433 protein-coding genes and 4 pseudogenes (2 of these 437 cut by a window edge) are annotated in these 444,791 nt (G+C 67.4%); 218 read left to right on the forward strand and 219 right to left on the reverse strand.

Going from position 1 to position 444,791, the window contains the following annotated elements; genetic code table 11:
- Positions 1–320: the 3' portion of a PaaI family thioesterase gene (locus AC3A6X_RS05180; protein WP_487841152.1), read on the forward strand. It extends 148 nt beyond the left edge of the window; the window shows 320 of its 468 coding nt (coding positions 149–468); the start codon falls outside the window, past its left edge; its stop codon occupies positions 318–320.
- An 844-nt stretch (positions 321–1,164) separates the two neighbouring features.
- Here AC3A6X_RS05180 and AC3A6X_RS05185 read toward each other — a convergent pair.
- The 5 genes from AC3A6X_RS05185 to AC3A6X_RS05205 all read right to left on the reverse strand — a co-directional run bounded on the left by AC3A6X_RS05185 (position 1,165) and on the right by AC3A6X_RS05205 (position 5,360).
- Positions 1,165–2,136 carry a tripartite tricarboxylate transporter substrate binding protein gene (locus AC3A6X_RS05185; RefSeq protein ID WP_487841153.1) on the reverse strand — a complete coding sequence of 324 codons (972 nt, stop codon included), beginning with the start codon at positions 2,134–2,136 and terminating at the stop codon, positions 1,165–1,167.
- A gap of 47 nt (positions 2,137–2,183) precedes the next feature.
- On the reverse strand, positions 2,184–2,687 hold the full coding sequence (locus AC3A6X_RS05190) for a 2,4'-dihydroxyacetophenone dioxygenase family protein (RefSeq protein WP_487841790.1): 504 nt from the start codon (positions 2,685–2,687) through the stop codon (positions 2,184–2,186).
- Positions 2,688–2,783: 96 nt separating this feature from the next.
- The gene (locus AC3A6X_RS05195; protein ID WP_487841154.1) at positions 2,784–3,494 is read right to left on the reverse strand and encodes an SDR family NAD(P)-dependent oxidoreductase; all 711 of its coding nucleotides are present in this window, start codon (positions 3,492–3,494) and stop codon (positions 2,784–2,786) included.
- 12 nt (positions 3,495–3,506) lie between these two features.
- Positions 3,507–4,448, reverse strand: coding sequence for a TauD/TfdA dioxygenase family protein (locus tag AC3A6X_RS05200; protein WP_487841155.1), 942 nt, complete (start codon positions 4,446–4,448; stop codon positions 3,507–3,509).
- A gap of 198 nt (positions 4,449–4,646) precedes the next feature.
- Positions 4,647–5,360: a GntR family transcriptional regulator gene (locus AC3A6X_RS05205; protein ID WP_487841156.1), complete on the reverse strand. Its 714-nt coding sequence runs from the start codon at positions 5,358–5,360 to the stop codon at positions 4,647–4,649.
- Between the two features lie 168 nt (positions 5,361–5,528).
- On the opposite strand from AC3A6X_RS05205, the gene AC3A6X_RS05210 reads away from it, so the two are divergent.
- The 7 genes from AC3A6X_RS05210 to AC3A6X_RS05240 all read left to right on the forward strand — a co-directional run bounded on the left by AC3A6X_RS05210 (position 5,529) and on the right by AC3A6X_RS05240 (position 12,584).
- A complete protein-coding gene (locus AC3A6X_RS05210) occupies positions 5,529–6,275 on the forward strand; it encodes a GntR family transcriptional regulator (protein ID WP_487841157.1) in 747 nt (248 codons plus the stop codon).
- A gap of 154 nt (positions 6,276–6,429) precedes the next feature.
- Complete coding sequence (locus AC3A6X_RS05215) at positions 6,430–7,332, forward strand: TauD/TfdA dioxygenase family protein (protein WP_487841158.1); 903 nt, start codon at positions 6,430–6,432, stop codon at positions 7,330–7,332.
- Between the two features lie 3 nt (positions 7,333–7,335).
- Positions 7,336–8,430 (forward strand): glycerol dehydrogenase, encoded by a 1,095-nt coding sequence (locus tag AC3A6X_RS05220; RefSeq protein ID WP_487841159.1) that lies wholly within the window; start codon positions 7,336–7,338, stop codon positions 8,428–8,430.
- Positions 8,427–9,521: a TRAP transporter substrate-binding protein gene (locus tag AC3A6X_RS05225; protein WP_487841160.1), complete on the forward strand. Its 1,095-nt coding sequence runs from the start codon at positions 8,427–8,429 to the stop codon at positions 9,519–9,521. The genes AC3A6X_RS05220 and AC3A6X_RS05225 overlap by 4 nt, the downstream gene beginning before the upstream one ends.
- 18 nt (positions 9,522–9,539) lie before the next feature.
- Positions 9,540–10,058 (forward strand): TRAP transporter small permease subunit, encoded by a 519-nt coding sequence (locus tag AC3A6X_RS05230; RefSeq protein ID WP_487841161.1) that lies wholly within the window; start codon positions 9,540–9,542, stop codon positions 10,056–10,058.
- A 26-nt stretch (positions 10,059–10,084) separates the two neighbouring features.
- Entirely contained in the window at positions 10,085–11,407 is a 1,323-nt protein-coding gene (locus AC3A6X_RS05235; protein WP_487841162.1) for a TRAP transporter large permease, read from the forward strand.
- A gap of 34 nt (positions 11,408–11,441) precedes the next feature.
- Entirely contained in the window at positions 11,442–12,584 is a 1,143-nt protein-coding gene (locus AC3A6X_RS05240) for an iron-containing alcohol dehydrogenase (RefSeq protein ID WP_487841163.1), read from the forward strand.
- Here AC3A6X_RS05240 and AC3A6X_RS05245 read toward each other — a convergent pair.
- The 4 genes from AC3A6X_RS05245 to AC3A6X_RS05260 form a co-directional block, all read right to left on the reverse strand.
- Positions 12,568–12,861, reverse strand: coding sequence for a hypothetical protein (locus AC3A6X_RS05245; protein WP_487841164.1), 294 nt, complete (start codon positions 12,859–12,861; stop codon positions 12,568–12,570). The genes AC3A6X_RS05240 and AC3A6X_RS05245 overlap by 17 nt on opposite strands.
- 68 nt (positions 12,862–12,929) lie before the next feature.
- Positions 12,930–13,148: a hypothetical protein gene (locus tag AC3A6X_RS05250; RefSeq protein ID WP_487841165.1), complete on the reverse strand. Its 219-nt coding sequence runs from the start codon at positions 13,146–13,148 to the stop codon at positions 12,930–12,932.
- Between the two features lie 139 nt (positions 13,149–13,287).
- The gene (locus AC3A6X_RS05255; RefSeq protein WP_487841166.1) at positions 13,288–13,566 is read right to left on the reverse strand and encodes a hypothetical protein; all 279 of its coding nucleotides are present in this window, start codon (positions 13,564–13,566) and stop codon (positions 13,288–13,290) included.
- 71 nt (positions 13,567–13,637) lie between these two features.
- The gene (locus tag AC3A6X_RS05260; protein ID WP_487841167.1) at positions 13,638–14,528 is read right to left on the reverse strand and encodes a DUF3616 domain-containing protein; all 891 of its coding nucleotides are present in this window, start codon (positions 14,526–14,528) and stop codon (positions 13,638–13,640) included.
- A gap of 241 nt (positions 14,529–14,769) precedes the next feature.
- Between AC3A6X_RS05260 and AC3A6X_RS05265 the strand changes: the two genes are divergently transcribed.
- Positions 14,770–15,081 carry an HU family DNA-binding protein gene (locus tag AC3A6X_RS05265; RefSeq protein ID WP_487841168.1) on the forward strand — a complete coding sequence of 104 codons (312 nt, stop codon included), beginning with the start codon at positions 14,770–14,772 and terminating at the stop codon, positions 15,079–15,081.
- Here AC3A6X_RS05265 and AC3A6X_RS05270 read toward each other — a convergent pair.
- The gene (locus AC3A6X_RS05270; RefSeq protein ID WP_487841169.1) at positions 14,994–15,749 is read right to left on the reverse strand and encodes a hypothetical protein; all 756 of its coding nucleotides are present in this window, start codon (positions 15,747–15,749) and stop codon (positions 14,994–14,996) included. The genes AC3A6X_RS05265 and AC3A6X_RS05270 overlap by 88 nt on opposite strands.
- A 156-nt stretch (positions 15,750–15,905) precedes the next feature.
- Here AC3A6X_RS05270 and AC3A6X_RS05275 point away from each other — a divergent pair, with 156 nt between their 5' ends.
- Complete coding sequence (locus AC3A6X_RS05275) at positions 15,906–17,696, forward strand: SulP family inorganic anion transporter (protein ID WP_487841170.1); 1,791 nt, start codon at positions 15,906–15,908, stop codon at positions 17,694–17,696.
- Between the two features lie 127 nt (positions 17,697–17,823).
- On the opposite strand, the gene AC3A6X_RS05280 is transcribed toward AC3A6X_RS05275, so the two are convergent.
- Complete coding sequence (locus AC3A6X_RS05280; RefSeq protein WP_487841171.1) at positions 17,824–19,224, reverse strand: esterase-like activity of phytase family protein; 1,401 nt, start codon at positions 19,222–19,224, stop codon at positions 17,824–17,826.
- Positions 19,225–19,668: 444 nt separating this feature from the next.
- Here AC3A6X_RS05280 and AC3A6X_RS05285 point away from each other — a divergent pair, with 444 nt between their 5' ends.
- The 3 genes from AC3A6X_RS05285 to AC3A6X_RS05295 are packed head-to-tail and all read left to right on the forward strand — an operon-like array spanning position 19,669 to position 24,924.
- The gene (locus AC3A6X_RS05285) at positions 19,669–20,250 is read left to right on the forward strand and encodes a DUF2760 domain-containing protein (protein WP_487841172.1); all 582 of its coding nucleotides are present in this window, start codon (positions 19,669–19,671) and stop codon (positions 20,248–20,250) included.
- A complete protein-coding gene (locus AC3A6X_RS05290) occupies positions 20,247–22,121 on the forward strand; it encodes an Hsp70 family protein (RefSeq protein WP_487841173.1) in 1,875 nt (624 codons plus the stop codon). The genes AC3A6X_RS05285 and AC3A6X_RS05290 overlap by 4 nt, the downstream gene beginning before the upstream one ends.
- Positions 22,122–22,149: 28 nt before the next feature.
- Entirely contained in the window at positions 22,150–24,924 is a 2,775-nt protein-coding gene (locus AC3A6X_RS05295) for an Hsp70 family protein (RefSeq protein ID WP_487841174.1), read from the forward strand.
- A 402-nt stretch (positions 24,925–25,326) separates the two neighbouring features.
- On the opposite strand, the gene AC3A6X_RS05300 is transcribed toward AC3A6X_RS05295, so the two are convergent.
- The 4 genes from AC3A6X_RS05300 to phaP are packed head-to-tail and all read right to left on the reverse strand — an operon-like array spanning position 25,327 to position 30,697.
- Positions 25,327–27,282 carry an acyl CoA:acetate/3-ketoacid CoA transferase gene (locus AC3A6X_RS05300; protein ID WP_487841175.1) on the reverse strand — a complete coding sequence of 652 codons (1,956 nt, stop codon included), beginning with the start codon at positions 27,280–27,282 and terminating at the stop codon, positions 25,327–25,329.
- 8 nt (positions 27,283–27,290) lie between these two features.
- The gene (locus AC3A6X_RS05305) at positions 27,291–28,418 is read right to left on the reverse strand and encodes a zinc-dependent alcohol dehydrogenase family protein (RefSeq protein WP_487841176.1); all 1,128 of its coding nucleotides are present in this window, start codon (positions 28,416–28,418) and stop codon (positions 27,291–27,293) included.
- Positions 28,415–30,100: an acetolactate synthase large subunit gene (locus AC3A6X_RS05310; protein ID WP_487841177.1), complete on the reverse strand. Its 1,686-nt coding sequence runs from the start codon at positions 30,098–30,100 to the stop codon at positions 28,415–28,417. Before AC3A6X_RS05310 ends, AC3A6X_RS05305 begins: the two co-directional genes overlap by 4 nt.
- Positions 30,101–30,160: 60 nt before the next feature.
- Complete coding sequence (gene phaP, locus AC3A6X_RS05315; RefSeq protein WP_487841178.1) at positions 30,161–30,697, reverse strand: TIGR01841 family phasin; 537 nt, start codon at positions 30,695–30,697, stop codon at positions 30,161–30,163.
- A gap of 1,254 nt (positions 30,698–31,951) precedes the next feature.
- Between phaP and AC3A6X_RS05320 the strand changes: the two genes are divergently transcribed.
- Both AC3A6X_RS05320 and AC3A6X_RS05325 read left to right on the forward strand, forming a co-directional pair.
- On the forward strand, positions 31,952–32,137 hold the full coding sequence (locus AC3A6X_RS05320; protein ID WP_487841179.1) for a CsbD family protein: 186 nt from the start codon (positions 31,952–31,954) through the stop codon (positions 32,135–32,137).
- A gap of 431 nt (positions 32,138–32,568) precedes the next feature.
- Positions 32,569–33,192: a hypothetical protein gene (locus AC3A6X_RS05325; RefSeq protein ID WP_487841180.1), complete on the forward strand. Its 624-nt coding sequence runs from the start codon at positions 32,569–32,571 to the stop codon at positions 33,190–33,192.
- Between the two features lie 104 nt (positions 33,193–33,296).
- Here the strand turns inward: AC3A6X_RS05325 and AC3A6X_RS05330 are convergent, their stop codons facing one another.
- Entirely contained in the window at positions 33,297–33,545 is a 249-nt protein-coding gene (locus tag AC3A6X_RS05330) for a hypothetical protein (protein ID WP_487841181.1), read from the reverse strand.
- Between the two features lie 292 nt (positions 33,546–33,837).
- On the opposite strand from AC3A6X_RS05330, the gene AC3A6X_RS05335 reads away from it, so the two are divergent.
- A complete protein-coding gene (locus AC3A6X_RS05335) occupies positions 33,838–34,278 on the forward strand; it encodes an Hsp20/alpha crystallin family protein (protein ID WP_487841182.1) in 441 nt (146 codons plus the stop codon).
- A 13-nt stretch (positions 34,279–34,291) separates the two neighbouring features.
- Positions 34,292–34,696 (forward strand): Hsp20/alpha crystallin family protein, encoded by a 405-nt coding sequence (locus AC3A6X_RS05340; RefSeq protein WP_487840362.1) that lies wholly within the window; start codon positions 34,292–34,294, stop codon positions 34,694–34,696.
- 280 nt (positions 34,697–34,976) lie between these two features.
- On the opposite strand, the gene AC3A6X_RS05345 is transcribed toward AC3A6X_RS05340, so the two are convergent.
- From AC3A6X_RS05345 to AC3A6X_RS05355, 3 genes are all read right to left on the reverse strand, one after another.
- The gene (locus AC3A6X_RS05345; RefSeq protein WP_487841183.1) at positions 34,977–35,723 is read right to left on the reverse strand and encodes an SHOCT domain-containing protein; all 747 of its coding nucleotides are present in this window, start codon (positions 35,721–35,723) and stop codon (positions 34,977–34,979) included.
- Positions 35,724–36,046: 323 nt separating this feature from the next.
- Positions 36,047–36,391, reverse strand: coding sequence for a PRC-barrel domain-containing protein (locus AC3A6X_RS05350; protein ID WP_487841184.1), 345 nt, complete (start codon positions 36,389–36,391; stop codon positions 36,047–36,049).
- Positions 36,392–36,742: 351 nt separating this feature from the next.
- The gene (locus AC3A6X_RS05355; protein ID WP_487841185.1) at positions 36,743–38,647 is read right to left on the reverse strand and encodes an alpha amylase C-terminal domain-containing protein; all 1,905 of its coding nucleotides are present in this window, start codon (positions 38,645–38,647) and stop codon (positions 36,743–36,745) included.
- Positions 38,648–38,974: 327 nt separating this feature from the next.
- Here AC3A6X_RS05355 and AC3A6X_RS05360 point away from each other — a divergent pair, with 327 nt between their 5' ends.
- Positions 38,975–39,397, forward strand: coding sequence for an RcnB family protein (locus tag AC3A6X_RS05360; RefSeq protein ID WP_487841186.1), 423 nt, complete (start codon positions 38,975–38,977; stop codon positions 39,395–39,397).
- Positions 39,398–39,573: 176 nt separating this feature from the next.
- Here AC3A6X_RS05360 and AC3A6X_RS05365 read toward each other — a convergent pair whose 3' ends face one another.
- The gene (locus AC3A6X_RS05365) at positions 39,574–39,939 is read right to left on the reverse strand and encodes a hypothetical protein (RefSeq protein WP_487841187.1); all 366 of its coding nucleotides are present in this window, start codon (positions 39,937–39,939) and stop codon (positions 39,574–39,576) included.
- 284 nt (positions 39,940–40,223) lie between these two features.
- Here AC3A6X_RS05365 and AC3A6X_RS05370 point away from each other — a divergent pair, with 284 nt between their 5' ends.
- On the forward strand, positions 40,224–41,078 hold the full coding sequence (locus AC3A6X_RS05370; RefSeq protein WP_487841791.1) for a tyrosine-type recombinase/integrase: 855 nt from the start codon (positions 40,224–40,226) through the stop codon (positions 41,076–41,078).
- A 146-nt stretch (positions 41,079–41,224) separates the two neighbouring features.
- Positions 41,225–41,758 (forward strand): H-NS family nucleoid-associated regulatory protein, encoded by a 534-nt coding sequence (locus AC3A6X_RS05375; protein WP_487841188.1) that lies wholly within the window; start codon positions 41,225–41,227, stop codon positions 41,756–41,758.
- Between the two features lie 279 nt (positions 41,759–42,037).
- On the opposite strand, the gene AC3A6X_RS05380 is transcribed toward AC3A6X_RS05375, so the two are convergent.
- Both AC3A6X_RS05380 and AC3A6X_RS05385 read right to left on the reverse strand, forming a co-directional pair.
- Positions 42,038–42,319, reverse strand: coding sequence for an HU family DNA-binding protein (locus tag AC3A6X_RS05380; RefSeq protein ID WP_487841189.1), 282 nt, complete (start codon positions 42,317–42,319; stop codon positions 42,038–42,040).
- On the reverse strand, positions 42,316–42,585 hold the full coding sequence (locus tag AC3A6X_RS05385) for a hypothetical protein (protein WP_487841190.1): 270 nt from the start codon (positions 42,583–42,585) through the stop codon (positions 42,316–42,318). The genes AC3A6X_RS05380 and AC3A6X_RS05385 overlap by 4 nt, the downstream gene beginning before the upstream one ends.
- Positions 42,586–42,799: 214 nt before the next feature.
- Here AC3A6X_RS05385 and AC3A6X_RS05390 point away from each other — a divergent pair, with 214 nt between their 5' ends.
- From AC3A6X_RS05390 to AC3A6X_RS05415, 6 genes are read left to right on the forward strand one after another with little or no spacing between them, the layout of a single operon-like run.
- Entirely contained in the window at positions 42,800–43,585 is a 786-nt protein-coding gene (locus AC3A6X_RS05390; RefSeq protein WP_487841191.1) for an amino acid ABC transporter ATP-binding protein, read from the forward strand.
- Between the two features lie 17 nt (positions 43,586–43,602).
- The gene (locus tag AC3A6X_RS05395; RefSeq protein WP_487841192.1) at positions 43,603–44,556 is read left to right on the forward strand and encodes an aminotransferase class IV; all 954 of its coding nucleotides are present in this window, start codon (positions 43,603–43,605) and stop codon (positions 44,554–44,556) included.
- Between the two features lie 37 nt (positions 44,557–44,593).
- The gene (locus AC3A6X_RS05400) at positions 44,594–45,439 is read left to right on the forward strand and encodes a transporter substrate-binding domain-containing protein (protein WP_487841193.1); all 846 of its coding nucleotides are present in this window, start codon (positions 44,594–44,596) and stop codon (positions 45,437–45,439) included.
- Between the two features lie 24 nt (positions 45,440–45,463).
- On the forward strand, positions 45,464–46,144 hold the full coding sequence (locus AC3A6X_RS05405) for an amino acid ABC transporter permease (protein WP_487841194.1): 681 nt from the start codon (positions 45,464–45,466) through the stop codon (positions 46,142–46,144).
- Positions 46,145–46,150: 6 nt separating this feature from the next.
- The gene (locus AC3A6X_RS05410) at positions 46,151–46,816 is read left to right on the forward strand and encodes an amino acid ABC transporter permease (protein ID WP_487841195.1); all 666 of its coding nucleotides are present in this window, start codon (positions 46,151–46,153) and stop codon (positions 46,814–46,816) included.
- A gap of 40 nt (positions 46,817–46,856) precedes the next feature.
- Complete coding sequence (locus AC3A6X_RS05415) at positions 46,857–47,588, forward strand: GntR family transcriptional regulator (protein ID WP_487841196.1); 732 nt, start codon at positions 46,857–46,859, stop codon at positions 47,586–47,588.
- On the opposite strand, the gene AC3A6X_RS05420 is transcribed toward AC3A6X_RS05415, so the two are convergent.
- From AC3A6X_RS05420 to AC3A6X_RS05430, 3 genes are all read right to left on the reverse strand, one after another.
- On the reverse strand, positions 47,566–47,691 hold the full coding sequence (locus tag AC3A6X_RS05420) for a hypothetical protein (protein ID WP_487841792.1): 126 nt from the start codon (positions 47,689–47,691) through the stop codon (positions 47,566–47,568). The genes AC3A6X_RS05415 and AC3A6X_RS05420 overlap by 23 nt on opposite strands.
- Positions 47,692–48,561: 870 nt before the next feature.
- Positions 48,562–49,440, reverse strand: coding sequence for an H-NS histone family protein (locus tag AC3A6X_RS05425; RefSeq protein ID WP_487841197.1), 879 nt, complete (start codon positions 49,438–49,440; stop codon positions 48,562–48,564).
- Between the two features lie 512 nt (positions 49,441–49,952).
- Positions 49,953–50,441 (reverse strand): hypothetical protein, encoded by a 489-nt coding sequence (locus tag AC3A6X_RS05430; protein ID WP_487841198.1) that lies wholly within the window; start codon positions 50,439–50,441, stop codon positions 49,953–49,955.
- Between the two features lie 338 nt (positions 50,442–50,779).
- On the opposite strand from AC3A6X_RS05430, the gene AC3A6X_RS05435 reads away from it, so the two are divergent.
- The 3 genes from AC3A6X_RS05435 to AC3A6X_RS05445 all read left to right on the forward strand — a co-directional run bounded on the left by AC3A6X_RS05435 (position 50,780) and on the right by AC3A6X_RS05445 (position 52,566).
- Positions 50,780–51,013 (forward strand): hypothetical protein, encoded by a 234-nt coding sequence (locus AC3A6X_RS05435; protein ID WP_487841199.1) that lies wholly within the window; start codon positions 50,780–50,782, stop codon positions 51,011–51,013.
- A 123-nt stretch (positions 51,014–51,136) separates the two neighbouring features.
- Positions 51,137–51,868 (forward strand): alpha/beta fold hydrolase, encoded by a 732-nt coding sequence (locus tag AC3A6X_RS05440; RefSeq protein WP_487841200.1) that lies wholly within the window; start codon positions 51,137–51,139, stop codon positions 51,866–51,868.
- Positions 51,869–52,059: 191 nt separating this feature from the next.
- On the forward strand, positions 52,060–52,566 hold the full coding sequence (locus AC3A6X_RS05445; protein ID WP_487841201.1) for a DUF3072 domain-containing protein: 507 nt from the start codon (positions 52,060–52,062) through the stop codon (positions 52,564–52,566).
- A 42-nt stretch (positions 52,567–52,608) separates the two neighbouring features.
- On the opposite strand, the gene AC3A6X_RS05450 is transcribed toward AC3A6X_RS05445, so the two are convergent.
- The 5 genes from AC3A6X_RS05450 to AC3A6X_RS05470 form a co-directional block, all read right to left on the reverse strand.
- Positions 52,609–52,956: a hypothetical protein gene (locus AC3A6X_RS05450; RefSeq protein WP_487841202.1), complete on the reverse strand. Its 348-nt coding sequence runs from the start codon at positions 52,954–52,956 to the stop codon at positions 52,609–52,611.
- Positions 52,957–53,044: 88 nt separating this feature from the next.
- The gene (locus tag AC3A6X_RS05455; RefSeq protein WP_487841203.1) at positions 53,045–53,926 is read right to left on the reverse strand and encodes a carbohydrate ABC transporter permease; all 882 of its coding nucleotides are present in this window, start codon (positions 53,924–53,926) and stop codon (positions 53,045–53,047) included.
- Complete coding sequence (locus AC3A6X_RS05460) at positions 53,923–54,777, reverse strand: carbohydrate ABC transporter permease (RefSeq protein WP_487841793.1); 855 nt, start codon at positions 54,775–54,777, stop codon at positions 53,923–53,925. Before AC3A6X_RS05460 ends, AC3A6X_RS05455 begins: the two co-directional genes overlap by 4 nt.
- A gap of 82 nt (positions 54,778–54,859) precedes the next feature.
- Positions 54,860–56,188, reverse strand: a complete 1,329-nt coding sequence (locus tag AC3A6X_RS05465; protein ID WP_487841204.1) for an ABC transporter substrate-binding protein — start codon at positions 56,186–56,188, stop codon at positions 54,860–54,862.
- 40 nt (positions 56,189–56,228) lie between these two features.
- Positions 56,229–57,302: an ABC transporter ATP-binding protein gene (locus AC3A6X_RS05470; RefSeq protein WP_487841205.1), complete on the reverse strand. Its 1,074-nt coding sequence runs from the start codon at positions 57,300–57,302 to the stop codon at positions 56,229–56,231.
- Between the two features lie 190 nt (positions 57,303–57,492).
- Here AC3A6X_RS05470 and AC3A6X_RS05475 point away from each other — a divergent pair, with 190 nt between their 5' ends.
- The 3 genes from AC3A6X_RS05475 to AC3A6X_RS05485 are packed head-to-tail and all read left to right on the forward strand — an operon-like array spanning position 57,493 to position 61,101.
- Positions 57,493–58,257: a FadR/GntR family transcriptional regulator gene (locus AC3A6X_RS05475; RefSeq protein ID WP_487841206.1), complete on the forward strand. Its 765-nt coding sequence runs from the start codon at positions 57,493–57,495 to the stop codon at positions 58,255–58,257.
- 16 nt (positions 58,258–58,273) lie between these two features.
- Positions 58,274–59,290 (forward strand): D-erythronate dehydrogenase, encoded by a 1,017-nt coding sequence (gene denD, locus AC3A6X_RS05480; protein ID WP_487841207.1) that lies wholly within the window; start codon positions 58,274–58,276, stop codon positions 59,288–59,290.
- Positions 59,290–61,101, forward strand: coding sequence for an IlvD/Edd family dehydratase (locus AC3A6X_RS05485; protein ID WP_487841208.1), 1,812 nt, complete (start codon positions 59,290–59,292; stop codon positions 61,099–61,101). Before denD ends, AC3A6X_RS05485 begins: the two co-directional genes overlap by 1 nt.
- Before the next feature lie 103 nt (positions 61,102–61,204).
- Here the strand turns inward: AC3A6X_RS05485 and AC3A6X_RS05490 are convergent, their stop codons facing one another.
- On the reverse strand, positions 61,205–61,432 hold the full coding sequence (locus AC3A6X_RS05490) for a hypothetical protein (RefSeq protein ID WP_487841209.1): 228 nt from the start codon (positions 61,430–61,432) through the stop codon (positions 61,205–61,207).
- A 104-nt stretch (positions 61,433–61,536) separates the two neighbouring features.
- Between AC3A6X_RS05490 and AC3A6X_RS05495 the strand changes: the two genes are divergently transcribed.
- Complete coding sequence (locus AC3A6X_RS05495; RefSeq protein ID WP_487841210.1) at positions 61,537–61,875, forward strand: TOBE domain-containing protein; 339 nt, start codon at positions 61,537–61,539, stop codon at positions 61,873–61,875.
- Between the two features lie 206 nt (positions 61,876–62,081).
- On the opposite strand, the gene AC3A6X_RS05500 is transcribed toward AC3A6X_RS05495, so the two are convergent.
- The 5 genes from AC3A6X_RS05500 to AC3A6X_RS05520 all read right to left on the reverse strand — a co-directional run bounded on the left by AC3A6X_RS05500 (position 62,082) and on the right by AC3A6X_RS05520 (position 66,668).
- Positions 62,082–62,315, reverse strand: a complete 234-nt coding sequence (locus tag AC3A6X_RS05500) for a hypothetical protein (RefSeq protein ID WP_487841211.1) — start codon at positions 62,313–62,315, stop codon at positions 62,082–62,084.
- Positions 62,316–62,446: 131 nt separating this feature from the next.
- On the reverse strand, positions 62,447–62,731 hold the full coding sequence (locus AC3A6X_RS05505; RefSeq protein WP_487841212.1) for a LysE family translocator: 285 nt from the start codon (positions 62,729–62,731) through the stop codon (positions 62,447–62,449).
- Positions 62,732–62,786: 55 nt separating this feature from the next.
- Positions 62,787–64,412: an alpha-amylase family glycosyl hydrolase gene (locus tag AC3A6X_RS05510; RefSeq protein ID WP_487841213.1), complete on the reverse strand. Its 1,626-nt coding sequence runs from the start codon at positions 64,410–64,412 to the stop codon at positions 62,787–62,789.
- Between the two features lie 55 nt (positions 64,413–64,467).
- Positions 64,468–65,445 carry a tripartite tricarboxylate transporter substrate binding protein gene (locus tag AC3A6X_RS05515; RefSeq protein ID WP_487841214.1) on the reverse strand — a complete coding sequence of 326 codons (978 nt, stop codon included), beginning with the start codon at positions 65,443–65,445 and terminating at the stop codon, positions 64,468–64,470.
- Positions 65,442–66,668 (reverse strand): iron-containing alcohol dehydrogenase, encoded by a 1,227-nt coding sequence (locus tag AC3A6X_RS05520; protein ID WP_487841215.1) that lies wholly within the window; start codon positions 66,666–66,668, stop codon positions 65,442–65,444. Before AC3A6X_RS05520 ends, AC3A6X_RS05515 begins: the two co-directional genes overlap by 4 nt.
- 164 nt (positions 66,669–66,832) lie before the next feature.
- Between AC3A6X_RS05520 and AC3A6X_RS05525 the strand changes: the two genes are divergently transcribed.
- On the forward strand, positions 66,833–67,174 hold the full coding sequence (locus AC3A6X_RS05525) for a hypothetical protein (RefSeq protein WP_487841216.1): 342 nt from the start codon (positions 66,833–66,835) through the stop codon (positions 67,172–67,174).
- Here the strand turns inward: AC3A6X_RS05525 and AC3A6X_RS05530 are convergent.
- The 5 genes from AC3A6X_RS05530 to AC3A6X_RS05550 all read right to left on the reverse strand — a co-directional run bounded on the left by AC3A6X_RS05530 (position 67,160) and on the right by AC3A6X_RS05550 (position 74,083).
- The gene (locus tag AC3A6X_RS05530) at positions 67,160–68,218 is read right to left on the reverse strand and encodes an NAD(P)/FAD-dependent oxidoreductase (protein WP_487841217.1); all 1,059 of its coding nucleotides are present in this window, start codon (positions 68,216–68,218) and stop codon (positions 67,160–67,162) included. The genes AC3A6X_RS05525 and AC3A6X_RS05530 overlap by 15 nt on opposite strands.
- Positions 68,215–70,518 (reverse strand): hypothetical protein, encoded by a 2,304-nt coding sequence (locus tag AC3A6X_RS05535; RefSeq protein ID WP_487841218.1) that lies wholly within the window; start codon positions 70,516–70,518, stop codon positions 68,215–68,217. Before AC3A6X_RS05535 ends, AC3A6X_RS05530 begins: the two co-directional genes overlap by 4 nt.
- Before the next feature lie 42 nt (positions 70,519–70,560).
- Entirely contained in the window at positions 70,561–72,126 is a 1,566-nt protein-coding gene (locus AC3A6X_RS05540; RefSeq protein WP_487841219.1) for a Dyp-type peroxidase, read from the reverse strand.
- 30 nt (positions 72,127–72,156) lie between these two features.
- Positions 72,157–73,122 carry a hypothetical protein gene (locus tag AC3A6X_RS05545; protein WP_487841220.1) on the reverse strand — a complete coding sequence of 322 codons (966 nt, stop codon included), beginning with the start codon at positions 73,120–73,122 and terminating at the stop codon, positions 72,157–72,159.
- Between the two features lie 226 nt (positions 73,123–73,348).
- Positions 73,349–74,083 carry a GntR family transcriptional regulator gene (locus tag AC3A6X_RS05550; RefSeq protein WP_487841221.1) on the reverse strand — a complete coding sequence of 245 codons (735 nt, stop codon included), beginning with the start codon at positions 74,081–74,083 and terminating at the stop codon, positions 73,349–73,351.
- Between the two features lie 275 nt (positions 74,084–74,358).
- Between AC3A6X_RS05550 and AC3A6X_RS05555 the strand changes: the two genes are divergently transcribed.
- Genes AC3A6X_RS05555 through AC3A6X_RS05600 form a run of 10 tightly spaced genes read left to right on the forward strand, consistent with a single transcriptional unit; the run spans position 74,359 to position 84,073 of the window.
- Positions 74,359–75,681, forward strand: coding sequence for an aromatic ring-hydroxylating dioxygenase subunit alpha (locus AC3A6X_RS05555; protein WP_487841222.1), 1,323 nt, complete (start codon positions 74,359–74,361; stop codon positions 75,679–75,681).
- A gap of 9 nt (positions 75,682–75,690) precedes the next feature.
- On the forward strand, positions 75,691–77,130 hold the full coding sequence (locus tag AC3A6X_RS05560; RefSeq protein ID WP_487841223.1) for a glutamine synthetase family protein: 1,440 nt from the start codon (positions 75,691–75,693) through the stop codon (positions 77,128–77,130).
- A gap of 8 nt (positions 77,131–77,138) precedes the next feature.
- Positions 77,139–77,462, forward strand: coding sequence for a 2Fe-2S iron-sulfur cluster-binding protein (locus AC3A6X_RS05565; protein ID WP_106555568.1), 324 nt, complete (start codon positions 77,139–77,141; stop codon positions 77,460–77,462).
- Positions 77,463–77,464: 2 nt separating this feature from the next.
- The gene (locus tag AC3A6X_RS05570; RefSeq protein ID WP_487841224.1) at positions 77,465–78,841 is read left to right on the forward strand and encodes an NAD(P)/FAD-dependent oxidoreductase; all 1,377 of its coding nucleotides are present in this window, start codon (positions 77,465–77,467) and stop codon (positions 78,839–78,841) included.
- Positions 78,838–80,022 carry an ABC transporter substrate-binding protein gene (locus AC3A6X_RS05575; RefSeq protein WP_487841225.1) on the forward strand — a complete coding sequence of 395 codons (1,185 nt, stop codon included), beginning with the start codon at positions 78,838–78,840 and terminating at the stop codon, positions 80,020–80,022. The genes AC3A6X_RS05570 and AC3A6X_RS05575 overlap by 4 nt, the downstream gene beginning before the upstream one ends.
- A 21-nt stretch (positions 80,023–80,043) precedes the next feature.
- Positions 80,044–80,904, forward strand: a complete 861-nt coding sequence (locus AC3A6X_RS05580) for a branched-chain amino acid ABC transporter permease (protein ID WP_487841226.1) — start codon at positions 80,044–80,046, stop codon at positions 80,902–80,904.
- On the forward strand, positions 80,901–81,863 hold the full coding sequence (locus AC3A6X_RS05585; RefSeq protein WP_487841227.1) for a branched-chain amino acid ABC transporter permease: 963 nt from the start codon (positions 80,901–80,903) through the stop codon (positions 81,861–81,863). Before AC3A6X_RS05580 ends, AC3A6X_RS05585 begins: the two co-directional genes overlap by 4 nt.
- Positions 81,860–82,630 carry an ABC transporter ATP-binding protein gene (locus tag AC3A6X_RS05590; RefSeq protein ID WP_487841228.1) on the forward strand — a complete coding sequence of 257 codons (771 nt, stop codon included), beginning with the start codon at positions 81,860–81,862 and terminating at the stop codon, positions 82,628–82,630. Before AC3A6X_RS05585 ends, AC3A6X_RS05590 begins: the two co-directional genes overlap by 4 nt.
- Positions 82,623–83,354, forward strand: a complete 732-nt coding sequence (locus AC3A6X_RS05595; RefSeq protein ID WP_487841229.1) for an ABC transporter ATP-binding protein — start codon at positions 82,623–82,625, stop codon at positions 83,352–83,354. Before AC3A6X_RS05590 ends, AC3A6X_RS05595 begins: the two co-directional genes overlap by 8 nt.
- Positions 83,351–84,073, forward strand: a complete 723-nt coding sequence (locus AC3A6X_RS05600; RefSeq protein ID WP_487841230.1) for a type 1 glutamine amidotransferase — start codon at positions 83,351–83,353, stop codon at positions 84,071–84,073. The genes AC3A6X_RS05595 and AC3A6X_RS05600 overlap by 4 nt, the downstream gene beginning before the upstream one ends.
- On the opposite strand, the gene AC3A6X_RS05605 is transcribed toward AC3A6X_RS05600, so the two are convergent.
- Positions 84,070–84,672, reverse strand: coding sequence for an RES family NAD+ phosphorylase (locus AC3A6X_RS05605; RefSeq protein WP_487841231.1), 603 nt, complete (start codon positions 84,670–84,672; stop codon positions 84,070–84,072). The genes AC3A6X_RS05600 and AC3A6X_RS05605 overlap by 4 nt on opposite strands.
- Positions 84,669–85,319: a hypothetical protein gene (locus tag AC3A6X_RS05610; RefSeq protein ID WP_487841232.1), complete on the reverse strand. Its 651-nt coding sequence runs from the start codon at positions 85,317–85,319 to the stop codon at positions 84,669–84,671. The genes AC3A6X_RS05605 and AC3A6X_RS05610 overlap by 4 nt, the downstream gene beginning before the upstream one ends.
- An 84-nt stretch (positions 85,320–85,403) precedes the next feature.
- Between AC3A6X_RS05610 and AC3A6X_RS05615 the strand changes: the two genes are divergently transcribed.
- From AC3A6X_RS05615 to AC3A6X_RS05630, 4 genes are all read left to right on the forward strand, one after another.
- Positions 85,404–85,532 (forward strand): hypothetical protein, encoded by a 129-nt coding sequence (locus tag AC3A6X_RS05615; protein WP_487841233.1) that lies wholly within the window; start codon positions 85,404–85,406, stop codon positions 85,530–85,532.
- Between the two features lie 44 nt (positions 85,533–85,576).
- Entirely contained in the window at positions 85,577–86,212 is a 636-nt protein-coding gene (locus AC3A6X_RS05620) for an RNA polymerase sigma factor (RefSeq protein ID WP_487841234.1), read from the forward strand.
- 289 nt (positions 86,213–86,501) lie between these two features.
- Complete coding sequence (locus AC3A6X_RS05625; protein ID WP_309963345.1) at positions 86,502–87,122, forward strand: anti-sigma factor family protein; 621 nt, start codon at positions 86,502–86,504, stop codon at positions 87,120–87,122.
- Positions 87,123–87,127: 5 nt separating this feature from the next.
- The gene (locus tag AC3A6X_RS05630; RefSeq protein ID WP_487841235.1) at positions 87,128–88,024 is read left to right on the forward strand and encodes a caspase family protein; all 897 of its coding nucleotides are present in this window, start codon (positions 87,128–87,130) and stop codon (positions 88,022–88,024) included.
- A 5-nt stretch (positions 88,025–88,029) separates the two neighbouring features.
- Here the strand turns inward: AC3A6X_RS05630 and AC3A6X_RS05635 are convergent, their stop codons facing one another.
- Positions 88,030–88,989: an alpha/beta fold hydrolase gene (locus tag AC3A6X_RS05635; RefSeq protein WP_487841236.1), complete on the reverse strand. Its 960-nt coding sequence runs from the start codon at positions 88,987–88,989 to the stop codon at positions 88,030–88,032.
- Between the two features lie 177 nt (positions 88,990–89,166).
- Between AC3A6X_RS05635 and AC3A6X_RS05640 the strand changes: the two genes are divergently transcribed.
- From AC3A6X_RS05640 to AC3A6X_RS05700, 13 genes and pseudogenes are all read left to right on the forward strand, one after another.
- Entirely contained in the window at positions 89,167–89,739 is a 573-nt protein-coding gene (locus AC3A6X_RS05640) for a hypothetical protein (protein WP_487841237.1), read from the forward strand.
- A 215-nt stretch (positions 89,740–89,954) separates the two neighbouring features.
- Positions 89,955–90,527 carry a hypothetical protein gene (locus AC3A6X_RS05645; RefSeq protein WP_309963337.1) on the forward strand — a complete coding sequence of 191 codons (573 nt, stop codon included), beginning with the start codon at positions 89,955–89,957 and terminating at the stop codon, positions 90,525–90,527.
- A 70-nt stretch (positions 90,528–90,597) separates the two neighbouring features.
- Positions 90,598–90,927 carry a hypothetical protein gene (locus tag AC3A6X_RS05650; protein ID WP_309963335.1) on the forward strand — a complete coding sequence of 110 codons (330 nt, stop codon included), beginning with the start codon at positions 90,598–90,600 and terminating at the stop codon, positions 90,925–90,927.
- A gap of 28 nt (positions 90,928–90,955) precedes the next feature.
- The gene (locus AC3A6X_RS05655; protein ID WP_487841238.1) at positions 90,956–92,572 is read left to right on the forward strand and encodes a DUF4384 domain-containing protein; all 1,617 of its coding nucleotides are present in this window, start codon (positions 90,956–90,958) and stop codon (positions 92,570–92,572) included.
- Complete coding sequence (locus AC3A6X_RS05660; RefSeq protein WP_487841239.1) at positions 92,556–92,990, forward strand: hypothetical protein; 435 nt, start codon at positions 92,556–92,558, stop codon at positions 92,988–92,990. The genes AC3A6X_RS05655 and AC3A6X_RS05660 overlap by 17 nt, the downstream gene beginning before the upstream one ends.
- Before the next feature lie 33 nt (positions 92,991–93,023).
- Positions 93,024–93,758, forward strand: a complete 735-nt coding sequence (locus AC3A6X_RS05665; RefSeq protein ID WP_487841240.1) for a head GIN domain-containing protein — start codon at positions 93,024–93,026, stop codon at positions 93,756–93,758.
- Positions 93,759–93,783: 25 nt separating this feature from the next.
- Positions 93,784–94,446: an OmpA family protein gene (locus tag AC3A6X_RS05670; protein WP_487841241.1), complete on the forward strand. Its 663-nt coding sequence runs from the start codon at positions 93,784–93,786 to the stop codon at positions 94,444–94,446.
- A gap of 146 nt (positions 94,447–94,592) precedes the next feature.
- A complete protein-coding gene (gene tssJ / locus AC3A6X_RS05675; RefSeq protein WP_487841242.1) occupies positions 94,593–95,822 on the forward strand; it encodes a type VI secretion system lipoprotein TssJ in 1,230 nt (409 codons plus the stop codon).
- On the forward strand, positions 95,819–96,943 hold the full coding sequence (locus AC3A6X_RS05680; RefSeq protein ID WP_487841243.1) for a DotU/TssL family secretion system protein: 1,125 nt from the start codon (positions 95,819–95,821) through the stop codon (positions 96,941–96,943). Before tssJ ends, AC3A6X_RS05680 begins: the two co-directional genes overlap by 4 nt.
- Positions 96,940–100,263, forward strand: coding sequence for a type VI secretion system membrane subunit TssM (gene tssM / locus AC3A6X_RS05685; protein ID WP_487841244.1), 3,324 nt, complete (start codon positions 96,940–96,942; stop codon positions 100,261–100,263). Before AC3A6X_RS05680 ends, tssM begins: the two co-directional genes overlap by 4 nt.
- Positions 100,257–100,829 (forward strand): type VI secretion system-associated protein TagF, encoded by a 573-nt coding sequence (gene tagF / locus AC3A6X_RS05690; protein WP_487841245.1) that lies wholly within the window; start codon positions 100,257–100,259, stop codon positions 100,827–100,829. The genes tssM and tagF overlap by 7 nt, the downstream gene beginning before the upstream one ends.
- Before the next feature lie 375 nt (positions 100,830–101,204).
- Positions 101,205–101,735: pseudogene (locus AC3A6X_RS05695) on the forward strand (SMP-30/gluconolactonase/LRE family protein); the annotation flags it as partial.
- Between the two features lie 118 nt (positions 101,736–101,853).
- A complete protein-coding gene (locus AC3A6X_RS05700; protein ID WP_487841246.1) occupies positions 101,854–102,405 on the forward strand; it encodes an SMP-30/gluconolactonase/LRE family protein in 552 nt (183 codons plus the stop codon).
- Positions 102,406–102,553: 148 nt separating this feature from the next.
- Here the strand turns inward: AC3A6X_RS05700 and AC3A6X_RS05705 are convergent, their stop codons facing one another.
- From AC3A6X_RS05705 to AC3A6X_RS05795, 19 genes are all read right to left on the reverse strand, one after another.
- On the reverse strand, positions 102,554–105,700 hold the full coding sequence (locus AC3A6X_RS05705) for an efflux RND transporter permease subunit (protein ID WP_487841247.1): 3,147 nt from the start codon (positions 105,698–105,700) through the stop codon (positions 102,554–102,556).
- Positions 105,697–107,220 carry an efflux RND transporter periplasmic adaptor subunit gene (locus AC3A6X_RS05710; RefSeq protein WP_487841248.1) on the reverse strand — a complete coding sequence of 508 codons (1,524 nt, stop codon included), beginning with the start codon at positions 107,218–107,220 and terminating at the stop codon, positions 105,697–105,699. Before AC3A6X_RS05710 ends, AC3A6X_RS05705 begins: the two co-directional genes overlap by 4 nt.
- The gene (locus AC3A6X_RS05715) at positions 107,217–108,449 is read right to left on the reverse strand and encodes a TolC family protein (RefSeq protein ID WP_487841249.1); all 1,233 of its coding nucleotides are present in this window, start codon (positions 108,447–108,449) and stop codon (positions 107,217–107,219) included. Before AC3A6X_RS05715 ends, AC3A6X_RS05710 begins: the two co-directional genes overlap by 4 nt.
- 79 nt (positions 108,450–108,528) lie before the next feature.
- On the reverse strand, positions 108,529–109,011 hold the full coding sequence (locus tag AC3A6X_RS05720) for a hypothetical protein (RefSeq protein ID WP_487841250.1): 483 nt from the start codon (positions 109,009–109,011) through the stop codon (positions 108,529–108,531).
- Positions 109,012–109,034: 23 nt separating this feature from the next.
- Positions 109,035–110,276 carry a glycosyltransferase family 4 protein gene (locus tag AC3A6X_RS05725; RefSeq protein WP_487841251.1) on the reverse strand — a complete coding sequence of 414 codons (1,242 nt, stop codon included), beginning with the start codon at positions 110,274–110,276 and terminating at the stop codon, positions 109,035–109,037.
- 36 nt (positions 110,277–110,312) lie between these two features.
- A complete protein-coding gene (locus AC3A6X_RS05730; protein ID WP_487841252.1) occupies positions 110,313–110,645 on the reverse strand; it encodes a four-helix bundle copper-binding protein in 333 nt (110 codons plus the stop codon).
- A gap of 155 nt (positions 110,646–110,800) precedes the next feature.
- Complete coding sequence (locus AC3A6X_RS05735) at positions 110,801–111,628, reverse strand: methyltransferase, TIGR04325 family (protein ID WP_487841253.1); 828 nt, start codon at positions 111,626–111,628, stop codon at positions 110,801–110,803.
- 35 nt (positions 111,629–111,663) lie between these two features.
- The gene (locus tag AC3A6X_RS05740) at positions 111,664–111,990 is read right to left on the reverse strand and encodes a copper-binding protein (RefSeq protein ID WP_487841254.1); all 327 of its coding nucleotides are present in this window, start codon (positions 111,988–111,990) and stop codon (positions 111,664–111,666) included.
- A gap of 77 nt (positions 111,991–112,067) precedes the next feature.
- Positions 112,068–112,556 (reverse strand): cupredoxin domain-containing protein, encoded by a 489-nt coding sequence (locus tag AC3A6X_RS05745; protein ID WP_487841255.1) that lies wholly within the window; start codon positions 112,554–112,556, stop codon positions 112,068–112,070.
- A gap of 40 nt (positions 112,557–112,596) precedes the next feature.
- Complete coding sequence (locus tag AC3A6X_RS05750) at positions 112,597–114,012, reverse strand: multicopper oxidase family protein (RefSeq protein ID WP_487841256.1); 1,416 nt, start codon at positions 114,010–114,012, stop codon at positions 112,597–112,599.
- Between the two features lie 23 nt (positions 114,013–114,035).
- Positions 114,036–115,457 (reverse strand): TolC family protein, encoded by a 1,422-nt coding sequence (locus tag AC3A6X_RS05755; RefSeq protein WP_487841257.1) that lies wholly within the window; start codon positions 115,455–115,457, stop codon positions 114,036–114,038.
- Positions 115,454–115,657, reverse strand: coding sequence for a hypothetical protein (locus AC3A6X_RS05760; protein WP_487841258.1), 204 nt, complete (start codon positions 115,655–115,657; stop codon positions 115,454–115,456). Before AC3A6X_RS05760 ends, AC3A6X_RS05755 begins: the two co-directional genes overlap by 4 nt.
- A 743-nt stretch (positions 115,658–116,400) precedes the next feature.
- A complete protein-coding gene (locus AC3A6X_RS05765) occupies positions 116,401–116,634 on the reverse strand; it encodes a copper-binding protein (RefSeq protein WP_487841259.1) in 234 nt (77 codons plus the stop codon).
- Between the two features lie 207 nt (positions 116,635–116,841).
- Positions 116,842–119,064, reverse strand: coding sequence for a copper-transporting P-type ATPase (locus AC3A6X_RS05770; RefSeq protein WP_487841260.1), 2,223 nt, complete (start codon positions 119,062–119,064; stop codon positions 116,842–116,844).
- A 225-nt stretch (positions 119,065–119,289) separates the two neighbouring features.
- Positions 119,290–120,030, reverse strand: coding sequence for a PP2C family protein-serine/threonine phosphatase (locus AC3A6X_RS05775; RefSeq protein ID WP_487841261.1), 741 nt, complete (start codon positions 120,028–120,030; stop codon positions 119,290–119,292).
- Complete coding sequence (gene tagH, locus AC3A6X_RS05780) at positions 120,012–121,283, reverse strand: type VI secretion system-associated FHA domain protein TagH (RefSeq protein ID WP_487841262.1); 1,272 nt, start codon at positions 121,281–121,283, stop codon at positions 120,012–120,014. Before tagH ends, AC3A6X_RS05775 begins: the two co-directional genes overlap by 19 nt.
- A 13-nt stretch (positions 121,284–121,296) precedes the next feature.
- Entirely contained in the window at positions 121,297–122,817 is a 1,521-nt protein-coding gene (locus tag AC3A6X_RS05785) for a protein kinase domain-containing protein (protein ID WP_487841263.1), read from the reverse strand.
- 15 nt (positions 122,818–122,832) lie between these two features.
- A complete protein-coding gene (locus AC3A6X_RS05790; RefSeq protein ID WP_487841264.1) occupies positions 122,833–123,705 on the reverse strand; it encodes a c-type heme family protein in 873 nt (290 codons plus the stop codon).
- A 60-nt stretch (positions 123,706–123,765) separates the two neighbouring features.
- Positions 123,766–124,719, reverse strand: coding sequence for a FecR family protein (locus tag AC3A6X_RS05795; protein WP_487841265.1), 954 nt, complete (start codon positions 124,717–124,719; stop codon positions 123,766–123,768).
- A 225-nt stretch (positions 124,720–124,944) separates the two neighbouring features.
- Here AC3A6X_RS05795 and AC3A6X_RS05800 point away from each other — a divergent pair, with 225 nt between their 5' ends.
- The 7 genes from AC3A6X_RS05800 to AC3A6X_RS05830 all read left to right on the forward strand — a co-directional run bounded on the left by AC3A6X_RS05800 (position 124,945) and on the right by AC3A6X_RS05830 (position 134,455).
- Positions 124,945–126,648 carry a SpoIIE family protein phosphatase gene (locus tag AC3A6X_RS05800; protein ID WP_487841266.1) on the forward strand — a complete coding sequence of 568 codons (1,704 nt, stop codon included), beginning with the start codon at positions 124,945–124,947 and terminating at the stop codon, positions 126,646–126,648.
- 31 nt (positions 126,649–126,679) lie between these two features.
- Entirely contained in the window at positions 126,680–129,145 is a 2,466-nt protein-coding gene (locus tag AC3A6X_RS05805) for a response regulator (protein WP_487841267.1), read from the forward strand.
- A 126-nt stretch (positions 129,146–129,271) separates the two neighbouring features.
- Positions 129,272–130,786: an amidohydrolase family protein gene (locus tag AC3A6X_RS05810; protein ID WP_487841268.1), complete on the forward strand. Its 1,515-nt coding sequence runs from the start codon at positions 129,272–129,274 to the stop codon at positions 130,784–130,786.
- Positions 130,787–130,810: 24 nt separating this feature from the next.
- Positions 130,811–131,917 (forward strand): ABC transporter substrate-binding protein, encoded by a 1,107-nt coding sequence (locus tag AC3A6X_RS05815; protein ID WP_487841269.1) that lies wholly within the window; start codon positions 130,811–130,813, stop codon positions 131,915–131,917.
- A complete protein-coding gene (locus tag AC3A6X_RS05820) occupies positions 131,907–132,761 on the forward strand; it encodes an ABC transporter permease (protein WP_487841270.1) in 855 nt (284 codons plus the stop codon). The genes AC3A6X_RS05815 and AC3A6X_RS05820 overlap by 11 nt, the downstream gene beginning before the upstream one ends.
- The gene (locus AC3A6X_RS05825; protein ID WP_487841271.1) at positions 132,758–133,570 is read left to right on the forward strand and encodes an ABC transporter permease; all 813 of its coding nucleotides are present in this window, start codon (positions 132,758–132,760) and stop codon (positions 133,568–133,570) included. Before AC3A6X_RS05820 ends, AC3A6X_RS05825 begins: the two co-directional genes overlap by 4 nt.
- 24 nt (positions 133,571–133,594) lie before the next feature.
- The gene (locus AC3A6X_RS05830; RefSeq protein WP_487841272.1) at positions 133,595–134,455 is read left to right on the forward strand and encodes an ABC transporter ATP-binding protein; all 861 of its coding nucleotides are present in this window, start codon (positions 133,595–133,597) and stop codon (positions 134,453–134,455) included.
- Between the two features lie 117 nt (positions 134,456–134,572).
- On the opposite strand, the gene AC3A6X_RS05835 is transcribed toward AC3A6X_RS05830, so the two are convergent.
- The 4 genes and pseudogenes from AC3A6X_RS05835 to AC3A6X_RS05850 form a co-directional block, all read right to left on the reverse strand.
- Positions 134,573–134,986, reverse strand: a complete 414-nt coding sequence (locus AC3A6X_RS05835) for a HEAT repeat domain-containing protein (protein WP_487841273.1) — start codon at positions 134,984–134,986, stop codon at positions 134,573–134,575.
- Positions 134,913–135,158, reverse strand: coding sequence for a HEAT repeat domain-containing protein (locus tag AC3A6X_RS05840; RefSeq protein ID WP_487841274.1), 246 nt, complete (start codon positions 135,156–135,158; stop codon positions 134,913–134,915). The genes AC3A6X_RS05835 and AC3A6X_RS05840 overlap by 74 nt, the downstream gene beginning before the upstream one ends.
- Before the next feature lie 5 nt (positions 135,159–135,163).
- Positions 135,164–135,824, reverse strand: a pseudogene (locus tag AC3A6X_RS05845) (ABC transporter ATP-binding protein); the annotation flags it as partial.
- Between the two features lie 106 nt (positions 135,825–135,930).
- Entirely contained in the window at positions 135,931–137,664 is a 1,734-nt protein-coding gene (locus AC3A6X_RS05850) for a response regulator transcription factor (protein ID WP_487841275.1), read from the reverse strand.
- A 326-nt stretch (positions 137,665–137,990) separates the two neighbouring features.
- On the opposite strand from AC3A6X_RS05850, the gene katG reads away from it, so the two are divergent.
- The gene (gene katG / locus AC3A6X_RS05855) at positions 137,991–140,246 is read left to right on the forward strand and encodes a catalase/peroxidase HPI (RefSeq protein ID WP_487841276.1); all 2,256 of its coding nucleotides are present in this window, start codon (positions 137,991–137,993) and stop codon (positions 140,244–140,246) included.
- Between the two features lie 103 nt (positions 140,247–140,349).
- The gene (locus AC3A6X_RS05860; protein ID WP_487841277.1) at positions 140,350–140,973 is read left to right on the forward strand and encodes a Crp/Fnr family transcriptional regulator; all 624 of its coding nucleotides are present in this window, start codon (positions 140,350–140,352) and stop codon (positions 140,971–140,973) included.
- 18 nt (positions 140,974–140,991) lie between these two features.
- Here AC3A6X_RS05860 and AC3A6X_RS05865 read toward each other — a convergent pair whose 3' ends face one another.
- Positions 140,992–141,327 carry a hypothetical protein gene (locus AC3A6X_RS05865; RefSeq protein WP_487841278.1) on the reverse strand — a complete coding sequence of 112 codons (336 nt, stop codon included), beginning with the start codon at positions 141,325–141,327 and terminating at the stop codon, positions 140,992–140,994.
- Between the two features lie 187 nt (positions 141,328–141,514).
- Positions 141,515–141,565 (reverse strand): annotated as a pseudogene (locus AC3A6X_RS05870) (hypothetical protein); the annotation flags it as partial.
- 136 nt (positions 141,566–141,701) lie between these two features.
- Between AC3A6X_RS05870 and AC3A6X_RS05875 the strand changes: the two are divergent.
- Positions 141,702–142,829: a PI-PLC domain-containing protein gene (locus AC3A6X_RS05875; protein WP_487841279.1), complete on the forward strand. Its 1,128-nt coding sequence runs from the start codon at positions 141,702–141,704 to the stop codon at positions 142,827–142,829.
- Positions 142,830–142,991: 162 nt separating this feature from the next.
- Positions 142,992–143,417 (forward strand): hypothetical protein, encoded by a 426-nt coding sequence (locus AC3A6X_RS05880; RefSeq protein WP_487841280.1) that lies wholly within the window; start codon positions 142,992–142,994, stop codon positions 143,415–143,417.
- A gap of 98 nt (positions 143,418–143,515) precedes the next feature.
- On the opposite strand, the gene AC3A6X_RS05885 is transcribed toward AC3A6X_RS05880, so the two are convergent.
- Positions 143,516–143,782 (reverse strand): hypothetical protein, encoded by a 267-nt coding sequence (locus tag AC3A6X_RS05885; RefSeq protein ID WP_487841281.1) that lies wholly within the window; start codon positions 143,780–143,782, stop codon positions 143,516–143,518.
- A gap of 167 nt (positions 143,783–143,949) precedes the next feature.
- Here AC3A6X_RS05885 and AC3A6X_RS05890 point away from each other — a divergent pair, with 167 nt between their 5' ends.
- Positions 143,950–144,117, forward strand: a complete 168-nt coding sequence (locus AC3A6X_RS05890) for a hypothetical protein (RefSeq protein WP_487841282.1) — start codon at positions 143,950–143,952, stop codon at positions 144,115–144,117.
- A 175-nt stretch (positions 144,118–144,292) separates the two neighbouring features.
- Here AC3A6X_RS05890 and AC3A6X_RS05895 read toward each other — a convergent pair whose 3' ends face one another.
- The 4 genes from AC3A6X_RS05895 to AC3A6X_RS05910 all read right to left on the reverse strand — a co-directional run bounded on the left by AC3A6X_RS05895 (position 144,293) and on the right by AC3A6X_RS05910 (position 151,184).
- Positions 144,293–146,554, reverse strand: coding sequence for a CocE/NonD family hydrolase (locus tag AC3A6X_RS05895; RefSeq protein WP_487841283.1), 2,262 nt, complete (start codon positions 146,552–146,554; stop codon positions 144,293–144,295).
- Between the two features lie 58 nt (positions 146,555–146,612).
- Positions 146,613–148,376, reverse strand: a complete 1,764-nt coding sequence (locus AC3A6X_RS05900) for an ABC transporter ATP-binding protein/permease (RefSeq protein WP_487841284.1) — start codon at positions 148,374–148,376, stop codon at positions 146,613–146,615.
- On the reverse strand, positions 148,373–149,782 hold the full coding sequence (locus tag AC3A6X_RS05905; RefSeq protein ID WP_487841285.1) for a glycoside hydrolase family 15 protein: 1,410 nt from the start codon (positions 149,780–149,782) through the stop codon (positions 148,373–148,375). The genes AC3A6X_RS05900 and AC3A6X_RS05905 overlap by 4 nt, the downstream gene beginning before the upstream one ends.
- 106 nt (positions 149,783–149,888) lie before the next feature.
- A complete protein-coding gene (locus AC3A6X_RS05910; protein WP_487841286.1) occupies positions 149,889–151,184 on the reverse strand; it encodes a glucoamylase family protein in 1,296 nt (431 codons plus the stop codon).
- A gap of 126 nt (positions 151,185–151,310) precedes the next feature.
- Here AC3A6X_RS05910 and AC3A6X_RS05915 point away from each other — a divergent pair, with 126 nt between their 5' ends.
- Positions 151,311–153,461, forward strand: coding sequence for a glycoside hydrolase family 3 N-terminal domain-containing protein (locus tag AC3A6X_RS05915; protein WP_487841287.1), 2,151 nt, complete (start codon positions 151,311–151,313; stop codon positions 153,459–153,461).
- A 134-nt stretch (positions 153,462–153,595) separates the two neighbouring features.
- Here the strand turns inward: AC3A6X_RS05915 and AC3A6X_RS05920 are convergent, their stop codons facing one another.
- Positions 153,596–154,111, reverse strand: coding sequence for a MarR family winged helix-turn-helix transcriptional regulator (locus AC3A6X_RS05920; RefSeq protein ID WP_106561225.1), 516 nt, complete (start codon positions 154,109–154,111; stop codon positions 153,596–153,598).
- A gap of 139 nt (positions 154,112–154,250) precedes the next feature.
- On the opposite strand from AC3A6X_RS05920, the gene badH reads away from it, so the two are divergent.
- The 13 genes and pseudogenes from badH (at position 154,251) to AC3A6X_RS05985 (ending at position 167,466) form a co-directional block, all read left to right on the forward strand.
- Positions 154,251–155,018 carry a 2-hydroxycyclohexanecarboxyl-CoA dehydrogenase gene (badH, locus tag AC3A6X_RS05925; protein WP_487841288.1) on the forward strand — a complete coding sequence of 256 codons (768 nt, stop codon included), beginning with the start codon at positions 154,251–154,253 and terminating at the stop codon, positions 155,016–155,018.
- A gap of 40 nt (positions 155,019–155,058) precedes the next feature.
- Positions 155,059–155,841 (forward strand): 2-ketocyclohexanecarboxyl-CoA hydrolase, encoded by a 783-nt coding sequence (badI, locus tag AC3A6X_RS05930; RefSeq protein WP_487841289.1) that lies wholly within the window; start codon positions 155,059–155,061, stop codon positions 155,839–155,841.
- 82 nt (positions 155,842–155,923) lie between these two features.
- Positions 155,924–157,075 (forward strand): cyclohexanecarboxyl-CoA dehydrogenase, encoded by a 1,152-nt coding sequence (aliB, locus tag AC3A6X_RS05935; protein ID WP_487841290.1) that lies wholly within the window; start codon positions 155,924–155,926, stop codon positions 157,073–157,075.
- A gap of 42 nt (positions 157,076–157,117) precedes the next feature.
- Positions 157,118–158,749, forward strand: coding sequence for a cyclohexanecarboxylate-CoA ligase (gene aliA, locus AC3A6X_RS05940; RefSeq protein WP_487841291.1), 1,632 nt, complete (start codon positions 157,118–157,120; stop codon positions 158,747–158,749).
- A 46-nt stretch (positions 158,750–158,795) separates the two neighbouring features.
- A complete protein-coding gene (locus tag AC3A6X_RS05945) occupies positions 158,796–159,788 on the forward strand; it encodes a Bug family tripartite tricarboxylate transporter substrate binding protein (RefSeq protein WP_487841292.1) in 993 nt (330 codons plus the stop codon).
- Positions 159,789–159,800: 12 nt separating this feature from the next.
- A complete protein-coding gene (locus AC3A6X_RS05950; protein WP_487841293.1) occupies positions 159,801–160,577 on the forward strand; it encodes an enoyl-CoA hydratase in 777 nt (258 codons plus the stop codon).
- Positions 160,578–160,601: 24 nt separating this feature from the next.
- Complete coding sequence (locus AC3A6X_RS05955; RefSeq protein WP_487841294.1) at positions 160,602–161,351, forward strand: electron transfer flavoprotein subunit beta/FixA family protein; 750 nt, start codon at positions 160,602–160,604, stop codon at positions 161,349–161,351.
- Positions 161,352–161,353: 2 nt separating this feature from the next.
- A complete protein-coding gene (locus tag AC3A6X_RS05960; protein WP_487841295.1) occupies positions 161,354–162,289 on the forward strand; it encodes an electron transfer flavoprotein subunit alpha/FixB family protein in 936 nt (311 codons plus the stop codon).
- Positions 162,290–162,675: 386 nt separating this feature from the next.
- Positions 162,676–162,915, forward strand: a pseudogene (locus AC3A6X_RS05965) (hypothetical protein); the annotation flags it as partial.
- A 354-nt stretch (positions 162,916–163,269) separates the two neighbouring features.
- Positions 163,270–164,016, forward strand: a complete 747-nt coding sequence (locus AC3A6X_RS05970) for an HTD2 family dehydratase (RefSeq protein WP_487841296.1) — start codon at positions 163,270–163,272, stop codon at positions 164,014–164,016.
- Between the two features lie 36 nt (positions 164,017–164,052).
- The gene (locus AC3A6X_RS05975; protein ID WP_487841297.1) at positions 164,053–165,243 is read left to right on the forward strand and encodes a CaiB/BaiF CoA transferase family protein; all 1,191 of its coding nucleotides are present in this window, start codon (positions 164,053–164,055) and stop codon (positions 165,241–165,243) included.
- Between the two features lie 10 nt (positions 165,244–165,253).
- Positions 165,254–166,081 (forward strand): HpcH/HpaI aldolase/citrate lyase family protein, encoded by an 828-nt coding sequence (locus AC3A6X_RS05980; protein ID WP_487841298.1) that lies wholly within the window; start codon positions 165,254–165,256, stop codon positions 166,079–166,081.
- Between the two features lie 38 nt (positions 166,082–166,119).
- The gene (locus tag AC3A6X_RS05985; protein WP_487841299.1) at positions 166,120–167,466 is read left to right on the forward strand and encodes a class-II fumarase/aspartase family protein; all 1,347 of its coding nucleotides are present in this window, start codon (positions 166,120–166,122) and stop codon (positions 167,464–167,466) included.
- A 4-nt stretch (positions 167,467–167,470) separates the two neighbouring features.
- Here AC3A6X_RS05985 and AC3A6X_RS05990 read toward each other — a convergent pair whose 3' ends face one another.
- Positions 167,471–168,400, reverse strand: coding sequence for a LysR family transcriptional regulator (locus tag AC3A6X_RS05990; protein WP_487841300.1), 930 nt, complete (start codon positions 168,398–168,400; stop codon positions 167,471–167,473).
- A 150-nt stretch (positions 168,401–168,550) separates the two neighbouring features.
- Between AC3A6X_RS05990 and AC3A6X_RS05995 the strand changes: the two genes are divergently transcribed.
- From AC3A6X_RS05995 to AC3A6X_RS06015, 5 genes are all read left to right on the forward strand, one after another.
- Entirely contained in the window at positions 168,551–169,522 is a 972-nt protein-coding gene (locus tag AC3A6X_RS05995; RefSeq protein WP_487841301.1) for a Bug family tripartite tricarboxylate transporter substrate binding protein, read from the forward strand.
- 1 nt (position 169,523) lies between these two features.
- A complete protein-coding gene (locus AC3A6X_RS06000; RefSeq protein WP_487841302.1) occupies positions 169,524–171,548 on the forward strand; it encodes a 4-oxalomesaconate tautomerase in 2,025 nt (674 codons plus the stop codon).
- Positions 171,549–171,665: 117 nt separating this feature from the next.
- Positions 171,666–172,958, forward strand: coding sequence for a porin (locus tag AC3A6X_RS06005; protein WP_487841303.1), 1,293 nt, complete (start codon positions 171,666–171,668; stop codon positions 172,956–172,958).
- Positions 172,959–173,523: 565 nt separating this feature from the next.
- Positions 173,524–173,943: a hypothetical protein gene (locus tag AC3A6X_RS06010; RefSeq protein WP_487841304.1), complete on the forward strand. Its 420-nt coding sequence runs from the start codon at positions 173,524–173,526 to the stop codon at positions 173,941–173,943.
- 565 nt (positions 173,944–174,508) lie between these two features.
- The gene (locus AC3A6X_RS06015) at positions 174,509–175,114 is read left to right on the forward strand and encodes a class I SAM-dependent methyltransferase (protein ID WP_487841305.1); all 606 of its coding nucleotides are present in this window, start codon (positions 174,509–174,511) and stop codon (positions 175,112–175,114) included.
- A 67-nt stretch (positions 175,115–175,181) separates the two neighbouring features.
- Here AC3A6X_RS06015 and AC3A6X_RS06020 read toward each other — a convergent pair whose 3' ends face one another.
- Positions 175,182–175,493, reverse strand: coding sequence for a type II toxin-antitoxin system RelE/ParE family toxin (locus AC3A6X_RS06020; RefSeq protein WP_487841306.1), 312 nt, complete (start codon positions 175,491–175,493; stop codon positions 175,182–175,184).
- The gene (locus tag AC3A6X_RS06025; RefSeq protein ID WP_487841307.1) at positions 175,490–175,774 is read right to left on the reverse strand and encodes a CopG family transcriptional regulator; all 285 of its coding nucleotides are present in this window, start codon (positions 175,772–175,774) and stop codon (positions 175,490–175,492) included. The genes AC3A6X_RS06020 and AC3A6X_RS06025 overlap by 4 nt, the downstream gene beginning before the upstream one ends.
- A 189-nt stretch (positions 175,775–175,963) precedes the next feature.
- Between AC3A6X_RS06025 and AC3A6X_RS06030 the strand changes: the two genes are divergently transcribed.
- Positions 175,964–177,547, forward strand: a complete 1,584-nt coding sequence (locus AC3A6X_RS06030; protein WP_487841308.1) for an MFS transporter — start codon at positions 175,964–175,966, stop codon at positions 177,545–177,547.
- Here AC3A6X_RS06030 and AC3A6X_RS06035 read toward each other — a convergent pair.
- Positions 177,529–178,479 (reverse strand): LysR family transcriptional regulator, encoded by a 951-nt coding sequence (locus tag AC3A6X_RS06035; protein WP_487841309.1) that lies wholly within the window; start codon positions 178,477–178,479, stop codon positions 177,529–177,531. The genes AC3A6X_RS06030 and AC3A6X_RS06035 overlap by 19 nt on opposite strands.
- Before the next feature lie 156 nt (positions 178,480–178,635).
- Between AC3A6X_RS06035 and AC3A6X_RS06040 the strand changes: the two genes are divergently transcribed.
- From AC3A6X_RS06040 to AC3A6X_RS06080, 9 genes are all read left to right on the forward strand, one after another.
- A complete protein-coding gene (locus AC3A6X_RS06040) occupies positions 178,636–179,487 on the forward strand; it encodes a fumarylacetoacetate hydrolase family protein (RefSeq protein ID WP_487841310.1) in 852 nt (283 codons plus the stop codon).
- 15 nt (positions 179,488–179,502) lie between these two features.
- Positions 179,503–181,587 carry a hydantoinase/oxoprolinase family protein gene (locus tag AC3A6X_RS06045; protein ID WP_487841311.1) on the forward strand — a complete coding sequence of 695 codons (2,085 nt, stop codon included), beginning with the start codon at positions 179,503–179,505 and terminating at the stop codon, positions 181,585–181,587.
- The gene (locus AC3A6X_RS06050) at positions 181,584–183,374 is read left to right on the forward strand and encodes a hydantoinase B/oxoprolinase family protein (RefSeq protein WP_487841312.1); all 1,791 of its coding nucleotides are present in this window, start codon (positions 181,584–181,586) and stop codon (positions 183,372–183,374) included. Before AC3A6X_RS06045 ends, AC3A6X_RS06050 begins: the two co-directional genes overlap by 4 nt.
- Before the next feature lie 8 nt (positions 183,375–183,382).
- A complete protein-coding gene (locus tag AC3A6X_RS06055; protein WP_487841313.1) occupies positions 183,383–183,757 on the forward strand; it encodes a hypothetical protein in 375 nt (124 codons plus the stop codon).
- On the forward strand, positions 183,754–184,863 hold the full coding sequence (locus AC3A6X_RS06060; RefSeq protein WP_487841314.1) for a CobW family GTP-binding protein: 1,110 nt from the start codon (positions 183,754–183,756) through the stop codon (positions 184,861–184,863). Before AC3A6X_RS06055 ends, AC3A6X_RS06060 begins: the two co-directional genes overlap by 4 nt.
- 29 nt (positions 184,864–184,892) lie before the next feature.
- Positions 184,893–185,825 (forward strand): Bug family tripartite tricarboxylate transporter substrate binding protein, encoded by a 933-nt coding sequence (locus tag AC3A6X_RS06065; protein WP_487841794.1) that lies wholly within the window; start codon positions 184,893–184,895, stop codon positions 185,823–185,825.
- 46 nt (positions 185,826–185,871) lie between these two features.
- Entirely contained in the window at positions 185,872–187,164 is a 1,293-nt protein-coding gene (locus tag AC3A6X_RS06070; RefSeq protein ID WP_487841315.1) for a porin, read from the forward strand.
- 45 nt (positions 187,165–187,209) lie between these two features.
- Complete coding sequence (locus AC3A6X_RS06075) at positions 187,210–189,201, forward strand: hypothetical protein (protein ID WP_487841316.1); 1,992 nt, start codon at positions 187,210–187,212, stop codon at positions 189,199–189,201.
- Positions 189,202–189,636: 435 nt separating this feature from the next.
- Positions 189,637–190,170 (forward strand): hypothetical protein, encoded by a 534-nt coding sequence (locus tag AC3A6X_RS06080; protein ID WP_487841317.1) that lies wholly within the window; start codon positions 189,637–189,639, stop codon positions 190,168–190,170.
- Positions 190,171–190,235: 65 nt separating this feature from the next.
- Here AC3A6X_RS06080 and AC3A6X_RS06085 read toward each other — a convergent pair whose 3' ends face one another.
- Complete coding sequence (locus tag AC3A6X_RS06085) at positions 190,236–191,717, reverse strand: sensor histidine kinase (RefSeq protein WP_487841318.1); 1,482 nt, start codon at positions 191,715–191,717, stop codon at positions 190,236–190,238.
- A 226-nt stretch (positions 191,718–191,943) separates the two neighbouring features.
- On the opposite strand from AC3A6X_RS06085, the gene AC3A6X_RS06090 reads away from it, so the two are divergent.
- Entirely contained in the window at positions 191,944–195,081 is a 3,138-nt protein-coding gene (locus tag AC3A6X_RS06090; protein ID WP_487841319.1) for a response regulator, read from the forward strand.
- Positions 195,082–195,150: 69 nt separating this feature from the next.
- On the opposite strand, the gene AC3A6X_RS06095 is transcribed toward AC3A6X_RS06090, so the two are convergent.
- Positions 195,151–196,074 carry a substrate-binding periplasmic protein gene (locus AC3A6X_RS06095; RefSeq protein WP_487841320.1) on the reverse strand — a complete coding sequence of 308 codons (924 nt, stop codon included), beginning with the start codon at positions 196,072–196,074 and terminating at the stop codon, positions 195,151–195,153.
- Between the two features lie 144 nt (positions 196,075–196,218).
- On the opposite strand from AC3A6X_RS06095, the gene AC3A6X_RS06100 reads away from it, so the two are divergent.
- The 5 genes from AC3A6X_RS06100 to AC3A6X_RS06120 all read left to right on the forward strand — a co-directional run bounded on the left by AC3A6X_RS06100 (position 196,219) and on the right by AC3A6X_RS06120 (position 200,591).
- Entirely contained in the window at positions 196,219–196,617 is a 399-nt protein-coding gene (locus AC3A6X_RS06100; protein ID WP_487841321.1) for a response regulator transcription factor, read from the forward strand.
- Between the two features lie 164 nt (positions 196,618–196,781).
- The gene (locus AC3A6X_RS06105; RefSeq protein ID WP_487841322.1) at positions 196,782–197,492 is read left to right on the forward strand and encodes an enoyl-CoA hydratase-related protein; all 711 of its coding nucleotides are present in this window, start codon (positions 196,782–196,784) and stop codon (positions 197,490–197,492) included.
- Positions 197,493–197,716: 224 nt separating this feature from the next.
- Positions 197,717–198,733: a L,D-transpeptidase family protein gene (locus AC3A6X_RS06110; protein ID WP_487841323.1), complete on the forward strand. Its 1,017-nt coding sequence runs from the start codon at positions 197,717–197,719 to the stop codon at positions 198,731–198,733.
- Positions 198,734–198,765: 32 nt separating this feature from the next.
- Positions 198,766–199,284 carry a M23 family metallopeptidase gene (locus tag AC3A6X_RS06115; RefSeq protein WP_487841324.1) on the forward strand — a complete coding sequence of 173 codons (519 nt, stop codon included), beginning with the start codon at positions 198,766–198,768 and terminating at the stop codon, positions 199,282–199,284.
- A 38-nt stretch (positions 199,285–199,322) separates the two neighbouring features.
- Positions 199,323–200,591: a phospholipase D-like domain-containing protein gene (locus tag AC3A6X_RS06120; protein WP_487841325.1), complete on the forward strand. Its 1,269-nt coding sequence runs from the start codon at positions 199,323–199,325 to the stop codon at positions 200,589–200,591.
- 34 nt (positions 200,592–200,625) lie between these two features.
- On the opposite strand, the gene AC3A6X_RS06125 is transcribed toward AC3A6X_RS06120, so the two are convergent.
- Complete coding sequence (locus AC3A6X_RS06125) at positions 200,626–201,087, reverse strand: hypothetical protein (protein ID WP_487841326.1); 462 nt, start codon at positions 201,085–201,087, stop codon at positions 200,626–200,628.
- 138 nt (positions 201,088–201,225) lie between these two features.
- Here AC3A6X_RS06125 and AC3A6X_RS06130 point away from each other — a divergent pair, with 138 nt between their 5' ends.
- On the forward strand, positions 201,226–201,474 hold the full coding sequence (locus tag AC3A6X_RS06130) for a DUF3297 family protein (RefSeq protein ID WP_487841327.1): 249 nt from the start codon (positions 201,226–201,228) through the stop codon (positions 201,472–201,474).
- A gap of 33 nt (positions 201,475–201,507) precedes the next feature.
- On the opposite strand, the gene AC3A6X_RS06135 is transcribed toward AC3A6X_RS06130, so the two are convergent.
- The gene (locus AC3A6X_RS06135) at positions 201,508–202,671 is read right to left on the reverse strand and encodes a molybdopterin-dependent oxidoreductase (protein WP_487841328.1); all 1,164 of its coding nucleotides are present in this window, start codon (positions 202,669–202,671) and stop codon (positions 201,508–201,510) included.
- A 133-nt stretch (positions 202,672–202,804) separates the two neighbouring features.
- Positions 202,805–203,101: a hypothetical protein gene (locus AC3A6X_RS06140; RefSeq protein WP_487841329.1), complete on the reverse strand. Its 297-nt coding sequence runs from the start codon at positions 203,099–203,101 to the stop codon at positions 202,805–202,807.
- Between AC3A6X_RS06140 and AC3A6X_RS06145 the strand changes: the two genes are divergently transcribed.
- The gene (locus AC3A6X_RS06145; RefSeq protein WP_487841330.1) at positions 203,100–203,711 is read left to right on the forward strand and encodes a toll/interleukin-1 receptor domain-containing protein; all 612 of its coding nucleotides are present in this window, start codon (positions 203,100–203,102) and stop codon (positions 203,709–203,711) included. The genes AC3A6X_RS06140 and AC3A6X_RS06145 overlap by 2 nt on opposite strands.
- A 45-nt stretch (positions 203,712–203,756) precedes the next feature.
- On the opposite strand, the gene AC3A6X_RS06150 is transcribed toward AC3A6X_RS06145, so the two are convergent.
- Both AC3A6X_RS06150 and AC3A6X_RS06155 read right to left on the reverse strand, forming a co-directional pair.
- On the reverse strand, positions 203,757–204,755 hold the full coding sequence (locus tag AC3A6X_RS06150) for a Bug family tripartite tricarboxylate transporter substrate binding protein (RefSeq protein ID WP_487841331.1): 999 nt from the start codon (positions 204,753–204,755) through the stop codon (positions 203,757–203,759).
- Between the two features lie 56 nt (positions 204,756–204,811).
- Positions 204,812–205,732 carry a LysR family transcriptional regulator gene (locus AC3A6X_RS06155; protein ID WP_487841332.1) on the reverse strand — a complete coding sequence of 307 codons (921 nt, stop codon included), beginning with the start codon at positions 205,730–205,732 and terminating at the stop codon, positions 204,812–204,814.
- A gap of 119 nt (positions 205,733–205,851) precedes the next feature.
- Here AC3A6X_RS06155 and AC3A6X_RS06160 point away from each other — a divergent pair, with 119 nt between their 5' ends.
- The 12 genes from AC3A6X_RS06160 to AC3A6X_RS06215 all read left to right on the forward strand — a co-directional run bounded on the left by AC3A6X_RS06160 (position 205,852) and on the right by AC3A6X_RS06215 (position 219,506).
- Entirely contained in the window at positions 205,852–208,599 is a 2,748-nt protein-coding gene (locus AC3A6X_RS06160; protein ID WP_487841333.1) for a tannase/feruloyl esterase family alpha/beta hydrolase, read from the forward strand.
- Complete coding sequence (locus AC3A6X_RS06165; protein ID WP_487841334.1) at positions 208,596–209,942, forward strand: hypothetical protein; 1,347 nt, start codon at positions 208,596–208,598, stop codon at positions 209,940–209,942. Before AC3A6X_RS06160 ends, AC3A6X_RS06165 begins: the two co-directional genes overlap by 4 nt.
- Positions 209,943–210,054: 112 nt before the next feature.
- Positions 210,055–210,969, forward strand: a complete 915-nt coding sequence (locus AC3A6X_RS06170) for a LysR family transcriptional regulator (protein ID WP_487841335.1) — start codon at positions 210,055–210,057, stop codon at positions 210,967–210,969.
- A 157-nt stretch (positions 210,970–211,126) separates the two neighbouring features.
- The gene (locus tag AC3A6X_RS06175; RefSeq protein WP_487841336.1) at positions 211,127–212,500 is read left to right on the forward strand and encodes an SLC13 family permease; all 1,374 of its coding nucleotides are present in this window, start codon (positions 211,127–211,129) and stop codon (positions 212,498–212,500) included.
- Between the two features lie 44 nt (positions 212,501–212,544).
- The gene (mdcA, locus tag AC3A6X_RS06180; RefSeq protein WP_487841337.1) at positions 212,545–214,227 is read left to right on the forward strand and encodes a malonate decarboxylase subunit alpha; all 1,683 of its coding nucleotides are present in this window, start codon (positions 212,545–212,547) and stop codon (positions 214,225–214,227) included.
- A gap of 14 nt (positions 214,228–214,241) precedes the next feature.
- The gene (mdcC, locus tag AC3A6X_RS06185; RefSeq protein WP_487841338.1) at positions 214,242–214,574 is read left to right on the forward strand and encodes a malonate decarboxylase acyl carrier protein; all 333 of its coding nucleotides are present in this window, start codon (positions 214,242–214,244) and stop codon (positions 214,572–214,574) included.
- A complete protein-coding gene (locus AC3A6X_RS06190; RefSeq protein ID WP_487841339.1) occupies positions 214,571–215,452 on the forward strand; it encodes a biotin-independent malonate decarboxylase subunit beta in 882 nt (293 codons plus the stop codon). Before mdcC ends, AC3A6X_RS06190 begins: the two co-directional genes overlap by 4 nt.
- A gap of 11 nt (positions 215,453–215,463) precedes the next feature.
- A complete protein-coding gene (gene mdcE, locus AC3A6X_RS06195; protein WP_487841340.1) occupies positions 215,464–216,165 on the forward strand; it encodes a biotin-independent malonate decarboxylase subunit gamma in 702 nt (233 codons plus the stop codon).
- A gap of 20 nt (positions 216,166–216,185) precedes the next feature.
- The gene (mdcG, locus tag AC3A6X_RS06200; RefSeq protein WP_487841341.1) at positions 216,186–216,869 is read left to right on the forward strand and encodes a malonate decarboxylase holo-[acyl-carrier-protein] synthase; all 684 of its coding nucleotides are present in this window, start codon (positions 216,186–216,188) and stop codon (positions 216,867–216,869) included.
- Positions 216,866–217,729 (forward strand): triphosphoribosyl-dephospho-CoA synthase MdcB, encoded by an 864-nt coding sequence (gene mdcB / locus AC3A6X_RS06205; RefSeq protein WP_487841342.1) that lies wholly within the window; start codon positions 216,866–216,868, stop codon positions 217,727–217,729. Before mdcG ends, mdcB begins: the two co-directional genes overlap by 4 nt.
- Complete coding sequence (locus AC3A6X_RS06210; protein ID WP_487841343.1) at positions 217,726–218,631, forward strand: ACP S-malonyltransferase; 906 nt, start codon at positions 217,726–217,728, stop codon at positions 218,629–218,631. Before mdcB ends, AC3A6X_RS06210 begins: the two co-directional genes overlap by 4 nt.
- Before the next feature lie 56 nt (positions 218,632–218,687).
- Positions 218,688–219,506 (forward strand): IclR family transcriptional regulator, encoded by an 819-nt coding sequence (locus tag AC3A6X_RS06215; protein ID WP_487841344.1) that lies wholly within the window; start codon positions 218,688–218,690, stop codon positions 219,504–219,506.
- A gap of 25 nt (positions 219,507–219,531) precedes the next feature.
- Here AC3A6X_RS06215 and AC3A6X_RS06220 read toward each other — a convergent pair whose 3' ends face one another.
- The 4 genes from AC3A6X_RS06220 to AC3A6X_RS06235 are packed head-to-tail and all read right to left on the reverse strand — an operon-like array spanning position 219,532 to position 222,635.
- The gene (locus AC3A6X_RS06220; RefSeq protein WP_487841345.1) at positions 219,532–220,521 is read right to left on the reverse strand and encodes a Bug family tripartite tricarboxylate transporter substrate binding protein; all 990 of its coding nucleotides are present in this window, start codon (positions 220,519–220,521) and stop codon (positions 219,532–219,534) included.
- A gap of 58 nt (positions 220,522–220,579) precedes the next feature.
- Entirely contained in the window at positions 220,580–220,750 is a 171-nt protein-coding gene (locus AC3A6X_RS06225; protein WP_487841346.1) for a rubredoxin, read from the reverse strand.
- The gene (locus AC3A6X_RS06230) at positions 220,747–221,964 is read right to left on the reverse strand and encodes a cytochrome P450 (RefSeq protein WP_487841347.1); all 1,218 of its coding nucleotides are present in this window, start codon (positions 221,962–221,964) and stop codon (positions 220,747–220,749) included. Before AC3A6X_RS06230 ends, AC3A6X_RS06225 begins: the two co-directional genes overlap by 4 nt.
- On the reverse strand, positions 221,961–222,635 hold the full coding sequence (locus AC3A6X_RS06235) for a TetR/AcrR family transcriptional regulator (RefSeq protein ID WP_487841348.1): 675 nt from the start codon (positions 222,633–222,635) through the stop codon (positions 221,961–221,963). Before AC3A6X_RS06235 ends, AC3A6X_RS06230 begins: the two co-directional genes overlap by 4 nt.
- A gap of 158 nt (positions 222,636–222,793) precedes the next feature.
- Here AC3A6X_RS06235 and AC3A6X_RS06240 point away from each other — a divergent pair, with 158 nt between their 5' ends.
- From AC3A6X_RS06240 to AC3A6X_RS06255, 4 genes are read left to right on the forward strand one after another with little or no spacing between them, the layout of a single operon-like run.
- Entirely contained in the window at positions 222,794–223,963 is a 1,170-nt protein-coding gene (locus AC3A6X_RS06240) for an acyl-CoA dehydrogenase family protein (RefSeq protein WP_487841349.1), read from the forward strand.
- Positions 223,960–225,105: a CaiB/BaiF CoA transferase family protein gene (locus tag AC3A6X_RS06245; RefSeq protein ID WP_487841350.1), complete on the forward strand. Its 1,146-nt coding sequence runs from the start codon at positions 223,960–223,962 to the stop codon at positions 225,103–225,105. The genes AC3A6X_RS06240 and AC3A6X_RS06245 overlap by 4 nt, the downstream gene beginning before the upstream one ends.
- Before the next feature lie 7 nt (positions 225,106–225,112).
- Positions 225,113–226,315 (forward strand): acyl-CoA dehydrogenase family protein, encoded by a 1,203-nt coding sequence (locus AC3A6X_RS06250; RefSeq protein WP_487841351.1) that lies wholly within the window; start codon positions 225,113–225,115, stop codon positions 226,313–226,315.
- 10 nt (positions 226,316–226,325) lie between these two features.
- Entirely contained in the window at positions 226,326–227,468 is a 1,143-nt protein-coding gene (locus tag AC3A6X_RS06255) for an acyl-CoA dehydrogenase family protein (protein ID WP_487841352.1), read from the forward strand.
- On the opposite strand, the gene AC3A6X_RS06260 is transcribed toward AC3A6X_RS06255, so the two are convergent.
- The 6 genes from AC3A6X_RS06260 to AC3A6X_RS06285 all read right to left on the reverse strand — a co-directional run bounded on the left by AC3A6X_RS06260 (position 227,465) and on the right by AC3A6X_RS06285 (position 234,414).
- Positions 227,465–228,286: an IclR family transcriptional regulator gene (locus tag AC3A6X_RS06260; RefSeq protein WP_487841353.1), complete on the reverse strand. Its 822-nt coding sequence runs from the start codon at positions 228,284–228,286 to the stop codon at positions 227,465–227,467. The two genes, AC3A6X_RS06255 and AC3A6X_RS06260, sit on opposite strands and share 4 nt — an antisense overlap.
- Positions 228,287–228,387: 101 nt before the next feature.
- Positions 228,388–229,290 (reverse strand): SDR family NAD(P)-dependent oxidoreductase, encoded by a 903-nt coding sequence (locus AC3A6X_RS06265; protein WP_487841354.1) that lies wholly within the window; start codon positions 229,288–229,290, stop codon positions 228,388–228,390.
- Positions 229,291–229,315: 25 nt separating this feature from the next.
- Positions 229,316–230,110 carry an enoyl-CoA hydratase/isomerase family protein gene (locus tag AC3A6X_RS06270; RefSeq protein WP_487841355.1) on the reverse strand — a complete coding sequence of 265 codons (795 nt, stop codon included), beginning with the start codon at positions 230,108–230,110 and terminating at the stop codon, positions 229,316–229,318.
- A complete protein-coding gene (locus AC3A6X_RS06275) occupies positions 230,107–231,240 on the reverse strand; it encodes an acyl-CoA dehydrogenase family protein (RefSeq protein WP_487841356.1) in 1,134 nt (377 codons plus the stop codon). Before AC3A6X_RS06275 ends, AC3A6X_RS06270 begins: the two co-directional genes overlap by 4 nt.
- Before the next feature lie 21 nt (positions 231,241–231,261).
- Positions 231,262–232,467 carry an acyl-CoA dehydrogenase family protein gene (locus tag AC3A6X_RS06280; protein WP_487841357.1) on the reverse strand — a complete coding sequence of 402 codons (1,206 nt, stop codon included), beginning with the start codon at positions 232,465–232,467 and terminating at the stop codon, positions 231,262–231,264.
- A gap of 45 nt (positions 232,468–232,512) precedes the next feature.
- Complete coding sequence (locus tag AC3A6X_RS06285; RefSeq protein WP_487841358.1) at positions 232,513–234,414, reverse strand: feruloyl-CoA synthase; 1,902 nt, start codon at positions 234,412–234,414, stop codon at positions 232,513–232,515.
- Positions 234,415–234,512: 98 nt separating this feature from the next.
- Between AC3A6X_RS06285 and AC3A6X_RS06290 the strand changes: the two genes are divergently transcribed.
- Entirely contained in the window at positions 234,513–235,316 is an 804-nt protein-coding gene (locus tag AC3A6X_RS06290; RefSeq protein ID WP_309963074.1) for an enoyl-CoA hydratase/isomerase family protein, read from the forward strand.
- Entirely contained in the window at positions 235,313–235,741 is a 429-nt protein-coding gene (locus AC3A6X_RS06295; RefSeq protein ID WP_487841359.1) for a PaaI family thioesterase, read from the forward strand. The genes AC3A6X_RS06290 and AC3A6X_RS06295 overlap by 4 nt, the downstream gene beginning before the upstream one ends.
- Positions 235,742–235,786: 45 nt before the next feature.
- On the opposite strand, the gene AC3A6X_RS06300 is transcribed toward AC3A6X_RS06295, so the two are convergent.
- Positions 235,787–236,227: a carboxymuconolactone decarboxylase family protein gene (locus AC3A6X_RS06300; protein WP_487841360.1), complete on the reverse strand. Its 441-nt coding sequence runs from the start codon at positions 236,225–236,227 to the stop codon at positions 235,787–235,789.
- Positions 236,228–236,351: 124 nt separating this feature from the next.
- On the opposite strand from AC3A6X_RS06300, the gene AC3A6X_RS06305 reads away from it, so the two are divergent.
- Genes AC3A6X_RS06305 through AC3A6X_RS06315 form a run of 3 tightly spaced genes read left to right on the forward strand, consistent with a single transcriptional unit; the run spans position 236,352 to position 239,103 of the window.
- Complete coding sequence (locus tag AC3A6X_RS06305; protein ID WP_487841361.1) at positions 236,352–237,332, forward strand: phytanoyl-CoA dioxygenase family protein; 981 nt, start codon at positions 236,352–236,354, stop codon at positions 237,330–237,332.
- 5 nt (positions 237,333–237,337) lie between these two features.
- Entirely contained in the window at positions 237,338–238,192 is an 855-nt protein-coding gene (locus AC3A6X_RS06310) for an SDR family NAD(P)-dependent oxidoreductase (RefSeq protein WP_487841362.1), read from the forward strand.
- Positions 238,189–239,103: a crotonase/enoyl-CoA hydratase family protein gene (locus AC3A6X_RS06315; protein ID WP_487841363.1), complete on the forward strand. Its 915-nt coding sequence runs from the start codon at positions 238,189–238,191 to the stop codon at positions 239,101–239,103. Before AC3A6X_RS06310 ends, AC3A6X_RS06315 begins: the two co-directional genes overlap by 4 nt.
- A gap of 703 nt (positions 239,104–239,806) precedes the next feature.
- Here the strand turns inward: AC3A6X_RS06315 and AC3A6X_RS06320 are convergent.
- Genes AC3A6X_RS06320 through AC3A6X_RS06350 form a run of 7 tightly spaced genes read right to left on the reverse strand, consistent with a single transcriptional unit; the run spans position 239,807 to position 246,198 of the window.
- Entirely contained in the window at positions 239,807–240,676 is an 870-nt protein-coding gene (locus tag AC3A6X_RS06320; protein WP_487841364.1) for a MaoC/PaaZ C-terminal domain-containing protein, read from the reverse strand.
- A gap of 14 nt (positions 240,677–240,690) precedes the next feature.
- Positions 240,691–241,845, reverse strand: coding sequence for a thiolase (locus AC3A6X_RS06325; protein ID WP_487841365.1), 1,155 nt, complete (start codon positions 241,843–241,845; stop codon positions 240,691–240,693).
- 3 nt (positions 241,846–241,848) lie between these two features.
- Positions 241,849–242,211 carry a Zn-ribbon domain-containing OB-fold protein gene (locus tag AC3A6X_RS06330; protein WP_487841366.1) on the reverse strand — a complete coding sequence of 121 codons (363 nt, stop codon included), beginning with the start codon at positions 242,209–242,211 and terminating at the stop codon, positions 241,849–241,851.
- A gap of 19 nt (positions 242,212–242,230) precedes the next feature.
- A complete protein-coding gene (locus AC3A6X_RS06335) occupies positions 242,231–243,022 on the reverse strand; it encodes an SDR family NAD(P)-dependent oxidoreductase (RefSeq protein ID WP_487841367.1) in 792 nt (263 codons plus the stop codon).
- A 17-nt stretch (positions 243,023–243,039) separates the two neighbouring features.
- Entirely contained in the window at positions 243,040–243,831 is a 792-nt protein-coding gene (locus AC3A6X_RS06340; RefSeq protein ID WP_487841368.1) for an enoyl-CoA hydratase/isomerase family protein, read from the reverse strand.
- Positions 243,828–245,372, reverse strand: a complete 1,545-nt coding sequence (locus AC3A6X_RS06345) for a class I adenylate-forming enzyme family protein (RefSeq protein WP_487841369.1) — start codon at positions 245,370–245,372, stop codon at positions 243,828–243,830. The genes AC3A6X_RS06340 and AC3A6X_RS06345 overlap by 4 nt, the downstream gene beginning before the upstream one ends.
- A 10-nt stretch (positions 245,373–245,382) precedes the next feature.
- Positions 245,383–246,198: an enoyl-CoA hydratase/isomerase family protein gene (locus tag AC3A6X_RS06350; RefSeq protein WP_487841370.1), complete on the reverse strand. Its 816-nt coding sequence runs from the start codon at positions 246,196–246,198 to the stop codon at positions 245,383–245,385.
- Between the two features lie 143 nt (positions 246,199–246,341).
- On the opposite strand from AC3A6X_RS06350, the gene AC3A6X_RS06355 reads away from it, so the two are divergent.
- From AC3A6X_RS06355 to AC3A6X_RS06400, 10 genes are all read left to right on the forward strand, one after another.
- Positions 246,342–246,812, forward strand: a complete 471-nt coding sequence (locus AC3A6X_RS06355) for a MaoC family dehydratase (protein WP_106556912.1) — start codon at positions 246,342–246,344, stop codon at positions 246,810–246,812.
- Positions 246,809–248,077, forward strand: coding sequence for a CaiB/BaiF CoA transferase family protein (locus AC3A6X_RS06360; RefSeq protein WP_487841371.1), 1,269 nt, complete (start codon positions 246,809–246,811; stop codon positions 248,075–248,077). The genes AC3A6X_RS06355 and AC3A6X_RS06360 overlap by 4 nt, the downstream gene beginning before the upstream one ends.
- Before the next feature lie 4 nt (positions 248,078–248,081).
- Complete coding sequence (locus AC3A6X_RS06365; RefSeq protein WP_487841372.1) at positions 248,082–248,906, forward strand: enoyl-CoA hydratase; 825 nt, start codon at positions 248,082–248,084, stop codon at positions 248,904–248,906.
- On the forward strand, positions 248,903–250,099 hold the full coding sequence (locus tag AC3A6X_RS06370) for an acyl-CoA dehydrogenase family protein (RefSeq protein ID WP_487841373.1): 1,197 nt from the start codon (positions 248,903–248,905) through the stop codon (positions 250,097–250,099). Before AC3A6X_RS06365 ends, AC3A6X_RS06370 begins: the two co-directional genes overlap by 4 nt.
- 7 nt (positions 250,100–250,106) lie before the next feature.
- Positions 250,107–251,216, forward strand: a complete 1,110-nt coding sequence (locus AC3A6X_RS06375) for an acyl-CoA dehydrogenase family protein (protein WP_487841374.1) — start codon at positions 250,107–250,109, stop codon at positions 251,214–251,216.
- A complete protein-coding gene (locus AC3A6X_RS06380) occupies positions 251,213–252,019 on the forward strand; it encodes a crotonase/enoyl-CoA hydratase family protein (protein ID WP_487841375.1) in 807 nt (268 codons plus the stop codon). The genes AC3A6X_RS06375 and AC3A6X_RS06380 overlap by 4 nt, the downstream gene beginning before the upstream one ends.
- A 5-nt stretch (positions 252,020–252,024) precedes the next feature.
- A complete protein-coding gene (locus AC3A6X_RS06385; protein ID WP_487841376.1) occupies positions 252,025–252,867 on the forward strand; it encodes an SDR family oxidoreductase in 843 nt (280 codons plus the stop codon).
- Between the two features lie 24 nt (positions 252,868–252,891).
- Positions 252,892–253,686: an SDR family NAD(P)-dependent oxidoreductase gene (locus tag AC3A6X_RS06390; protein WP_487841377.1), complete on the forward strand. Its 795-nt coding sequence runs from the start codon at positions 252,892–252,894 to the stop codon at positions 253,684–253,686.
- 92 nt (positions 253,687–253,778) lie between these two features.
- The gene (locus tag AC3A6X_RS06395; protein WP_487841378.1) at positions 253,779–254,297 is read left to right on the forward strand and encodes a helix-turn-helix transcriptional regulator; all 519 of its coding nucleotides are present in this window, start codon (positions 253,779–253,781) and stop codon (positions 254,295–254,297) included.
- A complete protein-coding gene (locus AC3A6X_RS06400) occupies positions 254,294–254,989 on the forward strand; it encodes a nucleotidyl transferase AbiEii/AbiGii toxin family protein (protein ID WP_487841379.1) in 696 nt (231 codons plus the stop codon). The genes AC3A6X_RS06395 and AC3A6X_RS06400 overlap by 4 nt, the downstream gene beginning before the upstream one ends.
- A gap of 77 nt (positions 254,990–255,066) precedes the next feature.
- On the opposite strand, the gene AC3A6X_RS06405 is transcribed toward AC3A6X_RS06400, so the two are convergent.
- From AC3A6X_RS06405 to AC3A6X_RS06505, 21 genes are all read right to left on the reverse strand, one after another.
- On the reverse strand, positions 255,067–256,506 hold the full coding sequence (locus tag AC3A6X_RS06405) for an MFS transporter (protein WP_487841380.1): 1,440 nt from the start codon (positions 256,504–256,506) through the stop codon (positions 255,067–255,069).
- 56 nt (positions 256,507–256,562) lie between these two features.
- Positions 256,563–258,998: an efflux RND transporter permease subunit gene (locus AC3A6X_RS06410; RefSeq protein ID WP_487841381.1), complete on the reverse strand. Its 2,436-nt coding sequence runs from the start codon at positions 258,996–258,998 to the stop codon at positions 256,563–256,565.
- Positions 258,999–259,005: 7 nt separating this feature from the next.
- Positions 259,006–260,088, reverse strand: coding sequence for a YCF48-related protein (locus AC3A6X_RS06415; protein WP_487841382.1), 1,083 nt, complete (start codon positions 260,086–260,088; stop codon positions 259,006–259,008).
- A 54-nt stretch (positions 260,089–260,142) separates the two neighbouring features.
- Positions 260,143–261,504, reverse strand: coding sequence for a DUF1329 domain-containing protein (locus AC3A6X_RS06420; protein ID WP_487841383.1), 1,362 nt, complete (start codon positions 261,502–261,504; stop codon positions 260,143–260,145).
- A gap of 22 nt (positions 261,505–261,526) precedes the next feature.
- Positions 261,527–263,233, reverse strand: coding sequence for a DUF1302 domain-containing protein (locus AC3A6X_RS06425; protein ID WP_487841384.1), 1,707 nt, complete (start codon positions 263,231–263,233; stop codon positions 261,527–261,529).
- 136 nt (positions 263,234–263,369) lie between these two features.
- Positions 263,370–264,845 carry an MFS transporter gene (locus AC3A6X_RS06430; protein ID WP_487841385.1) on the reverse strand — a complete coding sequence of 492 codons (1,476 nt, stop codon included), beginning with the start codon at positions 264,843–264,845 and terminating at the stop codon, positions 263,370–263,372.
- A gap of 81 nt (positions 264,846–264,926) precedes the next feature.
- A complete protein-coding gene (locus AC3A6X_RS06435; protein ID WP_487841386.1) occupies positions 264,927–265,667 on the reverse strand; it encodes a MarR family transcriptional regulator in 741 nt (246 codons plus the stop codon).
- Between the two features lie 59 nt (positions 265,668–265,726).
- Positions 265,727–267,115 carry an acyl-CoA reductase gene (locus AC3A6X_RS06440; RefSeq protein WP_487841387.1) on the reverse strand — a complete coding sequence of 463 codons (1,389 nt, stop codon included), beginning with the start codon at positions 267,113–267,115 and terminating at the stop codon, positions 265,727–265,729.
- A complete protein-coding gene (locus tag AC3A6X_RS06445) occupies positions 267,112–268,467 on the reverse strand; it encodes a hypothetical protein (protein ID WP_487841388.1) in 1,356 nt (451 codons plus the stop codon). Before AC3A6X_RS06445 ends, AC3A6X_RS06440 begins: the two co-directional genes overlap by 4 nt.
- Before the next feature lie 10 nt (positions 268,468–268,477).
- Positions 268,478–269,317: an oxidoreductase gene (locus AC3A6X_RS06450; RefSeq protein WP_487841389.1), complete on the reverse strand. Its 840-nt coding sequence runs from the start codon at positions 269,315–269,317 to the stop codon at positions 268,478–268,480.
- A 248-nt stretch (positions 269,318–269,565) separates the two neighbouring features.
- Positions 269,566–270,471: an enoyl-CoA hydratase/isomerase family protein gene (locus tag AC3A6X_RS06455; protein ID WP_487841390.1), complete on the reverse strand. Its 906-nt coding sequence runs from the start codon at positions 270,469–270,471 to the stop codon at positions 269,566–269,568.
- A complete protein-coding gene (locus AC3A6X_RS06460; protein ID WP_487841391.1) occupies positions 270,413–271,207 on the reverse strand; it encodes an enoyl-CoA hydratase/isomerase family protein in 795 nt (264 codons plus the stop codon). The genes AC3A6X_RS06455 and AC3A6X_RS06460 overlap by 59 nt, the downstream gene beginning before the upstream one ends.
- A gap of 86 nt (positions 271,208–271,293) precedes the next feature.
- Positions 271,294–272,124, reverse strand: a complete 831-nt coding sequence (locus tag AC3A6X_RS06465; protein WP_487841392.1) for an enoyl-CoA hydratase-related protein — start codon at positions 272,122–272,124, stop codon at positions 271,294–271,296.
- The gene (locus AC3A6X_RS06470) at positions 272,124–273,296 is read right to left on the reverse strand and encodes an NADH:flavin oxidoreductase (RefSeq protein WP_487841393.1); all 1,173 of its coding nucleotides are present in this window, start codon (positions 273,294–273,296) and stop codon (positions 272,124–272,126) included. The genes AC3A6X_RS06465 and AC3A6X_RS06470 overlap by 1 nt, the downstream gene beginning before the upstream one ends.
- A 9-nt stretch (positions 273,297–273,305) precedes the next feature.
- Entirely contained in the window at positions 273,306–274,283 is a 978-nt protein-coding gene (locus AC3A6X_RS06475; RefSeq protein ID WP_487841394.1) for an NAD(P)H-dependent flavin oxidoreductase, read from the reverse strand.
- Positions 274,280–275,500 carry an amidohydrolase family protein gene (locus tag AC3A6X_RS06480; protein WP_487841395.1) on the reverse strand — a complete coding sequence of 407 codons (1,221 nt, stop codon included), beginning with the start codon at positions 275,498–275,500 and terminating at the stop codon, positions 274,280–274,282. Before AC3A6X_RS06480 ends, AC3A6X_RS06475 begins: the two co-directional genes overlap by 4 nt.
- A gap of 63 nt (positions 275,501–275,563) precedes the next feature.
- Positions 275,564–275,884 (reverse strand): 2Fe-2S iron-sulfur cluster-binding protein, encoded by a 321-nt coding sequence (locus tag AC3A6X_RS06485; RefSeq protein ID WP_487841396.1) that lies wholly within the window; start codon positions 275,882–275,884, stop codon positions 275,564–275,566.
- Positions 275,885–275,898: 14 nt separating this feature from the next.
- The gene (locus AC3A6X_RS06490) at positions 275,899–277,161 is read right to left on the reverse strand and encodes an NAD(P)/FAD-dependent oxidoreductase (RefSeq protein ID WP_487841397.1); all 1,263 of its coding nucleotides are present in this window, start codon (positions 277,159–277,161) and stop codon (positions 275,899–275,901) included.
- Entirely contained in the window at positions 277,158–278,396 is a 1,239-nt protein-coding gene (locus AC3A6X_RS06495) for a CaiB/BaiF CoA transferase family protein (RefSeq protein WP_487841398.1), read from the reverse strand. The genes AC3A6X_RS06490 and AC3A6X_RS06495 overlap by 4 nt, the downstream gene beginning before the upstream one ends.
- Before the next feature lie 16 nt (positions 278,397–278,412).
- Positions 278,413–278,640 (reverse strand): hypothetical protein, encoded by a 228-nt coding sequence (locus AC3A6X_RS06500; RefSeq protein WP_487841399.1) that lies wholly within the window; start codon positions 278,638–278,640, stop codon positions 278,413–278,415.
- 387 nt (positions 278,641–279,027) lie between these two features.
- Positions 279,028–279,273: a hypothetical protein gene (locus AC3A6X_RS06505; protein WP_487841400.1), complete on the reverse strand. Its 246-nt coding sequence runs from the start codon at positions 279,271–279,273 to the stop codon at positions 279,028–279,030.
- Between the two features lie 170 nt (positions 279,274–279,443).
- Here AC3A6X_RS06505 and AC3A6X_RS06510 point away from each other — a divergent pair, with 170 nt between their 5' ends.
- Both AC3A6X_RS06510 and AC3A6X_RS06515 read left to right on the forward strand, forming a co-directional pair.
- Entirely contained in the window at positions 279,444–280,697 is a 1,254-nt protein-coding gene (locus AC3A6X_RS06510; protein WP_487841401.1) for a cytochrome P450, read from the forward strand.
- The gene (locus AC3A6X_RS06515) at positions 280,694–282,295 is read left to right on the forward strand and encodes a GMC family oxidoreductase (protein WP_487841402.1); all 1,602 of its coding nucleotides are present in this window, start codon (positions 280,694–280,696) and stop codon (positions 282,293–282,295) included. Before AC3A6X_RS06510 ends, AC3A6X_RS06515 begins: the two co-directional genes overlap by 4 nt.
- A 21-nt stretch (positions 282,296–282,316) precedes the next feature.
- Here the strand turns inward: AC3A6X_RS06515 and AC3A6X_RS06520 are convergent, their stop codons facing one another.
- The 11 genes from AC3A6X_RS06520 to AC3A6X_RS06570 all read right to left on the reverse strand — a co-directional run bounded on the left by AC3A6X_RS06520 (position 282,317) and on the right by AC3A6X_RS06570 (position 292,755).
- On the reverse strand, positions 282,317–283,045 hold the full coding sequence (locus AC3A6X_RS06520; RefSeq protein WP_487841403.1) for a 2-oxo acid dehydrogenase subunit E2: 729 nt from the start codon (positions 283,043–283,045) through the stop codon (positions 282,317–282,319).
- Positions 283,042–283,272: a biotin/lipoyl-containing protein gene (locus AC3A6X_RS06525; protein WP_487841404.1), complete on the reverse strand. Its 231-nt coding sequence runs from the start codon at positions 283,270–283,272 to the stop codon at positions 283,042–283,044. The genes AC3A6X_RS06520 and AC3A6X_RS06525 overlap by 4 nt, the downstream gene beginning before the upstream one ends.
- A 33-nt stretch (positions 283,273–283,305) precedes the next feature.
- Positions 283,306–284,316 carry an alpha-ketoacid dehydrogenase subunit beta gene (locus tag AC3A6X_RS06530; protein ID WP_487841405.1) on the reverse strand — a complete coding sequence of 337 codons (1,011 nt, stop codon included), beginning with the start codon at positions 284,314–284,316 and terminating at the stop codon, positions 283,306–283,308.
- Entirely contained in the window at positions 284,313–285,296 is a 984-nt protein-coding gene (locus AC3A6X_RS06535) for a thiamine pyrophosphate-dependent dehydrogenase E1 component subunit alpha (protein WP_487841406.1), read from the reverse strand. The genes AC3A6X_RS06530 and AC3A6X_RS06535 overlap by 4 nt, the downstream gene beginning before the upstream one ends.
- A gap of 19 nt (positions 285,297–285,315) precedes the next feature.
- Positions 285,316–287,031, reverse strand: coding sequence for an FAD-binding protein (locus AC3A6X_RS06540; RefSeq protein WP_487841407.1), 1,716 nt, complete (start codon positions 287,029–287,031; stop codon positions 285,316–285,318).
- Positions 287,032–287,038: 7 nt separating this feature from the next.
- Complete coding sequence (locus AC3A6X_RS06545) at positions 287,039–288,394, reverse strand: aromatic ring-hydroxylating oxygenase subunit alpha (protein ID WP_487841408.1); 1,356 nt, start codon at positions 288,392–288,394, stop codon at positions 287,039–287,041.
- Positions 288,395–288,542: 148 nt separating this feature from the next.
- Positions 288,543–289,745, reverse strand: a complete 1,203-nt coding sequence (locus AC3A6X_RS06550) for an acetyl-CoA C-acetyltransferase (protein ID WP_487841409.1) — start codon at positions 289,743–289,745, stop codon at positions 288,543–288,545.
- 25 nt (positions 289,746–289,770) lie between these two features.
- Complete coding sequence (locus AC3A6X_RS06555) at positions 289,771–290,367, reverse strand: nuclear transport factor 2 family protein (RefSeq protein ID WP_487841410.1); 597 nt, start codon at positions 290,365–290,367, stop codon at positions 289,771–289,773.
- Positions 290,364–291,176, reverse strand: a complete 813-nt coding sequence (locus tag AC3A6X_RS06560; protein ID WP_487841411.1) for an SDR family NAD(P)-dependent oxidoreductase — start codon at positions 291,174–291,176, stop codon at positions 290,364–290,366. Before AC3A6X_RS06560 ends, AC3A6X_RS06555 begins: the two co-directional genes overlap by 4 nt.
- Positions 291,177–291,184: 8 nt before the next feature.
- Positions 291,185–291,997 (reverse strand): SDR family NAD(P)-dependent oxidoreductase, encoded by an 813-nt coding sequence (locus tag AC3A6X_RS06565; RefSeq protein ID WP_487841412.1) that lies wholly within the window; start codon positions 291,995–291,997, stop codon positions 291,185–291,187.
- 35 nt (positions 291,998–292,032) lie between these two features.
- On the reverse strand, positions 292,033–292,755 hold the full coding sequence (locus AC3A6X_RS06570) for an SDR family oxidoreductase (protein WP_487841413.1): 723 nt from the start codon (positions 292,753–292,755) through the stop codon (positions 292,033–292,035).
- Between the two features lie 146 nt (positions 292,756–292,901).
- Between AC3A6X_RS06570 and AC3A6X_RS06575 the strand changes: the two genes are divergently transcribed.
- From AC3A6X_RS06575 to AC3A6X_RS06595, 5 genes are all read left to right on the forward strand, one after another.
- Entirely contained in the window at positions 292,902–294,056 is a 1,155-nt protein-coding gene (locus AC3A6X_RS06575; protein ID WP_487841414.1) for a serine hydrolase domain-containing protein, read from the forward strand.
- 492 nt (positions 294,057–294,548) lie between these two features.
- Entirely contained in the window at positions 294,549–295,670 is a 1,122-nt protein-coding gene (locus tag AC3A6X_RS06580; protein WP_487841415.1) for an acetyltransferase domain-containing protein, read from the forward strand.
- Positions 295,671–295,816: 146 nt separating this feature from the next.
- The gene (locus AC3A6X_RS06585; RefSeq protein WP_487841416.1) at positions 295,817–296,089 is read left to right on the forward strand and encodes a hypothetical protein; all 273 of its coding nucleotides are present in this window, start codon (positions 295,817–295,819) and stop codon (positions 296,087–296,089) included.
- A gap of 294 nt (positions 296,090–296,383) precedes the next feature.
- Complete coding sequence (locus tag AC3A6X_RS06590) at positions 296,384–296,695, forward strand: hypothetical protein (protein ID WP_487841417.1); 312 nt, start codon at positions 296,384–296,386, stop codon at positions 296,693–296,695.
- A gap of 206 nt (positions 296,696–296,901) precedes the next feature.
- Positions 296,902–297,312, forward strand: coding sequence for a hypothetical protein (locus AC3A6X_RS06595; RefSeq protein WP_487841418.1), 411 nt, complete (start codon positions 296,902–296,904; stop codon positions 297,310–297,312).
- Here the strand turns inward: AC3A6X_RS06595 and AC3A6X_RS06600 are convergent.
- Positions 297,303–297,602, reverse strand: coding sequence for a hypothetical protein (locus AC3A6X_RS06600; protein ID WP_487841419.1), 300 nt, complete (start codon positions 297,600–297,602; stop codon positions 297,303–297,305). The genes AC3A6X_RS06595 and AC3A6X_RS06600 overlap by 10 nt on opposite strands.
- 217 nt (positions 297,603–297,819) lie before the next feature.
- Here AC3A6X_RS06600 and AC3A6X_RS06605 point away from each other — a divergent pair, with 217 nt between their 5' ends.
- Both AC3A6X_RS06605 and AC3A6X_RS06610 read left to right on the forward strand, forming a co-directional pair.
- Positions 297,820–299,079: a lytic murein transglycosylase gene (locus AC3A6X_RS06605; protein ID WP_487841420.1), complete on the forward strand. Its 1,260-nt coding sequence runs from the start codon at positions 297,820–297,822 to the stop codon at positions 299,077–299,079.
- 361 nt (positions 299,080–299,440) lie between these two features.
- Entirely contained in the window at positions 299,441–300,463 is a 1,023-nt protein-coding gene (locus tag AC3A6X_RS06610; RefSeq protein ID WP_487841421.1) for a c-type cytochrome, read from the forward strand.
- 9 nt (positions 300,464–300,472) lie between these two features.
- Here AC3A6X_RS06610 and AC3A6X_RS06615 read toward each other — a convergent pair whose 3' ends face one another.
- Entirely contained in the window at positions 300,473–301,354 is an 882-nt protein-coding gene (locus AC3A6X_RS06615; RefSeq protein ID WP_487841422.1) for a LysR family transcriptional regulator, read from the reverse strand.
- Between the two features lie 118 nt (positions 301,355–301,472).
- Between AC3A6X_RS06615 and AC3A6X_RS06620 the strand changes: the two genes are divergently transcribed.
- From AC3A6X_RS06620 to AC3A6X_RS06635, 4 genes are all read left to right on the forward strand, one after another.
- Complete coding sequence (locus tag AC3A6X_RS06620) at positions 301,473–302,912, forward strand: amidase (RefSeq protein ID WP_487841423.1); 1,440 nt, start codon at positions 301,473–301,475, stop codon at positions 302,910–302,912.
- Positions 302,909–303,913 (forward strand): tripartite tricarboxylate transporter substrate-binding protein, encoded by a 1,005-nt coding sequence (locus tag AC3A6X_RS06625; protein WP_487841424.1) that lies wholly within the window; start codon positions 302,909–302,911, stop codon positions 303,911–303,913. Before AC3A6X_RS06620 ends, AC3A6X_RS06625 begins: the two co-directional genes overlap by 4 nt.
- A gap of 97 nt (positions 303,914–304,010) precedes the next feature.
- Positions 304,011–304,982, forward strand: a complete 972-nt coding sequence (locus AC3A6X_RS06630; protein WP_487841425.1) for a Bug family tripartite tricarboxylate transporter substrate binding protein — start codon at positions 304,011–304,013, stop codon at positions 304,980–304,982.
- The gene (locus AC3A6X_RS06635; RefSeq protein ID WP_487841426.1) at positions 304,979–305,776 is read left to right on the forward strand and encodes a class II aldolase/adducin family protein; all 798 of its coding nucleotides are present in this window, start codon (positions 304,979–304,981) and stop codon (positions 305,774–305,776) included. Before AC3A6X_RS06630 ends, AC3A6X_RS06635 begins: the two co-directional genes overlap by 4 nt.
- 139 nt (positions 305,777–305,915) lie before the next feature.
- Here AC3A6X_RS06635 and AC3A6X_RS06640 read toward each other — a convergent pair whose 3' ends face one another.
- The gene (locus AC3A6X_RS06640; RefSeq protein WP_487841427.1) at positions 305,916–306,833 is read right to left on the reverse strand and encodes a LysR family transcriptional regulator; all 918 of its coding nucleotides are present in this window, start codon (positions 306,831–306,833) and stop codon (positions 305,916–305,918) included.
- 151 nt (positions 306,834–306,984) lie between these two features.
- Here AC3A6X_RS06640 and AC3A6X_RS06645 point away from each other — a divergent pair, with 151 nt between their 5' ends.
- From AC3A6X_RS06645 to AC3A6X_RS06655, 3 genes are read left to right on the forward strand one after another with little or no spacing between them, the layout of a single operon-like run.
- Positions 306,985–307,347 carry a hypothetical protein gene (locus AC3A6X_RS06645; RefSeq protein ID WP_487841428.1) on the forward strand — a complete coding sequence of 121 codons (363 nt, stop codon included), beginning with the start codon at positions 306,985–306,987 and terminating at the stop codon, positions 307,345–307,347.
- Positions 307,344–308,270, forward strand: coding sequence for a GNAT family N-acetyltransferase (locus tag AC3A6X_RS06650; protein WP_487841429.1), 927 nt, complete (start codon positions 307,344–307,346; stop codon positions 308,268–308,270). The genes AC3A6X_RS06645 and AC3A6X_RS06650 overlap by 4 nt, the downstream gene beginning before the upstream one ends.
- A 43-nt stretch (positions 308,271–308,313) precedes the next feature.
- Positions 308,314–309,591 carry an NAD(P)/FAD-dependent oxidoreductase gene (locus tag AC3A6X_RS06655; protein ID WP_487841430.1) on the forward strand — a complete coding sequence of 426 codons (1,278 nt, stop codon included), beginning with the start codon at positions 308,314–308,316 and terminating at the stop codon, positions 309,589–309,591.
- 57 nt (positions 309,592–309,648) lie between these two features.
- Here the strand turns inward: AC3A6X_RS06655 and AC3A6X_RS06660 are convergent, their stop codons facing one another.
- From AC3A6X_RS06660 to betC, 6 genes are read right to left on the reverse strand one after another with little or no spacing between them, the layout of a single operon-like run.
- On the reverse strand, positions 309,649–310,335 hold the full coding sequence (locus AC3A6X_RS06660; RefSeq protein ID WP_487841431.1) for a GntR family transcriptional regulator: 687 nt from the start codon (positions 310,333–310,335) through the stop codon (positions 309,649–309,651).
- Positions 310,336–310,365: 30 nt separating this feature from the next.
- Positions 310,366–311,103 carry a hypothetical protein gene (locus tag AC3A6X_RS06665; protein WP_487841432.1) on the reverse strand — a complete coding sequence of 246 codons (738 nt, stop codon included), beginning with the start codon at positions 311,101–311,103 and terminating at the stop codon, positions 310,366–310,368.
- 4 nt (positions 311,104–311,107) lie between these two features.
- Positions 311,108–312,073, reverse strand: coding sequence for a Bug family tripartite tricarboxylate transporter substrate binding protein (locus AC3A6X_RS06670; protein WP_487841433.1), 966 nt, complete (start codon positions 312,071–312,073; stop codon positions 311,108–311,110).
- A gap of 23 nt (positions 312,074–312,096) precedes the next feature.
- Positions 312,097–312,990 carry a 3-hydroxyisobutyrate dehydrogenase gene (mmsB, locus tag AC3A6X_RS06675; RefSeq protein WP_487841434.1) on the reverse strand — a complete coding sequence of 298 codons (894 nt, stop codon included), beginning with the start codon at positions 312,988–312,990 and terminating at the stop codon, positions 312,097–312,099.
- A gap of 28 nt (positions 312,991–313,018) precedes the next feature.
- On the reverse strand, positions 313,019–314,518 hold the full coding sequence (locus AC3A6X_RS06680) for an aldehyde dehydrogenase family protein (protein WP_487841435.1): 1,500 nt from the start codon (positions 314,516–314,518) through the stop codon (positions 313,019–313,021).
- Between the two features lie 13 nt (positions 314,519–314,531).
- The gene (betC, locus tag AC3A6X_RS06685; protein WP_487841436.1) at positions 314,532–316,055 is read right to left on the reverse strand and encodes a choline-sulfatase; all 1,524 of its coding nucleotides are present in this window, start codon (positions 316,053–316,055) and stop codon (positions 314,532–314,534) included.
- 84 nt (positions 316,056–316,139) lie between these two features.
- Between betC and AC3A6X_RS06690 the strand changes: the two genes are divergently transcribed.
- Both AC3A6X_RS06690 and AC3A6X_RS06695 read left to right on the forward strand, forming a co-directional pair.
- Entirely contained in the window at positions 316,140–317,363 is a 1,224-nt protein-coding gene (locus tag AC3A6X_RS06690; protein WP_487841437.1) for a CaiB/BaiF CoA transferase family protein, read from the forward strand.
- A complete protein-coding gene (locus AC3A6X_RS06695) occupies positions 317,360–318,103 on the forward strand; it encodes an enoyl-CoA hydratase/isomerase family protein (protein ID WP_487841438.1) in 744 nt (247 codons plus the stop codon). Before AC3A6X_RS06690 ends, AC3A6X_RS06695 begins: the two co-directional genes overlap by 4 nt.
- Positions 318,104–318,122: 19 nt before the next feature.
- On the opposite strand, the gene AC3A6X_RS06700 is transcribed toward AC3A6X_RS06695, so the two are convergent.
- From AC3A6X_RS06700 to AC3A6X_RS06730, 7 genes are all read right to left on the reverse strand, one after another.
- Positions 318,123–318,338 (reverse strand): hypothetical protein, encoded by a 216-nt coding sequence (locus AC3A6X_RS06700; protein WP_487841439.1) that lies wholly within the window; start codon positions 318,336–318,338, stop codon positions 318,123–318,125.
- Positions 318,339–318,873: 535 nt separating this feature from the next.
- Positions 318,874–319,368, reverse strand: a complete 495-nt coding sequence (locus AC3A6X_RS06705; RefSeq protein ID WP_487841440.1) for an H-NS family nucleoid-associated regulatory protein — start codon at positions 319,366–319,368, stop codon at positions 318,874–318,876.
- Between the two features lie 153 nt (positions 319,369–319,521).
- Complete coding sequence (locus AC3A6X_RS06710; RefSeq protein ID WP_487841441.1) at positions 319,522–320,490, reverse strand: tripartite tricarboxylate transporter substrate binding protein; 969 nt, start codon at positions 320,488–320,490, stop codon at positions 319,522–319,524.
- A complete protein-coding gene (locus tag AC3A6X_RS06715; RefSeq protein WP_487841442.1) occupies positions 320,487–321,692 on the reverse strand; it encodes a CaiB/BaiF CoA transferase family protein in 1,206 nt (401 codons plus the stop codon). Before AC3A6X_RS06715 ends, AC3A6X_RS06710 begins: the two co-directional genes overlap by 4 nt.
- Before the next feature lie 2 nt (positions 321,693–321,694).
- Positions 321,695–322,501 (reverse strand): SDR family NAD(P)-dependent oxidoreductase, encoded by an 807-nt coding sequence (locus AC3A6X_RS06720; RefSeq protein ID WP_487841443.1) that lies wholly within the window; start codon positions 322,499–322,501, stop codon positions 321,695–321,697.
- A complete protein-coding gene (locus tag AC3A6X_RS06725; protein WP_487841444.1) occupies positions 322,498–323,382 on the reverse strand; it encodes an enoyl-CoA hydratase/isomerase family protein in 885 nt (294 codons plus the stop codon). Before AC3A6X_RS06725 ends, AC3A6X_RS06720 begins: the two co-directional genes overlap by 4 nt.
- A complete protein-coding gene (locus AC3A6X_RS06730; RefSeq protein ID WP_487841445.1) occupies positions 323,379–324,557 on the reverse strand; it encodes a CaiB/BaiF CoA transferase family protein in 1,179 nt (392 codons plus the stop codon). The genes AC3A6X_RS06725 and AC3A6X_RS06730 overlap by 4 nt, the downstream gene beginning before the upstream one ends.
- A gap of 46 nt (positions 324,558–324,603) precedes the next feature.
- Here AC3A6X_RS06730 and AC3A6X_RS06735 point away from each other — a divergent pair, with 46 nt between their 5' ends.
- Together AC3A6X_RS06735 and AC3A6X_RS06740 are read left to right on the forward strand one after the other, a co-directional pair.
- Entirely contained in the window at positions 324,604–325,371 is a 768-nt protein-coding gene (locus tag AC3A6X_RS06735) for a FadR/GntR family transcriptional regulator (RefSeq protein WP_487841446.1), read from the forward strand.
- 2 nt (positions 325,372–325,373) lie between these two features.
- Entirely contained in the window at positions 325,374–327,026 is a 1,653-nt protein-coding gene (locus AC3A6X_RS06740) for a class I adenylate-forming enzyme family protein (RefSeq protein ID WP_487841447.1), read from the forward strand.
- Positions 327,027–327,136: 110 nt separating this feature from the next.
- On the opposite strand, the gene AC3A6X_RS06745 is transcribed toward AC3A6X_RS06740, so the two are convergent.
- Positions 327,137–327,601, reverse strand: coding sequence for an NHL repeat-containing protein (locus tag AC3A6X_RS06745; RefSeq protein ID WP_487841448.1), 465 nt, complete (start codon positions 327,599–327,601; stop codon positions 327,137–327,139).
- On the opposite strand from AC3A6X_RS06745, the gene AC3A6X_RS06750 reads away from it, so the two are divergent.
- The 11 genes from AC3A6X_RS06750 (at position 327,573) to AC3A6X_RS06800 (ending at position 337,783) form a co-directional block, all read left to right on the forward strand.
- Positions 327,573–328,430 carry an efflux RND transporter permease subunit gene (locus AC3A6X_RS06750; RefSeq protein WP_487841449.1) on the forward strand — a complete coding sequence of 286 codons (858 nt, stop codon included), beginning with the start codon at positions 327,573–327,575 and terminating at the stop codon, positions 328,428–328,430. The two genes, AC3A6X_RS06745 and AC3A6X_RS06750, sit on opposite strands and share 29 nt — an antisense overlap.
- Before the next feature lie 34 nt (positions 328,431–328,464).
- The gene (locus tag AC3A6X_RS06755) at positions 328,465–329,271 is read left to right on the forward strand and encodes a FadR/GntR family transcriptional regulator (RefSeq protein WP_487841450.1); all 807 of its coding nucleotides are present in this window, start codon (positions 328,465–328,467) and stop codon (positions 329,269–329,271) included.
- Between the two features lie 131 nt (positions 329,272–329,402).
- Entirely contained in the window at positions 329,403–330,197 is a 795-nt protein-coding gene (locus AC3A6X_RS06760) for a CoA-transferase subunit beta (protein ID WP_487841451.1), read from the forward strand.
- A gap of 26 nt (positions 330,198–330,223) precedes the next feature.
- Positions 330,224–331,096, forward strand: a complete 873-nt coding sequence (locus AC3A6X_RS06765) for a CoA transferase subunit A (RefSeq protein WP_487841452.1) — start codon at positions 330,224–330,226, stop codon at positions 331,094–331,096.
- 10 nt (positions 331,097–331,106) lie between these two features.
- Entirely contained in the window at positions 331,107–332,300 is a 1,194-nt protein-coding gene (locus AC3A6X_RS06770) for a CaiB/BaiF CoA transferase family protein (protein ID WP_487841453.1), read from the forward strand.
- A gap of 38 nt (positions 332,301–332,338) precedes the next feature.
- Positions 332,339–333,343 carry a Bug family tripartite tricarboxylate transporter substrate binding protein gene (locus tag AC3A6X_RS06775; RefSeq protein WP_487841454.1) on the forward strand — a complete coding sequence of 335 codons (1,005 nt, stop codon included), beginning with the start codon at positions 332,339–332,341 and terminating at the stop codon, positions 333,341–333,343.
- Positions 333,344–333,374: 31 nt separating this feature from the next.
- Positions 333,375–334,070: a nitroreductase gene (locus tag AC3A6X_RS06780; protein ID WP_487841455.1), complete on the forward strand. Its 696-nt coding sequence runs from the start codon at positions 333,375–333,377 to the stop codon at positions 334,068–334,070.
- 26 nt (positions 334,071–334,096) lie between these two features.
- Complete coding sequence (locus tag AC3A6X_RS06785; RefSeq protein ID WP_487841456.1) at positions 334,097–335,233, forward strand: acyl-CoA dehydrogenase family protein; 1,137 nt, start codon at positions 334,097–334,099, stop codon at positions 335,231–335,233.
- A gap of 135 nt (positions 335,234–335,368) precedes the next feature.
- Positions 335,369–335,974: a TetR/AcrR family transcriptional regulator gene (locus AC3A6X_RS06790; RefSeq protein ID WP_487841457.1), complete on the forward strand. Its 606-nt coding sequence runs from the start codon at positions 335,369–335,371 to the stop codon at positions 335,972–335,974.
- Positions 335,975–336,045: 71 nt separating this feature from the next.
- Complete coding sequence (locus AC3A6X_RS06795) at positions 336,046–337,047, forward strand: NADP-dependent oxidoreductase (protein WP_487841458.1); 1,002 nt, start codon at positions 336,046–336,048, stop codon at positions 337,045–337,047.
- A 31-nt stretch (positions 337,048–337,078) separates the two neighbouring features.
- Positions 337,079–337,783 carry an SDR family oxidoreductase gene (locus AC3A6X_RS06800; protein WP_487841795.1) on the forward strand — a complete coding sequence of 235 codons (705 nt, stop codon included), beginning with the start codon at positions 337,079–337,081 and terminating at the stop codon, positions 337,781–337,783.
- A gap of 63 nt (positions 337,784–337,846) precedes the next feature.
- Here the strand turns inward: AC3A6X_RS06800 and ybgF are convergent, their stop codons facing one another.
- Together ybgF and AC3A6X_RS06810 are read right to left on the reverse strand one after the other, a co-directional pair.
- Positions 337,847–338,518, reverse strand: a complete 672-nt coding sequence (ybgF, locus tag AC3A6X_RS06805; RefSeq protein WP_487841459.1) for a tol-pal system protein YbgF — start codon at positions 338,516–338,518, stop codon at positions 337,847–337,849.
- Positions 338,519–338,626: 108 nt separating this feature from the next.
- The gene (locus AC3A6X_RS06810; protein WP_487841460.1) at positions 338,627–339,436 is read right to left on the reverse strand and encodes a DUF3943 domain-containing protein; all 810 of its coding nucleotides are present in this window, start codon (positions 339,434–339,436) and stop codon (positions 338,627–338,629) included.
- 179 nt (positions 339,437–339,615) lie between these two features.
- On the opposite strand from AC3A6X_RS06810, the gene AC3A6X_RS06815 reads away from it, so the two are divergent.
- The 7 genes from AC3A6X_RS06815 to AC3A6X_RS06845 are packed head-to-tail and all read left to right on the forward strand — an operon-like array spanning position 339,616 to position 346,581.
- Positions 339,616–340,935, forward strand: a complete 1,320-nt coding sequence (locus AC3A6X_RS06815; RefSeq protein ID WP_487841461.1) for a Rieske 2Fe-2S domain-containing protein — start codon at positions 339,616–339,618, stop codon at positions 340,933–340,935.
- Between the two features lie 10 nt (positions 340,936–340,945).
- Positions 340,946–341,905, forward strand: a complete 960-nt coding sequence (locus tag AC3A6X_RS06820) for a PDR/VanB family oxidoreductase (RefSeq protein WP_487841462.1) — start codon at positions 340,946–340,948, stop codon at positions 341,903–341,905.
- 17 nt (positions 341,906–341,922) lie between these two features.
- Complete coding sequence (locus tag AC3A6X_RS06825; RefSeq protein WP_487841463.1) at positions 341,923–342,636, forward strand: FadR/GntR family transcriptional regulator; 714 nt, start codon at positions 341,923–341,925, stop codon at positions 342,634–342,636.
- Between the two features lie 34 nt (positions 342,637–342,670).
- Positions 342,671–343,651 (forward strand): Bug family tripartite tricarboxylate transporter substrate binding protein, encoded by a 981-nt coding sequence (locus AC3A6X_RS06830; protein WP_487841464.1) that lies wholly within the window; start codon positions 342,671–342,673, stop codon positions 343,649–343,651.
- A gap of 7 nt (positions 343,652–343,658) precedes the next feature.
- Positions 343,659–344,948, forward strand: a complete 1,290-nt coding sequence (locus AC3A6X_RS06835) for a CaiB/BaiF CoA transferase family protein (RefSeq protein WP_487841465.1) — start codon at positions 343,659–343,661, stop codon at positions 344,946–344,948.
- The gene (locus AC3A6X_RS06840; RefSeq protein ID WP_487841466.1) at positions 344,948–346,126 is read left to right on the forward strand and encodes a thiolase C-terminal domain-containing protein; all 1,179 of its coding nucleotides are present in this window, start codon (positions 344,948–344,950) and stop codon (positions 346,124–346,126) included. Before AC3A6X_RS06835 ends, AC3A6X_RS06840 begins: the two co-directional genes overlap by 1 nt.
- Positions 346,123–346,581, forward strand: a complete 459-nt coding sequence (locus tag AC3A6X_RS06845; RefSeq protein WP_487841467.1) for a Zn-ribbon domain-containing OB-fold protein — start codon at positions 346,123–346,125, stop codon at positions 346,579–346,581. The genes AC3A6X_RS06840 and AC3A6X_RS06845 overlap by 4 nt, the downstream gene beginning before the upstream one ends.
- On the opposite strand, the gene AC3A6X_RS06850 is transcribed toward AC3A6X_RS06845, so the two are convergent.
- Positions 346,578–347,687: a CaiB/BaiF CoA transferase family protein gene (locus AC3A6X_RS06850; RefSeq protein WP_487841468.1), complete on the reverse strand. Its 1,110-nt coding sequence runs from the start codon at positions 347,685–347,687 to the stop codon at positions 346,578–346,580. The two genes, AC3A6X_RS06845 and AC3A6X_RS06850, sit on opposite strands and share 4 nt — an antisense overlap.
- Positions 347,688–347,716: 29 nt before the next feature.
- Positions 347,717–349,051, reverse strand: a complete 1,335-nt coding sequence (locus tag AC3A6X_RS06855) for an aminotransferase-like domain-containing protein (protein ID WP_487841469.1) — start codon at positions 349,049–349,051, stop codon at positions 347,717–347,719.
- A gap of 93 nt (positions 349,052–349,144) precedes the next feature.
- Here AC3A6X_RS06855 and AC3A6X_RS06860 point away from each other — a divergent pair, with 93 nt between their 5' ends.
- Both AC3A6X_RS06860 and AC3A6X_RS06865 read left to right on the forward strand, forming a co-directional pair.
- Complete coding sequence (locus tag AC3A6X_RS06860) at positions 349,145–349,762, forward strand: DJ-1/PfpI family protein (RefSeq protein ID WP_487841470.1); 618 nt, start codon at positions 349,145–349,147, stop codon at positions 349,760–349,762.
- Between the two features lie 42 nt (positions 349,763–349,804).
- The gene (locus AC3A6X_RS06865; protein WP_487841471.1) at positions 349,805–350,593 is read left to right on the forward strand and encodes a class I SAM-dependent methyltransferase; all 789 of its coding nucleotides are present in this window, start codon (positions 349,805–349,807) and stop codon (positions 350,591–350,593) included.
- A 17-nt stretch (positions 350,594–350,610) separates the two neighbouring features.
- On the opposite strand, the gene AC3A6X_RS06870 is transcribed toward AC3A6X_RS06865, so the two are convergent.
- On the reverse strand, positions 350,611–351,936 hold the full coding sequence (locus AC3A6X_RS06870) for an NAD(P)/FAD-dependent oxidoreductase (RefSeq protein WP_487841472.1): 1,326 nt from the start codon (positions 351,934–351,936) through the stop codon (positions 350,611–350,613).
- Positions 351,937–351,998: 62 nt separating this feature from the next.
- The gene (locus AC3A6X_RS06875; RefSeq protein WP_487841796.1) at positions 351,999–352,952 is read right to left on the reverse strand and encodes a GlxA family transcriptional regulator; all 954 of its coding nucleotides are present in this window, start codon (positions 352,950–352,952) and stop codon (positions 351,999–352,001) included.
- A gap of 107 nt (positions 352,953–353,059) precedes the next feature.
- On the opposite strand from AC3A6X_RS06875, the gene AC3A6X_RS06880 reads away from it, so the two are divergent.
- From AC3A6X_RS06880 to AC3A6X_RS06890, 3 genes are all read left to right on the forward strand, one after another.
- Complete coding sequence (locus tag AC3A6X_RS06880; protein ID WP_487841473.1) at positions 353,060–354,055, forward strand: SLAC1 anion channel family protein; 996 nt, start codon at positions 353,060–353,062, stop codon at positions 354,053–354,055.
- A gap of 298 nt (positions 354,056–354,353) precedes the next feature.
- Positions 354,354–357,074, forward strand: coding sequence for a sensor domain-containing diguanylate cyclase (locus AC3A6X_RS06885; protein WP_487841474.1), 2,721 nt, complete (start codon positions 354,354–354,356; stop codon positions 357,072–357,074).
- Positions 357,071–357,814, forward strand: coding sequence for an EAL domain-containing protein (locus tag AC3A6X_RS06890; protein ID WP_487841475.1), 744 nt, complete (start codon positions 357,071–357,073; stop codon positions 357,812–357,814). The genes AC3A6X_RS06885 and AC3A6X_RS06890 overlap by 4 nt, the downstream gene beginning before the upstream one ends.
- A 54-nt stretch (positions 357,815–357,868) precedes the next feature.
- On the opposite strand, the gene AC3A6X_RS06895 is transcribed toward AC3A6X_RS06890, so the two are convergent.
- Positions 357,869–358,666, reverse strand: coding sequence for a DUF899 domain-containing protein (locus AC3A6X_RS06895; RefSeq protein ID WP_487841476.1), 798 nt, complete (start codon positions 358,664–358,666; stop codon positions 357,869–357,871).
- 209 nt (positions 358,667–358,875) lie between these two features.
- Entirely contained in the window at positions 358,876–360,246 is a 1,371-nt protein-coding gene (locus AC3A6X_RS06900; protein ID WP_487841477.1) for a hypothetical protein, read from the reverse strand.
- A 625-nt stretch (positions 360,247–360,871) separates the two neighbouring features.
- Here AC3A6X_RS06900 and AC3A6X_RS06905 point away from each other — a divergent pair.
- Both AC3A6X_RS06905 and AC3A6X_RS06910 read left to right on the forward strand, forming a co-directional pair.
- A complete protein-coding gene (locus tag AC3A6X_RS06905) occupies positions 360,872–362,068 on the forward strand; it encodes a ParA family protein (RefSeq protein ID WP_487841478.1) in 1,197 nt (398 codons plus the stop codon).
- Position 362,069: 1 nt separating this feature from the next.
- Positions 362,070–363,125 (forward strand): ParB/RepB/Spo0J family partition protein, encoded by a 1,056-nt coding sequence (locus AC3A6X_RS06910; protein ID WP_487841479.1) that lies wholly within the window; start codon positions 362,070–362,072, stop codon positions 363,123–363,125.
- A gap of 207 nt (positions 363,126–363,332) precedes the next feature.
- Here the strand turns inward: AC3A6X_RS06910 and AC3A6X_RS06915 are convergent, their stop codons facing one another.
- The 15 genes from AC3A6X_RS06915 to AC3A6X_RS06985 all read right to left on the reverse strand — a co-directional run bounded on the left by AC3A6X_RS06915 (position 363,333) and on the right by AC3A6X_RS06985 (position 378,270).
- Positions 363,333–364,103 (reverse strand): hypothetical protein, encoded by a 771-nt coding sequence (locus AC3A6X_RS06915; RefSeq protein WP_487841480.1) that lies wholly within the window; start codon positions 364,101–364,103, stop codon positions 363,333–363,335.
- An 822-nt stretch (positions 364,104–364,925) separates the two neighbouring features.
- Positions 364,926–365,087: a hypothetical protein gene (locus tag AC3A6X_RS06920; protein ID WP_487841797.1), complete on the reverse strand. Its 162-nt coding sequence runs from the start codon at positions 365,085–365,087 to the stop codon at positions 364,926–364,928.
- A 30-nt stretch (positions 365,088–365,117) separates the two neighbouring features.
- Positions 365,118–365,468: a PDZ domain-containing protein gene (locus AC3A6X_RS06925; RefSeq protein ID WP_487841798.1), complete on the reverse strand. Its 351-nt coding sequence runs from the start codon at positions 365,466–365,468 to the stop codon at positions 365,118–365,120.
- Positions 365,402–365,746, reverse strand: coding sequence for a trypsin-like peptidase domain-containing protein (locus tag AC3A6X_RS06930; protein WP_487841481.1), 345 nt, complete (start codon positions 365,744–365,746; stop codon positions 365,402–365,404). The genes AC3A6X_RS06925 and AC3A6X_RS06930 overlap by 67 nt, the downstream gene beginning before the upstream one ends.
- A gap of 229 nt (positions 365,747–365,975) precedes the next feature.
- A complete protein-coding gene (locus tag AC3A6X_RS06935) occupies positions 365,976–366,185 on the reverse strand; it encodes a hypothetical protein (protein ID WP_487841482.1) in 210 nt (69 codons plus the stop codon).
- 89 nt (positions 366,186–366,274) lie between these two features.
- A complete protein-coding gene (locus AC3A6X_RS06940; RefSeq protein ID WP_487841483.1) occupies positions 366,275–366,451 on the reverse strand; it encodes a hypothetical protein in 177 nt (58 codons plus the stop codon).
- Positions 366,452–366,489: 38 nt separating this feature from the next.
- The gene (locus AC3A6X_RS06945) at positions 366,490–369,180 is read right to left on the reverse strand and encodes a bifunctional acetate--CoA ligase family protein/GNAT family N-acetyltransferase (RefSeq protein WP_487841484.1); all 2,691 of its coding nucleotides are present in this window, start codon (positions 369,178–369,180) and stop codon (positions 366,490–366,492) included.
- 102 nt (positions 369,181–369,282) lie between these two features.
- Positions 369,283–369,492, reverse strand: coding sequence for a hypothetical protein (locus tag AC3A6X_RS06950; RefSeq protein ID WP_487841485.1), 210 nt, complete (start codon positions 369,490–369,492; stop codon positions 369,283–369,285).
- Between the two features lie 144 nt (positions 369,493–369,636).
- Positions 369,637–371,808, reverse strand: coding sequence for an exonuclease domain-containing protein (locus AC3A6X_RS06955; RefSeq protein WP_487841486.1), 2,172 nt, complete (start codon positions 371,806–371,808; stop codon positions 369,637–369,639).
- Positions 371,805–372,173, reverse strand: coding sequence for a response regulator transcription factor (locus AC3A6X_RS06960; RefSeq protein ID WP_487841487.1), 369 nt, complete (start codon positions 372,171–372,173; stop codon positions 371,805–371,807). The genes AC3A6X_RS06955 and AC3A6X_RS06960 overlap by 4 nt, the downstream gene beginning before the upstream one ends.
- Positions 372,170–374,926: an ATP-binding protein gene (locus AC3A6X_RS06965; RefSeq protein WP_487841488.1), complete on the reverse strand. Its 2,757-nt coding sequence runs from the start codon at positions 374,924–374,926 to the stop codon at positions 372,170–372,172. Before AC3A6X_RS06965 ends, AC3A6X_RS06960 begins: the two co-directional genes overlap by 4 nt.
- Position 374,927: 1 nt before the next feature.
- Positions 374,928–375,128 carry a hypothetical protein gene (locus AC3A6X_RS06970; protein WP_487841489.1) on the reverse strand — a complete coding sequence of 67 codons (201 nt, stop codon included), beginning with the start codon at positions 375,126–375,128 and terminating at the stop codon, positions 374,928–374,930.
- 14 nt (positions 375,129–375,142) lie between these two features.
- Positions 375,143–376,225, reverse strand: coding sequence for a putative nucleotidyltransferase substrate binding domain-containing protein (locus AC3A6X_RS06975; protein WP_487841490.1), 1,083 nt, complete (start codon positions 376,223–376,225; stop codon positions 375,143–375,145).
- 12 nt (positions 376,226–376,237) lie between these two features.
- Positions 376,238–377,965, reverse strand: a complete 1,728-nt coding sequence (locus tag AC3A6X_RS06980) for a cation acetate symporter (protein WP_487841491.1) — start codon at positions 377,963–377,965, stop codon at positions 376,238–376,240.
- Positions 377,962–378,270 (reverse strand): DUF485 domain-containing protein, encoded by a 309-nt coding sequence (locus AC3A6X_RS06985; RefSeq protein WP_487841492.1) that lies wholly within the window; start codon positions 378,268–378,270, stop codon positions 377,962–377,964. The genes AC3A6X_RS06980 and AC3A6X_RS06985 overlap by 4 nt, the downstream gene beginning before the upstream one ends.
- Before the next feature lie 85 nt (positions 378,271–378,355).
- Between AC3A6X_RS06985 and AC3A6X_RS06990 the strand changes: the two genes are divergently transcribed.
- Positions 378,356–378,571, forward strand: coding sequence for a hypothetical protein (locus AC3A6X_RS06990; RefSeq protein ID WP_487841493.1), 216 nt, complete (start codon positions 378,356–378,358; stop codon positions 378,569–378,571).
- A gap of 31 nt (positions 378,572–378,602) precedes the next feature.
- On the forward strand, positions 378,603–379,079 hold the full coding sequence (locus AC3A6X_RS06995) for a bacteriohemerythrin (RefSeq protein WP_487841494.1): 477 nt from the start codon (positions 378,603–378,605) through the stop codon (positions 379,077–379,079).
- Positions 379,080–379,115: 36 nt separating this feature from the next.
- On the opposite strand, the gene AC3A6X_RS07000 is transcribed toward AC3A6X_RS06995, so the two are convergent.
- The 3 genes from AC3A6X_RS07000 to AC3A6X_RS07010 form a co-directional block, all read right to left on the reverse strand.
- Entirely contained in the window at positions 379,116–379,742 is a 627-nt protein-coding gene (locus tag AC3A6X_RS07000) for a nitroreductase family protein (RefSeq protein ID WP_487841495.1), read from the reverse strand.
- Positions 379,743–379,817: 75 nt separating this feature from the next.
- Positions 379,818–381,236: an oxygen-independent coproporphyrinogen III oxidase gene (gene hemN / locus AC3A6X_RS07005; RefSeq protein WP_487841799.1), complete on the reverse strand. Its 1,419-nt coding sequence runs from the start codon at positions 381,234–381,236 to the stop codon at positions 379,818–379,820.
- A 95-nt stretch (positions 381,237–381,331) separates the two neighbouring features.
- Entirely contained in the window at positions 381,332–381,775 is a 444-nt protein-coding gene (locus AC3A6X_RS07010) for a universal stress protein (RefSeq protein ID WP_487841496.1), read from the reverse strand.
- On the opposite strand from AC3A6X_RS07010, the gene AC3A6X_RS07015 reads away from it, so the two are divergent.
- Entirely contained in the window at positions 381,774–382,022 is a 249-nt protein-coding gene (locus tag AC3A6X_RS07015; RefSeq protein ID WP_487841497.1) for a hypothetical protein, read from the forward strand. The two genes, AC3A6X_RS07010 and AC3A6X_RS07015, sit on opposite strands and share 2 nt — an antisense overlap.
- A gap of 146 nt (positions 382,023–382,168) precedes the next feature.
- The gene (locus AC3A6X_RS07020) at positions 382,169–383,377 is read left to right on the forward strand and encodes an NAD(P)H-dependent flavin oxidoreductase (protein WP_487841800.1); all 1,209 of its coding nucleotides are present in this window, start codon (positions 382,169–382,171) and stop codon (positions 383,375–383,377) included.
- A 75-nt stretch (positions 383,378–383,452) separates the two neighbouring features.
- Here AC3A6X_RS07020 and AC3A6X_RS07025 read toward each other — a convergent pair whose 3' ends face one another.
- Positions 383,453–384,097 carry a hemerythrin domain-containing protein gene (locus AC3A6X_RS07025; RefSeq protein ID WP_487841498.1) on the reverse strand — a complete coding sequence of 215 codons (645 nt, stop codon included), beginning with the start codon at positions 384,095–384,097 and terminating at the stop codon, positions 383,453–383,455.
- Between the two features lie 10 nt (positions 384,098–384,107).
- Positions 384,108–384,506: a group III truncated hemoglobin gene (locus AC3A6X_RS07030; protein ID WP_487841499.1), complete on the reverse strand. Its 399-nt coding sequence runs from the start codon at positions 384,504–384,506 to the stop codon at positions 384,108–384,110.
- A gap of 375 nt (positions 384,507–384,881) precedes the next feature.
- Between AC3A6X_RS07030 and AC3A6X_RS07035 the strand changes: the two genes are divergently transcribed.
- Together AC3A6X_RS07035 and AC3A6X_RS07040 are read left to right on the forward strand one after the other, a co-directional pair.
- Positions 384,882–386,663, forward strand: a complete 1,782-nt coding sequence (locus AC3A6X_RS07035; RefSeq protein WP_487841500.1) for a PQQ-dependent methanol/ethanol family dehydrogenase — start codon at positions 384,882–384,884, stop codon at positions 386,661–386,663.
- Positions 386,664–386,702: 39 nt separating this feature from the next.
- Positions 386,703–387,023, forward strand: a complete 321-nt coding sequence (locus AC3A6X_RS07040; protein ID WP_487841501.1) for a high-potential iron-sulfur protein — start codon at positions 386,703–386,705, stop codon at positions 387,021–387,023.
- 345 nt (positions 387,024–387,368) lie between these two features.
- Here AC3A6X_RS07040 and AC3A6X_RS07045 read toward each other — a convergent pair whose 3' ends face one another.
- The 11 genes from AC3A6X_RS07045 to AC3A6X_RS07095 form a co-directional block, all read right to left on the reverse strand.
- On the reverse strand, positions 387,369–388,349 hold the full coding sequence (locus AC3A6X_RS07045; protein WP_487841502.1) for a Bug family tripartite tricarboxylate transporter substrate binding protein: 981 nt from the start codon (positions 388,347–388,349) through the stop codon (positions 387,369–387,371).
- Positions 388,346–389,179, reverse strand: a complete 834-nt coding sequence (locus AC3A6X_RS07050) for an ABC transporter permease (protein ID WP_487841503.1) — start codon at positions 389,177–389,179, stop codon at positions 388,346–388,348. Before AC3A6X_RS07050 ends, AC3A6X_RS07045 begins: the two co-directional genes overlap by 4 nt.
- A 65-nt stretch (positions 389,180–389,244) precedes the next feature.
- Complete coding sequence (locus AC3A6X_RS07055) at positions 389,245–390,432, reverse strand: type 1 periplasmic-binding domain-containing protein (protein WP_487841504.1); 1,188 nt, start codon at positions 390,430–390,432, stop codon at positions 389,245–389,247.
- Entirely contained in the window at positions 390,425–391,405 is a 981-nt protein-coding gene (locus AC3A6X_RS07060) for a PQQ-dependent catabolism-associated beta-propeller protein (RefSeq protein WP_487841505.1), read from the reverse strand. Before AC3A6X_RS07060 ends, AC3A6X_RS07055 begins: the two co-directional genes overlap by 8 nt.
- Positions 391,406–391,415: 10 nt before the next feature.
- On the reverse strand, positions 391,416–392,129 hold the full coding sequence (locus AC3A6X_RS07065) for an ABC transporter ATP-binding protein (protein WP_487841506.1): 714 nt from the start codon (positions 392,127–392,129) through the stop codon (positions 391,416–391,418).
- Positions 392,123–393,331, reverse strand: coding sequence for a pyrroloquinoline quinone biosynthesis protein PqqE (gene pqqE, locus AC3A6X_RS07070; protein WP_487841507.1), 1,209 nt, complete (start codon positions 393,329–393,331; stop codon positions 392,123–392,125). The genes AC3A6X_RS07065 and pqqE overlap by 7 nt, the downstream gene beginning before the upstream one ends.
- Positions 393,332–393,399: 68 nt before the next feature.
- Complete coding sequence (gene pqqD, locus AC3A6X_RS07075; RefSeq protein WP_309962756.1) at positions 393,400–393,663, reverse strand: pyrroloquinoline quinone biosynthesis peptide chaperone PqqD; 264 nt, start codon at positions 393,661–393,663, stop codon at positions 393,400–393,402.
- Positions 393,660–394,448: a pyrroloquinoline-quinone synthase PqqC gene (pqqC, locus tag AC3A6X_RS07080; RefSeq protein ID WP_487841508.1), complete on the reverse strand. Its 789-nt coding sequence runs from the start codon at positions 394,446–394,448 to the stop codon at positions 393,660–393,662. Before pqqC ends, pqqD begins: the two co-directional genes overlap by 4 nt.
- A complete protein-coding gene (gene pqqB / locus AC3A6X_RS07085) occupies positions 394,445–395,377 on the reverse strand; it encodes a pyrroloquinoline quinone biosynthesis protein PqqB (RefSeq protein ID WP_487841509.1) in 933 nt (310 codons plus the stop codon). The genes pqqC and pqqB overlap by 4 nt, the downstream gene beginning before the upstream one ends.
- A 63-nt stretch (positions 395,378–395,440) precedes the next feature.
- Positions 395,441–395,515, reverse strand: coding sequence for a pyrroloquinoline quinone precursor peptide PqqA (gene pqqA / locus AC3A6X_RS07090; protein WP_409050622.1), 75 nt, complete (start codon positions 395,513–395,515; stop codon positions 395,441–395,443).
- Between the two features lie 350 nt (positions 395,516–395,865).
- A complete protein-coding gene (locus AC3A6X_RS07095; protein ID WP_487841510.1) occupies positions 395,866–397,974 on the reverse strand; it encodes a sigma-54-dependent Fis family transcriptional regulator in 2,109 nt (702 codons plus the stop codon).
- Between AC3A6X_RS07095 and AC3A6X_RS07100 the strand changes: the two genes are divergently transcribed.
- The 3 genes from AC3A6X_RS07100 to AC3A6X_RS07110 all read left to right on the forward strand — a co-directional run bounded on the left by AC3A6X_RS07100 (position 397,967) and on the right by AC3A6X_RS07110 (position 399,641).
- Positions 397,967–398,257 (forward strand): hypothetical protein, encoded by a 291-nt coding sequence (locus AC3A6X_RS07100; RefSeq protein WP_487841511.1) that lies wholly within the window; start codon positions 397,967–397,969, stop codon positions 398,255–398,257. The genes AC3A6X_RS07095 and AC3A6X_RS07100 overlap by 8 nt on opposite strands.
- A 106-nt stretch (positions 398,258–398,363) precedes the next feature.
- Positions 398,364–398,774 (forward strand): cytochrome c-550 PedF, encoded by a 411-nt coding sequence (pedF, locus tag AC3A6X_RS07105; protein ID WP_239143149.1) that lies wholly within the window; start codon positions 398,364–398,366, stop codon positions 398,772–398,774.
- 12 nt (positions 398,775–398,786) lie between these two features.
- Positions 398,787–399,641, forward strand: coding sequence for a substrate-binding periplasmic protein (locus tag AC3A6X_RS07110; RefSeq protein ID WP_487841512.1), 855 nt, complete (start codon positions 398,787–398,789; stop codon positions 399,639–399,641).
- A gap of 60 nt (positions 399,642–399,701) precedes the next feature.
- Here AC3A6X_RS07110 and AC3A6X_RS07115 read toward each other — a convergent pair whose 3' ends face one another.
- The 3 genes from AC3A6X_RS07115 to adh form a co-directional block, all read right to left on the reverse strand.
- Entirely contained in the window at positions 399,702–400,859 is a 1,158-nt protein-coding gene (locus AC3A6X_RS07115; RefSeq protein ID WP_487841513.1) for a phosphatase PAP2 family protein, read from the reverse strand.
- A 197-nt stretch (positions 400,860–401,056) separates the two neighbouring features.
- Positions 401,057–401,464, reverse strand: coding sequence for a DUF779 domain-containing protein (locus tag AC3A6X_RS07120; protein WP_487841514.1), 408 nt, complete (start codon positions 401,462–401,464; stop codon positions 401,057–401,059).
- An 11-nt stretch (positions 401,465–401,475) separates the two neighbouring features.
- Positions 401,476–402,996: an aldehyde dehydrogenase gene (adh, locus tag AC3A6X_RS07125; protein WP_487841515.1), complete on the reverse strand. Its 1,521-nt coding sequence runs from the start codon at positions 402,994–402,996 to the stop codon at positions 401,476–401,478.
- A gap of 382 nt (positions 402,997–403,378) precedes the next feature.
- Here adh and acs point away from each other — a divergent pair, with 382 nt between their 5' ends.
- Both acs and AC3A6X_RS07135 read left to right on the forward strand, forming a co-directional pair.
- The gene (acs, locus tag AC3A6X_RS07130) at positions 403,379–405,355 is read left to right on the forward strand and encodes an acetate--CoA ligase (RefSeq protein WP_487841516.1); all 1,977 of its coding nucleotides are present in this window, start codon (positions 403,379–403,381) and stop codon (positions 405,353–405,355) included.
- A 173-nt stretch (positions 405,356–405,528) separates the two neighbouring features.
- Positions 405,529–405,822, forward strand: a complete 294-nt coding sequence (locus tag AC3A6X_RS07135) for a hypothetical protein (RefSeq protein WP_487841517.1) — start codon at positions 405,529–405,531, stop codon at positions 405,820–405,822.
- A gap of 1 nt (position 405,823) precedes the next feature.
- On the opposite strand, the gene AC3A6X_RS07140 is transcribed toward AC3A6X_RS07135, so the two are convergent.
- Positions 405,824–405,988 (reverse strand): hypothetical protein, encoded by a 165-nt coding sequence (locus tag AC3A6X_RS07140; RefSeq protein ID WP_487841518.1) that lies wholly within the window; start codon positions 405,986–405,988, stop codon positions 405,824–405,826.
- 59 nt (positions 405,989–406,047) lie between these two features.
- Positions 406,048–406,491 (reverse strand): universal stress protein, encoded by a 444-nt coding sequence (locus AC3A6X_RS07145; RefSeq protein WP_487841801.1) that lies wholly within the window; start codon positions 406,489–406,491, stop codon positions 406,048–406,050.
- A gap of 105 nt (positions 406,492–406,596) precedes the next feature.
- Between AC3A6X_RS07145 and AC3A6X_RS07150 the strand changes: the two genes are divergently transcribed.
- The 9 genes from AC3A6X_RS07150 (at position 406,597) to AC3A6X_RS07190 (ending at position 414,273) form a co-directional block, all read left to right on the forward strand.
- Positions 406,597–408,927: a heavy metal translocating P-type ATPase gene (locus AC3A6X_RS07150; RefSeq protein WP_487841519.1), complete on the forward strand. Its 2,331-nt coding sequence runs from the start codon at positions 406,597–406,599 to the stop codon at positions 408,925–408,927.
- Complete coding sequence (ccoS, locus tag AC3A6X_RS07155; RefSeq protein ID WP_487841520.1) at positions 408,927–409,064, forward strand: cbb3-type cytochrome oxidase assembly protein CcoS; 138 nt, start codon at positions 408,927–408,929, stop codon at positions 409,062–409,064. Before AC3A6X_RS07150 ends, ccoS begins: the two co-directional genes overlap by 1 nt.
- 65 nt (positions 409,065–409,129) lie before the next feature.
- Positions 409,130–410,569 carry a cytochrome-c oxidase, cbb3-type subunit I gene (ccoN, locus tag AC3A6X_RS07160; RefSeq protein ID WP_487841521.1) on the forward strand — a complete coding sequence of 480 codons (1,440 nt, stop codon included), beginning with the start codon at positions 409,130–409,132 and terminating at the stop codon, positions 410,567–410,569.
- Positions 410,570–410,579: 10 nt separating this feature from the next.
- Complete coding sequence (gene ccoO / locus AC3A6X_RS07165) at positions 410,580–411,206, forward strand: cytochrome-c oxidase, cbb3-type subunit II (RefSeq protein ID WP_487841522.1); 627 nt, start codon at positions 410,580–410,582, stop codon at positions 411,204–411,206.
- 11 nt (positions 411,207–411,217) lie between these two features.
- Complete coding sequence (locus tag AC3A6X_RS07170) at positions 411,218–411,355, forward strand: cbb3-type cytochrome oxidase subunit 3 (protein ID WP_106555474.1); 138 nt, start codon at positions 411,218–411,220, stop codon at positions 411,353–411,355.
- A gap of 9 nt (positions 411,356–411,364) precedes the next feature.
- A complete protein-coding gene (ccoP, locus tag AC3A6X_RS07175) occupies positions 411,365–412,279 on the forward strand; it encodes a cytochrome-c oxidase, cbb3-type subunit III (protein ID WP_487841523.1) in 915 nt (304 codons plus the stop codon).
- A 7-nt stretch (positions 412,280–412,286) separates the two neighbouring features.
- On the forward strand, positions 412,287–413,729 hold the full coding sequence (ccoG, locus tag AC3A6X_RS07180) for a cytochrome c oxidase accessory protein CcoG (RefSeq protein ID WP_487841524.1): 1,443 nt from the start codon (positions 412,287–412,289) through the stop codon (positions 413,727–413,729).
- A gap of 17 nt (positions 413,730–413,746) precedes the next feature.
- Positions 413,747–414,022, forward strand: a complete 276-nt coding sequence (locus AC3A6X_RS07185; RefSeq protein WP_487841525.1) for a FixH family protein — start codon at positions 413,747–413,749, stop codon at positions 414,020–414,022.
- A gap of 5 nt (positions 414,023–414,027) precedes the next feature.
- Positions 414,028–414,273: a hypothetical protein gene (locus AC3A6X_RS07190; protein WP_487841526.1), complete on the forward strand. Its 246-nt coding sequence runs from the start codon at positions 414,028–414,030 to the stop codon at positions 414,271–414,273.
- On the opposite strand, the gene fnr is transcribed toward AC3A6X_RS07190, so the two are convergent.
- Positions 414,254–414,970: a fumarate/nitrate reduction transcriptional regulator Fnr gene (gene fnr / locus AC3A6X_RS07195; RefSeq protein ID WP_487841527.1), complete on the reverse strand. Its 717-nt coding sequence runs from the start codon at positions 414,968–414,970 to the stop codon at positions 414,254–414,256. The genes AC3A6X_RS07190 and fnr overlap by 20 nt on opposite strands.
- 209 nt (positions 414,971–415,179) lie before the next feature.
- Between fnr and AC3A6X_RS07200 the strand changes: the two genes are divergently transcribed.
- Positions 415,180–415,893, forward strand: a complete 714-nt coding sequence (locus tag AC3A6X_RS07200; RefSeq protein WP_487841528.1) for a sulfite exporter TauE/SafE family protein — start codon at positions 415,180–415,182, stop codon at positions 415,891–415,893.
- 69 nt (positions 415,894–415,962) lie between these two features.
- Here AC3A6X_RS07200 and AC3A6X_RS07205 read toward each other — a convergent pair whose 3' ends face one another.
- From AC3A6X_RS07205 to AC3A6X_RS07245, 9 genes are all read right to left on the reverse strand, one after another.
- Positions 415,963–417,192 carry a trypsin-like peptidase domain-containing protein gene (locus AC3A6X_RS07205; protein WP_487841529.1) on the reverse strand — a complete coding sequence of 410 codons (1,230 nt, stop codon included), beginning with the start codon at positions 417,190–417,192 and terminating at the stop codon, positions 415,963–415,965.
- A 223-nt stretch (positions 417,193–417,415) separates the two neighbouring features.
- Positions 417,416–417,871: a universal stress protein gene (locus AC3A6X_RS07210; protein ID WP_487841530.1), complete on the reverse strand. Its 456-nt coding sequence runs from the start codon at positions 417,869–417,871 to the stop codon at positions 417,416–417,418.
- 110 nt (positions 417,872–417,981) lie between these two features.
- Positions 417,982–418,134 carry a hypothetical protein gene (locus AC3A6X_RS07215; RefSeq protein ID WP_487841531.1) on the reverse strand — a complete coding sequence of 51 codons (153 nt, stop codon included), beginning with the start codon at positions 418,132–418,134 and terminating at the stop codon, positions 417,982–417,984.
- Between the two features lie 77 nt (positions 418,135–418,211).
- Entirely contained in the window at positions 418,212–418,484 is a 273-nt protein-coding gene (locus AC3A6X_RS07220; RefSeq protein ID WP_487841532.1) for an ElaB/YgaM/YqjD family protein, read from the reverse strand.
- A gap of 193 nt (positions 418,485–418,677) precedes the next feature.
- On the reverse strand, positions 418,678–419,511 hold the full coding sequence (locus AC3A6X_RS07225; RefSeq protein WP_487841533.1) for a universal stress protein: 834 nt from the start codon (positions 419,509–419,511) through the stop codon (positions 418,678–418,680).
- Between the two features lie 310 nt (positions 419,512–419,821).
- Positions 419,822–420,100, reverse strand: coding sequence for a hypothetical protein (locus AC3A6X_RS07230; RefSeq protein ID WP_487841534.1), 279 nt, complete (start codon positions 420,098–420,100; stop codon positions 419,822–419,824).
- Positions 420,101–420,120: 20 nt separating this feature from the next.
- Complete coding sequence (locus AC3A6X_RS07235) at positions 420,121–420,774, reverse strand: BON domain-containing protein (protein WP_487841535.1); 654 nt, start codon at positions 420,772–420,774, stop codon at positions 420,121–420,123.
- Between the two features lie 10 nt (positions 420,775–420,784).
- Positions 420,785–420,955 (reverse strand): hypothetical protein, encoded by a 171-nt coding sequence (locus tag AC3A6X_RS07240; RefSeq protein WP_487841536.1) that lies wholly within the window; start codon positions 420,953–420,955, stop codon positions 420,785–420,787.
- A gap of 200 nt (positions 420,956–421,155) precedes the next feature.
- Positions 421,156–421,584, reverse strand: a complete 429-nt coding sequence (locus AC3A6X_RS07245; RefSeq protein WP_487841537.1) for an Hsp20/alpha crystallin family protein — start codon at positions 421,582–421,584, stop codon at positions 421,156–421,158.
- 195 nt (positions 421,585–421,779) lie between these two features.
- Here AC3A6X_RS07245 and AC3A6X_RS07250 point away from each other — a divergent pair, with 195 nt between their 5' ends.
- Together AC3A6X_RS07250 and AC3A6X_RS07255 are read left to right on the forward strand one after the other, a co-directional pair.
- Positions 421,780–423,132: an MBL fold metallo-hydrolase RNA specificity domain-containing protein gene (locus AC3A6X_RS07250; protein ID WP_487841538.1), complete on the forward strand. Its 1,353-nt coding sequence runs from the start codon at positions 421,780–421,782 to the stop codon at positions 423,130–423,132.
- Between the two features lie 14 nt (positions 423,133–423,146).
- Complete coding sequence (locus tag AC3A6X_RS07255; RefSeq protein WP_487841539.1) at positions 423,147–424,652, forward strand: thymidine phosphorylase family protein; 1,506 nt, start codon at positions 423,147–423,149, stop codon at positions 424,650–424,652.
- A 72-nt stretch (positions 424,653–424,724) separates the two neighbouring features.
- Here AC3A6X_RS07255 and AC3A6X_RS07260 read toward each other — a convergent pair whose 3' ends face one another.
- Positions 424,725–425,252: a flavodoxin family protein gene (locus tag AC3A6X_RS07260; protein WP_487841540.1), complete on the reverse strand. Its 528-nt coding sequence runs from the start codon at positions 425,250–425,252 to the stop codon at positions 424,725–424,727.
- Positions 425,253–425,582: 330 nt separating this feature from the next.
- A complete protein-coding gene (locus AC3A6X_RS07265; RefSeq protein WP_487841541.1) occupies positions 425,583–425,801 on the reverse strand; it encodes a YgaP family membrane protein in 219 nt (72 codons plus the stop codon).
- 158 nt (positions 425,802–425,959) lie between these two features.
- Between AC3A6X_RS07265 and AC3A6X_RS07270 the strand changes: the two genes are divergently transcribed.
- On the forward strand, positions 425,960–426,118 hold the full coding sequence (locus AC3A6X_RS07270) for a hypothetical protein (RefSeq protein ID WP_487841542.1): 159 nt from the start codon (positions 425,960–425,962) through the stop codon (positions 426,116–426,118).
- 2 nt (positions 426,119–426,120) lie between these two features.
- Entirely contained in the window at positions 426,121–426,552 is a 432-nt protein-coding gene (locus tag AC3A6X_RS07275; protein WP_487841543.1) for a hypothetical protein, read from the forward strand.
- Here AC3A6X_RS07275 and AC3A6X_RS07280 read toward each other — a convergent pair.
- The 3 genes from AC3A6X_RS07280 to AC3A6X_RS07290 are packed head-to-tail and all read right to left on the reverse strand — an operon-like array spanning position 426,544 to position 429,907.
- Positions 426,544–426,957 carry a CBS domain-containing protein gene (locus AC3A6X_RS07280; RefSeq protein WP_487841544.1) on the reverse strand — a complete coding sequence of 138 codons (414 nt, stop codon included), beginning with the start codon at positions 426,955–426,957 and terminating at the stop codon, positions 426,544–426,546. The two genes, AC3A6X_RS07275 and AC3A6X_RS07280, sit on opposite strands and share 9 nt — an antisense overlap.
- Positions 426,954–429,392, reverse strand: coding sequence for a phosphoenolpyruvate synthase (gene ppsA, locus AC3A6X_RS07285; RefSeq protein ID WP_487841545.1), 2,439 nt, complete (start codon positions 429,390–429,392; stop codon positions 426,954–426,956). The genes AC3A6X_RS07280 and ppsA overlap by 4 nt, the downstream gene beginning before the upstream one ends.
- Positions 429,389–429,907 (reverse strand): universal stress protein, encoded by a 519-nt coding sequence (locus tag AC3A6X_RS07290; RefSeq protein ID WP_487841546.1) that lies wholly within the window; start codon positions 429,905–429,907, stop codon positions 429,389–429,391. Before AC3A6X_RS07290 ends, ppsA begins: the two co-directional genes overlap by 4 nt.
- Before the next feature lie 170 nt (positions 429,908–430,077).
- Between AC3A6X_RS07290 and AC3A6X_RS07295 the strand changes: the two genes are divergently transcribed.
- A complete protein-coding gene (locus AC3A6X_RS07295; protein WP_487841547.1) occupies positions 430,078–430,743 on the forward strand; it encodes a DUF6064 family protein in 666 nt (221 codons plus the stop codon).
- A 148-nt stretch (positions 430,744–430,891) separates the two neighbouring features.
- Positions 430,892–433,270, forward strand: a complete 2,379-nt coding sequence (locus tag AC3A6X_RS07300; RefSeq protein WP_487841548.1) for a phosphoketolase family protein — start codon at positions 430,892–430,894, stop codon at positions 433,268–433,270.
- 49 nt (positions 433,271–433,319) lie between these two features.
- Here the strand turns inward: AC3A6X_RS07300 and AC3A6X_RS07305 are convergent, their stop codons facing one another.
- The gene (locus AC3A6X_RS07305; RefSeq protein ID WP_487841549.1) at positions 433,320–433,745 is read right to left on the reverse strand and encodes a hypothetical protein; all 426 of its coding nucleotides are present in this window, start codon (positions 433,743–433,745) and stop codon (positions 433,320–433,322) included.
- Between the two features lie 99 nt (positions 433,746–433,844).
- Here AC3A6X_RS07305 and AC3A6X_RS07310 point away from each other — a divergent pair, with 99 nt between their 5' ends.
- Positions 433,845–433,970, forward strand: a complete 126-nt coding sequence (locus tag AC3A6X_RS07310) for a hypothetical protein (RefSeq protein WP_487841550.1) — start codon at positions 433,845–433,847, stop codon at positions 433,968–433,970.
- 726 nt (positions 433,971–434,696) lie between these two features.
- Here the strand turns inward: AC3A6X_RS07310 and groL are convergent.
- From groL to AC3A6X_RS07325, 3 genes are all read right to left on the reverse strand, one after another.
- Positions 434,697–436,325, reverse strand: coding sequence for a chaperonin GroEL (groL, locus tag AC3A6X_RS07315; RefSeq protein WP_487841551.1), 1,629 nt, complete (start codon positions 436,323–436,325; stop codon positions 434,697–434,699).
- A 407-nt stretch (positions 436,326–436,732) separates the two neighbouring features.
- Entirely contained in the window at positions 436,733–437,722 is a 990-nt protein-coding gene (locus tag AC3A6X_RS07320; RefSeq protein WP_487841802.1) for a zinc-dependent alcohol dehydrogenase family protein, read from the reverse strand.
- 24 nt (positions 437,723–437,746) lie between these two features.
- Positions 437,747–438,400 carry a BON domain-containing protein gene (locus AC3A6X_RS07325; protein WP_487841803.1) on the reverse strand — a complete coding sequence of 218 codons (654 nt, stop codon included), beginning with the start codon at positions 438,398–438,400 and terminating at the stop codon, positions 437,747–437,749.
- A gap of 207 nt (positions 438,401–438,607) precedes the next feature.
- Between AC3A6X_RS07325 and AC3A6X_RS07330 the strand changes: the two genes are divergently transcribed.
- Positions 438,608–439,210, forward strand: a complete 603-nt coding sequence (locus AC3A6X_RS07330; protein WP_487841552.1) for a DUF1003 domain-containing protein — start codon at positions 438,608–438,610, stop codon at positions 439,208–439,210.
- Positions 439,211–439,266: 56 nt separating this feature from the next.
- Here the strand turns inward: AC3A6X_RS07330 and AC3A6X_RS07335 are convergent, their stop codons facing one another.
- On the reverse strand, positions 439,267–440,052 hold the full coding sequence (locus AC3A6X_RS07335) for a YoaK family protein (RefSeq protein ID WP_487841553.1): 786 nt from the start codon (positions 440,050–440,052) through the stop codon (positions 439,267–439,269).
- A gap of 159 nt (positions 440,053–440,211) precedes the next feature.
- On the opposite strand from AC3A6X_RS07335, the gene AC3A6X_RS07340 reads away from it, so the two are divergent.
- Positions 440,212–441,060 carry a universal stress protein gene (locus tag AC3A6X_RS07340; RefSeq protein ID WP_487841554.1) on the forward strand — a complete coding sequence of 283 codons (849 nt, stop codon included), beginning with the start codon at positions 440,212–440,214 and terminating at the stop codon, positions 441,058–441,060.
- Positions 441,061–441,102: 42 nt separating this feature from the next.
- Here AC3A6X_RS07340 and AC3A6X_RS07345 read toward each other — a convergent pair whose 3' ends face one another.
- Together AC3A6X_RS07345 and AC3A6X_RS07350 are read right to left on the reverse strand one after the other, a co-directional pair.
- The gene (locus tag AC3A6X_RS07345; RefSeq protein WP_487841555.1) at positions 441,103–441,699 is read right to left on the reverse strand and encodes a hypothetical protein; all 597 of its coding nucleotides are present in this window, start codon (positions 441,697–441,699) and stop codon (positions 441,103–441,105) included.
- Positions 441,700–441,860: 161 nt separating this feature from the next.
- On the reverse strand, positions 441,861–442,934 hold the full coding sequence (locus AC3A6X_RS07350; RefSeq protein WP_487841556.1) for an NAD(P)-dependent alcohol dehydrogenase: 1,074 nt from the start codon (positions 442,932–442,934) through the stop codon (positions 441,861–441,863).
- A 142-nt stretch (positions 442,935–443,076) separates the two neighbouring features.
- Between AC3A6X_RS07350 and AC3A6X_RS07355 the strand changes: the two genes are divergently transcribed.
- Both AC3A6X_RS07355 and AC3A6X_RS07360 read left to right on the forward strand, forming a co-directional pair.
- Positions 443,077–443,751, forward strand: a complete 675-nt coding sequence (locus tag AC3A6X_RS07355; protein WP_487841557.1) for a response regulator — start codon at positions 443,077–443,079, stop codon at positions 443,749–443,751.
- Positions 443,748–444,791: the 5' portion of an ATP-binding protein gene (locus AC3A6X_RS07360; protein ID WP_487841558.1), read on the forward strand. It continues 342 nt past the right edge of the window; only the first 1,044 of its 1,386 coding nucleotides appear in the window; it begins with the start codon at positions 443,748–443,750; the stop codon falls past the right edge of the window. The genes AC3A6X_RS07355 and AC3A6X_RS07360 overlap by 4 nt, the downstream gene beginning before the upstream one ends.

Consider the following 444,791-nt stretch of genomic DNA (forward strand, 5'->3'; position numbering starts at 1 on the left):
TGGTGATCAGGTTCACCGCACCACGACATGCCACGCAGGGCAACGGCGTGGTGGGCGGAGGCACGCTGGCGAACATGCTGGACCTCGCCATGGCGATGGGTGTCCTGTCGCAGCTGAAGCCTGGCTATACATGCGCCACCATCAGCTTGACCGTCAACATGCAAAGCGCTGGCCAGGAGGGTCATTTCATTGCGGTGGCGGGGGTGGATCGGGTCGGGCGGCAGATCGCTTTCGCACACGCGAAGCTGTATGACGCAGAGCGCTCCCGCCTGGTCGCGAGCGCGACCTCGTCGCTTGCTGTCGTGCCGGTACGGGCGTGACGGGCCGGTGCCCTCGGCTGCGTGCGAAACCGGCACGCAACGGGTTTCAGCCGTGTTCGCCGGAACTTCCTACAACCGCTGCAGTGCACCTCGACAAGTGCGCATCAATGCGCCATCAGCGTCCTTTGTCCTTGAAGAGGCCAACAAAGAGATCCCGCATCCACTGGTGTGCCGGATCCGACTCGAAGCGGCGGCTCCAGTGGCCAAGTCAATTCCGCGGCATCGCGAAGCCGAGGCTGAGGGACGGGAACCGCCGGCTTGGTTTCCAACCGGCATCGGGATTCCGAGGCCCAGAAGAAAGACGACGCGATCAAGAAGCAGTGGAGCACGGCAAGGCACAGGCCACTGGCCAGGCTCCAACCGCCGCTCCACGATGATCGTGGTTTTTGCTTCCGGACCCGCTAAAGCGTGCGACGTTGCCTCGCTCCCATGGGCACCGAGTTTTCGCAAAGAAGCCGTTCAACGTCCTCTTGCCAAACTGGCCGCAGCAGCACTCATTGCCACGCAGGAAATTCCGTCGCCGAGGGCAAGATGGGCCTTACTACGGACCTCGCCGCAGCACGGCCCGCTTGACGTCAATACAGCACTACCCTCCTCGGATTGACGCGCCGCGCTTCATCTGGTCGCGTCGACTGGTACATGGAAAACAGCGATCGCCGAACCGTGTGCGCAAGATTACCAAGGCTGCGGACATTTTCGACTAGGACGTTGGACTGGCGAAGATTCTCTAAACTTCGGCACCGCAGGAGTAGCTCAAGGAGCCCGACAGGTTCACGCGAAGACGCTTCCCCTTTTCCTGCCGGGAACACAGTGGGAAGGTGCGCCAGGCCGCGGCCCCGCGGAATCAGTTGGTCACAATCTTGAGACGAGGGATCATGTCCTTGAAGACCTTGTTGTCGCGTGCCATGACGGCCTTGAAGCCCTCGTCGTCGGCATAGACGTACCCGAGGTTCAGCTTCTTCAGGGCGTTCTGGAGTTCCGGTTCCTTCGCAATCTCCGCAACCGAGGTCCTGAGCATCTTCACGACCTCCGGCGGCAGGCCCTTCGGCCCCATGATGCCGCGCCAGGTTCCGATCGACAGGTCAACGTTCTTCTCCTTCATCGTGGGAACGTCCTTGAACTCGTCGAGGCGCTTGTCCGCCATCACCGCCAGGATGCGCAGCTTGCCGGCGGCCACGTGGGCGGCCACCTCTCCGGGGCTGGCAGTCACCGCATCGATCTGACTGCTGAGCAGCGAGAGGATCGACGGCGCGGCGCCCTGGTACGGGATGCGGTTGAACTGCAGCTGGGTCTTCTCTTCGAAGGCAGCGGCGGCGATGTCGTAGATCGACCCGTTGCCGGAGGTGCCCATCGCCATCCTGCCGGGCTCCTTGCGCGCCGCGGCGATGAACTCCTCGATGGTCTTGTAGGGCGAGTCGGCGCGCACGACGATCGACGCCGGATCGGCATTGAGCTGTGCGATCGGCGTGACGTCGGCGTAGGTGCGATTGAAGAGGTTGAGGTGCGGCAGGATCACCATCTCCACCGTGACGACACCCAGCGTGTAGCCATCCGGCTTGGCGTTCATCATGTAGGTCCATCCGATGCCTCCGCTGGCACCGGATTTGTTGACGACGACAACACCTTTCGGAAAGTGCTTCTGCGCCGCGACGCCGAATGCACGCGTCACCGCGTCGGTTCCGCCGCCGGGCTGGAAGGGAACGACCAGCTCGATCGGGCGGCTCGGGTAGTCGGCTGCGAGCGCGAGCCCTGGGGCGAGCGAGGCGGCGGCGAGCGCCATGGAGGCGACGAGGGTGCGGCGGTGAAATTGAATCATGGGTTTGTCTCGGTGGTGATTCGAAGCTTGAAGATCTCGGATCGCGTTCAGCGAACGAACTGGTCGACGTACTCGGCGCCCAGGCCGCAGGCCGTGTAGTGGGCACGGCACATGTCGATCTTGGTGAAGACGTCTTCGTAGCCGGTCTGGCGGCCGAAGGGATCGACATAGATCATGGCGCCCGTGATGTGGAAGAGCGTGATCATCTCGGGCACGTCCTCGGGCACGACCAGCGTATGCGTCTCGCCGGGCGGCTCGAAGACATACGAGCCTTCCTTCGCCTTCCAGTCGTGCTCCAGGTAGTGCCATGCACCGCGCAACACCACGCCATGCACCGGCGCCGGATGGCGATGCCGGCTCAACACGCCGGATTTGCGCACACGCAAGAGGTTGACCCAATAGCCCTGCACGGTATTGAGGCACAGCGGACGGAACCAGACGTTCTCCATCTGCGGCACCCACACGCGCTCATCCTCCGGGACGACTGCGGCGACGACGATCTCGTTCGCGACGCCTTGCGGAAACGGGAGCTGGTAGGGCATGCGAGACATGTCGAGCCCGCCGGCGCGCGAGGGGGCGGCGTCATCCGGAAGCGGTGCCGCAGGAAGGGTCGAAGTGTTCATCGTTGAGGTTCTCGTTGTTGGAAATCAGGCGACGAGATAGCCGCCGTCGACGGGCAGCACGATGCCGGTGACGAAGGCAGCAGAGCTCGAGCAAAGGAACATCACCGGGCCCGCGATGTCCTCGGGCCGGCCCCATCGGCCCATGGGGGTGCGAGATATCACCGCGGCACTGCGCGCAGCGTCGTCCTGCAGCCCCTGGGTCAGCGGCGTGGCAATCCATCCCGGCGCCACCGCGTTGACGCGGACGCCATCGGCTGCCCAGGCGATCGCCAAGCTCTTGGTCAGTTGCGCAATGCCGCCCTTACTGGCGCTGTACGCCGGCACCAGCCCGCCGCCGAAGAAGCTGAGCATCGAGGCGATGTTGACCAGGCTGCCACCACTCGCGGCCAAACGCTGCCGCGTCGCGGCGGCCACTCGCATCGCGCCGTTCAGGTTGATGTCGATCACTTGCCGGAACACCTCGGGGTCATGCTCCTCGCCGCGGCGGATGACACCGGCGGCGTTGACCACGATGTCCAGCGTCGGGCACTTCGCGACCACGCGGTCTATCGAGCTGGCGTCGGTCACGTCCATGGCCTCGAACGCGATCCCGGACGCACCGGGCGGCTCCTTGCCGATCAGGCCGGCGCCGGTGACGGCACAGCCTGCCTCGCGCAGCGCCTCGGCAATCGCGAGGCCGATGCCGCTCGTGCCACCGGCGACCAGCGCGGCCTTCCCACTGAAATCGAACAGCATCGTGCGGGCTTCCTATTTGGCGGCTGAGGCCTTGGCGCGCGCCAGCACCGCATGCGAGTACGGGCCAAGGACCGGCCCGTCGCCCGCCAGCGTGGTGCGCCGGAAAACGCGGCGGTAACGGGCCATGTCGTAGACCTCGGCCTTGTGGAGCGTGGTCCTGTTGTCCCACACGACCAGGTCGCCCTTCTTCCACTTGTGGAAGTAGCAGAACTCGGGTCGCGAGACATGCTCGACCAGTTGGCGATGCAGGGCCTGGCCTTCCTCCAGTGGCATGCCGCTGATCTCGTTGCCCGCGTTGGCGGTCATGAAGAGCGAGCGACGACCATCCGGATGAACGCGCACCAGCGGGTGGCTGACCGGGGGCACGGCGTTCTTCTCGAAGTTGGAGAGCGGCGGCAGCGAAGCGAACATCCGGCGGCCGTGCTCATACGAATGGACCATGTGCAGCGGCTCGATCCTGGTCTTCAAGTCGTCCGGGAGCGCTTCATAGGCCAGCGCCATATTGGAGAAGCCGGTGCGTCCTCCCACGGCGTCGTCGGGCATCACTTCGATGCCATACAGCAGCGAGGCGTATGCGGGCACATAGCGATAGGAGCTGTCGGTATGCCACAGCGCATTGACCTTCTGGAAGATCACGCGATGGTCGGTCTCGGGAAGGTGCTCGCCCTGTGCCGACACATTGGCCACGTTGTAGACGGTCGACGCGGCGACGGTCTTGTTCTCCTCCGGAAAATCTTCCAGCGAACCCCACTGCTCGGTGAAGGCAATCTGCTGCTGCTCGCTCAGCTTCTGGTCCCGAAAGCACAGCACGCCGTAGGTATCCAGTGCATCGCGAAATTCCTGGATCTGCTCAGGATCCATGGGCAGGGAAAGGTCGATTCCGGTGAGTTCGGCGCCCAGCGCCGGGTTGAGCTTCGTGACCACGGGTCGCGCGACGATTTCAGCTTGTTCCATATTTCCTCAGGGTGGACGGTGGACGGAGCGCCCGCCTGCTGCCTTGAAGATCAAGCCATCGCAGGGGTCGGAGAATTCTGGCATATCACTGGCATGCCAACTATATTCCAGTGCAATTGCCCACAATGCCCAGTTGGCAAGCTCGTAAACCCGAGTCCGGCGCCGAAGCCGGCGGCGCGCAAGGCACCCGTCCGAAATTCAGGCGTGTGGCAGCGTCTGCCTCGCGAATTCCACGAGGTGGTCGATCAGGCGATTGGAAGCCTGGGCCGCGCTGGCGGCGTCGCCCGCAGCAACAGCCCGAACGACTTCGACGTGGAATCGGGCGGTGACCGGTAGATGGCGCGGCGCATCGACGTGGAAGAACCAGAAGCGCCTGGAGATCGAATGGAGCCTCGCGACGGTTTCGGCCGCGACGGTGTTGCGCGCGGCGCGCGCGAGCAGCAGGTTGAGTTGAGCGTCGAGGCGCAGGAACTCCTTGATATCGAGAGCCTCTGCCGCTTGTTCGGTCGGCGCCACCAGTGACTGGATCGCCGCCTTATCTGCGCTGCTGCCGCGGCTTGCCGCCGCTGCGGCTAGAAGACGATCCAGCTCGCGTCGCGTTTCGAGAATCTCGAACTGCAGGCGCACATCGACAGGCGTCACCACCACGCCGCGCCGTGGCATGATCTGCACCAGATACTCGCGCGAAAGGCGATGCAATGCCTCGCGGATCGGCGTGGTGCCGATGTCGATCTGCCGGCTCAGGATGGCCTCCGATACAACGGAACCGGGTGCCAGTTCCAGCGTGACGATCATCTCCTCCAGTCGTCGATACGCTTCGCTTGTCAAGGTGTTCTGCGATCCGTCGCTGGAGGGGCTGACCGCCGTGCCGCCTGGATTGATCACGCTGTCCGCAGCGCTCGCCATCTTCATTTCCGCCTTTTGCTTATGCCCAGGATATCGGCAGCATCGTGCGGCCGACCAAGCCGGCGACTATAGCGATGGCAAGCTCGCGTCCGCCCGCCCCCGCGCGCACCGGGGCAAAATCGCCGCCTGTCCGGCACCCTTCGGAGCCGGCTCACCAGAGGAGGCGTGGCAGGTATGAAGAAGGCGGCGACGGCGACAGCCGGCACTGAAGTCATGAAGTCAGCGGTGGCCGTGCAGAGGCGAGTGACGGAGCAGGACGGCGCGGCCGCGACAACGCTCATGCAAGACGCGTATCGGCAGCTGGAGGAGATGATCGTCACAGCGGAGCTCGCGCCGGGCGAGGTGGTGTCAGAAGCGATCCTGAGCCGCCGCATCGGGATCGGCACCACGCCGATCCGCGAGGCATTGCATCGCCTTTCGCGGGAGTATCTGGTGCAGATCATGCCAAGGCGCGGCGTGGTGGTGACGCCTGTCGATGTGGGCCTGCAGTTTCAGGTGCTCGAGACCCGGCGCGAAGTCGACCGCCTGATCGCACGGTCTGCGGCCCAACGTGCAACCGCAGCCGAGCGAGAGGCCATCGCAGCCCTGGCGAAAGCCATCGAGGAAACCGTGGCGCACTCAGATGTGCGGGCCTTCCTGCGGCTCGATGCGCAGCGCAGCCGCTGCGTGGCCTACAGTGCACGCAACTCGGTCGCTGCAGGCATCGCCACGACACTTCATTCGGTCTCGCGCCGATTCTGGTTCTGTCATCTGCATGAGGATCGACAGTTACTCGATACGGCGCGCTTGCATCTGACGGTGGCCAAGGCCGTCGTGCTGGGCGATGCGGAGGCTGCCGGCAAGGCCTCCGACGAGTTGATCGACTACATGCTTGCGTTCGCCAAGGCCACGCTTCCGGGCGCGTCGAACCCGGGGCCTTAGTTCGAGGCACCGGCCTCTCCTCATTTCGCAAACGCTCTCGTCTGAACGAGATGAGCGACCAAGGGTTTGTCCTGACATTTGTGGCATGCCAGTAGTGTTCCAATAATGTTCCACGAGATAAATCGCATCGCAAACACGAAGTGAGACAAGGACCATGGCGCTGAGCATCTACCCCGTTGCATCCAACTTTGTGGCCGAAATCGGCGACGTTGACCTGTCGCGGCCGCTGTCGCTCGAAGACCGGGAAGCGATCAAGGAGGCGTTCTGGAAGTACGCCGTGCTGATCTTTCCGGAGCAGACGATGACGCAACAGCAACACGTCGACTTCGCGACGATCTTCGGCCCACTGGAAACCACCATCCAGAAGCACCGCACCGACGAGGCATTGCGCATTCGCGAAGACATCGCCGATGTCTCCAACCTTGACGCCGACAACAAGGTCTGGGGCGAAACCAGCCGCCAGCGCATGTTCCAGCTGGGCAACCGCCTGTGGCACACAGACAGCACCTTCCGCAAGATCCCTGCCAAGGCGTCGCTGCTGTACGGCCGCACGGTAGCGCCCATCGGGGGCCACACCGAGTTCGCCGATATGCGCGCGGCCTACGATGCACTGCCGGAGACGATGAAGAAGCGCATCGACGGCCTGATCGTGGAGCATTCGATCTTCACCTCGCGCGCCAAGCTGGGCTTCACCGCGTTCTCGGACGAAGAGTTCGCCGCGCTGCCGCCGGTGCCCCAGGTCATGGTGCGCACGATTCCCGAGAACGACCGAAAGTCGCTCTACTTGGCGTCGCACGCCGGCCGCGTGTTCGGCCTGCCCGACGCCGAGGCCGCCGAACTGCTGGAGACGCTGACAGCGCATGCCACGCAGCGGCAGTTTGTCTACACCCACCGCTGGCGCCAGCACGACCTGCTGATCTGGGACAACCGCTGCACCATGCACCGCGGCACGGAGTTCGACGACCTGCGCTGGAAGCGCGACATGCAGCGCGCCACCGTCTCGGAGCCCGCCAACTCATGCGAGATGGCCGGTGTGGCCGTTCCGGTCGAGGCCTGAACGATGGGTGACACCCTTCGCATCCTCGGCGCGCCGGCGCTGTACGTCCAAGGGCCGGACGCGTCCTTGCGTATCGGCGACATCGCTGCAGGACTGGGCCGGAACGTGCTGTTCGTCTCAGACGCCGCCGTCGAGCGCCTGTTCGCGCCGCGCGTGCGGCAAAGCGTCGAAGCCAGTGGGCTCGCGTTCTCGTCCGTCTCGTTCACCGGCGACCTCACGCCCGCCAGTGTGGAACGCATGGCCAGCGCCCAGCAGGCGTGGCAGCCGGAGGTGGTGATCGCCGCGGGTGGCGGCAAGGGTGTGGACGCGGGCAAGGCCGTGGCGTGCGCCCTCGGCACGCCGCTCATCACCTTGCCGACGTCGCCCTCGAATGACGGCCCCACCAGCCGCGTCTTTTTGCTCTACGACGAGCATCACCGTCTGCTGAGCGTCGAAAAGCTGCCGCGCAACCCGGACGCGGTCGTGGTCGACACCGCGATCCTCGCTGCGGCGCCGGTCGACTTGCTGGTCTCGGGCATCGGCGACGCGATCGTCAAGCGCTACGAGGCGGCGCAGTGCATTGGCGCTGCCGGGCTCAACCTGTTCGGCGGCCAGGCGACGCTGCTCGCGGCAAAGCTTGCAGAGACGTGCGACGAGATCGTGCGTCGTCATGCGGTCGCCGGCCTGGCCTCAGCGCGTGCCCGCGCGCCCAACGCGGCCTTCGAGGCGCTCATCGAAGCTTGCATCCTGCTGGCCGGCATCGGCTTCGAGGGCACCGGCTTGTCGGTCGCGCATTCCATGACGCGTGGCCTGACGGCCGTGCCGGAAACTGCAGGCGCCTTGCATGGTCGCCAGGTGGCCTACGCGTTGCTCGTCCAGTTCGTGCTTGAGAAGCGCTCCGATGCCTTCATGGCCGAGCAGTTCGACTTTTACCGCGCCGTGGGTCTGCCCACAGGCTTGCCCGAGCTCGGCCTTGCCGCGCCTTCTGCGCGGCAGTTGTCCACGATTGCCGCGCTCACCCTTACCGCACCGCACATCCGCAACTTCGAACGCCGGCTTTCGGAAGGCGACCTCGTCGAAGCGATGGTGCGTCTCGAGCAGCTCTGCGTCGCAGCGTGAGCCCTGCGCTTTCTGTCCTCGCCCGCCATCAACCTGGAATATATGAGGTACCCATGAACCGGTTCAAGAACACCCGCGCCCTCGTCTCCTCCTGCCTTGCAGCTGCGTGCTTCACGCTGCCGCAATTCAGCGCACATGCCGCCGAAATCACCTGGCGCTTGCAAAGCGTCGCCGGCGCCGGAACGACCGAATACAAAAATCTCGTCGAACGCTTTGCGAAGGAAGTGAATCAACGCACCGGCGGTCGCGTCGAAGTCAAGACTTTTCCGGCCGGCATGCTGATGAGCAGCGCCACTGTCGTCGATGCGGTGAGCAAGGGCACGCTCGATATCGGCCACACTTACCTTGTCTATTTCAGCGGCAAGGAGCCGGCACTCAAGGCGGTGAACGAATGGCCGGCCGAAGTCAATGCGCTTCAGGGCTACAACTGGTTCTACGAGGGCGGCGGCTCGGAGCTGATGCGCAAGATCGTGGCGCGGCACAACATGCACTTCCTCGGCGTTTCGCCCCTGCTGGGCGAGCAGATCTGGTCGAAGAAGCCGATCAAGGGCACCGACGATCTGAAGGGCCTCAAGGTGCGCGCGGCGGGCCTTGCCGCCGACGGCTTTGCCAAGCTCGGCGCTTCTGTCGTCGCCTTGCCCGGCGAGGAGGTCTACACCGCGCTGCAGCGCGGCGTGGTCGACGCCGTCGAGTTCACGACCATGCCGGTGAACTTCGGCCTCGGCTTGCAAGAGGTGGCGAAGTTCATCTCGGTGCCGTCGTACTCGGGTGGGGGCACGTCCGACTGGATCGTGAGCCAGGCCGCGTGGAACAAGGTGCCGGCCGACCTGAAGCCCAAGATCGAAGAGGCGCTGAAGGTCGCCAGCATGGACTACAACACTTCGGCGGTGGCCGAGGAGAAAGAGCTGATGGTCAAGCTCGAGAAGAGCGGCGTCACGCTCGTCAAATGGCCCGATAGCGAGATGCGCAAGATGGAAAACGCGCGCCTGGCCGTCATGAAGGACAAGTATGCTGTCGAATCGAAGGACTACGCTGAGAAGCTCGACTCGCAGCTGAAGTTCCTGGGGAAGCTCGGATACCGCGCGAACTGACGTTGGCCAGACTCCCCCATGCGGCAACTCTGCGACGCGATCGATCGCCTCAACGAATGGGTGGGCCGCCTGGCGGCCCTCTTGATCCTGCCCAGCCTGCTCATCACCATGATCGAGGTGGTTGCACGCTACGCGTTCAACAGCCCGACGGTCTGGGTCAACGAATCGGTGCAGATCCTGTTCGGCTTCTCCTTCCTGCTCGGCGGCGGCTACACGCTGCTGCACGGCGGGCACGTGCGGGTCGACCTGCTGCTGCTCGGCTTAAAGCCGCGCGCCCGCCGCCGGGCCGATGTGATCGGCCTGGTGGTCACGATCTTCTATCTCGCAGTGCTGCTGTGGTTTACCGGCGAACAGGCGCTCGACGCCATCGCCAGCCGCGAGCGCGCGGAGAGTCCGTGGGCGCCCTACATCTTCCCCGTCCTCACCGCCGCGCCGGTGGCCGCCGCACTCATGCTGTTGCAGGCGGTATCGCTGATCGTGCGCGCCTATGTGGATCCGGCACACGCGGTCAAGCCTGACAGCGGCGTCGCCGGCTGACTTTCTCTTCCACTGGGTATCAATCAATGGGTGTCGAACTCCTCACGGTCGTCCTGTTCGGGTCGCTATTCGCGCTCATCTTCCTGGGCGTTCCGCTGGCCTTCGCGCTCGGCAGCGTGGCCGTGGTGGTGGGCTATTTCGAATGGGGGCCGATGGCGCTGCACCTGCTGGCGGGCCATGTGAAGAGCGCCACCTTCAACTACACACTGGTCTCGATTCCGTTCTTCATGTTCATGGCCGGCATCCTCAACAAGGCCGGCGTTGCCAACGACCTGTATCACGCGATTCATGTGCTGTTCGGCCCGCTACGCGGCGGCCTTGCGGTCGGCACCGTGCTGGCTTGCACGATCATCGCGGCGATGAGCGGCGTGAGCGCGGTGGGCGTGCTCGCCATGGGTTCGCTCGCGCTGCCGGCGATGCTCGCGCGCGGTTACGACAAGCACATGTCGATGGGTACCATCCTCGCGGGCGGCGCGCTCGGCCAGCTCATTCCGCCGTCGGTGCTGGGCATCGTCTACAGCGGCCTAGCCAACCTCTCGGTCGGCCAGGTCTTCCTTTCCGGGCTGATGCCGGGCCTGTTGCTCGCCTCGCTTTTCATCGCCTACGTGCTGCTCAAGTGCTGGATCAACCCGGCGGCAGGCCCTGCAATGCCGGCCGAGGAACGCGCCCGCATCACCGGTCGCGAGCGAATCGCAAGCCTGCTGGGCATCGTGCCCGTGGCGCTGCTGGTCCTGGCGGTGCTGGGTGCCATGTTCACGGGCATCGCAGGCCCCACGGAAGCAGCGGCGGTCGGCGCGGTCGGCAGCATGGTGATCGGCTTCGCGCGCCGCAGTCTGCGCTGGGGCGACATCGCAGACGCGGCACGCGAAACCCTGAAGTCGACCTCGATGGTGATCTGGATCGCCATTGCGTCGCTCGTCTTCGTATCGGTCTACGCCGGCATCGGCGGCGACAAGCTGGTGCGCGGCCTGCTCATCGGTACGGACCTTTCGCCCTGGGTGGTGATGACGATCATGATGGTCATCCTATTCCTGCTCGGGATGGTGATGGACCCGATCGGCATCATCTTCCTGACCACGCCGATCTTCCTGCCCATCGTGGTGGCGCTCGGATTCGATCCCCTGTGGTACGGCGGCATGCTGATCATCAATCTTGAGATGTCCTATCTCACGCCGCCGTTCGGCTACAACCTGTTCTACCTGAATTCGGTGGCTCCCAAGGGCATCACGATGAAGGACATCTACAAGTCGTCGCCGCCCTTCATCGCGCTGCAGGGGCTCGGCTTGCTGATCTGCGCCTTTGCGCCGCAGGTCATCACCTGGCTGCCCAAGTACGTGCTCGGCCAGTAGGCGTCCATACCCCCTTCCACAAGAGGTTCGAACCATGGTCTCCCCGATCAACTACATCACGTCGGTCCAATTCGGCTTCGGTGCCATCGACATGCTGCCGCAGGAGTGCGAGCGCATCGGCATCCGGCGTCCCCTGGTCGTCACGGACGCCGGCGTGCGCGCGGCAGGCCTGGTCGATCGCGTGCTTGCACGCCTGGCCGACGCCAGCGCCGTCGCGGTGTTCGATCAAACGCCTTCCAACCCGAACGAAGCGGCGGTACGCGCCGCCGTCGCGCTGTTCCTCGCGCAGCGCTGCGACGGCGTGATCGCGGTAGGTGGCGGCTCTTCGATCGATCTGGCCAAGGGCGTTGCCGTTTGCGGCACGCATGAAGGGCCGCTGAAGAGCTTTGCGATGATCGAAGGCGGCCTCGCAAGGATCACCGCCGCAACGGCGCCTGTCATCGCGATTCCGACCACGGCCGGCACCGGCAGCGAGGTGGGCCGCGGTGCAGTGCTGATCCTCGACGACGGTCGAAAGGTGGCCGTGATCTCGGCGCATGTGGTGCCGAAAGTGGCCATCTGCGACCCCGACCTGACGCTCGACTTGCCGGCAAGGCTCACTGCTGCCACCGGCATGGACGCGATCGCGCACTGCATCGAGACCTTCATGGCCCCGGCCTTCAACCCGCCCGCCGACGGCATTGCGCTGGACGGACTATGGCGCGCGTGGGCGCACATCGAGCGCGCGACACGCGAGCCGCACGATCGCGAAGCGCGCCTGCAAATGATGTCGGCGTCGATGCAGGGCGCGATGGCGTTCCAGAAAGGCCTCGGGTGCGTGCACAGCCTCAGCCATTCGCTCGGCGGCCTCGATCCGAGCCTACATCACGGCATGCTGAATGCCGTGTTCCTGCCCGCCGTCATCGAGTTCAACGAGGCAGCGACCACGGTCAGGAACGAGAACAAGCTCGCCCGCCTGGCTCACGCCATGGGCTTGGCCGATTCGTCTTCCGTCGGCGATGCCATCACTGCGATGAACAGTCGTCTGGGTCTGCCAACGAGGTTGCGCGAAATGAGCGTCAGTGAAGCCATGTTCCCACGCATTGTTGAAGGCGCGCTGCAGGACCATTCGCACATGACCAATCCGCGTCCCGCCGAAGCCAGTGACTACGCACGGATGCTCACTCGTGCAAGGTGACCCATGACAGCGGTCCCTCCCGCTGCCAATCAAAGATCGGCGTAGTAGGACCTTGCAGCACCGGTGCCAGCCGGTCGGCGATCACATGCACGATCGAGCGCTGCGTGTCCGCATCGGTCGAGGCCACCGGCGACGCTTCGCCGATGCCCGTGGTGCCTTCGTCCGTGTGGATGCGCACGATGACATGATTGCCGGCCGCCACCGCGCCGGAGGCGATCGCCATGCTGCGCCGCAGCGGAATGGCGATCGGAATGGTCTCGACGCGCGCGATCTTCATCCTCTACCAGCGCCGATCGACTGTCAGCCTCAAGCGTGAGGCTTCGGAGTGACGCGAGTGTGAAAGGACTAGAGCGGCGCGCCGCGGGTGGCCTGCTCTTGCACATGCCAGGAAAGTTGCTGTCCGATCGGCCTCGCGAGGATCGACGGGTTCGATCGCTTGGTCCGGTCTACGTCCTCCAGGTCCCGAAGCTGGCTGACGACTTCCCTGCACAGATCATCGTCCCGGCCGTACTTGACCTGCAGCTTCGCGGCAAGGACTTCAAGGCTTTGCGAATAGCGGCTCATGCGTGCGCCCTCCTCGATGCCGTTAGCCTAGATGAATTTGGAAGGAGACAAAGCGGCATCGGCAACCGACTGTAAAGGCAGCACCAAGAGCGTTGCCCGGGCCGCCGCCGCGCTTGCTGCGCCCGGAGGAGAACGATTGCTAACCAACTCCCATCGCCCGACGCACTCTGCGTGCGATCAGCTCTGGATCTTCGTCCTCGCCTACCAGCCTAGGCCCGATGGTGCGATCGGCGACCAGGCTCTTCAGGGTTGCGACCCCACCGTCGAGCGCGTCCTCCCAAGTGCCAAATACCTCGGCGCTGCCAAAGAGCACCGTAAAGCCGGTGGGATCGTCGATGCTCTCGATCAGGAGCCAGTGGAAGAGGCCGCGCGCCGATTCCTCCACGGTCACGGCAATCGTTTTGAGAGAGTCAGTCATGAAAAGGAGCTTGCGCTTCAGCCCGGTTGGCCTTCGACCAACTTGGCGAGAAGCCCCCTTGGCCGGCCGCTTCAAGGCGTAGTTTGCAGTTGATCGAGGTCCAACAGAAGATAACTCGCAGATCGTCCTGCCGTCCGATCCCCGTCGTCGCTGACGATGATGATTCGGACCACCCCGTCGATGAGGGCCGGGCTCACCCCTTCGGCGCGCTCCAGGCCCTGAAGACCTGGAACCGTGACACGGCGCGCTGCGCCACCTTGCTGACCATCCCAGCGCCAGAGGGCGAACTGGCCTGGCTCGCGCGATACCGGCCCACTGATGACCAGGTACTCGCCGATGGAGGGGACGTAAGACAACCCACGAATTCCGTGGCCGCCCAGATCCAGCTCGTCGAGATCAGCCGCCACCCGGGGTACCTCATCCGCCTCGAAGATGCCGGACGGATTCTCGATGCTGGCGATGATCGCGCGGCCCTCGTGTAACGGGCTGCGAAAGCCGATCAGCAGTCGTTGCTGGTCCGGGCTGATCTCCAACGCCTCGATATTGAGCCCGCCGCTCGCTTTGACATCCCGGATCTTGGCGGCCGAGGCCAGTTCGGGATGCTTCGCCGTCAGGGCGCGCTTCAATCCGTCGACGACCTTGGGGCCCTCCACCCGACTCCCCTCGATCCGGAACCGGACCAGTCGATCACGGGATTTCTTTTCGTCGCCTTCGTCGTCTCGAGAATGCGATGTGATGGCGTAGACGAAGCCTGCTCGGTCCAGGGCAAGTCCTTCGAGATCCTCCAGTTTCCAGAAGTCACTGAAGATCTGAAACAGTCCGGCAGTGAGTTCGGTACTGTCGACGCTTCCATCGGCGCCGATCACGACCAGACTGAAGGGATGGCTCTTTTCGTCCTCCACCACAAGAAAGCGCCCGTCCGGCAACTGCTGGATCGCCGACGGCTCATAGATGCCGGTCAAGGGCTGGAAAGCGGGAGGTCCTTTGTGCGCCACGGAAGCATTGTCTACCCATGCATCCGCTTTTCCACATCTGGTGGCATCGGGTCGAAGGTCGTCTGCATGCGGCAATCTCCTGAGGTGTCACCCAAGCGAGGATCACTGTTCGTTGGGCGTGAGCAGCAGCAGTAGCCCTTTTCGCGCTGAATCCGCAAGTCCGATTCAGCGCTTGAAAACCTGACGGGTCCTGGCACGGGGGGAACCTGTGCAGCTGATCGGGTTTGGCAATTTCGCCGTGGCGAGCCGTGCCGAGCGCACCGGCCGCAATCCATCGACCGGCGAGCAAGGCATTGAAGGAGGCTGCGCCGCAGCGGCAGGCACAGTTGGGAAGGCTACTCAAGCCTCTTGCACTCAACCCAGCGCCCGCCCCCTCTGGGCTAGGCCCTCTGGCGCTGGCATTCCCGATGACCTGAGGCTGCGGCGCCGGCTTCAGGTCAGCTTCTTCTTTGGACGTCCAGCCTTCAGCGGGGCCAGCGAATCAAGCGCGCCGCGCAGTTGGGCATCGGTGAGCCGTTGAAGCGCGTGCAGCCCGGCGCGCAGCAGCTCGCTCTTCTTGGCGGGGCGTTTGAAACCCAGCGCGCGGTCCTTGAGGACGGCAATCAGGCCGAAGTCCTGCTGGGGCATCGTGAAGCTGTCTCGCACGAGCTTGGCTTTGGTCTTGGCTGCGTCCCGCACGGACTCGGGGGAAGTGGCCTGGACCGACGTCGCCAGTGCCGTGCGGGGAGCAGCAGGCCGCGTGACCTGGGGTGGCGCCACCACGGCCTTCACCGTCTTGGCCTTCAGTGGCCCCGTCTTCTTTGCAGCTGTCTTCTTCGCCGATGCCTTTCGGATGGATGTCACCTTTTTGGGCGCGGCGGCCTTGACGGCGACTTTGGCCGACACTGCCTTCTTGGCCACCGGTGTCCTTTTTGCCGAGGGCTTCGTGGCCACGGGCTTTGCCGGCTTGGCCTTCAGGGGCGCGACCTTCTTGGCGGCCGGCTTCTTGGACGTGGCTACTTTGGGACTGCGCACCGGCGCCTTTTCGGCTGTCGACGTGTCAGGAGCCACCGGCACCGCGGTTGGCGGGTTCGATGGCAGCGCCGTTGCGGCGGAAGTGGTCGACTCTGCCGGTGGCTGGACCGCGGGAGCGATCACTGCCGGGTCGGTTGCGTCGCTGGGCTGGGACGTCATTTCGTTGTTGGTCAAGTTGAAGTCAGTCGAAGCCCGCGATGGATGGCGCGCCCGTGGGTTCAGCGAACATCTTGCGCGACCTGTCGAAGCGGCCAACGTCAGCATCCGTACCTTTCCCCTTGCCTTTCTTGACGCGCATCTGCACTGTCCACCCCAATCGGCCAGCGACTCATGAGCAATTCGGATCCTTCGTCCCCACTCCCGGAACCCGGCCGGATTGCGCGGCGGGTAAAGGCCGCCGATCAGCCCGGGTGGGACCGCTGGCTGCCGGGACTGCGCACGCTGCGCGGCTACCAAGTGGCCTGGTTGCGGCACGACATCGTGGCCGGACTGGTGCTGACCACGATGCTGGTGCCCGTCGGCATCGCCTACGCGCAGGCGTCGGGCGTACCCGGCATCTATGGCCTCTATGCGACCATCGTTCCGCTGCTCGCGTACGCTGTGTTCGGACCCAGTCGGATCCTGGTGCTGGGCCCGGATTCCTCCCTGGCTGCCGTCATTCTCGCCGTCGTCCTTCCACTGTCTGGCGGCGAGCCGCATCGCGCGGTCGCCCTTGCGGGCATGATGGCGATCGTGTCGGGGACCGTGTGCATCCTCGCCGGCGTCGCGCGCCTGGGCTTCGTCACCGAGCTTCTTTCCAAGCCGATTCGCTACGGCTACATGAACGGCATCGCGCTGACGGTGTTGATCAGCCAACTGCCCAAGCTTTTCGGCTTTTCGATCGAGGGCGACGGACCGTTGAGCAACGTATGGGCGATCGCTACGGCGGTGATGGATGGAAAGACCAACTGGACCACGTTCATGGTCGGCGCAGGCACCCTGGCGGTCATCCTGCTGCTCAAGGGCCACAAGCGCTTGCCGGGCATCCTGATCGCCGTGGTGGGAGCGACTGTCGTCGTTGGCGTGTGGGACCTTGCGGCACGCGCTGGGGTGCCGGTCCTCGGCGCCCTCCCACAAGGCCTGCCTGCGTTCACCATCCCGTGGATCACGACCGCCGACATCGTCCCCGTCCTGATCGGCGGTTGCGCCGTCGCTCTCGTCTCGTTTGCAGACACCAGCGTGCTCTCTCGTGTCTATGCGGCGCGCACGCGTACCTATGTCGACCCGAACCAGGAGATGGTGGCGCTCGGCGCCTCCAACCTGGCGGCCGGATTTTTTCAGGGCTTTCCCGTCAGCAGCAGCTCGTCACGCACCCCCGTGGCCGAGGCCGCAGGCGCCAAGACCCAGCTGACCGGAGTCGTCGGCGCGCTGGCTGTCGCCCTGCTGCTGGTGGTGGCGCAGGACCTGCTGAAAAACTTGCCCACCAGCGCATTGGCCGCGGTCGTGATCGCATCGGCTATCGGCCTGATCGAGGTCACCGACCTGCGGCGAATCTATCGTATGCAGCGCTGGGAGTTCTGGCTATCGATCGCCTGTACCGTCGGCGTGTCCGTACTGGGCGCGATCGAGGGCATCGGCCTGGCCATCGTGATTGCGATCATCGAATTCCTGTGGGATGCCTGGCGCCCGTATTCCGCGGTTCTGGGACGCGCCGACGGCGTCAAGGGCTACCACGACATCACGCGCTATCCCGACGCGCGCCTCATCCCGGGCCTGGTCCTGTTTCGCTGGGATGCGCCGCTGTTCTTCGCGAACGCCGAGCTGTTCCACGACCGGGTGCTCGACGCCGTGGCTTCATCGCCTACGCCAGTGCGCTGGCTGGTCGTTGCGGCGGAACCCATCACCAGCGTGGACGTGACCTCAGCCGACATGCTGGCCGAGTTGATCGAAACCTTGCACGCGGCTGGCATTCAGTTGTGCGTTGCCGAGATGAAGGACCCCGTCAAGGACAAGCTGAAGCGGTTCGGGCTCTTTGCGCGGCTTGGGAAAGCGGCGTTCTTTCCAACCATCGGTGCCACCGTCAGCCGATATCTCGAGACGCATCCGGTGGATTGGGTGGACTGGGAGGACGATGGGCGCTGAGTTCAGACTGCGGCCATCTTTCCATGCAGGCGGTTTCCATCCACTTTGTCGCCAGGAGCGGAGATCGCTTCCCTCGGCGCAGCCTCGTGGTCGCGACGCACTGACGGCGCGCCGCGCGCGGCTGTGCTCAGTCGTCGTCCCAGTCGTAGCTTCCTCCGCGATGGTCGCGATCGCGGCCGTGGGCGTGACCCTGATCATGGTCGTTTTGGCCGTGGTGATCGTGCTCATCGTCGTCGTTCGCCAGCGAGAACGGCAGACGAATCTTCAGGAACTCGGTGTTGTCGGACGCCAGCGCGCGTCCGCCGCCATACGGGAAGTTGTTGTCGTTGACGACAAGTAGCGTGCGGGCGTCAAGCACCAGCACGTCCTCGATCGTCGTGTACGGGAACGTGAAGACCCGCTGGCCGTCGGCGTTCAGGTCGAACGGATCGGCGAGGTTCATCAGGTCCACGAGCTCGGTCTTGCGCATCGTGCCGCCATCGGGCACGCCCTGCAGATCGATCAGGAACACCTTCTTGAATGGGGCCGGATTCGGCGAGGTGGCCGTGCTGCCGTTGCGCTCGAGCACGATGAAGCGGCGATCGTCGACCGCGACCATGTCGCCGATGTTGGTGCCGTTCGGATCGAGCGGATAGACGTAGCTGCGACCGGTGTACTGTTCTTTCGCGAGATCGAACTCGTTGATGCGGCGCGTCTTGACGGGGTCGCCGGCCACCAGGCCTTCGAGCAGCGTGTAGAGCTTGGTCTCGCTCTTGTTGATCGCCATGCCTTCGAAGCCGCCCGAGCTCGGCAGGTTTGCCGTCACCTTGCCTGCGATCACGTCCTTGTGCTGCGGCGCGTAGACGCCCGGCAGCGGGATCTCGCTGCGCAGCACGGTGCCGTTCGTGTCGGTCTTGATCAGGTAAGGGCCGAACTCGTCGCCGAACCAGTAGTTGCCCTGGCGGTCGCGGCGGAACGACTCGACGTCGAAGTCAGCGCCGGTGAGCAGGCGGCCAGCGCGGATACTGGGGTCGACCGGCGCGTTGGCCGGATTGTTGTAGTAGTTGGCGTAGTCGGCCTGGATCGGGATCGTCAGCTTGCGCTGCGCATCGTTCAACTGCAGTCGCGTGTGCGCGTCGAACCATGGACGGACCTTGCCGCTGCCCAGGTCGGCCGGCTCGGTCGTGCCGCGGCCGCCCTTGGGCGTGCGCCAGAGGATGTGCAGCGCATAACTGCGCAGCAGTGCGTCGGCCGAGCTCGCCTGCGAGCCGAAGCCATTGTCGACCAGGAACTGGAACACGTCCTTGCGCGGCCCGTCGAGCACGCCCGAAAAGCCCTGAACGGGCTGCTTGCCGACGTACGGCGGCACGTTCGAGCCGTAGGCGTTGGGCGCGGTGAACTGCCCGGACGTCGGGCCGTCGGCGAAGGTGGCGGCCGGCATCTGGGCCCAGCCGATCAGCATCTGCGCCTGAGCGGCACCGGCGGCCAGAAGCAAGGACGCGGCGAGCGGCGTGAGGGCGTGCCGCACAGCGGACTGGATCGAACGCATGTCATTCCTCGGTCGAGTGATTGGAATGCGCGCGATCGTGGCCATGTGTCGTGTCAAGCCGTTGACATGCATGTGATCCTAAGCAGGCTGTGCTGGCCGGCCGCGGCGATCGCGGGCGCGCGCGCCCGCGTTTCCTTTCCGTGTCCCAGGAACACGGCCTTGCCGATACAGCTTCGGCCGCTCCCGCAGTCGCTCAACCTTCTCCTCGATCTCGACGAGAAGTTCGGTGGCCAATCAGCGTTCTCGCGAACGTGAAGCATGGAGGATTGAGCGTACCCTGCGCAGCAGCGCCCGATCCCGCCCGGTGCCCATTTACAATGTTGCACTGCACCATGTTTCCATGGCGACATCCGATTCCCCGGCCCTGGCCTCGTCAGCAAGTCCGGGCCTTGACATCCGGCGATCGCGGCTGCAGCCGCCCGACTAGCCGATTTGGAGCAATCAATGAACCGCCCAGAACCCCCATCGTCCGACGGTGTCAAGCCCTCCCTGTTGCGCCGCATTCCACTGGCGTTCGGCGCCTTGTTCGGTTTGTTGGCGAATGCAGATCTGGCTGCGCGGTATGCCGTGCTGCGCGATGGCGATGTACCGCCACCGGCTCCGACAACGGCTGCCCCGGCTCCGGCACCGTCGGTGCTGAAGGAACCGAGCCCCGACGCCGCGCTGCAACTGCTTGCGCTGCTGCAGCGTGACGCGCGGTTGATCGATTTTGTCGGCGAGGATCTCAGCGGCTATGCAGACGCCCAGATCGGCGCGGCGGCACGCCTGGTGCACGACGGCTGCGCCAAGGTGCTGCGCGAGCATTTCAGTCTCGTGCCGGTGCGCGACGAGGCCGAAGGCGGCCGCGTCACGCTGCAGGCGGGCTTCGACGCCGCGGCGGTCCGCCTGACGGGCAACGTGGTCGGCCAGCCGCCCTTCGCCGGCAGCCTGAGGCACCGCGGCTGGCGCGTCACCGAGGTGCGCTTGCCCAAGCTGGCCGAGCAGCACGACGCGCGGGTGGTGGCGCCCGCGGAGGTCGAGCTGTGAGCGGGCCGCGCTTTGCGATCGGCATCGATCTCGGTACTACGCACAGTGCGCTGGCCTACGTCGACATCGCAGGCAGCGACGGCGAGACCACCGTTCACGGCACACTGCCGATCCCGCAGCTCACCGCGCCCGGCACGATCGAATCGATGCCGCTGCTGCCGTCGTTCCTGTACCTGCCGCATGCCGACGAAATGGCGGATGGCGACCTGGTGCTGCCTTGGCCGGCCGACGGCCAGCATGCCGTCGGCGAGCTGGCGCGCAGCCGCGGCGCGACGACGCCGATCCGGCTGGTGTCGAGCGCCAAGAGCTGGCTTTGCCACCCCGGCGTCGACCGCCGCGCCTCGATCCTGCCGCACGACGCGCCGCCTGAGGTGGCTCGGGTGTCGCCGCTCGACGCCTCGACGCACTACCTGGAACACGTGCGCAACGCCTGGGACCACGCGCACCCCGAGGCGCCGTTCGCGCAGCAGGATGTGACGGTGACGATCCCGGCGTCGTTCGACCCCGCCGCGCGCGAGCTGACGGTCGAAGCCGCCAAGGTCGCCGGCTGCAGTTCGCTGACGCTGCTCGAAGAGCCGCAATCCGCGCTGTACAGCTGGATCGAAGCCAGCGGCGGTGGCTGGCGCAAGCAGGTGCAGCCGGGCGACATCATCCTGGTGATCGACGTGGGCGGCGGCACCAGCGACTTCTCGCTGATCGCCGTGCTCGAACGCGACGGCAACCTCGAATTGCACCGGGTCGCGGTGGGCGAGCACATCCTGCTCGGCGGCGACAACATGGACCTTGCGCTGGCGCACGGGGTCGCCCGCAAGCTGGCCGCTGCCGGCACCACGCTCGATGCGTGGCAGCTGCGCGCGCTGACCTACGCCTGCCGCAGCGCGAAGGAAAGCTTGCTCGGCGATGCCGATGGACCGGGCGGCACCACCGCGCAACCAATCGTCGTGCCCAGCCGCGGCAGCAAGTTGATCGGCGGCTCGATCCGCACCGATCTGACAGCCGACGAAGTCGGCGCGACGATCGTCGACGGTTTCTTCCCGCAGGTCGAGGCCTCGGCGCGGCCGATGAGTCGCGTGCGCGCCGGGCTGGCGCAGCTCGGTCTTCCGTATGCGCAGGATGCGGCCGTCACGCGCCACCTGGCGGCGTTCCTCGGCCGGCAGCTCGGTGCGGTGGCCGAACTGGAGGGCTTCGGCGCCCGCTTCGGCAACGGCGCGGAAGGCGCCAGCTTCCTGCATCCGACCGCGGTGCTGTTCAACGGCGGCGTCTTCAAGTCGGCGCTGCTGGCCGATCGCACGCTGGCGACCGTCAACGGGTGGCTCGCCGCCGAGGGCGCCGCGCCGGCACGGCTGCTGGCCGGCGCCGACCTCGACCTGGCGGTGGCGCGCGGCGCGGCCTACTACGGCTATGTGCGGCACGGCCACGGCGTGCGCATCCGCGGGGGCACCGCGTTCGCTTACTACGTAGGGGTCGAATCGTCGATGCCTGCGGTGCCCGGCATCGAGCCGCCGGTGGAGGCGCTGTGCGTGGCGCCCTTCGGCATGGAAGAAGGTACCGAAGCCGAACTGCCGGCACTCGAACTCGGGCTGGTGGTCGGTGAGCCCGTGCACTTCCGCTTCTTCGCCTCGTCGGTGCGGCGCCAGGACGGCGTTGGCACACTGCTCGGCGCCTGGGCGCCCGACGAGCTGCAGGAACTTGCCCCGATCTCCGCCACCTTGCCACCTGAAGGCCGCAGCCCCGGCGAGGTGGTGCCGGTGCGCCTGCACGCCCGCGTGACGGAAGCCGGCACGCTCGAACTCGAAGCGGTGCCGCGCAGTGGCGGCGAGCGCTGGAAGATCGAATTCGATGTGCGCGGCGAGCGCCAGCAGGACGCGTAGCGCGCCTGAGCCGGTTGCCGGCGGCAGCATGAACGCTGCCTGGACGGTCGGCATCGACCTCGGTACCACGCACACCGTCGTCGCCTACGCGTCGGCGCAAGGCCGCATGGCGGACGACGCCATCCGCTTGTTCGACATCGAGCAGTTGGTCGCGCCCGGCGAAGTGGCGGCGCGGCCGCTGCTGCCGTCGGTGCGCTACCACCCGGCGCCGGGCGAACTGGCGCCGGATGACCTGGCGCTGCCTTGGGCGCCGGCCGGCGCTGGCAACGCAGCCGTGATCGGCAGCCTGGCGCGCCGACTCGGTGCCCAGGTGCCCGGGCGGGTGGTGGCCAGCGCGAAGAGCTGGCTGTCGCATGCCGCAGTCGACCGGCTGGCGCCCATCCTGCCCTGGGGCGCGGCGGCCGATGTGCCGAAGGTCTCCCCGGTGGAGGCCAGCGCGAGCTACCTCGCGCATCTGCGCGCGGCCTGGAACCACCGCCATCCGGCTGCCCTGCTCGAACACCAGGAACTGGTGCTGACGGTGCCCGCCTCGTTCGACGATGCGGCGCGCGCACTGACTGTTGAAGCCGCACGCCACGCTGGCCTGCCCCGCTTGCGTCTGCTCGAAGAACCGCAGGCAGCGCTGTACGACTGGCTGGTTCGCCACCGGCATGCCCTTGCGAAGGAGCTGGCGAGCACGCGGCTGGTGCTGGTGTGCGATGTCGGCGGCGGCACCACCGACCTGAGTTTGGTGCGCGTCGACAGGGATGGCGCCGAGCCACGGCTCGAACGCATCGCGGTCGGCCGCCACCTGATGCTCGGTGGCGACAACATGGACCTGGCGCTCGCGCACTTGGCCGAAGCCAGGCTCGATGCAGCGGCGGACGGGGCTGCAGCGCGCCTGTCGGCCGGCCAGCTGTCCCAACTGGTCGAACGCTGTCGCGCCGCCAAGGAACGGCTCCTTGCCGCCGACGCGCCGGCCAGCGCGCAGGTCACGCTGCTCGGCGCGGGCGCGCGCCTGATCGGCGGCGCACGCTCGGTGATGCTGGGCCGCGATGAGGTCGAGCGCATCGTGGTCGATGGCTTCTTTCCGCAGGTGACGGCCGCCGAACTGCCGCGGCGCGAGCGCGCCAGCGGCTTGGTCGCGTTCGGCCTGCCCTATGCCAGCGACCCGGCGGTGACGCGCCACATCGCCGGCTTTCTGCAGCAGCACGCGTCGGCCGGCTGGCCCGACGCGCTGCTGCTCAACGGCGGCGTGTTCCGCGCCGAGGCGATCGCCGCGCGCCTACACGCGACGCTCGGCGGGTGGCGCGGCGCGCCGCTGCAAACGCTGCACAACGCCGACCCGGACGTCGCGGTCGCGCGCGGCGCGGTTGCCTACGCGCTGGCGCGGCGCGGCTTGGCGCCGAAGATCGGCGGCGGTTCGGCGCGCAGCTACTTTCTGCCGCTCGACGACGGCAAGGGGCGAGGTGTCTGCGTGCTGCCGCACGGCAGCGAAGAAGGCCGCGAGATCCGCCTCGAAGGCCGCAGCTTCGAGTTGCGCGTCGGCGAACCAGTGCGCTTCCACCTCGTTTCGACCACGGCCGGTGCCGCGGGCCAGCCCACGCCGCTGGCCGGCCAGCTGGTCGATCTCGGCGAGCGCGATGTGCAGCCGCTGCCGCCGGTCGCCACCGTCGTGCGGCCCGATGGCGGCACCGCGCGACGCAACATCCCCGTGGAGCTCGCCACGATGCTGACCGAGGTTGGCACGCTCGAAATGCACTGCATCTCCGTCAGTGACCCGACGCAGCGCTGGAAGCTCGAGTTCCAGTTGCGCGCCGATTCAACCGCTCCGGCATCCGCAGGCGCCGGACTGCCGCCGCGCTTTGGCGAGGCGGTCGAATGCATCGAGCGCGTGTTCGGTGCGCGTGACCGCGAGGTCGGACCCAAAGCCGTCAAGCAGTTGCGCACGCAGCTCGAAGCCCTGCTCGGCAGCCGCGAGCGATGGCCGACCGCGTTGCTGCGCCCGATGTTCGACGCGCTGTGGCAGCGCGCGCGTGGCCGCCACCGGTCGGCCGACCACGAACGTCTGTGGCTGAGCCTGGCCGGCTGGTGCCTGCGGCCGGGATTTGGCGACCCGCTCGACGGCTGGCGTATCGAACAGTTGTGGACGATTTTTGAGCTGGGCGTGCAGCACGGCCGCGAGCGCCAGGTCAATGCCGAATGGTGGACACTGTGGCGCCGTGTCGCCGGCGGGTTGGACGAAGCGGCCCAGCAGCGGCTGCTCGACGATTTCGCGATCAACCTGCGCGGCGAAGAGGCGGGCATCCACGTACCTCCGCCGCGGCTCGTCAAGGGGAGCTGGGACGACATGGTGCGCATGGGCGCTTCGCTCGAACGCATTCCGGTCGATCACAAGGTGGAGATCGGCGACTGGCTGGTCGAGCGCCTGCAGAGACCGGGTGCAACAGCCGATCCGCAGGCACGCGACACCTGGACGCTGTGGGCCATCGGCCGCATCGGTTCGCGCGCGCCCCTTTACGGCAGCGCCCACGGCGTGGTGCCGGCCGACGCCGCCGCCGCCTGGCTCGACGCGCTGCTCGCGCTGGACTGGAAACGCGTCGAAGGGGCTGCGGCCGCCGCCGCGAACCTGGCCCGCCTGAGCGGTGATCGCGCGCGCGACCTGACGCTCGACGTGCGTGAGCGTGTCATCACCCGGCTTGAGGCCCATCGGGCTGCGCCGGCCTGGATCGCCCGCGTGCGCGAGGTCGTTACGCTCGACGAAGCCGGCGAACGCGGCGTGTTCGGCGAGGCCTTGCCGCCAGGCCTGAAGCTGATCGCCTGAGCGCCGACGAGAAAAAGGGGGGCCGGTCATTCGATCGGCCCCCCTCATCGGGAACGCGAGGCTCGAAGGGTCAGCCTTCGATTTTTGCGAGCGAGGTTTCCGCCACGGCCCAGCCCGCCAGGGCCGCGAGGTAATCGTACTTTCGGTGCGATTGACACGGTCAAGGTCGAAAAGCCGTTATGAATTAAAGACTTGGGCCATCGGCCCGTCGCGCAAGACATTGCGGCATGCAACCTGTTGATTTGAAAGGCGCTTTCGCGCGCCACCGTGTCATTTAGCAGCGAAAGTACGATTACCCCGGTTCAAAATGTCACGGCTGCCGCGCCCCACGCGACCGCAATGTCGCTGAAAAGCTATCGACGCTTCTAACGCCGGATATAGCCATCTGAAGGTTGATTGCAGTCAGCCTTCGGCTGCCAAAACGTGTGCCCGGCGGCGCAAAAACTCGATTGCTTCGGACTGCGTCTCAAACAGATGCGCGGCTCCCTGACGAGAGGACAACGACGAGCCAAGTTTCATTCGCATGAAGGCACTGGTCGTATAGCGTGTCGCGGTACTGTAATACTGCTCATGCAGTTCTTCGACCATCGCGAAGTACGAATCGCTCAGGGATTCGTCGATCAGAAATCCGTCGTAGTTGGCGACGAGTGCCATCTTGCGACCAGCTTTCTGGTACAGCGCGGCAAGCACCCGGCGCGCGCTATCCACACCGTCCTGGTCCTGGATGACGTGACCCTGAAAGTTGACGAAGAGAATGTTTCGCTCGCCGTCGTAGCTAAGGCGATCGGTCAACTGGAGGTCGATCAAGGCCGCCGACAGCCCCATCGGGCCGGCGCGGTACAGCCGCGCATCCATGCATTTGACTTGCGCGATCAACGGCCGGAAATCCATGTGCGCCAGGATATCCCGTTCGATGTCGATGCCTGGAGCCACCTCGGTCAATTGAAGTCCGCCTGGCTGCAGCGTGAAGACGCAGCGTTCGGTCACGTAGTGTACTGACTGCCTCTTGCTCACGGCCTGAGGCCCGCTGAACGTGATCTGTTCCACCGCCGCGACGAACTTCGGAGCATGGCCTTCGGTCACGATGCGCAGCTTTCCACCTTCAATGACAACTTCGAGGCCGCCCGCCGTGAAGGTGCCCGCGAACACCACACGGCGCGCGTTCTGGCTGATGTTGATGAAGCCGCCGGCGCCCGCCAGCCGCGTTCCGAAGCGGCTGACGTTGACATTGCCGGCGCGATCGATCTGGGCCATGCCGAGACAGGCCAGGTCGAGACCGCCGCCGTCGTAGAAATCGAACTGTTGGTTCTGGTGCAGCAGCGCCTGCGTATTGACTGCAGCGCCGAAATCCAGGCCGCCTTTGGGCATTCCGCCGATGACTCCGGGCTCCGCCGTCAGTGTCAAGTGGTCGAGCACGCGTTCCTCGGCGGCGACGGCGCCCAGAATCTCCGGCATGCCGATGCCGAGGTTGATGACACCGCCCAGCGGCAATTCGAAGGCACAACGGCGCGCGATGAGCTTGCGTTCGTCCAGCGCCGCCACAGCAATCCTGTTAGCAGGGACGCGCATTTCGCCGGAGAAGGCCGCGTTGTAGGAGGTGCCGTAGGTCTGCTGGTGGAGCTCCGGCGACGCGACGACCACGCAGTCGACCATGACGCCCGGCACTACCACGCTGCGCGGGTCGAGCGTACCTGCAGCAGCGATGCGCTCGACCTGGGCGATGACCAGCCCGTTGGCGTTGTGCGCCGCCATGGCGGCTGCCTGCGCGTCGAGCAGCAGTGCTTCGTGCTCCATCGTGATGTTGCCGGCCGGGTCTGCAGTCGTACCGCGGATCAACGCGACATTGACCGGAAACGCCTTGTAGAAAAGCCATTCCTCACCGTCGATCTCCATGACGCGCACGAGCTCTTCCTGCGTGCGCTGGTTGATGCGCCCGCCGCTTTGCCGCGGATCCACAAAGGTGCCGAGCCCGACCTTGCTGAGAGTGCCGGCGCGGTGCGCAGCGGCGTCGCGATAGAGATGCGAGATGGTGCCCAGGGGCAGGTTGTACGCCTCGATCAGGTTGTCGGTGGCCAGCTTGGCCAATTGCGGCACCAGCGCCCAGTGGCCACCGATCGCGCGCCTGATGAGGCCCTCGTAGGCCAGGTGGTTGACGCCGCGCGCCTTGCCATCTCCCGGTGCGGCCGCGAAGACCAGTGTCAGGTCGCGTGGGCTCTGCGTCGTCACGAAGCGTCTTTCCAAGGCGACGATCAGTTCCTCCGGTGTTCCAATACCGACGAAGCCGGAGCAGCTCACGTTATCCCCATCGCGGATGAGCGCGATGGCCTCATCGGCGGTGACGACTTTGTCGCGGTTCATCCCTGTGTTCAATCGAAGACGACGACCTGCCGTATGGCCTTTCCTTCGTGCAGAAGGTCGAAGCCAGTGTTGATGTCATCGAGCGCGATCCGGCCGGTGAGGAGCTTGTCGACCGGCAGGCGCCCCTGCCGGTACAAGCTGATGTAGCGAGGCACGTCACGCGAAGGTACGCACGTTCCGATATAGCTGCCCTTGAGCGTGCGCTCTTCCGCAACGAGATTGACAGCAGCCAACGGCAAGGTCGCAGTCGATGGCGGCAGGCCGGCCGTGACGGTGGTGCCTCCGCGACGCGTGATCCGGTAAGCCAGATCGAGTGCCGGGATCGAACCGGCGAATTCGAAGGCGTACTCGACGCCACCCGCGCTCAGCGCTCGAATCTGCTCGAGCGCGTCGGGTTGCCCGGCATTCACCGTGTGCGTGGCGCCCAGTTCGCTTGCCTGCACCAGCTTGTCGTCCGACAGGTCGATGGCGATGATCTGCCGCGCGCCGGCGGCCTGCGCGCCGATCAACGCGGCAAGGCCGACGCCGCCCAGGCCGACCACCGCGACCGATGCGCCCAACGGCACCTTCGCCGTGTTGACGACCGCGCCGACACCCGTCAAGACGGCGCAGCCGAACAGCGCCGCCTCGTCCAGCGGAACCACGCTGTCGATCTTCACGAGCGAATGACGAGAGACGGTGGCGTATTCGGCAAACACCGAGCAGCCGAGATGATGGTTCAGGGCCTGTCCAACCTGCGAGATGCGCCGTGCGCCCGAAAGCAGCGTGCCCGCACCGTTGGCGGCGGCCCCGGGTTCGCACAAGGCCGGCCGGCCTTCAGCACATGGCGCGCAATGGCCGCAACTGGGCACGAAGACCACGACCACGTGGTCGCCAGCCTTCAGATCGGTGACGCCGTCGCCCAGGCTTTCGACGACGCCGGCGGCTTCGTGGCCCAGCGCCATCGGCATTGGCCGCGGACGATCGCCATTGATGACCGAGAGGTCCGAATGGCACAGGCCCGCGGCGCGCACCTTGATCAGCACTTCACCAGGCCCCGGTGGCGCCAGATCGACCGTCTCGATCGAGAGCGGCCTGGACGTTTCATAGGGTGGCGCGGCGCCCATCTGCCGTAGTACGGCGGCCTTGATCTTCATGAGGATGCTCCGGCTTGCGCGGTTGTCGCCGCGACGCGATTGCGCAGTTCGTCGACCAGCACCCGGGTGTTCTCGGAATAGTCGATCGGTACTGCGATGATCTGCACACCCCCTTCGGAGAAGGCCCCTTCGAGTGCCGGCGCGAGTCCATCGGCAGTCTTCACGCGGCGCCCTTTCGCACCGTACGCCTCTGCATACTTCACGAAATCGGGATTCCCGAAGGTCATGCCCCAGTCGGTGAATTGGTCGACCGACTGCTTCCAGCGGATCATTCCATAGGCGTTGTCCTCGATGATCAGCACCACGAGATCGAGCTCGAGTCGAATGGCTGTCTCGAGCTCCTGCGAGTTCATCATGAAGCCGCCATCGCCGCACACTGCCAATACCCGGCGGCCAGGCTCCAGCAGCGCTGCCACCATGGCTGATGGCAGGCCGGCCCCCATGGTCGCCAGCGCGTTGTCGAGCAACAGAGCGTTGGCTGTGCGCGTGGGGTAGCAGCGAGCGAACCAGATCTTGTACATGCCGTTGTCGAGCGCAACGATGCCGTCGTCGGGCATGACCTGGCGCACGTCGTGGACGATGCGTTGCGGCGTTAACGGAAAGCGCGACTCGGTGGAACGGCTCATGGTGCGTGCCAGGATTCCCTCTCGCTGCGCCAGCAAGGCCCCGGCGTTCGGAAGGCGGCCTTCGACGCGATCAGCCAGCAGGGTCAGGCTCGGTCCGACGTCGCCCACCACCTCGGCATGCGGGAAGTACACCTGCTCGACAGCGGCCGGCATGTAGCCGACGTGGATCACCAGTGGGCCGTCGGGGCCCATGATGAACGGTGGCTTTTCGATGGTGTCGTGGCCGATGGCGAGAATCACATCGGCCCTGTCGATGGCTTCGTGCACGTAGTCGCGCTCCGTCAGCGCGGCGGTACCCATCCAGTACCCGGTCCTGCCTTCGGCGATGCCGCCGCCGGCCACCGTACCCTTGCCCATCTGCGTGTTAAAGAAAGGAATGCCGACGCGGCGTACGAAATCGGCCAGTTGGCCTCGCAGCCGAGGCCGATTGCTCGCAGCGCCGAACATGACGAGGGGCCGCTGAGCCCCCATGAGCATCGCGGCAGCCCGCGAAATGGCCGCTTCGTGCGCCACCGGCAGATCGATCGGATGGACGGGAACGACGTCGACCGCGTCGGCTACCTGCTCGGCGGCCACATCTTCCGGCAATTCGAGATGCACCGGCCCAGGCCGCTCCTCGGCGGCGACCCTGAACGCGTCGCGCACGACACTGGGGATACTTGCGGCACTCACGATCTGCCGCGATGCCTTCGTCAGCGGCTTCATCGTGGCGACGATGTCGACGATCTGGAAGCGCGCCTGCCGCGCCGTCATGATGGCCTTCTGGCCGGTGATCAACACCATCGGCATGGCGCCGAGATGCGCATAGGCCGCGCCCGTGACCAGGTTGAGCGCACCCGGCCCGAGTGTGGCCATGCACACGCCGGGCTGTCCGGTCAGGCGCCCATGCGTCGCAGCCATGAAGGCGGCAGATTGCTCATGCCGCGTGAGCACAAGTTCGATGCTGGACCGTCGCAAGGACTCGACGAGATCGAGGTTTTCCTCGCCGGGCACGGCGAAGATGCGCGTGACGCCCTCGTTCTCCAGCGCTTTGACGAAGAGGTCAGATGCTTTCATGGCAGCCTCCGACTGCGGCGGCAGATCTTCCTAGCGCAAGTCATCGGCGGGTTCGCCAGATCAAACTTCAATCTTTGCAAGTGCACTGGTCGGGCTTTGCGTGACTGTCTCGCCGACTTTCGTGGCGTTGACGGTCAAGGTATCGGACAGTTGCCTCGACGCCATGCTCATGCCTTGGTAAGCCTTGTTCGAAGCATCAACGGCGGATTGCACCAGCGCCACGATCTTCTCGGAGCCAGGTGCGTTCTTGAAAAAGCCGCTCACGGACTCGAGGAGCTTGGCTTGCGCATTGGCAACGCCATCTTCGTAGGCGGCCCGCCGCGCGGCGCTGAATGTGGTGAAGACCTCCTGCACTTGGCGGCCGTACGCCAATGCCTTGAACGGCGCGGCTTGCAGCATCGCAGCCTGGAGCTCGATCAACTGAGCCGGGCTTCGTGTAGAACTGGCGATCCGGCTGTTCTCGTGGCCTTCGGCCATCAAGGTCTTGAGTGTTTGCAGGTTGAGCGCGGCGAGTGTTTCCGCGCCTTCGAAAGCCTTGCCGGCCATGCCGAACAGCGTGTCAAAGGAAGCGTTGGTGCTGGGGGCGAGTGTGGTCATGATGGCTTTCTGTGAGGTTAGGTATGCAAGCCACGATGCGTGTTGCACTGCAGCATGGCCAAGTGTGAGGGAGAGTGGGTGGGACACACAAGCAGAATGCGCTGCGTCGAACCGCATTAGAGGAGCGCACTCAAAGACCGGGTCACCCCAACGAACAACTCATTGAAATAAGTTGTTGCGGACCGCTGCGAATCTGGCTCGCATATCGAAGCCCAGCGCTTCCGTCTGTGCGACATCGCACATAGCGTCGTGCGTCACGAAGGGGCGCAACGCGGCGTGTGACCTTCGTATGCCATCCCGCTCCGGTGGATTCACGCGCGGATGCCACTTCCGAAGCGCGGTTTACCGCCTCGCGTGATCGCTCGCGGATGCGTCGAAACGCCGGAAGTACATGCCTCGCGGCGTGATCAAGGACGTGGTGCACGGCATGGGACGGCGACGCACCGAGAGGGGTCGGCTGCCACGATTCGACCAGCTCGCACGCTGATGAGAACTGCGTCAAGCCTATCCACGGCTGCGTAGCGCCACTGGATGGCTATGCACATGCTGACATGGCGCGTGGCAGTCGCAGAGCTGCGTTCCGACCAGCTCCAACAGCATGTCGGAAGGAGAACTGGCAATGCGAGAAAGCTCCCGAGGCTCGCGCCCCGGGAGTAAATCCACCAAGAGGGGTGGAGGAGACAACCGGTTCAGATTGGTGCGCTGTGCGAGCGAGCACGCTTGAATGCATTTGCCATGCAAGCCGTATGCCATCGTGCAGCGCACGCAGTTCCTCCGATGCTGCATTCCCGCGGAGCACGGACCCTCGTGAGGAATACGCAAAGACGGTGTGCCTGCCTCGCACAGCTTCCAAGGCGCGGTGAGAAGGTAGTCCGTCGGGCATCCCAGAAAGAGGCGCACGCACCCGGCTTGGCTTTTTACATGCCCTGCAGGGAGGCGGCACTCGGCCTGCCCAGGGGACATGCCGTGCGAGTGCAACCCACCGCTGGCTGTTCGACCAGATGGCGCGCCGTGGCAGGGAGCGTGGCCTCGTCAAAGGCGGGGGATCCCGGTGGAATGCCAGCGTCGTTGCTTCGCGTGGAGAAAGGCTTGCCGATTTCTTTCACCCGCAGCGCGAAGTACTACGAGACGACGCGGCGAAATAGTTCCCGCTCTATTCACTCACTATTTGATCCTTTGTTCGCTGCCGGCCGTGGCAGTCGCTGCTGTGTGCGACACCCCGCCGCGTGGCGCCTTAACCAAAGGGAAACTGAAATGAACAAGGATCAAGTCAAAGGCGGCCTAGAAAAGGCCAAGGGAAGCGTGAAGGAAACGGTCGGCAAGGCCGTCGGCAACGAGAAGTTGCAGGCAGAAGGCGCAGCCGACAAGACAGCCGGCGCTGTACAAAAGAAGGTTGGCGACGTCAAGGATGCGGTCAAGACCCTCACTAGAAAGGCGTGACCCTGGGCGGCGCAGGTTTAAAGCGCACGCCCTCCGCGTCGGCGCGCGCCGGCTCGGATGGGTAGTGTCCTCGTGATTTTGCCAGGCGGGGCCAAAGCCGAAATGGCGCCTTGTCGAACGGGTCCGCTTGGGCAAGTAGGTCGCGGACCCAAGACGGACTTCGGGTATCCCTCATGCCCGCATCGCACCATCTCCCGTACAGCTTGGGGCGCCGACCTCACTTGCGGGTGACTGCCGATGGAGTAGCTCACAGCGTCTCGTTGTTCATTGCAGCATCGGGGCAGCATCCCGTCGGCATTTCGGAACGGCGCGCCCATGCCTGGTGGCACAGAGAGTCGCCGGCTTTCCTACCTAAGATCCACGCGTTTTCCTTCATGGCGCACACCTCGCTTGCCGACCATCTCATTTGGAACTGCAACAGAAGGGACATCATGAAGCCGTCCATTTCCCTTGTGTGCCGCGCAGCGCTTGCAGGCTTGATATCCCTGGCGGGCTGCGCATCGGTTCCGCAGCGTGAGGCTCAGTGGATCGATCCAGGCATCGGAACGCAGTCCCGGTTTCTGCGTGGTGAAAAGATCCTCGTTGCTTGTGACGCCTACGACCCAGCCCTTCGACAGATCTGCCAGGACCGGCTGTACCGCGACATCTTGTCAATGGGGGCCAGTCCAGTCACGGCGCCTGCGGGGACCATCCTGCTCAACGACCGGGAACTCGACGGCCAACTGGTCCCGGCGGCGGCCGCGGTCGGTGCGAAAGCCATCTTCATCCTGTCGTTGACGCCAGCGACCACCAGCGCCGGGTCCGGGGCATCGTTGGGCATCGGCGCCTTCAGCTTCGGTGGAGGAGGCGGTGGCGGCGTTGGACTGGGACTCCCGATCGGTGGCAGTCGCCCCGAGACGGGTTTCGCCTGCAACGGTCGGGTGATGGACGTTAGCAGCCAACGCCTGGTTTGGACCGCCACCCTGGTCGCAACACCTTCGCCGGACCTTGAATCCCAAGTGAACAGCCTTTCTCGCTCAATGCTCGACTCCGCGCAGGCGGCCGGCTTGTTCTGACAACGGACAAGTGAACGGACCTCTGCCCGGTCCAGGTCGGTTTCCCGGACTCGGGCGATGTCTGGGTGGCGATCGCATGAACGCCAACCGTTGCCCGCATGGCGTCATTTCTCGGGAAACATGAATTTCGAGTGGCAGACCCTGCATTGAACAAGGCCGAACTGGCCGAAGCCAGCCCGTGGCTCAAGGCAGGACACCTTTCCCGCAAGAATGCATTCAGGACAAGGCAGCAGGCTGCCGGATCGCTTCACCGCGCTGGACCAAGCAGTCTCCCAATCACTGATCACCGCCGGCGGAACGCGTTTCGCCCTCAGATGGCTCAGCAGTTCGTGGTGCATGCCTTCGAGTGCCATGTCCGTCCCCTTCGCATTTAGGGGCGCCTGCGCAGCGCAACGCCCCTTTGTTGTCCGGCTCGATGGTGCGCGTCGTGCCAGGCCAATGCAAGGCCGAGATGCCAGCGTTGGCAGGTCGGCCTGCATCGCCTTGAGGCCGCGGCTGGGGCCAAACTCGTCCAGCTGCTGGCCGTGCAGGCGACAGAGTACGCGCCCCTCTTGAATCCTCCGAATCTGCTCCTAATTCCTCTCACGGAAGCGCCGGAGGCGTCTCCGACGCTCCGTCTGGTCCAACCGTATGGAGGTTTTCGCCATGTATCGATCCTTGTTCCCGCGCGATCTGTTCGCCGAGATGGATCGCCTGCAACGCGAAATGCAGCAGGCCTTCGATCTGTCTCCAAGCATCCGGGGTCTCGGCCGCGGCGGTTTTCCCGCCCTGAACGTCGGGGGCACGCCGCAGACGGTCGAGATCTACGCCTTCGCCCCTGGCCTCGATCCAGCCACGATCGACGTCCAGCTCGACCGCGGCCTGCTGACCGTGGCCGGCGAGCGCGCCTCGAAGCTGCCGTCACAGGAGGACTCGAAGTCCGCCGTCCACATCAACGAGCGCTTCGCAGGCAGCTTTCGCCGCATGCTGACGCTGCCCGACGACGCCGACCCGGATGCGATCGCGGCCGACTACCGCGACGGCATCCTGCACATCACGGTCCAGCGGCGCGCGTCGGCCCAGCCCCGCCGTATCACGATCCAATGAAAGGAGCAGCGACATGAACGACGTTGACACTGTCCGCTCGACTTCTCCCTCCACCGTTGCCCGCAAGGACAGGGCGGGCTACGGCGAGGCGGCGCTGACGCCGCCCGTCGACGTGGTGGAGGATGGCACCGGCATCACGCTGTATGCCGACCTTCCCGGCGTTTCGAAGGACCAGCTTCACCTCCAGGTGGAGTCCGACACACTCACCATCGATGCCGACTCGAACCTGCAGGTGCCCGAGGGGCTGCAGTCGAGCCACACGGAGGTCGGCCTCGCGCACTTCCATCGCGTCTTCACCTTGAGCAAGGAGCTCGACACCGAGAAGGTCTCGGCCGAGCTGGCACAGGGCGTGCTGACATTGCGCATCCCGAAGGTGGCGCAGGCACAGCCGCGGCGCATCAACGTCGAGGTGGGCTGAAGCCAGCTTGACCCTCCGGCCGGCGCGGTCGGCCCGGAGGGTGTCTCCACGCGAAAGCGTACGCTTTCGCGTGGGTTCGATGCAGCCTCTGAAGACCTGAACCGAGGAAGAAGCGATGAACGATGACGGCGAAGTCAGGCGCTTCGTCTACGAGGCGACGGATTTCCCCAATCTGCCCTAGGCGGTGCTGCGCTTCCGCACAGGCCCAGGCCACGACCGGCGGCAAGCCGGTGGTCCCGGTTGTCGCCGACACACACGTTTGACGAGAGCGAGCCATCGGTCAAAGCCGTGACAGCAGCTCGCGCTTTTTTGCCTGGAACTCTGGGTCGGACAGGATGCCACGATCGCGTAGGGAGGCCATGCGGTCGATGGCGTCGAGAATCTGCGCCGCGTCCGTAGCGCGCCCCTGCGCGGTGGAAGAGGAGGCTGCGGCAGGCTCTGCAGGCGCGTCGGGGCGCGCATCCCCGGAAAGGCCCTGCGGCGTTTCGCCTTCAAGCGGCACACGCTTCAGTCTTGCGAGGTCCACTGTGCCGTGCTGGCTGGTGAAGCTCAGCGAATGCAGATCGCCCTGCTGCTGGGCAACGCTCCCGATGACATGATCGCCTGTGTCGTAGATCTCCACGCGGCCTCCGCGTTCGATGGCCAGGCGCCGCTGACTGGGGAACCACGCATAGCGCAGATCATTCTGCGCGCCGCTGCTGGCGGGTCCTTTAAGCTCGGCCGGCCACCACGAACCGCGCGCCGAGACGATGCTTGCCGCCGGGTGGGTGTCCTTGATGGCGTCTGGCTGCTCCGCCAGCAGCTCGGTCAGCTCGGTGCACAAAGAGCTGACCCGCGCCTTCAGTGTGTGGTCGAACATGTCGCCGACCATGACCATGCCGCCTTGCATCCATTGGCCAGGACCGCCGAACTCGGGGTGCTGGAACTGGGCCATGCGGCCGTAGCCGGCGGCGACGGCGTCCCACATGACCGCGCTGGCTTCCGGCCCGAAGCCGTGCCTGGCACCCGCCTCGACGACACGGCGCAAGCCTTCTCGGTCCGGCGCCGCGGGTTCGCCCCGCGGTCCAGGCGTAGAGGTGGAGCCTTGGCGCTGGTGCTGCATGACGAATAGCCTACGAGCAGGTCAACAGGCTGCGGTGAGTCTTTTGCGAATGTCAGCGTCGGTTCCTGCCCGACGCGTGTCTGTCACTTGAGCAATCCGCTCTGCCCGTTCGCATGCCCGTCCGGTGCCACCGTTTCGGCAGAACCTTCAGGTCCACAGGTTGGACGGAGAGAAGGCCCAACACGTGCGCGCTGGGCCAAGGTTCCGTCGCTACAGTTGTGCATCGCAACGGGAAAGGGGGTGCTCAATCAGAGGCCGTAGTACTTGTCCACGGTGGACCGATACGTGTCATCGTAGTCCGGCACGTCATCGCTGCCATATCGCGGCGCCCCCTCGAGTTGGGACTTTTCCAAGGGGACAACATAACCATCCTGCGAGGTGTCGTACTTCAGCATGTTCCAGGGGATTGGATAACGGTCGGTCCCCATTCCCAGGAAGCCGCCGAACTCCATGACGGCATAGCGGACCTGCCCCGATACCTTGTCGATCATCAAGTCATCGATCGAGCCGAGCTTGTCGCCCGCAGGGTTGTAGACGGCTGTTCCTTCGACGCGATCGGAAGAAATGACGGCGCTTGTGGAGGTGGTTGCCATGAGAAAACTCCGTGATCGACCGGCACTGCTGGTGGCGCCGGCCTTGAGACAAAGCCCAGCGTGGACACTGTCGCGCCGCGCTTCCCAGGCGTGGATCGGCGGCTGGACACTCCTTGTGTAGGTGGAGGCGCGCCAGTTGATCGCCCGCCCGCGCCTGGTGGACGTCCCACCTGCATGCGCCAGCCCCGGGCCCCATAGCAAGGAGTTCGGATCAGACGACGCGTTCACCTAGGCGCGGACGACGGCTATCCGAACATCCTCGCCCATATCGCCCAAATGCGTCGGGCGCGGTCTTCGAAGAGGTATGAGCAGCGCACATCCTGGCGCCCATGGGGACGCCGTCGTCGTTTCTCACGCGAAAGGCCGGCAGAAGACCAGGATGGAGTTGGGCGGCAGCGTGAGCTCGGCCGAGTGGTCGAACTCGTGCATCGATTCCGGGCTCGCCTCGACGGCGCCGGCATTGCCGACGACCTGCGGGTTGACCCAGTGGTCGTAGACGTCGCTGTTGAAGGCTTCGAGCCAGCGCCCACCGGACGGGAAGCCCACGCGGTAGTTGTACCGGGGCTGGTCGGCCAGGCTGACGACCACCACGACATCCTCTCCCGCCCCAGGGACCCAACGGTGAAAGGCAAGGAAGCGGTTGCCGTCGTGGGCATTGATCACGCGAAAGCCGTTGGCGCGCAGCGCCGGCAGGCGCCAGCGCAGCCGGATCAGCTCGCGGGTGCAGCGCAGGAAGTCCCGCATGGCGGGGTCCGGTGCCTCGAGTCCGGGCCAGAACAGACGCAGCTCGGGGTGGTGCTTCAGGTCATCGGACCACTGCTTGTCCTCGAGGAATTCCTGGCCCATGAACATCATCGGGATGCCGGGTGAGGTCAGTGTCAGCCCCATGGCCACGCGGCTGCGCGAACGGGCAAGCCACGAGCGGGGATTGGACGGATCCGCCAGCGTCGGGATGCGCGGTTCGCGCCCTTTGGACGCATCCGGATCGCGCAGCACGACGTCGTGGTTCTCGGGACCCTGGACAAAGCGCCAAGCCTCGCCGAACCCCGGGGCCCAAAGGCTGTCGGCGACCCGCTGCATGGGCAGCGGACCGGTGTCGGAGAAGCTCGCCGCCCGCAAGACGTCCCGCACGGCGATGCGCAGCGTGTTGCTCAGCGTCGTGTCGAAGCCGGCACCATCCTCGTTGACAGGGCGTACGACCCACGGGGTCAGGTCCCAGTATTCCGCAAGCTGCAGCGCGCCGGGACGAAGGTAGCGCACGGTCGAGGTCAGGTCCTGGCAGAAGCGCCGGCCGTGCGGCCAGCCATCGCGGTCGATCACGCTGACCTGGTCGTAGCGCAGGCCGTCGATGCGGTACTCCTGGATCAGGAAGCAGGCATTGCGGATCAGGAAATCGCACACTTGGGGCTTGGAGAAATCGAACACGCGCCCCCCCGCGTGCTCGCCCAGCCCGAAGTAGAGGGAATTCTCGAACCGCTCGGGTGGCAGCTGCCCGTGCTGCCGGTCGAAGAAGTACAGGCTCTGATCGCCGAAGTCGCCGCCTGCATGGTTGTAGACCACATCGAAGATCACGGCGATCCCATGCACGTGCGCCAGATCCACCAGCGCCTTCAGCTGGTTCATCTCGCCCTTCAGGTCCGCCTCGCCATACGGCGACAAGCCCCTCGACGCAAGCATCGCATTGATCGATGCGACATAGGCGGGCAGTTCGGCGTCCGGCACTGCGAAGTCCGCTTCCGGCGAGAAGTAGTCCAACCCGTTGTAGCCGAGGCTGAAGGTGGTGGGGAACTCCTGGATGGGCAGGAGCTGCAGCGCGGTGACCCCGAGGTCGGCAAGATAGGGGAGCCGGGCCGCGACGTCGAGAAAGGTGCCGCCCCCGGGCGGCCAGCGCGGCGTCGAGAACACGCCGACGTGCAGTTGGTAGATGACGAAGTTCTCGAAGCGGGGCGTGACGAAGCCCGTGTCGTGCCAGGGAAAGTCGGGCCGCCGCAGGATGCAGTTGCCAGAGCCCCAGTCGAGCTCGCGCGCATACGGGTCCCGCTTCCAGCCGCCGCCGGCGTCACCGACCACCCAGAACTTGTAGGCCTGGCGGTCGTGTGCGCCCCGCACGAAACCCCACCAGTAGCCACCTGCTGCCAGCAGGCGAGTCCCGGGCGCAGGACTCCACCCTGTGAAGTCGCTCAGCACGTGCACTTCGTGCGCGTTCGGCGCCCACACGCGAAACGTTGCCCCCGCCGCCAAGAGGGTAGCGCCCATGGGCGTGTCCGGCCCCAGGTGTTCTTGCGTGACGTTGCCCATGTCAGTCGCGGCCGTCGAACACAAACGGCCGGCCGGTTTCTTCCTGGCGGTCGATCAGGCCGTCCTTCTGCGCGACCGTGGCTCCCATGGCAATTCCTTCCGGTAGTCTGTACGCGGACGTCCATCGAACTCACGAAAACGTCCCATCGTGCGAAGCGCAGGTGGGGGCGTCAACTTCCTTCTGGAGGAGCATTGGTGCCTCTTTACATTGCAGCACGTGCGCCGCATGTGCGCGATACACGGCAGGTCGATACTGAACTCGTTATCCACAATGAGGAATTCAGCATGACCATCCGTTCCAAGACCATCGCCGTGATCGCCGCCACGCTGGCACTCTCGAGCGTGGGCAGCGCATTTGCGCAAGACCGCAACCATGGTCCGGGCCGCGATGGACGCGACGGCCGATATGAGCAGCGCGACCAACGCCACGACGGCCGTCATGACAACAGTCGCGGGAACGACGACCGCAACGACTACCGCGACGGCCGTCAGTATGACCGCCGCGGTTATCCGCAGCCGCATGCCGAATGGAAGCGTGGGGGCCGCGTGCCGACTGACTATCGCGGCCGCAACTATGTCGTGAACGACTACCGCGCCTACCACCTGAACGCGCCGCCGCGCGGCTATCAGTGGATCGGCGTCGGCGGTGACTACGTTATGGCCGCGATCGCCACCGGGATCATCGCCCAGATCATCGTCGGACAGTGAGCGTCAAAGCGCAGCAGCCGTCTGGCGCCGACGGCCGGCCGGTCGCCGAGTTTTCCGACTCGTCCTGCGAGACGCTGTGGCGAGGACGAGATCTTCCTCGCCGACCGCACCCGCGGCCTGCACGGCACAGACCCGGCTCGTGGTCTTCTCCTGGCTGTCGAGGCCAATGGTGCCCTTTATCCGGGGCCTGTAAGCCGTCCCTCACGCTTGATCTTCTTGAGGCGGCCGACCACCTCCTCCACATTGAGTGGCGGCGGCTCAATGGTGGAAACGTCCGCCGCGGCCAATGGGCGGATGACCTGGAAGACCCAGACGAGCGCCTCGGCGTCGTCTTCCATCGAAGTGCTGTAAGCGCGGCCTTCGTCATCGATCAGGATCTCCATGTCCTCGATGTACCGTGTCGCCCCACTGGCGAGGTCGACGTAAGGTTTGAGCAGCGCGTCCGGGCTCGCGTCGAGCATTTTGCTCACAACCCGGTGGCCGTTGCAATGGATGGTGTCGGCGGTCTCCAGCGCCTTGAATAGGGTGGTTCTGAAACTCATGGGAGGCATTGTCCCTGTTGCCCAATGATTCCGTGCGGAGATGATCTCGCGGCGCTTGCTCGGAAAGACCCATCTTGTCTGCGCCCCGACGTGCGGATGGGTGGCCGCCCGCAGGCTGCCGGACGAAAGTCTCAGCGCTCATCCCCTCGAGGAGCGCGGCCTGAGCCTCATTGCTTCACACCGAGGGACTCCGCCCTGTGCGCGAGCTCCATCGACCGGGCCCGCAAGAGCGTCTGCAGCCCTAGGATTGACCCCGCACTCAACGAGCGCGTTGATTGTCACCGGTGGTGACGCTGGCGTCGCTGAACGTGCGGGACCTGGAAGCGTTCCAGGCGGCACGCTTCGGCATGAAGAGCGCGGACCTGTCGCTCTCCCCTCGTCATGCGCTGCGTCTCCTGCGGCTGATCGACCGGGTGTCTCGCCATCACGCCGCGGACACCGGCATCCAGGCGAATACCGCGGCGGCCGACTGGATCGCAGCGCAGCCGCAGGTTCGATATGCCGAGGCCAAGCATGCCGACCCGCTGCCCGAGCACCTGTCCGTATCGGAAGCGAAGCACCTGATCGCCTTCCTGTCGAACGCGCGCCCTCGTCCCGCAGCGGCGGGGTCGCGCCGCGACGATCACAAGGCCTTCACCTGGCAGGAACTCCGCAATCGCGTGGCGGTTTCATTGCAATTGGGAGCGGGACTTGCGCCCGGTGATGTGCGGGTGCTCACCGTTCATTCACCGACAACGCAGGGCGGGCGCACGCGTGAGCGCCCCTGGAAAGTCGCTGTTCCGGGCAATGGCAATTTGCCGGCCCGAGAGACGCCTATCGCACCCTGGGCGGGCGAGTTGCTGCAGCATTGGCTGCAGGTGCGCGCCGAAATGGAGATTGCGGGCGACTATCTCTTTCCCTCGACGCGATCGGGCAAGCCCTGGAGCAAGGAAGCCCAGTACAAGGCAGCCAAGCAAGTGTTCGAGGAAGCTGGCCTCGATGGCACCGAGGGCGGCTCATTTCGATTGCGCCATACCTTTGCGCTTCGCCAGCTGCGCAGAGGTACGGATGCAGTGCAGGTCTCACGCTGGCTCGGAGTCGAACCCGAAGCGATGGCCAAGTATCGGCGGGTGGTTACGAGCCCCGAACAGGTGATTTAGCACTCATTCAGTACATCCTTCCTGGGCGGTTCAGCCACATTCATTGAAGCAGCCAGCGGTAAATCTCGGATGACTGAATGGAGATGAGTGAACGATCCCAATTTGGCAGTTAAGCTCTGGGTTCTCTATTTTCAATGGAATTTGAAATGGCCCAGACTTACAGCCAGATTCAGAAGCAGATCGAGATATTGCAGCGTCAGGCCAATGCGCTTCGAAATAGCGAGGTCAAAGGGGTCGTCGACCGTATCAAAGTCGCCATTGCGCACTACGGCCTGACGGCTGCACAACTGGGACTTGGCCCAGGCCAAACGGCTGCGCGGCCCAAGAAAGCACTGGACTCCTCAGCCAAGCCCGGTGCGAAGTTCAGCGATGGTAACGGCAATGTCTGGTCCGGTCGGGGACCGCGCCCTCTCTGGCTTCGCAACGCTCTGACCGCCGGTCGGTCCATCGACGAGTTCCGAGTGGGATCGGCCAAGAAGCAGAAAGCCTCCTCCGCCCGGCCGGAGTCCGGCGAAACTGCTGCGCCAAGTGTCCTCCGCGCCCGCAAGAAGGCGAAGCGCACTGCGAAGACCAGCTACAAGGATGACGCGGGCAATTCCTGGAGCGGTTTTGGGCCCAAGCCCAGATGGCTGAAGGCCGCACTGGAAGCCGGAAAGTCATTGGAAGACTTCGCTAAATAGATCCGGCGTCGAGCCCTCAGCACAAGGGCACGACAGCGCTGGGTACTCCCGGGCCCGCGTCAATGGACGGGCCCGATCAACAGTACTGTCCAGCCACGCCGCGGTCGACGTCGGCCTGATCTGTCCCGGCGATAAGCGCCACCGCAACGGGGTCGAGCTGCCTGCCGGTCGTCGAGATGGCAGCCATCGTCGGCGACGGCGACTCCGCCGCCGGGTGTCCGGAGGGCACCGTAGGCACCCACATCCGGCCTGAGCTCGCGCAGCAGGAGAGCGCTCGGACTACGCTGGCGCGTTGACGGCATCCTTCAATGCCTTGCCTGCCGTGAATTTCGGCGCCTTGCTCGCTTTGATGGTCATTGGCTCGCCGGTCGATGGATTTCGGCCGGTGCGCTCGGCACGGCTCGCGACGGTGAAATTGCCAAACCCGATCAGCTGCACGGCTTCCCCGCGCGCCAGGGTCCGCGCCAGGTTTTCGAGTGCCGAATCGAGGACGCGCCCAGCATCGGCCTTGCTGAGATGGGTGTCCGCAGCGATTGCGGCGATAAGTTCGCTTTTGTTCAAAGTGGATTTCCTTTAGAAAACATGATGAGCAGGATCGCCATAGAAGCGCGTCGGAGGCAGGCGGAGATCAACGTGCCTGAATGCGGCAGGAGACAGTAGGGACGCGCAACTTCGATCTCCTCCTCGCGCATTGATTTCGCCAAGATACCGGCGCCCGTCCCAACCTCCTTCGGAGGCATCTTCTCCAGCGATTTTGTCTCGGCCTTGAAATCATCGGCCTCTGTCGCCAACGCCTGCGGTTTGCGAAGGTGAGCGTGAGGCTCCATTCTGATGGAGCGAGGCAGTACCACGCGAGCGACTCCGAATGGGTTCGTCCTGCCCCAGCCGAAGGCAGCAAAAGGGTTCTGGCCCCGGCAGTGCCTTCTGACAGCCAATCCGGGGTCGCCCCCTCATCTCCCTGGCACGCAACCTGCTCGGGTATACCCGATTGTCGATTGTCGAACAATCTAACAAGATCCGCCCATCATGAACCGAGGCCCCATGACACATCCGATCCTTCGCATCAGCGGCTTGCACAAGTGGTTTGGCGATCACCATGTCCTCAAGGGAATCGACTTCGACGTCCAGCCCGGGGATCGCGTCGCCATCCTGGGGTCCAGCGGTTCCGGCAAGAGCACCTTTCTGCGCTGCCTGAACTTCATGGAACTGCCGACCACGGGTCGCGTTGAACTCAAGGGGAAGCTCATCGGCAAGCCCACCGGTAAGCACCCGAAGGGCGAAGGCATGAGTTACTCGCAAGGCGAGCTCTCGGAGCTGCGCAAGGAGGTGGGCATGGTCTTTCAGCAGTTCAATCTGTTCCCGCACATGACGGTCGTCGGCAACGTGATGGAGGGCCTCGTGACCGTGCTCGGTGTCGGTTCCAAGGAGGCGCGAGAGCGGTCCATGGCCCAGCTCGAGAAGGTCGACATGGCCGACAAGGCCAACGCCTACCCGGCGCGGCTGTCGGGTGGCCAGCAGCAGCGTGTTGCCATCGCCCGTGCCTTGGCGATGGAGCCGGAGGTCTTGCTGTTCGACGAGCCCACCTCGTCCCTCGATCCCGAACTGGTCGGCGAGGTGCTGAACGTCATCAAGGACCTGGCCCAAGAGGGCCGCACCATGCTCCTGGTCACCCATGAACTGGGGTTCGCCTACCACTACGCCAACAAGGTTCTGTTCCTGGCTGATGGCCAGTTCTACGAGACCGGGACGCCCGACGAGGTGCTCAAGCACCCGAAGAAGGAGCACACCCAACGCTTTCTCGAGCGGTTCACGGCCTTCAGCTTCTGATCCGACCCCTCATCCCATTGAAGCCCACCATGCAACTCTCCCCACAAGCATCCAAGACCAGTTCGCAGGCGTACCAGGCCGACGACCGCAACGAGAGGGTCCTCGTCTACGTCAATGGCGATTTCGTTCCCCGGTCTGAAGCGCGCGTGTCCGTCTTCGATGCCGGGTACGTCTGCGGCGACGGGGTCTGGGAGGGCGTTCGTCTCGTGAACGGCCAGGTCGTCTCCTTCGATGCGCACGTCGACCGCCTGTTCGAGGGCGCCAATGCCATCGCCATGGACATCGGCCTGCGCAAGCAGGAGGTCAAGGACGTCATCCTGAAGACCTTCGAGGTCAACAAGATGCAGGACGGCGCGCACGCGCGCCTGATGGTGACCCGCGGAGTGAAGAAGACACCCAATCAGGATCCGCGCTTCATCCTGGGCAAGGCGACCGTCGTCTGCGTCGCCGAACACAAGGTGGTCGATGCCGAAGCCAAGCAGCGCGGGCTCACGCTGCACACCTCCACCATCCGATGCAGCACCCCGGACGTGTTCGACCTGCGGCTGAACTCCCACAGCCGGCTGAACTTCATTCAGGCGCTGATTCAAGCCATCAACGTCGGCGCGGACGAGGCCCTGATGCTCGACACGAATGGCTTTGTCTCCAGCTGCAACTCCACGAACTTCTTCGTCGTGCGCGACGGGGCGCTGTGGACCTCGTCGGGTCGCTACTGCTTCAACGGGATCACGCGCGCAACGGTCTTGCGTCTGGCGCGCGAAGCCGGCCTCGCTGTCCACGAGGGCGACTACACGCTGGCTGAGGTCTACGCGGCCGACGAAGCGTTCGTCACGGGAACCCTTGGCGGCATCACGCCGGTGTCGGTGATCGACGGGCGCAAGTTGCCCGGTGCCGGAATGGGCCCGTTGACGCAACGCCTGGCAGATCTCTACCGGCAATACATCGCAGCCCCCCAGAAGGCCGCCACCTGAGCTTCCCCCTTCATCTCGACATTTTTAGGAGCTACGAATGAAAGTCCTGTCCCGCTTTGCGGCTCTTCGCCGCGGATTCCTTGTCGGCCTGGCCTGCATGGGCCTGCTGGCCGGCACCTCGTCCCACGCGCAGACGCTGCAGAAGGTCAAGCAGACCGGGGAGCTGCGCATCGGGGTGGCGTCCGGCGACCCGTGGTACTACCGGGATCCCGTCTCAGGCCAGTGGTCCGGCGTGGGCGTGCTCGTGGGCGAGCAGATTGCGAAGAACCTTGGCGTGAAGATGGTGCCGGTCGAGACCACGTGGGGCAACAGCGTTGCAGGCCTGCAGTCCGGCCAGATCGATGTCATGTTCGTTCTGGACGCGACCGAGGAACGCAAGCGGGCCATCGACTTCCCCACCACGCCCCTGCTGTGGTACGCGCAGGGCATCCTGGCCAAGGAGGGTCTGGTCGCCAAGAACTGGGAAGACCTGAACAAGCCCAACGTCCGTGTGGGCGTGGCACTGGGAACGGCGACCGACCGCGACCTCACCAAGCGTCTGCCAAGCGCCAAGATCGAACGCTTCACCAACACCGACGAGACCGTGGCAGCGTTCAACGCGGGCCGGGTGGATGCGATCGGCTTCTACCACTCGGTGCTGGTGATCGCCTACTCGAAGATCAAGAAGGGCAGCGTGCAGATTCCCCAGCCCGTGGTGGCCATTCCCACCAGCGCCGGCGTGCGCCGTGAGCAGGACCCGTCCTTCCGCGACATGCTCGACGAGCAGTTCAAGAAGATGTACGCGTCGGGCCAGACCCAGGCGCTGTACGCGCAGTACCTCAAGACCAAGGGACTCGATCCGGACAAGCTGCCCGGCGTCACCAAGGAAACCCTCGAAAGGTAATCGAGCGCGACAACGGCGGTCGACATGAACTACGACTGGGATTTCGGCGCGGTCTGGGCCTATCGCCAGATGCTGCTGGAGGGGGCGCTGGGCACGTTGAGGATCGCCGTGGTGGCGATCCTCATGGGCGTCGTCATCGGGGCGCTGCTGGCCACGATGCGGCTGTCGAAGCTGCGCTGGCTGGCGTATCCGGCCCTCTGGTTCACCGAGTTCTACCGGAACACGCCGCCGCTGGTGCATTTCTTCTGGGCGTTCTATGCGCTGCCGGTGCTCCTGGGCGTGAGCCTGGACCCCTACGCGGCGGCCATCATCGCGCTGTCCACGCAGTCCGGCGCCTTCTACGCGGAAGTGTTTCGGGGCGGCGTGGTCTCGGTGGAGCGAGGGCAGTGGGAAGGCGCTCGGGCGCTGGGCATGAAAGCTCACAAGGTCTTGCGGCGTGTCGTCCTGCCTCAGGCACTGCAACGCATGCTGCCGCCCTTCATGGAGCGTTCGTTCGAGCTGATCAAGACGACGGCGCTCGCCTCGACGCTGGCCTACTCGGATCTGCTCTACCAGGCGATGCAGGTCAATTCCATCACCTTCCGCCCCCTGGAGGTCTACACCTTCGTTGCGGGCATCTTCTTCATCACCTTGCTGGCCCTGAGCATGCTCGCCCATCTGGTCGAATCGCGTCTTTCGCGCGCCAGCTACCAAACCGCGCGGTGAGCCAACATGGAATTCTCTTGGGACTTCACGCCGGTTCTGCAGAACTACCTCGTCTTGCTGAAGGGCGTGGGGATGACGGCGCTGCTCTGGCTCATCGCGTTCCCAGTCTCGATGCTGATCGGCTTCTTCATCTCGCTGGCCACCGGCTCGCACAACAGGCTTGCCGTCGCCGTCGGACGCTCCTATGTCGAGCTGTTCCGCAACACGCCGGTCATGATCCAGTTGATCTGGTTCTTCTACGCCTTCCCGATCCTCACCGGCCAGCAGCTGACGCCCATCGTCGCCGCGCTGTGCGGCCTGGTCCTGAACGCCTCGGCTTACTGTTCGGAGATTTTCCGCGGCGGCATGGCCTCGGTGCCCAACGGTCAGTGGGAAGGTGCCAGGGCATTGGGGATGAGCCGCCAGCAGCTGATGCGGCGCGTCATCGTGCCGCAGGTTTTTGCGCGGATGCTGCCGGCCTTCACCAACCGCGGCATCGAGTTGGCCAAGAACACTTCCATCGCATCGGTCATCGCGGTGCAGGAACTGATGTACCAGGGCCGGGCGCTGTCGGCCGCGTTCTACCGGCCGCTGGAAATCCTGACGGCCGTCGGCATCATCTACTTCCTGCTGATCTATCCGGGTTCGTACCTGGCCTCGCGGCTGGAGAAACGGTTCGCGCTTCGCGCGTGAGCCCACCGGCCGAGATCCGAAGGACAATCGGCGCACCACCATGAGCAGCATTCCCAAGTTCGCACCCGTCCCGACCCTCACGCGGCGTGACCATGTCGCGGAGACCCTGCGCCGCGCCATCCTGTCCGGCCAGGTGGCGCCGGGAACGCAGCTGATCGAGAGTCGCCTGGCGGCTGACCTGGCGGTGAGCCGCGGCCTCCTGCGCGAAGCCATTCGGGAGTTGATCGAGAGCGGGCTGGCCGTCAATCGACCCTATGCAGGCACCTTTGTCGCCGAGGTCAATGCCAGCGTGCTGCGTGACGTCTACGAAATGCGCCGCGTGATGGAGCGCCAGGCCTACATCCGCATCTGGCCACAACGGGATCGGTCCTTCAGGACCGAGCTGCAACACCGCTTCGACCAGATGATCGAAGCGGTCAAGGGTGACGATCTGGCCGAGGAGATTCGGGCGGAGGCGCACTTCCACGGCCTCGTGTATGAGCGCTGCGGCAACCACCTGATGCCCGCCTTCTGGCAGCAGATGACCCAGAAGACACAGCTGGGTTTCGCCATCTGCCAGATCGCGCATGCGCCCAAGGTGGACTTCGAGGAAAACCACCACAGGTTCCTTGAATGTGCCTTGGGCGAAAGCCTGGACGAGATGCTGGCCGAGCTGGACGCGCATCTCGACCGTGGTCTTGCGACGATCCAGTTCGAGACGGAATCGCCGGCGTCCTCGGCCGGAGGGATCTTGCCCTCGTCGGAGACGGTCATTCCGCTGAAGCCTCGTTGAATCCGAGCGTCAGGCCGCAGCGCCACACGATCTCGAACTGTCCATCGCTCCGGCAGACGCCGATGCGCGGCGTCAGCGAGCAGTGATTGTTTTCCGGGTCGATTGAAAGAGGCCTTCAGGCGAATCGAACGTCACGGCATGTGCGGTTTGCACGAGCCTGCCTGTATCGAGACTTCCGGTGACGCGCCACGGCTGCAGACCGGCGCAAATCCCCTTCCAGGCATGCACCGCTTCAGCCTGGGGATGGTGGCCACGGGCGTGCTGGCAAAAGCTCTTGTCCAGGGGAACGGCTTTCAACCAGGAGCGGTATTCGGAGGCGCGTGCGCAGGTCGTGGCGCGGAGCGCCGGCGCGGATTCTTATTGACGACCCGAATGCCGGGCATCGGGCGGAAGAAATCTACGGGGTTGAGCAAGGCGATGGGCCGTCCGGGCACGGGGCGCGGCGCTCGTACCTAGGCTGTCCTCGGCTGGCTTCAAGCCTGCGCACGGCGCCCACGCCGGCAAACCACGCCTGCAGCGCGGTCGGGTGGCCCTTCTCGTCGATCTCCTTGGGCCGGTAGCAAAGGAGTTCGCCGGGTTCCGTCACAGCCTCCAGGAGCACGTAGTGATATTCGCCGGTTTCCAATTCGTTGACGCTGAGCGCGAGTCTTCCCCGACCTGACATGGTTGCTCCCGTGGTGGATGGGGCGGGTTGTATCTCGTTATGAGTCAAAACGATTGGAAGTATTTCGCAAGAGCTTGCCCTGACCTTCCCCAGCCGATCTCGAAACGACTGGAGCGTGGAATATGTCCTGCATCGGGCGAGCATCGTCTGGCCGCCGAGCAACGGTGCTGCGCGCGCAGTCATCAGGCTGATGCGTGTCCGGCGCGCAGTCGCAGCAACTGCGCACAGCTTCAGCAACAGCAAGAGAACAGGCGGCCGAGGCCGCCCAGGGCTGCCGTCACCTTCGTGACGGCAGGGCTGCAACGAGGTTTACGCAGCCGCCGTTGCGGTGGCTGCTTCAGGCGCCGAAGGCGTCTGGCTGTCCACCGCGGCCGCCTTGCGCGCAACGGGTTTCGCGTTCGCCTTCTTGCGGCTCGGCACGGCCTTGGACACCGCCGCTTTCTTCGCCGTCACGCCGGGCTCCGAAGCCACCGGTGTCTTTGCACGGGTGCTTGTCTTCACTGCGTTCGAAGCGCGCGCTGTCGTGGCCGCGCGGCCCTTCCTCGCTGGCGACTTCTTCACCGGCGGCTGAACCGGTTGGGTGGACGTCGAACCGACCGCAGATTCGGCACGAGGCTTCACAGCCACTTTCTTGCGCGAGGCCTTCACCGGACTCGTTGCCGCCTCGGCGGGCGCCTCAACCGCAGCGCCGGAAGACACCTTCGCGGCCGGCGACGGCTTCCTTGCTTGGCCTTTCGCGGCGCTGGGGCGCGACTTGATCCGTTTGGACACGGTCACCTTGGCCGTCACCTTCTTTGCGGGTGATTCGGTGACGGGTGTGACGGCGGCCGGCGTCGCCGCACCGACCGCGAAACTCTCGAGCGTCCGACCGGCCGCGATGGCGTCGCGCAGCCACGCCGGCCTCGGCCCGCGCCCACCCCACTGGTTGCCTTGCCCATCGCTGAACTTCGCGCGCTGGGCCGCAGCGCGACCCTTGCCATTCGTCGCTTTGATCTTCTTCGAGGCCGAAGGCCGCACGGCCGATGCCGCAGTCGAAGTGAATTTCAGATCGCCAGCCGTGAGGCTGTACGTCGAGATCATGTCGTTGATCTTCGCGATGGCGCCTTTGGCTTCGATCGCAAGTTGCTTTTGGGCGGAGGCCTGGAGAGCAGCAATCTCGCGTGCCAATTGGGCGTAGGTCTTGGTCATGAAGAACTTGAAAGTGGAAAGGCTGGAGTCTAATTAGTTTTGCGCATCCCAATGGATCTGTGCCGCAAACAATTCAAATCCGGTCGAACGCCTGCCGACCGATCGGGACTCATTCATCCGATGACCGCAGCGGCGCTGAGTCCAGCGGCGGCATCTCCCGGGCCAGGATGTACTCGAACGCTTCGCCCGCGTGCCGTGCAGCCGTGAAGATCGCAGTCCGATCGTTCTTCAGCAGCTGCAGCCAGCTGTCCAGATAGGCCGCATCGCAGCATGCTGTTGAGGACCGCTGTGTCCGTGCACAGTCACAGCGTTGGGCTGCACAGATCGGCCTGTTCGCCGAAGCCCTGGCGGTCACCTCACAATTGGGCCCGCGCGCCGGGCCTCGGCGATCCCAGCTGCGCAAAGCCATGCAGCCCAGAACCATTCATCGGTACGCCCTCTCCAGCACCCGAATGACTGTCGAGGCGCCGCCCCCCGGGGTTGCATTTGCGCCCAAGCACCTGGATGGGTCGCTACCGGCTCGACCTGTTGGCGCCGTCCGCGAGTTCCCGGATGCGAAGGTCGACCAGCGAACGCCAGCCCTTGAGGTCTGATCGCTGCCCGTATTTCGCCTCCACTTCTCTTTCTGCCTGCGCACCAAATTGGCGTCTCGTCCCGAGGGGCAAGCGAGGAATGCGGGCGCGCGGCGCGAGCTCGCCCGAATTCAGAGGCGCCGCGGGCGCATGGAAGGGGAACGCGGGGTCCGTTTCGAGCTCGGCGATCAGCTGGGCCGGATTCTCCGCGAGCAAGCTGCACTGCCTTTCGGTGAGACGACGGACAACAGGCGTCCCATACAGCGGCCGCACGGGGACTTCGGTGCCCAGCATCTTCCGATAGCAGCTTGCGCCGAGGACGACGATTCCTCCGCTGTGAGAGACCACGTAGAGTTGCCGAAACGCACTGCGGCCACAGCCGGGGGCCTGACATGCAAACCGTCTGGCCTGTGCGACCTCCACGATCACGAGGAGCTTTCCAGTTTCCATTCGCCGGCCGTAACAGTGGACTTGGAGTGGAAAGTATCTTTGGCGCGATGGCGTTTGTCCGCTGCACTTTCGACATAGGTCGGTAGCGCCTCAGCCATACAGGCGCTGCGAATCACGGTGGACTACCTCGTTTGGAGAATGGCTGATGCATGGGGATCGTCGGAGACGAGGCGCAGGCTCCAAGGCAGGGCATTCCGCCGTGTCGGGACAGCCGGTACGAGCGCAGGCCATCCAACACACGATGCAACTTTGGCGCCGGTGCAAACAGGGACGCCCGCGATGGAGGGTTGAACGCCCTCTCGACCGGAGAGAGGATCGTGGCCGCTCTGGTGCTGAACCGGCCCGAGTGGCTTGCGCAGCTGGGTTGCACCATGGCCGAGGCCGTGGACCGGATCGGACTGATCCGGTGCTCCATGCTGCTCCAGGTGCAGCGCGATCTGGCCGACTTAGCCGGCGCGTGCCGACATGCCGCCGATGGCGATGACGAGGACTGGCATGCCCGAACCGCGCAGGCCTTCGCCCGCGCGCAAGCTTGGACGAGATCGCAGTGACCCGCCACTCGAGCACTCGCCACCAGGCAACCGGGCAATCCTCCTTCTGCTAGCCTGAGGGCGATGGATGGGGCTTGTCCAATTCGGCGACACTTCGGTGTGTGGACTGCAGTCCTCGCAGCCATGGCCGCGTTCGGCATCGACGGCTGCAGCCATCTGCCGCGCCCGGCCACCGTTCCCATGCCGGCGCAACTGGACAAGAGCGCTTGTACCGTGGAGGCGCGGACCCTCCTGATCATTCTGCCGGGCCGCGGCATGACGCTGCGCGAACTGGAGAAGGAGGGCTTTGTCTCAGCAGTACGCAGCCTCGACCTGGCCGTCGACGTCCTGCGCGTAGACGCCCATCTGGGTTACTACCGGGACCGCAGCATCCTGGAGCGCCTGCGCGCCGATGTCATCGCGCCCGCGCAGGCACAGGGCTACCGCTCGATCTGGCTTGCGGGCATTTCGATGGGCGGTCTTGGCGCGCTGCGATATGCCGAGGTGCATCCCGCAGACGTGCAAGGGATGGTCGTGCTCGCGCCCTACCTCGGTGAGCCGGCGGCGAGTCAGGCGATTCTCGAGGCCGGCGGCCTGCTGCGGTGGAAAGCACCCCCGGACCCGCTCCCCGCCGATGAGGTCGCGGCGCATGCCTGGCGCAGCGTCCAAAGCCTCTTGCGTCGCGATGAACTGCCCGCAGGGCCGCCGTTCTATCTCGGCTATGGGCTCTCGGACAGCCTCGCCCCAAGTCACCGCGTACTCGCACAGGCGTTGCCGTCCGGCCGGGTATTCACCGCACCGGGCGGGCATGACTGGAATCCATGGCGGGGCTTGTGGCAACGCATGCTTGCCGCATCGGAGCTGCCGCGCTGCTGAGGTCGGGTCTGGCGTCGGCGCAGATCTCACTCCAGGAGCGCGAAGCCGCAGCGCCCTAGGGAAGGCATTGCAGGCCCCCAGCACCCGCCGATGGAGCGCAGGGTGATCTTGCGCAATCTAGAGCATTCGTCCGACACGGCGATAACTGGTTTTTTATACAGTTCTGCCATCCCCTGCGAAAGGAGCCCTACATGACGGACAAGACGACCCAGGCGCACGCCGCGGAGAGCAACATGGAGAAGGACCCGAGCGACTGGGTCACGGGTGACGAGCCGATGACGGGCGCCCAGCGCTCTTACCTCAAGACCTTGTGCGAGGAAGCCAAGCAGGACTTTGACGAAACGCTCACCAAGGCAGAGGCTTCCCGGCGCATTGATGAGTTGCAAGCAGAGACAGGGCGTGGCACGGCAAAGGCCGAGCAGAGCGCGCAGCATCTCGTGGCCTTGACTCGGTCTGGCCACCAGCCCGAAAGTGCGCGACGCACACGGCTTTATGTGCGAGATCCCGTGAGTGAAGGAGGCCGCTGGGCCGAGATGGAAGGCAGACAGGCTTCGCCGGCGAATGCCGGGGGGCCAACCGGTCCTCGTGTCGAGTCGGCGTTGGGTGACAACAAAAAGAAAACGGCCGCGCGTGGCGGCCGTCGTGAACTTGAGATCACGGGCAGGGATCGCCGCCGGCCGCTTGCCTCGGTACGCTGACCACGCGCTTCAGGGCTGCGAAGGTTCGCTGCGCGATCCATTTCAATCGGCGCGGAAATGCTGCCGTAAGGCAGTGGTGAACTCCCTCGGATTGAGCAATGCCGGATAGTGCCCGCCGGTAGTCTGTCGGAACTGCGCGCTGCCACGATAGCGCTCACGCATGGCCTCGCGCGTCGGCTCACCGATGACCGGATCGTTTTGCGTATCGAGCAAGGCCATCGCTTCGGCGGGCAGCTGCACGGTCGACAACACGGGTGCGCCGAGCACGGCGAGCAGAGCGGACTTTGCGGGGATGCGATCGCCCTTCGGGTCGGTGTCGCGGAACTCCCATGAAGCGCCTGCGGCTTCCCAGCGCACTGACCGACTTAGCGGGCGCGCGGCCGCGGTCATGTGGCTGGTTCAGGCAACAAGCGTACGAGGACACTGCTGCGGGCCACCTTCGCTGCGCCTCCACTCCGGCCGCCAGGCCCCCTGCCCATCACTCCTTCACGGACCCCGTCAAGCCCGACACGTAGTACTCCACGAAGAACGAGTAGATGAACGCCACCGGCAGCGAGCCCAGGAGCGCGCCGGCCATCAGCGGCCCCCACTGGTAGACGTCGCCCTGCACCAGCTCGGTCACCACGCCGACCGGCACCGTCTTGATCTCCGACGAGGAGACGAAGGTGAGTGCGTAGATGAACTCGTTCCACGACAAGGTGAAGGCGAAGATGCCGGCCGAGATCAGACCGGGCACGGCCAGCGGCAGCACGATCTTCACCAGGATCTGCCAGCGGCTCGCGCCGTCGATCAGCGCGCACTCCTCCAGCTCGAAGGGAATGGAGCGGAAGTAGCCCATCAGCAGCCAGGTGCAGAACGGAATCAGGAAGGTCGGGTAGGTGAGCATCAGTGCCAGGCGCGTGTCGAAGAGGCCGAGGCCGAATACCACGTTCGCGAGCGGGATGAAGAGGATCGACGGCGGCACCAGGTAGGCGAGGAAGATCGCCAGCCCCACTTGGCGCGAGCCGTTGAAGCGCAGCCGCTCGATCGCGTAGGCCGCGAACACCGAGCAGCCGAGCGAACAGAAGGTCGATACCACCGACACCAGCAGCGTGTTCCAGATCCATTGCGGGTACGAGGTCTCGAACAGCAGTTTGTGGAAATGCGCCAACGTCGGCGCCACCACCCAGAAGGGATTGCCCGCGCGCGTCAGCAGTTCGGCGTCGGGCTTCACCGAGGTGATCGCCATCCAGTAGAACGGGAACAGCAGCACGATCAGGAAGACCACCAGCGGCAGGTACACGGTCACCACTTTGCGCGGCAACGATTCGAGATAGCTCATGCCGACCATGTCGGTCGTTGCGGCTTGGCTGGCCCTCATTTGTCGGATCCTCCTTGCTGCCACTTGCGTCTTTGCAGGCCGAAGTAGCTGAAAAGCACGCAGGCGAGCAGGAACGGCACCATCGCGATCGCGATGGCCGCGCCTTCGCCGAGCGCCCCGCCCGAGATCGCGCGCTGGAAGGACAGCGTGGCCATCAGATGCGTGGCGTTGAGCGGCCCTCCGCGCGTGATCACGTAGATGAGCTGGAAGTCGGTGAAGGTGAAGAGCACCGAGAAGGTCATGACCACGGCGATGATCGGCGTCAGCAGCGGCAGCGTGACATGCCGGAATTGCTGCCAGGGCGATGCGCCGTCGATGGCCGAGGCCTCGTAGTACGAGGGCGAGATGGTCTGCAGCCCTGCCAGCAGCGTGATGGCGACAAAGGGGATGCCGCGCCAGACGTTGGCTGCGATCACGGACCAGCGCGCATTCCACGGATCGCCCAGGAAATCGATGTACCTGTCGATCAGCCCCATCTTCAGCAGTGCCCAGCTGATGATCGAGAACTGGGAGTCGTAGATCCACCAGAAGGCGATGGCCGAGAGGGCCGTCGGCACGATGTAGGGCAGCAGGATGATGGCGCGAAAGAGGGTCTTGAAACGGATGTTCTTGTTGAGCAGCAGCGCCAGCCACAGCCCGAGCACGAACTTGAACACGCTTGCCACCACCGTGTAGAGCAGCGTGTTGAAGAGCGCCAGCCGCGTGACCGCGTCGCCCCAGAGGAACTCGTAGTTCTCCAGCCCGATCCACTGGCCGCCGCGGCCGACCTTGGTGTCGGTGAAGCCGAGCCAGATGCCCAGGCCGAGCGGATAGGTGAGAAACAGCAGCAGCAGCCCCGCTGCCGGCAGCATGAAGAGCAAGCCGAGGAAGTTGCGACTGTCGGCCAGCCGCGCCGTCCACGGACGCGTCGCCACCGGCGCGTCCGTGGCGGCCTCAGACCTTGTAGTAGCGCTCGGCACGCTTTTGCGCCCGTTCGGCGGCTTCCTTCGGCGACTTCGAGCCGCTGGCCGCCTCGGCCACCATGTTCGGAATGATGAAGTCGGCCGCCGCGCCCGCCGAGGCGTAGCCCAGCTTGCCGTCGTAGCCGGCCGGGCGCAGGTTCTTCACCGAGTCGCGGTAGGGCGTGTTCTTCGGGTCCACGGACCAGATCGGGTTCTTCTCGTAGTCGGCCAGCGGCTGCGCCACGTAGCCGCCGCCGCCCTGCAGCCAGTCGTCGAACTGCGGCCGCTCCATCATGAAGCGCAGGAACTCCTTCGCCGCCTGCGGGTACTTGGTGTACTTCATGATCATCTGGTTGAAGAACAGGTGCGACTCGGTCGGCACCCCCACCGGCCCGATCGGGAACACCGCATGGCTGATGTCGGCCGCCATCTCCTTGATCTTCGGGTCCTGCGAGTTCTTGGCCGCGTAATAGATCGAGATGCCGTTGTTGGTCACGCTGATCTGGCCGTCGAGGAAGGCCTTGTTGTTGTTCGGGTCCAGCCACGAGAGCGTGCCCGGGATGAAGTTGGCGTAGAGCTCCTTCGCGTACTCCAGCGCCTTCAGCGTCTCCGGGCTGTCGATCACCACCTTGTTGCTCTTGTCGACCAGCTTGCCGCCGAAGGCCCACACCAGCCAGTTGGTCCAGGTGCTGTCGCCGGTCGCATTGCCCAGCGCCATGCCACCGGGCGTGCCCTTTTCCTTGAGCGCCTTGTAGAGCTTGAGGAAGTCGTCGGTGGTCTTCGGGAAGGCATCGAAGCCGGCCGCCTTCACCATGCTCTGGCGATAGACGATCAGCGAGCCCGAGGCACCCAGCGGCAGGCCGATCCACTTCTTGCCATCGGGTCGCATGAAGGCCTGCGCGGCCGGGTACCAGCCACCGTACTTCTTGCCCAGGTACTCGGCCAGGTCGGTGACGTCGAGCAGCTTGTCGGGATAGAGATTGGCGTCGTCGTTGGTCGACAGAATGATGTCGGGCCCCGCGCCCGTGTTGGCCGCCACCGCCGCCTTCGGCCGCACGTCCTCCCAGGTCTCGTTGTCGACGCGCACCTGCACGCCCGTGGCCTCGGTGAACTTCTTCACGTTGGCCATGTAGGCATCGATGTCGCCCTGCACGAAGCGGCTCCAGCGCAGCACGCGCAGCGTGGCGCCCTTCTCAGGCTTGAAGGTCATCGACTGCGCGTGCGCGGCGCTGGGGAAGACCGCGGTGCCGGTGCCGAGCGTGGCGGCGGCGGCGACGCCGGCCGAGCCTTCCAGAAATTGGCGGCGATTGAACCCAGTCATTGTTGTCTCCTTCGTGTTTTGAACGGACTGCCGGTGGAATTCAGGACACCAGCCGTTCGCCGGTGCCTGCGTCGAAGAGGTGCGCGCGCTGCAGATCGGGTTGCAGATGGATCGTGGTCCCGGGCGCGAAGTCGTGGCGCTCGCGAAACACGGCGGAGAGTTCCGCGCCCTCGTGACGGCACGCGACGAAGGTGTCCATGCCCGTCGGCTCCATCACGGCCACGCGCGCGGGGATGCCGTTCGAATCGGCGAGCGTCAGGTGCTCGGGCCGGGTGCCGTAGACCACCGGCTGGCCGTCGACGCCGCCGCAGCGCAGCGGCGCCGCGAGCCGGGTGCCGTCCTTCAGTTCCACGTGCGCGGCGCCGTCCCTGCGCCGCAGCGTGCCCGGCAGGAAGTTCATGGCCGGCGAGCCGATGAAGCCGGCGACGAACTGGTTGGCCGGGTTGTCGTAGAGGTCGAGCGGGCTGCCGGTCTGCTCGATGCGGCCGTCGCGCATGACCACGATCTTGTCGCCCATGGTCATGGCCTCGATCTGGTCGTGGGTGACATAGATCGACGTGGTCTTCAGGCGCTGGTGCAGCTCCTTGATCTCGCCGCGCATCGCCACGCGCAGCTTGGCATCGAGGTTGGACAGCGGCTCGTCGAACAGGAACACCTGCGGGTCGCGCACGATGGCGCGGCCCATCGCCACGCGCTGCCGCTGGCCGCCCGAGAGCTGGCGCGGAAAGCGCTCGAGCAGCGGGATGAGGCCGAGGATCTCGGCGGCGCGCTTCACCTTGGATTCGATCGTGGGCTTGTCCAGCTTGGCCAGTGCGAGCGCGAACGCCATGTTGTCGCGCACCGTCATGTGCGGATAGAGCGCGTAGTTCTGGAACACCATCGCGATGTCGCGCTCCTTGGGCGGCAGGTCGTTTACGCGCCGATCGCCGATGCGGATTTCGCCGCCGTTGATCTCCTCCAGGCCTGCGATCATGCGCAGCAGCGTCGACTTGCCGCAGCCCGACGGGCCCACCAGCACGGTGAACGAACCGTCCTGGATGTCGATGTCGACCCCATGCAGGATGGAGACGTCGCCGAAGTTCTTCTTGACTGCCTGGATCGTGACACTGGCCATGCACTGAGTCCTGAGAGTTCGCAAGCGGACGCGCGCCGTCGCAGCGCGCAGTATTGGCAATGCGATGGGCCCGCGCATCAGGGCAAACCGGGGGATGCGCCCTGCGTCGGCCACTTGTATGATGACCCGATAAGCGCTTCATTTCACCACCGCCGTGCGGGCGTCCACCCTCCCCCAGCCCCAGCAGTTGATGGTCGATCGGTTGTCGGACCGGCTGGCGGCGCGCCTGTGCGCGCAGATCGAATCCGGCGCGCTGAAAGCCGGCGACCGGCTGCCCACCGAGCAGCAGCTCGCGGCTTCGCACGGAGTCTCGCGCACCGTCGTGCGCGAGGCGGTGCACCAGCTCAAGTCCAAGGGCATGGTGCAGTCGCGTCAGGGCCTGGGCGTGTTCGTCGCGCCGCCGCCGCCGCATCAGGCGCTGGCCTTCGACCCCGCCGTGCTGGGCTCGGTGCAGGCGGTGGTGCACGTGGTCGAGGTGCGCCGCGTGCTCGAGGGCGAGATCGCTGCGCTGGCCGCCGAGCGCGCCACCCGCGCGCAGATCGCCGCCCTGCGGCGCAGCCTGAAGGCCATCGACGCTGCCGTCGCCGACGGGCGCGACGGCGTGGCGGAAGACCTCGCCTTCCACCGCGTGATCGGCGAATCGACCGGCAACCCGCAGTTTCGCCTGCTGCTCGGCTTTCTCGAACAGTACCTGCGCGAGGGCATGCGCATCACGCGCGGCAACGAGGCCCGGCGGATGGACTTCATGGCGGCGGTGCAGCGCGAGCATCGCGCCATCTTCGAAGCCATCGCCGCGCGCGATGCCGTCGCGGCGAGACATCACGCCATCGATCACCTGATCCGCGGCGAGCAGCGGCTCGTCGAAGGGGGGGTCATCGACGGCCGGCGCCGGCGCGCCGCTGCGAAGGCCGTGCGCGCCGCAGCGACGCTGCGCCGCCCGAAGGACAAGCAATGACAACGAAGGACAGCGTATGAAACTGATGATCACCGGCGGCGGCGGCTTCGTGGGTTCGCGCCTCGCGCGAGCGCTGCTCGCACGCGGCACCTTGGCCGGCGAGCGCATCGACAGGCTCGTGCTGACCGACATCGCGCCGCCGCCGGCGGATCTGCTCGCGGATGCGCGCGTCGAGGCACGGACCGGCCCGCTGCTCTCGCAGACCGACGCCTTGCGCAAGGAGCCCTTCGATGGCGTCTTCCACCTGGCCTCTGCCGTGTCCGGCGAGTGCGAGGCCGATTTCGAGCTCGGCCTGCGCTCCAACCTCGACAGCACGCGGGCGCTCCTCGACGCGTTGCGCGCGCAGGTCGACGCGGGCGGCAAGGTGCCGCGCCTGGTCTTCTCCAGCTCGGTCGCGGTCTTCGGCCCCGATGCGGCCGTGCCGATGCCCAGCGTGGTGGCCGACGCCACGCTGCCCACGCCCCAGACCTCGTACGGCACGCACAAGCTCATCTGCGAGCACCTGGTCGCCGACTACACGCGCAAGGGCTACATCGACGGTCGGGCCGCACGGCTGATGACCGTGACGGTACGGCCCGGCAGGCCCAACGGCGCGGCCTCGTCCTTCTTCAGCGGAATCATCCGCGAGCCGCTGGCCGGCATGGAAGCGGTCTGCCCGGTGTCGCCCGACGTATCGCATCCTGTGTCGTCGCCGCAACGCACGGTCGAGGGCCTCATCGCCGTCTTCGAGGCCAGCCGCGAGGCCTTCGGCGGCCGCACCGCGCTCAACCTGCCGGCCCTCAACGTGCGCGTGAGCGAGATGCTCGACGCGCTCGAGCAGGTCGCCGGATCCGCCGTGCGGGCGCGCGTACGCTTCGAGCGCGACGAGCGCATCGCCGGCATCGTGGCGAACTGGCCCACCGGCGCCTCTGCGGCGCGCGCCGCGCGGCTCGGGCTCCTGCCGCACGACAACTTCGCCGACATCGTGCGGCAGTACATCGACGACTGCCGGGCCCGGCCCGACGCCGACCAAACCCTGAAGGGAATGCGCTGATGAAGCCGAAGAACAACAACAAGAGAAGCAAGCCTGCGGCGCTGCGCTCCCAGGCCTGGTTCGACAACCCGGCCAACGCCGACATGACGGCGCTCTACATCGAGCGCACGATGAACTTCGGCCTCGGCTTCGACGAGCTGCAGTCGGGGCGCCCGATCGTCGGCATCGCGCAGACCGGCTCGGACATCGCGCCGTGCAACCGCCATCACCTGGTGCTGGCCGAGCGCGTGCGCGAAGGCATCCGCGATGCCGGTGGCATCGCCTTCGAGTTCCCGATCCATCCCATCCAGGAAACCTGCAAGCGCCCGACGGCGGCGCTCGACCGCAACCTGCAATACCTGTCGCTGGTCGAGGTCCTCTACGGCTACCCGCTCGACGGCGTGGTGCTGACGACCGGCTGCGACAAGACCACGCCGGCCCAGATCATGGCCGCGGCAACCGTGGACATTCCCGCGATTGCGCTCAATGCGGGGCCGATGCTCAATGGCTGGTTCCAGGGCGAGCGCACCGGCTCGGGCACCATCGTGTGGAGGGCGCGCGAAATGATGGCCGCCGGCGAGATCGGCTACCAGGAATTCCTGAAGCTCGTGGCCTCCTCGGCCCCGTCGACCGGCCATTGCAACACCATGGGCACAGCATCGACCATGAACTCGCTGGCCGAAGTCCTGGGCATGACGCTACCGGGCAGCGCCGCGATTCCGGCGCCCTATCGCGACCGCCAGGAGATGGCGTACCTGACGGGCAAGCGCATCGTCGAGATGGTGCGAGAAGACCTCAAGCCTTCGGACATCCTCACGCGCGCGGCGTTCGAGAACGCAATCGTCGTGAACTCGGCCCTCGGCGGCTCGACCAATGCGCCGATCCATCTGAATGCCATCGCGCGCCACATCGGCGTCGCGCTGACGACGGCCGACTGGGAGAAGCACGGCTACAAGATCCCGCTGATCGTGAACCTGCAGCCGGCCGGCGAGTACCTGGCCGAGGAGTACTACCGCGCCGGCGGCGTGCCGGCAGTGGTCGCCGAGTTGATCGCCCAGGGCAAGATCCAGCCGGCGCTCACCGCCAACGGCAAGACGCTCATCGAGAACTGCGCAGGCAAGTTCACCAGCGACCGCAAGGTGATCTTTCCGTACGCCAAGCCGATGAAGAAGAACGCCGGCTTCCTCAATCTCCGGGGCAACCTGTTCGACTCCGCGATCATGAAGACCAGCGTGATCACGTCGGAGTTCCATGCGCGCTACCTCGAGAATCCGAAGGACCCGATGGCCTTCGAAGGCACGGCCATCGTCTTCGACGGCCCGGAGGACTATCACCGCCGCATCGACGACCCGAGGATGAAGCTCGATGCGAACAGCATTCTCTGCATGCGCGGCGTGGGGCCGGTCGGCTATCCCGGTGCGGCCGAGGTGGTCAACATGCGCGCGCCCGACTACCTGCTGAAGAAAGGCATCACCGCGCTGCCCTGCATCGGCGACGGCCGGCAGTCCGGCACCTCGGGCTCGCCGTCGATCCTCAACGCCTCGCCGGAGGCCGCGACCGGCGGCGGGCTCGCACTGCTCGAGACCGGCGATCGCGTCCGCATCGACCTGAAGAAGCGCACGGCGAACATGCTGGTCTCGGAGGAGGAGCTCGCCAGGCGCCGGGCAAAGCTCGCGGCGGCCGGCGGCTATCCGTACCCGCCGAGCCAGACGCCGTGGCAGGAGATCCAGCGCGCCGTCGTCGACGAACTCTCCGAAGGCATGGTGCTCAAGCCCGCGGTCAAGTACCAGAAGATCCATGCGACCTTCGGCATTCCCCGGGACAACCATTAGCGGCGGTTGAGTGTCGGCGCAACGAACCCATGGGGGACCAACGATGTCCGATCCAATGCCATGGCGCACGGATCTAGGTCTTGCAGGCGGCCGTGAGGCAGTGTTACCAGAACTTCCACCACGGCTTGCGCGGCGCGACCGGCGCCAGGGCCTCGAGTTGCTGTAGCTGACTCTCGCTCAGGCGCCTTCGCCGTTCGACTTCGAAGGCGTGGGCCACGCCGAAGGCCCGCCGGTCGCCGCGCAGCGCCTGCGCGCGCCAACTGACGGCGAGCTCCTCGAGGCGCTCGTCATCGAGGCTGGCGATCTGGGACGGCGTTGGCACGGTGGTCATGTGCGCGATGATGATAGTCCCCGATCGTGTGACGAGCTACCCGCGGGAGCGCGTCGCGAGGGAACACGCGCCAGATCCCCGAAGCCAGGAGGCTGGGAAAGTTCGTGGCCGGCTTCATCGGCTCGCCGGCGATGAACTTCATCCCCGGCCGCTGCACGCCCGAAGGCTTCGCGGCCGCCGGCGTCATGCTGCCCATTCCCGCGGGTGCCGGCAAAGCGCACGCAGGGCGCGATGCCACTTACGGCATCCGGCACGAGCACTTCGAGCCCTGCGCTGCCGGCCAGGGCGTGGCGGCGCGGGTGACGCTCGTGGAACCCCGGGGCTCCGAGACGCAGCTCGGCCTGCGCCTGGGCGACGCGCAAGGTGATCGCGCTGTTCCGCGAACGCCTGGCCGTGGCGCCGGGCGACGTGCTGCACCTACCAAGGCACCCGGATTGAAGTGATCGCCGGCTACAGCATCGCGAGCGAAGCCGTCCATCGCCTCCTGGTTGCCGTGCACCGCCAGGCGGCGACCAGGCGCAGCACCTGCAACTCACGGTGCGTCAGGCTATGCGGGCGCGCGGCGCTGGCGGCGCTTGCCAGCGCATCGGTTCGCGCCACGTCCGGCATCGCGCGAAGCAGGAGCCCGAGGCGATGCCTGGGACGCCCCTCACCTCATGACGACCACGGCCACCACCGCCACCACGATGGCCAGGGCGATCAAGGACAGATGGCGGCGCCACCGCCCAGCATCTGGTTCACGCTGCTCTTGATGAAGATCCGACAGCTCCTGAAGCTGGGTGGGGCCGGTGTCTAGGGCTGCCGCAAAACGGTTGTGATCGCTGAATCTCTTTGCCATGGCTTTGGAGGTGGGATGGTTGTGAGTTGCGGAAAGTGTAGCCATTTGTAGTACTGAAGAATGGGCAACAGGTCTCGCTTTTGTGATCTTTTCACTTATCTGCAAAGCGAATGTGTGTGTCGAGCGATGACGCGATGCGCAAGAAGCGCGCCGGCGAGCAGCGGCACGTCCGCGGATCAGTCAGCCGCGCCGATCGTCACGAACAGGCCGCAGCAAATCTGGTTGAACCGTTTGCCCGTGCGCGCAAGCCGTGCGTTGATGCGCTGTGCCATGGCGACGATCAACAGCTCCGTGGCGAACTCAAACACCGCAAAGGTACAGGCCATCACGACGAACTGCGTCACGAGGTTTCCGGCCGGGTCGATGAAGTGCGGAAGGAAGGCGGCAAAGAACAACAGCACTTTCGGGTTGGTCAGCGCCGTGAGCGCCCCCTGCCGGAACATCGAGGCAACCAGGCGCATTGCCGGCACTTCGGACTGCCGCCCGAGCGCATCCTGGGCCGCACGGCGATACGGCTCAAGGTGTCGATCTGGGGCCGATAACGACGCCTTCGCAAGGCGCCAGCACCAGCCCTTCTTTTTCTATCCGCTGGGGGCGCGTGGGAACAGTCGACGCCAGCACGATCGAGTGTGCCGGCAACAGCGCGGGCGACAGGGCTGCTGCGCTGGCGCCGAAGTTCAACAGCACCACCACCCGCTGCCCCTTGAACTCGCGTGCGTACGCCAGCACGTCCTCTTCGCTTTCCAGAGCCTCATAGTCGCCCCGATTCAGCGCCGGCTGCGCGCGGCGCAACGCGATGAGTTGCCGATAGAGCGTCAGCATGGATGCGGCGTCACGCGCCTGCGATTCGACGTTGCGCTTGGGCCAGTCGTCCGCCAGGCGCAGCCACGGGGTACCGGTGGTGAAGCCGGCCTGCGGTGCGCTGCTCCACTGCATCGGCGTGCGCCGCGGATCGCGGCCCAGGCCCTTGCCCGGCGCGTTCTTCTCGAACGGGTCCTGCACTTCCTCTGGAGGGATCGCGACGTCGGTCATGCCGATCTCGTCCCCATAGTAGAGCGTGGGGGTACCGCGCAGCGTGAGCAGCAGCATGGCCGCCAGCCGCGCCATCTGCGGACCGACGCGGCTCGCGATGCGGGGCTTGTCATGGTTGCCCAATACCCAGTTCGGCGCGGCGCCGGCGGGCAAGGCGGCTTCGTAGTCGCGCACCAGGCGGTCGATGCGCTGGGCCTGCCACTGCGCCCCGATCAGTTGGAAGTTGAAGGGCAGTTGCACGCCTTCGAGCACGCCCTCGGCGTTGAGCCCGTAAAAGGCGACCAGGCGCGAGAGCGGCAAGTAGAGCTCGCCGATCAACACGCGCGACGACGTCGCATCGCCGAAGGCGTCGACCACGCGCCGCATCTCCGCCACGATCTGCTGCATCTCCGGGCGATCCGTGGAGTAGAGCGGGATCCAGCGCAGCGCCGGGAATTGGCCAACGACGAAGTCCGGGTTGAGCGGGTTGTCGCGGAATTCCGCGTCCTTGATCAGGTCGGAGAGCACGTCGACGCGAAACCCGTCCACGCCACGCCGCAACCAGAAGCGCAGCACTTCATACATCGCGGCGCGCACCTCGGGATGGCGCCAGTTGAGGTCGGGCTGTTCCTTCAGGAAGGAATGGCAGTAGTACTGCCCGGTGGCAGCATCGAGCGTCCAGGCCGGGCCGCCGAAGTTGCTCTGCCAATTGTTGGGCGGACCGCCGTCGGGCGCCGGGTCGCGCCACAGGTACCAGTCGCGCCGTGGATCTCCGCGCCTGCTCCGGCTCTGCATGAACCAAGGGTGTTGGTCGGACGTATGGTTGGGCACGAAGTCCAGGACGAGCTTGAGCCCCCGCGCATGGGCCTCGCTGACCAGGGCGTCGAAGCCGGCCAGCGTGCCGAAGCGCGGATCGATGTCGCAATAGTCGGAAACGTCGTACCCGAAATCCGCCATCGGTGAGGGATAGATCGGCGAGATCCAGACGGCGTCGATGCCGAGCGCGACCAGGTGGTCGAGCCGCGCGCGGATGCCGTCGAGGTCGCCGATGCCATCGCCGTTGCTGTCCTGGAACGACCTCGGATAAACCTGATAGAAGATTCCGTGCCGCCACCAGTCGTCTGCTGACATTCGCATCCTTTCGGTATCGAGGGCGCCCATTCTCCCCAAGAACCCACGCGGGCGCTCAGTCGATCTTCGAGCCGGTTTCCCGGACCACCGCGGACCAGCGCGCCACGTCATTCTTGAGCGCCGCGGCAAAGGGTGCCGGGCCCATGCCGATCGGCTCGGCGCCCTGCTGGGCCAGTTGCGCCTGCACGTCGGGGCTGGCCAGCGCCTTGGCGCTGGCCGCGTGCAGCGTGGCCACCACCTCGGGCGGCGTCGCGGCCGGCGCGAACACGCCGTACCACGGCGTGGCTCCGAAGCCGGGCAGACTCTCGCCAATGGTGGGAATGTGCGGCTGGCTACCCATGCGCTTTTCGTTGGCCACGCCCAGCACCTTGAGCTTGCCCGACTTCACGAAGGGCATCGCCGAGGGCGCACTCTGAAACGACACCGGCACCCGCCCGCCGACCACGTCCGTCACCGCGGCCGCAGCGCCCTTGTAGGGCACGTGCACCATGTCGATCCCGGCCCGGGCCTTGAGCATCTCGCCCAGCAGGTGGTTGAGCGTGCCGTTGCCGGCCGAGGCATACGCCAGCTGGCCCGGTTGCGCCTTGGCCTGCGCGATCAGCGCCGTGACCGAGCTGGGCGCAAAGCCCGCGTTGGCGACCAGCAGGTAGGCCGCGCTGGCGAGCATCGTCACGGGCTGGAAATTCTTGATCGGGTCGAAGCCGGCATGGGCATACAGCGCAGGGTTCACCACCTGCGTGGTGCTCAGGTTCAGGATCAGGGTGTAGCCGTCCGGCCGCGCACGGGCGGCGGCCACGGTGCCGATGTTGCCGCCCGCGCCGGGCCGGTTGTCCACGATGAAGGGCTGCCCCAGCAGCGTGCTCATCTTCGCGGCGTAGATGCGCGCGATGGTGTCGTTGGCCCCTCCGGGGGCCTGCGGCACGATCAGGGTCACCGGCTTGGCCGGGTAGGCATCGGCTGCGGCCGTGCCCGCGCAAAGCAGCGAGAGGGCCAGCGCCAGGAGGCGGGCCGGTCCCATGGCCAGCGGCTTCATGGCAGCTCCTTCGCCTGCGCGCCATCGCTGCGCCAGGCCAGCGCCATCACGGCGCGCAGATCATCGGCGCTGCGTATGGGCCGGATGTTGTTGCGCGTCACCATCGGGTGCTGCAAGGCCGGCTCGATCATGGCCTCGACCTGTTGGCGGTTCAGTCCCAGGTCTTGCAGCGCCGTCGGCAGGCCCAGTTGCTCCAGCAGGCGCTGAAGAATTTCGTGGAACGGCTCCCCGGTGGCGCCCAGCGCCAGCCGCAGCCGGTCGTGCTGCTCGGTGGCCCAGCCCTCCAGCCACTTCGCCTGTGCCAGCATCAGCACGCAGGCCGCGTCGCTGTGCGCGACAGAACCGTAGGGGCCGACGATGTGCACCATCCAGTGGCTGAAGCCATGCGGCACCGACATCTGGCCCATGCCCGTGTACCAGGTCGCGAGCTGGCAATTGGCATGCGCCTGCCGGTTCGACGGCTCCTTCAGGAGCGGCAGGTTCTGCATGTACAGCGCGATGGCTTGCTCCGCCAGCAGACTGGCGAAGGGATGCGGGGACGAAGAACAGGCCGTATTGATCGCATGGTCCAGTCCGCGGATGCCGGTGGAAAGCAGCAGCGGCAGGGGTGTCTGCGCCAGGATGTCGGGGTCGTAGATCACCGCCCGGGGCGAGCCTTCGGGCACCACGAAACGGGCCTTCAGGTGGGTCAGTTCGTCGATCGGTGTGCTGACCGGCGTCCATTCCGAGGTCGCGAGTGTGGTGGGAATCGCGATCTGGCGGATCGCCGGTGCGGCGCGCGAGGTGGTCAGCATCTCCGTGCCGTCGTCGGACAGCACGAACTGGAGCTTGAGCAGCGCCTCGCGGCTGTACGCGTTCTCCGAAAGGCACAGCTGAATCGCCTTGCACATGTCCATGACCGATCCGCCGCCCACGGACAGCAGCACGTCGGCGCCGGCATCGCGGACCTGCTGCGCCGCCCGCAGCACGTTGGACAACGGCGAATGCTCGCCCACGTCGTCGGTCAGCCCGACCAGCCGTTCGCCCAGGCAGGCGCGGATTCGGGCGATCACCTCCGTGCGGGTGTTCAGCGAGCGGGAGCACACGACGAACACGCGGCGATAGCCGAACAGCTCCATCAGGCCGGGCAACACCTCGTCGGCGCGCACGTTGTGCAGGATGCGTTCATGCCCCGTGAAGCGGTAGCGATGGGCGGTCAAGTCATTGCGGGCAGGGGTCGGCAAGCGCGTCTCCGGTTGTATTCAGTGGGCACAGTGTTCCCACCACCGCGCCGCCGATCAAACGAGATTTCCGCCGCGCTCGCTTGATAATTTCGCAACCCTTTGGCGCCAAGATGGTGCTACCTCCTCCCCTTGCGTACAGTCCGGAGGTTCCATTGACAACGCCCATGACTTCGCCCAGACCCCCCACCCTGCACGAATTCGCCGTCCTGCGTGTGCTTCGCGCCGAGGCCGAGCACCTGCCGCGCGCAGCGGCAAGGATGGCGGCGACCTATCTGCCCAGCATCGAGCTGCCCACGACCTGGCGGCCAGTGCTGGCACGGGCGCTCGAGGAGCGAGCCGGTGATATGACATGTCCGCCGCTCGATGAACTGCAGGCCGAGTACGGCCGATGGGGCGCATGGCTGCCCGCCGCCTATCACGGGGATGCAACGGACGCGCGCTTCTGGCTGGTGGGTCTGCAAGACCACGCGGCCGAGTACCTGCCCCGGCCCTCACCCACGCCGTGACAGACCATCCTCCGCTCGACCCATGCCGGCATCAGCGTCATCGGCAAACAGGTTTGCCACATCCAGAGCGGGATGGCGCTTGTAGAGCGCCCGCATGCGAGAAGCGTCATGACAGAAGAAGTCCCGCATCCAGCGCCGGTACGCGTCCGTCGCCGCTCGCGCGCCGACGCGCCCGGCCAGGCAATCGGCAGTCGCATGGGCAGCCAGCATGCCGCTCATCATGGCGCGCAGCACCCCGTGCGAGGAACTGGGGTCCAACTGTGCGGCGGCATCGCCAAGAAGCCAATAGCCCGGTCCCGCGCAGGCCCGGCGCAGCGACCAACCAAGATCGATGCCCGCCCCTGGCGGCGTCGTTGTCGCATGCACACCGACGTCTACGCATGCCACATCGCCATTGCCCAGGGGCGCGCGCCACGTCCAGCCGCTCGGGGTGGCGCTGAGGCTCGGATCGAGGCGGTCCTCGCTGGCGACTTCGGCCGAGGCCTCCCACCAGAACCGACCGCGCAACGCGGGCGAGGCACTCTGCGCGGCCACACCCAGAAAGGTGGCGATCTCGGCACGTCGTCCAGTCGCATCCGCCACCCAGTGGGTAGGCCAGCATCGGTCGCCGGCCCAGACGACCTGATCGCTCGAACCGAGGCCGCAGATCGCCTGGAAGCGCGTCGACCGCGACAGCAGCACGCCTGCGGACTCGGCGGCATGCTGCAGCACTGCCTGCAACCGTGCCCTCGGTGCCTGAAACCCGCGCCAAGGTCCCGCGCTGTCCTGGCCGTACGGTGCGAAGCGGCGTGGCCCATCCCACTGGACCCAGATGCCCTGGTGGCGATGAAATCCCGCCGCCACCACCGCCTCGCGCACGCCCAGGCGCGCCAGCACGGGCTCGATGCCGGGATGCAGCGTTTCGCCCGGCATGCGACATGGCTGCGTGCGCCCTTCGAGCAATGCAACGCTCAGGCCCATGCGACGCGCATGCAGTGCTGCGGCGCAACCCGACGGGCCGGCCCCCACGACCACCAAGTCCCAGCGGCCCGAGGCGGGGGTCATTCCGCGTTGACAATCGCCCACTGCGCGGCCGCCTCGGTGCGGCGAAGCGCGACCGGTTCGTCGGCGGCGACAAAGAACTCGTTGCGCTGCTTCAACTCGATCCGGCGCAGCCGCGGATTGCCCGCAACCGCCACGCTGGGGTCACCGTCGCCCACGAAGCTTGCAAGCGCGTAATACACGGGCCCGCGCAGCACGTGGGTCGCCTCCTGCTGGGCTTGCTGGAGCTCGGCGTCGCCTGGACTCGTGCGGCGGAACGACACGATCAGCCACCGGGTGCGGGTCGGCCGTACGTTCACCCCGCCCGACAGGACCCAGTGGATGCGCGCGGCGGCGAGCACGCGGCGCTGGTATTCCTCCACCGAGATGCGCGCGGTCAAGCGCTGGCTGAAGCGGTTCTCGAGCGCCTGCGCGACGTAGTCCACGTGCAGGAAGCTCGCCATCTCCAGGAATTCCTTGCCATCCACCTCGATCAGCCGCGGACCCGCCACGCCGTCCCATGGCAGGGCCCTGCCCCGACCGATCTCGTCGTCCGTCAGCGGCGCAACCGAACCGCGCAAGCCGGGATTGCCCGTATGGGGTGACATGCTGCGATAGACATCGGGCGCGACCGCAGGCCAGAACGTGCTCAGCGCCGCGCACAGTTTCGCGTCCTCGGGGAATGGGCTGCCCAAGCCATAGCCCGCCAGATGGGGCAGCTTCCGGCCGCCGACCTTCAACACGTCGACCGAAACATCCCATCCTGGCGCGAAGACGCCGGCGCCGTCGTCGGGCAGCGTTGACGCACGCATCGTGTCGACAGGCAGCGTGGCGGGCGGCGGTCCCTCGGCGCTGCGGCCCATGGCGACCACTGCCGTCAGCGTGTCGTCATGGGCATCGAAAGGATGATCTGGCAGCTGAAGGTTGGCGGGCAGGCGCACCTCGCTCAAGGGTTCCGGCGCGACGCCCCAGATCTGTTTTCCCCTGAAACTGGCGGGAATTGCCTCCGACCCGGCCCAGCGGCTGAGTTCGCGCTGTCCCGCGGACGGAAAGAAGTCGGGCGCACTCAGCAGAAGGTAGGCGGCTCGGGTCGAAGCGTCGACTTTGGGCTGGCCGCTCAAGGCGGGCACCGACACGTTCACCCAGCCTTCCCCGGTCATGTCGCGGTACAGCAGCGCGTCGTAGCCGCCGGCCGCCACGCGTGCGCCCACGTCTGCTTGTTCGTTCAGATCGACCAGGTTCCCATCGCGGACCTGCGTGCGCGCATGCACGTAGGCGGGGTATGGGTGGATCTCCCCCTGACCCGTGTTCTCGAAGGGCGTTGTGTAGGTCGCGAAGGCCTCTGCGGGCCGAGCCGGCACGCGGAAGCTCAACGCACGACCATCGAAGACTGCCGGTTCGACCAGGCGTTTGTGAACCTTCGGCACGACCGCTACGCGGCCATGCTCGCCGCTTTGGATCAGTGTGGCGAGGTCCTGCTCGACCACGAACGGAAAGCTCGTGCGCTTGTCGTTCGGATCGAGCGACTGCATGACGCGCTGCAGCTTCAGGTTGAAGAAGCGCGCGTCGAAGTCGAGGGCAAGATCGAGCCCGCGAAGGCACTCGGTTCCATCGAACAGCTTGTGGACCGGAATCCAGTAGGACCGTCCGGCTTCCGACGCGCCGGCCTTGTGCAAGCGCATCACGCGTGCGTCGGTGCCGGCCACCCGCGTGGCAAGCCACGCGCCGAGTCGAACAGGGACGACGCGGAACGCATGCATGTCGTTTGCGTCCTCCGGCCAGTAGCCTCGTCGTTCGGGCAGGTAGCGTGCGCGAGCGGTGCCGATGCGCGCCAGGCCGGTGCGCGAAAAGGTCAGGTCGGCGTGGCGCCCATCGATGCAGTCCGCCGCAGGGCGGTACTCGGCGGCGTACACAACCACAGCCAGCGGGCCCCCGCCCACCGAATCGCTCAGCGCGTCGAGCGAGGAACCTCGCAGCGCGAAGATGGCGTTCTCGATCGCCTCCAGCTCCCGGATTGTCGCGAAGGCCTGGAGCAGCGCCCCGCCCGCGCCGCGAAGGACATGAGAGCTTGCCATGGCGTGGTACAGCAGGCTGCATGCAGGCCGGCCGGGTGCGAGGCCACTGTCGCCATCCGGATGAAAATCGCCGAAACCGGGCATGCCCCGGTCCACGCGTGGGAGCGTGCGTGTGAGCACGTCTTGCAGATCCACCGCGCTCGGCTGCCGGATGTCCAATGCGCCATCGCTGACACGCAGCAGCAGGTCGCGCCAGCCAAGGGGGGCCAGGCGGTCACAGGCGCCCTTGACGTCGTCCATCACTGTCATGCGAACTCCTTTGCGTGCGCGGCGCAGTGCGCCGGACGGTTTTCAGGCGAGGCCTTGCAGGAAGGGAATGCTCGGCGCGAAGAAGAACTCGCCGCCCTTCATCGTGACGAAGCCATCGAAGGACGCCTCTGTCTGCGGCGTCGTCCTGTCGTACTCGGTGCGCCAGGTCTGGGGCACGCGATCGTGCGGTGGCCCATCGGGCGTATCGCTGTCCAATTGGCCGATGATCGGATCGAGCCCTGCGCGTGGATGAACGACGCCGTTGCGGTCCGCATTCGTGCCGTTCTTGATGAAGTCCTGGTTGTTGGCCCATCCCCGCTGCATGAAGGCGAACTGGTTGCGGATGCTGGCCTGGTAGCACATGAACAGCAGGCCGACGCCCTTCGACGGCAGATCGTCCAGGGCCTGGAAGGCGTTGGGATGGCGGTTGCGCTCGCCAAAGGTGATGCCACGCCGAACGATGCGGTGGGCGCGCTCGGCGGGCTCGGCTTGCTCCGGCGGGAGATCGAACTGAACACCGATGTCGCCGCGAGGATTGGTCTTTCGGATGTGGGCGTGGAACGGGCACTTGGCGCCCCGCTCGTCTCCGGTTCCCTGTCCGTCGAAGCGGAAGTTGTTCTCCTTCGCCGGCACGAAGCCGTCGGTCTGTGACAACCCAAGGGGCGTGCCGTCGCGAAAGCGGCCAACCACCATGGCGCCCGCCCGCTCTCGATCCTCCTCCTTCAGGCCCAGGCTGTCGGCCAGTTGCTGCTCGGCGATGCTGAAGGCGCGAACGTTCTGTTCAAGTTTGCGGAAGACGAAATAGCTGCCAAAGCAGTCCGCCTCCTTCGCGAGCGGATCGGGCAGGAGGACGAGTTTCACCGGCTCGAACGGATTCCAAACGTCGATGCGACCGCCCTTCGCTTCGCGCGTGGCCGGACCGAACCCACCGCCTTCGAGATTGACGAAATCCGTGGCCAGGAACAACGGCTGGCTGCGGCCATCGACGTAGCCGAAGTGCTCGATACCCTCCCCATCGTTGCTGCGCAAAGCAGTGCCGCGTTCGACGCGCGCGATCTCGCAACGGCCATCGAGCGTGTCGATCGTTTGCCTGGCACTGCGCAGGAGGAAGCCCTCATCGTCGTCGGCAAGCAGCAGCATGGCGTCGATATCCGCAGTGTCGAAACCCGGATCCCACTGCGAATTGGGTGGATCGCCGAGGTCGAAGGTCGCATGCCGCGCCATCCCATCGAGGAAGTTGGAATGCGTCTCCTTGGGCTGGCCTCCGGCTTCTGCGAATCCCGCGTTCAAGTCCGCATCGTCGACGCCGAGCTTTCGGTAGCCATTGGCCGACAACAGCAGGCTGCGGAACATCGCGCCGGGAATCTTGTAGTCGCGGTACTGCTGCCGCTCGATCTCCTGTTTGTGCGCCGAGGTGACCTGGCGCGCGAGCTCTGCGACGAGCTTTTTCGCTTTTGCGGGCGCTGCGGGCAGGCGCAGGAAGATGTGGACCGTGTGGTCCCGGCCGTGGCCGGACAGGATGTTGCCCTGCAGGTTCTTCAACCATCGCTGGTGTTGCGGATCGTGCGGATCGATCGGTGCGGTGTTGGCGAGTTGTTCCGGTGTCATGGCAGCTCCAGTTGGGTTGCGGCGCGCGTTTCAGGTGCGCGTTGCCGTGACCGGGCCTTCGGCGCCGTGGACGACGTTGGAGTACATGAACTGCACAGGGATGCGGCGGTTCTTCGCCGTGTTCTGAACCTCCTTGAAGACCAGTCGCAGGTCGCCTGCATTGCCTGCCTTGAAGATCGGCTGGTCGCCGACTTCCTTGCCGTCGCGCGAGGTCCACCCCAGGAAGTCGTTGTCGCGCAGGTTGATCGCATCGTTGACGTCGGCGTCGGTTCGGAATTCGTTGAGCTCGTGGTAGAGCGTTCCAACGACGTTCTTCCACGGCCGATCGAACACTGCGATGCCGTTTTCCCTGCCGTTCGGACGGATCTCGGAAAACACGTTCGCCGAGTAGTACAGCGTGATGCGCTTGCCGGCGCGCTGGATGTGCACCGAACCGTGGTAGCCGCCGAGACCGTTGAGGGAGGACGAGCCGTCGAGCCGCAGCACGGTGGCGGACGGCAGCACCAAGTTGAAGATGCACGACTCGAGGTCGGACTTGTCGACCAGGTCGGCGTCGAAGCAGCGCACGACGATATCCTGCACCTCGTCTTCGTTGATCGATGACGGCTTGGCCTCGTCGAAGATGAAGGATTCGCGCATGCTGCAATCGAGCGCAGCGCCGGGGAAGTACTGCTTCATCACGTTGTTCAGCCGCTTGTCGCGCATCGCCATCAGGATCGCCGTGTCGATGGACACGATGTCTTCATCCGTCCACGACGCCGGCCCGCCGAGGTAGATGTTCTGGAACTCCATCTGCGGCACGACCTTTCCACCGTGGAACATCAGGTCGTCGATGGGTGAAGGGCTGATGCCCGGCGCAATGGCCTTCGGCATCGGCCATGGGCGGGGGAGCGTCGCTTTGCGGTAGTAGCGCTTTTCCGCCGTAGACCCGGGGCGCGCCTGGATGCGCATCGGTTGAAAGCTGCGCGCGTAGTCACCACCATTGGAACCGGACATAGGACCTCCTGCCATGGTTGCTTCGTTGTCCCGTCCTCGAGCGGAAGGGGGGAACCGAAACATAGGCTTGAGGGGGCAGAACCGCATCCACCATCTGTATGAGAGCCTTTCTGTCGCGAAAGGCGCTCTCTCCGAGCAGACGCAAGGTAGCCGACGCGCGCGCTTGCGCCCACCACGCCGTGGCGGGCTCGACGTGCTTCGCGTGTCGGTCGGTGCGGCCTGCGCTTTAGCCGCGGCCCTTGACCGCCACGAGCCGCATTCCCGGCAGGAGTTCGGCGGCGAGTTCCGGTCGATCGAGGGCGTAGTCCAGGTTCATGCGGGCGATCTCCACGTGCTCCTCGCCCAGCGCCTGGGCACGGGAGCCCTGCCCGCGCTCGATGGCCTGCACGAGGGCGTGATGCTGGCGGTGGGCCTGCTGCATCCACTGCTGCCCCTCCTGCATCGAGGACTGCATCGGCAGCATGGCGCTGGGCGACGCAAAGGGCTGCCCCAACAGCAGTTCCATGATTCGCTTGAGCGTCGAGTTGTTGCAGCCTTCGATGATCAGGCGATGGAAGTTGTCATTCATCTCGACGTAGGCGGCATAGTCGTCCAGTTCCATCTGGGGCTTGTTGACCGCCTTGTCGCCGGCTTCGAGACACTCGTGCAGCTCGCGCAGCAGCTGGCGCGGGGCGCCCTCCTCCGCCAATAGGCGGGCCGCGAAGCCCTCGACCACGCCGCGCACCCGGATCGCGTCGGCGATCTCGCGCGACGTGAAGCGCCGCATCTGGTAGCCGCCGGCAGGCGACGGTTCGATCAGGCCTTCGTGCTCCAGGCTTCCCAGCGCCAGGCGAACGGGCGTTCGGGAGGCGCCCAGCTTCTCCGCCAGCGGGATCTCCGCCAGACGCTCGCCGGGGACGAATTCCCCTTTGAGGATCATGTCCCGCAGCTGTACCAGTACCCGGGATTGTTGAGAGTCCATTTCGGTTGCATGCAATCAGCGTGGGGGCAGTGTAGCCGAATCAGCAGTTTGCACACATCGAATGCAGTTTTGGCATGTTTCTGCATACAGAAGATCACGGTTCAGCGCGTAGCTGACAATCAGGATCTGCTGGATTGTCCTATAAACATAACGTTCGACTATTTTATCTTTACTTTCAGCCAACATGCGCATGCCATCTTGACCAATTGCAAAGCCAACCTCCAGAATGCATCCCATTGCATGCAGTCGTATCCCATGACCTTCAGGAGTTCCCCATGATCAGTGCCGAAAAGAACGACCACATGACCCGGGTGGGTCCGGACAAGCCGGCGGGCCAGCTGCTGCGGCGCTACTGGCAGCCTGTCGCGCTGGCGGAAGAGCTGAAAGGGCCGCGCCCGCTCAAGCCCGTCAAGTTGATGGGCCAGGACTTCGTGCTGTTTCGCGACCTGCAAGGCCGGCTCGGCATGCTGGACCGCGACTGCCCTCACCGTGGTGCCGATCTGGCCTTCGGCCGCCTCGAAGGCGGCGGCCTGCGTTGCGCCTTCCACGGCTGGCTGTTCGACGCCAACGGCAAGTGCCTGGAAACGCCGGCCGAGCCGGCCGGCAGCAAGCTATGCACGCGCATCCAGCAGTCGGCCTATCCCGTCGTCGAGAAGAGCGGCGTCGTCTTTGCCTACATCGGCGAAGGCGAGCCCCCCGCCTTCCCCGACTTCGACTGCTTCGTCGCGCCGGACAGCCACACCTTTGCATTCAAGGGGCTGTGGGAATGCAACTGGCTGCAGGCGCTGGAGGTCGGCATCGACCCGGCGCACGCCTCCTTCCTGCACCGCTTCTTCGAGGACGAGGACACTTCAGAAAGCTACGGCAAGCAGTTCCGCGGCGCATCGGCCGATTCGAAGATGGCGATCACCCAGGTGCTGCGCGAATACGACAGCCCCGAGATCCGCGTCGCGCCCGCACCCTACGGCATGCAGCTGACCACGCTGCGCAAGCTGTCGGACGACGAGACCCACGTGCGCGTGACGAACCTCGTCTTTCCGCAGGCCTTCGTGATCCCGATGAGCACCGAGATGACGATCTCGCAATGGCATGTGCCCGTGGACGATACGCACTGCTACTGGTATGCCATCTTCACCAGCTTCGCAGGCCCGGTGGACAAGCAGCAGATGCGCGAGCAGCGCCTCGGCACGATCGAGCTGCCCGACTACACCTCGCGCAAGAACAAGCGCAACAGCTATGGCTACAGCGTCGATGAACAGCTGACCGAGACCTACACCGGCATGGGCGCGGACATCAACGTCCACGATCAATGGGCCTGCGAGTCCATGGGCCCCATCCAGAACCGCACACGCGAACACCTTGGCACGACGGACAAGGGCATCGTCGCCTACCGGCGCATGCTGCTGGAGGCCATCGACGGCACGCTGGCCGGCGAAGCGGCGCCGATGCGTCCCGATGCCGGGCAGGCCAGCGCATTGACCGGCCCGCCCTCCATCGACGGCGTCGCCGCCGCCGCCGAAGCCGACAACTACTGCCGCGATGCGGACCTCGCCCGGCGGCGCGGCTCCGATTGGGCATCCGCACGCCTGGCGGCCTGAGGACTTGCCATGGAAAGCTTTGTCGAACGCTTCGGCCTGTGGTCAGCCGAACAACAAGCGCAGGCCGACGCCGTCGTCGGACGCCTCCAGGCGGGAGAGGTGGACGTGGTCCGCTTCGCCTGGCCCGACCAGCACGGCCTGCTGCGCGGAAAGACACTGGTGGCCGAAGCCGCGCAAGGCGCCTTGCGCGACGGGGTGAACCTCACCTCCACCCTGCTGGCCAAGGACACCTCGCACCGGACGGTGTTCCCCGTGTTCTCGGCCGGCGGGGGCTTCGACAGCCCCGGCATGCAGGGCGGCGCAGACTTCACCGTCGTCGCCGATCCGGCGACCTTCCGCGTTCTGCCGTGGGCGCCCCGCACGGGGTGGGTGCTGTGCGATGCCTACACCTCGGACGGAAGCCCTTGCCCTTTCGGCACGCGGCTGATCTTGCAGCGCGCGCTCGCCGAACTCGACGCCCTCGGCCTGGAGTTCGTGGCGGGCCTCGAGGTCGAGTTCCATGTGTTCAAGCTCGACGATCCCAGCCTGCAACTCGCGCACGCCGGCCAGCCGGGCGAGCCGCCGCGCGTGTCGCTCCTGACCCAGGGCCACCAGTACCTGACCGAGCTGCGCTACGACCGCGTCGACGCGCTCATGGACCTGCTGCGAACGCAGCTCGCCGCGCTGGGCCTTCCCCTGCTCTCCCTGGAAATCGAGTTCGGCCCCAGCCAGTTCGAGCTGGTGTTCGGTCCCACGGCAGGCCTGGTGCCGGCGGACACCATGGTGCTGCTGCGAAGCGCGATCAAGCAGATCTGCCAGCGCCACGGCTATCACGCCACCTTCATGTGCCGTCCCCGGATCCCGAACGTGATGTCCAGCGGCTGGCACCTGCACCAGTCCCTGCGCCGCAAGGCCGACGGCCGCAATGCCTTCATGCCGGAACGGGAGGGCCAGGCGCTGAGCGAGACGGGCCTGCATTACCTGGCAGGACTCAAGGCCCACGCCTGCGGCGCCGCCCCCCTGGCCAGCCCGACCATCAACGGCTACCGCCGCTACCGCCCCTTCTCGCTGGCGCCCGATCGCGCCATCTGGGCGCGCGATAACCGCGGCGCCATGCTGCGGGTGCTGGGCGGCCCCGGCCAGAACGCGACGCGCATCGAGAACCGCGTGGGCGAGCCGACGGCCAACCCCTACCTGTACCTGGCCTCCCAGATCTTCGCCGGACTCGACGGCATGCGCCGCCGACTCGACCCCGGGCCTTCGGCCGACGCGCCCTACGAGACCGCCGCTGACCAGCTGCCGCGCACGCTGTCCGACGCCCTGGCGGCACTGCGCGCCGACAGCGTGCTCACCGAACAGCTCGGCCCGCGCTTCGTGGACTACTACTGCCACATCAAGGAAGCCGAGATCGCCCGTTTCAACCTCGAAGTCAGCGAGTGGGAACACCGCGAGTACTTCGACATGTTCTGAGCCTTCGCATGCCCACGATCACCTACATCCTCAAGGACGGCAGCGCGCGCCGCATCGACGCCAGGACGGGCGCCAGCGTGATGGAGACCGCCGTCCATCACAACGTGCGCGGCATCGATGCCGAATGCGGGGGCAGCTGCTCCTGTGCCACGTGCCACGTCTACGTGGCGGACGATTTCATGGACCGCTTGCCGCCGCCCGACGACATGGAGAACGAACTGCTGGACGGCGTGGCCGCCGACCGCCTGCCCGGCAGCCGGCTGAGCTGCCAGCTCGTCGTCGGGCCCGAGCTCGACGGGCTGACCGTTCGCATCCCCGAGAGCCAGGCCTGATGATGAGCGCTCGCGCCCCCCTGGTCATCGTCGGCGCGTCCTACGCCGGCACGCAGCTTGCGGCCACCGCGCGCGAGCTCGGCTTCGACGCACCGATCATCCTGCTGGGCGAGGAAGGCCACGCACCCTACCAGCGCCCTCCTCTGTCGAAGGGACTGCTGACGGGCCAGACCTCGGTCGACGCGCTGGCCCTCAGGGGGCCCGGCTTCTTCGCCGACCAGGCCATCGACCTGCAGCTGGGGCGGCGTGCCAAGGCCCTGGACGCCGCAGCGCGCACGCTGACGCTGGACGACGGCAGCACCCTCGGCTACGGCTGGCTGGCGCTGGCCACCGGCGCGCGCTGCAGGGCACTGCCGGTGCCGGGTGCCGACCTCGACGGCATCTACAACCTGCGCACCCTCGACGACGCGCTGCGGATCTCGGATGCGCTCGCCCAGGCCACGCGCGCCTGCGTCATCGGCGGCGGCTTCATCGGGCTGGAGGTCGCATCGGCGCTGGCCGCTCGCGGCGCTTCGGTGACCGTCGTCGAAAGCCAGCCGCGGCTGCTCGCGCGCAGCTTCCCGCCGCGGATGTCGGATTACCTGGCCGGCGCCCACCGTCAGCGCGGCGTGGAAGTGGTCCTCGGACGCGGCGTGCGGGCCCTGTCCGGCGATGCAGGCCGAATCCGGCACGTCGAGCTGGACGACGGCAGCCGCATCGCCTGCGACATGGTCGTCCTGGGCATCGGCGTGCAGCCGAACATCGAACTGGCGCTGGAAGCGGGCATTGCCTGCGACAACGGCATCCTCACCGACGCACTGGGCCGCACCAGCGCACCGCAGGTCATTGCCGTGGGCGACGTGGCCAACACCCTGCTTCCTGCCGTGCCTGGCTGCCCGCTGCGCTTGCGCCTCGAGTCCATCCAGGCAGCCAACGACGGCGCGCGCGCCGCGGCCAGCGCGCTGGCGGGCACGCCGCAGCCCTTCGAGGGTGTTCCGTGGTTCTGGAGCGACCAGCACAAGCTCAAGCTGCAGATGGCCGGACTGCCCATGCCCGGAGACCAGGCCGTCGTGCGCGGCGAGATGCAAAGCGATCGCTTCAGCCTCTTCTACCTGCGCGGCGGGGTGCTGGTCGCTGCGCATTCGGTGAACCGGCCCGCCGAACACATGCTCAGCCGCAAGCTCATCGCCGCGGGGGCGCGCATCGATCCGCAGCAGCTGCAAGACGAGTCCGTCGATCTCAAGTCCGTCCACGCAGAGGCAGTGAGCCGCACGGCCGTTCCGAAGGCGAATAGCACCGTAGCCGAAGGCGAAGGTACTCCAGTGAGCCGGCCCCTCACCGGTTGCCTTTCCCCAGGTCTCAACGCCGGTTCGCCGGCCAACCCCAGGAGTTCCCCATGAAGATGACCAAGACAAGCTTTGTGAGCGCAGCCATGCTGGCCTGCGCCGGCGCCTTCGCCCCGGCCCATGCCGAGGATGCGCTGCGCATCGGCCTGATCGCCACCTATTCCGGACCCTACGCCGACTATGGCCGCCAGTTCGACGCCGGCGTCGCGCTCTACCTCAAGGAGCACGGCGGCAAGATCGCCGGGCGCAAGGTCGAGATCGTCAAGAAGGACACCGCTGGCCCCGCACCCGATGCCGCCAAGCGCATCGCCCAGGAGCTGGTCGTCCGGGACAAGGTGAAGGTGCTGACCGGCCTGGACTTCAGCCCGAACGCCTACGCCGTCGGCGCGATCGCCACCCAGGCCAAGGTGCCGACGATCGTGATGAACGCGGCGTCCTCGGCCATCACGACCAGCTCTCCCTATGTCGCCCGCCTGTCCTTCACGGTCCAGCAGGTCGCCGACCCGATGGCGCGGTGGATGCTCAAGCAGGGCGTGAAAGAGGCCTACTCGGTCGTGGCGGACTACGCTTCGGGCCAGGATGCGGAGACGGCGTTCAAGAAGGCCTTCACTGCCGGCGGCGGCAAGGTGGTCGGCGAGGTGCGCACGCCGATGAGCAACCCGGACTTCTCGGCCTACGTCCAGCGCATCAAGGACAGCAAGCCGCAGGCCGTGTTCTTCTTCTTTCCATCGGGGGTGATGCCGCCGGCCTTCCTCAAGGTCTGGAAGGAGCGCGGCATGGACGAAGCCGGCATCAAGCTCTTCGCGACCGGCGAAGCCACCGACGACAGCTTCCTGGAGGCCACCGGCGAGGTGGCGCTCGGCCTCGTCACGAGCCATCACTACTCCTATGCGCATCCGAGCGCCAAGAACCGGAAGTTCGTGAAGGACTTCGAAGCCCAGTTCGGCACCGCCATGCGCCCGAACTACTTCGCAGTGACGGCCTACGATGCCATGGCTGCCATCGACCTGGCGCTGGCAAAGACCCAGGGCGATGTCTCCGGCGACAAGATCATGGAAGCGCTCAAGGGACTCGCGTTCGAGAGCCCCCGCGGCCCGGTCGAGATCGACTCCGCCACGCGCGACATCGTGCAGACGGTCTACATCCGCAAGACGGAGAAGGCGGGCGGCAAGCTGGTCAACGCGGAGTTCGACAAGTTCGACCGCGTGAAGGACCCGGCCAAGGAAGGCAGCTGAGGCACGGCGAGGCACAGTCCCATGGCAATCGTGCTCTTCGATGGAGTGGCCTACGGCATGCTCCTGTTCCTCATCGGCGTCGGCCTGTCGATCACGATGGGCCTGATGAACTTCGTCAACCTGGCCCACGGCGCCTTCGCGATGGCGGGCGGCTATGCCGCCAGCCTGGCGATGCAGCACTGGGGCCTGGGCTTCTTCCCGGCGCTGGCCATGGCCTTCATCGCCGCGGCCGCCATCGGCGCCGGCCTGGAGTTCCTCTTCTTCCGGCGCCTGTACCGCTCGCACCCGCTGGACCAGGTGCTGCTGTCCATCGGCGTGGTCTTCGTCGCCATCTCGGTGACGACCTACCTCTTCGGACCGTCGATGCAGGCCTTCTCGCTGCCGCCCTCCCTGGACGGACGCGTGAACCTGCTCGGGCTCGAGGTCGGGCGCTACCGCCTCTTCCTCATCGCCAGCGGGCTGGTGGTGCTGGCAGCGCTGCTGCTCGCGCTCAACAAGACGCGCTACGGCGCGATGGTGCGCGCGGCGGTGGACAACCAGCGCGTGGCCGCGGGCACGGGCATCCACGTGCAGCGGCTCTTCTTCCTCACCTTTTCCTTCGGCTGCGGCCTGGCGGGCCTGGGCGGCGCGCTGAGCCTGGGCCTGCTCGGACTCGAACCCTCCTTCGCCTTGAAGTACCTGATCTACTTTCTCATCGTGGTGTGCGTCGGCGGCGCGGGCACCATCAGCGGTCCCTTTCTTGCCGCCCTGCTGGTCGGCATCGTGGACGTGGCGGGCAAGTACTACCTGCCCGGCGCCGGCGCCTTCCTGGTCTATGTCGTGATGGTGCTGACGTTGCTCGTGCGCCCTCACGGCCTCATCCCTCGGAAAGGCCTGGCATGAAAGCGCTGACCATTCCCCGTGATCGGCTCCCCTGGGTCGAGGCCCTGTTCTGGCTGGCGCTGGCCTGCAGCTTCTTCCTGATGCCCGACAAGCTCACGCTGCTCAGCCAGATCCTGATCTTCGGGCTCTTCGCGGTCTCGCTGGACATGGCCCTGGGCTATGCCGGCATCCTCACCGTGGGGCACGCGGCCTTCTTCGGCATGGGCGCCTACGCGGCCGGGTTGCTGGCCAGGCATGGCTGGGCGGAGCCGTTCTCGGGACTCCTGCTGGCCCTGGTCGTCTGCGCCCTCCTCGGCTACCTGCTGAGCTACCTGGTCGTTCGCGGGGCAGACCTGACCCGGCTCATGATCACCATCGGCGTCTGCGTGCTGCTGGCCGAACTGGCCAATCGCCTCGGCGGCATCACCGGCGGCACCGACGGGCTGCAGGGCATCGAGATGCGGCCCGTGTTCGGCCGCTTCGCGTTCGATCTCTGGGGCAGAACCGCTTTCTTCTACAGCTTCGGTGTCGTTCTCGCCATGTTCCTCGTGGTCCGGCGCGTGCTGCATTCGCCTTTCGGCCTGGCGCTGCGCGGCATTCACGACAGCCGCAAGCGCATGCTGGCGATCGGCTCGCCCGTGGAGGCGCGGCTGCGGCTGGCCTACTGCTTCTCGGCGGCAGTCGCAGGCGTTGCGGGCGCGCTGCTGGCGCAGACGACCCAGTTCGTCGGCATCGAGTCCATCGGCTTCAACCGCTCAGCGGAGATCCTCATCATCCTCGTGCTGGGCGGGACCGGGCGACTGTATGGCGGCATGGCCGGGGCGATCGTGTACATGCTCGTGCACGACGTCTTCGCCGACATCGATCCCCAGTTCTGGATGTTCTGGCTCGGGGTCTTCCTGATCGCCGCGGTGATGCTCGGGCGCGGCGGCATCATGGGCATGCTGTCGCGTCTGGTCGGCACCAGGGGAGCGAAATGATCGGTTCCAGGACCCCCTCCCTGCGCACGCGGGGCCTCGGCGTTCGCTTCGGCGCCTTCGCCGCCGTCACGGACGTCGATCTGACGCTGGAGCCCGGCGCGCGCCAGGCGCTCATCGGCCCCAATGGCGCCGGCAAGACCACGCTGATCAACCTGCTGACCGGCGTCCTGCGGCCCACGAGCGGATCCATCCACCTCGGCGACCGGGACATCACGCCGTTGTCGTGCGACCGAAGGGCCCGCATCGGGCTGGCGCGCACTTTCCAGATCAACACGCTGTTCCCGAGCCTGACCCCGCTCAGCTCGATCGTGCTCGCGATCTGCGAGCGCGATGGACTGGCGTCCACGTGGTGGCGCCCGCTGCGCCGCATGACGCCGGTCTACGACGAGGCGCATGCGCTGCTGGGGCGCCTGAAGCTCGACGCGCTGGCCGACACCCCGGTCTCCGCCCTCGCCTACGGCAAGCAGCGCCTGCTCGAGATCGCGCTGGCCATGGCCGCCAAGCCCCGCATCCTGCTGCTGGACGAGCCTGCGGCCGGTGTGCCGGAGGACGAGAGCGGCGAGCTGTTCGAAGTGATCTCCGAATTGCCGCAGGACATCAGCATCCTCTTCATCGAGCACGACATGAATCTCGTCTTCCGATTTTCCAGGCGCATCTCGGTCCTGGTGTCCGGCAGCGTGCTGACCGAAGGCACGCCGAGGGACATCGCGGCCAACCCGCGTGTCCGCGAGGTCTACCTGGGAACTGCAGGAGTGGCGCATGGCTGAGATGCTGGCCTTCGATGCGCTCAGCGCAGGCTACGGCAACGCCCTCGTGCTGGACCGGCTGTCCTTCTCTTTGAACGAGGGCCAGAGCCTGGCGGTGCTCGGACGCAACGGCGTGGGCAAGACGACCCTGCTCGAAACGCTGATGGGCCACACCCGTGTGATGAGCGGCGAGATCCGCTGGCGGGGCCAGTCCATCACGCGGCTTGCGCCCCACCAGCGTGTGCGGGCGGGACTCGGATGGGTGCCCCAGGAACGCGAGGTGTTCCCGTCATTGACGGTCGAGGAGAACCTCCTCGTCGTGGCCCGGCGCGGCCCGTGGAGCCTGCGGCGCGTCTACGCGCTGTTCCCGCGGCTGCAGGAGCGGCGCGGCAACTACGGCAATCAACTGTCCGGCGGCGAACAGCAGATGCTCGCGATCGGCCGCGCCTTGATGACCAATCCCCGGCTGCTGCTGCTCGACGAACCCATGGAAGGTCTCGCGCCCATCATCGTCGAGGAGCTTGCCCGTGCCATCCGGGCCCTGGGCGAGCGCGAAGGCCTGGCCTGCATCGTGGTGGAACAGCATCCGGTGCTGGCGCTGTCGATGACGGACCGGGCCATCGTGCTGGAGCGCGGCACCCTGGTGCACTCGGGCGACAGTGCCGGCCTGGCGGACGACACGGCGCTTCTGCATCGCCTGCTCGGGGTCGGCATCGAGGAAGACCTGGAAGTGGCCGCCGCATGAAGCCCATCGCGATCTTCCAGCACACCGAAGTCGGGGCGCCCGGCACGGTGCCCTCGATCCTGGATGCACTGCAACTGCCCTGGCGCATCGTGCGCATCGTCGATGGCGAGCCCGTGCCCGCGAGCGCCGATGCCTTCTCCGGTCTGGTGTTCATGGGCGGCTTCATGAGCGTCCACGATCCGCTTGCCTGGATCGCCCGAGAGATCGCGCTGATCCGCGAAGCGGCTTCGCTGGGCGTTCCGGTCTGCGGCCACTGCCTGGGCAGCCAGATCCTGGCGACGGCGCTCGGCGGGAGCGTCCGGCGCAATGCCAGGCCGGAGATCGGATGGAACCCCATCACGGTGGCCGACACGCCGACCGCGCAGGAATGGCTTGGCGAGGCCCCGGGGACGCACCTGCTGGCATTCCAGTGGCACGGGGACACCTTCGAACTTCCACCGGGCGCCGAGCGCATCGCCACCAGTGCGCACTGCGAGAACCAGGCCTTCGTGATGAATGGGCGCCACCTGGCGATGCAATCCCACCTGGAGATGACGCCGGAGCTGGTGGAACTCTCGGTCGCACGCAACGGCTCCCAGTTGGACAGAGAGCTTCATGCAGGCAACCCCGCGGTCACGTCTCGCGAGCAGACCCTGAGCGATCTGCGCGAGCGGACGACGGCCATGAAGGCCATCCTGCTTCGTTTGTATTCGCGGTGGGCAATGGGCTTGTCGCGCTAGCCGCGGATGCCCAATTCTCTGATGGCGGCGTCGAAACCGGGCTCGTTCGGAAGCGGTGTATAGGAGGCTGACCTGAGCTTGCGCTTGGCACGGCTGAAGACGACCACGGCTTGCGCATCGTTGACCTGCTTGGACATGTAGAGGAGTCCATCGACCTTCGCAGGGTGAGCATGGAAGGCCATTGCCCAAGCTTGCGGCAGGTCGTAGGGGAAGCTGGTCGAGATCTCGCTCGAGCCGACGATCCGTTTGAGCGCGGTGCCAGTGAGTTTCGCGAGCTTGAGGGTCCTCCCCTCGAAGCGAACGACCTGCTTAGATTCGAGTTCGTCGGGAGGCACGACGAAGTGACCACTATCCGGCATCAAGTCGTGCAGCACGGTCTCGGCGATGGCGACCTGCAGAGTGAGGCCAAGATAACAGGTGCCAAACCTCTTCGATGGCGGGCGAGAGTTGTCGTCGAATCGATTGCCGGCGGACCTGCCGAAGTAAGGCTCGCCAGAACTATGTCTCGAGATGCGATAGAGGCTCTCGACTTGGACTTGGACGGTCTCGAGACCGATCTCGTGCAGGTCCGATGGCGGCGGCTTCAGGGGCCCGCTCATCCGATTCGGAGAGCCTCGGCTGCATTCAGCACCTGCTGATAGCTGCCACTGGCAATGGCCTCCAGCGGTGTTGCGCCAGCGAGTGACCCTCGCTTGCGCAAGAAAAAGTGCAGCTTGGTAGCACCCGGCAGATCTCCCAGGGCCTTGCTCACCGTCTCGAGCTTGGCCCGGTCGTAGCGGCTGTCCACGAAGAACGACGGAAAGTATTTCTCGCCGTCGACCTCGACGTGGAAAAGGCGCCGTTCCTGCTGCGCCTTGCTGAGTGCCTGGCGGCTGATCGTGCGCTCGTTCTGAAAGGCACTGCGGCCCATCAGGACTCCCTCGTCGACAAGCTTCCTGAGGCCTTGATTGGCCTGTTCGCGCAGCTTCGCCATGGTCGTTCCACCTCCCGCCGCTTTCTGCAGGGGGGGTCTCTCGTCACCAAAGGCGATCCGGCGAATATCTGCGAAGCGAGCTTCGGCCTCCTGCAGCGTCTCCAGCAGCGATGAAGACGCTGCTGATTCAAGAATCGCCTTCTTCAGCTTGGCGCGAGGGGTTGCCGCCAATTCATCCGTCAACTGCTGCAGCGAGCTGGCGGTCCTGCGCAGTTCCTTGAGCGCCGCCGCCGGAGATCTCGCGGCGGCTACTTGGACGGATGAAGTTGACATGGGGAAAGCATACGCCGGTTCGATCGTGGTCGTCAACCATGTCAACCATGTCCATCAAGTCTACCAAGCCTTCCTGATCCTCCCATGTCCCAACTCGCTACAGAACGCGTGCTGCATTGTCCACCGCTGGCACTGCGCGTGGCTGCCCCATCAGCCCGCGCCAGGGGCGAGCTGGGCGACTACGTGATCGAGCGCGCCTTCGTCGAGAAATAGCGCGTCCATCGCCGACGCGCTGCGCGCAGGACAGAAACGTTATATTGCGTTACCGTCACTGCCACCGCATCGCCACTGCCCGCATGGACAACGACGAGGTCAATCAGCTGCTCGTACGCATCGGCCGCGAAGACCAGGCGGCGTTTCGCCAGCTGTACAAGGCGTTCAGCCAAAGGGTTTACGCCTACGTCCTCAACATGCTGAACGACCATGCGCGGGCCGAGGAGGTCCTGGTCGACACGCTCTACGAGGTCTGGCGGCACCCCGAGCGCTTTCGCGGGGATTCGCAGTTTTCCACCTGGCTCATCGGGATCGCGCGCCGAAAGGCGCTGATGGTCTACCGGGCGCGCCGGCCCGACGAGGTGCATGCGGATCTCGACGACATCGCCGAAACCACCGCCTCGGACACGCCCGACGGCTACGCCGAACTGGCAGGCAAGCAACGGCGCGAAGGGGTGCAGCACTGCATGGGCAAGCTCTCGGACGAGCACCGCGAATGCATGCACCTGGTGTTCTACGAGGGCATGGGCCTGGCCGAAGTGGCCGAGATCCAGAACTGCCCCGAAGGCACCGTCAAGACACGCCTCTTCCACGCCCGCCAGAAGATCAAGAAATGCCTGGAATCCCTGCTGCGCAGCGAGGGGAGCGCCGCCAGCGCCAAGGGCGCGCTCGCCTCCTGAAACTTGCGGTACCCCTGACATGCGCGCAAAAATAATCTGAACCATCCGCCGAGCCCGTGCAACCCAGAGGCCACACGGGAAAGTCCCGTGCAGGTAGATCGGGGTCTCGCTGCGGTGGGTTGAGCACTATATTGCGTGCTCTCGCCACAGTCGCCGCTAGGATGGACAACGATCGGGTCAGTCACGGGCTCCTGGGAGCCGAAGGATTCTTGGTGGTCACCATGGTCGAGATCTTTTCATCGTTGCCGCACCGCAAGGCTGCGACCTTTGCCGCGGGAGCACAGGCATCATGAACAACAAACGCTTCGAAGAACTGCTCCCCTGGTACGCCAACGGCTCGCTGGGGGCCGAAGACCGGGCCTGGGTCGACGCCTACCTGGCACAGAACCCCGAGGCCCGCAGCGAGCTGGACTGGTACCGCTCCCTGCAGATGCGCGTACGGGAAAGCGCCCCGGCCGTGCCGGCGACGATCGGCCTGGCGCGCGCCATGCGCCTGATCCAGGGCGACCGTCCGACCTTGGCCGAGCGCATCGGCGCCTTCTTCGGCAACTTCGGCATGCGCCCGAGCTTTGCGATGGCCGGGCTGGCGCTCGTGGCCGTGCAGGGCGGCGTGATCCTGAACCTGCTGGGCAACGTCCGGGAGAGCGAGAACGAGATCCGCGCCCTGAACGCCGTCCGCGTCACCGAAGCGCCGATGCTGAAGATCAGCTTCGCACCCGACGCCAAGGAGGCCGACATCCGCCTGCTGATGGTCCAGATCCAGGGCGAGCTGGCCGGCGGCCCGGGGCAGCTCGGCGACTACTACCTGCGCGTGCCGGCCGGCACCGAATCGGCGGCGCTCGCCAAGGTGCAGGCCGCCCCGATCGTCCAGACCGCCTCCCTGTCACCCGGCGTGCCGCCTCGGGAGTAGCCGCCATGGCCCTGCTACCCACCCGCCGTATGCTGCTGCGCTGCGCATTGGGCGCCGCGGCACTGCCTTTGGCGCCCGCCATGAGCGCCGCCCGGCCGCCCGAAGGCGCTCGCACCGCAGCCGGAGGCGAAGGTACTCCGACGGACCGCTCTGCCAGCGCCAACAACGCCGAGTCGCGCATCGCGCTGGTGATCGGCAACGGCGCGTACCGCGCCGCCCCGCTGAAGAATCCGACCGGCGACGCCACCGCCGTCGCGGGGGCGCTGCGCGGCCTCGGCTACGACGTGACCTTGCGCCAGAACACCCGGCTTCCGGAACTGATCGAGTCGTTGCGCGAGTTTTCTCTGCGCGCTCCGAAGGCCTCGGTTCGCATGCTGTTCTACGCCGGCCACGGCGTCCAGGTGAAGGGCCGCAACTACCTGGTGCCGGTCGACGCCGACCCGCAGACGGAAGAGGAAATCCAGCGCCAGAGCGCGGACGTCGGCGAGTTCGTCGACCGGCTCAGCGCCATCCGCACCGGCATCAACATCGTGGTGCTCGATGCCTGCAGGGTGAACCCCTTCGCCGGCGGCGTCATCGTCGGCCCCGACGGACGACGCCTGAAGTTCCGCGGCGCGACACCGGGCGGCCTGGCGACGCTCGATGCGCCCGTGGGCACCCTGGTGGCCTTTTCGACCGCGCCCAACGGCGTGGCGCTCGACGGCGCCAGCGGCAAGCACAGCGTCTATGCCCGTCACCTGCTGGCCAACCTGCCGACGCCGGGGCTGCAGATCGAGCAGCTCTTCAAGCGGGTGCGCATCGGCGTGGCCGAGGACACCGGCCGCGCGCAGGTGCCCTGGGAGTCCTCGAGCCTGACGTCCGACTTCTGCTTCAAATCGGACGACAAGGGCCGCTGCGGGTAAACCCGCTACGCGTGATCGTCCAGGAAGCGCTCCAGGTCGCGCGCGAAGCGCAGCGGCTCGCTCACATGCGGCGAATGGCCGGCCCGCGGATACACCGAGATCTGCGCATGCTTGACCGTGTCCCGATACCAGGCGTCGAGCGGCACGCCGGCGTAGTGCGGACTGCGCGCCCCCAGCACGACCAGCAGCGGCGCGTCGAGGCGCGACAGCGAAGCGCGGAAGTCGGCCTGCGCCATCGACTCGGCAAGGTCGAGCAGCGGCCGGATGTCGATGCTCCCCAGGCGCCGGCGCAGCATGCGCCCGAGCGGCGCCTCCACACCCAGCTGGCGCCGGAGCCAGGCGCCTCCGATCGCACCGACCTCGTTCAGCAGCGTCTCGGCCAGATCCTGGCGCGCCCCGGCAATCAGCCCCGACAGCATCGTCGCGCTGCAGCCGCCGAACAGCCCCAGACGCCAGCCGTCGTCCGTCACGATGCGCGGCGACTGGTCGACCAGCGCCACCGCCGCGACGCGCTGGGTGCCGTACGCATGCAGGTACTGCATCAGCGCCAGCGCACCCATGGAATGCCCGACCAGCACCGAGCGCTGCAGCCCGAAGTGATCGAGCATCTCGGCCAGGTCGGTCGCCAGCCGCGCCAGCGTGATGCTGCCGCGCACCGGCCGGCAGCTGCCATGGCCACGCGCGTCCCAGGCGAGCACGCAATGGTGCCGCGCCATCCGCCGCGCCACCGGCATCCAGTCGCGATGCGAGCACCCGACCCCATGCACCAGCACCAGGGGCGGGCCCTTGCCGAGCACGTACACGGGAACGACCTGGCCATCGCCGGCGGTGAAGCTGTCGTAGTCGCCGGCGGCGGGCGTGCCGAGGCTCACCAGCCCGAGATTGCGCAGCGCATTCCAGGTGCCGCGCAGGCCCGTCAGGCGTGGCGCGTGTGGAGGCGGTTCAGGCGGGGCGCCGTCGAGCATGGCCGGCAATCCTACGCTGGCGTGCAGCCGGCCCGAAATCGGCTCGAACCCTTCTGGGAAAAGTTGCTGCAAATCCTTTGAACCGTTTCCGAAACGGCCGCAACCCATGCAGCGGGAAGGCAGGCAAATCGGCAAGCCCCACCACAAACCCTAGTCCCTCACTCTCAGGAGATCATCATGCAAGTCGTTCGCAAAGCTTCCGTCCTTGTCGCCCTCGGTCTCGTTTTCGGTGGCGCGATGGCCGGCGAAATCACGGGTTCCACAGTGCTGTCCACCGGCGCCGTCAACACCTCGGCCGGCTTCCTGTCCACGGCGCGCCAGAACATCGGCGTGGCCGAGCAAAACGGCAAGATCACCAACAGCACCGTGATCGTCAACGGCGCCAACAACACCGCCGCAGGCTTCCTGTCGACGGCAACGCAGAACGTCGGCCGCGCCACGCAAAACGGCAAGATCACCAACAGCACGATCATCGGCAACGGCCTGAACAACGTGGCTGCCGGCTTCCTCAGCACCGCCACGCAGGAAGTGGGCTTCGCCAAGGACAACGGCGAGGTCGTGAACTCGACGGTCATCGCCAACGGCGCCAGCAACACGGCCGCCGGCTTCCTGTCCACGGCTCGCCAGCAGATCGGCGGCGCGCAAGGCAACGGCAAGCTGACGAACTCGACGGTCATCGCCACGGGCTCGGTCAACACCGCCGCCGGCTTCCTGTCCACCGCCGACCAAAGCATCGGCGTTGCCAAGTAAGCCGCCGCCGGGCAAGGCCCGGTTTCCCCGCTCGATCCGACCCGCCCGCGCACCCGCGCCGGCGGGTCTTTTCTTTCCGCCAACCCAGGCGCCGTACTCGTGCTGCGAACGCAAATTCGCTTGAACCGTTTGCGAAGCCGCTGCAACCCATGGAGCGGAAGGCAAGCAACAGCAAGCCACCACCCCAACCTCGCCAACCCTTCAGGAGAATCACCATGAAAGCCGCTTCCAAACTTTCCGTCCTCGCCGCGCTCGGCCTCGTCTTCGGTGCCGCCATGGCCGGCGAGATCACCGACTCCGGCGTCTTCTCGACCGGCGCCGTCAACACCTCGGCCGGTTTCCTGTCCACCGCGCGCCAGAACGTCGGCGTGGCCGAGCAGAACGGCAAGATCCGCAACACGGCGGTGATCGTCAACGGCGCCGTGAACACCTCGGCCGGCTTCCTGTCGACGGCCAACCAGAGCATCGCCCGCGCCACCCAGAACGGCCAGATCAGCCAGACCGCCATCGTCGCCCAGGGCGTGAACAACACCGCCGCCGGCTTCCTGAGCACCGCAAACCAGGAAGTGGGCTTCGCGAAGGACGACGGCAAGGTCCAGGGCAGCTTCGTCGGCGCCACCGGCGTGAGCAACGTGGCCGGCGGCTTCCTGTCCACGGCGCGCCAGCAGATCGGCGGCGCGCAAGGCAGCGGCAAGCTGACGAACTCGACCGTGCTCGCCACGGCCCAGGTCAACACCGCCGCGGGCTTCCTGTCCACCGCCGACCAGAGCGTCGGCGTCGCGAAGTAAGACCTCGTCCTTCTTCTTTCCCTGCGCCGGCGTCTCCCCCCGCCGGCGCTTCCCCACCCAGGAGACCACCATGAATGCAAGCCTCGCCCTCACCGCCCGCATCGTCCTCGCCGCCGTCACGCTGGGTGCCGGCGCCCACGCATTCGCGGGGCAGGAGCTGATGGGCGTCGATACGCGCTTCCGCGCCAAGATCGCAAAGGAAAAGATCCGCATTGCCGCCCAGGAGCGCAAGGCCGACGAGCAGGGAAGGTCACAGGGAAACTCCTCGGACTCCAGCACCTGCGGCAGTCAGAACATCGGCAACATCGACACCGGCGGGCGCATCGGCGCCGGGCCGCGCGAGGTTTTCGTATTCGCACCCAACGCGATCAACATCGTCGGCCGCGGCGGGTGCCGCTGAGCACAACGTCCCGCCCAAGGGAGATGACATGAAACCGCCCAAAGCCGCGCGCCTTCTCGCGCTTTCCGCCACCCTCGCCGCCCTGGCCGGTTGCCAGACGCTCGAGGTCAAGCAGCCCACCATCGACCAGACCAACGAGATCCGCAAGGGGCCCGAGGATCGGCCCCAGCGCTCGATCACCGGCTTCTCGCATGCGCTGCGCTGCATGGACACGCTGCTGCTCGACTACGGCGTGCGTGACATCACGATGCTGACCGAGGAAATCACCGACGAAACGAAGAAGCTGAACGCCGGCACGCGCGACATGCTGATCTCGTCGGTGTCGGACATGTCGCGTCGCAGCCGTGCGGTGCGCCTGGTCGCCTTCGGCAAGGACACGGCGAACGTCATCAGCTATCTCGCTTCGGCGCAGAACGCGGCGGCCTACCAGGCGATCCCGCTCTACGACATCAAGGGCTCCGTCTCGCAGTTCGACGAGAACCTGGTCAAGAACCAGAAGGACCTCGGCATCGGCTTCGCACCCTTCATCAACCTCGGCGCCGCCAAGGATGCGGGCTCCAGCATGCTGGCGCTCGACCTGAGCGTGCTGACCACCAGCGACATGGCGGTGCTCGCCGGCGTCACCTCGCGCAACTCCGTGATGATCCTGAAGCAGGGCAGCGGCATCGATGGCGACGCCGCGTACCACAAGTTCGGCATCAACTACAGCATGAACCTGGCGAAGGCCGAAGGCCAGACGCAGGCGCTGCGCGGACTGGTCGAGCTGGCGGCGGTCGAACTCATCGGCAAGCTCACCAAGACGCCCTACTGGAGCTGCCTGGGCGTGACCGACCCCAAAAAGAACGACGAAACGCGCCTCGAGATGTTCGACTGGTACCACGCGATGGCCTCGACCCGCATCGAGTTGATCGCCTACTTCCAGAACCAGCTGCGCCGGCGCGCGTTCTACGACGGCCCGATCGACGGCGAATTCAACCCGGCCATCGACGAGGCGATCGCGAACTACCGCGCCGCGCTGGGCCTGAGCCGCGAGGCCGTGCTCAACGAGGAGTTCTTCTACGCCTTCCTCGCCGCCGACCACACCAAGATCAAGCGCCCGGACCAGCCGGCACGCTACGTTGCGCCGAACACGGTGGCCGGGGCCCCCGCATCGATTCCGGTGGTGGCAAGCGCAGCATCCGCCTCGCCCGCGGCGGCAGCGGCGGCCGCATCAGCCGCGGCGCCGCTGAAGCTGTCGGTGACGGCACCCAGGCAGCAGACCCGATTCGCCCGCGGGGAGTCGATCAGCCTCTCCCTGGCACCCTCGCAGGACGCGCATGTCTATTGCTACCTGCAGGACGAGGAGTCCAAGGTCATCCGCTTCTTCCCGAACCGATTCGCCCGCGACTCGCGCATCGCTGCGGCCCAGCCGCTCACGCTGCCCGGCGCCATGCGCTTCCAGCTCACGATGAACACGAAGGGCGTGCCCGAGACCATCTCCTGCTTCGCAACGCAGCGCGACGTGATGGCTTCGCTGCCGCAGGCCCTGGTCGGCACCGACTTCGAGCCCTTGCCCGGCGCCACGCTCGAACTGATTCGCGGCGCCTTCCTCAAAGCCAGCGGCGGCACGCTCGCCCAGGAGAACTTCCGTGTCCAAGCCAAATGAATCCCTTCCTGGCCGTGCGAAGTGGCTCGGCATCCGCCTGGCCGCCGTGAGCGGGGTCGCCCTGGCCGCCGTGGTCGGTCTGCTGCAACTGCCCTTCGGCGCGACTGCAGGCGTCGCCACCGCCGCCGCTGCCACCGAGGACCGCGTCGGGAGCGGGCTCCCGCCAGCGCCCCCGCCCCCGGCCTCGACGCCGGTATCGAAGCACAAGGGACAGGGCACCTATCGGCTGCGCTGCTGGCAGTACGGCCGCCTGCTGTTCGACGAGGGGCCGGTCACCCTGGGCCCCGAGGCACGGCAAGGCGCGAAGCTGGTGGCGACCGACCGCAACGGCGGCTCGATGATCGTCACCGACTCCGGCTGGACCACCTGCCAGGCGCGCCCCTTCCCCCCGGAGCCCAACCTCGCGCTGCCGCGCTGAGGCCAGCGCCCGCGGCACCCAGGGAGCTGCACCATGAACTGGTTCACCCGTGTGTTCCCGGCACGGGGCTCGTTCCGGGCCGCCGCCCTGGCCGCCGGATCGGCCGCGGTACTTGCCGCGGCCCTGGCCGGGCCGGCCCAGGCAGCCACCGAGACCCGCAGCGTCGCCGACTTCGACCAGGTCGTGTTCGCCGTCGCCGGCGAAGTCAGCATCGAACAGGGCCCCAGCGAGACGCTGACGCTCGAAGCCGAGCCCGCAGTGCTGCGCAAGATCACGACCGAGATCCGCGACCGGCGCCTGCTCATCGGCCTGTCGCCCGGCCGGATCGAGACCCAGCAGCCGATCCGGATGAAGCTCGGCGTGCGGACGCTGCGCGCCTTCGAGTCGCGCACGGCCGGCGCGATCAGCATCGGCCCGCTGCGCAGTGACGCGCTCGCACTGGTGCTGGCGGGCGGCGGCTCGATCCGCCTCGATCGCCTGGACAACGCGCGCAGCCTCGACGTGCGCATCACCGGCGCCGGCGATGTCACCGTCGGAGGCGGCAAGGTCACGGCCCAGCAACTGGCCATCACCGGCATGGGCAGCTACACCGCGCCCAAGCTCGCCAGCGAACGCGCCGAGGTCGCGATCGACGGCAACGGCGAGGTGCGCCTGGCCGCCAGCAGCACGCTGGCCGTGCGCATCGGCGGCGTGGGCCACGTGCGCTACCACGGCGACCCGGCCGTGACGCGCTCCATCCGCGGCATCGGCACGATCGAGAAAGATTGAACCGCGCAGGCGGCGCGCGCAACCCATGGGCATCGAGAAATTCAACGCCACGCCCAAGGAGCCCGACATGACCCGCTACCTCAGCACCCTCGCCCTCGCCCTCGCCGCCGCCTTCCTCACCCCCCAGGTGAAGGCCGAGAAGGTGGTCATGTATCGCGAAGGCCAGCTCGTGAGCCCGCACGACGTGGCCGCCGTGCTCGGCAACGGCACACGTTCGATCCGCCTGCTCGACGATGCGCCCGCAGCGGCAACCCCGACCAAGTACGTCGCGGCAGCGGCGGTCGCCCTGGCGAAGACCTCGGCGCGTCCCCCGGCCCGCGCGCCTGCCGCGCCCGACGACGCGAACGGCGACGCCTCCGCGCTGTCCCTGCCGGTGCGCTTCGCCTTCGACTCCGCCGAAATCGTTCCGGCCGCACGGACCCAGCTCGACGCACTGGCCGAAGGCATCAAGCTGCTGGCGCCGAACAGCATCGTCACGGTCGAAGGCCACACCGATGCGACCGGCAGCGATGCCTACAACCTCGAGCTGTCGCGCAACCGCGCCCGCGCCGTGCGCGACTACCTGGTGCAGCGCCACGGCATCGACGCCGCGCGCCTGAAGACGGTCGGCTACGGCGAAGCCCGACTGGTCGAGCCCGCCGATCCCACCGCCGCCGTGAACCGCCGCGTGCAGTTCCGCGGCAGCTGAACGGGCGTTGCCGGGGCTGTGCCATCGCCCTGCCGCGCGTGCCGCGCCCTCCTCTTGTGCCGCCGCTGCGCAGCGCCGAGAATGGGACGCGACAGGCTCCCTCTCCCAGGGGGAGAAGGAGCAATACCCGAGGGGGCAAGACCAGCATGAGACTTCTCGAAGTCCAGGCATTCGGTGAGGTGAGTCGCCGCCGCCTGCTCCCCTTCCTCGGCCTCATGCCTGTTCTGTGGAGCGGGCTCTGCCAGGCCCAGGCCCAGCCGCAGGCCAAGGTCGAGGCCACCCGGCAACGCCGGATCGCACTCGTGATCGGCAACGGCCGATACCCCGAGATTCCGCTGAACAACCCCGAGCACGACGCCCGCCTGGTCGCGCAGACCTTGCGTTCCCTCGGCTTCGAGGTGGGCGAATACCTCAATCTCAATGCCCGCGACTTCAAGCGCGTGCTGCGGGAATTCGCGCGCCGCATGGACGACGACCAGGTCGCCTCGGTCTTCTACTACGCCGGCCACGGCGTCCAGATCGGCGGGCGCAACTACCTGCTGCCGGTCGACATCGCGCTGCGCGACGAGGCCGAGGTGCGCGACGAGGCCATCGACCTGCAGGAGGCGCTGCTCGCGCACGTCGACCGGGTGCGTCCACGCGCCCGCATCTTCATCATCGACGCCTGCCGCAACGACCCCTTCGCGGCGCGCGGGCGCTCGCGCAACGCCAACGGCCTGGCCGAGATGGCGGCGCCGGGTGCGCTCATTGCCTTCTCCGCGGCCCCGGGCGGGGTCGCCGAGGACGGCCCGATCGGCGGCAACAGCATCTACACGCGTCACCTCGCCACCGAGCTGCGCTCCATGGGCGTCGAAGTCGAGGACATGATGAAGGCGGTGCGCGTCAAGGTGCTGCGCGACACCGCCCAGCGCCAGATCCCCTGGGTCAACACCTCGATGGTCGTGAACTTCATGTTCAACCCCGGGGCAGCGCCGGCACTGGCCGGCCCCAAGCGCAATCTGCATCTGCTCGTGCAGGCGCAGCGCAGCCTGAACACCGATGCCCGCAACGCCTCGGCCTCGCTGGCGCTGCGGGTCTATGTGCTGCGCGATGCGAGCGGATTCGAGAAGGCGAGCTTCGACAGCCTCTACGACGACGACGAGGCGACCCTCGGCTCGAACGTGCTCGTGCGCGAGAGCCTGCACCTGCGCCCGGGCGAGGCGCGCGAGCTGGCCCTGGAGCTGAGCGGCGATGCGCGCGCCCTCGCCGTGTTCGGTGCGTTCCGGGAGATCGAGCGCTCGCAGTGGCGTGCCATCCTGCCCTTGCCCGTCGGGGCGCTGGCGCGCGTGCGCGTCGACGCGCAGGCGCGCCAGCTGCAGCTGGGGTGGGCCAAGTGAAGCGGCCCGTCGCCGCCCCCGCAGCGCCGGCTTCCGGCCAGGCGGAGAGCGTCGACGAGCCAGCCGCCGCACGGGCGCTGCGCGCCCAGGCGCTTCCCCTGGTCGCCTTGATGGCCGGCTTGCGGGACGCGACGCCCGCCGACCCCGCCGCGCTGCGCCGCACGCTGGCTGCGGCGGTGAATCGCTTCGAAGCGGATGCACGCGCGGCAGGCGTCGACGAGCCCACCGTCGCCGCCGCGAGCTACGTGCTGTGTGCCTGGGGCGACGAGCAGTTCGAGGCGGCGCCCTGGGGGGCGGAGGGCGCCGGACTGCTGCAGCGCTTTCACGGCGAGGCCAACGGCGGCGACAAGCTGCTGCGCCTGCTGGCGCGGCTGGCCGAGAAGCCGCGCGAGCACCGCGCGCTGCTCGAGCTCTTCCACACCTGCCTGAGCCTCGGGCTGCGCGCGCGCAGGGTGCTCGACAACCGCGACCACGAGAACCTGCGCTCGCGCGTGCATCTCGCGCTGCAGCAGGCGGCGCCGGCGCCGGCATTGGTGGCCCCCTGGCACTGCGCAGCGGCGGCCGCCAGCCCGCCGCGGGCGCCGCGCGTCGCGTTGCCCGCGGTCCTGCTGCTGGGCGTGCTGGCCCTGGGCATCTACAGCGCCAGCCAGCTGCAACTGGCGGCACGCGTCGACGGCGTGCTGGCCTCCTTGCAGAAGCTCGTGCCGGCCGGCACTGCCACCGCCGTGCCCGCGGCGGGCACGCCGGCGCCGCCGCGGCTCGCCTCGAACCTGCGCGAGGACATCGACGCCGGCCGCCTGTCGGTGCGCGACGAGGCGCTGCGCAGCGTGGTCGTCATCGGCGCCGACGCGCTGGGCGACGCCGCCGCCCCCCTGAAGCGCGTCGGCGCCGCGCTGGCCAGGCAGCCGGGCAAGGTGCTCGTCGTCGGCTACACCGACGGCAGCGATCCCCCGACGGCCCGAACGCCCTCGGCCTGGCACCAGGCGATGGAATGGGCGCGCGGCACCGCCGACCTCCTGCGGCCCCAGCTCGGCGATGCGCGCCTCGCGGTCGAGGCCCGCGTCGACGCCACGGGCGGCAAGCCGCTGCGCCGGGTCGAGATCGTCCTGTTCCCGGAATGAAGGCGCCCACCCGCGTCGCGCAAGGTGCCGTGAACCTCGGCGCGGCAGGCGCCCTGCTGTGGTTCGCGGCGCCGCTCCTCGCCGTCGGCTCCTGGCATCCCTTCGACGACGTGCGCGCCCGCGTCGCCTTGCTGGTGCTGGTCGCGCTGCTGCTGCTCGGCCTGCGCGGGCTGCGCCTGCTGCTGGCCCGGCGGCGCAACGAGCGCCTGCTGAAGAGCCTCGAGTCCGGCGATGCCGGCCCCGAGCTGAGCCAGCGTTTCCGCCAGGCGCTCGCGATGCTGCGGCAGGGCATCGAGGCCAAGGGCGCGCGGCGCTGGTGGCAGGGCCGGCGGCAGCTGCAGCAGCTGCCCTGGTACCTGATCATCGGTGCGCCCGGGGGCGGCAAGACCACGGCGCTGCTGCATTCGGGCCTGCGCTTTCCGCTCGCCGAGAAACTCGGGCGCGACCCGCTCGCGGGCGCCGGCGGCACGCGCCACTGCGACTGGTGGTTCAGCCAGGACGCCGTGTTCATCGACACGGCGGGCCGCTACACCACGCAGGACAGCGACGCATCGGCCGACGCCCGGGAATGGCAGCAGTTCCTCGCGCTGCTGCGCCGGCACCGGCCGGTGCAGCCGATCAACGGCGTGCTCGTCAGCGTCAGCGTGCCCGACCTGCTGCAGGGCGGCGCGGAGCTCGCGCGGCAGGCGGCTGCGGTCGCGGCGCGGCTGGACGAACTGCGCGGCGAGCTCGATCTCGCCTTTCCGGTCTATCTGCTGGTGACCAAGGCCGACCTGCTGGCCGGCTTCGTCGAAACCTTCGGCGACCTCGACGCTGCGCAGCGCGAGCAGCTCTGGGGCCTGGTGTTCGACCCCGATGCCGCCGGCATCCCGGCCGACCTCGGGCCGCGCCTGGCCGAGCTCGCGCAGCGCCTCGCGCAGCGCAGCCCCGAGCTGCTGCAGCGCGAGCACACGCCGCAGCGCCGCCTGCCGCTCTACACCTTCGCGGCCCAGTTCGAAGCCCTGCTCGCGCCGCTCGAAGGCTTCGTGCGCAAGGCCTTCGCCGGCATTGCCGCCGAACCGGCGCAGCGCCTGCGCTCGATCGCGCTGACCAGCGGCACGCAGGAGGGCAATCCGATCGACCGCGTGATCGGCGAGCTCGCGCGCAGCCACGGCCTGGCGCTGAAGCCGCTGGCGCGGCCCGATGCCGGCGGCAAGTCCTTCTTCCTGAGTTCGCTGCTCAAGCAGTTGGTGATCGCCGAAGCGCCGCTGGCGGGGCAGCGGCTGCAGCGGCTGCGCGTGCGCCGGCGCGCCGTGATGGCCGGCGCCGGCCTGGCCGGGGCCGCGCTGCTCGCCGCCTCCGCGCTGTGGTGGCAGAGCTACCGCCGCAACCTCGACTATGTCGACACCGTGCGCACGCGCGTCGAGCAGCTGACCCAGCGCATCGGCTCGCTGGAATCGGCCAAGCTCGAGCAGGTGCTGCCGCTCTATGCGCTGCTGGAGCGCCTGGCCGCGAACGACGGCATCGATCCGAACGAGCCGCCCGCCGGCTTCGGCTTCGGGCTGTTCCAGGGGCCGCGGCTGGCGCGCTCGGCGGAGCAGGCCTACCGCGAGATGCTCGATCGCAGTCTGGCGCCGCTGCTTGTCGAGCGCCTGCGCCGCGACCTGCGCGAGGCCGAGGACAGCGCCACGCGCTACGAGGCACTGCGCGCTTCATTGATGCTCGCCAGCCCGGAGCGGCTGGTCCGCGGCGAATTGCGGCCCTGGGCCGAGCAGACGCTGGTGCAGGCGGGCGGCGCCGGCGAACGCGCCGAATGGGCGCGCCATGTCGATGCCCTGCTGGAGCGCAGCGGGCTGCCCGAGGCGATGCGCTCCGACGATGCCGGGGTGCGCGCGGCGCGCAGCGCCCTCGCGGCGTTGCCGCTGGCGCAACGCGTGCACGAGCGCCTGCTGCGGCGCGTGGCCGACCCCGAGCCGCCGCAGGACCTGCCCACGCGCCTCGGTGCAGCCGGCCCGCTGATGTTCGCAGCGACCGGCGCCGGGCCGATGCCGGCGCATTCCAGCGCGGCCGACTGGCGGCGCAAGCTCTCGCCGGCGCTCGAGGCGACGCTCGACGAGCTCGCGAACGAGGCCGACTGGGTGCTCGGCGACACCGGCGGCGAAGTGCGGCGCCTGAAGAGCGACCGCACCTGGCGCGACGAGATCGGCACGCAGGTCGGCAAGCGCCATGCCCAGCGCGTGATCGCCGCCTGGTCGCGCCAGCTCGATGCCCTGGCGCTGGCGCCCGGCAGCGATGCGGAGGGCGCCTCGCGCCAGGCCACGGAACTCACCGCGCCCGATTCGCCGCTGCGCCGCTTGCTGACACGCCTGGCCGACGAGTTCAGCGCGACTGCCCAGGGCGGCAGCACGGCCGAGGCCGCCTTCGACACCGCGCTGCGCGCCCGCTTCGGCGAGCTCGGCGACTACGCGGCAGGCGCTGGGCCGCAGGCGCTCGACCGCCTTCACGCCCTGGCCACGGCCCGGCGCGGCGCTGCCGCCAATGCCGAGCTCGACGCAACCTTGCGCGCCGAGGCGGCCCGCGCGCCGGCCGCGCTGCGCAAGGTCTACACCGGCCTCGGGACCCTGATTCGCGCGCGCGGCGGCGCCAAGCCCGGTTTCGATGCCGCGCTGGCCGAGCTCGCGCAGACCTGCGGCACCTTGACGCGCGATCGCTTCCCCTTCGGCGCCGCCGCATCGCGCGACATGGCGCCCTCCGATTTCGCGCGCCTGTTCGGGCCCGGCGGGCTGTTCGACGAGTTCCGGCGCAACCAGCTGAGCGAACGCGTCGACACCTCGGGCCGGCCGTGGAAGGCGCGCAGCGCGCCCGCCGATGCGGGCATGCCGGGCGCCTTCGAGCGGGCGGCCGCGATCGGCGCCCTGTTCTTCCCGGCGGGGGCACCGATGCCCGAGCTCAAGCTGCGCCTCACGCCGCAGCGCATGGATGCCGCGCTGCTGCAGTTCAGCATCGATGTCGATGGCCAGCTGCTGCGCTTCGAAAACGGTCCGCCGCGCCCCAAGGAACTGGTCTGGCCGGGACCGGCTTCGACGCAGAAAGTGCTGATGCGCATCCTGCCGCCCGGCCCCGCGGGGGTCGGCGCCGAAGTGCATGAGGGCGCGTTCGCCTGGCTGCGCGTGCTGTTGCGCGGCGACTGGAAGGGCGAGCGCGGCGCGCCCGCGCGGCTGGCCTTCGCCGTCGACTCGCGCACCCTCGAGGTCGAGGCGAGCGCAGCCGGCGCGCCCGAGGCCGACATCTGGACCCTGCGGGAGCTGGCCAGCTTCCGTTGCCCGCAAGGAACATGGTGAAGCTGCCGTCGCGTCGCGTGTGCTGGTACGGCAAGCTCCCTGCGCGCGGAGACTTCGTCGGTAAAGGCCTGCCGCCGCGCTGGCGCAGCGACTGGGATGGCTGGCTGCAGCGCGGCCTCGCCCTCGCCGCCGCCACGCTGGACGGCGCCGCGCTGCGCGAACGGCTTCGCGAATTCGCGCCGTGGCGCTATGTGGCGCTGCCGGCGCCCGGCGAGATCTGGTGCGGGATCATGGTGGCCTCGCACGACCGCGTGGGGCGTGCCTTTCCGCTGACGCTGGCTGAACGCTTGGCGGTGCCGGCCTTACCGGGCGAGAGCGCTGAACGGCTCGCATCGCTGCTGGGCGCGGCAGCCGAAGGACCCGAAGCGCTGGAGGCGGCGATCGCCGCCCTGCCGCCGCATTCCGCGCAGGACTTCCAGCCCGCCGAGGCCTGGCCGCCGCAGCCGGCGAGCCTCTGGTGGAGGCTAGCCGCTGCGCAGGATGTGGTGCCTCGGCTGGCGGCCTGGCCGCCGGAGCCGGTGTTGTTGCTGGAGCTGCTGGATATTCAACCTACTTGCGGCAGTTGACTGCTGTGAATGGGCGGCGCCGCCAGGACGGCCCGACGACGCCCATCTGGATGTGGAGCACCGTTCCATCGACTTCCTCCTTCCACCAGCCGCGCGCGTACCCCACCAGCTTCTCGTTGACCTCGGCGAGTATGAGATCGGAACGCGACTTGGAGCATGGGCTTTGGCGGGACTATCACAACGCGTCCTGGAATGAACCGCAGGCATGCCACTGAACTGATGGCGAAGGTGCCGCACCTCGAGGCGCGACCCGGTGGGCCACTGGCCCGGGGTCGCGTTCTGCGCAAGAAGCGCATAGGATGCGAGCCGCTTTCCATCTGATGGGGGTGAGTCATGCTGCCAACGGATTTCCAGCCGGTGTCGAATCGCGCCGCGATGCGTCGCCAATTCCTGCGCGGCGCGGGCGCCGCCGTCGCGAGTGCCGTCGTGATACCGCGATGGGCGAGCGCGCAATCGGGCTCGGCCTCGGCCAGCGCGCCCATCGGCCCGCCCAGCACCGTCACGCAGCCTCCCCGCGACTTCAGTCGCCGCGGCGCGCCCACCACCTACTTCACCGACCCTGACGTGCTCACGGTCGACCCGGCCTTCGACGGCCTGCGCCAGCCTAACGCGCCGATCCAGCGGCTGTGGACGGGCGCGCTGTGGTCCGAAGGGCCCGCGTGGAGCTCGGTCGGCCGCTTCCTCGTGTGGAGCGACATTCCGAACAACCGGCAACTTCGCTGGAGCGAGGACGACGGGCACGTGAGCGAGTTCCGCGTGCCTTCGAACAACAGCAATGGCAATACTTTCGACTACCAGGGCCGGCAGCTCTCGTGCGAGCACCTCACGCGGCGCGTCGTACGCTACGAGCTCGACGGCTCGACAACCGTGCTGGCGTCGAACTTCAACGGCAAGCGGCTCAACTCACCGAACGACGTGGTGCCGCATCCGGACGGCAGCTACTGGTTCACCGACCCGCCCTATGGCGCGCAGCTCTACGAAGGCACGGTCGACGTGCCCGGCGGTCCCGCGAACGGCAGGGCGATTGAATCCCAAGCTGGGACAGCCGCCCGAGATCGGCAGCTACCAGCGCGAGTTGCCGACGGCGGTGTACCGCCTCGACAAGAGCGGCGCGCTCACCCAAGTGGCCGGCGAAGACCTCGTGCCCGACCCCAACGGCCTGTGCTTCTCGCCCGACTTCAAGAAGCTCTACATCGTCAGCACCGGCCAGGGCCCGGGCGACACGATCGCGGGCGGCAAGGGCGACATGTACGTGTTTGACGTCGGGCCGAACAACACGCTGAGCAATGGCAAGCTGTTCAACAACTTCATGATCGACGGCGTGAAGTGCGGCCCCGACGGCGTGCGCTCGGACGTCGACGGCAACCTCTGGTGCTCCAGCAATGCGGGGCGCCGCGTCGGCTACAGCGGCGTGACGGTATGGACACCCGGCGGCAAGCTCATCGGGCGCATCCGCCTGCCGGAGGTCTGCGGCAACGTCTGCTTCGGCGGACCGAAGCGCAACCGGCTCTTCATGGCCGCGAGCCAGTCGCTCTACGCCGTGTACACGGCCACGCAAGGCGCGGCACCCGGCTAGGCGTGCGCCGGGTCATCGCGCGCGCACGGTCTCGGCGCGCGCAGGCCTCGAACTCCCGCCTGAGACCTGACCTGAGGACCTTACTTCTTGCGCCCCTGACCGGCGCGGAGGAGGGTTGCTCGGCCGGTGCTCATACGATCCCCGCTGGTCAAAGCGGTTGGGTGACCGATCGCCTTGAATCCCCACGCCGACGCAGCAGATACCAGGCGGCCGGCACCACGAGCATGCTGAGCAGCGGTGCGGTCACCATGCCACCCACCATCGGGGCGGCGATTCGGGTCATGACTTCTGAGCCGGTGCCACTGCCCCACATGATGGGCAGCAGGCCCGCCATCACAACGGCGACCGTCATGGCCTTGGGTCGCACGCGCAGCACGGCGCCCTCGCGGATCGCGGCGAGCAGGGTCTCGTCGTTCATCGGCTCGCCGGCCTTGAGGCGCCGAGCGAGCGCGTTCTTCAGATAGACCAGCATCACCACGCCGAATTCGGCTGCGACACCCGCCAGCGCGATGAAGCCCACCGCGGTTGCCACCGAGATCGAGTGGCCGAGCGCCCATACGAGCCAGAAGCCGCCAATGAGCGAGAACGGCACGGCTGCCATCACGAGGGCTGCGTCGCTGGAAGACCTGAAGAGCAAGTAGAGCAGCACGATGATGACAGCCAGGGTGCCAGGCACCACCAGCTTCAACCGTTCGGAGGCGCGCTCCAGGTACTCGAACTGGCCAGACCATGACACCGCGTAGCCGGCCGGCGTCTTCACGGACTTCGCCACCGCGGCCTGCATATCATTGACTGCGGAGCGAAGGTCACGGCCGCGCACGTCGACATACACCCAGCCTGATAGGCGCGCGTTCTCGCTGCGCAGCATCGGCGGACCGTCCTCGATGCTGATCTTCGCGACATCCTGAAGGAGCAGCGTGGCGCCCTTGTCGGTCACGAAGGGCAACTCTCGCAGGCGCTGCAGCGAGTCCCGGAACTCGCGCGGGTAGCGCACGTTGATCGGGTAGCGCTCACGCCCCTGAATGACTTCGCCGACGTTGTCCCCTCCGATCGCCGTGGACACCACCGCCTGCACATCCGCTACCGAGAGCCCGTAGCGTGCTGCTGCCAGGCGGTCGACATCGACATCGATGTAGCGCCCGCCGGTCAGCCTCTCCGCAAGCGCCGACGACACGCCGGGCACGTTCCTGACGGCCGCTTCGATCTGTGTGGTCAGTGCATCGATGGTGGCGAGTTCCGCGCCGGCCACCTTGATGCCCACCGGGCTCTTGATGCCCGTGGCCAGCATGTCGATGCGATTGCGGATCGGTGGCACCCACACGTTGTTCAAGCCCGGCACCTTCACGGCACGGTCCAGCTCCTCCACAAGCTTGTCCGGCGTCATGCCGGTGCGCCATTGATCGCGTGGCTTGAACTGGATGGTGGTCTCGAACATCTCCAACGGCGCCGGGTCTGTCGCCGTGTCCGCCCGGCCGGCCTTGCCGAAAACGCGCGCCACCTCCGGCACCGTCTTGATCATGCGATCGGTCTGCTGCAGGAGCTCGGAGGCCTTCGACACCGACAGGCCTGGAAGGGCCGAGGGCATGTAGAGCAGGTCACCTTCGTCCAGCGGCGGCATGAACTCGCCGCCCAGCCTCATCAGCGGCACCACGGTCAGCGCCAGCAGCAGGCCCGCAACGACCAGTGTTTCCTTGGGAAAGCGCAGGACCAGCTCCAGCGCAGGCCGGTAGAGGGCCATCAGGAAACGATTCACCGGATTGGCTGCTTCGTGCGGAATGCGGCCGCGGATCAGGTAGCCCATCAGCACGGGGATCAGCGTCACCGAGAGGCCTGCCGCCGCCGCCATGGCGTAGGTCTTGGTGAACGCCAGGGGCGAGAACAGCCGGCCTTCCTGGGCCTCCAGCGAGAACACCGGCACGAAGGACAAGGTGATCACCAAGAGCGAGAAGAACAACGCCGGACCGACCTCGGACGAGGCCTCGGTGACAAGCTGCCATCGCTCCGGAATGCTCGGCTGGCGGCCTTGCTGCGTCTCGAAGGCCTCGATGTGCTTGTGCGCGTTTTCGACCATCACGATCGCGCCGTCGACCATGGCGCCGATCGCGATGGCGATGCCGCCGAGCGACATGATGTTCGCGTTGACGCCCTGCCAGTGCATGACGACGAATGCGGCCAGGACCCCGATCGGCAGCGCCACGACGGCCACGAGCGCCGAGCGCAGGTGAAACAGGAAGACTGCGCACACCAGCGCCACGACCAGAAATTCCTCCACGAGCTTGAAACGCAGGTTGTCGACCGCCCGATCGATCAGGAGCGAGCGGTCGTAGGTCGACACGATCTCGACGCCGGCGGGCAAGCTGGCTTTCAGTGTTTCGAGCTTGGTCTTGACCGCCTCGATGGTCGCGTGGGCGTTCTTGCCGGAGCGCATGACCACCACGCCGCCGGCCACTTCCCCTTCGCCGTCGAGCTCTGCAATGCCGCGACGCATCTCGGGACCGATCTGGATGGTTGCCACATCGCGCAGCAACACCGGCGTCGCGCCCGACACCGAAAGAGGGATGATGCGGAAGTCCTCCAGCGACTGCAGGTAGCCGCGCGAGCGGACCATGTATTCGGCTTCGGCAAGGGCCACCACGGACCCGCCGGCGGCCTGGTTGGCCTTGTTCAACGCCTCGACCACGACAGCCTGGGAAACGCCCAGCGCACGCATGCGATCAGGATCGAGCACGACCTGATACTGGCGCACCATCCCGCCGACGCTGGCGACCTCGGCAACGTCAGGAACAGTCTTCAGCTCGAACCTGAGGAACCAGTCGTTCAGCGCGCGCAGTTGACCGAGATCCCGCCCGCCCGTGCGGTCGACCAGCGCGTACTCGTAGACCCAGCCGACGCCGGTGGCATCCGGTCCCAGCGAGGCGCTCGCACCGGCGGGAAGCCGGCTCTGCACCTGGTTGAGATATTCGACGACGCGCGAGCGCGCCCAGTAGGCATCTGCCTTGTCGTCGAACAGCACGTAGACGAACGAGTCGCCGAAGAAGGAGTAACCACGAACGGTCTTCGCGCCCGGCACGCTGAGCATCGTCGTGGTCAATGGGTAGGTGACCAGGTCCTCGACCACCTGGGGCGCCTTGCCGGGGAACGGCGTGCGGATGATGACCTGCGTGTCCGACAGGTCCGGCAGCGCATCGAGCGGCGTCCGCAGGACCGACCAGATGCCGCCAGCGATCAGCAGCGAGGTCGCGAGCAGAACCAGGAAGCGGTTGCCGATCGACCAGCGGATGAGGGCGGCGATCATTTTTTGGCTGCCTGTTGCACGCGCTGCACAGAGAGCAGCTCGTAGCCCATGGGGCCGCCTTCCTTGAACTCGAAGCGGATCGGGTCCCCCGGCCTGATGTCGGGGAAGGCGTCCGGCGTCGGCTTGGAAAACCCCATCGTCATGGCCGGCCACCTGAGGGACGCAACCGGCCCGTGGGAGATCGTGAGGCCGTCGCGCTCGACCCTTTCCACCTTGCCTTCCGCGCGATGCGATGAGGCTGGTGTCGGCGCCCCTGCCGGCCCCGGCCCGGTCGAGGCGGCCACCGCGGCAGGAGCCATGCTGCCCAGCACCGATCGCAGTCGAGCTTCCGAGTCGATCAGGAACTGGCCGCTCGCGACAACCTGCTCGCCCTCGGTCAGTCCCTGGAGGATCTCGAGCTCATCCCCCAGGTCCGCGCCCAGCGTCACGTCTCGTGGCTCGAAAGTGCCGTTGTCCTTGCGCACGATGACGACGGCGCGCTTCCCCGTGCGGATGACGGCCTCGGAGGCCACCACCAGGCGCGTGCTCTTTGGGCCGGCGACCTGCAAGCGCAACAGCATGCCGGGGGTGAGCTTGCTCTGCACGTTGTCGACCTCGAAACGGGCCTTGAGGGTGCGGGTGGACGTGCTGACCTCCGGCAGGATTTCCTTCAGTTCGCCTTCGAATGACTGGGAAGCATCGGCCTGCAGGACGACCTTGACCTTCTGGCCACGCGTGAGGTGCACCGCCTGCGCCTCGGGGACCTCGGCCACGGCCCAGACCTTCTCGAGGCCGGCGATACGGAAGAGCGTCATGCCGGGCGTAATGGCGACGCCTTCGCGCGCGCCCAGTTCGGCGATCACCCCGCTGGCTGGCGCGCTCAGCACGAAGCGCGCTTGCGCGCTACCGGATTTCTCGCTCTGGCGGATGAGCTCGGCTGGGATGGACATGGCCCGCATGCGCTCGCGCGCGGCTGCGATGAGGTCCGGCTGGGCCCCCGCGCGTTGGAGTGCAAGCCACTCGTTCTGGGGACCCAGCCACTCCGGCGCGAAGATCGTGGCCAGGGCTTGGCCTTTGCGCACCCGCTCCATCGGCGCGCGCACCGAGAGCCGTTCGACATAGCCTGCGACACGGGTCTGAACCGCCACGTTGAGGCGCTCGTCGAACTGCACCGCGCCGATGGCGTCGAACGACGAAGAGATCTCGGCGCGCCGCACTGTCGCGTATCGAATACCGAGGTTCTGCTGCACACCGGGACTGATTTTCACGCCGCTGGCGCCAGCGCTGGGATCGCTGTCGGCGTACACGGGAACCAGCTGCATGTCCATGAAGGGGGACTTGCCGGGCTTGTCGAAGCGAGGGCCCGGGACCATCGGGTCGTGCCAGTAGAGGACCTTGCGGCCGTCCGTGCTGGCCGGCGCCGACGAAGGCGCCATGGGACTCCCGGACACCCGGCCCGTCGTGCGGCCGACGTAGAAGGCACCGCCCGCGATCAGCAGCGCAGCGAGCACCGAAAGTGCTGTCAGATGACCTGTCTTCATGGTGTCACCTCTGCGGAAAGCGGCCGGAAGGCAAGTCGCGCCTGGGCCTTGGCCAGGTCGCGCTGGAGCGTCAGAAGCTTGCGCTGTACTTCGACTTCGGCGTGTCTTGCCTCGAAGAGGGTCAACAGGCTTGCCTGGTTGGAGCGGTAGGCCGCTGTGGCGGCCATCGTTCTTTGACCGGCCGGAACGAGCACGCCGGCGCGAAAGCGCTCGATGCGTTGCTGCAAGCGTTGGGCATCGCTGTCGAGGGTCCGGTACTCGGCTGCGGCGGCGCGCATCGCCTCGGCCAAGTCGGCTTCCGCCTTGTCGACCAAGGCCAGTTTCGCGGCGGTTTCCCGGTCCTGACGCTCGCCTGCCGCGATGGGCAGAGGGATGCTCACACCGAAGGAGACCATGTCCGAATAACCGGTGCGCTGGCCGTAGGCGAGCTCCCAAGTCCAGTTCGGTGCGCGCTCGGTGCCGGTTACCGCCGCTGCCCGCTTCGCCAGCTCGAGGTCTCGCCGCATCGCTGCCACGGAAGGATGGCCCGCAACGTAGGCCTCCTCAGTCGGAAGCGGCGCGTCCGGCACCGGCGCCAGATCGTCGGGCATCACGCCGACCCAGCGCTGGAGCCAGAGCCTGGCGGCGATTTGCTGTTGCCGAACCTCGGCAGATTCGTCCTCCGAACTGCCCCTGGCGCCGGTGAGGGAAAGCACTTCCCGGCTGCTGCCGGCTGCGGATGCGAGCCGAGCGCGTGCGGCTTCGAGCTCCTCATGGGCGTGGTGCTCCATCAGGGTGGTGAGCTTGAGCATCTCGCCGGCGTAGAGGGCATCGAGGTAGGCCAGCGCGGTCTGCAGGCGGGTGTCAGCGATGGCCACCCGTGCTTGCGCCGCTTCCCGTTCGATCGCCGCTTCTGCCGCAGCCTGTCGCGCAGCGCGTTTGGCTGGCGACACCCACTCCTGGCTGATGCCGATGCGCTTCATGGTCATCGAGTCGCGCGTGGTGCTGAAGCGGTCGGCGCCGGTGACCGGCAGGTTGTCGACGCCGACCCGCAGCACCGGATCCGGGAGCTGGCCGGCCGCTCGGGATGCCTCGGTGGCACTCAGCACACCGGAGCGGCCCGCGCGAGCGGCTTCGGAGCGCTGGACAGCGAGCTGCAGGGCAGACTCAAGGGACAGGGGGGCGGCTTCTACCAGGTAGGGCAGCATGGCGGCGGCGAACGCGGCCGCGCGCAGCAGGGGGATGGACATGGATTCTCCGAAGACGAACGAAGCGTTCGCCGGCAAGCGGCCAAGCCGCGCCAGCGCCGGTCAGTGGTCGACGGAGATTTCAGACTCGAAGTCTGCGCGTTTCGAGATAAACGGGATCGGGCGGGGGCCGCTCGTCGGGATGCACCCGCGGGCGCAGGAGCTTGCCTTCGGAAGCAAGGACCGACGGCACCACCAAGACATGCAGTACGGCGGGAAGCGTTGGAGCCCCCACCTTGACCGGCTCGAACGACAGCGACATGTCGGCCGAATGCTGATGGCACAGCACCGGTTGCGCGGCGTCCATGCCTTCGCAGGGCTCACCCGCCGCCATAGCCTCGGCCATCGCTGCGACATCGGACATGCCGGGGCAGACATAGCTGGCCAACGCCAGCTGCGAGAACAGCAGCGAAATCACGAGCAAAACAGCCGTGATACAGCGGTGGGCAAAACAAGGGCGGGCCATGTACGCCTGCAGTGTACGCGCCGCACTGGTCCTTCGCCGCTTCAGGATACGGGCCAATCCTCGGATCTGTGGGGCAAACGAACTCCAAAGAACAAGCATTCAGTTGCGCCTGGCGTCACTAATTAATGGCTGCGCTGCCGTGCCTCTAGCACCCGGCGATATGCGGCGAGGTAGTTCGCCATCATCCGTGCTGCCGAGTACTTCAGTGCGTTTTCCAAGCCCAGGGTGCGCATCTCCCCGAGTCGCCCAGCGGCCTGCTCGATGGTTTCAGCCATGGCTTCAGGGTTGCGGGGATCCAAGTAGCATGCGCCGGGGCCGCCGATCTCATTCATTGGCGCCAGGTCGGACGTAAATACCGGGCAGCCGCAGGCCTGGGCCTCGATCACCGGCCAGCCAAACCCTTCCTGCAGAGAAGGAAACAGCAGGGCCGTGGCCCTGGCGTAGAGCGCGCGCAGCTGCTCGTGTGAGACATCCTGCAAAGTTCTGATCCGATCAGCAAAGCCATGTTGGAATGCCAGGGCGGTTAGATCCGGATCCAGCGTTGGCCCTACCAGAATCAAGTGTCGCACGAGAGCGGGGAAACCAGTTTTGGCAGCGCGCCGTTGAAGCGCGATGAACGTTTCGACGACCGCCCTGCGATTCTTGCGAGGCAAATCCAAGCCGACGTGGATCAGGTACGTGTCTTGAGCACCCACTCCGAATCGTCCGATCAGCTCTTGGGCTTCTTGTGGGTGTACAAGTGAGAAGCTGTCGTTCAGACCGTTCAGCACGGTCGTCACCCGGCGCTCATCCACCAATTGCAGATCGGCCAGATGGCGTGCAGTTGTGTGCGAAACACAGGCGATCAGATCGGCCTTCGCAAGCCCCGACGCGATGAGGCGCTGGAATATGCGACCGCTCCATCCGACATTCCACCCCTCGACCATGCCTCTCGCGGCCTGCACCGCTATGACGTCGTGGCAGGTGATGATCGTCGGCCTTCTGTTGACCCAGCGCACGTACATGCTGTTGGAGTGATCGCAGATATGCACCACGTCCGCCCAACGTGCTTGCACAGCAAGGCTGGGAATGAACAAGATGAATTTGTCGATGTAGCCGAGCCACTTCCACAAGCGAGAGGTGCGCGGCAAGCGCTGGACCCGTTGCGGCGGAGTGATGACACGCAGTTCGCAACCAAGGTGGGGCAACTCGCGCTCGAGAGCGCGCTGGAACGCTCGCATGCTGGCCTGGTTGTCCGGACCATAGTTGCCTACCAGCAGGATCTTTGTCGATCGATGGTGCTCATCGAGAGAAGGTGCCGAGCTCACGCTGCTTCGAGGTTCGTGACCCAAGAGGTCGCGGACTCGTTGGTCTGTTGCTGTCATTCGGATCCCTCATCCGGCTACGTGCGTCGCACACATTTATTTAATGGACAATCTCAAGCACGCTTCAGCGCACCTGTGGCACGCCTCTGCGCACTCCTGGCAGTGCAACGCCTTGTGCGTTGCGCACTCGTCGCCGCATGCTTGACAGATGTCCGCGCAGAGTCTGCAGATTGCAGTCGCGTATTCACTGCCCCTGGCCATTGCGGCCGCGGCGACCTGGCACATCGCCGCACAATCCATGTCCAGTGCGACGCAACGGGCCATCATCCGTACGTCCCTGTCCTTCAGACAGGAGGCCGCACAGTGGCTGCACGCAACCGCGCAGTTGTTGCAAGCCTCGATGCAGTCGGCGTACCTTTCATGGGGCATTACGATCTCCTTGGGATAGGCCAGAACTCCGGCGGGTTGGTTAGCTATTCGCTTGTCAGATCTGAGAGCGCCCGTGCCGGTGAAAGGCGCCCGCTGAAACACGGCGCCGTGCCTCAAGCAAGTTGGCCGTGATCTTTCAGACAGCGCCATGCTGATCACGGTTCGGCGGCAAAATACAGTCCGGTGAAGGACGGGAAAGAGCGCTCCGGGTATCCCGGCAGGTACATGGACCTTTCGTGAACTGCCCATCGATCCCGCAAGGTGTAGCCCAGCTCTTCAATAGCGCGCACCAACCGATCACGGTTGAACACATGCATGGGCGCGAAGGAGCCTTCACCGATGTTCTGGGTGGTCACGAAGTCATCGCCTTCGTAGAGAGGCAACTTGTTGAGCAACAGGTGCATGGGCATCTCCTTGCTCCGCTTGAGCAAATCGCTTGGTCGCGCATCCTCCATATATTGAAGAGCGCCTGCGGAGATCCATACGTCAGCGCCAGCGCTGGCCAGAGCTTCTTCCAGGTTGTCGGTAAATGTCAGTTCGGCCGCTGCGCGTTCGGTCGTGAGCTTGCGGCCGATGGAGACGATTGCCGGAACTTCGACGACGCGCCAAGTCACCTCAGGAGGCATGTCCATGTAGAGCCGATAGGCGTAGTAGTGAACACCGACAGAGCCGCCGATGTCCAGCACGCTCCTGGCGCGATCACGAAACGCGCGATCAAGCCACCACATCACCGGATAGTCATAGGCGAATACCTGCTGGGTCCGAACCTCGACGTACTCGGTGGCCAGCGCTTCGTTGTTGAATTCCGGATTCGGAGGCAGCCATGCGCGGGCTGCCGCAAAGCTGTCGAACAACCCGAAGTAGAAGCCGAATCCCTCCTTGGCAAGAAACTGCTGTCGCCGCCATCGCATCAACGCGGATCGCGTGACGGGCCCTTCCAGGAGTTCGCGCATGATCTGCGCAACGTTCGCATGTGCCGGCATGGGACCCTCCTTAGCGGTTTTGCGCCGGTGCCCGGCTAACGTGCCGCTTCGAGCCTGGTGACGGTGAACTTGCCGTCGATCTTTTGGGCCTGGAACCGTACCTTGTCCCCAGCCTGGACCCTGTCCAGGATGGCGTCCTCCTTCACCTGGAAAACCATCGTCATGGCGGGCATGTCGAGGTTCTTCAGCGGGCCATGCTTGAGCGTGAGCTTCTTGCCGTCCTTGTCCACCTTGCGGACCTCGCCCTCGGCGAGTTCGGCAGCGGTTGCGGCCGGGGCGCCGCTGCTGGGCTGCGCGTGCGCGGCAGTGGAGATACCGAGTGCAGCGATTGAAACGAGGAGTGCGTATCGAAAATTGATCATGTGAGTTCCTTGAATGAATGAAGGAGAAGAGGCTTGCGATAGGACCTGCTGGGACAGGATGTAGCGCCGGCGGTCGCCTACTTTCCTGCGGCCTTGGACACGTTCACGGCGCCTTTCATGCCGGCGTCGTAGTGACCTGGTTGCAGGCACGCGAAGTCCACCTTGCCGGCCTTGGTGAACTGCCAGACGATCTCGCCGGTCTTGCCGCCAGCGAGGCTCACCATGTTCGGATCGGCGTGTTCCATCTCCGGGTTCTTCTTCATGACCTCGTAGTGCGCCTTCAGCTCCTTCTCGGTGCCGAGCACCAACTCGTGCTTGAGCTTGCCGGAGTTGGTGACGACGAAGCGCACGGTTTCGCCTTGCTTCACGTCGATGCTGGAAGGGCTGAAGCGCATGCCATCTGACATTTCGACGTTGACGGTGCGCGTCGCCTTCGAAGCGATACCGGGCTTGCCGATCGCGTCATCGTGGCCATGGTCACCGGCATGCTTGCCAGCGGCAAATGCAGCCGTCGAGGTGAGGGTGATCATCGCTGCGACTGCGGCGATGCTGATTGATTTGTTCATGGGGTTTCCTTCTGTTGAGATGAGGGAGAGGGGAAGGTCATCAGTGGCCTGAATGGCCGCTGGCGGGCTTACGGACTTGGACCTCGACGCTCCTGGCCGGCATGTTCCGCGCGGGCATGGCGGCCGCGCCGGCGCTGCGGGATCGAGGCGGCTCGGGCAACTGCCCATCGAATTCGTAGGCCACCGTGCCTTGCGGGTGCTTGAACCAGCCCGGATTCGAGTAGTCGCCCGGCTTCTGGCCCCTGCGCACCTTGACGACGCTGAACATGCCGCCCATCTCGACCGAGCCGAAAGGGCCTTCGCCGCCCATCATCGGCGCCGTGTTGTCGGGGATGGGCATCTCCATCTCGGTCATGTCGGCCATGCCGCGTTCGCCCATCACCATGTAGTCGGGCACGAGCTTGGTGATCTTCCTGACCATGTCCTTGTGGTCGACACCGATCATGGTGGGCACGTCGTGGCCCATCGCGTTCATCGTGTGGTGGCTCTTGTGGCAATGAAAGGCCCAGTCGCCTTCCTCGTTGGCGAGGAACTCGATCTGGCGCATCTGGCCGACCGCCACGTCGGTCGTGACCTCGTGCCAGCGGGTGCTCTTCGGTGTCGGGCCGCCGTCGGTCCCGGTGACCAGGAACTCGTGCCCGTGCAGGTGCATGGGGTGGTTGGTCATCGTCAGGTTGCCGAAGCGGATGCGCACCTTGTCGTTGAGCCTGACGTTGAGCGAATCGATGCCCGGAAAAATCCGGCTGTTCCAGGACCACAGGTTGAAGTCCAGCATCGTCATGATCTTCGGCGTCGCGCTGCCGGGCTCGATGTCGTAGGCATTGAGCAGGAACACGAAGTCGCGGTCGACCTCGTCGATCAACGGGTGCTTCGCCTTCGGGTGGGTGACCCAGAAGCCCATCATTCCCATCGCCATCTGCGTCATCTCGTCCGCATGCGGGTGGTACATGAAGGTGCCGGGGCGGCGTGCCACGAACTCGTAGACGAAGGTCTTGCCGGGTTTGATCGCCGGTTGAGTGAGACCGGTGACGCCGTCCATGCCGTTGGGTATGCGCTGGCCGTGCCAGTGGATGCTGGTGTGCTCGGGCAGCTTGTTGGTGACGAAGATGCGCACGCGGTCGCCCTCCACCACCTCGATGGTTGGGCCCGGCGACTGACCGTTGTAGCCCCATAGGTGAGCCTTGAAGCCAGGGGCCATCTCGCGCACCACGGGCTCGGCCACGAGATGAAACTCCTTGACACCGTTGTTCATGCGCCAGGGAAGCGTCCAGCCGTTGAGCGTGACGACAGGGTTGTAGGGACGCCCTGTCGAAGGCGAGAGCGGCGGCATGGTGTCCGGCTTGGTCTGCAGCACCGCTTCGGGCAAGGCGGCCATGGCCACCTTGCTGACCGAAGCAGCTGCGATGGCGCCGGTGATAGCGCTCGCGCCGCTCAGGAAGTTGCGTCTGTTTGTCATATTGGTCTGTGGAAGGAAGTCGCTCAGTGAGCGGCAGCGGCCGCCGGCGGTGCGCCTGCGCTGGCCGTCGGTGCCGTCATGGCCGAGGGCTTGCCGATTACCGACGCCGCGAGCGCTGCGTCTGCAAGCCAGAACTGCTGCTGGGCATTGATGGCGTTGTTCACGCTCGTGATCTGGTCGCGGGCTTCGGCCAGCAGTTCGAACACGCCGATCAGCATCCCGTTGTAGCGAAGCACGTTCTCGTCCGCCATGGTCTGGCGCAGCGGCACGATCTCGTCGCGGTAGTGGCGCGCGATGTCGTAGGCCGTGCGATAGGCGGAATAGCCCTCGCGCAGCTGCGAAGTCGCGCCGCGCACGGTGGCGTCGTAGCGGTTGGCCGCTGCGAGCGCCTGGGCATTCAGCGCATCGCGCTGGGCAGATCCCCAATCGAAGAGCGGCAGGCGGATGTCGAGCTCGAAACCGCGCCGCGTCCCGCGGGTTCCCTCGGCGTTGTCGAAGACCGTATCCCTCCGGATGCCGGCCTCCACATCGATGAAAGTCGACAGGAGATTGATGCCCTGCGACTTTCCGGCGAGGTCAAGCTGAGCCCGGGCTTGCTGCACATCCAGGCGTTGCTCAGTGGCGGTCGCTGCCACCTCGCTTGCCTCGCGAGGTGCCTTGGGCAGATCCGGCAGGCGCTCCGGCAGCTTCAGCCTGACGGCTTGCGCATCGTCAAGGCCGAGGGCGCGGACCAGTTCCTCGCGGGCGGCGGTGTCCGCATGGCGCGCCGAGGCAAGCTGCGTGGTGGCATCGGCATAGAACACCTGCTGGCGTGCGCGCTGCAGCTTGCTAAAGTTGCCGACGAGATGCATGCGGCGGGCGAGTTCGGCGCTGGCCTCCGCCGATTCCTTGACCTGCTCGGCGTACTGCACCGACTGCCGGGCCGCGACGGCACGTACCCAGGCTTGGCGTACCTGCGTCACCTGGTCCACCACCGCGCCGCTCAGCTGCACCTGCGCCTGAGCGGCCTGGCTTCGGGAGATCGAGAGCCGCTGCGGCAGCAGAATCAGGTCGACCAGGCCGAAGGACAGCAAGCGCCCGATCTCGAGCTCGTGGCCCAGGCGCACGCGCTCGAAGGTGAAGACGGGGTTGGGTAGCCGGCTCGCTTGGTTGGCCGAGGCAATGTCGGCCCAGCTTTGGGAGATCAGCGCCTGCAGCGCAGGGCTGTTCGCAAGTGCCAGGCGCACCGCGTCATCCTGCGACAGCGGCTTGCCGAGCAGCTCCTCTGAAAGCGCCGTGCGGGCTTCTCGCTGCTCTTTGGTCCGGCTCAGCTGGAGCTGGCCCCCCGTGAACTGCGAGGCAGAGGAGTTCGTCTCCTTCAGCGCATCGTCGATTCCAACGGAAGCACAGCCGGCAAGGAATGCAGCGGCGAGCACGATCGATGCGATCTGCAGCGGCCGCCTCATGGCTTGTCCTTCGGCGCCGTCGACTTGGGCATGGACATTGAGTGTCCGGCGTGCGGATCAGCGAGGCCGGATGACTTTTCGTCGGCCTCGCCCGCGCTCTCCTTGGCATAGGCGCGCCAGCCGCCGCGCTGGTGGACGGCCTCGTTGGCCTCTTTCCATGGAACGGGCTTTTCGTCGGCAAATGGCTTGTAGCCGTCCATCGCCGATCGGAAGGAAAGCGCTGCCGCAGGTTCGGCGGCGGTAGGGGGGACCGGGCCAGGGCCGGTCTGAGCGCCCGCTGCCAAGGCAGCCAGGGCGGGCAAAGCAGCCAGCCAACGGGCCGGCAAGAAAGTGAACATGGGATCCTCGCGATGTTCATGAACGGCATGCCGTCAGCGAGCCCGCGAAGGGCGTGACGACACGAACGGTGCATGCGCGCCCCATCGCCGGCAGTAGAACTGCCGGGCGCTGGACGCAGTTACGCGCGAGGTGGTTTGTGGGGAACGCTAGGCGACACAGTCGCCATCGCGCGCAGAGGCTCTGCGAGATCGGCCTGGGGCAGACCGTGAAGGATGGGTGTGTCGAGCGTCGACGTCATGCCGACCGAATGACACGCGGCGCAATTGCCGCATTTGTGAGACGCGTCCGACGAATCATCATGCGCGGTTAAAGCATGATGGTGGTCCGCGCTGTCATCGCTGCTCACAGTTGCATGATGGTGCTCCGCGCCTTGCGTGCCGTGGTCGTGCCGGCTGTGGTCGTGGACGACGCCCGAGCTCGAAGGCGCCGGCTCAGGTGCGCAAAACGTCATGGCCGCGGCCGCGTAGCCCTGAAAGGGCACCGCCAGCATCATGAGCCACAGCAGGATTGCGCGGAGATGGAGCATTGCCGAAATTGTAGAGGGGTTGTCTGGCCTTGGCTATTCACCTGCATCAGAGGCTGGCAGCGATCACGCCGGCGACCGCTAGCGAGCAAGCTCCAGGTGGGTGATCGTTGGCCTGCCTTTGACGACTTCCGCTTGAAACCGGATCTTGTCGCCAGGCTTGACCGCATCGAGCATCTTCTTGTTTCCCACGTCGAAAGCCATCGTCATGGCGGGCATCGCGAGATTGGGTAGGTCCCCATGATCCAGGATGAGCTCACCGGACTCACGAAGGACGCGCTCGACCGTCGCGTCGGCCAGGGGCAGAGTGGTCACTTGAGCGGCTCTTGCGGGCTTCTTGGGACCTGATGGGGCACTCGTGGATGTCTGGGCGTGGACGCTGGCGGTCGCGAGGACGAGACCGACCGCCAGAATTCGGGAAGCAGTTGCATGGCACGGCCCAGACCGAAAAAAGGAGATCGCTGTGACTGCCAGTAGATAAAGGCGACTCTTCATGAGAAGTCCAAAAGCAGGTATACCCGCCTACTCTACCTGCACAGTGCGCAGGCGCAGCGCATTGCCGATGACGCTCACCGACGACAGCGCCATCGCCGCGGCCGCGACGACCGGCGACAGCAACAACCCAAAGAAGGGGTAGAGCACACCGGCTGCCAAGGGAATCCCAGCCACGTTGTACGCGAATGACAGGAACAGGTTTTGGCGGATATTGCGCATGGTCGCATGCGACAGCGTTCGGGCGCGCACGATACCCATCAAGTCGCCCTTGAGCAGGGTGACGCCAGAGCTCTCCATGGCGACGTCGGTGCCGGTTCCCATCGCGATGCCGACCTCGGCCGCGGCCAGGGCGGGGGCGTCATTCACCCCATCGCCGGCCATGGCCACCACGCGGCCTTCGGACTTCAGTCGCTGAACGACCGAGGCCTTGTCTTCGGGAAACACTTCCGCGACCACCTCGTCGATGCCGAGCTGGCGTCCGACGGCCTCGGCTGTCGTCTTTCCGTCGCCGGTGAGCATCACGATCCGAACGCCGGCGGCCTTCAGCGCCTGCAGGGCGGACGGGGTCGTCGCCTTGATCGGGTCGGCGATGGCGACGAAGCCGGCCAGCTTGCCGCCCGCGCCCACGATCACCGTGGCTGCCTTCTGGCGCTGGCCTTCTGCCGACGCTTCGAGTCCGCCGATGTCGATGGAATGCTCGGCCAGGAACTTGGCGCTGCCCGAGACAATGGACTCGCCGCCGACCGTGCCGATGACGCCCTTGCCGACCGGCGAGTCGAAGTCGGTCACGGGCGACAAGGGCAGCTTGCGCTCCTGGGCGTCCATCACGATGGCCATGGCCAGGGGGTGTTCGCTGGCACGCTCGACGCTGGCGAGCTTTTGGAGCACGTCCTCGGCGGTGAATCCAGGCGCCGGCTCGATATGGACCACCTTTGGGTGGCCTTCCGTGAGCGTGCCGGTCTTGTCGACCACCAGCGTGTCGACCTTCTCCATGCGCTCCAGTGCCTCGGCGTCCCGGATGAGCACCCCGTGCTGGGCGCCACGGCCGACACCCACCATGATGGACATGGGCGTCGCCAGGCCGAGCGCACAGGGACAAGCGATGATCAGGACAGCCACCGCAGTGATGAGTGCGTAGCTGAAGGCAGGCGATGGCCCCCAGACCAGCCAAGCGACGAAGGTCAGCAGGGCCACGAGAATAACGACCGGCACGAACCAGCCGGCCACCTGGTCGGCCATCCGCTGAATCGGGGCGCGGCTGCGCTGCGCGGCCGCCACCATGTGGACGATCTGCGAGAGCAGCGTGTCGGCGCCGACCTTTTCGGCACGCATCACGAAGCCGCCGGTTTGGTTCATCGTGCCTGCAGTGACCTTGGAACCCACGGCCTTCGAAACCGGAATTGGCTCTCCCGTGACCATCGACTCGTCGACGTTGCCTTTGCCCTCGGCAAGCTCACCGTCCACCGGCACCTTCTCGCCCGGGCGCACACGCAGCAGGTCTCCGACTTGAATGGCGTCGACCTGGACCGTCTCGTCCGTCCCATCTTGGCGAACTTTGAGAGCGGTCTTAGGGGCTAGACCCAGCAGCGCCTTGATGGCGCCCGACGTCTTCTCGCGCGCTCGCAGCTCGAGCACTTGGCCGAGCAGCACCAGCACGGTAATGACCGCGGCCGCCTCGAAGTAGATCTGCACGGCACCGTCAGTCAGACGCAGTTCCTCCGGGAACAGTTGCGGCGCCACCGTGCCCACCACGCTGTAAAGCCACGCCGCGCCCGTACCGAGCGCGATGAGTGAGAACATGTTGAGGCTGCGGTTCTGCACCGACGCTGCTGCGCGTACGAAGAACGGCCAACCGGCCCAGAGCACCACTGGCGTGCCCAGGAGCAGTTGAATCCAGTTCGACAGCTGCAGGCCGAGCAGGTGATTCAGATTGGTCAGGTGGCCACCCATTTCCAACGCGAACACCGGGGCCGTGAGCGCGGTACCAATCCAGAAGCGGCGAGTCATATCGCGCAGCTCGGGACTCTCGCCAGCTGCCTCGGTCGCCACGACCGGCTCCAGAGCCATGCCGCAGATCGGGCAATGGCCGGGACCCATCTGCCGGATCTGCGGATGCATCGGGCAGGTGTACTCCCCCTGCTCGCCAGAGGGCACCGTCACCGTGGACCTGGCTTCCGAAGGCGCCTGATGTGAGGAGCGTCCTGAATGGTTGTGATCCGGGTGGTGGTGTTCCGTGCTGGATGGCGGCAAGGCGTTCTCCTGTTCTTGTTTGCCAGTCTCAACCTTGCCAGCGTGGGAAGGTCAAGGGGGCAGAAGTGCCCTTACTGACGCATCGAAAGCGCGGCCGCCGCAATCCAGATGCCCTGACTCATCGGGCGTCTTGGCCGCCATCATCTTGTCGTGCATCTCCTGCATCGACCTCATCTAGGAATTCAACTGAGTTCGGGGTCTGGGTGCTTGCCTTGGCGGCGGACTTCAACCCGCCGTGCACCAGACCGCAAGCGCCGAATAGTTGTCCTGATCGCTGCGCCCGGCTTGCTGCACACCCGCTTCGAGGCGATCGAGCCAGGCCTGGGCGCCGCCGCAGCCAGCGACGCTGTGCGCCATTGCCACGTCGTCGAAGGCCGACCAGAGGCCATCGCTGCACAGCAGCAGCGCATCGCCGGAGGCGAGCATCTGCGGCGTTTCCAAGGCCTCGAAGTCGAAGCCCTCGGGCGAGCCGAGCGCCGAGGTCAGCTGCCCCGAGGGGGCGGCGCTTGCGCTCAGGCCGGCGTCACGCAGGCGCTCTTCGAGGCTCTGGTCGCGGGTGCGCCCGAGCAGGCGGGCGTCATGCCAGCGGTACAGGCGCGAATCACCGGCATGGGCCCACAGCGCCGCGCCGCTGAACAGATCGAGCAGCAGCACCACGATGGTGGTGCGCATGTCGGCCGTCAGGGTGCCGGCCACCTGTTGTGCAACGACGGCTTCGTTGGCCCCCTGGAGCAGCCACTGCAGCGCATCCAGGCTGACCTCGGGATGGAGCGCGAAGGCTTCCAGCACATGCGTCACGGCGGCGCGCGAGGCCGTCTGGCCGCCGCCATGCCCGCCGGCGCCGTCGCACAGCACGGCGACCAGGGAACCCGCGCCCTCCCAGTAGCCGAAGGCATCTTCGTTGCACTCGCGCCGCCCGGTCTGCGACAGCGCGGCGAGCGAGACGGTCAACGCGCGCCCGGCCATGGCGCCTCCGGCGATGGGGGGCCGGCGTCGGGGCCGGCGTTGCCGCGCGACTGGGCTTCGTAGGCGCGCAGGAATTCGCGTCCGAAGATGGTCTGGAAGTCGTCGTCCAGGTGTTCCAGCAACTGGGCGTGCTGCATGCGGTGGCGCTGCCAGAGGGCGGCGGCGCGCAGCACGGGCACGTGCGAAAGACCGTGCGCCGGCCCCTCCCCGCTCTCGGCCGCCTCGGGGCCCAGCCGGGAGAAGAGCTCGAACACCGCCGCGCGCATGCCGGCCACCATCGCCACCTGATGCACCAGCAGGTCGTGGTGCGCATCGTGCAAGGCGGCCACGGGGTCGAGGAAGCCCGGGCTGGCCTCGCGCTGGAGCATGCGCGTCAGCGCCTCGGTCGCATCCGGCGAGAACTTCAGCGGGTTGTTCTGGCGCGGCGTGATGTGCGTGCCCTCGGCGCGCATCTGGCGCTTCGTGACGGCGCGGCTTTGCAGCAGCGCCAGCGTGCCCTCGGCCGTGGCCCGCAGCAGCGCGCCGAGGTGTTCCATCCATTCCGGCGTGAGCGGCGCAACCTCGGCGTCGAGGCCGGCGCCTCGGCTGAAAGCCGCTGCGAGCTCGTGCAGTTCGGGTGGCACGTTTCCCGGACGGCGATCGACTCTTCTTGTGGCCGCTGGCGCCACAGCCTCCGAAAGCGGCGCAGGCGCTGTCGAATCGGCTGCCTCGGCGGACGCTGTCGACGACGCCGCCGGCGGCGGCATCGAGGCCGCCGGGGGCAGCATCGGCGTGCCGGTGCGCACCACATGTCGGCTGGTCTGCCACGACACCACGGCGCTGGTCGCCGCCTCCTCGGGCGAACGTGCCAGGCCGGGCAGCGGCGATTCGGCGGCGAGCGGATCGGGCGCGCCTTCCAGGTCGAACCAGCGGTCCAGGCGCGAGCGCTGCGCAGCCGTCGCCACAGGCTCGACGGCGAGCTCGAAGCCGCCGATGCGCAGGCGATCGCCCACCGACAGGGCCCGTTCTCCGCCTGGGTCGACCTGCACGCCGTTCACCCACAAGGGGGTCTTGTTGCTGATGCAGCGCACCCGTGCGGCCTGACCGGCGGCGATGATCTGCGCGTGCTGGCGCGACACCAGGCGCAGCGGGTCCGTCAGCACCAGGGCGCAATCGACGGAGCGGCCGATCGTGAGGCCTTCGGGCGGCATCGGAAGCGCCGTCGCATCGGGTTCGGTGCCGCCGGGCCGGCGCGTGACACGCAGCGCGATCAAGGCGCCTCCGCATTCAGCCGAGGGCACGCCACAGGTCGGCCTGCACGCGGCGAGCGTCCATGTTCGGCGTGAGCTGTTCGACCACGTAGGCGACGAACTGCTCGCGGGTCTGCGACTTCGCCGCGCAGCGCTTGGCGACGACCCGCGCAATCGGACCCATCGAGGAAAGCAGTGCAGCGGCCGCCTTGTCGACATCGCCCTCGCGCATCGGCATGCCGGCCGCCGCTTCGCCCGCGCCCTGCGTGGGCCGGAATTGGGTGGTCGCCGTCGGGACCATGGTGCCGGTGCCGGTGCGGGTGGACGGCGCGCCGCCCTTGGCCAGGAAGCGCTCGCGCGCCTCGAAATCGACGATCGAGCCGGCGACGGCCTGGCGCACCGCCGCCAGCGAGGTCAAGCCGCGCGCGGCGCGGCGCACCAGCACGCGCGCCACCGGGCCGACATGCTCGGCCAGCTCGCGCTCGACCCCCGCCAGCGCGGCGGTGTCCCATCCGGTGGGCACCGGGACCGAAGGCGGGCTGGTGACGGGCAGCGGCTTCGAGGGGCTCAGGGGTGTCGTCGGCGGGTCGTTGATCGACGGCACCGATGCCGCGCCCGGCCGGGAAGGCGCGGAGGGATCGCGCTCCTTTGCGGCGGCCGGCTTCACCTCGGGGCTCTTGAGCCGGGGCGCGAGCACGATGCCGGCCGGGAGCACGTCCGGCACCGTTTCCGTCGCCAGCGCCAGCAGCGCGGTCCGCATCTCCATGGCGCTTGCATAGCGCTGCGCCGGGTCCTTGGCCAGCGCCCGGTCGAGCACCACGTCGAAGGGCTCGAGCGCGGGGTCCTTGGTGACCTCGCTCAGCGGCTTGTGCGGCTCGTAGACGATCTTGTACATGATCGCGTCGTCGGTGCCGGAAAAGGGCGTCGTCCCGCTCAGCATCTGGTAGAGCAGCACGCCTGCCGAGAACACGTCGACGCGCCGGTCGACGTCGCTGTTGGTGTACTGCTCGGGCGCGATGTAGCCGGGCGACCCGATGACGGAAGTGCCGCGGGTCAGGTTCGACGATTCGGTGCGCGCAATGCCGAAGTCGGTGATCTTGAGGCGCCCGTCGTCGGCGATGAGCAGGTTCGCCGGCTTGATGTCGCGGTGCACGATGCCGCGCTCGTGGGCGTAGTGCAGGCCGTCGAGCAGCTGCCCCATCAGGCACAGCACCTGCGACACCTCGAGCTTGCGCGGCGCGTGGATGTAGTCGCGCAGGTTCCGCCCGGCGACGTACTCCATCACGATGTAGGCGCAGTCGTTGTCCTCGCCGAACTGGTAGACCGAGACGATGTTGCGGTGCGTCAAGCGCCCCGCCGCCTTGGCTTCGACCCGAAAGCGCGCCGCCACGCTCGGGTCGTCCTCGCTCGATTCGATCAGGCGGCGGTGGATCGTCTTGATGGCCACCGGCCGGTCGATGGCCGGGTCGTGCGCCAGGTACACCATGCCCATCGCGCCCGAGCCGACCACGCCGCGGATCGGGTATGGACCGACATATTGGGGGATGGTGGCGGACATACGTGGGGGAGGACCTCAGGTCTCCAGCATTTTGATGGCCTGGTCGAGGCTGTGGCGCATGCGCGCGAACGATTGGGCCAGCGTCCCGATCTCGTCATGCCCATGCGTCTTGAATTCCGGGACATCGGGCTCGCCCAGGCTGACGCGGTTGGCCAGCTTCGACAGCGTCGTCACCGGCCGGATGACCAGCAGGTAGAGCAGCAGGTTCAGCACGATGCCGATCGCCACGAAGATGCCGATGAGCGACCCCATGAACACCTTGAACACCTGCTCGGCGCGCGCCAGCGGCACCGCCATGGGGACCGACACCACCTGCGCGCCGATCACTTCGTTCAGCTGCCAGCCGAAGCCGTTGGCCGGGCCGTATTTGTCGATCAGCGTGCGCGGCGCCGCCTCGACGGTGCTGTGGCATGCCAGGCAGGCGGCGTTGGTGATGCGCAGCGGGCGCGCGATGTAGAGCGAGCGCCCGGTGCCCGACTCGCGCTCGCCGACGAACTCCTTCTTGTCGGCCTGGGTGCGGAAGCGATTCACGATGTCGGCTTCCCAGTCGACCGCCCGATCCCGCGGGTTGGTCGGGTTCAGGGTCGCTTCCTTGTAGGTGTAGTCGGGGAAGTTCTTGGCCAGCGTCGCCAGCACTTCGGTGGCGGAATAGGCCGGGACCGTCTGCGGCAGGAAGGTGTACTTCATCTGCGTCTCGAGCAGCGGGCGGATCTGGTCGTTGGTGTAGGTGCGTACCGCCACCGCCTTTTCCATCGTCAGGCGCGCGTGGTTGAGCACTTCCTCCTTGGCGTTGCTTTGCAGCAGGTCATAGGAAACCTTGCCGGCGCCGAGCACACCCGCGACGAAGACAACCAGGAAGATCAGGTTGAACTTGAAAAGAAGGCGCATGAGGTACTCCAGTCCTGCTGTCTGTGGTCGCTGAGTTGCGGCAAGACTCGCGACGGTTCACTATGGTTTACCCGAGCCCGCGCTGGTGCCCTGGGCGGCAGCGGCCGCCGCCGCCGCGGCGGCCCGGCGCGCGGCCTCCCGGGCGCGCCGGCGCTCGGCCTCTTCGGCCATGCGGCGCGCGTAACCCTCGGGGTCCGCATAGGGTTCCCATTCGGGGTGCCGCGCCAGTTCGGCCTTGGCAGCGGCGCGGAAGCCCGGGTCGGCGGCTGCTCGCGGCTTCCACAGCGGCAGCAGCGGCAGACGCAGGCCCGGCTCGGTGCGCAGCCAGGCGGCCACGTCGGTGTAGTTGATCTCGCCGAGCGCCTTGGGCGCGACGGGGCGCTTGGCGAACTGCTCGCCGCGCGCGGGCAGCCGGTCGCGGAACTGGCGCGGCACCTTGGCCAGGAACTCGGGCGCGGCACGCCGCGCGACCGTCGGCGTGGCGCCCTCGCGCCGCTGTGCGAAGTCGCCGCTGGCCAGCTGCGATACCGTCTGGCCGCCTTCGCGCAGCGTCAGCTTGGCGGTGCCGCTTTCGACGAACACCTCGTACGCCGTGCCCGTCGTGTAGACCACGGTGCTGGCGGCCTGCGTCGCGAGCTCGAATGCCGGGCTGGCAAACGCGAAGGCCCCGCCGGTGCTGGCCTTGAGCCAGCCCTGGAGCAGGTACAGCGGCGGCGCCGTGAGCCCCTTGCCGACGCGGGGCCGCAGCATCAGCCTGGTCGATTCGCCGATGCCGACGAGAACGTCCCCGGGGAGCTCGATCTGGACGAAGGCACCGGGTGCCGTCTCGATGATGTCCTGTTCTTTCAGCAATACGCCCTCGGCGAGCGTGTGGCGCGTGGTCTGGCGAATCAGCGTGGCACTGCCTTCGACGATGCCGACGATGCTGGCAGCCTGCGCCCAGGCCGGCGACGACGCGAACAGGCTCGCGACGCACAGCACGAAAGACCCGAACGATTTCTTGGTGAGCCGCAAGACGTTCCTCCGCTGGCCATTGGCCACCATTGAATCTGGTGAATCTGGTTGTCAGCCAATGTGACAGCACATGTTAGCGAAGTCCCCACGCGGCGTGTTCGTCGTTTTCCCGGCTGACGTCCTCACATTGGAGGGGGAGGCGCCGTCCGTTGCGGGACTGCCCAAGCCGCTTGCCATCGCGCCCGCCGGCTCCGAGAATTCCTTTTTGCACGTCAGAGGACTCTCTTGAACCTCGACCCTGTCCCTCCCGTTGCGCTGGTGGTGGACGACGAGCCAGTGGCCCGCCTGATGGTGAAGGTGGCGCTGCAAAGCCTGGGCTGCGCGCCGGTGCTGGAGGCTGCCGACGGCATCGCGGCGCAGGAGGTCCTGCGCGAGCACCCGGAGGTCGCCCTGGTGCTGACCGACATCATGATGCCGCGCATGGACGGCCTGGAGCTGCTGCGCTGGGGACGCCAGGCCGTGCCGGACGCCATGTGGATCGTGCTTTCGGGGCTGGAGACCTTCGACTCGGCGGTGGCCGCGATCCGGCTGGGCGCCTTCGACTTCCTGCCCAAGTCGCCGCGCTCGGAAGAAATGGCGGTCGCGGTGCGCAATGCGCTCGAGCGGCGGCAACTGCTGGCCGAACGCGAGCGGCTGCACCGGGAGCTGCAGCGCAAGGTCCGCGAACTCGAGGAGACCTCCGAAGTGCTGCGCCGCGACCTCGAGCGGGCGGAAGTGATCCAGCGCGCCTTGCTGCCGCGCAGCCCGCCCCCCATGGAGGGCTATTGCATCCAGGCGGTCTACCGCCCCGGGCAGCATGTGGGCGGCGACCTCTACGACGTGATCCGGCTGGGCGAGCATCACCTCGCCTTCTACCTGGCCGACGCCACCGGCCACGGCGTGACCTCGGCGATGCTCTCGGTGCTGTTCAAGCAGCGGCTGGTCCTGGTGGACCCGGCGACGGGCCTCGCGCTGCCGCCGGCAGAGGTCCTGGCCGCCGTGAACCGCTCGATCTGCGAGACGCACGCCGCGCCCGGGCTGTTCCTCACGGCCGTCTTCGGCCTGCTGGACACCTCGGACGCGAGCCTCACGCTGGCCTCCGCGGGCCATCCGCCCGTGCTGCACGCACGCGAAGGCCGCGACACGCGCCTGATCCGCCGCACCGGGCCCGCGCTCGGGCTGGCGCCGGACGCGCACTTCGCACAGGAGCGCCTCCAGCTCCTGGCGGGCGACCGCATCCTCCTCTACACCGATGGGCTGCTGCCCTCCGGCTCGGAGCACGAGCTGGAGCTGCTGCAGCAGGTGCTCGCCAAGCCGCTCTCCAGTGCGCAGGAGGCGATGACCCTGCTTCACGGCGATGCTCCGGCGGGCGCGGACCGGGACGACGTGACCATCCTGCTCATCGACGCGCACGCGGGCGCCTCCTGGTTCGACAACGGTGCCTCGCTCCCCGCGGCGGCCGCATCCGGCGCGCCGCGGCCCGAGGGCGAGGCGGTGTTCTATGGCGAAACCGTGGCTGCCGCCTATCTGGCGCTGCGCGGCCGGGCCAGCTGGATGCACTGCGATGCCTTCCACGAGACGGCCCTGGCGGTGCTGAACGGGGGCCGCCCCCTGGTGCTGGAGCTGTCCGCCTGCGAGTACATGGACAGCACCTGTCTCGGCACGGTGCACGAGCTGGTCGCCCGCGGCGGCGTGGTGCTCGCCGGGGTGACGCCTGCCGTGCGGGCCCTGTTCGAGGAACTGAGCATGGAGCAGGTGCTGGCCGCGATCCGCGATGACGTCCCGGCCGCGCCCGAGCTCTACGCGCTGGGCGCGGGGGGCGAGCAGGCCGTGGTGCAGAAGCGCATCCTCAAGGCGCACGAGGCCCTGTCCGCGCTGAGCGAACGCAACCGCGAGGAGTTCAAGGACGTCGTCGAGTCGCTGCGCGGCGAGCAGGACGGGCCGAGATGAGCCCCGCCGCCCGTCCCAAGGGGTTCGCCCAATGACCACCGCCATCCGCGTGCTGCATCTCGAGGACGACGCGGCCGATGCGCAGCGCATCGGGGCCGGGCTGCGGGCCGAGGACCTGGCCTGCGACATCACGTGGGTGCAAACCCGGGAGGACTTCATCGCGGCCTTGCAGCGGCAAGCCTTCGACCTGGTGCTGTGCGACTACGAAGTCGGCGGCATGGCGCTGCTGCGGCAGGTGTTGCAGCAGCACCCGGGCATTCTCCTGATCGTGGTGACCACCGAGTTGATGTCCGAGGAGGAGGGCGTGGAGTGCCTGGAGGCCGGCGCCACGGACTATGTCATCAAGCGACGCCTGCGCCGGCTGGGTTACTCGGTGCGGCGAGCGATCGCCGAACGGCAGCATATGGCGGCGCTGCGCGAGGTGGAAGACGACTTGCGCGCCCTGAACGCCGACCTGGAGGCGCGCGTTCACCTGCGCACCGCCGAACTGGAGACGGCCAACGCGTTCCTGAACTCGGTGATCCATCACATCCCCTACCAGGTCATCGTCAAGGACGCCAAGGACCTCAAGGTCATCCGCGTCAACCGTGCCATGGAGACGCTGACGGGGCGCACCCAGCAGGAGTTGCTGGGCAAGACGGCCTACGAATTCGTCAGCTCCAAGGAGGAGGCCGACTTCTTCACGGCCAAGGACAGGGAAGCGCTGGCGCTGGGCCGGGAAGTGGACATCCCCGAGGAGGAACTGCATACCCGCGATGGCAGCGTGCACGTCCTCCACGCCAAGAAAATCCCGATCCTCGACGAGGCCGGTCAGCCGCGCTACGTGCTGACCATGTCGGAAGACGTCACCGAAAGAAAGAAGAAGGAGCGCGAGATCGAGCGGCTGAACGTGACCCTGGCGCAGCGCAGCGCCGAGGTGGAAGCCGCCAATCGCGCCAAGAGCACCTTCCTGGCCACCATGAGCCACGAGATCCGGACCCCCATGAACGGCATGCTCGGCATGCTGGAGCTCCTGAGCCTGACCGAGCTGGACGCCGAGCAGCGCGAGACGCTCGGGCTGGTGCGGGAATCGAGCCGCTCGCTGCTGCGCATCATCGACGACATCCTCGACTTCTCGAAAATCGAGGCCGGCAAGCTGGAGGTGCGTCCCGAGGTCGTGTCGATCAAGCGCCTGATCGAGGAGGTGCAAAGCATCTACCTGGGCAATGCCAGCAGCAAGGGCCTGATCGTGCGGCGGATGGTCGACCCCCGCGTCAGTCCGGCGCTGCGGGTCGATCCGGTGCGCCTGCGCCAGATCCTCAACAACTTCGTCAGCAACGCGATCAAGTTCACCTCCGAGGGCTGGATCGACATCAACGTGCAATGGCTGGGGCGCTCGGGCGGACAGGAGAGCCTGCGCTTCGAGGTGAAGGACACCGGCATCGGCATCTCGCCCGAGGACCAGCAGCGCCTGTTCCAGCCCTTCAGCCAGGCGGAGGGCGACGAGGCGCGCAAACGCCCGAGCGGCACCGGCCTGGGGCTGGTCATCTCCCGGCAGCTGGCGCAGATGATGGGCGGCTCGATCAACCTCGAGAGCGCGCCGGGGAAGGGCTCGACGATCAGCCTGGAACTGTCGCTGCCCGTCGCCGAGCCCCTGCCGGGCAGCGGCGCCGACGGCGCGCGCGCGCTCCCGGCGGGCTCGGCGATGCGCCGCATGGCGCCCGGCACCGCGCAAGCCGAGACCGAAGGCACGCTGGTGTTGCTGGTGGACGACCACCCCGTCAACCGCATGCTGCTGCTGCGCCAGGTGCGAACGCTGGGCTATGCCGCGCAGACCGCCGACGACGGCGTCCAGGCCCTGCAGATGTGGAAGTCGGGCCGCTTCGGGCTGGTCATCACCGACTGCCACATGCCGCACATGGACGGCTACGAACTGGCGCGCAGCATCCGCCGGGTGGAGTCCGAAGAGAAGCGCGAGCGCGTGCCGATCATCGCCTGCACCGCCAACGCGCTGCAGGGGGAGGCCGAGGCCTGCCTGGCCGCCGGCATGGACGCCTTCCTGGTCAAGCCGGTGGAGCTGGCGCAGCTGATCGACAAGCTCGACCGATGGCTGCCGCTGCCTCAGGCCACGTCGCCGCTCGCCGCGCCCGCCGGATCGGGCCCGGCGGGCGCCTCCGCCGGCCCGATCGACCAGGCGCTCCTCACGGCCACCTGCGGCGGCGACGCGTCGATGGTGGGCGAGGTCCTCGCCGCCTTCCGGCGGACCTGCGAGGACGACTCGGGCGGACTCCGGCAGGCGGTGGCCACGGACGACGTCGCCCAGGTCACCCAGTTCGCCCACCGCATGGCGGGCGCCAGCAAGATGGTGGGCGCGCTCGCGTTCGCGGCCGCCTGCGAGACCATCGAGCGCGCCAGCCGCAACGGCGACTGGAAGGCGGTGCTCGCCGGCATGCCGGGCTTCGAGCAGGAACGGGCGCGTCTGGCTGCTTACTTCGAGGGTCGCAAGCAGGCGGCCTGACGGGCGCATTCGCCGGTCGCGCAGCCATATGCGCGCACCGGCTAAGCATGCGCAAAAGCCTTCGTTGGGAACAGGCGCTGCCGCACGTAGCCTGCAGCGTCCGTCCCCCTACGAGGAGTTTTCCCCATGAATGACCGCTTGAGCCGCGTGCAGGCATCGCGTTCCGCCGCCGTCAAGGCCCGCCTCCAGCATCCGGTGATCGACACCGACGTGCACGTCAACGACTATGCGCCGGTGCTCGAGGACTACATCCAGCACTACGGCGGCAACGCTTTGGTCGACGCCCTGCGCAAGGCCCTCGGCGGCCGCTTCGTCACCCGCACCGGCGGCGGCAAGGACTGGTACCAGCAAACGCCCGAGGAGCGCCAATACCACCGTACCCTGCGCGCCCCGTGGTGGGCACGCGTGACGCGCAACACCTACGACCTCGCGACCTACACGCTGCCCGCGCTGCTGTACGAGCGCCTGGCCGAGCAGGGCTCGGACTACTCGGTGCTGTTCCCCAACGACGTGCTCTCGCCGGCCGCGGCCGGCAGCGAGTACCGGCAGCCGCTGCACCGCGCCATCAACCACTTCCATGCCGACCAGTACCGCGCCTATGCGGACCGCCTGACGCCGGTGGCCGGCATCCCGCTGCACACGCCGCAGGAGGGCATCGAGGAACTCGAGTTTGCGGTCAAGACGCTCGGGCTCAAGGTCATCAACATCGCCGGCGGCGTGCGCCGGCCGATCCGCGCCATCGCCGACAAGTACCCGGCCAAGGAGCATCCGGAGATCGCCAGGCAAGCCGGCTACATCGACTTCTACGGCATCGACAGCGAGCACGACTACGACCCCTTCTGGGCCAAGGTGGTCGAGCTCGGCGTGCCGGTCACCACGCACTACGGCAGCCAGGGCTGGACCGGCCGCCAATCGATCAGCAACTACATGAACAACCACATCGGCCATTTCGCCGATGGTTCGCAGGCCTTCGCCAAGGCGCTGTTCTTCGGCGGCGTGACACGGCGCTTCCCCGGCCTGCGGGTGGGCCTGCTCGAAGGCGGTGCCGACTGGGGCGCGCATGTCTACACGCACCTGGTCGACCGCTGGGAGAAGCGCAACCGGGTGGCGGTGCGCAACTACGATCCCGCCGAGGCCGATGTGGCGCTGCTGGCCTCGCTGTTCGAGCGCTACGGTGCCGACTACATCAAGGGCCGGCCGGGTTACGAGTCCACGCTGCTGCGCGACAGCCTCGGCATCTCCGCCCTGCCCCACAGCCGCGAGCCCGATGCGTCGGAGATCGACGACTTCGCGCTGGCCGGCATCGAGAAGGTGGAGGACATCCGCGACCGCTGGGTCAGCAACTTCTACTTCGGCTCCGAGGCCGACGACCGCACCGTGGCCGCGGCCTTCAACACCCGCGTGAATCCGCTGGGCGCGAAGATCAATGCGATCTGGTCCTCCGACGTCGGCCATTGGGACGTGCCCGAGTTCACCGAGCCGCTGGCCGAGAGCTGGGACCTGGTCGAGCAGGGCGTGATCGCCGGGGGCGACTTCAAGGCCCTGGTGTTCGACAACCCGCACCGCTTCTACACCGAGGCCAACCCGCGCTTCTTCGAAGGCACGGAGGTCGGGCGCAAGCTGGCGACCGCCGCGCCCTGAACACGACACCAGAGGAGAAGAAACATGCGGCAGACCCTGTCCCTTCTGCACCGATCGGCCTCGGCATTGTTCGTGCTGGCCTTGTCCGCACTCGCCGCCGCGCCGGTGCAGGCCGCACCCGAGGTGATCCGCATCGGCGTCGCCACCGCCGGTGGCGGCGAACCCGTCACCTGGGGCGGCTCGCCCGGCGGCGTGGTGCGCGTCAACCACTGGCTCGAAGAAGAGTTCAAGGCCTCGGGCATCAAGGTCGAGTGGCTGTTCTTCAAGGGCGCTGGCCCGGCCGTGAACGAAGCCCTGTCGAACAAGCAGATCGACTTTGCCTATCAGGGTGACCTGCCGTCGATCGTCGGCCGCTCCAACGGCCTGAAAACCAGGCTGCTGCTGGTGAGTGGTGCACGCAACAACCTCTATGTGGTTGCACCGACCGCCTCCGACATTCGTTCGGTCAAGGACCTGAGGGACCGCAAGGTCTCGATCTTCCGCGGCACCAACGGCCATCTCGTCGCCATCAACGTGCTGGCCGCCAACGGGCTGGCCGAGCGTGACATCAAGGGCGTCAACCTCGACACCGGGAGCGCCCAGGCCGCGCTGGTGTCCAACGGCGTGGATGCAGCCTTCGGCGGCTACGAGTGGTTCAAGGTGCGCGACCAGGGGCTGGCGAAGGTCATCTATTCGACGCAGGGCCAGGACCCGGCGCTCACGCGGCAGGCGTCGCTGCTGGTGCGCAGCGAGTTCGAGGAAGCCAACCAGGCCGAAGTACAGCGCGTGGTCGACGTGTTCGTGCGCGCCGCGCACTGGTCTTCGGAAGAGAAGAACCGCGACGAGCTGTTTCGGATCTGGGCCAAGAGCGGCACCCCGGTCGCGTCCTGGACGGCCGAGTTCGACAAGCAGTCGCTGGCCGACCGCAACTCGCCGCTGTTCGACGACTTCATCGTCGGGCGCTACAAGGCCGTGGTCGCGGATGCGCTCAAGCTCAAGCTGATCCGCCGCGAGGTGGCCGTCGACGGGTGGTTCGAGACGCGCTACCTGCAGAACGCGCTGAAGAAGCAAGGCCTGGAGAACTACTGGACGGCGTACGACGCCAAGGGCCAGCCCAGGGCCAAGCAGTCGGTAGCGGTCAATGAGCGCTGAGCGCGTGGTCACGGCGCCGGTGCAAGTCGCCGGCCTCGACATCGAGCAACCCGATGCAACTCGCGCTGCGCCGCTGCCCTGGCGGCGGATCGGCGACGCGCTGCTGCCATGGCTTCTGCCCTTCGCACTGCTCGCGCTCTGGGCCATCGGCGCTGCGCAAGGCTGGATCTCACATCAGGTCCTGCCTTCGCCGCAGTTCGTCTGGGAGACGCTGCGCGATCTCGCGAGCGGTGGCGAACTCCAGCTCCACGTGAGCGCCAGCCTGGCGCGGGTGCTGGTCGGCTTTGCCGCCGGCAGTGCGCTGGGCCTGCTGCTGGGTTCGGCCATGGGCCTTTCGAAACGCATAGAGGCCTATGTGCTGCCCAGCTTCAACGCGCTGGTGCAGATCCCGGTGCTCGCGTGGCTGCCCTTCGTGCTGCTGATCGTCGGCATCGGCGAGCCGCTCAAGTACATCCTCATCGCCAAGGCGGCGCTGGTGCCTGTGGCCCTCAACACCTTGCAGGGCTTCAGGCAGACGCCGGCAGCGCTGCGCGAGGTGGGCCAGGTCTATGGCTACAGCCGGCGCCAGCAGGTGCTGGAGATCGTGCTGCCGCATGCCGTGCCCACGCTCTTCACCGGCCTGCGGCTGGGCTTCACCAAGGCCTGGCTGTCGCTGGTGGTGGTCGAGCTCGTGGCCTCGAGCGAGGGGCTGGGCTACCTCATCGTCTACGGCCGCCAGCTGTTCCAGCTCGACCTCGTGATGGCGGCCGTGGTGGTGGTCGGCGCGATCGGCTATGCGATCGACCGGCTGCTCGATGCGCTCGAATCCTTCGCGCACCGCCGGCGGCCGGGAGCGGCGCGATGAGCGGCCCGGCACGCGACGCGGCCGAACTCGCCGCGGTACAGCCCCTGCAGCCGGCCGAGCGCACCCGCTGGCGCGGCCTGGTGCTGCCGGTGGCCGCCGTCGCGCTGTGGTGGGCGCTGTCTTCGGCCGACCTGGTCAACTCGGCGCTGCTGGTGTCGCCCGGCAAGGTGCTCGCCACCGCAGTCGACCAGGTGGCGAGCGGCCGGCTCTGGCGCGCCCTCGGCGCGAGCCTGGCGCGCGAGGCGACGGGCTTCGTCATCGGCGCCATGCTGGGGCTTCTGCTCGGCGCGCTGCTCGGCCTCTCGACGCTCGCCAACCGCATCGTCGGCCCGAGCTTCAACACCTTCAAGCAGGTCTCGCTGTTCGCCTGGATTCCGCTGATCTCGGTCTGGTTCGGGCTCGGCGACGTCGCCAAGGTGGTGTTCCTCTCGCTGGCCGCGCTGGTGCCGGTGGTGGTCAACACCTGCGACGGCATCCGCACCACGCCCCCAGCCCTGCTGGAGGTGGCGCGGGTCTACGGCTACACGCGGTGGCAGACCGTCACGCAGGTGGTGCTGCCGGCGGCGCTGCCGTCGATCTTCACCGGCGTCTACCTGGCGCTCATCTATTCGTGGCTCGCCACCATCGGCGCCGAGTACCTGCTCGTGGCCGGCCGCGGCATCGGCAACACGCTGATCGAAGGCAGCGAGCATTTCCAGATGGACCTGGTGATCTTCGGCATGTTCGTGATCGGCCTCGTCGGCTGGTCGATGAACGCCGCGGCCCGCGCCGTCGAACGTCGTTTGGCCCGCTGGACCGGGCGCACCTGAAGGCGCAGAAAGAACTCACCTCCCATGACCTCCACCCTTGCGAATCCCACCCACGAACTCCACATCCGCGGCCTCGGCAAGCGCTACGCCAGCACGCAGGCGAGCGGCGGCGAACTGCAGGTGCTCGAAGGCATCGACCTGCACGTGCCGGCCGGGCGCTTCGTCAGCATCGTCGGCGCCAGCGGCTGCGGCAAGTCCACCCTGCTGCGGCTGATCCTCGGCCTCGACGCGCAGTACGAAGGCCAGATCCTGCTGGACGGCCAGCCGGTCTCGGGCACCGGCCGCGAGCGCGGCATCGTGTTCCAGGACCACCGCCTCTTTCCCTGGCTCACGGTGGAACAGAACATCGCGGTCGGCCTGCGCAATGCCCCCTTCAGTGCCACGCAGAAGCGAGAACTCGTGGCCGAGCATGTGGCGCTGGTCGGCCTCGAAGGCTTCGAGAAGTCCTTTCCCCACCAGATCTCCGGCGGCATGGCGCAACGCGTGGCGATCGCGCGCGGGCTGGTCAACCGGCCGCGCGTGCTGCTGCTGGACGAGCCCTTCGGCGCACTGGACGCGCTCACCCGCTCGCGGCTGCAGAACGAGCTGCAGCGCATCTGGCAGAAGGAGCGCATCACGATGCTGCTGGTCACGCACGATGTGGAGGAAGCCGTCTTCCTCGGCGATCGCGTGGTGGTCATGCAGCCCTCGCCGGGGCGCATCCGGCGCATCGTGGAGGTGGACCTGCCGCACCCGCGCAACCGCAGCGACCCGGCCTTCATCGCACTGCGCGACGACGTGCTGGGCGACTTCCTCGACGTCGGCGCCGATGCGTCGCCCGCCGTCGCACCGCCGGCCGAGCGGCCCGGCATCGGGCTGCCGGGGCGGCTGCAGCTGGCCTGGTAGGCAGGTCAACGTCGTGAATTTTGTCGGAGCGCGTGGTACAGGGGTATTGATGGACAACGCGACGCAGGCGAACACGTTCATGCTCGCGAAGCGCGCCGGCACCGGCCCGGGCGTCGGCTACACGAACCCGCTCAGCGGCTGGCGGCCTGAGTCGGGCGCCGATCGGAAAGGCCTGCGGTGCTGGCGGCAAGCGAAAGCTCGTAAGGGCAATGCGGGCGCATGCTTGAGCCAGCCGAACACGCCCACCGCCTCGCGGCGCACGGCGGGCTCGGGACGGCGCAGCGCGGCCATGGCCGGCCCGGCCGCGCCCGGCACGCGCAGTTCCTTCAGGCCGCGCAGCGCCGCACCACAGACGAAGGCGTCGGCGTCGGCCGCGTGCGGCAGCAGGCGCGCACCGGCGCGCGGGTCCTTCAGCTCGGTGAGCGATTGGGCGGCGGCCTCGCGGACCTCGGGCAGGTCACGCAGCGCGGCGGCCAGCGCATCCACCACCTCGGCGTCGTCCCAGCCGGCAAGCGCGCGCGGCCTCGGCACGCAGCGTGGGCTCGGGGTCGCCGCGCAGCAGGGCTGCCAGCGCGGGCAGCACCGCCTCGTCCTCCAGGTCGGCGAAGTCGAGCACGGCAACGCGGCGCACGCCGGCATCGGGGCTTTGCAGGCGTCGCAGCAGGTCGTCCATCGCAGGGTCTTGCGAATTCAGGCTTGTCATGGGGTTCAGATCGAGAAGCGCCACTGCGCCTGCGCCTCGGGCGGACCCAGCGGCGTGAGCCGCTCGAGCCGCGGCGCATCGCCCTCGTGCCGCAGCCGCGAGAGGCTGCGGCGCTTCAGCGCAACGAAGTCGGGATGGGTCAGCAGCGCGGCATCGCGTGGCCGGGCGAAGCGCACCGCCAGTTCCTCCACGATGCGGCCCGGCCGCGGGCCGAGCACCAGCACGCGGTCAGCCAGGAACAGCGCCTCGTCGATGTCGTGCGTGACGAAGACGACGGTGGTGCGCATGTGCGTCCAGAGGTCCAGCAGCAACTCCTGCATGCGGGCGCGGCTCGCCGAAGGGCTCGTCCATCAGCAGCACGCCGGGGTGGTTGATCAGCACGCGGGCGATCTCCACCCGCTGCTGCATGCCGCCGGAGAGCTCGCGCGGATAGCGCTGCTCGAAGCCCTCGAGCCCCACGAGCTGCAGCAGCTCGCGCGCACGGCCTTCGCGTTCGGCGTGCGGCACGCCTTTCATCTTGAGGCCGTAGCCGACGTTGTCGAGCACCGTCTTCCAAGGGAAGAGCGTGTGGTGCTGGAACACGAGCCCGCGGTCGGGATCGGGCCCTGCGATGGCAGCCCCGTCGAGCCGCAGGCTGCCGCGCGAAGGCGCGAGGTGGCCCGCCAGCTTCATGCCCCTCATGGTGCCATCGCTCGCCCTGGCTCCGGACCGGGACTTGCCCGCCTCGTCGCTGAAAGGCAGTCGAAAGGCAGACCGCCCCGGGGCGATGGCCTCAGACGATCTGGTGCCGGTACGCGTACGCGGTGGCCGCGACCCGCGACGGCAGGTCCAGCTTGGTCAGGATGTTGCTGACGTGGCGATCGACGGTCTTGCCGCTCAGGAACAGCTCGGCGGCGATGGCCTTGTTGGTCTTGCCGGCGGCGACCAGGCGGAGCACCTGCAGCTCGCGCCGTGTCAGCCCGTGCGCGCCCGACGATTCGTCCCGCGCAGGCGCGTCGAGACGCGCAAGGTCCGGCGCCGCCCCGAGTGCCTCGAACACCGTCCTGGCGGTGGCCAGGTGGAGCTCGTGGCCGTCACTGTCGCCCAATGCCGCGCAGGCCCGCGCCGTCAACTCCGCGACGCGCGCGCGCAGGTACGGCGCGTCGATCCCTTCCCACACCTGCCAGGCGCGGCGCAGGGCGCCGAGCGCGGCTCCCGCGTCGCCTGCGGCCAGGTCGATCGCACCTCGCGCCTGCGCCGACAGCGCGCCGAGCACCGGCGTACCGACCTCCTGTGCGATCCGTTCCAGTTCGCGGCAGGCTTCGCGTGCTTCCTGGATCTCGCCCGCGTCGAGCAGGATCTCGATGTGGGCCGGCAGCAGGCGGGTTCGCGCGAGCGCTTCGGTGCTGGCCTCGAGCGCGCGGCGGGTCGCTGCGAGGGCCGCGGCGAGGCGGCCTTGCGCGACCCGCAACAGCGCCAGCCCCGGCTGCGGATCCCACCCGCCCTTGCTCGCGCTGCGGTAGGCGGCCTCGGCCGCGCCAAGGTCGCCGCGCAGTCGATGCAGCTCGGCCTGCCGGTAGAAGGCGGCCGCGGCGGCTTGACGGTTCGAGGCCCGCAGACAACGCTCGCCGGCGCGCCGGGCTTCGTCGATCGCATCGGGCCAGGCGCCCAGCAACTGCAGGATGCCGGCCCGATGCACCATGCAGACACCGCTGAAGGCGACCATGTCGGGTTGCTCGCCGCACCAGCGCGCCAGCGCCGCTGTCCACTCGCGTGTACGGTCCAGCGCGTAGACCTGCTCGCAGCCCTCGATCGCGCTGCAATAGACCAGGCCCGTGACCAGTGGCGACAGCTCTCCCGCAACGACGGCGAGCATCGCCTCGTCGAGCAGTGCGAGCCCGTCTGCAACCCGCCCCTGTTCGATGCGGATACGACCCTGCAGGTGTCTCGCACATACGCTCAGATCGCGCTCGCCGAAACGCTCGCCGATGTCGGTGGCGCGCGCCGCGGTGGCGTAGGCGGCCCGCCAGTCGCCGGCAACGATCTGCTGCTGCGCGAGCGGCAGCAGGACGTAGCCGTGTGCAGCGCCTTCGCGCTTCTCGCCCTCGAGCAGCCGCCTGGTACGCGCCAGCCATCCGCTTGCGTGGCCGGTCTCGCCCCGGAACAGCAAGCGAAGGGACAGCCACGCCGCACAGCGCGCGGCGCGTGCGCTGGCGCCGGCGTCCAGGTGCGCGGCGTACGCGCGGTCGAGCACTGTCAGGTAGTCGTCATCGCGGCCGATGAGGTACGCCGACATCGCCAGGCATTCGAGATCCTCGCCGCTCAGCTGCAGCGTCTGGTCGGCGATCGTGAGCGTGCGGTAAGCATCGGCCCACGCGCGTTGCCGGTAGTGCTCGCGGCCTCTGCCCAATGCGTCGGGAGCCTGAGCTTCCGGCTTGCCCATCGGCTCCATTTCGCCAGCTTCGCAGCGGGCCGCCGCTTTCGGATCTTTGCGCGGCATGGTGAACGGCGGCGCGGCAGCGCGCACGCCGAAGTCATCTTACTGCGCAGGCTTCTGGGTAGAAGCACCCATTCGCCGGTGCCGGAGAAATTGGGTGATCTGGCCGACGCCCCGCTGCTGCGTCGCGCCTATCTTCAAGCTCATCGACCACGAATGGTGCGGTCACCCCCTTCTGCATCTCCCAAGGTCTGGACTTCGTCCACCATCAACAGCACCGGCTTTTGCGCGGCGCTGGCCAAGCGCACAACCAACCCGGCCGCTATTGAAGCCATAGGCTTTTTTGGGTCGTGCCCCCCCGGATTCCGGCACAGAATGCCCTTCCCACCTCGATCCCAAGCCTAGGAGTGCTTCCAATGAGCAACGAAAAGACCGTAACGAAGTGCCCGTTCAGCCAGGCCGCAGGCGGCGGCACTGCCAACCGCGACTGGTGGCCCAAGCAGCTGCGCCTGGACCTGCTTCATCAGCATTCCTCGAAGTCCGACCCCATGGGCAATGACTTCGACTATGCGAAGGCCTTCAAGAGCCTCGACTTCGCGGCGGTGAAGAAGGATCTGGCCGCGCTGATGACCGACTCGCAGGACTGGTGGCCGGCCGATTTCGGGCACTACGGTCCGCTGTTCATTCGCATGGCCTGGCACAGCGCCGGCACCTACCGCATCGGCGATGGCCGCGGCGGCGCCGGCCGCGGCCAGCAGCGCTTCGCGCCACTCAACAGCTGGCCGGACAACGTCAGCCTGGACAAGGCGCGTCGTCTGCTCTGGCCGATCAAGCAGAAGTACGGACTGAACATCTCGTGGGCCGACCTGATGATCCTCGCGGGCAACGTGGCCCTGGAGACCATGGGCTTCAAGACCTTCGGCTTCGGGGGCGGCCGCCCGGATGTGTGGGAGCCGGACCAGGACGTGTACTGGGGCCGCGAGACGACCTGGCTGGGCGGTGACGTGCGCTACGCCCACGGCTCGGAAGGCGTGGACAAGGAAGGCGGCGTGCTCTCGGCCGACGAGCCCGCGGACGGCGACATTCACTCGCGCAATCTCGAGAACCCGCTTGCCGCCGTCCAGATGGGGCTGATCTACGTCAACCCCGAAGGCCCGGACGGCAATCCCGACCCGATTGCCGCCGCCCGGGACATCCGCGACACCTTCGGCCGCATGGCCATGAACGACGAGGAAACCGTGGCCTTGATCGCCGGGGGCCACACCTTCGGCAAGACGCATGGCGCCGCCGCGGCTTCCCACGTCGGGGTCGAGCCCGAAGCGGCGGACCTCGAGGAACAGGGCTTCGGCTGGAGGAACGGCTTCGGCACCGGCAAAGGGGGCGACACGATCACTAGCGGCCTGGAAGTCACATGGACCACCACGCCGACCAAGTGGAGCGGCAACTTCTTCTGGAACCTGTTCGGCTACGAGTGGGAGCTGACCAAGAGCCCCGCCGGCGCGCACCAATGGGTCGCCAAGGGCGCCGGCGCGACCATTCCCCACGCCCATGACCCGTCGAAGAAGCTGGTGCCGACCATGCTGACCACCGACCTGTCGCTGCGCTTCGACCCGGCCTACGAGAAGATCTCGCGGCGCTTCATGGAGAACCCCGACCAGTTCGCCGACGCCTTCGCGCGAGCCTGGTTCAAGCTCACGCACCGCGACATGGGGCCGCGGGCCCGCTACCTGGGGCCCGAGGTGCCGGCCGAAGAGTTGATCTGGCAGGACCCGGTTCCCGAGGTCGACCACCCGCTGGTCGATGCGCAGGATGTCGCGGCCCTCAAGAAGGAGGTGCTGGCGTCGGGCTTGAAAGTCGCGCAGCTCGTGTCGACCGCGTGGGCCTCGGCCTCCACGTTCCGGGGCTCCGACAAGCGCGGCGGCGCGAACGGCGCGCGCATTCGTCTCGCGCCGCAGAAGGACTGGGCCGTCAATGAACCGGAGCAGCTGGCCAAGGTGCTCCAGGTGCTGGAAGGCATCCGCGAGAAGTTCAATGGCGCACAGAGCGGCGGCAAGAGGATCTCGCTCGCCGACCTGATCGTGCTGGCCGGCAATGCCGGTGTGGAACAGGCCGCGAAGGACGCCGGCCAGGCGCTCACCGTGCCCTTCTCGCCGGGGCGCACGGATGCTTCGCAGAATCAGACTGACGTGGAGTCCTTTGCGCCGCTGGAGCCGGTGGCGGACGGCTTCCGCAACTACGTGAAGGGACGCTACAGCGTGCCGGCCGAAGCGTTGCTGATCGACAAGGCGCAACTGTTGACACTCACCGCGCCGGAGATGGCGGTGCTCATCGGCGGCTTGCGCGTGCTCGGCGCCAACGCGGGCCAGACCCGCCACGGCGTCTTCACGCAGAAGCCAGGCACGTTGAGCAACGACTTCTTCGCCAACCTGCTCGACATGGGCACGGAGTGGAAGGCCGCATCGGATGCCAAGGAGGAGTTCGAAGGACGGGATCGCAAGTCGGGCGAACTGAAGTGGACGGCCACGCGCGTCGATCTGGTCTTCGGCTCGAATGCGCAGCTGCGCGCCATCGCGGAGGTCTACGGCAGTTCGGATGCGAAGAAGAAGTTCGTCGACGACTTCGTGGCCGCATGGACCAAGGTGATGAATCTCGACCGCTTCGATCTCGGCTGAGCAGCTGTCACAGTGACCTCTCTGGGGTAAGGAGATCCATCGAATCGAATAATCGCCGCGCGAGTCCCTCGACAGTGCTCGACTGAAACAAGGAGCTCCCGCCATGCAATGGACAGAGACGTTCGGGTATCTCGGCGCGCTGATGACGCTGACCACCTTCTCGATGAAGACGATGCTGCACCTGCGCATGGTGGGCATCGTGTCCAACCTGGCCTTCATCAGCTACGGTGCCTTTGGTCACGTCTACCCGGTGCTGATGCTCCATCTGGCGCTCCTGCCCTTGAACGTGTGGCGGCTCTGGCAGCTGCTGCAGCTGACCCGGCAGATCGAGGAGATCTCCGGAAGCCAGCTCCCGATGGAGTGGCTCAAGCCCTTCTCGCGCCGCAGGACCGTCCAGGCGGGGGAGACGCTTTTTCGCCGGGGCGACGCGGCTGCGGAGGTGCTGTTCGTGCTGAGCGGGCGCTTTCGCGCGATGGAAGCCGATGTCGCCCTGGGACAAGGCGAAGTCATCGGCGAGCTGGGCCTGATCACCAGGGAGCACAAGCGAACGCAGACCGTCGTCTGCGAAGAGGCAGGCTCGCTCCTGTCCGTGACCTACGACGAGGTGCGGCAGATGTACTACCAGAATCCCAAGTTCGGCTTCTTCTTCCTGGAACTGGTGGCAGAGCGATTGATGCGCGACGCCCAGCGGACGGCACCGGCATGGCGTTGCGCGACATCGGAATGAGCGCCCGGAATCTGGCTTCTACGGCTTGGGAAAGCGCCTGAGCATCATCCGCCCGAGGTGGGTGATCTCCGTGACCATCGCCGGCAATTGCTCGTAGCCATCGACGGTGCGCTGCGGTCTGGGAATCACCGCCTTCACGAGACCGGCCTTGAAGAGAACCCGGACAGCATCGACGCTGCCGCCGTCCGGGACCATCACCGGAAGCGGCTGCAATGCGATTGCACGAAGCACTTGAATGGACACTGGATCGCAGACGTGAGAAGCGGAGTTGTCGAGGCCGGCCGGCAGCCACAGTATGCCCTCGGCATCGACGAACTCTGCGATCCGGACCGGCAACAAGGCGGAGCATTTCACGCCCTGGCGGTCTTACTGCAGCAAGCGCGTGCGGTAGAGCGTGCGGCGCACGGTCTCGACGCTGCCGTCGGGCCGCCGCGCCTCGATCGCCAGCGAGCGGCCCCCCATGGGCTCGAAGACGCCGTCGACGCGATAGCGCGTCGGGGTCCTGGGGATCGAGCGCCGGCTCGAACAGGCCGAAGCGGCGCCCGGCCGACACCGTGCGGCTCCAGGCCACATGGTCGTTGAAGCCGATCATGATCACGGGCTGCGGCCATCAGCGCGCCGATCTGTTCACGGAAAGGGGGCCCGGCTGGACGAACGCACGCGCATCGCTCCACAATGCGGTCGGTCCATGAACTGAGGTCTGACAAATGGTCGCTATCAAGAACTGGATGTCCAACATCGAGGACGCTACCCTTCTGAAAGAGATCGTGATGCCTGGTTCCCACGACGCAGGCGTCTGGGCCAGCCCAGGTAGTACCGGAAACGTGCTCGTGACGAATGCATTCATGCCTGTCGCAAGCATCGCGGCGCAGCTCGGAGACATCAGAGCGCAAGCCGAGGCTGGGGCGAGATGGTTCGACATCCGCATGTACAAGACCCCGACCCGATGGATGCCGTGGGAAAAGAGCCTGAGACCCAACAAGCTGGACGGCCACAAGATGAAGCTTCGTGCTGCGCATGTGCCGGCATTTCAGGAAGGCGCCATCTCCAAGGGGATTCTGCAATCGCCCGGGCTCGGCGGCTATGGTGCAAGCATCGAACAGATCCTGGACCAGGCGATCAGTTTCGTGACCCTGCCCGGGACCCGAACCGAATTTCTCGTGATACGGTTTTCGCACTGCCCCGAGCCGAAAAAGGTCTTGAAGGAGATCAAGCACTACCTTGATGACAAGACGAAAGCCAACAGAGGCAACATCCTTCAGCACATCTCGCCTGGCGTCGCCTCGTCGCTGGGAAACACACCGATGTCCGCGCTGAGAAGCAAGGTCGCGCTGATCTTCGATGAGAGTTTTCAGAAGTACTGCGCAGACACGAATTACAGCGCCTGGCTATTTACCTACAGCAAGAACATCGCGAGCAAATCGGATGCGTGCTGCTGCGGCCAGTTCGCAGACAGTCCGGATACGCAAGTCGTGAAGAACGCGGCTGTGCAGGCGGCGACGCTGCATCTGGGTCACGGCAACAACAATGGCCACCTGTGCTTCGTGTACTGGCAACTCACGCAGAGAAGTCTCAAGCAGCAGTTCACTGGGGGCGGCAATATTCATGCAAACACCACCGCTCCCAAGACGGCGACGAACCAAGGAGGCGGCACTCACGCGAATACCGGCGATCTGATGGCCGATCTCATGAACCTGTCGGCGCGTGGTAGCCGAACCAACCTGTTCAACGCGTCTGTGCCAGTCAATGTGATTTCACATGATTTCGTGAAGAACGAAACCAGCCAGCAGATCGTGAAGGCGAACGGCAGCGTGCACGGCAGCCAGATCAAGGGTGCCTGGCCGATCAATTGGTGAGCGCTGCCGCATTCGAGAGAACAAATTGGATGGCAAGATTCATTTTGGTGACAGGTGGTTGGCACGGAGCCTGGGCGTTCGAAGCCGTCAGCAATGCGCTATCGAGTGAAGGCCACGAAGTCCAGGCGCTCACGCTGTCGGGGCTGGGTGACGAGCCTGCGAATGGAACCAATCTCGAACGTCATATCGGAGCCATCGCACGTCGACGCGATCGTTTACGCCGATGCCTACGTGCCGGACAACGGTGCATCGGTTTGGTCGCTCGCCACCCAGAACTATCGGGAGCGTTTCATAGCGGGCGCGGTTGCGGATGGTCTGACTTGCGCGCCGTCGGCCCATCTCGACAGCCGATGCCGTCCCCATCCAATGGCCACTTTCCTGCAGGCGATCAAGTTGACCGGTAATTGGCGCAACGTCCGCGGCAAAGCCTTCATCGCCGCATGCGGCTGGGAAGGAAGTCCGTTCATCGAACTGTACGAACGTCTGCGACTGGACCCTGAATGGGCGACGCATCGCCTCGACTGCGCACACGATGTTCCGCGGCTGGCGCCCGAAGCTCTCACGAGGATCCTCTTGGAGTACGTGTAGGCAAGCCGAGCGCAGCGGGTCGCGAACTGCAGATCGGGTCGCTCGATGACGCCGCGTAACGGCGCCAACAGCAGAGCTTCGATCTGTCCGCAACGAGCCTACTGTCCTACGATCGACCAGCCGGCTTGCTGGTTCGTCTTGTCGTTTTCGTACTCCCACCGCGTGCCGCAGGCGTCGCAGCGATAGCTGGTAATGGTGACCGCGTGACCGCCGCTGTCACCATCGCTGCGCTCCGCTTTGCGGCTGGACATCTGCACGAGTTCGGCGTGCCCGGGCGCGCGGCGCCAGTTACGCTGGATTCCCGCACACGAGGCACAGAGCATCATCTTTTTCAGTTCGTCTCGTCGGTTCGACTCATTCGGCATGCGGCTGCTGCTCTCTCTATTTGTTGACCATTCAAACGACCCATGTTAGCAACACAGCAGGGTTCCGCTCCCGCCGGCGGATTCAACCTCTTGTCTTAGCCGGTCCCAAGCGTAAAGGCGGCAAGTTCCCAGTCTCCGGTCTTCTCGTCGCATCGGAGGACGTAAAGATGGCCGTCATCTGCGTTGACTTTGAACCAGCGCTGCGTTGGCGCAAACCAACGGTCAACGATGCAACGCACGGCAAGCCGGCGCTCGCCGAGCCAGAAAGCGAACGGTTCCGGTTCGCCGCGATAGCCGGCGCAGCACTCCACACAAATCGTCATGGTTTTCGATGAAGCTTGTTAAGCTTCCCGACGTGCTCTTGCCCCAGTCTGAAAGCCGAAGAACTCAGTCGTGATCGATGAGCACACCTGCGCAAGCGCCGCACCCACGACGTATAGCAACCAAGTCCGCGCAAAAACTTAAAAGGGCAGGCATTTGGTGCCGCACGTCGCGCCAGTTTCGCTGCTTTCAGGGCTTGCCGTTCTGGATCTCGACGTGACTGCCCGCATGCCAGCGCACGCGCACAGGCCGTTTCGCGTCGGCGATGAACTCCGAGTTCACGTCCTTGCCGCTGCCGTAGTTGATCTGCCGGTCGGGGCGCTTGTTGAGGCCGATCACCAGCACGATGCGGCTGCCCGCCGCGAGCTTGCGAGCGGTCACGCGCTCGGCGGTGAACGCCAGCAACTGACGCTCACCGGCCCGAAGAAGCCGGCGATACACGCGATGGCCGGCATAGCTGGCGCGGAAGTCGTAGGGCTCGAACAGGAGTTGGTATTCGCCGTTCGCCGTCTGCTCGTACAGCGAGACGCTGAGGTCCACGTCCTGCCGCGAGGGCGTGATGTCGAACTCGCCGCGCAGGCTGCCGTCGATCTCGGTGTCCTTCGGCAGCGGATCGCTGACGAAGCTGATGCTGTTGCGCATCGGCAGTTGCTTGCTGCGCAGCGCGTCCGGCCACGGGATGCGCGCGTCACGGCGATCGGCGAGATCGACCGAGAGTCGCGTGTTGCCACCGCCTTCGGGCGGCGATGGCAACAGACGATGCGGGCCGTCGCGCTCGCGGGTGTCGAGGTACAGACGCAGCCGGGTGCGAACCGGCGAGTCCAGCGTCGGCTCATGGCGCCACTCATCGGCACCCATCACCTGGTAGTTGACGCGGCCCTGCAGCAGCGGAGGCTTCTTCGCGCCCCTAAGGACATGGTCGAGCCATTGGTAGCGCAGCTCGGGTAGATCGACGCGTGCAACGGGGTCGACCGTGTAGCCGCGCAGCTGCGCCGCCGTGCCCAGCCGGATCGACGCCGCGTCATAGGGGCCGAGCAGCAGCGTCGTGTCGGCCTGCGGCCTGTTGCGGCGATGCTCGTTGTGGAAGTACAGCGCGCCGGCCTCGGCACCGTAGTAGCCGGCGATGCCGAGCACGGGGATGTCGATCTGCGCAAACTGCTCCGCGCTCGGCAAGAATTTGCGCCAGTAGAGATCGTGACTGGGGTGCGTCAGCCAGGTTCGGATCAGCCTGCTGCGCTTGCCCAGCAGGACGCGGTCCACGTCCCAGTAAGGGCGCTTGCCGCGATACCAGAGCGCGTCGAGTTCCTGCCAGACCGCGTCCGGGCTGGCGTCGGCGTCGGCTCGCAGGGGCTCGTCAGTCGCGTGCTCCTGCGCCCAGCGGACCATGGCGTTGCGGTAGATCTGTCCGGCCATCGGGAAGTCGATGCCCGGCGCCATCGGCGCGATCGTCGCGATGGCCTTGAGTGCCGCCGGCTTCCTGCGCGCCGCGGCCCAGGCGGCGTAGCCGGAGTAGCCGTCGCCGAGCATGGCGACCCGGCCGTCGCTCCATGGCTGCCGGGCGATCCAGTCAATGACCGCCGCGGCGTCTTCGCCGTCGCGAACGAACGGCCATACGGCGCCCTTGCCGTCGGGCGTGCGTCCTCGCACGTACGCCGTGACGCCGACGTAGCCTTTGACGGCGCTGCGCTGCGCGTCGTCCTCGGCGGGATCGAGCGTGAAGCGCAGCAGCGTCGGCAGGGCGCCCTTCGCGCCGCCGGGCCGCACCACATTGGCATGGATGACGACACCCCCACGCACGGGAATCCGGACGTCGGCCTCCGCCAGGTAGCGGCTGCGGTTTTCCGCCGCGATCAGCTCGGGCAACAGCGCACTGAAGCTGCGACGCGACTCGTACGCATGCCAGGTGCGAACGAGCGCCACGGCATCGGCCTGCGGAAGGCTGCCCTTCGCGCGCCAGCGGTCGAAAGCCTGCCGGACCGGCTCTCTGTACATCGTCAACGGGGCGTCGAGCCGCGCCATGATGGCCGCGGCTTGCACGTTGTCGAGCGGCGATACCAGCTCCTGGAACGAGCGCGCAAAAGCCTTGGCGAAGTCGAGGCGCTCGTTCGCTTCGAGCGCGCGTGCACGCGCATAGATGCCGTCGACGATCGCGCGCTCGGCCAGGCCGTCGAAGGGCTTGCCTTGCTGGCGGCTGCGCAAGGACCTGTTGCTGTCGGAAGCGGCGCGGTAGGTGCCGCTGACGATCTGCAGGGCGGTCATGTTGGCCAGGAAGGCATCGGAGTCGGCCTCCTGGTAGACCGGCACGATGCGCTGCGCGAGATCCCGCATCAGGTCCACTGCAGCAGGATCGTCAGGGTCGCGCGGGGGCCGGAAGCCGAAATCCAGTGCCCAGGCCCAGGCCGGCAGCGATAGCGCCAGCAGCACGAGGGCACGACGCGCAAGAAGGTTCATTGGACAACCTCCGTGCTTCGCACTGCGGTGCGAGCGCCTGCGGGCGGCCGGGCGGCGCTCATGGCTGAAGCTCCTCGGGCACTGCGTCCGGCACTTTGACCAGGTGCACCACCTGCGTGAACAGCCGGTCGTGCGCCTCTCCGGCGGAGCCGATGTGGACGATGCCCGTGCGCGCAAGCTTGGTCGTAAGCACGTCGATGATGAGTTCGAGCGTGTCGTCGTCGAACGCGCTGAAGGCTTCGTCCATCACCAGCCAGGGCGGCGCCTGCAGCACCACGCGGGCGAAGCCCAGCCGCAGCTGCTCGTCCATGCTGAGCTCGCGCTCCCAGCGCCCCGTTGTCTCCAGCAAGGGTGCCAGCCGTTGGAGGCCCATGCTCGCCAGCGCGGCCACCATGGCTTCTCTCGGATAGCGCGACGGCTCCACCGCATACGACAGCGCTTCGGCCAGCGTGCCGCGGGGAAGGTAGGGCGTGCCGCGCGGCATGTAGTGGATCGTCTCGCCGCGGGGCCGGCGCACGGTGCCGGAGCCCCAGGGCCACAGGCCCGCGAGCGCCCGGAACAGCAAGGTCTTCTCGGTGCCCGGCGTGCCGAGGATCAGCAGGCGCTGACCGGCGTGCATGACGAGGGCTCCGGCGTCGAGCCGATCGTGGCCGCTCCAGGCACGGACCTCGAGCGCCTCGATCGCGAGGGTTCCGTCTTCGCTCTCCGCATAGGCGATGCGGCTGCCGTCCGGCAGTGCCTCCAGATCGGACGCCAGCACCTGGCGCAGGCCGGCGACGCGCAGCAGCGTGGCGCGCCAGTCCGCAATGAGGCTGAAGTTGTCGACGAACCAGCGCAGCGACGACTGCGCCTGCGTGAACGCAGCGGCGGCCATCATCAGGCCGCCGAACGAAACCTTCCCCGAGAAGTACAGCGGTGCGGCCACCAGCGTCGGCGCGATGACGGTGACCCAGCCGAAGCCCGAGGTGACCCAGGTGAGGTTGGTCAGCCCGAGCACTACGCGCGAGGTGGCCTGCAGGACGTCGCCGAGATGCACGGCGACGCGGCGTTTCTCGTCGGCCTCGCCGGCGGCCAGCGAGATGCCGTCGAGATGCTCGTTGATGCGGGTCAGCGAGAAGCGCAATTCGCCTTCGCGCGCGTAGCGCTCGGCGTTGCGCGAGACCAGGCCCCTGCCGATCCAGTAGGTCATCAGTGAGCCGCCGATCGCATAGACAATGGCGGCCCACAGCATGAAGCCCGGCAGGGCATGGTCCCGGCCGTCGAAGAAGATGCTGAAGTCCTTTGAGAGGACCCACAGCACGCTCGCGAAGCTGCCGAACAGCATCGCTGCCTGCAGCAGACCCACGCCGAGGCCGACCGACAGATCGCACAGCTTCAGCGTGTCGTCGTGCATGCGCTGATCCGGATGGGCGCCCATGGGGCCGCTGCCCTGGAGCCAGAACGCCCGACGCGGCTGCAGCCACAGCCCCACGAGATCGGTCACCAGGGCCTCGCGCATCTTCAGCTGCAAGGTTTCGACCAGCCACCTCTGTGCGACGTTCAAGACCAGCAGCCCGCCCGCAATCACTGCGAAGATGCCGACCTGCAGGATGAAGTCGCCCACGTCGCGACGCGAGATCGCGTCGTAGAACGGCTTGTTCCAGCTGTTGAGCTCGATCTGCCCATACGCCGTGATCGCGATGACCACGACGATCCCGCCCGCCAGCGCGGCCAGCGTGCTCCTGACCGCAGATACGCGCAAGGCGCCGAGCAGCTCGCGAACCTGACGGACGACACCGGTCTTGACAGCCAGCTCGGCAGGGGTCTGCGACGCTGCGCTCATCGACGCCGCGGCTCCTGGCATGCAATTGCGAGGCGGCGCGCGAAGACACACGAGATGACGGCGGCGTGGCTCCAGGCCAGTTGCTTGGCAGAGGTCTGCGCGCCGCTGCGCTGATCGAACTGCTCCGACAGATCGCCACCGGCCGGGGTGTAGGCGCGCACGGTGGCGAGGTAGGCGTCGCCGCGCGCTGTCCAATGGCGCCAATGGCGTGCATCGCCGCCCGCCGCCGCCGCGGCGCGGAAGCAGAACTCGGCGGCGCCGAGCGTCGAGAAGTAGTAGGCGCCTCCCGAGTAGTACACGTCGCCGGCGTACCGCCCCATCGCCGGGCCACGGCCTGCGGGGCGGGCGTGGTTGATCGGATAGGCCGCATCGAACAGCGCCTCGAGTCGCGCCAGCGTGGCCTGCATGCGGGGGTCGGCCGGGCCATGCGCGGAAGCAGCCACGCCGTGCGTGACGGCGTGGTCGAAGCTGTGGATCGCCGAGAGGATCACCGCGATGTCCAGCGCCTTCGAACTGGGCCGGTCGTCCGCCAGCACGCGCGAACGGTAGTAGCCGTGCGCCGCATCGCGATCGTCTGCGCCTTCGTCCACCCAGTAGCCGTCGAGCAGGCTCAGCACGGCCTGCGACTCCTCCCGGCAGCACTGCGCTTGCGCCGCGTCGCCCAAGCCCTGCAGCCACGCCGCGCCTTCGGCCAGCGCGGCCGCCGAGACACGCAGCGTGTAGTAGTGATGGCCGCTTTCTTCCTCCCAGATGTCGTACGACGGCTCGCGCCAGTGACGCAGCGTGAAGTCGAGGTCGAAGCGGATCAGGGCGCTGAGCTGCGCCAGCAGGGGTGCGTCGAGGTGCCCGCCGGCCGCCCAGCGCAGCAGCGCCAGCGCGCGCAGCGGCGGCCCGTCGTGCTGCGGGCGCGCCCATTGCAAGATATCGAGTGTGCCGTCGGGGTTCACCCGCGTCTCGGCGACGACGGCATCGCCGTGGACGCTCGCGAGCTCACGGTCCTCGCGCAGGTACTGCAGGAGGTCGGGGGCAACGCGCGCCCTGCGGTCGGGCACCGCGGCAACTGCGCGGCCGTCGAGCCGGTTCAAGGCAAGGCTGAAACGGGTGAAGTCGCGCAGGTGCTGCAGGGCTTCGTCGCCGACGCGCCGCTCGACGTAGAGCAGGCGCAGCGCATCGATGACGACGGCGGAGTCGCGGAACCAATGAAAGAAGTAGTCCGGGTCCGGGTCGTAGCCGCCGAGAACGGGCGAAGCGATGATGGCACCGGCGATCGGCCGCACGGTCTGGCCGAAGCCCGCGCGATGCTTGACGATCGACACCGGCGAGATGCTGGTCAGCATCGCCCGCGCCGAATGGCCCAGCTGTGTTTCGAGCCAGGACTCGAACGCCGGGTCTTGCAGGCTCGTCACGCTGGAGCGTACCGGAGTACCTTCGCCTTCGGCTGCGGTGCTATTCGCCTTGGGAGCGGCCCGGCGGCTCACTGGAGTTCCTTCGCCTTCGGAACGGCCGTGCGGCTCATGCTTCCGGTGCCAGGAGATGCGGGCTGCTGAAGTCCAGGCGCCGCAGCCCGGCCTGCACTTCGGGCACGCTCATGAACAACTTCCACAGGAGGCCCGTTCGATGGTTTTCCATCATCACGACGATCGGGCCCTGGTCGATGGCGAGATAGGTTTCGGCGAACCAGTCGCGCCGTTCGCAGAACGCATCGACGAAGCCGTAGTCCTTCCACACCCGCGTGCCATGCACGGTCAGGAAGTGCCGCAGCACCTGCATCACCTCGGCAGGTGCATACGGCAGGCTGGCCAGCGCGGCCGTCGGCGAGACGGTGCCGTTGTCGTTGCTCGGGTCGTGCGCGAGGTAGCCGTCGGGGTCGTCGCTGGCGGTCAGGCCCCAGCACGTTTCGCCGTAACCCGGGTAGCCCCGGGGATTAGCAATGCAGTGCGCGCGATTGATCCGCACGTGGCGGCTGTTGAGATCCCAGTAGTCCGCGTAGCGATCCTTCAGGCCGTGCGGATCGAGGCCGCAGAACGAGTAGTGCGTAAAGAACAGCGGCCCGCCGTACGCCGAGCCCAGCGGCATGTCGATGCCGTAGTACTGCCGCCCGTTGATGAAGTCGGGCCCGGAAGCGTAGCCGCGGTGGTAGACCCGCGGATCGATCGCATGGCGCGGCGCGGCCGCGGCCAGGAAGTAGGTGATGAGGCACTCGTTCCAGCCGTGGATTTGATGGTTCATCGCCCAGCCGTGGTTCGGGCTCCAGTGCCAGTACAGCACGTCCTGCCCGCCCTGGGTGAACCAGTCCCATTCGACCTCGTGCCACAGCGTGTCGAAGTCGGCGCGCAGCCGGCGCGCCACGGCCGTGTCCTCGCTGAAGTACTGGCGCGCACACAGCAGGCCCATGCAGAGGAACGAGGTCTCGACCAGATCGCCCGCGTCGTCCTTGGGGCTCATCGGGATCGTCGCGCCGCTCGCCCCGTCCATGAAATGCGGGAAGGTGCCGTGGTAGCGCCTGGCGCGCAACAGGGCGTCCCGCATGCGGCCCAGGCGCTCCAGCGCTGCGTCCCGCGTCACCCAGCCGCGCTCCACCGCGACGATCAAGGCCATGATGCCGAAGCCCGAGCCGCCGATCGCGACCCTGTCGTCGGCCAGATCCTCGCCCGTAGCGCCGACGAGTGTGCGGCGGTCGAGCGCCAGGCCGCTGGCGGCGTCCGCACCGTCCCAGAAATAGCGGAAGGTCTGGCGTTGCACGGCCTCGATCAAGGCTTCGTCGGGCAGGGCTGCCAGCGCCCTCGGGTTTCTGTCATCCTTCAACACGAACGGCTCCTTTCGTCGACAGGGTGTGTCACGTTTGGTTTCATCGAGTCGTCGGCGCCACGCGGCCGATCGCCCCCCGCAGCATGCCATTATTGAGCCCCCTTGGGTTCCGCTTTGGAGTCTTCGATGAGTCGTATCGACACCCTCATGGCCCGGATGACGCTGTCCGAAAAGCTGGGCCAGCTGACGATGACCGCCTCCAGCTATACGGTCACCGGGCCGGTGCTCGCGGGGGATTCCACGCAGTCGATCATCGACGGCACGGTCGGCAATCTGCTGAACATGGTCGGTGCCGGGCCCGTGCACGAAATGCAGCGACTGGCCGTCGAGAAGTCGCGGCTTGGCATTCCGCTGCTGATCGGCCTGGACATCATCCACGGCCATCGCACGCTCTTTCCGATCCCGCTTGCGGAGGCGGGCCTCTTCGACGAAACGCTCTGGGAGCGCACGGCGCGCGAGGCAGCGCGCGAAGGCGCGGCCGAAGGCTTGGCGATGACCTTCGCGCCCATGCTCGATGTGTCGCGCGATCCTCGCTGGGGCCGCACCGCGGAAGGCCCGGGCGAAGACCCCTGGCTCAATGCGCGCATCGCGCGGGCCAAGGTGCGCGGCTTCCAGGGGGCCGACCTGTCGTCGGCCGAATCGCTGGCCGCCTGTGCGAAGCACTTCGTCGCCTACGGCGGGGTCAACGCGGGGCGGGAGTACGCTGAAGTGGACATCTCCGAGCGCACCTTGCGCGAGGTGCATCTGCCGGGCTTCGCAGCCGCCGTGCGCGCCGGCGTCGCGACGCTCATGCCGGCCTTCACCGATCTCAACGGCGTGCCGATGACGGCGCACATCCCCTTGCTGCGCGACTGGCTGCGCGGCGAGATGGGCTTCGACGGCGTCATCGTCAGCGACTACAACGCGATTGCGGAGCTGATCAAGCACGGCGTCGCCGCCGACCTCGCCGATGCGGCGGTGCTGGCGCTGAAGGCCGGCGTCGACATCGACATGATGGCCGACGCGTACCGCAAGGGCCTGCCGATCGCGCTCGAGCAGGGCCGGGTGACGATCGAAGAGATCGACGCGTGCGTGCGCCGCGTGTTGCGGCTCAAGGAGCAGCTCGGCCTGTTCGACGACCCCTACCGCCGCGGCGCGACACCGGAGCCCGCGGCGATCGTCGCTGAGCGCCGCGCGCTGGCGCGCGACGTCGGGCGCAAGGCCCTCGTGCTGCTGAAGAACGAGCGCGACATCCTGCCCTTGCCTGCGGCGGCGAAGGCGCTGTGTGTCATCGGCCCGCTGGCCGACGCAAACACCGAGATGAAAGGCCCGTGGTGGGGCGCCGGCGAACACGAGCCGGCCGTCAGCGTGCTGGCCGGCCTGCGCGCCGCGCTGCCGCAGACCGACATACGCCATGCCCCCGGCGTTGCGATCGACAGCGCCGATGACAGCGGCATCGCAGCCGCCGTCGCGCTGTGCGATGGCGCCGACGCGGTCCTGCTTTGCCTGGGCGAGCGTGCCTCGATGAGCGGCGAGGCGGCGAGCCGCGCCACGCCTGCGCTTCCCGGGCGACAGCAGGCGCTGGCCGAAGCGGTGATGGCCCGGGCCCGTTCGCTCGGCATCCCGGTTGTCGCGATTCTGTTTTCGGGCCGTCCGCTCGTCATTCCCTGGTTGTCCGGGCACGCCGATGCGCTGCTGGCTGCGTGGTTCCTCGGCGTCGAAGCCGGCCACTCGATTGCCGACGTGGTCACGGGCCGGGCATCGCCCAGCGGCCGTACGCCCATGAGCTGGCCGCGCGCCATCGGGCAGGTGCCGATCTACTTCGGCCAGCGCCCCACCGGCCGGCCGATGAATCCTGCCGACTATTACACGAGCAAGTACCACGACGTCGACAACACGCCGCTGTATGCCTTCGGTCACGGCTTGACCTACGGCCGGTTTTGCTACGACGAGCTTCAGGTCGAGCCGCAGCGCGTGCGCGAGCAGGACACGATGACGATCAGCGTCAGCCTGCGCAACGTCGGCGCACGCGAGGCCGAAGAGACGGTCTTCCTGTTCGCTCGCAGCAAGGTAAGCCGCGTCACCCGGCCGCTGCTGGAACTAAAAGGCTACGCCAAGCTGCGATTGAGGCCCGGCGAAGCCGGCTCGGTGAAGCTGGAGCTGCCGGCGGCCGAGCTGGGCTACCTCGGGCCGGACCTGCAGCCCTTGTTCGAGGCGGGCGAGGTCGAGATCCTCGTCGGACCGAGTGCCGAGCAAACCGGGTTGTTGCGCCAGACCATCGAGATCGACACGCGCTGAACAAATCCGGGGCGCGCCCGTCATGCCTGAACCGACCACTGTGTGGGCGAACCAGGAGGACAGCGCGATGCCATGCGCGCGGACCTACGACCGCTCCACGCTGGCGCTATGTCCGAGGAGCGGCAGCGACTCGGTCAGCCATCTTGAGGAGCCTCGTCGCCCCCTCCTTGACGATCGTCGACCACTTGCATGTTCTCCAGGATCTTGAGCAGGTAGTGCAGGGTGTGGGTGATGTCGTTCACGGAAAAGCCTTCGAGCACCTGCGCGTAGTAGCCGTGAATCTTCGGCAAGGCCTCGTCCTGCCATACGCGCCTCCCTGCGGTCGTCATTGACACCAGACGCGAGCGGCGGTCGCGCTCGTCGGCCGCAGTCTGGATTCGCCCATCTCTTTCCATGCGGCTGAGCAGACCGGAGAGGTTCTGCCTGCTGACTTTGAGATAGCGCGCCAGTTCGCCGACGCTCAGGCCTTCGCTCGCCACCGGCCTGGACAGCGCGCCGAGCACCGCCCACTGCTGCGTGGTCAGGCCCTCGGCCTCGACCGCCTTGGTACCTGTTTTGTGCAACATATTGGCACATTGGTACAAACGAAAGAAGACCCGGTTGGCCAGCTCGATCTTGGTCGTTTCTTCAGTATCTACAGGGTTAACCATAGGATTTTCTCTCATAGAAATGTCTTGCATGCGAGCGCTCTCCCGCCACATAATACGACAACACATTGACGTATATGCAGCGAGCAACCCTGCTTCGACGCGTCGACGATAGCAAGCTTCAAACCTGACGGAGAACCTGATGCAGAGATTCGAAAGCAAGACAGTGGTGGTCACCGGCGGCGGCGGCGGGATCGGCGGGGCGACCTGCCGGCGCTTCGCTCGCGAAGGCGCCAAGGTCGCGGTGTACGACATGAACCTGGACGCAGCCGAGAGGGTCGCCGCCGCCATCCGGGACGAGGGCGGGCAAGCGCAGGCGTTCCGCTGCGACATCACCGACCGCGCCAGCGTCGACAAGGCGGTGGAGGCCACGCAGCAGGGCCTGGGCCCGATCGACGTGCTCGTCAACAATGCCGGCTGGGACGTGTTCAAGCCCTTCACCAAGACCGAGCCGGGGCAGTGGGACAAGCTGATCGCGATCAACCTCACCGGCGCACTGCACATGCACCACGCGGTCCTGCCCGGCATGGCGGCGCGCAAGGCCGGGCGCATCGTGAACATCGCGTCCGATGCGGCGCGGGTCGGCTCCTCGGGCGAAGCGGTGTACGCGGCATGCAAGGGCGGCCTAGTGGCGTTTTCCAAGACCATCGCCCGCGAACATGCGCGCCACGGCGTCACCGTCAACGTGGTGTGCCCGGGGCCGACCGACACCGCCCTGTTCGCCGACTACAAGGAAGGCGCGGGCAATCCCGAGAAGTTGATGGAAGCGTTCACCCGCTCGATTCCGCTGGGCCGCATCGGCCAGCCGGACGACCTGCCCGGCGCCATTCTCTTTTTCGCCAGCGGCGACGCCGGCTTCGTCACCGGCCAGGTGCTGAGCGTCTCCGGCGGCCTGACGATGAACGGCTGATCGCGCGCCGGCTTCCTGCACACCCCCTTAGGAGAACACCATGGAATTCGAAGACATCCTTTACGAAGTACGCAACGGCGTGGCCTGGATCACGATCAACCGGCCCGACAAGATGAACTCGTTTCGCGGGCAGACTTGCGACGAGATCATCAAGGCGATGAACCGTGCCGGCTATGACCGCGGCGTCGGTGCCATCGTGCTGGCCGGCGCCGGCGACCGCGCCTTCTGCACGGGCGGCGACCAGTCCGCGCACAACGGCAACTACGACGGCCGCGGCACCATCGGCCTGCCGATGGAAGAGCTGCACGACACGATCCGCAACGTGCCCAAGCCGGTCATTGCCCGCGTGCAGGGCTTCGCCATCGGCGGGGGCAACGTGCTGTGCACCATCTGCGACCTGACCATCGCCTCCGAGAAGGCCCTCTTCGGCCAGGTGGGCCCGAAGATGGGATCGGTCGATCCGGGCTATGGCACGGCCTTCCTGGCGCGCGTCGTCGGCGAGAAGAAGGCGCGCGAGATCTGGTATCTCAACCGCCGCTACAGCGGCGCCGAGGCCGTGGCCATGGGCCTGGCCAACGCCGTGGTTCCGCACGACCAGCTCGACGCCGAGGTGCAGAAGTGGGCCGAGGAAATCTGCGAGCGCAGTCCCACGGCGCTGGCCATCGCCAAGCGCAGCTTCAACGCCGACACCGCGCACCAGAGCGGAATCGCGGGCCTTGGCATGTACGCGCTCAAGCTCTACTACGACACGGAAGAGTCGCGCGAGGGCGTCAATGCCCTCAAGGAAAAGCGCAAGCCCGACTTCCGCCAGTACGCGAAGTAGAGACCCGCCCCACCGATCGATCCCCTGCACGCACGGCGCCATCGGTGTGGCGCCGGGGCGCAGCGCACCCTGGAGACATGTCATGAATCCCTATCTCGACGACGACCTGACGGCACTCGGCGACCACGCGCGCCGTTTTGCGACCGAGCGCATCGCTCCCGGCTTCCTGGAACGCGACAAGACCCGCGTGCTCGAGCGCCAGCTGATGCGCGACATGGGTGAGATGGGGTTCATCGCGCCCGAGTTGCCCGAGATGCATGGCGGCCAGGGCATGGGCTGCCTGGCCGCGGGCGTGATCCATGAGGAGATTGCGCGGGCCGACCTCAGCATGTCCTACATCAACCTGCTCGCCTCGCTCAATGGCCAGATCCTCTCGCAGCACGGCAAGCCCGAAGTCGTCCAGCCGTGGCTGCAGAAGCTGACGCGCGGCGAGGCCTTGTTCGCCATCGCGCTGACCGAGCCGCGCGGAGGCTCCGATGCGGCCAACCTGCGCCTGCGCGTGGAGCGCGTCGGCGACGAGTACGTGATCAACGGCGAGAAAACCTCCATCTCCGCCGCCGACCAGGCCGATGCGGCGGTGGTGTTCGGCCGCACCGGCCCGGTCGAGTCGGCAGCCCACGGCGTGACCGCGCTGCTGGTGCCGATGGACCTGCCGGGCGTGACGCGCAACCGCTTCGATTGCCACGGCCAGCGCGCCATCGGCCGCGGCTCGCTGTTCTTCGAGAACGTGCGGGTGCCTGTGAGCCACCGGCTCGGGGCCGAGAACAAGGGCTTCGTCCAGGTGATGCAGGGCTTCGACTTCTCGCGGGCGCTGATCGGGCTGCAGGTCCTGGCGGTGGCTCGCGCCGCGCTCGAGGAGACCTGGGAGTACGTGGCACAGCGCGAAGCCTTCGGCAAGCCGCTGTCGGCGTTCCAGGGCGTGTCTCATCCGCTGGCCGACTTCGACACGCAGGTAAGCGCCGCGCGCCTGCTGTGCCTGCAAACCTTGTGGCTGAAAGACAAGGGCGCGCCGCACTCCGCCGAAGCTGCGATGTGCAAGTGGTGGGCGCCCAAGCTGGCCTACGACGCCATCCACCAGTGCCTGCTGATGTTCGGCCATGGCGGCTACGACCGCGGCGTGATGGAGCAGCGTCTGCGCGACGTGCTGGGCTTCCAGATCGGCGACGGCACCGCGCAGATCATGAAAACCATCGTGGCGCGCACCCGCGCCGGGCGCGACGCAGTACCGGCCTGAGCCCGTTCACCCACAGCGACAGAAAAGCCAGGAGACAAGACCATGGAATTCGATGCCGTACTGCTGCCGCCGCGCCGCGCCCGAATGGTGGCGCAGGGCCTGTGGCATGAGCGCACCATCAACGACGAGCTCGATGCCTGCGTCGCGGATTGTCCCGACAAGCTTGCGCTCACGGCCCTGCAGGTGGAACAGGGCGTTACCACCCGCTTCACCTACCGCGAGATGGCTTCCATGGCCGATCGCATCGCGGTGGGGCTGTCGCGCCTGGGCGTGGGCCGCAACGATGTCGTGGCCTGCCAATTGCCCAACTGGTGGCAATTCACGCTGGTCTATCTGGCCTGCTCCCGCATCGGCGCGGTGATGAACCCGCTGATGCACATCTTCCGCGAGCGCGAGCTGTCCTTCATGCTCAAGCACGGCGAGGCGAAGGTCGCGATCGTGCCGAAGACCTTTCGCGGCTTCGATTTCGAGCGCATGGTGGTCGCGCTGCGACCGGCCTTGCCCGACCTGAAGCAGGTCGTGGTGGTCGGCGGCGCGGGCCCCGACAGCTTCGAGGCGCTGCTCAGCGGACCTGCCTGGGAGAAGGAACCCGACGCGCACGAGATCCTCACGCGCAGCCGGCCGGGTCCGGACGACGTGACGCAGATGATCTACACCTCCGGCACCACGGGCGAGCCCAAGGGCGTGATGCACTCGGCCAACACCACGATGGCCAACATCATTCCCTACGCGCAGCGCCTGCGCCTGGGTGCCGACGACGTGGTGCTGATGGCCTCGCCCATGGCGCACCAGACCGGCTTCATGTATGGCCTGATGATGCCGATCATGCTCAAGGCCGGCGCCGTGCTGCAGGACATCTGGGAGCCGAAGCAGGCCATCGAATCGATCCGGGCCGAGCGGGTCAGCTTCACGATGGCCTCCACGCCCTTCCTCACCGACCTCGCCCGGACCGTCACCGAAACGGGCCAGGAGGTGCCGAGCCTGCGCACCTTCCTGTGCGCGGGCGCGCCGATACCCGGCCCGCTGGTGGAGCAGGCGCGCCAGGTCCTGGGCACCAAGATCGTGTCGGCCTGGGGCATGACCGAGAACGGCGCCGTCACCCTGATCCAGCTGGACGACGACGACGTGCGCGCAGCCACCACCGACGGGCTGGCGCTGCCCGGCGTCGAACTCAAGGTGGTCGACGAGAACGACCAGGTGCTGCCTGCCGGTCAGCCCGGACGGCTGCTCGTGCGCTCGTGCTCGAACTTCGGCGGCTACCTGCGGCGCTCGCACCTCAACGGCACCGACGCCGACGACTGGTTCGATACCGGCGACCTGGCGCGCATGGACGCCCAGGGCTACATCCGCATCACCGGCCGCAGCAAGGACGTGATCATCCGCGGCGGCGAGAACATCCCGGTGGTGGAGATCGAGTCGCTGCTGTACCGGCACCCTGGCATCGCCATGGCCGCCATCGTGGCCTACCCCGACGAGCGCTTGGGCGAGCGGGCCTGCGCGGTGGTGGTGCCCAGGCCCGGTCACAGCGTCGACCTGCCGTCGATCGTGCAGTTCCTGAAGGCGCAGAAGGTGGCGATCCAGTACATCCCGGAACGCCTCGTCGTGCGCGACGCGATGCCGTCCACGCCCTCCGGAAAGATCCAGAAATTCAAGCTGCGCGAGACCCTGACCTGACGGCAACACCTCGCACCTTCCCCCCCACATCCAAGGAGACAAGACCATGTTCGTTCCTATCCCAGCGGCCGCACGGCGCGCCCTCGCGCTCGCCGTTCTCACCATCTTCGGCGCCGCCGGTTCCGCGCAGGCGCAGACGGCCGCCAACTGGCCCGCAAAACCCATCCGCGTGGTCGTCGGCTTCGCGCCTGGCGGCAGCACCGATGTCATGTCGCGCATCCTGCCGCAGACCCTCTCGGAATCGCTGGGCCAACCGGTCATCATCGACAACAAGCCCGGTGCGAGCGGCAATATCGCTGCCTCGGAAGTGGTGCGTGCCGCGCCGGACGGACACACCTTCCTGATCGCGCCCACCTCGGTCGAAACGGCCAACCCCTCGCTGTTCATGTCGAACATCCTGCCTTCGCGCGACCTGACGCCCGTGGCCAGTGTCGGGCGCACCCAGATGTACCTGGTCGCCAAGCCACAGATGGCAGCCAAGGACGTGCGGGAGTTGGTGGCAATGGCCAAGATCAAGCCGGGCACGCTGTCCTACGCCTCTGCCGGTTCCGGCACGCCCCCGCACCTCGCCTGCGAACTGTTCAAGCAGGCCACCGCGACCTCCATCACCCACATCCCGTATCGCGGAGCGGCCCCCGCGTTGCAGGATGTGCTGTCGGGTCAGGCCGACTTCGTCTGCGACCCGGGCATCGCCTTCCCGCACATCCGCACCGGCAAGGTCAAGCTGCTGGGCATCGTGAGCACCAAGCGCTCGCCTTTCTTTCCCGACGTTCCGACAGTGGGCGAGCAGGGCTTTCCGGGGGCCAACCTCGACATCTGGTTCGGCCTGTGGGCGCCCAACGGCACGTCCCCCGAGATCGTGGCCCGCATGAACCGCGAACTGGCAAAGGCATTGGCTCAGCCGGGCGTCAAGTCGCGCCACGCCGACCTCGGTGCCGAGCCGATCGCGATGGACACGGCGGAGTTCCGCAAGCTGCTGGTCAACGAGACCGCGCAGCTGTCCGCCCTGATCAAGGAACAGAAGATCAGCGTGGACTGAAGCGGACCTGCCATGCAAGAACAACCCATCCTGGTGGAGACGCACGGCCGGGTCAGCGTCATCACGCTGAACAGGCCGCAACAGATGAACGCGCTCGACGACGCGCTGATGGACGCCCTGGGCGCCGCGCTGCTGGCCTGCGATGCCAATGCAGACATCGGCGCCATCGTCATCACCGGCAACGACAAGGCCTTCGCGGCCGGCGCCGACATTGCGGCGATGGCGGACTGGAGCTACATGGATGTGTACCAGGGCGACTTCATCACGCGCAACTGGGAAGCCATCCGGCGCGTGCGCAAGCCGGTGATCGCGGCGGTGGCGGGCTTCGCCATGGGCGGGGGCTGCGAGCTGGCGATGGCGTGCGACGTGATCGTTGCCGCCGAATCCGCGCGGTTCGCGCTGCCCGAGATCAAGCTCGCCATGCTGCCGGGCGCCGGCGGTACCCAGCGCCTGCCGCGCGCCATCGGCAAGGCCAAGGCCATGGACATGTGCCTGTCGGGCCGCATGCTGGACGCCGCAGAAGCCGACCGCTACGGACTGGTCTCGCGCGTGGTGGCGAGCGAGCAACTGCTGGCGGAAACGATCGACCTCGCCACCCGCATCGCCGCCTTCTCGCTGCCGGCGTTGATGGCGATCAAGGAGTCCGTGAACCGCGCCTGGGAATCCTCATTGTCCGAGGGCATCGGCTTCGAGCGTCGCCAGCTGCATGCGCGTTTTGCCAGCGAGGACGCGCATGAAGGTATGCATGCCTTTCTGTCCAAGCGCAAGCCGGTGTTCGGGCACCGCTGATTCGTTCAATCCCTGGAGCCATCCATGAAGATACTTGTCCCCGTCAAGCGGGTCGTCGACTACAACGTGAAGGTGCGCGTCAAGTCCGACGGCACCGGTGTCGATATCGCCAACGTCAAGATGAGCATGAACCCCTTCGACGAGATCGCCGTCGAAGAAGCGGTGAGGCTCAAGGAGAAGGGCGTCGTCACCGAGATCATCGCCGTGTCCTGCGGCGATGCGAAGTGCCAGGAGACCCTGCGCACTGCCATGGCCATCGGCGCCGACCGCGGCATCCTGGTCGAGACCACCGAAGAGTTGCAGCCGCTGGCCGTCGCCAAGCTGCTCAAGGCGCTGGTGGACAAGGAACAGCCCGGCCTGGTGATCCTGGGCAAGCAGGCCATCGACGACGACGCCAACCAGACCGGCCAGATGCTCGCGGCGCTGGCTGATCTGCCGCAAGCCACCTTCGCCAGCAAGGTCGAAGTGTCGGGCGACAAGGTCAACGTCACCCGCGAAGTCGATGGCGGCCTGGAGACCATCTCGCTGAGCCTGCCGGCGGTCATCACGACCGATCTGCGCCTGAACGAGCCGCGCTACGTCACGCTGCCCAACATCATGAAGGCCAAGAAGAAGCAGCTCGACACCGTCAAGCCCGAGGACCTGGGCGTGGACGTCAAGCCGCGCCTGAAGACCCTCAAGGTCAGCGAGCCCCCGAAGCGCGGTGCCGGCATCAAGGTGCCCGATGTCGCCACGCTGGTGGACAAGCTGAAGAACGAAGCGAAGGTGATCTGACCATGACCGTCCTTGTTATTGCCGAACACGACCACGCCACCGTCAAGCCGGCGACCCTCAACACCGTGACCGCGGGCCTGGCCTGCCAGAGCGGCGATGTGCATGTGCTGGTGGCCGGTGCCAATGCGGCCGAAGCCGCTGCTGCCGCCGCCAAGATCGCCGGCGTGGCCAAGGTGATCGCCGCCGACAGCCCGAGCCTCGCCGAGAACCTGGCCGAGAACGTTGCTGCTCAAGTTCTTGCCATTGCCAAGAACTACAGCCACATCCTGTTCCCGGCGACCGCCAACGGCAAGAACGTCGCCCCTCGCGTGGCCGCCAAGCTGGACGTGGCCCAGATCAGCGACATCACCAAGGTCGACAGCCCCGACACCTTCGAGCGCCCGATCTACGCCGGCAATGCCATCGCCATCGTGCAGAGCAGCGACGCGATCAAGGTGGTCACCGTGCGCACCACCGGCTTCGACGCTGCGGCAGCCACCGGCGGCAGCGCCACGGTGGAGAACGCCGAAGGCGTGGCCGACAGCGGCAAGTCGAGCTTCGTCGGTCGCGAAGTCACCAAGAGCGAACGCCCCGAGCTCACCGCCGCCAAGATCATCGTCTCGGGCGGCCGCGCGCTCGGCAGCGCCGAGAAGTTCCAGGAGGTGATGGCACCGCTGGCCGACAAGCTCAACGCCGGCCTGGGTGCCAGCCGCGCCGCAGTCGACGCGGGCTACGCGCCCAACGACTGGCAAGTGGGCCAGACCGGCAAGATCGTCGCACCGCAGCTGTACATCGCCTGCGGCATCTCGGGCGCGATCCAGCACCTGGCCGGCATGAAGGATTCGAAGGTGATCGTGGCGATCAACAAGGACCCGGAAGCGCCGATCTTCTCGGTGGCCGACTACGGCCTGGAAGCCGATCTGTTCACGGCCGTGCCCGAACTGGTCAAGACGCTCTGAGCAAGCAAAGCTCCCCAACCGAATCCACACCTACAGGGACCAGCCATGCAAAACGCCTCGTCTTCCCCTTCGCCCGAAATCCTCTGGACGCCCGGCCCGGAGCAGCTGCAGTCGAGCCGGCTGGTCCACTACCAGCGCTGGCTCGAGCGCGAAGGAGGCGTCGCGACCCGGGACTACGCCGAGCTGTGGCGCTGGTCCGTCGATGATCTGTCGCGGTTCTGCAATCGATCTGGAGCTACTTCGACATCCAGGCCGACGGCGACCGCGAGCCGGCGCTCGGACGGCGCGAAATGCCCGGCGCGGAATGGTTCCCCAAGGCCCGGCTGAACTTCGCCGAGCATGTACTCCGCCATGCGAGGCCCGATCAGCCCGCGGTCAAGCAGCAGATTCGCAGCAAGGTCTCGGGCCGCCATGTTCCCGACGCGATCGTCCAGGTCAGCGAAATTCCGCGCACGCTGAGCGGAAAGAAGATGGAGGTTCCCGTGCGCAAGCTCCTGCTGGGCGCGGAACCGGGCAAGGTCGCCAGCCCCGACGCGATGCAAAACCCCTCCAGCCTGGCGTTTTTCGTGCAGTACGCCAGGACGCGCAACCTCGGCCTCAGTCAGGTGAGACCAGAGAGCCGCTGAGCGCCCTTCCTCTTCAGCGCTCCAGCCACACCGGCTCGTCCCCCAGCCGGGGCGTCGGCCGCGCCCAGTACGGTGGCGACTCCGACAACCCGAGCACAGGGCCCCACCTGCGCGCGCAATGTGTTTTATGCACTCGATGCATCAATCGTTTTGAATCTTGCAATTCACTTTGCTCTGCCAACGCGCGAGACTCGTTGTCAAGGGTCCTCAGAAGCAGGAGCCGCAACCGGAGACAAGTGAGTGACCGCACAAGCTGAAGAACTTCGCGCCTGGATCGGGCGCAGCGAGACCATCCAGGACGCCATCTACCCGACGCCCGTTATCGCGTTGACCGCCACGCTGGACCACCCTTCGATGCCCGTCGAGACCGGCACCACCTTGCCGTACCTTTGGCACTGGCTGTATTTCCTGCCGATGCATCGACAGTCCGAAATCGGCGCCGATGGGCACGCCAAGCGCGGCGGCTTTCTTCCTCCGGTGCCGCTGCCGCGCCGCATGTGGGCCGGCAGCCAGTTCGAATTTCGCTCGCCGATACGAGTCGGTGACCGGGTTGCGCGAACCTCGACCATCGACGACGTGACCGTCAAAGAGGGCCGCACCGGCACGCTTGTCTTCGTCAAGGTCAGGCACGAGGTGCGTTGCAACGACAGCAGCGAACCGGCGCTCGTCGAATTCCACGACATCGTCTACCGCGAGGCGCAGGGTCCGAACGATGTCGCCCCACCGCCACAAGCCGCGCCCGCGGAAGCCCCATGGAAGCGCTCCATCGTGCCGGATGACGTGCTGCTGTTTCGCTATTCGGCGCTTACCTTCAATGGCCACCGCATCCACTACGACAGGCAGTACGTCACCAAGATCGAGGGCTATCCCGGCCTGATCGTGCATGGACCGCTGATTGCAACGCTGCTGATGGATCTCCTTCGTCGCCAGATGCCGCAAGCGGATGTGGCCAGCTTTCGATTCAAGGCGGTGCGTCCGACTTTCGACCTTCAACCTTTCCAGCTCCAGGGACAACCTCAAGCCGACGGCAAGACCATCCGGCTCTGGGCCTCCGATCACGAAGGCTGGCTCACGATGGACGCGACTGCTGTCCTGCGCTGATCTCCGTCAACCACCCACACTCAGACAGAGCAACCCATGCAGCCACTCAAAGGCCTGACGGTCGTTACGCTGGAACACGCGATCGCGGCCCCTTTCGCCACGCGCCAACTCGCTGACCTCGGCGCACGCGTCATCAAGATCGAACGACCGGGCTCGGGCGATTTCGCCCGAGGCTATGACGAGCGCGTGCACGGATTGGCGTCTCACTTTGTCTGGACCAACCGTTCCAAGGAGAGCCTGACGCTCGACGTCAAGCATCCCGAGGCGGCCACAATCCTGGAACGCCTGGTGGTGGAGAAGGCAGATGTCGTGGTGCAGAACCTCGCTCCCGGTGCCGCGGCGCGCCTTGGCCTCGGTTATGAGAAGCTGTCCGCCGCAAAGCCGGGGTTGATCGTGTGCGACATCTCAGGCTATGGCGACGACCCGATCAACCCCGGGCCGTACCGTGACAAGAAGGCCTACGATCTTCTTATTCAGAGCGAAGCGGGGTTCGTCTCGGTCACGGGCACGCCCGATGAGCCGTGCAAGGCAGGCCCGTCGATCGCCGACATCGCCGCAGGCATGTACGCGTACAGCAGCATTCTCGCGGCGCTGTTGCAGCGCGGCCAGACCGGCAAAGGCCAGCGCATCGACATCTCGATGCTGGAATCGCTCGCCGAATGGACCAGCTATCCGCTCTACTACGCCTTCGAGGGTGCGGCACCACCTCCGCGAACCGGCGCCAGTCATGCAACGATCTATCCCTACGGTCCATTTCCCACGGGAGACGGCAACATGGTGATGCTGGGTCTTCAGAATGAACGCGAGTGGGCCAGTTTCTGCGAGAAGGTGCTGCAGCAACCATCGCTGACTACCGATCCTCGCTTCACAGCCAATTTCAAGAGGGTGGCCGAGCGCGACGCGCTGCGCGGGATCATTGTGGAAGCCTTCTCGTCCCTGACCAGAGCCCAGGTGGTGGAGCGGCTCGAGCTCGCGCAAATCGCCAATGCCCAGGTCAACACCATGAATGACGTCTGGGCCCACCCGCAATTGAAGGCGCGCGGGCGTTGGACCGAAGTCGGCTCGCCGAATGGCCCGCTGCCCGCCATGCTGCCGCCCGGCACCTGGGACGTGGGCCCGCGCATGGACCCCGTGCCCGCGCTCGGCCAGCATACCGACGCCATCCTGGCCGAGTTGGGCTACGGTGCGGCCGAGATCGATGCGTTGCGCGCATCCAGGGCTATCTGAGGTGGGCGACATGTCCGTTGCTTCCAACATTCCTCGCACCTACCTCTTCGTTCCCGGCACGCGGCCGGAACGCTTCGGCAAGGCGCTGGGGAGCGGCGCGGATGCCGTCATCCTGGACCTTGAAGACGCAGTCGCAACTGACGACAAGGCGCTCGCTCGCCACGCGATCGCAGACTGGTTGCGTACCGCATCCGCGGACGATCAGTCGCGCACCGTGGTGCGCATCAACGATGCTGCGTCGCCGTGGTTCGATGACGACCTGGCGGCGCTGCGCAAGGTCGGGGCCCGCAGCGTACTGTTGCCCAAGGCCGAGTCAGCAGAGCAGGTCGCGGCCACGCTTGCCGCGCTGCCCGGGGCCAGCGTGCTCGCACTGATCGAAAGTGCGCGCGGAGTGGCCGGAGTCGACACGGTCGCCGCCGCGGGCGTGTCGCGCCTGGTGTTCGGCACTTTGGACTTCGCATTGGACCTGGACATCGAGATTGAAAGCGACGCCACGGGTCTCGCCTACGCGGCCAGCCGCATCGCGATTGCCTCGCGCGCGGCAGGCCTGCCGGCGCCGGTCGCCGGGGTCACGCCCCAGCTGGAAGATCGCAAGCGCCTCCTGGCCGACCTGGCCACTGCGCGTGCTCTTGGCTTTGGCGCCAAACTGTGCATTCATCCGAGCCAGGTGGAGCCCATTCACACCGCGCTAAGACCCCCCGCAGAAGCACTGGAGTGGGCGCGGCGAGTGCTGGCAGCCGATGCTGCCTCCCCGGGCGCTGCGCGGCTCGATGGCCGCATGGTCGATCGACCTGTGGTCCTGCAGGCACAACGCACGCTGGCCCTGGCCCGCGACTGAACCTCCCCTCAACATCCTGCCCAGAAAGATCCAACCCCATGGCCTCCACCATCATCGACTCGCGCATCTTTGGCGACATGTTCAGCGACGCGCGCATGCGCGACGTGTGGTCTGACGAGAACCGTACCGCCAAGTACCTCGACATCGAACGCGCGCTGGCCAAGGTGCAGGGCGAGCTCGGCATCATCCCCAAGGATGCGGCGGACGAGATCGTCCGCAACTGCGAGCTATCCCAGATCGACTGGGCAAAGCTCAAGGCCAAGACCGAGCAGATCGGCTACCCGATCATTGCGGTCGTCAACCAGATCAACGCCAACTGCCGCGACAAACTGGGCGAGTATTGCCACTGGGGCGCTACCACTCAGGACATCACCGACACGGCCGCGGTGCTTCAGATGCGCGAGGGCCTCGCGTTGGTCGAGCAGGACCTGGACGAGATCGGCCAGGCGCTGGCCACGCTGGCAAAGAAATATCGCAACACGCCCGTGATCGGCCGCTCCAATCTGCAGCAGGCCACACCGATCACCTTTGGCTACAAGATGGCAAGCATCCTGGCCGGTATCGACCGTCACCGCGAGCGCCTGCAGCAGCTCAAGCCACGGGTGCTGATGGGGGAGTTCGGCGGCGCGTCGGGCACGCTGTCTTCGCTGGAGAAGGGCGCGATGGAAACGCAGGCAGGCCTGATGAAGGAACTCGGCCTTGCCCAGCCGCTGATCTCCTGGCACACGGTGCGCGACACCATCGCGGAGGTGGGCGCCTTCCTTGGCCTGGTGGGCGGCTCGCTCGGCAAGATCGCCATGGACGTCAAGCTGATGATGCAGACCGAGGTGGCCGAGGTGTTCGAGCCTTTTGCACCCGGCCGCGGTTCGTCGTCGACCATGCCTCAGAAGCGCAACCCGATCTCTTGCCTGTACATCCACGCCAATATTTCCGTGGCGCGCCAGCATGTCGCTGCGCTGATGGATGCGATGGTGGCTGACCACGAGCGCTCGACCGGCCCTTGGGAGATCGAGTGGGTGTCCTTGCCGGAGATCTTTTGCCTGATGTCCGGGGCGCTGAAGCAGACAAAATTCATTCTCAAGGGCCTGGAAGTCGACGCCACCCGCATGCGCGCCAACATCGACCTCACGAACGGCCTGGTGATGTCTGAAGCGGTGATGATGGGACTGGGCCCCTACATCGGCCGCGAGTACGCACACGACCTTGTGTATGACCTGTGCCGAGAAGCGATCGGCCAGAACCGCCCGCTGATCGAGATCCTGTCCGAGCACCCGGAGATCAGCAAGCACGTCACGCGCGCCCAGCTCGACGCGATGTGCGACCCTGTCAACAACCTTGGCCAGGCCGGCGTGATGGTCGATAGGGTACTGATGGCGCGTCGCTGAGCCTTCAAGCCGAGGCGCGCTTTCTTCCGGCCTGGACGCGCCTGCCCTTCATCTCAGAGAAGAACTCGAAGAACTGCAGGGCGGCCGGAGAGAGCGTGCGGCCCTTGCGCCGGATCAAGCCCACCTTGCGACTGACGACCGGTTCAACCAGCGGCACGCTGACCAGCAGCGGATGATCGGCGCCCGGCATGGCGATCGAGGGAACTGCCGCGACGCCGAGCCCGGCTTCGACCAACCCCAGCATCGTCGTGACGTGCTGCGCCTCGTAGATCGCTTGCGGGCGCCCTGGCAGACCTGATAGCGCCTGGTCCAGCAGCAGGCGATTTCCGGACGCCTTGCTCACCGAGATGTAGTCGTACTGCGCCAGTTCCGTCCAGCTCACCCTGCGTTTGCCAGCGAGCGCATGGTCGCGCCGGCAAGCCGCGACGAAGCGCTCTTCCAGCAGCGGCTTGAACTCGATGTCGGGTTCCTGGCCTCCGATGAAGTTCAGTCCGAAATCCGCCTCGCCCCGCGACACCGCGGCCAGCACCTCGTTGGCGCTCGCATCGAAGACCTTGACCCGTACCTTGGGGTATCGCTCGTGATAGCGCGAGATCACCTGCGACACGAAATAGTAGACCGTGGACGGCACGCAAGCGATGGTGACCTCGCCCATGCGCGTGGCCGCCACGCCGCGGATGCCCAGGAGCGTGAGGTCCAGATCGTCGAGCAACTGCTGCACCTTTCGGTCGAAATCGCGCCCGACAGCGGTCAGGCTCACCCGGCGCGTGGTCCGCTCCAGCAACCGCACCCCGAGCGCTTCCTCCAGCTTCTCGATTCGCCGGCTGAACGCGGGCTGCGACACGTGTAGCGCTTCGGCCGCCTTGCGGAAGTTGCCGAGCTCGGCGACGGCGCGGAATGCCTGGAGGTCGTTGAGGTTGAAGTTGATCGCCATCGTCTCGCTCCGCGAACATGGTTTGACTGATCGACAGTGTGCATCAATCGATCCTAAACATGCAATTCACAGCAAGCATCGAACCGAAGACCATAGGCCCACGGTCAAGGAAGCGACCTTCAGCCAATCTTTAAACCATCGGAGACATCCATGCAATTTCGTAACGCACCCGTTCTGTGTGCCCTGGCCTCGGCGGCGGCGCTCTTCTGCAGCAGCGCGTTCGCCGCCTATCCCGAAAAATCGATCACCATCGTCGTTCCGACCGCTGCCGGCGGCGCCAACGACGCCATGGCGCGCGTCATCGGCCAGGCGATGTCGGCTGCGCTCAAGCAACCGGTCGTCGTCGACAACAAGGCGGGTGCCAATGGCGCGATTGCCAGCGAGTTCGTGATGCGTGCCGCGCCGGACGGCTACACGCTGATGCTGGGCTATGTCGCCACGCACGCGATGAATCCCGCACTGCAGAAGCTGCGCTACGACCCGGTGAAGGATTTCGAGCCCGTGGGCATGGTCGGCACGTCCGCGACGCTGATGGTCGTGACCCCTTCCGTCAAAGCGAACAATGCGAAGGAGCTCGTCGCGGCGCTCAAGTCCGCGCCCGACAAGACGAGCTACGCATCTGCCGGCAACGGCACCGCACCGCATTTCGCCGCTGAGATGTTCAAGCTCTCGACCGGCACCAGCATGCTTCACGTGCCGTACAAGGGATCGGCGCCCGCGATCACCGACACCATCGGCGGCCAGACACAGGTGATGTTCCCGAGCCTCTTCACTGCCATGCCCTACGTGAAGGCCGGCAAGCTCAAGGCGATCGGCGTGGCGGGCACCAAGCGTTCGCCGCAGATGCCGGACGTACCCACGCTCAAGGAGCAGGGCGTCGACAACGTGGACGTCTCGCAGTGGTACGGCATCTTCGCGCCGGCCAAGACCCCGAAGCCCGTGATCGAGCAACTCAACAAGGTGCTCAATGCGGCTTTGGCCGACAAGGGCGTCGTCAAGAAGCTGGAGGACCACGGCGCCGAGGTTGAGACCATGACTTCCGATCAGATGCGCACCTATGTGCAACAGGAGCAGGTCAAGTGGAAGAAGGTGGTCCAGGCTGCAAAGCTTTCGGCCGACTGAGATGAGCAGAACCATCCCCTGCGTGCTGATGCGTGCGGGTACCTCACGCGGCCCCTTCTTCCTGCGGGAGTGGCTGCCGGAACGCGACGAGGAGCGCGACCAGGCGCTGATCGGCGCGATCGGTGCCTCCGATCCGCTGCAGCTCGACGGCTTGGGCGGCGGCAGCACCCTCAACAGCAAGGTCGCCATCGTTTCGCGTTCAAAGGAACCGGGCTGCGATCTGGACTACCTGTTCGCGCAGGTAGGGGTCGGACATCGTTCCGTCGACACCCGGCCGAACTGCGGCAACATGCTCTCGGGCGTCGCGCCCTTCGGGATCGAGCAGGGGCTGGTCGAGCCGCAGGACGGAGTCACGCGGGTACGCGTCTTCAACGTCAACACGCGATCGCGCATTGACGTCACCGTCAGAACGCCCGGAAAGCGCGTCACCTACGAGGGAGACGCACGCATCGATGGCGTGGCCGGCACGGCCGCACCGATCCTTCTGAACTTTCTGGATGCGTGGGGCGCGGTGACGGGCAAGGTCTTTCCGACCGGTCGGCGGATCGACACGATCGATGGCGTCGAAGTGACCTGCATCGATGCGGCGATGCCGCTCATGATCGTGCGCGCATGTGACCTTGGCGTCACCGGCAGCGAAAAGCCTGCGGCGCTTGATTCAAATGCGGCACTGCTGGAGCGGCTCGAAGACTTGCGTCTCCAGGCCGGCCTGTTGATGGGACTCGGGGATGTCTCAGCCAGCGTCATTCCCAAGCCGGTGCTGGTCAGCGCGGGAGAGTCGCCGGACAGCATCACCTCGCGCTACTTCACGCCGCGCCGCTGCCATGCTTCGCATGCGGTCACGGGTGCCATCGGCGTTCTCACCGCCTTCGCACTTCCGGGCACAGTCGCAAGCGCCGCTGCTCGCGAGCCAGGTCGTCACAATCTGGTTCTCCTGCACCCTGCAGGGCAGATCGACGTGGAAGTTGAGCTTGAGGGTCGGGCGGACGACGCAACAGTGAAAGCGGCGTCGCTGGTGCGTACCGCCAGAAAGATCATGCAGGGCGAGATGCAGTTGCCCGACTACGTCTTTACGCGGCCTGAAGCCGTTGCACGTGAGTCGGCCACGTTTCCGCGCAAACCCATCACGATCATCGTGCCAACCCGTGCAGGCGGCGGCAACGACACGATGGCCAGGATCATCGCGGCCGAACTGAAGCCGTTGCTCGGCCAAGAAGTCCTTGTGGACAACCGAGCCGGCGCAAATGGTGCGATCGCGAGCGAGTTTGTGGCCAGGGCGGAACCGGACGGCCACACCCTCATGTTCGGCTACGTGGGCACCCACGCCATGAACCCCGCACTCCAGAAGCTGGGCTACCACCCTGTCAAGGATTTCGAGCCGGTCGGGCTGATCGGATCGTCGCCGACCCTGATGGTGGCCAACCGGCACGCCGGCTTCGACGACGTTCGCAGCCTCCTGCAGCATTTGCGCGGCCGGCCAGGCAGCATTAGGTACGCGTCGGCCGGCGACGGTACGCCGCCACACTTTGCGGCGGAGCTGTTTCAACTGAACACGGGCACGAAGATGGAAGGCAGAACCCATGAGGGTGCAGCGCCTGCCATCGTGGACACACTCGATGGTCGCTCGCAGGTCATGTTTCCGAGCCTGTTCACCGCACATCCCTTCATCCTTGACGGCCGGCTACGCGCCCTCGCCGTCGCGGCCCCAGCGCGTCTCGAAGCGTTGCCTGCGGTGCCTACGCTTTCGGAATCGGGCATCGAAGGGGTCGATGTCTCGCAGTGGTACGGGCTGTTTGCCCCTGCACGCACCTCGCCCGCAGTCATCGCACAGATCAACCGGGCCCTGAACGAGGTTCTTGCCAATCTGCAAGTGGTTGCTCGATTCGAACGCCAAGGTGCGACGGTCGAGGCCGGTGCCCCATCTGCACTGCGAGAACGCGTTCGACACGAGTTCGGTCGTTGGCAGGAGGTGGTGGCCGAGGGCGCTCTGGCCCCGCAAGACATCCGCCTGCTTGCGGCGGATTGATCGGCCGAACCACCCAGACCGGCACGCGTGGCCGAACCATCTTGCGGCGAGTTGCCGCATCCACCGCCGGCGTTGCAAGGCGCCGGCAATCCTTGTTCGTCCTTGGAGACACTTGCTATGCGTATGTCCTTGATCACCTTTGCGGCGCTGGCCGTTTCGGGCGCTGCTTCGGCGCAGTCGTCCCTGACGCTTTTCGGCGTCGCGGATGCCGCTGTCAGTCACTACAGCGTCAAAAGCGCCTTCTACAACAACACGTTGGCGCTCCCGCCCGCGTCGGCGCTCGCCTTCCCGGAGGTGACGCGCTCGCAGACTGTCCTGTCGAGCGGCGCCAATTCGTCAAGTCGGGTCGGCTTCCGTGGCACCGAAGATCTGGGCGGCGGATTGGCGGCCGGCTTCTGGCTCGAGTCGGGCTTCACCCAGGACAGCGGCGCGACCGCTTTGACATCCTTCAGCCGTCGCTCAACGGTGAGCCTGTCCGGCGGATTCGGCGAACTCCGACTTGGCCGAGACTATGTTCCGACCTACTGGAACGAGAGCGTGTTTGACCCGATGGGCGCAGTGGGCGTCGGCGAGAATCTCATCAAGAGCATCAGCGGCAACATTGCCACGGCGCGAGGCCCGGGCTCCCCCATTGCGGCAAACGACAACGCGATCCGGGCATCCAACAGCGTGGGTTACTTTCTGCCCCGCAACCTTGGCGGCTTCTACGGTCAGGTCATGTACGCCCTGCCTGAGAACGTGAAACACAGTTACCTGTCCGACAGTCCGTCCCAACGCGGACGCTACTACGGCGGTCGGTTCGGCTACGCGAACGGCCCGCTCGATGTGGCGGTTGCCTATGGACAGAGTACAGCCGCAGACACCCTGGTGATCAGCGAGGCCGGGGTCGTGGCCGGCACCCGGCTTTCCGAGAAGCTGCGCACGATCAACTTGGGCGCGTCCTACGATTTCGGTGTCCTCAAGCTGATGGGCGAGCTGTCGCAGGTCAAAGACAAGGCTGAGACCACCACCGCTCCCTTGAGTGCCGGCAGACGCACCTTCACAGACAATGACGAGTACAACGGCGCCATGATCGGCATGACGGTCCCAGTGGGTGCTGGCGTTCTCAAGGCGTCGTACGCTCGCGTCAAGTTCAAGAACGACCTGAGTTCCGCCGCGCCAACGTTGCTGGCACTGGACCGCGATGCGTCGGTGAACAAGCTCGCGCTCGGCTACGTCCACAACCTGTCGAAGCGGACCGCGCTCTACGCCACGGTGGCTCGCGCTCGAATCAAGAACGGACAGAACAATCCTGCAATCATGGCCGTCGGGCTTGGGGGCCCGGCCTTCTTGTCGACGGGTTCTGGAGTGGCGGGTTTGGCGCCGCGCAGCGCAACGGGCTACGACTTCGGGCTGCGTCACGCATTCTGAATCGAGCGGGCAGCGAGTTTGGGGCTCTGGCGGCCGCCCTGGTACTTTGCAGTTGCACCGACGGACAGTGCAACCGATCGCGTCTTTTGTCTCAGTTCTGTTGCAGGGCTTGCGCGCCCTGCTGGCGCACAGAGACGAGGCGCTACCAGAACCGCCAGAGCCGTCGCTCGGGCGGTGGCTCGGCCTGCGAGGGCGCAGGGTTCGCTGCGCGCTGACGCCGACGCAGCTCGGTCTCGTGCTCGTGCGCCGGACCGTGGGCGTGCCTCTCTCCGCGAAGCGCCATGAGGCGCCACAGGCGCGCGCGCTCCTTCAGCTGGTCGTCGGGAAGGTCGCCTGGCTCAGTCATTCGGACGATTCTGCCGCCCTCACGGCCTGCAGAGGAGCAAAAATCGCTCGGCTTTCCCACGAACTTCGACATCCGTGGGCCGAGCACGACATGTGCCGGCGTCGTCTATTTTTTGCGACTTCCCGGCCCGCTGCAACTGCGAGCCAGCGACATTCCGCGGCGCCGGATGCGTGAACTGCCACGACGGGTAGCACCACCCGATACTGCCCCGATCCGGCGATGGACTTCGAGGCGGCCGTTCGTACATTGCCCCGCATGGCAACGCACACCTCCACCCACCAGGCCCATCAGCACTGCAACCAAGGCGACGAACCGGACTGGCCCGTGAGGCAGCCCAGGCAGAGCACCCAGCCGGCGCCCGGAGACTGGCTTTTCCCAAGCTTCTTCCTCTGCATGGCGGTGGCCGCATTGCCGCTGATCGGCACGCGCTGGACCACCGCAGAGGGCATGGCCAGCTGGCACGCCATCGAAGACGTCCTGCTGCTGGCGCTTCCCGTCCTCGTCCCGCTCCCCTTCCTCTTCGTGGCATGCGTCGTCGCGCTGGCCTTTCATCCTGCCTCGCGAACGCCCGCGGCGTTCGGCTTCCTGTGCGTGGCCATCGCGATCGGGCTCGCCGCCCTGCACGCCCTTCCCGCATAGATGCGCCGCCGCGGCCCGACGACGGCTGGTCCCCTCGTGCAGGGACTGACAGTCCACGCCTTCGCGGCAACCATCCCGGGATGCAGCAGATCCTCATCATCGGCGCCGAGGGGTGGCGCCCTATGGCATCGGTGGCTCAGTCCGGACTTGGAAGCCTCCCGGGGCTGAAGACGCCCCCAGGCAAGTGAGTTGCCGCTCGCACCCTGCTGTGGAAAAGATAGCAGGTAGCGCACCGAGATGGCGTGCCGCAATAAAGGGTCCCCGCGCACATGGAACGTGCGGCTGCCAATGAGGAAATAGCATGTTGCAGTGCACCAAAACGCGGAAGTCAAGCCCTTGTTTTCCCCTTGGGCGGTGCATGACTCTGTGGATAACCACCTGAGCATCTCGCCGGAGCCGCATCCTGCTTGGCTTCCATTGCGGTGCTCATCGAACGAGCAGCCCGTGCGCGATTCAGGTTTTTTTATCGGGCCTGCGCCGGCGAACGAAGCCTTTGGTGTGATAAGCCCCAGGGCGCATGCGAGCGGCGGTGAGACAGAATGCGGAGTTGGAAAAAGGGACTCCCATGGAATCAGTCAGTGCCGCCGCCTTCGACGAGTCCTACTATCAGCGCTATTACTTCGACAAGAAGACCAAGGTGGCGGACCCGCAGCACATCGAGCGCCTGGGCGCCTTCGTCTGCTCCTATCTGAAATACCTGCGCGTACCCGTGCACCGGGTGCTGGACATCGGCTGCGGCGTCGGGCTGTGGCGCGACATCGTGGCGCAGCATTTCCCGCAGGCCAGCTATCACGGCGTGGAGTTCAGCGAGTATCTGTGCCGGCGCTACGGGTGGGAGCGCGGTTCGGTCGTGGATTACCGATCCGGTGAGCCCTTCGACTTTCTCATCTGCCAGGGCGTCCTCGCCTACCTGAGCCCGCCGGATCTGAAACGCGCGCTGAGCAACCTCGGGACCTTGACCCGGGGTGCTCTCTACGTGGAGGCCGTGGTGCGCGAGGACTACGAACGCGACATCGTGGACGAAAACCTGACCGACCCGCAGCTCTTTCGCCACCGCGCCGAGGTGTACCGGCGCGGGTTGTCGCGGCAGTTCAAGGAGATTGGCGGTGGCGTGTGGCTCAGCCGGCAATCCGATGTGCCGCTGTTCTCGCTCGAGTGCGCGGCAGAGTGACGGCGGAGCGACGGGCGCTGCGTCCAGCAATCAGGTGGGTCTCTCTCGGCGAGGAGGAGCACAGACTTCAGCGCCGGCGTTTGAAGCCTCGCTCGCGTTGGCTGCGTATGGCAAGAACGAAGACGGTGTCGAAATCTGCCATGAAGCGGTATAGCGCGACATACCCGCGCGATCCGTGCCCGATGATCAATTCGCGTTTGCCGCCTTTCACAGGCCGACCGATCAGAGGGCTGAGAGTCAAGATCTGCAGGGACTGAACGATGTCCTCGATCCGCCCCGGCCCATCGGTTCCCTCGAACCGGGCCATGTGATCAAAGAAGCGATCGAAGTCATCCAAGACTTCCGGCGCAAGCTCAAGCCGAACGTCTCGACCGCTCACTGACCGAGCCTGCGGGCGACCGGCTTCCTCGGCCGCTCCCCCTTCAAGCGAGCCTCAAGATAGGCCTTGGCATCATCCCAGGGAACGGTCTTGCCGGTCGAAAGCACCTTGGCCCAGCGCTCGTCGGCAACGCGACAATGCTCTTCCTCTATCTCGGCCTGTTCGACAGTCTGTGCGATCGCCTCGACGATAAAGGCGTGGGCGGTCTTCCCGGCTCGCTCCGCAGCTGCGGCGACCCGCGCCTTCAAGTCATCCTCAATGCGAATGGTGGTTGTGGACATCGGTGGTTCCTGTCTTGGCTGCCTCGGTCACTGTAGCACACTAGTGCTACCTTTCCGCGATGGAAGCTACTACCCCAAAAAACTCCATCGCTCCATCCATCGGCTCCTGGTCAGATGCAGAATTTTCGAGCGGATTTCAAATGCAAGACGTGCGAACGCCCCGACCATAATCGGGCAAAGCTTCCGTCGATGTCCTCCGCATCCCACTCCCTCTGGTCGCCCTTGCGCCTGCCCGCATTCCGGGGGCTATGGACCGGCAGCGCCATCTATTTCACCGGCAACGCCATGCAGGTCATGGCGGCTTCGTGGCTCATGGTGGAGCTCACGGGCTCCTCTTTCCTCGCGGCCTTGGTGCAGACCGCCGTGTTCCTGCCGATGTTCCTGCTGGCACTGCCGGCCGGCGTGCTGGCCGACACCACCGACCGGCGGCGGCTGATCCTGAATGCGCTGGCCGTTCAGGTGGCCATCGTCGTTGTCCTGTCCCTGCTCGCATTGGGCGGGTGGGCGGGACCGGCGACCTTGCTGCTGTTCACCTTTGCCGCCGGCTGCTGCACGGCGCTGCTGTCACCGGCCTGGAACACGAGCGTGGCGGACACGGTGCCGCGCGAGGACATGCCACAGGCCATCACGGCGATGTCGATCGCCTGGAACAGCGCGCGGGCCTTGGGACCCTCCATCGCAGGCTTCGTGTTCGCATGGCTCGGTGCAGGCTGGGTATTCGTGCTCGCGGTGGCGAGCGCACTGGTGATGATGCAAGCGGTGCGGCGTTGGCCCCCTGCCCCGCATGCGCAGTCGCCCCTGCCGGCGGAGCGCCTCTGGAGCGGCACCATCGCGGGCCTGCGCTATGCAAGGCACTCGCCGATGATCCTGGCCCAGCTGCTGCGCACCGTCGCCTACAGCGGCACGGGCTCGGCGCTGTGGGCGCTGTTGCCGGCCATCGCGGCACAACAACTCAAGTTGGGCGCCGCCGGATTCGGCTTCCTCATGGGATGCCTGGGCACAGGCGCGGTCGCTGCGGGCCTGGTGCTGGGCAAGCTGCGCGCGCGCCTGGGGCTCGAGCGCCTCGTCGCGCTGGGGTGCATGGTCTTCGCCGCCGTGATGCTCATCGCTGCGTTCGTGCGCGTTCCCACGGTGGTCTTCGTGGCACTTGCCATCGGCGGCGCCGCCTGGATGGCAGTGATGGCCACCTTCAACACGGCCACGCAATCCAGCGCGCCGCCCTGGGTCCGTTCGCGCGCCGTGGCGCTGCACACGGTCAGCGCGCTGGGTTCGTTCGCCATCGGCTCGGCATTCTGGGGCGCGGTTTCCGGCATCACCGGGCTGGCCATTGCGCTCAGCATCGCAGCCCTCGCCATGATGGGCGGCATCTTTCTCGCCCGCTGGCTGCCACTGCGCATGGGCGCTTCGCCCGAGGTCACGCCCGTCGCGCTCTGGGAAGATCTTTTCATCAAGGATCAGCCGCTTCCGGACGATGGCCCGGTGTCGGTGGAGATCGCCTACCGCATCCGCGCCGGCGAAGCCGAAGAGTTCCTGAACGCCGTGACCCAGCTGCGCGCCTCGCGGCGCCGCGACGGCGCCACCCTGTGGCGCGTCTATCGCGACCTCGGCGATCCGTCGCGCTACGTCGAGCGATTCATCGTCGCCTCCTGGGCCGATTACCTGCACCAGCGCGCTCGGGCCACGCTGGCCGACCAGGACATCGAGGCGCGTGTACGGATGTTCCTGCGCGACGGCGAGGCGGTGACGACCCAACACTACATCGCCGAGCGGTGAGATCGTCCGGACTCGCCCGTGGGCTCGGTGAGCTCGCTCCCCCATGCGCGGACAATCTGCTGAATCATCTCGGCAACCATCCTGCACGCGGGCGAAAGCTTGCCTTGTTTGGGGAACGCCAGAGTCACGTGGCGAAAGAGATCAGGCTTGACGAGCTTGCTGGCTTGAAGACGGCCGCGTTGCAGCTCCGTGGCAATCGAGTACGGTCCCATCATCGAATAGAGGCCAGCCGTGTGTGCCACGAGTTCCTTCTGCATCGTCAGCGAATCGACTTCGGCGACGGGGGTCAGCGCGAAGCCCAGGCTTCGGGCTGCCTCGTCGAGTGCATTGCGCCAGTGACTGGGACGTCGAGGAAGCACCAGGCGCAGACCGGACAGGCACGAGAAGTTGACCGTGGGCTCTTTCGTGAGCCCGTCACCCGGTGCAGCAATCAAGTAGGTATGCGCGACGCTCAGCAACTTTTCTTCGCCACCGCTCGGGCGATTGAATCGAAAGAGGATCGCCATGTCGACCGCCCCGCTGTCGAGCATGGCGTTGAGCTCGGTGCCCTGAGCTTCGGCGATGTTGAGACGGATGCCAGGGTGCTCGACCTGCAGGCGTTCAAAAAGCCGTGTCATCAATGGATGGGCTGCCGACGGGATGACGCCCAGGCGGACCTCGCCGAGCAGTTTGCCCGATTCCTCGCGAAGTTCCTCCGCCAGACGATCGGTCTCCAGGAGCCAAGACCGTAGCCGCACTGCCGCGCGCTCGCCCAATTCGGTTGGCGCCACGCCCCTGCCCGTTCGCCGAAACAGTGGGCCGCCGAAACCCGCTTCGAAGTCATTGATCTGGCGGCTGATGTGCGACTGCACCGTCTGTCGCCTGGCCGCGACCTTGCTCAGGCTGCCAGCGTCCAACACCTCCAAAAAGAGCCTGACGGCAGCGACGTTCATAGGGACACCCCGTTCACGATATGCCAAACAAGGCAAGTCTGATTGCTCTGAATTCTATCTATGCGGGGAGCTCCCGGATTTTTACATTTGCCTTGGCTGCTGCAACCGACTCATTTCGAGCAAATCAACGCAGCGATTTGGACCAAGGAGACTCGTTTGAAACTCACCAGCTTCATACACGCCGGGCAGGCCACCTACGGCGTGGTGCAAGGAGACCGCTACCGACTGCCGCCGCCCGACTTCCTCGGCCGGCATCCCGACCTCCTGTCGGTGTTGCGTGCCGATGCCTTGCAAGAACTCGAGCAGGCGGCCGCGGCCAGCGGCAGCGCCGTGCAGGCGAGCGCAGTGCGCGCGCTACCGGTGATTCCCAACCCACCCAAGCTGATCTGCGTGGGGCTGAACTACAAGACCCACGTGGCCGAGACCAAGCGCGGGGACAGCGAATACCCGTCGCTGTTCATCCGCTTCAACGACACGCTGGCTGCGCATGAAGACACCGTTCTGCGCCCGGCCTTTTCCGAGCGCTTCGACTGGGAAGGCGAACTGGCCTTCGTGATCGGCAAGGCCGGCCGCGACATTCCCAAGGCGCAGGCCTTCGAGCACATCGCGGGCTATGCGTGCCTGAACGACATCAGCGTTCGCGACTGGCAGCGCCACACGCACCAGTTCACGCCGGGCAAGAACTTCCCCGGTACCGCGCCTTTCGGACCGTATCTGGTGACCCGCGATGAGGTGCCGGACGTCACCAAGCTGACGCTGGAGACGCGCGTCAACGGCAACGTGATGCAGCACGCGAGCATCGACGACCTGATCTTCAACATTCCCGTGCTGGTCGAGTACATCTCCCGCTTCACGCCGCTGTCGCCCGGTGACGTGATCGCCACCGGAACGCCCGGTGGCGTCGGCGACCGCCGCGAGCCACCGCTGTACATGAAGGAAGGCGACGTGGTCGAGGTGGAGATCACCGGCCTGGGCATCCTGCGCAACCGCATCGGAACGGCAGCCTGAGGCGCCGAGACACACATGGCAACCCCATCCAAACCCCATCTGCGCATTGCGGTCGACATCGGCGGCACCTTCACCGACATGGCCGCTTTCGACGAGTCCACCGGCAAGCTGATGTTCGGCAAGGCGCTTTCGACACACGGCCAGCTCGTGAACGGTATCCAGGCCACGCTCGACAGCGCCGACATCGATGTGCGCAACGGCCAGCTGTTCCTGCACGGGTCCACCATCGCCATCAACACGCTGCTGGAGCGCAACGGCGCCAACACGGCGCTTCTGATCACGGAAGGTTTTCGCGACATCTACGAGATCGGCCGCGTCAACCGTCCGGATGCCTACAACCTGTTCTTCAACAAGCACCAGCCGCTGGTCAAGCGCTCGCTGCGCTTCGAGGTGGCCGAGCGCCTGCGCGCCGACGGCAGCTTGCACAAGCCGCTGGACGAGGGCGCGGTGCGCGAGCTGGCCCGCGAGCTGAAGGGCCAGAACATCGAGGCGGTGGCGGTGCTGCTGCTGCACTCGTATCGCAATCCGGCGCACGAACAGCGCGTCAAGCAGATCCTGCAGGAAGAGCTGCCGGGCGCTTTCGTTTCCGCTTCGCACGAGCTGTCGCAGGAATACCGCGAATTCGAGCGCGTCTCCACGGTCGTGGCCAACGCCTACGTCGGGCCGCGCGTCTCCGAATACCTCGGTCAGCTTGAAACTCACCTTTCAGGCAGGGGCTTCGGCGGCGATTTCTATATCGTGCAGTCGACCGGTGGCCTGTTTCCGATCGAGCATGCGCGCGTCGGCTGCGTTCGCATGCTGGAGTCGGGCCCCGCGGCCGGCGTGATCGGTGCGCAGGCCATCTGCGCGCAACTCGGCATGGGCGATGCGATCGCCTTCGACATGGGCGGCACGACGGCCAAGGCCGGCGTGATCAGCGAGGGCCGGCCGCTCACGACGGGCTCGGCCCTGATCGGCGGCTATGAGCGCGCGCTGCCGATCCAGATCCCGATGATGGATATCCACGAAGTCGGCACGGGCGGTGGCTCGATCGCCCGCGTGGAGACCGGCAATGCGCTGCGCGTGGGACCGCAGAGCGCCGGCTCCATCCCCGGCCCGGTGGCCTATGGCCGCGGCGGCAAGGAGCCGACCGTGACCGATGCCAACCTGGTGCTGGGCCGGCTCGACGCCGACAACTTCCTCGGTGGCGAACTCAAGCTCGACCTGGAAGGCTGCAAGCGCCAGATGGCCGAGCGCGTGGCCGGCCCCCTGGGCCTGGACCCGACCGAAGCGGCCGATGGCATCCTGCGCATCGCGGTGACGCAGATGTCGCACGCCGTGAAGGCCGTGACCACGGAACGCGGCCTGGACGCCGGCAGCTTCACCATGGTGGTGTACGGCGGCGCCGGTCCGCTGCACGCCTCGGCGATTGCGCGCGAAATCGGCATCCGCAAGGTGCTGATTCCGTACGCGCCAGGCTACTTCTCGGCCTACGGGATGCTGTTCTCCGACTTGCGCTACGACTACGTGCGCTCGGTGTTCCGCAAGCTCAACGATGTGTCCTTCGAGGAAATCGAATCGGCCTACAAGACGATGGAAGACGAGGGCCGCGCGGCACTGGAGCAGTCCGGCGTGAAGGCGGACGGTGTCGTGATCGAGCGCGCTGCGGACATGCGCTACGTGGGCCAGGAGCACGCCGTCACGGTGGACCTGCCGATGGCCTTCTTCGAGGGCAAGGACCGCTCCGCGATCAAGCAGCAGTTCGACGAGCTCCACAAGGTGCGCTACGGCACTTCGGCACCGAAGGAACCGGCTGACCTGGTGAGCCTGCGCGTCACCGTGCTCGGCACGATGAAAAAGCCGCCTAGGCACCAGGTGGACGAGGGCTCATCCAAACCCGAGAAGGCCGCGATGCGTGCCGTCAAGCCGGTGTACTTCCGCTCCGGCGGCTGGGCCGACACACCGGTCTACAAGCGCGACCTTCTGCGCTCGGGCAACGTTGTCAGCGGCCCGGCGCTGATCGAGGAACACGCCTCGACCACCGTGATGCAACCAGGCGACGAGATGCGCGTGGACGAACTCGGCAATCTTCAAATCTCCATCGGGAGCGATCGGACATGAGCACCCCCACGAACACCCCCGCGACGGTCGATCCCGTCACCGTCGAGATCGTCCGCAACGGCTTGTACGCCGTGACGGAGGAGATGAAGACCAACCTCACGCGCACCGCCTACAACCTCATCATCTACGAGGCGCTGGACTTCACGGTCGGCCTGTTCACCAAGGAGGGCGACACGGTTTCCATCGGCCTGGGCCTGCCGATGTTCATCCGCGGCATGTCGGAGACGGTCAAGGCCAAGATCAAGCACTTCGGCTACGAAAACATCCTGCCCGGCGACATCCTGGTCACCAACGACGCCTACACCACCGGCAGCCACCTGAACCATTTCACGTTCACGATGCCGGTGTTCCACGAAGGCAGGCTGGAAGGCTTCACCTGCTGCATGGCGCACTGGCTGGACGTGGGCGGGACGCTCGGCAACGTCACCACCGACATCTTCAGCGAGGGGATTCAGATCCCCATCATGAAGTACCAGCGCGAGGGCGTGGTCAACCAGGACCTGATCGACATCATCGCGATGAACGTGCGGCTGGCCGAGCGGGCGCTGGGCGACCTGCGCGCGCAGATCACGGCGATCACCACCGGCGAGCGCCGCTATGTCGAGCTGCTGCAGCGCTACGGCGCCGATGCGGTGAACGGCTCGATCCGCCAGATCATGGATTCCTCGGAGGCGGTCGCGCGCAAGAACACGCTGTCGATCCCCGACGGCGTGTACGAGGCCGAGTCCTTCATGGACGACGACGGCCTGGAGATCGGCAAGCGCATCCCGATCCGCGTGAAAGTGACCGTGCAGGGCGACGAGATGACGGTGGACCTGTCGGACGTCAGCAAGCAGGTGCGCGGCTTCTACAACTCCGGCTTCACCACCGGCATCGCCTGCGCGCAGGTGGCCTACAAGTGCCTGACCACGCCGACGGACTACCCGGTCAACGACGGGAGCTTCCGTTCGCTGAAAGTGATCATGCCGATGGGCACGGTGATCAGCGCCGAACGGCCCTACCCGATGCGGGTGTGGATGACCTTCCCGATGACGGTGATCGACACCATCTTCAAGGCGCTGGCCCCGGCCATCCCCGACCGTTCCATCGCCGGCCACCATGCCGACCTGGTGTTCCCCAACATCCATGGCATCTCGCCGGAGGACGGGCGGCTCTTCATCGTGGGCATCGGGCCGCTGGGCGGCGGCTGGGGCGCGAAGAGCAGCGAGGACGGCGTGTCCGTCACGGTCTGCATCAACGACGGCGACACGCACAACAGCCCGACGGAGCAGCTCGAGGCCAAGTACCCCGTGCTGGTCGAGAAGTACCAGATCCGTCAGGACAGTGCCGGCGCGGGTCAGTACCGCGGGGGCCTGGGTGCGGAGATGGTGGTGCAGGCGCTCTCGCCCTTCACCGTGACGACTCGCATCGACCGCGTGCACTGCAAGCCCTGGGGCCTGGAAGGCGGCGGCGACGCCATGGGCAACGGCCTGGCCGTGCGCCACAAGGGTGAGTGGAAGACCGACCACCTGAACGCGAAGATCTTCAACGTGCGGCTGGAGCGTGGCGACGCCTACAAGATGCTGTCGGGCGGCGGGGGCGGCTTCGGCGATCCGCTGGACCGAGACGTCGATCTGGTCGCGGAAGACGTGCGCGAGGGCTACGTGAGCACCCAGGTGGCGCGCGAGGTCTACCGCGTCGCGCTGGACTCCAGGGGGCAGGTTGACCCTGAAGCGACGCGCACGCTGCGCAGCACGCCGGCCAATGGCGGCAACGGCTCCACCGACCTCGCCTGGGCCGGCCAGTGAGCCTCGTCATGGCCGATGACCTGTCGCAGCGCGCCTCCAGGCTCTCACGCCTGTGGAGCGAGCTGGCGATGCGTCACGTTGCGCTCGGCTCCAGTTGCGGCTGCGGCGCGGGCGGCGTGAGCCTCCAGCTGGTCGACTTCGAACTCGACATCGTCGACTACCTGGAGGACGCAGGCCTTCGCTCGGGGGTCTCGGCAGTGGAGGCGTTCTTCCGGGCCCGCCCGACATCGCAAGCCACGGGCCTTCCGCTTCAGTCGCTGCTGGAGGGCCTCGAGCGGGAGGAATTTGCTTCCGAGGCAAGCGAATGGTTGCTGGCCAGGCTGGAGCGAACCTTGAATTCCTTCGCCGAGCTTCATGGCGGGCGAACGCAGGGCGGATCATGAGTGGCCACTTCTCCTCATTGTTGGCCAGCGACCGGCCCGGGCGCGATCGCGTGCCCGTGACGGTGCTCACCGGGTTTCTGGGTAGCGGCAAGACGACGCTCCTGAACGAGCTTCTGCGGGAACCCGATCTGCAAGGAACCGCGGTGATCGTCAACGAGTTCGGTGAGATCGGCATCGACCACGATCTCATCGCTCAGACGACTGAAGACACCATCCTGCTGGCCAACGGCTGCATGTGTTGCGCGGTGCGCGGCGATCTCATCGGGGCGCTGGTGAGTCTCGGCGAACGAGACCTGGCCGGCGGCCCGGCGCTGCGCCAGGTCGTGATCGAGACCAGCGGCCTCGCCGACCCTGCCCCCATCCTGCGAACCTTGATGGGCGAGCCCGCGGTCAAGGATCGCTTCACGTTGTCGGGTGTGTGCTGCACGGTCGACGCCGTGCTGGCGCTTGGCACGCTCGAACGACATCCGGAGGCCGCCAGGCAAGTCGCCATGGCCGATCAGCTGTTCCTCACGAAGATGGACCTGCTGGAAGCACCGATCTCGCCGGCGTTGTTGGACCGCCTGAGGGCCCTGAATCCGACGGGCGTTGTGAATCAGCAGCGCGACGAGCACGCGCGAGTGCTGCGGCAGACGATGGCGACGCGCACGAACGACTCACGGTCCGCCCCCGTGGAGAGTGGTCTGTCTTACCGACCGATCCCGGCTGTCGGCGGCACAGGCGAGCCGTCGCCGCACTCGGGCGGCATCAATTCGTTCGTGATCGTGCGCGACGACCCGCTTCCGCGCGACGGCTTCTACGCCTGGCTCGACATGGTGATCGCCATGCGGGGCGAAGACCTGCTGCGCGTGAAGGGAATCGTCAACCTGCAGGAGCAGCCCGAGCAGCCGCTCGTGTTCCACGGCGTCCAGCACCTGTACCAGCCGCCCGAGTCACTGCCGGCCTGGCCGAGCGCGGACAGACGCACCCGGATTGTGTTCATCACGCGAGGCGTCGACGCAGAGTCGATGGACGAGTCTCTGCGCGTCTTCGAGCGCCGTCGCCGGCAGAGACCGCCGGCGGCCTCTTCACCGGATCCCTCATCCAAATCAACGGAGACTCCATGAAATCACTGAAAGTCCTGGTCGCGTGCGCGATGCTCGCGGTCGCGCCTGCATGGGCGCAGACCGCCAAGTTCCCCGATCGACTGATCCGCATCATCGTTCCGTTTGCTGCGGGAGGCGGCGTAGACAACATCGCTCGCCTGCTGGCCCATCAACTTCACACGCAGCTCGGGGTATCGGTGATTGTGGAAAACCGCGCCGGCGCGAATGGCGCGCTCGGCGGGAAGGCGGTCCAGACCGCTTCCGCCGATGGCTATACGCTGCTGTTCTCCGCCGCCACGCACGTGCTGGCCAAGGAGGTCGTCGCCACGCCGCCTTACGACCCGCAAACGGACTTCTCGCCGATTGCGCGCGTTGCCGAGGCACCGCTGATGCTCGTCATCGCGCCTCAGCTCGAGCCTCGCAAGCTCACCGAGGTGCTTGCTGCGGTCAAGAAAGAGCCGGAAAAGTGGACGGCGGCGATACCCGCGGCGGGGGCGCCCAGCCACCTGGCGACGCTGCTTCTGGCGAAACAGGGCAACGTCAAGTTCACCTATGTTCCCTACAAAGGAACACAACCAGCGTTGGTGGACGTCGGGGGCGGACACGTTCAGCTTCTGATGGATTCAATGATCTCTGTGCTGCCCTTGGCCAAGGCCGGCCGCGTGCGTCCCATCGCAATCACCTCCGCCAAACGTAGCCCGCTCGTGCCCGATGTGCCGACCGTGCAGGAGAGCGGGCTGCCCGGCTTCACATACGGATCGTGGTACGGCGTGTGGGCGCCCAAGGGCACGCCCGCCGATCGCGTGCAGTTTCTCAACGGCGCGATCAACGCCGCCATGACCGAGCTGGGCAAGTCGGGTGCGCTGGCAAGCCTGGGCGTCGAGCCCGTGACCCAGGATGCCGAGCAATTCAAGCGCTACGTCGCCAGCTTCGTGACTCAAAGCGCCGAACTGCTCAAGGGCGCCGGCTTCAAGCCCGAGTGACGCGGGACGTCGCGCATCGCTTCACCCTTTCCACGGAAATCAGAACATGAACAAAACCACCATCGTGGCAGCGAGCATGCTGTCCTGCGCCACCGCGGCGAGCGCTCAGTCGTCCCTCACGCTCTTCGGCGTGGTCGATGTCGGCGTCAGCCACTACAGCGCCAAGAGCGACTTCTACAACAACACGGCCTCATTCGTCCTTCCACCCGCCATTGCGCCGGGTGGCGTCACCAAGAGCCAGACGGCCTTGTCCAACAGCAATGTCTCCAACAGTCGCCTGGGCTTTCGCGGCACGGAAGACCTTGGCGGTGGACTTGCCGCCGGCTTCTGGCTGGAGGCCGGAACGACACCCGACAACGGAGCGACCGCGATCTCCAGTTTCAATCGGCGTTCCACCGTGAGCTTGTCGGGTCCGTTCGGCGAGCTTCGCATGGGCCGCGACTTCACCCCGACATTCTGGAACGACTCGGTGTTCAGCCCGTTCAGCACGATCGGCGTCGGTGCCAATGTCGTGTCGAGCGTCGGAACCAGCTTGCAGGTCGTGAGAGGTCCTGGCTCCCCGGTGGCCGCTTCCGACAATTACCTTCGCACCAGCAACGGCATCGGCTACTTCCTTCCGCCCAACCTGGGCGGGGTCTATGGGCAATTTCAGTACGCCCTGCACGAGAACGTTTCGCAGAGCAACGTGCCGGGCAGCCCGAGCCACAGGGGGCGCTATTTCGGCGGACGCTTGGGCTACGCCGCCGGGCCGCTCGACGTTGCCCTGGCCTACGGAGAGAGCACGGCAGCGGACACCACCGGCGTGAACGCCATTGGACTGCCCACCGGCGTCAATCTCGACGAGAAGATCAAGACCATCAATCTCGGTGCCTCGTACGATCTTGGGTTCATGAAGATCTTCGGCGAGGTCTCGCAGGTCACGGACCGCGCGCGGTCGACAGCGCCGGTTCCGGTGCTGGGCTCCGCCACGCTGCGTGATTCGGACAAGTACAAGGGCGGGCTCCTGGGCGTCACTGTGCCTGTCGGTCCGGGGCTGATCAAGGCCGCCTACTCCCGCGTCGAGTTCGACAACGACCTGGGGCCGCTCGCGACTCCTCTGACACCGCGGCGTGATGCGTCGGTCAACAAGCTTGCGATCGGATACGAGTACAACCTCTCCAAGCGCACGGCGCTCTACGCGACGGCAGCCCGGATTCGGATCAAGGACGGCCAGAACAATCCGGCCATCATGGGGGCGGTAACGGGCGGCGTGACGTACCTCTCCACGGGTGCGGGAACATCAGGATTCGCACCGCGTCGCTCCACCGGATACGATTTTGGCATCCGCCATGCGTTCTGATTGACGGTCGATCGGCTGCCATGTGGGACGATGCGGTTCGCAGCCATGAAACGCCTCTTTCCCATCCTCCTGTTCCTCGCTTTGGCAGCGCACGCGCAGCCGGTCGATTCGACCACACGAGCCAAGGTCGCCGGCAGCGGCGCAGAGCCTTTCGCGGGCGCGCTGCCCAACGACATCGTGAATGCGTCCGGCGTGGTGAACCCCGCCGCCTACAAAGCCATCGGCAACGCCTACAGTTCACCGGCCGCGATCACCTACCGCTTCGGCGAGCCGCCGACAAGGACGGACGTGCAGACATTTCCGCTGCGCGCCGACATCGGGCAGATCAGCCATTGCGGCGGCAGCTGCAAGATCGCGTATCAGCTCGGCAAGGAATCGACGGCCATGTCGAACAACTATGTCAGCACGCACGGGGCGGCGATCGGCGTGCCGCTCGCCGGCTCGTCGGTTTCTGATTCGGTTGCGTGGTTCCAGGCTTCTGCCGTGGATCGCAACACGTGGATGCAGCGCCCGCAGGTCTTGTGGCAAGCGGGAAAGTTGCTGCCGTCGGCGATGGACGGCTACTACCGCGACGGCGTGCTGTCGCCGAACGAGGCGGCCGATCTCCCGATCGTCGCCGACCGCTGCGCCAACGCGGCAGACAGCTCCTGCCGCGTCTCCATCATCGGCACGCAGGGCAGCGCGACGAGGGGAGCCACGCTCTTCACGATCGGCAACACGACGGCCTCGAACCGCGCGTCGGTGCAGTTTCCGGTTGGCCTCGTGCCGACCGGCATCAGTTCGACGGCCGGCGGCGAACTGGCCGTGGTGTCCCTGTGGGACACGGTCAACGTGAAAGGGAAGGTTGCCATCGTCTCGCTCGGCGCCACATGCGAGGGCTGCACCCTGAAAGGACCCCGCTACGACTGGTGGCACGGGTTCATCGATTCCGTGCACGTCGGCTTCTGGGACCAAGGCAATTTCATCTTCATGAAGATCGTCGGCTACGTCGACTTGCCCGACACCATGAAGGCCCCGACCGGCATCAAGGTCACGACCGGCATGACGCCCTTCGATGCGGTCGTGCACCCGGTGGGGAAGGAAGTCTCGAGCATCGGCCTGCTCGCCTCGCCCCTCGCGCAGAACCGTTCGAAGTTCCTGCCGGGCGGTGAGTTCCATGCCACCTATGCCAAGGGCGGGGTGGCCGTGGTCATCTCGAAGTCGGAGAAGAAGGCGGCCTTCATCGATCTCGGCCCCTACCTCCGATTCACGAACGGCATGTTCCTGAACAGCGAAGAGAGCAACGCCGAGACTCGGAACATCGGCATGAGGCCGGACCAGTGGCCATACCCGATTGCGGCGCACCCGCAATCAGCGCCCGTGCTGGTGAAGATCGTCAACCTCGACGGAAAGCCTACGGGGGTTGCAACGACCGTGCGCTCGTACTGGAACAAGGATGATCGCGAGCGCGTTCCCGACACGCCCTACTGGCGAACTACGCCCCGTCAACCACGTGCATGGATCGCCACGCAGGACGGAACGCTGCGCATCTACTCGCTCGGGCGCTATGCCGCCGGGCCCAAGCCGACGACGCCAGATCCCGCGGACATCGCCGAAGTGGGACGCGTCACTGGCCTTGGCGCCGGCGTCACCGGGCTGTCGGAGTCGAAGGGCCTGGATCAGCGTCCTGACGCCTTGAATACCGCGGTGCTGTTCTACCGGCGCGCCGAGCGCCAATGGGGCTGGGTCGGCTTTCGAAACGACGGCACTGGCAGCGTGATCCGCCGGATGGCCGATTCGCGTGTCGATCCTGTCGCCGTGGCCGAGCTCGACCAGTATTCGACCAGTGGTTGCATGGTGGCCGTGGCGGACTATTCGGGTGCCTCGATCAAGCAGTACCGCTGCGGAGTCGTGCGCTACTCTCTGCCGTCGAGTCAGACCAGCTTCTGTCCATCGGACGGTCCCGGATGCCCGACACTCACGCCGAATGGCGAGTACGCCGGGGGCTTGAGCCTGCCGTTCAGGCCGTTCTCGGTGCATAGTTCGAACGCGCCTTGATGCCCATGGATGTCCGACGAAGGAGAATCTCGGTGAGCTGGCGGCCGAAGCCGCTGCTGGGTACCGGGTGATAAGCCATGTTCTTGACATGATGGTTTCCTTTCAGTGAGCCAGCAACTGCGCTCGATTTCCAGTCAATTCGAGTGTGCGGCTCACGCAGCGGACGTGTTGCGCATATCCAGTCCAGTCAACTCCATGCTGAGCGCGGCCACTCTCTGCGCTCCATTCAATGCTTCCATTCGGTATTGCGCCTGCAGCCAAAGTGGAAAGGCTTGGCGAAGGAGTCGTTCCCCCGCCTGCGTGAGGGAACGACGCGCTACGATCACCCATGAAAAAGACATTCCTGCTGCACATCGACGGAAAGAAACTCCTCGACATCCTTGCGAAGCCCGCCCATCGCAAGGCGCGGACCACAGACGTCAGCAACACGGCGTCATGACGGGCATCCAGGCCAAGCGCAGGTTCATCGTCATTGCACTGCTGTGCGTGGCCCTGGGCGGTGCACTGCTGCGACAGGTCTCCGAGCCCGGTTCGACGGCCCGCGACGTCGGCACCTTGTTGATGCTGCTGTGGCTGCCGATCATCGGCAACGTCATCGCCTGGCTCATTGCCAAGCTGCGGCGCCCGGTGGCCGCGGAGCCGGTGGGTTTCGAGGCGGGCAGCACATTCCACCCCCATGCCCTCGTCGAGTTCACGCTGCGCGCGTCCCAACTCCCCTCCGAAGACTCGCTGGTCCTCGAAGGCGAGCACCGCTGCGCCCTCGTGGTGGACAACGAAGGTTTTTCGGCACGCTGGATCGTGGCGCCGGGGCAAGCGTTTCGGCGCGGAACGGCGCAAACGCTTCAGGTCGAGTTCCTGAAGCCGGCGATCGCACTGCCACGGTTCCAGCGCGACGCGGCATTCCGGATGCTGGTGGCCGAATCGTTCGTGGGCGATGGCCGGGTGCTTGAATTGCTGGGTCACGACTGACGCGCGCCGCGGTCTGCATGATCCGCCGCGCTGCACCTTGAAGGGGGTGCCGCCCCGTTCTCACACTACGGCTCCCTCTCCCCGATCGGCAGCGAGAGTTGGAACAAGGCGCCGTGGGGCAGGTTGGACGCGACCCAGAGCCGGCCGCCATGGGCCTCGACGATCGACCGGCTGATGGAAAGCCCCATGCCGATGCCCTGCGGCTTGGAGGTACAGAACGGCTCGAAAAGCTTGTCCGCCATCTCGAGCGCGATGCCGGGGCCGGAGTCGCGCACCTCGATGCACACGCCACCGGCCGCTTCGGCCGCGCAGCCGATCACCAGCCGCCGAGGACGATCGCCTGGCGCGCTCATCGCGTCGATGGCGTTGGCGATCAGGTTGAGCATCACCTGCTGGAGCTGCACCCTGTCGCCGCGTACGCTCGGCATACCGTCGGCGAACGCCGTCTCGAGCGCGATGTTGTTGCGGCGCATCTGGTCGCGCGTGAGCGCGATCACGTCGAGGACGGTCTCTTTGACATCGATGAGATCCCGGCGCGGCGGTTGGCGCATCACCAGGGCGCGGATGCGGTCGATGACTTCGCTGGCGCGCTGGCCGTCCCTGGCGAGGCGTTCGAGCGAGCGCCGTGCCTTCTCGAGCTGGGGCGGCTCGGCCGCGAGCCATCGCGTGCAGGACCCCGCGCTCGAGACCATGGCCGCAAGCGGCTGATTCACCTCGTGGGCGATGGACGCCGCCAGCACGCCGAGCGTGGTCACTCGGTTCACCCGCGCCAGCGCCGCCTGCGCCTCGCGCAGCGCTTCGGATGCGAGGACGTGGTCGGTGAGATCGCGCGAGATCACGAGCACCGCCTCCAGGTGCTCCGAGTCGAGCCGCAGCGGCGAATAGGACACCGACAGGTAGAAGCGGCCCAGTTGGGTCGTGAACCATTCCGCGAAAGTGACGTGTTCTCCGGCGAGGCAGCGGTCGAGATGCGGCTTCAACGTGCGCTCGAAGACGTCGGACCCCGAAAGGTCGGCGACATGCATGCCAACGATTCTCTCGGCCGGCATCCCCCAATTGCGCTCATAGACCGGGTTGACTCTTTGATAACGGTAATCCCGGCCGATCACGGCCACGCCATCGGAGGCGCTCTCGAACACCTGGCGCGTCAGGTACTCGGCCCGCTTTCGGGCGGCGAGGTCCGCCACGGTCACCGCCTGGAGCAGCTCGCGGCGGGTGAACGGCTTGGCCAGTGTGCGTGCGGCCCCCAGCGCGACCGCGCTGTCTGCGTCCAAGCCGCGTCCCATTTGGAAGAGGCCCGAGATCGCGATCACCGGGATGTCCGGGTGGTGCTGTTGCAACTCGGCGATGACGACAGCGCCACTCGTTCCCGGCATGTGGATGTCGGTGACGACCAGCGCCGGAGCCGCCGATCTCACGGCCGCGAGCCCGGCGCTTCCGTCCGCGGCCTTGCGCACCACGTAGCCGGCCGCCTCGAGCCACTCCGCCAAGGCTTCGCGCATGATCTCGTCGTCTTCGATGACGAGGATGTCGTTGGTCGTAGTCATGATCCGTCGACGAGGGTAAAAATCCCTGACCAGTTGCTTCTTGAAGAGGTCATCCTGTCGATGCCTCTCGCGCCGATTCGAATTAGGCTACGGAGAGGAAAAAAAGGAAAGCAAGCCGGAGCGCGCGTGGCGACCAGGGCTCAAGCGGCCACCTGCATCTCCCCCTTGCGGGGGGCGCGCCAAGCGCATAGATTTCGACGGATCGATGTGACGGGCGAGTTCACCGATGATCCTCAAAGCGCGTGAGTCGGACACACGGTCCCTGGGCCACGGCTGGCTGGCATCGATTTCGCGGGTTCCGGGAGGCGGCATCGGGATCGCGCTGCTGCTTCGTGTGCTGCTGTTCAGCACCGTGGTCACGCTGGTCCTGACCATCTTGCAGTTGTCCTTGAGCTACCGCAGCGAGAGGGCGCGCCTCGAGAGTCGGTTCGGCGAGATCGATCAGGCCTCCTCGCGCAGCCTGAGCGAAAGCCTGTGGACGATGGATTCGAAGCAACTCCAGGAGCAGCTCGACGGCATCTTGCGCCTACCTTCCATGCGCGCCGTGGAGGTTCGGGAGGCGGCTTCGTCTGCCCATGCTTTGACGGTCTTTCGCGGCGAGCGACAGACCGCCAGCGTTGTCGTGAAGGAGTTTCCGCTGACGTGCTGCGGCGAACGGCCGGAAGTCATCGGCGTGCTGCACATCGAAGCGACTCTCAAGGACATCTACCGCGACATCGCGGCGCAGGCTGTCGTCATCCTCCTCAGCAACGCTGCCAAGACCTTCCTGGTCGCGCTTTTCATCTTGTTCATCGTGCACCGCCTGGCGACGCGCCATCTGCAGGACATGGCCGTTTCGCTGGGCAGCGTCACCCCGGATGCAGAGGCCGCGCCGTTGCGATTGCGGCGCGCGCCGGGCAAGGGCGATGAACTCGACCAGTTGGTGGACGCCGTCAACGCGATGCGCGAGAGGCTGCGGCAGCACGCCATGGAGCTCGGGAATGCCAATGCACGCATGGCGGCGATCCTGGACAACATCCCGGACCTCGCATGGGTCAAGGACGCGAACGGTCATTTCGTCGCAGTCAACCGGGCCCTCGCCGCCAGCAAGGGCTTTGCCGAGCCGAGCCAGATGATCGGGAAGACCGATTTCGAGCTTCACCCCCCCGAACTCGCCAGGAGCTATCTTCTCGACGACGCTGAAGTGATGGCGTCGAACGGCATCAAACGGATCGAGGAGCACCACATCAACGCCGACGGGAGCAGTACCCTGGTCGAGACCATCAAGACTGCGCTGCACGGCGGCGACGGCCGCGTGGCCGGGACGGTCGGCATTGCTCGCGACATCACCGCACGGCGGCAGGCCGAGGCGGACCGGATTGCGCGGCAGGCAGCCGAAGCAGCGAATCAGGCCAAGAGCGAGTTCCTGGCCAACATGAGCCACGAGATCCGGACGCCGATGAATGCCATTCTCGGCATGGCCTACCTGGCCCTGCAAAGCGGACTCAACTCGCAACAGCTCGACTACGTGCAGAAGATCCATGGCGCAGCCGAATCGCTGCTCAGGATCATCAACGACATCCTCGACCTCTCCAAGATCGAGGCCGGCAAGCTCGACATCGAGTCCATTCCCTTCGACCTCGGCGACGTGATGGACGCACTGGGCAATCTGCTCGGCCTGAACGTCGAGGCGAAGGGCCTCGAGTTGCTGTTCGTCCTGCCGCCGGAGTTGCCGATGGCCCTGGTGGGCGATCCTTCGCGTCTGCGCCAGGTGCTGCTCAACCTGGGCTACAACGCCGTCAAGTTCACCGAGCGTGGGGAGGTTGTCATCGCCATCGAGATCGTCGAGCACGAGGCCCAGTCCGTTCGTCTGCGATTCGAGGTGCGTGACACCGGCATTGGCATGGCGTCCGACGTGCGGCAGCGTCTGTTCCAACCGTTCTCGCAGGGCGACTCGTCGACGAGCAGGCGCTACGGCGGCAGCGGACTGGGGCTGTCGATCAGTCGTCACCTGGTGCGCATGATGGGCGGCGACATCGAGGTCGACAGCGCGCCGCACCTCGGCAGCCGATTCCACTTCACGCTGCGCTTCGATCTGCAGCCGGAGTCGGCAAGACAGTCCTTGCTGCACCAGGAAGTCCTGCGCGGCCGCCGCGTGCTGGTCGTGGACGACAACACCTGCGCCCGCGCCGTACTTGCCGACATGAGCGCCGCGCTCGGACTGCAAGCCGACACCGCGGCCGGCGGTCAGGACGCCCTGCGCATGATGGAGCTTGCCGATGCGAGCGACAAGGCATACGACCTGGTTCTTCTGGATTGGAAAATGCCCGGCCTCGGCGGCGTGGAGTGCGCGCGCCTGCTGGGCGAGCGCGAATCCCGGCGCCCGCGGACATCCACCGTGCTGATGGTGACCGCCTTCGGCCGCGACGAAGCGCAGGAACAGCTGAGGGAACGAGACCTCGGCGTCGGCGCGCTGCTGATCAAGCCGGTCATCCCGGCAACGCTTTTCGAAGCCTGCAACCAGGCACTCGGCCCGTCGGCTTCCCGCTCGAGCCGCACGACCAGGAGCGAGGAGGCATTGCTGCGCCATCAAGCCCGCCTGCGCGGCGCGCGGATACTCCTCGTGGAGGACAACCCCATCAACCGCGAGATCGCCTCGACCGTGTTGCGCCGCGCCGGCATCTTCGTGCGCGTTGCCTGCGATGGCAGGGAGGCCCTGGACATGCTGGACCGGGAGCGTTTCGACGGCGTCCTGATGGACTGCCAGATGCCCGTCATGGACGGCTACGCTGCCACGCGTGCGCTGCGCGAGCAGCCGCAGGGGCGCGAGCTGCCGGTGATTGCGATGACCGCCAGCGCGCTGGTCGGCGATCGCGACAAGGTGCTGGCAGCCGGCATGAACGACCACATCGCCAAGCCGATCAGCGTCGAAGCGTTGTTCGCGACGCTCGACCGCTGGGTCCGCCCGGCCGCGGTCGAGCCCGCGCCAGCGCCAAGTTCCGCCTGCGGCGAATCGCGCAGCGATTCGCTGGAAGGAATGGCTGGAATCGACCGCCGCGCGGGCCTCGACGCGATGGGCGACGAGGCCCTCTACCGTCGCCTGCTGCAAATGTTTCGCGATCGGGAAGCGGACTTCCCGGAGCGCTTCCGGGCCGCGCGCGCGACGGGCCAGAAGGAGGCGGCGATGCGCATGGCGCACAACCTGAAGAGCGTCACCGGCGCCCTCGCCGTCAGCGCCGTCCATCCTGCGGCGGGGGAGCTCGAACTGGCCTGCAACGACGGCACCGACGATGCGGGTGTCGAGACCCTGGTTCGGAAAGTGGCTCAGCTGCTCGGACCGGTCATTTCCGAACTGCAGGCGCTCGGGCCAAGACAGCTGCCCTGAACCGGCGGCGCCAGCCAGGCATCGAGGCGCTGCAGCGGCCGTGGCCTGGTCCGGCTTGATGGATCAGCCTCACCGCCCCCGTCTGTGGTCGTACCAAAGTTCCGGCCGATTGGATGGCGTCTCGGGCGTCAGCAACGGGTTTCGCAGCTCGATGACCGTACGCTTGTCCAGACGCGCCTTGCGCAGCCGTTCGCCAAAGTGCTGAAGGAAGAGCTTGTCGAACGAGCCGTCGGCAATCGCCTTTTCCAGTCCTTCGAGGATGTCTTGTGCCAGCTTGGTGTTCTTGCGGTTCACCATGAAGTAGGAGTCGTAGACGTAGTGCAACGCGAGATGGGGTTCCACTTCGAGGGATTCAGCGTTGATCGCCTGCTCGTCCCAGATTTCCATGACGCTGCGCGGAAAGTAGTCGAAGCGCTTGCCCTCGAGCATCTTGAACAGGACTTCGTATTTCGGGGCGGTGATCACGTCGATGCCGTTGGCCCGGAGAATGCTCGTGTCGGGCCACTCGTGTCCCTGGGCGAGCCGCACGCCCTTCAGGTCGTCCAGCGTCCTGACGCCCGCGACCAGGTCCTTGTCGCCCTTGCGGACCAGGCCCAGGCGCCATCCGAGCATGCCCTTGTTCACGGGGATGCGAATCGGCAGCAGACGCGTCTCGCGCTCGGCGGAGCTGGGGATCGGGCCGACATCGATCGTGCGTCCTGCTTCGATCTCCAGCACCTGGCGCTCCTGGTTCATGGGGAACTCGGCCGTCTGGATCCGATACTCGGTACCGGTCTTCGACAGCGCGAGCTGCAGCAACTGCAACGGATAGTCGAAGCGGCGATCGCCATCGAACTCGGGCCTGGGAAAGCGGACGATGTCCACGCCGGCGGCGCTCAGGTGCCAGGCAAGCATCAGGCAGGCCAACAGACGAAACATCATGGACATCATCTTCTCCTCGCCCACCCGGCCCCCGGCGGCCGACTGACGTTCTGCGGGCATCCGCTTGCGCACCGACGAATCGAATCAGCTTACATCCTCAGGTCGATCTCGTCACTGTTGCGGCCTTTAGGCGCCTAAACCAAAGTCGTAGAGCGCGTGACAAACGTCCAATGGTCTTGCGTGCGCAATCGGCCTAGTCTTGCGTCAACGCTCAATGTGACCGGCAAGGACATCCAAGTGCGCAACAACCCGACCGTGGCGATTGTGGACGACGATGAGTCGGTGCGAGACACCACGAAGGACCTGCTCGACTCCGCCGGCTTGTCCGCCGCCACCTTCGACTCGGCCGAGAGCTTCCTGCAGTCCAAGAATGTGCGCACCATCCGGTGCCTCGTCGCCGACATGCGCATGCCGGGGATGACCGGGCTCGAGCTGCACGGCCACCTCGCCGCCGCCGGTACCCCGATTCCCACAATCCTCGTCACCGCGTACCCCGACGAACGGGTGCGCTCCCGGGCCTTGTCGACGGGCGTGATCTGCTTCCTCGCAAAGCCCTTCAGCGCGGAAGACCTCCTTACCTGCATTGAGACCGCCCTGCGCGTTGACCGCGCGTGAGACGCACGACTCTGTTTCCCGGAACTGCTTCATCGAACCGAACCACGAGGAGATCGCCATGCCCACCGCCTCCCACTCATGCGCTGCACCGTCCGCCTTCGAGGGCCGCGACGACGGGTGGCCCAGCGTGCTGGCCTCGCAGACCTGAAGCGAGGCGCAAAGCCATGTGCGATGGATCGGCCGAAATCCCGGACGGCGGGGTGCCACATGCATTGCTGCAGAACCTCCTCTATGAAAAGAGGGCGGGGATCGCCTACGTCACCATCAACCGCCCGCAGGCGATGAACGCACTGAGCCACACGGCGCTCGAGGAGCTGAGATCGGTGATGGAGGACGCGCAAGCGGACCCCGTTGTCCAAGGCGTGATCGTGACCGGCGCGGGCGACAAGGCCTTCGTCACCGGGGCCGATATCGGCGAGAACGCGTCGATCTCCGCCGTCGACGCGCAAGCGTTCACGCGCAGCGGCCGGCTTGCGTTCGATCTGATCGAGCACCTCGGCAAGCCGGTGATCGCTGCCATGAATGGCTTCGCATCGGGCGAAGGGTGCGAACTGGCGATGGCTTGCACCTTGCGTCTTGCAACGGCGCATGTGAGATTCGGCGGGCCGGAAGCGAAGGCCTTCGTTCGCGGCTTCGGCGGAACGCAGCGCCTCCTGCGTCTCATCGGCAAGGGCCGTGCGCTGCAGCTCATTCTCACGGCGGACACGATCGATGCGACAGAAGCACACCGGAACGGCCTGGTCAACGAGATTGTCGATGCAGACCAGCTCATCCCCCGCGCGGAAACGATCCTCGGCCGAATGGCGCACCACGCCGATCTTCATGCCTGCGCTCGCGGCGCCGTCGGCTGCCCGCCATCATCAAGGGCGATGTGAACCCGCGCGCCGGCATGCGCTGAACGTGATCGGTTGGCGACCTCTCCTGCTTCAGACGCACGCTCGCGCACGCCAAGACCCGCCAGTTGGCTCGGATGGATGCGGCGCAGGCCGAGGCTTTGTGTCTGTTTGAGACTACAGGTCGTGAGGGGTTGCGGGCTGTATGGTCCGACGGACTTCACTGCGGTTCGTCCACTCCCCCGATGATGTCTTCACGTCGAATCTTGTTCCGCACCGCGGCCTGTCTTGCTGTCAGCGCCACGGGCGCCACGTCGTGGCTTGCCCATGCGGCCACGAAACACGTCTCGAAGGATCCCTCCGGCGTGTCGGGCCCCGCTGCGCTCGACAGGCTCAATGCAGCCGGGGAAACGCCGGTGCTCGCGCAAGGCTCGCGCGGGGCCGCGGTCATGCGAGCGCAGATCCTGCTCGATCGCGCCTGGTTCTCGCCCGGCGAGATCGACGGCGGTTTCGGCGCCAACATGCGCCGCGTGGTGAAGGCCTACCAGAAGGCAAAGGGGCTTGCGGAGAGCGGCAAGGTCGATGCTGCGACGTGGACCGCGCTGAAGGCCGACACCGCGCCACTGTTCGCCACCTACGCAATCACCGAGAAGGACGCGGCTGGTCCCTATGCGGCGACGCCGAGGGAGATGGCGGACCGAGCCAAGATGAGGGCATCGAGCTATGAGAACCTGAAGGAAGCCATTTCGGAGAAGCACCACATGTCTCCCAAGGCCCTGGTCGCCCTGAATGTCGGTGCCAAGTTCCAGGCCGGTGAGGAAATTGTGGTCGCCAACGTCACGAGCGCGGCGGATCCCAGTGTCATCAAGGCCGCGGCGTCGATTGAGATCGACAAGAGCGAGCACATGCTGTTCGTGCTCGACGGGGCGGGCAAGCCGCTCGCCGGCTTTCCCATCAGCATCGGCGGGCCGCTCGACCCGCTGCCCTTGGGCAAGATGAAGATCATCAACGAAGTGAAGGACCCCACCTTCACGTACGACCCGGCGATCCTGAAGAAGGCGCCGGCAGGCGCGGTGAAGGTCGATATCGCAGGGGGTCCGAACAACCCTATCGGCAACGTATGGATGGGGCTGTCGAAGCCGCACTGGGGCATCCACGGCACGCCGGCGCCGGATCGCGTGGGGCATGCGACAACCAATGGCTGCATCCACCTGACCAATTGGGACGCGGCGCGCGTGTCGCAGCTGGCGAAAGCGGGCTTTGCGGTCGAGGTGAAGGCCTGAAGGGACTGCCGATGCACATGTCGCGACCGCAAATGGCGATTGCTGTGGCTTGCCTCGTGGTGCCAGGCTGGGAGACGGCAGAGGCCTGCACCGACCGCGCCGCGCCGGCGCCACTCGCCGCCCGCGCGTTGCAGTTCCCAGTCGACGGCGTCCAGCCCGAGACCGTCCGCAACACCTTTGACGACGGCCGCCCCGACCACCGCCATGAGGCGCTCGACATCATGGCCCCACGCGGGACGCCCGTGCGCGCCGTGGAAGACGGCAAGCTGGTCAAACTGTTCGAGAGCAAGCCGGGCGGACTCACCGTCTATCAGTTCGACCCGGCGGGCCAACTGGTCTATTACTACGCGCACCTGGACCGCTATGCCGAAGGCCTGCATGAGGGCATGCGGCTTCGGCGCGGCGACCTGATCGGATACGTCGGCACGACCGGCAACGCCGCGCCCGACGCGCCGCACTTGCATTTCGCGGTGTTTCTGCTTGGTCCGGAAAGGCAATGGTGGAAGGGCGAAGCGCTGAACCCAAACTGCGCCTGGCGCGCTGCCCGATGACGAGGCATCGCGTGGACGCAATTGCCTGACCGCCGCAGATGAAGCTCAAGCTCATTGCGTGGACCTTCGTTCTGACGTCCGCGGCGGCTGTGACCGCACTCAACTTCACCGGCGGCGAGAAGAAGCTCGAGGAGCAGGTCCGGCACGAATATGGGCTCCATGACGCCCAGTACCAGCGTGCGCTTGGCGTCCTTCTCGGCCCACCAATCACCGACGGCAACCGCCTCGAAGCGTTTCAAAACGGCGACCGGATCTTTCCGCCGATGCTCGCAGCCATTCGCGGCGCCCAGCACACAATTACTTTCGAGACCTATATCTATTGGTCCGGCGACATCGGCAAGGCCTTCGCCGACGCGCTGGCCGAGCGCTCGCGCGCTGGCGTCAAGGTCCATGTTCTGCTCGACTGGGTCGGGAGCTCGAAGGTCGACGAGGCCTTCGTGAAGGAGATGGAGGCCGCCGGCGTCCAGGTCCGCAAGTTCCACAAGCCGCGCTGGTACGACCTCGCAAAGATGAACAACAGGACGCACCGCAAGCTGCTGGTGGTCGATGGCCGCATCGGCTTCACCGGCGGGGTGGGCATCGCCCCGGCGTGGACGGGCGACGCGCAGGACGCGGCACACTGGCGCGACTCCCACTTCCGGGCCGAAGGCCCAGTGGTGGCGCAGATGCAGGCCGTGTTCATGGACAACTGGATCAAGGCGACCGGCGACGTGCTGCATGGCGAGCGCTACTTCCCGGCGCTGCCCGAGGTGGGCCGGCAGCGCGCCCAGGTGTTCAGCAGTTCGCCCTCCGGCGGCAGTGAGAGCATGCACCTCATGTACCTGCTGTCCATCGCCGCGGCCACGCGGTCGATCGACCTGTCGAGCGCTTATTTCGTGCCCGACGAGCTCACGGTGCGCACGCTCGTCGCCGCCATGCGACGCGGTGTGCGGCTGCGGATCATCACGCCCGGACCGATCATCGACTCGCAAACCGTGCGCAGCGCCTCCCGCGCGGGCTGGGGCCCGCTGCTCGAGGCCGGCGCCGAGATCAGCGAATACCAACCCACCATGTTCCATTGCAAGGTCTTCACGGTGGACGGATTGCTGGTGTCGGTCGGCTCCACCAACTTCGATAACCGCTCCTTCCGACTGAACGACGAGGCCAACCTCAACATCTACGACGCAGAGTTTGCCGCTGCGCAGACGGTGCAATTCGAAGCGGACCTGAAGCAGGCCAGGCGCGTCACACTGGAAGCCTGGCGCGATCGGCCGTGGTCGGAGAAAGCGCAGGAACATCTGGCCGCATTGATCGCCTCGCAGCTCTAAAGCTGCAAAACAGCGGGCGTGTCACGCGCCAGACCTACTCGCGCGCCAGCCGCAGCAACTCTTCACCGACGACACGGCGCGCCTCGTTGGTCGACGCGCAGTCGAATAGGGTCTGCAAGAGGTCGTCGCGCTCAAGGGCCAACAGGCTTGCAATCATGGACTGCTGCGCTGCAGAGAAAACGTTGCCCAACACCCAGGACTCGAGCATCAGCGCCGCTTGCGTCGGGTTGTCGTGATGCAACTCGGCGAGATGCAGGCAAAGCTTCACCTGCGCCGCATCGAACGACTGTGGAATCACCGGATTGGTCTTCAGCGGTTCCGCAACCCGGAAATATGGCGCCCGCCCGCGGATACGAGCGGCGAGCCTCGACATGGCTTTTTGCATCGCCTTCCCCGCGTCCCTGAAAGAGGAGATCGAAGAGCAACCATCATGCACTTGGCCCGAGAAGTCGAGCAGCGGGCGTGTAACCTTTGTAACGAACGGCTGGGCATCCATGGCCTTCAGTGCGGCTGCGGCACTGAAGCTAGACTTCGTGATGCACGTGGCAGATATCGTCCGCCCCCTACCCTGCAGCCTGGCTTCGACCCTGTCAGGCGATACAACAAACTGCCCCCGATGCAGTGAACCCCATCCATGATTGAAGCCAATCCAACCCCGCCCCTTCCCGATCATCTATCCATTGATCCTCGCAGCCCCCACTACCTCGCTGCCGTCTTCGAACACGACATCGGCATCCGATTCAACGACAAGGAGCGAGGCGACGTGGAGGAATACTGCATCAGCGAGGGCTGGATCAAGGTCCCCGCGGGCAAGACGCTGGATCGCAAGGGAAAACCGCTGCTGATCAAGCTGAAGGGCAAGGTCGAGGCGTTCTATCGGTAGGCCGGCTGGCTTCGAGGCGTGCGGCTGCAGCGACTACGTGAGGCGCAATTGCCGCGTGACCTGCCCGTTGCTTTCCCAGTAAGTGCGCTTTCTGGCGATGCGGGGGTCGTCCATCGCCGGCTGCACATTTCCACGGATGTCGACGGCCCTCGTGGTGATCGCATGGTCCCCCGGCGTCGCGTTGGGCCATGGCATTGACCAGAACTTCCACGCGAACTCCGCTTGCTCGCTGCGGTCCATCGTTGCCGCGACCCAGGGGCCCCCATCGATCCGCACCTCCGCACGCGCAATGCGACTCCCCCACGCTGCCCCGACGACCCTGTACTGGCCGTTTCGTTGCGTCACCTTGGCCGGCACCGACTTGAGCAGGCCCCGGCCCACGGAGCTCTCCGTCCAAACGGTTTCGCCCTTGCGCTGCTCCTCGCGGATCGTCACATAGTCGCGACCCATGAAGCGGCCCATGAAGCGGGTTTCCCAGATCTCGATGCGTCTCAGCCATTTGACATTCGCAATGCCATACCATCCCGGTGCAATGAGCCGCACGGGGAAGCCGTGGGGCTGCGGAAGCGCTGCGCCGTTCATCTCGTAGCACAGCAGGTTGTTTGGATTCATCGCATCGGCGAGCGACATGCTGCGAGCGAAGTGCTGCGGCATCTTGATCTGCCGGACTTCTTCCTCACCGCTGTCGCTTCCGATGAACACCACCTCCGTGCCTTGGGGGAGCACCCCGGCTTCCTTGAGCAACGGGGCCAGCGGCGTTCCCGCCCATCTGGCGTTGCCGATGCCGCTCGTGAACCATGGGAAGCCATGGTTGCCGGAGCATTCGAGCGTAAAGATCACCTCTTTGCGCGGTCGGGCCCTTAACGCGGCGAGGGTCAGGATCTTGGGCTGCCGGACGCGTCCAGTGATTTCGAGCGTCCACGCCTTCTCGTCGATGACCGGCTTGTTGTAATGCGCCACACGGAAGAACTTGTCGTTGGGCGTCAGCCAGGAATCGAGCTCTTCCCATCGAGGCAGATTCTCGACGACGCCGCCACTGGGGTTCGGCGGCGGCTGATCCAGCCAGGGAATGACCTCCTCGCCGGGTCGGGTCGGGAAGGCCCGAGAAAGCAGAGGGGCGTGCAAAAGCGCCAAGCCGGCGATCGCTGCGCTGCCTCGCTGCATCAGCTCCCGGCGCATCCTGTCTCTTGCGTCCATGGCGTGTCTCCTTCATAGGAACCAGCACGAACCGGCCCTCGGCATCGGCCTCGCTCGCAAAGGGCGAAGCACACCTCGGCAACGCGTTTTACTCGTCCGCTTGTCGACTGTCCATGTCATTTCACATCGGCGCTCAAATGAAGCCCTGAAGCAAGCTCTCTTGCCGGGCAAGCGGGCAGTCGTTCGCGGAACTCGGCATGACGCGCACTTCGGTCTCGAATTGGCGGTTTGCCGCCGCGCAAACTGCGGTTGGGGGCTGGACAGAGCAGGCCGTGTTGACATGCTGTTCGCAGCGGGGATGGCGGAACCACTCGCTACGTTGGTAACGTGTGCAAGCACTGACGGCACGCGAGGAGGTGACTATGCTGCGGAAGGCGGCGCCGGTCGCGCCGGACCGCGCCGGCAACGTCAGGTAAGAAGAGGTGGCCATGATTGCTGACTCCATTCGATCCATCGTCGACCTGCTCGTGTTTCGCAAGATGCCGAAGAAGCTGGATGCGGAACTCGAGGAAGCATCGAGCGACTTCGAGAAGGCTGGTGACACCGGCACGCCCCATGGCATCGACGACATTCACAAGGGCGATCCCCACGGGGCGGAAATGCACGTCGTGCACGCAATACCCTTGAGCGCGTATGTGTCCTTCGCGCATTCCGATGCCGATTTCGCTCAGTCGCTACGCACCACGCTTCAACAGCGCCATGAAGTGTCGGCCTTCCTCAAGGACGACCGGCAGCGGGCCCCGGACTATCTCGCTCGCGTGATCCCTTGGGCCATCGAGGCCGCGGACATTTTCATCGTCCTGCTCTCGCCGGAAACGATAAGAAGCAACTACCTGGGGCGCGAGCTCCAACTCGCCCTTCAATTGAACAAGCGCGTCGTACCGGTCTACGTCGAAGCCTTTGATCTCGGGGCAAATGCGCCCGAACCTTTTGACCAGTTGCGAAACATTTCGGCTTTGCATTTGGAAGAGATGAGCGTCGAAGAAGTTGCGCAAGAGACCGCGCGACTGATGCATCCAGTTGCGCGGCGGCTGCGATAGCGCCGCTGTGCGTCGGCCAAATGCGGCCGAGCACCGGATGGAGCGTCAGTCGAACTGCGAGCGGTTTCCCGCCACCAGGTCGCGGTTGCGCCGCCTGTCGGCGGCGATCTCGCGCGCGAACGCTTCACTGCTGCCCTCGGCCGGCATGTTGTGGGCGCCGCGCAGCCACGCGCGCAGCGCCTCCCCCCGCAGCAAGCGGTTGATCTCGGCATTGAGGCGCTGCACCACCGCGGGCGGCGTGCGCGCGGGCGCGAAGATGCCGAACAGCGAGTCGCAGTTGGCCCGCTCAAAGCCCAGCTCGGCGAGCGTGGGGACTGCGGGCAACGCCTCGACACGCGCCGGCGCGCCCACGGCCAGCGCCTGGAACAGACCGCTCTCGATGTACTGCAGCTGTTGCGCTGCAACGTTGGTCGACAGTACCTCGAACTGCCCGCTCAGCGCATCATTGAGTTGCGGTCCGCCACCGTGGTAGGGAACGTGCGTGATGTCGCTGTGGCTTTGCATGCGCACTTGCGCCAACACCATGTGCCCGCTGGTCGCCACGCCCGAGGTGGCCCAGCGCACCGCGCCGGGCCGGCTGCGCGCGAGTGCGATCAGGTCGCCGAATCCGTGCCCTGCGAAGGCCGGGGTTCCCACCACCAGCACCGGCGTGCGCATCACGCTGGCAACGGGCGCGAAGCCGTGCAGCGGGTCGTAGGGCACGCGCGAGAGCAGCGGGTGCAGGGTGAGCGGGCTGATGGCGGAAAAGGCCAGCGTACAACCGTCCGGCGCCGAACGCGCGAGCGCGTCCATGCCGAGGCTGCCACCCGCGCCGGGGCGGTTCTCGACCAGGACCGGCACGCCGAGCGACTGCGACAGCGGTTCGGCCAGGACACGCGCCATGCTGTCGCTCACACCGCCGGGCGGGTAGACCACGATCAGCCGTACCGGCCGGTTCGGCCAGCCGGGCGGTGCCGCCTGCACCCGATGCGGCGCGGCACAGGCGGCTGCGAGCAGCGCCCCCGTACCCTGCAGGAAGTGGCGGCGCGGCAGTAGCAGGGTCACTGGAATACCTTCGCCTTCGGCTACGGTGCCATGAGCCTTCGGAGCGGCCGTGCGGCTCATGACCGCGGGTTCTCCCGCGCGAGCCTGCGCAGCAGCGCCGCGAAATGCTGCGCGGGCAGGTTGTCTTCCCCTGCGCGCGACACCAGCGTGAGCGGCGCGTCGAGCTGGCCGCCGTCGGCCAGCCGCGCATAGGCAACGGCATGGGCGTGCACGCCGGCCATCGAGGCCGGCACCACCGACAGGCCGACCCCGGCAGCCACGAGGTTCAGGTTGGTCATCATGCGATCGACTTCGGCCACCACGCGCGGGCGCAGGCCCTTGGCGTGGCACAGCGCGAGGAGCTCGGCATAGAGGCCGGGCGCACCCGGGCGCCGCACGAGGATGATGCCTTCCTCGCACAGCTTTGCGAGCGGCAGCGGGCGCGAATCCTTGTGTCGGGCGAGGGCAAGGCGATGGTCGCTGGGCATGGCCACGAGCACCGGCTCGCGCAGCAGCGTCTCGAACACCAGCCCCTCGGGTCGCGCCACCGGTACGCGCAGCAGGCCGCAGTGCAGGCGGCCCGCCGCCAGCGCCTCGGTCAGCTCGGCGGCGTTGTCTTCGCGCAGTTGAAGCTCCACATCCGGGTGCGCGCGGCGAAACGCGCGCAGCGCCTCGGGCATGAAGCGATGCGCCGCGGCCGAACTCGTGAAGCCGACGGCGAGCGTGCCGGCCTGGCCTTTCGCCACGCGCGTCATGCGCTGCTTCATGGCCTCCATGTCCTGCAGCATGCGCGCCGCCTCGGCCTGGAACAGGCGGCCCGCATCCGTGAGCGCCACGCCGCGCGGATGGCGGCGCAGCAGCAACACGCCCAGCTCGCGCTCGAGCGTCTTGATCTGCACGCTCAGGGGCGGCTGCTGGATGCCCAATTGCTCGGCGGCACGCGTCATGTGGCCTGTCTCCGCGACGGCCACGAAGTAGCGCAGCGCCCTTATGTCCATATGTTTTTCATATTGAAAGTGCCTCTTTATTTTATTTGACCCGAAGTCACTCGTGAATCTATCGTCCAGCCGCCCATTCAAAAAGCGGCCCTTCGAGGCTGCATGCCGGAGACAAGTCCATGCGCATACCGCGCCCTGCCTCGATGATTCGTGGCGCCCTTGGCGCCTGCCGTTGGTTCGGCCCCGCGATCGCCCTTGCCCTGGTTCTGACCGCCTGCGGCGGGGGCGGAAGCGGCGCCGATCTCTCCCTCGCGGCACTCACCACCCCGTCCGGCGTCGGCAACACGACCCCGGCCGCCGACGATCCGCCGGACAACCCGCCAGCCCCGCCGGTGCAGCCGGTCGTGTCCTGCGCGGACCTCAATGGCAAAAGCCTGCCGGCCTCCCTGATCAGCCTGCCCACGCAGGGCGCGACCATCACCAGCGCCACGCCCGTGGCGGCGACCGACGCCGGCAACCTGCTGGGCGACTACTGCCGCGTGCGCGGCACCATCCAGCCGGTCGATGCGAACGCGTCGGTCATCAACTTCGCCGTCAACCTGCCCGAGCAGTGGAACCAGAAGACCATCCACTTCGGTGGCGGCGGCTTCAACGGCCGGTTGATCGACGGCACCGAACCCGTGCGCTTCGGCCCGGCGGACAAACCTGCGCCGCTGGCGCTCGGCTACGCCACCTACGGCGACGACTCGGGCCACCAGTCGAGCAGCATCACCGACGGACGCTTCGCCGCCAACGACGAAGAGCTTGCCAACTACGGCGGCCAGTCGCTCAAGAAGACGCGCGACGTGGCGCAAGCGCTGGTGCTCGCGCACTATGGCGTGGCGCCGAAGCACGCCTACTTCCTCGGCACCTCGACCGGCGGTCGCGACGCGCTCAGCTACATCCAGCGCTGGCCGCTCGACTACGACGGCGCGATTGCCAACGAGCCCGCGCTCAACTACACCGGCACGCGGCTGTCGAACGTGGCCGTGGGCCGCGCGCTCTACGACAACGGCGGCGTGGGCTGGATGAACGTGGCCAAGACGCTGCTGGTGCAGAAGGCCGCGATGCAGGCCTGCGACAAGCTCGACGGCGCGGCCGACAACCTGGTGAGCAATGTGGAGAGCTGCCGCCTGCTGAACGCGCAGATCCTGGCATCGCTGCGCTGCAGCGGCGGTGCGGACACGGGCGATACCTGTCTGTCGGATGCGCAGATCGCCACGGTGCGCACCATCGAATCGCCTCTGGACTTCACGCGCTATTCGCTGGCCAACGGCGTGACGCGTGCGGGCGGCTACAACCTCCTCGAAGGGGCACTGGTGGCGGGGCCGTACACCACGCGCGACCTCGGCACGCGCAAGGTGCCCGCAAATCCGGCGAGCTCGGCCGACGCCAACATGTACGTCACGGGTGACCAATGGGTGAAGTACTTCGTCACGCGCATCGCCGGCTTCGACTCCCTGGCCTTCGATCCGCTGGACCCGGGCGGCTACACGGCACGCGTGACCGAGGTCTCGAAGCTCACCGACGCCACCGATCCCAATCTCACGCCCTTCCTCGCGCGCGGCGGCAAGCTCATCCTGCTGCACGGCCTCGCCGACGAGGTGATCAGCCCCAATTCGACCATCGACTACTACCAGCAACTCATCGCCACCGTGGGCCGGGCCTCGGTCGACCAGAACGTGCGCTTCTACACCGTGCCCGGCATGGGCCATGGCACCGGCAGCTTCATTCCCAATTGGGATTCGCTGGCGGCGCTCGAAGGCTGGGTCGAGCGCGGCCTCGCACCCGCCACCGGCGTGGCGGTCGATGCCGTGGCGGGCACGTACGGGCGCACGCGCCCTCTGTGCCAGTACCCGGCCTGGCCCAAGTACCGCGGCAGCGGCAGCCTGGATGCGGCCGTCAACTACAGTTGCGTGACCGAGGCCGGCGACCCGCTGGCCTGCCCGAACCTGCCTGCGACGGCCGGCACTTTCAAGGGCGGCAACAGCTTCGGCGAGGAGCTCAGCGTGACGATCGATCCGTCCGCCATGGCCTATGCCGTGACCATCGACGCGAGCCTGCAGCGCACAGCCGGCACGCAGCGCAGCGGTTCATTGGTGGCGCAAGGGCAATGCAGCTACGCCAGCGCCGAGAGCGGGGCGGTGTTCAGCTTCGCGCCGGGCGGTGTGCTGCTCGGCGGGGTCAACGCTCCCTTGGGCGGTGGTTTTGCTCCGCTGCTGGCATTCCAGAGCACCTTCGAGAACGCGGGCACGCCCACGGTGTTCAATCCCGTGGCGAACATCTTCAACGCGGTGGGCGCGCAGCAGGGATCGGGCGCCGCCGCCGCCCAGGCCGCATCGGTGCGACTGCGCAATGCGGGCACCTTCCAGTACTGCCGCGACCCGGTTTCGGGCGGCTTCATGGTCTACGACGCCAACTGCACCCAGACCGAGAAGGGCTACATCACCTACAACGCCACGCGCAAGGCCTTCGACCTGTTCACCACCCTGCCGACGGGCGGCGCCGCCACCAGCGGCGGCACGCTCACCGGCTCGATGGTGATCGGCCTGGTGAACGGCAACCCCGTGCCGCTGCACCTGGTGCGCGAGTCGGCCGCCAACGCGGGGCTGCGCATGTTCTCGCTGCAGCAGAGCCTGATGGCCGGCGCTGCCGACGGCAGCTATGCGATGGCCAGCGTGAAGGGAGAAAGCCACGATGCCACGGTGAGCGGCAGCGCCCTGAACCTCGGCGGCGCGGCCGCGGCGCTGAGCTACGACACGCCCGTGCCCGGGGCCGTGCAGGCCGATGCGGGGCGGCCCGGCAGTTTCATCTTCAACGGCGGCGTCCTCGGATTCATCTCCAGTGCGGGAGGGAACGCGGCGCTGGAACTCGGAGTACGCCATTGAATTACAAGCTCTTGGGCCTCGGCGCGTTCGCCCTGCTCGCCGCTGCGCCGCTGCTGTCCGCGCACGGCGCGCCTGTGGCGCCCCGGCCCGCCACCTGTCCCGCGCCGGTGCCCGAAGCCGCGCGCTGCTACACCGGCGAGGACGGCATGGGCGCGCTTTACTGGATCGCGATCCCGAAGGACTGGAACCGCGTGCTCGTGATGCACGCGCACGGCGGCCCCGAGACCGGGCCACCCACGCTGCAGCGCAGCGAGGAAGACCTCAAGCGCTGGGCCGTCACCGTGAAGGCAGGCTACGCCTGGGCCGGTTCGACCTACCGGCGCGGCGGCTACGGCGTGACCATGGCGGCCGAAGACACCGAGCGCCTGCGCCGGATCTTCGTGCGCCACTTCGGGCGACCGCGCGCCACGCTGCTGCATGGGCAGAGCTATGGCGCGGGCGTGGCCGCGAAGGCGGGCGAACTCTATGCGCCGGTGGGCGACACGAAGAGCGCCTACGACGGATTGCTGCTGACCAGCGGCGTGCTCGGCGGCGGCAGCAGCGCCTACGAGTTCCGTATCGACCTGCGCGTGGTCTATCAGTACGTGTGTCGCAACCATCCAAAGCCCGACGAGCCGCAGTACCCGCTGTGGATGGGCCTGCCGATGGATTCCAAACTCACGCGCGCCGACCTCGCCGCGCGTGTGAAGGAATGCACCGGCGTCGGCCTTCCCGCCGCGCAGCGCTCGCCCGAGCAGGCAGCGCGGCTGAAGACCATTCTGTCGGTCGTGAAGATCCAGGAGCGCTCGTTGCTCGGCCACCTGAGCTGGGCGACCTGGCTGTTCCGGGACCTGGTGCAGAAGCGCCTGAACGGCCGCAACCCCTTCGGCAACATCGGTGTGGTCTACCAGGGCTCGGCCGACGATGCGGCGCTCAATGCGGGCGTGTTGCGCTATGCGGCCGATCCGCAGGCCAAAGGCGCGCTGGCGGCCGACAGCCGGCCCACCGGCCGTACCGCGCTGCCGACTGTGGGACTGCATGCCATCGACGATCCGACGGCCTTCGTCGAGCTGGCGAACGCCTATCGCCGCATTCGCGACGCGGCCGGCACCGGCGACCTCCTGGTCCAGAGCTTCAGCACCGAGCGTGAGCACAGCTACCTGAGCGATTCGGAGTACCCCGCGCTGTTCGCCGCGCTGCTCGACTGGATCGACAAAGGCGAGAAGCCCACGCCCGAAGCCCTCGCGCAACGTTGCGTCGCATTGCAGGCGCGCTACGACACCGACGGCAGGAACGGCTGCCACATCGAGCCCGAGTGGCAGGCACCCGCGCTCGAAAGCCGCGTGCCGCCCCGCAATCCGTGATTCGCCTTTCCTGGGCCAGGCCAGGCCAGGCTCGGCGCGGGGGGCGCGTCACGATCCCTTGTCGGCGCCACGCCGGACTGGCTTACGATTCGCATGCACCCCAGGCCGTCTCATGCACCTACACGTCGACGAAGAGATCACTTTCCGCAGGCTCGAGATCCTCCTGGCCTTCCTGGAGACCGGCAACCTCGCTCGCACGGCCGAGAAACTCGACATCAGTGCCGTCAGCGTGCACCGCGCCTTGCATGCGCTGGAAACGGGCTTGCGCTGTGCCTTGTTCAGGCACGAAGGCCGCAATCTGCATCCGACCGAAGCCGCGCAGGCACTGGCCGAAGTGGCCCGCGAGGTGCTCCGCACGATGTCCAAGGGCATCGACACGACGCGAGAAGTCGCCGGCTACTCGGCCGATCGGATCCGCATCGGCTCGCTCTACTCCCTGACGAGCCGCACGGTGCCGCAGTTGATCATGGGCATGAAGCTTCGCAAGCCGGGGCTGCACACCGAGCTCGTGCTCGGGTCCAATGCCCACCTGCTGCAGAAGCTGCGCGACGGCGCCGTCGACGCCGCGCTCATGGCGATCCCCGAGGAGGCGTCCGATGTCGAATCGGAGCCCTTGTTCGAGGACGACATCCATTTCGCCGCACCCGTGGGCTCTCCTTACTCGGCGCAGAAGGAGATCGACCTCAGCGCCTGCGCCGGCGAGCGTTTCGTCAGTCTGAGCGAGGGTTTCGTCACCTACAGCGGCTTCATCGACACCTTTCGCATCGCCGGCTTCACCCCCAACGTGGTGATGAAGACCGACGACATCTTCTCGCTGATGAACCTGGTCAGCGGCGGCGTCGGCTACACGCTGCTGCCGGGTCGGGTGCGCGGCGTCATGCCGCAGAACGTGCAGTTGATCCCGCTGCAGCCCAGGTACCTGATGCGCCAGACCATCGCGCTCAATTTCCTGCGCACGCGCGAGCGCGATCCCAACCTGCTCGCGCTGCTGTCGGTATGCCGCCTGGCCAAGGCCGAACTCGGCTGAGCCCGCGACCTCGGTTTGATTGGGGTTAACCCTCGATCGTTTCAGGAGGCGTAAAGGTCGACGGCAGCGCTTCATTGATCGTCCCGGAGGGGGTGCGTACTGTCCGTACCCAGACGCGCAAGCACTGCACGTCGTACCAAAAACTGGAGACGCCTCGATGAGTTCTCATTGGATTTCGATCTACGCGCTGGTCGGCATGTTCGTGCTGGCCACCGTGCTGCCGATCAACATGGGCGTGATCGCCTTCGTCGGCGCCTTCCTGGTCGGCACGCTCGTGGCCGGCATGAACGCCAAGGCGATCATGGGCGGCTTTCCGGCCGACCTGTTTCTCACCCTGGTCGGCATCACCTACCTGTTCGCGCTGGCGCAGAACAACGGCACCATCGACTGGCTCGTCAGGCTGGCGGTGCGCGCCGTGCGCGGGCGCATCGCTGCCATTCCCTGGATCATGTTCTTCATCGCCGCGCTGCTCACGGCGGTGGGCGCGGTCAGTCCCGCGGCGGTGGCCATCATCGCGCCGATCGCGCTGGGCTTTGCCGCGAAATACGGCATCAATCCCCTGCTCATGGGGCTGATGGTCGTGCACGGCGCGCAGGGCGGCGGCTTCTCGCCGATCAGCATCTACGGCGGCATCACCAACAAGATCGTCGCCAAGGCCGGCCTGCCGCTCAACGAGATCGCCACGATGCTGGCAAGCCTGGGCGTCAACCTGTCCGTGTCGCTGCTGCTGTTCTTCCTCATGGGCGGGATGAAATTGCTGCGCCAGAAGGCCGACACGACCGGCGCGGTGCCAGCAACGCGCCGCGCTGCGCATGCGCAGGGCGGCGCGCAGGTGTTCGGCGACGCCGAGGCCGAATCGTTCGCGGAAGAACGGCGCGTCGCGACTGCGGCTGGCGAGTCGCTCATGGACGCGGCGCCGGCGGTCCCGGCCGACCAGGGTTCTCGCGGCTACCAGATCGCGACCGTGGTCGGGCTGCTGGCGCTGGCCGTGCTGACGCTGTTCTTCAAGCAGGACATCGGCTTCGTCTCGATCACCATCGGCCTCGTGCTGACGCTGATGGCGCCCAATCTGCAGAAGCGCGCCCTGGGCCAGGTGTCGTGGCCGGAGATCATGCTGATCGTCGGCGTCAGCACCTACGTCGGCGTGATGGAGAAGATGGGCACGATCGATTTCGTCGGCCACAGCGTGGCCGGTCTCACCTCGCCCATGATGGCCGCGCTGCTGCTGTGCTTCGTCGGCGCCGTGGTCTCGGCCTTCGCCTCGTCGACCGCGGTGCTCGGCTCGCTGATCCCGCTGGCGGTGCCCTTCCTGCAGGGCGACAACGGCGTCAGCGCGATCGGCTTCATCGCGGCGATGGCCGTGTCCTCGACCATCGTCGACGTCAGTCCGTTCTCGACCAACGGCGCGCTGGTCCTCGCCAACGCCAAGGGTGTGGACCGGGACGTTTTCTTCCGCCAGCTGATGGTGTACGGCGCTATCGTGACCGTGGTGGCCCCCGTGGTGGTGTGGCTGCTCTTCGTGGTGCTGTGAAGCGGCGCCCCCATCCGACCATTCAACCCACCCATCGAACTCCCATGAACTCCAGCTCCTGGACCTCCAAGGCCGACGACCGCGCCGCACGGCTCGCGCGCGCCGCCGCTGCACTCGGCACGCGCCTGGCCGGCAAGCGCGTCGACACCGACGCGATCGCCACCCTGCTCGAAGCGGTGCTCTCGCCCGGCGATCGCGTCTGCCTCGAGGGCAACAACCAGAAGCAGGCCGACTTCCTGGCACAGGCGCTGGTGCAGGTCGATCCGCAGCGGGTCCACGGCCTGCACATGGTGCAATCGGTGCTGGCGCTGCCCGAGCATCTGGATGTCTTCGAGAACGGCGTGGCCGCCAGGTTGGACTTCAGCTTCTCGGGGCCGCAGGGCGCGCGCCTGGCCAAGCTGGTGTCCGCCGGGCGCATCGAGATCGGCGCGATCCACACCTACCTCGAGTTGTTCGCGCGCTACTTCGTCGACCTGACGCCCAAGGTGGCGCTGGTCGCGGCCCAGGCGGCCGATGCCGAAGGCAATCTCTACACCGGCCCCAACACCGAAGACACGCCGGCCATCGTCGAGGCCACGGCGTTCTCGGGCGGCATCGTGATCGCGCAGGTCAACGAATGGGTCGACGGCAAGACCACGACGCTGCCCCGCATCGACATTCCGGCCGGCTGGGTGAACTTCGTGGTGAAGGCGCCGCGCCCCAACTTCATCGAGCCGCTGTTCACGCGCGACCCGGCACAGATCAGCGAGGTCCAGGTGCTGATGGCGATGATGGCGATCAAGGGCATCTATGCCGAGTACGGCGTGCAGCGCCTGAACCACGGCATCGGCTTCGACACGGCGGCGATCGAGCTGCTGCTGCCGACCTATGCCGAGTCGCTCGGCCTCAAGGGCAAGATCGGCAAGCACTGGGCGTTGAACCCGCACCCGGCACTGATCCCGGCGATCGAGGCGGGCTGGGTCGAGTCCGTGCACTCCTTCGGCTCCGAGCTGGGCATGGAGGACTACATCCGCGCGCGTTCCGACGTGTTCTTCACCGGCCCCGATGGCAGCCTGCGCAGCAACCGCGCCTTCTGCCAGGCGGCCGGCCACTACGCCTGCGACATGTTCATCGGCTCGACCTTGCAGATCGACCTCGACGGCAACAGCTCCACCGCGACGCTGGGCCGCATTGCCGGCTTCGGCGGCGCGCCCAACATGGGCGCCGATGCGCGCGGCCGGCGCCATGCCAGCCCGGCCTGGCTCAAGGCCGGGCGCGAGGCGCGTGCCGGGCGCAGCGGCGCAGCCGGCACGCCGCGCGGGCAGAAGCTGGTCGTGCAGATGGTCGAGACCTTCCGCGAACACATGCAACCGGCCTTCGTCGACAAGCTCGACGCCTGGACGCTGCAGGAGCAGGCCGGCATGGCGCTGCCGCCGATCATGATCTACGGCGACGACGTCTCGCACATCCTCACGGAGGAAGGCATCGCCAACCTGCTGCTGTGCCGCACCGACGCGGAGCGCGAGCAGGCCATCCGCGGCGTGGCCGGCTACACCGCGGTGGGCCTGGCGCGCGACCGGCGCGCAGTGGAGAACCTGCGCGACCGCGGCGTCATTCGCCGGCCGCAGGACCTGGGTATCGACCCCCGCCAGGCCACGCGCAACCTGCTGGCCGCACGCAGCATGCGCGACCTGGTGCGCGCCTCGGGCGGGCTGTACCAGCCGCCCAAGCGCTTCAGAAACTGGTAACAGGAGATTCGACGATGAGCGACGTTCCCGCAGGGCTCGAAACCCTGGACTTTTCCTTCTCCGGCGGCCGGCCGGCCGGCGCCTTCGCGCCGGTGCTGGTCGGCGTCGTCGGCTCTGGCAACCTCGAAGTCATGCTCGAGCCGGCCGACGGCAACGACTGCGCGGTGCGCGTCGAGACCTCGGCGCGCGGCTTCGGGCCGATCTGGCAGGCCGTGATGGACGACTTCCACGCGCGTCATCCGCTGGCCGGCGTGCGCATCTCGATCAACGACATGGGCGCCACGCCCGCAGTGGTGAGCCTGCGGCTCGACCAGGCGGTGGCCGAGATCGGCGGAGGGCAGCCATGATCAGCTATGCCGAATGCTCCGCGCGCGAGCGGTTGGCGAAGCTGCTCGACCCCGGCAGCTTTCACGAGTGGCTGCCGCCGGCCGAGCGGGTCACCAGCCCGCACCTGGCGCAGCTCGGCGTTCCCTACGCCTTCGACGACGGCGTGGCGATCGGCCGCGCGACGCTCGACGGCCACAGCGTCTTCGTCGCCGCGCAAGAGGGCGGCTTCATGGGGGGCGGCGTCGGCGAGGTGCACGGCGCCAAGCTGGTGGGCTTGATGCAGCGCGCCTTGCGCGACCGCCCCGCCGCCGTGCTGCTGCTGGCCGAATCGGGCGGCGTGCGCCTGCATGAGGCCAACGCCGGGCTGATCGCCGTGTCGGAAGTGATGCGGGCGCTCCTCGATGTGCGCGCCGCCGGCATCCCCGTGATCGTGCTGATCGGCGGCGCCAACGGCTGCTTCGGCGGCATGGGCATCGTGGCGCGCTGTGCCGATCACATCGTGATGAGCGACGTCGGGCGGCTCGCGATGTCGGGGCCGGAGGTGATCGAGTCCTCCCACGGCGTGGACGAATTCGATTCGCGCGACCGTGCGCTGGTCTGGCGAACGACCGGCGGCAAGCACCGCTGGCTGACCGGCGACTGCGACGCGCTGGTCGAGGACGACGTCGCGGCCTTTCGCGCGGCGGCTGTCGCGGCGATCGATGCGTCCAGGCCATTGACGCTGGCGGCGCTGGAGGAGGAGCACGCGCTGCTCAGCGCGCGCCTGCATGCACTGCCTCCCGATACGGCCGGCCGCGACGAAGCCACCCTGCTCTGGAGCGCGCTCGGCTTCGCCGATGCGCAACAGGTCCCCGACCTTTCGGTCGAAGCCGTGCGCGCGCTGCGCGCGATCCGTTGAGGAGCGTTCAGATGCAGTGGAATTCTCTCGTGACTCAGCTCTTCGGCCCTTATCACGGCATGCGTGCCGACGGCGACTTCCTGCGGGGCGAAGTGATGTTCGAAGGCGAGCCGCTCACGGTGATCGGCACCACGAACCATGCGCCGATCGGCGTCCGGCTCGCGCTGGTTCAGGCCCGGGCGGTGCTCGACACCATCGCGCAGCACCCGGGCCGGCCGATCCTGCTGCTGATCGACACCCAGGGCCAGCAGCTGCGCCGGCGCGATGAACTGCTCGGCATCAACCGCGCGATGGCGCACCTCGGCGCGAGCATCGACCTGGCGCGGCGCCGCGGCCACCGCGTGATCGGCCTGGTGTACGACCAGGCCCTGTCCGGCGGGTTCATCACCTCGGGCCTGATCGCCGATGCCTGCTACGCGTTGCCGGATGCCGAGATTCGCGTGATGCGGATCCCTGCCATGGCGCGCGTGACCAAGCTGCCCGAGGAAAAGCTCGCCGCGCTGTCGCAGTCCAACCCCGTGTTCGCACCCGGCGTGCAGAACTACGTGGCCATGGGCGGCGTGCGTGCGCTGTGGCGCGGCGACCTGCAGGCTTGCCTGCGCGATGCGCTGGCCCACACGCCGACGGAAGACCGGCGCGCGCAGGACGGTGCCGAGCGGGGTGGGCGCCGGCTTGCCGCCGCCGTCGTGCGGCGCGTGCTGGACGCCGCCTGACCGCCAGAGGTGCATGCACCATGGTTTCTCTGCGCCGCCATCAACTCGTCCGGCTCTCCGAGGCGGGTTGGTCCGCCGTCTTGCGCCGGCCCTGGGACCCGCAGGCGCGCGAATGCCTGACGCATTGGGCGATGCATCGGCTGCCGCTGGTGGTGACGCGCCAACCGATCGCAGCCCCCGCCAACGGATGGATCGCACTGGGCCTGCCGTCGCCTGCGCGCTGGGACAAGCGCCGGCTGGCGCTGCAGGTGCCGCGCACCGCGCTGCTTTGCTTCGACGAGTTCCCGCGCCTTGCCCAGGTGCAGGGCCTGCTGCCGCGGGCGGCGCGGACTGCGGTGCGCGAGCTTCTCGGCGGACTCGACGCATGCCGGGCGTCATCCCGCGTCTTCGGCAGTTACGGATGGCAGGCGATCAGCGGTCTCGACCACGTGCGGCCGGGCTCCGACCTCGATCTGTGGATCTCCGTCGATGACGCTGCCCATGCGGATGCCGTGACGCAGGTCCTTCAGTCCTTCGGCGCAGCGCGGCCGAGGCTGGATGGCGAACTCGTTTTCGACGGTGGCGCGGCGGTCGCGTGGCGCGAATGGGCCGAGTGGCGTGCCGGACGCGCGCGGGCGGTGATGGTCAAGCGACTGGACGACGTGGTCCTGAAACGCGATACGGCATGGTGTGAGCGTGCCGGGCTGGCGGAGCTGGTCCCATGAGGACCTCTGCGCTGCGTGCGCAGCGGCACCCAACGCTCACGCCCGCGGCCATCGGCCGGGCCGCCACGCTCGCGCTGCATGACGAGCTGTCGCTGACGCCCAAGCCGGGCCTGGTGACGCTGATCGACCGCGGCAGCCACGACGACATGGATGCGCACACCTTCATGCGCAGCCTGTTCTCGCTGCGCCATTACTTTGCGCAGATCGCCGAGGCCGGCCTGGCGGGCGCGGAGTTCGACGTGCTGGAGCGCTTCGGGATCGCGGCAGAGGCACGCATGCTGGCCGCCACCGGCGGCATCAACACGCATCGCGGTGCGATCTTCATGCTCGGCCTGTTGTGCGCCGCGGCCGGCGCTGTGCTGCGAGAGCAGGATGAAGCACCCCGCCCGGCAGATCTGCAGCGCGCGCTGCGCCGGCGGTGGGGCGATGCGCTGGCCCAGCGAAGTCAGCGCATGTCGGCCCTCCCCGGCGGCATCGCCGCTCGACGCCATGGACTTCGCAGCGCCTCCGAAGAGGCGGCGCTGGCCTTCCCGGTGTTGTTCGAGGCGGCGCTGCCCGCTCTGAGCGCGGCACTGGCCCGCGGATTGACGCCGCAGCAGGCGCGTGTCGACGCCCTGTTTCACATCATGGCGGTCCTGGAGGACAGCAACCTCGCGCATCGCGGTGGTCTTGCCGGACTGCGCTTTGCGCAGCGCACGGCGCAGGCGTTCCTGGATCGAGGCGGTGTGGCGCGCCGCGGCGGACTTCAGGAGGCACACGCCATTGCAGGCGAGTTCGTGGCACGACGCCTGTCGCCCGGAGGCGCGGCAGACACGCTGGCCGCAGCCTGCTGGATCACGCGGGTGTGTGGAGGCCCATGAGCTTCGCGCTGCTCATTTCCGGCCAAGGCAACCAGCATCCGGCGATGCTGCCGTGGCTTGCCGACGACGCCATCGTGAACGACATGCGCACCCGCCTCGGGGTCGAGGACTGGCGCCGCGCGCTGGCCGATCCCGCCTGGGCCGAACGCAACGACAACGCGCAAACCTTGTTGACCGGCCTGGCATTGGCCGCCTGGAACCAACTGGCGCCCCTTGTTGCATCGCCGGCCGCCATCGCGGGCTACAGCGTCGGGGAACTGCCGGCCTTCAGCGCGGCGGGGGTGCTCGAACCCGCGTCGGCCCTCGCACTTGCACAGCGGCGGGCCGAGGCGATGGACGAATGCGCGGCGCAGGCACCCGGCGGGCTGCTGGCCGTCACCGGTCTTTCCCGGTCCGGGCTTGAACGACTGCGGGCGGACACCGGCCTCGCGCTCGCCATCCGCAACGGCGAGGAGAGCGTGATCCTCGGCGGACCGATCGCTGCATTGGCACAGGCGCAGCGAACGGCCGAGCTCGCCGGTGCGCAATGCACGCGATTGCGCGTCAACGTGGCATCCCATACGCCGTGGATGCGCGACGCTGCCGACCGCTTTTCGCGGACGCTCGAGCACGTCCGCTTCCAGGCGCCACGCGTCGTGTTGTTCAGCAATGCGGCGGACCGCATCCGGGACGCATCGTCTGCCCGGGTCGCGCTGGCCGCCCAGATCGCCACGACGGTTCGCTGGGACGAATGCATGGAAAACGTCATGGGACGGCAGGTCCGTTGCGTGCTGGAGATCGGTCCTGGCCAGGCATTGGCGCGCATGTGGAGCCAACGCTACCCCGGCGTTCCCGCGCGCGCCTGCGACGACTTCCGCAGTGCTGCAGCGATTGCCGCCTGGCTGAACAGCCATGCGGACTGACGAATCGACGAAGATAAAATGCCGCTTCAGCACCCCTCCAAGGGCGAAGGATTCGAATGACAAGACAAGCGAGCTCGGCGCCACCGGCCACGGAAGGCCCTGAACGCGATAACACCGGCCCGCGTTCCCTGACGCGCCTGCTGGGATTGTTCGACGTGTTGTCGCTGACGCAGAACGGGATGTCGCTTGCCGAGTTGAGCGCAACGCTGGCATCGCCGAAAAGCAGCCTGCTCAATCTGCTGCGGCCCCTCGTGGCCGAAGGCTATTTGATCCACGCCGACGGCAGCTATCGCATCGGCCCCTCGATCATCCGCCTCTCGGCGAGCGTGATGTCCGCCTGGAACTTCCCGAAGATGATCCGGCCCTTCATGGAAGAACTCGTCGAGCGCACCGGCGAGACCGTGCTGCTCGGCGTGCTCAACAAAGAGGCCGAGGCCGTGGCCTTTGTCGAGCTCGTCAACAGCCCTCATCCGGTTCGCCTTCAAGTACCCGTCGGTACGGTTCGCCCGCTCTATGCGAGCCCGACCGGCTGGCTGCTGCTCGCCTATGCCGACAAGGGGTTCAGGGACCCGTACATGGCCTCGGTGCAGTTCAAGCTCAAGATGCCGGCCGGCATCGCGAGGGCCTCGATCACGCGCGAGATGGCAAAGATCCGGACCGAAGGCGTGTGCAGTTCCATCGATACGCCCATCGCCGGGGTCGGATCCGTGATTGCGCCCGTATTCGACGGCAATGGCGAGTGCATCGCATCGCTCACCGTCGCCGGCCCGGCAGATCGATTCCGCAAAGACATGGATTTGCTCAGGGCAACGGTCAAGGAAGTGGCTGCGCGGGCTTCGGGCATCGTCGGGGCTGCCCAGCCGGGTCCCAAGTAAAGGCCTTGCGCCATCCAGGCCGTCTTCATTCCTTCAGGACGATCCGGCCCTCCTCGATGAGGCGCCCCATCTTCTCGTACTCGGCGGCCAGGAATGCGGCATAGGCCTTCGACGTGCCCCCGACGCGCTCCACCGCCATCGCGAGCATCTTCTCGCGGACCCGGTCGTCGGCCAGCACCTCGTTGGTCGCCCGGTTCAGCATCTCGATGACCGGCGCGGGCGTCCCTGCGGGCACGTTGAGCCCCACGAAGGTGTACGCCTCGTAGTGCGGGTAGCCTTGCTCGGCCACGGTCGGCACATCCGCCAGCGAGGGTGAGCGGCGCTTGCCGGTCACGGCGATCGGCTTGATCTTCCCGGCTCGGATCAGCGGCTCGGCCACCGCGATCGAGCCGAAGGCCAGGTCGACGTGACCTGCCATGAGGTCGTTGAACGCCGGGTTCTCGCCCTTGTAGGGCACGTGGTTCAGGCGGATGCCCGCCAGCTTTTGGAGGTACTCGCCCGCCAGGTGCTGCGGCCCGCCCAGCCCGGTGGTTCCGTAGCTGATGGCGCCCGGCTTGCTCCGCGCCAGCTGCGCCAGCTCGGGCACCGTACCGGCCGCGAGCGTGGTGCGCGCCACCAGCACGTTGGGCACGTTGTGGATATGGATCACGGGCAGCAGGTCCTTGCGCGGATCGAAGGCCTGCTTCGTCAGGTGCGGCAGGATCACCTGCGGGCCGGTGGTGCAGAAGCAGACGGTGTAGCCGTCGGGCGCCGACTTCGAGACATGCTCGGTCCCGATCGAGCCGGCGGCTCCGGCCTTGTTCTCGACGATCACGACCTGGCCCAGCACCCTGCCGAGCTCCTGTCCCACCAGCCGGCCGAGCACGTCCGTCGCTCCGCCCGCGGGAAAGGGCACCACCAGGTGGATCGGCCTGGCCCGGGGATAGTCCTGTGCCCGCGACGCAGCGCAGAACCCGAGCATCGCGGCGAGCATGAACACGCAGCTCAAGGCGCGAAACAGCGTTGCGAAGAACATGGCCATCACCTGATGTTCACGATTCTGGTGCCGGTACCGCGGGCGGTCACCGAGGTCTTCACGCCTCCACCGGCGCGAAGTCGCTCTTCGTCGCGCCGCATTCCGGGCAGCACCAGTCCTCCGGCACATCGGCCCAGGCGGTGCCGGGCGCGATGCCGTGCTCCGGGTCGCCCAGAGCCTCGTCGTAGAAGTGCGCGCAGAAGAAGCACTGCCATATTTTCGTGTTCACTGCGCGCGCACCTCCCACACCAGCGGCAGCTCGAACAGCGTGGCGTTGACGCCGGCACGCACGCCGCATTCCTTGCCGGGCTCGATCTGGAAGTCGGGAATGCGCTTGAGCCATTCCTCCAGGAAGATCTTGATCTCGGTGCGCGCCAGCAGCGAGCCCGGGCAACGGTGCGCGCCGTTGCCGAAGGTCGAATGGATCGGCGTGCGGCGCTGGAAGTTCACCGCCATCGGATCGTCGAACTGGCGATCGTCCACGCCGTGCAGCGTCGTCGGCATGACGATCATCTCGCCGGCCTTCATCTCGACGCCCTTGTAGTTCATGTCCTCGCGCACCATGCGGCCCTGGTTGACAACCGGGAAGCGGCGCAGCAATTCCTCCACCGCCGCCGGGATGCGATCCGGATGCTCGATCAGCTCATGGCGGTGCGCCGGGCTGGTGGCCAGGAAGCGCGCCGCGAACCCCATCGCCGAGGCGACGGTGTCCAGGCCGCCGATCAGCACCAGCGCCACCATCGGGATCACCTCCTCGTCGGTGATCGGCCGTCCGTCCACCTGCGCCTGGGTCAGCTGGCTGATCGCGTCCGGCCCGGGGTTCGCGCGCCGCTCCTTCACCTTCTGCGCGGCGTAGCCGAAGATGTTCATGTAGCTCTGCTCGCGCTCGGCTTCGCTGCTGGGGCGCACCTGCTGGTCGGCCCAGGCCAGCAGCTTCTCGCGGTCTTCGACCGGCAGGTCGACCATGCGCATGAAGATGCCGATCGGCAGGTGCTGCGCGAACTCGGTGACGAACTCGCAGCGGCCGCGCGGCCGGAAGCCCTCGATCAGCTCGATCGCCTGCTCGCGCGCCCGCCCCGCGAGGGCCGACACCGCCTTGGGCGACAGCAGCGGCGACAGCAGCGACCGGTACTTCGTGTGCTCCGGCGGATCGAGAAAGATCGGCGGCATCCGGTGCGTGTTGCGTTCGGCGGGCACCACCAGCTTCTGCGAGGTGAAGCGCTCCGCGTCCTTGAAGATCTCGTAGATGTCCTCCCCGCGCGTCGCCACCCAGTGCCCGCCGTTCTTCGGTGTCCAGAAGATGTCGGGGATGCCCGGATCGTGAAGGCGCTTCAGAGCGGCGTGATAGTCGCCGCCCGTGACCTCGACGTTGTAGAGGTCGAAGGTGTGAACCCGTTCGGTGGGCACGTGCGGCGGAATGCGGTCGGCAACGGAATGACTCATTTCGGGGACCTCTTGAGCGAAGTTTTTTGGGCCGTGCGGGCCGGTGGGCGGGCTGCGCGCGCGGGGCCGGCGACCGCCAGCAGCCCGCGCAGGTAGAGCAGGAACATGTCACCGGCGTAGGCGGGATTGCCGCGCTGCGCGCCGTGGCCGCTCTGCAGCGCCAGTGATGTGCCAAAGGACAGGGCGGCCGCGGCGAGCGCCTCGGGCGCGGCCGGCGGCTCCTTGCCCGCCTTCTCGAACAGGGCCGCGAAGACGCGCGCGACGTGTCGGTGATGGGCGGTGATGAAGGCCTGGTAGTGGGCTGCGAATTTCGGATTGCGCTCGGCATGCAGCGTGAGCTCGACCCAGAGCAGGCCGCCGCTGCCGTCGCGGCGGGAGCGCTGGAAGCGCGCCAGGAACCCCTGCAGCACGGCCTCCGCATCCGCTGCCTCGGCGACCACCCTGCTCCACTCGCTCGCCTGGCGTTCGAGCCACTCGCCCATCAGCTCGAGCAGCATGTCTTCCTTGGTGCTGTAGTTCGCATAGAAGGCGCCGCGGCTCAGGCCCGCGGCCTGGCTGATGCCGTCCACCGAGGCCGCCCGGACGCCCTGCCCGGCGAACGCCTGGGTGGCGGAACTGCGCAGGCGGGTCTTGGTGATCTCGCGCTTTTCTTCTCGGGTCATCGCTTCCATGACTGTCTCCTTCACATACAGTTGTGTATTCTAATTATTGATCAATGTTCTGATATTGGTACACACCCTAGCGCCGACTGTTTCACTCGAAACGCTTCTTGACGAGCCTCTGGGGTTTGTTCAGAATTGCGCACTGTGTTCATATATTAGACCAAAACGTGTCCTCCACGAGCTACGAACTGAGCGATGAGCAGAAGGCCATCCAGGACCTGATCCGGCGCGTCGCGCGCGACAAGGTGGCGCCGCGCGCCGACGAGATCGACCGCACGGCCGAGTACCCGCACGACATGTTCGAGTTGCTCAAGGGGCTGGGCCTGTTCGCGCTGCCCTTCCCCGCCGAATACGGCGGCACCGGCAGCACGCTGTCGGCCTGCGTGGCGGTCGAGGAGTTCGGGCGCGTCTGCTACAACACCGGCTACCTGCTGGTCGTGCAGTGGACGCCGTTCGGCGCCATCCTGGCCGGCGGCACCGAGGCGCAGAAGCAGCGCCTGCTGCCCGGCCTGGCGAGCGGCGAGCTGCGCGGCGCGCTGTCGCTGACCGAGCCGCAGAGCGGTTCCGACGTCTCCGGCATCAAGACCACCGCGCGCCGCACGGCCGGCGGCTACGTGCTCAACGGCGCGAAGATCTGGTGCACCAACGCCGACATCGCCGACTTCATCCTTGTCGCCGCGAAGACGCAGGACGAAGCCGGCCAGCCGCTCGGCATCAACCTGTTCGTCGTCGATCGCGGCACGCCCGGCCTGACAGTCGGCCGCAAGGAAGACAAGATGGGTGCTCGCGGCGTGCCCTCGTGCCCTCTCTTCTTCGACGAGGCGACGCTCACGCTGGAGAGCCGCCTCGGCCCCGAGGGCGGCGAAGGCTTCAAGGTGGCCATGGAGGCGCTCAACACCAGCCGCCCGATCGTCGCGGCGCGTGCGGTCGGCATCGCGCAGGGCGCGATCGACCACGCCGTCGAATACATCCGGGAGCGGCGCGCCTTCGGCCAGGCGATCAGCGACTTCCAGGGCGTGCGCTGGATGCTCGCCGACATGGCGATGCAGACCGAAGCGGCGCGCCAGCTCGTCTATCGCACGGCGGCCATGGTCGACGCCGGCGTCACCGGGCGGGCGCTGGCGCCGATGGCGGCAATGGCCAAGTGCGTCGCCTCCGACGTCGCGATGAAAGTCGCCACCGATGCGGTGCAGCTCTTCGGCGCCGCCGGCGTGTCGGCCGAGTACCCGATCAACCGCTACTTCCGCGATGCGAAGGTGGTGCAGATCATCGAGGGCACGAACCAGATCCAGCGCAACATCATCGCCAACAGCCTGCTCGGGAAGGCCGGCCGATGACGGGACCGCTGGCCGGCCTGAAGGTCGTCGAGCTGGCCGGCATCGGCCCGGGGCCGATGTGCGCGATGCTGCTCGCCGACCTCGGCGCCACCGTGATCCGCGTGGACCGCAAGCAGCCCGTGAAGCTCGGCATCGAGCGGCCGCTGAAGTTCAACACGCTGCTGCGCAACCGCGGCGTGGTCGCGCTCGACCTGAAGCAACCCGCCGCGGTAGAGGCGGTGCTCGGGCTGGTCGAGCAGGCCGATGCGCTGATCGAAGGCTTCCGCCCCGGCGTCACCGAACGCCTCGGCCTGGGGCCCGATGTTTGCCTCGCGCGCAATCCGCGCCTGGTCTACGGGCGCCTCACCGGCTGGGGCCAGAGCGGCCCGCTGGCGCCGGTGGCGGGGCATGACATCAACTACCTCGCCATCACCGGCATCCTGGAGGCGATCGGCCGCGAAGGCCAGCCGCCGTCGATCCCGCTGAACCTGCTCGGCGACTATGCCGGCGGATCGCTGTACATGGCCGTCGGCCTGCTCGCTGCGATCCTGGAGGCGCGCCGCACGGGCCAGGGCCAGGTGGTCGACGCGGCGATCGTCGACGGCGCTGTCCACCTGGCGACGACCTTCCACGGCATGGTCGCCGGCGGCATCTGGCACGAAGGCCGCGGCGGCAACCTGACGGACAGCGGCTCGCATTTCTACGACTGCTACGAGTGCGCCGACGGCCGCTGGATCGCGGTCGGGCCGATCGAGGAGAAATTCTTCGCCGAGCTGCTCGCCCGGCTGGAGATCGACGCCGGGGCGCTCGGCCCGCAGATGTCGCGCGAGCACTGGAAGCCGGCCAAGGCGCTGCTGGCCGCTACGTTCAGGACGCGCACGCGCGACGACTGGGCGGCGCGCCTGGAGCAGACCGACGCCTGCGTGTCGCCGGTGCTGAGCTTCGACGAGGCGACGCGGCACCCGCACCTGAAGGCGCGCGGCAGCCTGGTCGAGATCGACGGCATCGTGCAATCCGCGCCGGCGCCGCGCTTCTCGCGCAGCACGCCCGCCACCCCGACGCCGCCGCAGCCGGTCACGCCGGCGAACACCGACCGGGCCTTGTCGGCCTGGTTGTCCCCGGACCAGATCGCCGCACTGCGGCGCGACGGCGTCATCGACTAGACACACCATGGACCTGCGCTACACCGACGAAGAACTCGCCTTCCGCGACGAGGTGCGCGCCTTCTTCGCAACCGCGCTGCCGCCCGAGCTGCGCCGCAAGTGCGAGCTCGGCCAGCGCATCGGCAAGGACGAGATGAAGCATTGGGTGCGCATCCTGCACGAGCGCGGCTGGGCGACGCCCTCGTGGGCGCCCGAATGGGGCGGCACCGGCTGGGACCCGGTCAGGCAGTACATCTTCAAGGAAGAGCTCGCCATGGCCCCGGCGCCGGAGCCGATCTCGTTCAACATGAACATGATCGGCCCGACGCTGATCGCCTTCGGCAGCGAGGCGCAGAAGCGCCACTTCCTGCCCCGCATCGCGCGCATGGAGGATTGGTTCTGCCAGGGCTTCTCGGAGCCGGGTGCCGGTTCGGACCTGGCGGCGCTGCGCACCAGCGCCGTCCTCGACGGGGACCACTACGTCGTCAACGGCCAGAAGCTGTGGACCTCGACCGCGCACCATGCCGACTGGTGCTTCCTGCTGGTGCGCACCGATCCGGCAGCGAAGAAGCAGCAGGGCATCAGCTACCTGCTGATGGACATGCGCTCGCCTGGCGTCTCGGTGCGGCCGATCGTGACCATCGACGGACACCACGAGACCAACGAGATGTTCCTCGACAACGTGCGCATCCCCGTGGCGAACCGCGTGGGCGACGAGAACAAGGGCTGGGACTATGCGAAGTACCTGCTCGGCCACGAGCGCAGCGGCATCGCGCGCGTGGGCGTCTCCAAGTTCCGCGTGCGCCGCGCCAGACAGCTCGCCGCGAAGGTGATGCAAGGCGGCCGGCCGCTGATCGAGGACGCGCGCTTCCAGGAGCGCGTCGCCGAGATCGAGGTCGAGCTGAAGGCGCTCGAGATCACGCAGATGCGGCTGATCTCCGAAACCGCCAGGCGCCCCAGCGACAAGCCCGACCCCAAGTCCTCGATCCTGAAGATGAAGGGCTCGCAGCTGCAGCAGGCGGCGGCCGAGCTGCTGCTGGAGGTCGCCGGGCTGCACGCACTGGAGTTCGACCCCGGCTTCGTCGGCGGGCGGCCCGACGCCGACGACGATGCCGACGACTGGGCGCTGACGATCGCCCCCAACCACTACTGGGCGCGGCACGTGTCGATCGTCGGTGGCTCGAACGAGATCCAGCGCAACATCCTCGCCAAGACCGTGCTCGGACTCTGACCCACCCACCATGGACTTCGACCTGACCGACGAGCAGCGCATGCTGCAGGACAGCCTGCAGCGGCTACTGGCCGAACGCTGCGGCTTCGAACAACGGCTGGCCAGCCGCGACGAGCCCGGCGGCTACAGCCGGGCGCTGTGGTTGCGCCATGCCGAGATGGGACTGCTCGGCCTGCCTTTCGCCGAGGGCGACGGCGGCCTCGGCGGTGGCCCCGTCGAGACCCTGATCGTGATGCAGGCCCTCGGCCGTGCGCTCGCGCTCGAACCCTACCTGCCGACGGTGGTGCTGTGCGGCGCTCTGCTGCGCGAGGCCGGCTCGCCGGCGCAGCGCGATGCGCAGGTGGGCGCGATCGTCGCGGGCGAGCGCACGCTGGCCTTTGCCTATGCCGAATCGCAATCGCGCGACGACCTGGCCGACGTGACGACGCGTGCCGAGCGCGACGGCGAGGGCTGGCGGCTCTCCGGCACCAAGCGCTTCGTGCTGGCCGGCGACAGCGCCGACCTGCTGATCGTCTCGGCCCGCACGCACTTTGATGCGCGCGACCGCGATGGCGTGTCGCTGTTTCTCGTCGACCCGGGCGCGGCCGGCGTCACGCGCCGCGGCTATCGCACGCAGGACCACCAGCGCGCCGCCGACATCCGCTTCGATGCGGCGCATCTGGATGCCGACGCCTTGCTCGGCCCGGAAGGCGCCGCGCTGCCGCTGATCGAACGCGCCGTCGACATCGCCACGGCGGCGCTGTGCGCCGAAGCGGTCGGCGCGATGGAACGGTTGCACGAGATCACCGTCGAGTACCTGACGATGCGCAAGCAGTTCGGCGTCGCGATCGGCAGCTTCCAGGCACTGCAGCATCGTGCGGTGGACATGCTGGTCGCCGTCGAGCAGGCCCGCAGCATGGCCTTCTACGCCGCGATGATGTGCAGCGAACCCGACGCCGCCGTGCGCGGCCGCGCGATCTCCGCCGCCAAGGTGCAGATCAACAAGAGCGCGCGCTTCGTCGGCCAGGAGGCGATCCAGCTGCACGGCGGCATCGGCATGACCGAGGAATGCCAGGCCGGGCACTACTTCCGGCGGCTGTCGGTGATCGAGATGCTGTTCGGCGACACCGGGCACCACCTGCGGCGGGTGGCGGCGGGGGGCGCATTGATCTAGGCCGCCCGCGCCTCGATGCCCGCCACCACGCCCGAGGCCTTTGCCGCGACTTCCTTGACCACGGTCTTCAGCTGATCGAGCTCGTTGCGGAAGCGATCCGACGGCCCCGCGATGTTCAGGGACGCGACGCAGTTGCCGTCGCCGTCGAACACCGGCGCCGCCACGGCCGCCAGGCCGACCATGTAGTTGTCCACCGAGGTCGACACGCCCTCGGCCCGGATCCTGTCGAGCTCGCGCGAGAGCGACGCACGGGTCACCGGGATCGCCGTCCTGACCTTGAACTGCACCGACGACAGGTAGGCATCGCGCCAGCGCTTCTCGGTGTAGGCGAGCAGCAGCCGCCCGGCGGAGCTGGCATAGAGCGGCCGCGTGGTGCCCACCGGGATCTGGTAGCGCACCGGGTGCGGGCTGTCGATGATCTCGACGTAGGTCAGCACCTCGGCGTCGCGGTTGAGCACCCCCAGCAGCACGGTTTCGCCGGTGCGCTGGCAGAGCTCCTCCATGAAGGGCCGGATCATCCTGGGGAAGTTCCAGGCCGACATCACGCTCGCGGCGAGCCGGAAGATCGAAGGCCCGAGCCGGTACTGGCCGGCGCTGTGGATCAGGTAGCCCTCCGCGACCAGCGGGCGCAGCAGGTTCAACAGGCTGCTTTTCGGGGACTCGAGCGTGACGTTGAGCTCGGCCAGCGACATGCCGTCCGGCGCCATCGACAGCACGTCGAACAGGCCGAGCAGGCGCGTGAGCGAGCGTGGCCCGGTGACGTCGCGCTCTGCGGGCAGGCCGTTGTTGTTGTCTTCGACGATTTTCTTGGTGACCATTGCATCCCCATGCGGGCCGGAAGGGCCGCTCAGTTCGGTCGGGCCCGTCAGGCTCACAATGCTAACCGAGCCCGGCAGCATTGCATGCTCCCGGGCTTCCCTCACACCGGATCCCAGGGCGTCAGCTTCATCGAGGGCACGTTGTCGAAGAAGCTGGCCTCGAAGGCAGGCATCGCCTCGTCCGCGATCCTCTCGGGCGTCCAGCCATCGCCGCGGTGCATCGAGCGCATCATGCGGATCTGGCTGAAGAAATAGATCTCGTTGGCGCGCACGCCGAAGATCTGCCCCGACACTTTGTCGGCGCGGTCGCTGGCGAGGTACACCGCCAGCGGCGCGATCTTGGCGCTTTCCATCTTCTTCAGCTTCTCGACGCGCGCCTTCTCCTCCGGCGTGTCGGCCGGGATGCCGGCCGTCATCGCCGTCCACGCCCACGGTGCGATGCAGTTGGAGCGGACCTTGAAGCGCGCCATGTCGAGCGCGATCGACTTCGACAGCCCCACGATGCCCATCTTCGCGGCCGAGTAGTTGCCCTGGCCCAGGTTGCCGATGAGTCCCGAGGTCGAGGTCATGTGTACGTAGCTGCCGCTCTCCTGGCTCTTGAAATGCGGCGCCGCGGCGCGCGTCATGTAGAAGGAGCCGTTCAGGTGCACGTCGACGACGGCCTGCCACTCCTCCTTGCTCATGTTGAAGATGAAGCGGTCGCGCACGATGCCGGCGTTGTTGACGATGCAGTCGATGCGCCCGAAGCTGTCGAGCGCGGCCTGCACGATCTTGTGGGCCGAATCCCATTCGGCCACGCTCTCCACCGCGGCCACCGCCTGCCCGCCCGCTTCCCTGATCTCGGCGACCACCGATTCGGCCAGCGCCCGGCCGCTTTCCTTGTCGCGCGCGAGATCGTTGACCACCACCTTCGCGCCATTCGCGGCGAACGCCTTTGCGAAGTCGCGCCCGATGCCGGCACCGGCGCCGGTCACGACCACGACCTTGTCTTGAACCATCCCCATCCGTTTGCTCCTTGAGTTTTGGTGTTCAGTCACCGCTGAAATCGGGCGCGCGCTTGCCGCGGAACGCCGCGACGGCCTCGGCATGGTCGCGCGTCTGGTTCGACAGCAGCTCGTAGGCCATGCCGGCGTCCATCACCGAGGCGGCGATCTGCTTGAGCCCGACGTTGATCGTGGCCTTGGTCCACTGGATCGCGCGGCGCGCGCCGCCGGCCATGCGCTGGGCCCAGGCGTCGACGGCGGCATCCAGCTCCTCGGCCGGCAAGGCGAAGTTGACCAGCCCGATCGCGGCCGCCTCCTCGCCGGTGATCGCGTCGCCGGTCAACAGGTACTGCTTGGCCCGCGCATAGCCGATGAGCTGCGGCCAGATGACCGCGCCGCCGTCGCCGGCGACGAAGCCGACCTTCACATGCGGATCGGCGATCTTCGCGTGGTTCGCGGCGAAGATGACGTCGCAGAACAGGGCCAGCGTCGCGCCCAGGCCCATCGCGGCGCCGTTCACCTTGGCAATCACCGGCTGCGGCACATCGAGCAGGCCCATCACCAGGCGCTTGGCCATCGTCGCATCCGGCACCATCAGCGACGGGCGATCGACCAGGCGCTGCATCTGCTCGACGTCGCCGCCGGCGCTGAAGGCCTTGCCGGCGCCGGTCAGCACGACGACATGCGTCGCGTCGTCGCGCGGCAGTTCGCCGAGCAGGCGCTCCAGCTCGTCATGCATCGCCGTGTCGAAGGCGTTGAGCGCCTCCGGGCGGTTGAAGCTCACGTGAAGCACGCGCCCGTCGCGGCGCAGTGCCAGGCTGCGGTAGTGGTCGAGGTTCATGCTGCCGTCTCCCGTTGCGCCTCGACGAAGCGGCCGAGGTGCCATTCCCCGTCGCCGTACAGCGTCGCGAGCGCCAACAGCCGCTTGTAGTAGTGGCCGATCGGGTACTCGTCGGTGAGCCCGATCCCGCCGTGCAGCTGGATGCCCTGCCCGCCGACAAAGCGGGCCGACGATGCCAGCAGCACCTTCGCGGCCGAGACCGCCTGCCGGCGCAGCGCCGGCGCGCCGCCCAGGCTGGCGATGCCGCGGTACAGGATCGATCGCGTCTCCTGCACCTCCACGAACATCTCCGAGATGCGGTGCTGCAGCGCCTGGAAGCGGCCGATCGGCTGGCCGAACTGCTGGCGCGTCTTCAGGTACTCGCTGCTCGTCTCCAGCACCGCTTCCATGCAGCCCAGCGCCTCGGCCACCTGCGCGAGCGCGGCACGGTCGAGCGCCTCCTCGAGCTTCGCGAGGCCGCTGCCGGGCGCCGTGAGCCGCGCGCCGGCGGCAACGTACACCGAGCGCAGCTCGAGATCGGCAGCCAGCGTGCCGTCGATCAGCGGATAGCCGTGCAGCGTGGCCGTGCCCTTGTCGACCAGGAACAGCGCGAGCCCCTCGCCGGCGACCTGCGCCGACACGATGAATAGATCCGCTCCCTGCGCGCCGGGAATCATCAGCTTGGTCCCCTCGACCACGAAGCCGTCGCCCTCGGCGCGCGCGATGGTCGACGCCGCGTCCAGCTCGTAGCGGCCGGCCGGCTCGCTGTGCGCGAGCGCGATCTGCAATGCACCGCCAGCCAGGGCTTCGAGCAGCTCGCCGCGCCGTTGCGACGCGAACACCGGTGCGTCGGCGGTCTCGACCAGCCGGGCCGCGAGCACCGCGCAGCCGATGTAGGGCTCGAGCGCCAGCGCACGGCCCAGTTCTTCGGCCACCAGCGCCGTCTCGACGAAACTGCAGCCCAGGCCGCCGAAGTCCTCCGGGATGCCGAGGCCGAGCCAGCCCATCTCGGCGTACTGCGCCCAGTGCGGCGTCGATGCGCTGCCGGCCGCCTGCAGGCGGCGCCGCGCCTCGAAACCGTACTGCTCGCGCACGTAGCGGTTCGCGGCATCGCGCAGCATCTGCTGCTCTTCGCTCAGGTTGAAGTCCATGTCTGCGTTCCTGCCTGCTGCCTACAGCCCGAAGGCCAGCTTGGCGATGATGTTCTTCTGGATCTCCTGCGAGCCGCCGTAGATCGTCGACGCGCGCGTGATCAGCGCCTGCGCGGTGCGGCCCGGCACCTGCGGCGGCCAGCGCAGCGCCTCGCCGCCTTCGATCGCCTCGCCCTCGTCATGGCCCCACTGGCGCAGCGCATGCAGGCCCAGCGCTTCCACCTGCAGCTCGGTGACGCGCTGCTGCAGCGCCGAGCCGCGCAGCTTGAGCGCCGACACCACCGCATCGAGGTCGTGGCGGTTCTTCTCCTGCGACAGCACGCGCAGCACCGAGTATTCGAGCGCGAGCAGGTCGACCTCGACGCGCGCGAGCTTGCGGGCGAACTCGGGGCGCTCGATCAGGCGCTGGCCGTGTACGCGCTGCACCGTGGCGATCTCGCGCGCCTTCTCGAGCTCGCGCTTGTTGAAGTAGAGGAAGGCGCTGGCGGTGCGCTCCTTGCCGAGCAGGTACTTGGCATAGGTCCAGCCCATGCCGGGCTCGCCGACGAGGTTCTCGCAGGGCACCCGCACGTTGTCGAGGAACACCTCGTTGAGCCCGAGGCCGCCTTCGATCGACACGATCGGCCGCACCGTCAGGCCCGGCGTGTCCATCCTGATCAGCAGGAAGGAGATGCCGCGCTGCGGCTTCACGTCGGCATCGGTGCGCACCAGGAAGAAGCCCCACTCGGCCATCGAGGCATCGCTGGTCCAGATCTTCTGGCCGTTGACGATGTACTCGTCGCCGATGCGCTCGGCCCGCGTCTTCAGGCTCGCGAGGTCCGAGCCGGCGTTGGGCTCGGAAAAGCCCTGCGTCCAGAACTCGTCGCCGGCCAGCATCGGCGGCAGGAAGCGCCGCTTCTGCGCGTCGGACGCGAAGGCGAGCATCACCGGCGCGACCATGTGCAGCCCCTGCCAGCTGTAGTCCAGCCCGTCGGCGTCGTACAGCTCCTGCATGAACAGGTGCTTGCGCAGCGGGCTCCAGCCGGTGCCGCCCCATTCGAGCGGCCAGTGCGGCGCGCCCCAGCCGCGGCCGTGCATCAGCTTCTGGAACGCCCGCACGTCCTCGCGCGACGGCGGGTGGGCGCCGATGTAGAAACGGCGCGCCATCGGCGGCGGAAGGTGGTCGCGGAAGAAGGCGCGAACCTCCAGCCTGAAGGCCTCGTCCTCGGGGGAAAACTCGAAGCGCATGGACAGTGTGGCTCTCGGTTGATCAATTATATGAACGACGTTCGTTTAGTTTAACGCCGCCGAACGGACTGTCAATGCTTCGCCGGCTGCGCAGAGCACACGCGCGGGCTGCGGGTCGGCGAACAGCTCGGCCACCGCAGCGGCGCGACGGCGCAGCACCACGACCGGGCTGAGCGTGCCCTTGGCGGTCATCTCGCCGCTGTCCAGCGTGGCCGGCTCGGTCTCGACGGCGATGCGCAGCACGCGGTTCGAGCTGCCGGTGGCGCCGGCGGCCAGCGCATCCAGCCGCTGCTGGAAGGCCGCCCGCACGCGCGGGCTCGCGACGACCTCGCTTGCGGGCGCATCGGCCGCAAGCGCCGGGTCGAACCCACGGCAGGCCGCAAGATCGGGGAACACCAGTGCGCCGACATGCTCCTCGCCGCTGCCGGCGATCACGAGGTCCAGCACGAGCGGCGCGAACGCCGCCAGCGCCGTGCTGCGCAGCGGCCCCGCATGGACCCAGGTGCCGCTGGAGAGCTTGAAGTTCTCGGCAATCCGGCCATCGAATCGCAGCCCCTGCTCCGGATGCGCGGGGTCGACGAAGCTCGCCGCGTCGCCGAGGCAGAAATAGCCTTCGTCGTCGAAGGCGGCAGCGCTGCGCTCGGGATCGTTCCAGTAGCCGGGCGTCACGCAGTCGCCCCGCACGCGCAGCTCGAGCTTGTCGTTCACCGGCGCGAGCTTCAGCTCGACGCCGGCCACCGGCAGGCCGACGATCGCCTCGCGGCGCGGGTCCCGGCTCGTCGTCAGCGGCACCGGGCCGCATTCGGTGGAACCGATGCCCGAGACGATCAGCACCCGCTCGCCGCAGTGCTTCACCGCCACCTCGTCGAGGCCGGCCCAGGTGTGCGCGGGCAGCACGGCGCCGCCGTAGTACAGCAGCTGCAGCCGGGCGTAGAAGCGCTCGCGCAGCAGTGCGTCGTCGCGCAGGTGCGGCAGCAGCGCGGCCAGGCCCCCCGGCGTGTTGTAGTAGATCGTCGGCGACACCTCGCGCAGCGCGTCGACGCTGGGCTGCACCGCCTCGGCCATCGGCTTGCCGGGGTCCAGGTAGTAGGAGCCGCCGCAGTACAGCGCGATGCCGAGGTTGTTGGTGCCGCCGAAGGTGTGGTGCCACGGCAGCCAGTCGACCAGCACCGGCGGCTCGTCGAGCAGGAAGGGCATCGCCTGCACGACCTGCTGGCGGTTGCTGCAGAGCATGCGATGCGTCAGCATCACGCCCTTGGGCTCGCCGGTGGTGCCGGAGGTGAACATCACCTTGGCCACCTGCTCGGGCCGGATCGCGTCGTAGACCGCGTCGACCGCATGACCCGGCGCGGCGTCGAGGAGCGTCGAGAACGGCGTGGCACCGCCTTCGGCCTCGCTGGCGACGAACTCCGCCTCGGGGAAGGCCGTGCGCGCGGCACGCCCGTAGGTCGCGGCGCTGGACGCATAGACCAGCCCCGGACGCACACGCGCGTTCAGGAACTTCAGCTTCGCGTGGTCCTGCGACAGCAGCGCATACGCCGGCGTCACCGGCACATACGGAACGCCGACGTGCGTGCAGGCCAGCGCCAGCAACTGGTTGTCGAAGTCGTTCTCCGACAGGATCATCACCGGCCGCCCGGCGCCGAGGCCCCGGTTCAGCAGCGACTGGCCGATCGCCCTCACCTTGTGCAACGTGTCGGCGAAGGTCAGGGTCTCCCACGCGCCCGTCTTTGGGCCGCCCGGCGGGCGGCGGGCGAGGAACACCTGCGCCGGCCGTTCGAGTGCCCACTGCACCAGCCGGTCGGTGTAGCGCCGCGGATAGCGCTGCAGCGGCTCGGCGAGACGCATGCGAACACTGCCGTCCGCATCGTGCGCGACCTCGCAGGCGGCCGGACCGAGCCGCACCGGCCGGATCGGCGCATCGAACGAGGGATCGCGGTGGGACATGGAAAACGTCTCCTGAAACATGACCGTCGATGCGGCGGCACTTCATTTAATTGAACATCGTACTAGAATTCGAACGACAGAGACAAGCCCATCGCGCCATGACCGACCTCCTCTACGAACGCTCCGACGACGGCATCGCCACGCTGACGCTGAACCGGCCCGATGCACTGAACGCCTTCGACTTTCCGATGTACGAAGCGCTGATCGCGCAGCTCGAGGCGCTGCGGCACGACGCCGGCACGCGCGTGCTGATCGTCACCGGCGCCGGGCGTGCGTTCTGCGCCGGCCATGACCTGCGCTCGCCCGGGCCTGCGCCGTGGGTCGACCCGGCGCTCGGCAAGCCCTATGTGGCGAAGCACTCGATCACGCGCATCGCGCAGATCCCGCTCCTGATGCGCCAGTTGCCGCAGCCGGTGATCGCGGCGGTGAACGGCGCCGCGGCGGGCATCGGCTTCGCCTTCGCACTGGCGGCCGACCTTTGCCTGGCCGGGCAATCCGCCAAGTTCGTCAACTCGATCCACAACGCCGGCACCGGCCACGAGCTCGGCATGAGCTGGATGCTGCCGCGCGCGGTCGGCACCCAGCGCGCCGCCGAGATCCTGCTGACGGCGCGCCCGGTGTTGGCCGACGAAGCGGCGCGCATCGGCCTCGCACTGCGTGTAGTGCCGGACGAGCGCCTGCTGGCCGAGGCGCGCGCGCTCGCCGAGGCGATCTGCGTCAACGTGCCGCTCGGCGTCTGGCTCACCAAGCAATCGTTGTGGTTGAACCAGGGCGTCGCGAGCCTGGAGGCGGCCTGCGAGATCGAATCGCGCGCGGTGTTCCAGGCTCAGGCCACGGAAGACGCGGCGGAGAAGCGCAAGGCCTATTTCGAGAAGCGCCCGCCGCGCTTCGGCAACCGATGACTCCACCTTTGACGGACATCCCGGCCGGCTTCGAGCAGATGCCGGCCTTCGGCCCTTTCCACGAACTGGTCGGGCCGTTGTACGTGGCACGGCGCGACGCCATCCACATCGTCGGCCTGCGCGTCGAGGACAAGCACCGCAACCGCGGCGCGATGATGCACGGCGGCATGATCTGCATGCTGGCCGACACCGCCATCGTCTGGGCCGCCAAGCATGCGCGCGAGCCGAGACCCAAGATGCTGACGACCAACCTGTCGGTCAACCTGATCGGCAACGCGCCGCCCGGCGCTTGGGTGGAAGCGCAGGTCGACGTGGTGCGCGCCGGGCGGCGCGTCGTGTTCGCCAACTGCTATATCTGGAGCCAGGGGCAGCGCATCGCGCAGGCCACCGCGCAGTGTCAGGTCATCGGGGAAGAAACGGCGTGAGACCGACACGACCCCCGCGGCGAGATCGTGCGGCGCGTGCGCCGGCTAAAGCATCCCGCGATCCTTCGCGGTCTTGACGCTCTCGCCAACCAGCCCGCGCTCGCGCAGCACTGCCACCGTCGCCTCCAGCGCCTCGGCCACGCAGGGGAAGCCGCAGTACGGAATCGCCTGGATCAGCGCCTCCTGCAACTCGGTCACCGTCAGGCCGTTGTTCAGCGCCGCGCGCACATGGTTCTTCAGCTCGTTGGGCTTGCCCATGCCGACCAGGATGCCGATCGTGACGAGGCTGCGCTCCTTGCGCTGCAGGCCCGGGCGCGACCAGACGGCACCGAACGCCGATTCGAGGGCGATCGTCGCGGCATCCGCCGCGAAGCCTCCCGAGTTCGCCGCCGAAAGCATGCCGCCCAGAAAGGCCTCCCCGAGCATCTCGCGCACGAGGTTCACGCCCCGTTGGTAGTTGGGGCTCTGTTCGTCTTCGCTGCTCATCGAATGGGTCTCCGGGTGGTGGGCATCGGCTCGCGGCGACGATTCGGGTAAACCCGCTTGGTGGGACGCCCGGGTCATCGCCTACAGTGAATGTCGTTCTATTCTACGAACATTGTTCCGTTATATGCAATCCCCAGCCGCTCTTGCGACACCCCCCGCCACCGCGCCCCGGGTACGCGAACTGGAGTCCTCCAACCATCTGCTCGGCGACCGGGCCGCACTCGATGCCGCCTGGGAGCGCAACGGCTACTGGTTCTTTCGCGACGTGCTGGACCGCGGCGCGGTCGCGCGCCTGCGCGCCGTCTACATGCAACTGCTCGGCGAGTACGGCGTGGCCGACCCGGCGGACCCCGAGGCGCGCTACAACGGCGCGAGCCTCGAGGGCTTCCCCTTCCGGATGGACCCGCTGTCCAAGCGCAAGGCCTGGCAGCCCTTCGTGCGCGAGCCGGCGATCCACGCCTTCTTCCGCCAGCTGCTGCAGGACGAGCCTTTCTGGATCCCGACCGTCGAGTACCGTGCCACGCCGCCGGCCGCCGACCGAACGCGTTCGCGCCTGGACTTCGTGCACCAGGACGGCTTCTACAACAAGGGCATCCCGTTTCGCATCTGCTGGATCCCGCTCGCCGAGATCGATGACGAGGTCGGTGGCCTGATCCTCGGCGAAGGCCTGCACCGCGGTCCGATCCTGCACGACACGCAGCAGCCGCCGCTCTACCCGATTCCCGAGGGCGCGGTGCCGGCCGACCGTTGGCGCCGCACCACCTACCGGCCCGGCGACGTGCTCCTGATGGACCTCAACACCCCGCACACCGGCCTCGCAAACCATTCCGACCGCTTTCGCCTGTCGATGGACATCCGCGTCATGGGCGCGAACGAGGACCCGCCGATGGTCGGCCGCCTCACCGTTGTCGAAGCGCACGCGGTCGAGCTCGAAGGCGAGGATGGGCGCGGCGGACGTTTCGTCGTCGACGAGGCGAGCTATTGCCGCGGCCTCGATGGCCAGCAGGTCCCGCTGGCCGACATCGCCACGCGCTTCCATGTCGGCGACGAAGTCATCCTTGCAGCACGGGACGGCCGCGCGACCATCGTGCGCCCCATCCATTGAGCGCCATGCCCCGCCCCTCTCGCTACTTGCAGCGCCTGGCCGGCAAGGTCGCAATCGTCACCGGCGCCGGTTCGCAGGGCGAGGGCTTCGGCACCGGCAAGGCCATCGCCTGCGTGTTCGCGCGCGAAGGCGCGCGCGTCGCGCTGGTGGACCTGGATGCCGAACGCGCCGAGCTCACGCGCCGCCTGATCGTCGAGGACGGGGGCGACGCCTTCGTCTGCGCCGCGGACGTCACCGAGCCGGACGGTTGCCGCCGCGTCGTCGCGGCGATGCTCGAACACTACGGCCGCCTCGACGTGCTGGTGAACAACGTCGGCCACGGTGCCGGCGGCGGCCGCCTGGAGGCGCTGCCCGACGGGCTGTGGCAGCGCGTGCTCGACCTCAACCTGAAGAGCGTCGTGCTGATGACGCAGCAGGCGATCACGCACCTGGTCGCCTCGCGCGGCAACGTCGTCAACATCGCGTCCACCGCCGGCCTGCGCGCCCACGGCGGCGCGGCCTACGGCCCGTCGAAGGCAGCCGTCGTGGCGCTGTCGCGCGAGCTCGCGGTGATGTACGGCCGCGACGGCGTGCGCGCCAACACCATCGCGCCGGGCCACCTGTTCACCCCGCTGGTCGCGCAGTTCGTCGACGCGGCCGGCCGCGAGCGCCGCCGCCGCATCGCGCCGCTGGGCATCGAAGGCGACGCATGGGATGTCGCGGCCGCGGCGCTGTTCCTCGCGAGCGACGAGGCACGCTTCATCAGCGGTGTCTGCCTGCCGGTGGACGGCGGCGTCGGCGAAGTGGCGGCGCTCGCCGCCCTGGAAATGATCGCGGCCGAGGACGAAGCGAAGGCCGACCTGACTGGAGACACGCCATGAACAAGTGGCTGAAGAGCAGCGAGACGATTCTTTTCAAGGTCGAAGCGCGGGTGGCGCGCATCACGCTGAACCGGCCCGACAAGCGCAACGCGCTGTCCGACACCATGCTCGGCGAGCTCGAGCAGGCCTTGCTCGAGGCCGACGACCGGCGCGACGTGAGCGTCATCGTGATCGACGGCGCCGGGCGCGACTTCTGCGCCGGCTACGACCTGGCCGGCGCCTACGCCGGCGTCGCACCCGAGGACATGCCTTACGACCCTGCCCTCTACCGCAGCCAGCGCAGCGGCTTCGACGACGATTGCTGGGCGCTGGAGCGCACGCTCGAACAGCGCATGCGCATCTTCGACCTGCACAAGCCGGTGATCGCGAAGATCCACGGCAACTGCCTGGCCGGCGGCACCGACCTCGCCTTCCTGTGCGACCTCGTGCTGGCGGCCGAGGACGCGCGCATCGGCTTTCCGGCGACGCGCGCCAACGGCACGCCCCCGACGCAGTTCTGGCTCGCCCATGCCGGCCCGCAGTGGGCCAAGCGGCTGATGTTCACCGGCGACTGCGTGAGCGGCCTCGACGCAGCGCGCCTCGGCCTGGTGATGGAAGCCGTGCCGGCCGACCGGCTCGAAGACGAGGTCGCGGAACTCGCGCGCCGCATCGCCCTGACCGATGTCGACCTGCTCGCCGCGCACAAGCGGGTGATCAACCTCGGCATGGAACTGATGCATGTGCGCACGCTGCAGCGCCTCACGGCCGAGCTCGACGCACGCGCGCACCTGGCCAGCGGGCCGCGGCGCACGCAGTTCAAGGCCGACATGGCGTCGGCCGGGCTGAAGGAGGCGCTGAAGAACCGCGACGAGCCGTATGGGGACAGCGTCGCGCGCTTGAAAGCCCGCGGCTCATCAGCAGGGGAAGGCTGAGCCTGGAGGACGCGCGATAGCGGAGGATGCAGGCTTGCGCGCCGCGGAAGGCGGTCTGCGGTCCGGGCTCATACTGGGGCGGTCGTCGCTTCGCGCCGACTTCGCTGCGGTGCTCGTCTGGGGGCGGCGCCGCAGAACTCGCTGCGTGCCCCTTCGGTGCACTCCGCTCAAACAGCTGCGGCGAGTCAGATCACGAAGCGCGCCTGTCCTTCGGCAGGCGCGCCCGCCCCCAGACTGCGCTCCTCGCCGCCCCAGAAATCGCCCGGCCCGCAGACCACCTTCCGCGGAGGAGACGGTGGGGTTGATCTGAATACCGGGCCCCGGTCCCACGCGCCCAGCGCTTGGGTGTTTGGATGTTTGGATGTTTGGGGATACCGGCACAACGTATCCCGCAAAGGTGCTCGCGGGTCCGCTGCGGCGCGCCTCTGTGGCGCCGAGGAGCGGAGGGTCGCCGGCCGCACGCCTGCCGAAGGACAGGCGTGCTTCGTGGACTGACTTGCCGCAGCTGTTTGAGCAGAGTGAACGAAGTGAACGTCGCGAGTTCTGCGGCAGGCCGGCGACGCGAGCACCGCAGGGAAGTCGGCGCGAAGCGACGACCGCCACAGTGGCGCGCGGCAGCGGACCCGTGGGCGCCTTTGCAGGGCGCAAGCACACACCCGTCGGGCGCCCCCAGTGCAAGGAACGCCCTTCTCGACAGTTGGAATCAGTCGACCTCGACCAAGCCGTTGTTCAGTACCACCGTCTTGCGCGCATCGACACTGGCGCGCAGCCGCAGCAGCGCCGCACCCTCGCGCCACAGTTCGTAGCGCACGGTCTCGCCCGGCCAGACCGGCGAGGTGAAGCGCAGCGCCAGGCGCTTCAGCCGTGCCGCATCGTGGCCGAGCACCTGCTCGATCACCGCGCGCGCCGCCATGCCGTAGGTGCACAGGCCGTGCAGGATCGGGCGGTCGAAGCCGGCCCTCGCGGCCACGTCGGGATCGGCATGCAGCGGATTCACGTCGCCGCTCAGGCGGTAGATCAAGGCCGACTCGGGCCGCGTGGCATAGCTCACTTCGACATCGGCCGCGCGCTCGGGCACGGCCGGCAGCGGCTCGGGGCCCGGATCGCTCCTGCCGCCATCGGCGCTGAAGCCGCCGTCGCCGCGCAGGAAGGTCACGTTGCGGCTCTCCGCCACCGTGTCGCCGCTGGCCGCATCGACCAGCGTGCGCAGCACCACCGCGACCGCCCCCTTGCCGGCGCCCTTGTCGGTCAGCGAGACCACGCGGTTGCGCGCGATCACGCAGCCCTTGACCGGCAACGGGCGCAGCACCCGCACGTCCTGCTCGCCATGCACCAGCTTGACGGCATCGGCGCCGGTCTTCGGGTCGCGCCACCAGATGCCGGGCGAGCCCATCACCGCGGCCATGGTCGGGACCGCCTGCAACGCCTCCTCGTAGACGAAGCGCAGCGCGCCGCGATCCATCGGGTCCTGCCCGAAGCCCAGGCCCAGCGCATACAGCATCGTGTCGCGTTCGGTATAGCGATGGACGAGGTCAGGGAAAGTCCAGTTCTTGCAGATCTCGTAGTCGAGCATTTCGATTCCAATGCCTATAGCGTTTCTTCGCTGCCCAGGATCACGAGCGCCTCGTGCGAAAGCTCGCCGCCGTTGCCCTGCGCAATCGCCAGCTTCGCGCCGGGCACCTGCCGCTCGCCGGCGCTGCCCGCGAGCTGGCGCGCCGCCTCGACGATCGTGAACAGGCCATACATGCCCGGATGCACGCAGGACAAGCCGCCGCCATTCGTGTTCACCGCCAGTTCCCCGCCCGGCGCGATGCGCCCGCCTTCGACAAAGCGGCCGCCTTCGCCCTTCTCGCAGAAGCCCAGGTCTTCGAGGAACAGGATCGGGTTGATCGTGAACGCGTCGTACAGCTCGACCACGTCGATGTCCCTGGGGCCCACGCCGGCCTGTGCATAGGCGCGCGGGGCCGCCTCGGCGAGCCCGGTGACGGTCAGGTCCGGCATGCTCGCGATCTCGCGGTGCGTCGTGGACTGCGCGCCGCCGAGCAGATACACCGGCCGCCGGCACAGGTCCTTCGCGCGGTCCGCGCGCGTCAGCACCACGGCGGCCGCGCCGTCCGTGACGAGACAGCAGTCGCGCACGCCGAAGGGGTCGGCGACCAGGCGGGCCTTCAGGTAGTCCTCCATCGTGAGCGGTTCGCGCACGAAGGCCTCGGGGTTCAGCGCCGCCCATTGGCGCGCGGCCACGGCGACGGCGCCGAGCTGTTCCTTCGTCGTGCCGTACTGGTGCATGTGCCGCGCCGCGGCGAGCGCATACGACGAGATCGGGCGCAGCGGCTTGTACGGCGACTCCCACGGCGAGGGCCGCGACGATTGCAGCAGCTTGCCGGTGCTGCTGCGCTGGTTGCTGCCGTAGGCGATCAGCGCCACGTCGCACAGGCCGGCATCGAGCGCCAGCGCGGCCAGCATCGCATGCACCTGGAACGAGGAGCCGCCGGTGCGGTTGTTGTCGAGGAATCGCGGATGAATGCCGAGCGTCTCGGCGAAGGTCAGCCCGGACAGCGAGTCGTCCATGACCACGACGAACAGCCCATCGACATCCGATGGCTTCAGTCCGGCCTGGGCCAGCGCGAGCACGCTCGCCTGGTGCGCCAGCTCCATCGCGCTGAAGCCCGGCGCAGCGCCGCAGCCGAAGGTGGTGGCGCCGACGATCGCGCACCGGCCACGGGGGAAACGTTCCTGCATCCCTCAGTCCCCCGCCGGTTCGAAGACGACCAGCGGATGGTCGTCCTCGGTGATGACCCTGGCGCGCACCGCCATGCCGATCTTCACCGCCTCGGGCGCGATGCCGTCGACACGGCTCATCATGCGCGGCCCCTCGGCAAGATCGATCAGCGCGAGGTTGGCGTTCGGTGCCGGCGGCTTGCCGCGGATCACCGTCGTCGAGTAGACCGTGCCGCGGCCCGAGGCCTCAACCCATTCGAGGTCGCTCGCGCCGGTGCCCGGCTCGGCCATGCGCGGGTAGTACACATGGCCGCCGGTGCTGCGGCTCTTCTGGATCATGAAGCGCCCGGAAGCCAGGTGCTCGAAGAATTCCTTCTCGGGGTTCATCGGAGTCCTCGCTTGACGGTCAGCCATGCATGGTCAGGCCGCCGCTGACGGAGACCACCTGGCCGGTCATGAAGTCCGTGGCCGGCGTCGCGAGGTAAACGATGGTGTGCGCAATCTCGACCGGCTGCGCCAGCCGCTTCAGCGGGATCGCCTTGATCAGCGCGTCGCGCAGCTTGCCCTCGGGGATCGTGCCGTTGAACAGCGGCGTGTCGGTCGGCCCCGGCGCGACGCAGTTGCAGGTGATGCCCGAGCGCGCCGTCTCGCGCGCCAGCGACTTCGTGAAGGCGATCACCGCGCCCTTGGTGCCGGCATAGAAGGTCTCGCCCATGCTGCCGACGCGGCCGGCGTCGCTCGCCACCATCACGATCTTGCCCCGGCGCCGCTCGATCATGTGCGGCAGGAAGCGATGGATCATGCGCACCGGGCCGATGTAGTTGACCTGCGCGAGCAGGTCCCAGACCTCGGGCGTGTTCTCGAGGAAGGGCATCACGCGGTCGAGGCCGGCGACGTTCGCGATGATGTCCGGCGCGCCGCCGATCCGCGCCACGGCAGCGTCGACGAAGGCGTCGATGGTCGCCCTGTCGGCCAGGTCCAGCGCGATGAATTCGCCGCGGCCGCCACCGGCGCGGATCTGCGCGATGGTGGCCTCGCCATCGGCCAGGTTCTTGTCGCCGGCATACACGGTGGCGCCGGCACTGGCGAACTGCAGCGCCGCGGCGCGTCCGATGCCGGAGGCGCAGCCGGTGATGACGACGCTCTTGCCGGCCAGGTCGGTGACGGCACGCCAGGAGGTGTCGGGGGTCTCGGTCATGAATCGGTCTCCAGGGTTCAAGGGGATGGGGCCGCTGCGGGCCTGGCGCTGCGCTGCAGGAAGGCCGCGATGCGTTCGCGCGCCTGCGGCGTTTCGAGCAAGGCGCCGCCGAGCTCGCGTTCGAGCGCGTAGCCGGTGGTGGCCGATGCGCCGGCGGCCGCGATCAATTGCTTGGCGACGCGCAACGCCGGCGGCGGCAGCGCGGCGACACGCCGCGCCAGCTGCGCCGCCTCGTTGCCGATCGTGGCCCTGGGCACCGCCCATTGCACGAGGCCGAGCTCTTTCGCGGCCGTGCCGTCCAGCAACTCGGCCCCGAGGATCAGGCGGCTCGCGATGCCGGCGCCCACCAGCCGCGTCAAGCGCTGCGTACCGCCGAGGCCCGGGATCAGGCCGAGGCCGACTTCGGGCAGCCCGAGCCTGGCTTCATGCGCAGCGATGCGCAGGTCGCAGCACAGGGCCAGCTCGAGCCCGCCGCCGAGCGCGGCCCCGCCAAGCTCCGCCAGCGTGACCTGCGGCAGGCTCGCGAGCCTGGCAAACACCGCCTGCAGCCGCTCGATGTAGAGCGCCAGCCGCGGCCCCGCCCGGCCTTCGCCGGCCCAGCCATCGATCTGCGCCAGGTCGGCGCCGGCCGCAAACACCTTCTGGCTGCTGCGCAGATGCAGCACCGTCCAGTCGTCGCGCGCGCCGAGTTGGTCGAGGAGTGCGCCGAAGGCCTCGCCCCATTCCTCGCTCAGCGCATTCACCGGCGCGCGGCACAGCGTGACGGTCGCGATGCGATCGGCAACATGGGTCTCGAACATCGCGCTCATTTCGAATTCCTGGCGCGCTCGCGCAGCGCCACCTTGTTCACCTTGCCGCTCGCCACCCGGGGCAGCTCGCCGATCGCCTCGACATGCTTCGGGCACTTGTAGCCGGCGATCAGGCGCTTGCAATGGGCGATCACCTCGGCCTCTGGCGCGCTCGCGCCGCTCGCGCAGACCACGTAGGCCTTCACCGCCTCGCCCCACTTCGCATCGGGCACGCCGATCACCGCGCACTCGACGATGCCCGGGTAGGCCTGCACCGCTTCCTCGACCTCGCGGCTGTAGATGTTCTCGCCGCCCGAGATGATCATGTCCTTCTTGCGGTCGACCAGGAACAGGTAGCCGTCCTCGTCCACATGGCCGACATCGCCCGTGCGAAACCAGCCGCCCTGCAGCGCCTCCAGCGTTGCGGCGGTGTTGTTCCAGTAGCCGTCCATGCGCTCGTCGGTGAAGGTCCAGACTTCGCCCGCGGTGCCGGCCGGGCAGTCCTCGCCGTCATCGCCGACGATGCGAATCCGCGTGCCCTGCCCCGGGTGGCCGACCGAGGCGATGCGCTTCAGGTCGCGCGCGTCGCCGAAGGGCTTCAGCTCGTGCCGATACATGCCGCAGCCCGCGGTCTCGGTCGCGCCGTACTGCACCGAGAACACCGGCCCGATGCGCTCGAACGCCCGCCGCAGCAGCGCCACCGGCACCGGCGCCGCGGCGGCCACGACGTTGTGCAGGCTCGACAGGTCCGCATCGCCGATCGCCGGCGAATCGAGGATCGCCTGCAGCATCGCCGAGACGACGAAGGTGAAGCTGATGCGCTCCTCCTGGATCGTGCGGATCACGTTCGCCGCATTGAAGCCGCGGTGCAGCACCAGCGTGCCGGCACACCAGCGGACCTGCAGCGCATAGCCGATCACGCCGACGTGGAAGGCCGGCGTCGTCAGCAGCATGCGCGTGTCGGAGTCGAGCTCGCTCATGCGCGAGCCGGCGTCGGCCGTGCGCACCCAGCGCCACTGGGCGCGCAGCGCGCCCTTGGGCCGGCCGGTGGTGCCGCTGGTATAGACCAGCGGCCCGTAGTCCTGCGCCTGCGAGCGGAATGGCGGCCCTTCGGGGGAGCCGTGCTCGACGATGGCCTCGTAGTCGTTCGCCCAGCCCGGCGCAGACCCACCGATGCACACATAGGCCTCGATGGTCGCGAGCCGCGGCCGCAGCGCGTCGACCATTTCCGCATACTGCGCTTCGAACACCAGCACGCGCGGCGTCGCATCGCCGAGCAGCCATTCGACCTCGGCCGCGGCCAGGCGGAAGTTCACCGTCGCGACGATGTAGCCCGCCCAGTCGCCGGCGGCCAGCAGCTCGACGTACTCGGCGTTGTTCATCGACAGGATCGCGACCCGATCCTGCCGCCGCAGGCCCAGGCGGTGCAGCCCGTCGGCCAGGCGCTTTGCGCGTTCGAGCAGCTGGCGATGGCTCAGCCGCCGGCCTTCGCACACCAGTGCCTCGCGCTCCGGATGGAAGCGGGCGTTGCGTTCCAGCAGCTCGCCGATGGTCTGGAGCATGACGCGCGTCCTAGACCGGCGAGTCGGGGCTGAACTTCGGCGCGCGCTTGCCGAGGAAGGCATCGATGCCCTCCATGCCCTCGGGGCCGGCGAAGCCGATGAACTCGAGCGCCAGCGAGGCATCGAAGATGGGCGCCGCCTGGCGCAGCCAGTGGTTCAGCGTCTGCTTGGTCCAGCGCACCGCGGCCGGCGCGCTCTCGGCCAGACGCGAGGCCACCTCGACCGCCTTGCCCTCCACCTCCTCGTCGGCCAGCGCCATCGAGATCAGGTTCATCCGCTCGGCCTCCTCGCCGGTGAAGGTCTCCGCCGTCATCAGGTAGTACTTGGCCTTGGCCATGCCGCACAGGAGCGGCCAGATGATCGCCGCGTGGTCGCCGGCCGCGACGCCGATCTTCAGGTGGCCGTCGGAGAACTTCGCGTCGCGCGAGGCGATCGACACGTCCGCAAGAATCAGGAGCGCCAGCCCGGCGCCGACCGCCCAGCCGCGCGCCGCGCCGACGATGGGCTTGCGGCAGTTGATCATCCCCAGCACCAGGTCGCGCGACTCCTTCATCGCCTGCATGCGCAGCGCGTAGTCCTCGCACACCTTGCGCTCGTGGTGCAGGTCGCCGCCGGCGGAGAAGGTCTTGCCGCTGCCGGTGACGATCACCGCCGAGACGCTATCGTCCGCATCGACGTCGGCCCAGATCTGCGAGGCCTCGCGGTGCATGGCGGCGTCCATCGCGCCCATCTTGAGCGGCGAGTCCAGCGTCACGCGCAGCACGCGCGGGTGGGGCCGGTCGAACTTCAGGCGCGTGTAGCGCGCATAGCGGCTGTCGGTCTCCAAGCGAGGTCTCCTTCGATTCGATTTCAGTGGTACGGGCGGGTTTCCGAGGGGGCCGTCGTGTTGACGACGCGTCGTCTCGGCATTTATATTATCGAACATCGTTCAACAATGGAAGCGCAAATTTCTTGCGTTCAAGGTGGCACATGGACACAGTCGGTCTCGGTTTCTGCTTCGAAGATCTGCCGCTGGGGCGGCAGTTCAAGACCGTGGGACGCACGGTCACCGAGGCCGACATCGTGGGCTTCATCGACAAGATCGGGATGACCGAGGTGCTGTTCACCAACCTCGACTTCCTGCGCAACGTCGCCGGTTTCGAGGGGCGCCTGGCGCCCGGCTCGATGGTGTTCTGCTTCGCCGAGGGGCTGCTCGCGCAGGCCACCATGCAGGGCACCGGCCTCGCCTTCCTCGGTATGCAGCTCGACATCAAGGGGCCGACCTTCGCCGGCGACACGATCCACGTCGAATGCGAAGTGATCGAGGCGCGCCGCTCCGAGAGCCGGCCCGGCCGCGGCCTGGTTCGCACGCGCAACCGCGTGGTGAAGGCAGACGGCACGGTGGTGATGGAGTACACGCCCCTGCGCATGCTCAAGGCCCGCTCGGAGGTGCGCACGTGAAAGCGCCGGTGCTGCCGGCCGAGGTGCAGGCCGAGGTGCAGCCGGATGCGGCCCCGGCCGGCGAGCCCTTGCACGCCAGGCTGGTCACCAGCGCCGGGCCGCTGACCGGCGTGCGCGTGATCGACCTGACGGTCAACGTGCTCGGCCCGGTCGCGACGATGATCCTCGGCGACATGGGCGCCGACGTCATCAAGATCGAGACGCCCGAGGGCGACCCGAACCGCCAGAACGGCCCCTCGCGCAACCCCAACATGGCGGCGATGCACCTGAACATGAACCGCAACAAGCGCAGCGTGACGCTGAACTTGAAGCGGCCCGAGGCCCGCGAGGCCCTGCTGCGCATGGTCGACAGCGCGGATGTGTTCATCCACAGCATGCGCCCGGCGGCGGCGAAGCGCCTGGGCGTCGCCTACGAGGACATCGCCGCGCGCAACCCGCGCATCGTCTACGGCTACGGCTGCGGCTACATGCCCGGCGGCCCGCGCGAGAACGATCCGGCCTTCGACGACGTGGTGCAGGGCGAGGCCGGCATCGCCGACCTGATGCTGCGCTCGGTCGGCCAGGCGCGCTACCTGCCCACCGTGATCGTCGACAAGTTCTGCGGCTACATGCTGGCCTCCGGCGTCGCGATGGCGCTGTACGCACGCGAGCGCTCAGGCCTCGGCCAGATGGTGCGCGTGCCGATGCTGGAAACCATCGTCGCCTTCAACCTGCAGGAGCACCTGTACGGCGGCGCCTTCGACCCGCCGATGGGCGCCGGCGTCGGCTACACGCGCCTGCTCTCCGAGCATCGCCGCCCCTACGAGACGAGCGACGGCCACATCTGCGTGCTGGCCGTGAACGACGAGCAGTGGAAGCGGCTGCTGCCGACGCTCGGCCGCCCCGAGCTGCTGACCGACCCCATCTTCGCGACGCACGAAGGGCGCATGAAGAACATCGACCGCGTCTACGGGATGGTCTCGGATCAGATGAAGACCCGGCCCACCGCGCAGTGGCACGAGCTGCTCGACGCGATCGACGTGCCGAACGGGCCGGTCGCGCGCTTCGAGGACATGCTCTCGGACCCCTACCTGAACGAGATCGGCTTCTTCCAGCGCTACCGGCATCCGACCGAGGGCCCGATGGTGACGACCGCCGTGCCGACGCAGTTCTCCGGCACGCCCGGCGGCATCCACCTGCCGCCGCCGCAGCTCGGCGAGCACAACGACGAAGTGCTCGGCTGGTTTGGCTACGGTGCCGAAGACATCGCCAACATCACGCGCTGACGCCATGGCCTGCGAACAGATCCTGTACGAGGTGCGCGACGCGATCGCCACCCTCACGCTGAACCGCCCCGAGGCGCTGAACGCCTGGACCGACGTGATGGCCGAGGAGGTCTGGCAGGCGATGCATGCGGCCGGGAGCGACGACGCGGTGCGCGTGATCGTGCTGACCGGCGCCGGCCGCGCCTTCTGCGCCGGCGGCGACGTCACCGGCTTCAAGTCGGCCGGCGACGACGGCGCCTTCCCGCGCTCGCTGCTGCACAAGCTGCCGCGTGCCTACGACTTCAGCCGCCGCCCGGACTACCAAAGCCGCGCCGCCTACTTCCCCGCGATCGGCAAGCCGATCATCGCGATGCTCAACGGCGCCACTGCCGGCCTGGGTCTGGTGCATGCGCTCTATGCCGACATGCGCTTCGCGGCCGACGATGCAGTGCTGACCACCGCCTTCGCGCGCCTTGGCCTGGCGTCCGAATACGGCATGGCCTGGGCCCTGCGCAACGCCGTCGGCCACGCCAACGCGCTCGAGCTGCTGCTGTCGGCGCGCAAGGTGCGCGGCGAGGAAGCGCTGCGCCTCGGGCTCGTACACCGCATCCACCCGCGCGAGGAGCTCGCCGAAGCGACCTATGCGTATGCACGGGAGCTGGCCGAGTCGTGCTCCCCGCTGTCGCTGCGGATGATCAAGCGCCAGCTCTGGGAGCTGCCGTTCCAGACCCTGCACGAAGCGCTGATGGCCGACAGCGCCGACATGATGCAGACCAACCTCAGCGAGGACTTCGAGGAAGGCAAGCTCGCATTCAAGGAAAAGCGCAAGCCGCGCTTCAAGGGACGATGAATCTTCACGAATCGCCTGAAGACGCAGCCTTCCGGGCGGAGGTGCGGGACTTCGTCGCCACCCAGCTGCCCGAGGACATCCGACAGAAGGTGCTGGGCTTTCTGCGCGTGCCGCGCGAGGACTACGTGCGCTGGCAGCGCATCCTCGCGGGCCGCGGCTGGGGCGCGCCCGGCTGGCCGGTCGAGCACGGCGGCTGCGGCTGGAACGCCGTGCAGCGCAACATCTTCGACGAGGAATGCTTCACCGCCGGCGCACCGCGCCAGATGCCCTTCGGCCTCGCGATGATCGGGCCGGTGCTGATGAAGTTCGGCAGCGATGCGCAGAAGGCGCGCTTCCTGCCGCGCATCGTGGCGATGGAGGACTGGTGGTGCCAGGGCTATTCGGAGCCGGGCGCCGGCTCCGACCTCGCCTCGCTGAAGACCCGAGCCGAGCGCGACGGCGAGCACTACGTGGTGAACGGCCAGAAGACCTGGACCTCCTTCGCGCAATGGGCCAACTGGATGTTCGCGCTGGTGCGCACCTCGGCCGACGCGAAGCCGCAGCGCGGCATCTCGCTGCTGCTGATCCCGATGGACACGCCCGGCATCACGGTGCGCCCGATCCGCACGCTGGACGGCGGCCACGACGTGAACGAAGTCTTCCTCGACGGCGTGCGCGTGCCGGTGGAGAACCGCGTCGGTGCCGAGAACGAAGGCTGGGCGATCGCGAAGTACCTGCTCGGCCACGAGCGCACCGCCATTGCGGGACTCGGCATGTGCAAGCGGCTGCTGCGCCGGCTGAAGGAGCTGGCGCGCACGCAGGCCCGGCACGGCCGGCCGCTGATCGAGGATCCGCGCTTTCGCGACCAGCTCGCCAGGATCGAGATCGACGTGCTGGCGCACGAATGGGCGCTGGCGCGGCTCATCTCGCTCGAACGCGCCGGCCTGGGCCTGGGCGCGGAGCCGTCGATGCTGAAGGTGCGCGGCTCGGAGATCCAGGGCGAGCTTGGCGAGCTGCTGATGGAATGCGCGGGCCCCTACGCGGTGCCGCTGGTCGAGGCTGCGCTCGAATTCGGCTACGACGGGCCGACGCCGGCCGGTGCGGAACTCAACGCCCTCGCCGGCCAGTACCTCGACCTGCGCAAGGTCGCCATCTACGGCGGCACCAACGAGATCCAGCGTGGGCTGATCGGCAAATCCCTCATCCCGCTCTAGCCCCACCATGGACTTCACGCTGAACGAAGAGCAGCAGATGCTCGCCGACACGATGGCGCGCTTCGTGCAGAACGAGTACGAGTTCGAGGCACGCCGCAAGCGCCTGGCCGAAGGCCCGAGCGATGCGCTGGCGCGGCAGATGGCCGAGCTCGGCCTGTTCGCGCTGAACGTGCCCGAGGCGCACGGTGGCATCGGCGCCGGCGCGGTCGAGACCCTGATCGTGATGGAAGGCCTCGGCCGCGGCCTGGTGATCGAGCCCTACGTCGCCAGCGCCGTGATCGCGCCGCGCCTGCTCGCCACCTTCGGCAGCGAAGCGCAGAAGGACCGCTTTCTCGGGCCGATCGCCGAGGGCCGGCTGCGCTTCGCGCTCGCTGCGTTGGAGCCGCAAGCGCGCTATGACCTGGAGAACGTGCAGACCCACGCGGTGCGCCGCGACGGCGGGTGGCAGCTCGGCGGCGCGAAGGCCGTGGTGCCGCATGGCGACAGCGCCGACTGGCTGATCGTCACCGCCGACACGGGCCACGGCGTGGCGTTGATGCTGGTCGACGCCAGGTCGCCCGGCGTCGCGATCGACGGCTACGCGACCCTCGACGGCCAGCGCGCCGCCGAGATCCGGTTCGAAGGCGTCGTCGTCGATGACGCCTGCGTGATCGGCGAGCCCGGCCAGGGCCTGGAGCTGGCCGACTGGGCGACCGACCAGGGCCTGGCCGCCCTTGCCGCCGAAGCCGTCGGCGCGATGGCGAAGCTCACCGAGCTGAGCTGCGAGCACCTCTCGACGCGCAAGCAGTTCGGCGTGCCGATCGGCAGCTTCCAGGCGCTGCAGCATCGCGCCGCGGACATGCGCATCGCCGTCGAGCAGGCGCGCGCGCTGGCGCTGATGGCCGCGGCGCACGTCGAGTCGACGGACCGCGCCCTGCGTCGCCGCGCCGCTTCGGCGGCCAAGGCGATGGCCGGACGTTCCGGGCGCTACGTCGGCCAGCAGGCGACGCAGCTCCATGGCGGCATGGGCATGACCGACGAGCTGGCCTCGGGCCACTATTTCAAACGATTGACCGCGATCGACATGACCTGGGGCAACTCGGAACACCACGTCGAACGCTATGGAGAACTGCTGTGACTGAAACCACCACCGAACGCCACCCCGAGGGCCGCATCGTCGTGGAGCGGCGCGGGCCGATCCTGCTGATGGGCGTGGACCGCGTCGAGAAGCGCAACGGCTTCACGCCGCGCATGTTCCGCGAGCTCGGCGAGGCCTTCACGCTGCTGGAGAACGCGCCGGACCTGTTCGTCGGCCTGCTGTATGCCAAGGGCGATCATTTCAGCGGCGGCGTCGACCTGCCGCTGATGGCCGAGTACCGCAAGGCCGGCTCGCCCTACGTGCCGCTGAACCTGGTCGATCCGGGCCAGCTGCGCGAGCCCTATCGCACGAAGCCGGTGGTCGCCGCGATGCAGGGCATCTGCTACACCATCGCGATCGAGCTGATGCTGGCGGCCGACGTCGTGTTCGCCGCCGACAACTGCCGCTTCTCGCAGCTCGAGGTGAAGCGCGGCATCATGCCCGGCTACGGCGGCTCCTTCCGCTTCATCGAACGCGCCGGCTGGGGCAACGCGATGAAGTGGCTCCTGACCGGCGACGAGTTCGACAGCGCCGAGGCGCTGCGGCTCGGCCTGGTGCAGGAGGTCGTGCCCGCCGGCGAGCAGTTCGAGCGCGCCCTCGCCTACGCGCAGCGCGTGGCCGAGCAGGCGCCACTCGCGGTGCAGGGCACGATCGAGAACGCGCGCCTGGCGCTCGGGCAGGGCTGGATGCACGCGGCGACGCATGCCACCGCCAAGAACACCTTCCTGTACGGCACCGAGGACGCCGCCGAGGGCCGCAAGTCCTTCGCCGAGAAGCGCACGGCGAAGTTCGTCGGCAGGTGAGGGCCATGTTTCGCCAAGACCTGCTCGCGGGCAAGAAGATCCTCGTCACCGGCGGCGGCACCGGGCTCGGCAAGAGCATCGGGCGGCGCTATCTCGAACTCGGTGCGCACCTCGTGATCTGCGGCCGGCGGCTTGCCGTGCTCGACGCCACCGCCGACGAGTTCCGCGCCGAGCTGCCCGGTGCGCGCGTGGACACGCTCACCTGCGACGTGCGCGACGCCGCGCAGGTCGAGGCGATGATGGAGCGCCTCTGGCAGACCGGCCCGCTCGACGTGCTGGTCAACAACGCCGCGGCCAACTTCATCGCGCGCACCGACAAGCTCTCGGCACGCGCCGTCGACGCGGTGCTGAACATCGTGCTGCACGGCAGCTTCTACTGTGCGATCGCGGCGGGCCGGCGGTGGATCGAGGCAGGCCGGCCGGGCAACGTGATCAGCACCGTGTCGGCGCCGGTGATCACCGGCCAGGCCTTCACGGCGCCGTCCGCGGCGGCCAAGGCCGGCGTGCTCGCGATGACGCGCAGCCTCGCGGTCGAATGGGGCCCCAAGGGCATCCGGCTGAACTGCGTGGCGCCGGGATTGTTCCCGACGCCGGGCGCCTGGGAGCAGCTCTTTCCGCCCGGCAGCCAGGTCGAGGCGCAGGAGCGCGGCGTGCCGCTTCGGCGTCTCGGCGAGCACCGCGAACTGTGCGACCTGTATGCCTACCTCGCGGCCGATGGCTCGGGCTACATGACCGGCGACCTGATCGTGATGGACGGCGGGCGCTGGATGCAGGGCGCCGGTGGCCCGACCTTCCGCGCGATGCAGGACTGGAACGACGCGCAATGGGACGCGATGCGCAAGAAATGAACCCTGGCCAGAAAAGGAAACACCATGTCTGACTCCACCCTCGCCGCAGGCCCGCTGAGCCTGGCCGGCAAGACCGCCGTCGTCACCGGTGCCGGCAGCGGCATCGGCCAGGCGATCGCCGAGCTGTTTGCGCGTGCCGGCGCCAAGGTCGTCGCGGCCGACATCCACGCCGACGGCGCCGAAACCACCGCGGCCGGCATCCGCGCGGCCGGCGGCCAGGCCATCTCGGCGACGGCCGACGTGTCGCAGGACACGCAGGTCGCGGCCATGCTCGACCGTGCGATCGCCGAGTTCGGCAGCCTCGACGTGCTGGTCAACAACGCGGGGATCTTTCCGAAGAAGCCCTTCCTCGAGGTCGACGCCGCGTTCTGGGACAAGCTGCACGCGGTGAACCTGCGCGGCACTTTCCTGTGCCTGCGCGAGGCGATCCGGCGCATGCAGGCGCAGGGGAACGGTGGCGCGATCGTCAACATCTCGTCGGTGTCGTCGATGCAGGCGGTGGTCTATCACAACGCCACCTACAACGCGTCGAAGGCCGGCGTGAACAGCCTGACCAAGACCACCGCGCTGGAGTTCGCCGCCGACGGCATCCGCGTGAATGCCGTGCTGCCCGGCGGTACGCTGACACCCGGGGCCAAGGCGGCCAGTACCGATGGCGTCGACATGAAAGGGCCGATCCTGGGGCCGGGGCGCATCCCGCTCGGCAAGATGGGCGATCCGGAAGACATCGCGATGGCGGCACTGTTCTTCGCGAGCCCGGCTTCGCGGCTGATCACGGGGCAGTTGCTGGCGGTGGATGGGGGTTTTCAGGTGAGTTAGAAACGTCCCAGGGCGCCTTCCGGCAGCCCATCGAGGCGGACGGCATGTCGAATATATTGCACATCCGCCCCCGTCGCTTGCACAATGGCGGCATGTCCACCCTTCACGAAATCGGGAACGCGGTCCGCGCACGCCGGACCGAAATGGGGCTCACCCAGGAGGCCCTCGCGCAAGTGAGCGGGCTTTCGCGCTCCACCATCAACGCCGTGGAGAAGCAGTCGATCGGCAACCTCAGCATCACGAAAGCGGAGGCCCTCCTGGAGTCCATCGGCCTGTCGATGAAGGTTGCGACAAGCGGGACGGCGCGCGCGCCCTCCCCCCGGAAGGCTCCGCCGAGCAGGTCGGCGCTGGAGCGCGCGGCTTCAACGGCCAGCGTGAGTTATCAGCCCGTCATGTCGGCAAGGCAGCTCGAGGCGGCACTCCTCACCGGCATCGCACCGCGCCCGGTTCGGCCCCATCTGCAGGTCCTGCTCGACGAAGCACCCATGTCGCTGCTTGCGAAAGTGGTAGACGAGCTTCACGCCGACAAAGGGATCGAGCGTTCGCATGTCTGGAGCCAGATGCGTCGCCTGGCGCATGAACTGCAGTGCTTCAGGACAGTGTGGCAATGACGGCCGTCGATTTCACTCGCGAGGGCCCATGGCGCAAGCTTTGGCCGCAGGCCCTGGACCTGATGACGCACCTGGAGCGGGTCACCGTCGCACCGCCGTGGACCTTCGGCGGCGGTACCGCACTCATGCTTCGCTTCGATCACCGGTTCAGCAAGGATATCGACCTGTTCGTCCCAGACCCGCAGTGCCTTGGCTATGTGAATCCGCGCCTCGGCGGGCCTGCCGAGGATCTCACGGCTGACTACGAGGAGAACGCCCAGTTCATCAAACTGCAGCTCCCGGCAGGGGAGATCGATGTTGTGGTCGGCACGCCGCTGACGGTGCCGCACTTCGAACTCGTCGACTACGAAGGGCGTCCGATACGCGTCGAGACCTCGGCCGAGATCCTCGCAAAGAAGATGTGGCACCGCGGCGACCTGGCCAAGGTCCGTGATCTTTTCGACCTTTGCGCCGTGGCCACGTTCGAGCCCGAGGCCATCGATGCCGCTCTTCCGCACATGGGACGGCACGCGGCATTATTTCTCCAGCGATTGGACGCCAGGGCAGAGACCGCAGAAATCGAGTTCGAGCTGATCGAAGCCCGCTCGTTTCGCAAGTCCTTCTGGGAATGCCTCGCACTTGCGCATGCGATCCTCGAGCCACTTGTGCCTGTCGAAGAAGAGGTCGTTTCCGGCAAGGGCCGCCCACGGTAAGCGGGTCGGGTGTGCGCGTTGTGTGCACCTCGAAGGTCCGGTGTCCTCAGTCCGCCGCTGCGTCGACCGCGCCTCCACTACGCCATCAAAGCCTGCCCGTCCGCATCCACTGACCGCGCCGGCCGCCGCGGCAGCACCCACGCGACCAGCCCGCACAGCACGCACACACCTGTAATGGCGGCCATCGTCCACAGATAGGCATCGGCACTCGGATAAACCGCATTCGGCTGCTCCCCGCCACGCACGACCGTCAGCGCCAGCAGCACGCTGGCCGCCTGCGTGCCGATCGCGGTACCGAGCGTGCGCACCACCTGCGCCAGGCCGACGAACTCGCTGGTGCGCTCGGCGGGCACCACCTCCACCAGCAGGTTCGGCACCGCCGACATCAGCATCGCCCCGCCCAGCGAGGCCAGCATCACCCACCCCACCAGCATCCAGGCGCTCGAGTGGAGCGCGGTCAGGCCGATCCAGCCGGCCAGGATCATGAGGGTGGCGAGCCGCGCCGCAGTGCGGGCGCCATGCCGCGCTGCGAGGTGGCCGCCCCAGGGCGCGCCGAACAGGCCCATGAAGTTGGACGGGAGCTTCAGCAGGCCGGCCAGCGTCGCGCTCAGGCCCAGGCCGATGCCGGTCCACGACGGCTGCTGCGCGAGCGCCATCAGCACCAGCATCGTCTGCGAGGTGCCGAGGCCGAAGAGAAACATCAGGCCGATCGGCAGACCGACCTTGCGGGTCGCGATGCGGCGCACGTCGATCATCGGCTGCGCGTGCCGCCACTCGTGGCGCCACCACACGGCCAGCAACGCCGCGCCGCCGGCCAGCGCAGCGAACGTCGCGGCGTCGCCCAGCCCATGCGCCTTCAGCCGCGACACGGCCCACAGCAGCGCGGCGACCGCCGGCGCGTAGAGCATGCCGCCGACCCAGTCGACCCGCGCGCCGGCAGTGGTGGCGACCGATGCCGGCACCCAGCGCGCGACCAGCATCATCGCCAAGACGCCGTGCACCGCGCCGAACCAGAACATCGTGCGCCAGCCGGCATGGTCGACCAGCAGCCCGCCGAGCAGCAGCCCGGCGCCGGCGCTGAAGGTGGCCATTGCGGTGAGCCAGCCGACGGCCACCGGCACCCGCTCGGCCCGCAAGCGCTCGCGCACGATGCCGATGGCTAGCGGCAGCAAGGCCGCCGACATGCCCTGCAAGGCACGGCCGCAGATCAGGCCCGGCAGCTCGCTCGACAGCGCGCTGATCAGCGACCCGGTCGCCGAGCAGGCCAGCATCGCGAGCACCAGGCGCTTGCGCCCGAACAGGTCGCCCAGCCGCGACGACAGGCCCGCCGAGACCGAGCCGACCAGCAGGTAGGCGGTGATGAGCCAGCCCACGCCGGCCGGATCGCCGAAGTCGCGCATCAGCGTCGGCAGGGCCGCGTAGATCATGCTGACCTCGAAGGAGCTGATGATCTCCGCGAACACCAGCGCGACGACGATCGGATGGCTGCCGCTGGGCAGCGCGGCAGGTCGGCTCACTGGAGTACCTTCGCCTTCGGCTACGGTGCTATTCGCCTTGGGAGCGGCCCGGCGGCTCATGCATGCGCCGCGACTGCCGCGGGCGAAGCCGCCGCGCCGCGCTGCTTCACATCGCGCAGCAGGAAGTGCGACAGCGCCGGAATCAGCACCAGCGCGCCGATCATGTTCCACAGGAACATGAAGGTCAGCAGGATGCCCATGTCGGCCTGGAACTTGATCGGCGACCAGGCCCAGGTCACGACGCCGGCGGCCATCGTCACGCCGATCAGCGCCACGACCTTGCCGGTGAATTCGAGCGAGTGCTTGTAGGCCTCGCGCAGGCTGCCGCCGCGGCGCTGCACCGCGAGCTGCACCGACAACAGGTACAGCGCATAGTCGACGCCGACGCCCACGCCGAGCGCGATGACCGGCAAGGTCGCGACCTTCACGCCGATGCCCATCACGACCATGATCGCCTCGCAAAGAATCGACGTGATCAACAGCGGCACCAGCGCCACCACCACCGCGCGCCAGGAGCGGAAGGTAATGAAGCACAGCAGCGTCACGGCGATGTAGAGCACCACGTGCATGATGTAGAAGGACTTGCGCACCACGATGTTGGTCACTGCCTCGATGCCGGCCGGCCCGGCCGCGGGCAGGAACTCCGCCCCGGGCCGGCTGTGCGTGGCGGCGAAGCCCTCCACGGCCTTCAGCACGCGATCGAGCGTGTCGGCGCGGTGGTCGCTCAGGTACGCCGTGACCGCGAACAGCGAGCAGTTCGGGTTCATCGCGTCCGGGTTGTCCTGGATCACGCGGTTGGCCGCCGGGCCGAGGATGCGCGGGTCGCGCGCCAGCGTGTTCCACTTGAAGTAGCCCTCGCTCGAAGCGGCGACCCCGCGCTTGGTCTGCTCGGCGAAGGAGGTCACCGCCTTCACGCCCTGCACATGCTCGAGCTCCCAGCCGAGGCGGTCGGCCTCGACCAGGCCCTCGTAGCGGTCGCAGGCGCTCTTCGGCGTCTTCACGATGACGGCGAACTGGTCGCTCGACAGGCCGTAGTGGCGCGCGATGTAGGCGTTGTCGAGGTTGTAGCGCGAGTCGCGGCGCAGCTCCGGCGCGCCTTCGTCGAGGTCGCCGATCTTCAGGCCCGTGCGCAGGCTCAAAGCGCCGGCGCCGAGCAGCGCCGCCGCCGCGATGGCCACCAGCGCCCAGCGCCGCTCGGTCAGCCGCTCCAGCGCGCCCCACACGCGGCCCATCGCCGAGCGCCCGGCGTGCTCGGCCGCGTCGGCATTCAGCGAGCGCTGCGCGGCCTTGGGGCTGACGCCGGTGTACGACAGCAGCACGGGGATCAGCACCAGCTTCGTGAAGATCAGCCCGGTGACGCCGATGCTGGTCATCACCGCCAGGTCGCGGATCACCGGGATGTCGATGATGATCAGCACCATGAAGCCGACCACGTTGGTCAGGAGCGCCGTCAAGCCGGCCAGGAACAGCCGCCGGAAGGTGTAGCGCGCGGCGACGTACTTGTGCGTGCCGCGGCCCACGTCCTGCATGATGCCGTTCATCTTCTGCGCGCCGTGCGACAGGCCGATCGCGAAGAGGAGGAAGGGCACCAGGATCGAGTACGGATCGAGCTCGTAGCCAAGAATCTGCAGCAGCCCCATCAGCCACATCACGCCGAGCACCGCGGTGACGACCAGCACGACGGTGCTGCGCAGGCAGCGGGTGTAGAGGAAGACGAACAGCGCCGCGATCGCGACCGAGATCGCGAAGTAGGAGATCACCGTTGCGAGGCCTTCGATCAGGTCGCCGACGAGCTTGCCGAAGCCGACGATGTAGACGCGGAATTGGCCCGTGCCCTTGGCGCGCACCTGTTCTTCGAGGGCGCGCGACAGCTTCAGGTAGTCGATCGGCTCGCCGCTGTCGGCATAGCGGTCGAGCAGTGGCACGACGATCATCGAAGAGCGCTGGTCGTCGCTGATGATGCGGCCGGCGGCGCCGGAGCGCGCGATGTTGGCCTTGAGCTCGTCGAGCTTGGCCGGCGAGCCGTCGAAGCGCTCGGGCATCACCGGGCCGCCGCGCATGCCCTCCTCGGTCACCTCGCCCCATCGCAGCACCGGCGTCCACAGGGACTTGAGCCAGGGCCGGTCGACGCCCGGCATGATGTAGAGCGCATCGTTGACCGACGCGAGGAACTTCAGGTAGCCGGCGTCGTAGATGTCGCCCTGTGTGTTCTCGACCACCACCCGCAGCTGGTTGCCCAGCCCGCGCAGCTCGGTCTTGTTGTCGAGATAGTTCTGGATGTACGGGTGCGAGCGCGGGATCATGCGCTCGAAGTTGGCGTTGATCTTCAGCTGCATCGAATGCCAGCCGAGGAAGATCGACACCAGCGCGAAGGCGACGAGGATCACGCGGCGGTGGTTGAAGATGAGCCGTTCGATCGCATTGCCGGAGCGCGGGTCGAAGCGGGCGGGGTCCGGGATGACCTCGAAGGTCTCGTCGCTGCCGATGTTCATCGCTGTGTCACCTTGCCGCCGGCGCCATCGCCAGCCGCTGTACGCCCGAGGGGCCGGCGACGAGCAGCCAGTCGGCTTCCATCGAGACCACGTCGAAAGCCGCGCCCAGCCCGGGCATCGGCGCCATCCGCACGAAGCTGTCGCCGAGCGCGGCGCCGACCAGCAGCTCGCCCGCCTGCGTTGCCAGCACCAGCCGGCCATCGGGCAGGAGCACGCCGCCGTTGATGGCCGCATGGGTGCCGGTGGCCAGCGGCTTCCAGTTCGCGCCGGCGTCGGTCGAGCGCCAGGCCGTGCCGCGCAGGCCGAGCGCGACGATCGCGTCCTTCGAGGCCGCCATGCCGAACCAGGTGCCCGGATACGGCGTCTGGATGCGCACGAAGCGCCCGGCCGCCGCGTCCAGGCGCATGACCAGGCCGAGCTCGCCGACGATCACCACCTGGTCGCCGGCCTGGCGGATGGCGTGCAGCGAATAACCGTCGGGGTTGTCGGTGCGGTCGAGCCACGGCTCCCACGTCGCGCCGCCATCGGCCGTGTGCAGGATCAGGTTGAACTGGCCGACCACCCAGCCCTCGCGCTCATCGCGAAAGTGCACCGCCAAAAAGGGCCGGGTCGGCCCGTCCTCGGCCATGCGCTTCGCGTCGTCGCGCGGCCGCGCGAGCGCGGGATCGGCGGCGGCGCCCTTCTTCTCGTAGTACGACACCATCATCGTCCCGAGGCTGCGCCCGTCGAGCACGCGGCGCCAGTTCAGCCCGCCGTCGGTGCTGTGCAGCACCACGCCGTCATGGCCCACCGCCCAGCCCTGCGTGGGGGACGGGAACTGCACGGCGAGCAGATCGGTGCTGACCGGCGACGGGCGCTGCTCCCAGGTCTTGCCGCGGTCCGCGGAGCGCAGGATGTGGCCGCGCGGGCCGACGGCGACGACATGCTCGGCATCGACCACTGCCAGTGCAAAGGCCGGCGCACGCAGCGAGCGCGGCGTCATGCGCGCGGGCGCATCGAGCGGATCGACGAAGGCGGGTGCGGACGGGCCTGCCGCGCTGGCCACGACCGACGCACACAGGCAGGCCGCGATCGTCGCGAGGGTGCTCACGTGCCGCATGGCGCGAGCGGAGAACGATGCACCCTGGGCCACGCTCGCGTGCACTCAGCGCTGGGTCCGGCGTGCCAGGCCTTCGGGGCTGTAGAAGGCGTCGGCATCGACCGTGTCGATGTCCATGAACAGGCCCTTGTACCCGCCGATGATCGAGGAGTTGTACCAGGCCCCGGTGCCGAAGTCGAAGTAGAAGGTGCCGCCCTGCACCACCGCCTGCTTGTCGTAGCCCCAGACCGTCGGGTTCAGGATGCCGCGCGAGAGCTTGCCGGTGGCGTCCCAGGCGTCGATCACCACCGCGTTGGGGATGTCCTCGTCCATGTAAAAGCGGCGCTTGGCGGCCACGTGGCGCGCGCCGGGCTTGAGCGTGGCGTCGACCACGGTAACGCGGTGCAGCTCCCAGCGCATCGCGTCCGGGTTCGGGTGGCCCTTCATCAGGATGTCGTCAGGCTTGGCGGCCAGATACTTGTAGTTGTTGTAGGGGATCAGCAGCTCCTTGGTGCCGACGAGCTTCCAGTCGAAGCGGTCGAGCCGGCCCGAGAAGGCGTAGATCTCGTCGTACAGCATCGCGCCGGCGGCCGTCGCGACCGGAAAGTCGTAGCTCGCATCCGGCGACAGCCGCACGCGGCGCTGGCCCGGCGTGTAGGCCCAGGTCTTGTCGGGCTGCGCCACCGGATTGATGAACTTGCGCTGCAGGTTGCCCTCGCCGGTGATCCGCGCCGGCGCGGTGTAGATGTTGTTGTTCATGAAGTACTGGCCACCCCGGGCGTAGAACTCCTCGGATGTCAGCTTCTGGTTGAAGTAGTCGTTCTGGTTGCGGTTGTTCACCTCGCCCGTCATGACCTTGTTGCCACCCCCGTCCACGTACCAGGCCTGGCCGTAGGTCCACGACGACGCACCCTTGTTCGTCAGCATCATGTTCCACATCGCCTCCTGGCCGGTCTTGGGGACCGCGAAGGGCGTGCCGCCGAAGCAGCCGGTCACCGCTTCGCCGTCCTCGATCGCCTTGCAGCGGCCGGCAGCGTTCTTGCGGGCGTTCTCGACAAACCAGGCCGAGTAGTTGGCCGGCCTGCGTGTCGGGTAGACGTCGATGCGGAAGGTCGGGTAGCGCTTCAGCAGCTCCTTCGTCGCCTCGGAGAGCTTGTCGGCGTACTGCGCCATGTTGGCCGCGGTCACGGTGTAGAGCGGCTTGTCGGCGGCATAAGGGTCGGCCCAGAAGCCGGAGTCCTTCTTGAAGCCGGGCGGGCTGGTGTTGGCCGGAAGGCCGCCGTCCCACGCGGCGATGCTGCCGTCCTTGTTGCCTGCCTTCAAGGCGCCCCAGGGCAGGCGATCGCCGTCGTCGGCGTTGGCTGCGGGCACGAAGCTCGCGCCGATGCCGAGGCACAGCGCGGCGGTTGCGATGCGTCGAATGTTCATCTCGATTCCTTCGAAGTGCTGCTCAGAACGCGGTCTGGTAGGTGAAGCTCAGGTAGTTGCGATCGCGGAAGTTCGCCAGGCCGGAGGCGAAGAAGGGCGCTGCGCCCGGGCCGGTGACGATGTTGCCGGTCTTGCCGCCGCGCGCGGTGTAGGCCAGGTCGAACTGGTGCTTGTACTTGCCGGCCAGGTACTCGACCCGAATGCCCGGGCGGACCAGCCACGACCCCTTGGGCGTGACGCCGGCATTGACGGCGGCGGCATTGCCCGAGAGGCCGTAGGTCACGAACAGCGGCGTCGAGATGTCGATGCTCGGGAAGACCTGCTGCCACGTCGGCGTGAACGACAGGGCGATGCTGGCGGCATTGCGCGTCGAGCAGCCGCGCAGCACCAGGTTGTCGGTGCAGGCGGGGTTGCCGCCCTGGCCGTTGTAGAGGCTGGCGCCGCTGGTGATCTTGTCCAGGTGCATGGCGTCGAACTGCAGCGCGATCGAGCCTGAGTCGAAGAGCGCGTTCTTGTTGATCGTCGAAACGGCGCTCATCAGGAAGTGGACCGTGTTGCCGCGCGGGCCTTCCATGCCGGGGTCCCTGACCAGGCCGGGGAAGGTCCCGAAGGCGAAGCCGCTGCGCACGTTCAACGGCATCTTGCGGCGGTAGTTCAGCTCGATGCCGGTGCCCCAGCCGGCGATCAGCGTGTTGTAGGTCAGGCCGATCAGCTCGATGTCCTTCGCATAGACCGCGCGGCCGATGCGCGAGCCGTTGGGATTGACCGCGATCTGGCTCAGCCAGCTGGGATTCTTGTCGTCGAAGCGGCGCAGCCACAGGCCAAGGGCATCGCCCTCGAGCTTTTCCGGCGACCACTTCAGGCCCAGCGCGATGTCGCCCTTGTCGCCCTTGAAGGAAGGGGCGCGCGACACGGCCGGGTTGGAGATGTATTGCGGGCCTTCGAGCGCGGTGTCGTTGACCTGCCAGAAGGTGCCGCCTTCGGAAATGCGCGACGAGCGGAATTCGCCCGTGTACTGGCCCATCAACGACCAGGCGTTGTTGAGCTGCCAGGTGGCGCCGACCTGGCCGATCGGCAGCGCCGTTTCCTTGGCCGAGGCGCCCGGGCTCAGGTCCGACTTGCGGCCGTCGTTGGGCGCCATCGAGTAAGACACGCTGCCGCCGTTGCCGAACAGAAATTCGCCCGGCAGCCAGGCAAAGCGGCCGGCTTTCAGGTTCAGCGAGGTGCCGCCGAAGTCGAGGTTGGTCCATGCGAAGGCATCCATGAACTCGGCGGATGGGCCCTTGTAGTAGCGGTCGATGTAGCCGGTGAACTCGTTGCGCGCATAGTTCGGAACGGTCGCGAAGCGCGGGTCGCTGCGGCTCCTGTCAGGGAAGTTATTGTCGTACCAGCCTGTCGCGCTGAGGCGCAAGCCCATGTTCCTCTTGTAGCTCAAGTCGAACTCGGAGTAGATGTCGAAGCGCGACAGCGTCGTGTCGTTCTTGCCGAACAGCCAGTTGCCCTCGTCCACCGCCGGCGAGTTGACCAGCCGCAGGTCACGCTCGCCGGTGCGCCTCGCGGCGTTGTAGCGCAGCGTGGTGTCGAGCGTGAGCTCCAGGTCGGGCGAGCCGGTGTCGATCTTGAAGGCGGCCGCGGGTGCGGCCATGGCCACGGCCGCGCTGATGCAGGCTGCCTTCAAGGCGCGTTCGCTGCGCGGAGCGCGGCGGCGAGTCCCTCGTTCTTTGCTCATCGAGTCTCCAGTTTTGTAGGAAGGGGAATCTGGCGGGGCCGGCGCGACGCCTTTACTGGTGGTCAGTGCGTCATGCCAATAATCGAACAGTGTTCATATGGTTGCACAGGCCCTCCGGAACGTCAACCAAGGTCTATCAGTAATTACCCGTGGACTCGGAGTGGCCCGCCACCTGCGACGGCACCGGCAACGGCGCCCGCGCGCTGCTGCGGCGCGGCAAGGCAATGGCGAGCAGCACGCCGGCGCCGGCACAGGCGATGACGAAGGCGAACGTGAGCGCATAGGCGGCCGGGCTCGGATGCGTGCCGGGGCCCCGGGCCGCGTCGCTCACCGTGGAGCTGGCGAGCAGCAGGGTCGCGAGCTGCGTGCCGATCGCGGTGCCCACGGTGCGCACGACGTGCGACATGCCGTTGATCTCGCTGGTGCGATCCGTGGGCGCGACTTCGACGATCAGGTTGGGGATGGCCGCATAGAGGATCGATCCGCCGAGGGTGATCAGGAAGGCCTCCGCGACCAGCAGCCACACGGCATCGTGCTGCAGCAGCACGCCGACCCAGCCGGCGCAGATCACGACGCTGCCAACCAGCGCCGCGCGCCGCGCGCCATGCCGCGCCGCGACATGCCCGCTCCACGGCGCTCCGAACAGGCCCGCGAGGCTGGCAGGCACCTTGATCGTTGCGGCCAGCGTGGCCGTGAGGCCGAGGCCGATGCCGGTCCACGCCGGCTGCTGCGCGAGCAGCAGGATCACGAGCATCAGCTGCGCCGTGCCGAGACCGAACAGCGCCATCAGCCCCATCGCCAGCCCGATCTGGCGTTCGGCGAAGCGGCGCACGTCGATCATGGGCTGCGGGTGGCGCCATTCGTGACGCACCCAGGCCGCGATCGCCAGCAGGCCGGTCGCGATCAGCCCGAGCGTGACCGGGTCGGCCGGACCGCTCCCCTTCATGCGCGTGACGGCCCACAGCAGCAGCGCGACGCCGGGCGCGAAGAGCACGCCGCCGAGCAGGTCGAGGCGCCCCACCGCCGCCTGCCGCACCGAGGGCGGCAGCAGCGCCGCCACCGCCACGATCGACAGGGCCGTCTGGCCGACCGAGAACCAGAAGATCCAGCGCCAGCCCGCATGGTCGACCAGCCAGCCCCCGAGCAGGATGCCCGCGCCGGCCGTGAAGCTCGCCATCGCGGCCACCCAGCCGATGCCCACCGGCACGCGCGCCTTCGGCAGATGCTCGCGCACCAGCCCGATGGTGAGCGGCAGCAGCGCCGCCGACATGCCCTGCACCGCGCGCCCGGCGATCAGCCACGGCAGGCTGGTGGCGAAGGCGCCGATGAGCGAGCCGGCCAGCGCGAACACCAGCGTCAGGATCAGCAGCCTGCGCCGGCCGTACAGATCGCCCAGGCGCGAGCTCAGGCCCGCCGACACCGCGCCGACGAGCAGGAAGGCCGTGATCAGCCAGCCGACGCCGACCGGATCGCCGAATTCGCGCATCAGCGTGGCCAGGGCGCCATACATCATGCCGACCTCGAAGGAGCTGTTCACCTCGGCGAACACCAGCACGGCGAGGATCAGAAGCCAGCGCCGGTTCTCGGCCGGCGTGGGGGAATCTTGTTTCACGAACGTCTCCTGGTGCCCCGTCTCCGGGGCCCTTGTCACCTGCGCTTGCGATCCGTCGCAAGCGCAGGTGGATCGGAAGATCTAGAGCCCGTCGAAAGGACCTTCGACAGCGCCCTCCAGCTCCTGCAGCAGGCGCCTCAGGCTGTTCGACAGCCCGCGGCGCTCGTCGTGCGGCAGCGCCCGCACGGCCTTGAAGACCGGCGCCGGGTGAGCGATCAGGCGGTCCAGCGCCTGGTCACCGAGCGCGGTCATGCGCACCATCTGCCCGCGCCGGTCGAGCGGGTTGTGGACCCGCTCCACCAGCCCGCGCGCGACCAGCCGGTCGAGCCGCTTCTTCAGCCCCGGCAGCGAGATCCACAGCCGCTCCTTCAGCCCGGTGGGCGTGCTCTCGAACGGCGGCCCCATGCGCCGCAGCGCGCCCAACACCATCACCTCGCCGGAGTTCAGTCCCTGCGCGGCGGCCAGCGACGCGATGCTGCGCTCGACGTGCGCCCCAAGGCGCGACAGGCGCGCCAGCACGGCGAACACCTGCGGATCGACCTCCGGCCAGGCACGGCGCCAGCTCTCCAGGTTGGGCTGCACGACATCGTCGTCCTTCGCCGCCGGCGCCATGCAGGCCAGCGCCGGCGCCAGGCCGAGCGGCGCCGCGATGCGCGCGAGCACCGACAGCTGCAGGTCCTCGCCGCGTTCGGCGCGAACGATCTGCGGCTGGTGTACGCCGGCACGCTGCGCCAGCTCGCGCTGCGACCATCCGGCCGCGGCGCGCTTCTCCTTCAGCAACTCGGCCCATGAGGATTTGCTCCAGGTGCTTGGTTCGGTCATCGGGTACGCCTGCGGGTCGATATCGTTCACGATATCAGCGGCAAGCCCCGCACAGGCGATCAACCTTCGTCGTTGACCCAGCGCACGAAGCGGCTCAGCGGCAGGAAGCCGTCGTGCGAGATGCCTGCCTCGAAGGCCACTGCCTTGCCGAGCTCGACGATGCGCTGCACGCCGGCCGCCGCGAGCGCGTCGCGCAACTCCGCCTTGCGCCCGGGCGGGTAGACGCCGACCGTCTGCGTCGCGACGTTGGCGCAGCCCACCGCCGAGGCCAGGCTCGCCACCGGCACGACGTTGACCACGCGGCCGTCCGGATGGAAGTCGACCTGCTCCTCCGAGCGGATCACCAGCCCCCGGCCCTCGTAGCCGCCCCACACGCGGTAGTGCGGCTCCATGCCGCGCAGGCCGTCGATCTCGTCGCGCAGCTCGGCCGGCAGCGGGCTGCCGAGCGCGGAGCAGGTCTCGCGCTGCACGCCCAGCCGCGCCTGCAGCGCCGCGCAATAGCGATCGACCTCTTCGAGCGAGCCTTCGACGAACTGCACCCGGCTCGACGCGCAGGCCTGCTGGTTCATGATCGTCGCGTCGGTCGCGGCGCGCTCGGCCACCTCGGCCAGTGCGGCGTCGGAGGCGAAGGCCTCGCGGCCGATCAGCGAGATCGAGGTTTTCGGATCGAAGGCCACCAGCTCGAAGCCCGGGCCGATGTACTGCTTGACGCTGCGGATCGTGCTCTCGCCGCCCCAGGCCACCACCTTGTCGAAGAACTGCGGCCGGAACAGCAGGCTCTCGACCTGGGCATCGCCGCCGCGCCAGTAGGCCGCCGAGAACGAGCGCACCAGCGGATGGCCGGGCGCGACCGCCGCCATCGTGCGCAGGATCGCAGTGGCCGTGAAGAGATCGTTGGAAGGCAGCTTGATCAGGTGAACGCCCTTGGTCAGCGCGCCCCGCACCACCGACATCGCGGCCACGCCCGGCGCGTTGCCGGCGATCACGTGGATCAGCCGCGGCGGGAAGGCGCGCATCCGGTGCGTGCGGCCGCTGGGCGCGTTGTCGATGAGGCGCCAGCCGTCCAGCACGTCGGCGCCGCCGAGCTCCTGCTCGACCTGGAACAGCAGGCCCCGGTTGTCGAAGGCGCGGCCCAGGCCGGCGTAGGAGCGCTCCAGCACGTCGCGCGGCAGCGGGCTGGTGCGCACGCTGAACTCGAGCGCCTCGGCGAGCAGCCCGTCCGGGTCGCGCTTGAGCCGCTCGCCGGTCGCCACCAGCACGTCGATGATCTCGGCCAGCGGCGTGTCGAACGCGGGGCCGGGCTCGCGGCGCGTCCACACCAGGTCGTTCAGGTCCAGCGCCGGGGTCGCGAAGCGCGCCTGCGGGCTGCCGAACTCGTGAGCCGCGCCGGTGACGACCTTGCCCTTGACGACGTGGCAGACGGGGACTGCGGAAGTCGTTGCGTTCATGCTGCGATCGCTCCACGGACGTAGGCATCGACCGTGCCGGCACAGCCGATGTGATCGTCCTCGCCCGGCTGCGCGAAGCGCGTGATGTTGTCGAACAGCGTCGGCCCGCGGCGGCCGCAGGGGCAGCGCGGCTTCAGGTCGGCGGTCACCTTGTCGCCGGTGATGAGACCGCCCCAGCGCCCTTCGTAGAGCAGGTCGAGAAAGGCGAAGCGGCCCTCGACCACGCCGTCCTCGCCGTCGTTGGCCGTCAGCAGGCGCTCGCCCTCGCGATCGACGATCAGCCAGATCAGCGCCGGCGCGCGGTGGTAGCGCCCAGCCTCGCAGCGCGGCATCACCTGCGCAAGCTCGGTCATGCCGTAGTTGCCCGGGCGCACGACCTGGCCGAAGAAGCGGTCGACCTGCTCCTTGTAGTCCGGCGGCAGGGCCACGCCCTTGATGCCGCCGCCGGCGTTGACGACGGTGTCGGGATGGAAGGCGCCGTCGCCGATGCCGCGCTCGCGCGCCCGGGCGATGAGCGCCATGTACTGCGCCCACATGCCAGAGATCAGCATCGGCTGCGCGCGGCGGTCGAGGATGGTGTCGAGCAGCTTCAGCAAGCCCTCGCGACCTTCGGCCCCCTTGCGCGCGGCCTCCTGCTCGAAGGCGGCGATCTCGTCGGGTGTCGCGCTGCCATCGGCCATCTTCTTGCGCATCGCCGCCATCCGGCTGACGTCGGCGATCTTCAGCGGCTGGTCGGTCAGCGCGAAGGTCTGCCCCGGCTTGCCGAAGTTCTCGAAGTTGAACTGGGCCGCCTCGGTCGCGCTGCTCGTGCCTCGGGACGGGCCGAGCCAGAACACCGTGCGGTCGGCGTTCGAGCGCACGTAGGGCCAGCCGACCGAGTACTTGAAATGGCGCTTCTTCAGGTCGTGATCGCCCACCGTGTGGTTCAGGAACGAGCACTTGCCCGAGGACCCGCTGGTCGCGAGCACCCGGTGGCCGGCCTCCCACAGCCGCGCGAGCCAGTCGTCGATGTCCTTCACGCCTTCGACGTTCACGCCGGTGGTATCGGCCACCGACAGCGTGTTCAGCCATTGCAGCATGCGGCCCCACTGCTCCTTCTCGACGAAGGACGGCGGGTAGGACTTGTAGACCGTGTGCGCGAACAGCAGGGGAACCAGGTCCTCCAGCCGGTCGATGCGCTCGATGTCGGCGTCTTCTGCGCGCCGGGCGAGCAGCGGGATCTGCGCCCGGCGCTCCTCGAACAGCTCCTGCGCCGCGCGCAGCTGCAGCGCTTCGACGTCGGCGGCCGGCAGGTCGTAGGCGAGGTCGGGGTCGAGGATCATGTCGACCAGTTGCTTGCGGATCGGTGTCATGCCGGCCTCCTCATTGGCCGGCGTCGATGGCCGTCGCGACCGACACGCTTTCCCACTCGGCGAGCTGCTTCACCCGCGACTCGTAGGCCCCGCGCAGCATGCCGACCGCGTCGGCACCGAGCACCAGCCGCAGCGGCGGCTGCGGCGCCTCCAGCGCCTGGATGATCGCGGCCGCCGCCTTGGCCGGGTCGCCCGGCTCGTGGCCGTGGTAGTGCGCGATGTGGTCGCGCGCCTTGTGCGCGGGCGTGCCGGCGTAGGCCTCGATGCGCAGGGCCGCCTGGCGCTGCGAGCCGCCGGCGAACTGCGTGCGGAAGCCGCCCGGCTCGACGATCGTCACGCGGATGTCGAAGGGCGCCAGCTCGGTCGCCAGCGCCTCGGTCGCGCCTTCCAGCGCGAACTTCGAGGCGGCATACAGCCCGCAGGCGGGAAAGCCGATCACGCCGGCCACCGAGGCGACGTTGAAGATGTGGCCGGCGCGCCGCTCGCGCAGGTGCGGCAGCAGCGCACGCACGACGGCGAGCGGGCCGAAGAGGTTGGTGTCCATCACCTGGCGCCCTTCGGCGTCGGACACTTCCTCGATCGCACCGAAGAGGCCATAGCCGGCGTTGTTGACCAGCACGTCGATCGTGCCGGCGAGCTTCAGAGCCTTCTGCACGGCCGGCTCGACCTGGTCGATGCGCGTCACGTCGAGCAGCAGTGCATGCGCGCGGCCCGGAGCGAGCTGCTCGAAGCGATCGGCCTGCGCAGCCTGGCGCACGGTGCCGACGACGGTGTCGCCGCGCGCGAGCGCGGCCCGGGCGAGTTCGAGGCCGAAGCCGCTCGAGACGCCGGTGATGAGCCAATTTGCCATCTTGGGATTTCCTTTGACGTTGCTGATGGAGCGTTCGAATATGTTTACGGTGTTCTGTTTTTTATTATCTTGGCGAATATTCGATGGCCGACTGCGTGGGTGCAATCGGGTTTACCCCGACTGACTTGATCGGTTGCAATCGTCACAGGCAGTGGGTGATCTAGGCGGGGCTGCGAACGCGTCGAGGGCGATATCTTTATCTGTATCAATGGATACGCCGGTGCCCTCACCCACGTTCAGGGCGAGCGCTACCCGGTGCCCGCCCTCGCACGGACCGACAGCGCATCGTGAATCCGTTTCGCACCCGCGAGCCCGCCATCGAAGTCCGCGGCCTCCACAGCGCACTCGACCGCGTCGATGCACCCCAGCGCAGCCTGATTCGGCAGGGCCGCATCGCCCAGCCTCGCGCGATACGCAGCGATCGCCTCGGCCGCCCCGCAACGCTCCAGTGGCCGATGGCGCAACAGCGCCGATGCCGGCGGCCGGTCCCGATCCACCGCCTCGGCGAACGCGCGCGCGGCCGCCAGCGGGTCGGCCTCGCACAAGCGATCGAACAAGGGCGTGTCGGCATAGCGGTCCGCACGCACCGGCTCGGCCGCCAGGATCAGCGCGAGCGCGCGCCCCACGCCGACCGCGCGCGGCAGGCGCTGCGATCCGCTCGGCGGCACGACGCCGTGCTTCAGCTCGGGCAGCGCAATGCGCGCGTCGCGCTGCGCGACGCGGTAGTGGCAGGCCAGCGCAAGCTCGAAGCCACCGCCGATCGCGAAGCCGTGGATGGCCGCAATCACCGGCTTCGTGCACGCCTCGATGCGCGGGAACAGGTGGGCCGACAGCGCCGGCCACTGCTGCTGCAGCGGCGAGCGCAGCTCGGCATAGTCGCCGCCGGCCGAGAAGCCGCGGCCGGCACCGCCGATCACGATCGAGTGCACGGCAGGGTCGGCATCCGCCGCCTCCAGCGCCTCCCACAGCGCGAGCCGCATCGGGTGCGAGAGGCTGTTCACGGGGGCATGCTCGAGGACGAGCTGCCGAACGCCGTGACGCCGGGGCTCGGAGAGCACGCGGGCCATCGTCGCGGTCCTCGGGACGTGAGGCCGACTATCGGCCTTCGAAGCGCGGCGCGCGCTTTTCCAGGAACGCACGCACCGCCTCCGCATGGTCGGCGCTGCCCATCGCCACGGCCTGGAACTCCACCTCGCTGCGGATCGCCGCGTCGAGACTGTCCACGCCCTGCGCCAGCGCGCTCTTCAGCAGCGCGCTCGCCACCGGCGGCAGCGCCGCGTACTCGTGCGCCACCGCGAGCGCTCGCGGCAGCGCCCCGCCCGGCTCGGCGAGCTCGTTGGCCAGGCCGATCCGGTGCGCCTCGGCGCCGTCGAACACCCGCGCGAGGCCGAGGATCTCGCGGGCCTTCGCACGGCCGACCCGGTGCTGCAGGCTCCACAGCGCGCCCATGTCCGGCATCAGGCCCACCTTGACGAACGCGGCGCCGAACTTCGCGTCGCGCGCTGCGACCACGTGGTCTGCAAGCGACGCGATCGACAGGCCCGCGCCCATCGCCGAGCCCTCGACCGCCGCGACCACCGGCTTCGGCCCGAGTGCGATGAGCCGGATCAACGCGACCACCAGGCTCCAGCGCTCGCGGTTCTCCAGCAGCGTGCGCGCTTCCATTTCGCTGATGTCGCCGCCGGCGCAGAAGTGCCCGCCGGCGCCGGTGAGGACGATCGCGCGCACCTCGGCATCGGCCATCGCCGCTTCCAGCCGCTCGCGAAGCTGGGTGCGCATCTGCAGGCAGTAGGCGTTGCGGCGCGCCGGGAAGCTCAGCGTCAGTATCGCGACCGCGCCGTCGCGCGCCGTCGGCACCATGTCGGCCGGGCGGTCGATCGGCTTGGTCATAGGGCCCCCACGCTTGTCACTTCGTGTACTGCGCTGCCCCCCGAGGGGGCCTTCGCGCCTTCGGGCGGCCGGGCGGCGCTCACCGGTTACCGCCCTTCGAAGCGCGGCTCGCGCTTCTGCTGGAAGGCCGCGAGCGCCTCCTTGCAATCCTCGCTCAGGCGGCAGCGGATCATGTTGCGCGCCTCCAGGTCGAGCACCTGCTGCAGCGTCTGATGCGCGGCGGCGTGGACGTTCTCCTTGATCGCCCGCAACGCGAGCGCCGGCCCGTTCGCCAGGCGCAGCGCGAAGGCATCGGTCGCCGCATCGAGCTCGGCGTCGGCCACGACGCGGTTGACCATGCCGAGCGCCAGCGCCTCGGAGGCGCCGACGCGGTCGGAGAACATGTAGATCTCCTTGGCCTTCGAAGGGCCGACGAGCTGCGTCAGGAAATAGCTGCCGCCGTAATCCCCCGGCGTGCCGATCTTCGCGAAGCTCGAGACGAAGAAGGCGTTGTCCGCGGCCAGCCGGAAATCGCAGGCCAGGGCCAGCGAGAAGCCGAGCCCGGCTACCGGCCCGCGCAGCTTCGCGAGGGTCGGCTTGCCCATGTCGTGCAGCAGGAACGAGGCTTCGGCGAGGCGCCGCAGCCGGTCGACCCGCGCCTCGTGCGCCTGCCACAGCTCGGTTTGGCCGAATTGCTGCGCGATCGCATCATGGGGGTCCGGGGCGCCCATCGAGCGCACGTCGGCACCGGTGCAGAAGGCCGCGCCCGTGCCGGTCAGCACCACGACCTTCACGCGCGGATGGCGTGCAGCGTCGACCAGCAGCCGCACCAGCAGGCTCTGCCCGGCGGTGTCGATTGCGTTCTTCACCTCCGGCCGGTCGATCGTCAGGGTCAGCACGCCGGAATCGGCAAGCGCCCAGGTGATGGCCTCGCTCATCAGTACAGCTCCTTCATCCGCTGCTCGTCGAAGGCCGGCAACGCGTGCCCGTGGCGCAGCTTCTCGGTCCATCGCGGCTCGTTCAAGAGCGCGCGGCCGACCGCGACCAGGTCGAACTCGCCGCGCTCGAAGCGCTTCATCAGCAAGGCGACGTTGTCGGAGCCGCCGGCGCGACCGTCGCGCTTCGAATCGTAGAAGCCACGGTCCAGCCCGATGCCGCCGATCGCCATCGCCAGCTTGCCGGTGAGCTTGCGGGCCCAGCCCGAGAGGTTCAGCGGCGAGCCCTCGAACTCCGCGCGGTCGAAATAGCGCGCACTACCGTCGAACACGTCGACGCCGGCATCGGCGATCGGACCGAGCACCTCCTCGAGCTCCTGCGGCGTCGACGCCAGGCGGGCCTTGAAGTCCTGCTGCTTCCACTGCGAGAAGCGAAAGAAGATCGGCAGCGACTCCCCCGCCTCGCGCCGGATCGCGCGCACCACCTCGGCGGCGAAGCGCGCGCGGGCCCGCCGGTCGCCGCCCCAGGCGTCGGTGCGGTGGTTCGTCTGGTCCCACAGGAAGGTGTCGATCAGGTAGCCGTGCGCGCCGTGGATCGCGATCCCGTCGAAACCGGCTTCGCGCGCGTGGCGGGCGCTGCGCGCGTAGGCATCGATCACGTCCTGGATCTCGCCCTCGCTCATCGGCCGCGTCGGCGCCTGCACGCGCTCGGCGTAGGCTGGGTCGATCGAGGTCATGCGCCCCGCCGGCCCCCACAGGCCCGAGGGACGCAGCGATGCCGCCTCCGGATGCGGACCGGTCCCGGGCTCGCGCATCACGCCCTGGTGCCAGAGCTGCGGCACGATCCGCCCGCCGGCGGCATGCACCGCATCGACGACGCGCCGCCAGCCGGCGAGCGCCGCCTCGCCATGGAGGTGCGGCAGGTTGCTTTCGCCGAGACCCGCATCGCCGAGCGCCGCGGCGTGGTCGATGCCCACGCCTTCGGTGATCAGCAAGCCGGTGCCGCCTTCTGCGCGGCGGCGGTAGTAGGCGGCGACGTCCTCGCCCGGCACGCCGCCGGGCGAGAAGTTGCGCGTCATCGGCGCCATCACGATGCGGTTCGCGAGCGCGAGGCCGCGGATGGCGATCGGTTCGAACAAGGGCGCGACGTCGATGGGCACGGATGCTTCGTTCATGGTCCCGGCCTATGCAGCGAACAGCAGCGGCGACAGGCGCTGCTCGATCGCGTCCCGCGCCTGCGTCAGCATGCGCTCGACCAGTTCGGCGCAGCTGGGCAGGTCGTCGATCAGGCCGACGCACTGGCCGACCGGCAGCGCCGCGTCGTCCGCGGCGCCGCTTTCCATCGCCTGCATCCAGCGCGGCGCGCCGATCAGCGGCAGCAGGTCCCCGTGCGTCGTTGCCGGCTGCGCCTCGAGGGCGAGCGCTTCGGCGGCCGTGCGGTTCTTCAGCACGCGGATACTGTCGCCGAAGCGGCGGCCGACCAACGTGGTGTCGGTCGCGCCCGCGGCCAGCATGCGCGCCTTGACCTCCGAGTGCAGCGGCGACTCGCGCGTCAACAGGAAGCGCGTGCCCATGCAGACCCCCTCGGCACCCAGCGCCAGGGCCGCGACCAGGCCGTACCCATCGGCAATGCCGCCGGCGGCCAGCACCGGGATCTTCAGCGCCCGCGCCGCGGCCGGGATCAGCACCAGGCCCGGCACGTCGTCGGCGCCCGGATGGCCGGCACATTCGAAGCCGTCGATGATCACCGCGTCGACGCCGAGCGACTCGGCCTTCAGCGCATGGCGCACGCTGGTGGCCTTGTGCATCACCTTGACGCCTGCGCCCTTCAGCGCATCGAGATAGCGGGCGGGGCTGCCGCCGGCCGTCTCGACGACGGGAATGCGCTCCTCGCACACCACCCGCACGTAGCCCTCCACGTCGACGCCGCTCGCACCCGGCAACAGGGTCAGGTTGACGCCGAAGGGCTGCTGCGTCATCGACCGGGTGCGCTCGATCTCGCGGCGCAGCGCTTCCGCATCCGGCTGGGTGTGCGCCGACAGGATGCCGAAGGCGCCGGCGTTCGAGACCGCCGATACCAGCTCCGCGCGCGAGGCCCAGCGCATGCCGCTCTGCACGATCGGCAGCCGGCTGCCGAGCAGCGCGCTCGCCCTCGTCTTCATGATTCGACGGGCGCCAGGAAGCGCCGGCCGTTGTCGTGCATCACGCCCTGCGTCTGTTCGGCGCCCAGGCGCTTGCAGGCTTCTTCGGCGAAGTCGCGCGGCGCCGGCACGCCTTCGGCATGCGGATAGTCCGAGCCCATGATCATCCACTCGTGCGAGCCGACCTGGTCGACGATGGTCTTCAGGTCGTCCTCCGGATAGGCAACCACGCTGACGTGGCGCTGGAAGATCTTGCTCGGCCGCTCCTTCAGCTGCCCGCCCGGCCACCAGCCGTTCTTCGCCATGCCGCGGCACTTGTCCATCTTGATCAGCATCGTCGGCACCCACTCGGCGCCGTTCTCGGCCGACAGCACGCGCAGGTTCGGGAAGCGCGCGAAGAAGTTCCAGAAGATCAGGGACGAGATGGTCTCCACCACCGGCCGCTCGCTGTAGCCGTGCATCCAGACGAAGGCGGTCTGGCGCTGGCGCGACTGCTGCACGGGCTCGCCCCACACCGCCATGTGGTCCTTCATGTAGATCGCCTCCGACACGTGATAGACCACGCGGCAGTGCGCCTCGTTGAGGATGGACCAGAAGCGGTCGAAGTCCGGATGCGCCGGCGGCTTGCCGCCGAAGGGGCCCATCGGCATCAGGAACAGGCGCGTGCCATGCTTGATCGCCCATTCCGCCTCGGCGCAGGCGGCGTCCAGGTCGTCGAGCGAAACCAGGGGCGCGGAGTAGATGCGGTCTTCGTGGTTGAAGCCCCAGTCGTCGAGCATCCAGCGGTTGTAGGCATGCATCACCGCGGCCGCGGCCTTCGGCTCGTCGAGGTAGCTGATCGTCGCGACCATGTTGCCGCAGTAGAGGAAGCAGCCTTCGACGCCGAACTCGTCCATCTTCGCGAGGCGGGCGTCGCGGGCATACATGTCTTCGGTCATCGGCACGCGCATGTCGACGTTCTCCTTGCCCTCCTTCTGCGCGCGCAGCCATTCGTGCAGCTTGCCCGGCGGCGGCACGCGGCCGTCCTCGGCGTAGTAGCCGGCACTGACCTCGATCTTGCGATGGCCCACGTACAGCGCGAACTCGCCGTCGGCGCCGACCTTCCACTCGTAGCTCCAGTCCTTCTTGAACTTCTCGGGCAGGTAGCGGCTGAAGGCGTCGGGGGTCTCGTAGAGATGGGTGTCGCCGTCGAAGATCGCGCCCTGGAACAGCGGCGCAGCGGTGGTGTTGGTCGTCATCGGGTTCTCCGGGGTGGAATGCCGTGCCGCGGGATCGCGGCGCAGCGTCGAATGAAGGGGGCTTCAGACCTGCGATGCGGGCAGCCGGATCACGAGGCCGTCGATCGCGGGCGTGACGCGCAACTGGCAGGCCAGGCGGCTGGTCTCGCGCGGCTCGACCACGCACTCGAGCATCTCGCGCTCGGTGGATTCCGGCGGCGGCAGCCTGGACGTCCAGCTTTCGTCGACATAGCAGTGACAGGTGGCACAGCTGCACGAGCCGCCGCAGTCGGCGAGGATGCCGGGCACCAGGGCGTCGATGGCGCCCTGCATGACCGACTGGCCGACTTCGGCCTCGACCTGGTGCTCGGCACCGGTGTGCTCGATGATCGTGAAACGGGGCACGGTGGGTTGTCTCCTCAAAGTGGCAAGGCTTCCTGAAGCAGGCTTTTCAGCGGCGCACCGTCGTCGACCAGCCGCTCGGGCGGAATGACCCTGCGCTCGCCGACGATGCGCTTGGCCAGCATGAACTCGGCCGGGCGGTTCACCGTGTCGACCGCGATCACGCGTCCGCCCTTCAGGTAGAAGGCCGAAAACGAGCGCTGCTCGACCGAGCCGCGCAACAGGAACTGGTCGTGGCCCTGCGACAGGCCGACCATCTTCAGCTTTAGCTCGTACTGGTCGGACCAGAACCACGGCGCGCTCTCGAACGGCCGCTCGTGCCCGAGCAGCGCTGCTGCCGCGGAGCGCGCCTGCTCCAGCGCATTCGGCACCGACTCCAGTCGCACGGAGCGGCCGTACAGCGCACTGTCGAAGCGCGTGCAGTCGCCGGCCGCAACGATGTGCAGGTCGCTGGTCCGTGCGCACGCGTCGATGCGGATGCCATCGTCGACGGCAAGGCCGGCGGCGGCGGCGAGCTCGGTGTTGGGCACGATGCCGATGCCGACGATCACCAGGTCGCAGGCCAGGCACTCGCCATCGGCGCAATGCACGCCGGTGACCGTGCGGCGCGCGGCATCGAGCTCGAAGCCGTCGACCTGCACGCCGATGCGCAGGTCGACGCCGGCCTCGCGGTGGACCTGCTCGTAGAAGGAGGACACGCGCGGCGCGGTCACGCGCGCGAGCACGCGGTCGGCCGCCTCCAGCACGGTGACTTTCAAGCCGGCCTTGATGGCCACTGCAGCGACCTCGAGGCCGATGTAGCCGCCACCGACGATCGCGACGCGCGCACCGGGCGCGAAGTGCCGGCGGATGCGATCCACGTCGGCGAGCGTGCGCAGGTAGTGGAAGTTGTCGGCGTCTTCGGCCGCACCCGCGATGGCGGGCGGCAACGGGCGCGGACGCCCGCCGGTGGCGAGCGCGAGCCGTGCGTAGCCGATCGAGGAGCCGTCCTCGAACGCGACGCGCCGGGCGGCGGGGTCGAGGGCCTGCACGCGCCGGCCCTGCAGCAGCTCGACGCCGGCTTTCTCGAGCGTGGCGCGCGCCTTCAGGTGCAGCGAGTCGAGCGTCGCGGTGCCGGCCAGGTAGGCCTTCGACAGCGGCGGCCGGTGGTAGGGCAGCGCAGTCTCGTCGCCGACCAGCCGGATCGGGCCCGGCCATCCGGCCTCGCGCGCCTGCACCGCGAGCTCGGTGCCCGCGTGCCCGGCACCGATGACGACGAGCGCGCCGCCCTCGCCGCTCACACGATGCCCTTCGACTTCAAGTGCTCGAGTTCCTCGGCGTCGAGCCCGAGCAGGCCGCGGTAGATCTCGTCGTTGTGCTGGCCCAGTGTCGGCGGGGCGACGTAGTCGGTGATCGGCGTGTCCGAGAACTTGATCGGGTTGGTGTGGATCCGGACGCTGCCGGCCAGCGGATGCGGCACCTCGGTGGCCAGGCCGCGGTGCTGCGCCTGCGGATCGTCGAACACCTGCTTCAGGTCGTAGATCGGCCCGGCCGGCACGCCGGCCGCTTCCATCGCGGCGAGCAGGTCGGCCTGGCGCCAGCGGCGCGTGATCGCGTCGAAGGTGGCGGCCAACTGCCCGCGGTTGCCCACGCGCAGCGGATTGGTCGCAAAGCGCGGGTCGCCGGCGAGTTCGGGGTGCTCGAGCGCGATGCAGAAGCGGCGGTATTGCTCGTCGTTGCCGCACACCACCATCACGCCGCCATCGGCGCAGGGGAACATCTGCGAGGGCAGCCCGCCGTTGCCCTGCGTGCCGCGGCGCGCCGGCACTTCGCCGGTCGCCAGATACTGCGCCGCATAGTGCGACAGCGAAGCCACCACCGAGTCGAACAGCGCGACATCGATATGCTGCCCGCGGCCGCTGCTCGCCTCGTGGTTCGCGTCGCGGTCGTACAGGGCCGCGATCACGCCGATCGCGGCGAACTGGCCGGCCACGAAGTCGGCGATGGAGGGGCCGGTCTTGACCGGCGCGCCGCCCTCCTCGTCCGGATAGCCGGTCACGCTCATGAGGCCGCCCATGGCCTGGAAGATGGAGTCGTAGCCCGGTCGAGGCGCATAGGGCCCGGTCTGGCCGAAGCCCGTCACCGAGCAATAGACCAGGCGCGGATTGAGCTCGCGCAGGCTCGCGGCGTCCAGGCCGCGGCGCTTCAGGTCGCCGACCTTGAAGTTCTCGACCAGCACGTCGGACATCGCGGCCAGCCGGCGCGCCAGGGCCTGGCCCTCGGGCCGGGCGAGATCGAGCGTGATCGACTTCTTGTTGCGGTTGCTGCCGAGGATGATCGGCGTCTCGTGCGTGTCGCGGCCTTCGCGGTCTTTCAGGAAGGGCGGGCCCATCCTGCGCGCATCGTCGCCCGTGCCGGGGCGCTCGACCTTGATCACCTCGGCGCCGAGGTCGCCGAGCATCTGCGCGGCCAGCGGGCCGGCGATGACGCGAGACAGATCGAGAACGCGAATGTGCGAGAAGGGCTTTCTGGACATGGCAGGGAGGTGGGAGTCAGGTTCCCTGCAGCGTCGGTCGCGGCATTTGCGTCAGCAAGGCGGCGCTGCTGCGCGCGAGCAGTTCCAGGCCGCTTTCGGCGGCCCTCTGCGCACACTCCTGCGCGTACACCATGTCGCGCCGGAAGCGCGGCACATCCACCCACCATCCGCGCTCCGCCATCAGCCACTTGAACGCGACGAGTTCGGTCAACGGGTCGTTCGAATCGAATTGCAGGCTGTTCATAGGACTCACCATCGCTGTTCGTATAGTCGCATGATAGTCTGTTTTTAGAACATTGCAAATGCTTTGCGAAGGCCTTCGCAGGTCGGTATAACCCGACGCCAGAGGCCGCTACGGGGCATTTCATCTGGGAAAGATTGAGCGCCCCCGGCTGCAAGAACCGGAGCGCCGTGGCATTGACTCCCTCCCCTTCGGGGGAGGGTTGGGGTGGGGGCACGCCGCGTCACCCATGGACAGGCCGCTGCCCCCATCCCCGCCTCACGTGCCGCAGCCAGAGGCTGCGACCCTTCAAGCCGTCCAGTCCCGCGCAGGCGGGACTGGAGCCGCGGCTCTCAGCCCCGGAAGGGGAAGGAGCAAGTCCGCGATCGCGCGGCCGGCGAGGCGTCGACCTCAGCGGCGCGATGCCGCGAACACCTGCCCGATGGAGCCTCCCAGATAGCCATAGGCCTGGACCATCTCCCTATAGCAGTCCTGGGCCGTCGAAGCCGGCAGGTTGATACCGCCCACCCGGCAGGCTTCGGCCTTCGAGGGGGCGGCGGCACGCGCGCCATCGGACGCGTCGGACTTCAGATAGCCGAGCGACCCGAACACGCCCACTGCCGCGCCGATTGCCAACACTTTCAGACCACTGAGCATTTCCGTCTCCTCAGGCGACCCCGCCGCGGCGCGACAGGGCGCGCACCATCGACAAGACCGGCAGCCAGACCAACACCGTGCGACTATTCGCAGGATGGACGTTCTGTTTGATGAATGCTATTCTGAAATCAAGTCTCCATGATTCGGGATAACCCGAGAGCAGGATCACGATGAGCGCCCTTCCCCGCATTCAGGATTTCGACGACCCCGACTACGACCCCTTCGTCTCCGACGACGCTTCGTTCGGCGCCCACGACGACCCCTACCCGCAGCTCGCCCGGTGGCGCGAACAGGGGCCGGTGCATGCCTTCGACTACCGGAGCGCGCTGGGCCTCCACCCCGACGTGACGATGGCCGATCTGCCGGCGTACCTGGTGCTCGGCTACGACGCGGTCGAGAAGGTCTTCCTGGATCCGCAGACCTATTCGAACGGCGTCTATGCGCGCAACCTGGGCATCTCCTTCGGCCGCAGCGTAAGCACGATGGATGCGCCGGACCATCCGCGCTATCGCAAGATCTTCCAGAAGGCCTTCCTGCCGAACAGGGTGTCGGCATGGGGCGAGACGCTGGTCGATCCCGTCGTGGCGTCGTTGATGCAGAAGTTCAGCGGCCGCGGCCGGGCCGACCTGGTGCAGGAGTTCACCCACCACTACCCGTTCCAGATCATCTACCGGCAGCTGAACCTGCCGCCGCAGGACGTCGGCGTCTTCCACAAGCTGGCAATCGCGCAGACGGTGGTGTCGTACGACGTGGCCCACGGCACCGAGGCGTCGCACAAGCTGGGCGTGTATTTCAAGGCCCTGCTGCAGGAGCGCCGCGCGCAACCGGGCGACGACCTCGTGAGCCTGCTGGCCCATGCCGAGGTCGACGGCGAATTCCTGCCCGAAGAGATCCTGGTCTCCTTCCTGCGGCAGCTCGTCAACGCCGGCGGCGACACCACCTACCGAGGCACGAGCATCCTGCTGACCGGCCTGCTGACCCACCCGGAACAGCTCGAGGCCGTGCGCAAGGACCGCTCGCTGATCCCGCAGGCAATCGAGGAAGCATTGCGCTGGGACGGCCCCGTGCTGATCGCGACGCGCACACCCTCGGTCGACACCGACCTCTGCGGCGTGGTGCTGCCGGCAGGCGCCTGCCTGTCGGTCGCGTCGGGCTCGGCGAACCGCGATCCCTCGCGCTTCGAGGACCCCGACCGCTTCGACATCTTCCGCAGGAAGCAGCGCCATTTCGCATTTGCGTCCGGGCCCCATGTGTGCATCGGCCAGCACCTCGCGCGCGTCGAGATGACGCGGGCGCTGAACGCGATCCTCGATCAGCTGCCGAACCTGCGGCTCGACCCCGACATGCCGCCGCCGCGCATCCAGGGCACCATGATGCGCGTGCCCAAGCGCATCCACGTGCGCTTCGACGGCGCGCTGCCATGAGCGAGGCGACCTACCTCATCGTCGGCGCCGGCTCGGCGGGCTGCGTGCTGGCCAACCGCCTGAGCGAAAACCCGGCCCATCGGGTGCTTCTGATCGAAGCCGGCCCCGAGGACAGCAGTCCCCTGATCGCCATGCCCAAGGGCTTCGGCAAGCTGCTCGCCGACCCGAAGCATGCCGATTACACGCCGGTGGCGCCCCACGCCGGCAACCGCGGGCGGCAGGAGGTGTGGGCGCGCGGGAAGATGCTGGGCGGCTCGAGCGCCATCAACGGCATGGTCTACGTGCGCGGCCACCCTGCGGACTACGACGCGTGGGCCTTGCAGGGCGCCATCGGCTGGGGCTGGGACGAGATGGCGAAGCGCTTCAAGGCGATGGAAGACCACGCACTCGGCGCCGACGAGTTGCGCGGTGCCGGCGGGCCGCTGAAGGTGACGCCCCATGCCGAGCGCAGCGAGCTGGCCGAAGCCACGATCGCCGCCTGCGCGCGCCTGGGTATCAAGCGCCGCGAGGACCTCAATCGCCTCGATCACGAAGGCATCGCCTACCTGAGCTACACGATCCGCGACGGGGTGCGGCAGAGCGCCGCTGCCGCCTTCCTCGCGCCGGTTCGATCCCGCCCCAACCTCACGGTGCTCACCGGCACGCGGGTCGTGCGCGTGCTGTTCGAGGGCCGACGGGCGGTCGGCGTCGAGGCCGTGGTCGACGGCCACTTGCGGCGCTTCGATGCGGCGCGCGAGCTCATTCTCTGCGCCGGTGCGCTCCAGTCGCCGCGGCTGCTGCAGCTGTCCGGCGTCGGCGACGGCGAGCATCTTCGCTCCCAGGGAATCCGGCCGGTGGCGCAGAACCCGGCCGTCGGGCGCCACCTGCAGGAGCACCTGCTGTACATGGCCCAATGGCGGCTTGCCGACTGGCGCCATTCCCAGAACCGCGAGTTCAGCGGCTGGCGCCTCGGCCTCAATGCCGCCAAGTACCTCTCGACGCACAGCGGCGTGATGGCGACGGGCTCGTATCCGGTCGGCGGCTTCTACCGATCGCTGCCCGGCGCCGCGCGAGCCGACGCACAGCTGATGATGTGCCCCTTCTCGCTCGATTTCGCGGCGGGCGGCATGGCGATGGAAGGCTTCCCCGGCATGCAGTTCTTCAGCTACGGGCTGCGGCCGCACAGCCAGGGTCATCTGCGCATCGTCTCGGCCGATCCGGACGTGCCGGCCGAGGTCGATCCGAACTACCTCGCCGAGGAGGAAGACCGCCGCATCGCGATCGCCTCGTTGCGCTTCATGCGCAAGCTCGCGGAACAGCCGAGCCTGGCGCCGCTGATCGTCGCGGAGACCCGGCCGGGCCCGGCGGTGCAGAGCGACGAACAGATCCTGGACGCCTTCCGCAGCGGCGGCCAGAGCGGCTACCACGCCTGCGGCACTTGCCGCATGGGTGGCGACGAGCACAGCGTCGTCGATCCGCGCCTCAAGGTGCGCGGCGTCGAGGCCCTGCGCGTGATGGACCTGTCGATCGCGCCGACCATGCCTGCCGGCAACACCAACGGTCCCGTGATGGCGATGGCCTGGCGCGCGGCCGATCTGATCCTGGAAGATGCACGATGAGCCGCGGCTCGCGGGGCCAACTCAGACGAGAAGCTGCTCCGGCTCGGCGAGCACGTCGTCCAGGTGCCGCAGGAAGCGCGCCGCGTCGGCGCCGTTGATCACGCGGTGGTCGTAGCTGAGCGACAGCGGCGCCTTTAACCGCCATTCGATGGCATCGTCCGAACCGCGGCGAGGCTTCCATTGCGCCTTGGCAATGCCGAGGATCGCGACCTCGGGCGCGTTGACGATCGGCGTGAAGCCGGTGCCGCCGATGCCGCCGAGCGAGCTGATCGAGATGCAGCCGCCCTCCATGTCGCTCATCGGCAGCCCGCGGCCCCGCGCCTTGGCGGAGAGGGCCGAGATGTCGGCCGCGATCTCGGCGAGCGGCTTGCGGTCGCAGTCGCGCACCACGCCGACCACGAGCCCGCGCGGCGTGTCGATCGCGATGCCGATGTGGAAGTACTTCTTGAGCACGAGGTTCCGGCCGCTCGCGTCCAGCGACGCGTTGAACTGCGGGAAGGCCTTCAGCCCCGACACCAGCGCCTTCGCGAAGAAGGCCAGCGCGCTGGGCCGGGGCGCCAGCGTCGCGCGCAGCGCCTCGGTTGCGGTGATGTCCGCGTCGTCCTGGTGCGTGACATGCGGAATGCTCAGCCAGTTGCGCGACAGGAATCCCGCCGTCAGGCCCTGGATGCGCGACAGCGGCTTGAGCTCGACCTCGCCGAAGGCCGCGAAGTCGACCGCGGGCCAGGCCGGAAGGTCGGCACCGATCATGCGATCTCGGCCAGCAGCGCGCCGACCTCGTAGACCTCGCCGACGCGGGCCACGATCTTCAGCGTGCCGGTCGCGGGCGACTCGACCTCCTGCACGGACTTGTCGCTTTCCAGCGCATACAGCGGCTGGCCTTCGGTGACGGCGGTGCCGTCTTCGACCATCCATTCGGCGAGCGTCGCCTCGTTCATGGAGAAGCCGATCTTGGGGAGCAGAACCTGGGTGGCCACGGGGATGTCCTCGGTCGTTGGGGAGTTCGTTCTTCAGTCCAGCGTCTTGCGGATCGCTGCCTCGATCGTCGCGGGCTGCGGCACATGGGCCATCTCCAGCGTCTTCGAGAATGGGACCGGCGAGTGGTTGGCGCCGACGCGCTGCACCGGCGCCTTGAGCTCGCCGAACAGATGTTCGTGCAGCAGCGCGGCGATCTCGGCACCGACGCCGAAGCGGCGCACCGCCTCGTGCACGACCACCGCGCGCCGCGTCTTCGCGACCGAGCGCAGCAGGCTCGCCTGGTCCAGCGGCGAGATGGTGCGCAGGTCGATCAGCTCGACCTGGATGCCTTCCTTGGCCAGTTTCTCGGCCACCGCGGCGCAGTCCTGCACCATGCGGCTGTAGCTGATCACGGTCACGTCGCTGCCTTCGCGCAGGACCTTCGCCTGGCCGAGCGGAATGCGCTGGCCGACCTGCGGCGGCGCCCCCGGCGTCCAGTAGCTCGGCATGTTCTCGATGAAGAGGCAAGGGTCCTCGTCGAAGATGCACGACAGCATCAGCCCGTAGGCATCGGCCGGCGAGGACGGCGCCACCACCTTCATGCCGGCGGTGTGCGCGAACCAGGCCTCGAGGTAGTCGGCATGCTGGCCGCCGGTGCCGAAGCCGGCGCCGGTCATGGTGCGGATCGTGATCGGCACGTGCGTCTGGCCGCCCGACATGTAGCGCAGCTTGGCCGCATGGTTGACGATCATGTCCATCGCCACCGTGGTGAAGTTCATCAGCATGATCTCCGCCACCGGGCGCATGCCGACGATCGAGGCACCGATCGCCGCGCCGATGATCGCCTGCTCGGAGATCGGCGTGGAGCGCACGCGCGAGTTGCCGTACTTGCTCGACAGGCCCTTGGTCACGCCGACGATGCCGCCCTCCTGGCCGTCGGCGATGTCCTCGCCGAGCAGGATCACGTTCGGGTCCAGGCCCATCGCCTCGTCGAGGGCCAGGTTGACGGCCTGGATCGTGTTCATCGGCTTGACCTTGTCAGGCACGGCGGTGGTCGTATTCATGGGGCAGCCTCCTCGGCCAGCACGTCGCGCTGAAGTTCGGAGAGATCCGGCACGGGGCTTTCCAGCGCGAAGGCCACCGCCTCGTCGATCTCGCGGTCGATCGCCGATTCGAGTGCCGCGAGCTCCGATTCGGCCACGCCCCCTTCCACCAGCCAGCTGCGAAAGCGCGGCACCGGGTCCCTCGCCATCGCAGCCTCCTTCTCGCCGGGCGCCATGTAGGCGTCCGCATCGCCGAAGACATGGCCATGGAAGCGGAAGGTCTTGGCCTCGATCAGCGTCGGACCTTCGCCCGCGCGCGCCCGGCTGACAGCCTCTCGCGCCGCCGCATACACCGCCAGCGGGTCGTTGCCGTCGATCGTGACGCCGGGCATCTGGTAGCCGGCGGCGCGGTCGGAGACCTGCTTGGCGGAAGTGGCCAGCTCGTAGCGCGTGTGCTCGCCATAGCCGTTGTTCTGGCAGACGAAGATCACCGGCAGCTTCCAGACCGCCGCCATGTTCAGGGCCTCGTGGAAGGCGCCGATGTTCGAGGCGCCGTCGCCGAAGTACGCGACGGACACATGCTTCTGCCCGCGGATCTGCGCCGCCAGCGCCAGGCCGTTGGCGATCGGCATGCTGCTGCCGACGATGCCCGTCGTCACCATCACGCCGGACTCCGGGTGCGTGATGTGCATCGGCCCGCCCTTGCCCTTGCAGGTGCCGGTCGCCTTGCCGGCGATCTCCGCCCACAGCAGCTTCGACGGCACGCCCTTGGCGAGCATGTCGTGGATGCCGCGGTAGATGGTGCAGATGGTGTCCTCGTTCGTGAGGTTCACGGACACCGCGGCGGGGATCGCCTCCTGCCCGCGCGGCGAGTAGTACGGCGCGACGATCTTGCCGGCCTTGATGACGGCGCGGAAGCGATCGTCGCTGCGCTGGATCAGGGCCATGCGGCGGTAGATGTCGACCAGGATGGCCTGGTCGACGCGTGTGTCGGGTGTCATGGATGGTTCCTGCTCGATGTCATGGCGCCGCGGCGCCCAGTGCGTGATGGGCGGCGATGTAGCCGAAGGTGAAGGAGGCGCCGATGCTCGCGCCCGCGCCGGGATAGCAGCGCCCGACCACCGAGGCGGTGCAGTTGCCGGTGGCATAGAGGCCCGGGATGGCCGAGCCGTCTTCCCGCAGCACGCGGGCATGCTCGTCGGTGACCACGCCGCCGGCCGTGCCGACGTCGCCGGGGTACATGCGCACCGCGTAGAAGGGCGGCTTCTCGATGGCGCCGAGATTGGGATTCGGCGTCACGGTCGGGTCGCCATGGCAACGGTCGAAGGCGCGCGAACCGCGGCCGAAATCGCTGTCGATGCCGCTGCGGCAGAAGCCGTTGAAGCGCTCGAGGGTGCGCGCCAGCCCGGGCCCGTCGATGCCGGTCTTCTCGACCAGCTCGCCGATCGACCCGGCCTTGATCATGTAGCCGCTCTTCAGCCACTCCTCCGGCACCTGGCCGGGTTGCGCGGTCCCCCAGGGGTAGTAGGCGCGCTGGCGGCTGTCCATGATGACCCAGCTCGGCACGGCCTTGCCGGTCTCGCGCTCGCGCTGGTACATGCGCTGGCCGATCTCCATGTAGGCACCGGCCTCGTCGCAGAAGCGCTCGCCGAGCTGGTCGACCATCATCGAGTACGGCAGCGACAGGTCGAGGTGGTGCATGAAGGGCAGCGGCGTGCCGTCGGCCGCATAGCCGCCGGGCTTGGGCGGCTGGCCGTCCGGCGCGAGCGAGGTCACGACCCACCAGGCTTCGTCCATGCAGTCCACCGCGGCGCCGAGCGCCATGGCCAGCTCGATCGCCTCGCCGGTGTCGCCGGGGTTGGCATTGGTCCAGCTGGCCGAGTTCGGGTGGGGCTGGAAGCGCTGGCGCATCGACGCGCTGCGCGAGAAACCGCCCACGTTCATCAGCACGCCATGGCGCGCCTGCACGCGCACCAGCCGGCCGCCGCGCTGCACTGCGACGCCTGCGACGCGATCGCCGTCGACGATGAATTGCGCGAGGGCCGATCCGGTCCAGATCGGCAGCTGCTCGCGCAGCGCGATCTGCAGCATGCGGCCCTGGATCGCCGCGCCGGCGCCGGCGAGCCGCCGGCCGGTCAGCTTGGCCTTCAGCATGCGCCCGACCATCGACAGCGCGGTCTTCTTGCCCCGCCAGGTGCGCTTGGCCAGCATCAGCGACGGGAACTGGTCGGTCGGCAGCGGCAGGCTGAAGCCCTTGTAGCGCGACAGCTTCGACTCCCACTCGCCCAGCTCGCGCGTGTCGAAGAGCTCGGCCAGCAGCGAGCGGCCGCGCGGCTCGCCGCCGGGCAGCTCGTCGTAGTAGTCGGACCAGCCGTCGGCATAGACGAACTTCATGCCCTGGTCTTCGAGGAACTCGACCATCTTCGGGCCGTTGCGCAGGAAGGCGTCGCGCCGCGCGGGGGTGGTGCCCGGGCCCTGGTAGGTGACGGCCGCGTCGAGGTACTGCCGCGCGCGCTCGGCACTGTCGGCCACGCCGGCGCGCTTCATCACCGGGTTGTTCGGCACCCACCAGACGCCGCCGGAAAAGCCGGTCGAGCCGCCGATCAGGGGCTGCTTCTCGACGATCAGGGCGCGCTTGCCCAGTTGCTTGGCCGCGAGCGCGGCGCACATCGAGCCGCCGCCGCTGCCGACGACGACGAAGTCGAAGGCCTCGTCCCAGGTTCCGTTGGTCGTCATCTTGTGCTCAGGCGCCGGTCGGCTCGTCGAACAGGATCTCGCGCAGCGCGCGGTGGAAGTTCGAGATCGCGGACTCCTGCAGCGGGTTCGTGCGCGCGCCCCGGAAGGCCTGGGACTTCATGCCCTTCTGCACCTCGGTCATGTTGGCGAAGTCCTGCGACAGGATCAGGCCGAAGCGCTCGACGGTGTCGGTCTTCCAGTCGTCGGCGCCCCAGTAGAACTCCCGCTGCAGCTTCGGCTCGGCGCCCGGTGCGTAGCGGGCGATCGAGCAGATGTCGTAGAAGCAGGAGTCGGGGTTGTCGCCGTCGGGCCGGGCGCGGTAGAAGAGCATGCCGTCGGGCGACATCAGGAAGATCATGTTCGGGAACACGTGCCAATCGGTCCCGGCCTTGTAGATCTGCTCGCCCGTGAGATTCGGCCAGCCGGCCCCTTCGGCGATCGCGGCCTCGGCCTGGAACTGGCCCACCTTCATCAACAGCTCGAGGTGCGGCGTTTCGGCCGGGCACTCGGTGAGGATGCGCCGCGCGGCCTCCAGGTCGCGCTGGGTGGTGATCGCCTTGAGCTGGTCCTCCAGGTCGGCGAAGAACTTGACGATGCCGGGGCGCACATCGTCCGGCACCGGCCGCCCGGTGCGGGGCGACGGCGCGCCCGGCAGCCGCGCCGGTGCCGGGTAACCGAACATGCCATGCCGGCCGAAGGTGAAGCTGCGCGTCACGTCGTCGCCCTGCGAATCGAGCAGCTGCGGGTGCGTGCCGAAGACGTGATAGCCCTCGCTGAAGGCTTCCAGCGCCACCTTCCAGTTGCAGGGCAGGCGCACCGACTTGTACCAGCGGTAGCGCATCTTCTCGAACTCGTAGCAGTCGGTGTATTCGGGCACCGGCGCCAGGTGCCGGGCGAGCGGCTCGCAGGCCGGATCGAAATTGACGAAGACGAAGCCGGCCCAGGTGTCGACCTTGATCTCGGGCAGCGAGAAGTCCCCGTCGCTCATGTCGGGGCAGCCCTGCCAGTCCTCGCGGTCGACGATGCGGATGACCTGGCCGTCGAGGTTCCATTGCCAGCCGTGGAAGCGGCACTGCAGCCTGGCGGCCGACCCGCAGCCTTCGGTGAGGCGCCGGCCGCGGTGCTGGCACACGTTGTAGAAGGCGCGGATCGTGTCGGGCGTCTGGCGCACGACGATGACCGACTCGTCGTTGATGTCGTAGGTGACGTAGTCGCCCGGAAAGGGGATCTCCTCGAGGCGGCAGGCGAGCTGCCACACCTTGGGCCACAGCAGGCGCTTCTCGAGCTGCACGATCTCGCGGGAGATGTAGTGCTCGGCCGGGACGTAGTCCACGCGCACCTTGGGCTTCACGGCGGTATCCACAGTGTGTCTCTCCTGGTCTCGATAGGCCGGTGGCGCGTCGCCTCGCCGCCTGTCGGGTATCACAAATTGAATGACGTTCTGAAATATAAACGCGCGAACTTCGCAGTGTCAATGCGGTAGGACCCGGCTTCACGCGGCGCGAGGCGCGTCACGACCCGGCCCGTTCGAAGAGCGCGGCCAGCCCCTGCCCGCCGCCGATGCACATCGTCTCCAGCGCATAGCGCCCGCGGCGACGCTTCAACTCATGCAACATGGTCGCGAGGATGCGCACGCCGGTCGCACCGATCGGGTGCCCGAGCGAGATGCCGCCGCCATTGACGTTGAGCCGGTCCGCGTCGTTCCAGTCCCAGCCCTGCAGCACCGCGAGCACCTGCGCCGCGAAGGCCTCGTTGAGCTCGACGAGGTCGAGCTGGTCGAAGGAGAGGCCCGTGCGCGCCAGCAGCTTCTTCACCGCGGGCACCGGGCCGATGCCCATGCGCGAGGGCTCGCAGCCGGCGGCGGCCCACCCGCGCACCCAGGCCATCGGCTCGAGCTGCAGTTCCGTCAGCTTGTCCTCGGCGACGACCAGGCAGGCGGCCGCGGCATCGTTCTGCTGGCTCGCGTTGCCGGCGGTCACGGTGCCGCCCTTCAACACGGGCTTGAGTTTCGCCAGCGTTTCCATCGTGGTCTCGGCACGGATGCCTTCGTCGCGCGCGAAGTGCAGCGGCTCGCCCTTCTTCGCCGGCACGGTGACGCTCACCACTTCGTCCGCGAAGCGGCCTTCGCGCCAGGCCGCGGCAGCGCGCTGGTGGCTGCGCATCGCGAAGGCATCGGCGGCCTCGCGCGAGATGCCGTAATCCTTTGCCAGGTTTTCCGCGGTCTCCGGCATGCCGGAGATAGGGCCGAAGCGGTGCTCGGGCTGCGAGCGCTCGCGACCGCGCTGCAGGCGGTCGTGCATCGTGACCGAACCGGCGCGCGAGCCCCAGCGCAGATCGGTCGTGTAGTACTCGATGTTGCTCATGCTCTCGACGCCGGCCGCCACGACGACGTCGGCCGCGCCGGTCTGCACCTGCATCGCCGCATCGATCACGGCCTGCAGCCCGGAGCCGCAGCGCCGGTCCAGCGTCATGCCCGGCACCGTGACCGGCAAGCCGGCATCGAGCGCGGCATAGCGTCCCAGGCACGGCGCCTCGCTGTTGGCGTAGGACTGGGCCATCACCACGTCGTCGATGCGCTCCGGGTCGATACCGCTGCGGGCGACCAGCGCCTTCAGGATGGTGCTGGCGAGCTGGTCGGCGGGGATGGGCTTCAGGCTGCCGCCGAAGGCGCCGACGGCGGTGCGCAAGGGGCAGACGATGGCGGCTCTGCGCATGCGTCAGTGCCTCGTGGATGCGGGATCAGGGCGCATGCGTCACCGCGCGGCGGGCTTCGTCGCCCTGCGCCTCCCAGTAGGCCGCCCAGCTCGGCCAGGCATGCGGCAGCTGCGGCGCGAACTTCAGGCCCTCGTACTTGCCGGGCCAGTTCTGGAAGCCCCCGCCCTCGCTGCGGTTGGGGCGCTGCTGCCAGTCGGTCGAATACCAGTGCTTCTCGTCGCGGCGTTCGAAGCACCAGATGCCTTCGCTGCGCACGTAGCGGTCGAAATAGCAGATCGACATTTCGATCCAATGGTCCTTGTCTTCGTGGCCGGCGCGGCAATAGACCGTGCCCGTGGCGCGGTCGGCGTCGATCAGGTCGATCGTCTGCCCGCACACCAGGTGGACCGAGCGGTAGAAGCCCGTGAGCACATGCCGGCTCGCGTAGTAGCGCTTCAGGGCCTCGCGCCCGGTGCCCCAGCGGCCGCAGTCCACATCGGCGGCGAAGAGCGCGACCAGGGCATCGACATTGCGCGCGTCCACTGCGACGGCATAGCGCGCGGGCAGTTGCCCGATTGCCAGCTCGGCCTCGACGCGCGCCAGCCGCTGCGCCAGATCGGCCAGCTCGGCGGTGTCGCTCACGACGCCGCCTCTCGGTCGATGAAGTCCGCGACGTAGGGCTGGTGCGCCAGCGATCCGCCATCGACGCAGATGATCTGGCCGGTGATGAATGCGGCCTCGTCGGAGGCCAGGAAGACCACGGCGGCCGCGATGTCCTCCGGCCGCCCGAGCCGCGGCGTCAGGTGGTGCCGCAGCATGATCTCGCCGACGCCGGAGGCGGCATAGCTGTCCTTCGTCGACGGCGTGACGATCAGCCCCGGCGAGATCGCGTTGCAGCGGATGCCCTCCTTGCCGTGCTGCGTCGCGACGCTCTGCGTCAGCGAGTTGATCGCGGCCTTCGAGGCGCTGTAGGCGCTGTGCGAGAGCGCACCGGCGAGCGCCGCATTCGAGCTGGTGTTGACGATCGCGCCGCCGCCGCGCCGGCGCAGATGCGGGATCGCCGCCCGGCACGCGATCATCGTGCCGCGCAGGTTGGTGCGCAGGATCGCGTCCCAGACCTCGGTGTGGACGGTGGCGACCGGCCGGTCGCAGGTCGACGACAGGCGTGTGTCGGCCGCGTTGTTGTGCAGGATGTCGAGGCCCCCGAGCCGCGAGGCGGCGGCTTCCACCATCGCAAGCACCGAGGCCTCGTCGCCGAGATCGACCTGCAGCGCAATCGCCCTGCCGCCCTGCGCCTCGATCGCTGCGACCTGGCGCTCGGCGGCGCCGAGGTCGAGGTCCGCGACCGCGACCGCGGCACCCTCCCGCGCCAGCGCCAGCGCGCAGGCCGCCCCGATGCCGCCGCCCGCGCCGGTCACCAGCGCCACTTTTCCTTGAACGCGTCCCGTCATGGCTGTCCTCACAATGCGGTGTACAGGCCGCCGTCGACGGGCAGGTTCTGCCCGCTGACGTAGCCCATCAGGTCGCTGCACAGCGCCACGACGGCGCGGCCGATGTCCTCGCGCGGAGCGCCCATGCGGCCGAGCGGGAACAGGCGGAGATAGGCGTCGCGGACTGCGGGGTTCTGGGCGAAGAACACCTGGGTCGGCTCGGTCGCCGCGGCAGGCTCGATCGCATTCACGGTGATGCCGTGCGGCCCCCACTCGCGCGCCAGCGACTTGACGAAGCCCCGGTCGCCGCCCTTCAAGGCCGAGTACACCGGGTTCATCGCCGCGCCATGCAGACCGAAGGCCGAGCCGAGGACGATGAAGCGGCCGCAACCGCCGGCGCGCAGGTGCGGCAGCGCGGCCTGGGCGCAATGCAGGTTGCCGTCCCAGGCGACGCGGGCCTGGCGCAGCCAGTCTTCTTCGCTGACGTCCTCGAGCGCGATCGGGTGCGCCGAGTCGCCGGCGTTCGCGTTCTGCACCACGATGTCGAGCCGCCCCCAACGGTCCACGGCTGCTTCGACCGCACGGTGCACGGCCGCTCGATCGCCGACATCGGCTTCCAGCGAGAAGGCCGTACCGCCCTCGGCGGCGATCTGCGCGACGGTGTCGTCGCAGCTCGAGGCGCGGCGCCCGGTCACCGCCACGCGCGCACCTGCGGCGGCGAGCGCCAGCGCGATGCCGCGGCCGATGCCGGCGCCGGCGCCGGTCACGAAGGCGACGCGGCCGTCCAGCAGGCCCGCGCCGGTTGTTGTCGTCGTTGTCGTCATTTCGCTTGTCTGGGTCATCGGAGTTGCGTCGCCTTCGGGCGGCCGGGCGGCGCTCATGGAACCATCCAGTCGCCGCCGTCGAGGTTGAAGCTCGCGCCCGTCACGCCACGCGCACCCTCGCTGCCGAGCCAGGCGATCACGTCGGCCACCTCGGCTTCCGCATCGGGCACGCGGCCGAGCGCCGGCGGTGGGGGACCGAGCTCCGGCGTCGGTGGCAGCGCGGCCCCTGCCAGCGCGCCCGCGTAGCGCTGCGCCCCCACGCCGACCCAGTTGAGCCGCATGCCGTGCCGGCCCCATTGCCGGGCCGCCGACTTGACCAGCGTGCGCTGCGCTTCGGCCAGCGTGATCAGAGGGACCAGCCCGGCCGCACCGACCAGCGCCACCGACGGGCCCACGAGCACCGTCGCCCCGCCCGCCTCGTGCTGTTGGCGATAGACGCCCTGCAGGAAGTACAGGCTCGCGAGCATGCTGCGATGCACGGCGGAATGCCACTCCTCGCCGGACAACACCTCGAGCTGGCGCGACGCCAGCGCGGCAGGCGTGGCGCCCGCATGCACGAAGAGGTCGGCGCCGCCGGCCTCGCGCGCGGCATGGCCAAGGGCTTGCTCGGCGTCCGCACAGGAGCCGGGCGCCACGTCGACTTCGACCACGCGCGCCCCATGCCGCCGCAGCCCGCGTGCCAGCGCGCGTCCCAACGGCAGACCCGGCATGGCGACGATCGCACACCGGCCTGACAGCAACGCCGCACCGGCGTCTTGCCCTATTCCTTGGACCATGCCTTGCTCCTTTGCGGCCCGGGCGGGCTCGCCTGTCTCGTAGAAAGCGATGTCATTTATATGAACGTCGTTCTACAATATAAACCAGCTGATGACGCCCCGGCAAGCGCTGCAGCGCTTCTTTTTTCGTTTAGCAGGAGACCCGCGTGACCTCACCCGTGCTCGACGTCAACCCTCCGGTGCAGCGCGCCATCGACGACGCGATCGCCGACGGCCGCGAGATCGGCGTGCAGGTGGCCGCCTACCATCGCGGCCGGCTGGTGGTCGATGCGTGGGGCGGCCTGGCCGATCCGGCGAGCGGACGCCCGGTCGACGGCGAGACGCTCTTCAACGTCTACTCGGTGACCAAGGCCGTCGCCGCGACGGCGGTGCACATGCTGGTCGATCGCGGCCGCCTCGACTACGATGCGCCCGTCGCGACCTGGTGGCCCGAGTACGCCGCGCATGGCAAAGGCGGGACCACGCTGCGCGACGTGCTCACGCATCGCGCCGGCATTCCGCAGATGCCGCAGGGCATGACGCCGGCGCGCCTGTGCGATTGGGCCTGGATGACCCGCGCGATCGCGGACCTCGAGCCGCTGGCGGAGCCCGGCACGAAGACCCTGTACCTGTCGATGACCTTCGGATGGATCCTCGGCGAGCTGGTGCGCCGCGCCGACCCGGACCATCGCTCGCTGGGCCGCTTCGTGCGCGAGGAGATCGCCGAGCCGCTCGGCGCGCCGGACCTCTGGATCGGCATCCCCGACGAGGCCGAGCCGCGCATCGCGCGGCAGATCGACGCGATGCGGCCGCTGCCGGCCGAGCACCTGCCGCCGCTCTATCTCGCCTCCATGCCACCCGAGGTCGCGCTCGGACCGGCGGTGTTCGAGCGGCCCGAGGTGCGCCGTGCCGAGGTGGCCGGCGTCGGCGGCATCTTCACCGCACGCAGCGAAGCGCGCTTCTGGGCCATGCTGGCCGGCGGCGGCGAGCTCGACGGCGTGCGCCTGCTCTCGCAAGGCCTGGCGGCCACGCTGAACACGCCGCGTGCGCACTGCGACGAGCCCGATCCGGTGATGTTCGGCTTCCCGCTCCCGATCACGATCGGGGGCTACTGGTTCGGCGGCGAACATCCGCCGGTGTGCTCGGCGAAGAACCCACGCGCCCTTTGCCATCCCGGCCAGGGCGGCTCCATCGGCTGGGCCGATCCCGATGCGCAGCTCGCCGTGGCGATCTGCCACAACCGTCTGTTCAACCCGGCCACGCGCGAGGAAGACGCGATTCTGACGATCGCCGAGGCCGTGCGCGCTGCGTTGAAACTCTGAGGGAGGAAGCCTTGCGCTGGGACGGCCCCTCGCTGATCGCGACGCGCGCGATCAGCGGTTCAATGGGCGGCTGACCAGGACTCGCTCATTCCGCGCCGCCAGACGAGTCCGTGCGTCGAGGGTCGCGTTGCCGCAACTTCCGGTCGGGACGATAGGTGTCGCGGTGAGAGAAGTATTCGAGGACGAGCCCTGCCACCACGATGGCGGCGATGCAAAGAAGGACGAGGACGGGAGACATGGCGGGCATCGAGTAGCCCGTTTGTTGTACATGCGGCAAGCGCGGACCGCGCCGTCACATTAGGCGAGTGGGGGCATGATCGGCCACTCGGATGCGACTTTTTTCACGGCTCCTGCCACCAATCCTCGGAGGGGCGCCAGGAAGCCGCTGTCGAGCTCATCCGGCTCGGCATTCGGGACGTCGCGCGCATGTCGCCAATCTTCAAGACGTGCGCGGCACGTCCGCCCAACATGGGAGCGCCCTCGAGACCCTCCATGCCGTCCTTCTCCGCCAACATCCTTGTCAAGGCCAGCGACGTCGTCACGCCGTCCGCGCGGCAAGGCTATGTCGACGCCTTTCGAGGCCTCCTCATCGCCCACATGGCACTGGACCACGCCTCGCTGATGTTCAACGCCGGCCGGGCCGGCGAGGAGCTGGCCGCGGGCGCGGCGCCTGCATCCGGCGACCTGCTGCAGTTCCTGACGCGCTTCACGGGTGTGCCGGTCGCACCGGCCTTCTTCTTCATGGCCGGCTTCATGGTGGCGCTGACCAGCGCTTCGCGCGAGCAGCGCGGCCTTCCACATGCCGAGGTGACTCGACGGCTGATCCTGCGCGGCCTGGTCCTGATCGCCGTGGACGCACTCGTCATGGGCCTGCCGCGCGCCGCCATGGGCTTCTATTCGTTCGTGGTACTCAGCTCGATCGGCGCAGCCATCATCCTCCTCGCACTCGTGCGCGACGCGCCGGGCAAGGTGCTGCTGGGGGCGGCGATCGCCATGCTGGCGCTGCATCCGCTGCTCGATGTGTCGATGCTGCCGCTGCCCTTGCGGGCGGTGCTCTACGAGCCGGTTCGAAGCGGGGCGTTTCGTTCACTCTACCCGGTGGTCCCGTGGACCGCGATCGCCGTCGTGGGCTTCGTCGTCGGGCGCGACGCGCTGCAGCGCCGTGAGCCGGCAAGGTTCTGGCTGGGGCTGGCCGGCGCCTGCCTGGCGCTGTTCTTGGCAATCCGGCTGAATGGCGGCTACGGCAATGCCTACGCGTACACGAAGGTCGACAGCCTGGCGTTCTGGACCTTCGCCAAGTACCCGCCGGACCTGCCCTTTCTCGCCTGGTCTTTCGCCGCCATCTTCGCGGGCCTGGCTGTGCTGTGGTGGGCGACGCGCAGCGGCATGCCCCTTTGGCTTCGCCCGTTCGTGATCTTCGGCCGGGTGCCGTTCTTCTTCTATGTCGTTCACTTCTACGTTCTGGGCATCGCCGCAGCTGCCGTGCACACGAAGTGGGGACTAGCACCCACCTATCTGATCTGGCTGTTGCTGCTGGTCCTCATGCTCTGGCCTTGTGCCTGGTACTACCGCAAGAAGCGGGACCGGCCGAACTGGGTCACACGCTACTTCTGATGCCCCGGCGGGCGGCCTACGGTGCCCGCAGGCAGGGCCTGCCTCACTTGAACAGGAGTTCACCGAACTTCGCTGCAGCCTCACGCGTGCTTTACCTCTGGCCTGCAGGATTGGGGCTCCTGAACACAATGCTCGAAGGAGCTGCCATGAAGAAGATGTTTTTCGCGTTCGGCGCTGCAGCCGCGGTCGCCTTGGCCACGTTGAGCGGTGCGGCACAGGCGCAGCCGCACCACGGAGAAAGGGGTTATCGCCCCCACGTCGTCGTTGTTCCGCCGCCTCCGCCGCGCCACATCATGAGGCATGGCTACCACCCGCGTCATGACGACCGGGCTTACTACCGTCATGCGCACAGAGACAGCGACCGTGATGGCGTGCCCAACCGCTACGACCGCCGTCCGCACAACCCGTATCGATACTGAGCACACGTGGCTCCCGCGCACCCCCTCGCCAGCGACACCCTGGCGTGGGGGTTTTTGTTCGTTCGAAGGCCTGCCGCACCGGTCAACGGGGTTTATCGGGTCGCCGGCCCTCAGCTACGTAACGTGTTGTTTCACGATAAGGCGCGCCGCCAAGCTAATGCCGAGCTTTCTCATGGAGCACTGACGGAGCGCCGCGGGTCCAGCCGGGTGGAGCGCCTGCAGGAGTCGAGCCGCGCGTTAGGTCGCGCACTCTACTTTCCGCATACCCCCGCACGCAAAATGCTGCACTGCACCATGGATACGCTCTCAGACAGTCTCTTGCTGGGCCTCGACGATCTCGTTGCGGACGTTAGCCATGCGCGGCGCAGGGAAGACCTCGGGCGCCTGGCGCTCCTTTGCTATTGCGACCTGCGGCCGTGGGCTCGCTGTGCGAGAGAAGAGCGCCTGGCTGAACTCACCTGGGCGCTGAACACACGTGCCCCGCCCGGGAGTCGGGCATTGTTTCTGCAACGAATCGACATCGTTATCCAGGAGCTCGAAGCCATCTGTCGCCGCTCCGGACGGACAGCAACGGCCGAATTGCTGCTGGCTGCGCGGCGACGCTGACCACAGGTTCCGACTCCGACCCTCATCTGACGACTTTGGGATTCACGTCGGGCAACACGCTCGAGGGCGCAACCAAGCTCCCGCAGCCAAATCACGAGAAATGCGAGCTTTCAGCGTAGGACCGAACCGCAATTTGACGGCCTGCCTGCACCGCACGCCATAGGATTGCGCTCAAGTCCACATGAGCACCCGAAGGAGTTCGGCCCATGAATCAGCGCAGCGATGACACCGCAAGGGTCCCCCAAGATCTGGATGCCTATGCATTGCGGCCTCGCGCCTCTGCCGGCGGGGCGACGCTCGCATCCTCGCTCGCGAACTTCTTTCGCAAGAATGATCGCGCGACCCCTTCTTCTTCTTCGGCCGCCGAAGTTGAATTCGCGAGCGAAGCGGAAGCGCGAGAGGCGGCCGTGCAAGCGACGCTGTTCAGGCACTGGAACGCTATCAAGGCCGAAGGCATCTCCGCATCCCAGTTCATCGCATTCCTGCAGCCGCTCGCCGACCTGGACGGGATCATGGTCTCGTACATCTCCAGCGATGAGGACGGCGGCGAATGCCTGTACACGCCTCGCCTAAACGAGGCCGGGCCGAATAGCAAGGTCGAGGCGCTTTACCGATAGGTCGGTTGCTCGCGCCAGGCGTCGTCGGCGCGCCGCCGGCTGCTTAGCAAAGCGGACAACGCAGCACCCCCGACCGCGGCGATCAACACCGCACACATCGGCTGCCGGATCACATAGCCGCGCACTACATCGAGCGAGTGCTCCACCTGACTTTTGAGTCGCGCTGTGCCCGGAGGTACCGATGCTGCGGGCAGCGTTTTCGCTATCACCTGCGCGTCGTCGACCACGGCGCTGGCTTCATCCGCGACGGTCGGGGTCAGTTCATCGAGGTCGTTTGGCATCATCTTCAAGGTCCCTTCGTCGCTGGCGTGCAATCTGTTGCGGGGAAGAAATCCTCTCAGACCTCGCGCCTCTCCTTGTCAGAACGGGACGATGCGCGACGTAAGAGCAACGCGGTGCCGCTTGCCAACTTGACTCGCGACGGACAGCCCTGACGATTGCAGGGTAAAAATCGATGGGATGCATCAAGTCCATTGCCCTTTGCCGCGTTTCTCTCGTCTCGCCCTGATGTCGCTCGCGCTCGCCCTGCTGGGAGGCTGCGCCTCTGCGCCATCTAACGCGCCCTTGCAGCCATCGCCGCCGACCGCGAGCCCCCCAGCAGTCACAACGCCCCCCGCGCCCGCGCCACCAGGCGAAGCGGAGCTGCAACCGGGCTTCGCACAGTGGTTGGCCGACTTCCGCGCCAGCGCGCGCGCAAGAGGCATCAGCGAGGCAACGCTGCGCAGTGCCTTCGAGAACGTCCAGTACCTCCCCCGCATCATCGAGCTGGACCGTGCGCAGCCCGAGCTCACGCGCACGGTCTGGGACTACCTCGAGAACGCTGTGACGCCCCAACGCGTGGCGGCAGGCCAGGACAAGCTCCTGCAGTTGCGCAACGAGACCGAAGCGGCGGCGTCGCGCTACGGCGTGCCGCCCGGCATCCTGGTCGCGATCTGGGGCATGGAGAGCAACTACGGCAGCAACTACGGCAACACCCCGACCGTCGACGCACTCGCGACGCTCGGCTTCGAGGGGCGTCGCGGCGACTGGGCGCGCGCCGAGCTGCTCGCGGCCCTGAAGATCCTCGACAACGGCGACATCGCGCGCGAACGCATGATCGGCTCCTGGGCGGGCGCCATGGGCCAGACCCAGTTCCTGCCGTCGAACTTCCTGGCCTACGCGGTGGATGCCGATGGCGATGGCCGGCGCGACATCTGGGGCAGCATGGCGGACGTCATGGCCTCGACCGCGAACTTCCTGTCGCGCGCGGGCTGGCAAGCGGGCAAGCCCTGGGGCGTCGAAGTCCGCCTGCCGCCCGGCTTCGACTTCGGCCGCGCCGACACGGCCGTGCGCCAGTCCACCGCTCAATGGGCCGCCGAGGGGCTGCGTGCGGTGGAGGGCCAGCAGCTGCCGGACTTCGACGACGGCACCATCCTGCTGCCCGCCGGCGCCCGCGGGCCCGCCTTCCTGGTCGGGCCGAACTTCCGCGCCATCCTGCGCTACAACAACTCGACCAGCTACGCCCTGGCCGTCGGCCTGCTGGCGCAGCGCCTGCGTGGCGGCTCCGGCGTGCAGGCGTCCTGGCCGCGCGATCTGGTCGCGCTCACGCGCAGCCAGTTGCTCGAACTCCAGAGCGCGCTCAACCAGCGCGGCTTTGCCAGCGGCACGCCCGACGGCGTGATGGGCCCGGCCACGCGTGACGGGTTGCGCCGCTATCAGCGCAGTGTCGGGCTGCCTGCGGATGGCTATCCGAGCGTGGAGCTGCTTCAGCGGCTACAGCAGCCTTAGCGAAGCACGCTTCTCGCTTTTCGCAGCGCCAAGAAGGGCCCGCCGGCGCTGCCCGCGGCGCTGGGAACAGGACGATCCCCTGCTCCATCCAATGGACACAGGCTGCCGATTCGCCATCTGCTGCGGGCGTCATGCAGCCCAGTCCCCGTCGAGGAGCTGTGCATGATTCACGTCACGTTGTCGAACCCCAGTCGCTCTCGCAGCCGCTGCAGCGCTGACCGTTGCATGCGGCGGCGGCGGTGGAGGTGGGGGAGGCGCGAGCGGCTCGGCCGCCAACCAGGCCGCACTCATCGCGCAGGGCCAGAAGATCTTCCGTTTCGACACCTTCGGCGACGAAGCCCGATGGACCGACACGCTTCGGATGCATGAGGTCATCAGCACCGCGGTCAGCCCCGCGGCAGCGCTGGCGGTCGGGCTGAAGGTGGACGCCGAGGCGCTGCCGCCGTCCGTGGTGGCAGGCATCCAGGATGGCAGCGTCGATCTCGCGAGCCCCGCCACCACCGTTGCCTTGCTGAAGCTCGACGCCGTGGTCGGCCTCAAGGGGACCGTGGAGACCGTCAACGGCAAGGATGCGCTGACCCGCGTCGGCATCACCTGCGCGCTCTGCCACTCGACGGTCGACAACTCCTTCGCGCCGGGCATCGGCAAGCGGCTCGATGGCTGGGCCAATCGGGACCTGAACCCCGGCGCCATCATCGCGCTCTCCCCTGCGCTGGACGCTGCCAGGAAGGCCGTCTATCTCTCCTGGGGCAAGGGCAAGTACGACCCGCGCTTCAACATCGATGGTCTCAACAAGCCGGTGGTCATCCCGCCGGCCTACGGCCTGGAGGGCATTCACAGCGTGACTTTCACCGGCGATGGCGCCGAGATCGCCTACTGGAACCGCTATGTCGCCGTGACCCAGATGGGCGGCCAGGGCAGCTTTTCCGATCCGCGCCTGAACCTGAACATCACCAATGGCACCGTGGACCTCGTCACGAGCAAGCTGGCTGCGTTGCAGGCGTACCAGCTGTCATTGAAAGCCCCTGCCGCGCCCGCGGGCAGCTTCGACCCCGCTGCAGCCGCGCGCGGCAAGATGGTCTTCGACGGCGCGGGAAAGTGCGTGACCTGCCACAGCGGTGCCCTCCTCACGGACGCCAATTCGACGCTGCATCCGCCCGCCGACTCGATGGCGGAGCCGGAAACGCCGAGCTACGCCTCCCGCTCGGCGACCAGGATGTACCGCAGCTCACCGCTGCGAGGCGCCTGGCAGCACGCGCCCTACTTCCACGACGGATCCGCCGCCACGCTCGAAGCGGTCGCTGCGACCTACAACACCCGGCGATCGCTGGGTCTCACCCCGCAGGAGATTGCAGATCTCGCCCAGTACCTGAAGTCGCAGTGAACGCGGCTCTTATCGCAGCGCCTGCCTCGCAGCGGCGATGAACGGCTCGATGAACGGACTGTCCACGTCGTGGCGCCGGGAGACCGCGACGTCGAAGCCTTCGCTGACGCCCGTCAGCCTGCGCACGACGACACCTGGAGGCAGGCCCGCGGCAGCGCACGCGGGAACCACGGCGCAGCCTTCGCCGGCGAGCACCAGCGCCAGCGCAGCATGCACCGTTTCCACGCGCTCGACCACCTGAACCGTCACCTGATGCCGCCGAAACAGCGCGGCCACCATCGAGGTGTCCACGTCCTCCCTGAGCGAAGGCAGGGCAATCATCTTCTGGCCCTGAAGCCGCGCCATCGGGACCGAGGCGAGACGGGCGAGCGGCGAGCGTGACGGCACGGCGAGTCGCAGCGGTTGCGTGCCGACAATGGTGTTGGCCACTTCTGCGCGCTGGATCGCCGGCATGCACAAGCCGACGGTCACCTTGTGCTGCATGACCTGCGCTTCGCAAGTGGCGGCACTCATCTCGACGAACTGCAGTTCGACGTCCGGCAAGCTGCGATGAAGAAGCGGGACGAGCTTGGGCAGGATGGCGTAGCCCAAGGAGAACATGTAGCCCACCGTGAGCCGGCCGCGCCGTCCGGACCCGACCGCGCGAGCGGCCTCGAAGCCTTCGTGCGCCAGGGCCAGGGCTTCGCGCGCGCGGGCGAACAGGGCACTGCCTGCGTCGGTGAGCCGCATTCCCGTCGATTCGCGCAGGAACAGCGGCGTCCCGACCTGGGCCTCGAGGTTGCGAATCTGGACGGACAAGGGCGGCTGCGCCATGTGCAGCCGCTGGGCGGCCTTGCCGACGCTGCGGGCCTCCGCCACGGCGACGAAGTAACGCAAGCTCTTGAGGTCCATGCTCATACGATTCCGATATGAGCGGATTGTGAACGAGTATTGGACCGGCAAGCAGGTCGTTGGCACTCTTGGTCCTGTCGCCGGCTGAAGTGGCCGGCATCTGACCGAGGGATGCTGGATGACCGAGGAACTTTGCTTCTGGACCGCCGTGCGGCTTCGCGAAGCGATCGCGCGCCGTGAAGTCTCGCCCGTGGAACTGACCCGCGCCGTGCTGGACCGCGCCGCGCGGCTGCAGCCGAAGCTCAATTGCTTCATCACGCTCTGCGCGGACGAGGCCATGCGCGACGCCAAGGCTGCGGAGCAGGCCGTCATGCGCGGCGAAGCCACGGGGCTGCTCCACGGCATTCCCTATGCCTGCAAGGACCTGGTCAACACCCAGGGCGTGAAGACCACCTTCGGTTCGCTGCTGTTCGCCGACAACGTCCCTGCCGAGGACGCGGCGGCCATCGCCCGCCTGCGCCGACAGGGTGCCATCCTCATCGGGAAAACGACGACCTCGGAGTTCGGCTCGAAGTGCCTGACCGATGCGCCTTTGTTCGGGCGCACGCGCAATGCATGGCACCCGGATCGCACCAGCGGCGGCTCGAGTGGCGGTGCAGCCGTGGCGGTGGCGGCAGGGCTCGCACCGATCGGCATCGCCACGGATGGCGGAGGCTCCACGCGGATCCCGGCGGCCTGCAATGGCGTCGTGGGCCTGAAGCAGTCGATCGGCCTGGTGCCGCATTCGCAGGCGGAAGACGTCATCGGCAATCTCACCTACGTCACGCCCATCTCGCGCACGGTCGCCGACACCGCGCTCATGCTCCAGGCGATGGCGGGCGAGGATGACTGCGACCCCTGGTCTGCCGGCGCCCGGGCTGCGGACTACCTGCAAGCCGTGCAATCGGCGAGGAACCTGCGCGGCAAGCGCATCCTCTTCGCGGATGTGCCGCCCGGAAGGCCGATCGCTGCCGACGTTGCGTCCTGCTTTGAGTCTGCCCTGGGACTGTTGCGGGACCTGGGCGCGGAGCTGGCCGAGATGCCGCCAGCGTCGGACTTCGACATCGAGCCGCTTTGGCGCACCATCAATCACACGGTGTGGAAGGCACGCTTCGGCAAGATGGCCGAGGAGCAGCCGGATCGGATGAGCCCCTCGCTGCTGCAGCAGCTCGCGCTCGCGAACGACTACACCGCCGTGGATTACCAGCAAGCGAACTTCGCTCGCACCCGGCTCTTCCGGCATGTGCAGGCGCTGCTGCGTGACCACGATTTCATCGTGGTCCCCACGCTTGCGCGCACCGCCCTGCCGATCGACCAGGACCTGTTCGGCAAGCTCGAGATCGACGGGCGGCTCTTCGACGAGGTGCGCTCCAACTGGTTCCCCTGGACCATGCCCTTCAATCTGACGGGCCACCCCGCGATCACCATCCCCTGCGGCTTCGGGCGCGACGGACTCCCGATCGGGCTGCAGTTGGTGGGGCGCCTGCGCCAGGAGTCGGACCTTCTTGCCGCGGCGGCGGTGTTCGAAGCTGCCAGCAATCTTTTGGGCCGTTGGCCGGATCTAGAGGTGCAGTCATGAATGTGTTGCAGTATTTCCGTTCCTCCTTGTGGGTCGCAGGCTTTGCGGCGCTTGCAGTCGCCTCGGCGCCGGCGCACGCGCAGGCGCAAGTGCCGGCCGGAGGCGCCCATCCGCTGCGCCTCGTCGTCGGGTTTCCCCCCGGCGGCGCGCTGGACACGCTGGCGCGGGCGCTCGCCGAGCAACTGCGCATCGGTGGCGAGGAACAGGTGATCGTGGACAACCGGCCCGGCGCCGCCACGCGGATTTCCATCGAGTATGTGAAGCGCGCCGCGCCCGATGGCAGGACCGTGCTCCTGTCTTCCAACGCGCCGTTGGTCATCTTCCCGATGACCTACAGGCAGCTTGCCTACGACGTCGACCGCGACTTCGTCCCCGTGGCCCATCTCGCCGAGGTTCCCACGGTGATTTCCACCGGCGCGGACCGGCCATACAAGACCTTGAAGGACTATGTGGGTTGGGTGCGCGCCAACCCGTCGCAGGCGAGCGTGGGACTCACCAACCTGGGCGGGACACTGCACTTCGCCGTCCTCGGCATGGCCAAGACCGTGGGCGTTCCGCTGACGCCCGTGGCCTACAAGGGTGGCGCGCCGCTCGTGACGGACCTGGTCGGCGGGCACGTTCCCCTGAGCGCGGATGCCCTGGCCAGCCAGATGGAACTGCATCGCGGCGGCAAGGTGCGCATCCTGGCTGTCTCCGGCACGCGCCGCAACGCGTCCCTGCCCGATGTTCCGACCGCGCGCGAGGCCGGCATCGATGCCTTCGACCATGCGAACGCCTCCTACAGCGCCTTCGTTCCCGCAGGCACGCCTGCAGCGGTCGTGCAGCGCCTGGAGCGGGCCTTCGTGGCCGCCATGCAGCAGCCGCAGGTCAGGAGCGCGATGACACGCGCAGGCCTGGAGGCCACGGGCCTGCCCGGCGCCGCAGTGAAACGCCTGCTGAGCGAGGAGCGTGACTTCTGGCGTCCCCTGGTGCAGGCCTCGGGATTCCGCAGCGAGGAGTGACGGCGCAACGCGCGCCGTTCAACCAAAGGAGATTTCCATGCGCAAAGCGATCCGGAAGACTTCTGCATGCACGCATCGCCGTGCAGCAATTCGGGCCGTGGCCCTGCTCCTTGCGGCGTATGTGGTGCCGCTGGGACAGGCGGCCGCCGCAGGCTACCCCGAGCGCCCGGTGACGATTGTCTCCGCGTTCCCCGCCGGCGGCATCGTGGACGTCATCGCGCGGCGGCTCGCGCAGCATTTTTCCGAGCGCTTCAAGCAGAGCTTCATCGTGGACAACCGCGTGGGTGCTGCCGGCAGCATCGGCTATTCGGCCGTGGCCCGTGCGGCCCCCGACGGGTACACGCTGGTCGTGGCCAGCGGCCCCACGACGATGGCGCCGCCCGGCGCGACGGCGCCTTCCTGGCAGCCGCAGACCGCGTTCAGCGCGATCGGGATGATCGGCACCATTCCCCAGGCGATCATCGTGAGCAACGGCTTGCCCGTCCGCTCGCTGCCCGATCTCGTCGGCTACGCCAAGGCACGACCGGGCCAGGTCAACTACGGCTCTGCAGGCGCAGGCACGACGCCCTTCTTCACGATGGAACTGCTCAGGAGCCAGCAGAAGATCGATCTCACGCACGTGCCTTATCGAGGCCAGCCCGAGGTGATGACGGACCTGGTGCGGGGCGAGATCGGCGTCACCGCGATGACCGTGCCCCTGGTCGTCCAACAGGTTCAGTCGGGCAAGATCAAGGCCATCGCCGTCACTTCGAGCACGCGGGTCGCGTCGCTGCCGGACGTGCCCACGGTCGTCGAACAGGGCATGCCCGACCTGGCCATCTCCAACTGGTTCGCCCTGATGGGGCCAGCCAGGCTGCCGCCGGAGGTGGTGGCCACACTCGCCCGTGCGCTGACGGAAGCGCTCGCGGCGCCCGATGTCCAGGCCAGCCTCAAGGACCTGGGGCTGCTCATCCAACCCGCGCCGCCCGCCGAGACACAGGCTTTCGTGCAGGCGGATCTCGCACGCTGGATTGCCATGTCCCGAACGCTCGGCACCGACACGCCTACCCTCAAGGAGACAACGAAGTGAACAACGATATCGCGCAACTTTCATCGCGTGCCAGGCCCGAAGGCATGGATGCCGCCGAGTGGCGGCTGCGCTGCGACCTCGCGGCCTGCTACCAGCTGACGGATCTGCATGGCATGTCGGACCTGGCCTCGACCCACATCTCCGTGATGCTGCCGGGGCCCGAGCATCACTTTCTGGTCAATCCGCTGGGCACCCTCTTCGACGAGATGACGGCATCCGCCCTGATCAAGGTCGACCTCGACGGGCACGTGGTGCAAGGGGACCCGTCGCTGCTCAACCCGGCGGGGTTCATCATCCATAGCGCCGTCCACATGGCGCAGACGGACCTGGTGTGCGTCATGCACAGCCACACCCGTGCGAACAACGCGATCGCGATGCAGGCCATGGGCCTGCGGCCCCTGAGCCAGAAGGCCTGCGTCATGCTGGACTTCCTGGGCTACCACGACTACGAGGGCACGGCGCTCGACGAAGACGAACGCGAACGCCTCGTGCGCGACCTCGGCCCCGAAGGCCGTGTGCTGGTCCTGCGCAACCACGGCGCCCTGACGGTGGGACGCAGCGTCGCGGAGGCCTTCTGCTGGATGCTGCGACTGGAGACGGCGTGCCAGTTCCAGATCGACGGACAAGCCGGCGGAGTGCCGCTGCACGAACTGTCCGAAGCCACCATCCGGCACACCCGCGCCCAAGGCCGCAAGATGCTGGGCCCCGGCGGCTTCATGGAGGTCGGCAAGCTGGAGTGGCCGGGACTGCTGCGCAAGCTGGAGCGTGAGCGCGGGAGCTCCTACCGGACGTGAGCACGAGCCGAGATCACCTGGGACCAAGACAGCCCCACGTGACCTTAGGAGGCCCGCGACCGCTTCATCGTGGGCGACGCCGTCGCCTGGCGCACTCTGGAAACCGAGCGAAAGTATGAACCGTGCCCAAGGACCGGCGTCATCGCACGGTCCTTCGCCTCCAAGGTGGCGGCGCAAGGGATTGGCGCAGCATCGCCAGAAAGGCCGTTGCCCGCGCACTTCGCCCGAAGCGGGTGCCTAGCATGGCGACGACGTCGGCGGCAGGAACCTCCCAGCTCGCAAGCACCCGCTTGAGGCGACCGGCTGCCAGATCGGCAGCGACGTTCCACTCCGACCGCATCGCGACACCCTGCCCTGCCACCGCCCACCCGCACACCACCGCGCCGTCGTTGCTGCACATGGTGGGGCGGATCCTGACGGTCTCCGACTCGCGCGAAGCGTGCAGGAAGCGCCACAGCGTGACGTCCTCGTCGTTCTCTCTCAGCACCAGGCATCGATGCCGCAGCAGGTCGGAAGGCGACTGAATCGGCGCAGCACTGGCGAGATAGTCCGGGCTGGCGCAGAGGATGCGCCGATTCGGCGCCAGCGTCGTGACGATCTGGTTCTGGGCACCAGGCGGTCCGATGTGGACGATGACGTCGCTGCTCTCGACCAGGTGCGCGCCGGGATGGTCGGCAAGGTCCAGGGTGACCGTCACGCCAGGATGCGCTTTTGCAAACGCATCGACCACGGGTGCGACATGCAGCCGGCCGAAGCCGTGCGGGGCGGCTATGCGTAGATGCCCGCTGACGGCCTTCTTGCGATTGGCCAATGCCTCGGACAGCGCCTCCATCGCATCGGCCACGATCGTTCCGTGCGATGCGACCAGATCGCCTTCATCGGTAAGGACCATCCTGCGGCCGGAACGGTCGATCAGCCGGATGCCGATCCGTGCTTCCAATGCTTGCAGGCGCTGGGTGACGGCCGGCGGCGTGACATCCATCTTGCGGGCAGCTTCAGCGAGCGAGGCGGAGCGGGCCAGCACGTTGAAGAAGCGCAGATCCTCGGAGCTGATCATTTAGTGGCGCCTTAACTCTCCATGCAGGTTCGATAAATTGTAGGTTCAATCGATCAGGGGCAACATCCGGTCATCTCATTGGGTCGATGCCGGTTCGCATCCGCATCGGACAAGCACAACTCGGAGCACGACATTGGGCCAGTCCATAGCCATGAAGCAGGCGCAAGCCGAACCGATCGCAACGACGCTGGAGGACCTGGCGACGCCTTGCCTCGTCCTCGACGCTGAGCGGATGGAGCGGAACATCGCACGCCTGAAAGCCAAGCTGGACGGCCGGGCCGTCACGCTGCGTCCCCACCTCAAGACGTGCAAGTCGGTGGACGTCGCGCGGCGCGTCATGACGTCGCCCGAGGCCGAGGCCTTGCGTGAATGTGCCGAGGTCGAGCGCCGCAGCGTGGTCGATGCCGCCACCATCCTGCGCGAGGCGGACTTGCCCTGCCCGGTGGTCAGCGTCGGCTCCACACCGACTGCGCACAACGCCACCGAGTGGTCGCGTTTCGGGGGCTGGCGATGAGCGGCGAGAAGTTCGTGACCGGCATCCTGACGCACCGGGCGCCGACGCCGACAGGTCACTCCACGCAGGCCATTGTCCCGGGCGCCTACGACGCGGTGCTGCTCCCGTTTGCCACGGAACACCTGGAAAGCGCCCTCCAGCTTTCGCAGGAGATGTCCTGGCCCTATCGGCTCGAGGACTGGGCCTTCGCGCTCGAGCTCGGCCAGGGTTTCGTGCTCCGCAACGGCGCCGGTACAGTGATCGCGACCGCGGCCTGGTGGCCCTACGGCGAGGAACACGCATCGGCCGGGATGATCATCGTCGCCAAGGCTGCCCAGGGCCGTGGCCACGGTGCCCGGCTGATGGATGCGCTGCTGGCAGCGGTGCACCCGCGGACCATCACGCTGAACTCGACGGCCGAAGGTCTGGCGCTTTATGAAAGACGCGGCTTTGTCCGCACCGGCGTCATCCGACAGCATCAAGGCGTTCCCGACGAGCGCCATCAGACGCCACCGGCCAACCTGGTCAGGGCGATGGCGCCATCCGATGTCGAGGCGGTCGCGCGTCTGGACCGGCAGGCCACAGGCTGGGCCAGGCGGCAGATGCTGGATCGGCTCATCCGGGCCGGTGACGGCCACGTGCTCGTGCGTGACGGCGAGCCGCGCGGCTATGCCATTTCACGCCTGTTCGGCCGCGGGCACGTCATCGGTCCGGTGGTCGCCGAAAGTGCGGCCGATGCGCGCGCCTTGATCGAAGCCGCGCTCGCACGACTCGGCCAGGTTTTCGTCCGCGTCGACACCGCTGCCACCACGCAGCTCGGGGAGTGGCTCGAAAGCATCGGCCTGCGCCAGGTCGGTGACGCCACCACCATGGTCAAGGGGCCGCACATCCCGCCGGCGGGGCCAGCACGCATGTTCGCGCTGGCCAACCAGTCGTTCAACTAGGAGACATCGCGATGCTGCGCTCGAAGACGCCGGAAACGCCGCTATGAAGCTGACCTCGTATTGGCTGGACACCTCGGAGCCCTTCCGCAGTGCCACTGCAGGACCGGTGCAGGGCAGCTGCGACGTGGCGGTGATCGGCGGCGGCCTGACCGGCTGTTCGGCTGCGCTGGCGCTTGCCAAGAAAGGGGCACGCGTCGTGCTCCTGGAGGCCGAGACCATCGGGCACGCCGCCTCCGGTCGCAACGGCGGCATGTGCAACAACGGCTTTGCCCAGGACTACGGCACGATGTCGGCCAAGCTCGGCAAGGAAGTCGCCGACCGGCTCTATCGGGCCTTCGACGCCGGAGTCGATACGGTCGAGCGCCTGGTGGCGCAAGAGAAGATCGACTGCAGCTTCGCGCGCGTTGGCAAGATCAAGCTGGCGGCCAAGCCCGAGCACTACGACAAGCTGGCGCGCAGCCAGGAATTGCTGGCCGCCAATGTCGATCCCGACACGGAGATGGTGAGCCGTGCAGACCTGGCCGGCGAGGTGGGGTCGGAGCGCTATCACGGCGGGCTGATCTACCGCAAGAGCGCCGGCATGCATGTCGGGCGCTTCGTCCGCGGCCTGGCAGAGGCGGCGGCGCGGCGCGGCGTCGAAATGCACGAGCAAACGCCGATGACGGGCCTGCGACCCGCGCCCGGCGGATGCCACCAGATCGAGACGCCGATGGGCCGGCTCAACGCCAAGCAGGTTTTGCTGGCGAGCGGAACCTCGCAGACGGGGCCGCTGGGTTGGATTCGACGCCGCATCGTGCCGATCGGCGCGTTCCTGATCGTCACCGAGCCACTGCCGACAGAGACGCTCGACCGGCTATTGCCGCGGCGCCGAATGGCGGTCGATACCAAGAATCTCGTCAACTATTTCCGAACGACGCCCGACAACCGGCTGCTCTTCGGTGGACGCGCCCGCTTCGCCGTCTCCAACCCGAGCTCCGACGAGAAGAGCGGCGCGATCCTGCAGGCGGCATTGCACGACGTCTTTCCCGAGCTTCGCCATGTGCGCATCGACTATTGCTGGGGCGGGATGGTCGACATGACGCGTGACCGCCTGCCACGCGCCGGCGAGCGCAACGGCATCTACTACTCGATGGGCTACAGCGGCCACGGCACCCAGATGTCGACCCTGATGGGGACGATCATGGCGGAAGTCGTGGACGGGCGCGCCGAACTCAATCCCTGGAAAGACTTCGACTGGCCGGCGATCCCGGGCCATGTCGGACCACCGTGGTTCCTGCCGCTGGTAGGGGCCTACTACCGGCTCAAGGACAAGCTCGCCTGAAGCCGATCTCGCCGAGAAGGTACGACGCTAGCGTCGCTCATCGCGGTCCGATGACAGCTAGAAGATGGAGAACGAAATCGACTTCGCGACCGCGTCGCGAATATGCCGGATGCGCTCGCGGTTGAGCCGCTCGGCAGCGTCGGCATCGCTGCGCTCGATCGCATCCAGCAACTTCTGGTGTTCCTCGATGGCCGCTTCCAGGCGCCCCGGCAGCAGCGCGGTGCGGCTGCCCGTCAGCCGCAGGCGGTTCTCGATCGCCAGGACATGCTCCGACAAAGTGGCGCTGCGGCAGCACTCCACGAGCGCACGCCGGAAGGCCAGCGCGTGATCGAGGTACACGGCGACGTCGCCTTTCCTGGCGCTCGCGGCCAGTTGCTGCATCAGCTTCTTGAGTCGTTGCAGGTGGTGAATGTCCATGTGGCGCGTGGCGAGCCGTGCGACCAGCCCTTCGAGGACTTCGCGGATGTCCAGCAGCTCGATCACTTCTTCCGGGCGGAGCTGGGTCACCGTGACGCCCACGAAGGGCGTCCGGCGGACCAGGCGCTCCACCTCCAGCTGGCGGATGGCCTCGCGGATCGGCGTCCGGCTCACTTCGAGCTCGGCCGCGAGGTCCTGTTCCGTGAGCTTCGATCCCGGCTTGAGCTCCCCGCTCAGGATCGCGGCGCGGATCCGATCGCAGACCTGCTCGGCCGACAGCGGCTGTGGACCTCGCTTTCGCAATGCGCTGAAATTTTCTGATGTCATGCAACCGTTATACAAGAGATGGCGGGCGCTTCACCCGGTCGAATATTCGAGCGCGACAGCCGGCATCTGCAGCACCAACAGGTGAACGCCGCTCGCGCCGGCGAGGCAGCCGCCTGCATCTTCACCGGGCGAAAGATAGCGGCTCTCCCAGGCCTGCAGCCGCCGCTGCGGCGTTTCGAGCGCGCCGGCAAGGACCAACTGAAACTGGCCCGAGCCGCGCGCTTCGATCGGCTCGAGTCGCGAAAAGGGCGGCAGCTGCAGGGCGTAGGCCTCGAGGCCGTCCAGTGGCGCGATCAACGGGATCTGCCGTACCGACTCCAGGGCGCGAAGCGTTTCGATCGCCAGAGGCTCGTGCACGGGCCCGTGGGCATTGCGTTTCGGACCGCGCCGCAGCCGGTCCCGTGCGGCCGGAAGGAAGTTCGCGCCCGTTTCGTGCACCGCACGAATCGTGAAATAGCTCAAGCCGGCAGGGCCCGCCACCAGCGGACCGTAGCCCGTGAAGGCGCCGGCGTAGTGAACGGAGCCGGGGCCCACCGCGTGCGCACCCAGGGTGCCGCTGCCGGCCTTGACGACCTGGAACTGATTCTGCGTGTGGAAGTGCGGCGCAAGCACGGCGTTCGGCGGCTGCTCCACGAGGAACACGGTCGGAGACAGTCCCGGGCCGCGATCACTTTGCATCCACTCGCTTCGATGAAAGCTGAAGCCGTTCTCCAGCACCCGATGGTGGCGGGTTTCGCCGGCGAGGGCGGCTGAGCCGAGTGCAATCATCGCGTCACTCCAGCCGGGCCCCGGAGCTCTTGATGATGGCAGTCCAGCGGTCGACCTCGACCCGCACGAAGCTCTTGAACTCCGCAGCCGATTTGAATCGGGGCCGCCCTCCCAGGCCGATGATCCGCTGCGAGAAGTCCGGCGAGCGCACGATCTTCGCGAGTTCTTCGCTGACCTTGTCGACGACGGCCCTGGGCGTGCCGGCAGGCGCCAGCAAGCCGACCCACGGCACGAGATCGAAATCGGCCAGGCCACTCTCCGCGACCGTCGGAACCGAGGGCAGCACGGAGATGCGCTCGCTCGAGCTCACGGCGATCGGGCGCACCCGTCCGCCCGCCAGGAAAGGCTGGGCAGCGCCATAGGCGTCGAAGGAGACCTGCACCTGGCCCGCGGCCAGGTCCGTGAGCGACTTGGCGGCGCCTTGGTAAGGCACATGCGTCATTTCGATGCCGGTGCGCCGCATGAGCTCCGACATGGCGAGGTGCGACACGGAGCCATTGCCCGGCGAGGAGTAGTTCACCTTGCCCCGGTTCTCCTTCGCGTACGCGATCAGTTCCTCGAGCGACTTGATCGGCAGGGTGGTGTTCACCATCAGCACGAGCGGCGCGTCATAGATCAACCCGACGGGCTCGAAGTCCTTCACGCTGTCGTAGCGCACGTTCTTGTAGAGCACCGGATTGCCGGCCACGGCCGCGGATGCGGACAGGGTCATGATGCTGCCGTCGGCGGGCATTCGCGCGACCGCCTCGAGCGCGATGCTGCCGGACTGGCCGGGCATGTTCTCCACGATCAGGGTCCGGCCGATCGCCGGACCCAGGCGCTCAGCAAGAAGCCGGGCGACCGCATCGACGGACTGCCCTGCCGGGTAGCCCACGATGAGCTTGCCCGTGTCCTTTTGCGCGAAGGCCGCGGTGCCTGTGCACAGCAGCGCGACGATCGCGCTGTTGAAGGTGCGACGGATGATCTTCATGCTCGTCTCCTGGTCCGGCGCGTTCAGGGATGCGCGGGCTGCGCAGCGCCGAGCATCTGGATGATGGAGGAGAAGTCGAGCCGGCCCCGGCCCGCGGCGCAATGCATCGCGTAGACGGACGCGGCAGCCGCGCCGAGCAGCGCAGGCGAGTGGCTCGCGACGGCGGCTTGCTCGGCCAGCCGCAAGTCCTTGAGCATCAGTTCGGACGCGAAGCCGCCCTCGTAGCCGCGATTGGCGGGCGCGGACGGCACCAGGCCAGGCTCGGGTGCATAGCTCGTGAGGGCCCAGCACTGGCCCGAGGATGTCGAGGCAATCTCGAAAAACTTCCGGGCATCGAGGCCGAGGCGCTTGGCCAGGTAAAGCGCTTCCGACACCGCCAGCATGGAAATGCCTGCCAGCATGTTGTTGCAGATCTTCGCGGCCTGTCCAGCGCCGGCCGCGCCGGCGTGGATGATGTTCTTGCCCATCGCGCGCAGGAGCTCGAGTGCACGCGCAAAGGCAGCTTCCGTGCCGCCCGCCATGATGGTGAGCGTTCCCGCGGCGGCGCCGCCGACGCCGCCGGAGACGGGGGCGTCGAGCGTGGCGAGCCCCTTGGCCTGCAAGCTCTCGTGGAAGGTGGCGCAGGATGCGACATCGATCGTCGAGCAGTCGATGACCAGTGCGCCCGGGGCGAAGGGCAGCGCCCGCGCGGCGAGCACGTCCAGCACGTGGCGCCCGCTGGGCAGCATCGTGATCACGACTTCCGCGCCGGCCACTGCCTCGTCGACCGATGTGCGTGGGTGCAGCCCCGCGTCATGCGCACGCGCCATGGAGCCCGCGCTCACGTCGAAGCAGCGCACCTCGTGCCCTGCTTCCTTCAAGCGGCATGCCATGGGAAAGCCCATGTTGCCCAGTCCGATGAAACCGATGACAGCCATGATGTCTCCTTGTTCTCAGAAAGCCAACTCAGGTCATGTTGAAGATCACTGTCTTCTTGTGGGTGAAGTGGTCCAGCATCGCCTCCAGCGAGGCCTCGCGCCCCAGCCCCGATTGCTTCACGCCGCCATAGGACAGGCCGGGCTGGACGACGATGTTCTGGTTCACCTGCACGAAGCCGGCCTGCAGTCGCCGGGTGGCGTCCAGGGCCGTGTGCAGGTTCTGCGTCCAGATGGTCGCTGCCAGCCCGAAGTCGCTGTCGTTCGCCATCGTCAAGGCCTCTTCGTAGCTGGAGAAGCGGATCACGCAAGTCACGGGGCCGAAGATCTCTTCCCGCGCGAGGCGGGAGGCGTTGTCGAGCCCGGTGAAGATGACCGGCCTCACGAAGAGCCCTGAGCGAAGTGCTTCGCCCGCGGGCAGCTGCGAACATTCGTGCGCCTGGGCTCCGGGCTCGGAGCGGCCGCTCTCGATGTAGCCCAGCACCTTGTCGAGCTGAGGCCGCGAGATGATCGTGCCGATGTCCGTCTCTTCATGGAGCGGGTCGCCCATCTTCATTGCATCGACGCGCGCCTTGAGCATGGCGACGAATTCGTCGTGGACCTTCTCGTGTACGAGGATGCGGCTGGCCGCGGTGCAGCTCTGGCCCTGCCGGGTGAAGCGCATTCCGCTGACCGCGCCGGCGACGGCCTCGGGGAGGTCCGCGTCGTCCATCACGATCATCGGACTCTTGCCGCCCAGTTCGAGCGTGACGGGGATGAGCTTTTCCCCGGCAGTGCGCGCGACGATGCGGCCGGTCTCGACCGAGCCGGTGAAGGTCACCTTCCCGACGCTGGGGTGCGCGACGAGCGGCGCGCCGCAGTCCGCTCCGTAGCCGGAGACGATGTTCAGCACGCCCGGAGGAAGCGTCTGGTTGAGGATCTGGCACACGCGCAGAACCGCCAGCGGTGCCTCTTCCGCCGACTTCACGACGACTGTGTTGCCTGCCACCAGGGCCGGCGCGATCTTCAGCGCCATCAACATCATGGGGGCGTTCCAAGGAATGATCACGCCCACAACGCCGATCGGGTCGCGCTGGGTGAAGGTCAGCATGTCGGGGCTGAAGGGAACGGTCTCCCCCTTGAGCTCGGAGCCCAGGCCGCCGTAGAACTGCAATGCGTCGGCGACGACCGACGCCTCCACGCGGCTCTCGGTGCGCAGGGCCTTGCCGGTCTCCAGCGCGACCAGGCGCCCGAGTTCTTCCACGTGCTCGGCCAGAAGACGCGAGCATTCGGCCACGAGGGTGCCCCGCTTGCGCGCCGCCGTGGCGGCCCACGCAGGCTGGGCGCTTGCCGCAGCGGCGACCGCCTGGTCCACGTCGCTCGCATCGCTGTGCGCGGCCTGTCCGATCTCGCTTCCGGTGGCGGGGTTGATGACCGGGAAGGTGCGTCCCGAGCGTGCCTCGACCAGTGCGCCGCCGATCAGGTTGTACCCACTGATGGCGCGAGCGAGACGGTGCGGATTTATATCTGCAATGAGCTTGGCTTGAGTCATGCTGCGGCTCCTTTCATTGGTCGGCGGCAGCCAGCGGCGGCCAGCGCTTCTTGACCTTGATCACCCGGGCACTGCCGCGGCGCACGAAGCGGCGCGTGTCGTCGGTGCTCGCCTGGTAATCCCAGACCGGCTGCATGGCGTCGGGCAGAGAGTTGATGAACTTGCGCCTTGCCTGGCTGGCCAGCACCTGCTGCGTGATCGCCTCCGGGTCCCAGCGCGAGAGCACGCGCGTCTTGAGGTCGGCGACGACCTGCGGCTGTTGCTGCGCGATGTTGACCAGCTCGTTCGGGTCGGCCTCCATGTCGAACAGAAGGTCGGGATGGCCGTGCGTGTACACGTACTTGTACTTGCCGCGCCGGAGCATGCAGCAGGGGCCGGTCACCCCTTCGGCGGTGTATTCGACGAAGGCTTCCGCCTCGCCGCTGTCATCGCCCGTGGCGACCAGCGGCACGAGGCTGCGGCCGTCGATGGGTTCGACCCAGGCCGGTGCCTTCCCGTCGGTGGCGTAATCCACGAGGGTCGGCAGCAGGTCCACGTGCGAGACCGGGTCTGCAATGCGGCGCGGCTTGGGTGCCCGGGGATCGAAGACCAGCAGGGGCACCTTGGCCGACCAGTCGAAGAACACCCGCTTGAACCACATGCCGCGTTCTCCCAGCATGTCGCCGTGGTCGGAGGTGACCACCACGATCGTGTTGTCGTCGAAGCCGGCACGCTTGAGCGTTTCGAGCAGGCGCCCGACCTTGTCGTCGATGTAGCTGACCATCGCGTAGTAGGCGTGGCGCGCGCGGCGGACCTGTTCGTCGGTTGCGCCCTTCTCGTTGAGCCCGTGGGAGTACTGGACCCACTGGCTGAGCTTGTCGCGCTCCTGCATCGGCATGTCGCCGACGATGGGCAGGTTGATCTCTTCCGGCGAATACCGGTCGAGGTACTCCGGAGGGATGTGATAGGGGGGATGGGGATGCGTATAGGAAACGCACATGAAGAAGGGCTGCTCATCCTCCCGCGCCAGGTCGTACAGGCGCTGGATCGCCTTGGCCTCCACTTCCTCGTCGAAATCGAGCTGCAGGCTTCGGAAGCAGGAGCCGCTTTCATCCACCGTGCTCAGGTTGTGACCCGGCGAGTAGAAGCTGAATTCGCCTTCCGTCCAGTCGGCCACCCACCCGAAGTCCGCGGGATAGATGTCCGTGGTGAGCCGCTCCGCGAAGCCGTGCTTCTGGTCGGGCCCCACGAAGTGCATCTTGCCGCTGAGGATGGTCTTGTAGCCCTGCTGGGCGAGGTAGTAGGGCAGCGTCGGCGTGGCGGCCTGGAACTCGCAGGCGTTGTCGAACGCGCCGATGCGGGTCGCGAACTGGCCCGCCAGAAGCGAGAAGCGCGCCGGCGCGCACAGCGGGAAGTTGCAGTAGGCGTTCTCGAAAACGGCGGACCGCTCGGCGAGTGCCTGGAGATGAGGCGCCTTCACGACGGGATTGCCGTGGAAGGGCAGGACGGGGGCCGACAGTTGGTCGGCCATGACGAACAGGATGTTGGGTTTTCGCATGGGGGTCTCCTTGATTGCACAACGATTGCATTTCCGTTGTATGCAATATAGACTGGCTTCAACGATATGACAAGCGGAGAAAACATGAGCGACCCAACATCCCTCCCCCTCTCCGGGGTTCGCGTCCTGGATCTCACCCGCGCGCTGGCCGGGCCCTTCTGCACCATGGTCCTCGGCGACCTCGGCGCCGACGTGGTCAAGGTCGAGCCGACCGGCGGCGACATGATCCGCAACTGGGGGCCCTTCGACCGCGGCACCAGCGCCTACTACCTGAGCGGCAACCGGAACAAGCGCGGCATCGCCGTCAACTTCCGCGACCCTTCGGCGCTGGATCTGCTGCGAGACCTGGCCGCCGACTGCGATGTGGTCGTCGAGAATTTCCGGCCCGGCGCCATGGAGTCCATGGGCCTGGGCTACGAAGCGCTTGCAGCCGCGAACCCGCGTTTGATCTATGCGAGCGTGACCGGCTTCGGCCGCACGGGACCCGCCGGGGGCCGACCGGGCTTCGACCAGATCGCCCAGGGCTACTCGGGCCTCATGAGCGTCACGGGGACCGCCGAGTCCGGTCCGGTCCGGGTCGGAGTGGCGATCGGCGATCAGACCGCGGGCATGTGGTGCGCGATCGGCGTGCTCGCCGCCATTTCAGAGCGGCACGTGAGCGGCCGCGGCCGACGCGTCGAAACCTCCTTGCTGGCGGGCCTGGTCGGACTCATGAGCGTGCAGGCGCAGCGCTACCTGAGCCTCGGCGAGGTGCCGGCGCTCGCCGGGAACACCCACCCCGTCATTTCGCCGTACGGCGTGTTCGAGACCGCCGACGGCCCCTTGAACATCGCGCCGGCGACCGCCGAGATGTGGAAGCGGCTTTGCGAGGTGCTCGAACTGCGGCAACTGGTCGACGATCCGCGCTACGCCACCAACGCCGCGCGGATCGAGCGGCGCCTGGAACTCAAGGCGCTCGTCGAGGCGAGATTGAAGGAGCGCAGCCGCTCCGAATGGACGCAGCGGCTGCTCGCCGCCGACATCCCGGCCGGCCCCATCAACAACCTGGCCGACGTCTTCGCGGATGAACAGGTGCTCCACTCGCAGCTCGTGGAGGAGGTGCAGCACCCCGAGCTCGGCGCGATCCGGCAGGTGGGCAGCCCGATCTCGTTCGACGGCCGCCTGGGCGGGTCGATCCGCCGTGCACCCCCGGTCCTGGGGGAACACACCTTCGAAGTACTTCGGGAACACGGCTACGCAGAGGCGGACCTCCAGGCGCTGGCTCGCAAGGGGGTGATCGTGCAGCATGCACAGGGAATCGGCGCATGAACACCGACTCGGCGCCCACGCTGGAGATGGCAGGCTCGATGGCGATCATCACCTTGCGCCGTCCGGGACAACACAACCGCATCGATCCGGACGACCCCGCGGTCCTGCTGCAACACATCGAGCAAGTCCGCGCCGCGCCTTCGGTGCGCCTGCTCGTTCTCACCGGTGAAGGTGAAAAGACCTTCTGCTCGGGCTATACGCTGGGCCAGATCGGCGCACGCCTGGATCGGTCTCTCGAGGAAATGCTCGACGCCCTGGAGGCCATCGAGATCCCCACGCTGTGCGCCATGAATGGCAGCGCCTATGGCGGCGGCACCGACCTGGCCCTGGCGTGCGACTTCCGGATCGGCGTGCGTGGATGCCGCCTCTTCATGCCCGCCGCGAGGTTCGGCCTGCACTACTACCCGGGCGGGTTGCGGCGCTTCGTCACGCGGCTTGGCTGTTCGGCCAGCAAGAAGATCTTCCTCACCGGGATGACGATGGACAGCGAGGAACTGCTCAGAACCGGCTTCCTCACGGAGCTGGTGGAACGCGATGAGCTGCAGCCGCGGATCGACCTGTACCGCGACAACATCGCTCGCTGCGACGCGCAGGCAGTCCGCTCGATGAAACGTCACATCAACGCCATTTCGGCGGGCGAATGGGACGAGGCCTCAGGCAGGGCTGCGTACGAAGCCTCCATGTCGTCGGAGGAAACGGTCAGGCGCCTGGCGAAAGTGGCGGAGCTGGCAGCGAGGTGATCGCCAGGCCTCACGCCTTCTATTCATGCATCTGGCAGGCGGCAAAGCCACGCTCCGTCACTTTGAGAACGACAGCGGGTGCGCTGTAGCGATAGCTTTCCTCTTCCAGGAGCATCGGTGGAATGTCGGCTTCCACGAAGCCCGTGGCCTTCAAGACCAGCAGTTTCTCGATGTCATCCGGTTCGAGCACTGTCGAAGGCATGCGCGCTTCGCAGAGCGCGGCAAGCAGTTTCATTGGCAACTTCGTTCCTCCCCTCTTCGTCGCAGCTGTCGACTTTATGACAAGCGGCGGCCCACGACGCGTGAAGAGCGGGATAGTCGGCTACGGCTGGTATCAGCTTGTAACGACACCAAAGGCACCGCGGCCTGTGCCGGCAAATCAACGCCGGCGGTGAAGTCCGGCCGATCGCTGCTGCGCGGGCTTGTCGGCACGGCGAGCGACCCGGCAGAATGGTCAGCGTCTTGCTCTTGGGCGATCGCGACGTCGACGAAGTGCCTGGCTTTGTCGACAGCGCGCGCTCGTCGGAGAGCGGCCCCGTCAAGGCGACTCGCCCCTTGAAATCCCGACCTTCGTGGATGTCCGCTGAAGCGCGAGCACCTCTTCTCATTTCGATTGCGCCATACCTTTGCGCTTCGCCCGTTGCGCACAGGTACGGATGCAGTGCAGGTCTCACGCTGACTCGAGGTCGAACCTGAAGCGATGACCAAGTACCGCCGAGTCGTGACCGGGCCGGAACAAGTGGTCTCGCAAAGTGCACTGCGGAGTTGGCTCAGGCTGCCATCTCCTCAAGCGTCTTCCCGGCTTCGAGTGCCTCTTTGAGCCAGCGCGGCTTGGGTCCCATTCCCGACCAGGTGTGTCCCGCCTGATCCCGGTAAGCAACCTTGGCCTTGCGCTTCTTGGCAGTTCGCCCCTTCGGACTCTGCGCTTTCGGCGGCAAGGACTCGGTGGCGAATTCGTCGAGCGCGCGGCCCGCGTTGAGCGCATCGCGCAGCCAGAACGGGCGCTTTCCCATTCCCGACCAGGAGTTCCCCTGACCGTCGCTGTACTTGGCAGCCCGAACCGGCGCGGCCTTTTTCGCCTTCGCCTTCGAATTGACTGAACCAGACTTCGCGTTGAAGCCCAATTGCCCTGCCGTCAGCCCGTAATGGGCAATGGCCACTTTGATACGGTCGACCACTTCCTTGACTTCCTGATCGCGAATCTTGTCTGCCCGGCGCTGTAGTGCCTCGATTTGCTTCTGGATTTGCTTGTAACTCTGAGCCATTGAATGAGGTCTCCAAGATTGAGGTGAGAGTGCGACTTTAATCGCATTGACGGGTTGCCCGAAATTGCGACCTCACGCAGGCAAGACTCAGAGTGCTTTATTCCAAGCCCAACCGTCAATCGTTGACTCTGACTCAGGGGCCTGTGTGCCGCCTCAATCGGGTTTGATGTTCTGCATCTTCACGAGCTCCGTCCACCGCGTGGTGTCCCGCACCAGGCGTTCGTGAAACTCCTCAGGGGTCGAGACTTCGACCTCGAAGCCTTGCGCAGTGAGCGCTTTCTGCTCTTCGCGCAGGATCTCGTGGACTTCACGGTTGAGGCGGGCGATCAGCTCCGGCGGCGTGCCTTTCGGCGCGAACATGCCATACCAGATGTTGCCGTCGACGCCCTGTACATTGCCTTCCGCCATCGATGGCACGCCCGGAAGCACGGGCGAGCGCTTGTCGCCGGTGATGGCCAGCGGCACCAGCTTGCCGGAGCGCACGTGGGGTGCGGCGGCGATTGCGGTGACCGGTGCCATGTCGATCTGCCCGCCCAGGATGTCCGTCAGCTGCTGCGCCGAGCCCCGGTAGGGGATGTGCATGATGTACGTCTGCGTCTTCGCCTTGAACAGTTCCGCTGCCAGGTGGTTGGGCGTGCCGTTGCCGGGTGAGCCGTAGCTCAGGCGGCCCGGCGACTGGCGGACGGCGGCGAGGAAGTCGCCGATGGTTTTCATCCCGGTGCCGGGGTGCGTCACGAACACCAGCCGGCTCCACCCCATGAGCGTGACGGGCGCGAGGTCCTTGCTCGCGTCGAACGGCAGACTCTTCTGCAAGGGCGCGCCCGTGGCGAGACTGCTTGCATGGATCAACAGCGTGCTGCCGTTCGGCGCGGCGCGCACGACGGCTTCGGTCCCGATGTTGCCGGAGGCGCCGACGCGGTTGTCGACCACGACCGTGCGGCCGATGCGCTCCGACAGCTTGGGCGCGATCGTCCGTGCGAGAAGGTCGGGGGTCGATCCGGGGGTGGTCGGGATGATCAGGCGCACCGGGCCATCCGGGAAGTTCTGGGCGTGCGCGCTGGGCGACAGCAGTGCTGCGGCGGCGCACAGGGCCGCCGCAGCAACGGACATGGGTAATCTCATGGTTGTCTCCTTGGTGGATCTCGGTGGCAGACGATGGCGCACGAACGCTCCAGCGCTTCGATGTCCGCGTCGCTCATTTGCAGCCGCTCCCGCAGCACCTGCGCCGTGTCGCCGCCCAGCGCGGCAACCCGGGCGCCCGGCAGCGGTCGGCGGCCATCGAAGCTGAAGGGCAGGCGCGTGCTGAAGTATTCGTGCGGGCCGTCGATGACGGGCGCGAAACTCTCGCGCTGCGCGAACTGCGGTTCGCGCATGGCCTCCTCGACGCGCAGGTAGCGGGTGCAGGGCACGCCCTGGGCAGACAGGATGCGCTCGCATTCGGCGGCCGTGCGCTGCATCGTCCACGACTCGATCCGGCGCATGTACTCGGACCAGTTGCAAAAGCGTGCTGCGTCGGTCGCCAGCAGCGGATCCTCGGCCCACTCGGGGTGGCCGAGGGCCGCGCAGAGCTTGACGAAGTTGCGCGCATTGATCGGGGTGACGAGCACGTAGCCGTCGCGTGCCCGAAGCGGCTTGTAGCTGGGCCGCGGCTGCGCCGCACCCGCCTGCGCCGCTTGAAGCTCGTAGGGCAGCACGTTCATCACGCTGTCCATCAGGTTCACGTCGATGTGGGTGCCGAGGCCGGTGCGCTGGCGCTGCAGCAGCGCCGTCTGGATCGACATCGCAGCGAACATGGCCGTGAGGATGTCCGCCATGGGCACGTTGGAGCCGACGGGCCGGCCCTCCGCGTCCTCGCCCAGGGCGTGGTCGAAGCCGCTCGCGGCGTGCACGATCGGCGCGTAGGCCGGGCGGTGAGACAGCGCCGTGTCCTGCCCGAACCCGGAGATGGAGCAGTAGATCAGCCTCGGGTTCTGCAGGCGCAACGCTGCCGCACCCAGGCCCAGCCGCGCCATCACGCCCGGACGGAATGCTTCCACCACGATGTCCGCGCTGGCTGCGAGGGTGCGCGCGATCTCCACGGCCGCCGCTTGCTTCAGGTCGAGGGCGATGCAGCGCTTGCCGCAGTTCAGGTGGCCGAAGTAGGCGCTGTGGCCCTCCCGAAGCGGAGGGCGATGGCGCATGTGATCGCCCTCGGGCGGCTCGACCTTGATGACCTCGGCGCCCAGGTCGCCCAGCCAGCGCGCGCAGTACGGGCCCGCGATCATCGCGGAGAAGTCGATCACTCGCAGGCCTCGAAGGGCGTCGGCAGGCGCGTCGTGGGACATCGTCAGTAGGAGGGGAAGGAAAGGCCGCCATTGATGCTCATGGTCGAACCCGTGATCTGGTCCGATGCAGGGCTGGCAAGGAACAGGATGTAGTCCGCCAGGTCCTGTGCGGTGTTGATGCGAAAGCCCACCTGCGCATGGGCCTTCGAGAAGGCCTTGACGAGCGTGTCCTCCCGCATCGCCTCCTTCGCCGCCAGGTAGGCGTCGTAGGGCGGCGTGCCGGAGGTGATGGTCGTCGCGACGGCGTTGATGCGGATCCCGTCGCGCGCGAGCTCCTTCGCAAGCGAACGGGTGAGCGACATGATGGCCGCGCCGGCGGCCCCCACCATGGACTCGCTCGGCGTCGGCGTGCGCGCGGCGTCCGTGGTGAGCAGGATGATCTTGCCGCTGCCCTGTTCCCGCATGACGGGGACGGCCGCGTGCAGCCCGTTCAGGCGGGGCCGGAGCCGGCTCTGCAGCAGCGCAAGGCTGTGCTCGGGCGTCGCCATCTCGCGGAACAGCACGGGTCGCGGCTCGCGTGGCCCGCCGCTGCTCAGGTACACGTCGAGCCGGCCGAAGCGCTCGCGGGCCACGGCCACCAGTTGCTGCGCATCCTCGAAGCGCATCAGGTCGCCGCGCACGAAATGCGCTTCGCCCCGCCCTTTCGCGCACAACCCCTCGATCTCGCGACCGGCGGCTTCGTCGGTGCCCTGGAACACCACGCGCGCACCGTTCGCGGCCAGGGTCGTCACGGCCGCGCGACCGATGCCCTTCGTACCGCCCGTCACGGCGACCGAAAGGCCCTCCAGGTCTGCGTGCAGGGCGCTCATGGCCGATCGCGCCCTTCGTCGCCGTAGCGTTCTTCGCGCCCGTGCGACGCGCTGCGTACGCCTTCGTCGCGGCGCTTCTTCATGAAGTTGTATTCGTCTTCCTCATAGCGGATATTGGTGCTGAGTGCGTGCATCACATAGCCATGGGCGAACTGGCTCGTCATTCCGAGCGAGTCGAGGGCCAGGTTCGTCGCCGCCTTGCCGAAGGCAATGGCGTCGCGCGGGAGCTTGGCGATGCGCTCGGCCCAGTGCTCGCCCGCGCTCTCTAGCTCCGCATCCGGCACGACCTTGTTGACCAGGCCCATCTGCACGGCTTCCTCGGGCTTCAGCATGTCGGCGATCAGCAGCAACTCGCGCGCCTTCTTCGGCCCCGCGGCGAGGATGTTCCAGGCGGTCATGTACGCGGCGCCGGCCAGCCCGGCCTTCTGCTCGGGATGGCCGATCCGCGCGGCATCGCTCGCGATGGCCAGGTCGCAAGCCTCCACGATGTGGAGCCCGGCGCCCACGCAGATGCCGCGCACGAGAGCGATCGTCGGCTTGCTGCAATAGAACAGGTCGCGGAATTGATTCAGGTGGCGGCGGTCGAAGTCGAGCCGCGCCCGCTGGCTCGGCCTGCGGCCCTTGCCGGAGGGATCGAAGCCATACTCGCTGCCGATCTCCGCCAGGTCGTGGCCGGCGCTGAAGTGGCCGCCCGCGCCGGTGATGATCACCACGCGCACGTCGTCGTCCTGCTCCGCATCGGCGATGCACGCCATGAGACGGTCGAAGGCCGCGTAGCTGAGGGCATTGCGCTTCTCGGGCCGGTTGAAGGTGACATAGGCCTTGCCCTCCCGCTTCTCGTACAGGACCATCCCGTCGACCGGGGTCTCGTCTTTGCTCATCGATGGCTTTCGGTTTCGGTGTCGTGGGCCGCCAGTTCGGCACGGATGCGCGCGCCGTCGGCATCGACGAGCGGCGGGGCGCCGGCCGGGTCGAGCTGCCGGCGGTCGAAGCGTGCGGGAAAGCGCGGAACGCGCATCGGACCGGCCGGCGATGGCAGCTCGCGGTAGATGCGGTTGTGCTTCACCTGCGCGTCGGCGAGGTGCTCGTCGAGCGTGCGCACCGGAGCGATCGGCACGTCGAAAGGTTCGAGCAGCGCGAGCCAATGCGCCGTCGGCTTGGTGGACATGATCTCGTTGAGGTGCGCGTAGAGACAGTCGACCATCTCGCCGTGGTCGTCGATCGCCAACATCTGCGCCTTGATGTCGGGCCGCTCCAGGGCCTTGAGCGTGCGCGAGATCTGCCCGCCGTTGACCGGCGCAACGACCACGTGGCCGTCGGAAGTCCGCACCACCGGGTTGAAGGCAGGCCGCCAAGGCGTCTCGTCCTCGGTGAAGGTGCGATGCTGGAACATATCGGGGAAGTTGAAGTACGCCATCACGTCCAGCATCGGCAGCGAGACGTGGCTGCCCTTGCCGGTGTGCTCTCTTGCGTACAGCGCCGCGAGGATCGATTGCGCGCCGAAGGCGGCCACCACCTTGTCGACCACCCAGTACGGCGCGACGTCGGGCGCACCGGCCGCACTGAGGAGGTGGACCATGCCGGTGTGCCCCTGGATCAGCGAGTCGTAGGCCGGCGCGCGCGACAGCGGCCCGCTGTCGCCGAAGCCCGTGATGGACAGCCGCACCAGTCGCGGATTGAGGGCTTCGAGCACCTCCTGGCCGAGGCCGAGCGAACCTGCGACGTGGGGCCGCCAGTTCTCCACCAGCACGTCGGCGGTGGCGAGCAGCGCCTTCATGGTGGCCAGATCCGGGGCTGACTTGAGGTCGAGCACGATGCTGCGCTTGCCGCGGTTGATGTTCGACCAGAGCGCGCTGAAGCCGGCGACCTTGTGGCCGAAGGCGCGGAAGCCATCGCCGCCCGGCGGCTCGACCTTGACGACGGTCGCGCCGAGGTCGGCCAGCATGGTGGCAGCGAGCGGGCCGGTCATGTAGCTGGAGGAATCGACGACGCGGATGCCCGCGAGCGGGCCCTGGCTTGGCGTGTCGGCGGAAGAACGCTTGATTGGGTCATCCATTCGAGTTATTATGGGTCACCCAATCGACATGCGTCAAGCTCCCTTCATGCCGACATCCCATCCCGCATCGAGCAGGGCGCTTTCCGGAGCGTTGTTCCGTCCCGTGACCGGCCCGCGTCCCGCCACGGAAATCATTCAGCAGATCCGCGAGCTCATCCACGGGCAGCGCCTGAAGGCCGACGACAGGTTGCCGCCGGAGCGCGACCTCGCCGAGCAGTTCGGCGTCAGCCGCAACTCGGTGCGCCAAGCCCTGAGGTCGCTGGAAGAACAGGGGCTGCTGGCGATCCGCAAGGGCGCCACCGGCGGCGCCTTCATCCAGGGCGGCGGCGCCGTCGCGGTGCCCACGCTCATGTCGGACCTCTTCTCGCTGGGCGCGATTCGCCCGCAGGACCTGACGGAGGTGCGTGTGCTGATCGGCGTCGAAGTCGTGCGGCTCGCCTGCGAACGTTGCGCCGAGGAGGACATCGACCGGCTCGAAGACAACGTCGACGCCGCGGAGGAAGCGGTCAGGACCGGGGACCTCGAAAGCCGGACCCGGCTCAACCTCGAGTTCCACAAGATGCTCGCGCGGATGTCGGGCAACAGTCTTCTCATCGCGATCACGGATGGCGTGGTCACCATCACCAAGCAGTTCGTGGACCGCATCGGCCGCACGCCGACGAGCTACGTCATGCCGTTTCGACGGCGTCTCCTCAAACTGCTGCGCGCCAGGGATGCCGACGGGGCGGCCGCGGAGATGCGCCGCCACCTGCTGCAGCAGCAGAAGCTCTACCTCAAGGCCGCCGCCAACCTGGAGGCATCCGGCCCGCACTGAACATGGAACAGCGCCCTCCCCTCACGGAATCCCACTGGACCGCAGACCCCTCGCAAGCCCTCATCGAGATCACGCTGGGCGACCTGCTTCGCAGGTTGGCGCGCGAGGTCCCGGAACGCGTGGCCTTCGTGGAGGCAGTGCCCGATGCCGGCGCGCGACGCCGATGGACGTACCGGCAGCTGATGGAGGACGCGCAGCAGGTCGCCGCCGCCCTGCTGCGCGGGCATCGACCCGGCGACCGCATCGCGGTGTGGGCGCCGAACTGCGCGGAGTGGGTGCTCCTGCAGCATGGCGCGAGCCTCGCGGGCATGGTGCTCGTGACCGTCAACCCCGCCTATGTCGCCGACGAGGTCCGGCACGTGCTGGCGGCATCGGGCGCATCGGCGATCTTCCATGCGGACCGCTATCGCGACTGCGACATGACGGCCGTCATCGCGCAGCTGCGGCACGCGCTGCCCGAATTGCGCCAGGCCGTGCCTTTCTCGCAATGGGATCTTTTCGTTGCCGACGGCTTTGGCAGGCCGAGCGCCTTGCCCGAGGTGCGTCCCGGTGACATGGTTCAGATCCAGTTCACCTCCGGCACCACGGGCAGGCCGAAGGGCGCATGCCTGCACCACCGCGGCATCGTCAACGCGGCGCGCTTTGCGGCGCAGCGCGCGGGCTTCCCCGATGGCGGCGTGTGGGCCACGGCCATGCCCTTGTTCCATGTGGGCGGGTGCGCGGGCAGCCAGATCGGTGCCATGTCCTCGCGCGGCACCTTCGTGCTGCAGCCCGCCTTCGATGCGGGCGCGATGCTGGAGATCATCGAGAGCGAGAAGGTCGAACACCTGCACGCGGTGCCGACGATGGTGCTCGCACTGCTGGACCATCCGGAGCGCGCGGTGCGCCGGCTCGGCTCGCTGCGCATGCTCATGAGCGGCGGCTCGCCGGTGCCGGCAGCGCTGGTCGAGCGCGCGCGTCGCGAGCTGGGCTGCCGCTTCACCATCACCTTCGGGCAGACGGAGCTCAACGGGGTGGTCAGCCAGACCTTGCCGGACGACACACCCGAGCGACAGGCGTCGTCCATCGGCCGGCCGGCTTCGCAGGCCGAGCTCAAGATCGCCGATCCGGACACGGGGGCCGTGCGGCCTCTGGGTGAGGCCGGCGAGGTCTGGGTGCGCGGCTACCAGACCATGCTGGGCTACTTCGATTCCCCAGAAGCCACGGCCGAGACGCTCGTGCCGGACGGCTGGCTTCGCACCGGCGATCTTGCCAGCATGGATGCGCAGGGCTACCTGCGCATCGAAGGCCGGCTGAAGGACTGCATCATCCGCGGCGGCGAGAACATCTATCCGCGCGAGATCGAGAACGTGCTGCTCGCGCATCCCCGCGTGCGCCAGGCCTGCGTGGTCGGCGCGGCGGATGCACGCTGGGGCGAAGTCGTCGCGGCGGTCATCGAGTGCGAAGCCGGGGAGGCGCCGTCCACCCTCGAGCTGCACCACCATTGCCGCCGCCACCTGGCGCCCTACAAGACGCCGGTACTGTGGTTCTTCGTCGACCGCTACCCGACAACAAGCTCCGGGAAGATCCAGAAGTACGTGCTGCGCGAATGGATCGCGCAGACGCGCCTCGTTCCCGAAGCCTTCGAGAAGCCCGCAGCCTGCGCGGCGCGGTGAACGTGCCGGTACGGGCCGGCAAGCTCGGTGACGCGGTGTTCCTGAACGGGCGTCGGCGCACGCGGCTACGGGTCGCACCTAGGTTCCTGGCCAAGCACCCGGCAGCTCGGTTACTTCAGCGCAATCCCGGAGCGGGCTCGGGTATCCGCTTCTTGATCTTCGAGATCGTGTGGCCCTCCACCTGGCGAGCCCACGGTCCATCGATGGTCCGCAGATTCCAGGGCCTTTCCGGCCCCGTAGTCGACCACGAGCAACTTGCCCGTCTGTGGATGAAAGGCGACGTCGAGCAACAGCCTGCCCGAGCCCTTGATGGCGACAGCCCGCAGGTGCTTGCCCTTGGGGTCGAACACAAGGAGCGTTCCCTCGCTCGTCCTGGGCTTGTTCGCTGCCACCGTGACGACATAGACGTTGCCCTCGCGGTCGATGGTGATTCCCTCGGGGTGCGCCTCCCCCCGGGGCAGCGTGGCGAATGTCTCGACCTTGCCGCGCTCCCACAGATCGAGAAGAAGCTGCAGAAGGTGGCCGACATCGACTACACGGCGACCTATGTGCGGCCCCGGGGAAACCCAGATCAAGGTCAACCTGCGGGAAGCGACGGCGCCCGCCGCGGTGCCCGACGTCTGGTACCAGGTGCGCAAGAAGGTCGGCGACATGCGCGCCACCTTGCCAACAGGTGTGCAGGGCCCGTTCTTCAACGACGAGTTCGGCGACACCTTCGGCAACCTGTACGCCCTCACGGGCGACGGATTCGGCAACCGCGAACTGCGCGAGTTCGCCGACGCGGCACGCAACGAGTTCCCGCGCGTGCCGGACGTGAACAAGGTGGATCTCGTCGGCAAGCAGGACGAGAAGATCTACGTCGAGGCCTCGACCGCCAAGCTGGCCTCCCCGGGGATCGATCCGGCGCTCATCGCCACGACCCTCGCCCAGACGAACGCCGTCGCGGCCGCCGGCACGGTGCAGTCCAGCGCCGAGCAGGTGCGGCTCACGGTGAGCGGCGAGTTCGACTCCATCGAAGGTATCCGCAGCATCGGCATCCACGCGGGCAACCGCACCTTCCGCCTGGGCGACATCGCGCAGGTGCGGCGCGGCTTCGTCGATCCGCCGGTGACCCAGATGCGCTTCAACGGGACCGACGCCATGGGCCTGGCGGTCAGCATGCGCAAGGGCGGCGACGTCATCCGCCTTGGAACGGAGCTGGACGAGACGGTGAAGCGCGTGCAGGCGAACCTGCCCGTGTGCGTTCAGATCCATGCCGTGAGCGACCAGCCGCGGGTGGTGGAACATTCGGTGCACGAGTTCAAGACGAGCCTCGCGGAGGCGGTGGTCATCGTGCTCGCGGTCAGCTTCCTCTCGCTGGGCTTTCATCCCATGGGGCCGCAGCACGGCCGAACATTGGTATAAAGGTCCAACTTTTATGCCATTGAAAAGGCGCACCATGCCCGCCACCGCCCTCTCCGCCCCCGCATCCGCCGCTGCCCCCTCCTTCAAAGCCATCCGCTCGGCCCGCGCCTTCGAGGAAATCGCCCAGCAGATCCGCACCGAGCTGGCCGAGGGCCGGCTCAAGGTCGGCAGCCGCCTGCCCTCGGAGCGTGCACTGTCGGAGCAGTTCGGCGTTTCGCGCAACACCCTGCGCGAGGCGCTGCGCTCGCTGGAGCATGCGGGCCTGATCCGCCTGCAGAAAGGCGCCACCGGCGGCGCCTTCATCAGCGAGCGCAGCGGCGAGGCCATCAGCACCGGGCTGATGGACATGTACCACATGGGTTCGATTCACCCCGAGCAGCTGACCGAGGCCCGCATCTGGCTCGAATCGGTGATGGTGCGCGAGGCCTGCAAGCGCGCCACGCCCGAGGACATCGCCGCCCTCAGCGCCAACATCGAGCAGACCGCGCAGGCGCTGGAGGAAGGCGACTTCGAGGCCCGCGCGCGCCGCAACCTCGACTTCCACCGACTGCTCGCGCGCGCCACCGGCAACCCGATCATGGTGACGGTGATGGACGGCCTGCTCGACGTGCTGGGCGAGTTCGTGCGCAAGATCGGCAATGTCGACAACGCCTTCGTGCTGCCTTCGCGGCGGCGCTTCATGAAGCACTTCGCGGCGCGCGATGCCGAAGCGGCCGTGGCCGAGATGGAGGCCAGCCTGCGGCGCCTGCAGCGCGGCTACCTGTCGCGCGTGGAGGACCGCGGCGCCGCGCCCGCGGCGCCCAAACCGAAGCGCAGGAGCGCTACCGCCGCCGCGCGCTGACGCGCCGCTTCCCTCCCGGGCCGCCGCATCGCCGGCGGCTTTTTTATTGCGCAGGGCGCGGGCCACCCCGCTTGACAGCGCCCGATTGCGCCACTATTGTCTCAATGGTTGGACCATTTAAGAGAGACGCAATGCAACCAGGCGAAAGCCCCTCGACCGGCGAGCTCCTCGCCGTGCTGCTCGCGCGCGACATGGCGGATGGCGAGAAGGTGATCATCGGCACCAACTCCGACATCCAGCTCGCGGCCTGCAACCTCGCGCGCCAGATGCAGGCGCCGCGCCTGTGGTGGATCTCCGGGCCCGGCGGCATGGTGAACCCGGTGCGCGACCACCTGCTGTCCACCGCCGACTTCGAGAACATCGAAAGCTCGCAGGCGTGGATGGACCTTCCGAACATGATCGACTTCATCGACTGGAAGATCCACTTCTTCGACTTCGCCATCCTCTCGGCGCTGCAGGTCGATCGCTTCGGCAACATCAACACGGTGGTGGTCGGCGATCCCGCCCGGCCCAAGGTGCGCGGCCCGGGCACGGTGGGCATCAGCGCGCTGTGCGGGCTGGCGAAGCGCTTCTACGTCGCGCTCACGCGCCACGACAAGAGCGTCTTCGTGCCGCGGGTGGACTTCCTCTGCGGACCCGGCCACATGGAGGGCGGCGACTCGCGCGAGCGCGCCGGGCTGCCGCCGGGCGGTCCGAAGCTGGTGGTCTCGCCGCTGGGCGTGTTCGACTTCGAGCCGGTGTCCAAGGCGATGCGCGTGCGCTCGGTGCATCCGGGCGTGACGCTGGACCAGGTCCACGCGGCCACCGGCTTCGAGCTGCGGGTCGAGGGCCAGCCGCCCGTCACCCCGATGCCGACGGCCGACGAGCTGCACCTGCTGCGCACCCGCGTCGACACCCGCGCCACGCTGCGCCGCAAGTTCCCCTGAACACCATGAGCTCCACAAGCAAACTGATGTCCGCGGCCGACGCCGTGGCGACCATTCCCGACGGTGCGACCGTCGGACTCGGCGGCTGGATCTTCAACGCCCAGCCGATGGCCCTGGTGCGGGCACTCATCCGCAAGGGCGCGCGCGAGCTGTCGCTGATCCCCGCGCCGGGCTCCATCGCGCCGGACATGCTCATCGGCGCCGGCTGCGCGCGCCAGACGGCCTGCGTGTTCATCAGCTTCGAGCAGTTCGGCCTGGCGCCGCATTTCCGCAAGCAGGCCGAGGCCGGCACGCTCAAGGTGGTGGACCTCGACGGCCCCGCCATTGCGGGAGGCCTGCGCGCCGGCATCTGCGACCTGCCCTGGATGCCGGTGCCCGACCTTGGCACCGACCTGCCGAAGCATGCGCCCGAACACTACTGGCCCCTGCCCCACAAGGCGGGTGAGCGCAGGATGCTCGCCGTCGCCGCGATCAAGCCCGACGTGTGCCTGCTGCATGCGCAGCAGGCCGACGAGCAGGGCAACGTGCAGTACCTGGCCTCGCCCTTCTTCGACGCCATGCTGGCGCAGGCCAGCCGGCGCGTGATCGTCTCGGTGGACCGCATCGTCTCCAGCGAGACCATCCGCCGGCACAACCACCTGACCAAGCTGCCGAGTGTGATGGTGGATGTGGTGGTGGAAGCGCCCTACGGCGCGCATCCCACGGCGTCGCCCACGCTCTACCGCACCGACGAGCGGCACCTGAAGGACTACGTGAAGGCCAGCGCCAGCGACGAGAGCTTCGCCGCCTACCTCGACCGACACGTGCGCGGCCCGGCCGACCACGCGGCCTACCTCGACACGCTGGGCGCCTCGCGCCTCGCGGGCCTCGCCGTGTCCGAAACCAACCTCGCCGAGTGAGGCAGCACCTATGACCGCCGATACCCGCCCCGGCATCCTCGACGGCGTGCGCGTGCTCGACTTCACGGCCATGATGTCGGGCCCCTACGCCACCCGGCTGATGGCCGACCTCGGCGCCGAGGTGGTCAAGGTCGAGCCGCCCGAGGGCGACCACATCCGCATGCGCTCGCCGCGCCGCCAGGGGCGCAGCACCTACTTCGCACAGCTCAACGCCGGCAAGAAGAGCATCGCGCTGGACCTGAAGAAGCCCGAGGCGATCGCAGCCATCCGCGAGCTGGTCGTGCGCTGCGACGTGGTGGTGGAGAACTACCGCCCCGGCGTGATGAAGCGGCTCGGCCTGGACTACGCGTCGCTCTCGGCCCTCAACCCGAAGCTGGTGTATTGCTCGATCTCCGGCTTCGGCCAGGAGGGCGCCTGGGCCGGCCGCAGCGCCTACGCCCCCGTGCTGCAGGCCGCCAGCGGCTACGACATGGCCAACCTGCACTACCAGGAAGGCGACATCGAGCGGCCGCTCAAGAACGGCATCTTCGTGGCCGACGTGCTCGGCGGCTCGCTGGCCTTCGGGGCGATCCAGGCGGCGCTGTTTCGCGCGGCACGCACCGGCAAGGGCGACCAGGTCGACCTCTCGCTGATGGATGCCATGCTCGGCATGCTGGTCTACGAATGCCAGGAAGCCCAGTTCCCGGCCGAGCGGCGCCGGCCGCTGTACAAGCCCACGCGCGCGAGCGACGGCTTCGTGATCATCGCGCCGGTGAGCCAGAACAACTTCGAGGCGCTGGCGCGCGGCGTCGGCCATCCGGAGTGGATCGGCGACCCGCGCTTTTCCACCGGCACCGAGCGCGAGCACCACTGGTCCGAGCTCATGCAGCTGCTCGACGACTGGGCCGCGCCGCAGACCTCGGCCGACTGCGAGGCGGCCATGCACGCGGCCGGCGTGCCCTGCTCGCGCTACTACACCGTGCGCGAGGCGATGCAGCTGCCGCCGCTGGTGGAGCGCGGGGCGCTGCAGACCATCGACGACGGCTCCGGCGCTTTCCAGGTGCCCAACCCCGCGTTCCGGTTCGCGCACACCGCCGCGCATGCGCGCAACCGCGTCGCCGGGCTGGGGGAAGACGGGCCCGCGCTGCTGGCCGACTGGCTGGACTGGAGCGGGCCGCGCATCGCGGCGCTGCGCGAGCAGGGCGCGCTGCACGTGAAGGCCTGAGGGCCGGCGCCGCGAATTCCAACCCAAGGAGACAAGCGATGACCCAAGGCATCAACGCGCCGCGCCGCAGCCTTCTGACTGCTCTGCTCGGCTTCTGCGCGCTGTGCGCCTGCGCCTTGCCGGAGTTCGCGCACGCGCAGGCCGCGGGCTTTCCGAGCAGGCCGATCACGATCGTGGTCCCCTACCCGCCCGGCGGCACCACCGACGTGCTGGCGCGCACGCTGCAGGAGCCGCTGCAGCGCTTCCTGGGCCAGCCAGTGATCGTGGAGAACAAGCCCGGCGCGGCGGCCGTGCTGGGCGCAAAGTTCGTGGCCAACGCACCGGGCGACGGCTACACGCTGCTGTTCCCGAACAACGGGCTGGTGATCTCGCCGCAGATCTCGAAGGAGGCCAACTACGACGCGCTCAAGGACTTCGCCCCGGTCTCGCTGGTGTCGCTGCAGCCGATGATCCTGATGACCAACCCCGTCGTGCCGGCGACCAATGTGCGCGAGCTCATCGCCCATGCGAAGAGCAATCCCGGCAAGCTGGAATACGCAACAGCCGGGCCGGCCTCCTTCGGCCACCTGGCCACCGAGCTCTTCAGCCAGCAGGCCGGCATCCAGATGGTCCACGTGCCCTACAAGGGCCAGGCGCCGACCACGCAGGCCATCCTCACCGGCGAGTCGAAGGTGCTGCTGAGCACCACCTCCTCGCAGATGAACGCCTTCATCAAGGAGGGCAAGGTGCGCATGCTGGGCGTGGCCTCGAAGAAGGCGTCGCCGCTCGCGCCCGGCGCCGCGCCCATCGCCGAGACCCTGCCCGGCTTCGAGGCCGAGGTGTGGTTCGGGCTGGTCGCGCCCAAGGGCACGCCGCCACCGGTGATCGCGAAGCTCAACGATGCGGTGGTGAAGGCGCTCGCGCTGCCGGAGGTACAGCAGAAGTTCGAGATCGCCGGCGCCGCCGCCACCGGCAGCACGCCGGCGGAGTTCGCGCGCCGCATCGCGGACGAGTACGGCACCTGGACCGCGGTGATCCGCGACGCGAAGATCGAGGCCAAATGACAGCGCCCGTGGCCGTGGCACCCTCTGCGTCATGAACACGAACACGCCTTCCTCCTTCCCCGATGCCGACGCGCTCGAGCGCCTGCTCGGCGAGCGCTACAGCTGCCGCGGCTTCCTGCCGCAACCCGTGCCGCAGGCCACCATAGAGCGCATCCTCGCGCTCGCGCAGCGCACGGCCTCGTGGTGCAACGCGCAGCCGTGGCAGCTGGCGATCACCCGCGGTGCCGGCACCGAGCGCTTCCGCCAAGCCATGTTCGCGCACGCGCGCGAGCCTGCGGCGCCCGACTTCCCCTGGCCGCGCGAGTACCAGGGCGCCTACCTGCAGCGCCGCCGCGAATGCGGCTTTGCGCTGTACGAGAGCGTCGGTGTGGCGCGCGGCGACCGCGAGGGCTCGGTGCGCCAGACGCTGGAGAACTTCCGCTTCTTCGGCGCGCCCCACGTGGCCGTCGTCAGCACCGCCGAGGCGCTGGGCGTCTACGGCGCGATCGACTGCGGCGCCTACGTGGCGAACTTCATGCTCGCGGCGCGCAGCCTCGGCGTGGCCTGCATCGCTCAGGCGGCGCTGGCCTCGCATTCCGGGCTGATCCGCGCGCACTTCGGGCTGGGCGATGACCGGCGCGTGGTGTGCGGCATCTCCTTCGGCTACGAAGACACCGGCCACCCGGCCAACCGCTTTCGCACCACGCGCGCACCGCTTGAAGAGGCGGTGCGCTGGGTGGACGACTGACCCCACCTTTCTTTTCTGGAGCCACGATGGATTTCAACCTGGACCCCGATGCCGAAGCCATGCGCGCCGCCACGCGCGAGGCCGTCGACGCACTGCTCAAGCTCGAGCCGCAATACCACGAGAGCGGCATCGTGCCGGAGCAGGTGGAGCACACGCTGCGCGAGATGGGCTTCTACGGCATGGCCATTCCCGAAGCCTACGGCGGCTCGCCGGTGGACCACCTCACCAGCGTGGCCGTGCAGCTCGAGCTGGCGCGCCTGCCGCCGCAGTTCTGGCCCTTCGTGCGCTCGACCATCGGGCCGGGCGTGCACATCATCGTGGAGCATGGGTCGGAGGCGATCAAGAAGAAGTGGCTGCCGAAGATCGCCACCGGCGAATCGCGCAATTGCATCGCGATCACCGAGCCCCATGCCGGCTCGGACGCGGCCAAGATGGCGACCACGGCGGTGCGCGACGGCGAGCACTACGTGCTCAACGGCACCAAGACCTTCATCTCGAACGCGAACCACGCGCACTCGATCACGGTGCTGGCGTCGACCGACCGCAAGGCCGGCAAGAACGGCATCTCGGCCTTCCTGCTCGACACGAAGACGCCCGGCTTCGCGGTTACGCGCACCATGCCGACCATGGGCTGGATGGACAACAGCCTGTGCGAGATCGCCTTCACCGATTGCCGCATTCCGGCGGAGAACCTGCTCGGCGAGGAAGGGCGCGGCCTGCGCTACGCGATGTCGGGCCTGAACGAGGGCCGTCTCAATGTCGGCTGCCAGGCCCTGGGCCCGGCGCAGATCGCGCTGGAGCAGACCATCGAACATGCCAAGACCCGCATCACCTTCGGCCAGGCGCTGGCCGAGCACCAGGCCATCCAGCACATGATCGCGGACATGGCGATGGACCTGCATGCGGCACGCATGGTGCTGTTCGAGGCGGTGTGGCGCGCGATGCGCGGCGAGGAGGCGCGCATGAAGGCCTCGATGGTGAAGGTGATCTGCACCGAGGCGGCCTGCCGCATCGCGGACAAGGCGCTGCAGATCTTCGGGGGATCGGGGTATTGCCGCGGGACGGTCGTGGAGCGCGTGTACCGGGACCTGCGCGTGCTGCGGATCTACGAAGGGGCTTCGGAGATCCATCGCAACATGATTGCGAAGCAGCTGCTGGCCTGACCTCAGCGCGACGGGCGCCAGGCAGAGAGCGCCAGCTCGCTTTCGCCCGGCCCTGGCGCGCCTCATCCATGAGGCCGGCGTCCGTCGGATCCCGGTCGGGACGAGTTCGCAGCACGCAGTGCTGGATAAAGTTGTATGATGCACATCATGCGACGCAGCAAGCCTAACGCCAGGGCAGCAGCCAAGGATGCCACGCACGAGCGCATCGTGGCCGTGGCCGCCCGGGCGATCCGCCGTAGCGGCTACGACGGCACCGGAGTCGCGGACATCATGAAGGAAGCCGGCCTGACGCATGGCGCCTTCTATGCCCACTTCACGTCACGCGAGGCGATGTTGGCCGAAGCGGCGGGCAAGGCATGCGCGGAGTCTGCTGCCGCTGCGGCTGAGCTCGTGGCCAGCGTGCCCCCCGACATGGCGTTGGCATCCATGCTCAGTGCCTATCTCTCCAAAGAGCACCTGGAGCAGGCCGAAATAGGATGTCCCCTGGCTGCACTGGGTTCTGAAACGTCACGCCAGGCGGGCGAAGTGCGTCGAGTGGCGACCCGGCACATCAAGGAAGTGATCGACCTCGTCGCCCGCCAGGGTCCGGACTGGGGGCAGCCCAGCGCCCACGAACGGGCACTCGTGACCATCGCCACCATGGTGGGCGCATTGATGTTGGCTCGCGCAGTCGATGATCCAGCGCTGTCGGACGCCTTGCGCGAAGCCGCACTCAAGCACCTCACCCCCGCTGGTCACTGAAGCGCCTGATGGATGCCGCCTGTTCGCTCGCCTTTACACATTATGCGCATCATACGAAACTGGTCTAACCCATGAAAGCATTTGTCCTCGAGCGCTACGGAAAAAAGCGTGCGTTGCAGTCGACAGAAATGCCGGCTCCGGAACTGCACGAGGACGAGGTCCTGGTCGAGGTGCATGCCGCCGGCGTGAATCTGCTGGACTCCAAGATCAGGGACGGAGAGTTCAAGCTCATCCTGCCCTATCGCCTGCCCCTCATCCTGGGACACGACGTGGCAGGTGTCGTGGTCAAGGCGGGACCGCGGGTGCGCCAGTTCAAGCCGGGTGATGAGGTCTATGCCCGGCCGGATGATTTCCGGATCGGCACCTTCGCCCAGTTCGTTCCGGTCAAGGAGGCATCGCTCGCCCTCAAGCCGAAGAACCTCACGATGGAGGAAGCCGCTTCCATCCCCCTGGTGGGCTTGACGGCATGGCAGGCACTGATCGAGAAGGCCAACCTGAAGAAGGGGCAAAAGGTCTTCATTCAGGCGGGCTCCGGCGGCGTGGGCACTTTCGCCATCCAGTTGGCCAAGCATCTGGGCGCAACGGTCGCCACGACGACGAGCACGGCCAATGTCGCGCTCGTGAAGAGCCTGGGTGCGGACATGGTCATCGACTACAAGACGCAGGACTTCGAGGGCGTCTTGCGCGACTATGACGTGATCCTGAACAGCCAGGATGGCAAGACGCTCGAGAAGTCACTTCGCGTGCTCAAACGAGGCGGGAAGCTCATCTCCATCTCCGGGCCGCCCGACCCCGAGTTCGGCAAGGAGATCGCGGCACCGGCGTTCGTGAAGCTGGTCATGCGGCTGCTGAGCTCAGGCGTCAGGCGGAAGGCGCAAGGCCGAGGCATCGACTACGCGTTCCTCTTCATGAAGGCGAACGGGAGCCAACTGCGCGAGATCACCCGACTCATCGAGGCTGGGGCCATCCGGCCCGTGATCGATCGGGTCTTTCCGTTCGAGTCGACCAACGACGCCCTGGCCTATGTCGAAGCAGGCCGCGCCAAGGGCAAGGTCGTCGTCAAGATCAAGTGAGCCTGCTTTATCCCAACCATGGAGTTTCATTGTGAAGATTGAGAACGCTGTTGTCCTCGTCACCGGTGCCAATCGCGGCATCGGCCTGTCATTCACGCGCGAATTGCTCGCCCGCGGTGCGCGCAAGGTCTATGCCGGCGCTCGCGACCCCGCAACCATCACGCAAACCGATGTTCAGCCCCTGCGACTCGACGTCACCCAGTCGGAGGACGTGGCGGCCGCCGCAGCGCTGGCGTCGGATGTGACGCTCGTGATCAACAACGCCGGCATCGCCCAAGCCGGGGGCTTTCTTGCGCCGGACAGCGAAGAGGTCGCCAGACGCATCTTCGAGACCAACTTCTTCGCCATGTTGCGCGTGAGCAAGGCCTTTGCACCGGTTCTCAAGGCCAATGGCGGTGGCGCGTTGCTCAATGTGTTGTCGATCGCCTCATGGGCGAACGGCGGCGAACTGGCCGCCTATTCGGCCAGCAAGTCCGCAGCCTGGTCGCTCACCAACGCCCTGCGCAACGAACTGGCGGGGCAGAAGACGCAGGTGCTGGGACTGCACATGGCCTACGTCGATACCGACCTCACGCGCGGGTTCGACGTGCCGAAGTCCAGTTCCGCGGAGATCGTCCAGCGCGCGCTCGATGGACTCGAATCGGGCCTCGACGAGGTGCTGGCCGATGAACTCACCCTGCAAGTCAAGCGCGGGATGACGGCGGCCAGGCCCAGCTACCTGCCACAGGCCTCCTGAGGCTTCGATTCGATCGCGGCGCTCGAACGACCTGCATTCACTCAAGGACCAGCGAAGTTCCGCTTATCTGAGCCTGGCGCGGCGCTCTCTGGCCACGGCGGCCGCTTCGGATTGTGGATACGCTTTCGCGAGGTCTTCGAACGTCTTGCGGGCCGATTTGACGTCCATGAGTTCGACCTGGCAATTGGCCACGGACAACAGCGCTTCTGGTGCGCGCAGATGGTCGGGCTCGGCCATCACCAGCGCCCGGAAATTGGCCTCCGCATCCCGGTAGTTGCGCAAGGCGTACTGGGCATTGCCCAGCCAGAACAGCGCAGAAGGCTTGTAGCCGCTTTGCGGATAACGCTTCATGAAAGACACAAATCCAGCTTGCGCCCCGGCAATATCGCCTCTGCGATAGGTGGCAAGCGCCGCGTCGAACTCCTGTTTCTCCGCTGGCTCGGCGACGAACTCCTTTCCATCCATCGTGACTTTGGCCGAATCGAACCTTCGCGAACGCGCGTCAACGGCCTGCGTCATGTCTTTCTGGCTGCGCCGCATGTCGGCCACGTCATTTGCCAGCCTCTCGTTTTGTCCGCGCATGGTCGCCACTTCGTTGCGCAGCGCTTCAATCTGGTCGGAAAGATCGAGCACGCTGCGACGAAGCTGGCCATTGTCGTCATCGCTTTGTCTCCGGTCGTCCGCCAAGCGCTGCTCGGAAGCAGTGACCCTCTGCCGCAAATCGATGCCGCTCACGGTTGAAACGGCAAACAAGCCCTGCCCTACGGTGCAGCCCGTGGCGCACGCCACGCCCATGCATACGGCACTCACGAAGTTCCTGGTGCAGTTTTCCACAGCGATGGCCTACCAGCGCACCTGCAGCTGCAGGCCCCAGCTCACCCCTCTCGGGCTGGTGCCGAGGGGCCCTGGCCCTCTGCCCCGGCCCTCGGCAAGCGCTGCCACCGCCGCGGGCCCTGAGGGGCCGATCGGCCGGATCGGCGCCAGGCTGACCCGTGTTTCGACGCCGAAGATTCGATCGGTCAGACCATTGAGCGCGCCCAGAGGGTCGGTGAGTACCAGTGCGACCCGGTCCATGGTGTCGGGCTCGCCCGGCTTCGCCTTGATCGACGCTCGGATGGGCGAGAACACGTACTCCCCGATCAGCCAGCCTGCCAGGGGCGTGATGAAGAGGTCCTGGTAGGAGACGGGCTCGAACAAGGCCTCGGCGCCGAATTCGTAGACCGCCGAAAGGAAGGCGGAGTAGCCCAGGGACTGCCAGCGGTCCAGGCCGCGCTCCCGGGCCCGGATGTAGTACGCCGCACCCCAATAGGGATGGAGCACGTAGTTGACGAAATGATCGTCCCTGTCCCAGACCGGGTTGGTGACGTTGTCGCGCCACTTGCCGTAGCTGGCGTTGCTGCGGTCGAAACCCGTCTGCTCAGCCGGCATCGCGCTGAGCACGGCGACCGCCGCAGCCTGATAACCCACGAAGTACCAAGTGTCGCGCCGCAGGCCTTCCCAGTCCGCGCTTGCAATGACGGGCGGCTCCGGCGCGGCCGCGAGTTCGAGAATTTCTTCCCCGGTCTCGGCAGGGGCACAGGAAACCGAGCTCGCAAGCCATGGCGATAGCGCGAGAACGGCGAGAACGGCGAAAGCGAAGAGGCTTCGCGGCATCCAGGATTAAGCGGAAGTATGGCAGTCGCGCGTCGGACTGGAAAGGCCGCCCCCTCAGCGCCCTTTCCAGGGGACGGCGTTGACAAGGTTTTCACTTTGCCTACAATTGGTTCAACCATTGAGATACCGCCAATCTGGTGGGACCACTGGATTCCCCCCTTACAGGACCCCGCGACGCCATGCTCTCCCACGAAGACAACGAAACCCTGGTTCGCATCGGCCCCGGCACCCCCATGGGCCAGCTGATGCGTCTCTACTGGATTCCTTTCCTCCCCTCGAAGGACATCGAGGCCGACGGCCAGCCGCAGCGCGTGCGCCTGCTGGGCGAAGACCTCATCGCCTTCCGCGACAGCGAAGGCCGCATCGGCCTGGTGGACCATGCCTGCCCGCACCGCGGCGCGCCGCTGGTCTTCGGCCGCAACGAGGACTGCGGCCTGCGCTGCATCTACCACGGCTGGAAGTTCGGCACCGACGGCCGGGTGCTCGACATGCCGGCCGAGCCCGCCGACAGCCGGCTCAAGGACAAGGTGCGCATCAAGCACTACCGCTGCGAGGAGCGCAACGGCATCGTCTGGGCCTGGATGGGCGCCGAAGCCGACAGCGCCCCGCCCCTGCCCCACATGGAGTGGAACCTGGTGCCCGAGGAGAACGTACACGTCAGCTTCCGCGTGCAGGAATGCAACTGGCTGCAGGCCATCGAAGGCGAGATCGACTCCGCCCACGCGCCGATCCTGCACGGCCGCATCGACAAGCAGGGCGCCATCAGCGACTGGACCGCCAAGAAGGACCTGCGCCCCACCTTCGAGTGCAAGCGCCAGGACTTCGGCATGAGCATCGCCTCGCGCCGCGTGCTGGATGCCGAGAGCTGCTACTGGCGCGTCAACCAGTTCCTGCTGCCCTTCTATACCCTGGTGCCGCCGCAGTCGCAGTATCCCGAGCTGAGCGGCCACGCCTGGGTGCCGATGGATGATGAGCACACGCTGTGCATCATGTTCTCGTACACGCCGGCCTCGAAGCTCTACGACAAGAGCCGCCAGCTCTTCGAGCAGGGCCATGCCGGGCGCGAGACCGGGCACCCCAGTGTGAACGCGTACGCGCCGCGCCCCGCGAGCGAGCCCTTCGCCAGATACTGGACCCGGTTCAACCTGCAGAGCGCCTTTCTCTTCAACTACGACGCGCAGACCAAGACCTGGTTCTCCGGCCTGCCGGGCCTGTGGGTGCAGGACGCCGCCTGCCAGTCCGGCGTGGCGCCGATCTACGACCGCTCGAAGGAGCACCTGGGCATCAGCGACACCGGCATCGCGATGACGCGGCGCCTGCTGCTCGAATCGGTGCGCAACCTCGACCAGCGCCAGCAGAAGCCGGTGCGGCATGACGACCCCGAGCTCTTCATGGTGCGCGCCGTCTCGCTCACGCTGCCGACCGGCGCGGCATGGAACGAAGCCGGCCGCGAGCCCATGACGGCGCGGCTCGGCGCCGACTTCGGCTACACGCCCTGAGCAGGTCTCCATGAGCCACGCTCCCCTGATCGAGGTCCGCCTGCGCAACATCCGCCTGGAAGCGGAAGGCATCGCCTCCTACGAGTTCGTGCCGGTCAACGGCACGCCGCTGCCTGCCTTCACCGCCGGCGCGCACATCGACCTGCACCTGCCGCGCGAGATGGTGCGCAGCTACTCGCTGGTCAATGCGCCGTCGGATGCCGGCCGCTACGTGGTCGCCGTGCAGCGCGATGCGCAAGGCCGCGGCGGCTCGGCCTGGATGCACGAGGCGCCGCGCGTGGGCGACCGCTTCCGCATCGGCGCACCCAGCAACGACTTCGCGCTGGCCGAGGATGCGCGCCACTCCGTTTTCATTGCCGGGGGTATCGGCATCACGCCGGTGATGTCGATGCTGCGCCGGCTCGATGCGCTGGGCCGCGTCTGGAAGCTCCACTACGCCAGCCGCGCACCGGAACAGACCGCCTTCATCGACGAGCTGCGGTCCCTGCAGCGCCATGACGACCAGGTCGCGTTCTGCTTCGGCGCCACGCGCGAGGCCCGCCTTTCCATCCGCGCCATCGTCGAGGCCGCGCCGCACGATGCGCACCTCTACTGCTGCGGCCCGGGACGCATGATCGAGGACTTCCTCGACGCCTGCGCCGCACGGCCGGCGGCCCAGGTCCATTACGAGCGCTTCTCCGCCAGCAGCGAAGCGGCGACCGAGGGCGGCTTCGAGGTGGTGCTCAAGAAGAGCGGCCAGCGCTTCGAGATCGCACCCGGCAAGACCATCCTCGACACGCTGCTCGACCACCAGGTCGACGTCCAGTATTCCTGCTCGGCCGGCGTCTGCGGCACCTGCCGCACCGGCGTGATCGACGGCCAGCCCGACCATCGCGACGACTACCTCACCGACGAGGAGAAGCGCGAGAACCGCTCCATCATGGTCTGCTGTTCGGGCGCGCGCTCGAAGACCCTGGTGCTGGACCTCTGAGCCCGAGGACGCCCGCGATGACCGAGGCCCTGGCCCCCACCCGCGAGACCGCCGGCAGCACCGTCGTCGCCGGCATCCTCGCCTACCTGCAGGATCGCCGCCTGCAGCCCGGCGATCGCCTGCCCTCCGAGCGCGACCTGGCCGAGCGCCTGGGTGTGGGCCGCAACGCCGTGCGCGAAGCGCTGGCCACGCTGGTCACGCTGCGGGTGGTCGAGTCGCGTCCCAACTCCGGCATCTACCTGCGCCACGTCGCGCGCGAGAGCAGCTTTGAGGCGCTGGTGATGCTCACCGACCTCGGCGGCACGCCCACGCCGACCGAGGTGGCGGAGACCATGGAGGTGCGCGGCCACCTGGAGCAGCTCGCCGCCGGGCTGGCCTGCCAGCGCCGCACCGACGCCGACCTGGCCCGCATCGAGGTCGTCCTGCGCCATACCGACGCGCTGCTGGCGCGCGGCGCCAACATCGCCCAGGCCGACACCGACTTCCACCTCGCGCTGGTCGACGCCACCCACAACTCGGTGCTGGTGCGCGTGCTCAACGCCTTCTACCGCTTCACCGCACGCCGGCGCGAGCGCCTGTTCGAGGACGCCGCCCAGGCCCAGGCCTCGGTGCGCGAGCACCACCGCCTGCTCGAGCACCTGCGCGCTCGCGACGCCGCCAAGGCGCAGCTGCTGATCCTGCGCCACATGGATCGTGCACGCAGCTACTGGTCGAGCGTGCTCGGCGACTGACGACCCCATTCCAACGACATCCAGGAGACCCCCGATGAAAACCTCCCCCCTCACCCGCCGCAGTGTGATGGCCGCGGCCGCGGCCGCCGCGCTGGCGCTGGCCGCGCCGGCCTGGGCGCAACAGCCCTACCCCAGCAAGCCCATCCGCATCATCGTGCCCTATGCGGCCGGCGGCAGCACCGACCAGCTCGCGCGCGCCATCCAGCAGCCCATGAGCGAGGCGCTGGGTCAGCCCGTGATTGTCGAGAACAAGGCCGGCGCCGGCGGCACCATCGGCACCGACTACGTCGCCAAGTCCGCGCCCGACGGCTACACGCTGGTGTTCGGCAACACCGGGCCGAATGCGGTGGTGCAGCTGATGCGCAAGGTGCCCTACGACGGCCTCAAGGACCTGCGGCCGATCTCCACCGTGGCCTTCACGCCCATGATCCTCGCGGTGCCCACCGACAGCCCGGCAAGCAACCTCAAGGAATTCCTGGCCTATGCGAAGAAGCAAGGCAGCGAACTCAACTTCGGCTCGGTCGGCAACGGGTCGCTCTCGCACTTGACCGGCGAATACTTCAACGAGCTCGCGGGCATCCGCATGCAGCATGTGCCCTACAACGGCGGCGCCCCGATGATGACGGCCTTCGTCGGCGGGCAGATCCAGTCCTCGTTCGTCACCGGCCTGGACGGCGCCACGCTGCTGGCCTCGGGCAAGGTGCGCTACCTCGCGGTGGGCACGCCCAGGCGCACCGATGCGGTTGCGGGCCTGCCGGCCATCGCCGAGGACGTTCCCGGCTTCAGGAGCGTGGCCTGGTTCGGCGTGCTCGCGCCGAGGGGCATTCCGGACGAGGTGGCGGCCCGGCTGCAGGCGGCCGTGGTTGCCGCGGTCGAGCGGCCCGAAGTGCGCAAGATGTTCGTCGATCGCAAGATCGAGGCGAAGAGCAGCACGCCCGCGGAGCTGGAGAAGATCATCCAGGACGAGATCGCGCAGTGGGGCCCTGTCGTGCGCAAGTACAAGATCGAGATGTAGGACCCCCATGCTTGAGAACCTCGAAAACGACTTCCCCGAACACCAGCCGCGCCCCGCGGGCGCACCGCAGGCGCTGGCCGGCATCCGCGTGGTCGACTTCACGCATTTCATCGCGGGGCCCTTCGCGACCATGATCCTGGCCGACATGGGCGCCGACGTGATCAAGATCGAGACCCCGGGCCGCGGCGACGACTTTCGCCAGTACCCGCCGGTACATCCCGATCTCGCGCAAGGCGCGCCTTTCCTCTGGGCCAACCGCAACAAGCGCAGCATCGCGCTGGATCTGAAGTCGCCCGAGGGCCTGGCGGTGGCGCGCGAGCTGGTCGCCACGGCCGACGTGGTGACCGAGAACTTCTCCACCGGCGTGATGGAACGCTTCGGCCTGGACTACGACAGCTGCCGCAAGCTGAACCCGACGCTGATCTACTGCTCGGTCTCGGCCTACGGGCGCGAGGGTGCCTTCGCCGATCGCCTGGGCTTCGATCCGATCGCGCAGGCCGAGAGCGGCTTCGTCTCGATGAACGGCTATGCCGACCGCGAAGGCGTGCGGGCGCTGTCGCCGGTGATGGACATCAGCACCGCGATGATGGCCAGCAACGCCATCCTCGGCGCGCTGGTGGCGCGCGCGCGCAACGGCCACGGGCAGGCGATCGAGGTGGCGCTGTTCGACAACGCACTGCTGATGACCGGCTACGCCACGCTGCAGCATGTGTTTTCCGGCCAGGAGCCGCAACGCCACGGCAACACCAGTCCGGACACCTGCCCCTCCGGCGTGTTCCAGGCGAGCGACTGTGCCTTCTACATCAACAGCGGCAACGACAAGATCTTCCAGCGCCTGATGGCGCAGGTGATCGAGCGGCCCGACCTGGCCGAGGCACCGCAGTACGCGACCGGCGCCACCCGCTCGCTGCGCCGCGAGGAGCTGTTCGCGATCCTCGGCGAGGCCTTCGCAACGCAGCCCTGGTCGCACTGGCAGGCCCGCATGCGCGTGGCCGGCGTGCCCTGCGGGCAGCTGCGCAGCGTGGGTGAGGCCATGCGCTCGCCCGAGGCGCTCGAGCGCCGGCTGGTCACGCGCATTCCGCATCCGACGGTGGGCTGGGTGCCCAACATGGCCCTGCCGATCCGCTATTCGCGCACACCGGTGGCCGATCCGGTCGCGGCCCCCACGGTCGGCCAGCACACGGCGGAGGTGCTGCGCGAGACGCTCGGCTACGACGCGGCGCGCATCGCGCGGCTGGCCGAGGCCGGGGCTTTCGGCGGCGTCCCGCATCCGGCGCACGAGGCCGCGATCTCCTGATGGCACGCACGCTGCGCGGCCGGGTGGCGGTGGTGGGCATCGGCGAGACCGCCTACCACCGGCACGGCCGTTCGCCCGATGCCGAGTTCAAACTGGCGCTGAAGGCCGTGCTCGCGGCCTGCGCCGATGCCGGGCTGGACCCGCGTGCCGTCGACGGCTTCGCCTCGTACAGCAACGACCGCAGCGAGGCCTCGCGCCTGGCGGCGGCGCTGGGCATTCGCGAGCTGCGCTCGGCCACCCTGCAATGGGGCGGCGGTGGCGGTGGCTGCTGCGCCGCCGTGGCCAACGGCGCCGCCGCGATCACGGCCGGCCTGGCGGACTGCGTGGTGGTGTTCCGCGCGCTGGCGCAGGGCGAGCATGGGCGCTTCGGACAGGCCGCCGGCGCCGGCACCGCCTCCGGCGAAATGGCCTACCAGATGCCCTACGGCGTGCTCGCGCCGCCGCAGAAGTTCGCGCTGCGCGTCACGCGCTACCTGCACGAGCACGGCATCGGACGCGAGGCCCTGCGCGCCATCGCCATGGCCTCCTACCACCACGCACAGGCCAATCCGCGCGCCGTGATGCACGGCAAGCCGCTGGATGCCGCCACCTATGACGCCTCGCGCTGGATCGTCGAGCCCTTCCGGCTCTACGACTGCTGCATGGAGAACGACGGCGCGGCGGCCCTCGTGCTGGTCGATGCGGAGCGCGCGAAGGACTTCCCGCACAAGCCCGTGTACCTGCTCGGCGCCGCCACCGGATCGGGCTTTCGCACCGGCGCCCAGCCGCACAACGCGCCGGACTACGCGAGCGCGAGCTACAAGACGCTCGCGCCGCATCTCTACCGCATGGCCGGCGTCGGCCCGCAGGACGTGGGCAGCGTGCAGAGCTACGAGAACTTCACCGGCGGCGTGCTGATGGCGCTGGCCGAGCATGGCTTCTTCGCGCCCGGGGAGGCCGATGATTTTCTTCAACTGGAGAACCTGCTCGCGCCCTCGGGGCGGCTGCCGCTCAACACCAGCGGCGGCAACCTCGCCGAGTGCTACATGCACGGCTTCGAGCTGGTGCTGGAGGCGGTGCGCCAGGTGCGCGGCACGTCGACCCGCCAGGCGGCGCGCAACGACGTCGCGCTGGTGATCGGCGGGCCGATGGTCACGCCCGCCAGCGACCTGCTGCTCGGATCGGAGGCGGTGCTGTGAGCGAATCCTCGTTGACCTGTCTGCCACCCGGCCTGCCGGCACCGGTGCCCGAGCCCGATGGGCTGTCGGCACCCTACTGGCAAGGCCTGCGCGAAGGGCGGCTGCTCGTCCAGCGCTGCGCGCAATGCGGCACCTGGCAGTTCGGCCCCGAATGGATCTGCCACCACTGCCACGCCTTCGATCCACCCTGGCAGCCGGTCGCGCCGCGCGGGCGCATCTACAGCTGGGAACGGGTGTGGCATCCCTCGCACCGCGCCTTGCAAGGCCACGGCCCCTACCTGGTGGTGCTGGTCGAACTGCCCGAGGCCGGCGGCGTGCGCATGCTCGGCAATCTTCTGGGCGATCCGATGCAGGGCGTGGCGATCGGTGCGCAAGTCGAGGGGGTGTTCGAGCCGCATGAGGACGCGGCGCCGCCTTATGCACTGCTGCAGTGGCGGTGCATTCAACTGGGCTAGGACGCCCAGCGCGCGATCACGTCCTCGATCCCCATCGCCGACGCCGGCGCCGGCCCTTGCACTGCCGACGGCGTGCGCGAGAAGCGCGGTGCGGGTGCCGGCTGGCTGACACCTCCCACATCGACGAAGGCATCCCGCGCCGCATTGTGCGGATGCGCAGCAGCCTCGCCGAGCGCGAGCACGGGTGCGAAGCAGGCATCGCTGCCTTCGAGCGCCGCGGCCCAGGCGTCGCGCTCGCGCGTGCCGAAGATGCGCGCGAACTCGGCGCGCAGCGCGGGCCAGCGCGCGCGGTCATTCTGCGCATCGCGCAGCGCCGGCGCGACGCCGATGCGTTCGCAGAGCTCGGCGAAGAACGCGGGCTCGATGGCGCCGATGCAGACATGCCTGGCATCCGCCGTCTCGTAGACCGCGTACCACGGTGCGCCGCCGTCGAGCACGTTGCTGCCGCGCTCCTCGACGAACTGGCCGCGCCGCGCGCTGGCGACGAAATGGCTCATCAGCGAGATCGCGCCGTCGCCGATGGCTGCATCCACCACCTGCCCGCGGCCCGACCGCTCGGTCTCGCGCAGCGCCGCGAGCAGGCCCACGACGAGATACAGGCTGCCGCCGCCGTAGTCGCCCACCAGGTTGAGCGGCGGCACCGGCGGCCCGCCCGCCGGGCCGATGGCATGCAGCGCGCCGGACAGCGCGATGTAGTTGATGTCGTGGCCCGCCGCTTGCGCAAGCGGCCCTTGCTGCCCCCAGCCGGTCATGCGGCCATAGACCAGCTTCGGGTTGCGCGCCGAGACCTCCTCCGGCCCCAGGCCGAGCCGCTCCATCACGCCCGGACGGAAGCCTTCGACCAGCGCATCGGCCTTCTCCAGCAGCTGCAGCACCTGCTCGCGCGCCGCGGCCTGCTTGAGGTCGGCCAGCACCACCGTGCGGCCGCGGCCCGTGACGTTCGCCGGATCGCCGAGCGGCTTGCCGGGACGGTCGACGGTGACCACCTCCGCCCCCATGTCCGACAGCAGCATGCAGGCGAACGGGCCGGGCCCGAGCCCGGCGAATTCGACGACGCGCAGGCCGCGCAGCGGGCCGCTTGGGTTAATGGTTGATCCAATGGACATGATGCCGTGATCATAGCGCCTGGACGAGCTCAATACGCCTGGTCATCGATCACGCGCTTGACCTTCTCCAACGCGTCCCGCAGTGCGTCCAACTCGACGGACCCGAGCGCCAAGCGCAGCGCGTGCGGCACCTGGGCACCCATGGCGAAGGGCTCGGCGGTCGACACCGAAATGTGCTCGGTCTTGAGTGCCATCGCGACCTTGTCGGCGCGAAGCTCTTCTGCCAAGGGAAGCCACACGAAATAGGAGGCCGGATGGCGGACCGTTCGAAGTCCGGTGAGCACTTCGGCCGCGATCGATTGCCGAGTCATCGCGTCCTGACGCTTTTGCGCTTCGAGGCGTCCGACGATGCCTTCGTCCAGCCAGGCGCAGGCGATCGCCGTCATCACGGCAGGCGTGTTCCAGGTCGTCGCCCGGATGGCGCGTTCGATCTTCGGCATCCAGGCCGCCGGCGCCGCGACGAAGCCGAAGCGCAGACCGGTCGCCACGCTCTTGGAGAGTCCCGAGACGTAGACGGTCGCTTCCGGTGCCAGCGCTGCCAGGGGATCGGGAGGATCCGGCGCGAGGAAGGCGTAGGCCGCATCCTCGATGATGAGCAGCCCGTGCCGACGCCCAATCGCCACCAGTTGCCGCCGCCGACTCGCACCCATCACCCATCCCAGCGGGTTGTGCAGCGTCGGCATGGCGTACACGGCGCGCACGCGTCGACGCTTGCACAGGGCCTCCAGCGCATCCAGGTCCGGACCCTGGCCAGCCGCCGGGATCGCTGCCAGTTCCAGGCGATTCGCCTCGGCGACGACCTTGAAGCCCGGGTAGCTCAAGGCGTCGACGGCAACCACATCGCCCGGATTCAGAAGCGCCATTGCCGTTGTCGCCAGCCCATGCTGCGCGCCGCTCACGATGGCCACCTGGTCCGGACTCAGCTGCAGGCCCCGGCTCGCGAGGTGTCGTGCCACGGACGCCCGCTCGTGCGGCCGTCCGCCGTGCGGCTGATAGCGCAGAAGAGCGTCCAGGTCGCCGGAGGCGGCCAGCTGGCGCAGCGCCGATCGCAGCAAGGCCGCCTGGCCGGGAAGCGAGGGGTAGTTGAAGTTCAGATCCACCATGCCGGCAGCAGCAAGCTGCTGGTCGATGCCCAGACTGCGCGGCAGCAAGGCTTCCCGCACGAAGGTGCCACGGCCGGTCTCGCCGCTGACAAGGCCCATGGCCTCGAGCTCTGAATAGACACGGGTCGCGGTGACCAGCGCCAGGCCTTCCCTGGCGGCGAGCTTGCGATGCGTGGGCAGCCGGGTGCCCGGCGCCAGGCGGCCCTCGCGAATCTGGGCAGCCAGCGCGTCGACCAGCGTCTTGTATCGGGCTTCGGCCATAGGGCAATGTATCCATGACAATTATTTGATTGTATGGAGTGCATTTGCCTACGATGCCTCATCGCCACGGGCTTTTCGCCGAGAGACACCACCATGCACATCGCCATCCTCACCTTCGAAGGCTTCAACGAACTCGACTCGCTCGTCGCGCTCGGCATCCTCAATCGCGTCAAGAAGCCCGACTGGCGAGTGTCGATCGCCAGCCCCACGGCGCGCGTCCGGTCGATGAACGGCGTGGTGCTCGAAGCCCAGGCAAGCCTGCGCGAGGCCAGTGCCGCCGATGCGGTCATCGTCGGCAGCGGCAGGCAGACGCGAGAGGTGGTTGCCGACGCTGGCTTGATGGCGCAGCTGCAGCTCGACCCCGCCCGGCAATTGCTGGGCGCGCAGTGCTCCGGCACGCTCGTGCTTGCCAAGCTGGGCCTGCTCGACGATGTGCCCGCCTGCACGGATCTGACCACGAAGCCGTGGGTCGAGGAGGCCGGCGTCGATGTGCTGAACCAGCCCTTCGTCGCCCACGGCAACGTGGCCACCGCGGGCGGCTGCCTCGCGTCACAGTACCTGGCCGCCTGGGTGATTGCCCGGCTGGAGGGCATCGAGGCGGCAAAGAGCGCGATGCACTACGTCGCGCCGGTGGGAGAGAAGGACGACTACGTCGCACGGGCGATGCGAAACGTCACGCCATTCCTCGAGGGGGTCCTTGCGAAGGCGTGACCCCTGCGTGACCCCTGTCTGCGGGCGTGCCTATGATGGCGCATGAACTCCGCCCCCGAATCCGATCTTGCCGTCGGCCCCATGCAATCACCCCACCCGCCCTTGCCGGCGTACTACCGGGACGAAGCCGAGCATCAGCGCTTCCTGCGGCGCATCTTCGACGAGACGGCCAGCGACTATGACCGCATCGAGCGCGTCCTGGCCCTGGGCACCGGGTCCAGGTACCGGCGGATGGCGCTGCAGCGCGCGGGGCTGCGCCCGGGCGACCGGGTCGTCGACGTCGGCATCGGAACCGGCCTGGTGGCACGCGAGGCATGCGCCCTGATCGGCGCGGCAGGAAGCCTCGTCGGCGTCGACCCGAGTCCCGGCATGCTCGACCAAGTCGCCCTGCGCGGAGTGCAGCTGAAGGTCGGACGGGCGGAGCAGCTGCCATGCGAGGACGACGAGGCCGACTTCCTCAGCATGGGTTACGCGCTCAGGCACGTGTCCGATCTCGGCCGGTCCTTCGCCGAATTCCACCGGGCGCTGCGCCCGGGCGGCCGGCTGCTCATCCTGGAGATCAGCCGTCCCGAGAGCCGCATCGGCAATGCGCTGCTCAAGGCGTACATGCGCACGCTCGTTCCCGTCATCGCACGCGTCGTCGCGCACCGGCGCGGCACGTCCGAACTGTGGCGCTACTACTGGGACACCATCGAAGCCTGCGTCGCCCCGGCCCAGATCGTCGCCGCCCTGCAGGCAGCCGGTTTCGAGGCGGTGGGCCGGCACACGGAGCTCGGGATCTTCTCCGAGTACAGCGCCGTCAAGCCTGGGACTTCAAAACCGCAAAGCTAGCGGGCCGGGTGCGGGCCTCAGTCCGCCTTCAGGATCGTCTCGCCGCGCAGTGCGCCCATGTCGCGAATGTTGAAGCGATGGCGCTTCCACCCGGCATAGGTGCGGCGCCAGTTGAGCATGGAGACGAAGTAGTAGACCACCTTGAACATCAGCAACGAGCGGCGATAGGCGCGCCCGTGGTGGATGTCGGCGGCCAGCAGGGACATCAGGCCCTGCTTCACCTTGAAGATGTTCTGCGGATGCATGAACATGTCCCGGATCGTCGGATTGGTGACCCGGTAGATGAACCACGAATAGTCGCGCGGCCCCACGCGCATGCGCTTCTCCAGCGCCGCGCGCGCCACCGGCAGCTGCTCCGGACGGTCGAGCGCGGTTTGCACCAGCGCTGCGCCGTCGAAGGCGCTCTGCATTGCCAGGTAGACGCCGGAAGAGAACATCGGATCGATGAAGGTGAAGGCATCGCCCACCATCAGGTAGCGCTCGCCGGTGGCGTGCGTGCTGGAGTACGAGAAGTTGCCGGTGGCGTGCACCTTGTCGTCGACCAGCGTCGCGTCCTTCAGGCGGTCGCGCAGCTCCGGGCACAGGGCGATGGTGTCGAAGAAATAGTCCTTGAGCGGCTTGTCCCGCGCCTTCAGGTAGTAGGCCCAGCAGACCGCGCCCACGCTGGTGGTGCCGTCGGCCAGCGGAATGAACCAGAACCAGCCGTGCTCGAACCAGCAGATGCTGATGTTGCCCTCGCGCTTGCCCTCCAGACGCCGGGCATTGCGGAAGTGCCCGAAGAGTGCGGTGCTGTTGTGGTCCGGGTTCTTCTTCTTGCACTTCAGCTTGTTGGCCAGGAGCGTGTCGCGGCCGCTGGCATCGACGACGAAGCGCGCGCGCCACGTGCGGCTGGCGCCGTCATCGAGCAGCGCCTGGACCGTGGCGCCCGATTCGTCGAAATCGACCTCGCGCACCTTCGCGCCTTCGATGGCCAGCGCGCCCGCCTTGGCGGCATTGCGAAACAGCAGCTCGTCGAGCTCGGAACGGCGCACCTGCCAGGCCGAGTCCTTGGAGGGGTCCCAGCCTTCGGCGAAATCGACGTAGCTGCAGTAGTCGAGGTCCGGCGGGACGAACTCGATGCCGAACTTCGGCATGCCGATCTTCTGGACCTGCTCGCGCACGCCGAGCTTGTCGAACAGCTCGACGTTGCCGGGCAGCAGCGATTCGCCGATGTGGAAGCGCGGGTGATGTTCCTTCTCGAGCAGAACCACGTGCCGCCCTTCGCGCGCCAGGAGGGCGGCGATGGTCGAACCGGCCGGTCCTCCACCGACGACGAGCACATCGCAATTCTGGACTGCCTGCATGGGATGTCTTCTCCTTTGGAATGGCGCACTGACGAGGTCCGCATTGTGCCGCCGCGGCAACGTCATCTCGCGAAGCGATTCCGGTATTCCACGAGGCTCACACCCAGACGGCGGCCGAACGCTCGCCGAAAGCCGTCCACGTTCGCATAGCCGACCGCATCGGCCAGTCGCTTGGCCGGCAGGTCCGACTCCTCGGCCAGGCGGCGGGCGGCGTCGATCCGTGCATTCTCGACAAACTCCGCGGGCGTCGTGCCGGTCTCGCTGCGGAAGATCCGCGCGAAGGTCCTCTCGCTCATGCCCGCGCGCGAAGCGAGCGCGGGCACGGACAGATCGTCCTTCAGGTTCGCAAGCACATGGTCCTGGACCGCGCGCACGCTGGAACGCTCCGAGGTCTGCGCCGCCAGGTGGGCGCTGAACTGGCTCTGGCCGCCGGGGCGCTTGAGGAACATCACCAGCTCGCGCGCCACGCGCAGTGCGAGTTCGCGGCCGTGATCTTCCTCCACCATCGCGAGGGCAAGGTCCATGCCGGCCGTCACGCCGGCGGAGGTGAAGAGCTTGCCGTCCTTCACATAGATGGCGTCCGCCTCGACGCAGGCCTGGGGGTAGGCCGCCGCAAGGCGGGCGGTGGAATTCCAGTGAGTCGCCACCCGCTTGCCGTCGAGCAGCCCGCTGGCCGCCAGCACGAAGGCGCCGGTGCAGACCGAGCCATAGCGTCGCACGGCGCGAGACTGACGCCGCAGCCATTCCTGCAACGGCGCGTCGGTCGTCATGTCCTCGAGGTTGGGACTGCCCGCGACGAGCAAGGTGTCGATGGGTCCGCGATGCGTGGCGATGGTCGCGTCGACGGCAAGACGCAGCCCGCTGCTGCTCTTGAGCATGCCTTCTTCGGTGCCGATCACCTGCACCTGGTAGGCCCGCGGCTTTCCGAGCTGGCGCGATGCCTCGTTGAAGACATCCGCAGGCCCGGCGACGTCGAGCAGCTGGACGCGCGGAAAAGCGAGGATGGCAATGCGCATGGCGGACAAGGCCCAAGGATTGGCAGGAATCGCCGTACGGCGGCACACACGACAGGGGAAGTTTGGCAGAAACTAACCGTACATTCAAATTCTGCCAAGGACCCGCCATGCAAGGCCCGTCGACGACTCCGCCCTTCCCGGTTTTCTACCCGTCCACTGAAGTTTCCATACGCCACCTGCGCGTCAACCTGTTTGCCTCGGTCATGGGCCTGTCGGGGCTGGCCCTGGCCTGGCGGCTGGCCCACGACAGCCTCGGCGCGCCGGCCTTTGTCGGCGAGGCCATCGGGGCTTTCGCGTGGGGCGTCTTCGTGCTCGTCTCGCTGGGTTATCTGGCGAAGCTTGCGAAGCATCCGCAGGCCGTGCATGCGGAGTTCCATCACCCGGTGGCGGGCAACTTCTTCGGCACCATCGTGATCTCGATCCTCCTGCTGTCCGCCGTCGCCGAGCCGTACAGCGCGCCCGCCGCGCGCGCAGTCTGGACGGTGGGCGTGCTGGCGACCTTCGCGCTCAGCTTCGTCGTCGTCTCTCGCCTGCTCAAGGGCCAGGTGGACGCCTCGCACGCCGTGCCGGCCTGGCTGATTCCGGGCGTGGCCACGCTCGACATCGCCGTGACGGGCGGGCACATGCCCATGGCCTGGGCCGCGGAACTCAACCTGCTTGCCGGTGCCGTCGGCGCCGTGCTGGCGCTGGTGCTCTTCGCGATGATCGTCAGCCGGCTGGTGCACCAGGACCCGCTGGTGCCCGGCATGACGCCGTCGCTGATGATCCTGGTGGCGCCCTTCGCCGTCGGCTTCCTCGCGTACAGCAACATCGTCGGCGGCATCGACCGCTTCGGCGCGCTGCTCTTCTACTTTGCGCTCTTCATGTTCGCGGTGGTTGCGCCCAAAGTGTTCCGCCCGAGCGTCAGGTTCTCTCCGGCCTGGTGGGCGATCGGCTTCCCGATGGCTGCCCTGGTCAACGCGGCACTGAAGTACGCGGCGTTCCGGTCGAGCGGGCCGCTCTGGGTGCTCGCCACGGTTCTGCTGGGCACGCTGAGCCTGGCGATGGCGGTCCTCACGGTGCGCACCGTGCGGATCGCGCTCAACGGGAAACTCTTCACCTGACCTCAGGACTTGCCGGGGTTTCGGACTCCAGCCGAAGCGCTTCGCCAGACGCGCCAGTTGGGGCGGTCCGGCGTCCGCGTTGGAGTGAAGCGGCCGGCCGCGAGTACTTTGGTAATCGTTCGAGCATAGGCACTTCGCGATTGCGTCGCCGTCGTCGCAATTTCGTCACGCAGTGGCCGTTTCCGGCGACTCGCCCCCGTCGGCCCGCGGGCCTTCGTTCAGTATGCTCGCAGGCTCGATGCGTGCTCCAGCTCTTCGCCTCCCTCGCCTGGGCCTTCGCGCCCGGTTGTCGATAGGCATGGTCGCGGTTGTCCTGTCGATCACGCTGGGCGTCGTCACCGCGGCGCTCTACTTCGTGAAGCGCAACATGCAGGCGGCCATCGCCACCGAGGGGTTCGAGCGGATCTCCGCCATCGCCGAGGCGGTGGACCAGAAGTTCCTGAGCCGGCGCACCCTGCTCCAGACCTTCGGCGACAGCGTGGAGGCGCATCACCTGGCGAACAGCGCGGTGCTGCAGGACTTCATCATCCAGCACAAGTCCCTGAAGGATGCTTTCGCCAACGTCGCCTTCGTCGACCTGAACGGTGATCTCGTGGCCGGCCTCGGTGGCGCGCTGCAGCCCGGCAAGATCAACATCAAGGACCGCGAGTACTTCCAGCAGACGGTCGCCCGCAAGGCGGGCGTCATTTCGCAGCCCTACCGCAATCGCCTCAACGGCATGGCGCAGGTGGCCATGACCGAGCCGGTGCTCGACAAGCATGGCGACGTTCTCTACGTCATCTCCGGCGCCATCAACCTCAGCGAGCACAACTTTCTTGGCGAACTCGCCAACGTCAAGTTCGGCAAGAGTGGCTATATGTTCATCACGAACACGGAGGGCGTCGTGATCGACGATCCGGACAAGTCCCGGATTCTCCAGCGTGCGGACGCCAAGGGAGGGCGCAATCCCGCGGCCGATCTCGCCATGACCGGATTCGAGGGCGCAATCGAAGCGAAGGATCGCACCGGCTTGCAGGGACTCTACGCTTTCAAGCGCATCAGCCAGACCAACTGGGTGCTGGGCTGCATCTACCCGAGAGACGAGGCCTTTGCCCAGATCGAGCAGATCGAACGCTACACATGGGCCGGCGCCCTGCTCCTCACGGTGCTGGTGGGCGGCCTCGCCTTCCTGGTCATGCGCTCCCAGCTCGCGCCATTGACACGGCTGCACGAGCACATGCAGGTCTCGCGCACCGTCTCGAGCTACCTTCCCATGACGGAGCTGCCGCCCAAGGACGAGATCGGCGATCTCTCGCGCACCTTCGATTCGCTGATGCTGGAGCGACAGACGGCTCAGGAGCAGCTGAAAGCGAGCGAACGGTTTTTGCGCGATGTAACGGACAACCTGCCGGCCGTGGTCGCCTACTTCGACCGCGATCAACGCTGCCTCTTCGGCAACAAGGCGGGCCTCGCCATGCGACGCCGCACGCAGGCCGACATCGGCACCATGACGATGAAGGAGTCGCTGCCGGATGCGGTCTACGAGCAGCTCGTGCCACAGGTTGCCAGGGTGCTGGCGGGCACCCCGACGCGCTGCGAAGGCACCTACGACCGCAACGGCAAGGAAGGCTTCTTCGAGTGCCATCTGGTCCCCGACATCCGCGACGGCGGGCAGACGGTCGGCTACTACGTGATGACCTTCGACATCACGCGCCAGAAGGTGGCCGAGCGCGAGCGGGCCGCCGGCGAGGCCCGCATCCGCACCATCACCGACAACCTTCCGGCTTTGGTGTCGCATGTGGACGCCTCCTTGCGCTACACCTTCGTCAACGCCCACGTGCGCGCGCTGCACGAGAACGCCGAACTGGTAGGCCGGCTCATGGCCGATGTGCGCGGCATCGAGGATTTCCGGATGATCGAGCCCTATGTGCAGCGCGTGCTCGCCGGAGAATCGGTGACCTTCGAGAAAACCGGGTACAGCACGCGCGGGACCAGCCAGAACTGGTACCAGTCCCACTATATCCCCGACACCGATGCGGAAGGCGTCGTGCGGGGTTTCTATGCGATGACTTTCGACGTGACCGAACGCAAGCGCGCCGAGATCCGCAGCGCCGAGAGCGAGCAGCGCCTGCGCGGGCTGACCGACAACGTGCCGGCGCTGCTGACCGAGCTCGATCGCGACGAACGCGTGGTCTTTTGCAACGGCCGCTACGAGAGCTGGCTCGGCATACCGCCGGCTTCGATCATCAATCGGCCCATCCGCGAAGCCGTCGGCGAGGCGCACTACGAAATGCGCAAACCGCTGCTGGCGCGCGCATTCGCCGGCGAGGTGGTGTCCTTCGAACAGACCGCCAAGCTGCTGGTCGGCGAGCGAACCCTGCAGACCACCTACCTGCCGCAGCGGAATGCGGCGGGTGAGGTCGTCGGGCTGTACGTCCTGGCCAACGACGTCAGCGACCTCAAGCAGAAGCAGATGCAGCTGGACACGCTTGCGCGCGAAGATGCGCTCACCGGCCTGCCGAACCGCCGGTCGTTCGAGGAGCGCGTGCGCGAAGCCTTGGCCAGGACCCGGCGATCGGGCGTTCCGATCTGCCTCATGTTCCTGGACATCGACTACTTCAAGTCGATCAACGATTCGCTGGGCCACGCGGCGGGCGATGCGGTGCTCAAGGAGTTCGGCCGCCGCCTCAAGGAAAGCGTGCGCGAGACGGACATGGCGGCGCGCTACGCCGGCGACGAGTTCGTGATCCTTCTCGAAGGCATTGCCGGTGCCCATGAAGCGCAGCGGGTGGCCGACAAGGTGCTGGCGGCGATGCGCCCTGCCTTCGTCCTCTCCACCCGCAGCTTGCAGGTGACAAGCAGCATCGGCATCGCGCTCTCGGAAGAAGACGACGAGGATTTCGCATCCTTGATGGCGACCGCCGACTCGGCGCTGTACGCAGCCAAGAAGGACGGAAGGAACCGCTACATGATGGCGGCCTCGAGATCCGTCACCCAGCACGGCTCGGCGTGGCCGCGCAAGGAATCGCTGGCCCGATGAAACCCCAAAACGCCATCGACGCCCCCATGCCTGCCATCGGCCCGGCGTTCACGATCGCGTTCCAGCCGATCGTGGACCTCGAGTCGCGTGAGGTGTTCGCGCACGAGGCGCTCGTTCGTGGCGCCCGCGGGGAAGGCGCACTCGAGGTGCTCGGCAAGGTGCAGGCGCCCCATCGCTTCGCCTTCCACGAGGCATGCCGCGTGAAGGCGATCGAGATGGCCTCGATGCTCGGCATGCAATCCCGGCTCAGCCTCAACGTCGCCCCGAACGACATTGCAGGCCCGGCGCAGTGCTTCCAGACCGCCATCCGCGCGGCCGAGCAGGCGCGCTTTCCGGTCGATCGCCTGATGTTCGAGCTCACCGAGGGCGAACCCGTCGCCGACCTGCCCGCGCTGGCCGCGAGCTTCAATGCTTTCGAAGGCTTTGGCTTCACCTCCGCCATCGACGACTTCGGCGCCGCCTATGCAGGTTTCGAGCTGCTGGCCGCTTTCCAGCCCGACATCGTCAAGCTCGACATGAGCTTCGTTCGGGACGTCCATCGCAGCGCCGTGCGCTTCGCGATCGTGAAGGGCGTCGTGGCGATCTGCGACGAGCTGCGGATCCGGGTGGTCGCAGAAGGCGTTGAACGCCCGGAAGAGGTCGACGCGCTTCGCGGGGTCGGCGTGCGCCTGTTCCAGGGCTTCTTGTTCGCGGCGCCCGGCGTCGCCATGCTGCCAGCGGTGGCCTGGAACGCGGTCTGACCGTCTCCAGTGGCCGGGCGGCGCGCCCGCCGAATCCGCGCGAGCAGGCCCGGCTTACGGCTTCGTGCCCGGGTCCTGGTTCCGGAACGCCGCCTCACCGGCGTCCGATACCTCCACCCACTTCTTGTCGGGCGCTGCGTCTGCGTCGTAGTTGTCGTGCCAGTTCCACCACTTGTAGGTCGGCGTCTGAGGATAGCCCTCGGGCGAGTCTTCCCAGACCTCTTGCCGGCCCAGCGGCGTGATGTCGAGGTAGTTCCAGGTGCCCCCCATCTGCTCGTCGCCGCGGTTGTTGGTGAAGTAGGTGCGGAACACGCGGTCCCCGTCGCGGTAGAACACGTTCGTGCCGTGCCACTCGTCAACGCCGAAGTCGGCGTCGAAGCGGTCGGTGAGGCTGAACCACGGGATGTCCCATCCCATCCGCGCCTTCAGTCGCGCGATGTCCGGCTGAGGCGCACGCGAGACGAAGACAAGCGTGGTGTCGCGGGCGTTCAGGTGGGCGACGTGGGCGACCTGGTCGGCGACCATGGAGCAGCCGCGGCAGGCGTGCTCGGGCCAGCCGAACACGCCCGGCTCGAAGAAGGCGCGATAGACGATCAACTGACGCCGACCGTCGAACAGGTCCCGCAGGCTGGCCTTTCCCGCGGGCCCCTCGAAGGCATAGGCCTTCTCAACGGCCATCCACGGCATGCGCCGGCGCTCGGCGGCCAAGGCGTCGCGGGCCCGGGTCTGGGCCTTTTCCTTCACGAGCAGTTGCTCGTGGGCCGCTTTCCATGCCTGCGGCGACACGACCGGTGGTGTGTGCATGGCGGTCTGCCCGCCTTGGCGTCCGCTCTCGGTTGACTTGCTGGTCATGGCTGAATCTCCTGGTTGGGCGAATTTGCGGCTCATCCGCTGCTCTTCGCTGGTTGGCCTTGAGACAGTCTGGCACCGCAGATCGAACGCTGGGAGTAACAAGTTTGGCGCTATTCCGATGAGGAGGTCATGCCCGCGCCACGGCTCAGTGCCAGCCAAGTGAGCAGCAACTCTCACGCACAGCGTTAGCTCGCGCGACTGTGAGATCCTCAGGGGGCGTCGAACAGCTGACGATCCACCTTCCAGTCCGGACCGTAGGTGGCATCCGCATACGCGTACACGACGGCGGAGCCCAGCAACCCGTGGAGCACATCGCCCTGGGCGGCGCGCCGGCTGATGACGGCGTTCAACGCCCCTTTCCGGGCCAGGTCCTGCAGTGCCTGGTCGACCCAGCGCTTCAGCTGAACGGGGTCCAGGGCTGCGACCTCCTGCTTCATCGCCTGAATTTGCTCTCGCAGATAGCTGGAGCCCTCCATGCTCGCCGCAGGACTGGCGGTCCGGGGGGCTGGCGTGGTGGGCGTTGCATCAAGCGCCGGCGCGCTGGTCGGCTCCGGGGGGCTCTCCTGCGCCGGCGGCTCGTTGCGCAGCAGCGAGCGCAGATAGGAAAAGGCGTTGTCGATCGTGCGCAGCGTCTTGTTGGCGGCTCGGCGCTCGAGCACGTCGATCTGGCTGCGCACGCGCTCGTCGCCGAACTCCTTGATGAGGCCTTCCAGCTTGATCTCGCGGATGCCGAGCGTTTCGGCGCGCAGCACGAGCGTGGCGTCCACGGGCTCGCTCGAAGCAGGCCGCGCCGCGGCGGCCTGTCGCTTCTTGCGCACCGCAAACTGGACTTCGGTGATCACCCTGCCCTGCTTGTGCTCGATGAGATCGATGTCGAGGTCGGTCTCGGCGTTGATCTCGGCGACCGCGTCCTTCACGCGCTCGTTCTTGAATTTTCGCCACTCGCGCCGCTCGGCGCCGGGCCCGTTGCTCAAGGCGTCGACCCACCAGGCCACGGGCTTGCGGCTGGTGACGCCGCTGGGATTCTCCCGGTAGCGCGCACAGATCTCGTAGAGCGCGACCGCCGTGTAGGAGCCCAGCTTCGCCAGGACATCGAGGTCGATGCGCGCCCACCGCTGCGGCTCGCGCAAGGCGGCCATGATCGTCGGCGGATAGGACCAGCTCACCCAGTTCTCGCCACGACGCAGCTCCAGCGCCACTTCCGAGAGCATCGAGAAGCCGCGCCACTTGACGCCATCGCCTGGCGCGGTCGATTCCCAGTCGACCTCCAGACTGCGCATCTCGATCAGGTATTTTTTCGCCGCGGTGCGTTCGCTGCCGCTCGAGCCGGTGGTCCGAAGGATGGCGGCGAGCGGGGCCTCGAACATGAAGTCGGCTGCCGGCATGCCAGGCAAGGCGACGAGCCGGGTTTGCGCGATCTGAAGCAGGGCGCTGTAGATGCGCCGGCCGGTCAGGGTCACGCGTGCCGAGCGCGGCATCATGACGATCATCTCGTGCGGCTTCCTGAGCTCCAGCACGTCGTCGACGGGGTGGCTCGCGCTCGGCTTGTCGAGGGTGACTTCGGTGCTCCGTTGGCTCATCTTGGGCACCGATGTTATGTCCAAGCAGCCTTGGACACAAGCGTTCCTCGTACCGCCAGACTAAAGCCGATCAAAACCTGGACACTTCGCGCGCAGACGGTGCCACCCGACCCGATCAAAACCTGGACACTTGGCCGCAGCGCACATTTCGGCCACGCGGCTCGGGCGATTAAAAGCCGGACGTTCGGCCGTCCAGACCCCTCGCACATGGCCCGCTCAGCTCCGCTGGACCCGATTAAAAGCTGGACAATGGCCGCCTGACCGCACGCAGGCGCGGATCCGGGGCTGTGGATAAGCACTCGAGGCGTGGCGAGCGAAGGCTGGACAAGAGCCGATAAAAGCCTGGACGGATCCGATTCAGAGTTGGACAGAAGCGATTAAAAGCTGGACGCTTGCGATCAGTGATGCTTGCTAAGCTATTGATTTTATTGAGGAATTTTGCATTTTCTGGATGCTTAATCTCTTGAAGGTATTCAAGTTCTTCCTTAATCTCGGGGGATTCTTCAGAAAAGTACTCAAAACCCGGCCCCACAGGACTGTCTGCGCGCGATGGATCGATGATTCTTCGTTTTTCTAAGGGTGATAGGCATAATCGCACGACTCACCAACTTTCAAGGCAGATCTCGTGGACATCAAGCAGACCATACGTCGACAGAACCTGGAAGACATCGAGCAGCAAGCGCACAAGATCGCCGGCATGATGGACCGGATCCGCTCCGCCATGCTGGCCCCCACCGCAGTGAAGACGGCGCCGACCTTGAAGGCGGTGCAGCTGGCGGACCTGTGCGGGGTGGACAAGTCGAAGATTGCCTATCGCGTGACCCGGGGCGACCTCCCGGCCGGCGAGATCCATGGCAACAGCCGGGAGTGGACGATGGCCGAGGCCCAAGCGTGGGCCAGGGAATTGCGTGCGGAGCATCTGCGCCCCGGCGGCGCGGCTGGCATCACGATCACGGTGGCCAACTTCAAGGGGGGCGTCGCGAAGACCACTTCGGCCGTCACGTTGGCCCAGGGATTGTCCATGCGTGGCCACCGGGTCCTGCTGGTGGACCTGGATCCCCAGGGCTCGGCGACAACCCTGTTTGGCGTCTTGCCGGACGCCGAGGTCGAGACCGAGCACACGGCGATGTCGCTCTTCACGGGTGAGCAGGAGAATCTGAAATACGCCATTCGCCCCACGTATTGGCCTTCCATCGATCTGGTGTGTGCGGCCCCCCTGCTCTACGGGGCCGAGTTCCACCTGCCGGCACGCCAGGCCCGCGATCCAGGCTTTGAATTCTGGCGCGTGCTCGATCGGGGTCTCGATCTCTCGCGGGAGGACTACGACGTCATCGTGGTCGACACGCCACCCTCCTTGAGCTACGTGACGATCAATGCGCTGATGGCCGCCGACGGGGTGATCATGCCCCTGCCTCCCTCGGCGCTGGACTTCGCGAGCTCGGCGCAGTTCTGGGACCTGTTCTCGGACCTGTGCAACCAGCTGGTTCGCAGCCGCGGCAAGGACAAGAGCTTCGAGTTCATTGATGTGCTGCTCTCGCGCGTCGAGGCGTCGGACACGGCGAGCTCGGTGGTGCGGCAATGGGTCCTGGAAGGTTATGGCGACAAGGTGCTGCCGATCGAGATCCCCAAGACGGCGGTTGCAGCGACGGCCAGTGCTGAGTTCGGCACGGTCTACGATCTGCCGCGCGGCTCGGTGAACTCGAAGACCTTCTCCCGCGCGCGGGTCGCCTACGACCGGATGTGCGAGCTGATCGAACAGCAGATCGAAGCCGTGTGGGCGCGGCAGGTGGCGGAACGACAAATCCTGGAAACGGCGGTCTGACATGGGATTGAAAGACAAAGCTTCCAAGATCGACTTCGCGTCCATCATGCCGGCGGCGCAGCCGGTGCCCGATGCGTCGAAACCGAAGACTGCGCCGGGCGCCATGATGGCGTTCGCCAACGACCAGCGTTCCGAGCTGCTGCGCGAGAACGAAGAGTTGCGGATCCGGGTGGCCCAGGTCGGGGAGCTGGAAGGGCGCTTGAGCGAAGTCAGCGCCGAGTTGCGCAGCTGGGATGGGGCCTTGCCGGCGCGGTCGATCGACACCGCGGAGATCGCTCGCAGCGAGTTCGCGAACCGGCACGAGTCGGCATTCGTGGGCAAAGCCTTCGAGGACTTCAAGCGCGAGATCCAGGAGGCGGGCCGCAATTCGCAGCCGATCAAGGTGCGCGCAATCGCCAAACCGGGGGAGGGCCCGAAGTACGAGCTGGTCTTCGGTCATCGGCGCTATGAGGCCTGCCGCCAGCTCGGCATCCCGGTCTGGGCGGTGGTGGAGAACCTGGACGACCGCGCGCTGGTGGAGGAGATGGATCGGGAGAACCGGGGCCGCGCCGACCCGTCGCCATGGGAGCAAGGCATGACGTACCTGCGCGCACTCGAGAGGGGCGTCTATCCGTCGAACCGGCAAATGGCGGCCGCCCTGGGGGTGGACATCAGCAATTTGGGAAAGGCACTGACGCTGGCGCGGCTGCCTGAGGCTGTGATCGCTGCCTTTCCCACGCCGCAATCGATTCAGCTGGCATGGGCCACGGAGCTCGGAAGGGCATTCCAGGAAGATGAGGCTGGACTGATCGCGCGCGCGCAGGCTTTGGTGGTGGACGAGAGTGTCCATTCGGCAAAGAGCGTGTTCGCGCGCTTGGTCTCTCCGCCGGCCTCATCGGCCGAGGCGACCCCACCAATCGTGCAGGCAAGCCATGCCTTGAAGCACGCCAATCAGAAGGTGGGCGCCGTGAAGTTCGATGCACTCGGGCGCCCCTCGATGAGGCTGTCTGTCAAGCTGTCCGAGGATCAGCAGCAGGCATTGCTGAAGGCCATGCAGGGGTTCGTCGACTCGCTCTAATGGCAACCGCAGCGCGCTGACAAAAGGGGGTAGTTTCAAACTACCCCCTTTTTTGTGTCACCACACATCCATGCGCATGAGGCCCCGCTCTTTCAGCATCAACGACTGCACTGACCACGCGCCGCCGGGGGAGGGTGGTTTCAAACTACCCCCGGCCGGCCACCACCGCAGCTCGTCCTGTCTGGCCCTGTGCGCACAAGCTCACCGTCATTTGGCACTTCCAGCTTCGATACGCTGCAGCGCCCCGAGGATTTCGCTCAGCGTGGACTTCATGACGCCCATGTCCCGGTCGCGCCTCGCCTCGACCAGCGGATCCGCGCCCGGCACGGCCGCCGACAGCGCTTCCTTGGCGCGGGCGACGGCCTCGTCGAGACGCGTGATGAGGTTGTTACGCAGCGCGGAGAACTGGGCAACCTCTTTCTTCAGGGCGCTCATCTCCTGAGTGAGCAGGGCCAGCTGCCGTTCGATCTCTTGGAATGCAGGGGTGCGCGCAGACGCGCTCGCCCCGTCGTCGTGCATCGTGTCCATAGGGATAGGCACCGCTGGTGCAGGCATGACGTGCGTGATGGCCGATCGGAGGTTATCTGCGATCCGGGCGACCACCAGTTCCACGACGGCATGGGGGTCTGATTCACTCAGGAAAGGCCACAGTTCGTACACGCGGCCGATCGCCAAGGCCGTGTGCAGCCTCAGCCCGGGCCGGCCGGCTCGCCGCGGGCGCTGCAGCACGGCGTGCGTCGAAGCGGAGGACGCCTCGCTGGCATGTACTTCCTCCTCGGACGCGATGCAAGACCTGAAGGCGCCGGCTGCACTCCATTTCTTGAGGGAGGATTCAGTCGGGGCCCTGACTCCATGAACCAGCGTCAGGATGCGCGCCAGCTCTGCGAGCGTGCAGATGGGTGGCCATCCCAGCGTGTGGGATGCAGGGGAGGGCAGCGCCCGATCGCCTTGAACGTCGGTTGCCGAATGCTCATTCACGATACCGTCCTTGTGAGGTGGTTTGGTTACCAGATAACCGAATTATCCGTGTAACCTCGACAATCCCACAAGACTTGGCGCTAAATTATTGATTTTCGTGAAACATCGATACGGCTTGGGGGCAGAAAACCATGCTAAGTCGTTGTCAACAAAGAATAAAACCTTGCGACCAAAAATCTCGTGAAACATCAGCAAAACGCGATGGCTTCGGCACGGGACGCACCCCCGCGCAGTTCTTTCACGTCTTGCCGCTAAAGCCGGAACTGTCCAGCTTTTGATCGGGCAACTTCAGCACGCCATGACCCCCTTTCCGACGCCGCTGCAGCCCACGTCCATGATGCCGCCGAGCCGGAGCGCGCGGCGGCACGGCGGGAACACGCATTCCGACCGCTCGGCTGATGCTGCTCGACCCGGCTCGACCCGGCTCGATTCGGCGCGGCGCCGACGCTGCGGGGTTGGCCGACGCTCCACCGTGCCAGGCGGGCGGCGACCCGGCACAACCTCCAGGTAGACAGCGCCTACGGCCAGTCGGGGCAGGTCGAAGGCGGTAAGGGCCGCGCGAGACCACCCTGCCGGCCTCAAATGCGCAGCTTCCGATTGCAGAGTTGACGGTATTGCCCCGACGCCGGCGGAATTAAACGCTCCCACATCAGGACGCACCAAAAGCTAAGGGCGAAACAACAAAGAACCGCTGTCGCCAGAAAAAAACCGTGCGCCGCCCAAGCTCAACTGTCCAGCTTTTAATCGGGCGTCCGCGGACGCAGCGCGCGGATCGTGGTCACGATGGGAATGCCGAACCTCGTCGATCGCTCGTACACCTCGTCAAGGCGAGGTGGGCCGTGCGGAGATCCGGATCGGCACAAAAGCCAGCCGACGATCCCGCATCACCAGCAACGCGACGGTCTGGCCCGTCGGCATGTGCGACAGGGCACGCCGGAACTCGTCCACGCGTTCGAGGCGTTGCTCGTTGATGGCCACGATCAGATCACCGGCCCCGGATGCCTTCGCTGTGCGCTAGCCCGCTGGATTCGCGCACCAGCAGGCCCCCGTCGACGCGAAGCTGCTGGTGCGACGCGGCCGAGAGCTCCCGAGACTCAGGCCGAGGCCATCGTTCCAGTCGGGTGCCGTGGCGACGGGCGAGGGGAATCGAGAGCCTGGTTGTTCGGACAGGGTGACCCAGATCGTGTGCGTCCCGCCGCGGCGCCAGAGCTCGAGGCGGCTGCGCGAGCCTGGCGTCCTCCCGGCGATCCGCTGAAGCAGGTCGGAGAAGTGCGAGAAGGGCGCCCCGTCGATGGCCGTCACGATGTCACCGGCTGCAAGCCCGGCGCGCCGGGCCGGGCTGTCCAGTTCCACCTTGACGACCAGTGCACCGGCGGGCCGCGCAAGGCCGAACGATTTCGGCCAGCAAGGGGGTCACCTCCTGGAACTCCGCGCCAGCCGCGCGCGGCGCACCGTCCCGAGCGGGCTGCCCGAGCTGCCGGGATTGATCGCGACGTCGGTCTGGATGAATGGAATCTCGCCGCCACCCAGTCGCCTGGCGCCAGCTGCGACGAATCGCCGATGGCCGCAACCGGCAGGCCGTCGGCGTCGATCTTGAGCAGGGCGACGTCGGTCTGGCGGTCGCTGCCGACCAGCCGCGCCATGAATCGGCGTCCATCGTCCACATGCGCCACGACATGCGCCGGGTGAGGATGAGCCCGTCGCTTGAGAGGATGATCCCGGGGCCAGGTCTCGGATCTGGCTGACCCTTGCGCTGGCCACAAGCCCGCGCTGCCGCTCTACACCCCCCGGCGGACTTCGTCGGGCCGGGTGAGTCAAGCGCAGGGGATCCACGGCAAATGCTCGAAGCCGGGGGCGAGGTTCCAGCCGTGGTCAATGCAGCCTGCTCGGGTATACGCCGGGCCACGTGACCTCCCGCCCCATCATCGCGCGGGCATACAGGTAGTTGTTGAGCGCCCGCTCGCTCAGGGCGTCCATGTTCACGTGACCCTCGGCGGTGCAGGGGAAGGCAAACCCGCGGCGACCGGCGAACAGGGCGTCAAAGCGGAGTTCCCAACCGGTGGATGCTTGCGATGCGTTCATGACACTCTCCTCGTTCGCCCCCGCGCCTGGTGGAATTGGGGCGCTGCTTGGGCGCCATCTCAATTTAGGCGCTCCACTTAGCAGTTCCGTCAACGCGCGGCACCGATTGGGAACAGTCCGTGAACGTTCGGTGTCAAGGTGTGATGGCGACCTCGAGCACCCCTGTCGGCGCTTTCGGCGCCGCCGAAGCCGGTCGACATGATGTCGGGGCACATCAGCACCTGTTCGTCCGTGAGGCCGTCCGGCACGGGCGCGAGGTTGGCCATGGAGCCGATGCACGGCGCCTTAAGCCGGCCGATGGCGGCTAGAGCGCGTAGGTCACCAGCTTGAAGTCGGGATCGCCGGGGAACGTCTTGATGGAAAAGCCCAGCTTGCGCATGAGCTTGAGCATCTCCGCATTGCCGGCCAGTACGAGGCCCTCGATCACCTGGAGTTCCTTGTCGCGCGCCACGTCGATGATGCTCTCCATCAGGCGCGTTCCCAGTCCCTTGCCGCTGAAATCGTCGGCGATCACGAGCGAGAACTCACAGCTGGACTGATCGGGATTGGTGATGTAGCGCGAGACGCCGACGATTCGTTCGGTCTCGGTCACGGCGCCGTCCTGGCCTACCTGGCGTTCCTTTATCACCGCAACCAATGCCATCTCGCGGTCGTAGTCGATCAGCGTAAAACGCGACAGCATCGCCGGCGGAAGCTCGTGAAAATGGGACACGAAGCGGAAATACCGGCTTTCCGGCGAGAGATGCTGCACCAGGCCTTGCAGCATCTGTGCGTCGTCGGGGTGAACCGGACGCACGTTGTAGACACCGCCGCCGCGCAGCGGCCACTCATGCTGGTAGCGCGCGGGGTAGGGCAGGATCGCAAGATGGTGGTAGCTGGCGGCATACCCGCTTCCACCAGCGGCTGGACTGCCGACGACGATGCGCGCGTCCACGGCAACCGCCCCCGATTCGTCGACGATGATGGGGTTGATGTCCATTTCGCGCAGGCCGGGCAACTCGCACACCATCTCGGAGACCCGCAGCAGCACCCGCTCCAGGGCATCCATGTCCACCGCGCCGGCGCCGCGCCAGGCGGCCAGGGTCTCGGCCACGCGCGAGCGCTCGACCAGCTGACGTGCCAGGAACTGGTTCAGCGGTGGCAGTTCCATCGCCCGATCGTTCAGCAATTCGATCGTCGTGCCTCCCGCACCGAACACGATGATCGGCCCGAAAGGATCGTCCGTCACCATGCCCACATAGATTTCCCGGCCGCGCCGCGCCTTGGCCATCTTCTGCACGGTAATACCGTTGATGCGGGCATCAGGAGCCAGCCGGGACACGCGCTCCATCATGTCCTGGTAGGTATCGCGCGCGCTGGTGCCGTTCATGATGTTGAGCGCCACGCCCTCGACATCCGACTTGTGGCTGATGTCCGGCGAGTCGATCTTCAGGGCCACCGGAAAGCCCAACTGCGTCGCGATCATCATGGCCTCGTGCGCGCTGCGTGCCAGCATGGTCTTGGTGATCGGGATGTGAAAGCACGACAGCAGCGTCTTCGATTCCATCTCGGTGAGCACGGTGCGTCGCTCTGCCAGCACGCTCTCGATCATGAGCCGAGCGGCCTCCACGTCAGGCTTGGCCAGCGCTGAAAGCGGTGCTGGCGTCTGCTGCAGCAGTTGCTGATTCTGATAGAAGGCGGCGATGTTGCCGAAGGCGCCGACGGCGGCTTCAGGCGTTCGGAAACTGGGGATGCCGGCCTCGGCAAGGAGCGCACGTGAATCGCCGACGGTCGCGTCGCCCATCCAGCACGTCAGCAGCGGCTTGCTCATGGGCCGGGGCAACGCAGACAGCATGCGCGCGGTGTCCGATCCGTCGGAACCCGCCTTGGGCGAGAAGATCGCCAGCATCCCGTCGACCTGCGGGTCCGATCTGGCCGCCTCGATGGCGGCTTTGTAATGTGATGGTTCTGCCTCTTCGGAGAGGTCGATCAGGTCCGTCAGCGAGGCGAGTGCTGGCAGCTGTGCTTGCAGTTGCTCGCGCGTGGTGGCCGACAGCTTGCCCAGGTGCAGTCCGATCTCGTTGACCCAGTCAGCGGCCAGCACGCCCGGGCCTCCGCCGTTGGTCACGATCGCCAGCCGCTTGCCCACCGGCCGATAGCGCGACGCCAGGCACTTGGCGGCCGAAAACAGTTCGACGAACGAGCGGACCCGGACCGCACCGGCGCGACGCAGCGCGGCGTCGAATACATCGTCGCTGCCCACGATCGACGCGCTGTGGGTCTGGGCTGCCTCGTTGCCCGCCGGGCGCCGCCCGGCCTTGAGCACCACGACCGGCTTGGCACTGGATGCGGTCCGCAGCGCGCTCATGAAGCGCCGCGCATTGGTGATGCCCTCGAGGTAGACGATGATGCTGTGCGTGGCGGCGTCATGTGCGAGAAAGTCCAGGACCTGGGCGATGTCCACCGCGGTGTGCGGACCCAGCGACACCACGCTGGAAAAGCCGACGGCATTCTTTTGCGCCCAATCCAGCATCGACGCTGTCAGCGCGCCCGATTGCGAGACCAGCGCCAGCGGACCGGCCTTGGCAAGCGGGCCTGCAATGCTCGCATTCAACGCGCGCCCAGGCCGCTGAAAACCCAGCGAGTTCGGGCCCAGCAAATGAATGTTCTCGCGGCGTGCCGTTCTTTTCAGGAGCGACGCCGTCTCGGCATTCAGGCCGTGCGAGATCACCAAGGCGGCGCGGCATCCGATCCGACCCGTGACTTCCAGCGCGGCGGCCATCTCGGCGGCCGGCAATGCGATGATCGCAAGGTCCACGCGCGTCTGCGCCAGCTGGGCCAGTGTGCCGGTGCTGCGCACGTCCAGAAATTGCAGCGATCCGTCATAGCGCTGCATCTGCAACGCCTTGCGCAATGCCTGGGATTGCGCGGTCGGTCCGTCCGGCGCATCTGCAGCGCCCGCCAGCACCACGATGGAGTTGGGCGAAAGCAGCGGCGTGAGGTAGTGCTTGTCCATGCTTCAGTTTGCGCCGATCAGGCCCTTGACCTGCGCGGCCACCTGGGCAACGAAAGCAGTCTAGCGCCTCGGCGGAGTGCGTCCGGGGGGCCGGACTCCAACTCAATGCAGGGTGGCCGGGTAAACGTTCGGCCACGCCAGCTCCCGCCCCATCATCGCGCGGGCATACAGGTAGTTGTTGAGTGCCCGCTCGCTCAGGGAGTCCATGTTCACGCGACCCTCGGCAGTGCAGGGGAAGGCAAACCCGCGGCGACCCTCGAACAGGGCGTCAAAGCGGAGTTCCCAGCCGGTGGATGCTTGCGATGCGTTCATGACAGTCTCCTCGGTACGCCCCCGCCTGGTGAGTCGGGGCACTGAAGGCGCCATGTCAATCTAGGCCCTGCGCTTTGCAGCTCGGTCAACTCCGGGCGCCGAAAAGGAACAGTCTGTGAACGATCGGTGTCATCTTTGCAAATCCTAGTAGCTCAGGCGCGCGTACCAGGTGCGCTGCGCCGCCTCGCGCGCCTGATCCAGGGTGTGAATTCCCTGCGCCGCCAGCAAGGGGACCAGCCGCAGGAAAATCTCCGCGGTCAGGAGCGCATCGCCCAGCGCAGTGTGCCGGCCGAGCACCGGGATGCCCAGGCGTCCCGCGATGGCCTCCAGCTCGTGCGAAGCCTGCTGCGGGCTGGCCACCGCCGACAGCAGCAGCGTGTCCAGCACCGGCTGCTCGAAGCGCATGCCGGTGGCGGCTTCCTTCATCTGCAGGAAGCGCATGTCGAAGGCGGCGTTGTGGGCCACCAGCACGGTGTCGCTGGCGAAGGCGTGGAAAGCGGGCAGCACCTGCGCGATGCCGGGCTGGCCGGCGACCATCGCGGGCGTGATGCCGTGGATCGGGATGCCCGCCGCCGGGATGCTCCGGCCGGGATCGACCAACTGCTCGAAGCACTCCTGGCGCAGCACCTTGCCGTTGACGATGCGGACGGCGCCGATCTGCAGGATCTCGTCGCCCTGCGCGGGGTCGAGGCCGGTGGTCTCGGTGTCGAACACGGTGTAGGCCAGGTCGACCAGCCGCCGGTCGCCGAGTTCGCGCGCCTGCACGCCGGTGCGGAACAGGTCGAAGTCGTAGTACTCGGGCCGACTGTCGCTGCGCAGCACAGCGGCGGCCTCCAGCTGCTCCTGCGGCCGGGCCGGCGGCAACATGAAGCGGAAGAAGGCCTCCTGCCGCGCGCGCTCGCGCTGGAACCAGAACGCGCCGCCGTGGCGCTCGACCACGTCGCGCACCGACAGCGGGCTGGCTTCGTCGCCCACCGTCATCGGGCTCGACTCCCAGCCCATCGCCGTCTCGGTGCTGATCGGCGTGCCATGCCAGACCAGGTCGAGGTGGGCGCGCTCCCCCTCGCGCCGCAGGCGCAGCTGCACGCGGGCGACGGCGAACTCCTGCGCCAGGCGCGCCGCCAGCGAGGCCAGCGCCTGCAGCAGCGCATAGCTGTCGACCCGCAGCCACAGGCCGGGGTCGACGTCCGACGCGCTGGCGCGCAACTGCGAGCGCGCCTCGATGTGGCGCAGCGCGGCCTGCACCAGGTCGGCGCCGAGCATCTCCTCGAGCGGCCAGCGCGTCTTCAGGCTTTCGTTGGCGCTCGCTGCGAGCGACTCGATGCGAGCGGTCATCGAGCGCACCTCCTCGCGCACCACGCGCAGGAAGCGTTCGCGCGCGGGCGCATCCAGGTCCGGCAGGTCCAGCATGTCGACCGCCGCCTGCAGGCTGCCCAGGGACGAGCGGCTGCCTTCGGTCAGCGCGTGCAGCAGGCGGTCGCGCTCGGAGTCCTGCTCGAACTCGTGCGTGATGTTGTGCAGCATCAGCACGAAGCCCGAGAGCTGCGCGACATGACCGGGTGCGGCGGACGGGTCGCGGACCGGGGCCATCTGCACGCGCAGCAGCTGTCCCGCACGGGAGCTGGTGACGAACTGGGCCGCCGGCTGGGCTGCGCCGCGCCGCAGGCGCTGCTGAACGCTCTCCAGCGCGTGGGCGATGAGCTGGCGGTCGAACGCGGCGTAGATCGAGCGGCCGAGCCCGACCAGCTCGGCGCCGCCGGTCGGCGAGAGTGCCCGGAACTGCAGCCGCGCGCGCGGGTTGTACAGCAGGATGCGACCGTCGAGGTTGCACACGATGACGCTCTGCGTCAGCTCGGACATCAGCGCCGCGAGCCGGCTGCGCTCGTGCTCGGTGGCGCGTGTGCCCTCCCGGACCTTCGCGCCGATGTCGGCGCGCAGCGCGTCACGCTGCCGTGCGAGCCGTTCGGCCACATCGGCCAGCGCCCGGGCGCCTGCGCCGCATGGCGCCGCAGGGGGCAGGGGCTGCTCCCGCGCGGTGTCGCCGGCAACCAGCAGGGCCTGGGCGGACTCGGCGAGCCGGCGCGGTTGCCTGGCCCAGATGGCGTGGGCGCGACGGGCCAGCGCACCGAGGGCGATGGCCAGCACCGCCCAGGCCAGAAGCAGCAGGGCGGCGCGCGGCGCCAGCATCGCGCCCAGTGCCTCCCGCTCGACCGGCTCCAGCGTGGCCGCCAGCAGGCTGCCGAGTCCAAGGCCGGCCAGCGCCAGTACCGCTCCGGGTGCCAGCACGGCGGCGAGTTCGCCCGCATCGGCCCTCATGGGGACAGCATCCGGCGCACGCGCTCGGCCAGCTCGCGGGTCGAGAAGGGCTTCGTCACGTAGGCATCGGCCCCCAGCGCCAGGCCCTTCGCGATGTCGGTCTCGCGGCCCTTGGCCGTGAGCATGAGGATTCGCGTGCCGGCGATGGCCTCGTCGGCGCGCACCGCCTGCAGCACCTCCAGTCCGGACCGCAGCGGCATCATGACGTCCAGCAGCACCAGGTCGGGCCGCAGGCGCCGGATGGCGTCCAGCGTCTGCTGGCCGTCGCGCGCGATGCTCACGTCGTAGCCTTCGCGCTTCATGAGGAATTCGAGCGAGATGACGATGTTGGGCTCATCGTCGGCGATCAGCACCTTGAAGCTCATGGACTTGCCTCCGCGTGTGCGGGCTCGCGCCGCAGGGGAAGCTCGAAGCCGAAACATGCGCCTTGGCCCGATGCCGGCTCGAGCCACATCCGCCCCCCGAAATGCTCGACGATGCGGCGGCTGATCGGCAGGCCCAGGCCGGTTCCCTGCGGCCGATGACCGGCATCGCCGCCCTGCCGGAATTTCTCGAACACCAGCGCCCGCTGCCCGGGCGGCACGCCGGGGCCGTTGTCGCGCACGGTGCAGACGACCCGGCCGCCGTCGGCATGCAGGCCCAGCTCGACATGGCCGCTGCCGGGCGGCACGAACTTGGCTGCGTTCGACAGCAGGTTGATCAGCACCTGCGTCAGGCGGTCGGGGTCGGCCTGCAGCCGCGGCAGCGCTTCGGGCACGTGCAGCGCCACGGTCGCGCCGCGCTCGCGAAACAGTTCCTGCGTGGTCTGCACCGCCCGCCGCGCCAGCGCGCACAGGTCGACCTCCGTGCTGCGCCATTCGGCCGCGCCCGACTCGATCTTCGCCATGTCCAGCACCTGGTTGACCAGCCGCGTCAGGCGCTCGGTTTCGGCGACCACCAGGCCCAGGAAGTGCTGGCGCTGCGCGGGGTCCATGCCGGGGTCGTCGAGCATCAGTTCGGCCAGCGCGCGAATCGAGGTCAGCGGCGTGCGCAGCTCGTGCGTCACCGAGGACATGAAGTCGTCCTTCAGCCGATCGAGGCTCTTGAGCTGCTCGTTGAGCTCGCTCAGCTCGGCGGTCGCTTGCTCCAGTGAAAGAGATTTCTCTTCCAGCGCCTGCGAGTGCGCGCGCAGTGCGGCCGTCTCTCGCGAGGCCTCGTCCAGGATTCGCATCACGTCGTCCAGCTCCAGGGCCTCTTCCTCGACCACCGAGGCCACCATGGCCCGGGCCGAGGCGCTGCCGATGGCGCCCGCGAGCTGCCGCTCGACGAACTGCACCAGCCGCGCATCGGCAGCGATCTGCTCCGGCCCGGCCAAGCCGTTGCGCCGCGCATAGTCGTGCAGCAGCTTTTCTGTAGCGTCCACGCCCAGGAAGCGGGTGGCCAGCCCGCGCAGGTCGGCCAGCCTCGCGGTGCCGCGCCAGAACACCGGGCCGGTGTCGGCGGCATGGTCTGCGCTGCGCTCGAACACGTCGACGAAGGTCAGCGCCTGGCTCGCCTCGCGCGCCGACGGGCGGCCCAGGAGCGAGACGCCGAAGTAGAGAACACTGTTGACCAGCAGGCTCCAGAACAGCGCGTGCGTCAGGTTGTCCAGCCCCGCGAGGCCCAGCAACTGCTCGGGCCGCAGCCAGGCGATGCCGAACGGCCCCTCGGCGATGAACCGGGCCGGGATCCAGCCCGACTTGGCAATCGACGGCAGCATCAGCGTCCAGGCCCACAGCGCGAAGCCCGCGCCCAGGCCGGCCAGCGCACCCTGGCGTGTGCCGCCTTTCCAGTACATGCCTGCCAGCATCGGCGGCGCGAACTGCGCGACGGCGGCAAAGCTGATCAGCCCGATGCTCACCAGCGCATAGTCTTCGCCGGCGATGCGGTAGTAGAGGTAGCCCAGCAGCAGGAGCGCCACGATCACCGCCCGGCGCACGCCCAGCAGCACGCCGCTCAGGTCGCGCGCGCTGCGCAGGCCGGCCCGCAGCAACAACGGCATCACGAGGTCGTTGCAGACCATGGTGGAGACCGCGATGGCCTCGACGATCACCATCCCGGTGGCCGCCGAGAGTCCACCGATGAACGCGGCGAGCGCCAGCCCCGGCTGGCCGGCTGCCAGCGGCAGCGAGAGCACGAAGGTCTCGGGGTTCTCGCGGCCGCCCTGGAAGTGCAGAAGCCCGCCCAGCGCGATCGGCAGCACGAACAGGTTGATCAGCAGCAGGTACAGCGGGAACGCCCAGGTGGCGCGCCGCAGGTGGCGCTCGTCGACGTTCTCCACCACCATCATCTGGAACTGCCGAGGCAGAAAGAGCACCGAGAGCATCGCGAGCAGCGTCAGCGCGAACCATTGGCCGCCCGCGAAGCCGCCGCCGGCGCCGCTTCCGAGACCCAGCAGCGGCGCGAGCTCGGGCCGGGCCGCGGCGCGGCCGAACAGGTCGGCGGGCCCGTCGAACAGGCCCCAGGTGACGAAGGCACCGACGGCCAGGAAAGCCAGCAGCTTCACCAGCGACTCGAAGGCGATCGCCGCGACCATGCCCTCGTGGCGTTCGGTGGTGTCGAGATGGCGCGCCCCGAAGGCCACCGTGAAACCGGCCAGCACCAGCGCGATGTAGAGCGTGCTGTCGCGCCACCAGGCCAGCGGCTGCGCGGGGGCATCGACCAGCAGCGCGTAGCCGCTCGCGATCGCCTTGAGCTGCAGTGCCACGTAGGGCAAGATGCCCACCACCGCAATCAGCGTGACCAGCATCGCCAGCAGCGGGCTCTTGCCGTGCCGGCTGGCGATGAAGTCGGCGATGGAGGTGATGCGGTGGGTGCGCGCGATGCGGATCATCTTGCGCAGCACCGTCCAGGCCATCAGCATCGCGAGCGTCGGGCCGAGGTAGATCGGCAGGAACCACAGCCCCGACGAGGCGGCCCGCCCGATGCTGCCGAAGTAGGTCCAGGCGGTGCAGTAGACGCCCATCGACAGGGTGTAGACCCAGGGGCTGCCGATCAGCGAACGCCCCTCGCGCGCCCGGCGGTCGCCGAAGTGCGCGATCGCGAACAGCAGCGCCAGGTAGCCGAAGGCTGCAACGATGACGACGGGCGCGGCAGGCATGTCAAGGCTCGCCGGGTGCTTCGGCAACCCATGCGGCCAGTGCGATCAGCCCGGCCCAGCCGCCGAAGAGCGCCAACGGCATCAACGGCACTCCCCACAGCATGACCGGGCGATCCCAGAGCGTGAGCAGCGGCACGTTGAGCAGCAGCCAGCCGAGCGCGAAGAGGCCGAACAGGCGTTGGGGCTTGGAGCCTTCAGACATGCGTGCTCTCCGGGCTACAAGGCATCGAGCCGGAAGCGTTGATGGACTTCGCCGCGGAAGCGCCGCACGATGCCCAGCGCGGCGTGCAGCGTGTCGCGCTCCAGGGTGCCGAGCTCGGACGGGAGCACGCGATTGCCCGGCACCTGCCCGGCCTCTTTCTGGCGCAACTGGCGGCCGAGCCTGAGCGCCATCAGGAAATGCAGCGCGTCGAGCACGTCGCGCGCAAGGTCCGGGTCGATCTGCTGGTGCTCGACCAGCAGGCGCAGCCGCTCCTGCGTGGCGTTCACGCGCAGGCGCTGCTGCAGCGCCAGCGCCCTGACGCCGTGCACGATCGGAAAGATGCCGAGCTTCTTCAGGTCCAGCGCTTCGTCGTCGTCGCGCGCAATGAGCCGGTGCCACCAGTTCGGATGCGGATCGAAGAGGTCGATCGCGCTGGCGAAGCGCGCGAAGAAGACATCGGTGCGATCGAGGATCCGGTCGAGATGATCGCGCGCCTGGGTGAGCAGTTCGGCATCGCCGGCGACCGCCAGGCTGTCGAGGAAGATGGCCAGTCGCATCGGTCCTTCGGGCTGCGTGCCGTAGACCCAGTCGTGCAGCGTCGCCTTGAAGGCGGCCAATGGCTGCCGCCAGAGCGGGTTGACGAGCATGATGCGGCCGGGGCAAGGCGGATAGCCCAGCTCGGCCAGCCCGGCGCTGAACTGCGCGGCGATGGTCTCGAGGCCCGGGCATTCGAAACCGTCGCGCAGAAACAAGGCATTGTCCTGGTCGGTCTTCAGGATCTGTTCGCCGCGGCCTTCGCTGCCCATGACGACCAGGCAGCTGTTGGCCACCAGCTCCGGCGGTGCCACCATCGACCACAGCCGCGCGAAGACACGCGCATTGAGCTCGCCGACGAGCTTGGCGATGCGCTCGATCTTCAGGCCGCCGGCGTGCAGCAGCGCCACCATCGCATCGATGCGCGCGGCCGAGGCCGCCAGGTCGGCGATACGGGCCGCCTCGTCGATCTGCCGCGCGATCGCCTGCGGGTCGTCGCCGGCGAAGCCTGCGAGGCCGAGGGGAGTCAGCCCCGGCATGGTCCCGCCCTCGCCGCGCCGCATGGTGGCAAGTCCTCAGTGGCCGCTGGCGCCGGCGGCTCCGATGCCGGTCTCCGAGCGCACCTGTTGCGCCAGGAATCCTTGCTTGTCGACGTCGGCGCGCTTGCTGCTGTCCAGCAGCGAGAAAATCCAGATGCCGAGGAAGCCGATGGTCATCGAGAACAGGCAGGGCGAGGCATAGGGGAAGAGCGCCGAGCCCTTGGGGTAGCCCAGCGTCGCCTCCCACACGGACGGCGAGACCACCGTCAGCCCGACCGACGAGATCAGCCCGAGGAAGCCGCCGATCACCGCGCCGCGCGTCGTGCAGCCCTTCCAAAGCACCGACATGAACAGCACCGGGAAGTTCGCCGACGCCGCGATGGCGAAGGCCAGCGACACCATGAACGCGATGTTCTGCTTCTCGAACACGATGCCGAGCAGCACGGCCAGCGCGCCGAGCGCGACCGTGGTGATGCGCGTGACGCGCAACTCCGAGGCACTGTCGGCCTTGCCCTTCTTGACGACGGTCGCATACAGGTCGTGCGACACAGCAGAGGCGCCCGACAGCGTCAGGCCGGCGACGACCGCGAGGATGGTCGCGAATGCCACCGCAGAGATGAAGCCGAGGAACACGTTGCCGCCCACAGCGTTGGCGAGATGGATCGCCGCCATGTTGCTGCCGCCGATGAGCGCGCCCTTGGCGTCGAGGAAGTCGGGGTTGACCAGCACGAAGGTGATGGCGCCGAAGCCGATGATGAAGGTCAGCAGGTAGAAGTAGCCGATCCAGCCGGTGGCCCACATCACGGATTTGCGCGCCTCCTTGGCGCTGGGCACCGTGAAGAAGCGCATCAGGATGTGCGGGAGGCCCGCCGTTCCGAACATCAGCGCCATGCCGAAGGAGATGGCCGAGATCGGGTCCTTGACGAAGTTGCCGGGGCCCATGATCGACTGGCCGATGGCCGCGGCGGTCTCGGCGGTCTTGCCGTCCTTGAGCGCGAGGTCGGTCTTGATCTTCACGGCGCCGGCGAACATCGCCTCGGGACTGAAGCCGAAGTGCCACAGCACCGACAGCGCCATGAAGCTGGCGCCACCCAGCAGCAGGCAGGCCTTGATGATCTGCACCCAGGTGGTGGCCGTCATGCCGCCGAAGAGCACGTAGACCATCATCAGCGAGCCGACGATGACCACCGCGATCCAGTACTCGAGGCCGAACAGCAGCTTGATCAGCTGGCCCGCCCCCACCATCTGGGCGATCAGGTAGAAGGCCACCACGACCAGCGTGCCGGACGCCGCGAAGATGCGCACCGGCGACTGCTTGAAGCGGAAGGCCGCCACGTCGGCGAAGGTGAACTTGCCCAGGTTGCGCAGCCGCTCGGCCATCAGGAAGGTGATGACCGGCCAGCCGACCAGGAAGCCGATGGAGTAGATCAGGCCGTCGTAGCCCGCGGCCATCACGGCCGCCGAGATGCCCAGGAACGACGCCGCCGACATGTAGTCGCCCGCGATCGCCAGGCCGTTCTGGAAGCCGGTGATGCCGCCGCCGGCGGTGTAGAAGTCGGCCGCCGACTTGGTCTTCGCTGCCGCCCACTTGGTGATGAACAGCGTGCCGAGGACGAACATCCCGAACATGCCGATGGCGGTCCAGTTGGTCGCCTGCTTTTGGGCCTGGCCGAGATCGGCGCCCGCGGCCCAGGCCGCCGCGCACGCGGCGAACAGGCTGGCAAGCACGAGGGTCCGGCGTGCAGTGAGGGACAGGACGTTCATTTGAGTGTTCCTTTCGCCACCGCCTCGGACAGCGTGTCGAACTCCGCGTTGGCGCGCTTCACGTAGTAGGTGGTGATCGCGATGGTGAAGAGGATCACGCCGAAGCCGATCGGGATGCCCAGCGTCATCACGCCGTCGCCCAGCCGTTGCGCGAGGAAGGGCTTGTTGAAAGCCACCAGCAGGATGAAGCCGTAGTACACGATCAGCATCAGCAGGGTGAGGATCCAGCCGAAACGCGTGCGTCTCGCCTTGAGCGCCTGGTATTGGGGATGGTTGGCGATGCGCCGAACCAGATCTTCGTCCATGGGGTCTCCTTCAAGGATGGGGAATTGCGTCGCCATTGGAATCTGCAGCGCGACACGGGCCTTTGCGCTAGCGCAAGGTCCGTGAATGTCGCGTCGACCTGCCACGCAGTGGAGCGCCGGACCCGTGCAGTTGGCATGCGACGCCGTGATCGTCGCGGCGGCATTCGCTCTCGTCGAACCGGACCGGGTCATCTACTCGATCGTGTCGGCCGTGATGGTGAACCTGGTGCTGCTCTGGAACCATCGACCGGATGCCCAATCGTTGAGCCATGTCAAAACAGCGTTCGTCGCGCGTCGATAGCCTTGAGTCATCATCATCGAAAGGAGATCACATGGCTGCCTTGAACCGCTCGGAAGCACTTTCGCTCGGCCTGCCTTTCATGGATCGCGCTCGCGAAAAGTTCATCGGTCTCCTCACAAGTGTCGACAACGCCGACAACGCCCGATTGCCGTCAGCCTGGCAGGATCTGGTTCTCTGCGCCGCCGAGAACTTTGCGCGCGAGGACGTCTGGATGCGGGCAACCGGCCATGCATCGCAGAAAGACCACGAGATCCAGCATCGCGTGGTGCTGGGGGTCATGCGCGAAGGTGCGTTGCAGGCCGGGGAAGGAAAGCTGTTGCAGGTGCGCGAGATGGCGCGTCAGCTCAGGGGTTGGTATGAAAAGCATGCCCAGACCATGGATGCAGCCCTCGCCCTCCATCTGCGTGGTGCTCGATTCGAACCCGCGAACCTCGAGGTGGGGGTGAAGCCTTCGCCCCCGGTATGGTCCGCGCTGCGTGAAGCGGTGCGGTACGTTTCTTCGGATTGAACCTCAGCTCGGCGCGCCCGGCGATGGCCCGGCGGCTCATCGCCCATGCCCCAGCTCGCAGACGTAGCGCTCGATGTCGGGCCGCGCCGGGCCGGCCTTGTAGGCCAGCATCGTGCCCAGGCTGATGAAGCACAGCGGTTCTTCATGCTCGTCCAGGGCGAACAATGCGCGCAGTCCGGCCGATTCCAGCGACTTGCCCGAGGTCAGCGCCGACGCGAAGCCCAGGACCGTCGCAGTCAGGAGCATGTTCTGGATGGCGCATCCGGCCGACAGGATCCTCTCGGTGGCCGGAACCTCTCCATCGTCGGGGCCCAGCCGGACGATCGCCAGCATCAGGACCGGCGCCTGGAATGCCTTCTCGCGCGCTCTTCCGCGCTCGTCCGGCGTGGCTGTGGCGTCGCGTTCCTTGAGCGACTGCGCGAAGACCGTGGCCAGCCGCTCTCTTTCACGCGGCGGAACGATGACGAAGCGCCATGGCACCAGTGCGCCATGGTCGGGCGCCGCGGCCGCAGCGCCGAGGATCTGATCGAGTTCGGGCCGCTCGGGCCCCGGAGAGCCAAGCCGCTTGGGCAGCACGGTCCGGCGCGCATGCAGGAGCCTGGCCAGTTGCCGTCCGGTGATGGGCGAGTCGGCCGGGTCGGCGGTCGACGCGCAGGTGTTCATGTCAAGAGACATATCGAGTTCCCCCATTCCGAGATTCACCATAGCTTCCGAGGTGGAGCCCGCGCGTACTCGCTGCTAGATGACCCGGGAAAATCGAGCGCGCTTGCGGTCCGTTTGCAGATAGCGGTCGAAGACCATGGCCACGGCACGCACGAAGAACCACCCGGTGTCCGTCACGGTGAGATCGCGGTCGGTCACGCGGACCAGTCCATCCGCCTCCATCTGGCGGAGAGCGCCCAGTTCGGACGCGAAGTACTCGCTGAAGCTGATCAGGTGAGCGATGCCGACCGACTCGAAGTCCACATACCCCTGGCACATGATGGCCATGATCACTGCGCGGCGCAACACATCGTCGCGCGACAGCGCGAGCCCGCGTGCCACCGGCAGGCGTCCCTGGTCGAGGTGGTCGTAATAGTCCTCCAGGGATTTCGCGTTCTGGCTGTACGTGCCGCCGACCCTTCCGATCGCCGACACGCCGAGAGCGACCAGGTCGCAGTCCGGCTGCGTGCTGTAGCCCTGGAAGTTGCGGTGCAGCCGGCCCTGGCGCTTGGCGACGGCCAGGCTGTCGTCCGGCAACGCGAAGTGGTCCATGCCGATGTAGACGTAGCCGGCGGCCGTGAGCGTGCGGATGGAGCGCGACAGCATCTCGATCTTCGTGGCCGCATAAGGCAACTCGCCGGCGGCGATCCGTCGCTGCGGCTTGAATCTTTCGGGCAGATGTGCGTAGGCATAGAGGGCGATTCGGTCCGGTCGCAGCTCGCAGATCTGCGCAAGCGTCCGGTCGAATGACGCGGCAGTCTGTCGCGGCAGCCCGTAGATCAGGTCGACGTTGACGGACTGAAACTGCAGCGTGCGTGCTGATGCGACGAGATCGAACACCTGTTGCGCGGGCTGAATCCGATGCACCGCCTGCTGAACGGCCGGATCGAAGTCCTGGACTCCGAAGCTCAGGCGATTGAAGCCGAGCCGAGCCAGGTGCGCGAGGCGGCCGGCATCGACCGTGCGCGGATCGATCTCGATCGAGTACTCGCCATCGGGCGCGAATGAAAAGGCATCGCGCAGCATCCGCATCAGTTCGGTCAACTCGTCGTCGCTCAGGAAGGTCGGCGTCCCGCCGCCGAGGTGAAGCTGGCTCACCGGCGTGCGCGCGCCCAGTTGGCCCTCGTGCAGGGCGATCTCCTTCTCCAGGTACCGCAGGTACTCGCGCGCACGCGAGGCATGCCGGGTGATGATCTTGTTGCAGGCGCAGTAGTAGCACAGCGATGCGCAGAACGGAATGTGGACGTAGAGCGAGATCGGGGCCTTGCTTGCGCTGATGCCCAGCCTTCGCTGGCGCGCAGCGTCACCGTAGTCGGCGGGACCGAAGGCTTCCACAAAGCGATCCGCCGTCGGATAGGAGGTGTAGCGAGGCCCGGACACGTCGAAGCGCGCCAGCACGTCGGCGGAGATCGACGACTGCGTGCTTGCGGGTGCGGGAGCCAGTGTGGCAGGCATCATTTCTTTCAGGTACGCGGTCTGCAGGGTCTCGCGCCCGTGCCTGGGGCTGACCGCAAGGGCGCGCGAGACAAGGCTTGTGGCCATGCCGGGCATCAGCGCAGTACGAGCACAGGCACGTCGGAATGTGCAAGCACCTGCGCGGTTTCGCTGCCCAGGAAGGCGCTCGTCAGTCCGGTGCGTCCGTGCGTGGCCATCACGATGAGATCGCTGCCGTACTTGCCGGCTGCGTCGACGATGGAATGAGCCACGCGGCTGGATCTGACGATGGCGGAACTGACTCGGACGCCACATGCCTCGGCGCGCTTTTCGATCGCCTCGAGCATGGTCCTGGCCTGCTCCGCGCGCCGGCCCTCGATGCGGTCCATCTCTTCGGACTCGAACTTGAGAACCCCATCCATGTGGCTCTTGGCTTGCCGCGGCACCACCGTAAAGGCCGTCAGCTCGGCCCTGTGTTCCGTGGCCAGGTCGATGGCCTTGGCGACGGCTTTTTCTGCCAGTTGGGAGCCATCGGTGGCGACAAGAATGCGCTTGAACATGATCGATCTCCTGGTACGTACGTTGAGTGTTCACAGCGTAGTCCGGCGGGCCTTTGGGTACTTGATCTGGATCAATCAAGCACGCCGATCAAGATCGAGAATCCGGCAGACAAACGAAAGACTCACGGTCCCCGCCACGACGGACCTGGGCGCAGACACGGTCGCATTCACGCTGGACATCGATGCCTTCGTCGTTGAAGACCATCTGTGGCGCTGGACGGCGCTGATGCATCTGCTGCAAGTTTGACCTTCATCAACACCACGTTCGAGGCATTGCCCTACCGTTCGTGCGTTCCAACAGACGCGGCGCGCATGCGAGCTGCCGCGGCCGCCATGACCATTGACAACCACCTACTCCCAGCCCCTGATACCCGCGACAACGCCGATCATCTGATGGCCTTGCTGCGCAAAGGCACCCTGAAGCCGCTGCGTCTCGGTGAGCGAATCCTTCTGCCGATCGTCCAGGGCGGCATGGGCGTCGGCGTTTCGGCGCATCGGCTGGCCGGCAGCGTTGCGGCGCTCGGCGCGATGGGCACGATCTCGTCCGTCGACCTGCGCCGCCACCACCCGGACTTGATGGAGAAAACGCGCGACCTGCTGCCGGGCGAGGCGGCCACGCGCCAGGCCAAGGAGGACATCAACGCGGCCAATCTCGAGGCGCTGGCGCGCGAGATCCGCGCCGCGCGCGCTCTCTCCGGTGGACGGGGCCTGATCGCCATCAATGTGATGCGCGCGGTCGGCGAGTACGCTCCTTCGGTGACCCGCGCGCTCGAGTGCGGGATCGATGCGGTGGTGGTCGGCGCTGGCCTGCCGCTCGACCTGCCGGAGCTCGCCCAGGACCACCCGGACACGCTGCTGGTGCCGATCCTTTCGGATGCGCGCGGCGTGCAGCTGCTGGTGCGCAAATGGGAGCGCAGGAAGCGGCTTCCCGACGCGATCGTGATCGAGCACCCACGCCTGGCCGGCGGTCACCTGGGGGCGGCGAAGATCGCCGACCTGGCCGATCCGCGCTTTGACTTCGAGAACGTCATCCCGCAATCGTTGGCGTTCCTGCGGACGGCGGGCGTCGAGAAGGAAATCCCGCTGATCGCGGCCGGCGGCATCCGCCGCTTCGAGGACATCGCACGGGTGCAAGCGCTGGGCGCCGCGGCGGTGCAGCTCGGCACGCCCTTTGCCGTCACGCAGGAATGCGATGCGCATGCCGAGTTCAAGCGCGTGCTGGCGCAGGCGCGCGACGAGGATCTGGTCGAGTTCACCAGTGTGGCCGGCTTGCCGGCACGTGCCGTCGCAACCCGGTGGCTGAAAGGCTATTTGAAGGCCGAAGCCAAGCTGCAGGGCGTGGCGCACGTCAAGCCGCGCTGCACGCTCGCCTTCGACTGTCTGGCGCAATGCGGATTGCGAGACGGCCTGGCGGGCTGGGGCCAGTTCTGCATCGACACCCAGTTGGCAGCGGCCCTGCGCGGTGACGTAAAGAAGGGCCTGTTCTTCCGCGGTGTCGGCAAGCTTCCGTTCGGCGAGCAGATTCGCAGCGTGCGCGAGCTGCTCGCGCGCCTTCTGACGCAGGCCGAAGCCATGCCTTCACTCGGCGTCAACGCAGGGTGAGTGAGCGCAGGTGGGGGCGTGTGGCAGCCGCGATGTCATCCGATCCGCACCGGCTGGCCTGAGCGTCGTAGGCAGTCAAGGGGGAGGCGAGAACGTCGGCATGGCGGCGCCCGCGAGGGCTTCGAGTGCCAGGCCGAAGCTGCCCGAACGCTGCAGCGCGCCGACGATCTTCCTGAAAAGCGGCCGGTAGGCCTCGTCGGCCTCGCAGCCTGCCAGCGGGTCGCGGTTCATCAGGAACGCTGCATCGAGTTCGGCCCATTCGCCGGCACTGAGCACCGTCTGGGCCAGCGGCAGGATCTCGTTCTCCTCGACGTGCATGTGAGCCAGATAGAAGTCGGCATATTGCTTCATCAAGGCCTCGAAATGGCGCCGTCGGGCTTCGCACTGTCCGGTCTCGCTCATGACCCGGAACCCGAGCAGCGCGTGTTCGAGTTCGCGGATGGCCTGCTCGCCGCATTCGTGGTCGCGATCCAGGCGGTCGAGCACCGCGTCGGTGTGCGCGTCGCGCCCGCGCAGCTTGGGAAAGAGTAGGCGGCTTTCCTTGGGATGGTGCAGCTTTTCCGGGAACTCGTCGACGTAGAACAGCATGGCCTGCAGCGCATCGAAGTCGGGCAGGGTGTTTCGCCGCCGATGCTCGCGCAGCAGCAGGGTGATCGAGCGCAGCATGGCCGACAGCGCCCGATGCTCCTGGCAGATGATGGTCAGGCTGGGGTGCGTCATGGCCACGCGCTCAGTCGGCCCGCCCGCCGGCGGGTGGGTCGCCATGCCGCAACTGATAGCCATACCAGAAGCTGCCGGCAATGCGATGCGCGAGATCGTCGGCGCGCTGCTGCAGCGCTGCGTTGTCCAATGCCTGGGTGGTTTCGCGGAAGAGGGCGAGCCAGCGGTGGAACAGCTCGGGCGTGAGTCCCGGCAATGCCGCATGCTTGGGCATCGGCGCTCCCTTGTAGCGGGCCGTGCCCCTGAGGGCGGACGACCAGAAGTCGACGATCCTTGCCAGGTGTCGATCCCAGTCGGTGATGTGCGATTCGAAGATCGGGGCCAGCACCGGATCCTTGCGTACCTTCGAATAGAAGGCATGGACCAGGTGCACGACCTCCTCTTCGGTACAAAGGTCAGGACTTGGCATGAGAGAACCTGCGGGCCGCGCGCCCGTGGCTTTTTGCTCCGCGAACATCCCACATCTCCTTTTGTCTCCTGGCGTTCCGCTTGGAACTGCAATCGGAGCGTAGCGCGGGTCGGTCGCCGTTTCCTTGATGTGAAGCAAGCTCCTTGCACTTGGCCGTGACGGGTGTGCCTGCATGCCACGGACCGTGGCGGCCCGGCTGCTCAAACGTGGAGCAGTGCAGCGGGAAAACCCGCGACTTGCTGACCCATTTGAAGCCCTCGGCAGCCGTCCGGCGCCGCTGGCCGCGTGGCACGGACATTGCCATCAAGGCGTGCAAGACGCGGCCATCAGGACGTGTCCGACCCGCGTTTTTCAACCCCCCGAGGAGACGACCCCATGCAACTGAAGCTCTTGACCGTTCTCATCTCCGCCGGCCTGGCCGCCTCCGCGGCCCACGCCGTCGTCACCGACAAGATGATCGAGAACGAAGCCACCGCCACCGGCAACATCCTCACCTGGGGATTGAACACCCAGGGGCAGCGCTACTCGCCGCTCAAGCAGGTCAACACGGCCACCGTCGGCAAGCTGGCGCCGGTGTGGGCCTTCTCCTTCGGCGGCGAGAAGCAGCGCGGACAGGAGGCCCAGCCGGTCATCCACAACGGCAAGATGTTCGTCACGGCTTCCTATTCGCGCCTGTTCGCGCTCGATGCCAAGACCGGCGAGAAGCTGTGGAAGTACGAGCACCGCCTGCCTGAAGGCATCATGCCCTGCTGCGACGTGGTCAACCGCGGTGCTGCGCTGTACGACAACCTGGTGATCTTCGCCACGCTGGACGCGCAGCTCGTGGCGCTCGACCAGAACACCGGCGACGTGGTGTGGAAGGAGAAGATCGACGACTACAAGGCCGGCTATTCGGCCACCGCGGCGCCCATCATCGCCAATGGGCTGATCCTCACCGGGGTGTCCGGCGGCGAGTTCGGCGTGGTCGGCCGCGTGGAGGCGCGCGATGCCAAGACCGGGCGGCTGGTGTGGATGCGTCCCACCGTCGAAGGCCACATGGGCTACACCTACGACCCCGATGGCGCTGCCAAGGAGAGCGGCGTCTCGGGCACCATCAACCAGAGCTGGCCGGGCGACCTGTGGAAGACCGGCGGCGCCGCCACCTGGCTCGGCGGCACCTATGACGCCAAGACGGGGCTGGCCTACTTCGGCACCGGCAACCCCGCCCCCTGGAACAGCCACCTGCGCGAGGGCGACAACCTGTTCTCCTGCTCGACCGTGGCCATCGACGTGAAGACCGGCCAGATCAAGTGGCACTACCAAAGCACGCCCAACGACAGCTGGGACTTCGACGGCGTGAACGAGTTCGTGACCTTCGACATGGACGGCAAGCGCGTCGGCGGCAAGGCGGACCGCAACGGCTTCTTCTATGTGAACGACGCGAGCACGGGCAAGCTCATCAACGCCTTCCCCTTCGTCAAGAAGATCACCTGGGCCAGCAGCATCGACCTGAAAACCGGCCGCCCGAACTTCATCGCCGAGAACCGCCCCGGCGATCCGACCGCCGGCGCCGATGGCAAGAAGGGCAGTGCAGTCTTCGCCGCGCCGGGCTTCCTCGGCGGCAAGAACCAGATGCCGATGGCCTACAGCCCCGACACGAAGATGTTCTACGTGCCCGCCAACGAATGGGGCATGGAGATCTGGAACGAACCGGTGGCCTACAAGAAGGGCGCGGCGTACCTCGGTGCCGGCTTCACCATCAAGCCGCTCAACGAGGACTACATCGGCGCGCTGCGCGCGATCGATCCGAAGACCGGGAAGATCGCCTGGGAGGTCAAGAACAACGCGCCCCTGTGGGGCGGCGTGCTGACCACCGGCGGCAACCTGGTGTTCTGGGGTACGCCCGAAGGCTACCTGAAGGCCGCCGATGCCAAGACCGGCAAGGTGGTGTGGGAGTTCCAGACCGGCTCCGGCGTGGTGGCGCCGCCCGTGACCTGGCAGCAGGACGGCGAGCAGTACGTGAGCGTGGTCTCCGGCTGGGGCGGCGCGGTGCCGCTGTGGGGCGGCGAGGTGGCCAAGAAGGTCAACTTCCTCGAGCAGGGCGGCATGGTGTGGGTGTTCAAGATCCCCAAGGCCGGCGAGGGCAAGGGCAGCACCCGTACCGCGAAGGCGAATTGACAGAGCCAGGCATCCACACCCAAGACCGGAGAACCCCACATGAAAGACACCACGCGCCGCATCTTCATCATCCGCACCGTGGCTGGCGGCAGCGCCGTCCTCGCGCTTCCCGAACTCGCGCGGGCCGCCCCCGCGCGGGTGGAGGAGAGCGACGAGACGGCAAAGGCCCTGGGCTACTTGCACGACACCAGCAAGGTCGACAAGAAGCGCTTTCCCAAGCACAGCCCCACGCAGCGCTGCACCAACTGCTCGTTCTTCCAGGGCAGCAGCACCGACGAATGGGGCGGCTGCGCGATGTTCGGGCGCAAGCAGATCGCGGGCCCTGGCTGGTGCAACGCATGGGCCGCCAAGCCCGCCTGAGGACGGCGGCGCGGCATTGCCGCGCTGCCGTTGCCATGGCGCTTTGCATCGGCGTCCCGGCAGAGCTTCAGGCCCGGCGGTGCTCCATCCCGCCGATCGTCGCCCGCCCCGAGAGCCGGCCGGCCACGCCGTAGTTGTGTTGCTTCGTCTGCGTGCGGTTGACGAGCCCGTTGCATTTCTCGATGCACGCGGCACTTTCGTGGCGCGCGCCCTGCCGCGCAGCGCCAACGGGGGCTTCCCGGTTCCGCGCGCGAGCTTCTTCGCCCCCGGTACGCCGCGCACCGTCTGGGTCGGCCTGCGTTGCACCTTCGCAAGCTGAGCGCGCGGGCTCCCGGATCCCGCGGGTCAGGGCGCCGCCGGCGCCAGGCCCAGCCGCTCGACGACGCGCCGCTCCGCGGCAAAGGCCTCGCGCATGCTGCGGCCGTAGTCGGCGCTGTCCAGGTAGGCGATCTCCTGGTCGTACCGGGCCAGCTCCGCGATGTGCACGGGATCGAAGAGCGCGGCCTTGAACGCGTCGTGCAGCGTCTGCACCACCGCGGATGGGAGGCCGCGCGGGCCGGCCAGGCCGTAGGGCGAGGTGGCGACGATGCCGTGCCCCAGTTCGCTCAGGGTCGGGACCTCGGGCCAGCGCCGGGTGCGTGCGGCGCCGAAGGTGGCGAGCAGGCGCAGCCGGCCGGCATCGACGTAGGGCGCGAAGCCATTCGAGTTGACGCCGGCCATGACCTGTTTCGAGGTCACCGCCACCATCTGCTCGGCGCTGCCCTTGTAGGGGACGTGGATGTAGCTCAGGCCATGCCGCGCGAACCATTCGTCGAGCACCACGTGCGGCGTGGTGCCGATGCCGTTGGTGGCGATGCTCAGGCGGCCCGGATGTGCGGCCGCGTGCTTCAGCAGATCGTCCACGCTGCGCCAGGGGCTCGACAGCGGCACCACCAGGCCGAAGGTCACGCCGCTGACCTGCAGGATGGGCGTGGTGTCGCGGATCGGGTCCCAGGCCACCTTTTGCGTGTGCGGCGCGCGGAACACCGGCTGTGGCATCTGCGCGAGCGCGTGGCCGTCGGGTGCGGCCTGCTGCAGCACCGGCATCGCCAGCGTTCCGCCGGCGCCGCCGCGGTTCTCGATCACCACCTTCTGGCCCAGCTGCCGGCCCGCCAGTTCGGCGAGCAGGCGCAGCGTGAGGTCCGTGGCGCCGCCCGCGGGCCAGGGCACCCACAGCGAGATGGGGCGCTGCGGCAACCACGCGGCGCCGGTTGGCTGCGAAGCAAGAACGCGCGGTGCGGCGATCGCCGACGCCATCGCGAGCAGCAGACTGCGCCGCGTCGTCATGGTTGGCCCCTCTGCGTCAGCTTGCCGAAGCCGCGCTGCGGGCCATAGCCGAGGCAGGCCAGCAGGAAGCACAGCGCGAGCGCGCCCAGCACGACCAGTGGCGCGATGCCGGGGTCCTTGCCGTAGAGCGCGAAGCGGATCCATTCGACCGCATGGGTGAAGGGGTTGAGCTGGGCCACGCGCCAGACCCAGGCGGCGCCGGATTCCTCCAGCTTCCACAGCGGATAGAGCGCGGTCGAGAGAAAGTACATCGGGAAGATGACGAAGTTCATCGCGCCGGCGAAGTTCTCCAGCTGGCGCACGTACACGGACAGCAGCAGGCCCAGCGCGGCCAGCATCAGCGCAGCGGCCAGCGTGGCCGCCAGCGCATGCAGCAGCGATGGCAGCGCAAGCGGCAGCGTGGTGCCCAGCAGCGCGGCCACGCCGAGGAAGGCAAGCACCTGCAGCAGGCTCAGCAGCGCCGCCGCCAGGAGTTTGACGGCCAGCAGCCACCAGCGCGGCAGCGGTGCAGTGAGGAGCAGCCGCATCTGCCCCATCTCGCGGTCGTAGACCATGGCGAGCGAGGACTGCATGCCGTTGAACAACAGCACCATGCCGATGAGCCCCGGCGCGATGTAGATGTCGTAGGGAATGTAGGTGTCGTAGGGCTCGGCAATGGCCATGCCGAACACGTTGCGGAAGCCGGCGGCGAACACCGCCAGCCACAGCACCGGCCGCACCAGCGCCGAGAGCAGCCGGGTCCTCTGGTGCACGAAGCGCAGCAGTTCGCGCTGCACGATGGCGCGCAGGGCCAGGAGCGCATGAGCCGCGCGGCCGCTCCGAAGGCTCATGGCACCGCAGCCGGAGGCGGAGGTACTCCAGTGAGCCGCGGCGCTGCAGCGGGGTGGTTCGGCCATCAAGGCGCTCCGTTGCAGGCCGATTCGGCCGCGTCGGTGCCCAGCGTGTCGAGCACGTTCTTCGGATGCATCACGCCTTCGACCGGCGCGCTGCCGATCACGCCCATGCCATCGGTCAGCAGCAGGGGCTGCCGCAGCTGCCGGTCCCACGCGCGGAAGCTCAGGCGCACGCCCTTGAAGCCGTCGAGCGTGAACTCGGGACGGCCGAGCGCCTTCAGCATCTGCGCAGCACCCGGCGCCGCGGGCCGCTCCAGCGCTGCCTGCAGCAGCGCCTTGGCCGCCACGTAGGCGGCCCAGTCGAAGCTGGTCATCGGCCGCCCGGCCGCGCGCTGGAAGCGCCGCTGCAGCTGCGGCGCGCCGTAGCGATCGAAGCGCGGCGCCCAGGCCTCGGCGACCAGGCCGGCGTCGCCCACCACCGGCCGGGGCAAGGCGGTGCGATAGGGCAGGCTGCGCGCGAACTCGCCGTCGCTGTCGACCACCCAGACTGCGTCGTACTCGCCGCCGACGCCGGGGCCGGTCAGCAGCAGCGGGTTGGCGAGATCACGCTCGCGCGGATCGCCCGAGCGCTTGAAAGGCTTGAGCGCCATCACCTTGATGCCGTAGCGCTTGAGCGCCGCCTGCGTCTGTGCGAGCCGCGTTGCATCCTCGGCATCGCTGCCGTGCAGCAGCAGCACCCGCGTCCAGCGGCGCGCCAGCAGTGCCTGCGCGATCGCGTCGGCGCGCATGCGCTCGGTGGGCAGGGTATGGAAGAGGTTGGGGCGGCAGCCCTGCTGGCGCGGTGCGTCGGCGCTCTCCCCGGCGTTGAGTATCGGCAAGCCGGTGGCGGAAGCCGCGCTCGCGATCCAGGCGCCCGGCAGGTCGAGCACGGCGCCGCCGGCACCCGCCTTCTCGAGCTGGCGCAACTGGGCGCCGGCCTCCTCGGCGCTGCGCACGTCGCGCACTTCGAGCTGCACCTGCAGCCCGGCGTGGTCGAGCTCGAATCGGCTTTCCGCCACGGCCAGCGCCACCGCCTCGCGCAACGGACCGCCGGGATGGCCCGGGTAGGCCAGCGCCACGCGCCGCGCGTCGAGGCGCTCGTCGTCGGCGCGCTGCACGACGCCCAGGGTCAGGGTTGCGGCCGAGGCGCCGAACGCCAGCGCCGCCATGGCGAGCGCCGTGGCGCAGCGGGCGATGTGCCGCTCAGTCATCGATCACCACCGTGTGCGGCACGCGGCCCACGGCCAGCGTCTTCAGCGGCTTTGCGCTGGCCGTGTCGATCACCGTCATGTCGTCGGACAGACCGTTGAGCACGAACAGGCGCGCACCATCGCGGCTGGGCGCCAGGTTCCAGGCCCGCTTGCCCACCAGCACCAGCTGCGTGGTCCTGCGGGTGGCCACGTCGACGAAGGCCACGTGGTTCGCGCGGCCCAGGCCCACGTACATCGTCCTGCCGTCGGGCGACAGCGCCAGTCCGACCGGCGTGATGTCGTCGGCCCGCATGCCCTTGAGCTCGAAGGGGATGCTGGCTTCCACCGCCAGCGTGCGCAGCGAGATCACGCTGACGCTGCTGCCGAGCTCGTTGCTCACCCACAGCTCGCTGCCGTCGGCCGAGAAGGCCATGCGGCGCGGGCGCTGGCCCACCGCGATGTTCTTGACCACCTGGAGCGTGGCCGCGTCGACCACATGGACCATGTTGGCGACTTCGGAAGTGACGTACACGCGCTTGCCGTCCGCCGAGACCTTCACGCCCTCGGGCTCCTTGCCGAGCGGCACGCTGCGCACCAACTTTTTCGCAACCAGATCGAAGACGTTGAGCGCGCCGTCCTCCTCGGCCGAGACATAGGCGGTGCGGCCGTCGGGCGAGAGATCGAAGACCTCGGGATCCTCGCCCATCGGCAGCCTGCCGAGCGAGCGCCGGCTGTCCAGGTCGATGATGTCGGCGCGGCCCGAGTCGCTGCAGGCCACCATCAGCCGACGGCCGTTCGGCAGGCGCTGCATGTGGCGCGGGCGCTTGCAGGTCGGGATGCTGCCCACCACGGTCAGCGTCTTCAGGTCGACCAGGGTGATCGCATGGTCCTTCTCGCTGGAGATGTAGGCGATGCCGCTGTCGTTCGCCCGAGCAGGGACGGCGCCCAGCAGGGCTGCGAGCGCGAAGATCGGGAGCAGGTGGCGTGATCTCATGGCGGCGGCCTCAGCGTGTGGCATGGAGGAAGGCTTGTTCGAGCGTCGGGCCGCCGAGCGCGGCGGTCACTTCATCAGGCGTGCCGCTGGCCAGCAGCTCGCCGCGGTGGAGCACCAGCACCTGGTCCGCCGCCTCGGCCTCGGACACGAGGTGCGTGGCCCACAGCACGGTCGCGCCGCGCTGGCGCACCTCCTGCTGCAGGCCCTCGACCAGGTCGCGGCGCGACTTCGGATCCAGCCCGGCGGTGGCCTCGTCCATCAGCAGGAGCCCGGGTCGGTGCAGCAGTGCGCGCGCCAGCTCCACCTTGCGCCGGGTGCCGCCCGAGAGCTCGCGCACGCGCCGCGCCAGCTCGTCGGCCAGGCCGAAGCGCCGTGACTCCGAGGCGATGCGCTCGGCGGCCTGTGCGCGCGGCAAGCCCTGAAGGTCGGCGTGGAACTGGAGGTTGCGCGCTACGCTCAGGTCGAGGTCCAGCGACTGCTGCTGGAAGACGACGCCGATGTGCGCGAGCGCGCGCCGCGCCTGGCTGCGCATCGAGAAGCCGGCCACCTCGATCTCGCCGGCCTCGGCGGCGAACAGGCCGGTGAGCAGCTGGAACAGCGTGGACTTGCCGGCGCCATTGGGTCCGAGCAGGACGGTGAAGCTGCCGCGCGGCACCGACAGGCTGAGCGCGTTGAGTGCCACGCGCTCGCCGTAGCGGTGGGTGAGGCTGCGCACCGTCAGCATGGTGCGTCCTTCACGGCGGACAGCAGGCGCGAGTTCTCGTCGCCGCGATAGATCAGCCCTGCCTGCCTGGAGGCGCCGGGCACAAAGCGAAGCGGCTGCACCGGCGCGCCACATCCTGCCGCTTGCGTGCGCTCGGCCTGTGCCTCGGCCAGCATGGCGTCGATGCGCCCGCGGTGCTCGCTCTTCGGGCACACCGGGTCGGTGGCGGCCGCATCGCCCGTGACCAGAAAGGCCTGGCAGCGGCAGCCGCCGAAGTCCTTCCCGCGCTCGTCGCAGTCGCTGCAGCCGTCCTTCATCCAGCCCTGTCCGCGGTAGCGGTTGAAGGCGCCGCTGTCATACCAGGCGTCGCGCACCGGCGTGTCGCGCAGGTCCGGAAAGTCGATGCCGGGGAGCATGCGCGCGCTGTGGCAGGGCAAGGCCTTCCCGTCGGGCGCCACCACCATGAACAGGGACCCCCAGCCTGCCATGCAGGGCTTGGGCTTGGCATCGGCATAGTCGGGCGAGACCCAAAGGACCTTCATGCGACTGCCCTGGCGCTCGCGATGGGCCAACACGATGGCTTCGGCGTCGCGCAGCTCCTCGACCGTGGGCATCAGGGCCGCACGATTGAGCCAGGCCCAGCCGTAGTACTGCGTGTTGGCAAGCTCGAGGTAGTCGGCGCCCATGCGCTCTGCCATGTCGATGATGCGGCCCACGTGCGGCAGGTTGAAGCGGTGCATGACGCAGTTCAGCACCATCGGGTAGCCCTGTGCCTTGATGATCGCGGCGACCTTCGACTTGAGCTCGAAGGTGCGCGTCGAGCTGATGAAGTCGTTGAGCTCGCGCGTCGAATCCTGGAAGGAGAGCTGGATGTGGTCCAGCCCGGCCGCTTTCAGCGCCTTGGCGCGGCCCTCGGTGAGCCCGACGCCGGAGGTGATGAGGTTGGTGTAGAAGCCAAGCCCGCGCGCATGGGCGACCAACTCCTCCAGGTCCTCGCGCAGCAGCGGCTCGCCGCCCGAGAAGCCGAGCTGCACCGCACCGAGGGCGCGTGCCTCGCCAAGGATGCGCTTCCAGGTCGTTGTGTCCAGCTCGTCCTGGTGCCGGGCGTAGTCGACCGGGTTCGAGCAGAAGAGGCAATGCAGCGGGCAGCGGTAGGTCAACTCCGCCAGCAGCCACATCGGCGGCTTGATGGTCGGGTTGGGCGCGGCGTGCGTGGCGTGCATGGGAGTACCTTCGCCTTCGGCTGCGGTGCCATTCGCCTTGGGAGCGGCCCGGCGGCTCATCGCATGTCCTACTGCAGCCAGCCGCGCTGCCGGGCCTGCGCGAGGAAGGCGCAGACATCGTCGTGCAGCGCCGGCTGCGCGAAGGCGAGCTCCAGCTCGGCCACGATCTCGTCCACCGAGCGGCCGCCGTCGCAGCGCCGCAGGATCTCGGCCGCCGGCGTGTTGAGCCGCACCATGCCCTCCGGATAGAGCAGCACCCAGCTGTCCTGCGCCGGCTCGAATTGCAGCCGGAACATCGTGGCCACGTTGGGCCTGGCGTTGGGGTCCGTCATGGGCGCAGCTCCTCGGCCAGATCGTCGGGGTAGGCGCGCTCGATGGCGTCGAGCATCGACCACAGGATGTCCAGCTTGAAATGCAGGATCTGGAGCGCGCGCTCCTGGCGTTCGCGAGTACAGGCCCAGCGGCGCGCGACCTCGAGGCCATGCTCGACGTCGCGCGTGGCCAGCGGGATGCGCTGGCGGAAGTAGGCGAGGCCCTCGGCCTGGATCCACGGGTACAGCGCCGGCCAGCCGGCCAGGCGATCGGCGTGGATCTTGGGGGCGAACATCTCGGTCAGCGAGGAAATCGCCGCTTCCTCCCAGGGCCTGCTGCGCGCGAAGTTCAGGTACGCGTCGACGGCGAAGCGCACGCCGGGCTGCACGTGGCGCTGCGACCAGAGCGCGTCGGGCCCGAGGCCCACCGCCTGGCCGAGCCGGCTCCAGGCCTCGATGCCGCCGGCATTGGCGCCGGCGAAGTCGCCGCGCCCGTCGTGGTCGAGGATGCGCTCGAGCCAGCGCCGCCGCTCTTCGCGCTGCGCACAGTTGGCCAGCACCGCCGCGTCCTTCTGCGGGATGCAGAGCTGGTAGTAGAAGCGGTTCGCCACCCAGCCGCGCACCTGGAAGGGCTGCAACTCGCCGCGGTTGAGGCGCAGGTTGAAGGGATGGTGAATGTGGTAGCGCGCTTCGCAGGCACGCAACCGGGCCTCGAATTCCTCGGGATGCCACGTGCGCAGGGTTGGCGCGCTGCAGGCAGCGGCCGGCGCCGGGGCGTCCTGCCGTTCGGTGGTGGTGGTGTTCACAGCGTGATCTCCATGCCGTCGTACGCCACCTCGATGCCGTGCGCGTCCAGCAGTCGGCGCTGCGCGCTGTCTTCGTCGAGGATGGGGTTGCTGTTGTTGATGTGAATGAGCACCTTGCGGCGCGCACTGCTGGCCTGCATGGCCTCGACCATGCCTGCGCGCGCGGCGCTCGCCGTCTGCGGCAGGTGGCCCATCTCGGTGGCGGACTTGCGGCTCAGGCCGGCGAGCCGCATCTCGTCTTCTTCCCAGAAGGTGCCGTCGACGAGCAGGCAGTCGGCCTCGCTCATCCAGTGCAGTTCCTGCTGACCCACTTCGGCCAGGCCGGGCGAATAGAAGACGCGCCTGCCGTCGCAAGGGTCCTCGATGAGCAGGGCGATGTTGTCGCCCACCAGTTGCTCGCGGCGGTGCGGCGAGTAGGGCGGCGCCATGCCGGGTATGGCCAGCGCCGTGAAGCGCAGCGAGGCGACTCCCTCGATGCGGAACTCGGCGCGGGTCTGCTCGCCCGCCACCGGCAGCATGTGCCAGCGTGTGCCGCAGTAGTGCTGCAGCACGTTGAGCAGCGGCAGGCCCGTGGTCAGGTCCTCGAACACGCAGGGCGTGGCGTAGACGTCGATGCAGGGGCCTTCACGCAGGCCCAGCAGGCCGGTGACGTGATCGATCTGTGCGTCCATCAGCACCACCGCCTTGATCGGCGTGTCGCGCAGGCCGCCGCGCGGATGCAACTGCGCGTGGCTGCGGATCTGCTGGCCGATGTCGGGGGATGCGTTCAGCAGCACCCAGGACTCGCCGTCGGCCGACACGGCGATCGAGCTTTGAGTGCGTGCATGCGCGCTTAGCGCGCCCTGGCGGTGACCTGCGCACAGCCGGCAATTGCAGTTCCATTGCGGGAAGCCGCCGCCGGCGCCGGAACCGAGCACGAGGATCTTCATGGGAGTGTGTGGGGCTGGGGGCAGCGCATCGCCCTCGATGCGCCGCCGATGGGGCCGAAGGGGTCAGCGGTTCGAGATGTACATCGTGATCTCGAAACCGAAGCGCAGATCTTCGAAGGTGGGTTGCGACCATTGCATGAGAGTCTCCTTGAGCGTTGGGGTGAGGTCCGGGCGGAATTGCCTTGAGGACGCTCACCTTTCTGCAAGAGGTGTGCCGGTGGCAGGTTGTCGGCGCTGGTGGCGTCCGGACAAGGGATTTCACTGAGTTGTCCTGGGCATTTGCGCGCCGGCGCGGCGAACGCTTGCCGGGGCCCGCGTGACACTGTTCCACCGTGGAGCAGTGCTGCGCAGCCACGGCACAGGGATTTCCCGGGAAACTGGCACGGCCCAGGCGGGAAGCACCGCGGAGCCGGCTTTGCCGGGCCGCTGGGGTTGCCCCCTTGAAGGGGTACTCGGCTACACGAAGTGAGCCGATACGGGGGTGGGGTTCACTTCCAGCGCAGCTTGCGGTAGATGGTGTTGCGGCTGATGCCCAAACGCTTGGAGGCGACGGAGATGTTGCCCTGCGCGGCAGCGACGGCGGCGCGGATCATCTCGATTTCGGCTTCCTCGAGCGTGCGGACCGCGGCGCCTTCGGGCGCCAGGGAGGGCTCGGGCGACGCAATGGCCGCCGGTGGCATGCCGGATGCCGGCGCAGCCTCCGGCGCGAAGGCGCGGCCGGGTGCGCCTTCCTGCGCTGCGATCGGGTGGGCCGGCGGCGTGGCCGCCGGGGGTGCACGAAGCCGCCGTGCGTCCTCGAGGAAGTCGTCGGACAGATGGTGCTCGGTGATCTGCGCCTCGCCCCCCGCCATCACGACGGCGGTTCGCAGCACGTTGGCGAGCTGCCGGATGTTGCCGGGCCACGCGTAGCGGCCGAAGAGCGCGGCCACGGCGGGCGCGATCATGGGTGTGCCCTGCGGGCACTCGGTCAGCAGGATGCGCTGCGCCACGATGTCGAGGTCGCGGCGCTCGCGCAGCGCCGGCAGGCGCACCACCAGCCCGTTGAGGCGGTAGTACAGGTCCTCGCGGAAGGTTCCGGCCTCGATCATCTCGCGCAGGTTGCGGTGGGTGGCGCCGATCACGGCGATGTCCACCGAGATGGATTTCTGGCTGCCCAGCGGCGTCACGCAGCGTTCCTGCAGCACGCGCAGCAGCCGCGCCTGCAGCGCGAGCGGCATGTCGCCGATCTCGTCGAGAAAGAGGGTGCCCCCGTTGGCCTGCACGATGTGCCCGCAGGCCCCCTTGCGGCGCGCACCGGTGAAGGCGCCGTCCTCGTAGCCGAACAGCTCGGCCTCGATCAGCGACTCGGGAATGGAGGCGCAGTTGACGGCGACGAAGGGCTGCTTGGCGCGGTTGGAGTCCTGGTGCACCGCACGCGCCAGGAGTTCCTTGCCGGTGCCGGTTTCGCCGAGGATCAGCAGCGGAATGTCGCGGTTGAGGACGCGCTGCACCTTCTGGACCACCGCTTCGATCTGCGGGTCGCCGGTCCGGAGGTAGTGCAGGCCCGACAAGCTGCTGCCCGGGGCGGGCGTGGCAGCGCCCGGAAGGGCCGCAACGGCGCCGGCGCGAACGCTTGCATTGGCCGGACCGCCGGGCGCGCCCGCCGCGTCGACCTCCATGCCGGCCATCATCGCGCGCGGGCCGTTGAAACGGGCGTTGACGAAGAACTGCCGGCCGCTCGCCAGGCTCAGGCAGGCGGGCGTGGGCAGCGGCGCGCGGAAGTGATCGAAGATGGCCGACACGCTCGTGCCGAACAGGCTTGTGAGGCTGTGCATGCGCAGCGCCGCGCTGCTCATGTCGAGCTGGTCGATGGCGCTGCGGTTGGCGCCCAGGATCTTGCCGTCGGCGCCCACCACGATGATGCCCTCGAGCTGGGTGCCGATGAACTCGGCGCGGCTGTGGAAGTGCAGCCTCAGGCGGTTGCCGAAGTCATCGGAGAGCCACTGGTTCTCGATCATGCGCGCCGACATGCGCACCAGGCCCATGGTGTGCTGGTGGTAGGCGCGATGGTCGCCCGTGACGTCGAGCACGCCCAGCATGTTGCCGCGCGGATCGAAGATGGGGGCCGCCGAGCAGGTGAGAAAGCTGTTGGCGTGGATGAAGTGCTCGCCGCCATGCACGACGGTGGGCGACTCCTGGAAGAGCGCGGTGCCGATGGCGTTCGTGCCCTTGGAATGCTCGGCCCAGTTGACCCCCGGCGCCAGCGCGACCTTGCCGGCGCGCTCGAGGAACCTGTCGTCGCCGACCGAATGCAGGATGGTGCCTTGGGCATCGGCCAGCACGATCATGCTTTCGGTGTTGACGATCTGCTCGAACAGCATCTCCATCACCGGCGCCGCATGCGTGAACAGGCGGTGGTTGCGCTCCCGCGCCACGCTCAGGTCGCTGCGCATCAGCGGCTCGAAGTCGGGACGCTCGACACGCGTCAGCCCGAGCGCGGCGCAGCGTTGGTGCGATTGCTCGATCTGCTCCATGCGCGCGGGATGCTGCATGCAGGGCAGGGCGGTGGGCGTCGACCAACTCCCGGCCATCGCCGGAACGTGATGGGATATGGACATCTTCGTGTCTCCTGCTCGTGTCGCTGCCGCGGGCGGGCAGCTCGTCTCCGTCGAATTCCGCGCACCCGGGGGGCGGCGCGGCACTGTGCTGTTCGGGTACAGCCTCTCGGGTCCGGTCTCACCGATTCGCCCGAAGAATGCCATCGACCCGGCCGGCTGCCTTGATCTGGAGCAACCGGCGGGCTCGGGAAGGCAATTTGTGTTCCAGCCTGCAACAGGTCGGCGTGGCACGGGGTTTGCGGACCGCTGCGCATCCTTCAACACAACCATGACGGAGACCTGACATGAAGCGCACCCCCACCCCTGTTTCCATTCGTTCCGCGTCCAGGCGCGGTGCCGCGAAGGCCAGCGCACTGCTGCTGGCCCTCTGCGCCTGCGTCGCCGCCCCCATGGCCTGGGCGCACGGCGATGTGACGCCCCAGGCCGTCGACACTTCGGCGCTGCCCAAGCTCGGCGAGCAGTGGCGCGTCGAGAATCCCTACCGCGGCAGCGAGGCCGCGGTCAAGATCGGCACCTCTGCCTACAACCAGAACTGCGCCCGCTGCCATGGCCTGGACGCGATCTCCGGCGGCATCGCGCCCGATCTGCGCAAGCTCGACGGCGAGTGCGCGACGATGAAGGACGCCGGACGCCGGGCTGCCTGCGTGAAGGAGATCGACGAGTTCTATTCTTCGACCGTGCGCGCCGGCCGCACCCGCAACGGCGCTGTCTACATGCCGCCCTTCGAAGGCGTGATGAACCAGGAAGCCGTCTGGTCGATCAAGGCGTACCTCGAGACACGCCGCGAGAAGCCCTTCTGAGCGGAGGCGGCCATGAAAAGCATTGGAGAGAGCCGCCGCGACTGGCTGCGCTGGCTGGGCGCCGCCGGCGCTGCCGCGGGCCTGGCGGGCCTGCCGCTGCACGCGGGGGCCACCCCGCTGGAGCGCGTGCGCGAGCGTGGCGCGCTGACCGTCGGCATCTACCAGGACATGCCGCCCTTCCATGCGGGGGGCAAGGGCATCGACGTCGAGCTGGCGCAAGCCCTCGCCGAATCGCTGGGCGTGCGGCTGTCGCTGCTGCCCTTCCATGCGGACGAGAACATGGCCGACGACCTGCGCCACATGGTGTGGCGCGGGCATTACCTCGGCTACGGGCCGGCCGACGTGCTGCTGCACGTGCCGGTCGATCGGCCGCTGATGGAGGCCAATCCACAGGTCGCCATCCTGGCGCCTTACTGCCGTGACCGCGTGGCGATCGCCAGGCGGCTCGACCGCGTGCCCCGGCTCGACACGCTGGCGCAGCTGGCCGACGGGCGGGTGGCGGTGCCGGGGCAGTCGCTCGCGGGCTGGCTGATGATCGGCGCGGACAGCGGTGCCTATCGCAACCAGCTGATCACGCAATGGAAGGACGGCACCGAGGCCGCGCGCGCATTGCTGCGCGACGAGGTCGTGGCCGCGGCCGGCCTGGCCTCGGAGCTGGAAGCCGTGCTGCGTGGCGACGCGCGTTTCGAGATCGCACCGCTGCCGTCGCCGCGGGCCCCGCGCGACGGCTGGGCGGTGGGCATGGCCGTCAAGCGCGCTTCCACCGAGCTGGCGCAGGCGCTGCAGCGCGCGGTGAGCGAGCTGGCAACGAACGGACGCCTGGCGCAGATCTTCGAGCGCAGCAATGTCGCCTGGCGGGCAGCCTGAACCCAGGGATCACCGCCGGGGCCGCGAGGCGCTCCCTGGTGAATGCGCGGGTGCAGGGCGCTAGCGTCCCTGCGGCATGAACGGCTTGTCCTTCGGCACGCCGACCTGCAGCGCGCGCGCAGACACCTTGCGTGCGATCTCGTAGCCGGAGTCCAAGTCCATCGGGTAGTGGATGCCGGCGTACACGCGCGAATCGCCGGCCTGGCGGCCCATCTTCTCGTACACGCCACCGGTGTTCGGCAGCAGCGCGTCCATCGTGAGGCCGATGGCGCCGGAGATGCACGCATGGTTGCTCGGGTACGAGGGAAAGTTCGGCACAGCGATCGGCAGTGTGATCTTCGGGTCAGCCTGCGTCGGTCGCGGCACCCAGTAGGCGTACTTCGAGTCGTGGCAGGCGACGACGGCGTCGAAGCCCACCATGTGGATGGTCGCCAGCGTGCGCGCGGTCGTGGGCTCGTCGAAGCCCCGCTCGGCCATCGCCGAGCGGGCCTGCGCGTTCCAGGCGCCAGCGGCGAACGAGCCGGTCAGGTTCTCCCAGTACTGCGCGACGCGCACCTGCTGATTGGTTCGCGTATCCGATACCTCGCGCACCTTGCGCACCTGCTCGCGGAATGCGTCCGACGCATAGGGCGGCGGCGGCGGCGCGCGAAAATCGGCGCCGGTGGTCAGAAAGAACGTCCGCATGTTGCCCAAGTGCGCCCCTCCCGGCGGCTGCGGCGGCTGCGCGCGGCTGGACCACTTGTCCTCACCGGTCGGCAGGGTGCCGCTCCAGGTGGCGGACGCGCGGTCGGTTTGAATGAGCGCGACGACGTCGGCCGCGGTCTTGCGGCCGATTTCGACGCCTGACTGGAAGCGCGACCGCGGCTGCGCCCCGAGCGCCGCGATCTCGCGCTGCAGGCGTGCCGTCGTCGCCTCCGCGTCCTTCGGGAACAGATGCGCCAATACGCCGGCGGCCGCACCCGCGGCAGCGCCGTCGGGCTCGAGGCCCTGGGCGGCCGCCTGCACGATGGCATTGTTGATCGCGAGGTTCATATAGGCGAAGGTGCGGAACGCCGGGAATTGGCCGACCGCATTGCGGGCGACCAGGTCCGAGGCGTAGTCGTTCCACTGGTAGGTGGAGGTGGCCGCAGCCCACGGTGCAGCGCCCGCGGCCGCCGCGGCTCGGGGCCCGCTTGCGCCCGGTGTGACGGCACAGCCGCCGACCCCGGTGGCCAGCATCGCTGCCAGGGTCGCCATGCCAAGCGCGGGGGCGACCCGGAACCCGCAACGTGCGAAGAATCTCATGGCGATCTCCTGACGTGCGTCGATGGAGCCAGCCGTGCCGGCCAGCCTCGGTAGCCGATCATTCTAGGGAGAATGCGGCTCCAGTGGTACGGCGTACCGACGGAATGGCCATGCAGGCGGCCGCCCCGCGGCTAGATCCTTGGGTGGGCTTCGAGCCACTGCCACTCCGCGTCGTCGTACAGGCGGGAGCGGGTGATGAAGCGCAGCCCGGTGGGCCGCTCGAGCGAGAACATCCCGCCGTTGCCCGCCACCGCATCGATGATCAGGTGGGTGTGTTCCCAGTACTCGAACTGCGAACGGCTCATGTAGAAGGGCGCACCGGCGATCTCGCCCAGGCACACGTCAGCGTCCCCGGTCTGGAATTCCCCGAGCGCGAAGCACATCGGCGCGCTGCCGTCGCAGCAGCCGCCGGACTGGTGGAACATCAGCGGCCCATGCACGGCGCGCAGGCGCTCGATGAGCGCCTGCGCGGCCGGCGTGGCGGACACGCGGCGGACGATGCCGCAGGGCGCCTCGTGCGCCCCCGGGTCGGACGACATGAGGCGTCGCTTCAGAAGAAGCCCAGCTTGTTCTGGCTGTAGCTCACCAGCAGGTTCTTGGTTTGCTGATAGTGGTCGAGCATCATCTTGTGCGTTTCGCGGCCGATGCCCGACTGCTTGTAGCCGCCGAAGGCCGCATGGGCCGGATAGGCGTGGTAGCAGTTGGTCCACACGCGCCCCGCCTGGATGCCGCGGCCCATGCGGAAGGCGCGTGCGCCGTCGCGGGTCCACACGCCGGCGCCCAGGCCGTAGAGCGTGTCGTTGGCGATCTCCAGGGCTTCCTCTTCGGTCTTGAAGGTCGTGACCGACACCACCGGGCCGAAGATCTCCTCCTGGAAGATGCGCATCTTGTTGTGACCCTTGAAGACCGTGGGCTTGACGTAGTAGCCGGCCGCGAGCTCGCCGGTCTGAAGGTTGCGTTCGCCGCCGGTCAGGCACTGGGCACCCTCCTGCTTGCCGAGATCGATGTACGAGAGGATCTTCTCCATCTGTTCCTGCGAGGCTTGTGCGCCGATCATGGTGGACGGGTCCAGCGGATGGCCCTGCTTGATGGCCTCGACCCGCTCGATCGCACGCTCCATGAAGCGCTCGTAGATCGACTCCTGCACCAGCGCCCGGCTCGGGCAGGTGCAGACCTCGCCCTGGTTGAGCGCGAACATCGCGAAGCCCTCGAGCGCCTTGTCGAAGAACGCGTCGTCGGCCGACATCACGTCCTCGAAGAAGATGTTGGGCGACTTGCCGCCCAGCTCCAGCGTCACCGGGATGATGTTCTGCGCGGCGTACTGCATGATCAGCCGGCCGGTGGTGGTCTCGCCCGTGAAGGCAATCTTGGCGATGCGGCTGCTCGAAGCCAGCGGCTTGCCCGCCTCCAGGCCGAAGCCGTTGACCACGTTGAGCACGCCCGGCGGCAGCAGGTCGCCCACCACCTCCATCAGCACCAGGATCGAGGCCGGCGTCTGCTCGGCGGGCTTGAGCACCACGCAATTGCCGGCAGCGAGCGCCGGCGCCAGCTTCCACACCGCCATCAGAATCGGAAAGTTCCACGGAATGATCTGGCCGACGACGCCCAGGGGCTCATGGAAGTGGTAAGCGTAGGTGTCGTGATCGATCTCGCTGATGCCGCCTTCCTGCGCCCGGATGCAGGCGGCGAAGTAGCGGAAGTGGTCGATGGCCAGGGGCAGGTCGGCTGCCATCGTCTCGCGCAGCGGCTTGCCGTTGTCGAGGGTCTCGGCCACGGCGAGCTTCTGCAGGTTCTGCTCCATGCGATCGGCGATCTTCAGCAGGACGTTGGCGCGCTCGGTGGGCGAGGTCGAACCCCAGGCGGCCTTGGCCTTGTGCGCGGCATCGAGCGCGGCCTCGATGTCCTTCGCGTTCGAACGCGGGATGCTGGTGAAGGCCTGGCCCGTGACAGGGGTGAGGTTGTCGAAGTATTGGCCGTCGATCGGCGCGACCCACTCTCCGCCGATGTAGTTTCCGTATTGCTTCTTGTACGGGTTCTCGATGCCGAGGTGAGTCATTTCTGCCATGTCCATGAATCGTCTCCAGTCAGGTGATTGAAAAAGGTGCTGACGGGACGACGCGTCCCGCGCAGCCACTTCTGCAAAGCGCGGGCCATGCCGCGAACACGCTGGTGCAAACGGCGCAAGCCGTTGTCGGACTTCAGTTTTTTATGACGCGCACGGCGCGGGCGCGGCATCGCTGCTCCAGGAGGATCTGTGCCGCCGTTGAGCACCTGCTGCAAAACGGGACAGCGCCACCAGCCGGATCGACGTTGTGCGGCCGCGGAAAGCTTGCGCGCATCCTTGCCACGCTGCGCAGCCTCGCACCGGGTCCGCCTGCCGGCACAACATTTGCGCCAGCGCAAGGTTCGTCGAGGTCGAGTCAGCGACCATCGGAACACACAGGAGCCAACGCATGACATCACCGGACAACGCGCAGACACCCAAGCAATACCTCCCCCCGCAGGCGCTGATGCGCTCGGCCCACGTCGCAGGACGTGCCGCTTACGACGCACTGGCCGCAGAGGCCGAGGCCGACTACGAGGGCTATTGGGCACGCCTGGCGCGTGAATTCGTGGAGTGGAAGACGCCGTTCGAGAAGGTGCTCAACACCGAACACGCGCCCATGTACAAGTGGTTCGAGGACGGCACCTTGAACGTCTCCTACAACTGCCTGGACCGGCAGGTCGCCGCCGGCCGGGGTGACAAGGTCGCGATCATCTTCGAGGCCGACGACGGCAAGGTAACGCACACCACCTACGCGCAACTGCTCGCGCAGACCTGCCGCTTGGCCAACGCGCTGAAGGCGCTGGGCGTCGGCAAGGGTGATCGCGTGGCGATCTACATGTCGATGTCGGTCGAAGCCGTGGCGGCGATGCAGGCCTGTGCGCGTCTCGGCGCCGTGCACTCGGTGGTCTTCGGCGGCTTCTCGGCGCACTCGCTGCGCGACCGGATCGCCGACACCGGCGCGGTCGCCGTCATCACGGCCGACGAGCAGGTGCGCGGCGGCAAGACCTTGCCACTGAAGGCGCTGGTTGACGAGGCGCTGGCACTGGGCGGCTGCGAGGCCGTGCGCAACGTCATCGTCTACCGCCGTACCGGCGGCGCCATCGCCTGGCAGTCGCATGACCGCTGGATGCACGAGCTCACGCAGGCGCAGCCCGAGGTCTGCGAGCCCGAATGGGTGAGCGCCGAGCATCCGCTGTTCCTGCTCTATACCTCCGGTTCCACCGGCAAGCCCAAGGGCGTGCAACACAGCAGCGGGGGCTATCTGGTGCAGGCCGCCGTGACCGCCAAGTGGACCTTCGACCTCCATGACGACGACGTCTTCTGGTGCACGGCCGATATCGGCTGGGTCACCGGCCACAGCTACATCGCCTACGGCCCGCTGGCCTTGGGCGCGACCGAGGTGGTGTTCGAAGGCGTTCCGACCTATCCCGATGCGGCGCGCTTCTGGAAGATGATCGAGCGGCACAAGGTGACGGTGTTCTACACCGCACCCACCGCCATCCGTTCATTGATCAAGGCAGCCGAGGGACATGCCGCCGTGCATCCGCGGAACTTCGACCTGAGCAGCCTGCGCATCCTGGGTTCGGTCGGCGAGCCGATCAACCCGGCTGCCTGGGAGTGGTACCACGCGCACGTCGGCGGCGGCCGCTGCCCGATCGTCGACACCTGGTGGCAGACGGAGACGGGCGGCCACATGATCACGCCGCTTCCGGGCGCGACCGCCCTGGTGCCGGGATCCTGCACCTTGCCGTTCCCGGGCATCATGGCCGCGATCGTCGACGAGACCGGCGGCGACCTGCCGAACGGGCAGAGCGGCGTCCTGGTGATCAAGAAGCCGTGGCCCGGAATGATCCGGACGATCTGGGGCGACGATGCCCGCTACCAGTCGAGCTACTACCCGCCCGAACTGCGCGGCTACTACCTGGCCGGCGATGGGGCGGCGCGCGATGCGGAAACGGGCTACTTCACCATCGGCGGGCGCATCGACGACGTGCTGAACGTGAGCGGCCACCGCATGGGAACGATGGAGATCGAGTCTGCGCTGGTGGCGTGCACCGATCTCGTCGCCGAGGCGGCAGTGGTCGGCCGGCCGGACGACACCAGCGGCGAGGCGATCTGCGCCTTCGTCGTGCTCAAGCGGCCCCGGCCGACAGGCGAGGAGGCCGGCAAGCTGGCCGCCGAGCTGCGCAACTGGATCGGCAAGGAGATCGGACCGATCGCCAAGCCGAAGGACATCCGCTTCGCGGACAACCTGCCCAAGACGCGCAGCGGCAAGATCATGCGCCGCCTGCTGCGCTCCGTGGCGAAGGGCGAAGCCATCACGCAGGACACGTCGACGCTGGAGAACCCGGCCATCCTGGATCAGCTGACGGAGGCGCACTGAAAACGCGCTTCACCGGACCGGTCTTTCCAGAGCTGCCCAGTGCATTGCAGCCATGCGCGTCATGACAAAGCGCCTATTGGCTCATGAATACCAAGAACGTATTCTCGGATGCACCAGTCACCGCCGCCGTCTGATGAGAGCGGCGAGCTACGGGTGGGAAAGGACCAAGCGACATGGGGTCACGAGCAGGGGCGCGCAAGAAGCTTCAACGGTTTTTTGCCTGGATGTTCCTGCTCGCGACGGTCTCCCTGTTCAGCTTGGTTGGGTTTGAGCTTCTCTTTCCGCCTCCGCCCTTGTCACCTCCGCCAGAGCGTTCACTGCTGGATCTCCTCGAATTCGATCTGCCCGACCCACAACTGCTGGCTGTCGTGGTGGTGCTGGTCGCAGACCTTGCGTCGTTCGCCTGCCTGATCATCACGACGCTTCTGGGTTGGCTGAGAGGTCGCCATCGTCGGCGCTCTGCGTAGCTTATCGAGTATCGGCCGACGACGTCGGACAGACAAGGCAGGCGGTGGCGGCCGATGGCTGCGGCTCTTCGGCAAGACCTGCGGCCACCAGCAACGCGGTGGCTCCGAGGGTGGCAAGCACGAATGCCAACGCCTGCAGCGCTCCGGATTGTTTCTTCGTGGTCATGGAACAAGCTCCTGTGCAGGGGTTGAACAGTCGTGGTTGCGGGGCAATGCGGCTCAGGGCTATCGCAGCACCAGAACCGGCAGCGTCGTATGGGTCAGGACATGCTGCGTCTCGCTGCCCAGCAGCAGCCGCTTGATGCCCTTTCGGCCGTGCGAGGCCATCACGATCAGGTCGCTCTTGTGCTTCTTCGACGCCGCAATGACCGTGTCGGCCACCCGGTCCGAGGAGATTGCCGCTGTCTTGATCCGGACGCCGGCTGCCTGGGCCCGGGTGCTGATCGCGCCGAGCATTTCCTGCGCCCGCTCGGCCCACTGTTTCTCGATACGCGCGACATCCTCGTGCGAGAACGCCATCGCGCCGTCGAAGTAGGTCGCGGCGTAGCGAGGCACGACGGTGAGCGCGATGAGGTCGGCATCGTGCTGCGCCGCCAGCGAGATGGCGCTGGCGACGGCCTTCTTCGAGAGCGTCGAGCCGTCTGTGGCGACGAGGATGCGTTTGAACATGATGTTTCCCGGGTCAGGGTGGATGGCGCAAGCGTAGGCGTGTGGCGGGGCCGGGGCTTGATTCAGATCAAGGCCGTAGCGCGTGCCTGCCCATAGCCTCGCGATATGCAAGCTGCACTTCCGGCGGGTCCGTCGCCCCGCGCCGATCCTCAGCGTCCAGGTCCCGACCCACAGGCCGGCTGGGCGCTGCTGGACGATCCGGCCGAATGGCCGGCCTTCGGCCGCCCGCTCGATGGCGATACGGCAGGGGGCCGCTGGGAATCGCAGGTTGCGGTGGAGGGCATGCACTGCGCGGCCTGCGCCTTCACGGTCGAGGCGGCGCTGGCCCAGGTCCCGGGCGTGCATAAGGTCGACGTCAACGCGGCGACCCGGCGCGCGCGCGTGGTCTGGTCGGCCGCGGCCGTGAAGCCGTCTCGCTGGTTCGGCGCCTGCGCTGCCGCGGGCTACCGGCTGGTGCCTGCCGCAGACATGGCCATGCGCGCGCGGCGCTCGCGCGAGGCGCGGCTGGCGCTCTGGCGCTGGCTGGTCGCCGGCTTCTGCATGATGCAGGTGATGATGTATGCGTATCCCGCGTACATCGCCCAGCCGGGCGACATGACGGCCGATGCCGCGCAACTGCTGCGCTGGGCCTCCTGGGTGCTCACGTTGCCGGTGATGCTGTTCTCGTGCGGGCCCTTCTTTCGCAGCGCGCTGCGCGATCTGCGCATATGGCGCGTCGGCATGGACCTGCCGGTTGCGCTCGGCATCGCGGTGACCTTCGCGGTCAGCACCGCGGCCACCTTCGACCCCGCGGGGCCGCTGGGGCACGAGGTGTACTTCGATTCGCTCACGATGTTCGTGTTCTTCCTGCTCACGGGGCGCTGGCTGGAGACGCGATTGCGAGACCGCACGGCCGGAGCCCTCGAAGCCCTGATGAACCGGCTGCCCGACAGCGTCGAGCGGCTCGGTGCCGACGGTGCCTTCGCGCGCGTCGCGGTCCGGCGGCTCGCGTCCGGCGACGTGGTGCGCATCCTGCCGGGCGAGGCCTTTCCCGCGGACGGCGTCGTCATCGCCGGCGACACCACGGTGGACGAGGCCTTGTTGACCGGCGAATCGCGCCCGGTGCCGCGTCCCTGCGGCGCGCGCGTGCTGGCCGGCAGCCACAACCTGTCGTCTGCCGTGCAGGTGCAGGTCGAATCGCTGGGGCCGGCCACGCGCTTCGCGCAGATCGTCGCGTTGATGGAGAGCGCCTCGCTGCAGAAGCCACGGCTCGCGCAGATGGCGGATCGTGCGGCGCGGCCCTTCCTGGTGGCGGTGCTGGCCGCCGCCGCGCTGGCCGCTGCGTTCTGGTGGCCGGTCGATCCCGGCCGCGCGCTGATGGTGGCGGTCGCGGTACTGATCGTGACCTGCCCCTGCGCGCTGTCGCTGGCCACGCCGGCGGCCATGCTCGCGAGTGCCGGCTTCCTGGCCCGCCAGGGCCTGATGGTGCGAAACCTCCAGGCGCTGGAGGCGCTGGCCGCCGTCGACACGGTGGTGTTCGACAAGACCGGCACGCTCACGTGCGACACGCCTCGACTGGATCGCGTCTATTGCCGGCAGGGCCTGCGGCCCGGCGACGCCGTCGAACTCGCCGCCGCGCTCGGCGCCCAGTCGTTGCACCCGGCCGCACGCGCGCTGGTCGGCGCATGGCGCGCGCAGTTCCGTTCGCCCCCGGCGTGGGAGCTTGTTCAGCTGACGGAGCATGGCGGCATGGGACTCGAGGGCCGCCTGCGCCGTCCAGGCGACACGAACAGCGCCACGCGCCGCCTGCGCCTGGGTTCGGCGGCGTTCTGCGGCGTCGACGCGCTGCCGGTCGATGCGGCGCAGGTGCATCTGAGCGAACCCCAGGGGTGGATCGCGAGCTTCGTGCTGGCCGAGGAACTGCGCGCCGATGCCGCCGGGACGGTGCAGACGCTGGACGCACAGGGGCTGGCCCTGCACCTGCTGTCCGGCGACCGCGCGGCTGCGGCGCACGAGATTGCCCAGCGCGCCGGAATCCGCGAGGCCCGTGGCGACTGCACGCCGGAGGAGAAGCTGCGCGTGCTGCAAGAACTCCAGGCCCAGGGCCGGCGCGTCGCGATGGTGGGCGACGGGCTCAACGACGGTCCGGTGCTGGCGCATGCCCATGCCTCCTTCGCCTTCGGCAATGCGGTCCCGCTAGCCCAGGCGCGCGCCGATTTCGTCGTGCTGGGCGATTCGCTTGCGGCCATTCCGCAGGCCATTGCGCAGGCGCGTCGTACGCTGCGCATCGTGCGCCAGAACTTGTGGTGGGCGGCCGGCTACAACGCGCTGTGCGTGCCGCTGGCGCTCGCCGGATGGCTTCCGGCCTGGCTCGCGGGACTGGGCATGGCGGCGAGTTCGCTGGTCGTCGTGCTCAACGCGGCGCGCCTGGCCAGACCTCCTGCAGCGGAGCGCTGATGGACATCCTTTTCCTGTTGATCCCGTTCTCGGTCGTGCTCGTGCTGGTGATCCTGGGCGGACTCTGGTGGGCGATCGAGCGTGGCCAGTTCGAGGATGTCGAGGGCGAAGGGGAGCGCATTCTGCGCAGCGATTGATCTGCATCAAACCGCCGCCCCTGCGGCGCCGGGACACTTGCCATCATCCACGAGAAGGCCCGAAGATGAACCCATCGAATCCCTCCACAGCCGTCTACAGCGACACCGTCGTGCGGCAGTTTGCCCTCATGTCGGTGGTCTGGGGTGTTGTCGGCATGCTGGTCGGCGTGATCATCGCGTCGCAGCTGGCGTGGCCAGAGCTCAACCTCGGCATCCCCTGGCTCAGCTACGGACGGCTGCGCCCGCTGCACACCAACGCGGTGATCTTCGCCTTCGGCGGCTGCGCGCTGATGGCCACGAGCTTCCACGTGGTCCAGCGCACCTGCCAGGTCCGCCTGTTTGCGCCGGCGCTCGCCTCCTTCGTCTTCTGGGGCTGGCAGGCGGTGATTGTGGCCGCCGCCATCAGCCTGCCCATGGGCTACACCAGCGGCAAGGAGTACGCCGAACTCGAATGGCCGATCGACGTCCTGATCGCGCTGGTCTGGGTGGCCTATGCCATCGTGTTCTTCGGCACCATCGGCACGCGCAAGGTCCGGCACATCTACGTGGCCAACTGGTTCTACGGCGCCTTCATCCTCGCGGTGGCGCTGCTGCACATCGTCAACAGCGCGGCGATCCCCGCAGGCTGGATGAAGAGCTACTCGGCCTACGCCGGCGTGCAGGATGCGATGGTGCAGTGGTGGTACGGCCACAACGCCGTCGGCTTCTTCCTCACGGCTGGCTTCCTCGGGATGATGTACTACTACATCCCCAAGCAGGCCGGCCGGCCGGTGTACTCGTACCGGCTCTCGATCGTGCACTTCTGGGCGCTCATCTTCACGTACATGTGGGCGGGGCCGCACCACCTGCACTACACCGCGCTGCCGGACTGGACCCAGTCGATCGGCATGGTGTTCTCGCTGATCCTGCTGGCGCCGAGCTGGGGCGGGATGATCAACGGCGTCATGACGCTCTCGGGCGCCTGGCACAAGCTGCGCACCGATCCGATCCTGCGCTTCCTGATCGTGTCGCTCTCCTTCTACGGCATGTCGACCTTCGAGGGTCCGATGATGTCGGTCAAGACGGTGAACGCGCTGTCCCATTACACGGACTGGACGGTGGGCCACGTGCACAGCGGCGCGCTCGGCTGGGTCGGACTGATCTCGATGGGATCGCTCTACTACCTGATCCCGAGAATGTACGGCCGCACCGAGATGCACAGCGTCAAGGCGATCGAGCTGCACTTCTGGATGTCCACCGTCGGCATCGTGCTCTACATCGCCGCCATGTGGATCGCCGGCGTGATGCAGGGCCTGATGTGGCGATCGATCAACCCCGACGGCACGCTCACCTACACCTTTGTCGAGAGCGTCAAGGCCACCTATCCGTACTACGTGGTGCGGGTGCTCGGCGGCGTGCTCTACCTGGGCGGCATGCTAGTGATGGCCTGGAACTGCGGGATGACCGTGGTCACGGGGCGCTCGGAGCGCGCCGTCATTCCGCTGCCCGCCGCCGCGCATGCCTGAGGAAGAAGCCATGAGTTCAAACGCTCCCCAATCCGGCTTCTCGCACGAGAAGATCGAGACCAACAACTTCCTGATGGTGGTGCTGATCCTGCTGGTCGTCGCCATCGGCGGCCTGGTCGAGATCGTGCCGCTGTTCTTCCAGAAGTCCACCACCGAGGCCGTCGCCGGCATGCAGCCGCCGAGTTCGCTGCAGGTGCTGGGCCGCGATGTCTACGTACGCGAGGGCTGCTACAACTGCCATTCGCAGATGATCCGACCCTTCCGGGCGGAGACCCTGCGCTACGGCCACTACTCCGTGGCCGGCGAGTTCGTCTACGACCACCCCTTCCAGTGGGGCAGCAAGCGAACCGGCCCCGACCTGCAGCGTGTCGGCGGCAAGTACAGCGACGAGTGGCATCGCATCCACCTCGTCAACCCGCGCGACGTGGTGCCCGAGTCGAACATGCCGGCCTACGCCTGGCTGGAGAACGCGCAGGTGGACGGCGCAGAGGCGGCGACCCACATGCGCGCGCTGCGGCGTGTCGGCGTGCCCTTCACCGATGCACAGATCGCCGCGGCGCCGGCCGAGGTCAAGGGCAAGACCGAGATGGATGCGCTGGTGGCCTATCTCCAGTCGCTCGGCCTCGCGCTGAAGTAGGGAGCATGCAGATGGACATCACCACCTTGCGCATCCTGGCCACGCTGGCCTCTTTCGCCACTTTCATCGGCATTCTCGCGTGGGCTTTTTCGCGCCGGCGTGCGAAGGCCTTCGAGGACGCGGGCCGCTTGCCCTTCGAACAGGACTGAGAGCTTCCCATGAGCGACTTTTTCAGCGACTTCTGGTCGAACTACGTAGCCCTCGCCACGCTGGGCAGCATCCTGCTGTGCGCCTTGCTGCTGTGGGTGGTGGCCCGCTCATCGGCGCCGTCCGGTTCGGACAACACGACCGGCCATGTCTGGGACGAGGACCTGCGCGAGGCCAACAACCCGATGCCGCGCTGGTGGATCGGTCTCTTCGTGATCACCATCGTCTTCGGCCTGGCCTACCTGGTCGCCTACCCTGGGCTCGGCAGCTACAAGGGCGAGCTCGCCTGGAGCACCGCCGACGAATACGCGAAGGACCAGGCCCGGGCCAAGCGCGAGCTGGAACCGGTGTACGCCGCCTATGCGGCCATGCCGGCCGAGCGCGTCGCCGGCGAACCCGCGGCCATGGCCATCGGCGAGCGGCTGTTCCTCAACAACTGCGCGCAATGTCACGGCTCGGACGCGCGCGGCAGCAAGGGCTTCCCGAACCTGGCCGACAGCGACTGGCTGCACGGCGGCACGCCCGACAAGATCAAGGAATCGATCACCGGGGGGCGCACGGGCGTGATGCCGCCGATGGCCGCCGCCGTGGGCACCCCCGAGGACGTGAAGAACGTCGCCAACTACGTGCTGAGCCTGTCGGGCAGCCCCCACGATTCGGTGCGTGCCGGCCTGGGCAAGAGCAAGTTCAGCGCCTGCGCGGCCTGCCACGGCATCGGGGGTGTCGGCAACCCTGCGATGGGCGCGCCCAATCTTGCCGACAAGGTCTGGCTGCACGGCTACGGGCAGGAGGCGATCATCTCGATCATCAACACCGGCAAGACCAACCAGATGCCGGCGCAGCAGGGCCGCTTGACCGAGGCACAGATCCATGTGCTGGCCTCCTACGTCTGGGGCTTTTCGAACAAAGCTGTCGTGACCCCGTAGGCGCGCCGTGGAAGACATCGCCTCGGCACCGACCCGCCCCGCGCGCCGGGTGATCCCGATCGCCGCCGCGCAGGAGGAGGGCGGGGGCCTCTTCGCCGCGCACAAGAAGATCTATCCCCGCACGGTGCGCGGCGTCTTCACGCGCTGGCGCTGGACGATGGTGTTCCTGACGCAGCTGGTGTTCTACGGCCTGCCCTGGCTCGAATGGGGACAGCGCCAGGCCGTGCTGTTCGACCTGGGTGCGCGGCGCTTCTACATCCTCGGCCTGGTGCTGTACCCGCAGGACCTGATCTACCTGACCGGGCTGCTGGTGATCTCGGCGCTCTCCCTGTTCCTGTTCACTGCTGTAGCGGGGCGGCTGTGGTGCGGCTATGCCTGCCCCCAGACCGTCTACAGCGAGATCTTCATGTGGGTCGAGCACAAGATCGAAGGCAACCGGATCGCCCGCATGCGCCTGGACGAGGGCGAGTTCTCGCTCGAGAAGCTCGTCAAGAAATGGTTCAAGCACATCGTCTGGCTTGGCATCGCGCTGTGGACCGGCTTCACCTTCGTCGGCTATTTCACGCCGATCCAGGAGCTGGGGCTGGCCTTCCTGCAGACGCGCATGGGCTCGTGGGAGGTCTTCTGGGCCCTGTTCTACGGCTTCGCGACCTACGGCAACGCCGGCTTCATGCGCGAGCAGGTCTGCATGTACATGTGCCCCTACGCACGCTTCCAGAGCGCCATGTTCGATCGCGACACCCTGATCGTGAGCTACGACGGCGAGCGCGGCGAGCCGCGCGGCGTGCGTTCCAAGGGCAGCGACGCCCGCGCGCTGGGCATCGGCGACTGCATCGATTGCACCCTGTGCGTGCAGGTCTGCCCGACGGGCATCGACATCCGAAAGGGGCTGCAGTACGAATGCATCGGCTGCGGGCTCTGCGTCGACGCCTGCGATACGGTGATGGACAGGATGGCGTCCCCGCGGGGTCTCATCCGGTACGCCACGCAGAACGGCATGGCCAGCCACTGGACGCGCAGCCAGGTGCTGCGCCGGGTGCTGCGCCCGCGGGTGCTGATCTACGCCGGGGTGCTGGCGGCGTTGACCATCGGCCTGCTCGCGAGCCTGGTCGTCCGGATGCCGCTCAAGGTCGACGTGGTGCGCGACCGGGGCTCGCTGGCGCGCATCGTCGAGGGCGGCCAGCTCGAGAACGTCTACCGTCTGCAGATCATGAACGCGACCGAGCGGCCGCAGCGCTATCGCATCGAGGCGCGCGGGCTCGAGGGCCTGGGCGTGTCGCCGGCCGAGCCGGTCGAAGTCGGCCCGGCACAGTCGCGCTGGGTTGCGGTGCGGCTGCAGCTTCCGTATGGCAGTGCGACTGCCGGCTCCCACGCCGTGCACTTCGACATTCGCTCGCTGGACGGCAGCGCGCAGGTGTCGGAGAAGGCCGCTTTCATGGTGCCCCGTTGAATTCCGAAGGAGACCCGATGAACGATCACGCGATGACCTTGCCGAAGCGCGAGCCCTGGTGGCGCTTTCCCTTTGTCTGGATGGTGATGGCGGGGCCCGCCGTGGTCGTCGTCGCCAGCTTCGTGACGCTCTGGCTGGCCCTGCGGACGCCGGATCCGGTGGTGGAGGCGGACTACTACCGCCGGGGCATCGAGATCAACAAGGCTCTCGCCGACAAGAAGCTGATGCCGGCCCTGGCCGGACGCAACCACGCAGCGACGCCGGCCGACGACGTGCCGGCTCCCCGGCGCTGACGATCATGAAGATGCAGACCTGGATGTCGATCCTCTGGCCGGCCTTCCTTTTGGCCAGTGCGACCGAGCTGCTGGTGTTCGCGCTGGTCGATCCTGCCGATCTGCACTGGCGCGGCGAGGCGCTCGCCCTGTCGCGCCAGACCGTCTACACGGCCGCCTTCTTCGTCTTCTGGCTGCTGGCGACGGGCGCGAGCGCGCTGACGCTGCTGTTGACGATTCCGGCGAGGGAGATCAACAACCGGGAGGATTGACGATGCGGCGCAGGCCCTCGGAATCGACGATGCGCACCTTGCGCTGATCGATCTCCACGATGCCGTCGCTCATGAACTTCGAGAGCGTGCGGCTCACCGTTTCGAGTGTGAGGCCGAGGTAGCTGCCGATCTCCTCGCGCGTCATCCGAAGGATGAACTCGGATTGCGAGAAGCCGCGCGCATGCAGGCGCTGCACCAGGTTCAGCAGGAAGGCGGCGAGCCGCTCCTCGGCCCGCATGCTGCCCAGCAGCAGCATCACGCCGTGCTCGCGCACGATCTCGCGGCTCATGATCTGGTGGACGTGGCGCTGCAGTGCCGTGACCTCGCGCGACAGCGCCTCCAGACGCTGGAAGGGCATCACGCAGACTTCGGAATCCTCGATCGCGACCGCATCGCAGGTGTGCTGTTCGTTGACGATGCCGTCCAGGCCGATGATCTCGCCCGCCATCTGGAAGCCGGTGACCTGGTCGCGACCGTCCTCGCTGGCCACGCGGGTCTTGAAGAAGCCGGTGCGGATCGCGTAGAGGGAGGTGAAGCGTTCGCCGTTGCGGAACAGGGTCTCACGGCGCCGCACCTTGCGACGCGTGGAGACGAGTTCGTCGATGCGTTTCAGCTCATGCGGCTCCAGCCCGGCGGGCATGCAGAGCTCGCGCAGGGTGCAGCTCGAGCAGGCGACCTTGATGTTCTGGATTTTCATGGGGGGCATCGGTGTGTGAGGCCATTCTGAGCCCCCACATGCGGCGCAGGCTTGATGCACATCAAGGGCAGCGGGGCCGCCCGGCGGCATAGTGGCCCACTCTGCCTTCACCCTGCCGCTGCGATGAACTCATCCCTGGCCCTTGCTCCCGACGCATCCTCCTCGGTCCGGCCGGCGCCGGCCGCGCGCTTCTCGCTCTGCGTCTGATCATGCAGACGGCGCTCGCGGGTACCGCGCTGCTGATGGGGTTGGCCGGGGGACCTCATTGCGTCGCCATGTGCGGTGCCGCCTGCGCGGGCGTGATCCGCATCGTGCGGGCGCCCGAAGGCGGTGGCGTCGCGACGTTGTCGGCTGGCATGCGGGAGGGCCCCGCATCGTGGATTTTTCACGCGGGTCGCGTCGCCGGGTATGCGGCGGCCGGCGCCGTGGCAGCGGCTGCGGTAGGAAGCCTCGCCTTCGCGAGCGAGCACGTCGCGGCATTGCGCCCCCTGTGGGTCCTGCTGCACGTGTTCGTGCTGGCATGGGCCCTGCTGCTCGCCGCACTGGGACGCCAGCCGCTCTGGGCCCGCCGCATCGGCCGCTCACTCGCGGCGCGCCTGCGGCCTGCGACGGGCTCGATGCCCGGCTTGCTCGGCGTCGGCGCGCTGTGGGTGGCCATGCCCTGTGGTCTGCTCTATTCGGCGTTGATGCTGGCCGGCCTGGCGAACGGGCCGGTGCAGGGCGCGCTGGTGATGGCGCTCTTCGCTGCCGGCAGCGGCGTTTCGCTGGTGCTGGCCCCGTGGCTGTGGCAGCGTATGGGCCGGGGCGCAGATGCCGTCCGCCGGGAATGGGGCACCCGGGTCGCCGGCGGGCTGCTCGCCGCGGTGGCGCTGCAGGCGCTATGGACCGACCTGAGCCGCCAGATCCTGGTCTGGTGCAGCTAGGAGTCGCCGCACGGCCTGGCTTCGTCGGCTGTGCATCCTGGGCGCCAGGGCGCTTGAGCGCCCGCGCCGTCAAGGCGAGCCGGGCCGAGCCGAGATCCGGATCGGCACGTAGGCCAACCGACGATCGCGCATCACCAGCAACGCGACGGTCTGGCCTGCCGGCGCGCGCGAAAGGGCGTGCCGGAACTCGTCCACGTGCTCCAGGCGCTGCTCGTTGATGGCGACGATCAGATCGCCGGCCCGGATGCCCTCGCTGCGCGCCAGCCCCCCGGATTCGCGCACCAGCAGGCCGCTGTCGACGCCGAGCTGCCGGCGCGATGCAGGCGACAGCTCTCCGAGACTCAGACCGAGACCGTCGTTCCATTCGGGTACCGTCGCGGCGGGCGAGGAGAATCGTGCAGCTGGCTGCTCGGACAAGGTGACCCAGATCGTGTGCGTCCCGCCGCGGCGCCAGACTGCCAGGCGGGTGCGTGTACCGGGCGTCCGCCCCGCAATCCGCTGCAGCAGCTCGGAAAAGTGCGAAAAGGGCACGCCGTCGATGGCCGTCACGATGTCGCCGGCCGCAAGCCCGGCGCGCCGGGCCGGACTGTCCGGCTCCACCTTGACGACCAGCGCGCCGGTCGGCTGCGCTAGACCGAACGATTCGGCCAGCAAGGGCGTCATCTCCTGGAACTCGGCACCCAGGCGCGCTCGGCGTACCGTGCCGCTGGCGCGCAATTGCGCCGCGATCTGCATGGCCAGGTTGATCGGCACCGCGAACGACAGCCCCATGTAGCCGCCGCTGCCGCTGTAGATCATCGAATTGATCGCCACGACTTCGCCACGGCTGTTGAAGAGAGGGCTGCCCGAGCTGCCGGGGTTGATGGCGACGTCGGTCTGGATGAACGGGATCTCGCCGGCGCCGGCGATGAGTCGATCCTTCGCGCTCACCACGCCTGTGGTGACGCTTCCATGAAAGCCGAAGGGGGCGCCGATCGCCGCCACCCAGTCGCCCGGCGACAGCTGCGACGAATCGCCGATGACTGCAACCGGCAGGCCTTCGGCGTCGATCTTCAGCAACGCGACATCGGTTTGCCGATCGCTGCCGACCAGCCGGGCCGTGAAGCGGCGCCCGTCATCCAGGCGGACCTGCGCTTCGTCGACATGGGTCACGACGTGCGCGCTGGTGAGGATGAGGCCATCGCTCGAGACAATGATTCCGGAGGCCAGATCCCGGATCTGGCTGATCCTCGCGCTGGCCGGAAGCGGCCAGGCAAGCCGGTCCGCGAAATCGTTCTCTGGCGCGAACTCCAGGCCCATCTCGCCTTCGCTCTCGTCGCGGCCGATGCGCAGGGTGCTGATGTCGACCACGGTTGCACTGCGGCTCGCGACCAGCGTCGAGAAGGTCGCCGCTTGCCGCGTGGAGGATGATTCGCTGCCTGCCGGCGGCACCTGGGCAGGACTGATGCCGCAGCCGTAGAGCAGCCCGGCGCAGGCGAGTGTCGAGAGGAGTTGGCGTGGCTGTCGCACCATTTGGGCCGCGTCAGGATTGTTCCGGATCGTCACGCACCAGCAGGACAGGTACGGGGCTCTGGCGTACCACCAGATCGGCGTCGCTGCCGAGCGCCAAACGGCTGAAGCCGCGCCGCCCGTGGGTGCCCATGACGATCAGGTCGCAGCCCGAGCTGCGCGCCTCGTCGATCACGACCTTCGCGATGCGGCCGTGCGTCACCTCGCGCAGGGAACTCTCCGCAGTCACGCCGGCCAAGGCGGCTGCGGCCTGCGCCTTCGACAGCACGTCCTGACCGTACCCTCGCACCTCGCGCATCATGGAGTCGAAGCTGACGGCCGAGGACATCTCCATCAGCATCGGAAAATCTTCGATCACGTGCAGCAGATGCAGCTTGCCCTTCTGCTCGGCGGCGAGCCGCACCGCTTCACGCAGCCCGCGTTCGGCGGTGGCGCTGCCATCCAGGGGAACCAGAATATGTTGGTACATGGCTTTTCCTCGTTTCGTCGGCCGTTTTGAACTGGCCCGCCGTCGGCCTGGCGACGAGCCGGCTCATTGTTCGTTGCCTGCGCATCGTTGCACTTGCGCTGCATCAACGTTCACGCAAGCGCTCCCAAACGGCTTGTGGCGGTTTCGACGAGCTTGGCAAGGCGTCGCGCGCGAAGCATGGCCAAGGCACCGGCATCGGCACGTCCACCAGCGGCGACTTGCGCCGCGACCGTGCCGGCGAGCCAGGGGTCGAAGGACAGCATGGCGGTCGGGCCGGCCGGTGTGGCTCGCCCTTCGAGGCCGGGCCGGCATGGCCCCTCCCCGAGAGGCAGAGAGCAGCTCAGCGGCGGGCGGCCAGGAAGCCGACAAGCAGGCCCGTGACTGCCACGGCCGCCAGCGCCCCGTAGGGGTGATGGTGCACGGACTCGTCGGCGGAGCGGATGGCCTCGCGTGCCTTTCGCACGGTCGTGTTCTGCAACTCGCCGTACTGCGCACGAACGCTACGCAGGGCGTCGTCCAGCTTGGCGAGCGCCTCGCCGGAGCGCAGGCCTGGCCCGCAATGCGACGCACTCTGGATCGAGCCGGCGGGCTCTTGTTGCGGGGTGTCGCTCATGGCATGTCTTTCGATGAGGGTTGAGTGTGAATATCGTAGGCGCGGCCTGCGTGCAACCGTTGATGCAGATCAAGAATGCGCAAGGCGGCCAGCTGCTCTTCGCGACGTCGATCTCCAAGCGACCTCTCGTTTGAGCTTGCGCAATGAAGTACGCGAACCTTGGCCGCACCATGGCCGGCCGCGCGCCCGGGCATCAATGCGACATCAGCACCGGCACCTGCGCCGAATCGAGGACGGTGCGCGAGGCGCCGCCCAGCACGAGTTCGCGCGCCCGGCTGTGCCCGTAGCAGCCCATCACGATGAGATCGGCTCCGACCTCGGAGGCCAGGGACAGGATCTGTTTGCCCGGATTGCCGTCGTCGAGCCGCCGGTGCTCATGGACACGATCGACGCCATGCAGTCCGAGGTACGGGACGAGTTCCACCGGCGCCGAATGCGTCTCGTCGACGTTGTCGTTCGCGCAGACCAGATGCACCTTGCCTGCAGCGCGCAGAAAAGGAAGGGAGGCGCTCAGTGCGCGTGCGCATTCCGGCGTCGATTTCCAAGCCACCAGGACCGTCTGCGGTGCCGGTGTTGCGGCTCCGGCAAAGGGAACGACAAGCGACGGACGGCCGCCGTCGATGATCGCCGCCTCCGCCAGATCGCCGGGCACGTCGAAGCCGCTCGCATCCTTCGGGTCGCGTTGCCCGAGCACCAGCAGGTCCGCGGCCAGCGCGCGGCGCGCCAGGCTCCGGATGACCGGCTCGCCGTGCAGCTCCAGCCAATCGAGCGCGACGTCGCCCCAGCAACGTGCACGCTGGAACAGCTCATGCGCGTGCGCGCGATGAGCCGGATCGATCCGCCCGGCCATGCGGCTCGACAAGGTTTCGCCATTGAGCGGCAACAGTGGCAGGTACTGGGGCGCAACGGCGAAGAACGCCGTCAGCGAGGCGCTGCGCAGGCGCGCCAGGCGGTGCGCGAATCGCAGTCTCTCTTCCGCATGCGCACTGCCATCGAGATGAACCAGGATCGATCGAAGAGTGTCCATAGGGATTCATGCTGCGCCTGCGTGTCGCCTGGAGACTTGCGCCAGCGCAAGAAGAGGTGCGTCCATGAGTGACGCCCTTGGGCACGCTTCCGCGAGGGCGCGTGTGCGCTGAGCTTGATCCCATGTCAAGAACAGGCAGCGGCGGGGGGCATAGCATGAGCCGCATGAAATCGGAACTCCCCGTCGAGATCTTCGAACCGCCACGGCCAGCGCTTCCTCCCCCTCGAGTTCCGTGGCGTCCAGGCCCCACCAGCGCCTTCGCGTGAAAGCCGAAAAGCTCTTCATGACAGTCCTGGCGCAGTTGGGCGCCCTATTCGAAAGGCGAGGCCTTCTTCTCTTCCGCGAGAGGTCCTGGCGCTTCGACGCCCCCTGCCTCCGCATTGCGTGATGCGGTCTCGATCGAGAGGCGCTGCCCCTCGTTCGGCCGCTCGATATCGGTTCGATCCGGACTCCATGCTCCCCGCTGCACGCTGCCGATCGCATCGCTTGCAGCCTCGTCGGGAGGCATCGGCGATCGGCCCCGGCGCTTTTGTGCGCGTGCCGAGGAAGGCCGGGGGGTCGAGCGCTTCTTCATGGCATCAAGCTTCAAGCCGTCATCCGGACCCGGCTTCAGTCCAGGACCACCAGATCGTTCTCGACCGAGGTCACGCCCGGCACCGACCACGCGGCATTCTGGACGGCGTAGGACTCGGCGAACGAATGAACGCTCCCGCGCAACGCGACCTTGGAACCATCGACCGAGATCTGGATGCGGTCGCTCTCGCGCTGCGCCTGTCGGGCCAAAGCCTCCCGAAGCTTCTTTTCGACTTCCGCGGCATGCACCCTTGGGGAGATCTTGACCAGGTTCGACACGCCCGTGACACCCATCAGCCGGCGCACCGCGTTTTCCGCGGCGCCGCTCTGGTATTCCCACTCGACCTCGCCGTTCAGCGTCACCCAGCCGGCCTCGACCATCGGCTTGATCTTCCCGTTCGGCACGAGGACGTTCCATTCGAGCGCGTGCTCGACCGCGCGCGCGATGTCAGCATCCGTGCGTTCATCGCCGGCGGGCAGCTTGACCGTGATCTCGACCGCGAGCGCTTTCACGCCCCGGACGCGTTGCGCCGCGCGTTCGGCGGCCAACTTCTCGGCGTGGCTGCCGAGGTGGCCCGTCAAGGTGACCACACCTTCTTTGGCGGTAACGCCGATGGTGCCGGCCTTGATTGCCGGATCCCAGTCCAGTTCGGCCAGGACGTCGGTTCGGAGTTGCGTATCGGATTTCATGACTTTCCTTTCAATAGAAATCGAGGCTGGCCCACAAAGAGGAGCCGATGGCACTGTAGGAAGACATCGCTGCTGCCGCGTTGCGCTGGATCAAGGCAAGCACCCGCGTGCCTTTGGAGGGTGATGCCGAAGCCGTGACTTTCTCGATGGCGGGAACTTGTCCATTGCTGAGATTCGACATCGTCGGCACGCAGCTTGCTCAGCTGCCGTGCATGGGCGTCAGAGAGCTGCGAACAATCACTGCCGTCGCATTGCGTTGAATCAAGAAAGCATGCCCGCTCGCCATCCACCAGCTGGCGCTCTTCACCTCTCTTCCTGGCTGGGGAGGGCGCCAGGCCTCCCAAGGACCAGGTCGCCCGGTCTTCAGGGCCGCATGGCATCTCATTGGATGACGATCTTCGACGAGGCGGCAGGCGCCTTCTTCGGCAGCTCCAGCGTGAGCACGCCGTCGACGTACTTCGCCTGCACCTTCGTGTCGTCCACGTCCTGGCCAAGGCTGAACGTGCGTGAAACCGACCCGTAGTAGCGCTCGCTGCGCAGGATCTTGTCGCCGTTGCCCTTGGATTCCTTCTCGCTCTTCGCCTCGGCATCGATACTGACGACGTTGCCGTCGATCTTGACGTTGATGTCTTCCTTCTTCACGCCCGGGATGTCGGCCTGCACGGTGAAAGCCTTGTCGTTTTCCTTCACGTCGATGCGCATCTTCAGCGGAGCGGGCTCGCCCTCGAAGACGGTGGGGGAAAAGAAGCGGCGCAGCGCGGCTTCGAAGTCGTTGCCGAACACCGGGTCCAGCAGTCTCAGATTGCTCATGATGGTTCCTTGGGTAAAAGTACTGATTGAGAAAGCGCGGTCATTTGCACCGCGCCTTGTCAATGTAGGCAGCCGGGCCGGCAAGTGGCTTGATCTTCCTCAACTCCCGAGCGTGCATGCCGTGCGCGCATTGACGAACATCAAACCGAAGCGCGCCGCGCCTGCCAAGCTTCCGGGGGTCAATAAGGAGAAACCATGCGCATCGAATTCCTCGGCGGTACGGACACGGTCACCGGATCGAAATACCTGCTGGAGCACGACGGGCGCCGGCTGTTGGTCGACTGCGGCTTGTTCCAGGGACTGAAACAACTTCGCTTGCGCAACTGGGACGCCTTGCCCATCGACGCCTCCAGGATCGACGCGGTGCTGCTGACCCACGCGCACATGGATCACAGCGGCTTCGTGCCACGCTTGGTCAGGCTCGGCTTCAAGGGGCCGGTCTACTGCACCCAGGCCACGCTCGAGCTGTGCCAACTCCTGCTGCCGGATTCGGGTCGCCTGCAGGAGGAGGAAGCCGACTTCGCGAACCGGCAGGGGCATTCGAAGCACAAGCCCGCGCTGCCCCTCTACACGGAGGAGGAGGCCCGCGCGGCGTTGAAGTATTTCGAGCCTGTTTCCTTTGACCAGGCGCACTCGCCGTGGCCAGGTTGGTCGTGGCGCCTGAAGCGGGCAGGACACATCCTCGGAGCGTCCAGCGTGCATGTCGCCTGGACGGGCGGCAGCATCCTCTTTTCCGGCGACCTCGGGCGCAGCGACGATCTGGTGATGCGTCCGCCGGAACCACCCGAGCCGGCGGACTATCTCGTGGTGGAGTCCACCTACGGCGATCGCCGGCATCGCGACGTCGACGCCCTGGTCGCGCTGGCCGAGGTGATCAACCGGACCGCGGCGCGCGGCGGCATCGTCGTCATTCCTTCCTTCGCCGTCGGGCGCGCACAGACCCTGTTGCATTGCATCCAGTTGCTCAAGGAGGCGCATCGCATTCCCGACATGCCGGTCTATCTGAACAGCCCGATGGCCGCGGACGTCACTCGCATCTACCGCCGTCACCTCGACGAGCATCGGCTGAGTGCCGAGCAATGCGCGGTCATGAGCAGGGCAGTCACCATCGTCAATACGGTGGCGGATTCGAAGCGGCTCAACGACTTGCGCTTTCCGTCGATCATCGTGTCCGCCAGCGGCATGGCGACCGGCGGCCGTGTTCTGCACCACTTGAAGGCCTATGCGCCGGACGCGAAGAACACGATCCTGTTCGCCGGCTTCCAGGCCGCCGGCACGCGCGGTGCGGCGCTGGTGGGTGGCGCCGAGTCGATCAAGATCCACGGTGCCTACGTGCCGGTGCGCGCCGAGGTTGCCAACCTCGACGCCTTGTCGGCCCATGCCGACCGCGACCAACTGCTCGCCTGGATCGGCGCCTTGCGCGCGCCGCGGCGGGTCTTCGTCACGCATGGCGAACCGGTGGCGGCCGATGCGCTGCGACTGGCCATCGAGGAGCGCCATGGCTGGCCGACGACGGTGCCGATCTACCGGGAATCCCTGGAGCTTTGACGGACGGCTTGCCCGTGGCCACCCATCGCCTCCTGGCCCGCCGCGCCGGCATCGACACCTATCAGCAACCCGTGGTCTATCTGCGCAGCGACTGCCACGTCTGCCAGGCCGAGGGATTTCAGTCGCAGGCGCAGGTCGAGGTGATCGCCGGCGGCCGCCACCTGCTGGCGATCCTGCATCACGTGGGCAGCGACTGGCTGCGGCACAACGAGATCGCCCTGTCGGAAGCCGCCTGGGCCCTGCTGGGTGCAGCCAGCGGCGACGACGTGGAAGTGCGCCATCCGCCGGTGCTGGAATCGCTCGCCCACCTGCGGGCCAAGGTCCACGGCGGCAGGCTCGACTACGCGGCCCTGCGTGCGCTGATGGAAGACGTGAGCCATGGCCGCCTCCCGGACATCCACTTGGCATCCTTCGTGACCGTCTGTGCCGGCGGCCGCCTCGACTTCGACGAGACGGTAGCGCTGACCCGAGCCATGGTCGATGTCGGCGAGCGCATCGATTGGGGCGTATCGCCCGTGATGGACAAGCATTGCATCGGTGGACTGCCCGGGAACCGAACCACGTTGCTGGTGGTGCCCATCGTTGCCGCATGCGGCGTGCTGATGCCCAAGACCTCCTCGCGCGCGATCACATCGGCGGCTGGAACCGCCGACGCGATGGAGACACTCGCACCGGTCGAACTGGACGTGGCGGCCATGCGCCGCGTCGTCGAGCGTGAAGGGGGTTGCATCGCGTGGGGCGGCGCCGCACGCATCAGTCCGGCCGACGACATGCTGATACGCGTGGAACGCCCGCTGAACCTCGACAGCGAAGGCTTGCTGGTGGCATCGATCCTGTCGAAGAAGATCGCGATGGGCTCGCAGCGCGTGTTGATCGACCTTCCGGTCGGCCCCGTGACCAAGGTGCGCAGCGTGGCGGCCGCCGAGCAGCTCTCGCGCAGCCTGGTGTCCGTCGGGGCGGCGCTCGGTCTTCAGGTACGCACCCAGATGACCGACGGCACCCAACCGGTGGGCCGCGGCATCGGCCCGGCCCTGGAAGCGATGGACGTGATGGCCGTGCTCGAGCGCCGCGCCGATGCGCCATCCGACCTGCGCGAGCGTGCGTTGCTGATCGCGGGAGGCATTCTGGAAATGGCAGGGCGCAGCGAAACAGGCGCCGGGCAGCTGCTGGCTCGCGAGGTGCTGGCCGATGGGCGCGCGCTGGCCAAGTTCATTGCGATCTGCGAAGCACAGGGCGGCTTGCGTGTGCCGCCCAGAGCTGCCCATACACACGCGCTATCCGCGCCGGTGAGCGGCATCGTTTCGGCGATCGACACGCGGCTGGTGGCACGCGCGGCGAAGCTCGCCGGCGCGCCGCGCGATCCGGCCGCGGGTGCGACGATGCACGCTCGCCTGCACGAACGCGTCGAACTCGGGCAGCCCTTGTTCACGCTGCACGCCGAGAGCCTGGGGGCCCTCCAGTACGCCCTGAGCTTCGTGCGTTCGCAGTTGCCGATGGTCCAGGTCGACGCGCAGCCGTGACCCTTATCTCGCTGCCGGGCGGGACCAGGGCGTCGTGCTTTCGAGGGAGCGTGGCCAGCCAGGAGCGACGCTCTAGGCCACATGAGGTGAGAGACGGGATTTTTGTGCGGCAGCGTGAGATTCCTCGGCTCCCAGCAAGGCTGCGCCAAAGGTCCACAGCCGGCCGGCACACGTGCCGTCCTCGACCTCACGTGCAGTGAAGTCTGCACTGATGATGGGCTCCTCGCCGATGAGATCAGCGATTTCGGCGACGACGTCGAATTCGCCGCGGCCGCCTGCGACCGAGATCACCGCAACGCCGGGCAGATGGTCCTGCCGTCTCACCACGAAACTGCGCATCGGGCCTGCCAACCGACCGAGCCAGACCGGTGACACTAGGACGACCGCATCGAAGTTTCTGGGAGACGGCCCGTCGTATCGGATTGCGGGGCGCCGTCGCAAGAGCGAATCCAACACGCATCGGCAGGTGCCCGACGCGCCGCGCCGCGGCTGTTCTTCGGCGATCTCGGCCATCTGCCATCCACGCTGAGCGCAAAGCTGCTGGGCAAGACGGCGCGAAATGCCGGTGTACGAGTAGACGACAACCAGGACCCTGCTCATGAACTCCTCCAGCGGCGCGGCGTGGAAACACTGTAGGGTCGTGCAGGCGAATGGGTTTGCGCTAGATCAAATGCTCGCGTGAAACCCGAGATGCTCGCGAGTCTCGCTTGTGCAAGCTGCGCGAGAGTGAGTCTGCCGGGTTCGAAGCCGGACCGCCGCCCGCCGGACCCCGAATCCGTTGAAATCCGGCGGTGCCAACGACGCCCGGCGCATCGTTCATATCAGTCGCGCGTGAGCCACAGGATCAAGACCTTGAACCCGAGCCACAGCACTGCGGCTCCAAGGAGTGCCAGCGATGCGACGATGATCCAGAGCTTCTGCATGACGCGCTCAAGCCTTCTTCTGACACGTGCTGATCCCGAAGAGCGTGTAGGCCGGGCATGCGCCGAACACGCCAGTCAGCAATGGGACGATCCCAATGTAGCCCCAGGCGTCGACCACACCAGCCAGGGCCAGCGCGACGAACGTCGCGCCTGCGGCGACTCGGATCATCCTGTCGATGGTTCCCACATTGCGCACCATGATCAGTTCCTTGGGGGCGTTGAACACACACGCATGATGTCACCCGCCAAGCGACACGCTATTGCGGCGGATCAACCTTCGGCTCGATGGGAGCGATCTGCCGGGTTGCGTACTGAGCTTGATGCAGGTCAACCCTCGCCCGGTCGAGATGTCTACCATCATCCTGGCCACGCAGGAGAAACCAGATGGAACGCAAAGTGATTCTTCGGGCAGTCGTGCTGATGCGGGGCGCCTGCACCTCACCGCCCACGCGCCAACAGACCGGGGTGATCGTGGGCGATATCGCGGGTCGAGAGAGAACGATGGAAGCCGGCGAGTGCAAGGCTGAAGCGGGGCGGAGTTGACCATGAACTTGCCTCTGGCCTGCTGGAGATTCGCGGCGATGCTCGCGGTGCTGGCATCGTCTTTTCCGGTCCTGGCCCAGTCTCGCGGCTCCTTGCTGTACCAAACGCACTGCATCGCTTGCCATACCGAGCAGGTTCACTGGCGCCAGAGAAGACTCGCCACGGATTGGACCAGCCTCAGGGCCCAGGTCTGGCGCTGGCAGGCGGATGCGGCGCTCGGTTGGGGCGACGATGATGTCGCGGAAGTCGCGAGGTATCTCAACGAGGAGTTCTATCGCTTTCCTGGTGAAGCTGCGCCGGCAGGCCGGGGCGGATATGCATCTCGCTGGGAAGGCGAAAGCGAACAGTGGGTGCCTGTGGGGGCTTGCGCTGCGCCAAGGCGCGGCCATCCAGCGCTGAGATTCAGCGAAACCCTAGCGCATGCTTCAAGTTGAAGCCGGCGGCGCTTCGGGTGCTGCCGCAGCCGCGAAGCTCCGTACGAAGTCCAGCGATGACACCACACCAGCGATGTCGCTCCCGTCGGTGACGACCACGTGGTGGACGCCGCGCTCCACCATGAGCACCGCCACCTGGGCAGCCGCCATCCCGACGTCGACCACGATGGGCTTGTAGGAGCACATCTGCCATGCTTGCGTGGTGGCGGCATCCCGCCCCTGCGCATGAAACGCGACGAGATCCGAGGCGCTGATGACGCCCGCAACTTCGCCGCGCGCCGGCTCCAGGACCGGCACCCACGACAGGTGCCTGCCGGCGAGCAGAGCCTCCACCTGCGCCACGCTGTCTTCCATGGTGACGCTGTACACCGGACGTTGCATCATCGATGAGATGGGCGGGTTCATGAACTTGTTCCTTGGGGTTGCTGGCGGGGAGGGCGCCCGAGCCGCTCTTCGACGGCGAGGACGTCGCGTGTGATCTTGAGCAGCGTGTCCGGTGTCACGCTCATCGAATCGATGCCGAGTTCGACCAGGTACGCTGCCATTTCCGGGTAGTCCGAAGGCGCCTGGCCGCAGATGCCGACGTGGCGGCCGTTGCGTCGCGCGCCTTCGATGGCCTGGCGAATCATCGCCTTGACGCCATCGTCGCGCTCGTCGAAGTCGAAGGCCACCGTGCGCGAGTCGCGGTCCACGCCCAGTACCAGCTGGGTCAGGTCGTTGGAGCCTATCGAAAAGCCGTCGAAGAGCCGAGCAAAGGCATCGACCTGGATCACGTTGTTCGGGATCTCGCACATGACGTAAATCTCGAGGCCGCCATCGCCGCGCCGCAGGCCATGCGCGGCCATCGCCTCGAGCACGCGCTCGGCCTCCTGGACGCGGCGGCAAAACGGAATCATCAGCTTCACGTTCACGAGTCCCATCTCCTCGCGCACCCGCTTCATGGCGGCGCATTCGAGCGCGAAGCCTTCCGCATAGGCCGCATGCGTGTAGCGAGAGGCCCCGCGAAAGCCGATCATCGGGTTCTCCTCCTTCGGTTCGAACCCGCTGCCCCCGAGCAGGCTGGCGTACTCGTTGGTCTTGAAGTCGGACATGCGCACGATCACCGGCTTCGGATAGAACGCAGCGGCGATCATGCCCACGCCCTCCGACAATTCGCGCACGAAGTAGTCGGCCGGGCGCTCGAACGATCGTGTCAGTCGTGCGATCTCGGCACGCTCCGCCGGGTCGTCGATCTTTTCCGGGTGAACCAGGGCCATCGGATGCACCTTGATGTGCTCGGCGACGATGAATTCCATGCGCGCCAGTCCCACGCCGTCGTTGGGCAGCCGCGCCGTCTGGAAGGCGCTGTCGGGGTTGCCCAGATTGACCATGAGATGCGTCTGCGGCCGTCCGAGCGCCGACAGCTCGACGCTCGTCTTCTCGAACGGCACTGCGCCTGCATAGACGCGGCCTTCGGCGCCTTCCGCGCAGGACACGGTGACTTCGTCGCCGGTGCGGATCCTGGCCGTCGCGTCGTCGCAGCCGATGACCGCGGGAATGCCGAGCTCGCGGGCGACGATCGCGGCGTGGCAGGTGCGGCCGCCGCGATTGGTGACGACCGCGGCCGCGATCTTCATCACCGTGCCCCAGTCGGGCATCGTGGTGTCGGCAACCAGGACCTCCCCGGGTTGGAACTGGCCGAGCGCCATCACATCGGTGATGACGCGGGCCTTTCCCACCGCGACCGTCGCGCCGACCGCTCGACCGGTGACCACCGGCGCAGCCGCCGCATGGAGGCGATGCTCGTCGATACGGTGCAGCGGTTTGCGGGAAGCAACCGTTTCGGGCCGGGCCTGCACGATGTAGATCCGACCATCGAGCCCGTCCTTGGCCCATTCGATGTCCATCGGCGTCGGCCGGCCCGCATGGCGGCTGTAGTGATCCTCGATCACCACGGCCGCATCTGCCAGTGTCAGCACGTCGGCATCGTCGATGCAGTAGCGGGCCCGGTCTTCCGGGGGGGTGGGCAGGTTGCAGGTGGGCTCCCGGCCGGCAGCTTTCGAATACACCAGCCGCACTTCCTTGCTGCCCAGCTTGCGCCTGAGCACGGCGCGGCGGCCCAGCTTCAGGGTGGATTTGAAGACGTAGAACTCGTCCGGGTCGACCGTGCCCTGGACGACGTTCTCGCCCAGGCCGTACGCGCCGGTGATGAAGACGACATCGCGGAACCCGCTGTCGGTGTCGAGCGTGAACATGACACCGCTGGCAGCGCGGTCGGAACGCACCATCTGCATCACACACACCGACTGGGCGATCCTGAAGTGATCGAAGCCATTGTCGACCCGGTAAGCGATGGCACGGTCCTTGAACAGGCTGGCAAAGCACAGGCGCACGGAGTCCAGCAGCCGGGCCTCGCCGGAGATGTTCAGGAAGCTCTCGTGCTGGCCCGCGAAGCTGGCGGTCGGCAGGTCTTCCGCGGTGGCGGAACTGCGAACCGCGACGGTCATGTCGGCGCCATACTCCGCTCGCAGCCGGGCGTGCGCTGCGCGAATCTCGCTCGTCAACTCCTCGGGAAGCGTTGCGGCAAGAACGATCTCTCGCGCACGCTGCGCGCGCCGCGCGAGATCATCGATGTCCTTGACGTCCAGGCCGGCCAACGCTTCCATCAAGCGCGGCAACGCGCCGGAGAGTTCCAGGGTGCGGCGATAGGCGTCGGCCGTGATCGCGAATCCGTTGGGCACGTGCACGCCATGGGGCGTCAGCGCGCGGTACATCTCGCCGAGCGACGCGTTCTTGCCGCCTACGCTCGCCACGTCGTCGACGCCGATCTCGGAGAACCAGCGGATATACGTTGCCATCATTCGAAGGCCAGGGCCGCCGTTGGCTGACTCACGTGTGACGGTTCCCCCGGCTGCGACCTGGATTCGGTTTCAGGCGCCCGCACGAGCAGCACCGGAACGCGCGCATTCCGCAGGATGTGCTCCGCGCTACTGCCCATGACAACGCGTCCTACGCCGCGGCGGCCGTGCGTTCCGAGGACGATCAGATCCGCGGGCCACTTGGCGGCTTCGGCGGTGACCAGTTCGTGAACCTGTCCGGAGCGCCTGTCGTACAGGACCGTGTCGGCTTCGACGCCGGCCGCCTTCGCGACAGCCTTGGCTTCCGCAAGGAGCCGCTCGCCGTCCTCGCGCAGCACGCTCAGCCAGTCCCCGGCGTGGCCGGCATAGGCGTCCATGGCAAGGGCGAACGAGAGCTCGTCGATCACGTGGATGACCCGCAGTCGACCCTGCGTGAGTTTCGCCAGGCGGATGGCCTCCTCCAACCCGCGCTGTGCTGTCGCACTACCGTCGACGGGCACAAGAATTCTTTGGTACATGACGGGTTCCCTTCAGTCTCGAATGGAGAGACTGCCAGTATCGGAACGCTGGCGCGCCGTGCCTTGATGTGGCGCAAAGCAGGCTGAAGGCGGTGCGCAGAACATCATGAAGCATGATTCAAGGTGAAGTTCGCCCACGGAAATGCTGACAACTTTCTATGGCGGACCTCATGTTGCCATTTACCCGCGCCCAGTTCTTTGCTCTCTTTGGCGCGTACAACGATGCCGTTTGGCCGATTCAGATCCTGGGCTACCTGTTCGGCATGGTCATGGTTGCCATGGTCGTTCGACCGTCAAGCGCAGGCAACCGCTTCATTGGACTAGGCTTGGCGCTGATGTGGACCTGGACCGGAATCGCGTATCACGGGCTATTCTTCTCGACCATCAACAAGGCGGCATTGCTTTTCGGTGCCCTGTTCATCGTGCAGGGCGGGTTGCTGTTCTACATGGCCGTCTTGCGAGGCCGCATGGACTTCGGCACCAGCGGCAGGCCGGCCGCATGGTTGGGATGGGCGTTTGTCATCTATGCAGTGGTTCTCTATCCGCTGCTGGGGATGTGGACCGGCCATCGCTATCCCGAGATGCCGATGTTCGGCATCACCCCCTGCCCGGTCACGATCTTCACGTTCGGCTTGCTGTTGCTCACCACGACCCCCGTGTCGCGCTGGCTGCTCATCATCCCGCTCTTCTGGTCGCTGCTCGGCGGCAGCGCCGCCGCCTTGCTTGGCGTGACGCAGGACTGGCTCCTGCTCCTGAGCGGAATTGCTGTCCCGCTCATTGTCCTGCGCGATCGATACCCCCCTGCCGCCTCGACGGCGGCCCGACGCTCCGCATGATCGCCGGGGTCGGACATCTCTGGCGGGGCCAGGTTGCGCGGAAGTCGGCTTTGCTCGCCCGGCCGGTGCATCGCGCTTTGATCTGCCGCAAGTCAGCGCCACGGCCAAGAGAGGAGTATCAGCTTTGCTTACAGCTCGCGAGGCGCATATGAAATCTCAATCGACCGGCCGGCATGCCGCCAAGGACCTTTCCGTTCTCGACGCCTGGTGGCGAGCAGCGAACTATCTCTCTGTGGGGCAGATCTACCTCATGGACAACCCGCTGCTTCGCGAGCCGCTGGTTCTGGAGCACATCAAGCCGCGCCTGCTCGGCCACTGGGGGACGACGCCGGGCCTGAACTTCATCTATGCGCATATGAACCGCGCCATCAAGGCGCGCGATCTGCAGGCCATCTTCATCGCGGGCCCCGGCCATGGCGGTCCGGGTATCGTGGCCAACGCGTGGCTCGAAGGCACCTACAGCGAGGTCTACCCGAACGTGGGGCAGGACGCCGAAGGAATCAAGCGCCTCTTCAAGCAGTTCTCCTTTCCCGGGGGCATATCGAGTCACGTGGGGGCCGAGACCCCCGGCTCGATCCACGAGGGTGGCGAACTCGGCTACTCGTTGCTGCACGCCTACGGCGCCGTCTTCGACAACCCAGACCTGCTGGCCTGTTGCGTGATCGGCGACGGTGAAGCGGAAACCGCAGCGCTGGCGGCCAGCTGGCATTCGAACAAGTTCCTGAATCCCGCATCTGACGGCGCGGTCTTGCCGATCCTGCATCTCAACGGCTACAAGATCGCAGGCCCCACAGTACTCGCGCGGATCAGCGACGAGGAGTTGACCCAGCTGATGCGCGGCTATGGCTACGAGCCGCATTTTGTTTCGGGGCACGAGCCCGAGGCCATGCACCGGATGATGGCCACCGCACTTGACACGTCGCTGGATGTGATCAATGCCATCCAGACGGAGGCTCGCGTGGACGGCTTCAGCCGGCGCCGACGCTGGCCGATGATCGTCCTGCGCTCGCCCAAAGGCTGGACCGGTCCCAGGATCGTGGACGGAGTGCCGATCGAGGGCACCCAGCGGGCGCACCAGGTCCCTTTGACCGGCTTCCTGGACAGTCCTGCGCACGTTGGGCTGCTCGAGGATTGGTTGCGCAGCTACCGGCCGGAGCAGCTCTTTGACGAGGACGGCGCCTTGCGCGCGGACATCGCCGATCTCGCCCCCCTGGGGGAGCGACGCATGAGCGCCAATCCGCACGCCAACGGTGGCCTGCTTCTCAGGGACCTCCGGATGCCGGAGTTCCGCGACTATGCGGTCGCCGTCTCCACGCCGGGCGCGGTGAAAGCGGAAGCCACGCGCGTGGCCGGCGAGTTCCTGCGCGACGTGATGCGGCTCAACGCCCGCAACTTTCGCATGGTGGCCCCCGACGAAACCACCTCGAATCGCCTGGGCGCGGTGTTCGAGGTCAGCAAGCGGACCTCGACCGCCGAGATTCTCCCAGGCGACGACCATGTCGCGGCGGACGGCCGCGTGATGGAAGTCCTCAGCGAACACCTGTGCCAGGGCTGGCTCGAAGGCTATCTGCTTTCGGGACGGCACGGCTTCTTCTCATGCTACGAAGCCTTCATCCACATCATCGACTCAATGTTCAACCAGCACGCGAAGTGGCTCAAGGTGTCCAGCCGGATTCCGTGGCGCCGACCGATCGCGTCATTGAACTACCTGCTGACCAGCCACGTCTGGCGACAGGATCACAACGGCTTCAGCCATCAGGATCCGGGCTTCATCGATCACGTCGCCAGCAAGACGGGCCAGGTGGTGCGTGTCTACCTGCCGCCCGACGCGAACACATTGCTTTCCGTGGTCGATCACTGCTTGCGCAGTCGCAGTTATGTGAACGTGATCGTGGCCGGCAAGCAAGCGGAGCACCAGTGGCTGGACATGGAGTCCGCCGTGCGGCACTGCAGCGTCGGCGTGGGCATCTGGACCTGGGCCAGCAACGACGAGGGCGCAGCACCCGACGTGGTCATGGCTTGCGCCGGGGAGGTGCCAACGCTCGAAACGCTCGCTGCGGTCGACCTGCTGCGGCGCCAGGTACCGGACCTCAAGGTCCGCGTGGTCAATGTGGTCGACCTGATGAGCTTGCAGTCCCCGTCGGAACACTCGCACGGGCTGGCGGATGCGGAGTTCGATTCGATCTTTACCGCCGATAGGCCGGTGATTTTTGCGTTCCACGGATACCCTTCGTTGATTCACCGGCTGACATACAAACGCACCAACCATGGCAACTTCCATGTGCACGGGTATCGAGAGGAGGGCACGACCACGACGCCGTTCGACATGACCGTGCTGAATCGGCTGGACCGCTTCCATCTCGCGGCCGCTGCCATCGACCGCGTGCCGCGTATCCGTGAAGCCGCTGGCCACGTCGAACAGCACCTGCGCGACCAGCTGTTGGCGCATCGGGCATGGATCAGGTCCCGCGGCGAGGATATGCCCGAGATCCTGAACTGGCGCTGGGATAGCCGGAGCGACCGTTGAATGTAGGGTGCATATGACCGTCTTGTTCGAGGGCCTCCTCCAGGAGCTCTCACGGCTCGCTGGCGGCGGGCCAATAGAGGGTGGCCTGCGTGGCTGCCTTGCCCACGCGAATGGCCTTGGAGCGTGTGAGCCCCGCGTAGCTCGCGACGACGCGGTAGACGCCGGGTCTCAGCGCGACGTGGAACAGGGGACCGCAGTCCGTGAACGGACCCAATGGGGCGCTCTTATCCGCGGGCTCGATCGTGACGGTCACGCCCGCGAGATAGGCGCCTGTCTGGGCCTCGGCGAAGGTCAGGCGCAGGTTGTACAGCTCCTGGTTCGCCTGCATTTCCTGCTGGCCCTCGTAACTGATGCCTCCGCTGGCATGCGCGCCGGATGCGAGCACGGGTAACGGAATGGCGGGCGCGGGTTCCGCTCCGCTTTCCAGGGCAAACAGCACGGCGGCGACAAGGAGGGCGGATCTGTGGGTGTTCATGGGCGATGTCCTTGAGGGATGCATGTGGCGCCATTCTTGAGACAAGGGCCCCGCCGGCGGTTGCGCTGGATCAACAACATGCCATGGAGAACGCCGAGCATGGAGAACGCCGAGGACTGGACGATCTTCATTGCATGGCACGCCTTGATGTCGATCAAGCCGCCGCCGCCTCGCGGCTACGCTGGTGTCGTATGGAAACTCAAGATTGCGGCATCTGGAAAATGAACTTCGGTACGCTCGCGCGTGCCGCGCTCCCACTCATTTGGCTAGCGTTGAGCGTCCCTTGCTTCGCTCGGCAAGGTGCAGCAACGCCATTGAACCCCATCCAGGAGATGACGCCGCGCAACGCTGCATACTTGGCGGCTCTGGATGCGACGACGGCCGCGCGAAGAGCTTCCAAGGATGCCGGTGCGGCGCTGAAGAAGGCCGAGCAGTCCGCGAGGAACGCTTCCGTACGCGCCACGGAGGCGACGCGTCGAGCAGCACGCAAGGCCGATGAATCTGCTCGGCATGCTTGGGAGATGACCATCCTCTCGGCCCTTCGGGCGACCAGCGAGGGTCGCGCTAAGGCGGACATGGCCGCAAAGGCAAGCGAGAAGGCTTCCATCGCGTCCGGCAGCGCGCTGGAGAGATCGGAAACGGCGGCCCGTCGAGCCGCTGAACCGAGCCGATCGGAAGCGAGGGGCGCTGCGCGCAGCGCGCGCGACGCGTTGAGAATCGCATTCCAAGCCCATCGTGCTGCGGCGCAGGCCGCGCACGAGGCTGCCGAAGAGTCATGGCGAGCCAGCAGGCAGACTGCCGGACCCACTGGCATCTCACCCAGCCCTTGACCCAGCTCCATGTTGTCGCGGATTCCGTGCTCAAACCTTGCCGGGAAAGGCGAACGCTGGGTCGTCGTCGCCAGGACCTTCTGCAGCGCGCTGCCGATCAGCGCGATGCCTATCGAGCGTGTCAGTAAAGATCGGGTTCGAGGCCCTGGCGGGAGTCTGCCGGCGCCTTCTTCGGCGCATTGGCGATCATGCAGTCCGTGGTAAGCACCAGGCTGGCAATCGATGCGGCGTTCTGCAGTGCCAAGCGCGTCACCTTGGCAGGGTCGATGACGCCCATCTCCAGCATGTCGCCGTACTGGCGCGTCGCGGCGTTGTAGCCGTAGCTTCGCTGTGTCGAAGCATCGACCTTGTCCAGCACGATCGACGGCTCGTCGGCTGCGTTGGCGACGATGCGTCTCAGCGGCTCCTCGAGTGCGCGCTGCACGATCTTGATGCCAGAGGCCTGGTCCAGGCTGGGGGCGGGCAGGTCCACTAGCGCGCGGCGCGCGCGCAGCAGCGCAACGCCGCCGCCGGGAACGATACCTTCCTCGACCGCGGCACGCGTCGCATGCAGGGCATCCTCCACGCGCAGCTTGCGTTCCTTCAGCTCGGTTTCGGTGGCTGCCCCGACCTTGATCAATGCCACGCCGCCCGAGAGCTTGGCGATGCGCTCGTCGAGTTGCTTGCGGTCGTACTCGCTGGCCTGTGCCTCGCGCTCCTTGCGGATGGAGGCGATGCGGTCGCGGATGGCTGTCGAGTCACCGGCGCCGCCGATGATGGTCGTGCTGTCCTTGTCGATCACCACGCGGCGCGCGCGGCCCAGGTTGTCGAGGGTCGCCTTTGCGAGGGTCAGCCCGAGCTCGCTCGAGATGACCTGCCCGCCGGTAAGGACACCCATGTCCTGCAGCATCGCCTTGCGGCGGTCGCCGAAGCCGGGTGCCTTTACGGCACAGGTTTTCACGACGCCGCGAATGCTGTTGACGACCAGCGTGGCGAGTGCATCGGCATCCACGTCCTCGGCGATCACCAGCAGCGGCGCTCCCGATTTCGCCGCTTCTTCTAGAAGCGGCACCAGGTCGTTGAAGCTCGAGAGCTTCTGGTCGCACAACACGATCAGCGCATTCTCCAGCACCGCCGCCTGCTTCTCTGCATTGTTGACGAAGTAGGGCGATAGATAACCGCGATCGAACTGCAGTCCCTCGACGATCTCGAGCTCACTGACGAGGCCAGAGCCGTCCTCGATGGACACCGCACCCTCGCGGCCCACCTTGTCCATCGCGCGGGCGATCAGATCGCCGATCGAGCGGTCGTTGTTGGCCGAGATGGCCGCGACGTGCGCAATCTCCTGCGAGGTCGTGCTGGGTTGCGAGATCGCCTTCAGTTCGCCCACTACGGTCTCGACGGCGAGGTCGATGCCGCGCTTGAGGTCCATGGGATTCATGCCGGCGGCAAGGTACTTCAGGCCCTCCTGGATCATGGCGTGCGCCAGCACGGTGGCCGTCGTGGTGCCGTCGCCCGCCATTTCGCTGGTACGGGCCGCGACCTCGCGCAGCAGTTGCGCCCCCATGTTCTCGAAGCGATCCTCCAGTTCGATCGACCTGGCGACAACAACGCCGGAGTTGACGATCTGGGGCGCGCCGTACTCGCTGTCGATGATCACGGTGCGTCCCCGGGGTCCGAGGGTGACCTTGACCGCGTCGGCGAGCGAATCGACGCCGCGGCGGATCTTGTCGCGCGCGTCTTCCCGGAAGAGCAACTTCTTGGCTGTCATGGTGCGAATCTCCTTTTGTTGCGACGAAAGCGTCGTTCTAGGAGCAGCACAGTAGACGGGAGGGCGGCGGCGCCCTTTGATCGTGCGCAAACCCAGAGCACACCGAAGCGCTTCTTGCGATGAATCGCGGCTGGTTGCGCTGGATCAAGATACCGGCAGCGGCATTGCGCCTCCTGGGCTATGCAAGGACCTGAAGAGAGCGCTCAATGAGACAACCCCTCGAACTCAGAAACCTCGGTAACCGAAGCATTGCCTGCGGTCGAGTCGCGCGTGCGCGAGAAGGTACTGAAGCTTGATCAGTTCTGTGCCGACATCATCTGCTGCAGGGTCGTGATCGACAACAATGAGTGCATGATCGGTGTCGCCGCGTGACCCGCGCCTTGCACAGGGTGCTGCTGGCCTCTCGCTCAGGGCAGCAACACCGCTGCGCCCTTCACGCGGCCGGCGCGGAGGTCGGCAAGCGCCTCGTTGGCCTGCGCCAGTGGGTACGTGGTCGTGTGCACCTGCGGCGGATGCGCTTGCGCAACGTTCAGAAACTCGCGGGCATCGTCGCGCGTCAGGTTGGCCACCGAGACGAGCTGGCGCTCTTCCCAGAGCAGGCGATAGGGAAAGCCCGGGATGTCGCTCATGTGGATGCCACCGCAGACCACCCGTCCGCCCTTGCGTACCGCGCGCAGGGCGACTGGAACCAGTTCGCCGGCGGGCGCGAAGATGATCGCGGCGTCCAGGGGGGCGGCAGGCACTTCGTCGGAGCCTCCTGCCCAGGCAGCCCCAAGGCTTCGTGCGAAGGCCTGACCCGCGACGTCGCCCGGCCGGGTAAAGGCATGGACCTGCCGACCCTGGGCAACGGCGACCTGCGCGATCAGGTGCGCAGCCGCGCCGAACCCGTAGAGCCCGACTCGCCTTGCGCCTTCGCCGGCCGCCTTCAGGCAGCGCCAGCCGATCAGGCCGGCGCACATCAGGGGTGCGATCAGGGCGGGCTCGTGCGTCAACTTGCCGAGCGGCAGGCAGAAGTCGGCTTCGGCGACGACATGGCTCGCGAAGCCGCCGTCGCGGTGGTAGCCGGTGAAGCGCGGTGTATCGCACAGATTCTCGCTGCCGCCGGCGCAGAAGGCGCAGTGGCCGCAGGTGTGGCCGAGCCACGGCACGCCGACGCGATCGCCGATGCGGTGCGCGTGAACGCCCGGCCCGAGCGCCTCGACCACGCCGACGATCTCGTGGCCGGGCACGATGGGCAGCAAAGGCAACGGCAGGTCGCCGTCCACCACGTGCAGGTCCGTGCGGCAGACGGCGCAGGCCAGCACGCGCAGGCGAAGCTCGCCCGCGTCCGGCTCCGGCAGCGCACGGCTTTCCATCCGCAGCGCTTGGCCTGGGCCGGGGAGCACCATCGCCTGCATCATTGCGTCACCATGCGATCACTGTCAGTCCTCCACGAGCAGGTTGTTCACCACGTTGGCGACGCCAGGAGCGGACCACGCGGCGCCCTGAGCGGCCTTGCGTTCCGCCCAGGAATGCACCTTGCCCTTCAGGGTCACATCACCGCCGTTGACGAGGACCTGGATCTGGCGGGTTTCCCGGTCAGCCTGCCGCTCCAGGGCTTCTCGAATCCGTTCTTCGACGTCGGCAGGCGTGAATTTAGGCTTCACGATAACCCGGTTCGTGACGCCGGTAACGCCGAGCAGGCCGCGCACGGCGACTTCCGCTGCCCTGCCCTGGTACTCCCATTCGACCTCGCCGTTCAGCGTGATCCAGCCTTTCTCGACCATCGGGCGGATCTTGTCGTCGGGGACGAGCACGTTCCACTCGAGGGCCCGCTCGGCTGCCAGGGCAATGTCGGCATCGGTGCGCTCATGGCCGGAGGGAAGCTTCACCTGCATCTCGATCGCCAGCGCCTTCACGCCCTTGACGCGCTGCACGGCACGCTCGATGGCGTGCTTCTCGGCGTGACTGCGGGGATGGCCGGTCAGGGTGACCACTCCGTCCTTGACGATCACGCCGACGTCAGTGGCCGTGATGACCGGATCGAAGTTCAGTTCGGCGACGATATCGCTGCGCAGCATGGCATCTGGTTTCATGAGCTGTCCTTGATAGTTGGATTGAAGTGAGATAGCCATCGCGTGCGGCTCTAAACGCGCGATGCCGAGCGGCTCACTGTATATAGAGAGGGGAGCTTGCAACTTGCGTTGGATCAAGCGGTGCTCTTCAAGGACCAGTAGGGTGCCAGAAGCCTTTCTGAACACGCACAGAGTGGAGAACTCAGTGCGCCCCGATCCGGAGTTCTCATGCATAAGTCCGATGAAGTCGCTGCGAAGCTTTTTGGCGTCTCCTACGAGGCCCTCGATGACGTGGCCAAGAAGGTTGCCCGGCACATTTCGGAACGAACGCACATAGCGCGCAACGTCTCGAAGGAATTTGACGCCGAGCCCGACTTCGGGCAGCGGGCAGCAGATGCGGTCGCGTCGTTCGGCGGATCCTGGACCTTCGTAGGGCTCTTTGCCGCCACCATGCTCCTTTGGATGGCGCTCAACACCGTGCTTCTGGCCAGAGGCGGCAGCACGTTCGACCCCTATCCCTATATCCTGCTCAATCTCTTTCTCTCCATGCTTGCGGCTATCCAAGCCCCCATCATCCTGATGTCGCAGAAGCGGCAGGCCGCAAAGGACCGCATCAGCGCGGAACACGATTACGAGGTCAACCTGAAGGCCGAGGTGGAGATCATGTTGCTCCACGAAAAGGTCGATCTGCTGCGGAACAAGCAATGGGGGGAGTTGCTGGAAATCCAGAAGGAGCAGTTGAAGCTGCTTTCGGTACTGATGCCTGAGAGGCCAATGGGCGAGCGTTGCCCGGTATGCGCTTCGGCGTCGCGAACGGCGAACGTGATTTAGTGCGGCGGGTCGTGCATGGCCCGACCCGCACGCCGTGCGAGCCGCCGGCCTCTGTGTTACTCGATTCTTCGCGATTGCCTGGCCGTACGGGTTCTGCGGCGTGCCAGGTTTCCCAGGTCGTCGAATGCCGGAATCATCGCAAGCACGAGCAATACGAGGGCGAGAGGAACGGTCGATACGTATCCGACATGCTTGAAGCCGACCGCGCCGAGCAGGCCGCCGAGAAAGAAGGAGACAACGAGGAGTGCGAGAACGCGAAGCCGCTCGCGGTTGGCCACTACACGCAAATGTGAAGGCGGGCCGGCAGCATTCCGATAGAGCAGCCTCCCAAGCTCGATGCCGATGTCAGTCACGATGCCGGTCAAGTGCGTGGTTCGAATCTCGGCGTGCGACAGCTTGGTGATTACCGCGTTCTGCAATCCCATGATGAAGCAAAGGAGCATGACTGTTGCCGGCACAAAGAGACCTTGGATGCTGGAAAGCCGGGCGCCCAGGGCCCCGAAGCAGATCAGCAGAGAGGCCTCCACCAACAGGGGCAGCGCGTACTCGCTGTGCATCCGTCGCCGGCGTGCGTAGTTGACAAGCATCGCAGAGATTGCCGCGCCCGCCACGAACGACACAAGTCCACCGGCCCCACCAAGCACCACGTCATATGCGCCCAACACGAGACTGTCGGCCATCGACGAGACGATGCCCGTCATGTGAGAGGTGTACTGCTGGACAGCCAGAAACCCGCCGGCGTTGATCGCCCCGGCCACGAATGCCAACGCAAATCCAAGGTGGCGATTCGCACTCGCGGTTCGCTTTCGGCCTGTAAGACGCCTGACGTAGTTGATGGGCATGGGCACGATGGTGAAGAGATCCGAATGCTACGCCTCTGGGAATGGTCCGTGCTGGCGGATCCCTCTGCATTGACGAACATCAAGGCCCGCGGCTTCGTTCGCCGTGAAGATCGGTGCACCGTGCCATCCGGCCGGTGCATACACGAAGAGGCTCGAGCCATGAACATCAAGACCATTCTTGTTCACCTGGACCACACGGACAGGTGCAACGCCCGTGTGGACCTCGCGAACCGTATCGCGCGAACGCAGGGTGCCCATCTGATCGGGCTGCTGCCCAGCGGCCTGCTCGAGGGCACGATCCCGGCGGACGTGCTTCCCACCGGCATGACCGACTACATCGCCGAATCCGCCCGCTACCTGCGGCAACGCGCGGACGCGATCGGCGAAAGCTTCAGGGCCAGGCTGGGCGACGGGGGCGCAGCGGGCAGGGTATCCAGCGAGCTTCGCGAAACCGACGGCACTTCGATCGACGCGCTCGTGGCGCACGGCCGCTCGAGCGACCTCATCGTCGTGGGCCAGGAGGACAGCGCAGGCGAACGGGACCTGCCCGTTCGCGGACTCGTGGCCGAGGTGATGCTCAACGGGGGCCGGCCGGTGCTGGTTGTGCCCTACGCCGGCGAGTTCAAGGATGCGGGGCAGAACGTGCTTCTGGCATGGGACGGATCCCGTGCCGCGGCCGTGGCGATGCGGGAAGCCTTGCCGCTGCTGGTCCATGCACAGCGGGTCACGCTGGCTTCCTTTCGACGCACGGAGGCCGCCGAAGTCCAGACCCTTCTCATCCCCGAGATGACCCGCTGGCTGCAGCGCCACGGCGTGCGGGCGACGTGCGAGGAGGACATCACGGAGATCGACACGTCGGACGCGTTGCTATCGCGTGTCTCCGACCTGGGAGCCGACCTGATCGTGATGGGCGGATACGGGCACTCTCGGCTGCGCGAGAGGGTGATGGGAGGAGTCACGCGAGGGGTTCTCTCCCACATGACGGTGCCGGTGCTGATCGCGCATTGAAGTCCGTCCCGTCACGGGTATCTCTGGCAGATCTCGCCCGCCTCACTTCCTCTCGGGTGCAGGCGACGCAGGACGGGCTGCCTCCCGGGTCCGCCGCGCGGCCTCCTTGGCAGCGCTTGCCGCGGAACGTGTCACTTCCTCTGCCTTCCTGAGCGCCTCACGGGTCGCCGCGGCCGCTTTCTCGGCTTCTTCCTTGCTCGATAACAAGGCGCGCTTGGATGCGTCCTCCGCCTTGGCGAGTGCCTCACGCGTGGCGGCCACGGACTTCCTGCTCGCCTCCGCGGCGGCGTGAGCGGCTTCGCGGCTCGCTTCGACCGCCTTGCTTGCCGATGCCGAGGCCTTCTCCTCGAAGCGCCTCGCGGATTCCGCAGCCTTGCGCGCCGCTCGCCGGATGGCCTCGGCGAAAGCTTTCGAGATCTTCCCAGCGGTGGCTTCGCTCCTTTGCAATGCCGCCTTGGCGTCGTCGGCTGCCTTGCGTGCAGCAGCCTCCGCTTCACGCGCAGCTCTGTTTGCGGCTTCTCTGGACTTCTTGACAGGGCCGGGCGGGGGACTCAGCTGTCCAGGTTGGGTGTAGTCCGCGGAAAACGTCGCCGAACTGAACGCCATCGCGAGGAGGACCAGCAGGGTGGTGGGTTTCATATGCGTACTTGGATGAGTGGGTGTGAGTGCTCAGCATGCGACGGAGCGGCGCGGCAGGGCTTGCGCCATCGCAACAGAGGACCGATGCGGAGGCGCCTTCCAATCGCGGCTGACATAGCGCAAGGCAGGCTGGTTGGCCGGGCGGCGCTCGAACACCGCGGTCAGGGCGTGATGGCAACCTTGAGCACCCCGTCGCGCTGGTGCCCGAACAGCTCGTAGGCCGCCTCGATGTCGTCGAGGCGGAAGCGATGGGTCACCATGGCGCCGAGATCCACCCGGCCGCCCTGGATCACCGACATCAGGCGCCGCATGCGTTCCTTCCCGCCCGGGCACAGGGTGGTGACGATCCGGTGGTCGCCCAGGCCGGCGCAGAACGCGCCGAGCGGGATCTTCAGGTCCGTCGAGTAGACGCCGAGGCTCGACAAGGTGCCCCCGGGGCGCAGCACACGCAAGCACGCCTCGAAAGTCTGTTGCGTTCCCAGTGCTTCGATCGCGACGTCGACGCCGCGGCCCCCGGTCAGCCGCAGGATCTCCTCGACCGGATCGACCTGACTGCTGTCGACCACGTGATCGGCGCCCATCCGCCGGGCCATGCGCAGGCGATCGGGAAGCCGGTCCACGCCGATCACCAGGCTCGCGCCGCTGAGCTTGGCGCCTGCCGTGGCGCACAGGCCGATCGGGCCTTGCGCGAACACCGCCACCGAGTCGCCGATCCGGATGTCGGCGCTTTCGGCGCCGCTGAAGCCGGTCGACATGATGTCGGGGCACATCAGCACCTGTTCGTCCGTGAGGCCGTCCGGCACGGGCGCGAGGTTGGCCATGGCGTCAGGCACGAGCACGTATTCGGCCTGGCACCCGTCGATCGTGTTGCCGAACTTCCAGCCTCCCATCGGCTTCCAGCCATGAGCAGTTCCCGCGCCGTCCTGCGAACAGGTGCCGCACAGGCATGCATTGCTCCATCCGCTGGGCGTGATGGCTCCGGCGATGACGCGTTGCCCTTCCTGGTACCCCTTGACAGCGGAACCGAGCTTCTCGATCACGCCGACCGGCTCGTGGCCGATGGTCAGACCCTTGGCCACGGGGTACTCCCCCTTGAGGATGTGGACATCGGTGCCGCAGATCGTCGTGGTGGTCACGCGCACCAGCGCATCGAGGGGGCCGACGGCTGGAATCGTTTTGTCCTCCAGCACGATGCGTCCGGGTTCGACGAAGACGGCGGCTTTCATTTTGGGCATGGGAGTTTCCTGGTGGCAACGATCCGCCAGTCTCGATCGACTTCGCGATGCCCGGCTTGCGCAAGATCAAGGCGAGCACACGGCCAAGGCGGCGGCCTTCTGCATAATCGACCGCGCCATACCGGCGATTCCGAGATCACGCATGCGCATCCTGATCGTGGAGGACGACACCCTGCTGGGCGACGCCGTCGCGACGGGCCTGCGCCAGCTCGGGCATGTGGTGGACTGGTTCGGCGATGGTGCTCTTGCGGATGCCGCCCTGTCGACCGCGCCCTTCGACGCCATGGTGCTGGATCTCGGCCTGCCTGGCGGGGACGGCATGCAGTGGCTGTCCCGCTGGCGCAGCCGGGGGCTGAAACTTCCCATGCTGATCCTGACGGCGCGCGATGCCGTGGAGCAGCGCATCGCCGGCCTCGACGCAGGGGCGGACGATTACCTGGTCAAGCCGATCACCATCGACGAGCTCGCGGCGCGGCTTCGCGCCATGGTGCGCCGCTCGTCGGGCCAGGCGCAGTCGGTGTGGCAGCACGGTGCGCTCGAGTACGACCCGGCAGCCAAGGTGGTGCGCTGGAAGGGAGAACAGGTCGACCTGACGGGACGCGAGATGGCGCTGCTGGAGGCGCTGCTTGCGGATTCCCAGCGGGTGTTGTCCAAGGCTTACCTGCAGCAGAAGCTATACGACTGGAGCGGGGGCGAGCCGGAAAGCAACACCCTGGAGGTACACGTGCATCGCCTGAGGCGCAAGATCGATCCCATGATCGTGCGCACCGTCCGCGGCGTCGGTTATGCCCTCGGCTCCGGCGAGCCTTCTTCATGAGCGAGCCGACGGGGCGAGAGCCGCGCAGCCTTCAGCGCCGGCTGGTGCTTTATCTGCTGATCTGCGCACCGCTCGTGTGGGCGGTAGCGCTGATCGTGTCTGTCGATCGGGCCCGCCACGAGGTCAACGAGCTCTTCGACACGGAACTGATCCGCCTCGCTCGCCAGGTGCAGGTGACGCTCAAGGATTCCAACGCCACGGGCGCGGCGCCGGCGCTGCCGGCGCCGCCGAGGCCTGGCAGCCAGGCGGCCGGTGAATCCGATGTGCGCGACCTGGCCGTCGCGGCCTGGGACCGGCAGGGCCGCTTGATGCTGGCGGATCGTGAGGGTGCGGAGCTGCCCCGTCTGCCGGATCGCTCGGGCTTCGTCGACGAAGAGATCGATGGACAATCCTGGCGCGTGTACTACCTCCAGTCTGTCAACGGCGAGTGGCTGGTGGCGGCCGGGCAGAAGACCTACGAGCGCGACGAGGTGGTCTACAGCCTGACGGCGAGCCAGGTTGTCCCCTGGCTGCTCGTGTTGCCCGTTCTGCTGCTCACCATGAACTGGGCAGCGCGCCGGGCCCTGGAGCCTCTTCGCCAGCTGACCGCCGACCTCCAGGGCCGTGGGGCCGACGACCTGGCATCGGTCCCCACCCATTCGACGCCGGCCGAACTGAAGCCCCTGGTGGGCGCCATGAACGGACTGTTCGAGCGTATCGAGGCCTTGCTGGCGCGTGAGCGCCGTTTCACGGCCGACGCTGCCCATGAGCTGCGCACGCCGCTCGCGATCCTGCGAGTGCAGTGGGATGTGGTCCGCCGTGCTGCCGCCGGGCCAGAGCGTCACGATGCCGAAGCCAAGTTCACGGCCGGCTTGGATCGGATGGGGCGGCTCGTCGCGCAGATGCTGGCGCTCTCACGGCTGGAAGCGGGCAACGTGCCGACGCCGAAGACAGAGGTCCGTTGGCCGACTGTGGTCGAGGAGGCGGTGAACGAATGCCTGGCGCTGGCCGAACGTCGCCGGATCGACCTGGCCTGCGATTGGCCGCCCCATGGCAGGCAT

This window comes from Variovorax sp. Soil_C_12, from assembly GCF_057657375.1.

Excerpts from the sequence above, each read along its gene's own strand:
- AC3A6X_RS05185 (WP_487841153.1), bottom strand. The coding sequence starts at position 2,136 with ATGATTCAATTTCACCGCCGCACCCTCGTCGCCTCCATGGCGCTCGCC.
- AC3A6X_RS05190 (WP_487841790.1), bottom strand. The coding sequence starts at position 2,687 with ATGTCTCGCATGCCCTACCAGCTCCCGTTTCCGCAAGGCGTCGCGAAC.
- AC3A6X_RS05195 (WP_487841154.1), bottom strand. The coding sequence starts at position 3,494 with ATGCTGTTCGATTTCAGTGGGAAGGCCGCGCTGGTCGCCGGTGGCACG.
- AC3A6X_RS05200 (WP_487841155.1), bottom strand. The coding sequence starts at position 4,448 with ATGGAACAAGCTGAAATCGTCGCGCGACCCGTGGTCACGAAGCTCAAC.
- AC3A6X_RS05205 (WP_487841156.1), bottom strand. The coding sequence starts at position 5,360 with ATGAAGATGGCGAGCGCTGCGGACAGCGTGATCAATCCAGGCGGCACG.
- AC3A6X_RS05210 (WP_487841157.1), top strand. The coding sequence starts at position 5,529 with ATGAAGAAGGCGGCGACGGCGACAGCCGGCACTGAAGTCATGAAGTCA.
- AC3A6X_RS05215 (WP_487841158.1), top strand. The coding sequence starts at position 6,430 with ATGGCGCTGAGCATCTACCCCGTTGCATCCAACTTTGTGGCCGAAATC.
- AC3A6X_RS05220 (WP_487841159.1), top strand. The coding sequence starts at position 7,336 with ATGGGTGACACCCTTCGCATCCTCGGCGCGCCGGCGCTGTACGTCCAA.
- AC3A6X_RS05230 (WP_487841161.1), top strand. The coding sequence starts at position 9,540 with ATGCGGCAACTCTGCGACGCGATCGATCGCCTCAACGAATGGGTGGGC.
- AC3A6X_RS05235 (WP_487841162.1), top strand. The coding sequence starts at position 10,085 with ATGGGTGTCGAACTCCTCACGGTCGTCCTGTTCGGGTCGCTATTCGCG.
- AC3A6X_RS05240 (WP_487841163.1), top strand. The coding sequence starts at position 11,442 with ATGGTCTCCCCGATCAACTACATCACGTCGGTCCAATTCGGCTTCGGT.
- AC3A6X_RS05245 (WP_487841164.1), bottom strand. The coding sequence starts at position 12,861 with ATGAAGATCGCGCGCGTCGAGACCATTCCGATCGCCATTCCGCTGCGG.
- AC3A6X_RS05250 (WP_487841165.1), bottom strand. The coding sequence starts at position 13,148 with ATGAGCCGCTATTCGCAAAGCCTTGAAGTCCTTGCCGCGAAGCTGCAG.
- AC3A6X_RS05255 (WP_487841166.1), bottom strand. The coding sequence starts at position 13,566 with ATGACTGACTCTCTCAAAACGATTGCCGTGACCGTGGAGGAATCGGCG.
- AC3A6X_RS05275 (WP_487841170.1), top strand. The coding sequence starts at position 15,906 with ATGAGCAATTCGGATCCTTCGTCCCCACTCCCGGAACCCGGCCGGATT.
- AC3A6X_RS05280 (WP_487841171.1), bottom strand. The coding sequence starts at position 19,224 with ATGCGTTCGATCCAGTCCGCTGTGCGGCACGCCCTCACGCCGCTCGCC.
- AC3A6X_RS05285 (WP_487841172.1), top strand. The coding sequence starts at position 19,669 with ATGAACCGCCCAGAACCCCCATCGTCCGACGGTGTCAAGCCCTCCCTG.
- AC3A6X_RS05295 (WP_487841174.1), top strand. The coding sequence starts at position 22,150 with ATGAACGCTGCCTGGACGGTCGGCATCGACCTCGGTACCACGCACACC.
- AC3A6X_RS05300 (WP_487841175.1), bottom strand. The coding sequence starts at position 27,282 with ATGAACCGCGACAAAGTCGTCACCGCCGATGAGGCCATCGCGCTCATC.
- AC3A6X_RS05305 (WP_487841176.1), bottom strand. The coding sequence starts at position 28,418 with ATGAAGATCAAGGCCGCCGTACTACGGCAGATGGGCGCCGCGCCACCC.
- AC3A6X_RS05310 (WP_487841177.1), bottom strand. The coding sequence starts at position 30,100 with ATGAAAGCATCTGACCTCTTCGTCAAAGCGCTGGAGAACGAGGGCGTC.
- phaP (WP_487841178.1), bottom strand. The coding sequence starts at position 30,697 with ATGACCACACTCGCCCCCAGCACCAACGCTTCCTTTGACACGCTGTTC.
- AC3A6X_RS05320 (WP_487841179.1), top strand. The coding sequence starts at position 31,952 with ATGAACAAGGATCAAGTCAAAGGCGGCCTAGAAAAGGCCAAGGGAAGC.
- AC3A6X_RS05325 (WP_487841180.1), top strand. The coding sequence starts at position 32,569 with ATGAAGCCGTCCATTTCCCTTGTGTGCCGCGCAGCGCTTGCAGGCTTG.
- AC3A6X_RS05330 (WP_487841181.1), bottom strand. The coding sequence starts at position 33,545 with ATGGCACTCGAAGGCATGCACCACGAACTGCTGAGCCATCTGAGGGCG.
- AC3A6X_RS05335 (WP_487841182.1), top strand. The coding sequence starts at position 33,838 with ATGTATCGATCCTTGTTCCCGCGCGATCTGTTCGCCGAGATGGATCGC.
- AC3A6X_RS05340 (WP_487840362.1), top strand. The coding sequence starts at position 34,292 with ATGAACGACGTTGACACTGTCCGCTCGACTTCTCCCTCCACCGTTGCC.
- AC3A6X_RS05350 (WP_487841184.1), bottom strand. The coding sequence starts at position 36,391 with ATGGCAACCACCTCCACAAGCGCCGTCATTTCTTCCGATCGCGTCGAA.
- AC3A6X_RS05355 (WP_487841185.1), bottom strand. The coding sequence starts at position 38,647 with ATGGGCGCTACCCTCTTGGCGGCGGGGGCAACGTTTCGCGTGTGGGCG.
- AC3A6X_RS05360 (WP_487841186.1), top strand. The coding sequence starts at position 38,975 with ATGACCATCCGTTCCAAGACCATCGCCGTGATCGCCGCCACGCTGGCA.
- AC3A6X_RS05365 (WP_487841187.1), bottom strand. The coding sequence starts at position 39,939 with ATGAGTTTCAGAACCACCCTATTCAAGGCGCTGGAGACCGCCGACACC.
- AC3A6X_RS05375 (WP_487841188.1), top strand. The coding sequence starts at position 41,225 with ATGGCCCAGACTTACAGCCAGATTCAGAAGCAGATCGAGATATTGCAG.
- AC3A6X_RS05385 (WP_487841190.1), bottom strand. The coding sequence starts at position 42,585 with ATGGAGCCTCACGCTCACCTTCGCAAACCGCAGGCGTTGGCGACAGAG.
- AC3A6X_RS05390 (WP_487841191.1), top strand. The coding sequence starts at position 42,800 with ATGACACATCCGATCCTTCGCATCAGCGGCTTGCACAAGTGGTTTGGC.
- AC3A6X_RS05400 (WP_487841193.1), top strand. The coding sequence starts at position 44,594 with ATGAAAGTCCTGTCCCGCTTTGCGGCTCTTCGCCGCGGATTCCTTGTC.
- AC3A6X_RS05405 (WP_487841194.1), top strand. The coding sequence starts at position 45,464 with ATGAACTACGACTGGGATTTCGGCGCGGTCTGGGCCTATCGCCAGATG.
- AC3A6X_RS05410 (WP_487841195.1), top strand. The coding sequence starts at position 46,151 with ATGGAATTCTCTTGGGACTTCACGCCGGTTCTGCAGAACTACCTCGTC.
- AC3A6X_RS05415 (WP_487841196.1), top strand. The coding sequence starts at position 46,857 with ATGAGCAGCATTCCCAAGTTCGCACCCGTCCCGACCCTCACGCGGCGT.
- AC3A6X_RS05425 (WP_487841197.1), bottom strand. The coding sequence starts at position 49,440 with ATGACCAAGACCTACGCCCAATTGGCACGCGAGATTGCTGCTCTCCAG.
- AC3A6X_RS05440 (WP_487841200.1), top strand. The coding sequence starts at position 51,137 with ATGGCCGCGTTCGGCATCGACGGCTGCAGCCATCTGCCGCGCCCGGCC.
- AC3A6X_RS05445 (WP_487841201.1), top strand. The coding sequence starts at position 52,060 with ATGACGGACAAGACGACCCAGGCGCACGCCGCGGAGAGCAACATGGAG.
- AC3A6X_RS05450 (WP_487841202.1), bottom strand. The coding sequence starts at position 52,956 with ATGACCGCGGCCGCGCGCCCGCTAAGTCGGTCAGTGCGCTGGGAAGCC.
- AC3A6X_RS05455 (WP_487841203.1), bottom strand. The coding sequence starts at position 53,926 with ATGAGGGCCAGCCAAGCCGCAACGACCGACATGGTCGGCATGAGCTAT.
- AC3A6X_RS05460 (WP_487841793.1), bottom strand. The coding sequence starts at position 54,777 with ATGCTGCCGGCAGCGGGGCTGCTGCTGCTGTTTCTCACCTATCCGCTC.
- AC3A6X_RS05465 (WP_487841204.1), bottom strand. The coding sequence starts at position 56,188 with ATGACTGGGTTCAATCGCCGCCAATTTCTGGAAGGCTCGGCCGGCGTC.
- AC3A6X_RS05470 (WP_487841205.1), bottom strand. The coding sequence starts at position 57,302 with ATGGCCAGTGTCACGATCCAGGCAGTCAAGAAGAACTTCGGCGACGTC.
- AC3A6X_RS05475 (WP_487841206.1), top strand. The coding sequence starts at position 57,493 with ATGGTCGATCGGTTGTCGGACCGGCTGGCGGCGCGCCTGTGCGCGCAG.
- denD (WP_487841207.1), top strand. The coding sequence starts at position 58,274 with ATGAAACTGATGATCACCGGCGGCGGCGGCTTCGTGGGTTCGCGCCTC.
- AC3A6X_RS05485 (WP_487841208.1), top strand. The coding sequence starts at position 59,290 with ATGAAGCCGAAGAACAACAACAAGAGAAGCAAGCCTGCGGCGCTGCGC.
- AC3A6X_RS05490 (WP_487841209.1), bottom strand. The coding sequence starts at position 61,432 with ATGACCACCGTGCCAACGCCGTCCCAGATCGCCAGCCTCGATGACGAG.
- AC3A6X_RS05500 (WP_487841211.1), bottom strand. The coding sequence starts at position 62,315 with ATGGCTACACTTTCCGCAACTCACAACCATCCCACCTCCAAAGCCATG.
- AC3A6X_RS05505 (WP_487841212.1), bottom strand. The coding sequence starts at position 62,731 with ATGCGCCTGGTTGCCTCGATGTTCCGGCAGGGGGCGCTCACGGCGCTG.
- AC3A6X_RS05510 (WP_487841213.1), bottom strand. The coding sequence starts at position 64,412 with ATGTCAGCAGACGACTGGTGGCGGCACGGAATCTTCTATCAGGTTTAT.
- AC3A6X_RS05515 (WP_487841214.1), bottom strand. The coding sequence starts at position 65,445 with ATGAAGCCGCTGGCCATGGGACCGGCCCGCCTCCTGGCGCTGGCCCTC.
- AC3A6X_RS05525 (WP_487841216.1), top strand. The coding sequence starts at position 66,833 with ATGACTTCGCCCAGACCCCCCACCCTGCACGAATTCGCCGTCCTGCGT.
- AC3A6X_RS05530 (WP_487841217.1), bottom strand. The coding sequence starts at position 68,218 with ATGACCCCCGCCTCGGGCCGCTGGGACTTGGTGGTCGTGGGGGCCGGC.
- AC3A6X_RS05535 (WP_487841218.1), bottom strand. The coding sequence starts at position 70,518 with ATGACAGTGATGGACGACGTCAAGGGCGCCTGTGACCGCCTGGCCCCC.
- AC3A6X_RS05540 (WP_487841219.1), bottom strand. The coding sequence starts at position 72,126 with ATGACACCGGAACAACTCGCCAACACCGCACCGATCGATCCGCACGAT.
- AC3A6X_RS05545 (WP_487841220.1), bottom strand. The coding sequence starts at position 73,122 with ATGTCCGGTTCCAATGGTGGTGACTACGCGCGCAGCTTTCAACCGATG.
- AC3A6X_RS05550 (WP_487841221.1), bottom strand. The coding sequence starts at position 74,083 with ATGGACTCTCAACAATCCCGGGTACTGGTACAGCTGCGGGACATGATC.
- AC3A6X_RS05555 (WP_487841222.1), top strand. The coding sequence starts at position 74,359 with ATGATCAGTGCCGAAAAGAACGACCACATGACCCGGGTGGGTCCGGAC.
- AC3A6X_RS05560 (WP_487841223.1), top strand. The coding sequence starts at position 75,691 with ATGGAAAGCTTTGTCGAACGCTTCGGCCTGTGGTCAGCCGAACAACAA.
- AC3A6X_RS05565 (WP_106555568.1), top strand. The coding sequence starts at position 77,139 with ATGCCCACGATCACCTACATCCTCAAGGACGGCAGCGCGCGCCGCATC.
- AC3A6X_RS05570 (WP_487841224.1), top strand. The coding sequence starts at position 77,465 with ATGAGCGCTCGCGCCCCCCTGGTCATCGTCGGCGCGTCCTACGCCGGC.
- AC3A6X_RS05575 (WP_487841225.1), top strand. The coding sequence starts at position 78,838 with ATGAAGATGACCAAGACAAGCTTTGTGAGCGCAGCCATGCTGGCCTGC.
- AC3A6X_RS05580 (WP_487841226.1), top strand. The coding sequence starts at position 80,044 with ATGGCAATCGTGCTCTTCGATGGAGTGGCCTACGGCATGCTCCTGTTC.
- AC3A6X_RS05585 (WP_487841227.1), top strand. The coding sequence starts at position 80,901 with ATGAAAGCGCTGACCATTCCCCGTGATCGGCTCCCCTGGGTCGAGGCC.
- AC3A6X_RS05590 (WP_487841228.1), top strand. The coding sequence starts at position 81,860 with ATGATCGGTTCCAGGACCCCCTCCCTGCGCACGCGGGGCCTCGGCGTT.
- AC3A6X_RS05595 (WP_487841229.1), top strand. The coding sequence starts at position 82,623 with ATGGCTGAGATGCTGGCCTTCGATGCGCTCAGCGCAGGCTACGGCAAC.
- AC3A6X_RS05600 (WP_487841230.1), top strand. The coding sequence starts at position 83,351 with ATGAAGCCCATCGCGATCTTCCAGCACACCGAAGTCGGGGCGCCCGGC.
- AC3A6X_RS05605 (WP_487841231.1), bottom strand. The coding sequence starts at position 84,672 with ATGAGCGGGCCCCTGAAGCCGCCGCCATCGGACCTGCACGAGATCGGT.
- AC3A6X_RS05610 (WP_487841232.1), bottom strand. The coding sequence starts at position 85,319 with ATGTCAACTTCATCCGTCCAAGTAGCCGCCGCGAGATCTCCGGCGGCG.
- AC3A6X_RS05615 (WP_487841233.1), top strand. The coding sequence starts at position 85,404 with ATGTCCCAACTCGCTACAGAACGCGTGCTGCATTGTCCACCGCTGGCA.
- AC3A6X_RS05625 (WP_309963345.1), top strand. The coding sequence starts at position 86,502 with ATGAACAACAAACGCTTCGAAGAACTGCTCCCCTGGTACGCCAACGGC.
- AC3A6X_RS05630 (WP_487841235.1), top strand. The coding sequence starts at position 87,128 with ATGGCCCTGCTACCCACCCGCCGTATGCTGCTGCGCTGCGCATTGGGC.
- AC3A6X_RS05635 (WP_487841236.1), bottom strand. The coding sequence starts at position 88,989 with ATGCTCGACGGCGCCCCGCCTGAACCGCCTCCACACGCGCCACGCCTG.
- AC3A6X_RS05640 (WP_487841237.1), top strand. The coding sequence starts at position 89,167 with ATGCAAGTCGTTCGCAAAGCTTCCGTCCTTGTCGCCCTCGGTCTCGTT.
- AC3A6X_RS05645 (WP_309963337.1), top strand. The coding sequence starts at position 89,955 with ATGAAAGCCGCTTCCAAACTTTCCGTCCTCGCCGCGCTCGGCCTCGTC.
- AC3A6X_RS05650 (WP_309963335.1), top strand. The coding sequence starts at position 90,598 with ATGAATGCAAGCCTCGCCCTCACCGCCCGCATCGTCCTCGCCGCCGTC.
- AC3A6X_RS05655 (WP_487841238.1), top strand. The coding sequence starts at position 90,956 with ATGAAACCGCCCAAAGCCGCGCGCCTTCTCGCGCTTTCCGCCACCCTC.
- AC3A6X_RS05665 (WP_487841240.1), top strand. The coding sequence starts at position 93,024 with ATGAACTGGTTCACCCGTGTGTTCCCGGCACGGGGCTCGTTCCGGGCC.
- AC3A6X_RS05670 (WP_487841241.1), top strand. The coding sequence starts at position 93,784 with ATGGGCATCGAGAAATTCAACGCCACGCCCAAGGAGCCCGACATGACC.
- tssJ (WP_487841242.1), top strand. The coding sequence starts at position 94,593 with ATGAGACTTCTCGAAGTCCAGGCATTCGGTGAGGTGAGTCGCCGCCGC.
- tssM (WP_487841244.1), top strand. The coding sequence starts at position 96,940 with ATGAAGGCGCCCACCCGCGTCGCGCAAGGTGCCGTGAACCTCGGCGCG.
- tagF (WP_487841245.1), top strand. The coding sequence starts at position 100,257 with ATGGTGAAGCTGCCGTCGCGTCGCGTGTGCTGGTACGGCAAGCTCCCT.
- AC3A6X_RS05705 (WP_487841247.1), bottom strand. The coding sequence starts at position 105,700 with ATGATCGCCGCCCTCATCCGCTGGTCGATCGGCAACCGCTTCCTGGTT.
- AC3A6X_RS05710 (WP_487841248.1), bottom strand. The coding sequence starts at position 107,220 with ATGAAGACAGGTCATCTGACAGCACTTTCGGTGCTCGCTGCGCTGCTG.
- AC3A6X_RS05715 (WP_487841249.1), bottom strand. The coding sequence starts at position 108,449 with ATGTCCATCCCCCTGCTGCGCGCGGCCGCGTTCGCCGCCGCCATGCTG.
- AC3A6X_RS05720 (WP_487841250.1), bottom strand. The coding sequence starts at position 109,011 with ATGCTTGTTCTTTGGAGTTCGTTTGCCCCACAGATCCGAGGATTGGCC.
- AC3A6X_RS05725 (WP_487841251.1), bottom strand. The coding sequence starts at position 110,276 with ATGACAGCAACAGACCAACGAGTCCGCGACCTCTTGGGTCACGAACCT.
- AC3A6X_RS05730 (WP_487841252.1), bottom strand. The coding sequence starts at position 110,645 with ATGCCCCATGAAAGGTACGCCGACTGCATCGAGGCTTGCAACAACTGC.
- AC3A6X_RS05735 (WP_487841253.1), bottom strand. The coding sequence starts at position 111,628 with ATGCCGGCACATGCGAACGTTGCGCAGATCATGCGCGAACTCCTGGAA.
- AC3A6X_RS05740 (WP_487841254.1), bottom strand. The coding sequence starts at position 111,990 with ATGATCAATTTTCGATACGCACTCCTCGTTTCAATCGCTGCACTCGGT.
- AC3A6X_RS05745 (WP_487841255.1), bottom strand. The coding sequence starts at position 112,556 with ATGAACAAATCAATCAGCATCGCCGCAGTCGCAGCGATGATCACCCTC.
- AC3A6X_RS05750 (WP_487841256.1), bottom strand. The coding sequence starts at position 114,012 with ATGACAAACAGACGCAACTTCCTGAGCGGCGCGAGCGCTATCACCGGC.
- AC3A6X_RS05755 (WP_487841257.1), bottom strand. The coding sequence starts at position 115,457 with ATGAGGCGGCCGCTGCAGATCGCATCGATCGTGCTCGCCGCTGCATTC.
- AC3A6X_RS05760 (WP_487841258.1), bottom strand. The coding sequence starts at position 115,657 with ATGGACGGCTACAAGCCATTTGCCGACGAAAAGCCCGTTCCATGGAAA.
- AC3A6X_RS05775 (WP_487841261.1), bottom strand. The coding sequence starts at position 120,030 with ATGGCCGGGCGCGCGTTGACCGTCTCGCTCGCCGCGCTGTCGCAGACC.
- AC3A6X_RS05785 (WP_487841263.1), bottom strand. The coding sequence starts at position 122,817 with ATGTCCGCCACCATCCCCCAATATGTCGGTCCATACCCGATCCGCGGC.
- AC3A6X_RS05790 (WP_487841264.1), bottom strand. The coding sequence starts at position 123,705 with ATGCGCCTTCTTTTCAAGTTCAACCTGATCTTCCTGGTTGTCTTCGTC.
- AC3A6X_RS05805 (WP_487841267.1), top strand. The coding sequence starts at position 126,680 with ATGACCACCGCCATCCGCGTGCTGCATCTCGAGGACGACGCGGCCGAT.
- AC3A6X_RS05810 (WP_487841268.1), top strand. The coding sequence starts at position 129,272 with ATGAATGACCGCTTGAGCCGCGTGCAGGCATCGCGTTCCGCCGCCGTC.
- AC3A6X_RS05815 (WP_487841269.1), top strand. The coding sequence starts at position 130,811 with ATGCGGCAGACCCTGTCCCTTCTGCACCGATCGGCCTCGGCATTGTTC.
- AC3A6X_RS05820 (WP_487841270.1), top strand. The coding sequence starts at position 131,907 with ATGAGCGCTGAGCGCGTGGTCACGGCGCCGGTGCAAGTCGCCGGCCTC.
- AC3A6X_RS05825 (WP_487841271.1), top strand. The coding sequence starts at position 132,758 with ATGAGCGGCCCGGCACGCGACGCGGCCGAACTCGCCGCGGTACAGCCC.
- AC3A6X_RS05830 (WP_487841272.1), top strand. The coding sequence starts at position 133,595 with ATGACCTCCACCCTTGCGAATCCCACCCACGAACTCCACATCCGCGGC.
- AC3A6X_RS05840 (WP_487841274.1), bottom strand. The coding sequence starts at position 135,158 with ATGACAAGCCTGAATTCGCAAGACCCTGCGATGGACGACCTGCTGCGA.
- katG (WP_487841276.1), top strand. The coding sequence starts at position 137,991 with ATGAGCAACGAAAAGACCGTAACGAAGTGCCCGTTCAGCCAGGCCGCA.
- AC3A6X_RS05860 (WP_487841277.1), top strand. The coding sequence starts at position 140,350 with ATGCAATGGACAGAGACGTTCGGGTATCTCGGCGCGCTGATGACGCTG.
- AC3A6X_RS05875 (WP_487841279.1), top strand. The coding sequence starts at position 141,702 with ATGTCCAACATCGAGGACGCTACCCTTCTGAAAGAGATCGTGATGCCT.
- AC3A6X_RS05880 (WP_487841280.1), top strand. The coding sequence starts at position 142,992 with ATGGAACCAATCTCGAACGTCATATCGGAGCCATCGCACGTCGACGCG.
- AC3A6X_RS05885 (WP_487841281.1), bottom strand. The coding sequence starts at position 143,782 with ATGCCGAATGAGTCGAACCGACGAGACGAACTGAAAAAGATGATGCTC.
- AC3A6X_RS05890 (WP_487841282.1), top strand. The coding sequence starts at position 143,950 with ATGGCCGTCATCTGCGTTGACTTTGAACCAGCGCTGCGTTGGCGCAAA.
- AC3A6X_RS05895 (WP_487841283.1), bottom strand. The coding sequence starts at position 146,554 with ATGAACCTTCTTGCGCGTCGTGCCCTCGTGCTGCTGGCGCTATCGCTG.
- AC3A6X_RS05900 (WP_487841284.1), bottom strand. The coding sequence starts at position 148,376 with ATGAGCGCAGCGTCGCAGACCCCTGCCGAGCTGGCTGTCAAGACCGGT.
- AC3A6X_RS05915 (WP_487841287.1), top strand. The coding sequence starts at position 151,311 with ATGAGTCGTATCGACACCCTCATGGCCCGGATGACGCTGTCCGAAAAG.
- AC3A6X_RS05920 (WP_106561225.1), bottom strand. The coding sequence starts at position 154,111 with ATGGTTAACCCTGTAGATACTGAAGAAACGACCAAGATCGAGCTGGCC.
- badH (WP_487841288.1), top strand. The coding sequence starts at position 154,251 with ATGCAGAGATTCGAAAGCAAGACAGTGGTGGTCACCGGCGGCGGCGGC.
- badI (WP_487841289.1), top strand. The coding sequence starts at position 155,059 with ATGGAATTCGAAGACATCCTTTACGAAGTACGCAACGGCGTGGCCTGG.
- aliB (WP_487841290.1), top strand. The coding sequence starts at position 155,924 with ATGAATCCCTATCTCGACGACGACCTGACGGCACTCGGCGACCACGCG.
- aliA (WP_487841291.1), top strand. The coding sequence starts at position 157,118 with ATGGAATTCGATGCCGTACTGCTGCCGCCGCGCCGCGCCCGAATGGTG.
- AC3A6X_RS05945 (WP_487841292.1), top strand. The coding sequence starts at position 158,796 with ATGTTCGTTCCTATCCCAGCGGCCGCACGGCGCGCCCTCGCGCTCGCC.
- AC3A6X_RS05950 (WP_487841293.1), top strand. The coding sequence starts at position 159,801 with ATGCAAGAACAACCCATCCTGGTGGAGACGCACGGCCGGGTCAGCGTC.
- AC3A6X_RS05955 (WP_487841294.1), top strand. The coding sequence starts at position 160,602 with ATGAAGATACTTGTCCCCGTCAAGCGGGTCGTCGACTACAACGTGAAG.
- AC3A6X_RS05960 (WP_487841295.1), top strand. The coding sequence starts at position 161,354 with ATGACCGTCCTTGTTATTGCCGAACACGACCACGCCACCGTCAAGCCG.
- AC3A6X_RS05970 (WP_487841296.1), top strand. The coding sequence starts at position 163,270 with ATGCCCGTCGAGACCGGCACCACCTTGCCGTACCTTTGGCACTGGCTG.
- AC3A6X_RS05975 (WP_487841297.1), top strand. The coding sequence starts at position 164,053 with ATGCAGCCACTCAAAGGCCTGACGGTCGTTACGCTGGAACACGCGATC.
- AC3A6X_RS05980 (WP_487841298.1), top strand. The coding sequence starts at position 165,254 with ATGTCCGTTGCTTCCAACATTCCTCGCACCTACCTCTTCGTTCCCGGC.
- AC3A6X_RS05985 (WP_487841299.1), top strand. The coding sequence starts at position 166,120 with ATGGCCTCCACCATCATCGACTCGCGCATCTTTGGCGACATGTTCAGC.
- AC3A6X_RS05990 (WP_487841300.1), bottom strand. The coding sequence starts at position 168,400 with ATGGCGATCAACTTCAACCTCAACGACCTCCAGGCATTCCGCGCCGTC.
- AC3A6X_RS05995 (WP_487841301.1), top strand. The coding sequence starts at position 168,551 with ATGCAATTTCGTAACGCACCCGTTCTGTGTGCCCTGGCCTCGGCGGCG.
- AC3A6X_RS06000 (WP_487841302.1), top strand. The coding sequence starts at position 169,524 with ATGAGCAGAACCATCCCCTGCGTGCTGATGCGTGCGGGTACCTCACGC.
- AC3A6X_RS06005 (WP_487841303.1), top strand. The coding sequence starts at position 171,666 with ATGCGTATGTCCTTGATCACCTTTGCGGCGCTGGCCGTTTCGGGCGCT.
- AC3A6X_RS06010 (WP_487841304.1), top strand. The coding sequence starts at position 173,524 with ATGGACTTCGAGGCGGCCGTTCGTACATTGCCCCGCATGGCAACGCAC.
- AC3A6X_RS06015 (WP_487841305.1), top strand. The coding sequence starts at position 174,509 with ATGGAATCAGTCAGTGCCGCCGCCTTCGACGAGTCCTACTATCAGCGC.
- AC3A6X_RS06025 (WP_487841307.1), bottom strand. The coding sequence starts at position 175,774 with ATGTCCACAACCACCATTCGCATTGAGGATGACTTGAAGGCGCGGGTC.
- AC3A6X_RS06030 (WP_487841308.1), top strand. The coding sequence starts at position 175,964 with ATGTCCTCCGCATCCCACTCCCTCTGGTCGCCCTTGCGCCTGCCCGCA.
- AC3A6X_RS06035 (WP_487841309.1), bottom strand. The coding sequence starts at position 178,479 with ATGAACGTCGCTGCCGTCAGGCTCTTTTTGGAGGTGTTGGACGCTGGC.
- AC3A6X_RS06045 (WP_487841311.1), top strand. The coding sequence starts at position 179,503 with ATGGCAACCCCATCCAAACCCCATCTGCGCATTGCGGTCGACATCGGC.
- AC3A6X_RS06050 (WP_487841312.1), top strand. The coding sequence starts at position 181,584 with ATGAGCACCCCCACGAACACCCCCGCGACGGTCGATCCCGTCACCGTC.
- AC3A6X_RS06055 (WP_487841313.1), top strand. The coding sequence starts at position 183,383 with ATGGCCGATGACCTGTCGCAGCGCGCCTCCAGGCTCTCACGCCTGTGG.
- AC3A6X_RS06060 (WP_487841314.1), top strand. The coding sequence starts at position 183,754 with ATGAGTGGCCACTTCTCCTCATTGTTGGCCAGCGACCGGCCCGGGCGC.
- AC3A6X_RS06065 (WP_487841794.1), top strand. The coding sequence starts at position 184,893 with ATGCTCGCGGTCGCGCCTGCATGGGCGCAGACCGCCAAGTTCCCCGAT.
- AC3A6X_RS06070 (WP_487841315.1), top strand. The coding sequence starts at position 185,872 with ATGAACAAAACCACCATCGTGGCAGCGAGCATGCTGTCCTGCGCCACC.
- AC3A6X_RS06075 (WP_487841316.1), top strand. The coding sequence starts at position 187,210 with ATGAAACGCCTCTTTCCCATCCTCCTGTTCCTCGCTTTGGCAGCGCAC.
- AC3A6X_RS06080 (WP_487841317.1), top strand. The coding sequence starts at position 189,637 with ATGACGGGCATCCAGGCCAAGCGCAGGTTCATCGTCATTGCACTGCTG.
- AC3A6X_RS06085 (WP_487841318.1), bottom strand. The coding sequence starts at position 191,717 with ATGACTACGACCAACGACATCCTCGTCATCGAAGACGACGAGATCATG.
- AC3A6X_RS06090 (WP_487841319.1), top strand. The coding sequence starts at position 191,944 with ATGATCCTCAAAGCGCGTGAGTCGGACACACGGTCCCTGGGCCACGGC.
- AC3A6X_RS06105 (WP_487841322.1), top strand. The coding sequence starts at position 196,782 with ATGTGCGATGGATCGGCCGAAATCCCGGACGGCGGGGTGCCACATGCA.
- AC3A6X_RS06115 (WP_487841324.1), top strand. The coding sequence starts at position 198,766 with ATGGCGATTGCTGTGGCTTGCCTCGTGGTGCCAGGCTGGGAGACGGCA.
- AC3A6X_RS06120 (WP_487841325.1), top strand. The coding sequence starts at position 199,323 with ATGAAGCTCAAGCTCATTGCGTGGACCTTCGTTCTGACGTCCGCGGCG.
- AC3A6X_RS06125 (WP_487841326.1), bottom strand. The coding sequence starts at position 201,087 with ATGGATGCCCAGCCGTTCGTTACAAAGGTTACACGCCCGCTGCTCGAC.
- AC3A6X_RS06130 (WP_487841327.1), top strand. The coding sequence starts at position 201,226 with ATGATTGAAGCCAATCCAACCCCGCCCCTTCCCGATCATCTATCCATT.
- AC3A6X_RS06135 (WP_487841328.1), bottom strand. The coding sequence starts at position 202,671 with ATGGACGCAAGAGACAGGATGCGCCGGGAGCTGATGCAGCGAGGCAGC.
- AC3A6X_RS06145 (WP_487841330.1), top strand. The coding sequence starts at position 203,100 with ATGATTGCTGACTCCATTCGATCCATCGTCGACCTGCTCGTGTTTCGC.
- AC3A6X_RS06140 (WP_487841329.1), bottom strand. The coding sequence starts at position 203,101 with ATGGCCACCTCTTCTTACCTGACGTTGCCGGCGCGGTCCGGCGCGACC.
- AC3A6X_RS06155 (WP_487841332.1), bottom strand. The coding sequence starts at position 205,732 with ATGGACATAAGGGCGCTGCGCTACTTCGTGGCCGTCGCGGAGACAGGC.
- AC3A6X_RS06160 (WP_487841333.1), top strand. The coding sequence starts at position 205,852 with ATGCGCATACCGCGCCCTGCCTCGATGATTCGTGGCGCCCTTGGCGCC.
- AC3A6X_RS06170 (WP_487841335.1), top strand. The coding sequence starts at position 210,055 with ATGCACCTACACGTCGACGAAGAGATCACTTTCCGCAGGCTCGAGATC.
- AC3A6X_RS06175 (WP_487841336.1), top strand. The coding sequence starts at position 211,127 with ATGAGTTCTCATTGGATTTCGATCTACGCGCTGGTCGGCATGTTCGTG.
- mdcA (WP_487841337.1), top strand. The coding sequence starts at position 212,545 with ATGAACTCCAGCTCCTGGACCTCCAAGGCCGACGACCGCGCCGCACGG.
- mdcC (WP_487841338.1), top strand. The coding sequence starts at position 214,242 with ATGAGCGACGTTCCCGCAGGGCTCGAAACCCTGGACTTTTCCTTCTCC.
- AC3A6X_RS06190 (WP_487841339.1), top strand. The coding sequence starts at position 214,571 with ATGATCAGCTATGCCGAATGCTCCGCGCGCGAGCGGTTGGCGAAGCTG.
- mdcE (WP_487841340.1), top strand. The coding sequence starts at position 215,464 with ATGCAGTGGAATTCTCTCGTGACTCAGCTCTTCGGCCCTTATCACGGC.
- mdcG (WP_487841341.1), top strand. The coding sequence starts at position 216,186 with ATGGTTTCTCTGCGCCGCCATCAACTCGTCCGGCTCTCCGAGGCGGGT.
- mdcB (WP_487841342.1), top strand. The coding sequence starts at position 216,866 with ATGAGGACCTCTGCGCTGCGTGCGCAGCGGCACCCAACGCTCACGCCC.
- AC3A6X_RS06210 (WP_487841343.1), top strand. The coding sequence starts at position 217,726 with ATGAGCTTCGCGCTGCTCATTTCCGGCCAAGGCAACCAGCATCCGGCG.
- AC3A6X_RS06215 (WP_487841344.1), top strand. The coding sequence starts at position 218,688 with ATGACAAGACAAGCGAGCTCGGCGCCACCGGCCACGGAAGGCCCTGAA.
- AC3A6X_RS06220 (WP_487841345.1), bottom strand. The coding sequence starts at position 220,521 with ATGTTCTTCGCAACGCTGTTTCGCGCCTTGAGCTGCGTGTTCATGCTC.
- AC3A6X_RS06230 (WP_487841347.1), bottom strand. The coding sequence starts at position 221,964 with ATGAGTCATTCCGTTGCCGACCGCATTCCGCCGCACGTGCCCACCGAA.
- AC3A6X_RS06235 (WP_487841348.1), bottom strand. The coding sequence starts at position 222,635 with ATGGAAGCGATGACCCGAGAAGAAAAGCGCGAGATCACCAAGACCCGC.
- AC3A6X_RS06245 (WP_487841350.1), top strand. The coding sequence starts at position 223,960 with ATGACGGGACCGCTGGCCGGCCTGAAGGTCGTCGAGCTGGCCGGCATC.
- AC3A6X_RS06250 (WP_487841351.1), top strand. The coding sequence starts at position 225,113 with ATGGACCTGCGCTACACCGACGAAGAACTCGCCTTCCGCGACGAGGTG.
- AC3A6X_RS06255 (WP_487841352.1), top strand. The coding sequence starts at position 226,326 with ATGGACTTCGACCTGACCGACGAGCAGCGCATGCTGCAGGACAGCCTG.
- AC3A6X_RS06260 (WP_487841353.1), bottom strand. The coding sequence starts at position 228,286 with ATGGTCACCAAGAAAATCGTCGAAGACAACAACAACGGCCTGCCCGCA.
- AC3A6X_RS06265 (WP_487841354.1), bottom strand. The coding sequence starts at position 229,290 with ATGGGGATGGTTCAAGACAAGGTCGTGGTCGTGACCGGCGCCGGTGCC.
- AC3A6X_RS06270 (WP_487841355.1), bottom strand. The coding sequence starts at position 230,110 with ATGAACCTCGACCACTACCGCAGCCTGGCACTGCGCCGCGACGGGCGC.
- AC3A6X_RS06275 (WP_487841356.1), bottom strand. The coding sequence starts at position 231,240 with ATGGACTTCAACCTGAGCGAAGAGCAGCAGATGCTGCGCGATGCCGCG.
- AC3A6X_RS06280 (WP_487841357.1), bottom strand. The coding sequence starts at position 232,467 with ATGCGCTTCGAGTTTTCCCCCGAGGACGAGGCCTTCAGGCTGGAGGTT.
- AC3A6X_RS06285 (WP_487841358.1), bottom strand. The coding sequence starts at position 234,414 with ATGTCCCACCGCGATCCCTCGTTCGATGCGCCGATCCGGCCGGTGCGG.
- AC3A6X_RS06290 (WP_309963074.1), top strand. The coding sequence starts at position 234,513 with ATGACCGACCTCCTCTACGAACGCTCCGACGACGGCATCGCCACGCTG.
- AC3A6X_RS06295 (WP_487841359.1), top strand. The coding sequence starts at position 235,313 with ATGACTCCACCTTTGACGGACATCCCGGCCGGCTTCGAGCAGATGCCG.
- AC3A6X_RS06300 (WP_487841360.1), bottom strand. The coding sequence starts at position 236,227 with ATGAGCAGCGAAGACGAACAGAGCCCCAACTACCAACGGGGCGTGAAC.
- AC3A6X_RS06305 (WP_487841361.1), top strand. The coding sequence starts at position 236,352 with ATGCAATCCCCAGCCGCTCTTGCGACACCCCCCGCCACCGCGCCCCGG.
- AC3A6X_RS06310 (WP_487841362.1), top strand. The coding sequence starts at position 237,338 with ATGCCCCGCCCCTCTCGCTACTTGCAGCGCCTGGCCGGCAAGGTCGCA.
- AC3A6X_RS06315 (WP_487841363.1), top strand. The coding sequence starts at position 238,189 with ATGAACAAGTGGCTGAAGAGCAGCGAGACGATTCTTTTCAAGGTCGAA.
- AC3A6X_RS06320 (WP_487841364.1), bottom strand. The coding sequence starts at position 240,676 with ATGCTCGACTACGAGATCTGCAAGAACTGGACTTTCCCTGACCTCGTC.
- AC3A6X_RS06325 (WP_487841365.1), bottom strand. The coding sequence starts at position 241,845 with ATGCAGGAACGTTTCCCCCGTGGCCGGTGCGCGATCGTCGGCGCCACC.
- AC3A6X_RS06330 (WP_487841366.1), bottom strand. The coding sequence starts at position 242,211 with ATGAACCCCGAGAAGGAATTCTTCGAGCACCTGGCTTCCGGGCGCTTC.
- AC3A6X_RS06335 (WP_487841367.1), bottom strand. The coding sequence starts at position 243,022 with ATGACCGAGACCCCCGACACCTCCTGGCGTGCCGTCACCGACCTGGCC.
- AC3A6X_RS06340 (WP_487841368.1), bottom strand. The coding sequence starts at position 243,831 with ATGAGCGCGATGTTCGAGACCCATGTTGCCGATCGCATCGCGACCGTC.
- AC3A6X_RS06345 (WP_487841369.1), bottom strand. The coding sequence starts at position 245,372 with ATGCTCCAGACCATCGGCGAGCTGCTGGAACGCAACGCCCGCTTCCAT.
- AC3A6X_RS06355 (WP_106556912.1), top strand. The coding sequence starts at position 246,342 with ATGGACACAGTCGGTCTCGGTTTCTGCTTCGAAGATCTGCCGCTGGGG.
- AC3A6X_RS06365 (WP_487841372.1), top strand. The coding sequence starts at position 248,082 with ATGGCCTGCGAACAGATCCTGTACGAGGTGCGCGACGCGATCGCCACC.
- AC3A6X_RS06370 (WP_487841373.1), top strand. The coding sequence starts at position 248,903 with ATGAATCTTCACGAATCGCCTGAAGACGCAGCCTTCCGGGCGGAGGTG.
- AC3A6X_RS06375 (WP_487841374.1), top strand. The coding sequence starts at position 250,107 with ATGGACTTCACGCTGAACGAAGAGCAGCAGATGCTCGCCGACACGATG.
- AC3A6X_RS06385 (WP_487841376.1), top strand. The coding sequence starts at position 252,025 with ATGTTTCGCCAAGACCTGCTCGCGGGCAAGAAGATCCTCGTCACCGGC.
- AC3A6X_RS06390 (WP_487841377.1), top strand. The coding sequence starts at position 252,892 with ATGTCTGACTCCACCCTCGCCGCAGGCCCGCTGAGCCTGGCCGGCAAG.
- AC3A6X_RS06395 (WP_487841378.1), top strand. The coding sequence starts at position 253,779 with ATGTCCACCCTTCACGAAATCGGGAACGCGGTCCGCGCACGCCGGACC.
- AC3A6X_RS06400 (WP_487841379.1), top strand. The coding sequence starts at position 254,294 with ATGACGGCCGTCGATTTCACTCGCGAGGGCCCATGGCGCAAGCTTTGG.
- AC3A6X_RS06410 (WP_487841381.1), bottom strand. The coding sequence starts at position 258,998 with ATGAACATCGGCAGCGACGAGACCTTCGAGGTCATCCCGGACCCCGCC.
- AC3A6X_RS06420 (WP_487841383.1), bottom strand. The coding sequence starts at position 261,504 with ATGAACATTCGACGCATCGCAACCGCCGCGCTGTGCCTCGGCATCGGC.
- AC3A6X_RS06425 (WP_487841384.1), bottom strand. The coding sequence starts at position 263,233 with ATGAGCAAAGAACGAGGGACTCGCCGCCGCGCTCCGCGCAGCGAACGC.
- AC3A6X_RS06435 (WP_487841386.1), bottom strand. The coding sequence starts at position 265,667 with ATGACCGAACCAAGCACCTGGAGCAAATCCTCATGGGCCGAGTTGCTG.
- AC3A6X_RS06440 (WP_487841387.1), bottom strand. The coding sequence starts at position 267,115 with ATGAACGCAACGACTTCCGCAGTCCCCGTCTGCCACGTCGTCAAGGGC.
- AC3A6X_RS06445 (WP_487841388.1), bottom strand. The coding sequence starts at position 268,467 with ATGACACCGATCCGCAAGCAACTGGTCGACATGATCCTCGACCCCGAC.
- AC3A6X_RS06450 (WP_487841389.1), bottom strand. The coding sequence starts at position 269,317 with ATGGCAAATTGGCTCATCACCGGCGTCTCGAGCGGCTTCGGCCTCGAA.
- AC3A6X_RS06455 (WP_487841390.1), bottom strand. The coding sequence starts at position 270,471 with ATGCGGAGGCGGTGCGTGCGTTCCTGGAAAAGCGCGCGCCGCGCTTCG.
- AC3A6X_RS06460 (WP_487841391.1), bottom strand. The coding sequence starts at position 271,207 with ATGACCAAGCCGATCGACCGCCCGGCCGACATGGTGCCGACGGCGCGC.
- AC3A6X_RS06465 (WP_487841392.1), bottom strand. The coding sequence starts at position 272,124 with ATGAGCGAGGCCATCACCTGGGCGCTTGCCGATTCCGGCGTGCTGACC.
- AC3A6X_RS06470 (WP_487841393.1), bottom strand. The coding sequence starts at position 273,296 with ATGAACGAAGCATCCGTGCCCATCGACGTCGCGCCCTTGTTCGAACCG.
- AC3A6X_RS06475 (WP_487841394.1), bottom strand. The coding sequence starts at position 274,283 with ATGAAGACGAGGGCGAGCGCGCTGCTCGGCAGCCGGCTGCCGATCGTG.
- AC3A6X_RS06480 (WP_487841395.1), bottom strand. The coding sequence starts at position 275,500 with ATGACGACCAACACCACCGCTGCGCCGCTGTTCCAGGGCGCGATCTTC.
- AC3A6X_RS06495 (WP_487841398.1), bottom strand. The coding sequence starts at position 278,396 with ATGTCCAGAAAGCCCTTCTCGCACATTCGCGTTCTCGATCTGTCTCGC.
- AC3A6X_RS06500 (WP_487841399.1), bottom strand. The coding sequence starts at position 278,640 with ATGAACAGCCTGCAATTCGATTCGAACGACCCGTTGACCGAACTCGTC.
- AC3A6X_RS06505 (WP_487841400.1), bottom strand. The coding sequence starts at position 279,273 with ATGCTCAGTGGTCTGAAAGTGTTGGCAATCGGCGCGGCAGTGGGCGTG.
- AC3A6X_RS06510 (WP_487841401.1), top strand. The coding sequence starts at position 279,444 with ATGAGCGCCCTTCCCCGCATTCAGGATTTCGACGACCCCGACTACGAC.
- AC3A6X_RS06515 (WP_487841402.1), top strand. The coding sequence starts at position 280,694 with ATGAGCGAGGCGACCTACCTCATCGTCGGCGCCGGCTCGGCGGGCTGC.
- AC3A6X_RS06520 (WP_487841403.1), bottom strand. The coding sequence starts at position 283,045 with ATGATCGGTGCCGACCTTCCGGCCTGGCCCGCGGTCGACTTCGCGGCC.
- AC3A6X_RS06530 (WP_487841405.1), bottom strand. The coding sequence starts at position 284,316 with ATGAATACGACCACCGCCGTGCCTGACAAGGTCAAGCCGATGAACACG.
- AC3A6X_RS06535 (WP_487841406.1), bottom strand. The coding sequence starts at position 285,296 with ATGACACCCGACACACGCGTCGACCAGGCCATCCTGGTCGACATCTAC.
- AC3A6X_RS06540 (WP_487841407.1), bottom strand. The coding sequence starts at position 287,031 with ATGACGACCAACGGAACCTGGGACGAGGCCTTCGACTTCGTCGTCGTC.
- AC3A6X_RS06550 (WP_487841409.1), bottom strand. The coding sequence starts at position 289,745 with ATGCGCAGAGCCGCCATCGTCTGCCCCTTGCGCACCGCCGTCGGCGCC.
- AC3A6X_RS06560 (WP_487841411.1), bottom strand. The coding sequence starts at position 291,176 with ATGACGGGACGCGTTCAAGGAAAAGTGGCGCTGGTGACCGGCGCGGGC.
- AC3A6X_RS06565 (WP_487841412.1), bottom strand. The coding sequence starts at position 291,997 with ATGACCCAGACAAGCGAAATGACGACAACGACGACAACAACCGGCGCG.
- AC3A6X_RS06570 (WP_487841413.1), bottom strand. The coding sequence starts at position 292,755 with ATGGTCCAAGGAATAGGGCAAGACGCCGGTGCGGCGTTGCTGTCAGGC.
- AC3A6X_RS06580 (WP_487841415.1), top strand. The coding sequence starts at position 294,549 with ATGCCGTCCTTCTCCGCCAACATCCTTGTCAAGGCCAGCGACGTCGTC.
- AC3A6X_RS06585 (WP_487841416.1), top strand. The coding sequence starts at position 295,817 with ATGAAGAAGATGTTTTTCGCGTTCGGCGCTGCAGCCGCGGTCGCCTTG.
- AC3A6X_RS06590 (WP_487841417.1), top strand. The coding sequence starts at position 296,384 with ATGGATACGCTCTCAGACAGTCTCTTGCTGGGCCTCGACGATCTCGTT.
- AC3A6X_RS06595 (WP_487841418.1), top strand. The coding sequence starts at position 296,902 with ATGAATCAGCGCAGCGATGACACCGCAAGGGTCCCCCAAGATCTGGAT.
- AC3A6X_RS06605 (WP_487841420.1), top strand. The coding sequence starts at position 297,820 with ATGTCGCTCGCGCTCGCCCTGCTGGGAGGCTGCGCCTCTGCGCCATCT.
- AC3A6X_RS06610 (WP_487841421.1), top strand. The coding sequence starts at position 299,441 with ATGCATGAGGTCATCAGCACCGCGGTCAGCCCCGCGGCAGCGCTGGCG.
- AC3A6X_RS06615 (WP_487841422.1), bottom strand. The coding sequence starts at position 301,354 with ATGGACCTCAAGAGCTTGCGTTACTTCGTCGCCGTGGCGGAGGCCCGC.
- AC3A6X_RS06620 (WP_487841423.1), top strand. The coding sequence starts at position 301,473 with ATGACCGAGGAACTTTGCTTCTGGACCGCCGTGCGGCTTCGCGAAGCG.
- AC3A6X_RS06625 (WP_487841424.1), top strand. The coding sequence starts at position 302,909 with ATGAATGTGTTGCAGTATTTCCGTTCCTCCTTGTGGGTCGCAGGCTTT.
- AC3A6X_RS06640 (WP_487841427.1), bottom strand. The coding sequence starts at position 306,833 with ATGATCAGCTCCGAGGATCTGCGCTTCTTCAACGTGCTGGCCCGCTCC.
- AC3A6X_RS06645 (WP_487841428.1), top strand. The coding sequence starts at position 306,985 with ATGAAGCAGGCGCAAGCCGAACCGATCGCAACGACGCTGGAGGACCTG.
- AC3A6X_RS06650 (WP_487841429.1), top strand. The coding sequence starts at position 307,344 with ATGAGCGGCGAGAAGTTCGTGACCGGCATCCTGACGCACCGGGCGCCG.
- AC3A6X_RS06655 (WP_487841430.1), top strand. The coding sequence starts at position 308,314 with ATGAAGCTGACCTCGTATTGGCTGGACACCTCGGAGCCCTTCCGCAGT.
- AC3A6X_RS06660 (WP_487841431.1), bottom strand. The coding sequence starts at position 310,335 with ATGACATCAGAAAATTTCAGCGCATTGCGAAAGCGAGGTCCACAGCCG.
- AC3A6X_RS06665 (WP_487841432.1), bottom strand. The coding sequence starts at position 311,103 with ATGATTGCACTCGGCTCAGCCGCCCTCGCCGGCGAAACCCGCCACCAT.
- AC3A6X_RS06670 (WP_487841433.1), bottom strand. The coding sequence starts at position 312,073 with ATGAAGATCATCCGTCGCACCTTCAACAGCGCGATCGTCGCGCTGCTG.
- mmsB (WP_487841434.1), bottom strand. The coding sequence starts at position 312,990 with ATGGCTGTCATCGGTTTCATCGGACTGGGCAACATGGGCTTTCCCATG.
- AC3A6X_RS06680 (WP_487841435.1), bottom strand. The coding sequence starts at position 314,518 with ATGACTCAAGCCAAGCTCATTGCAGATATAAATCCGCACCGTCTCGCT.
- betC (WP_487841436.1), bottom strand. The coding sequence starts at position 316,055 with ATGCGAAAACCCAACATCCTGTTCGTCATGGCCGACCAACTGTCGGCC.
- AC3A6X_RS06690 (WP_487841437.1), top strand. The coding sequence starts at position 316,140 with ATGAGCGACCCAACATCCCTCCCCCTCTCCGGGGTTCGCGTCCTGGAT.
- AC3A6X_RS06695 (WP_487841438.1), top strand. The coding sequence starts at position 317,360 with ATGAACACCGACTCGGCGCCCACGCTGGAGATGGCAGGCTCGATGGCG.
- AC3A6X_RS06700 (WP_487841439.1), bottom strand. The coding sequence starts at position 318,338 with ATGAAACTGCTTGCCGCGCTCTGCGAAGCGCGCATGCCTTCGACAGTG.
- AC3A6X_RS06705 (WP_487841440.1), bottom strand. The coding sequence starts at position 319,368 with ATGGCTCAGAGTTACAAGCAAATCCAGAAGCAAATCGAGGCACTACAG.
- AC3A6X_RS06710 (WP_487841441.1), bottom strand. The coding sequence starts at position 320,490 with ATGAGATTACCCATGTCCGTTGCTGCGGCGGCCCTGTGCGCCGCCGCA.
- AC3A6X_RS06715 (WP_487841442.1), bottom strand. The coding sequence starts at position 321,692 with ATGTCCCACGACGCGCCTGCCGACGCCCTTCGAGGCCTGCGAGTGATC.
- AC3A6X_RS06720 (WP_487841443.1), bottom strand. The coding sequence starts at position 322,501 with ATGAGCGCCCTGCACGCAGACCTGGAGGGCCTTTCGGTCGCCGTGACG.
- AC3A6X_RS06725 (WP_487841444.1), bottom strand. The coding sequence starts at position 323,382 with ATGAGCAAAGACGAGACCCCGGTCGACGGGATGGTCCTGTACGAGAAG.
- AC3A6X_RS06730 (WP_487841445.1), bottom strand. The coding sequence starts at position 324,557 with ATGGATGACCCAATCAAGCGTTCTTCCGCCGACACGCCAAGCCAGGGC.
- AC3A6X_RS06735 (WP_487841446.1), top strand. The coding sequence starts at position 324,604 with ATGCCGACATCCCATCCCGCATCGAGCAGGGCGCTTTCCGGAGCGTTG.
- AC3A6X_RS06740 (WP_487841447.1), top strand. The coding sequence starts at position 325,374 with ATGGAACAGCGCCCTCCCCTCACGGAATCCCACTGGACCGCAGACCCC.
- AC3A6X_RS06750 (WP_487841449.1), top strand. The coding sequence starts at position 327,573 with ATGTGCGGCCCCGGGGAAACCCAGATCAAGGTCAACCTGCGGGAAGCG.
- AC3A6X_RS06755 (WP_487841450.1), top strand. The coding sequence starts at position 328,465 with ATGCCCGCCACCGCCCTCTCCGCCCCCGCATCCGCCGCTGCCCCCTCC.
- AC3A6X_RS06760 (WP_487841451.1), top strand. The coding sequence starts at position 329,403 with ATGCAACCAGGCGAAAGCCCCTCGACCGGCGAGCTCCTCGCCGTGCTG.
- AC3A6X_RS06765 (WP_487841452.1), top strand. The coding sequence starts at position 330,224 with ATGTCCGCGGCCGACGCCGTGGCGACCATTCCCGACGGTGCGACCGTC.
- AC3A6X_RS06770 (WP_487841453.1), top strand. The coding sequence starts at position 331,107 with ATGACCGCCGATACCCGCCCCGGCATCCTCGACGGCGTGCGCGTGCTC.
- AC3A6X_RS06775 (WP_487841454.1), top strand. The coding sequence starts at position 332,339 with ATGACCCAAGGCATCAACGCGCCGCGCCGCAGCCTTCTGACTGCTCTG.
- AC3A6X_RS06780 (WP_487841455.1), top strand. The coding sequence starts at position 333,375 with ATGAACACGAACACGCCTTCCTCCTTCCCCGATGCCGACGCGCTCGAG.
- AC3A6X_RS06785 (WP_487841456.1), top strand. The coding sequence starts at position 334,097 with ATGGATTTCAACCTGGACCCCGATGCCGAAGCCATGCGCGCCGCCACG.
- AC3A6X_RS06790 (WP_487841457.1), top strand. The coding sequence starts at position 335,369 with ATGATGCACATCATGCGACGCAGCAAGCCTAACGCCAGGGCAGCAGCC.
- AC3A6X_RS06795 (WP_487841458.1), top strand. The coding sequence starts at position 336,046 with ATGAAAGCATTTGTCCTCGAGCGCTACGGAAAAAAGCGTGCGTTGCAG.
- AC3A6X_RS06810 (WP_487841460.1), bottom strand. The coding sequence starts at position 339,436 with ATGCCGCGAAGCCTCTTCGCTTTCGCCGTTCTCGCCGTTCTCGCGCTA.
- AC3A6X_RS06815 (WP_487841461.1), top strand. The coding sequence starts at position 339,616 with ATGCTCTCCCACGAAGACAACGAAACCCTGGTTCGCATCGGCCCCGGC.
- AC3A6X_RS06820 (WP_487841462.1), top strand. The coding sequence starts at position 340,946 with ATGAGCCACGCTCCCCTGATCGAGGTCCGCCTGCGCAACATCCGCCTG.
- AC3A6X_RS06825 (WP_487841463.1), top strand. The coding sequence starts at position 341,923 with ATGACCGAGGCCCTGGCCCCCACCCGCGAGACCGCCGGCAGCACCGTC.
- AC3A6X_RS06830 (WP_487841464.1), top strand. The coding sequence starts at position 342,671 with ATGAAAACCTCCCCCCTCACCCGCCGCAGTGTGATGGCCGCGGCCGCG.
- AC3A6X_RS06835 (WP_487841465.1), top strand. The coding sequence starts at position 343,659 with ATGCTTGAGAACCTCGAAAACGACTTCCCCGAACACCAGCCGCGCCCC.
- AC3A6X_RS06840 (WP_487841466.1), top strand. The coding sequence starts at position 344,948 with ATGGCACGCACGCTGCGCGGCCGGGTGGCGGTGGTGGGCATCGGCGAG.
- AC3A6X_RS06850 (WP_487841468.1), bottom strand. The coding sequence starts at position 347,687 with ATGTCCATTGGATCAACCATTAACCCAAGCGGCCCGCTGCGCGGCCTG.
- AC3A6X_RS06855 (WP_487841469.1), bottom strand. The coding sequence starts at position 349,051 with ATGGCCGAAGCCCGATACAAGACGCTGGTCGACGCGCTGGCTGCCCAG.
- AC3A6X_RS06860 (WP_487841470.1), top strand. The coding sequence starts at position 349,145 with ATGCACATCGCCATCCTCACCTTCGAAGGCTTCAACGAACTCGACTCG.
- AC3A6X_RS06865 (WP_487841471.1), top strand. The coding sequence starts at position 349,805 with ATGAACTCCGCCCCCGAATCCGATCTTGCCGTCGGCCCCATGCAATCA.
- AC3A6X_RS06870 (WP_487841472.1), bottom strand. The coding sequence starts at position 351,936 with ATGCAGGCAGTCCAGAATTGCGATGTGCTCGTCGTCGGTGGAGGACCG.
- AC3A6X_RS06875 (WP_487841796.1), bottom strand. The coding sequence starts at position 352,952 with ATGCGCATTGCCATCCTCGCTTTTCCGCGCGTCCAGCTGCTCGACGTC.
- AC3A6X_RS06880 (WP_487841473.1), top strand. The coding sequence starts at position 353,060 with ATGCAAGGCCCGTCGACGACTCCGCCCTTCCCGGTTTTCTACCCGTCC.
- AC3A6X_RS06885 (WP_487841474.1), top strand. The coding sequence starts at position 354,354 with ATGGTCGCGGTTGTCCTGTCGATCACGCTGGGCGTCGTCACCGCGGCG.
- AC3A6X_RS06890 (WP_487841475.1), top strand. The coding sequence starts at position 357,071 with ATGAAACCCCAAAACGCCATCGACGCCCCCATGCCTGCCATCGGCCCG.
- AC3A6X_RS06895 (WP_487841476.1), bottom strand. The coding sequence starts at position 358,666 with ATGACCAGCAAGTCAACCGAGAGCGGACGCCAAGGCGGGCAGACCGCC.
- AC3A6X_RS06900 (WP_487841477.1), bottom strand. The coding sequence starts at position 360,246 with ATGAGCCAACGGAGCACCGAAGTCACCCTCGACAAGCCGAGCGCGAGC.
- AC3A6X_RS06910 (WP_487841479.1), top strand. The coding sequence starts at position 362,070 with ATGGGATTGAAAGACAAAGCTTCCAAGATCGACTTCGCGTCCATCATG.
- AC3A6X_RS06930 (WP_487841481.1), bottom strand. The coding sequence starts at position 365,746 with ATGGCGCGGCTGGTCGGCAGCGACCGCCAGACCGACGTCGCCCTGCTC.
- AC3A6X_RS06935 (WP_487841482.1), bottom strand. The coding sequence starts at position 366,185 with ATGAACGCATCGCAAGCATCCACCGGTTGGGAACTCCGCTTTGACGCC.
- AC3A6X_RS06940 (WP_487841483.1), bottom strand. The coding sequence starts at position 366,451 with ATGGCCAACCTCGCGCCCGTGCCGGACGGCCTCACGGACGAACAGGTG.
- AC3A6X_RS06945 (WP_487841484.1), bottom strand. The coding sequence starts at position 369,180 with ATGGACAAGCACTACCTCACGCCGCTGCTTTCGCCCAACTCCATCGTG.
- AC3A6X_RS06950 (WP_487841485.1), bottom strand. The coding sequence starts at position 369,492 with ATGAACGCATCGCAAGCATCCACCGGCTGGGAACTCCGCTTTGACGCC.
- AC3A6X_RS06955 (WP_487841486.1), bottom strand. The coding sequence starts at position 371,808 with ATGAGGGCCGATGCGGGCGAACTCGCCGCCGTGCTGGCACCCGGAGCG.
- AC3A6X_RS06960 (WP_487841487.1), bottom strand. The coding sequence starts at position 372,173 with ATGAGCTTCAAGGTGCTGATCGCCGACGATGAGCCCAACATCGTCATC.
- AC3A6X_RS06965 (WP_487841488.1), bottom strand. The coding sequence starts at position 374,926 with ATGCCTGCCGCGCCCGTCGTCATCGTTGCAGCCTTCGGCTACCTGGCG.
- AC3A6X_RS06970 (WP_487841489.1), bottom strand. The coding sequence starts at position 375,128 with ATGTCTGAAGGCTCCAAGCCCCAACGCCTGTTCGGCCTCTTCGCGCTC.
- AC3A6X_RS06975 (WP_487841490.1), bottom strand. The coding sequence starts at position 376,225 with ATGCGGCGCGGCGAGGGCGGGACCATGCCGGGGCTGACTCCCCTCGGC.
- AC3A6X_RS06980 (WP_487841491.1), bottom strand. The coding sequence starts at position 377,965 with ATGAACGTCCTGTCCCTCACTGCACGCCGGACCCTCGTGCTTGCCAGC.
- AC3A6X_RS06985 (WP_487841492.1), bottom strand. The coding sequence starts at position 378,270 with ATGGACGAAGATCTGGTTCGGCGCATCGCCAACCATCCCCAATACCAG.
- AC3A6X_RS06990 (WP_487841493.1), top strand. The coding sequence starts at position 378,356 with ATGTCGCGTCGACCTGCCACGCAGTGGAGCGCCGGACCCGTGCAGTTG.
- AC3A6X_RS06995 (WP_487841494.1), top strand. The coding sequence starts at position 378,603 with ATGGCTGCCTTGAACCGCTCGGAAGCACTTTCGCTCGGCCTGCCTTTC.
- AC3A6X_RS07000 (WP_487841495.1), bottom strand. The coding sequence starts at position 379,742 with ATGAACACCTGCGCGTCGACCGCCGACCCGGCCGACTCGCCCATCACC.
- hemN (WP_487841799.1), bottom strand. The coding sequence starts at position 381,236 with ATGCCTGCCACACTGGCTCCCGCACCCGCAAGCACGCAGTCGTCGATC.
- AC3A6X_RS07015 (WP_487841497.1), top strand. The coding sequence starts at position 381,774 with ATGATCGATCTCCTGGTACGTACGTTGAGTGTTCACAGCGTAGTCCGG.
- AC3A6X_RS07010 (WP_487841496.1), bottom strand. The coding sequence starts at position 381,775 with ATGTTCAAGCGCATTCTTGTCGCCACCGATGGCTCCCAACTGGCAGAA.
- AC3A6X_RS07020 (WP_487841800.1), top strand. The coding sequence starts at position 382,169 with ATGGCCTTGCTGCGCAAAGGCACCCTGAAGCCGCTGCGTCTCGGTGAG.
- AC3A6X_RS07025 (WP_487841498.1), bottom strand. The coding sequence starts at position 384,097 with ATGACGCACCCCAGCCTGACCATCATCTGCCAGGAGCATCGGGCGCTG.
- AC3A6X_RS07030 (WP_487841499.1), bottom strand. The coding sequence starts at position 384,506 with ATGCCAAGTCCTGACCTTTGTACCGAAGAGGAGGTCGTGCACCTGGTC.
- AC3A6X_RS07035 (WP_487841500.1), top strand. The coding sequence starts at position 384,882 with ATGCAACTGAAGCTCTTGACCGTTCTCATCTCCGCCGGCCTGGCCGCC.
- AC3A6X_RS07040 (WP_487841501.1), top strand. The coding sequence starts at position 386,703 with ATGAAAGACACCACGCGCCGCATCTTCATCATCCGCACCGTGGCTGGC.
- AC3A6X_RS07045 (WP_487841502.1), bottom strand. The coding sequence starts at position 388,349 with ATGACGACGCGGCGCAGTCTGCTGCTCGCGATGGCGTCGGCGATCGCC.
- AC3A6X_RS07050 (WP_487841503.1), bottom strand. The coding sequence starts at position 389,179 with ATGAGCCTTCGGAGCGGCCGCGCGGCTCATGCGCTCCTGGCCCTGCGC.
- AC3A6X_RS07055 (WP_487841504.1), bottom strand. The coding sequence starts at position 390,432 with ATGACTGAGCGGCACATCGCCCGCTGCGCCACGGCGCTCGCCATGGCG.
- AC3A6X_RS07060 (WP_487841505.1), bottom strand. The coding sequence starts at position 391,405 with ATGAGATCACGCCACCTGCTCCCGATCTTCGCGCTCGCAGCCCTGCTG.
- AC3A6X_RS07065 (WP_487841506.1), bottom strand. The coding sequence starts at position 392,129 with ATGCTGACGGTGCGCAGCCTCACCCACCGCTACGGCGAGCGCGTGGCA.
- pqqE (WP_487841507.1), bottom strand. The coding sequence starts at position 393,331 with ATGCACGCCACGCACGCCGCGCCCAACCCGACCATCAAGCCGCCGATG.
- pqqD (WP_309962756.1), bottom strand. The coding sequence starts at position 393,663 with ATGACGGACCCCAACGCCAGGCCCAACGTGGCCACGATGTTCCGGCTG.
- pqqB (WP_487841509.1), bottom strand. The coding sequence starts at position 395,377 with ATGAAGATCCTCGTGCTCGGTTCCGGCGCCGGCGGCGGCTTCCCGCAA.
- AC3A6X_RS07100 (WP_487841511.1), top strand. The coding sequence starts at position 397,967 with ATGGACATCTTCGTGTCTCCTGCTCGTGTCGCTGCCGCGGGCGGGCAG.
- AC3A6X_RS07095 (WP_487841510.1), bottom strand. The coding sequence starts at position 397,974 with ATGTCCATATCCCATCACGTTCCGGCGATGGCCGGGAGTTGGTCGACG.
- pedF (WP_239143149.1), top strand. The coding sequence starts at position 398,364 with ATGGCCTGGGCGCACGGCGATGTGACGCCCCAGGCCGTCGACACTTCG.
- AC3A6X_RS07110 (WP_487841512.1), top strand. The coding sequence starts at position 398,787 with ATGAAAAGCATTGGAGAGAGCCGCCGCGACTGGCTGCGCTGGCTGGGC.
- AC3A6X_RS07115 (WP_487841513.1), bottom strand. The coding sequence starts at position 400,859 with ATGCTGGCCACCGGGGTCGGCGGCTGTGCCGTCACACCGGGCGCAAGC.
- AC3A6X_RS07120 (WP_487841514.1), bottom strand. The coding sequence starts at position 401,464 with ATGTCGTCCGACCCGGGGGCGCACGAGGCGCCCTGCGGCATCGTCCGC.
- adh (WP_487841515.1), bottom strand. The coding sequence starts at position 402,996 with ATGGACATGGCAGAAATGACTCACCTCGGCATCGAGAACCCGTACAAG.
- acs (WP_487841516.1), top strand. The coding sequence starts at position 403,379 with ATGACATCACCGGACAACGCGCAGACACCCAAGCAATACCTCCCCCCG.
- AC3A6X_RS07135 (WP_487841517.1), top strand. The coding sequence starts at position 405,529 with ATGGGGTCACGAGCAGGGGCGCGCAAGAAGCTTCAACGGTTTTTTGCC.
- AC3A6X_RS07140 (WP_487841518.1), bottom strand. The coding sequence starts at position 405,988 with ATGACCACGAAGAAACAATCCGGAGCGCTGCAGGCGTTGGCATTCGTG.
- AC3A6X_RS07145 (WP_487841801.1), bottom strand. The coding sequence starts at position 406,491 with ATGTTCAAACGCATCCTCGTCGCCACAGACGGCTCGACGCTCTCGAAG.
- AC3A6X_RS07150 (WP_487841519.1), top strand. The coding sequence starts at position 406,597 with ATGCAAGCTGCACTTCCGGCGGGTCCGTCGCCCCGCGCCGATCCTCAG.
- ccoS (WP_487841520.1), top strand. The coding sequence starts at position 408,927 with ATGGACATCCTTTTCCTGTTGATCCCGTTCTCGGTCGTGCTCGTGCTG.
- ccoN (WP_487841521.1), top strand. The coding sequence starts at position 409,130 with ATGAACCCATCGAATCCCTCCACAGCCGTCTACAGCGACACCGTCGTG.
- ccoO (WP_487841522.1), top strand. The coding sequence starts at position 410,580 with ATGAGTTCAAACGCTCCCCAATCCGGCTTCTCGCACGAGAAGATCGAG.
- AC3A6X_RS07170 (WP_106555474.1), top strand. The coding sequence starts at position 411,218 with ATGGACATCACCACCTTGCGCATCCTGGCCACGCTGGCCTCTTTCGCC.
- ccoP (WP_487841523.1), top strand. The coding sequence starts at position 411,365 with ATGAGCGACTTTTTCAGCGACTTCTGGTCGAACTACGTAGCCCTCGCC.
- AC3A6X_RS07185 (WP_487841525.1), top strand. The coding sequence starts at position 413,747 with ATGAACGATCACGCGATGACCTTGCCGAAGCGCGAGCCCTGGTGGCGC.
- AC3A6X_RS07190 (WP_487841526.1), top strand. The coding sequence starts at position 414,028 with ATGAAGATGCAGACCTGGATGTCGATCCTCTGGCCGGCCTTCCTTTTG.
- fnr (WP_487841527.1), bottom strand. The coding sequence starts at position 414,970 with ATGAAAATCCAGAACATCAAGGTCGCCTGCTCGAGCTGCACCCTGCGC.
- AC3A6X_RS07200 (WP_487841528.1), top strand. The coding sequence starts at position 415,180 with ATGCAGACGGCGCTCGCGGGTACCGCGCTGCTGATGGGGTTGGCCGGG.
- AC3A6X_RS07205 (WP_487841529.1), bottom strand. The coding sequence starts at position 417,192 with ATGGGCCTGGAGTTCGCGCCAGAGAACGATTTCGCGGACCGGCTTGCC.
- AC3A6X_RS07210 (WP_487841530.1), bottom strand. The coding sequence starts at position 417,871 with ATGTACCAACATATTCTGGTTCCCCTGGATGGCAGCGCCACCGCCGAA.
- AC3A6X_RS07215 (WP_487841531.1), bottom strand. The coding sequence starts at position 418,134 with ATGCTGTCCTTCGACCCCTGGCTCGCCGGCACGGTCGCGGCGCAAGTC.
- AC3A6X_RS07220 (WP_487841532.1), bottom strand. The coding sequence starts at position 418,484 with ATGAGCGACACCCCGCAACAAGAGCCCGCCGGCTCGATCCAGAGTGCG.
- AC3A6X_RS07225 (WP_487841533.1), bottom strand. The coding sequence starts at position 419,511 with ATGGACACTCTTCGATCGATCCTGGTTCATCTCGATGGCAGTGCGCAT.
- AC3A6X_RS07235 (WP_487841535.1), bottom strand. The coding sequence starts at position 420,774 with ATGAAATCCGATACGCAACTCCGAACCGACGTCCTGGCCGAACTGGAC.
- AC3A6X_RS07240 (WP_487841536.1), bottom strand. The coding sequence starts at position 420,955 with ATGTCGAATCTCAGCAATGGACAAGTTCCCGCCATCGAGAAAGTCACG.
- AC3A6X_RS07245 (WP_487841537.1), bottom strand. The coding sequence starts at position 421,584 with ATGAGCAATCTGAGACTGCTGGACCCGGTGTTCGGCAACGACTTCGAA.
- AC3A6X_RS07250 (WP_487841538.1), top strand. The coding sequence starts at position 421,780 with ATGCGCATCGAATTCCTCGGCGGTACGGACACGGTCACCGGATCGAAA.
- AC3A6X_RS07260 (WP_487841540.1), bottom strand. The coding sequence starts at position 425,252 with ATGAGCAGGGTCCTGGTTGTCGTCTACTCGTACACCGGCATTTCGCGC.
- AC3A6X_RS07270 (WP_487841542.1), top strand. The coding sequence starts at position 425,960 with ATGGAACGCAAAGTGATTCTTCGGGCAGTCGTGCTGATGCGGGGCGCC.
- AC3A6X_RS07275 (WP_487841543.1), top strand. The coding sequence starts at position 426,121 with ATGAACTTGCCTCTGGCCTGCTGGAGATTCGCGGCGATGCTCGCGGTG.
- AC3A6X_RS07280 (WP_487841544.1), bottom strand. The coding sequence starts at position 426,957 with ATGAACCCGCCCATCTCATCGATGATGCAACGTCCGGTGTACAGCGTC.
- ppsA (WP_487841545.1), bottom strand. The coding sequence starts at position 429,392 with ATGATGGCAACGTATATCCGCTGGTTCTCCGAGATCGGCGTCGACGAC.
- AC3A6X_RS07290 (WP_487841546.1), bottom strand. The coding sequence starts at position 429,907 with ATGTACCAAAGAATTCTTGTGCCCGTCGACGGTAGTGCGACAGCACAG.
- AC3A6X_RS07295 (WP_487841547.1), top strand. The coding sequence starts at position 430,078 with ATGTTGCCATTTACCCGCGCCCAGTTCTTTGCTCTCTTTGGCGCGTAC.
- AC3A6X_RS07300 (WP_487841548.1), top strand. The coding sequence starts at position 430,892 with ATGAAATCTCAATCGACCGGCCGGCATGCCGCCAAGGACCTTTCCGTT.
- AC3A6X_RS07305 (WP_487841549.1), bottom strand. The coding sequence starts at position 433,745 with ATGAACACCCACAGATCCGCCCTCCTTGTCGCCGCCGTGCTGTTTGCC.
- AC3A6X_RS07310 (WP_487841550.1), top strand. The coding sequence starts at position 433,845 with ATGGAGAACGCCGAGGACTGGACGATCTTCATTGCATGGCACGCCTTG.
- groL (WP_487841551.1), bottom strand. The coding sequence starts at position 436,325 with ATGACAGCCAAGAAGTTGCTCTTCCGGGAAGACGCGCGCGACAAGATC.
- AC3A6X_RS07320 (WP_487841802.1), bottom strand. The coding sequence starts at position 437,722 with ATGCAGGCGATGGTGCTCCCCGGCCCAGGCCAAGCGCTGCGGATGGAA.
- AC3A6X_RS07325 (WP_487841803.1), bottom strand. The coding sequence starts at position 438,400 with ATGAAACCAGATGCCATGCTGCGCAGCGATATCGTCGCCGAACTGAAC.
- AC3A6X_RS07330 (WP_487841552.1), top strand. The coding sequence starts at position 438,608 with ATGCATAAGTCCGATGAAGTCGCTGCGAAGCTTTTTGGCGTCTCCTAC.
- AC3A6X_RS07335 (WP_487841553.1), bottom strand. The coding sequence starts at position 440,052 with ATGCCCATCAACTACGTCAGGCGTCTTACAGGCCGAAAGCGAACCGCG.
- AC3A6X_RS07340 (WP_487841554.1), top strand. The coding sequence starts at position 440,212 with ATGAACATCAAGACCATTCTTGTTCACCTGGACCACACGGACAGGTGC.
- AC3A6X_RS07345 (WP_487841555.1), bottom strand. The coding sequence starts at position 441,699 with ATGAAACCCACCACCCTGCTGGTCCTCCTCGCGATGGCGTTCAGTTCG.
- AC3A6X_RS07350 (WP_487841556.1), bottom strand. The coding sequence starts at position 442,934 with ATGCCCAAAATGAAAGCCGCCGTCTTCGTCGAACCCGGACGCATCGTG.
- AC3A6X_RS07355 (WP_487841557.1), top strand. The coding sequence starts at position 443,077 with ATGCGCATCCTGATCGTGGAGGACGACACCCTGCTGGGCGACGCCGTC.